Source organism: Micrococcaceae bacterium Sec5.7, assembly GCA_039636785.1.
Classification (GTDB): Bacteria; Actinomycetota; Actinomycetes; order Actinomycetales; family Micrococcaceae; genus Arthrobacter.
This window is the reverse complement of the sequence record CP144169.1, coordinates 3,613,788-4,075,160: the sequence shown is the minus strand read 5'-3', so window position 1 is coordinate 4,075,160 and position 461,373 is coordinate 3,613,788. Positions and strand designations below refer to the sequence as shown.

The following is a 461,373-nucleotide window of genomic DNA, read 5'->3' as shown; positions in this document are numbered from 1 at the left end:
CAGCTCCTGCACCAGCTCGCGGCACTTCCGGTAGGACAGGGCCTTGGGGTCAATCACCGAAAAGTGGTCGCCGGGGACTTTCAGCAGCTGCACAGGTGCGCCCGCAGTCCGGGCCGCCGCGGCATAGGTCTCGGACTGGCTCAGGGGAACGGTGTCATCCTCCAGTCCGTGGACGGCATAGACCGGGACAGCCAGCGGAATCGCGATCATCGGATCCGCATATTGGTGGCGTTTCGGGTACTTGCCGGACGAGCCTCCCAGGAGGTTGCTCACGGCACCGTTGCTCAGATCCAGCCTTTCCGCCTGCGCCAGGTTCAGCAGCCCGGACTGGCTCACCACGCCGGTAAGGTGCACAGCACCGGCGTCGTCCCCGCGCTGGATCTGGCGGTCAGCGTCCGGTGCGCCGAGACGCCCCAGCTTGGCGCGGCCTGCCGCCCAGACGGCCAGGTGCCCGCCGGCGGAGTGTCCCAGCGCCACCACTTTGCACAGGTTCAGGGAATGTTCGCCCGCGATCTCGCTGAGTTTGTCGATTCCGGCCAGGATGTCCTCGAAAGTGTGCGGCCAGCCGCCACCGTTTCCGGCGCGGCGGTATTCAAGGTTCCACGCCGCCATACCGTGTGCAGCCAGATCCTTGGCCAGCGGCTCCCCCAGCTCCGCCCCATACTGCGAGCGCCAGTAACCGCCGTGGATCACCACCGCGACTCCCCGGGTCTCTGCAGAATCAGGCAGGAAGAGCTCGCCCCACTGGCTGGGATCGTCACCGTACTGGTACTTGTGCCGCTTCACTGCGTCCTTCCTGGAACCTGCCGAACAGGAGGCGCCCAGCGCCCCCGGTGTCACCGCTGCTGCGGCGCTGATCAGTCCATGGGAAATGAACGCCCGACGACGAACATCAGCCATGTGCCGAGCCTACAGTGACGCGCGTCCCGGCGGCCGCAGCCTCGGCGGTTACAGGCGTGCCCCGGGGCCGCCGTGGGCGCACTGCCGCAGAACTCCATCAGATACGCAGCTCACGGACGTCTTCGCCACGGAAATGCACATTCCTGATGGAGTTCTGCGCTGTTCTTGTCCCACCCCCAAGGTAGTTTGGAACCATGGCTAGCAACTGGGACCGTCTGGACATCAGCCTGCGCGATTCCGTGCAGGAAAACGTTGAACTCTACGAACGCGTCCGGCCTGCCCTGAAGCGGGTCACGCGGGACGTACTGCTGACGCTCCGCGGCATGCTCAAGGACACCGAGGTGACCCCCCTGTTCGTCACCGGGCGCACCAAGACCGTGGAGTCCTTCCGTGAGAAGATCTCCCGGACCGAGGAGCCACTGGAGCCGGGAGGCCCGCCGGTGCTGAAGTTCCCGGACCCCTTCCGCACCCTCAATGACATGGTGGGCATCCGCGTTATCACCAAGCTGCCCACCGAGAACGCCATGGTGGCCAACCTGATCAAACGCCAGCGCCAGCTGTTCGACTGCCGCGGTGACCGTGAAAAGGACATCGGCTCCATCGAGTCCGGAACGTACGGCTATTCCAGCCGCCACCTGATCCTGCGCACCATCCAGAATGAGGCCGTGAAGGAGTACCAGCTCGCCTTCAACCCGGACTCCCAGCCCAACGGCAGCTACTTCTTCGAATGCCAGATCCGCACCGTCTTTGCGCATGCCTGGAGCGAGATCGAGCACGATATCCGGTTCAAGGCCGAGGACCCACGCGCCTGGACTCCGCACTTCGACCGCCAGTTCACCGCTACGGCGGCCATGCTGGAAACTGTGGAGAGTGCCTTCGCGGACCTGCACGAACGCTATGAGGAAGTCCGCAGCTACTGGGACATCGACGGCGAGGGTGCGGCCCAGCTCACCCCCAACCGCATCCGCGATGTCTGGCGCACACTCCTGCCGCACGTGGACCGCAAAGTGGATGACGACTGGGGCTGGGCCGCTGAACTTATGGCGGCGCACGGCCTCAACCAGACAGTCCAGCTGGCCGGCCTGCTCAGCGCCAACCGGATCACGGAGGTCCGCAAGGCCCTGGACCACCGGTACTCCCCCGGTCCGGACCGCCTGCTGGATGACCTCCTGCTGTGGCAGTACGGCACCAAACACATTGACCTCACCGCAGAGGCACCCGACGCCGTTCCGCACCCGCGGCGCGACAGTCTCCAGCGGCGGCTGAAACAGATCGAGCACTACCGCCAGACCAAGAAATAGGCAAGCATGAAGCCCGAACAGCTCCGGTCCGTCCGGGCAACTCCCCGCTCGCGTGGCCAACATTGTCACGGTCCAGGGTTCCGGTGCACGCGGCCGCGGCCCGGAACTCAGCCCGGATCGACCGGCCGGCTAGCCGCCGGCGTGGGTGTGGTCTGTTCCTTCATCCAGCAGTTCAGGATCCCACGGTGGCTCCTTGGCCATGTCCACGCCCGCTCCATCGCCGGAACGGGGCGACACGGCAACCCCGGATGCCGCAATATGCGCCTGGCGGGCGATGCCGCTGCGGACAGTTTCCACCAGTTCATCGCCCAGCAACGGTCCTGTGTAGCTGATGTCGAGCTCGCCGGCCTTGACTGCGGTGTCATAGTTTCCGAGCGTGTCCGTAAGAATGCCCTCCCTATCGATGGCTGCCGACAGCGCGGTGGGATTTGAAGCGCTGAGACTGAAACGGAGATCGTGCACCAGGACCGGGATGACATGAAAGTGCTCAACGCCCAGGTTGTCAGCGCCGTCGCCGGAGGCCTGGTCAACCAGCCCGCGGGCATCTTCCAGGGTTGCCGACGCCGGAAGCACCACCATGAGCTCGGGGACGATGTGCTGGAGCAGTGCCGGCTCCAGGACACCAGGGGCGATGGCGGAAAGCGGGGTGGCCCGTGAAGCCGCAGCAGCGTCCAGCTTCTTTCTGATGGCCCCAAGGTCGGCGTTCTCGCCGGGATGGACAGCGATCACCACCCGGCGCCGGACCATCAGGCCGTCGTGCGTGACCGTGGGCCTGCCGTTGCCCAGGTCCTGCCCCACCTCCGCCGACACCCCAATGTTCGCAGCTGCGCTGCTCGGCGGAGGGGAGGGGGCGGCCTGGGTTCCGGCGGTGCAGCCGCCCAACGCGAGCGACAGCAGCACCGCCGGAGCCATCATGTAGAGGCGGTTCATTGTCATGTTCCCGCCGGGTAGGCGGGCCGGTACTTCGAAGCGAACGAACCGAGGGGCATCGTGTCAACGATCGGACGATCAGAACTGACGGGGTCGTTGTTCCGCAGGTCGCCGACGGAGAACTGCACCATCATGTCGTGGTCCTCGTGCACGAGGTTGTGGCAGTGGACCATGTACCGGCCCCCCTCATGTTTCCCGGTATCGAACTGCATGAGCACCGTGACCGATTCGTTCTCGCCGATATAGAACACGTCCTTCGGACCGCCCTCCCAGGCGAACGGCTTGCCGCCGTTGGTGTTGCGGGAAATGATCTTGCCGTCGATGAGGTGGATGTGCACAGGATGGAACCAGCCGCCGGACTCGTTGGTGATGGTCCACTGTTCAACGTCATTGCGCTGCGGGTTCGCGAAGCACTTGGTGAAGCCCGAGTTTTCCACGTCCGCCCAGGTGTCACCGTTGATGGTCCACTCGCCTGATTGCCGCATCACACGCAGGACCCGCTTTACCTTGGCCATTTCCGGAGTCAGGCTCATGGTGTCCAGCCCGCCGGTGGCCTTCGAGGGTGACTCACCGACGTCGAGCATCGAGGGAATGGCGCTGATCGATCCCGCGGAGGAGCCGGAATCGGCCACCACCTGGAACTTCATGATCTTGCTGGTGTTGGCGAAGTTGACGTTGTTCTTGTTGCTCAGGTTCCGCAGTTCCACGGTTTGTCCGGGCTTGTACTTACGGAAATCAATGAGGACTTCATAGCGCTCCGCAGTCCCCTGGCGCCAGGAGGACACCGCCTGGACTTTGGGGGTCATGCCTGCATCGGTTCCGACGACGTAGATCGGGTCCCCGTTGGAGAGGGCAGGGCGGTAGGAGCGTGTGATCGACCCGGCCAGGACCCGGAAACGGTAGATCCGCGGCTTGACCTTCATGGTGGGCCACGGCACGCCGTTGACCATGATGATGTCGCCCCACAGGCCGGAGTGGCCGTTGTCGTTGTAGCCCAGGGAACCGTCCGCGTTGAGCATGGTGTCCGAGATGAGCAACGGCACGTCAAACTCGCCCTGAGGCAGCTGCGCCCGCTCGTATTCATCCGAGAGCGTGTAGATGGCGGCAAGCCCCGAGTACACGCCCTGGGCCGTGACCAGGTGATTGTGGTCGTGGTACCAGAGAGTCCGCGCCGCCTGCCAGTTCGGATAGTGGTAATTCTTGACCTTGCCGGGAGCCGTGAAGTCGTTCGCATACCCGTCGTACTGGGGCAGCGACGCCGAGCCGTGGAGATGGGTGACCGTGTTGAAGGCCCCGGGATGGAGCAATCCCTTGGCCGGAAGGGCGTTGCGGATCCGCACCTCGGACCGGGTGCCCTGCACGTTGCGGATGGTGGGCCCAGGGAAGATGCCGTTGTACCCGGCCAGTGTGGTGGACAGCCCAGGTGCAATCCGACCCTGTCCCAGCTTCTGGGTCAGGGAATATTTGGCGTAAGGCCGGCTCGGGTCGCCTTCATCGAAGCCAGTCTCATAAGGGATCAGCTCCGGAGGCCGGCGGAACGTCCTTGCGTAGGGAATCGGCGTGTTGATCGGCGCAAGCTTGCTGGGCGTGATGAGAGGTGTAGTCGAAACCGGATCGTCGGCACCCTTCAGCCCGGCATGTCCTCCGGTGAGGGCGATGGCACCTCCCACCATGCTCAGCCTCAATACTTCCCTCCGTGATGACATGGCAACTCCTATTTCCTAGGGCACTGATCTTGATGAGACGGCGGGCCGGCGGTTCCGCAGAAGCTTCCTGCACAACAGCCGCTATGAGGGGCGGAACAACGCCATCGTGCCCCGTGCAACTCCTGAAAACCTTGGAGACCAACTGGAATCCGGGAGGACGTCCACCCAAATTGGGTCACTCAGCTGAGGTATCGGCTTCGCCGTCACGCAGTTCGGAAAGCGTGAAACTATTAGCGCTGGCGGGTGGAAGAAGCAAAAACGACGGAAGACGGGGCGGGCATGGTCTTGGCGCCGTGACGTTCATGGTCGCCGGCCGCGGGCCAGGGGTGAAGGGCGACGCGTACTTCGATAACGAGGGCAAGGACATGCTGCCTGCATTGTTCCTCGCTGCCGCCCTGGGGGAAAAGCCGATCAGCGTCGTTTACGACAGGATCAACCAAGGCAAACCGACCGAACCCGGCCGCCTCCTGTGCGAGAAGGAGAAAGGCATGACACTAGAGGGACCGTCTGGTGGCTGTGCGCGGGAAACCGCGTAGGGGACCGAGGGGAGCCGAAGGAAGGAGGGGCGGATTCCACACACCGCCCCTCCCCCGGAACCAACGCTTCGCCCCTCACCCGAGGCCGCATGAACGACTGCAAGCACCGCGAGGAGCGGTTTCACCGCTGCCAATAATCCTGGGTTCTCGGGAGCTGCAAGTCGCACCAGCGCCCGCAAGCCGATCGCCCACCGGACACGCTGATGTCGCCCGTTGGGGACCGTGGTCAGCGCTGATCCGTGCCACACTCTTGAGTTGAGAGACTGCGCATCGAGGAAGATGCCCGCTTAAGCCATCGCACAAAGGAACCATCTTGATCTCGCTTGCCGCTGCCTCGGGTATGGCCCTTGTTGAGCTGGGGATGGCACTCACGCCTGGGCCCAACATGGTCTACCTGGTCTCCCGCAGTATTAGCCAGGGGTGGCGGGCCGGAATGATGTCTCTGGCAGGCACCGCAGTCGGGTTCGTTGTTTACATGACGATGGCAAACGTTGGCCTTGCGGCGGTGTTCATCGTGGTTCCCTGGCTCTACACCGGACTCAAGGTGGCCGGTGCGGGCTACTTGCTCTGGCTGGCTTACAAGTCCCTCCGGCCGGGCGGTATGTCTCTGTTTGAGACCTTAGACCTTCCCCTCGATTCCGCCAGCAAGCTTTTTCGGATGGGGCTAGTGACGAACCTGCTGAATCCGAAGGCAGCAATCATGTACCTGGCGCTGATTCCTCAGTTTGTTGATCGAGAGGCTGGCAACGTCGTCACCCAGGGGTTCCAGCTGGGAGCCATTCAAATTACGGTGGCGATGGCAGTAAATGGGGCAATCATCCTCGCGGCGGGGTCGGTCGCGGTGTTCCTTCAGCGCAAGCCCAAGTGGATGCGCTGGCAGCGGTGGATCGCGGGGACCCTTCTTGGCGCGGTGGGTGTGAAGCTGGCATTTGATGCGCCAGCCCCGGCGGTGTCCGGCTAGCCCCCGAGGCGTCTCGTCGACCCGGCGACCGCTGCGGCGGCAATGCTCTAATTTACGCGGAATGGTGTGGGTTCGTCCGCGGCCGGCGATTCCCGTAACTATGTCTCGCAACCTTCTGGTTGAATTTGTGTACCCCACTGTTGGTTATGAGACACATCGGGGCAGCCCATGACGAAGCTGATCGGTTATGCACGCGTTTCGACGCGGCAGCAGTCCACCGACCGGCAGCAGGCGGATCTTCTGGCCCCGGCGTCCGACGCGATGACCTCTACGTTGATCACGGTGTATCCGGGGCGCGAGCCTCACGACCCCAGTTCGATCGAGCACTCGCCGCGCTGATCGACGGAGACACCCTCGTCATCACGACGCTGGATCGGCTCGGGCGATCCACCCAGAACATGCTCGGCTTCGCTGACGAACTCCGCGGTCGAGGCGCGGGCCTGCGCGTCTTGAACCTCGGCGGTGGCGACGTCGACACCGTAACACCCATGGGGTCGATGCTGTTCACGATCATGGCCGCTCTCGCGCAAATGGAACACGAGATCAAACGCGAACGCGTCACCGACTCCATCAGCAAACGCAGAGAAGCCGGAAAGGACCTTGGCGGCCGACCCCGCCGGGTCCCCCGACAGTCAGATTCGAAGCGCTGTCCGCCTGGTCGAAGGCGGTGAACCCGCTGCACAGGTTGCCCGCGATCTCGGAATGTCCCGAGCAACGTTTTATAGACGGTCCCGAGCACTCAAGGACTAGCCGCGTCGCATCCTCCCTGAAGGCGACACCAAGCGATCACAGAACGCCGCCAAAGAGCGATCAAATCCACAAATCTCTTTAACGAGCCGATTTATTTGTAGCGGAAACGGTCAATTCTGGCAGCTCGCGAGTGGATTGAGATTTCTACAACTTCGCCTTACACCGACGAGGAGGTGGTCGCACCCGGGATGGCGCCCTCGGGAAGCAAATGCACCTTTGGGTGAACGCGAGACAAAGTCATCTCGCCCCTCTTGACAACCCGCGACCCTTCTGATGTATTTAACCTATCAGTTCACAACCCCTAAGTTGAATACACATCCCACGATCCCTAGGAGCAAAATGAGCGACATCGAAACCCCCCACGAGCTGGTCCTCGTCAACCACTATGACGCCTCGGCGGAGGAGGTTTGGGAGGCGTGGACCGAGCCCGAGAAGTTCGCCCAGTGGTGGGCAGCGCCGGAGTGGACCGTAAGCGACGTCGTCATGGCAGTCGAGCCTCGTGGTCTCTTCCGGGAGACCCAGACATCGCCCGATGGTGCGATGGTCGTGCCGTTCCGCGGCTTCTACCAGGAGGTCGAGAAGCCCAGCAAGCTCGTCTTCACCCTCACCGACAACGAGACCCCTGACGAGGAGGCCCGCACCGTCCTGACGGTGTTGCTGCGCGACGTCGATGGTGGAACCGAGCAGGAATTCCACCAGACCGGAGTCGTCACCGACGAACACTTCGAGGCCCTGAAGGCGGGCACGCAGATGTTCTTCGGTCGCCTCGGGGAATTCCTTTCGCGTTAACTATGGTCGCCCCCGACTCGCTGAGTCGCACGTTCGGTGCACTTGCAGACCCGACCAGACGGGCAATCCTTGCGCGCCTGGCCTTAGGCCCGGCGAGCGTTGGCCAATTGGCCGAGCCGTTCGACATGAGTCTCGCCGCAGTCTCTAAACACCTGCGTGTCCTCGAGCACGCAGGGCTCGTCGCACGTGGCCGCGACGCGCAATTCCGGCCCCGAACCCTCGATGCCCGACCGCTGGCTCAAGTGTCCGGATGGATCGAGGACTACCGGAAATTCTGGACCCAAAGCTTCGACGCCCTCGACGGCTTCCTGTCCACGCTCACCACCCCAGACGGGGCCGACAACCCATCACCTGACGATCCGACCAGCACTACCGACGAGAAGGAGTAACACCTGTGACAGGCATCACCCCCGCCGGAATCGAAATCGACCGCGATTTCACCGCCCCACCCTCCGCCGTCTTCGCGGCTTGGACCAACGCGGAGCACTTCGCGAAATGGTTCGGGGGCGGTCAGGTCGACGTTCCCGCTGACCGCCTCGACTACAACCCGGTCGTCGGAGGTTCCTGGTCCGCCACGATGGTCCTGCCCGACGGCAACACCATCGCGTGGGCCGGCGACTTCCTCGAAATCACCCCAGTCGAACGCCTGGTTCTGACCATGACGGACAACCCGTCGTCAGCACAGCGCGCGGAAGTCGTTGTCGAGCTGTCGCCGACGCCCACCGGTACCCACATGCGCATGACGCAAGAGACCCCCGGCTTCACGACCGAGATGCGCCAGGGCACCCTCGCCGGTTGGCAGACGTTCATGGACGTCCTCACGACCATCGCCGAAGCCGCCTGAGCAAGGGAAAACGGAGCCAAATGGGAAAGCTCATCGTCACCGAGTTCCTCACTGCCGATGGTTGCGTCGACGACCCCGGCCAGTGGACACCGGACTACTTCGACGACCAGGTCCAGCAGATCAAGAACGAGGAATACTTCGCCGCCTAAGCCTTGATCCACCGATCCGCTGTTGGTCCTGATTGATTTTCGGGTCGGCAGCGGATTCTGGTTTCGGGCATGGCGGGTCGTCGGCCTCGCTGCCTTTCGGTGTTCCGCTGGTGGTTCTGGTTGCGCCGTTTGGCTGGGTTGACGGGGGTCAGGCTGGTTGCGGCGGCGGGTAGAGGTGGTCGAACAGTCTCTGGCATGGTGTTTGCCAGGGCCACGCTTCGGGCAGATGAAGACGAATGCGTCGGGCGCTGGTGGCGATGCGGGCCGGGACATTGGATGAGTTTGCGGCGGATCGTGCCCGTCCGGGCCTTGCCGAAGTTCCCGGCCGCGAGAATCCCGGCGGTGCGGGTGAGGTTGTAGGCCATGACCGCGGCGACCAGCCAGGCCGAGTTCGCGGCGAAAGCACCGGAGGGCATGTGGGCCAGGGCGCTGTCTTTCAGGTCCGCATTGACCTGCTCAATGATGGCGTGTTTCCGGTGGGTTTTGTCCGCCGTGACGGTGTCCAGGGCCGCGGCGTCCACGGTGGTGAAGAACGCGTGGTGCCGGTGGGTAGCGAAGAGGGCTTCCTGCCCGTCGGCGGTTTTCGGGTTCAGTTCCGGGATGCGCCGCACGATCAGGCGGCCGGTGATCTGCTCGGCTTTTTTGCGGGAGGTGAATGCCGTGAACACGGTTTCGGCGACCTCGGCCCGGGACACCCACGTGTTGTTTTCCTCGTCGAAGACCGCGTCGGTGTATTCGATGGTTGTCCATGCCGTTTCCGGGATCCCGGTGATGGCGCGTTTCACGGCCGGGTCCATCCGTACGGTCACGGACACCTGCGCCCCGCCGGCCAGCGCCGCGGCCACCGAATCATGGCCGTAGAACGCCGAATCAGCCCTCACCAGTACCTGCCCGCCGGCGCCTGTTCGCTTCAACGTCGAGAGCGCGTCGGTGATCAGGCGTTTGGCGCCGCGGGCGGAGTTTGCCGCGCCCTTGCGCAGCCGCTGGGCCAGGATCACCGGGGCACTGTCCTTCGTCGAGGCGGTGGCCAGCAGCGCGTTCAGTCCGCGGACACCGGAGTATCCGTAGCCGTGAACCTCGATGATCGTGTCATCGACGTCCACGAACACGAAGTCAGAGGCGGTGGGTGATCCCAGCAGCGGGGCCCGACCGGCCAGGTTTCCCAGGAACCGGGAGGCGACGGCGTCGAGCTGGCGGACGTGCCCGAAGGTGAAGGAGCGCAGGAACGAGCCCAGGGTCGAGGGCGCATAGCAGGCCTTGAAAAGCCTGCCCATGCCGCCGTGGCGCAGTATGGCCATGTCATCGATGGAATCGGCTCCCGCGACCATCCCGGCAATCAGAGAAGTCACTTTCAGTCCGGCGTTGGCGCCCTTGTCGGTCGGGACACTGAGCCACGTCTGTGCCAGCTCACCGAGTCCGGCATCGCGGGCCAGTCCCATGACAGGGACCAGCCCACCCGCGGACACGAGATTCGGCTCGTCGAATGAAGCTGACAGGGACAAACCAGTATGAGAAAGTTGGTCGGGTAGCCCGAGCTCATTACTGAGCCCGGGCCCCCTCAGAACCGGACATGCGACTTTCACCGCATCCGGCTCAAGCAAGTCCCTATGGGCGTCATTTCTACTGGTCCTGCCATCATTGTTCGGTTTTCCGAACTTGGCAGCTGGAGTGGATGAGGTGGTGCACGGATTGACCGCCGTCATTGACTGGGCCACCCATTGTCAGGGCGTTCTTGTCTATTGCCCTGTTGATGGTTTTGGCCCATTGTTCCCACTCACGCGGGTTTTGCGGGCCATGGTCGGCGGCAAGTAAGAGACCGCTGCAGGCGGAACAACGTCCGTGCTGACGAATCAGCAAGGACGCGGTGAGTCCACCTGTCAGCGAATGCATCTTGCGTTGCCTTCCGGCCCAGTACAGGGCAAGGGAGGGATCGTCCACAGACGATGTGCCCCTGACCATGTTGTGACGGACGATCTTTGTCCAAGCGAACTGGCGCACATAGCGGCCGCTTTCGCGGTCGCCGAACACCCACTTGTCGCTTCTGGACGGGTTGAACGTACCGAAATACTTGTCAACAACCCAGTGTCTCGACTTGTTCGGATGGGCTCGCAACGCCCACCCATAGAGATGCCGCCAGAGGTGGTGATCCACCGCTGAGAACACCTCCTTTGATACCCCGCACCGGTAGTAGGCAGACCAACCTCGAATGATCGGGTTGAGCCGCCAAATTACCGCCTCGGCGTTGGCTCCTCGCAAGGAGTACACCTCAGCGGCAATCCGTTCCCGGATCCGCTTCACCGCAGCCGCGCTGGGTTTGATCAGCAGCTTCCCGCCGCCGTAGCGGCGGATATTGAACCCCAGAAAATCGAAGCCTTGCTCCACGTGGACGATATGCGTCTTTTCCTCGTTGAACGCAAGGCCCCTCGGGGCCAACCACTGTCCCAGCCGGTGCCAAGCCCGTTCGGCCTGTTCTCTGGTGTGACACATGACGACAAAGTCGTCAGCGTAGCGCACCAGCACCGGTGTGTCCGCCCTGGTGTGCGCCCCATTTGGGGCACACCGCAGATAGCGGACACCGGCAGCTTCCTCCATCCCATGTAGCGCAATGTTCAACAGCATCGGGCTGATCACGCCGCCCTGAGGAGTTCCCTCCTTGGTCGGTGCGAACCGGCCACTCTCGACCACGCCAGCCGCCAACCACTGTGCGATCATTTCCCTTGCAGGAAACGTCCCAAGTTGGATCAGTAGCCGGTCATGGTCAATACGGTCGAATGCCGCCGACAGATCCGCATCGAGAACCCACTGGCGCTTGGACGTCCGTCCCTTAAGCGTCACGTAGATCGCCTCGATCGCATCATGACAGCCGCGTCCGGGCCGAAACCCATACGAACGCGGTTCGAACCGTGCCTCCCACTCAGGCTCCAGCGCATTGGCAACACGGGCTTGTTGCACCCGGTCGCGCAGCACCGGAATTCCCAACGGCCGCTGTTTCCCACCCGCCTTAGGGATGTATACACGCTTGACCGGGCGGGCCTGCCAAGGGAGCGTGTCCCGGTGGAGATCCACCGCCAACGCCGCCCTGTCCGGCGAGGTCAATGCAACCTCACCATCGATACCCGCGGTCTTGCGGCCAGCGTTGCGCTGCGTCACCCGCCGCACGCTGTGAAGCGTGTTCGATCGGCTACGCAGCATCAACTTCTGCAGGTTGCGAACCTTCTTGAGGTTCCCATCCTGCGACGCCTTGAAGATTCTTCGTCGTAAACACCGTACGTCGTCCTCGACCGAACGCCACGTAACCGTGTCCCAGTCCAGGCCGTCGTCTTGCGGTCCGTTCACCTCTGGGGCGCCTAACTTGTCCGCATGTACCGATGCTGCCAACGTTCCTTCTCCAAAGACTCACCCGGCCCACGTCAGCAACCCTTACGGGTCCGGGCAAAGCCCGGTATCCGGCCAGTTATGCGACCCCACCACCGAAAGGGAGGCGGCACACAGGTTCGGTTTCCTGTTGCCTTTCGGCCACCGGCATTTGCTTCTTGAGCCATCCTGTTCCCGACGGACAACATCAGCGTTCCTTACGGTCGGCCTACCGGACCACAGGCCCGGACCCCGTCGGGGTTTCCACGTTCCACATGCGCAAGACACAACCGGTCAGGGTGCCGCTTCTACCCCGGGGCGGTGGTGTTCACACGATCGGTCAAATGCCCCCGACCGCCACCTGCTGCTTTCCAGCAGCCAGCCCTGCACCCCGGCACCACATCCATCTATCCGAGGCTCATCTTGACGAGGTGTCAACAGCGATTCACTCACGTTCACCCATCCGGTCTTCCCCTCACCTGCGGCTCTTGGATGGAACAACAACCGCTTCGGCTTTTCCCCGAGCTTCACACCCCGCCGTTACCAGCAACGCATGTCAAGGAGGGGACAGGCATCGAACACACGCCCGAGATCACGTCATCGACAACATCGCCGATCCTTCCTTCCAACGCGTCCACTTACTGCATGCGACTTCGTGTCGCACCATCTACGAGATGCCTCTCTTTTCGGTCAAAAGGTGTTCTAGACAAACCCTATTTTCCTTGAAAAGACAGGCATTCTCGGTTTAAACCGCCGATAACTCACCGATCGGCGTCGGTGGATCAAGGCTAAGCGGATGATCCCGTTCCACCACTATCCAGACCCCGATTCTGACTGAATGGGGCACCGGACGTCCAACCCTGTTTTGGATCGGGCCGGCGAGCCAGTCCGCCAACCAGCCGCAACTGCTCGCCCGACCGTTTCGGCAGACATTGCCAGGCTGACTCATCCACACCCGATCCGGACGCGGCCAACGGGCCTTGCGGTGGCATTCGACGCTGACCTGCACTCACGCGCTTGGGCGCAGATAACCTACGGATGTCGTTTGGCACGGACGCAGTCAGTGTCACCCGGTAGTTTGTCCAAGGAAACTAGTCAGTGTTCGTCCGTAAGGGGAACCCTGAGCGGTACGATTTTGGCCCCGGCAAGGTCAGGAGGCCGCAGGCTCCGCGGCCAAGCTCGGTGGAGAGCCGATGCTTGCCAGGGATGTTTAGGGCAGACTGGTGGCGTGAGCGGAATCCGGTGGGTGCTGCACGTCGATCTCGACCAGTTCATCGCGGCGGTCGAAGTGCTCCGGCGGCCGGAGCTTGCGGGCAAGCCGATCATTGTCGGCGGTCGGGGCGACCCCACGGAACGAGCTGTGGTGTCGACCGCATCCTACGAAGCCAGGGCGTTCGGCGTGGGTTCCGGAATGCCCTTACGCATTGCGGCCCGGAAAGCGCCCGACGCTGTGATCCTGCCCGTCGATCAGGAGGCTTACCTCGCGGCGTCTGAAACGGTGATGGCTACCCTGCGCGCGCAGCCCGGCGCCACCGTGCAGGTGCTGGGTTGGGATGAAGCCTTTGTAGGCACTGAGACAGAGAATCCGGAAGCCTACGCCCGGCAGGTGCAGGCCGCTGTCCTGGAGCGAACGCAGCTGCATTGCAGCGTGGGCATCGGCGACACCCTGGTCCGAGCCAAGGTCGCCACCGGTTTCGGCAAGCCGGCCGGCGTCTTCCGTCTCACTTCCGGGAACTGGCTCGACGTCATGGGCAGTCGGTCCACCAGGGACCTGTGGGGCGTCGGAACCAAAGTGTCGGGCCGGCTGGCCAAACTCGGCATCAACACAGTCGCCGAGCTCGCCGGAACCGACCCCCAAGACCTGGTCCCGGAGTTCGGCCACAAGATGGGTCCTTGGTACGCGGAGCTCGGACGCGGGGACGGCGCCAGCGTTGTGGACGACACCCCATGGGTTGCCCGCGGGCATAGCCGGGAGACCACCTTCCAGCGCGACCTGACCGAGCCTGCCCAGGTGGACGACGCCGTGAGGGAAGTGACAGCGCGTGTCCTTGAGGATGTTGTGGCCGAAGGACGGCCCGTGGTTGGGCTGACCCTCAAGGTTCGGTACGCGCCGTTCTTCACCAAGACCCACGCGAGGAAGATTCCCGAGACACTCGACCGGAACGAAATCCTCGCACGGGCCTTGGACCTCGCAGCCGGAATCGAAGCGGGCCGTCCGATCCGACTCCTGGGCCTGCGGGCCGAAATGGCAATGCCCGACGATGCCCGAAAGGGACATACGCCAACGCGCGGCGGTTGGTGACGCCGTCGCTGCCTTCCTTACCAGCGCGGATGAATCGCTTCGCGGAAGTGACGGTCGTAGATGTCCAGTGCGCCGGTGGCAAGCCCGGTGCCGACGTCGTACATCCCTCCTGCCGCAGCGTTTGCCCTAGCCTGCGCCGCGGAACGGCACCGGGGACAACCGTGGTGACGCCGTCGGGCACCAGGCCGCTGAACTCCTGGGCGACGGGAGTCCCCGGACGACAGCATCGCCGCATACGCGCGGCGGCTGGTCGAAAATCCGAACGAAGCCGAAGGCAGCACTGCCGAAACGATGGAGCCAGAGCCGCTCTTCGAGGGCGAGGACATCCGCGACGAACCGGGCGGGTACGACCTCGAGATCGATCTGGGCGACGAGAACGCCCCGAGCGGTCAGCCAACCTCTACCGGGACGGTTTTCGGTCTAGTCCATGAATCGCCCGCAACGAAGAACCTACCGGATTCTCGCAGTTCGTGGTTCAGTTCAATCATGCCGTTTGAATCATCAAAATGACCGGCTGGCCTCCTATCGGAGCAAGTCCTGAGGTGAAGCGCAGACCCCGTCGCCTCATTTACTGGAGCAAGCTTCCGAAGATAATCGTGCCAGTCTTTGCTCTGCTTCTGGCGGGGTGCGCTGCGTCGCCGTCGGATTCGTTCCGTCGTTCCTCCAGCGGCGACGGCTCCTGGAACGTCGGCGCAAGTCATGCCAGATATGACACGCTAAGTCCCTGCGATAAAGACCCCAGCGTCGAAAGAGCAGTTGTTTCTAATGACCTGCCGGCCTCGCAGCTTGGGATGAGACTCTTGCCAGGTTCGACGGAAAAAGACGCGGTACGTATTGCCGAATGCCTTGCCCGGACTCTCGCCAGTGGAGAGATATGGATTTTCTTCGCCCAGTTAAGTTCAACCCGTCCCCGGGGCGCGGGGCCAGATCCGGGGTGGGAAGCTTCAGGTCCTCGGCCGTCTTCACGTCGGCGAAAGTGTGGAACATCTTGAGCAGTTCCGGGACATTCTGAAACTTCGCGAAGCGGCTCTTGAGTTTAAACCGGTCCCCGCCGGCAACCGAAAGCTCCATTTCCTCGACCACCTGCCCGAACGTGGCCGCCCAGGTGTTGAAGTCCTCGATGCCGGCGCTCTTCAACAGGTCCGGGCGCAGGTAGCGCTGCATGACGTACATCTCGGTGACGGAATTGGCGATGGGAGTCGCCGTGGCACCGGTGATGACCCTGGGGCCCTCGCGTTCGCGCAGGAACTCGACCTTCATGTGAAGGTCCGTGGCCCGTTGTGAGCCCTGGATGGAGGCGCCGGGGATGTTGCTCGGGGTCTCCAGGTTCTTGTAGTCGTGCAGCTCGTCCACGACCAGGTAGTCGATGCCGGTTTCCTCGAAGCTGATGCCCGGATCCGCGGGGGTGTCGAGCTTGGCTTTGAGGCGTTCTTCCTGGGAGAGACGAGCTTTTCGAGCCGTTTGACCATGCCGGAGTTGGCTTTGCCGTTCTCGTGGCCGGTCTCTTTGGCGGCTTCGAGTTCGGCACGGAGCTGGGCGGCCTCGGCGCTCATGTAGGCAGACACAGCCTCCGGGCTGAGACTGACGCGCTGGAAGGCCGTGCGGGTCATGATCACGGCATCCCACTCGTTCGCGGCCGCCCTGGCGACGAACTGGCGGCGCTTGTCCCCGGCAAGATCGGCTGAGGATGCGGCCAATACCCGGGCCTGGGGGTAGATCTCCAGGAACGTTGGCTGCCCAAGCGTGGTTGGATAAAGCTGACTTATTTGTCTGACATGTGGTCACGAACTGACCGCATGGCGAACTTTGATGTCAGCATAAATGAATGCTCGAGGCAACCAAATCCCCCAAAACAACACCGGGCCGCGCTGACGCCGCCACAGGACCACTGAACCCGGCGCTGGCTGCGGAAGCGAAAATCGCCCGCGTCGCCGTCACTGTTTTCCCGATTCTGGTGGTGCTGGCGGGAGTTGCCGGCTTCCTTGTGCCGGGCGCATTCAAGCCGATGGGGCCCAGCGTCCCGTATCTGCTCGGCATCATCATGTTCTGCATGGGGCTGACCCTCACCCCGCCGGACTTCGCATCCGTGGTGAAGCGGCCCGGGGCCGTTGTGCTGGGGATCGTGGCGCACTACGTGATCATGCCGGGCGCCGGCTGGCTCATTGCCGTGGCGCTCCATCTCCCGCCGGAACTTGCCGTGGGCGTCATCCTGGTGGGCTGCGCACCGTCCGGTACGGCCTCGAATGTGATGGCGTTCCTGGCCAAAGGAGACGTGGCATTGTCCGTGGCTGTGGCATCCGTTTCCACCCTCATCGCGCCGATCGTCACACCGCTGCTGGTCCTGTTCCTGGCGGGATCCTTCCTGAACATCGACGCCGGCGCCATGGTGCTGGATATCGTCAAGACAGTGCTCCTGCCGGTGATCGCCGGGCTGCTGGCGCGGCTGTTCCTCAAGAAGCTGGTCGCCAGGGTGCTTCCGGCGCTGCCGTGGGCATCCGCCGTCGTGATTTCCCTGATTGTGGCGATCGTGGTGGCCGGAAGTGCCAGCAAGATTGTTACCGCCGGAGGCATTGTGTTCCTCGCCGTGGTGCTGCACAACGGCTTTGGCCTGGGCCTCGGGTACCTTGCCGGCAAGCTGGGCAGGCTCGATGACAAGGCACGGCGGGCGCTTGCCTTCGAGGTCGGCATGCAGAACTCGGGTCTGGCCGCCACGCTGGCCACCGCGCACTTCAGCCCGCTGGCCGCGCTGCCGTCAGCCGTATTCTCGCTGTGGCACAACGTCTCCGGCGCCATTGTGGCTGCCTGGCTGGCCAGGCGCCCGCTCCGCAATGCCTGAGGGAAACCTGCCGCCGGCGGCGGGCCCGCCGCGCGGCGCCTGAAGCGCAAACGCCGATAATACGACGCCTAAAGTACGCCGCTGGTGACGTTTTCGGCATCCGGAACCGGCGAGGTGTCGCCGTCGGGCTGGACGGTGGTGCCGCGGAGCAACAGCTTCCACGGTGCCGGGACGCGCACGCCTTCCGGCGGTGTTTTGCCGTCCAGCCGATCAACAAGCATGGTGACAACCTGCTCGAAAATCGGATCCGGGCCGACCGTCGAGAGTGCGGGATCGGCTTCCTGGCCTTCGGTGGAGTTGCCCACGCCCACAATCTGGACGTCCTCGGGAACCCGGAGTCCCAGGCGGTACGCGGCGCGGATGGCCTGCAGCGCCTCCATGTCGTCCGTGGCGAAAATGGCGGTGGGCCGCTGAGGCAACCGCAGGAGTTCCAGCGCCGCCTTGTACGCAAGGTCCCGGCGGTGGTGGGAGGTGCGGACCAGCGTTTCGTCCACCGGGATCCCCGCGCGCTCGAGCCCGGCCACATAGCGGCGGTAGCGGGACAGGGGGCGGTCAGCCAGTTCGGTGCGCCGGACACAGGCGATCCGGGTGTGCCCGGCCGTCAGGAAGTCCATGCCGTCCTCGATTCCGCCCTGGGGTTCCGGCGCCAGCACATCAAAACCTGCAGGCTGCATGGTTTCGGAGATCACCACCTGGGCCACGCCTCGCCGGGCGAGTTCGGTCATTGTCTCGTCCTCGAGCTTGGCCTCGGGGATGAAACCCAGGATCACGCCGTCCGCACCACCGGACAACATAAACTGCCGCCACGCCTGGCCAAGAAGAATGACGGGCTGGTAGCCGTGCTCGGGCAGGATCCGGGCCGCAGCCGTTGCCAGTGCGCGGTCCCAGGGCCATTCCAGATCGCCGATTGCCACGGCAACCAGGTCAGTCCTGCCGCGGCGCATCCCGCGTGCAGCCTGGTTGGGCACGTATCCCAGTTCCCTGACAGCAGCGAGCACCCGCTCCTGCGTGGGCTGGCTGATCCGCGTGGTTCCGCCGTGCCTGCCGGAAAGCACGTAGGACACCGTTGTCAGGGATACGGCCGCCTTCTCCGCAACGTCGCGGATGGTGGGCTTGGATCCACGCCTCACAGCTAGCTCCTGTCTGCCCCGCCTCCCGAGGGGCAGGGCTGGGATGTTTGCCGATTTTGCTTGAACTCTATCGGGAATCGCGCCCCGGTCGGCGGACCGGCGCCCGGATTTCAGCGCTTCCGGCGCTTGGCGGCGGATCGCAATGCCATGCCAACAGGGTGACACATCCCCCCACACCGTGCGAGTATGGTCCAAGTCACATTGATGCAACGTTGCATCAAGTGGGCTCTGAACGTCGACGGCAGCACCCAGGAAAAGGAATCCCATGGCAATGAACAGACGAATGCGCGGATGGCTGGCCCTCTCGACAGCCACCGCACTCACCTCCGCCGCACTGGCTGGCGCCACCGCAGTGGCCGCCTCTGCGGACCCCGGCACCTTCAAGAAGGACTCCGGCGGTGCAGTGGCCTCCGCCTTTAACAACGTGGGAATCACGGATTCCGCCACCCGGTCCAAGGGCCAGCTCGATGCGGCAGGCAGCTCCTTCAGCTCGGCCAGCCTGACCGCTGCGGGGTACGAACCCGGCGCCGGCGTCACTGCCGCAGGCATCGGTTTCGTCCTTCCGGACACAGCACCCGGCGAGCCTGACAACATCGCACCCAGTGCGGAGCCCACCAGCATCAAGCTCCGCGGCCAGGGCAACGCCATTGCGTTCCTCGCCACCACCACCAGCGGCAACCGCCCGTTCAACGTCACTGTGACCTACAAGGACAAGACCCGGCTCCGGACCTTTGCCCTGACCAACACCTGGACCACGGCCACCCCGGATCCGCTGGAGCTGGTCCATGATGCTTTCCGGATCCCGGGCCGCAACACCCCTGCCGCCGCGGACGTGAACACGGACAAGAAGTACGGCATGTTTGTCAGTGGAATCAACATCGATCCGGCCAAGGAGGTCAAGGAAATCGAGGTCAGCGGCAACGGCCTTGCTCATATTTTCGACACAAAAATCGTCACCGTGGCAGAACCGTTCAACGTGGACTCCCGGGGCGGCCGCACCCCGCAGCCCAACAGCTGCGATCCCCTCATCCAGGGCCAGGGCATCTGCGACGCCCAGGCTGCCGGGATCTTCGAAAAGGGCGATCCCTCCGCGCACCTGAGGTACACCACGCAGAACGGTGTGCTCCCAGCGGACGCCAACGCGTTCTATAACGAGATCACCCCGCTCAGCAGCACGCCCGCCAGCTATTTCATGACCAACGGCTTCACCGGCGGCTACTTCGGCATCCAGGAGCTGGAGGACAGTTCCAAGATCGCCATCTTCTCCATTTTCGGGCCGAACAAGGGCCAGGTTCCGGATGACAAGCTCTCCTCCAAGGTCCTGTACACCATCCCCGGCGGCAACCTGGTGATCCACGGTGAGTACGCCGGCGGCCCCAGCATCCGCATCCCGTTCGACTGGCAGCTGGGCAAGAACTACGCCACCATGATCACCGAACAAACGGACAAGTCGGACGGCCACGCCAAGATCGTCACCGCCTGGATCAACCTGAAGCCCACCGACCAGGCACCCGAGTGGACCCGCCTGATGACCGTCCGGACCGAGCGCCCGGCCACGCAGACCAACCTCAGCGGCCTGTACTCCTTCATCGAGGACTTCAAGCGGGACAACCTCTTCACCGGGGGCCGCGCCCGCACCGCCTCTTACGGCAACGCGTACACCTACTCACCCGCCAAGGACTCGTGGGTTCCGCTGAACAAGGTCTCCTTCACCGGACAGATGTCCAGGCTCTTCTCCATCCAGAACGACGCCTTCCCTGCCGCGGGCCAGCCGTGCAAGGTGACCGAAACCGTCACCGGCAGCAGTATCCCCTTCGCCGACGCACGCTCCAACGTGAACTCCATCTGGAACACCGCGTCCAGGTCCTGCCAGGATCCGGGTCTTGGGGCACCTGTCGCGGCCGCCAGGAAGGGCGCTCCGCTCTACGTCCAGGAAACCGTCGCCAGCATCACGGCTGCTGTCAGCGGCACAACGCTCACCGTCAACGGCTCCCCCTACGCCAACGACGAACCGCTCCTGGTCACCGTTGACGGCGCCTCCGTGGCCACCACCGCAACGGCCACCGACGACGGAAAACTTACCAACACGGCCATCAGCCTGGCCGCACCACTGCCCTCCGGCGCCCACAAGGTAACCGTGACGGGCAAAAGCAGCGGACTGAGCGGCACTGCCAGGCTCACCGTTCCGTAGTCACCGTTCCGTAGCGGCTGGCACTCAGGAGCACGACGACGGCGGCCCGGTTACCCCACAAGGGATGCCGGACCGCCGTCGTGCTTTGCCTGAGGACCCGTTATTCGATGTGGGCCAGAACCGAGCCCGCGGTGACCGCTCCGCCCGGCCCCAGGAAGATCGCGGAAAGCGTCCCTCCGCGATGCGCCGAAACCTGGGTCTCCATCTTCATGGCCTCGAGCACGACAACCGGATCTCCGGCAGCGACGTCCGTACCCGGCTCGACCAGCCACTTCACCACAGTTCCGGTCATCGAGGACACAAGGTCGGTGCCGTCGGATGAAGACCCCCCGGTGGCGCCCAGCGCCGCTTCGTCCGGGAGTCCGACGTCGGCCGCCCCCGGGAGCGGCTGGCCGGACCTGGCCCAGCCGTCCAGCAGATCGGCGGGCAGCCCCACGGCGAGCCGCCGGCCGTCAACTTCCACGGTGATGGTGCGCCGTTCACCCGAAGGGCTCGTGGGGCGGTAGTCCGGATCAGCGGCAATCTCGTCGGCGAAATCGGTTTCGATCCACCGCGTGTGGATTCCCAGGCCGGCCTCAGACGTGAAATCAGGGGCTTCAACGACAGCCCGGTGGAACGGAAGAACCGTGGCCAGGCCGGTGATGTTGATTTCGGCCAGTGCCCGGCGGGACCGGCGCAATGCCCTCGCGCAACAGGGTCCCCCTGCACCCTGAGCGGCTCACCTGCGGCGATGCTGAACTGCTCCTGGACGAGGTCGATGCCCGTGGTTTCCTCGGTGATGGGATGCTCCACCTGAAGGCGGGTGTTGACCTCAAGGAAAGCGACTGCGCCGTCTGCCGAGACCAGGAACTCCACCGTCCCCGCACCTGAGTAGCCCGCTTCCCGGCAAATGGCCTTGGCGGCGTTGTAGATCTGCTTCTGCTGATCAGCGCTCAGGAAGGGCGCGGGCGCTTCTTCGACGAGTTTCTGGTGACGGCGCTGGAGTGAGGAGTCGCGTGTGCCCACAACCACGACGTTCCCGTGCCTGTCGGCCAGCACCTGGGCCTCCACATGGCGGGGCCTGTCCAGGTAGCGCTCCACGAAGCACTCACCGCGGCCGAAGGCCACCACGGCCTCGCGGACGGCGGAATCGAACGCTTCCTCGATCTCCTCAAACTCGCGCACCACCTTAAGCCCGCGGCCACCGCCGCCAAAGGCAGCCTTGATGGCGATAGGCAGGCCATGCTGTTCGGCGAAGTCACGCGCCTCCGCAGCCGTGGCCACGGGGCCGTCGCTTCCGGCCACGAGCGGGGCACCGGCGCGCACAGCGATCCCGCGCGCCGTGATCTTGTTTCCGAGAAGGCGGATGGCCTCCGGGGACGGGCCGATCCACACGAGTCCGGCGTCCAGGACCGCCTGGGCGAAATCAGCGTTTTCCGACAGGAATCCATAGCCGGGGTACACGGCATCCGCGCCGGACTGCGCGGCGATGTGCAGGATCTTTTCGATGTTCAGGTAGGTGTCCGCCGGGGTGTTCCCGCCCAGGCTGTACGCTTCGCCGGCGGCGGACACGTGCATGGCATCGGCGTCGATGTCGGCGTAGACGGCCACCGAGCCAAGCTGGGCGTCGTCGCAGGCACGGGCGATGCGGACCGCGATTTCACCGCGGTTGGCGATCAGGACCTTGCGCATCAGTTGCTCACTTTTCTGTGGGAAGTTGTGCCGGGACAAAAGCAGGGGTGACGCGGAAGCGGATGCTCCCGCCGATGGGGACCTGCGCGGCCCGGTCCAGGTGCTCGTCCGTGACGACGCCGATCACCGGGTAACCGCCGGTGATCGGGTGGTCGGCGAGGAAGAGGACCGGGAGGCCTGCCGGCGGAATCTGGATGGCTCCGGCCACGGTGCCTTCGCTGGCAAGCTCGCCGTCGCGGCTGCGCCGGAGTGGTTCCCCCTGCAGCCGCATGCCGACGCGGTTTGATTGCGGAGTGACCGTCCAGGACTGGCTGCAGAGGGCGGCCAGTCCGGCGTCGTCGAACCAGTCGGCGCGGGGGCCGGGAACGATATCCAGCACGGTGGCGCCCAGCCCGGGGAACTCAGGCTGGAGCTCGGGGTTGCCCACGACCCCGGAATCCGTAGCCCTGCCCGCCGGAAGCACCTGACCCCGCGCGAGCGGGGACGGACCAATGCCGGACATTGTGTCCGTGGAGCGGCTGCCGAGGGCGGCGGGAACGTCCGCCCCGCCCCGGATGGCCACGTAACTGCGGAAGCCGCTGTCCGGCGTGCCGATACTCAGCACTTCACCGTCGAGCAGGGCGAACGGAGCCGCCATCGGAACGGTGCGCTCGGCGCCGGGCTCGCCGTCGGGCTGTCCGTCGAGGCCGGGGCCCGACGGCGACTGGATAGTCAGCGTTGCCGGCGCTCCGGCAACGGCCAGCACCTGGTCGCCGATCGCCTCAACCGTGAGCCCGCCGTTGACGGTCTCAATTGCGGCAGCCGCTGAGCTGTTGCCCACCAGTCGGTTGGCCCGCCGGAGGGAAGAACGGTCCAGCGCGCCCGCCGAGGAAACGCCGAGGGCGGCATGACCGTGCCGGCCCAGGTCTTCGATGAGGCTCTGGATGCCGGGGGCCAGGACCCGGAGCCCGGAGGTGGTTGCCTGGGCGGGCGCGGCAGTGGACTCAGACGTACCCGGAGCCACAGTGACAACATCCCGGACGGCCCGGAACCGCACCTTGTTGCCGGGGCCGGCCAGCGCGGGCTGTGGCCGGTGGAGGTCCCACATGCGGGCACCGGTGCGGCCGATCAGCTGCCAGCCGCCGGGTGAGCTGCGGGGATAAACGGCCGAATAGTTGCCGGCCAGCGCCACCGAACCGGCAGGCACCGCGGTGCGGGGCGAGGTCCGGCGGGGAACCTCGAGCAGCCGGTTTTCTCCCACCATGTACCCGAAGCCCGGGGCGAAGCCGGCAAACGCCACCGTCCAGATCTGACCGGTGTGGGCGGCGATGACGCCGTCGGCGCCGAGGCCGGTGAGCTGCGCAACTTCGGCGAGGTCCTCGCCGTCGTACACGGTGTCAATGACCACCAGGCTGCCGGCGGCATCCGCCCGTGGGCTGAGGTCCAGTTCCAGCAGGCGGGCGCCGATGGCGCGGGCCGCTGCCGGTGAGTCCGCCTTCACCATCACCGTTTCGGCTGCCGCCAGGACGTCCACCTGGCCGGGCAGCGGGGTCTCGAAGAGCATCGACTGCAGGGCAAGGACATCCTGCAGTCCGGAGAGTTCGGCGAGCACCGCGCGCGTCCCCACCGGCCGCACGGAACAGACCTTGTGCGAGGTGGGGGCTTCCCTGTCCATGTCCGTCATCCGGTGTGCCACGCCGTTCAGGCGCGGGTCTCCTGCAGCAGCCGCTCTTCCTCGTCGGTGTGCGGATTCCGGCCGAGGGCCAGGCCTATCACGGTCACCACGGAGGCCACCAGGAGGTACGCCGCGATCAGGAACCAGCCGCCGGAGGCAGCGTAGAGGGCGGTGAAGATCAGCGGTGCCACGGCGCCGCCGATCACGCCGGCCAAGGTGTAGGCCAGCGAGCTGCCGGCATAGCGCAGCCGTGCCGGGAACTGCTCGGTGATGTAGGCGGCCTGTGGCCCGTACATGAAGGCGTGGAAGGCGAGGCCGATCACAACGCCCACGATGAGCATCAGCACCGACTTGCCCTGGACCATCAGGAAGAACAGCGGGATGTAGGCAGCAGTGCCCACCGCGGCGATGCCGTACACCAGGCGCCGGTTGAAACGGTCCGTGAGGGCACCGGCCACGGGCATCAGCACCAGCTGGAACGCCGAACCGATGAGGATGGCACTCAGCACGTTGCCGGTGGTCATGCCCAGTTCCTTGGTGGCGTAGACGGCCACAAACACGGTGAAGAGGGCGTACAGGACGTCGGGGCAGACGCGGGAGAGGGCGGCGGCCACAAGGGCGCGGGGTTCCTTGGTGAACACCTCTTTGATGGGGGCCTTCGGCGCCTCACCGTGGGCCTTGATGGCCTTGAAGACCGGGGTTTCCTCCAGCTTGAGCCGGATGATCAGGCCGAAGACCACCAGCAATGCGGAGGCGAGGAAGGCCACGCGCCAGCCCCAGGAGAGGAATGCTTCATTGCTGAGGGTTGCTGCGAGCACCGCCAGGACGCCGTTGGCCATCAGGTTGCCGGCCGGCGGCCCGATCTGCGCCGCTGAGGACCAGAAGCCGCGCTTGTTCGGATCACCGAATTCGCTGGACAGCAGCACCGCGCCGCCCCACTCGCCACCGACGCCGATGCCCTGCGCCAGGCGCAGCAGCACCAGGATGATGGGGGCCGCTACGCCGATCACAGAGTAGGCAGGGAGAGCACCGATGAGCACGGTGGCCACACCGATCAGCAGCAGCGTGATGACCAGGACCTGCTTGCGGCCGATCTTGTCGCCAAGCCGGCCGAACACCACGCCGCCGATGGGCCGCGCAAGGTATCCCACCGCAAAGGCGGAGAAGGACAGCAGGAGCCCTACGAACTCATCGTTGCCCGGGAAGAAGACCTTGGGGAACACCAGGGCGGACGCCACGGAATAGATGGCGAAGTCATAGTACTCAAGCGACGTTCCGGTGAGGCTGGCGATGTATGCCTTGAGGGCGCCGGCCGGCAGCTTCCTTGCCGGGGACGGTGTTGCCTGGTCGCTGGTGGTCATGTTTTCCTCCGGGAGTGAGGCGGTGCGTGTTGTTGCGGAATGCCGGGAATCGGCGTGGGGATCAGACGAAGGCGCCAAGGGTGACTCCGGCGTCGTTGAGGGCGGACTTCACGGCGGTGGCCATGGCGACAGCCCCCGGTGAGTCACCATGCACGCAGATGCTTTCTGCGCGGATATTCAGGATGGAACCATCGATCGTCCGGACGGACTGTTCGGTGGCCATCCGCAGGACGTGTTCTGCCACGAGGGCGGGGTCTTCGAGGACGGCTCCCGGCAGTGACCGCGAAACGAGTGTGCCGTCCGTGTTGTAGGCCCGGTCCGCGAAGGCTTCGGGAACGGCCCGCAGCCCTGCGGCTTCCGCGAGCCGCAGCACCTCCGAGCCCGGGAGCCCCAGAATCGGGAGTCCCGGATCCACCGCTTTCACGGCGTCGACGACGGCCCGCGCCTGGGCGGTGTGCCTGACGATCGCGTTGTAGAGCCCGCCATGAGGTTTGACGTACTGCACGCGTGCCCCCTCTGCCGCCGCGAGCGCCTGCAGCGCACCGATCTGGTAGAGGACGTCGTCCGCCAGCTCGCGGGGATCGACATCCAGGAAGCGGCGTCCGAAGCCGGCAAGATCCCGGTAGCCCACGTGCGCACCGATGACGACGCCGGCACCTACGGCATTGCGGCAGGTGGTTCGGATGACCGTGGGGTCGCCGGCGTGAAACCCGCAGGCAACGTTGGCGCTCGTCACGGAGCGGAACATCGCCGTGTCATCGCCCAGGGTCCAGCGTCCGAACGATTCCCCAACATCGCTGTTCAGATCGATGCTTGCCATACTGTGATCCTCGTCTCATTGAAGTGCTTCTTCAAGGATGCACCGAAAACTCAGATTGTTCAACAATCCTTCAATCCAACGATGTGAGGATTGTGTAAATTCTGCAGCATGGCCGGTTCAGATGCAGGAGTCCGCAATGCCTCCCGCGGAGCTGCGATGCGCGGAGAAAATGGTGCCGTGCGGGGCGCGCCAGCCCGCCTGGGGTCGCCATGCCTTCAGTGGCAGGCAGGTGGCCGATGAGCTGCGGTTTCAGCTCGCGAAGGGAAGTATTGGCCGGCAGGAACGCCGTGGGGCTGGCCCGCTACGCCGGGGTCCGGATTGGGTTTGGAACGGACCTCATGGGCGAGCCGGAGGATGAGCAGCGTGCGGGGGACTCCGGGCTTGCTAGGGTGAAATCATGAAACGACACCTCGCCGCCCTGTCCGCTGTCCCGCTCCTGGTGGTGCTGGCCGGCTGCGGCCAGGTCCAGGAGGCTGCGGGAAATGCCGCCAGTGACGCGGCTTCCAAGGTTGCCACCGCTGCCGCCGACCAGGTCAAGGGCCGGGTCTGCGCCCTCGTGGAAGACGGACTGGTCAGCGTCAAGGACAAGGAACTGCTCGGCGGCCTCGTTTCCGGAGCACAGACGGCAGGGGTTCCCTCGGACATCACCACGCCGCTGCGGCAGATCGCGGAAGCCGGAGACCAGGTTCCGGCCGGGTCCGTCACAGCCCTGAAAGACGCCTGCGCGGCGTAGCGGCCTGGCGCTAACCTCTTTAACCTAGCGTTTGCCCTTTTTCCTTGAGCCCTTGCCGCGGCCCTTGTCCGGGTTGGGTGCGTAGCGCTGGGACACCTTAGCCTTCTTGACGCCCGTCCCCCGACGGTCCGGCTTGGGTTCCTTTTTGGGTTTTTCCTGCTGCGCCGACGGCTGCCGGGAGCTCTGCGCGGTGCGGCCGCGGACAATCCCGATGAACTCCTCGATCACGTCATCCGTGGAATCCACGGGCCAGGCAAGAGCGATCTCCGTCACCGGGCCGCCCGTGAGACGCCGCGCCACGGTGTCCTTGGTGTTGAAGTGGCGGGCAACGGCCATGGGCAGGATCACCAGGCCGGCGCCGGACGCCACCATCTGAAGAGCCATTTCCGGCCCGCCGAGCTCGGCCACATCCAGGAACGTTTCCTTGGACAGGTCCTCGAGCGCCACTTCCTCGAACACCGCGATCTCGTGCCCCTTCGGCGCCACCACCACGGGCTGTTCCTCGTAGAGCGGGATGACGTTGAGGCCTTCGCGGTCCACGGGCAGCCGGACGAAACTCAGCTCAGCGGTACCGTCATGCAGCACGTCCAACTGGGCGGCGTCGTCGGACATGAACGAGCGCAAGGGAATGTCCAGCATGCGTTCTTCCCAGCGGCGGATCCATTTCCCGGGCGTCACGCCGGCAACGTACGCGAAGCGCAGCTCCCGGGCCGCTCCCGGCTCGGATGCGGCATTGGATTGGGGATTCGGCGTGGTTTCTTCTGCAGCGGACACACATTCACAGTACCGCCAGTGCTGGCGTACGGTGCCGCTGTGCTGTGCCTGTATGGTGACTGTGTGGTGCCCTGCGGGCGTCGGGCCGGATACCCTTGAAGCATGACCTCTGCAAACTCCCAGTCCATGAAGCCGGCCACCGTTGCCAAGAAGCTTGGCATCTACCTGCCCGCAACACCGCAGGAGTTCCAGGATTCAGTCATCTCGCGCGCCGATTTCGCCGAACTCCAGGCAAACCCGCCGGAGTGGCTGGCCGAGCTCCGCCGCAACGGCCCCCACCCGCGCCCCGTGGTTGCGCAGAAGCTGAACGTCTCCATCGGCGGCCTGGCCCGCGGCGGCGTTGAGGAAGCACTGACGACGGCGGAAATCACCGCACTTCTGCAGGCTCCCCCGGCGTGGCTGGTTTCCGAGCGCTCCACCCACGCCGCAGTGCGCACCGAAGCCCAGCGCGTCAAGGATGACGCCGCCAAGAAGGATGCCAAGAAGGCGCGCGCCGCGTCCGAGTAGTTTCTGGCCGGGGCACGCCCGCAATTCCTAGGCTTGTTCGCAGAACCGTGCCTTGAAGGGCGGGAATGCCCAACAAGCCTAGGAACGGGGCGCTCAGCCCAATGCAGTCTTCCTGTAGTTCTCGCCGATTGACGGATGAAAATCCGGTTCGGGCGTGGCATCCAACGCCAGGTCCCATGCCGGCCGGGTGCCCGTCAGCGCCCAGGCCGCCTGGACAGCCGCACCCCGTGCCACGTATTCGCCCGGGCTCGGAATGACCACCCGAAGATCGAATACCTGCGCCGCTATTTTCTGCACGGCCGGGTTCTGCACTGCTCCGCCGATCAGCAGCAGCCGCTCCGCCGGGTAACCCAGTGCCTGAAGCGCTTCAAGCCCCCCGGACAGGCCGCACAGCATTCCCTCGATTGCCGCCCGGGCAATGTTCGGACGGGTGGTTGAGGCGATGCTGAGTCCGTGGAAACTGGCCGTGGCATGCGGCAGGTTGGGCGTACGTTCACCCTCAAAATAGGGCACCAGCACCACGCCGCCCGAGCCTGGCTCGGCCTCCAGCGCCAGCGTGGACAGCCGATCGAAATCAACATCAAGCAGCCCGGCCACTGAACTGAGCACCCGAGCCGCATTCAGTGTTACGGCAATGGGCAGATGCAGCCCGCTGGCATCCGCGAACACCGCAACAATGCCGGTGGCGTCGCTGTGCAGCTCGGCCGCGACGGCGAACACCGTTCCGCTCGTGCCCACGGAGACCACAACATCACCGGGTTTGGCACCCAGGCCCAGGGCGGCCGCGGCATTGTCCCCCGCGCCGGGACCGAGCAGAATCCGCTCGCCCTCGCTTGTGGCCGTGCCCTCGCCCTCGCTGCTGTCCGGGACATCGGCCCCGTTGGTGGCGGCCAGGCCGTTGTCCACGTCGCTGAAACTGTCGGGATGAATGTGGCCGCCGGTCTCGGCCGGGGCCAGGACTCGGGGCAAAATAACGGCCCAGGCTGGCTCCGCTCCATGTCCAACTTCGGCCCGGCTTCCGGCTTCCACCCCGATCCCAGCCGCAGCTGCGTCCCTGCGGTCCCCGGCTGCGTCCCGTAGGTCCGCCACGCCCCGGGCTTCACGCACTTCCCGCCCGAAGGCAAGCCGGAACAGCTCCAGATCGTAGCTGCCGGTGACCGGGCTCCAGTATCCGGTCCCGCTGGCATCCGAGCGGTCGGTGGTGAGCTGCTCAAGGTCCGGGCCCAGGGGGCTGGAGCCCGCCGGGCCGTAGCCGCGCAACCGCCACGTCAGCCAGTCATGCGGAAGCGCCACCGCGGCAGCCCGGGCGGCGTTCTCCGGTTCGTGGTCGCGGACCCACCGGACCTTGGTGACGGTGAACGAGGCCACCGGCACCACGCCGGTCCGCGCGGCAAAATTCTCCGCGCCCACCTCCCGGGTGAGCGCCCTGGCGGACTCCGCCGAGCGGGTGTCGTTCCAGAGCAGCGCGGGCCGGACGATGTTTCCCCCCGAATCCAGCAGCACCATGCCGTGCTGCTGGCCCCCCACCGAAAGCCCGCTGACGTCCGCCAGGCCGCCGGCGTCGTCAATGGCTGCGGACAATGCCTGCCACCAATGGTCCGGGTGGACTTCAGTGCCTTCCGGATGGCTGGCCCGGCCGTCGCGGACCAAGGCCCCGCTCTCTGCGTCGAGAATGACCACTTTGCAGCTTTGGGTAGAGGAATCCACCCCGGCAACCAGCGTCACAGGATCAGCGCGCGCCGAGGAGGTGCTCGATGAAGAGCTGCTGGAGCTTCACAAAACCGAAGCCGTTGCCGCCGAAGTAGGAATCGACGTCGAACTCCTCGTAGGCAGACTTGTCCGCCCGAAGCTGCTCGTAGCCTTCGCCTGCGCTGAGCGTGGGTTCGTTGATTTCCGCAACGCGCGAGGCCAGCACGGCTGCCTGGACCTCGGGATCCGCCCGGAATGCGGTGGCCCGCTCCTTGAGCAGGAGATAGGTCTGCATGTTGGCTGCGGCGGAGTCCCACACACCGTCGATGTCTTCGGTGCGGCTGGGCTTGTAGTCAAAGTGGCGCGGACCTGTGTACGCGGGGCCGCCGTCGGGGCCGCCGTTTTCGAGCAGGTCAACCAACGAGAACGCGTTCTGCAAGTCGCCGTGGCCGAACACCAGGTCCTGATCGAACTTGATGCCGCGCTGGCCGTTGAGGTCGATGTGGAAGAGCTTGCCCTGGTAGAGGGCCTGCGCAATGCCGTGGGTGAAGTTCAGCCCGGCCATCTGCTCGTGCCCCGTCTCGGGGTTGATGCCCACGAGCTCCGGACGCTCCAGTGTCTCGATGAAGGCAAGCGCGTGGCCCAGCGTGGGCAGCAGGATGTCGCCGCGGGGTTCGTTGGGCTTGGGCTCGATGGCGAACTGGATGTTGTAACCATTGTCCGTGACGTAGTCGCCCAGGAGGTTGACCGCTTCGCGGTAGCGTTCCAGGGCACCGCGGATGTCCTTGGCGGCGTCGTACTCGCTGCCTTCGCGCCCGCCCCACATGACAAACGTTTCGGCACCGAGTTCCGCGGCAAGATCGATGTTGTCCAGAACCTTGCGCAGGGCGTACCGGCGCACACCGCGGTCGTTGCTGGTGAAGCCGCCGTCCTTGAAAACGGGGTGGCTGAACAGGTTGGTGGTAATCATCGGGACCACCATGCCGGTGGCCTTCAGCGCACCGGTCAGGCGGTCGATTTCGCGCTGCCGGTCTGCGGCGGAGCTGCCGAACGGAAACAGGTCGTTGTCATGGAAGGTGATGCCGTACGCGCCGAGGTCGCTGAGCCTGTTGACCGCCTCCACGGTGTCCAGCGGCGGGCGGGTGGCGGAACCGAACTGGTCCTGGGCCTCCCAGCCCACGGTCCAGAGGCCGAAGGAAAATTTGTCTTCACGGGTGGGCTTGATCGTCATTGAGTGCTCCGAAACGGTGGGGGGTCGTTTGCCAAATTGTTCTGTAGACAAACATATTGGGAATTTCGGTGATGTCAACCACTAAGCCGCAGAAACCTTGGCGCTACATTGTTGCTGAAATGTCTGGAAAACTCTGGTTTTACGGAAATTTCACTGTTATGTTGTTGAGTCAAGCAAATAACCAAGCATTTAAGGATACAAAGCGTGAGCGAGCACAGCACCGTGGAACGAAACTGGGCCGGAAACCTGAGCTATCAGGCGCCCGTGATCGCCCGCCCGCGCACTGTGGAAGCGCTGCAGAAGCTGGTGGCGGGGACCGCACGGATCCGCGCCCTGGGTTCCCGCCATTCGTTCAACGACATCGCCGACACCCGCGGCACGCTGGCAGCCCTCGACCTGCTGGATCCCGGCATCGCCGTGGATCCAGACCAAATGACCGTGACAGTCAGCGGCGGCACCCGCTACGGCACGCTCGCGGAAGAACTGCAGAGTCAGGGCTTTGCCCTGCACAACCTCGCCTCGCTTCCGCACATTTCAGTGGCCGGCGCCGTGGCCACGGCCACCCATGGCTCCGGCGACGGGAACGGGAACCTGGCCACCGCCGTCGTGGGCCTGGAAATAGTGACGGCCGACGGCGGCATCCTCACCGCCCGCCGCGGCGAGACCCCGGACTTTGAGGGCATGGTGGTGGGCCTGGGCGCGCTGGGGATTGTCAGCAGCGTAACCCTGGACATCGAACCCACTTTCGAAGTGGCCCAGAGCGTGCTTGAAAATCTGGACTGGGAGCAGGTGCTGGAGAACTTTGACGGGGTGACTTCGTCCACCTACAGCGTCAGCCTTTTCACGGACTGGAGCGGCGCCACCGTGGGGCAGGCGTGGCTGAAGGGCCGGACGGATGGCCGCCTGGAAAGCCTCCCCGGGTTCTTCGGCGGAACTCCGGCCACGGCGCCTCGGCATCCGCTCCCGGGAGTATCGGGCAGCACGTGCACCCAGCAACTCGGCGTCCCCGGGCCGTGGTCCGACAGGCTCGCCCACTTCCGGATGGAATTCACACCAAGCAAGGGGGACGAGCTGCAGTCCGAATACCTCATACCCCGGGAACACGCAGCAGACGCCATCCGGACCATGCGCCGGCTCTCCGGTGTGGTGACGCCCCTGCTCCTGGTCTCGGAGATCCGGACCATCGCGGCGGACCGGCTCTGGCTGAGCCCGAACTACGGCCGCGACGGCATCGGCCTGCACTTCACCTGGCGGCCTGACCAGCCCGGCGTTGAGGCGGTGCTGCGGCTTCTGGAAGCAGAGCTGGCACCGTTCGCGGCGAGGCCCCACTGGGGCAAGCTGTTCGACGGCGGTGCTGCCGCCCTCGGGCCGCTTTATCCTCGCTTTGACTGCTTCATCGCCCTGGCGGACCGGCTTGATCCGGACGGAAAGTTCCGGAACCCGTTCCTGGACCGCGCGGTCTTCGGCAGCTGATATCCTCACCGATGATGCCCTCCCCAGCCCTCAGCGCGCCGCCCCCCGCCTCCGCGACCCACGCCTCCTCCGCAGCGAGCGAGCCTGATCCGTCGCGGCGGAACAACCTCGCCCTGATCACGTCCCTGGTACATCACCACCGTGTGCTCAGCCGCGCGCAGCTGACCAGGCGGACCGGGCTGAACCGGTCCACAGTGGGCACCCTGATCGGGCAGTTGGTGGGGCTCGGACTGGTGTATGAGACCGCGCCCACCGGGGAGGCCCAGGTGGGCAGGCCCAGCCCGGAGGTCCGCCCCAGCGCATCCACAGCCGCCCTGGCGGTCAACCCGGAGATCGACGCCGTGACCATCGGCCTGGTAAGCCTCGGCGGCCTGGTCAGGAAGAAGATCCGGTTTCCAACCGAGGGGATCCCCTCGGCAAAGGAAGCGGTGAACATTGCGGCGGCCGTGATTGCCGGAATGCGTTCAGAGCTCGACGCCGATTACCGCATCACCGGTGTGGGGATCGCGGTGCCCGGGTTGGTCAACCGCGCAGACGGCGTAGTGCGCCATGCCCCGCACCTGGACTGGCGGAACGAGCCCATTGCCCGGATGCTGAGCCAGGCCACCGGCTATCCCTGCCAGGCTGCCAACGACGCTTCGCTGGGCGCGGAAGCCGAGCTGATTTTCGGGGCCGGGGCCGGCCGCGGCAACCTGATTTACCTCAACGGCGGCGCCAGCGGCATCGGCGGCGGAGTCATTGCGGACGGCGCATTGCTCCGCGGCGCTTCCGGATATGCCGGGGAACTGGGACACACCTTTGTCCGGTCGGCCGGCGAGGCCTGCCATTGCGGCGCCTCCGGCTGCCTGGAGACCGAGGTGGCCCAGTCCAGGCTTTTTGGGCTGGTCGGCATTGACGGCGGCGGCGAAGCGGCGCACCTCGAAGAGGCACTTCGGGCCCGCAGCGGTCCGGAAGTCACCAAAGAGGTTTCACGCCAGCTGGGCTACCTCGGCGTTGCCCTGCGGAATGCCGTCAACATCTTCAACCCGGACGCAATTGTCCTGGACGGCTTCCTCGGAATTCTGCATTCGCTGGCTCCGGACACCCTGGACCAGCTACTCCGGACCCAGGCCATGGACGGGCCGGCCGGCCAGGTCCGCATCTACCGTGCCGCGCTTGGCTCCGATCTGATGATGATCGGCGCCGCGGAACTCGCCTTCACCCGTTTCCTGGCCGACCCTGCCGGCGTCAGCGCCCTACCCGCGCCCCGCACAGTCTCCGCTGACGGCTGACGGCTGACGGCTGACCCTGGAAGTTGCCCGCCTCAGCCGGCCGCTGGTCTATGTGGGAGCCGGCTCAGTCCTGATGCAAGGATGAAGTTGCCGCACGTATCGTCGAACACCGCAGTGACCCCTGACGGGTCCTCGGCGGGTTCACCCTGGAAGCGAACGCCCGCAGCGGTCAACCGGCCGTACTCTGCCCTGACATCCGTTACGCCAAGAACCATAGCCGGGATCCCGGCGTCGTGCAGTCCGTTCATGTAATCCGCGCCGATCGGGTTGTCGCTGGGCTCCAGCAGCAGGCCCGCCCCGCCGGCGTCAGCGCCCGTGTCCTTAACGATAAACAGGTTGTGCTCCGGCATGGCCATCAGCGTTTCGAAGCCAAGCGTATCCGTGTAAAACGTGTGGGCGGCGGCCGGTTCCAGGACGTGAATGCTGCACATTTTGAGTCGCATGCCGCCAACGCTACGCGGAAGCCGCTTCCCTGAAAAGCGCCGCTGAAGACAGCGCCGGCCGCCAAACCGTTCCAGCCCATTGACCGCGGGGCCGCGAGGGGTTGCAATTGAAGGAGCAGCCCGATTTCCCTGCACCGGGCACGTTGCTTGGAGGTGGCGTGGTGCCAGCCATAACAGAATCCGCTCCGTTGGGGCCGTGGCAGCTGCTCTTCTGGGGCGTTGTTCTTGTGTGCGCCGTGGCCGCCACCGTTCTCGCCGCCCGGATCCACCGGACCAACGGAAAGGCCGACGCCGACGCCTCGGATCCGGTCTTTTGGGACCTTTTCGCCGGACTCGCCGTGGTTGTCCCCGCCCTGGTCATACCTACACTGGCCTCCCCGCTTGCGGGACTTGTGCTGGCCATCATTGCCTGTGCCACGGCGGTTGCGGCGTACCTCGGCACTCCCCGGGTGATCCGCTGGCTGGACAACAGGCAGCGGCGACGGCAGGCACTGCCCGCGGTCGAGGCCGCCGCGGCCACACATCGTCGGCTGCTGGCCGCCTGGCAGCGGTACGAACTGGATCCGGCCCTGGGGATCGATTACCCGGACATGACCGATGTGCGCCGGCCGGAGACCGCCGCACTGGTCAGGGCAATGCGGGAGGCCGCCACGCTGCGGACTGCCCATGAGACGGGCGAGTACCCGCCGGCTGTTGCCCGGCTGGAGCAGGCCCTGGCCGCGGCCGAGTCCGCCGCCGGAGTGGCGGCCCACGTCAGTGGGGTCCAGGCAGTCGGTGGGGTTCAGGCAGTCCTCGCGGGCCTGCCCGGTAGCGCCGCCGGCCCTCTCCCAACTCAGTAGCAGCAGACGCTGTTTTGAGCGCCCAAAACGACATCTGCTGCTACCCAGTTGGGTGGCACGGCGGAGCTCGTAGCCCCGCCGGTGCCGAGACGTTAAGTGCTGTGTCCTTCGCACTGGAACCCGCCCCGACGGCAACGTAGCATCCAAACATGGACCGTACAGCTGAAGAAGAACGAGACCATCACGGCCGCCGACTGGCGGACCGTGCAGTGTGGGAACAAGCCACAACCCTCGAAGCAGCCGGGGAACTGACTGCCCGCTGGCTCGAAGGGCAGAGCCAGTATCAGCCGGGCACCTTCTCGGCCTCCTTCGATGAGGAGACCCGTTCCATCGCCGGCCAGCTGGCCGAAATCAACCGGAGCGGACTCTTCACCAAGGAATCGCAGCCCGGCCTGATCACGGACGCCGGCAACGCCCAGCGCCAGTACGTCACTGGTTTTTGCAGTGTGGAAACCGCGGCGGATCTCCTGGACCTGTCCACGCGCACGGAACTCGTCACGGTAGGGCACGCACCCGGCGAAATGAGCAGTTCGTCCATTCCCGTGACGCTGGACCAGGGCGCGGTGGTTACGGTTCTCGGTTCCAGCGAAAGCCCGATTGAACCCGCCCAGGTCCAGGACTGGTCGGACGAAACCAACGACTCACTCGCGCTGCTTCTCGCTGACTCCTGGTATGTGGAGGTCCTGGATCCGGTCTGGGGCCGTCACGACATACTGCTGCCGGCAATCCTGGAGTCCCTCAGGAAACCGCAGTGACACGCCCTAGTTCCCGCGCGCCAGCACCTGCCCCTTGAAGAACTCGGGGCGGAGCCGGGCCATCACCTGCATGATCGCTACACCCAGCAGGATCACGCCCATGCCCAGGATGAACACCAGCCCCAGGCCGCCCACGGATGAGCCGGAGCCATAGGCCGGATCCATGGAGTCATAGACGGTCTTGAAGAACATCACCAGAAGGATCACTCCACCCAGCAGCGGGGAGAGGACTTTGAAGAAGAAGGCCCGGCCATTACTGAATGCCTGCGCCCGGAAGAACCAGACACACGCCAGGGCGGTGATGCCGTAATAGAAGCAGATCATCATGCCCAAAGCCGTGATGGTGTCCCAGAGCGCGTTCTCCGACGCGGTCCGGGTGATCACGTAAAAGGCTGCCGCCGCACCGGCCGCGGCAACGGTGGCGTAGGCCGGGGACGCGTAACGGGGGCTGACCTTGCCGAACTGCTGCGGGAGCGCCTTGTAGTGGCCCATGGCCAGCAGGGTCCGCGCCGGCGAAACAAACGTGGACTGCAGGGACGCGGCCGAGCTGCTCAGGATGGCCAGCGACATCGGAATGGCAAACGGCCCCATCACCGGACCGGACAGAACAGCGAAAATGCTGGACTGGTTCTCCGGGTTGCCCACACCCAGCCCTGTTTCGCCCACACCCGCAAAGCTCAGAGTGGCCAGCGCAACAGTCATGTAGATCACCACAATGACCACCACCGTGACCGTTGCCGCGCGGCCGGGCGTCTTCTCCGGATTTTTGGTTTCCTCGTTCATGGTCAGGGTGACGTCCCAGCCCCAGTAAATGAAGATCGAAAGTGAGACGCCGGCCGCAAAGGCCGAGAACGAACCGACGGCAAAGGGGTTGAACCAGTCGGGCGAAATGGCCGTGGCATCAAAGGCCGAGCCGTTGGCCACATGGCTGAACGCGGCCACCGCAAACCAGCCCAGCACCAGGAGCTGGAAACCTACCAGGACATACTGCACGCCCTTGGTGGTTTCCAAGCACCGGTACGAAACCGGGGTCCACGCCAAGGCTTCCTCTTCGGTGACTTCGACCCGGGTCGCGGTGATCGTGTCCTGGATGATGCGCAGCACCGACGGGGTCACAGACTTCGACATGACCTCGAAGGCCCGCTGGAATGGGTTGACCGAGTCGATGAGATTGATATTGATGTCGTCGATATTGACGAACTTCTCGGCCATCTTGATGAACCGCTTATCACCGACCTCGCGGATCTCCCCGTTCTTGATGACGGAGTCCACCACGACCTGCTGACGAAGCTCCTCAACCTGAGTTTCGTCCAAGTCGGGGTACCGCTCGCGGATGATCTTCGGGATCAGAACCTTGTTCGTCGTCTCGGGATCGACCGAGCCGGCGGCGGCTTTGGCGAAGGTGTCGTCTTGCAGGATTGTGGCCTTGAGGTCATTCAGATCCGTCTCGACAATCTGCTTGACCCGCTCGGAGGAGGGCTCCTTGAAGCCCTTGATCTTGATGACTCCCGGCGGATTCACGTCATCGTCTTCAGCGCGCTTGGTCTTGAAGGTGAAGTTCTGTGCGAGCACCTGCTCCATTAGCAGCGACGCCGTGATGGCCTTCAGCATGTTGTTCACCGAGACCTTCACCTCGCTCTGAGTGGCGTCGGGCTCAGCGATCAGGTTCGTGAACTGGGCATGCTCCTTGCCGGGGCTGTCGCGAGTGACGCGACCAATGATCTGGATGACCTCGGTCAGCGAGGCGCGGTACCCGACGGTCAGGGCGTGCTCAGCAAATGGCCAGTCGAAGCCTTCCTTTGCCATGCCCAGGGCGATGATGATGTCCACACCATCGCGCTCTTTGGAAGCTACATGGGCGAGATAGTGGAGTGTGTCAGCCCGCTTCTTCTGGTCTGTGTCGTCCACGAGATCAGCGACCCGAAGAATCTCACCGGTGTCCTTGTGGCGAATGCTGATGATCCCGGTCTCCGGGTCGGTTGCTTCGACATGGCCGATCGCATCGATAATGAACCCGACTTCTTCGATCTTGTCCTTGGTGGACTCGCCCGAGTTGACGTTCGGAATGTGAACGATCGTCTTCTTGTCCAGGTGCAGGACCTCACCGATTGCATCGGTATAGCGGCCCTGGTAGAAGTGATGCCCGATGCCGAGCGAGTGCAGGTGCTCATAACCGTTGAGCTGGTCGTAGTAGTTGAACGTGACCGGCATGAACCGTGCCTCGTCCTCCGCAGACAGCACAGGCACCGAGTCGCCGCGAAAATACGAACCGGTCATCGCGACGATGTGCACGTCCGAGCCGTTCATGACTTCACGCAGGAGCGCGCCGAGGCGGTTGGCCTCCGTGTCCGCTGAGACATGGTGAAATTCATCGATCGCCAGCACAGCGCCGTTGAACGCTTCCGGTGCGAGCTTCTCAAAGGCGAACCGCAGCGTCGCATGCGTGCAGACCAGCGTGGCACCGGAACCGTCAAGGAACTTGATGAACGCTCCGACCTTGCCCTGCGAGGAACCGGGGTCGCAGAGGTTGTGCTCGTCTTTGATTTCCCAGTCTGCGAAGAACCCGTTCGAGGTTAGCTTCGTCGAGGAGAAGGACGCTCCGATGGAACGCTCGGGGACGGCAACGATGACCTTCTTCCGGCCCTGGTTGTAGAGCTTGTCGAGCGCAACAAACATCAGCGCACGCGACTTGCCTGACGCAGGCGGAGCCTTGACCAGAAGGTGCTGGGCATCTCTCTTGGCGAAGACGCGCTGCTGCATCTCCCGCATACCCAGGGCATCGGTGTTAACCGACAGATTTGATACCGGCATCAAGGCTCATTGGTACCCACTTCAAACCACACTTCGGCTGTGCCGGACTCGCTTCGGCTAAACCTGACATTCCAACAGCCAGGCTTGTCAGTCACCAGGCCGCTGCCGTACTCGTCGCCTGGCCGATCATAGTTACTTGCCGGGTGATACTCGGGGCCCCAATCCAGGGAGCTACTCTCACCATCGGGACGACGAACGGTTACGGCAATTTCGCCCGTCCCACTGGCACGCCAAACAATCGTCTTCACCTCCTCTGAGGCCACGAACGGGTACGGTTCCGCTTGAATCAGCCCATGAAGCGTCATCCCACTTGTGGTGGAGGACTCAACTTCAAGTCCATCGCTGCTTTCACTGACTATCGATGGGGATTCGCATTTCGCCGCCGTACCCGGCAGCCCGGAAGCGTTATGCGAAGGACTGCTGTTTGTGCAGGCAGTGATAGTTAGTGTCGCAGCAACAAGAACGGCTGAAGCGCGCACGGCATTGGAACAGGACCTCATCCACTCATTGTGGCCGCTCAATCGCCGGACCAAAATGCCATCCGTGCTTCGTTCCCATATCGTTGCCGTGGGTTGTCTACTCCCGAGAACTCGAGGATTGCCGCACTCAACGAGACCCTGGAAACCGCCAAACCGAGCTGCGAAAGAACCGCCATTCCGAACTAACAGTCACACTCTTTGGCCGGCGTTCTGTGAGCGCTCGAAGGCGCAGGCCGTGTTCGATAGGGGAACCCCTTGCGGGACGGTTCCGCCATGGTGTGGTCCGAGTGCGTCGTTGATCTCTCCACGGCGCCACTTTTGCTGCACGCTCGTAAGTCGGATCTCAGCAGACATTGCCCTTTTTCGCTTCTCTCGCCGCCGAGGTCTCGCCAGCTTTGGAAGGGGCTTTCGCAAGATCCTAGAGCCGGCGTTGGGAATAAACGCAGAATAACGAGAAGTCATAACAATGGATAAGGGAATAAGCATTGGTAAACTCGATCCATGTCCATGTTTGAGGAGAAGTCGCCCTGGCCGTCGCTTGACTATGAAGAACGGCCATGGCGCAGCGTCCAGGACGAGTATGGCTCACGAACGCAGAAGCGTCTGGCCGCGGGGCCGTACTTGGCGGCGGTGCCCGCATTCATCGCCGATCAGACAATCTCGCTCGATAGCGAGCTGCACGCGCTGACTGAAGAGGCCGCGAGCGAGCTGGCCCGTTTCGATGCGGAAGTAGGTCAAATTGCGGCACCATTCGCGTCCATTCTCCTTCGCACCGAGAGCGCCTCAAGCTCGGAAATCGAGAACCTCACGAGCGGCGCACGGCAGATCGCCTTGGCGGAGCTCGGTGAGCACGCCTCGAAGAATGCGCAGCTCATCGTCGGCAACGTCCGAGCCATGCAAGCAGCTCTTTCCCTGTCCGAGTCCATCGACGGCCACGCCATCCTGGAAATGCATCGCGCACTGCTTGAGCAAAGCAATCCCGACATCGTCGGCCATTGGCGTGACCAGCAGGTCTGGATCGGTGGCGGGAGCCTCGGACCGCACACCGCGCAGTTTGTCCCTCCCCATCAGGATCGGGTCCCCGCGCTCATGGACGACCTCTTCGCCTTCGCTAATCGCGACGACCTTCCCGTGCTCGTTCACACCGCGATCACTCACGCCCAATTCGAGACAATCCACCCGTTCCCCGATGGCAACGGGAGGGTCGGTCGCGCCCTCATCCAGTCGATGCTGCGCGGCGGGCAGCTCACTCGAAACGTTGCCGTTCCTGTCTCCGCAGGTTTGCTCCACAACACCAGCCAATACTTTGATTCCCTGGGTGCGTACCGGTCCGGAGACATCGCCCCGATTGTTCGTTCAATCGCCGAGGCATCCTTCGCGGCGGTACACAACGGCCGTATCCTCGTCGACGACCTGGAAATCGTGCAGGTCGAATGGCGCGGGCGCATCAGCGCGAGACGAGACTCGGCAGCCCACCGGCTCGTGGACGTTCTCCTTCGCCAACCCGTGATTGGCGCAGCCGCAGCCGCAGCTCAGCTTGGCATATCGACCGTCAACGCTCAGGTCGCTATCGACCGCCTCGTTGACGCCAACATTCTGACCCAAATCACAGACGGACGACGAAACCGAATTTGGCTAGCGAAGGACGTCGTTCAGGTCCTTGACGAGTTCGCCGCCCGAGCAAAGCGGCGCCGATAGCCGGACGGTGAACGGACGCACTCTGAGCCGACCGAGCGCTGCCCGATTTGGAGTCCAGCTCCGGCCCGCAACGGAACGCTGAACGGACATTATCTCCGGCGGGCGTGGCGGGCTGGTGGCCTGAGGCGCATGCGTACGGCTAGCGTGTCGTCTATGCGAATACCAGTAAGACCGTTCGGCTCGGCGGGATGCGGTGGGAACCACTCATGGCTGATCTGATTCTCCTGAACGGCCCGCCGGGAATCGGTAAGTCAACTCTGGCGAGGATGTTCGTCGATCGCCACCCGGGCACATTGAATCTGGACATCGATCAAGTGCGCTGCCTGATTGGTGGGTGGCAAGAGGACTTCCAGGGAACCGGAGAGACAGTCCGCCCCGTCGCGGCCAGCATGGCTGCCGCGCACCTCGCTGCAGGACGTGACGTCATCATGCCGCAGTTCCTCGACGCCGACGACGAGATTGCAATCTTCCGGGCCCTCGCTGAGGAGACCGGCAGCGGCTTCCAAGAGATTGTCATCATGGACACGAAAGAGCGTTCCGTCGAGAGGTTCGGCGACCGTGGCGCCGAGGATGATGTCCCGTGGCACGAGCAGATTAAGGCAATCGTGGAACAAGGCGGTGGTTCGCAACTGCTGGAGTCCATGTACGACGATCTGGTCCGCGGACTTCGAAAACGGCCGTCCGCTTCCGTCATCCACAGTAGCTCCGGAGCCATCGAGGAGACCTACGCGAACTTGGTATGTGCGCTGGCGCTAAAACGAGCCAAGGCCCGGCCGTAAAGGCACCACATCAGGTCAAGTCGATTTGCGATCCACACGCAAATGGACTTGACTGCCGACACAAAACCGTGACCGGCAGGGAAACCCTCCACCGGGACGCCCCACCATTCCGAAAGCGGATCCCTCACCGGACGCACTGAATCTATCCTTGAGCGCATGCTATCGATCAGTCGTCGACCGCTGCGGCGAGTGGGGGTACACCCGAAACCCGATTCCTGACTGGGAACCCACATGGCATGATGCAACCGAATCAGTTCCTTAGAACTGGTACGGTGCTCCGGCTCCCCTTAGTCCATTTTATCGCCGTCCCATATTCAGGGCGGACCGCAGCCAGGAGGTTTTTTTCGGCTTCTTTAGGCTTGGGTGCAGCTCCCGGTCCAGATCCGCTGACTTTACTTCCCATTCCTCCCACATTCCGAGCAGGTCCTCTGCGCGGTTACCTTGCCGAAATTCGGCCTCTTCAGGGAAGACTGGCAGCGCGTCAAGGAAGGTGATGTGGCGACCATCCTTTAGCTGGAGGTCCGGAATGAGTTCGTCCGGTCGTTCGGTCAGGATCCAGCCGGTGAACTTCCGGTCTTCGATGACTTCCCAGTCCCCGGCGACGAAGACGCCGTGACAGGCAGGGTGCGGTGAGGTGCTGCAAACAAGGCTCGTGATGAGGTTGGCGAACGCTTCCCGGACCTGGGCAGAATCCTGCCTAATGCCGGTGAAGACTTCCACGGTGTGTGAATGGCCGCGGCCGCCCGGACCGGGGACGCTGATCCCGGCGGAGGCATACAAGGCAACCCCCATCCTCGACGATGCCCGGGGCCAGTGAAAAAGGCCGACCGTGTTGCCCTCCAACGAAGTCATTGTGCCGAACTCAGGTTCGGCGCCTACAACGGACGCATAGTGCGCCTCCAGCTCATCCAAATGTCTCACGGGGCCTCAACCCCGGCCAGGTGATTGATCTCCGCTAGCCGATGCAGCGTTATGCCCATGCCCTGCTCTCCGACCAAGGGATGGTCAAACGACGGGTCGAGCTGAATGAAAGGAACAACTCCTGGATCCCTACTATGCACAAGGGTTGGAATGGAACTGGTTGACTGCTCGTAGGGCAATTCGTTACACAACCACCCGAACACCGGAGGCAGCGACGCACGGGCCAGGTCTTCCCAGTGGTCTGCGACCTGTTGGATGCTTTCCTCACTAACTGAGACCCAAACGGACCAGCTAAAAACGTCACCAGGTGCAATGAGGATGGGGATTTCAATATGTCCCCTGAGGAAGTAATGCCACTCGCCGCCAATTTGGAGGACGCACATGTCTGCGGTCAGTTCGCCTGCGTCGCGTTCCGCCTGTGCTGCGTGCACCCAAGGATCCGGGGCCTGGGACCCGAAGACCATGGCGACTCCCTCATGCATCTGTCCACAGACTCCGCATTCCCACTTGGCGTGACCGTCCATTAGCTCCCCCTTTATGTCTTATGGCTCTCAACTGGTCGAGCCTACCCGCCCCGCAATGTTCCTTCTCGCTTCCTTGAGCTCTCCGCCAACTTCGCCATATCGGCTAGAACCAATGCCAAAAGAACGTACTCCTACTGACCCATTTAGCAATCGACAATTATGGGCGCGTCACGAGGGCGGCGTACTCCTGTCTACCTCCCGGGCCCCTGAACCTGTTCGGATAACCTTCGGCTGTCCGGTTCGGGTGCCCGAAATGGAGCTCGCAAATCGTCCCGTTAACCGGTGGCTCACCCGACTTGAAGGCGTCCGGATAGGGATCCCTTACCGGGCGCCAAATTGTCTGTGGGCTTTTTCGCCTGCACGTCGCACAGTCATTGCCCTGGCTGATCATACTTAGCCAGGGCAGGAATGCCGAGCTTGCCGCAAATATCGGCTGGGCCGGGGATGACGCTGACGGTTTTTTCGACAACGCACTCGGTGAGTTCGGGGACGTAGTGGCCCGGGATGTGAACAGCAGGCCCGGAGGGGATGATCGGATTGCCGTCGGCGTCCCGGTCCTCCCCGTTCCACTCCGGTGTGGTGTAGGTCGGCGTGGTGAAGTTGTCAGGGATGAGGTCATCCGTGATTCCGTCCGGGTTCATGAGGTTTCTGTCCCACAGGTCCGCGCAGCTGGCCGTGGGGTCGGTGACATGAAACAGCCCGGCTTTGGGGTCCTCCGGGGTCGGGTTGTTGTTGGCGTCGAAGCCGGTAGCCATGAGCCCGGTCAATATATACGACGGAACTGTGCTGCCGGGTGCATCCGGTGATGGGTAGGTTCGTTCAAGATCGGCACGGAAGTAGCAGCGGATGTCGCGGGTGTCTTCCACGGAGACAGGATCAATAGGCGCCTGGACGGCGGACGCCGGGGTGCCGTCGGAGGAATCATTTTGTGATGCTAGGGCGGCCGATGCCGTGGTTGAGGCGGAATAGATCCCGGCCGCGGTGACGACGGCGGCCAGGGCCAGTGCTGCTGTTGATTTCTTCATGGACTTCATCTTTTCCGTCACGTGGTCCGTGACTACTTTTCAAGGGCGGGGATGCCGAGCTGGGCGCATACTTCTGCAGGGCCGGGAATGACGGCGACGGTGTTGTCAACGACGCACTCAGTGAGGAATGGGATGTAGTTGCCGAATGCCCGAATTGCTGGGTCGGGGTAGAGAGGGTTGCCGTTCTGATCCCTCACGGCTTCGGTCAGGGTCCGCTCGGCCGGAAGGCCCGGAGGAGGCGACACGAAGTCATCGGGGATGAGGTCGTCGTTGATGCCCTCCAGATGCATGTTCCCCATGTCCCACACACGGCTGCACTGGTTGATGGGGTCGTTGACCTGTTGCATGCCGGCGTTCCGGTCGTCCGGGTTTGGATTGTTCTTGGCATCGAAACCGGTGATGAATACCCCTGTGGTGATGTACGGGGGCTTAGTTTCCCCCGGTGACGTCTCGACCGGATAGGTAGTGGTGAGGTCAGCCCGGTAGTAGCAGCGGATGTCCCGTTTGTCTTCCACAGGTGCCAGGGCGACGTAGACCCCGGCCGCGGTCGAGCCGGCAAGTGCCAGCCCGGCGAAGGTCAGGGCTGCGGGTTTGCGCCACCATGGTGCCGTTTTGGGTTGCCGGCGGGCTTCCTGAACCAGCATGTTGCGGACGGCTTGTTTGGTGTCGGCTGGATAGCGGACGTCTGAAAGGTTCATGACAGCCTCGATTCCAAAAGTGTTTGTGAGTCACCGTCGCGGCCGAGCAGATGCGGGGCGGCGGCACGAAGTTTCTTCTTGGCCCGATTCACCCGGGAACGAACGGTGCCGATAGGGATACCGAGTGCGGTTGCGGTGTCTTCGTAGCTATAACCGTTCATTACGCACATCAAGAGAACGTCGCGTTCACCAGCGCTAAGCCCGGCAGCGCCGTCGAGAAGGTCCTTTACCTGCCGTTCGACATCCATCCGCTCGTCGGCTGCCGTGGCGTGGTCCGGAGCGGCAGGTGAATGCGGGAGCCGGCCCAGGAACTGTTCATGTCTGCGAACCGACCGGGCCTTGTTCTTTGCCGCGTTAGTGGCCACGCCCAGCAGCCAGGGAAGCAGGGAGTCCCGCTGCAAGGTCAGTCCTTTGCGCTGCCGCCATGCCTCCAGGAAGGTGACGGAGACGAGTTCTTCAGCATCATGCCAGGACCCGGTTCGGCTGAGGCAATATCGGAAGACAGCGTCCGAGTGTCTCTCGAACAGCGTTCCGAGCGCATCAGGGTCCCCGTTGACGCACCTCTCCCACAGCTCAGCATCCTGTTCCCCCATTTGGTTCATACCTAGTAGTGTCCGGCAACCGAACTTAAGTTCCCGCCATATCGAACTTCATCAAATCCACGCACGGGCGCTGGTGCGACAAAGAGCATTACAAAACGCCGCCACATAGCGATCAAATCCACAGGACGACGCGAAGTCGGCTTCGATTTCACCGGCAAGTGTGTTGCCAGAGTGCCCGGTAAAGGATCCCTAAGCGGGCGCCTCAAACAGTACGAGCTCTGATCATCCGTCGTCAGCTGTCACTCCGTGAATCGGGCGACAAGTCGGAAGCCCGAGATTCATGCATTCTGCTGGATGCAGTGTTGTGTTCAAGTACGGGGGCTGCGTCCGTCCACGCGTCTGCCCGTGATTTAGCGAATTTGGCTGGCAACCGTCAGGAGCGGACGAGCCGGGCGATGGCGTCGGAGGCTTCCTTGATCTTGATGTCTGCCTGCTCCCCGCCGAGCTTGGCAGCGTCGATGACGCAGTGTTTGAGGTGGTCATCGAGGAGTCCGAGTGCAAGGCCTTCCAGTGCCTTGGTGAGGGCCGAGATCTGGGTGAGGATGTCGATGCAGTACGTTTCCTCGTCGACCATGCGGTGGATTCCGCGGGCCTGGCCTTCGATGCGTTTGAGGCGGGCGAGGTATTTGCTTTTGTCGCCCATGTACCCGTGGGTGGTGTGGCACGAGTCTGCGGCGTCCGTGGCGGGAATGGTTGATTCCATGGCTATGTCCTTTGTCTTAGGTCTTTGTTCTTTGTTCTTTGTTTGATGGTTGCAGAGTTAGCGCTTCAGCGCCGCATTTGTGCTGGTTTCGGGCCGCAGGTCCAGCCGTCGCAGGAGCTGGGCGTTGAGGGCGACGACGATCGTGGACAGTGACATCAGGATCGCACCGACCGACATCGGGAGGACCAAGCCGATCGGGGCGAGGACGCCCGCGGCGAGGGGTACGGAGATGAGGTTGTAGCCGGCTGCCCACCATAGGTTCTGTTTCATCTTGCGGTACGAGGCGCGGGACAGTTCGATCACGGACAGCACCGAGCGGGGGTCATCGCTGGCGAGGATGACGCCTGCTGAGGCGATGGCGACATCCGTGCCCGCGCCGATCGCGATGCCGACGTCGGCCTGGGCGAGGGCGGGGGCGTCGTTGACGCCGTCGCCGACCATCGCGACTTTCCGTCCCTCGTGTTGGAGTTCCTTGACCTTCTCTGACTTGTCTTCGGGGCGGACCCCGGCGTAGACGCGGTCGATGCCCAGCTCGGCGGCGACCGATTGGGCGACAGCCGCGGCGTCGCCGGTGATCATGACGACCTGCACGTTCAGTGCGTGCAGCGCCTGGACGGCCTGGCGGGACTCCTCGCGGACCTCGTCGGCGAGTCTCAGGACGCCGATCACCGCACCGTCGGCCAGGACGTGCAGGACGATCGCTCCCTCCCCGCGCCAGGAACGGGCGATGTCCAGCTCGCTGCCGTTTTGCTGCTCCAGCAGGTTGGGTCCGCCGACCTGGATGCGGGTTCCGTCCACTGTGGCGGCGACGCCGACCGCTGGGGACGATACGAAACCGGACGCCTTCGGGAGGGCGAGTCCACGGCTCTTTGCCGCATTGACGATCGCCCGGGCCAGAGGGTGCTCGGAGTCGGCCTCGGCGGCCGCGGCAAGGGCCAGGATCTCCTCCTCGTTTTGGTTGCCGGTGGTTTCGACGGCGGTGATTGTGGGCTCGCCCTTGGTGAGGGTACCGGTCTTGTCGAACAGGACGGTGTCCACGGTGCGCATGCTTTCCAGCGCGAGCCGGTCCTTGATCAGCACACCGCCGCGGGCGGCGCGTTCGGTGGCGATGGAGACGACAAGTGGAATCGCCAGGCCGAGCGCGTGGGGGCAGGCGATCACCAGGACGGTGATGGTCCGCACGACACCGAGGTCGGGCATGCCGACCATGCTCCATATGATGGCGGTGATGACGCCGGCGCCGAGCGCGAACCAGAACAGCCAGGCTGCGGCAGTGTCGGCCAGGCGCTGGGCCCGGGAGCTGGAGTTCTGCGCGTCGGTGACCAGGCGCTGGATTCCTGCCAGGGCGGTGTCGTCGCCGACGGCGGTGATCTCGATCCGGAGCCCGGAGTCGGTGGCAACGGTTCCGGCGACGACGGGCTCCCCTTCACTGCGGCGCACGGTGCGTGACTCGCCGGTGATCATTGACTCGTCCATGCTTGCCGAGCCGGAGACGATCTTGCCGTCCGCGGGCACCCGGCCTCCCGGACGAACGACGACGGTGTCACCGAGCTGCAACTCCGACGGCGGTACCGGCACGGTCGTATCGCCGTCGACGCGTTCGGCAATATCCGGTAGGAGCGCTGCCAGGGAATCCAACGCCGAGGTGGTCTGGGCCAGGGAGCGCATCTCAATCCAGTGGCCCAGCAGCATGATCACGACCAGGAGTGCAAGCTCCCACCAGAAGTCGAGCTCGTGATGCAGCAGACCAATGCTTGCACCCCAGGAGGAGAGAGAAGCGACGGTGATCGCGAGGGCGATCAGCAGCATCATCCCGGGTTTGCGGGAGCGCAGTTCATCCACGGCACCCGTGAGGAACGGCCTACCGCCCCACACATACATGACGGTGCCCAGGATCGGGGAAATCCACGGTATCCAAGCCACATCGGGAAGCGTGTATCCGAGGATCGTCGAGAACATTCCGGAGAAACCCACCACCGGGACCGCCAGGACCAGCATGATCCAGAACAGCCGCCGGAACTGCCCGACGTGGTCACCATGGCCACCGTGGCCGCCCATGTCGTGTCCGGCGTGAGCGGAAACGGCATCCGCCGAAGGGTGTTCAGCCAGGGTGGAGACGGTTCCGTCGTGGTGATGGGCGTGCTCGTCCGGACCGGCAGGCCCGGGGTGCATTCCGCGGCCGCCGTGTTCCTGATGCTCGTTCATGGTCTTTTAACCTTTGGCTGGTCGGGGTACGGGTCGGGATAGGTCTCTGACAAAAGTGGTCGGGGTGGCGTACTTTGCCGGGTCGGCGTCGAACAGCGGTCCGCAGCCTGCGCAGCAGAACCAGTAGCGGGTGCCCTCGTAATCGCGGAAGAGTCCTGCGGATTCAGCGTCTTCCTTCACGACCTTGCTTCCAATCATGACGGGGCACTCAGCGAGGTCGTCGCTGCTGGCGCCGAGGAGGTTCTGGGCAGACGGAGGCATAGCGGCGGCGAGGGCCTTGTCGTTGTCCGTGGCGCTGGTGCTGCAACAGTTATTGCTCATGATAGGGGTTTCCTTTCGGTGGAACGGGGAGTGCTCGGATGAGCGAGGTGAATAACAATTACCATATACCCCTATAGGGTATTTGGTGGGTCCAAAAGACCTATTGGATTGAGTGTCAGGTGGCGCTGTCCGGGTGGGGGCGGCCGCCTCGGCGAAGTCCCCGCTGTCAGTTGCGGGCAGGCTGTGTTGCGGGTGCGTGATTTTGGCACATAGTTGATCTTTCTTTGGGCGGGGACGGTCAGACGCCCTGCAGCGGCCGCACGGGAGGGTGCGGTGCTGAGGTGGACGCCGTGGTGTTGGCCTTGGATTTAAAGGACCGCAGGCGAAGGCTGTTGCTGACCACGAAGACGCTGGAGAACGCCATGGCGGCCCCGGCGAGCATCGGGTTCAGCATTCCGAATGCGGCCAGCGGAATGGCTGCGACATTGTAGGCGAAGGCCCAGAACAGGTTCGTCTTGATGGTGCCCAGGGTCTTGCGGGAGAGGCGGATGGCATCGGCGGCGGAGCGGAGGTCCCCGCGCACCAGGGTGATGTCCGCGGCTTCGATTGCGACGTCCGTCCCGGTTCCCATCGCCAGGCCCAGATCGGCCTGGGCGAGGGCCGCGGCGTCGTTGACGCCGTCGCCGACCATCGCCACGACCTTCCCTTCGGACTGCAAGCGGGTGACGACGTCGACCTTGTCTTTGGGCATCACTTCGGCAATGACCTCGGTGATTCCGACCTCGGCTGCGACCTGCTCGGCGACCGCCCGGTTGTCTCCGGTCAGGAGCACCGGTGTCAGCCCGAGCGCTTTGAGCTGGGTGATTGCCTCGGCGCTGGTGGCTTTGACCGCATCGGCGACGACCAGCACTGCACGGGCCTCACCGTCCCAGGCGACCGTGACTGCGGTCTTGCCTTCGGATTCCGCGGTGGCCTTTGCCAGGGCGAGCGTGGAGGGAAGGTGCAGGGACCAGTCCGCCAGCAGGCTTTCGCGCCCGACGAGCACGGCATGGCCCTCGACGGTGCCCTGCACGCCCTTGCCTTCGACGTTTGTAAACGACTCCGGTACCGGAAGGGGCCCGATCTGCTGCGTTGCGCCCTTGGCGATGGCCTGGGCGATCGGGTGCTCGGAGGCGTCCTCCAGTGCGCCGGCCAGCCTTAACACGTCCTCGCGGGAGGTCCCGTCGGCGGTGAACACGTCAAGCAGGGTCATCTTGCCCGTGGTGACAGTTCCAGTCTTGTCGAGGACAATCGTGTCGACCTTGCGGGTGGATTCGAGTACTTCCGGGCCTTTAATCAGGATACCCAGCTGGGCGCCCCGCCCGGTGCCGACCAGCAGCGCGGTCGGTGTTGCGAGTCCGAGGGCGCAGGGGCAGGCGATGATGAGGACAGCAACGGCGGCCGTGAACGCGGCGCTGAGCGGGAAGCCGGCACCGATCCAAGCACCCAGCACCACAACGGCCATGGCGATGACGATCGGCACGAAGATCCCGGAGACCTTGTCGGCAAGGCGCTGGACCTCCGCCTTGCCCGACTGGGCGTCTTCGACGAGCCTGGCCATCTGTGCCAGCTGAGTGTCCGAGCCGACCCGGGTGGCGCGCACCACCAGGCGGCCGCCGGCGTTGACGGTCGCGCCGGTCACGGCGTCACCCTCGCCGACTTCGACCGGGATTGACTCGCCGGTGAGCATACTCGCATCCACTGCCGAGGTGCCCGCGACAATCACGCCGTCCGTGGCGATCTTTTCCCCCGGGCGGATGACGAACTCATCGCCCACCGACAGCTGCTCGACGGGGATCAGGGTTTCGACGCCGTCCCGGAGCACCGCGACCTCCTTGGCCCCCAGCCCCAGCAGGGCGCGCAGGGCGGCCCCTGCCTGGCGCTTGGACCGCTTCTCGAAATAGCGCCCGGCCAGGATGAACATGGTGACTCCGGCGGCGACTTCCAGGTAGATGTTCCCGGCCCCGTCCGAGGGGCTGATCGTGAACGAGAACCCGTGGGTCATGCCCGGCTGTCCGGCTGTTCCGAAGAACAGTGCGAACAGTGACCACAGCAATGCAGCGGACGTGCCGACCGAGACCAGCGTGTCCATCGTGGCCGCGCCGTGGCGCAGGTTGGTCCACGCGGCCTTATGGAACGGCCAGGCACCCCACACGATCACGGGAACGGCGAGCGTCAGGGACGCCCACTGCCAGTAGTTGAACTGCAGCGCCGGGATCATGGCCATCAGGATGACCGGGACCGACAGCACGATTGAAGCGCTCAGCCTGTTCCGCAGCGTTGTCAGCTCCGTGTCGGGCTGCTCCGTGCCGTCGACCGTCTGCTGGGTCCTTTTCGGCGTGGGGAGCGCCGCCGTGTAACCGGTCTTTTCAACCTCGGCGATCAGCGCCTGCGGGTCCAGGCCGGCGGGGGTGGTGATCTTTGCCTTTTCAGTGGCGTAGTTTACGGTCGCGATCACGCCGTCGAGCTTGTTCAGTTTCTTCTCGATCCGCATCGCGCAGGAGGCGCAGGTCATCCCTCCGATCTCAAGCTCGATGATGTTGCCCAGTGTTTGCGGCTGGGCCGATGTTGCGGACATGGGTCCTCCTCGGTGGTGCGCTTCCTGATCATGGGGATGGACCAGGCTCGTGGCGTCTGTGGTGGTCAGTGGCCGGAATGTCCGGCAGACTCGCCCGGATCCGCCGACTCGGTGGGTGCGGCGGACTTGCCCGGAGCCGCGGGCTGAGCGGCGGGGGTTGCGGTGGCGGTGAGGACAAATTCGGCCGTGTGGATCTGCCCGTCGACCTGGAAGTCCAGGTAGAGCAGGTAGCGTCCCGGGGTCGGGGCCTCGGTCATGAATTGCACGTCCGGGCCGGAGACGGCGCCGGGGCGGGGTTCCTCGCCCTCTGCGTGGACGTGCAGGTAAGCCAGGTCCCCTTCGCGCAGGGCGACGAGGTGTCCGTAGGAACCCAGGTACGGCTGCAGTGTGGTGACCGGTTTCCCGTCACGGGTCACCGAGACAGTGAGCATGGCATGTTCGCTGGCGCTCAGCGTGCCGGTGAGCTCCACGGTGTAGCCGTCGACCGTGTTCGCGGCGGACACCGGCCCCGGCGTGGCCGGGGTAAATTCTCCGGCCGCCTGGACCGTGCGGGTCAGGGTGATGTTCTGCCCCGTGGTTGCCGGGACGATGTCCGCATAGACCCGGTAGCTGCCGGCGGCGTTCCACTTCCAGGGCAGTGACCATACGCCATGGGCGTCCATGGTGGGATGCACGTGGCGGAACTGGGTCCCGTCCGTGCGCACCACGATCAGGTGGAGCAACTTGTCGTGGGAGGTCTCGAAGTCGGTGACCGGCTTTCCTTTGGCGTCGGAGATCGTGAACGAGAGCGTTCCCTCCTGACCTGCCGTGCCGGGGGACGAGACATCCCCCAAGAGGAACCCGTCCTGCTCCATCGACAGGCCCTTCACTGAGGCCGCCGGCTGTGTGTCGTTGCTGTCCATGACATGTTCTTCCGTTGACTGTGTCCAAGCCGCCGCGGTGTGGGCGGGGACCACTGCGCCTGCGGTAGCAAATGAAGCGGTGAATAGGGCCGCCAGTCTCGCTCCAAAGAGTCCGAGCTTTACGGGGACCTTCACGGGACACGCACCGCCCCGTAGCCGGCTTCCTCGACCGCTGCGAGGACGGCTGCGTCGTCCAGCCGGGCCTGGCTGGTCACGACAAGCCGACCGGTCTTGGCGCTCACGTCAATCGACTGGATGCCTGCTATCTGGCCGATCTCTTCCCGGATCGATGTCTCGCAATGACCGCAGGTCATTCCGGTCACCTGATATTCGCTCGTTGCCATTGAAGTCTCCTCTGCTGGTTCGATATATACCCATAGGGGGTATTGGTATACTCAACGATATACCCCTGTAGGGTATTCCCGTCAAATGTGGACAACAATTAATCGAGGTAGATATGACTGAGACAGGCATCGCCATCATCGGGGCCGGAGCCTCTGGACACAGCGCAGCGACGACACTGCGCCAGGAGGGTTACCAGGGTCCAATTACTTTGGTGCACGCCGACCGCCAGGGCCCCTACAACCGCACTCTGGTCAACAAGGCTGTCCTCCAGGGGCTGCTGACCGCGGAGCAGATCGCCCTCCCCGCCTTGGATGGACTGGGCATCGACGTTGTGGCAGATAGTGCGGTTGCGCTGGACGCGGACCGGCGCGCGGTCCGGCTCGACCAGGGCGGCGAGCTTCCCTACGACGCGGTCATCATCGCCACTGGCGCCAACCCGCGCCAGACGGTCGCCCCCGCGGCAGGACTCCGCGGGCACGTGTTCACCATCCACACCACCGAAGACGCAGCACGCATCCGCGACCGGCTCAGCACCGGAATGCCGGAGCAGATCAGCGTGACTATCCTCGGTGCCGGCTTCATCGGTGCCGAAACGGCCAGCTACCTGAACGGGCTCGGAGTCAGCGTCGACCTCGTCTCGCGGGACCTGACCCCGCTGGCCGGAGCCGTCGGCCAGGCCATTGGTCAAAGCATCACCGAGCTGCACCGCAAACACGTCAGAACCCACTTCGGGCGCGAGATCATCAAGGTATCGGCCGATTCGGACGCGGTGACCGTCCTGCTCGATGACCAGACGACCCTGACCAGCGACATGGTGATTCTCGCGCACGGCACAGTCCCTTCGACGGACTGGATCGGCAACGCGACCGGAGTCGGAATCGCCGTCGATGAACGGCTGCGCGCTGGGACCATCGAGCACGGATACGCCGCCGGTGCTGTCGCTATTCATCGCAGCCTGGCCGGTGTCGACTACCGCATCGATCACTGGGACGCCGCGGCCGTGCAAGGCGGCCACGCCGCAAGGACCCTCCTGCACGACTACTACGACGCCCCCGATCCGGGACCATACGTGCCCACGACCGGGTTCACGCTCCAGCTGTATCGCACATCAATCGCTGCCTTCGGCGCGCTGCTCCCTCAAGGCAGGCAAGAGACGGCCAACCCTGGACCGGCAGGCGGTCTCACGACCGCGTTCTTCAGCGACGAGGGCCGCATGCACGCGATCTCGGGGATCAATGCCGGACGCACCCTCCAAAGCATGCGAAGCAACCTCAAACGTCCGTAAAACAGCCATACCAGGGGTGCAATGAAAGCCCGGTCTCGCGAATGCCTTAGCGCTGTACGTCGGCTACGGCTTAGCTTCTGAAGGCTGATCGGACGAACCTACTCGGCGCTCTGGGCTCACCGAGGCGTCATCGGTTGTCGATGGCGCCTTGGTGACCTGCCTATTTGTCCTGTGACGATCCCGGTTGAACCGCTGTGGGTGACAGCAAGGCGCCCCTCAACCGAGGGGCGCCTTGACCGGGCAATAAAAAACGACATTCACCGATTTGGTCTGCTTGCCGGCCATAAGTGGCTACGAGTCCATGCGACGCATGGGGCGACAGCCAGGCGGCTGGGCCCCATCCAGCGACATGACGGCTCCAGCGATGATGCCCATGCGAGCATCAAGGGCGGAGAGCGCCCGACAAACGCGCCGAACGGGTAACCGAGACCAAACGAGAGCATCCGTCCGGTCGTGTTCACCCGACTTTGCAGCTCATCCGGCGTGGTGCGTTGACGCAGTGTTGTGGCGGAGATACTGCCCAGTGGTACGCCGAGCGCCAAGTTAGGAAGAGCGCGGCATGTCCACGTACAGCGAGGTGGACAGGGCGGTAACGCCTCCAAGAACGGCGGAGGGGTTCACATTCACATCATGCATCTCTGCCCGATGGATCCGGCAAACCCGCCGTCGGCGATTGCCTATTTTGTGCCCGTCGTTATCCGGTTATTGCGGCGAGCCAAAGCCACCGAATCCGAAGGGATCACGAGGGTCGGGCGGGTGGCATGGTGAAGGACGTTCGCCGACGTGCTTCCCAGCAAGGTCGCTTTGAAGCCACGCAACCCGCGGGAACCGAGGACGATCAGATCGACGTTCAGTTCCTCGGCAGTTTCCACTATGGCTTCGGATGCTGTGGCCATGGTGGAAGAGATTAACGGCTCGGCGATCAGGCCCAGGCTGCGGGCCTGTTGCGCGCCTTCGGCGGCTATCTGTTCCGAAACGTCGAGCGCTGCAGCGTCGAGGCCCTGCAGTTCCTCCAGTGCCGGATGGCCTTCCAGGTGCGCGGCGAAGCCCTCTAGCGGTTGGCGGGCATAGAGCAGCACCGCTGTAGCGCCGGGGAAAAGGCTTGCGACGGTTCGCATTGCACTCTGTGCGTTGGGTGACCCGTCGTAGGCGATTAGCAGTTTTGGAGTGGACATTTGTGTTTCCCTTTTAATCATTGATGGTGAGGCTGGTTGCGTTCGGCGGGTTTACCTGAGGAGATGAATCGGCGGCCGGAAGGGCGCAGATTCATCAACCCTCCTGCCCGCTACAACGAGATCGATTCGGCGGACGCAGGGGTGGATGCCCGTGGCTTAGTCATCGCAAAGGCTGTGGTCACTGCTCCGACCAGGGCGAGGATTCCTGCGCTGATGAAGGCTGCCGAGTACCCCTGGGTCAGCTCTACCCGGGAGGGGCCGGTACCGGAGATGCCGTAAACGATTGCCGTGAGGGCTGCGAGTCCGAGCGCGGACCCGATCTGGTAGCTGGTGCTCACTAGCCCTGCGGCAACGCCGGTTTCGGCGGGCGGTGCCGCGTTGATGGCGGTACCGAGTGAGGGGACGAACGCCAGCGACATTCCGAGAGCAGCCAGAAGCGATGCGGGTAGAACGTCGGCGGCATAATTGCCGTCGGGGCGAACGAAGGAAAGCCACACGAGTCCGGCCGCCAGAAAGAGGAGGCCGGAGACAATCAGCGATTTCGCGCCGAATCTCTCTTGAAGCCGTGGTGCCAACGCGACCATGACGAGAACGACCAGGCCGGTCATCGGGAGGAGCGCGGCGCCGGCAGCGAAGGCAGTCGCGCCGAGAACCTGCTGTAGATACAGGTTCAGGAAGAACCACATAGATACCCATGCCGCACCGAGCAGTAGCTGTGCACTGTTGGCAGCCCCGAGCAGGGGTGCGCGAAGCAGGCCGAGGCGCAGCAGCGGGCTGCGGCTTCGTGCCTGGATGATGAAGAAGATCACCAGCAGGACGAGGCCGCCGGCCAGCACGCTGAGGGTGGGCAAAGTGAGCCAACCGACCTCCGGGGCGTTAACAACGGCGTAGACGATCGCGGCGAGCCCGCCTGTCACTGTGAGGGCCCCGCCGATGTCGATCGACCCCGACACCTTTCGGACGGTTCGGGGGAGTGTTGTTGCCGCAAAAGCGAGTACGAAGACCGCGATCGGAATGATGACGTAGAACACCCAAGGCCAGCTCGCATACTCGGTCAACACTCCTCCGAGGAAGACTCCAGCAGTGCCTCCGATTGGCGCCGCTGCGCCGTAGACAGCGAATGCCTTGGGAAGGTCGGACGTGCCCCCAAAGAGCATCATCAGCAGAGTAAGCGCCGCTGGTGCGATCATCGCGGAACCGGCACCCTGGATGGCGCGGCCCGCGATCTCGAGTCCGACGTTGTTGGCGGCTCCCGCCAGCAACGATCCCGCGATCAGGATGAGCCAGCCCAGCACAAAGATCTTCCGGGCACCGAAGACGTCGGCAAGGCGACCTCCCAGCAGGAGTAGGCCACCGAAGGCGACCACGTAGGCGTTGAACACCCACGACAGGGACTCTGGCGTGAAGCCGAGATCTCTTTGAATATCGGGCAGAGCGACCCCGATGATCGAGGTGTCCATGATGACGACGAACTGCGCTGTAGCTATCAGCACCAGGCCGAGCCACCGCTTCGCTGGCGATAGTGGTGGGTGGGTAGACATGTGATTTCCTCCTGAGAAACGAGCGGTAATACCCGGTAGGGGTATAGCATATACCCATAGGGGGTACGGGTGTCAATTGGAATTTTTGGCTGGCAAATGCCCTGTCAATCGAGTTAGGGGCGATACCCGAGGGGTATCCGAGGAGGAGTGTCATGGTCGGCTATGCGGACAAGAAAGCAGACTCCCTGAAGCAGCTGCCCGCCCAGGAGGTCCCCCATAGGCGGGCATCCAGCTCGTCCACCGCCCTCACTCGCCATGCCTTCCGCGCGGTTGAAGCTGGGCCGCAAGAGCGTGGATGGCATACACCGGATGCTTCTCGGCTTCATGGTCCTGGGGCGGGCGTATTCGGTGCCGACTCCGGCTTGCCGTCTTTGCGTTGGTATCACCGGTTGTAGAGCGTCCAGCATGGTTGCCGCCGACAGGTCGCGAGACTACCGCCACCGTCTAATCGCCGACCGCCCACTGCTGCGATACTTTGCGTTAATTACCCCAGGGGGGTATCGTCACACTCACTACACTACCCCCAGGGGGTATAAGTTCGATATGGATTTGTTGGTGATCCATCGATGAAACGGCAATGGCACGACGTGCCATTCGGTTCGATAAGCGATTGAACAACTGGGACGGGATAAGTGCCAGCGGAAATTTGTTACGAAACTGGCGCCGTCAGTTACCCGGCACTTCTTGACAAGGAGGCTCAATGAAAAAGCGTACAGAGAGCGGCAGCGCTTCCGTCCTGGCAGTCGAACGCTTGACTGTCTATGGTGCCGATTGGTGCCGATTGGTGCCCGGACGTGCACCGGAGCCGGAAGACGCTGGAATTGGCTGGTATCAGCCACATCTACGTCAATCTCGATCAGGACAAATCCGCCAACACTCTCGTCCGACGACTTCAAGGGGGCAAGCGGCCCGCATCCCCCTGTTGGTATGGCCAGACAACTCGTTCCTTGTCGAACCCTCCGACGACCAACTTTCCGGACACTCGATGCGCCAGGCAGAGGCTTAGCATGCGTACCGCACCCCTACCAGGTGTCCAAGGACCGGACAGCGGTATGCGGGAAGGACAGTGGCGGGCGATGTTGACAGGTCGTCTCGGAGTAGTTGGAGCTTTGCTGCTGGTCGGCCTACTGTGGGGGAGCTCGTTTCCCCTGATCGCCGTAGCGGCTCCTACATTCGGAGCTGTTGGAACGACGCATGGACGATTCATCGTCGCAGCGCTGGTGCTTACACTGATAACGGCTTCCAGCAGGGCGACGTGGCGGGTGATCGGGCACCGATTCCCGGCGTTCCTGCTGCTGGCGGCACTTAACGTCGCTGGGCCTCTCACGCTCGTCGCAACCGCAATCGTTGGGCTCAACTCTTCCATGGCGTCGATCTTGAATGCCACGACGCCGATGTTTACCGTATTCGTCGCCGCATTTTGGCTTCGACAGAGGGTCATCTGGCGCAAAATGCTGGGGATTGCGATAGGTATTACCGGCGTCTCGGTGCTAGTCGGAGGGGCTCCGCTGCAGATGGATAGTCGCGCCATGCTTGCCGTTGGCACATCTCTGACAGCGGCGCTGCTGTACGCACTGGGAGGCGTCTATACCCGAAAGGCATTTCAGGGCACGCCACCCATGGCATTAGCCCTCGGCCAGCAGCTTGCTGCTGCAGCCCTCCTAGTGCCCGTGACAGCGGTCGCGCCTCCGCCAGGTTCAATTACTGCCGGTCCGCTGATTGCGGTGGTTTTCCTCGGGCTGGGAGCTACCGCCGGCGGATACCTGGTCTACTTCTGGATAATCCGCCAGGCGGGGCCAGTGGCGGCATCGGCAGTTACTCTTCTGGTCCCCATCTCGGCGTCAACCATCGGCGTGCTGTGGTTGGACGAGCCCATTACATTCGGGCTCATCGGTGGACTTGTTATCATCCTCGCCGGAGTCGGCCTGCTCCTGGATCTCCCGCGAGCTGCACACTCACTAAGCAAGGCTTCCGCCGAGCAGGTGGACAGCGCGGATGAACCTGTGCGGGGCCACGACCAAGATAGAACTCGTGGGCGCTGGAAATAACCATGACCACGCTGCCCGAAGCGGCGACAATATCCGTCCTGCTGGCGGTCTCCGAAACAGCGGGCACTTTCGTGGCCAACTGTGGGCAGTTTTTATAGCCGCCAACAGCTAGCTAACGGCAGGTCGGGAACAGACTGCCCGTAAGCCGGTCCCCCTGCGGACGGTCCTCGACGAGCGGTCGTCGCTGTCTCTGCCGCGTGTGGTGAGGGCCGTCTACTGACCTGCACTCGTCTTTGGAAACTGGCACGAGAGATCGTTGCTGACCGCCCTGGCAGAACGGTCAATATTGCTGCTGCTATTGCCCTTGGGCGGCAGCAGCCGCAACGGCCAGCGGGTTCCGCGGAGCCCGCCCGAGAAGCTGGGTGATGTCTTCGGTGGTTTCGTCAAGGAAGCCGTGGGAGACAGCGGTGTGTATGGATAGCAGCATGGCCGGTTGGAACGGCAGAAGCGCCGCAGTGTTCAAAGCCCTGCGGAGATCCGCGAGTGTGCCCGGCTTGTAGGTTGCCCCCAATTCGTCGGCGACGTCCAACGCGGAGATCGCCTCCGTGCCCACGAGGTTGTACGTTCGTCCGGCGTGTGGCTGTGGATCCTGTACGACGACTGATGCCGCCTCAGCGAGGTCCTGACGGGCGATCGCCGCAACACTGCCGGGGCCGAACGGCGCCGTGATTGTGCCCGCTTCAGGTGTGAGGAGTTGTCCGATCAGTTCCGCATAGAGGCCGTTCCGTAGGATCGTCCAGGGAACGGTGCCCTGCTGCAGACGTCGTTCGGTCCAGCGGTGGGCCAGGGCAAATCCCAGGTGGTCGCCGCCGTCGGCCTCGCTCGTGTAAATGATGTGCTGAACGTTGCTGCGTTCGGCAGCGGTGATGACGCTTTCGTGCCGGGCAATCACGACGTCGTCCTCGGCCGTGCCGGCGGAGACAATGACAAGGGTGCCGACACCACCAAAGTCGAGGGTGTCTGGGTCGTCGAAGTTGAGCAGGCGCTGGCGCGGGTCGTCGCCCGGCGTGCGGGTACCGCCTACCGCATCGACTCCGGCTTCTTTGAGATGGTGGAGGATTGCCTGGGCGAGCTGGCCCGAGGCCCCGGTAACGAGAATCATAGACTGGCTTCTTCCGCTGGTTCTTTTCAGTAACTAGACCCATCTTCAGTAGCGTTGGGCACGGCCACAAGGAGGCACTTTCGTGTTAGGCAGTCACACCGGGGTAACCGCTGCCCTGGAACCGTGCGGCAGCACCGAGCACCCGGACTGCGGCATCCGCGACGTCCTCGACCGGATCGGGGACAAGTGGTCAGTCCTGGTCATCGTCGAACTGGCCTCCGGGGTGCGGCGTTTCCGGGAGCTGCAGCGAGCCATCGACGGGATTTCCCAGCGGATGTTGACGCTGACCGTTAGGCGCCTTGAACGTGACGGCTTGCTCACCCGGACCGTTTACCCCACGGTCCCAGCGCAAGTCACCTACGAACTCACGGCCCGCGGCAGCGGCCTCACTCATTTGGTTAAGCAGCTCGCGGTCTGGTCGCTGGAGCACAAGGATGCCATTGGACGATCGCGGGACCTCTACGACGAGGAGAACCCGGACAACGCGATCCGGTAGCTATCGAATGGAATGACCGCTCGGTTGGTCTTACACGCGTTCGCTGAAGGATCGGTTTACGGGCGCCCAATGAAAGGACACTTTGTGGCGCTAGAGTTCGGTCCATGATTGTTTGGCTCAACGGCACCCACGGGGCGGGAAAGACGACGACGAGCGCGCTCGTGCAGCAATTGCTGCCCGACGCGCGCGTCCTCGACGCTGAGAAGGTCGGCGAGGTGCTCATGGACGTCAGGCCAGGGCTTCCTGCAACGGACAACTTCCAGCACTGGGAGCCGTGGCGGACGCTCGTTATCGAAACCGCTCGGCGCGTGCTCGAGTTCACCGGCGGCACACTCGTGATGCCGATGACCGTCTTGGTCGAGAGCTACTGGCGGGAGATCAGCGGTGGCCTTATCGAGTACGGCATACCGATCCGGCATTTCGTGCTCCACGCCGACCAGGCCACGCTCCGCGAGCGGATACAGAACGACAAAGTCCTCGGTCCCTCGACGTTCCGCTTCTCGTACGTGGAGCCCTACGCCGAGGCAGCTCGTACCTGGCTGCACAATGAAGCCGAAGTCATCGACACCACACACATCACAGCGGCCGAAGCCGCGCAGCAGATCGCGGATTCTGTGCTTTGCCGCTGACGGATCTCGCTAACCGCACCAGCGGTGGGGGTCAACGCTATTTTGACTTTCGGCGCAAATTCGACTGGATACCGAGGCGTTCACCGATCTCCTTCAGTTTCACAGCGTTAGGGTGGCCGTCTGCGACTTCATCCAATGCTGTAAGTGCGATGTGCAGCAGCACGACCTGAAGAGCCAAGGCAAAATTTGTGTATCGGAACTTTGAAAGGTCAGCAAACGCCAAACCGTCGTCTTCCATCTCTTCCATGTACGAGTCGATAAGTGAACTGCCAGCATGGGAGAACTCCGAGAGGAGTCGGTAATAGCCGTACATCCATTCCGCGCCGACCAACGACTCACACCGCTGTTGAAAAATTCTGGCTTCGGCGCTTGCATGTTTCGCGAACTCGGCAATTTCCGACTGAAGATAGGCGTCGTCAGCATCGGGCTCGCCAGCGATGACGGCCAGATCCTTAAGAAGGCGGAGTCGCTTGGTGCCTCCATCATGGGCTGCGGCCGCTCCAGAAAACGGCGTAACTGCCATCCACGCTGCTGTAACGGCGCACTCCATGCTCATACGAACCAAAGGCATGGACTGTATAAACATGCCGTTTTCAACTAGAAGTAGTATCGAACGCGTAAGCGCCACCGTGTGCTCCACTTGTGCGTGGATCGACAACCCCCTAAGAAGTGTGTGATCCATCACTTGGATTGTGACCGGGTCCTCGGCGGACACCATAGAAAGCAGCTCGCGAAGTGCCGCCGCAGATTCATCAACCGTTGGCGGCTGGGTTCCAGTTGTCTTCCCCATGGAAGCAAAACTACTACGAGGCATTCCCAAGCAAGTCGGGCGGCCGCGTCGCTGTCGGGGAACCGGCACCGCTCAGCAAGCTCGGGTGTCCCGGCAAAGGATCCCCTTGCGGGCTGCGAGGTGTCAAATAGCGCTGCGAAAAGACCGCCATTTATCGCCGCGAATCACAGCCCAGGCCAGCAACTGCGCGGAACCTGTCAACATGCTCCTCGGCACGGTGATCGACCGGCTTACGGGGCAAGCGTTCGCAACCGCGACAGCCGCAGTCCAATCGTGAAACCCGCGCCGGGCCTTGGGTCGACGGTCCAGGCCCGGCCTTCAGGGAGGGGAATTGTTCAAAAAGCCGCCTGGGTGACTGCTCAGTCGACGGGGGAAACTCGGATGAGGTTTCCGTCGGGATCAGCGATCACGAAGGTGCGTCCGAAGACGTCCTCGTGCGGCTCTTCGATGACGGTGACTCCCTTGGCCGTCCAGTCCGCATAGCGGTCGTCTACGGCGGCCTTCGAACCCGACAGCATGAGTCCTACCTCGCTGGCGCGGGGCGACGCCGCCATGACAGTGTCGCCTCGGCCCGACCACAGGGCGAAGAGCACGCCCGGGGCGACCTCGAACGGGACGTAACGGGGTGTGACGGCGACGGGTTCCATCTCGAACAGGTCGCTGTAAAAGGCAGTGGAGCGCGCGACATCCGTGACGTAGATGAGGAACAGGTTCGGTGCTGCCATGGGGATCTCCTTTTGTTGGTGTTTTCTGACTTTCCCATCCTGGCGTCAATACATGACATCTGATGTCCTGTATTGATCAATAATGATGAAATGAAGCCCCAGCGCCTGCTCTCGATGATGTTGCTGCTCCAGACCCGTCACCGCATGACCGCCTCGGACCTGGCTGACGAGCTGGACGTATCCGTGCGGACGGTTCTGCGGGACGTGACGACCCTGGCAGACGCCGACGTGCCGGTGTTCACTGAACGCGGCCGCTACGGCGGCATAGTTCTGCTGCCCGGGTCACAGCTCGACGTGTCCAAACTCAGCCCGACTGAGATCGACGCCTTGAAACTGCTGGGTCTGGACCCTGGGCAGGCGCGCCAGCTCGGCGTCGACGCACCAACGCGCACCGCCCACCGGAAGCTTGCTTCGCGCCGTCCCGTGGCCGGTCACTCCTTGTTGCCGTTGTCCGAGTTGGTCGTCGTGGATAACATGCCCTGGTTCAGCCCCGAGACACACGGTGTCGGCGTCGCCCATCTCGGCAGAGATCTGCAAGCCGGCCGGCGTTTGCGGATACTCTATCGGAGCAGTGCCCAGCGGGGTGCCTCATGGCGCACGGTTGACCCGTACGGTCTCCTGGCGAAGGCGGGCCGTTGGTACCTGGTGGCAGATATTAACGGGGCACCGCGGCTGTATTCGCTGGAAAGGGTCCGGAGCTGGGAGGTCTTGCCAGCGGGCCGATGCCTGCGCCAGGGTGAGTCGCTGGCCAGTGTGAGCCGGTACCTGAGCGCATCGGTTGAGAACCGCAGCGGCATCACTGTCGTTGCAACGCTTGCAGTCGACAGGCTCGACCTCGCACGACGGATCCTGGGCTCACGGCTCACCGGCAACAGACCGCTGGATGCTGGCCGGGTCGAGATCACCGTGGTCTACGACCAGGCGGAGGCCGTGCGTCAGCTGCTGCAATTCGGCGCCCACCTCCGTGTCACGAGCCCGCCCGAGGCGCAGTCCGTGATGCGGGACGCTGCCACCGCCACGGCTGCGCTGTACCCAGGCTAAGCAAGGAGGCTGACGATAACCCGTCCTGCGGTTCAGCACCACTTCTGGGCTTGCGCCAAAGAAAGATCCCGAGCAGGTGGTTGTTCGTGTCCCGCAACCCGTTCCCCTATCGAAAACGGCCTGCGCCGTCGAGCGATCAAATCCACAACCCGAACGCTGCCGACTGCTGAGTGCCAGCTGAAGGATCGGTTTACGGGCATCAGGACGACCGCTTCGGTGCCGATGCTGGTGAGTAGGAAAGCTATTTCCATGAATCCCTTGGCCGACCCGGCGCTCAATATCTCAATGCCGGGACAATCAGATGAGCGAGCTATTCCGCCGTCGCATTGCGTTCCCAAACGCGCTGCTGCTGCTTCAAACCGAAGATGCCCCGGTTCCTGACATTGACGGAATTGCGAACACGTGGCAAACCTCCAGCATGTTGGCACTGGCTGTTCTGCACGACGCCGAGGGGACAGTAGACCTGCAGATTTGCACAGATACGCCGTCGCCGGACCTTCTCCTTCTGTTCGATGGAAGGCTCCGATCTACGCGCAACCTGGTGCAGCTCATCACCGTGTACTTGGATACCGTTGCAAACATCAGAATCCCTACCGATCACGTGGACGTGCGCGTATAGGGAGATGACCAAGGGCAACCTGAGGTTGTCATAATCGAGTGCCTGACACCCGTGGAAGTTGATCAGCCGCGGCTTGTGTAGCAAACGACTACCCCACGCCGGACGGTCGTTAGGTCCTCCGGGCTTTAACTGCCTGCACGAGGCGCAGCGCGAAGTAGACGACGGCGGCAACGCTCACCGTCGTCAAAATCCACGTGCCATCCATGCTGAGCGCCGGGCCGCTAGTGTCACGTGTTAATGGTTTGTTTTCGTTTGATCTTGCCGAGTAGGTAGTCGGCGGTTTTGATCCAGCGGAATGGTTTGGCGCTCTCGTTGTAGTTGGTGATGTAGGTTTCGATGGTGTCTTCGAGGTCTTGGACCGAGTGGAAGGATCCCCGCCTGATGGCTTGGCGGGTGACGAGGCCGAAGAAGATCTCGACCATGTTCAGCCAGGAGCAGCTCGTCGGGGTGAAGTGCATGCTCACGCGCGGGTTGGCGGCCAGCCAGTCCTTGACGTTTTGGTGCTTGTGGGTGGCGTAGTTATCGCAGATGACGTGCAGTTCAACGTCCGGATGGGCGGTCGCAACCTGGTTCAGGAAGTCTACGAACTCGGTGTTGGTGTGCCGCTGGTAGAAGGCGTTGGCACTGACCTTGCCCGTGAGTACGTCCAGGGCAGCGAAGAGGGTCGTGGTCCCGTTGCGCTTGTAGTCGTGCGTCTGCTGGGATGCGTGTTTCGGGGACAGCGGCTGATTCGCATGCGTCCGGTCCAGGGCCTGGATCTGGGTCTTTTCATCGATGCTGACCACGACTGCGTTTTCCGGCGGGGAGATGTACAGGCCGACCACATCACGCAGCTTGGCCTCCAGCTGCGGGTCGGTGGAGAACTTGAACGTCTCGATCCGGTGCGGCTGGATTTTCCATTTGCGCCAGATCCGGGCCACGGAGGAAAACGAGATCGCGAAACGCTCGGCCATGATCCTGGCCGACCAGTGCGAGATCCCCAGTTCCGCCGGCGGCTTCCCATCATTGACCAGGGTCTCGGCAATCAGCCCGCAGGCCAAGACCGCGCACATCCGCAACCACATGCTCGATCAGGACGGGAAGCGGGACTTCACCTCCACGGTGCCGGTGCCCGTCTCTGCGGGGACATCACGTATCTGCGCACCGGCGAGGGATGGCTGTATCTGGCAACCGTGATCGACCTGTGCACGGGCATGATCATCGGCTGGGCGATGGCCGATCACATGCGCGCCAGGCTCTGTACCGACGCGCTGGCAATGGCCCGTGACCACGGGTATCTCGAAGCAGAAACAACGGTGTTTCACTCTGATCGGGGCTCCCAATACACCTCTGGCGAATTCCAGAAATGGTGCGCCGGGAACCGCGTCACCCAGTCCATGGGAGCCGTCGGGGTGTGCTGGGACAACTCAGTCGCCGAAAATTTCTTCTCACACCTAAAGACCGAGATGTACCACCATCACACCTTCGGCAACCGGCTCGCCGCTAGAACCGCTGTCATGGAATATATCGAGGGCTGGTACAACCGCCGCCGGCCAAACCGGCGGGCCGGCGGCATCCCTCCGGCAGAAGCCCTCGCCACCCATCAGACCCGTGCCCAGGAACCCCTGGCCGCGTAACTCGAATCAACCACGAACTGTCTCAAGAACTTGACGACCGCACATTAGGCATAGCCCTGTTGCCTATCTGCGGAGCGTTGAAGTGCAGTCGTGACATAGTTGGACCGAACATGGGGGGCATGCGTGTGGCAACAGGGGTATACGTTCCGAATGAGCTGCTATCCCGGCTGGTGGGATCCCGGATGTACTCGATCGAGTTCGTACTCAACGACTACGTTCAGTTGCGGTTCGATGGAGTGCCGGGCGTCAGCGATCACGCCACGCTGAACTGCTATGTATGGCCTATTGTTCAGATGGCCGATCGTCCCTGGCACGAGCCGGACATTGGCTACGCGGATGCGCTACGCCGTTTGACTCCCGGCGCCGTGACGTCCACGAGCGAAGCCACAGGTACTGGAATCGTCATTGAGCTCAATACCGGCGCGGTGGTGATTCATCCTGCTTTGGACGAGGTCCACGTCGAGATCGCCGAACTTATGGGATTCGACGACAATGCCTGGATGGTCTGGCGCCCAGGCGAGGAAAGCTTCGAAGACCTGCGCTAACACGACGGTCGAACAGCCCGTAGCCGCCCTGGCAGCGTTGACTGCCCGGAATCATCCTGAACGTCAGTGCCCGCTGAAGGATCCTCCACCGGACGCAGCGGCGTCCGGTGGACGACCGGCTAACGGGCACACGTTCCAGTCGTGTACACATGGAGCATGGGGCTAGAGGTTCAAGAATCCGACCGGGGCGATTGCCTGTTCTGCGGCATCGTTGAGCGCGATCCTGGAGACCAAATTTTCTTTGCCGACAATGACGTCGTGGCTTTTCTCGATATCGCTCCAGCGACTCGAGGGCACACCTTGGTCGTGCCACGCATGCACGCGGCCACCGCGTTCGATGTGGGAGGTGATGAATTTTCAGCCACAATGCGAGGCGTCTGGAGCGTTGCCAACATCCTCAAGCGACAGCTGAATCCTCAAGGACTGACTCTGATTCAGAGCAGCGGCGAGGCGGCATGGCAGGACGTGTTTCACCTGCATGTTCACCTCATTCCTCGATATCAAGGAGACGGCCTCGTCCGCCCTTGGGGCCAGGTTCCGAGCAAGCCTGAGGCGGTTGGACAGATAAACGATTCCCGCGCTCTAACCGTCGACCTGCGCGGAGCAAGCGGCTACGAGGAGTAACCCGCCCGCTGAGGGATCCCCTACCGGACATCACGCATGGTAAGTCCTTATTCCCATTCAGTGAGTGCGAGCAGATTGGCTGCGACGTTTGAAGGATCGAGATCGTCGGTATCAATCCGGTGCACAGAGCCAGGAGCTTCTTCGTCGAGACGGCTCGCCATGGCAGCACTTCGACGTAACAGGCTGGAGTCTATTGCTCCGTGATTCCGTCGTTCTAGCCTCGGGCGCGTATGCCTGTCACTACTGCGCAACAGGACAGCAGTTACAAGCGGATGGTCGCCCATCGCGGCAGTGAGACTCGGCAATGTGAGGACGGCCGCGGTGTTCGTGTAGATGAGCCGGTGGTAACCAAGCAATCGATAGGCCGACCACATGGCTGCAAGGTTGCGCTCGGTGAGATTCACCTCGGGGAATGCGAGGTGCGGTGCTGGGTGAGCGAGATCGAGAAAATCCCCCTCGATAACGGCGTGCCGAATGTCCAACGCGACTAGTTGTTCGTGGAGGGTCAGCGCGGCGGTGGACTTACCAACGCCCGAGCGGCCACTGATGAAAAGAACGTGAGAGCGCATCTGGTCCACTGTCCTAGCTGTGGCCAGCTCCCGCAAGGCGTGTCCACAACTACACATAGCAGTTTGAAATTGCCAGAACCCCGCCGTCTTTGCTCAGAGATTTGATGCGTTCAAGTGAGTGCGCGGTCGTACCAGTCATGGCCGTCACCAGTCTCAGCAGCAGGCGTCGTCAGCGTGAATCCGGCCCTAATGGCTACAGCAGCGGATGATACATTTCCTGGTTCGACTCGTATGAGAGCTGAACGAACAGTAACGAAGGGACGCAAGAATGCCAGAGCGAGGGTCACTGCACGAGTAGCGAACCCGCGACCGCGCCAGTCAGGGTATAGCCCGTAGGCTAAATTGGCCTGATCAGATCGGTAGGTGGCCTGGTTGAGTTGGACGTCAATCGTCCCGACGAGGGAATCATCGGTCGCGAGCCGAATGGCGAATGTGAAAATGGGTCCGTGGTTTACCCACATTTGCTGAACGTGCTCGAGATACCGTTGAACGGATTCCGTCGTGCCAGGTCCGCCATTTAGCCAACGAACCAACTCGGCATCCTCGCCGGCAAGATGGTCTACCGCATCCTCAACTCCCAGAGGACGCAGCACTATGACACCGTCGCTGATGACAACCCCGCCAGTCTCCGCCATTACCCAGATTCTAGATGCTGGATGATCTGGCGAGCTAGTGTCACGTGTTAATGGTTTGTTTTCGTTTGATCTTGCCGAGTAGGTAGTCGGCGGTTTTGATCCAGCGGAATGGTTTGGCGCTCTCGTTGTAGTTGGTGATGTAGGTTTCGATGGTGTCTTCGAGGTCTTGGACCGAGTGGAAGGATCCCCGCCTGATGGCTTGGCGGGTGACGAGGCCGAAGAAGATCTCGACCATGTTCAGCCAGGAGCAGCTCGTCGGGGTGAAGTGCATGCTCACGCGCGGGTTGGCGGCCAGCCAGTCCTTGACGTTTTGGTGCTTGTGGGTGGCGTAGTTATCGCAGATGACGTGCAGTTCAACGTCCGGATGGGCGGCCGCAACCTGGTTCAGGAAGTCTACGAACTCGGTGTTGGTGTGCTGCTGGTAGAAGGCGTTGGCACTGACCTTGCCCGTGAGTACATCCAGGGCAGCGAAGAGGGTCGTGGTCCCGTTGCGCTTGTAGTCGTGCGTCTGCTGGGATGCGTGTTTCGGGGACAGCGGCTGATTCGCATGCGTCCGGTCCAGGGCCTGGATCTGGGTCTTTTCATCGATGCTGACCACGACTGCGTTTTCCGGCGGGGAGATGTACAGGCCGACCACATCACGCAGCTTGGCCTCCAGCTGCGGGTCGGTGGAGAACTTGAACGTCTCGATCCGGTGCGGCTGGATTTTCCATTTGCGCCAGATCCGGGCCACGGAGGAAAACGAGATCGCGAAACGCTCGGCCATGATCCTGGCCGACCAGTGCGAGATCCCCAGTTCCGCCGGCGGCTTCCCATCATTGACCAGGGTCTCGGCAATCAGCGCCAGCTCATCGATCACCGGTTCGCGGCCCGGACGCGGAACATCCTGCAGTCCCTCAACACCGTCCCGAACGTAGCGGTTCCGCCATTTCAACACCGTTGGAGCCGAGAATCCGGTCGACTTCTCAATCTGGATATTCGCCAACCCATCGGCGGCCAGCAAAACGGTCCGGGCCCGAAGAGCCACCGTCGCCGAGGAAGACTTCCCCCGCGTCAACGCCTCCAGCAGCTCCCGATCACCCTCACGCAACACCAGCGCTTTCGCCACATAAACCATGGTCCAAGTCTGACAAACAATCAGACCCAAAGGAATCAACGACACGCTACACTAGAGAAGGCGGAACATCTGCAACAGCAACGCCCGTAAGCCGATCCGCTTGCGGGCGGCCGGCTTAGGACACCGGTCAGCCGGCAGCAACGGTCAACGCGTCGAGGACCAGCCGCCGGTACTTTTCTGGGCTGTTGACGGCTTGGCTGGCTGGGGAGGTATGCCCATCCGAGGTGCGCGATGGCGCGTTGGCGGAGGCTTTGTTGGGTCGTTGCCGGCAGGCGAAGATCGAGCCGCCCGGACGCGTGAAGCGGATTATTGGCGCGGCACGGGCGCTGTTTGAAAAGCAGTTCTGCGGTTCGATTTTCGAGCGACTTGGCTCCGCCGGAATATCAAGTCTGGAAGCTCTGCTTGCTGATGGCACGGCGGGGTCAAGGTTCTTCGCGCCGGAATCCCAGCGCGTTGAGACCACCACTTGAACCTGCCATTCACCGCTCCGAGATTGCCCCTGGGGACAGCTTCAGGAGTACTGGGCCTTCGTGGCCTGCGCGACGAAGTACCGGATGCCGTCTCTGGCAGCGAGAAGACGGGTAGTGTGCTCTCCACGCATCATGACCGGGACACGCATGGGGAGGACGTCAGCGGTGGTCGCTTCACGGTCGAGTGCGCTGATTCGTGGGGGCGTTGATGTGCACGCAGTGAGTGAGAGCGCAGCGGTGATTGTCGTGGTGATGGCGGTTATGCGGGCAAGTCGTTTCATGGCGCTGTCCCCTTCAGGCGTGGTCCCTGCCTGACCCTACCGGGCATGCCCTGCGGCCGTATGGTTTTGTGAGACAGCTTGATAGGAGCTCTTTCCCGCATGACCGATCGTAAGAAGTACACGCAGCAGTTCAAGGATGAGGCTGTTGAGCTGGTGATTTCCTCTGGCCGTCAGATCTCACAGGTGTGTCTGGAGATAGGCGTCCTTGAAGGCACGCTGGGGAACTGGGTGCGCAAGTACCGGGAGAATCATCCGGATCGGGTAACCGCTGGCCAGGAGAAGGCGCCGGTGTCTTGGGAGCAGCATCAGAAGGCGCTGGCTGAGATTGCCAGGCTGAAGCAGGACGTCGATTTCCTGGGAAAAGTCAGCGCCTTCTTTGCAGCGAAGCAACGGTAGAGGATTTCTACGAGTTCATCGAAGCAGAGAAGGCGAATCATCCGATCGCCTGGTTGTGTCGGGTCCTGAAGGTATCCCGGGCCTCTTTCTACCGGTGGCGCAACCCCGCGGGTCCTTCCCCGCGGGCCGTCCGGCACCAGCGGCTGGTTGCCGAGGTTACTGACCTGTTCGAGAAGGAAAAGGGCCGCGCTGGCCGTGACCAGCTGACCCTGATGCTCAATGCCAAGGGCGTGCAGGTCTCCGCCCCCACGGTCGGGGCGGTCATGCGCGAGCAGGGCCTGCGGGCCGTACGCACCAGGGCGTGGAAGCAGACCACCGTGCAGGACCCGCAGGCCAAGACCGCGCACATCCGCAACCACATGCTCGATCAGGACGGGAAGCGGGACTTCACCTCCACGGTGCCCGGTGCCCGTCTCTGCGGGGACATCACGTATCTGCGCACCGGCGAGGGATGGCTGTATCTGGCAACCGTGATCGACCTGTGCACGGGCATGATCATCGGCTGGGCGATGGCCGATCACATGCGCGCCAGGCTCTGTACCGACGCGCTGGCAATGGCCCGTGACCACGGGTATCTCGAAGCAGAAACAACGGTGTTTCACTCTGATCGGGGCTCCCAATACACCTCTGGCGAATTCCAGAAATGGTGCGCCGGGAACCGCGTCACCCAGTCCATGGGAGCCGTCGGGGTGTGCTGGGACAACTCAGTCGCCGAAAATTTCTTCTCACACCTAAAGACCGAGATGTACCACCATCACACCTTCGGCAACCGGCTCGCCGCTAGAACCGCTGTCATGGAATATATCGAGGGCTGGTACAACCGCCGCCGGCCAAACCGGCGGGCCGGCGGCATCCCTCCGGCAGAAGCCCTCGCCACCCATCAGACCCGTGCCCAGGAACCCCTGGCCGCGTAACTCGAATCAACCACGAACTGTCTCAAGAACTTGACGACCGCACCCCCGCTACATGGGTACCGTTAAGGTCAGCGTCCGCTGAGTCTTTGAAATCTATGCCAAAACTTTCACGCCTTCAGCTGCGGAAGGGAGTCAACCCACTCGGGGTTTTGTGTTGGTGGGCAGCAAACGGGAAAGAATTTTCGCTGATTGCCCTGGGACGACGAAAACTGTTTGGCGGATCGGGAACCTTTTGGGGTCCTGCGGACACTACAAGGTATGAGGCTAATGGGGGAAACCGACGAAGACCTGTGGCGTAAGTGCATCGCAGGCGACGCTGATGCCTTCGGGGTCCTGTTCGACAGGCACGCCGACGCCGTATTCCGGTACTGCCTGTCCCGGTGTGGTTCCTGGCACGACGCGGAGGAACTCGTCTCGATTACCTTTTTGGAGGCGTGGCGGCAGCGGAACAGGCTCAGACCGGAGAGGGACACTGTCCTGCCGTGGCTGCTCGGGGTAGCAACGAACGCGAACCGCAACCGCGCCAGGGGAGCCCGGCGGCACGCCGATTTCCTTAGCCGGCTGCCGCACTCCGATCCCCGGCACGGCGAACACGAACCCGACCATGCGGAATCCGTTGCCTCGAGGCTCGACGCAGAGCGTGCCGTCCGCGAACTGCTCCACACGACGGCTGGGCTGAACGACGGGGAACGGGACGTCGTTGTCCTGTGCCTGATGAACGGGATCGGCCAGGAAGAAGCCGCCGAGGCCCTCGGCGTACGGACCGGGACAGTCAAATCGCGACTGCACCGTTCACGGGCCAAGCTGGCCCCCATGAACCGGGCGCTAGAGCCCGTCGAACAACTCGACACGACGATCGTTGAAGCGAGGCTGTCATGAACCTGTCTGAAGTGACCTACCCGAAAGACACGAAAAGCCGCGTCCAGAACCTCCTCGTCCAGGAAGCCCGCCGGTCACCCAAGCTAATCCCGCGGTGGCGCAAACCGGCAATGCTGACCTTCGCCGGGCTGGCACTGGCCGGCACCACGGCCGCCGGCGTCTACGTGGCACTCGCCCCTGTGGAAGACAAGCGGGACATCCGCTGCTACTACCACGCCGACCTCACCACCAGGCCCCCGGTGGAAGGGTCGCCGGGGGAGACAAAGCCGCCTTACATCACCACCGGGATTTTCATCACCGGATTCGATGAGAAGAACAACCCCAACCCGGACGATAAAAACGCCGGAATGAAACAGGTCAACGACCCGATAAACCAGTGCAGTCTCGTATGGGACATGGGAAACATGAACCTAGCTGGCATTAACGACGACCTCATCCCCGAGGGTTTCATCTCCCCAACTCCAGGTGATATGCCCACTGCAGAGGCAGTTGTGGACCAGAACGGCAAGCCCCTTTTCCCGGATCCCGCCCTTAGGTCGTTCGGAAATTACATACCGTTCCTGACGGCATGCGTTGTGGACGGCACCGTGGCGGTCATCCCCGGCCCTTCTGAGGTCTGCGCCCAGCTCGGCATTCCTGCACTCGACGAAAGTAGCCGCTAGCCGGGGCCCTACGGCGTCCTGTCAGAACATCGCGGGTGACAGTAGGCCGGCAACTCTCGCGAGTGATTGTGACGCGTTGACTGCGCCAGCCCTGCAATGCATTAAGGCTCCAGTCGATTAGGCAATCCCATCAGGGCAACGGCCCCGACACAAAACCGTCAAGTCGGCTCTGAAGGTTCGTCCGCAGTGCGTCCGTAAGCCGATCCTTTACCGGACGCCAGCGCGTCGCAGCCTCTCGGATGCTTGCCGGGTGAGCGCGTGCAAAGCGATAGGCGGGGATTGGAAGAGGCTCTCGCCCCTGGCATTGTGTAGCGCCGGCCAGAGACTCGCAGCCCAGGCAACTTCGCGCTCTTCAGTGGTGAACACTTGCCCTCTTGCCCGTTCATAGCAATCAATGAATTCTTCCGAAGCTTCCAAGGACGCAAGTGTCGGGACGGTGGTGCTGGCGAATGCTCCCGAGGCTGCACCGACAATAGCCGCTGCCGGAAGGGCCACGAGGCTGTCCCAATCGTGGACCGCCCGGGGGCTGGCATCTTCCCAGCGAAGGTTCTGGCTCTCCCAGTCTCCATGGCCGGCAACCAGTGGAAGCGTCGCTCGGGCGAGCCGATCGGAAACGGTGCGGGCAATTGCGTGCACGTGGCCGGGTACGCGGTCCTGGTCCATGGCGTCGACAACTGGATTTGGAGGCCACAAGCTACCGGTCGGGGGATTCCAATGCATCCACGGTGGAGGCGTGCCAAGGCCGGTCGGAGCCTGCGCTTCGAGGATTCCTGCCAGGTCCGCCAGGAGTGAAGCCGATCGACCAGCGAAGGCCAAGTCTCCATCGGTGTGCATCCTCCCGCCGGGGCGCCAGGACTCAGCACTGACCACCATCCTGGGGCCGAGCCTGTCCGCGTCTGTCACGGGCCGGGCGCACGGGAATCCGGCATCGGCTGCGATCGCCTGAAGTTGAAGGCATCGGCTGATTCTGTCCTTCGAATCTGGCCGGACTTTAACTGCAACGGTTCTCCGCTCGTCGGAATCGAAGCGGAACAGGTTGGACATTTGGCCGCCGGCGTCGGATCGAAACGCCGTGAGGGTGCCGTGCCCGAGCGCGCGAAGACACCACGCCTCAACCTGAACGTGCACTGCACCTGTCACCATCGTTTGATCCTACAAACAGGAACCTAGACGGGAGGTTCCCACGATGTACATTCCCTGCAGACCGAGCGCCTTCCCCTGTTCCGAAAGCCGATCCCTTAGCGGACGATCTCTCGCCTGCCCCTGCTGTGGGCTAGTCCGCCGCAATGCGGAGTCTGTTGATTGGCCCGACTGTCAGCTCGGCCCGGCCGCCAATGGGCAGCGTGATCTGCGGCTGTGTGTGGCCGAAGTCTGCATTGACCAGGACGGGAAGCCCGCTGAGGACCGGCTGGGTCCTTACTATTTGCTTCAGAAGGTCCCGAGTCATCTGGCTTGCCCGCTGGAAGCGGCCAATGACCAGTCCCGTGATACCTCTGGCATCCGGCACCTGCAAAAGGGAGGTCAGGTCCCGGGCGAACGTTGCCGGATGACTCTCGTAGTCATCCTCAAGGAAGAGCAGCGCACCCTCGAGGGCCGGCATGTGAGGCGTCCCTTGGAGCAGATTAAGCGTGCATAGATTTCCTCCGACGACGCTGCCGGACGCCGTGCCCGGCTGAAGCGCCCACCAGCCGTCGCCGGGGAGAGGGTTCCGGTTGTCCTGGTCAAGGAACCAGTCGTCGTCGGTCCACAACTCGGAAGGTTTCAAGTCCATGGGCTGGTCGCCCAGTAGAGCTTGCGTGAACCACTGTCGAGTTTGATCGAAATGATCCCTCATTCCAAAGCTGGACCAGTGTGGTCCGGAGTATGTCACCAGTCCGGTGTGGGCGAGGATGGCGTTCTGCAGGGCCGTGATATCCGAGTATCCGCACAGGATCTTTGGATTGGCCGCTATCAGGTCCCAGTCCAGGAAGGGAAGCAGTTCGTTGCTGTTAAACCCACCAATGACGGTGAGGATGCCCGCCACCTGTGGGTCCGCGAAAGCAGCGTGAATGTCAGAGACCCTGGACTCGATGGAGGAGGAGTCAAGGCTGTCACGTTCGTCCACGTGGAACCCGTACGAGATGCGCAGTCCCATCTGAGCGAATCGTTGCTCGATCAGGGCGCTGTGGTCATGTTCGGCGACCATTGCCCGGCTCCGGGCCGGCGCGATAATTCGGACCAAATCGCCGGGCATGAGTTTCCGGGGATATGTGACATTCATGTCAGGGACGCTAACGTGCAATGCCTTCCGAGCCCAAACGTCGGACACGGCAGGCCCGGATGCCGCAACCACCGCCCCGGCCCAGTTAAGCAGCGCCCTTAAGCCGATCCTTGACCGGTCATCTGGAGACTAGGCGTTCAGGAGCACAGTCGTTTGGGTTCCAGCATGCTTGAATCCCGCGCGGAGGGCCGTGCGGATGGAAGCGGTATTGTCCGTCCTGGCACGCCACTGCGGGACGAGGCCCAATGCCATGGCTTGGCCCGCGGCAATCGAAACGGCAGTGGCAGCATGTCCCTGCTGCCGCTTACCAGGTGCGGTGAGGACACCCATATGCGCCAGGCTGTCTTCCCAAATATCGTATCCGCATCCTGCCAACGGAAGTGGCGTCGGCCCGTCGTCGTCCAATAGAACGAACGTATTCTTCATCTCGCTCAGGCCGACTTCTGCCGCGTCGTCCTGAGAGCAGGCGCGCTCCAACGAAAAAGCATGTTCTGGATCGCTGCTCACGGTCGGAACGAGGTCTGGGACGGATGGCACGGTGTCACAGAAATAGAGTCCTGCCTCGCCCAGTGGCTGTCCGCCATGCGGAGCGCTGATTTCCAGAAGTTTTGCATGACTTGCGAGTTCTTGGTCGGCAAGGTCGCGGGCTCCTTCAATGGCCCACTTTGGTCCAAACACAACGCCTACCTCGAACAACGAAACAAACATGAGCACGGAACTATCCCTTTTCTCTCGGTAGATCCTCGTGCGGTTCCCTGCCAAGGATTCTTGGGGTAGACCGAGGATCTGCGCCCAAGTCGTTTGAACCCTCAGGACGGTGGCGGGACTCAGCTGCATGCACCGAATCTATCGGAGCCAGCCGCCGCCGCCGTCTGTTAATTCGCCGGGGCGATTGAACGGAAGACCGCAGTCGTATGCGATGTGACCGCCCGTCCGTTAGCCGGTGGCTCACCGGACTTGAAATGCGTCCGGTAGGGGATCCCTCAGCGTGCATTGCCGTGCATGCGAGCAGGTTCGGGAACTGGTTCGATCATCGAGATGCGGGCGCGGGTGTGGATAATCGTTGCTTATGAGCGTTGGGGGCTGGGCGGACCGATACCGGCAGGGCGATCGGGAACGCGTGTGGGCGGAGCTGAGGCGGCTCGGGTCGGATGTGCGTGACCCGAGCGTGCTGACTGAGGCGCAGGCCGTGTGCGACGAGATGGTCCTTCGGGTCCGGTTCAATATCGAGCTCCTGGTGAATCGCCTGCAATCGCAGGGGTTGAGGTGTACCACTGATGTGAGACACAGTTTGAAAGGATTGTGCCCATGTCTGCACGACCAACCTATTCCGATGAGTTCAAGGCTGATGCCGTGAATCTGGTCATTTCCTCACGGCGCCGGCGACGACACCCTGGATAGGCTCGTCAAAGTTCTGGACAAATTCGCCGCCGCGGACCAAACGAGAACGACCTTGACCGTCGGACGTAGACCCACCACAAAGGCGCCCGTTAGGGGATCCTCAACCGGACGCAATGCCCAAATGACTTCCGTCGTGCAAGAATCGCCGCATGGATGAGGATGAGCGGCGGATAAGGGACCAATTGATGGTCGTCGATGCCCTTGTACAGGCGATAGATCGGCGTGACGAGGTCTTCCATATGATTGAGGATTCAGAGGACGTAGACGAAGCAATCCGTCGGGTGGGTCAGCTGTTGGGTCTGGGAGAGTTGGGCAGCAGGGCAGTCCTCGACCTGCAGGTTAGAAGATTCACGCGAGACCAGCGTCAGGCCGTCGCTTCCCATGCAGAAGAACTTAGATCAAAGCTGCCTGATGGCCGCTGAGGACTCTACTGTCCGATGAGGGATCGGCTTACGTTCCAGGGCAGCTTGGCCGCGATCCAGCTCCCTGACATGACAAGCTGACAAAATGACAGACACGACGTGGCAACAGAAGATCGACCGCTTCTATGAGCAGGAGTTCGACGACAACGATCCGCATGGCTCTATTGCCGGGATGCGCAATCTCCTCTCGGAACGTCCAGAGGGCGACGCAGAGGCTTTGTTCGAGCTCGGTGGGGTACACGATGCTCTGGGACTCGAGGATGAGGCTATCCCGCTATACAGGCGAGCCATAGAAGCAGGACTGGAGGGCACAAGCGCTCTACGCGCGTCCATCCAACTTGCAAGCACGTTGCGCAACGTCGCCGACTCCGCCGAAGCCGTGTCAATTCTCGAATCTATGCCGAACGCCGGCGTCGATGAAGGCGCACGGCAAGCCTTCCTCGCCCTGGCATTACACGACGAAGGCCGACACGGGGATGCGTTGAGAACAGCGCTCCGAGCTCTCATCCCCACGCTCGACGGCTATAAGCGGGCCCTCACCGATTACGCTGCAAAACTTTCGAACAACGTCACGAGAACCTAAACGATACTGCCCGTTCAGGGATCCCTGGCCGGGCATTGGTCATTCGTGTCGGCTTGGTTCGGCTAGGGGCTAGTTTTCAGGAACGAGAATATTGTCGTGGATCTTCTTCCAACCGGTGGATTCCAGGTCCTTGGTGTCGTAGTCGTCGGCTACGAGGATGGACGTGATTTGGTCTGGGCCGGCGCTTCGCACAAGTTCACCGCCAGTGGCATCACTACAGGCGGAATCCCACCACGCTCCATCAGTCCGGACTGTTATCAGGCAAATGCTTAGTCCCTTGGCATCCTGCCCGAGGTAGTACTTTTTCCCGTCGGATTCGGCGGCCAGAATTATCTTGTCCAGGTCTTTCGGAGGAGTGACTTCTGCTGGCAGCTCATCGCTGGTCGTTGCGTCGCGCTCCAGTGCTCCAAGCGCCGCTGAATACGCGGGGCTCGAGCAGCTGATCAGAAAGCATCCAGTGGTGAGGAAAAGTCCGATAAGTGAAAAAGTGCGGCTTTCGATGGCGCTGCCCCCTCAGGCTTCCGTGGTTTGGCCATCATATCGATGAGCCACGGCCACCTGACCCCGCAGACCGCGTAATCGAAACGGGTGTCCGGTAAGGGATCCTTTCCGTACGGAGCATCTGCTTGGCGTGGTGGTCAACTGGCCCTCGGTGTGGCCTGACCGATGACTTTTCCGCGCCGTGCTGGTCTGTACAACGAATACCGACTCACGGGAGACTGGCGCCATGCGCAAACTGACCTTCGGCATGAACCTGAGCCTGGACGGCTACATCGCCGCGCCCGGCGACGACCTCGGCTGGAGCGTACCGAGCGACGAGCTGTTCCAATGGTGGTCCGACCGGGTGGGGGCGACGGGCCTGGCGCTGTACGGGCGCAAACTGTGGGAGACGATGAGCTCGCACTGGCCGACCGCCGACCAGCAGCCTGGCGCCACACCGGCGCAGATCGAGTTCGCCCGCCGCTGGCGGGACATGCCGAAGGTGGTGTTCTCCTCGACAACCAGCACGGTCGACTGGAATACCCGCCTGGTCACCGGCGACGCGGTCACCGAGATCGCCCGGCTCAAGGCCGACGGCGGCGGCCCCATGGACATCGGCGGTGCCACACTCGCCGCGGCGGCCATGCGGGCCGGGCTGATCGACGAGTACGCGATCGTCACCCATCCGGTCCTGGTGGGCGGCGGCACGCCGTTCTTCACAGCCCTGGACAACTGGGTGAACCTGAGCCTGGTGGAGACCCGGACGTTTCCCGACGGTGTGGTCCTTACCAGGTACGAGACCAGGAGCTGAGTGCCCGACGTCGAATCAGCGCGGGCTTCGGGCCACCCAAGGATCTCGTGGCGCTGTGTTCCGAGGCGATCGTGACGTTCCTGCCGGATCCTGTTCTTCACCGCAGACGATCCGTCCGGATAGGGATCCTTGACCGGACACCGCTAAAGGCCGCTTGATCCAGATAGGTCCCTACCGAGGGAGGTACTTACCCAGAACGCGGGGAAACCCAGTATTTCTGCACGTTTGCGGCCGCCGTTCCCAGTTGTTCGCCGGTGACGAAAACGGATTCCTCCTTCATGCCAAGGTCATCCCATTGCGCCACGACTCGCGTGTCCCCGTCGAGGGGCAACGGCCAAAGCCAGAACTTGCTTGATGAGAACAGCTCGTCGTCATTGCCGGACCCACCTCCACCGCCCGCCATCATCAATACCGGCCCCGTCACTGGTTCCGCTCCTTCAAACATCCCTGGGTGCAACTGAGCAGTCGTCGCCTTCCGCCCGTCGGGAAAGGCGACACCGAATCGAAGAGTGCCACCGTGGCCGTTGCCCGAATCCAGCCTGTAAGGGCCACGGTTAAAGCACTGGTCAGTGACTCTGCTCCAGTCGCTGTCTGACTCATCCGCCCGCCGGACAGACCATACGACCTCAATCAAGCAACCGGTGGAGAAAACTTCGACACTTTTTGCGGCCATGACCATCTGTACGGACCGGTGAAAGAACTGCCCCAATGAGACAACAGCTGGGAGTTCATCGGATGGTGGCCCTGCCCAGACGGGTGGCACGTGCTTCGGCTGGCGTGGCCTCTCGGGCCGGGCCGGAAGATCATCAAAGAAGGACATCTCAACATCCTTGCACCACCGTCAATACCGACGCGCCTACGCCAAGGCGGAATCGCTTGGCGTTGTGGCTGGCCCTTCCCTCGGCCCGTAAGCCGGTGGCTCATCGGGCCCTCACAGTGCCCGTTAGCCGATCCTCTACCGTGCCGGGGGGATCCGAGTCCTAGACGGCCGTCTGCTGGAGTGCAGCTGGGATATATGACAGCGTGTTGAACAGAGCCCAGATTGCAAGCCCATATCCGACAACGAGGGCAGTTCTGGCGAGGGTTTGGCCCTTCTCGTTTCTCAGCTTGATCTGATTCAGCGAGACGTGTCCTGCTCCCACCGCAAAGACCGCAAGAACCCCGACGCCAAAGAACCAAATCCCAGAAGCGGCGATGGCTGCGAGCATGACGGCGGCGATAGCAAGCCTGTTGACTCGGCCGGCGGCCGTTTGTGTCCGGACTGTTGACGTACTCACAATTTCCCCATTTCGTAAGCGTCAATTCAGTCTAACTGGATGCTCAGCACCCAGCGAGGGATCGGCCAGAGTGTCCACTCAGTGAAGGTGCCGTATTCGCTACGGTCAAAAACGACCGATTGAAGGCGCCCTGGTCGCGCCGCTTGTTCAGAGTCGCTGGCGTGACGCTGACATCGCGCACCGTCGATACCCTCGAGGCGCCGTCGCTCACGCCCCGAGGAGCGCCCCGCCGCATCCCAGTAGCATTGCTCCTAATTGGCCAGCAACGGAAGGAAGTCGTGTCATGCAGTATGTCGTCCTGCAGGTGATCCTCAAAGAGAAACTGTGGGGAACCGGTTCGGGCAACCTGACCTCCTTGGAGAAGGCCATCAACGATCAGGCCGCGAAGGGCTATAGACTCCACACCATAACCACCGCCAGCAGCGGGAGCAAGGGAATGATCGGCGGCGGTGACCGCATTCAGGCGACGCTGGTGTTCGAGAGCCTCGGATAATCGCACATCGCGAAACGAGCTGTGGCGTCTGGATAGCCCGGCGCACTCCGACGAGCTAGGTACCCAGTAAACGATCCTTTCCCGGGCACTCTGGACATGAACCGGAAGATTTTCTAGTTTTGGGAAACCTTTTGGGCTTTGCCGGACACTAAAGGGCATGGGGAGCAAAGAAACCGGGGAAGAAGGCCTGTGGGGCCAGAGCCTTCTGGGCCAGGGCGACGCCTTTGGCGCCCTCTACGACCGCCACCGAGACAGAGTCTTCCGCCACGCCTACCGGCTGTGCGGAAACCACCACGATGCCGAAGACATCATGGCGGCCTCTTTTCTTGAACTCTGGCGGCGTCGAAAGCACGTCCGGGTGGTCGAAGGATCCATCCTTCCCTGGCTACTGGTCACGACCACGAACATGGCCCGAAACCGCGCCCGCGCTGCCCTCCGCTACCAACGGCTCTTGAACTCTCTGCCCCGCAACCACGAAGCCGGCGACCCCACCACAGATCCGTACCGCAGATACCAGAACCAGCTCGACCACGATCTTGCACAAGCCCTCGGAACATTGAGCGTCGAGGACCTGCAGCTCGTGAGCTTGGTCGTTTTCGAAGAGCACACCACCGCCGCGGCTGCCGCCGTCCTGAACCTGACACCGGCCGCAGCGAAATCACGCATGCACCGAGCCCGACAACGACTAAGAACCGCTCTAGCGGGCAATGCGTCCATATCCCCACCCACCGCTCCAACCCCAGTTTTGGAAGGAGAACGGCCGTGAACCAGCTCCGCGTCGACAACCTGTTCAGTGACGCCCTACGCGCCGAACTCATTACACGAGTTGAGAAAGCTTCGCCTACCCGCGCCAGAAAGCGCACCAGGCTGTGGGCCGGTACTGCGGTGCTTGCTGGCATCGGCGTCCTAGGCGGTGTCGGCGCCGCCGCCGACGGCCTTTTCGTCACCCCGGGATCCACGCAGGTGACGCCGTTGGCATCGCCGGTGACGGAATCTCACACAGGAACGGCAACCGTGCAACTCGGGCCGCCGCCCGAAAAAACCACGGGCATCGAAATCCAGCTCAACTGCCTAACACCTGGACGCTTTGAGTTCGGGAACGGCGCCAACAGCATCTGCAGCCCGAAGGACGTAGGTACCCCGCAGGACTGGACCGGCTACACGATTCCACTCATGCCCGGGGAGGAAAGTATCACGATCACAACCAGCCCAGATGCCAGGTGGAAAATCACCGCCCAGTACGTCAACACCGAAACCACCCAGTGGGCAACTAACGCCGACGGCGACACCTACGGGGCGCAAAACGAGAACGGAAGTCCTGACATGGTCGCCGTCATAGCAACCAACGGGACAAGAGGCTACGTCCATCGGACAGAACTTGAAGACGCCGACGGTACCGCTGCGATCAAGACCTTCAAGAGTCCTGCAGAAGCCCTCGCATGGCAGGAAGCCCGGCTCGGTAAGGACTTCGCCATCCCCGTTTATGACGTGACCGGCAAGACCGTCGTAGGTGAATTCGTTATCAGCTCTGGGACCGGGAACTCCGGGTTCAGTGGACAACCGGCAGTGGAATGCGCGGGAGTTCCGCCGGCACTGGCTCCTGGTGAGATATACCCATGCCCCGGCTTGTCGCCTATAGAAACGGGATACCCAGCTATCCCAGTGCCTTCCAACTGATGCGTTCAAACCTATTGCCCGTAAGCCGGTCCCTCACCAGCCGGCTCGTTACTTTCATGACTTCCTTCGAGAAAGCCGTTACGCATGCACTCTCTGATTCCCATATGACCCGCCCGCAAAACTGCCCGGTGAAGGTGCCCTAAACGCTCCACTCCTGGCGTCTCTTATCCCTAGGGATATGAGACGTCTCACCGACTGAACGACCGCGACGACGGCTGTGCCTCAATTTTCGTGGAATCGTAAGAGTTCGTCCGTGACCAGCGATTCTCGTAACTATGTCTCGCAACCTTCTGGTTGAATCGGTGTACCCCACTGTTGGTTATGAGACACATCGGGGCAGCCCATGACGAAGCTGATCGGTTATGCACGCGTTTCGACGCGGCAGCAGTCCACCGACCGGCAGCAGGTGGACCTTCTGGCCCCGGCGTCCGACGCGATGACCTCTACGTTGATCACGGTGTATCCGGGGCGCGAGCCTCACGACCCCAGTTCGATCGAGCACTCGCCGCGCTGATCGACGGAGACACCCTCGTCATCACGACGCTGGATCGGCTCGGGCGATCCACCCAGAACATGCTCGGCTTCGCTGACGAACTCCGCGGTCGAGGCGCGGGCCTGCGCGTCTTGAACCTCGGCGGTGGCGACGTCGACACCGCAACACCCATGGGGTCGATGCTGTTCACGATCATGGCCGCTCTCGCGCAAATGGAACACGAGATCAAACGCGAACGCGTCACCGACTCCATCAGCAAACGCAGAGAAGCCGGAAAGGACCTTGGCGGCCGACCCCGCCGGGTCACCCGACAGTCAGATTCGAAGCGCTGTCCGCCTGGTCGAAGGCGGTGAACCCGCTGCGCAGGTTGCCCGCGATCTCGGAATGTCCCGAGCAACGTTTTATAGACGGTCCCGAGCACTCAAGGACTAGCCGCGTCGCATCCTCCTTAGAGGAATGGCAACTGGGCATTTCAATCTCATCGGCTACACCCGCGTCTCCACCAACGGACAAGACGCCCAACTCCAACGGGATGCCCTTGAAACGGCCGGCTGCGGCCGGATCTTCGAAGACAAAATCTCCAGCCGTGCCACCGCCCGCCCAGGGCTCGCCGAAGCTCTCGATCATCTCCGCCCGACAGACACCCTGTGCGTGTGGAAATTGGACCGCCCCGGCCGGTCGGTGAAAGAAGTGCTCACCATCGCCGACGGCCTCCACGACCAAGGAGTCGGCCTGCGGATTCTTACCGGAACCCTGACCGGGACCTACAACCCGACCGGAGAAGGGAAATTCTTCTTCGTCATGATGGCCGCGTTCGCCGAGCTCGAGCGCGACATGATCCATGAACGGACCATGGCCGGTCTCGCTGCCGCCCGGGCACAAGGCCGCACCGGCGGCCGCCCAACAGTCATGGATGCCGATACCCTCGCTGCCGCCCGGGCCAGACACGCCAACGGGGAAAGTCCCACCCAGATCGCCAAAGCACTCGGCGTATCCCGCGCGTCGATCTACCGCCACCTCCCAACCAGCAACCCCCGAACCGTGCCACCGGGACAGAATCCTTAGCGCCAACCACTGTTCCCCTGCAGATCAGACCCCGAAACCCAACAGGCCAGGGCGATAAATACCAGCGTGGTGGCGATGTTCAGCGGCAGGTTCTTGCTCAGCTCGCCCAGTTCCGGGTTCCCGAACAGCTGGGCGAGCATGAGGTAGAAGAAGTCCACGGCAACGGCCGCCAGGTTGGAGAGCACAATGATGGTGGCCGCAATCAGCCCCCAGCCACCCATCCAGCCGATCCACGGCCCGAAGGCGCGCGATGCCCACGTGAAGGAGGTACCGGCGTCGGGCATCGCGTTGTTCAGTTCGCGGTAGCCGAACGCCACCAGGATCATGGGGATAAAGCCCACCAGGAAGATCGCCGGCAGCTGCACCCCCACTTCGGAGACGGTGGGCCCCAGCGCCGCCGTCAGCGTGTAGGCCGGCGCAATGCAGGAAACACCAATCACGACGGCGCCGGTCAGCCCCACCGCCCCGGCCTTTAGGCCCCGCTCAGGCCGTTTTCGCTCAGGCCTCTTTCGCTTTGGGCGGTGCCCGCTGCCTGGCTGGTTGCTGGTTCGGTTCTCATGGGCTGGTTCTCCGGGGGATCATTCGACGCTGAATGGGTTGGGGCCGGTGCCGTCAGCCGACGGCGGCTGTCGCGGGGGTGCGCGCCCCAGTTGAATCGCACACGGTTGAATCGCCGTCCGCGGAAATCCCCGCGGCTGCCGCGATGCGCGCGGCGGTGAACTGGCCCATCCGGACTGCCCCGTCAACGTGCTGGTAGCCTTCTGCGGCAAGGTCGGACGAGGACCAGTAGATCGGACCCACCGGCGCGTGCTGGTCCTTGCCGTAGCGGTGCAGGCCGCCCAGATCGTAGCTGGAGGCGTAGGCGCCGCGGGTCCACTCTTCGGAGCCCCAGTCGGATTCGTAGTAGACCTCAGGCTGCAGCGCCTTGTCCCCCAGGAATCCGGCAATCGATTCGAGGACGGCGCGGCGCCGGTCTTCGGCACCCAGCTCGAAGACGGCGTCGGCCTTTTCATCGGAAATGAAGCCCACCAGCGTTCCCCGTGAATCACCGTGGTTGGTGTTGTCGTAGACCTCCTGGACCAGCGAACCGGCACCGAAACCCGTGCCGGACAGCCCGTCTTCCCGCCAGAAGGGCGTGCTGTACACGGCATGGACCTTGATCACCAGGCCCAGCGACTGGTGCTGGTGCATCTGGTGCTGGCGGCGCGGCAGCGGCGGATCAAAGGAGACGCGCGAGTACAGGTTCGGCGGCACAGCCATGATCACAAAGCGGGCGTTCACGGTGGCACGCTCCGAAACAGCGGTAACGCGGTGGCCGCCGCTGGCGGCTTCCTCCCAGTTGATGGTGCGCACCGGACTGTTAAGTACGACGTCGTCGCCCAGTTCCGCTGCCTGCAGCAGGGACACCTGCTGCATCCCGCCGATAACCCGCTTGTCCAGGATGAAGTCCTCATCCGTGAGGTGGCTGAATGACCCGGCGGACGCCGCCATCAGCACGGCCTGCAGGGCTGAGAATGAGTGTGCGGGCTTGGTGAGCATGCCGCCTGCGATGAACAGGCCGATGTTGTTGCAGGCTTCCTCGTCGCTGGAGTGGCGGCGGAGCCAGTGGTGGAACGAAATGGTGTCCAGCTCGCGGGACTTGGCGTGCGCCCACGGTTCGGCCGGGCCGATTTCCGCAGCCAGTCCGTCCAGCAGGCCAATGAGCTTGTTCATTTCGGCACCGGTGGTTTCACCGACAGGGAAGGAATCGCCGGTGTAGCGGGTGCGCTTTCCGTCCTCGCCGATGTAGACGGATTCGCCGCTTCGGTAGCGCGAGTACATCTTCAGCCCGAGCTCGTCCAGGAGCCCCACAAGTGCCGTCTGGTCAGGGGATACCCACTGGCCGCCGATTTCCAGCATGGCCCCGTCAATGGTGTCGGTCCAGGTGCGGCCGCCTACCCGGTCGCGGGCCTCCAGCACGGCGACGCTTAGGCCGGCCTTTTTCAGCTCGCGGGCAGCGGTCAGCCCGGATGGTCCAGCGCCTACGACGACGACGTCGCGGTCAAGATTCAGCATGATGTCCTCTCTGTGGCCGTCCGTGTGATACGAGCCACTAAATGAATGCCATTCATTTATTCAAACTATAGTCGTTTCACCGGCACTTCGGAAGAACCCGGTGGAATAATGCTGGAGATACTTCCCCCAGAAAGGCCAGCAATGCCGGCATCACCAGCCGCTTCAGGAAGCACAACAGAGCGCGAGCCCAAGGCACGGCGCCGCGCCGGGCGGCCCGCCGCCGCCGTCCTGGACCAGGCAGGAATCACGGCGGCCGCGTTGCAGCTCATCGGAAAGAACGGCTACGACGGCCTCACCATGGCGGCGCTGGCCCGCTCGCTGAACGTGGCCCCGTCGGCCCTCTATAACCACGTGGAATCCAAACGTGACGTGCTCCTGCTCGTGGAAGACCACCTCGCCGCCCTGGTGGATGTGTCCGCTTTCCGTGAGATGCCGTGGGACGAAGCCGTGCGGAAGTGGGCGTGGAGCTACCGCGACGTCTTTGCGGAGCACACACCTTTAATACCGGTGATCGCCGTGCTTCCCGTCACGGATGCTCCGCAGACGCTCGCCATGTACGAGACCGTGAGCGCGGGTTTCCGCGAGGCGGGCTTCCCGGACGAACGGATTGTGTCCGCCATCGTGGCGCTGGAGTCCTTCATTTTCGGGTCCGCGTACGACGTCACAGCACCCGCGGACATTTTCGATTCGGGCACCATGGCGGATTCGACGCCGAATTTCACCGGCGCGGTGCGGAGCCTGGCTGAGCAGGGGCACGAGAAGCCCGCGGATGTGGCATTCACCCTGGGTCTCGAGGCCCTCATCGCGGGGCTCGGGGCGCTGCGGGGGTAAGGGACCGGCAACCTGGCTCCGGCGAGACGATGGCTGCGGGCCGCACCACCGTCTCGGGGCAGATTTGGCACTTGTATCCTAGGTTAGAGCTTGTAGTATAAGTTGACGGGTCAAGTGGCCCGCAACTCAACAGGAGAACCCCATGAGTACCGTCGACCTCATCCGGCACGTAAGACTTTCCACTGCCCGGCTCCCGCTGGCTGTTCCCATCAGTGACGCCAAGGTATTCACCGGCCGCCAGAAGCCCATGACCGAGGTGGTTTTCCTCTTCGCTGAGATCACCACCTAGCAGGGCCACAGCGGCATCGGCTTCAGCTACTCCAAGCGCGCCGGCGGACCTGCACAGTACGCCCATGCCAAGGAGGTGGCCGAAGGAATCATCGGTGAGGATCCCAACGACATCGGCAGGATCTACACCAAGCTGCTCTGGGCCGGCGCCTCAGTGGGCCGCTCGGGCGTGGCCACCCAGGCCCTCGCCGCGATCGACATCGCACTCTACGACCTCAAGGCCAAGCGCGCCGGCCTTCCCCTGGCCAAGCTGCTGGGTTCCTACCGCGATTCCGTGCAGACCTACAACAGCTCCGGCGGCTTCCTCAACGCGTCCCTGGAGGAGGTCAAGGCCCGCGCCACGGCCCTGCGCATGGGCCGCCAGCTGGAGGAATTCAACCTGATCTGGATCGAGGAAGCCGCTGGATGCCTACGACTTCGAAGGCCACGCCCACCTTGCCCGGGTCCTGGACACGCCCATCGCCACCGGTGAGATGCTGGCCTCGGTCGCCGAGCACAAGGGCCTGATCGGCCCCAACGGCTGCGACATCATCCAGCCGGATGCGCCGCGCATCGGCGGCATCACCCAGTTCCTCCGCCTTGCGGCCCTCGCGGACGAGCGCGGCCTGGGCCTGGCGCCGCACTTCGCCATGGAAATCCACCTCCATCTGGCCGCCGCCTACCCGCGCGAACCGTGGGTGGAGCACTTCGACTGGCTGGACCCGCTGTTCAACGAACGCCTCGAAACCAAGAACGACCGCATGATCGTGCCGGACCGCCCGGGCCTGGGCGTATCACTCAGCGACCAGGCGCGTACCTGGACCACCGAATCCGTGGAGTTCGGCGCGTAATCTGGAACCCATGAGCCGGAACCTGACCGCGGACCTTGCCGCCGATCTTCGCACCCGCATCGTCGACGGCGTCATCCAGCCCGGCGAAAAGCTGCCGAGCGAGAACACCCTGATCAGCGAGTTCGGCGTCAGCCGCACAGTGGTCCGCTCAGCGCTCACCCGGCTGCAGGCCGAGGGACTCGTGGAAACCGAGCGCGGGCGGGGCAGCTTCGCGCTGACCCCGCCCCCGGGCGGCCCGACGGCGGCTCCCGGAGGCCGGCCGGTGGTCACCACGCAGGACCGGCTGCGCCTGCTGGAGTTCCGCGTGGGCGTGGAGGCCGAGGCTGCCGCCCTGGCCGCGGAGAACCATTCGGAGCGGCAGCTCAAGGCAGTGCACACGGCCCTGCAGGAATTCACCGCCAGCAGCGGGAACCCCGCGCACGCCATGAAGGCCGACTACGAGTTCCACCGGGCCATCGCGGCGGCTTCCGGCAATCCGTTCTACTCCGATTGCCTGTCTTCCCTTGGCCAGACCATGATCGCGATGCCCCGCACCAGGCTGATCACCGGCGGTGAACACTACGCCCGCGAACACTTCGAGCAAGTGGTGCACGAACACGAGTCCATTTACGCAGCCATTGCGGACGGTGACGAATCGTGGTCGTCGGCCGCCATGCGCAACCACCTCGCTAACTCACGACGCCGGTTCAAGGCTTCGGCACGCCGCTGAGCCGGCCGCGCTTCCGCAACGACCGACGTCGTGGGTGCGGGCCGCGGCAGGCGTGCCGTAATGCCTCCCCCGGGCCAGAACCACGTGCCCGCCACGGCTTAAAGCAAAGGAACAGGGCTTAAAGCAAAGGAACCCCGGTCCTGAGACCGGGGTTCCTGCATTGCGTGCGCGAGGGGGGATTTGAACCCCCACGCCCTTTCGGACACTGGCACCTGAAGCCAGCGCGTCTGCCGTTCCGCCACTCGCGCGCAACTTCTTCTACGTGCTGAAAAGCCTGATTTCCAAGCCTGCAACCGCGTAAAAGCAGCGAGATCAAGCATAACGGACAATTGCGGCAAAACACCAATCGGCCGGTCCGACCCTCGCCGGCACAGCGTCACGTTCGCTGTCCCGGAAGGCAAAGCCCGGCGCGGGAACACCGGCCGGATCGAACCATTCCGGCCTCCCGGGCGTTGTGGATTAAGGTCATTCACAGGCGCGCCCAGTAGTATCTGATGTAGGAGTGTCCGCCCCCGGCGGGCTCGTAGCTGTGTTGCAATGCGCGCTGCGGGGTGAGCTCCGGGACGTGTGCTGCCCTGCAGCCGTGAGGAAAGGAGAGGGACCATGGGATTGCTGGACAAAGTCGAGCGCGGCATCGAAAAGGCCGTCCGCGGTGTCTTCTCCACAGGCTCGCGCGCCCAGGTTGAGCCCGTTGAGATCGCCAGCCGGCTGCGCCGCGAAGTGGACAACAAGGCCGTCACCATCGCCGCCGGCCGGACCCTCGCACCAAACGTTTTCGACGTCATGCTCAGCGATGACGACTTCCAGCGGGCCCAGGAGTGGGGAACCCCCCTGGCCGAAGAATTGTGCGATGTTGTCATCAACCACGTCCGCAGCCAGGGTTACACCCTCCAGGGTCCCGTACGGATTTCATTCCGCCGCGATGATGCCCTGAGTGCGGGCAATTTCGAAATTACTTCCAAAACCGAGAAGGCCTCCGGTTCCCCGGTCCCGGCGCAGACCGCGCCCCGGGCCAATGTCCCGGATGCCCCGAGCCGCCCGCCGGTCCGCCTGAAGCCGGTCCTGGACATCGACGGCCAGCGCTATTCACTCAATGCCCCTTCCATCGTCCTGGGCCGCTCCTCGGAAGCGGACATCCTGGTTGACGACACCGGGGTCTCCCGCCGCCACCTGGAAATCCGGACCACGGACGGCGTGACCAGCGCTGTTGACATGGGCTCCACCAACGGCAGTTACGTAAACGGTCAAAAGGTGGCTGGGAGCGTGGAACTTACTGACGGCTCCACCATCACGATGGGACGGACAAAAATCATCTTCCGCCTGCTTCCCGCCAACACTGGTGGCCGCCCATGAGCGAACTGACCATTACCGCCCTGCGCTTCGGCTTCCTGCTGCTGCTCTGGGTCCTGATCTTCAGCATCGTTTCGGCCATGCGCCGGGATCTCATGGTGGGGCGCAAGGCAGCCGCCGGTACCCCTACCGCCCGCCAGGTCCGCAAGAATCCGGAACTCGCTGAATCGGCGCCACAGCCGGTGAGGCATCAGGCGCGGCAACTGGTGGTCACTGAAGGTCCGCTTAAGGGCACCACCATCCCGCTGGCCGCCAGTCCCATCCTGATGGGCCGGGCCCAGGAAGCCACCCTGGTGCTGGAGGACGATTATGCGTCGGGCCGCCACGCCCGGCTTTTTCCGCAGGGCAGCCGCTGGTTCATCGAGGACCTCGGCTCCACTAACGGCACTTATCTGGCCGACCAGCAGCTCACCCGGGCTCTCCCCGTGGAGCTTGGCGTGCCCGTGAGGATCGGCAAGACGGTCATCGAATTGAGGCCATAGCCATGGCCGCCCCGGACATCCCCGCAGACGAGGCCAAAGCCTCGAAGCGGCCGCTCATCATGCGTTACGCTGCACGCTCGGACGTGGGACGGGTGCGCGCCAAAAACGATGACTCCGCGTATGCGGGACGCCATCTGGCGGTGGTTGCCGACGGTATGGGCGGCCATGCCGGAGGGGATGTCGCCTCGGCTGCCACGGTCCTGGACATGATCCATCTGGACAAGGACGATTACGACGGCAATGCAGCCACAGTCCTGGCCGATGAGATCCAGACAGCCAATTCACTGCTGTCCGAGCTGGTCCACATCAACCCCAAGCTCGCGGGAATGGGCACCACCGTCACCGCCCTGCTGCTGGCCGATGGCATGCTCCACTTCGCGCACATCGGCGATTCGCGCGCCTACCGGCTGCGCAACGGCGAGTTCGAACAGGTCAGCGTGGACCACACCTTCGTCCAGCGCCTGATAGATGAAGGCCGGCTGCGCCCGGAGGAAGCCGAAACGCACCCCCACAAAAACGTGCTTATGCGCGTCCTGGGCGATGTCGATGCCAGCCCGGAACTGGACCTGGATGCGCTGGAGGTGCAGGCCGGCGAACGCTGGCTGCTGTGCTCCGACGGCCTGAATTACGTTGCCGGCCACGTTGTGGAGCGCACCATACGAGAAACCAAAAACCTGCGGGAATGCGCCGAGACACTCGTTGACCTCACGCTCGAGGCCGGTTCTCCGGACAACGTCACCGTGGTCATGGTTGAAATTGCGGAAGAAACGCCCGACGACGTCAGTACCGCCGCCGTCGAAATCGTCCCTGCGGCGCCGGTTGCCCCCGCGGAACCCGCCGACGCGGTCCCCGCAGCCGGCGGTCAGAAGCCAGCCCCGGCTGCGCCGGACGCTGAAATGCCTGACGTTGAATTGCCGGGCGCCAAAGTCCCGAATTCGGCGGACTCCCCAGACTCCACGGACGCCACGAACGCCACGAACGCCACGGCCAAGGAACCTTCCACCACCACCGATCCTCACCTGGGTGAACACCTCTCCGCCGAGGTGCTGCGTGAGGAACTTTTCAGCCGTCCGCATGAACTGGTGGGTGCCGCCGCAACCGCGGCCGAATCCGGGTCCATCCCCACCATCGCGGGCCGCACAGTAGCCCGTCGGGCGGCCACGGTACTCACACATAAATCTGAACAGGCGCGCTATGAAGCCGAGGTCATCACGCCGGATGCCAGGCCGCGGCGGTGGGTCACAATGTCGGTCGCCGCCGCCGTCCTGATTGTCCTCGGCGTCGGGTTGTGGCTCGGCTACGCGTGGACGCAGACGCGCTACTACATCGGCGAGTTTGATTCGCGCGTCGCCATCTATAACGGCGTTTCCCAGCGTCTGGGGCCCATTCAGCTCTCAACCCTTGAGGCCGTGACAGAAATCCGGATGGATTCACTTCCCGAATTTTCGCAACAACGCGTGCGGCAGACCGTTCCCGCAAAGGATCTCTACGATGCCCAGCGGATCGTCAAGAACCTGGAGCGCACCGGAACCACTGCGCCGTCGGACGAATGCCTGACGGCGTCTCCCACCCCCACCGCTCCTGCATCCGCTTCCACGCGAAAGCCCGCACCGACGCCCACAGCCCGCCCTTCCGCGAAGGGCACAGCATCGCCGTCGGCGGCCCCCACCCCATCGCCCAGCCCGAGTTCCACCTGTGAGGGGGGCAAATGACGCAGCTCAACGCAACACCCAGACCACGGCGCAACATCGAACTGGTGCTGCTGGTGCTGGCACTGTCCGTGGGAGTAGGCGCCAACATGCTGGTAGGCGTGGACCAACAGAAGGCGTTCGACGCCGACTTCTGGTTCCAGTCCAGCCTGCTCGCTGCAGCGGCCTTGGTTTTTCACGTGGTCCTCCGTATCCGTGCTAAATATGCCGATCCGGTTATACTTCCCTTGGTTGTGGCACTTAACGGCCTGGGGCTGGCCATGATCCACCGTCTTGATGCCCCCGGCGACGACACCGGAAACAACCAGTTGCGCTGGACACTGATTGCCATGGCCGTGGCCATCGCCGTCATCTGGTTCCTCAAGGACCACCGCATTCTGCGCCGGTTCACCTACATTTCGCTGGCAGTCAGCGCGCTGCTGCTGGTCCTGCCCCTGATTCCGGGCATCTCAGCGGGTGAAATCCTGGGCGCGCGGGTATGGATCAAACTCGGTCCCATGACGTTCCAGCCTGGTGAGGTCGCCAAGATCACGCTGGCTATATTCTTTGCCGGGTATCTTTCTTCCAACGGGGATCTGATCCTCCTCGCCGGGCGCAAGATCGGACCCTTGCAGTTCCCGCGCTTCAAGGACATGGGCCCCATGATCACCGCCTGGCTGGTCAGCATCGGCGTGCTGATCTTCCAGCGTGACCTTGGATCCTCCGTGCTGTTCTTCGGCCTTTTTATTGTGATGATCTATGTAGCCACGAGCCGCATCAGCTGGGTGGTTATTGGTGTGGCTCTCCTTCTGGGCGGCGGCTTTGTTGCCTCCAAAGTGTTCTCCCACGTGGCCCTCCGGATTGACGGCTGGCTCAACGCCTTCACCGATGACGTGTACGGGCGGGAGTTCGGCAGCAGCTTCCAGATTGTCGAGGGCCTGTTTGGCATGGCCAGTGGCGGTCTCGTGGGAACGGGCCTGGGCCAGGGCCGCCCCAATCTGGTGCCGTTCGCCAACAGCGACATGATCATCGCGTCGTTCGCCGAGGAACTCGGTCTGATCGGCATTTTTGCCATTGTTCTGATGTTCCTGCTGCTGTGCACCCGCGGCTTCCGGGCTGCGCTGGGTACCCGGGACGCCTTCGGCAAGATGCTGGCGTGCGGTCTGTCCTTCGCCATAGCCCTGCAGTGCTTCGTAGTGATCGGCGGAGTGACGCGCCTGATCCCGCTCACCGGGCTGACCACGCCGTTTCTGGCGGCCGGCGGTTCATCCCTGCTGGCCAACTGGATCATCGTGGGCCTCCTGCTGATGATCTCGCACGCGGCCCGCGGCCCGGTGGACACCACGCCCTTGCCGGCGGGGGAAAGCCCTGACGCGGTGGAACCCTCTGCGCCGGTGCGGCGCCCCCGCAAATCCGATCCTGCGGCCCCGCCGGGCAGCATTACCAAAGGCACCGGTACCGATGCCCCCACTGAGGCGGTGAAACAACTGTGAATCAGGCCATACGAAATTCATGGGTTGCTGCGATCGCCATGTTTGCACTGATCTTTGGCGCCCTGAGCTACGTGCAGGTGGTGGGAGCGGACGATCTCAAGGAGAACCCGTGGAACAAACGCGCCACCCTGCAGAACTATTGCAATGACCGCGGCGCCATCATTGTGGGCGGCACTCCCATCGCGCAGTCCGTCGCGGGATCCGAGGCGTGCAAATTCCAGCGGACCTATACCCAGCCGGAGCTCTACGCCGGCATTACAGGCTACTTCTCACAGAACTTCGGAAAAACCGGGCTGGAGCGGACCGCGGACGGTCAGCTGGCCGGCAGCTCGGACCAGTTCTTCCTGGACCGCGTGGGCCAGCTCTTCCTCGGCAACCAGCCCAAGGGCGCGTCGGTTGAGCTGACCATCGATCCCAAGATCCAGAAGCTTGCCTACGATCTCATTCCGGACGGTCAGCGCGGCTCCATAGTGGTTACCAACCCGAAAACCGGCGATATCCTCGCCATGGTGTCCAAACCGTCCTACGATCCGAATCTGATTGCCACGCAGGATCAGGCGGCTGAGCGTGCCAACTACGGCGAACTCATCAAGGTTCCCGGCATCAACCTGAACCAGAATGTCAGTGGCCCGACGGGCGCACTGCTGGCCCCGGGTTCGGTGTTCAAGCTCGTGGACACGGCTGCGGCCCTCAGCTCCGGCAAGTACAACAAGGACAGTGTGCTGCCCAACCCGGCGGAGATGTCATTCCCCGGGATCCAGTACAAGCTGCCCAACTACGCCGGCGGCAACTGCTACACCCAGAACACCGCCAGTTTTGCCTTCGCGCTGCAGCAGTCCTGCAACACTCCCTTTGCAAGCATTGCGCGGGATCTCGGAGAAAAGGCAATCGCTGACCAGGCCGGGAAGTTCGGATTCGGCCAGGAGCTGGGAGACCAGCTGAAGCTGGACCACGCCAAGAGCGTCTTCCCGTCCGATCTGGACGCTGCCGGTCTTGCACAGTCGGCCATCGGCCAGCGGGACGTCCGGGCCACCCCCCTGCAGATCGCTTTGATGACGGCAGCAATCGCCAACGGCGGCGTCCAGATGAGCCCCAACCTCATCAAGACGATGCGGTCCCCGGACCTGCGGGTCATCGGCGAACCCACACCCACTGCGCTTCGTACGTCCACCACACCGGAAATTTCACGCCAGATCACCGAGTGGATGACCAGCGTGGTGAGCGACGGCATCGCCGGCGGCGCTGCCGTCCCGGGGGTCCAGGTTGCCGGCAAGACCGGCACCGCGGAACTCGGCACCGATGGCCTGAACAACTCATGGTTTACCGGGTTTGCCCCGGCGAATGACCCGCAAGTGGCTGTCACCATCGTCATGCAAGACGTGGACATCACCACCGGCGCACAGCTAACCAGTCCGAACGCGAAGAAGATTTTTGAGGCGGTGTTGAACAAGTGAGGCCTACATCGGGAATCACCCTCGGCGGCAGATTCCAGCTGACCACACGGATTGCGATCGGCGGCATGGGCGAGGTCTGGAAGGCCAAGGACCTCATCCTTGGCCGGATCGTCGCCATCAAGGTGCTCAAAGAGGAGTACACGGGGGATCCCGGCTTCCTCCAGCGGTTCCGTGCCGAGGCGCGCCACACCGCCCTGCTGAACCATGTGGGGATCGCCAACGTCTTTGACTACGGCGAGGAAGCGGGCTCGGCCTACCTGGTCATGGAGCTGGTCCCCGGGCAGCCCCTGAGCAGCATCATCGAACACGAGCAGGTCCTTTCCCCGGACCGTACCCTGTCCATGATCGCGCAGACGGCACGCGCCCTGTCCGTGGCGCACACCCAGGGCCTGGTGCACCGGGACATCAAGCCCGGCAACCTGCTGATCACACCGGACGGCCGCGTCAAGGTGACCGACTTCGGCATCGCCCGCCTCGCTGACCAGGTTCCACTCACCCAGACCGGACAGGTCATGGGGACGGCCCAGTACCTCGCGCCTGAACAGGCCACCGGCCAGAATGCCACAGGCGCTTCGGACATCTATGCCCTCGGCGTGATCGGTTACGAATGCCTCACCGGGCACCGGCCCTTCTCCGGGGAATCGCAGATCGCCATTGCCCTGGCACAGGTGAACGACGCCCCGCCGCCGCTTCCGGAGACACTTCCCAGGCCGGTCCGTGCCCTGCTGATGTCCATGCTGGCCAAGGATCCCAAGAACCGCCCGGCCAACGCCATCAAGCTGTCGGAGGCAGCCGAGGCCATCCGCAACGGAGATATCCCCGGGGCGCACGCCGCCGTCCCCGGCATGCTGCTCTTTGAGGCAACCACCGGACCCATCACCGCGCCCGTTGACGTTCCCACCGCAGCCACCGGTGTTATCGGCAGGGAAAAGGACCATACGACGGCGACCTCCGCCCTGCCGGTGCTCGGCGCCGCAGCGGCAGCCGGCGCGGCTGCCGCCTCCGACCCCCGGAATACGCTTTCGCGCGCCGATGCGCTGGCTGCCGAACGCAGCTGGGTCCAGGAAGAGGAGCACTACGACGAACCGGTGGATGAACCGGAGCGGCGCGGCCGCAGCCCGTGGACCTGGCCGCTGATTGCGCTGATCCTGCTGGTGCTGTTCGCCCTGGTGGGCGTGATTCTGACGCAGGCCGGAATACTCTTTCCTTCGCAGGCCCCTGCCACCACCAGTTCAGCGCCCGGCACCGCCACCTCCACCAGCGCTTCGCCGTCCGCGACGTCCGCGACCCCCACCAGCACCAGCCCCACACCGACTCCAACCGAGACCACCCCCGAAGGCATCAACGTGATCCGTGATGCGTATCTTGGCCAGCCGTTCAGCAAGGTCAGCGGTGAGCTCGAAACGCTGGGTCTGAAGGTTGACGGTGTGGAGGTCTTCCACGCCGACCCGCCGGGAACCGTCACGGGAATCAACCCGACCGGCCTGGTCCAGAAGGGCGACACCATCAAGGTGACGTACTCCAAGGGCCCGGAATCGGTTTCTGTTCCTGCAATAGGTGTCGGTAGTACGGAAAAGCAGGCGCAGGATGCCATCGTGGCAGCCGGACTGCGATGGCGGAAGGGGGAGGATGTGGCGGGAAGCGCCGGCCAGAAGGCAGGAACGTTCGTCAGTTCGGCCCCGGATGCCGGTTCCAAGGTGACCGCGGGTTCCGTGGTCACCTACCACCTGGCCAGCCAGGCCGTCCTGCCCAAATGCGCTGCAGCCGAGAAGCCTGGAACGCCTCCCACCTGCGCGCCCGCGGCCCCATAGGAACCTGCCGTGAATAACTCACCCCGTACCCCGTCGCACCGAGAGGACAGCCTCCCGGTGAACACCCAGCGCGTGCTCAACGGGCGGTACGAACTCGGTGAGCTCATTGGCCGCGGCGGAATGGCGGACGTCCACCGCGGGCTGGACACCCGGCTGGGCCGGACCGTAGCCATTAAGCTGCTCCGCCCTGATCTTGCCCGGGATCCGCAGTTCCAGGCCCGCTTCAAGCGCGAGGCCCAGGCCGTTGCGGCCCTCAACCACCCGTCCATCGTGGCCATCTACGACACCGGGGACCACGCCGTTCCCGGCGAGGCCGAGGACAACGTCCGGGTGCCGTACATCGTGATGGAGTTCGTGGCGGGCAAGACCATCCGTGACCTCATCCGGGCTAAAGAGGTCACCATTGACCAAGCCATCGAATTCTCGCTGGGAGTGCTGTCCGCGCTCGAGTACAGCCACAAGGCCGGAATCGTGCACCGGGATATCAAGCCAGCCAATGTGATGTTCTGCGGATCGTCCAACACCGTCAAGGTGATGGATTTCGGCATCGCCCGGGCCATCGCCGATTCGTCCGCCACCATGACCCAGACCCAGGCAGTAGTGGGCACCGCCCAATACCTGTCCCCGGAGCAGGCCCGCGGCGAGACCGTGGACGCACGCAGCGATCTGTATTCGGCGGCCTGCCTGCTCTACGAAATGGTGGCAGCACGGCCGCCGTTCATCGGCGACAGCCCCGTTTCGGTGGCGTACCAGCACGTCCGGGAGATTCCGTTACCGGCCAGCAGCCTGAATCCTGAGGTTTCCGAAGCCCTGGACAGCGTTCTGGCCAAGGCTCTGCAGAAAAACCGCGCCGACCGTTTCCAGGATGCGGCCGCCTTCCGCCGGGCGCTGCGCGCTGCCCGGAACGGTATTGCGGTGCCGGCGATTCCGGCCACGGAAGCGCCCACTGACCCCAATGACCACGTCCCGGCGCCGGGCAGCTCACCGGCCACGGAGGCGTTTGCACTCACGGGGGCCAGGTTCCTCGATGACACCCCCGGGGGCAGGCTCCGTCCCGCCCGCAACGCCGGCGACGACGACGTCCCCTTTTCTGTCCGTGCTGCGGCTGTTTATGAATCCTCCGAGGCCGATGAACTTCCGCTTGGACTCCCTCCGGAACGTGAGCGCACAGCGCGGCAGAAGTCCCGGCGTCGGACGTGGATTGCCACCCTGGTGATCTTTACCCTGTTTGTCCTGGCCGGTGGCGGCCTGTGGGTCTACAACATGATGAACCAGCCGCCCCCCGCAGCGGTCACAGTGCAGGTTCCGTCAGTTGCGTCACTCACCGAATCCGAAGCACTGCAAAAGCTCTACGGCGCCAATCTGAGCCCGCGGATCAAGCGGGCCCAGCACGATACCGCGCCTAAGGGAACCGCCATTGACACGGATCCGGCGGCCGGAACGTCCGTGGAGCCGAACGCCGAAGTTACCCTGAACATTTCCGAAGGCCCCAGCGCGGTCAAAATTCCGGACAACCTGCCCGGCAAGACTGAAGCGGCCGCACGGGATATTCTGCGCCAGACAGGACTGGTGGGGGCGCCGTCCACCACCATGGCCAACAGCGCCACGGTGCCGGCGGGGATTGTTATCACCACCAATCCGGCACCCGGCCAGCCGGCGGCTGTGGGCAGCACGGTGGAAATAGTGGTGTCCACGGGCAAGGTCTCCATGCCCGAGCTCCGTGGCCTGACCCAGGCCGAAGCCGAGAAGGCGCTCAAGGTTCTCGGGCTGGTCCCCGATGTCAAGGAAGTCGAAAACTCCCAGGTGGAACCGGGCAAGGTCACGGACCAGAGCGATCCCCTCAATTCCCTGGTGGAGCAGGGAAAAACCATCGGGATCAACGTTGCCAAGGCCCCGGTGCCGCCGCCCACAACCACGCCCACCCCAAAGCCGACTAAAACAAGGTAACCGGCCACTGAGAGCAGCCTCCTCGGCGGGTCTGTCCGCTACCCCGGCAGCTGGCCAAGCTGATGAGCTGGGCGCGAACGCCCGGCTTGATGCCGGATCAGCGGGTCAGTGCTGGATAAGCGGGCTTAGTTTTCCGGCCCGCTCAGCGGCACCGACCATCCCCAACGACTCCAGCCAGTTGCCCAGCATCTGGTAACCGCCTTCGGTCAGCACCGACTCAGGGTGGAACTGCACACCGCACAGCGGTGCGGTCCGGTGCTGCAGTCCCATCACCACGCCGGTGGCCGTCTCGGCGGTGATTTCAAGAATCTCAGGGATGGTATCGCGGACCGCGGCCAGGGAATGGTACCTGGTGGCAGTGACAGGGGACGGGAGCCCGGCAAACACACTCGTCCCGCTGTGCTGTACCAGGGACGTTTTGCCGTGCATCAGCTCCGGTGCGTGCGTGACGGTGCCGCCGTAGGCTTCGGCAAGGGCCTGGTGGCCCAGGCAGACGCCGAACATGGCCTTGTTGTTGTCTCCGCACCACTTGATCAGCTCGATGCAGACGCCGGCCTCCGCGGGGGTTCCCGGCCCAGGCGAGACGAGTACGCCGTCGCGCGTTTCCGCCATTTCAATCGCCTCGGCAAGCGTGACGTCATCATTGCGGACAACGGTGGTCTCGGCACCGAGCTCCTGGAGGTATCCCACCAGGGTGTAAACAAAGCTGTCGTAGTTGTCTACGACCAGGATCTTAGTTGTGCTCATGGCTGACTTGCTGAACCAATCGTTGAGTCGGTGAACTGGGTGAACTGGGACATCCAGGGGAAAAGGAACTGAACCATCAATACCAGTGCGCCGGCTATCAGCGCCAGCGCGGTGAAAATCCGGAGCCACAGAGGTCCCGGGAGGCGGCGGAAAATCCATCCGTACATGGCTCAGCCTCCCCCGTGCGCGGCAGCGACCTGCGCGGCAATCTCAGCGGGCGGTCCGGCTGAGGCCGGCCGCCAGTGATCCAGCGTGGAATAGGCGATGATCCGCTCCTGCGAACCGAACCGGGGGTTGCAGCTGGTCATGGTCAGGAAGCTTTCAGTCGGTGTGGCGCCTGGCTGTGCAGGCACGGGCAACAGCACATCGATCCTGGACGGCAGCACAATCTGGTTGTTGCGGAATGCATAGACGTAGTAGCCGTCCCGGGTCTGGACGTAGATCCTGTCGCCCGGCACCAGGGTGTGGATGTTGTCCAGGACGGCCCCGTGTGTCTGCCGGTGGCCGGCCACGGCGAAGTTGCCTACCGCGCCCGGCATGGAGGTGCTGTCATAGTGCCCCAGGCCCAAGGTGTCCAGCATGTCAGTGGTGGTGCCCTGGACGATGGGCCGCGTGTAGCTCGCACCGAAGCGGGGGATATACATGATGCCGATGGTGCCGCCGTGACCGGGCGCAGCGGAAACCACGGCGGGGCCGTAGTCCACGGGCGGAGGTGGAGGCGCGGTGGGATCCTTGGGGTTCGCCGGCGGCGAAGGTTCCGGCGGCTTCAGGGGCCCGTCGAAGTCCAGTGCGAATTCCTTGATGACCTCGCTCTGTTTGGCGTCCGACTCCACATTGGTCCACCAGAGTTCCCAGGCCACAAAGAGCAAGAGCACAATTCCGGCGGTGATCAGCAGCTCACCCAGGATCTGCACCGTCAGCTGCACCGTTCTGCGAAGGACACTGACGCCGGTTACCGGCACGGCGGGGGACGCCTCCTTCTCCTGCAGTACCACGCGTTCTCCTCCAAGGCGGTCGCGGTGCGCGTCGGTGTGGCCTGAACTACAGCTAGAATTGGCTGCTAGTAAGAACTCAGACTTGACCAAGAGCGCGCGGACCGCTGGCATTTTCCTTCTTGCAGGATACCAAGGCGGCGTCCCTACTCTTGATCCAGCCCGCCAAGGAGGACACATGCCAGAGTCAAAGCCACGAAAGAAGACTGCCAGCGCGGCCCAGCCGGCTTCCGCCACGCAGGCCCAGAAGCCAAACCCTGTGTGGTTCAAGCCGGTGATGTTCGGACTGATGATCGTGGGTCTGCTGTGGATCATCACGTTCTACATCAGCGAGGGTAAGTTTCCGGTCCAGGCATGGGCGTCGTGGAACATCGTTGCCGGGTTCGGAATTGCCATTCTCGGCTTTCTCATGACCACGCGCTGGCGCTCCTGATCCCCTGACCGCTGCACCCTTGTTGCTGACCCATGGCTGGCCGGGCTCCTTCGTTGAGTTCCTCGCAGGGGTCAGTTACTGACCGACTTGATGAACTCCATCGTCTCCTCAAACGCCTGGCGTGCCTCGGGAAACTTGAGGTGGACCTGATACTCGTGCGGCAGGGCCGGCGTATGTTCCTTGTCCCAGAACAGCCGCGTGACCGGAACGTGGACTGCGGCCAGCCGGTCCGCCATCCTGGTGGACTGGCTGGCTGTCAGGCCGTCGCCAGGATAGCCGGGGTGATGCCCACCTGCACGGCATAGGCGGGGTTGGTAGTCATGACCGCCAGCTGGCTGGCCAGCTGGGCTCCTGCAGAGTCCCCGGCCAGAATAATGCGGTCCTTGTCCAGGTTGAAGTCGCCGGCATTTGCCACGAGGTATCGCAGTGCTTCATTGAGCTGGCGGACCGCCGTGGGGTACTGACATTCTGGCGCGATGGAATAGTTAAGTCCGACGGCGGCATAACCATGTGCTGCGATCAACCGCAAGTACGGGGCCACGTCGCTTTTAGTGCCGGAGATCCATGCCCCGCCATGGATCCAGACCACTACCGGCAAGGGTCCGTCCGCCGGTAAAAGCGCGTCCGCTTTTGCCGGCACATAGACGTCCAGGGACGTGGCTGCGCCCCGAGCACGGCGGGTGCCGGCGGGCACGGGGTTGCTGTACGGGATGTCGCGATGCACCCTTAGCCCGTCGGATGGTGCATAGGCCGTCATGTCCGTGACGGTTTCGCGGGCGCCCCTGTGCGAATACCGCCCTGATGACCGGCGCCGAGGGCCAGGAGCCCGCCCGGCCTAACGCGGTAACCAGGCCCAACGCCGCAACCCATGCCCCTGCAGTTCCGATGCGGCGGCCCGCCTCGTGTAGATTCCCCATGAGTGAATCGTACAGATTTCATTCAGCACCCACACCAGCTTCAAGGGACGGAAAACGCATGACCCCCGGCGAGAGCGGCACCATCATCGGCGACGACGGACTGGCACGGCCGCCCTGGGCAGCCGTGGATCAAGTGCTGCGCGCGTACTACGACACCGAGTGGGGCATTCCCGTCCGCGATGAGCAGGGGCTCTATGAGCGCATCAGCCTGGAGGCTTTCCAGGCGGGACTCTCCTGGGCCACCATCCTGCGCAAGCGGCCGGCGTTCCGTGCAGCGTTCAGTAACTTCCACCCGGAAACGGTGGCGGCCTTTACCGAGGCTGATGAGGAACGGCTCCTCCAGGACGCCGGCATTGTCCGCAACCGGCTGAAGATCCGTGCTGCCATCACCAACGCACAGGCCACCATTGCACTCCGTGACGACGGCGGTCTGGTTGACTTCGTCTGGCAGTTCCAGCCGGGCGTCACGCCAGAGCCGCTGACTTTTGCCGATGTCCCCACTCAGTCACCGGAGTCAATTGCCCTGTCCAAGGCACTCCGGAAAAAGGGCTTCGCGTTCGTGGGCCCAACCACCATGTTCGCGCTGATGGAAGCAATCGGCATGATTGATACCCACCTGATGGACAGCCACCGCCGCGGCACCTCGGGTGTGTGGATCCAGGACTAGGGTCTCTGTCCTGCGCGGACCCACCGCTGGAAAAGTTATCAACAGTGTTGATAACCAAGAGGCCGTCCAGGGCCCGTCTGGCGCGTCAAGGCTCTCAAAACCGCCTTCAGTCATGTGAATTACATCGCTGTAAGTTATTAACATTGTGGATTCCCTGTGGATAACACAGCCTCGTTGCACTGTTTCGCGTTTTCCAGGGCGTCCGCCACGTGCATGCGCAGCAAGGGGCAGTCATTGGTTCCTCAGGGAAGTTATCCACTTAGTAACAGCACGCTACCCACAAGTTGTCCACAGCTGTGGATAAAAATCCACAGTGTCGGCCCAAAGGAGCTGCAGACGGTGTCAGGCCGCACTTCAGGCCGAGTGAACTACACGCTTGTAAGTTGTTAACACTGTGAATAACCCTGTTGAAATCTCTGGCTGCCGACCACTGCTCCTGCACAGACCGGGGGAGCACGGCTGTCCGATGCCCCGAACCCGCGAATACCGCGTCTTCCCGCGGTCTGAGGCTCGCAGCCAACTGAAAAGTTGTCCACTTAACCACAGCCCCCAGCTTTCCGTTTTTCCACAATTGTGGATAGAAACAGCCGCGTTTGCGCAGGATCGCCAGCTGGCGCGGATGTCTGACTGTTACCGGGCTGAACTACAAGCATGTAAGTTACCAACATTGTGGATAACCCCTGTGGAAAACCCCACAACGCACCGACCCTGCATCCGTTACGGATGCAGGGTCGGCTGGAAGAGTTTGTTGGAGCGGGGCCGGAGTCAGCTGGCGGTGACGCGGAACCAGGACACAGCGATCAGGAGCCCCAGAATGACCAGCAGGCCAGCGGCCTGCAGGAGACCCTGGCGCGGACCGCGGGGAGTATACGCAACAACGGCAGCACACAGACCGCCGGTTACGAGTCCGCCCAGGTGAGCCTGCCAGGCTATCTGCGGGATCATGAACCCAATGACACCGTTGATGGCGATCAGCACCCAGAGCTGTCTCGTATCCCCTCCCCGGTGCCGCTGGACCACGAGCATTGCCCCGAAGAGGCCGAAGATGGCGCCTGACGCGCCCACCACACCGGCCAGCGGCTGGCCGGGGATATATGCCGGCGTCAGCAACAGGTAGCCCACGGAGCCGCCGAAAGCGGAAAGTAAATAGATGCCCAGGAAACGGATGCGGCCAAGGAGCGGCTCGAGTGCCTGCCCGAAGATCCACAGTGTGTACATGTTGAGCACGATGTGCAGGATGAAGCCCGGCGAATGCAGGAAGGCCGCGGTGATCATGCGCCAGGGTTCAAAGACCCCGAATCCGGTGCCGGAATAGACGGTGGCGTAGGCGAAGGATTCATACACGGCTTCGCCGGGAACAATCCACTGGAGTACATAAACCAGCGCACACAGGGCGATGATTCCGAACGTCACCAGTGGCTTGCCGGTAGCCACGGCGCCGCCGTAGACGGTCCTGGCTGCCGGCGTCGCACGTTTTGTTTCGTTGACACAGTCAACGCATTGGAATCCGACGGCGGCCGACCGCTGGCACTCGGGGCACGCAGGGCGCCCGCAGCGCTGGCAGCGCACATAGGAGGGCCGGTCCGGGTGGCGGGGGCACACCGGGATCTGCGCGGACGGCTCGGCCGCCGGAATTCCGTAGCTCATGCTTTGGTGGTTAGAGCTGTTCGATGTCGATGCTGTTGATGGTGACGTCTTCAACCGGGCGGTCACCCATGCCGGTGCGCACACCTTCAATGGCGTCGACAACCTTGCGGGATTCCTCGTCCGCAACCTCGCCGAAGATGCTGTGCTTGCCCTGAAGCCAGTCGGTGGGGATGGTGGTGATGAAGAACTGCGAGCCGTTGGTGCCCTTGCCCATCTGGATACCGGAGTTGGCCATTGCCAGCTTGTACGGGGCGTTGAAGCTCAGCTCGGGGTGGATTTCGTCGTCGAACTTGTAGCCCGGTCCGCCTACGCCACGGCCCAGCGGATCGCCGGCCTGGACCATGAAGTCCTTGATGATGCGGTGGAAGATGGTGCCGTTGTAGAGGGGCGTTCCGGTCTTGTCCTCACCGGTTTCCGGGTGGGTCCAGGCCTGCTCACCCGTGGCGAGGCCAACGAAGTTATTGACGGTCTTGGGCGCGTGGTTGCCGAAGAGGTTGACGACGATGTCGCCGAGGCTGGTGTGGATGGTTGCTTTTGCGGTTGCGATGGCAGTCATACCGCCCATTCTTCCACGGCCGGTCAACGAGGATGCGGCCGGGAAGTCAGTTCCGCGCTGGGTGAAATCCGCTCTGAATCCGCCGGACTAATAGCCGGTGGGGTTCAATCCACGTAGGCTGACTGCAGAACCGCCACATTAATCGGGAGGTAGTTGTGAAGAAATCGGATCGTATTGCGCGCGAACTTGAGAATACAGTCAGCAGTGGAGTAGAGAACGCCAAGGATTGGGCGTCCCCCCGGGTTGAAGCAGCAGTGAACTGGGCCGTTCCCCGCCTCCAGCATGGCCTGGACACGGCTTCGCCCAGGATCCAGGAGGGACTCAAGTCAGCGGCCCATAACCTGGCCGACGGCGTTGCCACGGTCACCCCGCGCATCCAGGACGGGCTGGCCCAGCTGGCGCCCAAAATCCATGACGTCGTCGAAGGCGCCACCCCCCGGATCCAGGAGGCGCTGGACAAGGCCACTCCGGCCATCACCCAGGCCCGGGACCGGGTAGTGGTGGAGTACCTGCCGCGGCTGTCCGAGCAGATCGGCCAGGCCTCCGATGCCGTGCACCGCACGCTGGAAAGCGCGCCCGGGCATGTTGATTCCATGGCACAGAAGCTGGTGGATTCCGGAGTGGTGCACAACGTCCACGCGCAGGCACAGTCAGCCGGAAGCCAGATTAAGGCAGTTGCCTCGGAAGCCAGCAAGGCCGTTTCCAACCAGCTTGCCCAGCCGGAGAAGCCCAAAAAGCGCGGGCTGCTGATCGTGGGTATTATTGCCGCGGCGGTTGCAGCGGGCGTGGCCGCCTGGAAAGCCTCCAAGCCCGTGGAAGACCCCTGGAAGACGCCCGCGCCCGTAACGCCGGCGCCCGTTCCGGCCATCACGGTCAACGAATCCGCCAAGGAAACCGCTGACAAGGCCGCCAGCAGCATTGATGGCGCCGCGGACAAGGCCGCCGACGCTGCAGAAGATGCCAAGGGCGCAGCGGATGAGGCTGCGGACAACGCGAAGAATGCTGCCGATGACACTGCCGACAAGGCTAAGCACATCGCTGATGATTCGCAGGAGGCTGCGGCCAAGGTCGCCCGTGATGCCAAAACCGCAGTGAAGAACATCGCTGCCAACATGCATAACGCCGCAGACAAGGCAACGGACAGGTAGGATTCAGCACCCGCCGTCGTCGGACGGTGAACCGGAGGGGTTCCGCCTGGCGCGGGGCCCCTCCTTCGTTTTCCCGGGCTTGTCCGGGGCACCGGCCGGGAAGCTGTGGATCGGTGCTAAATTTGAGGTGATGTCACCCGATAGATCCTCCGAGGATGCCTTGCACGACGCCGCCCAACTGCCGGGCGTGTCTATCGTCATCCCGGCCTATAACGAGGAAAGCGTCATCCGGCAGTGTCTCATCGCGGCCGTTTACCAATCGCTGCCGGCACACGAAATCATCGTGGTTGACAACAAGTCCACGGACCGGACGGCCGCCATTGTCCGGCAGATGCAGCAGGAATATCCGGAAAGCCCCATCATCCTGCTCAGCCAGGACCTGGACCAGGGCCTCATCCCCACCCGCAATTTCGGCCTGAACCAAGCCACCGGCGACATTCTTGGCCGCATCGATGCAGACTCTGTGGTGGAGCCGGACTGGGTGGAGCAGGTCCAGAAGGCGTTCCTGGATGAATCTGTCCAGGCTGCCACCGGCCCCGTGGTCTACTACGACATGCCAATGCGCCGGTTTGGGCTCAAAGCCGACGACAAGATGCGCCAGCTCATGCTGAAACTGGCCAAGCACCAGTACCATTTTCTCTTCGGTTCCAACATGGCGCTTCGGCGCTCGGCCTGGGAGACCATCCGGGCCGAAACCTGCCGGGATGAGAAGGACGAGATGCACGAGGATATTGACCTGTCCCTGCACCTGGCAGATCACGAACTCAAGGTCCAGTACTGGCCGCAGATGGTGTCCGGAATGTCCGCACGCCGGCTCGAGGACTCGCCCCGGGACTACCGCTACTATGTGACCCGCTTCGACCGGACCTACAAGGCCCACAACGTCAAGAAAATGGCCCTTAAAGCGCCCATGGTGGTGTTCTTCTCCGTGTATTTCCCGGCCAAGCTGCTGCGTGCCATCCACACCGTGAACACCTCGCAGCCGGTCCGCCGCGGCGGCCAGTAGCTTTTCCGGCGGCGGCGTCCGGCCTCAGTCGGTGCCCAGCCCAGCCAGCGGCGTCTCCGGAACCTGGTTCCCGCCAACGCGGTTTCCGGCTGAACGCTGACCCAGCACCACCACTGCAAGCCCCACCATAATGAGCGCCAGCCCGGCGTACGTCCCTGCGGGCAAGGTCTCCTTGAGGAAGACCGCCGCCAGCAGGGCGGCACCCGGTATCTCCAGCAGGATGATCATCGAAACCAGGAGGGGGCTCATGGTGGCCAGCAGATGGTTGAAGGCCGTGTGCCCCACCAGCTGGGCGCAGATGGTGATGGCGATAATGCCCAGCCAGCCCACGCCGTCGAACCCCACCAGCGGCTGCCCGGAAAACAGCGCCAGCAGCGCCACCACTGCTGCGCACATTCCGTAGCAGAGCGTGGTGTAGGTGCCCGTTGTCATGGTCTCCCGCGCCTTGCCGCCCGCCAGGGTGTACAGACCGGCCAGGGCGCCCCCCGCCACCGCCAGAAGGTCACCCAGCAGTGCTCCGGGCGAGGATCCCATGTCGAACCCGGTAATGGCCACAACTCCGCCGAAGGCGATGCCCAGTCCCGCGAGCACCTGCCAGCGGTGCCTGATGCCCCTGAACAGCTGGAAGATGGCGATCCATGCGGACTGCAGACAGACCAGGGCCGTGGCGGCAGCAACAGACGTGAGCTGCAGGGAGGTGATGAAGCAGGCAAAGTGAAGAGCCAAGGCAACGGCGGCCACCAGCGACCACCGGAACTCGCGGGCCGTCACTCGGCCGAACTGGCGCGGCTCCCTGACAAGGGTGGGTGTGGCCATAACAGCGGCACCGATTGCGTTGCGCCAGAAGGCGATTGCCAAGGCGCTGACCGTGGTGGCACCCAGGGTGGCCGCGATCAGCGGCCCGGAGGAGGCCACCCCCAGAACGCCGAGTGCTGCAAGGAAAAAGTTCACGCTTCAACAGTAGTGGGCAGGCCGCCGGTGGTAGAGCAAGTCGAAACCGCCCTGGTGGCAGAGCCTGGGGCAACGGCAGCAGGTTCCCTGGCCGAGACTTCGAGGTTGGGGGCTGGGGCTGGTGGGGAGTGGGGCCAGTGCTTAAAACAAGAGTCCCGGTCATCTCTGACCGGGACTCTTCCCTATGGTGGAGGCACGGGGACTCGAACCCCGAACCCCCTGCTTGCAAAGCAGGTGCGCTACCAATTGCGCCATGCCCCCATAAGAAGCAACCCGTCAATCATACCCTAGAACCGGAGAGCTGTTTGTCAGCTTCCGGTCCGGGAAGCGGGCTAATCAACCGTGTCGGTTGACTCGCTCCAGACCGTTTTCCGGGCTTCGGATTCCTGCACTTTTTTGTAAAGCAGGACGCCTGCAACAGCAGCTGCAATAACCAGCAACTTCTTCACATGCACCCCGTTCCGGTTCAGTTTTACCTGAACCCGTGTTGGTTCCGTGGGCGTACCAGGACTTGAACCTGGGACCTCTTCGTTATCAGCGAAGCGCTCTAACCGCCTGAGCTATACGCCCCGATGCCTCATCGGGCCGAGATACGACTTTACAGCACATCCCGGCCCGATCTCAAATCGAGGCAATTCACCGGAAAATATCCGGAAAATTACGGGTCCTAATCGTCCGTCAGGGTGACGCCAATGCCGCCAACCAGGGTTGCCGAGATGTTGTACAGCACCGCCGAAAGCATGGACAGGGCTGTCAGCAGCACAACGTTCACCACTGCGATGATGGTGGCAAAGGACGCCACCTGTCCCAGCGAGGCGACCTTCTTCAATTCGAAGCCGCCGCCCTCAGAACCGGCGAGCGTACCCAGCAGGCTGTCCACCTGATCAAAGATGCCCGTGAGGTCCAGTACAGTCCACAGCACGATCGCGGCAACCACTGTGACAATGCCCAGCGCAACCGAGAGCAGGAAGGCCATCTTCAGGACGGACCAGGGGTCCACCTTGCTGACCAGCAGGCGCGCGCGGCGCACCTTGGCCTTCGGCGCCGGCTTCACCAGGCCGGGAGTTCCCGGAGCGCCGGAACGCTGGCTCTGCCCGGGCAGCGCCGGGCGCTGACCTGCCGGTGCCGGGCGCTGACCCGGGAGACCCGACGGCGCCCCCGGACGCTGCTGGGGACGCACCGGGGCATTTACGCGGGGGGCGGACGCCGGCTGCCGCGTCCCGCTGGGAACGTTGCTGCTCGGCTTGGGATATGAGTCGGAATTGCTCACTCGTTACCTCCGGTGTTGTCTTCGTTCAGCTCAGCATCGCTGGAGGCATCCTCTGACTCCACTGCCGGTGCCGATTCTGCCTCTGCTGCTTCCACTGCGGACCCCTCGTGTGATCCGGCTTCTTCAGCCAACGTTACGTCATCCTCTGCGGAATCCTCGCCCTCGAGCCCACGTTCGCTGTTCCTTGCCACTTCGATGATCCGGTCGTTCTTGTCCGGTTTTGCGAAGATCACGCCCATCGTGTCGCGGCCCTTGGCGGGTACGCCTGCCACGGTTGAGCGGACCACCTTGCCCCCTTCCATCACCACCAGGACTTCGTCTTCTTCCTGGACGATCAGGGCTCCGACGAGGTCACCGCGCTCCTCAGCAAGCTTGGCTACCTTGATGCCCAGTCCGCCGCGGCCCTGGAGGCGGTATTCCTCCACGGCTGTCCGCTTGGCATAGCCGCCCTCGGTGACGATGAAAACAAACGAGCCGTCGGTCACCACGTTGGCAGCCAGAAGTTCGTCGTCCTCACGGAACTTCATACCGGTGACGCCGGACGTTGCACGCCCCATGGGGCGCAGGGCTTCGTCGGTGGCAGTGAAGCGGATTGACTGGCCCTTGCGGGACACCAGCATCAGGTCATCGGTTTCCGAGACCAGCTGGGCGGAGACGAGCTCGTCCTCGTCGCGCAGGTTAATTGCGATGACGCCGGCAGAGCGGTTGGTGTCGTAGTCCTCCAGCGGGGTCTTCTTGACCAGGCCGCGCTTGGTGGCCAGGACCAGGTACGGCGAATGCTGGTAGTCCCGCAGATCCAGCACCTGGGCAATGTGCTCATCCGGCTGGAAAGCCAGCAGGTTGGCCACGTGCTGGCCCTTGGCATCACGCCCGGCTTCCGCCAGCTCGTAGGCCTTGGCACGGTATACGCGGCCGAGGTTGGTGAAGAACAGCAGCCAATGGTGGGTGGTGGTGACGAAGAAGTGTTCCACAACGTCGTCGCCGCGCAGCTGGGCACCCTTGATGCCCTTGCCGCCGCGCTGCTGGGAACGGTAATTGTCGCTCCTTGTCCGCTTGACGTAGCCGCCGCGGGTAATGGTGACCACCATTTCCTCTTCGGGGATCAGGTCCTCCATGGACATGTCGCCGTCGAAGCCCATCAGGATCTTGGTCCGGCGGTCATCGCCGTGCTTCGCCACGATTTCCGCGAGCTCGGTGCTGATGATTTCCCGCTGGCGTTCCTCGGAAGCCAGGATCGAGTTGAACTCGGTAATCATGGCTTCGAGTTCGGAGTGGCGGTCCTGGATCTTCTGCCGCTCCAGCGCCGCAAGCCGGCGGAGCTGCATGTCCAGAATGGCGCGGGACTGGAGTTCGTCGATGTCAAGCAGTTGCATGAGGCCATCACGCGCGGCTTCGGTGGTGTTCGATGCGCGGATCAGGGCGATGACCTCATCCAGCATGTCCAGTGCTTTCAGGAGTGCACGCAGAATGTGCGCTTCCTCCTCGGCCTTGCGCAGGCGGTACCGCGTACGGCGGGCAATGACATCCATCTGATGCGTCACCCAGTGGCGGATGAAGGCGTCCAGGCTCAGCGTGCGCGGCACACCGTCCACAATCGCCAGCATGTTTGCTGCGAAGTTGTCCTGGAGCTGGGTGTGCTTGTAGAGGTTGTTGAGCACCACCTTGGCCACGGCGTCGCGCTTGAGCACGATCACCAGGCGCTGGCCGGTGCGGCCCGAGGTCTCGTCACGGAGGTCAGCGATGCCCTGGATCTTGCCGTCCTTGACCAGTTCGGCGATCTTGATGGCCAGATTGTCCGGATTGGCCTGGTAGGGCAGTTCGGTGACCACCAGGCACGTTCGGCCCTGGAGTTCCTCCACGTTCACCACGGCGCGCATGGTCACGGATCCGCGGCCCGTGCGGTAGGCGTCCTCGATCCCCTTGTGGCCCAAAATGGTGGCACCCGTGGGGAAATCGGGTCCTTTGATGCGCAGCAGCAGTTCCTCGAGCAACTCCTCGCGGCTGGCAGCCGGGTTGGCCAGATACCACTGGACACCCTCGGCTACCTCGCGGAGGTTGTGCGGCGGAATGTTGGTGGCCATGCCGACGGCGATGCCGGAGGAGCCGTTGACCAGCAGATTGGGGAACCTCGCCGGCAGAATCGTGGGTTCCTGGTTCTTGCCGTCGTAGTTGTCCTGGAAATCGACGGTTTCCTCGTCGATGTCCCGGACCATTTCCATGGCCAGCGGCGCCATTTTGGTTTCCGTGTAACGCGGGGCGGCAGCGCCGTCGTTGCCGGGTGAACCGAAGTTACCCTGGCCCAATGCCAGCGGGTAGCGCATGGTCCAGTCCTGGATCAGGCGGACCAGGGCGTCGTAGATGGCTGTGTCGCCGTGGGGGTGGTACTGACCCATGACCTCGCCCACCACTCGGGCGCACTTGTTGAAGGAGCGGTCCGGGCGGTAGCCGCCGTCGAACATCGCATACAGCACACGGCGGTGGACCGGTTTCAGGCCGTCACGCACATCCGGGAGGGCCCGGCCCACAATGACGGCCATGGCGTAGTCCAGGTAGGAGCGCTGCATTTCCGTCTGCAGGTCAACCTGCTCCACTCGGTCGGTCAGCACATCGCCTTCAAGCACAGGGTCCACAGCCCCGGCGGACTCCGCGGGAACCTCGGGTGTTTCGTCACTCATAGTCTGTATTTTCCGTTTCAGGTATATGTCGGTTCTGGAATGTCTCGCGGGCCGGGGGCCTCGCTAGATGTCCAGGAACCTGACGTCCTTGGCGTTCTGCTGAATGAAGTTTCTGCGTGATTCGACGTCCTCGCCCATCAGCACGGAGAAGGTCTGGTCGGCCGCCAGGGCATCGTCCATGGTGACCTGAAGGAGCGTCCGGTGATCCGGGTCCATGGTGGTGTCCCACAACTCGGTGTAGTCCATTTCGCCCAGACCCTTGTACCGCTGGATCCCGTTGTCCTTGGGGATGCGGCGGCCGGCCGCCTGGCCTGCCGTCAACACGGCGTCGCGTTCGCGGTCGCTGTAAACGTAGTCGTGCGGCGCATTGGACCACTTGATCCGGTACAGCGGCGGCTGTGCCAGGTACACATAGCCGTTTTCAATGAGCGGCCGCATGTAGCGGAACAGCAGAGTCATCAGCAATGTGGTGATGTGCTGGCCGTCAACGTCGGCATCGGCCATCAGCACAATCTTGTGGTACCGCAGCTTGCTCAGATCGAAGTCCTCGCCGATTCCGGTGCCGAAGGCGGTGATCATGGACTGGACCTCGTTATTGCCCAAGGCCTTGTCCAGCCGGGCACGCTCCACGTTCAGGATCTTGCCGCGCAGGGGCAGAATGGCCTGGGTCTCCGGGTTGCGGCCACGCTTGGCTGAACCGCCGGCGGAATCGCCCTCCACAAGGTAGACCTCGCACTTGGCGGGATCCTTTGAGGAGCAGTCGGAGAGCTTTCCCGGCATGCCGAAGGACTCCAGTGGGCTCTTCCGGCGTGCGTTGTCGCGTGCCTTCCGGGCGGCCATCCGGGCCTGGGCCGCGGAAATTGCCTTGCGGATCACGTCGCGTGCGGGGCCGGGGTTGCGCTCCAGCCAGTCGCCCAGCCCATCGGTGACCACACGCTGGACGAAGCCCTTGACCTCGGAGTTGCCGAGTTTGGTCTTGGTCTGTCCCTCGAACTGCGGCTCGGCAAGCTTTACCGAGATAACAGCTGTGAGGCCTTCGCGGATGTCGTCACCGGTGAGGTTGTCGTCTTTTTCCTTGATGATGCTCTTCTCCCGTGCATAACGGTTGATGAGCGAGGTCATCGCGGCGCGGAACCCCTCTTCGTGGGTGCCGCCCTCATGGGTGTTGATGGTGTTGGCGTACGTGTGGACGCTCTCGGAGTACGCGTTGGTCCACTGCATGGCCATCTCGAGCGCGATGTGGCGTTCCGTGTCCTCTGTTTCGAAGGCGATGACGTCCTCGTGGACCACATCCACCTTCTTGCTGGAGTTCAGATGCTTGACGTAGTCCAGCAGTCCGTCGTCGTACTGGTACACCACGGTGCGGTATTCAGCGGTGACTTCACCCTCGGTGACCACCCCGTCGAGATCCAGATCACCGTCGGCATCAGGATCCGCGGCGGCGCGGCGCTCGTCCGTGAGCGTGATGCGCAGGCCCTTGTTCAGGAAGGCCATCTGCTGGAACCGGGCGCGCAGCGTTTCGAAGTCGAAGTCTGTGCTTTCAAAGATGGTGTCATCCGGGTAGAACGTCTGTGTGGTGCCGGTCTGGTCCGTTGCTTCGCCCTGGACGAGTCCCCCCTGCGTCTTGCCTCCGTCTGCGAAGGACATCCGCCACACGTGGCCCTGGCGCCAGACCTCGGTGTTCACCCTGCTGGAGAGTGCATTCACCACGGAGATGCCCACCCCGTGCAGACCTCCGGACACGGCATATCCGCCGCCGCCGAACTTACCGCCCGCGTGCAGAATGGTCATGACAACCTCGACGGTGGGCTTGTGTTCGGTGGGGTGCATGTCCACCGGGATGCCGCGGCCGTCGTCAACCACCTTTACGCCGCCATCGGCCTGAAGAACGATTTCGATGTGTGTGCAGTATCCCGCCAGAGCCTCATCAACCGAGTTATCCACCACTTCATACACGAGGTGGTGAAGGCCGCGGGGGCCGGTGGAACCGATGTACATGCCGGGCCGCTTGCGCACTGCCTCAAGGCCTTCAAGGACTGTGATGTCGCTGGCCCCGTATTCCCGGGGCTTCACTGCCGCTGACGGTGTATCGGGTGTACGGGCATCCTCAGTTGCGGGTTCCACTGCCTGGATATCTGCATTGTCGTTAGCCACAGGCGCTTTCGACTCCTCTGTATTCGATGATGGCCGGCCGATGCCGTTTCCCGGGGGAAGGCGTCCGCCAACAGGCACAAACTGATGGCGCACGGTACTTGATTGACTGCGGGGACCGTCTTCCGCACGCTCTAAGCCCGCCGGAAAACGGACTCAGTCAACGTTTCACCGGCGCCCAGTTATCTACAGAGATTCTACCGTGAAAGAGAGCGTTTTCCCGCATTCCTGGACCACAAACGGCCTGCAAGGTGCCTCTGTGAGGCCATTGGCTCCACCTGCACGGCCCCAGCGGTACCGTCTTTGGGTTCCTATACGCCCCAAGGCCGTTTCAACGCCCTACACGCCGTTTGTGGATTTTTCAAGAGGTACGACGGCGGCTGCCTGCCCGGGCGGCCGCCGTGCCTGCCGCTATCCGTAAGTATCGCGGGGGCCGCGGCCGTTGACTGTGCGGCTGCCCTTGCGCCAGTTCGGCGCGGCCGGTCCCAGAACCTGGATGCTGGTGACCACGCCGTCTCCGAGTTCCGTTCGGAACTTCTCCAGCAAACTGATGCTCAGCAGCCGGAGCTGGGTGGCCCATGCCGTGGAATCACACCGGACGTGCAGGGTGGTGTCGGTGAAGCTTTCCGGGGTGCAGTGGGCGGAAATCTCCGGTCCCACCAGGGCACCCCACTGTGCCATCACCGAACCCACCGCCACCGGCGAGGTCCAGCCACGTTCGGCAACCAGGCGGCCCACCACTTTGCCGAGACCCAAGGGATCACGGCCCGTGCCGTGGAACTGGCTGAACCCCCGCGTACTGCGGGCGCTGCGTCCCTGCTTCTGCGGGCTGCTGCCCGAGCGCGGTGCGGCCCGACGGATTTCACCCCGTGCTGCGGCCGCGTCACGCATGCGGTTCAGCGCTGCCTGCGGGGCATCGATGTCGTCGGGATCGCGGCCTGGCTGGAGGCCGCCGTCCTTATCCCTGTTCATCGATTCCTCCCGGGATAACCTTCACGCGCCGCCCGGCCAGTTCTTCCGGAATGTCGGCATCCACCGCTGCGGTCACCAGGACCTGCTCGGCACCGGCCACTATTGCCGCCAGTTTACGCCGCCGCTGGACATCGAGCTCGGCAAACACGTCATCCAGGATGAGGATGGGGGCAGAACCTCCCGTGCGGGCGTCATCGAGCATCACGTAGTAGGAAGCGAGGCGAAGCGACAGGCACATGGACCACGTTTCGCCGTGCGAGGCATAGCCCTTTGCCGGCGCCTCGCCCAGGACCAGTTCCAGCTCATCGCGGTGCGGTCCCACGAGCGAAATTCCGCGCTCCAGCTCTTTACGCCGGGACACCGCGAAGGCCTGCACATACCGTTCGGTCAGCTCATCCACCGAAAGCATTCTGAGATCGTCAGCCACGTCCGCAACGGCGGAGGGTTCGCCGACGCGCGCCGCTGGAGCGCCGTCGTCGTCGATCATGCTCTGGATCGTGGAACGGTAAATGGCCCCGGCCTCCTTGGAACCGTCGGTGAGCTGGGCATAGGCCTCGTTGAGGTGCGGCCGGAGCCGCTCCACCAGTTCCAGGCGTGCATGCAGAAGTTCCGCACCGGCTTTTGCCATGTGCTGGTCCCAGACATCCAGCGTTGCCTCATGTCCGGGCGTGAATTTGCCGGCGCGGGCTGATTTCAGGAGAGCGTTGCGCTGTTTCAGGACGCGGTCGTAGTCGCTGCGCGTAGCTGCGTGCCGCGGGACCAGGCTCACCAGCAGCTCGTCGAGGAACCGGCGCCGACTGGAGGGATCACCCTTGACCAGCGCCAGGTCCTCCGGCGCGAACAGTACGGTGTGGCAGATGCCGAGAATGTCGCGGGCACGCACGGGATTGCTCCGGTTGATGCGTCCGCGGTTGGCACGGCTGCCGTTGATCTCAAGTTCCAGCAGCGTGGCCTGCTCACCGCGGACCAGCCTTGCCCTGATCAGTGCGCGGTCCGTTCCGAAACGCAGCAAGGGCACGTCGGAACTGACACGGTGTGAACTGAGTGTGGCCAGATAACCGATTGCTTCCATCAGGTTGGTCTTGCCGATGCCGTTGGCACCCACCAGGACCGTCACTCCGGGTTCCAAGGGGAGATCCACTTGGGCATAACTGCGGAAATCAGTCAGCGAAAGGTGTTCTAGATACACGCCATCTCAGAATTCTCAGAACTCTCCGGAATCCCCGTGAGTGCTATTTGGCCGGACGGGTGGCATGCCCGCCGAACTGGTGGCGCAGTGCGGAAACCATTTTCATGGCCGGGGAGTTGTCCTCGCGGGACGAAAAACGGGCAAAAAGCGCAGCGGTGATGGCCGGTGCCGGAACGGCGTTGGCAATGGCTTCTTCCACGGTCCAGCGGCCCTCCCCGGAATCCTCCACATAATCGTCAATGGATTCCAGGCCCGGATCCTCATCCAGGGCCTTGACCATAAGATCGAGCAGCCAGGAGCGCACAACGGTGCCCTTCTGCCAGGCGCGGAATGTGCCGGGGAGATCTGTGACGATATCCTTCGCGGCCAGCAGTTCGTAGCCCTCGGCGTAGGCCTGCATCAGACCATATTCGATCCCGTTGTGAACCATCTTGGCGTAGTGGCCGGCGCCAACGCCGCCCACATGAACAAAGCTGTCCGCCCGCTCGCCTTCCGGACGCAGCACATCAAAAACGGGAAGGGCACGTTCGATGTCTGCCGCTTCGCCTCCAGCCATCAGGCCATAACCGTTCTGCAGGCCCCACACGCCGCCGGACACTCCGCAGTCGGCGAAGTGGATTCCCTTTTCAACCAATGCAACACCGTGCTTCTGATCCTCTGTGAAACGGGAGTTGCCGCCGTCGATGACCAAGTCACCGTCATCGAGTTTCTCGCCCAGTTCGGTGATCACGGCATCAGTGATCTCTCCGGAGGGGACCATTACCCAGATAAGGCGCGGAACGGGAACCGCAGCGATGAGTTCATCAAGGGACGCTACATCGGTGATGTCCGGATTGCGATCAAACCCCGTGACTTCGATTCCACCCTTGCGCAGTCGTTCGCGCATGTTGAACCCCATTTTTCCAAGGCCGATCAGTCCGATATGCACGCTGGAGCTCTTTTCTGCGCTGGGGTTGTTTACTAGTTGGGCAGGCGCACCGGCATAACCAGGTAGCGATAGTCGCCTTGGTCCTCGCCGTCCGCATCCACCTGGGCGGTGATCATCGCCGGCTTGGGTGCTGTGGTGAAGGAGAACCGGACGTACTTGGTCTCGATCACGCTCAGGCCCTCCACCAGGTAGTGCGGGTTGAACGCCACGGTGATTTCCTCGCCGGAAAGTTGGGCTTCGAGTTCCTCGGAAGCCTGGGCATCCTCGCCTGTACCGGCATCCAGGTGGAGCTGACCTTCAGTGAAGGCAAGCCGCACCGGGGTATTCCGCTCGGCAACGAGGGATACGCGGCGGACCGCTTCCACGAGTTCCTGGGTTTGCACAGTGGCATGGATCGGGGTGGAGTCCGGGAAGAGCGAACGGATCTTGGGGTAATCGCCGTCCACCAACAGGGACGTGGTGGTGCGCCCGCCGCTCTCAAATCCGATAAGCCGGCTGTCGTCGTCGGCAATCGCCAGGTTGATATCACCGCTGTTACCCAGAGTCTTGGCAACCTCGTTAAGGGTTTTTGCCTTCACCAGCGCACTGGTGGAAATACCCGGAGTGACGGGCTTCCAGGGAACTTCGCGCATGGCCAGCCGGTAGCGGTCTGTAGCCAGCAGAGTGATGAGATCGTCTTCGATCTCCATCCTGACGCCGGTCAGGATGGGAAGGGTGTCATCCTTGCTTGCGGCAATGATCACCTGGGAAACAGCCTGCGCAAAAGCGTCGCCCGGAACGGTGCCGCTGATGGTGGGCAATGCCGGCAGTGGCGGGTACTCAGCTTCGGGCATGGTGGCCAGGTGGAAACTGCTGCGGCGGCACGTGAGGGTTACCTTGTTGCCGTCCGTCTCGACATCCACGGGTGCGGACGGCAGGCTGCGGCAAATATCTGCAAGGAGCCGTCCGGAAACCAGAATGGTGCCTTCATCGGTGATGTCGGCAGGGATCTCGAGCCGTGCCGAGGTCTCGTAGTCAAAGCTCGAAAGGCTGACGGTGCCGGCTTCGGCTTTGAGGAGCAGACCTGAAAGGACCGGTACGGGCGGTCGCGGAGACAACGACCGGGCTGTCCAGGTGACGGCTTCTGCCAGGACGTCCCGTTCGACTCTGAACTTCACGGAAGGGTGCCGCCTTTCATTGCTGCTGCTGTCATCGCTGAAACCTCATAGAACGCTGTGGAACTCCATCAAAAACGGAAGTGCATTCATCCCGCAAGTGCCGTGGTCACTGACGTGAATGACAAGTCGGTGTCCGGGATGGACGCACTTGTGACAGCTTAGCCGCAAGATGTGATTTTCTCCCATCCCCGGGAAACCTCCCCGCCGTTCAGGCCGGTGGCCTGGGCTCTGTTCGGACGGGGAAGGAAAATGTTGTTTGAGGGAAAATCAATTATTTGGGATTAGTAGTGTTAATAACTGCTGTGGAAACTGTGGATAACCCTCCCTCGCCGCAGGATTCCGCGGTTAAGGCCTGTTCATGGTTTGTGGGCGGAGCAGGTTTTAAACAGGCTGTGGATGGGGATAACATTTTCGCTCGTCTGGCTCATCCACAGATGCCTTAAGGGTTTTAAGCCCATTAAGTGCAGTTGTCCCCTTAACTATCCACAGGGTTATCCACACGTGCCTGTTAATAAGGTAAGGAAGTGCCGAGCGGAGTCGCTCAGGAATTGCGCTGCTGCTGCTTGATCCGGTTGGTGAGTTCCGTGACCTGGTTGTAGATCACACGGCGCTCGGCCATCAGTTCGCGGATCTTGCGGTCTGCGTGGATCACCGTGGTGTGATCGCGTCCGCCGAGCTCCTGGCCGATTTTCGGAAGGGACATGTCAGTCAGCTCACGGCACAGGTACATGGCAATCTGCCGGGCAGTCACCAGGGTGCGGGTCCGGGACTTGCTGCAGAGTTCTTCCATGCTGAGCTTGAAGTACTCGGCCGTCTGCGTGAGGATCTGGCTGGACGTGATTTCCTGGGCGCCGTCGTCGGTGATGAGGTCCTTCAGCACCATTTCGGCGAGGGCCACATCCACCGGCTGCCGGTTCAGGCTGGCGAAGGCTGTGACGCGGATCAGTGCGCCTTCGAGCTCGCGGATGTTGCTGGAAATCTTGGAGGCGATGTATTCCAGGGCATCGTCCGGTGCTGAAAGACCTTCGTTGAGAGCCTTCTTCCGGAGGATGGCGATCCGGGTTTCGAGTTCCGGCGGCTGGATATCCGTCAGGAGGCCCCACTCGAAGCGGGACTTCATCCGGTCCTCAAAGCCCGCCAGCTGCTTGGGCGGCAGGTCGGAGGTGATAACAACCTGCTTGTTGTTGTTGTGCAGCGAGTTGAAGGTGTGGAAGAACTCTTCCATCGTCCGGTCCTTGCCGGCCAGGAACTGGATGTCATCAATCAGCAGCACGTCCACGTTGCGGTAGGTGGTCTTGAAGCTGGCACCCTCGTCATCGCGGATGGAGTTGATGAAGTCATTGGTGAACTCCTCGGAATTCACGTAGCGGACACGGATGCCGCTGTAGAGGCGGCGGGCATAGTGGCCGATCGCGTGCAGCAGGTGGGTCTTGCCGAGGCCGGAATCGCCGTAGATGAACAGCGGGTTGTAGGCCTTCGCCGGTGCCTCAGCCACGGCAACGGCCGCTGCATGGGCAAAGCGGTTGGAGGAACCGATCACGAAAGTGTCGAAAACGTACTTTGGATTGAGACGGCCGAATTCATGCGAAGTGCTCGGCAGCATGGGCTGAGGCTTCTGTTCGATCAGCTGATCGGATGTGAAGGACTGTTCGACGGCGGGTTCCGGCTCTTCGTGGATGGGCACCAGATCGGTGTCTACATCGATGGCGCAGCGGATGTCGTCTGAAAAGACATTGCGGAGCGCATCATCGAGCGCATCCTTGACCTGCGTCTGAAGGACCTCGCGGGTAAGTTCATTGGGTACGGCCACCAGGAGGGTGGAACCGATGAGTCCCTGCGCCTGGGCGAGGATAACGAAGCCGCGCTGCCGTGGTGAAACACGGTCGTCCTGCTCCAGAAGGCTGACAACCTGCCGCCAGGAACTTCCGACAGTATTTGCGTGGTTGGCTTCGTCTACTGTCATCAATCAGTTCCTCAACACTTGCTTGCCTGCATTACCTGCAGCCACAAGCCCGAAACCAGGGGGCTGGCCCGGCTTCATCCACAGGGTTATGCACAGTCCGTGGATAATCGGCTACTGAGCCACTCTAGGGGATGAAAAGGCCAGAAGACAGCTGGGAAGTAGCTTGTGGATAATTACACTGTTGTGGTTCCAAAACAGGGCCTGTGACCCACTTCATCCACAGGCTTGAGGGGTGAGTTAACCACAGGCTGCGAATGGCGGCCGGGGTTGCCCCGGTTTGACTCAGGGGTGTGTTCGGCCCTAACGTTGTGAAGTCCTTTGTGTACGCTTTTTGACCTCATCTGAATCTCTGAGACGCACTGCGTCTGAACAGCCTGAGGGAAGCGTGCATATACAAACTTAGCGTCGACCAGTTCTTCCCCTTTTTGATCGGGTGGGCGCACCTTTGATCCACTGGAGTAACTAACGTGAGCAAGCGGACTTTTCAGCCGAATAACCGCCGTCGAGCCAAGAAGCACGGCTTCCGCCTTCGTATGCGTACCCGTGCCGGCCGTGCCATCCTGGCAGCCCGTCGTGGCAAGGGCCGCATCGAACTGTCGGCCTAAATAACTGACTCGTCGGTCATCTTTTCTTTGCGAGTTTGAAGGTGCTAGCCACCCGCAACCGTCTGAGGACTGCAACCGATTTTTCAAAGACTGTACGTTCCGGTGTCCGCAATGGACGCCGGAACGTAGTCTTATATACGGCAGCTATCGCTGCTGATGAACCCAGCCGGATCGGGTTCATCGTTTCCAAGAGTGTTGGGAACGCCGTGGCCAGGAACCTCGTTAAGAGGAGACTGAGGGAAGTCGGTGCCGCCTCGTTGAACGAGTACGGTACCGGGTTCGCTATTGTGGTGCGGGCGTTGCCCGCATCCGCATCTGCCAGCTGGGACCAACTGCTGGCAGACTACAACGCCGCTCTGGTAATAAACATGAACCGGCTGGGCAGCCGCCTTCCTCGGGCTGCTTCACAAGGCTCAAATGGAACAACACAGGAAGGGACGCAGCGTGCTTAACCTGACTGCCGCCGTCGTCCGCTACCTTGGACCCGCAGCCCTGACGCTGGGCAGGGTGATCTGGAATCTGCCGCGCAACACACTCGTTCTGTTGCTGCTGGCCTACCGCAAGGTGATCTCACCGTTGTACGGCCAGGTCTGCCGGTTCTTTCCCACTTGCTCGGCCTACGCCCTCGAAGCAATCACCGTCCACGGTGCTGTGAAGGGAAGCCGGTTGGCGGCCAGGCGCCTGTTGCGCTGCCACCCATGGAATGCCGGTGGTGTGGACCACGTCCCCGGCGGACACCGGGAGTGGCCTGAAAACCGCACCCCCACAATTGTTGTGATGAACAATCCGGATATTTATCTGGCTGCTCGGTCTGATGGAGAAGGCCGCTCTGCGGCCTGACGAATAGGGATATCGTATGGACTTCTTTGAAACAATCATGTTTCCTTTCAAGTGGCTGGTGTCCGCCATCATGGTGGGCTTCCATGACGGACTGAGCTTCATCGGTTTGCCGGCTGCCAACGGCTGGACCTGGACACTGTCCATCATTGGCCTCGTGCTGGTGATCCGTGCCGCCCTGATCCCCGTGTTTGTCAAGCAGATCAAAGCCCAGCGCGGGATGCAGCTTCTCCAGCCCGATCTGAAAAAAATGCAGGACAAGTACAAGGGCAAGACCGATCAGCTCTCCCGCCAGGCCATGGCGCAGGAACAGATGGCCCTGTACAAGAAGCACGGCACCAATCCGTTCTCGGCCTGCCTGCCCATGCTGATCCAGATGCCGTTCTTCTTTGCCCTCTTCCAGGTGCTGTCCGGCATCAGCACGGCCAAACAGGGCAGCAAGGGCATCGGTGCCATGAGCGTGGACCAAGTGAAGCAGTTCGATGAGTCGAGCATCTTCGGTGCCCCGCTGTCTGCCTCTCTGCTCCACGGGGGTGCCGGCGGCAATGAGGTTGTCGTGTGGATCCTCTCGATCGTGATGATCCTGGCCATGACGGCCTCACAGTTCATCACCCAGAAGCAGATCATGGCCAAAAACATGTCCGAAGAGGCCATGGCCAGCCCCTTTATGCGCCAGCAGAAGATGATGCTCTACATCCTGCCCGTGGTCTTTGGTGTGGGTGGCATTAACTTCCCCATCGGTGTCCTCATCTACTGGACCACCACCAACCTCTGGACCATGGCGCAGCAGTTCTTCGTCATCCGCCGGATGCCGACGCCGGGATCCCCCGCTGCGAAGGCCCTTGCCGAGCGTCGTGCCGCGAAGGGCCTGCCGGCCCTCCCCATTCTGGGTGGCAAGAAGGTCGACGCCGAGGCAGAAGCAGCCGCTGCTGCTGCTGCCGCCGCGGTGGCGGAGGCCAGGAGCCAGCGTATTCAGCCACAACGTAAGAACAGGAAGAAGAAGTAATGTCTGTCGAAAGCTCCGAACACGCCCTTTCCGCCGAGGTCACTGACGACCAGGACGATTCCGCTACCGACACCGGTACTTCCGAAAAAGGTTCTTCCGCGAGCCGTCTGGAAGAAGAAGGCGACGTTGCCGCCGATTACCTCGAGGAGCTGCTGGACATTGCAGACATAGACGGGGACATCGACATCGAGGTCCGTAACGGACGCACCTATATTTCCATCGTTGCCGAGGAAGAGTCATCGAGCCTGGAAAACCTCGTCGGCCAGGACGGCGAAGTCCTGGAAGCACTCCAGGAACTCACCCGGCTGGCTGTGCTCTCCGCCACGGAAAACCGTTCCCGCCTGGTGCTGGACATCAACGGATACCGCCAGGAGCGCTCCGGCCACCTACAGAAGATTGCAGAGGATGCCGCAGCTTCGGTCAAGGAATCAGGTAAGGCTGTGGCCCTGGAACCGATGAGCGCCTACGAGCGCAAAATTGTCCACGACGCCGTGGCCGATCTGGGTCTCGTCAGCGAGTCCGAGGGTGAAGGCGCCGGACGCCACATCGTCGTTTCCGCCGAATAAGAATTGCTGACTGAGCTAATCATGGTTGAAATTACCGCCGCTGAACTGTTGGCAGCAGAGAAGATTTTCGGTGCACGCCTGGATCTGGCCAAGCGTTACGTAGAGCACCTGGCCACATCGGGGATCGAGCGCGGGCTCATCGGCCCGCGTGAGATTCCGCGGCTGTGGAGCCGGCATGTCCTCAACTGTGCCGTCATTGAAACTGAGATTGCGCACGGTAGCCGTGTTGCCGACGTCGGCAGCGGGGCCGGGTTGCCGGGTCTGTGCCTGGCGATTGCGCGGCCCGATCTTGAGCTGACGCTCATCGAACCGCTCGAGCGCCGGGTAATCTGGCTCCAGGAGGTTGTGGATGACTTGGGCTTGGAAAATGTCACAGTCATGCGCTCCCGTGCGGAGCTCGCTGTCGGACTGGTAGATGCAGACGTGGTGACGGCGCGTGCGGTGTCTGCTTTGACCAATCTGGCCGGTCTGACCATTCCGCTGCTCGCCGGAAAAGGCCAAGTAGTCGCCATTAAGGGACGTAGCGCCGGTGAGGAAATCGAAAAGGCTGCCAAGGTAATCCGGAAGCTCGGTGGCGTGCAGACGTCCGTCGTGACGGTTGGAGAGGACCTGCTGGAAGAACCCACCACGGTGGTTCGCATAGTAGTGAATAAGTCCCAAAAGATTGCATAGCTGAGGCCCGGTGTCCTTGGTCTTTAAGGGGAAGCGGTTAGGCTAGAGAACGGCAGCAAAAGCCGAACGAGAGTGAGTGTGTCCCAGTGACCAGTAGCGAAGCCTCCACACGACGGATACCCCCGTTTGTGTCCTTGGGGTCAGCACGAGCAGTTGCTGCGCCATTCTTGGCTCCGGAACGAAGCTCAAATCACATGAATTCGGTTGTAGACAGCGTATATCTGTCTACTGTTTCACGTGAAACCCCGCTATCCGGTAATGTCCTGGACACTATGGACGATTCAAGCCCGATCGCCCGTGAGTTGGCGCACGAAAACAGGCGCCGCGAGCGGCTCCTTGGACGTGAATTGCCCAAGCCGGAAAAGACCCGGGTCTTCACTGTTTCAAACCAAAAAGGTGGAGTAGGCAAAACCACCACGACCGTCAACATCGCCGCTGCTTTGGCGGCAGCCGGCCTCAAGGTATTGGTCATCGACATCGATCCCCAGGGCAATGCTTCCACAGCACTTGGCATCGAGCACCACGCAGAAGTCGACAGCATTTACGACGTCCTGATTAACGACTTGCCCCTTGCGGATGTTGTGGCCCCGTGCCCGGACATCAGCAACCTGATCTGCGCGCCCGCCACGATCCATCTCGCCGGGGCAGAGATTGAGCTGGTATCCCTGGTGGCGCGCGAGCAGCGTCTCCGGCGGGCGATCGATGTCTACGCGAAGACCAGGGAAAAGAACGGTGAGGATCGTCTCGATTTCATCTTCATTGACTGCCCGCCAAGCTTGGGCCTGCTGACCGTTAATGCCTTCTGTGCCGCAGGTGAAGTCCTCATTCCCATCCAGTGCGAGTACTACGCGCTGGAGGGGCTAAGTCAGCTGCTCAAGAACATCGAGATGATCCAGAAGCACCTGAATGCGGATCTGGTGGTGTCCACTATTCTCCTGACCATGTACGACGGCCGGACTAACCTGGCTGCCCAGGTGGCCGCGGAGGTCCGCCAGCATTTCCCCCAGCAGGTTCTGGGCGCAGTGGTGCCCCGCTCGGTGCGTATCTCGGAAGCTCCCAGCTACCAGCAAACCGTTATGACATACGATCCGTCCTCCAGCGGAGCTCTTTCGTATCTGGAAGCCGCAGCGGAAATCGCTGAACGTTAGTATCTTTCAAGTAGTGCAATAACTGGAGCCCGGCGATGCAGGGCTCTTCCGATGGAGGGATTTATCCATGAGCGAAAAGCGACGCGGCCTCGGCCGCGGTCTTGGCGCACTCATTCCAAGTTCCGCCCCTGCCAACGCTTCGGGTAACGGGACGGCACCGTCACGCCCCGTGGATCTCTTCTTCCCCGAGGGCCGGAAAAAGACAGCCTCCGCCGAAAGCGCTGCTGCAGATGCGGTGACCGCTGAAGCTGTCGTGTCGGAAACACCCGAAATGGCAACCCCTGAAGTGGCAACCCCTGAAGTGGCAACCGTGGACGGTTCCGGTAAGAATAGGGCCACTCCCGCTAAGGTCCCGGTGAAGACCCCGGTGAAGACGGCTGCTAAAGCGCCCGCCCGGAAGCCGGCCGTGGCAGACGTTGCTGATGTGCCAACCGAAGTGGAACTGGTGGAAGTTCCCGGTGTGCGATTCGCTGAAATCCCGGTCACTGATATCCATCCCAACCGCAAACAGCCACGTTCGGTCTTCGATGAAGATGACATGGCCGAGTTGGTCCACTCGGTCAGGGAAATTGGCGTTCTCCAGCCAATTGTTGTCCGTACTTCAACTGAAGAAGGTGGCGAACCCTATGAGCTGGTCATGGGTGAACGCCGCTGGCGTGCAGTACAGGCTGCTGGGCTGTCCACGATCCCTGCGATTGTGCGTGACACCACCGATGACGATCTCCTCCGTGATGCGCTGCTGGAAAACCTTCACCGCAGCCAGCTCAATCCCCTGGAAGAGGCGGCCGCTTACCAGCAGCTGCTGGAAGACTTCGGGACTACTCACGAACAGCTCGCTGATCGCATCGGTCGCTCGCGTCCGCAGGTGTCCAACACGCTCCGCCTATTGAAGCTTCCGCCGCTGGTTCAGCGCCGTGTTGCCGCGAGTGTTATATCGGCTGGCCATGCCCGTGCTCTTCTTGCACTCCCCGATGCTGCTGCAATGGAACGCATGGCGCAGAAGATCGTTTCTGAAGGCATGTCGGTGCGGGCTACCGAAGAGGCTGTGACGCTGTACCAGGACCCGGTGGTGCCGGCCAAAAACAACGTCCCGCGGCCCGGTGCCCGACACGAGCGTCTGGACTATTTGGCATCTTCACTGTCGGACCGACTGGACACGAACGTGAAGATCTCCCTGGGAGCGCGGAAGGGTCGCGTCAGCATCGAATTTGCGAGTGTTGAAGACCTGAACCGAATCATGGAAGTTCTTGCTCCGGGTGCGGAGACCTAGACAGTCCTCGTCATTTAGGCCCTGTTTCACGTGAAACAGGGCCTTTTTGTTGGTTGAGACCCCGGGTTTGTTCGGAAGAATGGATGGCCTTGAGGCACCGGTGAGTGTCGCAAGTGGCTAGCTGACCTGTTGGTGGTCACGGGATGTGCCCACTAGCGCCACGAGTGAGCCCCCTAAATGGGTAGGATCTGATGGCCTGAGTGAGCAGTGGCACCTCGCTGAGAAATTGCCGGGTGTTCGCGCCATCAACGCCGTTCGAGCTATCCCTTAATCCGTTCCGGTGTACGTTCCGTCAAGCGAGGCAATAGTGCCGATCCAACTGGCCCAGACGCTGCGATCCCTTGCTTCCATTGATCAGGGGGTTGCTGCGAGGAGCGTCCTCATCGTTCCTGGGGTCGACCTGCGCAAATGCGTTGCCATCGGAGCCAGTGTGGAGTGGCCGAAGCCAACTTCCCGTGTCATGACGGAGCAAACCGGTCCGTTGGGCCTGGCCACCCGCGGGCACCGCTTGTGGCAATATGGCTCGACTTCCACGAGATCCTAGTGGCCGCCGGTGGGCGCTCTCTCGTGGACGCTCAAACTGGCCGTGTTGTGCAACGTTGCGGCACAGTGTTCCGCGCGTGGCTGATGCACGGAGAAGATTTGGCGGTCAAGTACAGGGAAGCGGAAGAATTCAGGGGGTGGATCCAGCAACCATGTACCTCACCTGGAGGTGTATCGCCGTTTCACGTGAAACATTTCTGTCCTAAGTGCGTGCTCTGTCATATCCATTGGGTGTGCGGAGTGTTCTGAACGTTGCGGTTGTCTACAGTGCCCGGTGCCCGGTGCCCGAGTTCATCCCTGAAGGCGTGCGCAATTGCGCCAAGGATCGTTGTATCGAAGGATCGAGTGCGATCTGGTGGCGTTGCCACAACGGTGCCCGAGGGAATGCCCGGTGGATCCGCCGGGGATGGACGGGTGTCGCTGCCCGGCTTAGGAGCTGACAGTCTCCTACGCGACTCTCCGTCCCATACGGGCTGTAGGTGTCTTCCATGCTGGCTACGGAGCGGCAGCAATCGAATTGTCGGCCCGGGTTGCCAGATATTTGTGTTTCACGTGAAACATCGGGGATATCTCCGTTGTATCCCCAGGGTTCCCCGGTCTTCCCCGAAGTCAGCACTGCTGCGCGGCCGCCAGCACCCATGGAGGCGACATGATCCCTTTCGGAACCAGCCGCACACGATGGGTGCCGCCGTGGGACCGTCCTGGACTCTCAGGACCCTAAGCGCGGTCGTGTCACGTGAGAACCGCGTGCAGTTCATTGACGTACCGTAGGCGGCTCCGAGCCGTCACACGCATACCTTGTTCGGCCCGAACGGGAAGACATTAACTGCTCCAGGGCAGGATAGTTCCGTCCACGCCCACATAGCTGGCGCGCACTACAAGCACTTCCGGCCTTGGAACTCGAACCAATCATCACCTCACGAATACGGGGTCTATCAGGACCTTGCAGCGTGTTGAGCTGGCGATGCCATGCCTCCCGCGACGGCTGGGCGGATGTCCGAGCCTGACTCTTGGGCGAGTGGGTCCGTGCCGACACCGGGTGATGACCTGATTGAGATCGCCCGCAAATTGTGTGGGCGAATCGGGGTCTGCGCAGCCCATGAGGCGCGGCGCCGTGGTGGGATGGACAAGTGGTCGTGGCGCTAAGGTTCCTCAGGTTCCTTCGCTTCCCTATTCCTGGGCTTCCATCGAAGTGAGGACGCCGTTTTTTCTGAACCGGTTATGGTCAGATGTGCCATTGCCCGTGGTTGGTACTGCTATCTGGACCGCGTGCTGAGGAATGGGATATTCGGGCACCCAGTCCGCTACGGCCACTTGATAGGGGGCGACATCGGTATCCGCAAGCCTTGCGAGTCCGTGGTTTCGAGATGCCCGTGAACGCGAGTCCCGCGTTTCGTGGCCGGCCGGTTGTCATCAGGCTGTACTAGCGTGGACCCAACTCGCGGCCACTGGCCTGAAATCACCCTGCCGCGTAGGGATCCCCGCCCAGCGACACCAAGCGCGAGCGAGACATGCTAGAGACAGTGCGGACATCCGGCCACGAGACTGATAGTAAGACAGCGGACTGGAGACGCCAACTGTGTTGGCCGCCTGCGGCTCCGCCAGCCGGCTAGCGGCAATGCGACCTGATGGCTTCTCGGCTCACTACTTTTGGACCTCAGGCTGGTCATCCAGTCGTGAGTTTTGCGCGCCGGCTTAGGTGGATATCGCTGTGGATAACTTTGTGGACAGATGCAGAGATCTGACAGGGAAGTCGTTCGCGCACCGCACGAATCAAGCTTCACGATTCGTCAAGTTTTGGTCCGGTACATAGAAACGCCTCTGCGTGTTTCACGTGAAACATAACTCAGCCGTGATCTACCTTGCCATATCCGCCGAAAACCGCGGTAAATCAACTCGCTGGGCCGATCTGATCGTACTTCGAGCTCATGGCTTCGAAGTTCTGCAGACTCGCAATTCTCAGCCGGTGGGTTTGGAAATCCAGCTCTGAAGCTTTCCATACACTCACAGCAACATTGATGGTGTCGTTCCATTGCCGATCTCGCCTGTGGATAACGCTGTGAATAACTATTGGGGAAAACCCCTCCTGGCACGGGAATCAACGGACTCTGGCGCCCCGGCGCCGACCGTCGAAAATGAGTAGCCTGGATCGCGTCGGTGAACGGAGGACGGTGTCCGGTGATGGCATCGGTCATTCGTCCGGTGTCGCCAGACGAAATCTGGTCTTCGATCTCCGGCACCAAATTCCGCCCCCATCAATGCCCGGACTTCCGCGAGCCGTCATTGGGCTTGAACCAGAGCGTTGTCCTCGCTGGATCCCAAAATTCCTCCGCCCGGATTCTGGCTGTTGCGCTCCTTGGGAATCTGTTCAAGTGAGTGCTCGAAGCCTGTCATCGGCTGAAGGGGATTCATCTTAGCGACCTGCCGTCCCCGATGGCGTGCCCTGGCTCGTCATCTCGGGAAAGCCTGGGCTGACCCGGGACCAGGTAGACAGGGGCTCGTGTCCCCGGGGGAAATGGACCGTGATCGATATGACTTGGCCAGAGGCCGTACACCGTCACTGGGACGCCTCGTCCCCCGGCCAGCGCTCTGTGGCGACAGCGAAGTTGAGGCGACAGAAGAACTGACGAGCGTGAGGCCAAACCAGCCCTGACAGAGGCTTGCTCGCCTGATCCCTGCTGGGCTGACTGCGGTGGGTCACACCGCGCCTTGGAGCTGTGCTCGATCTACGAAGCAGCCCCGTGAAGATCACTGCGCTGAATCTGGCCGCGCTGAGTCTGGCTGCTCTGAGTCTGGCTGCTCCGAGTCTGGTTGCGCTGAATCTGGCCGCGCTGAGACTTCGGCTCCTGGAGCGGGCGGTGCATCTGGAGGACTGGATGGTGGGTTGCGGGCCTGGCAATGACCCGCTCGCGATGAGGATGGACCAGGGCCACCTACCCGTACGCGCAACAACAAACAGCAAGTGCAAACAAGCGAGCCGATGCCGCTGTGGCCGTGATGAGCAACCAGTGCACATGCCTGCATTGGGCGGAGCTCCGGTGTCGAGAACGACACTGTATCCATGGCGGATTGCCCAACGTCCGTGATGGCGCGTCCGTGACGCTGCCCGTCGGCGAGTTTCGATCTGGTCTCTCGGGCCCCACGGGCGTGCCGCGTGCGGGGGGCTCCTCGCTGTGTGCCGCACACCTCACGGCGGAACTGAGGTCGGCATAGAGTGGCAGTCCCAGGAGCGCTCCAGGGCGCCTGCGAGCGGTCAGCGTGCCTGGACGCGTAGTCAATCCGTCCGAGGTAAGAGGGCTCAGAGCATCCCTCGGCCCGTCGTCGGAAGGGGAAGATTCAGAGAGGGCAGGCAACGCGGCACTGTCGTTGGTCCTTGCCTGCTTACTGTGCGTACGCGCAGAGGTTCGTGCATCATCCGACACTGCTCTGCTTACATGCCATCGGTGTGGTGTGGACACATTCCAGCCTGTATAGCCTGAAACTCTGCCGGTTTGTTAGCGCTTTCACAACCGACTGCCGGCATCGAGCGTGTGCGCAGCAAGTATGGGTTCCCGGCACTGGCCGGGAGACGCGAGGCCGACGCATCTGTATTGACTGACAAGAAGGAGTTCACGCGAAGGGCAGGAAATTCCTGTCCAAGCGGTGACCCGCGACCCAAGGGGCGACCTGAGACCGTTTTGAACTGCTTTACGTAAAAATTTGCACTGCTTTACGTAAAAAATGGGAGGCCCTGGCACCGCTGGGATGCCATCAAACCAGGGGTCGGCGGGAGATCAAGGCAAATTTCACGCGTGTAATTTCCGCATTGAATGCTGCACGGTGTGGATCTTCGGCCATGTTTCACGTGAAACAGAACCGTCCGATTCGGGAATTGAGGGCCCAGGATCGGTCACCGGCAGCAATGCAACTCCTACGCTCAAACGGATCGATCTGTGGACGGTTTGGGAGTGTTCTAGCGTTGTCCACCATGTTTCACGTGAAACAAGATCTACATCCACGCGTCCATTGGGAACACTGCCACTGCCGGAACCTGGCCGGTTACCACCTGATCAGCGCGGGCTCATGATATCTCCATGTGTCCCCCAGCCACCTGTTCCCAGCCACCTGTCCCCAAGCCACGTGTGGCCATTAACAAACCCGCTCCTTCGCTGACGGGATAGATTCGGTTGCCCTACGAAGCACGCGAATGAACGACGCATGGTCGTGGATGATCGGCCGGGGACAACCGTTCAAGGGTTGTAGATATTGCTAGGCGATATGCGCTGCTGCGGTTGGAGGATCCTGGCGATGGTGGGGAATCTTCGACTACGACTGCACAGTCCTTCTTCCCCGATTCTCCACGGAGATGACGCTGCCAACCACCTTCAATTTGAACCAGAAAGTGCCCAGATTGCGCCAAAGCGCCGGCCGTGGCGTCTTTTTGTCGTTGTCGTGAAACAGAGAAGGAACGGTTTCACGTGAAACCATTGCTCCGGCGGCTCATTTTTCATGATCATCGAGCCATCGAGCCATCGAGCCATCAGGGATCAGAATCATCAGATTACCGACCCGCCGCTTTTCAGAGACGCTGCCGTGCCGGGGGGCGCGACGGTTGTGTTCGGGGCGACATCGGAGTTCCGTGCAGATCCCGCTACGGTTCCACATGGACTCTTAAGTTGTTGCACTCCGATTCGGAAACTGAGCCGTCAGATCAAGAATCGCCACGCAGGAGACTCTGACATTGGAAGTGCGGCGGGCCGGTTCAGGCTCTGGGTTAACGTCGCGATAGCCGATGTTTCACGTGAAACACTCACCGCGGCTGATGCGAAGTTTTGGGGCCACTTGGGCTGGCGTCTGCGAACTTTCCCCCTACCCCAGGTCGGGAGAAATACTTGGAACTGACCGGATAGGAACCACGGAAAAAGCAGACTATTTTCAACCGAAACACATTCACTGCAGTAAGTGTATGAATCGAGGAAACGCGGCGCCGAACAATTGCCCTCGAGACGCAAAAAAGTGGCCACCACTCCGAAAAGTGATGGCCACTGCTGCCCCGCTGGAGATCCGCAGATCAGAAAGTCCGATCTGGAACACCGCATCCGTGGAACAGTACTTCTGGAACAGTGCGTCCCTAGGAAAGTACGTTCGCAAATTCCTTCTCAAAGAACTGCTTCGGCTTGGCGCCAATTACAGTGCTCTTCACCTCGCCACCCTGGAAAAGGTAAACGGCAGGAATGGAGGTGATGCCGTATTCAGCCGCGATGGCGGGGTTGTCGTCAACATTAACCTTGACGACGCTTATCTTGTCGCTGTACTCGACCGAAATCTCATCCAGGATGGGGCCAAGCTTGCGGCAGGGTCCGCACCATTCGGCCCAGAAGTCAACGATTACCGGCTTGTCGGCGGCCAGTACGTCCGTACTGAAACTTGCGTCTGTTACGTCTTTTGCGTTGCTCATAACCTTGTCTCTCTCTTCGAATGGTTGCTACGCGGACTACGCGTGGTGGTCTGCAAGATAGTGCTCTACATCGATGGCGGCAACACAGCCGGAACCGGAAGCGGTGATGGCCTGACGGTAGGTGGGATCTACGACGTCGCCTGCAGCGAACACGCCCGGGACGCTGGTCTTGGAGCTGCGACCCTCGACCGCAATGGTGCCCGCCGCCGTCAGTTCAAGGGTGTCCTTGATGAGCTCGGTACGGGGATCGTTACCGATGGCCACAAAGACGCCCGTAACGGCGAGTTCGGACTCGGTTCCATTTACCAGGTTCTTGATCTTCAGCCCGGTGACCTTGTCCGCACCCATGACATCGTCAACGGCAGTGTTCCACACAAAGTTGATCTTTTCGTGTGCCTGGGCGCGGTCGGCCATGATCTTGGAGGCCTTGAGTGTGTCGCGGCGGTGCACCACTGTGACCGACTTCGCGAACTTGGTGAGGAACAGGGCCTCCTCCATGGCGGAGTCTCCACCACCGATAACGGCGATGTCCTGATCTTTGAAAAAGAAACCGTCGCAGGTTGCACACCAGCTCACACCGTGGCCTGAGAGGCGCTTTTCGTTGGGGAGCCCCAGCTCGCGGTACGCCGAACCAGTGGACAGAATGATGGCCCGGGCCTGGAATGTCTCTCCCGTAGCGATTGTGACGGTCTTGATACCGCCGTCGAGATCCAAAGCCGTGACATCCTCAAACTGGATCTCAGTGCCGAACCTCGCCGCCTGCTTCTCGAAGTTTTCCATGAGGTCGGGCCCCATGATGCCTTCAGGGAAACCGGGGTAGTTCTCGACGTCAGTGGTGTTCATCAGTTCGCCACCGGCCGTGACGGAGCCAGCCAGAAGCAGAGGCTTCAGATTGGCACGTGCCGTATAGACGGCAGCCGTGTAGCCAGCCGGGCCGGAGCCCACGATGATGACATCACGTACTTCAGACGCGCTGTTTTCTGCGTTGCTCACTGAACGGTGAACCTCTTCCTTAGTCGATGCGCCCGCCTTTCAAGGCCGGCCACATGGCACAACTGATTCTTGATGCTGAATATTCCGGGCGCCGTGGATACCGGAGGAGGAACTACGGGGCGGCAGGTGGACATCATCACAAGACGTCCCATCAGATTACCGTCTTGTGGCGCCTGTGACCGTTCCTGTTACCGGTCGTTCCTTTTGCCCTACCCGCCGTGCCTGTTACCGCGCGTGCCCGCTGTTACCGGACCTGACTGGACGAGGCAGTTACTGGATCTTGATTTCAGCAAGCCGCAGACCGTAGCCGAAGCGGGTCTTGGGTGCAGCCAGTTTGGGAAGGGTCTTGATGGAAACAATCACGTATTGCGCCGTGACGGGTTCGGCCAGCGGCATGGTGAGGTCAGTTGAGGTAAAGCTGTTGGTGCCGACCTGCTTGGCGCCATCCAATGACGGTTGGTCATTGGTGAAAACACTGATGCTTCCACCAGAGGCGCCCAGCTGGCTGAGGGCAATTGAGGACACCTTCGAGGGGTTCTTCAGCTTGATTGCCAGGGGAACCCCGTCACCGGCCAGACCGCCCCAGTCCTCGGTGGCAAACTCCATGTCGGACCAGTAGCTCGCAGCGTTGCCGTCGAACGCCTTGGTGAGATCGTCGTCGTAGGTGGCTGCAAAATCAAAATTCCCAAGCCGGCTGACGCCTTCGATCGACGGCGCAGCGGCCGCCGGTGCTGAACTCTGGGCTTGCGAAGGCGTGCCTGTGGTGGGCTGCGAAGGTGGGGTGGAGCCCGTGGAAGGAACAGCCTGGGGCTCAGACTTAAACAGACTGCCCAGATTGGAAACCGCAAATACCAACCCTGCGATCAACACCGCTGCCAGAAGTCCGCCAACCAGCCAGCGCATGGAGCGTGGCTCCTTTTCGGGCTCGTCGTCGTCGTAGTAATCGCTGGCGGCCGGGGCCGCAGTGGACCGTGCGACCGACGGGAAGTTTCCGGCGGGACGGCCTGTTGCGGCGTCAGCGTGCCCGGGGACCGCGACGTACTGGTCCTGCTGATCATCCTCGGAGTAGCCGTAGTCCTCATCAGACCACAACGAAACCTTGGGGGGCTCGGCCCCGGCGTCGCCGTCACTTGCGGGAGCCGCAGACTGGACGTCGCTGGGCTTGGTTTCTCCGCGCCGAAGCAACGCCTGCTCAACATTTTCGCTTTGAACCGGCTGCGGTGCGGTTGACGGCGGAGAAGACCACGGCACTGCGCTCGTGGCTGCGGCGGCAGTGTCGCCAGACAATCCGGCAGCACCTGCACCTGCACCTGCACCTGCACCTGCACCTGCACCTGCTCCGGCAGCTGCAGCGCCTGCGCCAGCGGCAAGCGGAGCGGGGCCTGCCGGCGGGCGGGGCGGCACCACGGGAGCCCTACGGGCTGGCTGGGCGGAAGGTTGTCCGGCATCCGGGCTGGCCGCGCGAGCGGCAGCGGAGGGCTCCCGGATCCCTGACGGGTGCGGCTTCGCCTGGCTTTGATGATTGTCACCGTAGTTGATGTAGCCGGCATCAACTTCTTCGTCGTCGTCGTACGTTTCCGGTTCATGGGAGCGGGCCTGACCGAAGATCTCGCTGCCCAGCGTATCCGTGAAGAACGGCTCCACATAGGGAGGGTTGGAGGCCACCACAAGATCCAGAAGATCCGCCGCGGAGCTGTGGTTGGTGATGAGGTAGGTGGTGGCTTCGCTGACGCCGAGATCCAGAATCTGGACGTTCCCGGGGCGTTCCCCGGTGGCAACTTCACGGGCGCTCTGCGCCACCTGTTCAGTGTTGTCCGGGCCGGCAACCAGAATGCTGACCGGTCGGTTCAGGACCTGGTCAACACCATCCAGCACCAGATCCTGGTCATGTGAGGTCAATACGGTGGCGGTGACCTTGTAGCGGCCACCGAGTACTGATCCAACATCGATCGGGTGGGACACGTGTTCCTCCTAGACTGTCCGGGAATTGCCGGCGTAGATGATGCCATCGCCGGTCAGCAGTCCTCCGGCGAACCGGCCGACCCCTGGCCTGCAACTACCCTTGTTCATTTTCGATCCTAGCCGATGGTGTGCAACGGCCGTGTGAGCCCGGCACTCTGAAACCGGGCCGAAATCACTTTTTCTTCGAGCGACGGAGCCTGAAGTACGGGTTGTGGCCCGCGGTGCCCTGGAAGGTTCTGCGGCCAGGCAACGGAATCTCCTCCCGCACCAGGCTGCCGCGGGCAGTGTTGGCACGGTCCTCGGACGGCAGGTAGCCGCCCTCGGGGCCGGGCGATGTGGACGCGTTGTGGCCCGGGCGGGGTTCCGGTGCCGGTCCGGCACGGAACGATGTGGCGTCGAACTCGCCTGAAATCCTGGGGATCAGGCCGGTGTCCACCGAGACCGTGGCGCGTTCCGGCGTCGGGCGTTCACTCTCCGGTGAGCTGGCGGCGTGACCCGGTGCCTCAGCGGAATCGTCTGCAGCGGCGGGGCCCCGCCCCAGCCGTCCGAGCAGCGGGCGCAACAGATCCCGCAGCTCCGTGACACGGAAAGTCTTCAGGAGGAAGAGGTAAACCGCCAGCATGGCGGGCCCGACGACGGCGACAGTCACCAGGGCGGCCGGCCGGCTGCTCCAGGCGAAGCCATCCGGGTTGTAGCTGCCCAGCATCCACAGGGCCGCCGCGCCGGCCACGGCCGAGCCAAGGGCCGCGTAACCCATCCGGATATAGGAGTTGGCGATGCGGGGGCCGTCAAGGTGCCCCAGCAGGCGGCGCAGGAAGAAGACACTGACCACCACGGACAGGATGTTCCCGGCCGTATATAGGGTGGCGATGGCGAAAATGATCTGCGCGAACGGGAGGAACTGGATGGAGAACGCAGCCACCACGTTGACCAGGGCCAGGACGAGCTGGATGTAGAACGGCGTCCGTGCATCCTCGTTGGCGTAGAACACCCGCGACATCATGAAGTTGGCGCTCATGAAGGGCGTGCTGAGGGCAAGGATCGTCAGTGTCTGGGCCAGCATGACGCCGTCCTGTTTTTCTCCGCCGGAGAAGAACATGCCCAGCGGACCGGCCAATGCGAACAGTGCTAGCGCCCCGAAGACGGTGGCCACCGCCATGGTCCTCAGTCCGTGCGAAAGCGCATTCCGCAGTTCGTTATGGTTCCCGTCCTGGGACGCCCGGGTCATCCGGTTGAACAGCACCGTGGCCAGCGACAGGGCAATGATGGAGTGCGGCAGCAGGTACAGCTGGCTGGCGACTTCCAAGACGGCGTTACCGGGCAGCGTGTCCGCCGCGGGGTCACCGGCGTGTTCCAGGCGGAGGCGTTCGGCGCCCGGGATGGTGGCGATGCGCATGACGTACAGGAACGCGAGCTGCCCGACGGCGGCGGTAGCCAGCGTCCAGACGCTCAGCCTCGCCGCCTGGCCCAGCCCCACGCCGCGCCAGCCGAAGCGCGGCCGGATGCCCAGCCGGAGCCGGAACACCGGGATCAGGAGGATGGCGGTCTGGGCGATGACGCCGATGGTCGAGAACCCGGCCACGAGGAAGGTCTGGAAGGAACCCCAGTTATCGAGCGTGTGGGGGTTGTCGACGTTGGCGCCCATGATGCCGATGAACATGCCGAGCCCGGCGATGGCGACGATGTTGTTCATGATCGGCGCCCACATGGCCGGGCCGAAGGCGCCGTTGGCGTTCAGGACCTGGGTCAGCAGGGCATATAGGCCGTAGAAGAAGATCTGCGGGAGGCACCAGAACGCGAAGGAGACGGCCAGTGACTTCTGCTGCGGCGAGTAGCCCTGCGTGGTCAGTTCAATGACCCACGGTGCCAGCAGGGTCACCAGCAAGGTCAGCGTCAGCAGCACGACGATGGCCAGCGTCAGCAGCCTGCTGATGTAGTCCGCTCCCCTGTCCGGCGCCTTGCTGGCCTTGATGATCTGGGGAACCAGGACGGCGTTGAAGACACCGCCTGCCACCAGCAGGAAGATCAGGTTGGGCAGGTTGTTGGCATTGATGAACGTGTCGTTGACGGTGGAGCCCAGGCCGAGGGCCTGGCCCAGCATCCAAGTCTTGCCGAAGCCCAGGAAACGTGAAACCAGGGTTCCGGCGGCCATGATGGCGCTGGAACGCGTTTCTCCGGGCCGGGCTGCTCCTGAGCCGGCTGAGCCGGCTGGGCCGCTTGGGCCGCTTGGGCCTGGCTTCGCTGACTTTTCAGGAGGAGAGTTGGTTGCTGACATTGACTTCATCGTCTCACCCGGGCGCGGTTAATGGTGTGATCCGCAGGCCATGGAATGAGTTACACGCGTCTCAGAGGTGTTCGGGCAGGACTTCCCTGGCCAGATCCGCGATGCGGCGCTCATTGGGGAAGGACAGCTTCCGGGCCAGCTCGTGGATGGGCACCCAGGCCACGTCCACGGCCTCCTGATCGGGATCGTTCTCGATGGTCAGCTCACCGCCGGTGGCCCTCAGGAGATAGTGGTGCACGGTCTTGTGCACGCGGTGTCCGCTGACCGTAAACCAGTAGTCGATGCTGCCCAGCGGCGCCAGGATGAGGCCGTCAATACCGGTTTCCTCAGCGATTTCGCGGACAGCCGCTTCCTCGTTGTTCTCTTTGCCTTCCGGGTGGCCCTTCGGCAGGCACCACTCCAGACGTCCGCCCCTATTAAGGCGGGCGATAATGGCAACCTTCAGTTCGTCGCTGGATGTGTCCACCACGACGCCGCCGGCGGAGATTTCCTCGACCGTGGGCAGGGACGCCGGAGCCGAATGCTGGGCGGGCGCGACATGGCTACCGATTGCCGACGGCAACGGTGCGTTTGTCCTCCTGCCGGGAGCGCTCGGTACGGGATGGGCCATGAAGTCCACTCTAGCTACTCTTGCCCCGTGGTAATGACCGGAACATGACTGCCGGGTGGACGGCGTGTGACGCACTTTGCCAGGATCACGGCGCAATCGTGCCGGGATCGGGCCGTTTTGGTGTGGTTGGGGAGCATTTTCTGACAAGCTTAAGCAACTATGGCGCACGCACATCACAAGACAGATCTCCACACCGTCGATTTCCAGGTGGACCCGGTGGTCCTGGAGCTCGGGCAGCGCTTTGTTGAGGCCGGCCATGAACTGTCGCTGGTGGGCGGTCCGGTCCGTGACCTGTTCCTGGGACGCACCTCCCCTGACCTGGACTTCACCACTGACGCCACACCGGACCAGACGGTTGCCCTGATCAGAAAGTGGGCGGACAACTACTGGGAGATCGGCCGCGCCTTCGGAACCATCGGCATGCGCAAGTTCGGCTTCCAGATCGAGATCACCACGTACCGCGCCGAGGCCTACGATCCCGAGTCCCGCAAGCCTGTGGTGGCTTTCGGGTCCTCCCTTACGGACGACCTGCTGCGCCGTGACTTCACCATCAACGCCATGGCGCTGCGGCTGCCGTCGCTGGAGCTTGTTGACCCGTTCGGCGGCGTCCGCGATCTGCATGCGTCCGTACTGGCCACCCCGGGTGCTCCGGAATCATCCTTCTCTGACGATCCGCTGCGCATGATGCGTGCCGCCCGGTTCGCGTCCCAGCTGGGCGTTTCCGTCCATGATGACGTGCGGCTTGCCATGACCCGGATGGCCGAGCGGATCACCATTATTTCCTCCGAGCGCGTGCGCGAGGAACTGGTCAAGCTGATCTGTGGCACCCACCCCCGCGCGGGCGTGGACCTGCTGGTGGACACCGGCCTGGCCGAGTTTGTGCTGCCGGAAGTGTCCGCGCTCCGCCTGGAATCGGACGAACACCATCGCCATAAGGACGTTTACCAGCACTCGCTGCAGGTGCTGGAGCAGGCTGTGTCTCTGGAATCTCCGGCGGACGGCCCGGTGCCGGGCCCCGATTTTGTGCTGCGGTTCGCCGCGTTGATGCACGACGTCGGCAAGCCGGCTACGCGCCGTTTTGAACCGGGCGGCGCGGTGAGCTTCCGGCACCACGACATGGTGGGCTCCAAACTGACCGCCAAGCGGATGAAGACACTCCGCTTCGATAACGACACCATCAAGGCAGTTGCCCGCCTGGTGGAACTGCACATGCGCTTCTACGGCTACGGCGAGGCGGGCTGGAGCGATTCGGCTGTCCGCCGCTATGTCACCGACGCCGGCCCCTTGCTGGAACGCCTGCACCGGCTGACACGTTCCGACGTCACCACCCGCAACCAGCGCAAGGCGGAGCGGCTTTCCTTTGCGTACGACGACCTTGAGACCCGGATTGTGGCCCTGCGCGAACAGGAGTCCCTGGAAGCTGTCCGTCCAGACCTGGACGGCGCACAGATCATGGCTCTGCTTGGGCTCAAACCAGGACCGGTTGTTGGGCGTGCCTACAAGTTCCTGCTCGAAGAGCGCATGGAACACGGCCCGCTGGACCCTGCCGTGGCCGAATCCAGGCTGCACGATTGGTGGGGACAACAGCCCGAATCCGCGCCGCCGGTTCCGGAGGCTGCAAAGTCTCCTGCCGACGTCGAACTTTCCCGTACCCAGCCTTCAGCAAATCAGGAGTCCTAAGTGAACGCACCAGTCACGAACGCCCGTCCCCAGCTCTGGATCCTCCGCCACGGTGAAACCGAGTGGTCCAAGAGCGGGCAATACACCGGCCTCACCGATCTCCCGCTGACGGTGGAAGGCGAGCAGCAGTCCGTCGAGGCGCGCAAAGTCCTGGACGGGGTGGACTTTGATCTGGTGCTCACATCGCCGCTGCGCCGGGCCCGCAGGACGGCGGAGCTGGCGGGATTCCCCGACGCCGAACACGAGCCGCTGGCAGTCGAATGGAACTACGGGGACTATGAAGGCATCAGCTCGGACCTCATCCGGAAGGACAACCCTGACTACCTGATCTGGACGCACGGTGTGCCCAACGGGGAAGCCCTGAACGACGTCGCTGCCCGTGCGGACAAGATTGTGGCCCGGGTGCTGGAGTCAGGGCTGGACAACGTGCTGGTGGTGGCCCACGGACATTTCTCCCGGATCCTCACTGCGCGCTGGCTGGAGCTTGCACCAGAAGAGGGCCGCCACTTTGTGCTCGGAACGGCGAAGGTCTGTACTCTCGGGTGGGACAAAAAGACTCCGGCCATTGTCCGCTGGGGCCTATAAAGAAAGCTCTATAAAGTTTCTTTGGAAATCTTTGTGAATTGAGTGGTCAACTCGTTCATTCATAGTGTAATTTTATTTATGACCCCAGAGCGTCTTGCCAGGGTCACGGCGCACGTTGTCCGGCCAGTCAGCTGGTGCAGCGGCAGAACAGAAAAGGAGGTTGGGAAAATGATTACTTTGACTAGCGGATGGAAGATGACCATCACTGCGTCCCCGGCCCCTGTTGCTGTCCCGCGCCCAAAGCACGGACTGACTGTCTCCTAGACTCTTTTGCTCCTGGCCGCTGCTGAATACCGCGGCGCAGGTGGAGCGATAGAAAGTTACTGATCCCCCTTCTGTTGGGAGATCCCTCTCGACAGCAGTCTGTTCAGCGGAACCACGCGGTTGCGCACCACCCCATAGTTCGGAACCCAGCTTCTTGTTGGGGTTGCGGCGCTACTGCTTTCAGGGGCCATCTTTCGCCTTTGCGAAATTCATTTATAAGTACCGGGCATTTCTTTGCCAATTTCAGGCTGTTTTCTCATGAATTCAAATGGCCTTAATTGTCATGCCCAATTCCGTTTCCATTTCAGTACCAATCAAAGGATCCATCGTGACCACTGCAAGTACCGCCGCCCGTTCCGAGCCAGCCAACCCATCAACCAGGCACCGAAGGGAGGTAACCAACATGATCAAGAAGCTGCAGGGACTACTGTTCTCCAGCCCGGAGCCCGGCCGGAATGACCGGCGTGAGTTCAACGGCCGGCTGCTGGACCAGGGCCGTGACGACGTCTACGTCCAGATGCACCAGCAGATGGGCGGCATCCGCTAAGCACTCAGTCCTTCGTTCCAGACTTCCCAGCCGGAAGAACGGAACATGCTCATCCAAGGAGGATCTGATGGCTCACATCGGAACTGTTCCGCAAGGAGCCCACGTGGCGACGCGTGGGCTCCCCCTTTTAACGGCGGATGCGTCGGTTTGTTGCGCATGGCGCGCCCCGACCGGACGGGGGGCTCCCCCAAGAAGTTGCCTCCGCCGTCGTCCTTCACGGAAGGCGTGCAGCGCGCCGGTAAGCTCGAGTGCATGCAGGAGACAAAGCCGCCGGCGCACCGCAGACGAGCGCGTCTGGTCGTTCCGAGCCGGAGCGACCTTCTGCTCAGGAACTTCACCGAGCTGATCGGCGGTCCTATGGGGCACCGCTCGGCCCCAGGCATCGTCTCCCCCGGAGTCTTCACGGTGGAACGCGTCCTGATCATCCTCACGGTGCTGGCCGCCCTTGCCGGAATCCTGGTCAAGGACTACTGCAGGGTCAACGGCTGGGCGACGCCCGGCCAGTTCTACTCCACTTGCTACTCGGACTTCCCGGAGCTCTTCCGGAACCGCGGGCTGGGCGATGGAACCTTCCCGTTCTTCAGCCAGGGCAGCTTCTTCGAATACCCCGTGCTGATGGGCCTCATCGCTGGAGCCACTGCGCTGCTGGTGCCCGGGAAGGGCGTGACCGACGCCCGCATTTTGGGCTACTTCGATGTCAACGCCACCCTCATTGCTGCGGTCTGGATCGTCACGGTGCTCGCCACGGCGCGCATGACCCGCCGCCGGCCCTGGGACGCAGCCATGGTGGCCCTTGCCCCCGGCATCGTACTGGCCGGGGTCATCAATTGGGACATGTGGGCCGTAGGCCTGTTGGCGCTGGGGATGTACTTCTTCGCGCGCGAACGGCCGGTCCCGGCAGGGATCATGATCGGCCTGGGGACCGCAACCAAGCTCTACCCGGTGCTGATCTTCGGGGCGATCCTCCTTCTTGCTCTGCGCACCGGCCGGATCAGGGCCTTTCTGATAACGGCGGGTTGTGCCTTGGCCGCCTGGCTTGCGGTGAACCTGCCCATCGCTGCCATGAACCCGTCCGGCTGGAAGTACTTCTACCAGTTCACGGAGGAGCGCCCCGCCGGTTACAGCTCCCCCTGGTTTGCCTACAATCTGGTGGCCGGACGGCTGGGGCTGAAACCCCTGGAGGCAGAAGCCATCAACACGCTTGCCCTCAATCTGTTGCTGCTGGCCTGCGTTCTGATCGCAGTGGTGGCGCTGACTGCTGCCCGCCGGCCGCGGCTCGCGCAACTGGCCTTTCTGATTGTGGCGGCGTTCATTCTCACCAACAAGGTGTACTCACCGCAGTTTGTCATCTGGCTGATTCCGCTTTTGGCCCTCGCCCGGCCGCGGTGGCGGGACTTCCTGATCTGGCAGGCCGTAGAGGGCCTTCACTGGGCCGCGATCTGGATGTACCTGGGGCAGGTCACTAGCGGCGGGGAATCCCAGCACAACATCGACATGCCCTACTACGTCCTGGCAGTGGCCTCTCATATGCTGGTGACGGCATATTTGATGATGCGTGTTGTCTGGGACATTGGGGATCCCGGCTACGATGTCATCCGCCGCCACGGCATGGACGACCCCCATGGCGGCCCCTTTGACGGGGCACCTGACTGGCTCCGGATTGATCTGTTCCGGCCCGCGGAATCCACGCTGCCCTGGCGGCGGGTCAACAGCGACGCCTGACGCCGCCGTCGCCGGCTCCCCAACGGCGTGGTCGCCGCCCGTCCGGCTGGGAACCGTGGCCAGCACGACGGCGTCGTGGTTCTTTGCGATGTCCGTGAACACGGCGCTGTCAGACGGCCAGGTGCGGTTCTCCAAGCTACGGGAGTCTTGTGCAGGTGATCACCCCAAGGTCCTGACCCAGACGCTTCGCACGCTCGAGCTACGACGACACCCAGGACGCCGGGCTGCGGTTACTCTGACGGGCCACGCTAGCTGGGAAACCAGGCTGACCGGCGGAGACAGCGGGCTGCGCCGGTGACATCCGGCCATCGCGCATGGTGGCCACGGAATCGGTCAGGGGCACAAACTCGGTGTCGTGCGTGACCATTACCGTAGCCACGCTGAATTCGTCCGTCACCTGACGCAGCAGCCGCACAATAGCGCCGCTGCGCTGGTGGTCCAGGGCCGCCGTCGGCTCATCCACGAGCAGCACCGTGGGGCTGCCCATCAGCGCGCGGGCAATGTTGACGCGCTGGCGCTGGCCGCCTGAGAGCTGGTGCGGGCGCTTGTGCAGTGACGGTGAGAGCCCGACGACGTCCAGGAGCTCGGCGGCCCGCTTCCGGGCGGCCTTCACTGGCTTCCCCCGCAAGTGATCGCTGATCACCAGCTGTTCGACGGCGGTGAGGGACGGCAGCAGGTTGGGCTGCTGGAAGATGATGCCGATCTTGTCCCGCCGGAGCGAAGTCAGTTCGGAGTCCTTCAGGCCAGTGGAGTCCTGGCCGTCGATGACCACCAGCCCGGACGTGGGCCGGACAAGGGTGGCCGCGACAGCCAGCATTGAAGATTTACCGGAGCCTGACGGGCCAACCAGGGACAGGTACTCCCCCGCGTTGAGCTTGAGGTTGACGCTGTCCAAGGCTCTAAGAGTGCCGTCGCCGTCCGGGTATTCGAGCGTGACGTTGACCAGGCTGAGAGCGGTGTTCATTGAATATGCCTTTCAGAGAATGTTTTGGAATGGGTCTCGACAGGCTCGACCAGCGGCCTGTTCGAAATCCAGGGAGCTCGGCCCGGCGGGAATCAGTTGCCGCCGAGCGCAATCAGTGGATCCACCCGGCTGATGCTGCGGACGGCGAGGGTGGCGCCTGCCAGGCCCAGAAGCACAATGCCGGCGATGGGCAGGAGCGTGGTGGCGGCCGTGACCAGGAAGGGTGCAGCCTGGGCCGCAAAGTACCCGCCGATTACACCCACGCCGCCACCAAAAGCGGCACCGGCCAGCAGCACAATCGCGGCCTGCACCATGGCGTCCTTGAGGACATATCCCGATGAGCCGCCCATCGCCTTGAGCACGGCGATGTCGCGCGTCCGCTGAACTGTCCAGACGGTCAGAAAGGCCACAATCACCAGGGCTGAGATGCCATAGAGGAACGCCTGCATCAGCATCAGCGAGCCGTTCTCGCTCTTATAGGAACCAAGCGCCTGGAACGAGCCCTCACGGGTGGCGCTGACGGTGCCTGCCGCCGCGTTGGCGGCGTCCACGTCAACGGAGGCTCCGGCGTCGAACGTCACAGCGATCACCGTGCCTTTGGCTTCCTTGCTGGTGATGTGCGCCAGCCGCCGCCAGTCCTCGAGGGATGTCCAAACGACGCCGGTGTGCGAGTACCACTGGTCCGGAACCACGGCAGAAACCATCAGTTCCGTGCCGCCCACGGTGGCCCGGCCGCCGACGGTGAGATCCAGATCCTTGGCCAGTGATTCTCCGATGACTACGGTTCCGCCAGCGACCGGGGCGGGGGCGATGTTGTGGCTGCCCCGGTCCTCGCCGACACCGAAGACGGCAACGTTTGTAGTGGCTGCGGGGGCGCCGCCTGCACCGAGTGCCTGGATGCGCGTCTGATTGACCCCCAGGGCCTGCGCGCTGGCAATGCCGCTGCGTCCGGACCACTCGGCCACCTGTGCGGAGGAAACCTCGGACTCGGTGAACGAGGCCTTGGCATCGCTCCCGGCGGGTGCGCCGAAGGCAATCTCATCGGCGGGCAGCGCGGCAATGGCCGACGTCGACTGGTTGCCCAGGCCGGCGGTGAGGCCGGACAGCATCACCAGCAGGAGGGTGATCAGCGCGACCACTCCGCCCATGAGGGCAAAGCGCCCTTTGGCGAAGCGGATATCGCGGATAGCGAGAAACATGTGGTTCCTTTTCGGTGGGTTCGTGGCCTTAATTCCACTGTGCCGCCGAAGGCGGCGCCGTCCATCGGGAGACCGGTTGATTGGACGCGCGCGGATGGTTGATTGGCTCATCAATCAAAAGGTTGATCGGTCCGGGATTCCGCGGAAACCGGCCGGATTTGTCAGTGCCCGCCAGTAGGGTGGAGTGATGCAGAGCGATGCGGAACCCACGGGTGCGGCCGTGATCCTGCGTGTGCTGCGCGTGAGCCTGCACGTGGGCTTCGCCGTGTTGCTGCTGGTGGCGCTGGTGCGTCTATTGGCCGGCGGCCTGGGGACCTCGGGCTGGCTGCCGCTGGGCCTTGCACTGCTGCTGGCCGCCGTGTATCTCGCGGGAACCGTGCTGGAGAAGCGCCATTCAGCGGACTCGTCACGGTTCGATCCGAGGCACTACGCGGTGTGGTGGCTCGCCGCCGTCAGTGTGCTGTGGCTCCTGCTGATCTGGGCCAGCGCCGACTTTGTATGGCTGGCCTTCCCGCTCTTTTTCCTGCAGCTCCATGTGCTGCCGCGGCGCCAGGCGTTGCCCGTAATTGCCCTCAGTACGGCTCTGGTCATCGCGGCCACGTGGTTCCACAACCAGGGTACGGCCGACGCAGCGCTGCAGCTTCCCACCGTTCTGGGACCTGCATTCGGGGCCGCGTTCGCCGTGGTCACCGGGCTGGCCTACCGCGCCCTCTACCTTGAGGGTGAAAGCCAGCGGCTGGCCGCCGAGGAGCTGCGCCGCACCCGCGCGGAACTTGCCCAAAGCCAGCACGACGCCGGCACTCTCGCCGAGCGCGAACGCCTTGCCCACGAAATCCACGACACCCTGGCACAGGGGTTCTCCAGCATTGTGCTGATGGGGCGGTCTGCGGAGAAAGCACTCGGCGACGGCGACGCCGTCACCGCACGGGACCGGCTCCGGACAGTCCAGGAGACGGCGTCCGCCAATCTCGCTGAGGCCCGGAACTTTGTCAGTGGGCTGAGGCCCCCGGAACTTGAACAGACGACCCTGGTGAACAGCCTTCGCCGGCTCTGCGAAAAGACGGAGACCGAGGCAGCCGCACGCGGTGCCGGACTCCGCTGCCGTTTCGACGTCGAAGGTGCCCCGGTGGAGCTGCCGAACGCCTACCAGACCACTCTGCTCCGGGCCGCCCAGGCGAGCCTCGCGAATGTGTGGGTTCACGCAAAAGCGCGCACCGCCGTCGTGACCCTCTCGTTCATGGGCACCGAAGTGACCATGGATATTTACGACGACGGCGTGGGCTTTGTCCCGGCATCCATTGTGGCTGCGGAGGCTGAATCAGGACTGCCACGGGCTGACGGGTCCGGGTTCGGACTGAAGTCGTTGCGGGAGCGGGTATCTGCGTTGGCCGGGAGCCTGGACATCGAATCAGCCCCCGGGGAAGGGACTGTGGTGGCCATCCGGCTGCCGCTGGACCTTCCCCTGAATGAGGACAAGCAATGACCGAGATCCGTGTCCTGCTGGTAGATGACCACCCGGTGGTCCGGGCGGGCCTCCGGGCCATGTTGAGTGATTTCGACGGAATCACAGTGGTGGCGGAAGCATCCGACGGCAGTGCCGCGCTGACTGAGCTGTCCAAGCTCCGCACATTGGGCGAGCCAGTGGACGTGGTGCTGATGGACCTGCAGATGGGCGCCGGCATGGACGGCGTCACCGCCACCGCCAAGATCAAGGGCGGCGAGGCAGGAATGCCCGCCCCTCCGGTGCTCATCCTGACTACCTATGACACCGACGCCGATATCCTGGCAGCGGTGGAAGCCGGGGCCAGCGGATACATGATCAAGGACGCACCGCCCGAACAGATCCGTCAGGCGGTGCTGTCCGCCGCCGCAGGGCAGACGGCGCTTGCACCGGAGGTCGCGGCCCGGCTGATGGGCAGGATCCGGAACCCGGAACCGGTACTGTCCACGCGGGAAGTCCAGCTGTTGGAATTGCTGGCCACGGGCATGAGCAACCGGGCAATCGCCAAGCAGCTCTTCATTTCCGAAGCCACGGTCAAGACGCACCTGGTGCACATCTACGGAAAGCTCGGCGTGGACAACCGCACCGCAGCGATCTCGGTGGCAACGCAGCGGAGAATCATCCGCCACGGCTGAATCCCCCTGGGGTTTTCTGAGCAATTTCGGTTAAACGCTTGACCGCGCGCCGTGAAGCCGTGACGATTAGTGCACGTTCCACTATGTAATAGATCACAATTCGTCGTTCCCCGAAAGTGAGCCCCATGGACGCCCCCTTGCATGGACTGACCGGTCCCCGCCGGAAAACCTCTTCCAGACCAGCCGGACACTTCGCCAGGAAAGCCGCTGCGCTTGGTCTTGCGTCACTCCTGCTGGCGGGTACCCTTCCCGCCCTGACGTTTCCCGGCGTCGCGGACGCAGCTCCGGGTGACCCCGCCGCCGCCAAGGCGGTCACGCCCGAAGTTCCCGTTGAGAGCGGTGGCGTTCCCCTCGGTGCACCGGCTTCAGCCAGTCCAACAACGTTGTTGACCTGACCACCGAGGCCGGCGCCATCCGCGTGACGTACTTGGATGACAGCAACTTCCGCCTCAAAGCCGATCCCACGGGCAAATTCACGGACCCTGCGAATACGGATCAGGGCGACCCGGCCAGGACCGCCAACACTGTGGTTGGCAAGGACAAATTCGCCGGCGCAGCGCCCGTTGTGACCGAGGGAGATTGGTTGGTTCTCAAGACAGCCAAGGTCAGCCTCGAGATCAACAAGGCCACCACGCAGTTCAGGCTGCTCCGGGCCGACGGTTCGCTGGTCTTTGCGGAATCGGCCCCTATCACCTTCGGCTCCAGGTCCGCCACCCAGCACCTCCAGCACCAGGACGGCGAGCAGTTCATCGGCGGTGGCATGCAGAACGGCCGCTCGGTCCACACCGGCGCGCTGATCAACATCGCCCGGAATTTCGACTGGGATGACGACGGCTACCCCAACGCCGTGCCGTACTACATGTCCTCGAACGGCTACGGCGTGCTGCGCGATACGTTTGCCCGCGGTTCCTACGACTTCGGTGGACAATCCACTACCACCCACGAGGAAAAACGCTTTGACGCCTATTACTTTGTGGGCGATTACAAGCAGTCCCTGAACGCCTACACCACGCTCACCGGCCGGCCGCTGATGCCGCCCGTCTACGCCCTGGAATACGGCGACGCCGACTGCTACAACCGCTCCAACCCGGGCTACTCGTCCTCCGGTTACGGGGATCCGGACGGCGCCAAGCAGAAGACACCAGACGCCATCAAGACTGCGCAGAAGTTCGTGGACAACGACATGCCTGCAGGCTGGATGCTGGTCAACGACGGCTACGGCTGCGAATACCAGCAGCTGCCGGAGACCGTCAGCAACATCGGGGAGCAGACCGACCTCAAGGTGGGACTGTGGACCCAGCGCTCACTGACGAATCAGGAATACGAAGTGGGCGAAGCCGGCGTGCGCATGCGCAAGCTCGACGTCGCCTGGGTGGGCCAGGGCTACCGCCAGGCACTCACCGGTTGCCAGGCAGCGCACGATGGAATCGAGCAATACTCCGATGCCCGCGGCACCGCGCTAATGGTTGAGGGCTGGGTCGGTGCCCAGCGTTGCGGCATGCAGTGGACCGGTGACCACGCCGGCAACCTGGATGCCATCCGCTGGCAGGTATCGGCATTGACCGGCGCCGGCAACTCGGGCTTCGCGTTCACCACCGGTGACGTGGACGGAATCTTTGGCGGTTCGGCCGAGTCCTACGTCCGCGACCTCCAGTGGAAGGCGTTTGCCCCGGCCTTGTATTCGATGTCCGGCTGGGCTCCCACTGACAAGCGCCCGTGGCTCTACGGAGCTGAGGCAACTACCATCAACCGCCAGTACCTGCAGCTGCGCCAGCAACTGATGCCCTTCATTTACTCGCTGGCCCAGGAATCGTCAGCCACCGGCGTTTCGATGATGCGGTCCATGACCATCGAATTCCCGGATCAGGACTGGTCCTACGGTGCCGAGGCCAACAACCAGTTCATGCTGGGCTCGGACTTCCTGGTGGCTCCCGTGTTTACACAGACCGACGTCCGTAACGGCATTTTCCCTCCTGCCGGACAGCAGTGGGTGGATTACTGGACCGGCAAGGTCTATCAGGGCGGCCAGATCCTGGACGGCTACAACGCACCGCTGGACAAGCTGCCCATCTTTGTCCGCGCTGGCGCAGTTGTGCCGCAGGGCAGCGTGGCACGCAACGCCTCGCTGGTTCCCGAGGACTCCCCGATTCGACGCCGCCACCACCGGCTGGTACTTCGACGCCGACAACAACGGCACCGTCTATGTCAAGACGGCACCGATCGCTTCGGACAAATCGGCAGCCGTCTTGCGGCAACGGTTGCCGGCGGAGCGTCGGTGACAGCCACGTTTGCGGTGATTCCAGGTGCCAGCGCGAAGGCGGGCCAGCAAACAGTGCGGATCTCGGCGTCGTACGAGTCTGCTGTCGGACGCGCGCAGACGCTTGCAGGAGCCAACCAGATCTACGTGGCGTACGGCTCGCTGGCCGCGGCATACAACACGGTCTCGGTGACCACCGTTGCAAACAAGGTAGTGGGAAACTTCGACGGCGGCGGGGCCACCTTCTCCGCGGAACAGCTGGCCACCGCCACGCTTCCGGCCGGCGGCGTCACCCCGGGCAGCACCGTGACCGTCAACGCGGGAACGCCCAAGCAGGTGGACTTCACCTGGCCTGCGGCGGGACCGGATGTGCCCAACTCGGTGGTGCTCCCGGCGCAGACGATCTCCGTGACCGGAACCGGAACGCATCTGGCGGTCCTGGGGTCCGCGGCCGTGGGCAACGGCATCAGCCCCACGCTGACGCTCACCTACAAAGACGGTTCCACGGAGCAACAGTCCATTTTCTTCCCGAACTGGCTGCAGCCCAAAGTACTGAACGGCGCCACACTGGCGGTGTCCGAGCAGGGGCGCAACAACGCCAACGGCCCCTCGCCTGAATACACCCAGTACAAGTACCAGGCCTTTGCCAACACCGTGCGGTTGAACCCCACCAAGGAACTGTCCTCCGTCACGCTCCCCACCGAAACCCGGGTGAAGTTCTTCGACTGGAAGGTGACCACGCAGCCGCTGCCCGAGGTGCCGCATGGTTCCGTCTACGCGTCCGAAACCCCCTGGGCGCAGGCCGTGAACGGCTACGGCGTGATCGGGCTCAACGTTGCCAACAAGGATACGGCGGGTTCACGGGACAAGCCGCTGGCCGTGAACTACACCGACCCGGCCACGGGGCAGCAGCCCAGCTTCGCCAAGGGCCTGGGCGTCCACGCCGCCTCCAAGATCACCTACTACCTGGGCGGCAAATGCAGCAGCTTCACCTCGCAGGTGGGCCTGGAGAGCGGCTTCGGCGGCACCATCATCTTCAAGGTGAACGCCGACGGTGTGAACAAGTACCAGTCCCGCACCTACACGCCGGGCTTCGCCCCGGAATCCGTGAACGTGGACCTCACCGGAGTGGCTTACGTTGAGCTCGTGGTGGACCCATCGGGTGGAATCAGCGGCGCCCACGGCGTTTGGGGAGAGGCAAAGTTCACCTGCGCTTCATAATCGCAACTGACGTACGACGGCGGCCGGTTGCCTTCGGCCGATGCTATGGTGGGGCTCTGCCGCCGTCGGACGCTATCCGTCCTTTGGCGAGGGCCGCCCGCCACGGCGGATGGGCGGATCCGTCAGGGTGTCCCCCCATTCACCCATGCCGGCCGCGCCGCCAACGAACCCCCAAATTGTCGCGGCTGAATCCTTGCTTCCTCACGAACGAAAGGACACCAGACTCATGCCTGAACTCAACAGGAGGCGCTTCCTCCAAATCGCCGGCGGGACCGCAGGCTCCTTTGCCCTGTCGACCAGCATCGACCGCGCCGCTGCCATCCCCGCGACGCGCAGCTCCGGGACCATCAAGGACGTCGAGCACATCGTCGTTCTGATGCAGGAGAACCGTTCCTTCGACCACTACTTCGGCTCGCTGAAGGGCGTACGGGGATTCGGCGACCCTCGCCCGGTGACGCTGCCCGGCGGGAAGTCAGTCTGGCACCAGTCGGACGGCACCAAGGACGTGTTGCCCTACCACCCGGACGCCGATGACCTCGGCATGCAGTTCATCGCAGGCCTCGACCACGATTGGGCTGGCGGTCACAAGGCCTGGAACCAGGGCAAGTACGACCAGTGGATACCCGCCAAGTCCGCGGGGACGATGGCTCATCTGACACGCCAGGACATTCCGTTCCACTATGCGCTCGCTGACAAGTTCACCGTGTGCGACGCCTATCACTGCTCATTCCTCGGTGCCACCGACCCCAACCGCTACTACATGTGGACAGGCCACACCGGCAACGACGGTAAGGGTGGCGGGCCCGTCCTCGGTAACGACGAAGCCGGGTATGACTGGACGACGTACCCGGAGCGTTTGGAGCAGGCCGGCGTCTCCTGGAAGATCTACCAGGACATCGGCGACGGCCTGGACGCGGCCGGCCAGTGGGGTTGGATCGACGACGCGTACCGCGGCAACTACGGCGACAACGCATTGCTCTACTTCAACAAATACCGCAACGCCGAGCCCGGCAATCCGCTCTTCGACAAGGCACGCACTGGCACGAACGCGAAGAACGGCGACGGCTACTTCGATATCCTCAAGACCGATGTGAAGGCCGGGAAGCTCCCCCAGATCTCCTGGATCGCCGCGCCGGAGGCCTTCTCCGAGCACCCGAACTGGCCGGCGAATTACGGCGCCTGGTACATCTCCCAGGTGCTTGACGCGCTCACGTCCAACCCCGAGGTCTGGAGCAAGACCGCCCTCTTCATTGCCTACGATGAAAACGACGGCTACTTCGACCACATCGTCCCGCCATACCCGCCGTCCTCCGCCGCCCAGGGCGCCTCCACCGTGGACGTCGCGCTCGACCAATTCCCCGGAGACAGCAGCCACACAGCCGGACCCTGCGGCCTCGGCCAGCGCGTCCCCATGCTCGTAGTTTCGCCCTGGAGCACCGGCGGCTTCGTCTGCTCGGAGGTATTCGACCACACCTCGATCATCCGGTTCATGGAGCAACGCTTCGGCGTGGCCGAGCCGAACATCTCGCCCTGGCGGCGTGCCATCTGCGGCGACCTCACCTCGGCCTTCGACTTCGGCCTCCGGAGCACCAGCCCGGTCGCGCTTCCGGACACCGACGGGTACGAACCGCCGGACAGCGAGCGGCACCCCGACTACGTGCCGGTACCGCCCGCCAATCCTGTCCTGCCCAAGCAGGAGGCGGGTTCGAGGCCCTCGCGCCCGCTGCCATATGCGCCGCTGGTGGACGGGGCCGCGACGCCGTCCACCGGGCGCTTCACGCTCACCTTCAGCGGAGGCGAAGCAGCAGGGGCGTGTTTCTCCGTCACGTCCGCGAACCGCACGGACGGACCCTGGACCTACACCGCCGAAGCCGGCAAACAGCTCTCCGACACCTGGAACACCGCCTATTCAAAGGACGCGTACGACCTGTCGGTGTTCGGCCCGAACGGCTTCCTGCGCACCTTCAAAGGTCCCGGAACCGCCGCAGGCCCCGAGGTGACTGCCCGCCACAACGCCAAGAGCGGCCGCGTCGAGCTGACCATGACGAATGCGGGAGGCGGCGACTGCCGGCTCACGATCACCAATGCATACGGCGGGAAGAGCGAGACGTACAAGGTGCGCATGGGCGGACGCGTGGCGTACGTGGTGGACCTTCGCAGCAGCAAGCGCTGGTACGACCTGTCCGTGGTATCCGACAAAGACGACACGTTCCTGCGCCGCTTCGCCGGACACGTCGAGAACGGTACACCAGGGGTGAGCGACCCGGCGATCATCACCGCCTGACTGGCCCGATCTACGGTTGACCGCGGGGACGGTGGCCGGATGTGAAGCGACTCCGGCGGCGGCGGCCGGTAAACGGCTGGAATGTGGTCGACGTCGAGGTCCCCCGGGGTGCTGGGCCTGACCCGGCTGGCTGGCTCCCAACTGTTGTTGTGACGAGGGCGCAAGGCGACCCCAGGGGCGAGCCAGCCGGGCAGGCGGGTCACCCGTCGAAGCACATCCGCCCCGGGCATGATCCTGTGACAGGAAGTTGTCGTGGGAAACGGGCATAATGGCGCCGTGGGGAACTCTCAGAAACTTTCGCTTGCACTAGTTGGACTCATTCTCGGCGCCTCGTTGGCGGCCTGCGACGACGGCCGCGGCGGTGCCGAAGCCGCTGCCAAGCAGCTCGCTTCCGCCGTTGCCGCGCTCGACGTCGGCTCTGTCGCCTTTGACGGCAGGGACGCCGCGGTCGCGAACCAACAGCTGAAAGAGGTGTTCAAAGCCCTCGAACCGGCCAAACCTTTGGTGGAGACGGGCGAGCTGAAACTCGAGGCGGACACCGCCAAGGTTCCGTTGAACTACACCTGGAAGATCGGTTCGGTCGAATGGAAATACACCGTTTCCGCTGAGCTGAAGAAGTCCGGTGACAAGTGGCTGACAGCCTGGGAGCCCGCCCTGCTGGTGCCCGATCTGGCGGAAGGTGAGATCCTCAGCAAGGCCGCCGAATCACCTCAACGCGCCGATATCCTGGGCGCGGGCGGGGCCCAGCTGGTCACGTACCGTCCGGTGGTGAATGTGGGTATCGACAAGCCCGCACTGGGTTCTGCCGATGCCGCTGCCTCCGCCACCAAACTTGCCAAGCTGGTGGGGGTGGACCCGGCAGCCTATGCACAGCAGGTGGAAGCATCCGGCGCCGAAGCGTTTGTCACCGCCATCACTTTGCGCGATGACGGCAACCGCACTGTCACAAAGGAGCAGATCGCGGCGATTCCGGGGGCCCGCGGGATCGCGGACACGCTGCCACTGGCACCGACCCGCACCTTCGCGCGGGCGCTGCTCGGCTCCGTGGGTGACGCAAGTGCGGAACAGATCGAGAAATCCGACGGCGCCCTGACCGCCGGCGATGTCACCGGAACCGGCGGCCTGCAGCAGCAGTACGACGCGCAGCTGCGCGGAGCCGATCGCGTAGTGATCCGCGCGCAGAGGTCGGACCTCACCCGGGAGGAAATCCAGGCTGCAGCCCAGGACCCCCGCCGGACCCTCTTCGAGATCCCGGCCAAGCCCGGAACACCACTGAAGACAACGCTTGACCCGAAGCTCCAGGAACTGGCCGAGAGCACCCTGGCCAAAGTAGGCCCTGCCTCCGCGATCGTGGCCATCAGGCCCTCCTCCGGCGCCGTGCTGGCCGCGGCCTCGGGCCCGGGAAGCAACGGCTACAACACCGCCATGCTGGGCCAGTACGCGCCCGGTTCAACCTTCAAGATGGTTGATTCGCTGGCCATGCTCCGCAACGGCATGACCCCTGACTCCAAGGTTGAGTGCACGCCCACGCTCACGGTGGACGGGCGCACGTTCAAGAACGCCGAAGGCTACCCGGACGGTTCGCTGGGATCCGTCACCCTGCGCGATGCCTTTGCGCACTCCTGCAATACGGCGTTCATAGCGGCACGGGAGGGCGTCAGCCAGGCCCAGCTCGAGGCCGCGGCCACTGCCTTGGGCGTTGCGGTTGAGGCTCCCGGGCTGGGTGCAGATGCTTTCCTGGGATCCGTGCCGGGCGAGGCCGAAGGCACTGAGCACGCTGCGTCCATGATCGGCCAGGGCAAGGTGCTGCTGTCTCCGCTGGCAGCCGCCGTAATGGCCGGTTCCGTGGCGAAGGGTTCGCCCGTCTCGCCGCAGCTCGTGCTGAACGCCGAGGCCGGCGCAGCCGCCGGCTCGGGCACTGAAGCGGGCGAGACGCCAGGTGCGGCACCGACCGACGGTGCATCGCCGTCGTCGTCCGCTTCTGCGTTGCCCCCGGCCGCCGCATCAGACAAGCCGCTGACCAAGGAGGAAGCTGCCGCGCTGGCCGACATGATGCGGGCAGTGGTGACCTCAGGGCACGCAGGCTTCCTGGCCGACGTCCCCGGCGCACCGGTGGGTGCGAAGACGGGTACAGCCGAATTCGGCAAGGAGGACCCGCCGAAGACCCACGCGTGGATCGTTGCCGTGCACGGGGATCTGGCCGTCGCGGTGTTCGTGGAGGAAGGCGGACTGGGTGCCACTACGTCCGGGCCGCTGCTGAAGGAATTCCTCACCGCCGCCGGCTGAGCCCGGCGCTCCCCTTTTCAGGCGGAGGCCGTGGCCTGCAGGTAGCTCTCGAACGGTTCCAGAAAGGGTTGTGACGCTGGATCAGCAACGGCAGCAGCCCCCACGGCGCAGGCAAGTCTCAGGGCGTGGGTGTGATCGAGGCCCGAGACCAGTGCAAGCGTGAGAGCGGCCGAAAATGCGTCCCCGGCGCCGACGCTATTGACGGCCGTGGTCGCTGCCGCCGGAGCTTCCGCTATCCGCTCGCCATGGCTGAGCAGTGTCGCGCCCTTTGCCCCGTAAGTCACTGCGACAAGTGGGGCCTTTGACAGCTCCGGGATGAGTTCATACTCCGTCTCGTTGACGATGATGAGCTGGGCGCGGTCGATGATTTCCTGTGGAAGGCTTCGGGCAGGGGCCGCGTTGAGGGCGAAATAGCCGGTTGTCTTGCGCGCCAGCTCGAGTGCCACATCCATGGACGTCTCGAGTTGCGTCAGGACTGCGTCATCCGGGCCGAAGCTCAGGCCATCCAGGGTCACCGACCGGTTGGCGCCCTCGCAGACTGCGATCTGGTTTTCACCGTCGCGGTCAACGACGATGAGGGCCGTGCCGGTGGGCTCGTCGGCGACCGTGACGTGGTCGACACCCACACCGGCATCCTCCAGCGCCTGCATTATCTGGCGGCCCTCGGCATCGTTGCCCACGGCCCCGACCAGCCGCACGCGTGCCCCGAGCCGCGCGGCTGCGGCTGCCTGGTTGGCGCCTTTGCCTCCCGGTTCGCGGTGCAGGGAGCCACCGCCCACCGTCTCGCCGGGCGCGGGAAGCCGCTCCGTGGTAGCGGTGATATCAAGGTTGATGCTGCCCACAACCCACAGGGCCGGATTTGTGATGATGTTCATGTCTTCTTTCGTGAGGTCGCCGCCGGGCGGCTAGTTGGACGATGTCTGGACGATGGACAGCTGCCCCGCCAGTGCCGAGGCAACGCACTTGGCCAGATAGACCGGGGTTCCGTTGTATTGCGCTGTTTGTGTCAGCACCAGGACCGGATCCTGGGCCCGCAGGTTCAGAAGCTTGGCGCGGGCGCCCGCCACGCCCACCGTGATGTCGCAGACCCCTCCGCTGAAGACCGGGCCGCAGAGGGCGATCAGCCCCGCCAGCATCGTCTCGTTGGACCTGGCCGCCGCCTGCAGGTTCCCGGCCAGTTCAGCGCTGATATCGCTCAAGTACCTGCCTGCCGGGAGATGTTCCTGGACGACGGCGACCGGTTCGCCGTCGCGGTGCAACACGCACTCACGGAACCAAGTGTTGGCTTCCGCGTCGAGGGACAGACCCTTGGAAACGAAGTCGGTGGTCGCCTGGATGCTGACATCGCCCGGAACCACCTTCACGGGCCGGTCCTGATGAGCCAGTGCGGACTCGAACGGGCGGAATTCTTCCAGTCCGACGCGTGGAAGGGCTTCCGCGACGAACCTCCCGATGCCGCGCCGCGTCACGATAAGGCCGTCTTCCTCAAGAAGCATGAGTGCCTCGCGGACCACGGTGCGGCTGAGGCCCAGCGCCGTGCCCAGTTCGGTTTCTCGCGGCAGGAGGGACCCGAGCGGGAAGACCTTCGAACGGATGCCCTCAGCCAGCCGCGAATACACGGCAACGCGCAGCGGCTGGCCCAGCGGCGGCGTCAGGGTCGGCGACAGAAACGCATGCACTTCGGTGTTCACGCAACACTCCTTTGACCCGGGTGGCTGATCCCTCAATTGAACCATGGACTTCCGGATGAGACTCATGTCATACTCCAGAGGTATAACATCATACTGCACTGCATTCTTATGCCAGCCGCCCCGCCATGGCCTCCAACGAAGGAGCTTTCATGATTTCCCAAGGTCCAAGCACCACAGTCGCTGCCCCACCGCCTCGCGCCCAGGAGGCCCCACGGCGGGGTCGCGCCGGCGGCCTGGTCGCCACACTGATTCTCAGCGTCGTCGCGTTTCAGCTGAACGCCAGCATGCTGTCGCCCGCACTGCCGGACATCGCCGAAAGTCTCGGAGAGAACCTGGACCAGATTGCACAGGTATCCGCGCTCTTCTTCCTGGCCGGCGCCGTTTCAAGCGTCATCCTGGGCCGTTGGAGCGATGTGATCGGCCGCCGCAACACTCTCCTCATCGTGCTGGGCCTGCTGACCGTGGGAACGCTGCTGTGCATCTGGGCGCCGAACCTGACGGTGCTGCTGATAGGACGGGTTCTCCAGGGGGCGTCCAGCGCCACCTTCCCGCTGGCGTACACGATCCTGAGCAAATCCCTCAGCGCGAAGGCCTTCGGCACGGCATTGGGCCTCATTACGGCAGTCAACGGCGGCGTCGGCGGTGCGGACGGCTACATTGGCGGACTTCTTGCCGATACCCTTGGCTTCCGGTCGATTTTCGTAGGCATCCTGGCCGTCACCCTGATCGCACTGCCCTGCGTGTTCCTGGTCGTCCCCAAGGATGCAGTGGATGACGCGGCCGGGGGCATGGACTGGTGGGGGGCCGCCGCCCTTTCCATGGCTCTGATCTGCATCACGTTCTTTGTCTCGCAGGGGCCAACGTCCGGCTGGCTGGCGCCGATCACCCTGGTGTACCTGGCGGGCACCGTCGTCTCGCTCCTGCTCTTCGGGCTGATCCAGAAGAAGAGCCGCAATCCCCTGATCGCCATCCACCACCTGCGCTCCCGGCAGATGTGGCCCCTCCTCGCCACGACCATCCTGACACTCACGGGAATCTTCGCGGTCATGAACTTCACCGTTGTGCTGCTCGGCCAGGATTCCTCGGCCGGCTACGGCCTGGGCGCGGCAACCTCCGCGCTGCTGTTGCTCACGCCGCCTGCCCTGATTGGCGTCTTTGCCGCGCCGATCTCTGGCTGGTTTGCCGGCAGGCGCGGCTGGTTGAAACTCCTCCGGGCAGGACTGCTGATCAGCGTCCTGGCACTTGTTCTCATCGCTTCGGTCCCGCTGGACCGCTGGGTGGTGGCGGCCGCCCTCGCCGTCCTCGGCGTCAGCTACTACGGCATGGTGCTGACGGCACTCGGCGGCATCAGCGTTGTGCTCTCGCCCGAAGATGCCCCCGCCGCCCTGCCTGCAGTGAACGGCGCGTGCTTTGGTATCGGCGCGGGACTGGGCATAGGCATCGTGGCGCCTTTCGCCGCCCTGGGAACCGTGGACGGTTATTCCACGGCACTCTGGATCTCGGTAGGAATCACCGCGCTGGCGCTCGTCGCAAGCTTCATCATTTCTCCGCGGCCCGGCCAGAAGCTGTGAACCCGCCGCAACCTCCATTTCCGAATAGAACCAAAGGAAAACCATGAACAATTCCGTCAACCCAAGGCCCGTGTACTTCGACTGCGACACCGGCGTCGACGATTCCCTGGCCCTCGCCTACCTCCTCGCCTCACCGGAGATCACGCTCGTGGGCATCGGCACGGTAAGCGGCAACGTCAGTGCCGGCCGCGCCACGGCCAACACCCTCGATCTCCTGGCCCTTGCCGGAATCGGTTCCGTGCCCGTAGCCACGGGAGCACACCACCCCCTGGCTGGAACGTTCAACGGCGGCGTGCCGGAAATCCACGGCGCCAACGGCGTCGGCAACATTGATTTGCCGACTTCGGCGGCCAAGCCGCTGCAGGAGGACGCGGCCCACTTGCTGGTGCAGCTCGCCAGAGAGCACGCGGGGCAGCTTTCCATCGTCGCCGTCGGCTCTTTGACCAACCTGGCCGAGGCGCTGAAACTGGACCCCGGACTTCCGGCGCTGATCAAGGACGTCACACTGATGGGCGGTGCGGCATTGGTCCCCGGCAATGTCACCGCCGTCGCCGAGGCCAACATCCACAACGACCCCGAGGCGGCCAACGCAGTCCTGGCCGCCCCCTGGGACGTGACACTTGTTCCGTTGGACGTGACAATGGAGAACACCCTCGAGGAAACAGACCGGGCGGCCTTGCTGGCCTCGCCGCGGCCCCTTGCACGCGCGCTCGGACAGATCGTGAATCACTATTTCGATTTCTACATCGGCGTTTACGGGCGGCGAAGCTGTGCGCTTCACGATCCCCTGGCGGCCGCGATCGCCGTGGGAGGCATCCGGACCAAGCTCGCGCCGGCCGTCAATGTTGCTGTTGACGACACCCACGGTCCCGGCCGGGGGCAGACGATTTGCGACCTTCGCGGCCAGCGGCTTGGACCCGTGGACCAGGCCGGGGCCCGCACACGGGTGGTGTTGGAGACTGATGCGCCGCTCGCCCCGCACTTGGTGGAGAGGTTGCTGGCCTACTAGCAGGCGCAACGGGATCTCGGCACTTTCCGGCCCGCCAAGTGCCGAGATCCCACGCCCCGACGGCGGCAGCGGCCCTGGCGGCACCTGAACATTGAACTGAGGCGGATGCATGATTGGTTCAACGCTTGTTGAATTAATTCTGGAGGGGTAATGCCAGCACCACAGAAATCCGCCAGGGAGTCGACCACCTGCGTCATTGCCGGAGGCGGGCCGGCCGGAATCATGCTGGGCCTTCTGCTGGCCCGTGCCGGTGTCGAGGTCACCGTGCTGGAAAAGCATGCCGATTTCCTGCGGGATTTCCGTGGAGATACGGTGCATGCCTCCACCATCCGTCTGCTGGATGAATTGGGCCTGGGTGAAGGGTTCCGCGCCCTCCCGCAGAGCAAGCTGGGCAACTTCCGGTTCCCCGTGGGAGACGGAAAGACCGTGCTGTTCGGCGACTTCGACACACTCAAGCCGCCTTACGACTACGTGGCCATGGTTCCGCAATGGGATCTGCTGAATTTTCTCGTGGACGCTGCGGAGCAGGAGCCCGCGTTCACGCTTCGCATGAACACCGAGGCAACCGGGCTGCTGCACGACGACGACGGCGCGGTTGCCGGGGTTTCGTACCGTACCAGGGAAGCCGCTTCCGGCCAGGTGCTCGGCGAAGGCGAGTTGCGCGCGCACCTGACAGTGGCCTGTGACGGCCGGGGATCCGTGTTGCGGGATGCCGCCGGGATGGTGCCGCGTGAATTCCCGGTGCCGTTTGATACCTGGTGGTTCAGGTTGTCCCGCAGCTCGGCCGAACAGGATCAGGTGGCAGCCCTGATTCCGCGCTTCAACGGCACCGAAGTGCTCCTGGGGCTGACGCGCAAGGACTTCTACCAGATCGCTTACTTTGCCGAAAAGGGGAAGGATGCACAGCTGCGGGCGGAAGGCGTGGAAAGTTTCCGACGCCGGATTGCCGGCTTGCGTCCGGACCTGGCGGACCGGGTGGATGAGATCGGTTCCCTGGATGAGCTGCATCTGCTGGATGTGAAACTCAACCGGCTCAGGCGCTGGCATAAACCGGGGCTGCTGCTGATCGGCGACGCCGCCCATGCGATGTCGCCGGCGGGTGGTGTGGGAATCAACCTGGCCATCCAGGATGCCGTGGCAGCAGCGGCCCGGATTGCCCGGCCGTTGGGAGCCGGCGGCCTCACCGAATCGGTGCTGGCCGCCGTGCAGCAGCGCCGGATGTTTCCCACTGTGGTCCTGCAGGCCGCCCAGCGGCTGCTGCACGCGACTGTCTTCAAACCGGCCGTTACGGGTGGCCGCTCCGGAGTGCCCCGGCTGCTGATCTTTGTGGCCGAGCACCTTCCGGCGTTCAGGATGCTGCCCGCCAGGATGATCGCCTTTGGTCCGCGGCCCGAACATGCGCCGGACTTCGCGCGCCGGCAGCCGGAGGGCTCGGATGGCTGACGACGCCACAAACGTGCGGGCCCTTGCAGGGGCGGCCGGCGGACCCAAGAGGCCACATCGAGGTGGTGATGCGCTGGTCCCGGCCGCGGTGAACCAGGCGCTCAAATATGGGCCGCCGGCCAACCCGTACGATTGAGCAGTGGCCCATATAGACGTTTCCGGCATTGACTACTTCCTCTCCGACGGCACCCAGCTGCTGAACGGTGTGACGTTCAAGGTCCCGGACGGCACCAAAACGGCGCTGATCGGGCCCAACGGCACCGGCAAAACCACCCTGTTCCGGATCATCTCCGGAGACCTGGTGCCGGATGAAGGCGTGATCGGACGCTCCGGCAACATGGGCATCATGCGCCAGTTCGTGGGCCAGGTCCGGGACGAGTCCACCGTCCGCGACCTCCTGGTTTCCGCGGCCCCGCCCGTTCTGGCGGCCGCCGCCCGCACCGTGGACGAGGCAGAGCTCGCCATGATGGAGTTCGACGACGAACCCACCCAGATGCGGTACGCCCAGGCCTTGGTGGACTGGGGAGATGCCGGCGGCTACGACGTCGAGACCGTCTGGGATGAGGTCTGCATGGCCGCACTGGGCCTGCCCTTTGACCGCGCACAGCACCGCCCGGCGTCGAGCCTTTCCGGAGGCGAGCAGAAGCGGCTGGTGCTCGAGGCGCTGTTCGCCGGTCCTGACGAGCTGCTGCTTCTTGATGAGCCGGACAACTACCTTGACGTTCCCGGCAAGCGCTGGCTTGAGGCCAAGCTCAACGACTCCAAGAAGACCGTGTTCTTCATCAGCCACGACCGCGAGCTCCTGAACAACGCTGCCGGACGCATCGTCACGCTGGAACCCGGCATCAACGGTGCCGGCGCCTGGATCCACGGCGGCGGCTTCGGCACGTACGTGGACGCCCGCGCCGACCGGAACGCCCGTTTCGAGGAGCTGCGCAAGCGCTGGGATGAGGAGCACATCAAGCTCAAGGAACTCGTCAACATGTACAAGAACAAGGCCGCATTCCGTTCGGATATGGCCAACCGGTACCAGGCGGCCCAGACCAGGCTGGCGAAGTTCCTGGAGGCCGGTCCGCCCGAGGCTCTGCCGATCGAGCAGAACGTGAAGATGCGGCTCAAGGGCGGACGCACCGCCAAGCGTGCGGTGGTGGCGGAAAATCTCGGGCTGACCGGCCTGATGAAGCCGTTCTCCACCGAGATCTGGTTCGGCGACCGCGTGGGTGTGCTGGGCTCCAACGGTTCAGGCAAGAGCCACTTCCTGCGGCTGCTGGCCACCGGCGGCACGGATCCGGAGCGCGAGCACCTGCCTGTTTCCGAGGTGGAGATCGCCGAAGTGCCGCACGAAGGAACCGTTAAACTCGGCGCACGGATCCGGCCCGGATTCTTTGCCCAGACCCACGTCCGGCCCGACCTTTTGAACCGAACCTTGCTGGACATTCTGCACCGCGGCGACGAACACCGCTCCGGAATGGGGCGAGAGGCTGCGGCCGGCGCCCTGGACGGCTACGGGCTCGCCGGGCAGTCGGAGCAGAAATACGACTCCCTTTCCGGCGGCCAGCAGGCGCGGTTCCAGATCCTGCTCCTTCAGCTCTCGGGCGCCACCCTGCTGCTCCTGGACGAGCCCACGGACAACCTGGACCTGCACTCCGCGGAGGCATTGGAGAAGGCCATCGACCTGTTTGAGGGAACGGTCCTGGCCGTGACCCACGACCGCTGGTTCGCCCGGACCTTCGACCGCTTCCTGGTATTCGGCTCCGATGGCAAGGTGTACGAATCGAGTGAACCCGTGTGGGATGAAAAGCGGGTCGAGCGGGCGCGGTAGTATCCGGCAGAGCAAAATTAAGCTACTCCGGGAAGAGCTCCGACGGCTCGTCAGCCTCGGGTCCTGCTGAGCCTCCCATGGCGGCAACCAGCCGTTCCCGGGCGCGCCCGAGGTGCTCATCGAGAAGCAGGGCCGCGGCCTCGCCCTGGCCGGCTTCGATCAGTTCGAGAAGTTTTTGGTGCTCCGCCTGGATCAGCGCGGTGTCCAGCAGGTGCAGCGACTGGATACGGGACATGCAGAGCCGCACCTCCCCCACGAGGGAGCGGTACATTTTGCTGATGCGTTCATTGCCCACGGCGTCAATCAGGCTGGTGTGGAACCGCATGTCCGGCTCCACGACGTCGAGGGGCGCGCCTGTCTTCAACGCGGCGATGTCGTTGTTTGCCCGTATTGCCTCTTCGGGCACGTTCCTGCTGGACGCGAGGCGGCGGAGCACTTCGCTTTCCAGGTACGCCCGGGCCAGGTAGATATCCCGCACCGAGTCCGGGCCCAGCTCGGCAACCCGGGCGGTCTTGTGCACGCCCCTGACCAGCAGGCCTTCGGCCACAAGTTTTTCTATTGATGCCTTCGCCGTGGGCCGCGCCACTTCATATGAGGAGGCCACGTCAGTCTCCGTCAGCGCCTGGGAGGACTCCAACTCGCCTGCGAAGATCCGGCTCCGCAGATCCGCGGAGATCGCTTCAACGATCGAGACTGCTGTAATACGGCTGGGCACCGGGGCTCCGTTCTCGGCAAAAGTTCATCCTGACTCTCTTCCCATCTTGCCAGACAAGACTACAAGTAAGACTTGACCGACATGTGTACTTGTTAGACAATCGAGGGGCGTCACGGTGTTGTGACGCCTAACACAATCTGGAGACACATGTTTCAGCAGATCCTCGACCCCATCGTTGGGTCCCTGGTCATTTCGGCCCTTTGCGCCGCTCTTCCCCTTGTCCTGCTCTTCGTCCTCTTGGGTGTATTCAAGGTCAAAGCGCCCAAAGCGGCGATCGCCAGCCTGGTGCTGTCACTGGTGCTGGCAGTTGTTGGCTGGCGGATGCCGGTGAATCAGGCCCTCAGTGCAACGGCGGCCGGCATTTTCTACGGCCTGTTTCCGATCCTGTGGATCCTGGTCAATGCCCTGTGGATCTACAGACTGACCGTGGCCACGCCGTGGTTTGAAGTCCTGGGACGGACCATCCGCTCCATTTCGAACGACCTTCGCATCCTGTCCATCCTCATCGCGTTCTGCTTCGGCGCCCTCCTGGAATCCTTGGCCGGATTCGGCGCTCCGGTGGCGATTTCCGCAGCCATGCTGATGGCCGCGGGGATGAAGCCGCTGAAATCCGCCATCGTCTCGCTGCTGGCAAACACCGCTCCCGTTGCCTTCGGCGCCATGGCCGCACCCATCATCGCCCTCAACGGCGTCACGGGTCTGCCGCTGCACGATCTCTCCTCCATGGCCGGGCGCCAGACGCCTTTCATCGCCCTGATTGTGCCCCTGCTGCTGGTGTTCATCGTCGACGGCCGGCGCGGCGTAAAGCAGACGTGGCCCGTCGCACTGGTCGCCGGAGCCGCCTTCGCCGTCGCGCAGTTTGTCACGTCCAACTTCCTGGCGGTGGAACTGACCGATGTTGTTGCAGCCGTGGTCACGGTCGCCGCAGTGCTTTTGATGTTGAAGGTATGGCAGCCCAAGGAAACCATCGGCATGGAGGGCGCCGTACATGCTGCGGTGCCGGCGCACGCTTCCGTGGCACTGAGCGCCGGCAGCGCGCCCGTCGGCGTGGGCACTGGCAACGGAAGCGCAACCGCATCCGGCGGAGTTCCCACCGACAACACCAGGCCGGAGCCTCGGCAGGTCTGGATGGCGATCGCTCCCTACCTGATCATCATTGCCGTGTTCTCAGTGGCCCAGATTCCCGTCATCAAAACGTGGCTTGGCCAGGTTGGCAGCGTGACGTTCGCCTGGCCGGGCCTGGATATCACCGATTCCGCCGGCAAGCCCGTAGCGGCCACCAAATTCAAGCTGGACCATCTCAAGGCGACAGGCACGCTCTTGCTGTTCTCCGGCCTGATCACCATGGGGCTTTACAAGATCACGGCAGGAAAGGGACTGCGCATCTACCGGGACACCCTTGTGCAGCTGCGCTGGACCATCGTCACCGTGACCACCGTGCTGGCGCTCTCCTTCGTCATGAACCTGTCCGGCCAGACCAGCACCCTGGGATTCGCCCTTGCTTCCGCCGGCGGATTCTTTGCCATCCTCTCGCCGCTGATCGGCTGGATCGGCGTTGCACTCACGGGATCCGATACCTCCTCCAACTCCCTGTTCGGGCAGATGCAGGCCACGGCAGCGCAGCAGACCGGGCTTTCTCCCGTGCTGATGGCCGCCTCCAACTCGTCCGCCGGCGTGATGGGCAAGATGCTCTCGCTGCAGAACCTGGCCGTTGCCTCGGCGGCGGTTGGGCTTGATGGTGCGGAGGGAACCCTGTTCCGCAGGCTCGTTGGCTGGAGCGTGGGGCTGCTGGCGCTCATCACCGTGCTCATCTTCCTGCAGTCCACGCCCGTTCTTGGCTGGATGGTTCCCTGGTGACTGAACTGAACCTGGCCGCCTTCCGGTCGGCTGTGGCAGACCCCGTCCAGGTGAAAACGCGGCCGATCGACCTGCACGCCAACGCCCACGACGCCTCCCATTTCCTGTTGATACCACAGGCCGTGGTGATGGCCGGGAACGCAGCGGAGGTGGGCGGGCTGTTGCAGGCCAGCGCCGCCCAGGGTGTTCCGCTGACCTTCCGCTCCGGCGGCACCAGCCTGAGCGGCCAGGCGGTCACCGATGGCGTCCTGGTGGATGTGCGCCGCAACTTCAAGGACATTGAAGTGCTCGACGGCGGAGCTCGGGTGCGTGTGCAGCCGGGGGTCACCGTGAGGGCCGTCAACGCGCGGCTGGCCCGCTACGGCCGCAAGTTCGGTCCCGATCCGGCGAGCGAATCCGCGTGCACCATCGGTGGCGTGGTGGCCAACAACTCATCCGGCATGAACTGCGGCACCGTAGACAACGCCTACCGCACCCTGGAGTCACTGACTGTGGTGCTTCCTTCCGGCACGGAAATCAACACCGGTGCGCAGGATGCCGATCAAAAGCTCCGCGCACGGGAGCCGGAACTCTATGAAGGCCTGGCGCGGCTTGCCCGACGTGTGCGGGACAACAGTGACTCCGTACTCAGGATCCAGCAGCAGTTCTCCATGAAGAACACCATGGGGTACGGGCTGAACTCCCTGCTCGACTACGACAACCCGGTGGACATCATGGCCCACCTGATTGTCGGTAGCGAAGGCACACTCGGGTTCCTGGCTGAGGCGGTCTTCCGTACCATTCCCCGGCTGCCGCACGCCGCCACCGGCCTGCTGGTATTTCCGGACCTCGAGGCCGCGAACGCCGCACTGCCCGCTTTGGTGGGAACCGGAGCGGCAACAGTGGAACTCATGGATGCGCTGTCACTCAAGGTTGGTCAAACGCTCAAGGGAACGCCCGCCGTCGTGCAGGACCTGGTGGTCCGGGAGCATGCGGCGCTGCTAGTGGAGTATTCCTCTGGCCGCCCCGAGCAGCTGGCGGAAATCCAGCGCCACGGAGAGGGAATCCTGGGCGGTCTGGGGCTCGCAGCCCCGGCCCGGTTCACCGGAGATGCCGTGGAACGTGGACAGTTGTGGCACTTGCGGAAGGGTCTGTACGCCTCCGTAGCCGGTGCCCGCCCGCAGGGGACCACAGCGCTGCTGGAGGACATCGTGGTCCCTGTGCCGGCCTTGGGACGCACGTGCCGGAAACTGATCGGGCTGTTCGACAAATACCGTTACAGCAACAGCGTGATCTTCGGCCATGCAAAGGACGGGAACGTCCACTTCATGCTCACGGACGGCTTCGCCACTGGGGAAGAGCAGGAGCGCTACAGTGCCTTCACCGAGAACATGGTTGACCTGGTCCTCGGTGAAGGTGGATCGCTCAAGGCCGAACATGGCACCGGCCGGGTCATGGCCCCCTATGTGCGGCGGCAGTACGGCGATGAACTCTACGCTGTCATGCGCAGCATCAAGCAGTTGTTCGACCCCGCCGGGATGCTCAACCCCGGCGTGCTGATGGACGATGATCCGCTGGCACATTTGCGCCACATCAAGACGGCTCCGCCCGTGGCCGAGGAGGTGGACCGCTGCGTCTCCTGCGGCTACTGCGAGCCGGTCTGTCCCAGCAAGGACATAACGCTCACTCCGCGGCAGCGAATCGTCACCCTGCGCGCAATTGAGTCAGCCCGGCTGGCCGGGGATACGGCGCTGGTGAAAGAGCTGGAAAAAGATTATGGCTACGAATCCGTGCAGACCTGCGCTGTGGACGGAATGTGCCAGACCGCCTGCCCGGTGGACATCAATACGGGCGTGCTCGTGAAGGGTATCCGCAGCTCGGATGCCGGTCCGGTGGCGAACCGACTGTGGAACGCCGCTGCCAAGCACTGGGGTGGCCTCACCCGCGGAGCCTCGGTTGCGCTGACGCTGGTGGACAAGATCCCGATCGCAGCAGTGGTCCCGCCGAACAAGGCCGCACGGGCTGTCCTCGGCGCCGACACCGTGCCGCTGTACTCGCCCGAGCTGCCCGGCGGAGGTTCCGTGAGGAAACGGCCGACGCCGGAAAAGGAGGTTGACGCCGTCTACTTTCCTGCGTGCGTGGGCACCATGTTTGGGCCGGCCGGAGCCGGTCAGACGGGTCCGGGCGGTCAGGCTCCCGAAGATGGCCACGGGGTCCAGTACAGCTTCGAACAGCTGTGCGCCCGCGCAGGAATCACCTTGCTTGTCCCGGAAGGAATAGACGGCCTTTGCTGTGGAACTCCGTGGTCCTCAAAGGGCATGGCTGCGGGCCAGAAGACCATGAGGGACAAAACCCTGGCCTCCCTCCGGGAAGCCACCCGGAACGGCGAGGTTCCGATCATCTGTGATGCGTCCTCGTGCACCGAGGGATTGCGCCAGGCCGTCGAGGAGGACGATCCCCCGGCGGGGCAGCGCTCCCTGCGGATGGTGGATGCCGTGGACTTCGCAGCCGAGCACATCCTGCCCAAGCTGCCGGAGCATGGGAAGCTGGACTCCCTTGCCCTGCACCCCACGTGCTCCTCCACCCGGATGGGACTAAACGATGCCTTGGACACGGTTGCCAGGGCCGTGGCCGAGCGGGTGGAAGTTCCCGAGAACTGGGGCTGCTGCGCCTTCGCCGGAGACCGGGGAATGCTTCACCCAGAGTTGACAGCATCCGCCACCCGGAAGCAGGGCGCGGAAGTCGCGGAAATGGGTGCAACTGCCCACGCCTCCTGCAACCGGACCTGCGAACTGGGGATGACCAGGGCCACGGGTGCCGAATACCGGCATGTGCTGGAGCTCCTGGAGGAGGTGACACGATGAACGCACCCGCGTCCGGCGGCTATTTGAACGTCTTGCGCTTCGTCTCTGACCCGTCTGCCGAATAGGTGACCCATTCGCCGACTTTGCGGCCGACGTCGAACGTTCCTTCGTCCATCAGTTCACCGGTGCTGTGCCGACGCTGCCAGAAACCGTCCTGCTGCCCGTCGCGGAATGCTCCATTCTGCAGGAGGCCGCCGCCTTCGCGGTACCAGACGCAGTCGCCGTCCAGCTGGCCATGACTGTAACCGGCGTCGGCCTTGATCCGGCCGTTGCGGTAGTAGAAGGTCCAGCGGCCGTGGCGTTCGCCGTCGAGATACTCACCGATGCCGGAAACCTTGCCGTCTTTGAACAGTTCCTCAGCCATAAGCCAAGATTATCCCGTCACGTTGAGCATCAGAATGATTAAATGATCAAACTAAGTTAGCGTTTGAGCATGAAGACTGAAGAGCGGCACCTTTTTATAGGTGGGCTGCTGCGCCGCCGTGACGAGGTCACGGTAGAAGAATTGATGGCCGCCTGCGGCGCTTCGGGCGCAACCATCCGCCGTGACCTTGAGGTTCTGTCAGCGCACGGCGTGCTCCGGCGCGTCCACGGAGGAGCGAAAAGTCTCGTTGGGCGTGGCGAAAACCCGGGCTACGGGCAGCGCGAGCTTGAAGACCACCGCGTCAAGGTCCGCATTGCTGCCGGCGTTGCGAAGCTCCTGCGGGACCGTGAGCACGTCTGGCTGGACAGCGGGACCACAGCCACTGAGATCGCCCGGAAGCTGCTGCAACGCGATTTGACCCTGATGCCGATGTCGCTGCGGGCCATCAACGTTCTGACGGCGGATGATCAGCCAGCTGGCTACCGCCCTGCCCTGCTGATGCCGGGAGGTAGCCTCATCCCGGGTGAGCTGTCCTTCCGCGGGCCGCTGGCCGAGGCGAACATCCGATCGCTGCGCTTTGATACGGCAGTAGTCACGCCCTGCGCACTGAATCTGAAGGACGGACTGCTGGCCCATGACCTCGAGGACGCGGCCGTGAAACGCGCGGGCCTGCAATCCGCGGGTCGCGTGATCGTCGCCTGCGCCGGCTCCAAGTGGAATGCCAGCGCTGTGGCGCTCGTCGCGGCCCTGGATGCCGTTGACGTGATCGTCACGGAAAAATTCCTCAGCCCGGAAGAACTCGCACAACTTGAAAAACACTCGGTGGAAGTAGTGAACGTATGAGCAGCACAATAACCAGCCCCAGCCTCAAGGCCGCCGCCATTGCCACGTTTGTGATTTTCGGCGCCAACGGCCTGGTGTTCGCGAGCTGGGCGGCCAGGATTCCGGCGGTGACCGAGATCCTGCACCTGACCTCAGGGCAGATGGGCTCCTTGCTGCTGTGCACGGCGGTGGGCTCGCTCATTGCGCTCCCCACGGCGGGACTTGTGGTGGGGAGGATCGGGACGGCCAACACGGTGCGGGCCAGTGGTCTGGTGGCTGCACTGGCGGGGGTGGGCATTGCGCTGTCCTTGATGGCCGGATCCGTCCCGGGGACGGCCGTGGCCCTGTTCTTCTTCGGGATCGCGATCGGGCTGTGGGACGTTTCGCAGAACATTGAAGGAGCCGACGTCGAACACCGCCTGATGCGGACCATCATGCCCAAGTTCCATGCGGCATTCAGCGGCGGGGCATTTCTGGGGGCGCTGATCGGGGCCGGGCTTTCCAACGCTGGCATTGGCCTGCCCGAGCACCTGCTGGTGATTGCCGCGCTCGTGGCGGTGCTGACGTTTGCCATCCCGCGCTATTTCCTGCCCCACACCGCCGCGGTTGCACCTGTTGCCGGTGAAGCGAAACCTGCCAGGGGACCGTCAGCCTGGCGCGACGGCCGCACGCTGCTGATCGGCGTGGTGGTTCTCGGCGCAACACTCACCGAAGGTGCCGGCAACGACTGGATCGCCAAGGCTTCGGTGGACGGCCTGGGCTCTTCCGAGTCCACCGGTGCCCTGATGTTTGCCCTCTTCGTTCTGGCAATGACAGCCATGCGATTCTTTGGCGGGACGTTCATCGACAAGTACGGCCGCGTGGCCGTGCTGCGGGCAAGCATGGCCGCCGCCGCTGCAGGGCTGGGACTCTTTGTGCTTGCGGGCAATATCTGGCTGGCCGCGGCGGGTGCTGCGTTGTGGGGCGTCGGGGCGGCATTGGCGTTCCCCATGGGCATGTCCGCCGCCGCGGATGACCCGAAGCATGCCGCCGTACGGGTTTCCGTGGTGTCCACCCTGGGGTACATCGCCTTCCTGGCCGGCCCTCCGCTGCTGGGCTATCTGGGCGACCTCACGGGAATCCACCTGGCACTGCTGGCTATCGGGGTGCCGATCCTCATTGCTCTGCTGCTCGCCGGCGCCGCGAAGCCCTTGCCTTCCAGGTAAGCAGCCGCCCCGAGTCAATATTCTCCTGGATGCATATGTTCTGGTAAGCCAGCCAGAGCAGCGGCACCACTGCTGCGGCGAGGCACAGGCCGCCCGCGGTATCCATGAGCCACTGAGCCTGCAGGTAGGTCCGGCTGACCATCATGGTGATGCTGCCGAGCACGGCCAGCGCCCACACCCACGCGCGCCCCGCAAGAATGGCCAGCACCAGCAGGAACGCGGCGGTGGTGGCCACATGACCCGACGGGTAAGAGCCCGTATCCGTGAGCACAACCGGCGTGTCCGGGTGCGCCCGGAGGATCCCGGCCTTGAGCAGCTGGGTAAGAAGGATGACGACGGCGCCGGCAACGGCGGTGAATATGGCCGCCTGCGGTCTCCTCCGGACGAGCAGAGCCGCGGCGAGGAGGACGTGCAGGACGAGGATGCCCTGGTATCCCGCAAGATTCAGGAGGCCGTTGACCGAATCCCAGAACGGGCTGTGGCTGGTCGCCATCAGCGAGTACCAGCCGTCGTCGAGACCCTGAAAGGCGGGGTCGGCGACGTCAGCCAGCAGTGAGCCAACGAGCACCACCACCAGGGTGAGCAGCACCGTACACGCAGCGACGGTTCTGCCGGGTGAAAACCGCCGGGGACTCAGCACGCGGATCATGGCTTCATCCTAGCCGGGGGCGGGTGGGCACCCGGCGGTAGGGTGGGGAAATGCGAAGCGTGCTGAGAAAGGGTCCCGGGCGGGTATCCGTCCTGGACCGGGCGCTGGTGCGCGCCGTTTCCCGGTTCCCCGCCGGGCATCACGATACCTACTTCCGCCGGCTTTCCAGGTCAGCCAACGACGGCAAACTGTGGTTCGCCGTTGCCGCTGTCATGTCCGCTTTCCCCGGCAAGCCGCGGCGGGCCGCGCTCCACGGGCTTATCGCCCAGGGGGTGGCATCGGCCGTGACCAATGTGGTGTTCAAAACACTGTTGCCCCGCGCCCGGCCGCTGCCTGAGCACCTGCCCGTGTTCCGTTTCGTCAACCCCCAGCCCACCAGCTCATCCATGCCGTCGGGCCATTCTGCATCAGCGGCGGCGTTTGCGCTGGGAGTGGGGCTGGTCCAGCCCGCAATCGGGGCGGCCATTGCCCCCCTTGCCGCGGGCGTTGCCTACTCCAGGATCCATACGGGTGCCCACTGGCCGTCCGACGTACTCTTCGGCACCCTAATGGGTGCAGGCGCGGCCATGCTTACCCGGAAGTGGTGGCCGGTCCGCCCGCCCTTCCCGCAGACCAGCCGGACTGCCGTCCAAGCGCCGGAGCTGCCAGGCGGCGAGGGCCTGGGCATCGCGGTCAATACCCTGGGCGGTTCCTTTACGGCCGAAACCGCAGGCGCCCTCAGAGAGGTATTCCCCAAGGCGCATATACAGACCATTGATGCCGGTGAGCGCGTCGAAGAGGAGATCCGCGCCGCCGCTGGCAGACCCGGAACCAGGGCGCTCGGCGTATGGGGAGGGGACGGAACCGTGGGCACTGCGGCCGCAGCCGCCGTCGAGCATTCACTCCCTCTCCTGGTGCTGCCCGGCGGGACTCTGAACCACTTCGCGCGTGACGCCGGGACCGGATCCCTCGCGGAGGCGGTGGACGCTGCGGCGAAGGGAGAGGCCGCGCTGGCAGACATCGGAGTGGTGTCCGTGGAGCGAGGACTGGCCGGCAACCCGGAGCTGGCGGAACTGCTCATGCTGAACACCGCCAGCATTGGCCTCTACCCCAACCTGGTGCGGCGCCGGGAGCAACTGCAGCCCGCGCTCGGGAAACCCCTGGCCGGTGTGGTGGCGATGTTCAGGACCTTCGCCGCGGGAACGCCAACAACGCTCACTGTGGACGGTGTCCGGCACAAACTCTGGATCATGTACGTGGGCCGGGGCCGCTATTACCCGCGCGACCACGCCCCGCTCGTGAGACCTGTCCTGGACGACGGGGTGCTGGACCTCCGGATGATCACGGCCGATGAATCCTTTGCGCGGCTCCGCCTGCTGTGGTCCGTGCTGACCGGAACCGTAGCGACGTCCAGGATCACCCACCTCACGGAGGCCACCCGGATCAGGGTGGAATCGAACGGCTCTCCCATGGTGCTGGCCGTGGACGGCGAAGTGATCCCGGGTGTCCGCGCCGCCGAATTCACGGTGCGGCGCGGTGCGCTGACGTACTATTCGCCCCACGCCTGAGCGACAACCAGCGCCAAGAAGCGCCGGGGGCGGTCATCCGTCCGGACTACCCTGATTCACCCCTGAATCATCCCTGAGACCGGCGAAATCAGGACTTTGCGTCGGTAGCGTGGAGCTACACACCAACACTCCGCAGCATCCCGCAGCTACGCAAAGGAACGCTCAATGATCGAGGCACACGGCCTGACGAAGGTCTACGGCGACAAAACCGCCGTCGCCGGCGTCAATTTCACTGTCCAGGCCGGTCAGGTGACCGGCTTCCTTGGCCCCAACGGGGCCGGCAAGTCCACCACCATGCGCATGATCATGGGACTGGACACGCCGACGTCGGGATCCGCCACCGTCAACGGTGTCCCGTTCGCGCAACACAAGGCCCCATTGCGCGAGATCGGTGCCCTGCTCGACGCAAAAGCCGTCCACTCGAGCCGCTCGGCTTACAACCATCTGCTGGCCATGGCCGCCACCCACAGCATCCCCACCAAGCGCGTCCATGAGGTCATCGAGATGACAGGCCTGGCCGAGGTGGCCAAAAAGAAAGTCAAGGGGTTCTCGCTGGGCATGGGCCAGCGCCTTGGCATTGCCGCCGCGCTCCTGGGCGATCCGCAGACCATCATCCTGGACGAGCCGGTCAACGGCCTGGACCCGGAAGGCGTCGTGTGGGTCCGGAACCTGGTCAAGTACCTGGCATCCGAGGGCCGCACCGTGTTCCTCTCAAGCCACCTCATGAGCGAGATGGCGCTGACGGCGGACCACCTCATTGTCATTGGCCGGGGCAGGATCATTGCCGATGCGCCCATCCAGGAGATCATCACCGGCAAGGGACAGAGCCGCACCAGGGTACGCACAGACCAGCCGGACCAACTGATGAACGTCCTCGCCGGAGCAGGCGTTTCCGTGGAGGTCCGGGAACACGAACTGCTGGAGGTCCAGGGTTTGAACCCGCGCCAGATCGCCCGTGCAGCCCTGGAAAGCCGGGTCATGATCTACGAACTCACCCCCTTGCAGGCCAGCCTTGAAGAGGCATACATGGAACTGACCAAGGACGAGGTCGAATACCACTCACTCATCACAACGGGAGCCCCGGTTTCCGCACAGTCCGGAGGCAACTAAGCCATGAGCTCAACTACTTTGGCCGCGACCCGCGCCGGAAACAACGCCCTCGACAATCCCGGTCCGGGCCCCACTTTCCTCCGCGTCCTGAACTCGGAATTCATCAAGTTCCGCACCTTGATGTCCACGCTGATCCTCCTCGGGTCCACGGCGCTGGTCATGGTTGGCTTCGGGGCGCTGGCTGCGTGGGGCATCGGACAGCTGATCCACGACAGTCAAGGTAATCCACGGGCCGGCGGAGCCCTGGCCGCGCAGGGAGGAGACCCGCTGGCGGTCATCCCGACGTCGGGCATCTCATTCGCGCAACTCATCATCGGATCGCTGGCAGTGCTGCTGATGAGCTCGGAGTTCACCACCGGCATGGCGCGGTCCACGTTCGCCGCAGTGCCAAGGCGGCTCCCGGCTTTCTTCGCCAAACTCGCGGTGGTGGTGGTCTCCGCCTTCGTTGTGACCACAGGCGCGGCGCTTCTCGCCGCCGTTGTGGCGGGCCCGATCCTGAACCAGTACGACCTCAAACTGGATCTTGGAACGGAGCATTCCCTTCGGCTGCTGATCGTCTCAGGGCTTTACGTAGCTGCCGTGGCCGCGATCGGAATGTCGTTGGGTACGCTCATCCGGAACTCGGCGGGCGGGATCATGGCACTCGTTGGGCTGTTCTTCGTATTGCCCATCGCCTTCCAGCTCATCCCGGGTGACTTCTTCGTGGAAGCCCGCAAGTACCTGCCGGACAACCTCTACCAGACCATCACGGCGGCAAACCACGCGGACGGGGCGCTGGAGATCTGGCAGGCAGCTGCCTGGCTGGGCCTCTGGGTCCTGGTGCCGCTGGCGATCTCGGCGGTCCTGCTGAAGAAGCGGGACGTCTAGGCTCAAGCCATGAGTGAAGCAGTGCCAGTGATGGACGCGCCGGCCGGCCAGGCTGACGCGTCCTTCGCGGAAATCACCGCAAGGCGCCGCGGCCGCCTTCGCCGCTACCTGTTCCAGCACCCGCGGGTGATGGATGCGCTGGTGGTGCTGTGCTACGCGCTCCTGGTCACCCCTACCGTGGTGGACGCCGTGCCCGCAGGAAAGTGGCTGGCAGCGGGGCTCCTTGCGCTGGTTGCGCTGTCCCTGTTTTTCAGGCGCTTCCATCCGGTTGCCGTGGTGGCTTTCGTGGCGGTGGTGGAGGTAGCCGTGACGCTGCTCCACCCGTGGGGCTCCAACGTTTCGGCCGGGCTGTGGTTCTCGCTGTACGCAGTGGCCGTGGTCCACACCCGCCGCTTCTCATTCACAACCCTGGCGGTGGCCACTGCACCGTTGGCCCTTTTGTACCTCCTCGCCGCTGTGGGGCCCCTGGAGGATACCTTTCCCACCGACGGCACCGGAAGGCCTGAGGAGTTCCAGCTCATCACCAGCATTGCGGCCGGCGTCAGCATTGCCCTGTCCAACGTGATCGCCACCGGCATTGGCATTTCGGTGCGGCAGCGACGCGAGCATGAACAGGAAATTGCAGCGTGGGCGGCCAGAACGGCGCGGCTGGGTTCCGTTAACGAACGGACCCGGATCGCCCGGGAAATGCACGACGTCGTTGCCCACTCGCTGACGGTCATGATCACGCTGTCTGACGGTGCCGCCGTCGTGGTTAAGAGAAGTCCTGAACGCGCCGGTGAGGTGCTGGGGGAACTCTCCCGGACCGGCCGGACTGCCCTGGCGGACATGCGCCGCGTGCTGGGTGTGCTGCGTGATGAAGGAGGCGGCCAGGCTCCGCGGGAGCCGCTGGCTGCGGGCGACAACCTGGCCAAACTCCTGGAGGGCTTCCGGACCGCCGGACTGCCGCTGCACTATTCGCATACCGGACCTGCGCTGCCGGAGGATGCCGCTTTCCAACTGACCGTTTACCGGATCGTCCAGGAATCGCTCACCAATGTGCTGCGCTATGGCCGCGCGCTGGGCCGGGTGGACGTGGGTATTGTCCGGGATGAATCCACCGTCACCATTGAAGTGCTCGACGACGGCAAAGGCACCGTTGACGCCGGCACGCCGGGCTCCGGTCCGGGCTCCGGTCCTGGCTCCGGCCAGGGCCTGTTAGGGATGAAGGAGCGGGCCCGGATCTACGCGGGTACCGTGGATGCCGGGCGGACCAACAACGGCGGCTGGCGTGTACGTGATTCTTGAGGGCGAGGACGATTTCCGGATCGTGGGCGAGGCATCCGACGGCGCCGAGGCTGTCCGCCGGGTCCGTGAGCTCGACCCCGATGTGGTGCTGATGGACGTCCGGATGCCGGTTCTTGACGGAATCGAAGCAACGCGGGCCATCACCGCCTCCGGATCCTGTGCCCGTGTGATCATCCTGACCACTTTCGACCTGGACGAGTACGCCTTCACGGGCCTCCAGGCCGGCGCCTCGGCCTTTCTGCTTAAGGATGTTGCCCCCTCGGAGTTGATTCACGCCGTGCGTGTGGTGGCCAGCGGCGACGCCGTGGTGGCGCCCCGCGTTACGCAGCGGCTGCTGGAGACCTATGTTCGCGGCCAGAAGCCGGGACCCTTAGCGTCCCAGGGCGCCCCGGCGCACCGTGACCCCCTGCTGGAAGATCTCACGCCCCGCGAAACCGAGATGCTCGAGGCCATGGCGGAGGGGCTCTCCAACGCCGAGATCGCGCACAGATACTTCCTGTCCGAGGCCACGGTTAAGACGCACGTGCGCCGGATCCTGACCAAACTCCACCTGCGGGACCGGGTCCAGGCCGTGGTGTACGCGTACGAGACCGGCCTGGTGGTGCCGAGCAACCCGGACTACTGACGGCCGGTGGCTCGCGGCCCGTGCGGTGAGCCTGCCGAGCCCCCGGTCGGTGAGGTAAAAATGCACAGCGCCCGCACAGGAATGCCCTATGCGCGGCATAGCCGGCGGGCGTTGGATGGGCTCATGACGAAATCATCGCAGCCCCCGAAAGAGCATCAGCCCCGCACGAACCGCATCCCAACCACGACCGCGGCCTGGAATTCGATCTCTCAACCCTTATGAGCCGCCGCTCCCTCGGTTTGTTCTTCGGGGCCGGCGCGGCTGCCGCCGCTTTGGCGGCCTGCACGCCAGGCGGCCCGACCACCGCAACTGACGGTTCGACGGCGGCCGCCACAACGACGGCGCCCGCCGCCTCCGCTTCTTCGTCCGCGTCCGCGACCCCCACGCTCACCCGCGCCATTGCGGAGTGCGGAGTGGAGATCCCGCAGGAAACGGCGGGTCCGTATCCGGGCGACGGCTCTAATGGACCCAATGTCCTGGAGGCGTCCGGGGTGGTGCGGCAGGACATCACATCGAGTTTCGGCAGCTCCACCACCAGGGTCGACGGTGTCCCGCTGACGGTCACCTTGACCTTGCTCGACGGGTCAGCCCGAACCGGGGCGAACGGCTGCGAACCACTCATCGGCGCCGCCGTGTACGCGTGGCACTGCGACCGCGACGGCAAGTATTCCATGTACGATTCCGGCCTGGACAACGAGAACTACCTCCGCGGCGTCCAGGAGGCGGATGCCAACGGCCTGGTCACGTTCACCACCATCTACCCCGGCGCCTACAACGGCCGCTGGCCGCACATCCACTTCGAAGTCTTCGAGTCCATGAGCAGCGCCACCGCAGCAGGTAAGGTCCTCGCCGTCTCGCAGATCGCGCTCACGGACGCCGCCTGCAAGGAGGTCTACGCGTCCGCCGGGTATGAAGCCAGCGCGCAGAACTTCCCCAACACCACGCTGAAATCGGACAACGTCTTCGGCGACGACGGCGCGATCTACCAACTGGCCACCATCGCCGGATCGGTGTCCGGCGGCTACACCGCGGGGCTCAACGTCACGGTCTAGACTCGAAGCCATGCCTTCACAGTCCAACGCCGCAGACCACATCAAGGACCTCGGCGCATATGTCAGCGCGTCGCCGTCGAGCTTCCACGCCGTCCGCGAGGCCGCGCGGCGGCTGGATGCGGCCGGGTTTACCGGCCTGGATGAGCTGCAGCCCTGGGATGCGGCTGCCGGCAGTTTCTACATGATCCGCGACGGCGCCCTGATGGCCTGGGTTGTCCCGGAAGGCGCCGGGCCCACCACCGGCTTCAACATCCTCGGCGCGCACACGGACTCGCCGTCCTTCAAGCTCAAGCCCAAACCGACCATCGGCAGCCACGGCTGGCTGCAGGCCGGCGTCGAGGTTTACGGCGGCCCGCTGCTCAACTCCTGGCTGGACCGCGAACTGCAGCTGGCCGGCCGGCTGGTCATGATGGACGGTACCCAGCACCTGACAGCCACCGGGCCCATGCTCCGTTTCCCGCAGCTGGCCATCCACCTGGACCGCGGTGTGAACGACGGCCTGGCGCTGGACAAGCAGCGGCACATGAATCCCGTGTGGGGCCTCGGCACTGCCGCGGACGCGGACCTGCTGGGTGTTCTGGCGAAGCATGTTTCCGGCGGCGCCGCGGTGGACGCCGCGCAGATCGGCGGGTACGACGTCGTTATTGCAGACACGCAGTCGCCTGCGGTTTTCGGCGCCAGCGGCGAGTTCTTCGCGTCCGGGCGGCTGGACAACCTGTCCGCGACGCACTCGGGGCTGGCGGCGCTGATCGCGCATTCTGCCCGCCCGGTGGCCGAACCTGCCCCGGTGGCCGCGCCGGTCCCGGTGGCCGCGCCGGTCCCGGTGGCCGAACGTGCCGGGACGCCCATCGCGGTCCTGGCGGCCTTCGACCACGAGGAAATCGGTTCGGCCTCGCGCTCCGGCGCCTGCGGTCCCATCCTGGAGGACGTGCTGGTGCGCATCTCCGACGGCCTCGGGGCGTCGGAGGGCCAGCGACGGCAGGCCTTCGCGGCGTCGTTCTGTGTTTCCGCGGACGCCGGCCACGCTGTGCACCCCAACTACTCCGAGCGGCACGACCCGGCCAACCACCCTGTCCTCAACGGCGGACCGCTGCTGAAGATCAACGCCAACCAGCGCTACGCCACCGATGCCACCGGGGCAGCTCTCTGGGCGCGGCTGTGCGCCGAGGCGGAGATTCCGTACCAGGAATTCGTCTCCAATAACGTGATGCCGTGCGGTTCCACCATCGGCCCGCTGACTGCCACCCGGCTGGGAATCCGGACCGTGGACGTGGGAGTGCCGCTGCTGTCCATGCACTCGGCCCGTGAACTGTGCGGCGTCGATGACCCCTACCGTTTGGCAAGCGTGACTGAGCTGTTCTTCCGCACCGGCGTGTGACGTTATTGCCCAGTTACTCCGCTGACACCGGGCGTGTTTCCACAACACGCCGGCGAATTGCCCAGGGCAGGAGGAGTGACCGGGCTGGAGCGTTCTCCCGCACGGCCGCATAATTCTTCAGCTGGAGCCGGTCAGCTCTGGCCTGAGATTTCCGCCGCGTTTCATAATTGCCCACAGGAAAACGTTTCTTGCCTTCCGGTGTTTCGGGCTGTGAGAGTGGCTGGTTTGGCGTGGGCGAAACTGTGTCATTGCACAGGCTTCCAGGCGCCGGGCCGGTCTAGGGTGAAACACGAATGTGGCCCGTGGCACAGCAATGCTGAACGGTTCCGGGCCCGGAAACCAACCAAAGGACGGCGCATCAATGCACGCTGACCAGCAGCTCTCAAAATCACTGAAACCGCGGCACTTGTCGATGATCGCCATTGCGGGTGTGATCGGGGCGGGCCTGTTTGTGGGATCCGGCGCGGCCATCCAGCAGGCGGGCCCGGGGATCCTGATCGCCTATATGGCCGCCGGTCTGGTGGTCATCCTGGTGATGCGGATGCTGGGCGAAATGGCGGCCGCCAATCCGGAAACGGGATCCTTCTCCACTTATGCGGACAAGGCGCTGGGGCGCTGGGCGGGATTCAGCATCGGCTGGCTTTACGCGTGGTTCTGGATCATTGTGCTGGGAATCGAGGCTACGGCCGGCGCGGCCATCATGCACCGCTGGGTGCCGGGGATCGACCAGTGGGTCTGGGCCCTGCTGCTTATGGTGCTGCTGACGCTGACCAACCTCGGATCGGTTAAGTCTTTCGGCGAATTCGAGTTCTGGTTTGCCTCCATCAAGGTGACTGCCATTGTGCTTTTCCTGCTGTTCGGCATCGCCGCCATTCTGGGCCTTGTTCCGGGCGTTCCGGCGCCTGGGCTCAGCAACCTGACAGGAAATGGCGGTTTCCTGCCCAACGGGCCCGGTGCTGTGCTGGCAGGCATTCTGGTGGTGGTGTTCTCCTTCTTCGGGGCCGAAATCGCCACGATCGCCGCCGGTGAATCAGAGAACCCGGTGGACGCCGTCAAAAAGGCAGTGAAGTCCACTGTGTGGCGCATTCTGGTTTTCTACATCGGCTCCATCGCCATTGTGGTCACGCTGCTTCCGTGGAACTCGGCAAACGTGGCCAAGAGCCCGTATGTCGCCGTCATTGAGCTGTTCGGCATTCCCGGGGCGGGCACCATCATGGACATTGTGGTCCTGACGTCCGTACTTTCCTGCCTCAACTCAGGCCTGTACACGGCCAGCCGGATGCTCTTCTCGCTGTCCCGTCGGGGCGACGCGCCCAAGTCATGGATGAAGATCTCCAAGCGCGGCGTTCCGGCGGCTGCAGTGCTGGCCTCCACCGTGGTGGGATTCATTACCGTGGGGCTGAACTACGTGGCACCGGACACTGTTTTCCTCTTCCTGGTCAACACCTCCGGCGCCATCGCATTGTTTGTGTGGCTGGTCATTGCCGCCTCGCAGCTGATCCTCCGCCGCCGCATGGGAACCGCGGCCAAGGACCTGCCGCTGAAAATGTGGCTTTTCCCTTACCTGACGTGGATTTCCATTGCCAGCATTGTTGCCCTGATCATCGGCATGCTCATCCTGGATGCAACCCGTGAATCCCTTCTGCTCTCGGTGGCATTGGCCGCCGTGGTAGTTGGCATCGGAGTGTGGCGGTACCGGCGCGGCGGCGCAGCTGCGGTTCCGGCTGAATCCGCCCAAACAGCCGATGCGGAGACTGACGCTGCTGCTGACGCGCCCGAAGCGGAAGCTGAGGCGGTCCGCACAGGTGCCGGGCCGGCGTCGTAATTCACCGTCTTTGAGCTGTCCGCGCGGCGAGTCGCCTCAACCCGCCGGAGAATCCCGCGCGGGCTGAGCCAAACATGGGGAGAATCCGACGGCGGCATCCGCGCCCATGGGCGAAACGCGTGACTGACTCCCGGAAATGGCGATCAGGACGAGAGTGATGGCGAGCATCAGCATGGCGGCAACAAGGATCCCCCTGGGCTTCATGTTCCTAGCCTAGCTAGGCCGCGAGTCCGAGCACCAGGTTGATCGTGGCCGCCAGGATGACCGTGCCGAAAAGGTACGAAAGCAGGCTGTGCTTGAGCGCCTCCCTGCGGATCCGCGGGTTCTCCAGGTTGGTGTCCGAGACCTGGTACGTCATGCCGATGCTTGTGGCCAGGTACGCGAAATCCGTGTACTGCGGCGGTTCCTCCTGGTTGAAGCTGACCCCGCCCGCTGCCTCGCCGCCATAGTAGTGCTCGGCGTAGCGGAGGGTGAAGAGGGTCTGGACCAGCATCCAGGACAGTGCTGCACTCGCCAGCACCAGCGCGGCGCCGCCCAGTTGGGTGCCGGCACCGCCCCGGTGCGAGTCGACAACGACGACGGCGACCGCCCCCAAAGAGGCGATGTTGGCTATCAGGACGAGCAGGTCAGCTGTGCCGCGCGAGGGGTCCTCGGTGGTGGCGTGGGACTTGGTCTGGTGCGGATCGAGACGTCCGATCACGAGCCACACCCAGAGCACGTAGACCAGGGCGGCTGCGGCCCAGGCCGCCGTTGGAGCCTCCAGCCAGTGGCCTGAAGCGCCTGCAACAAGCGCCGCGGAGAGCCCGGCGAGGATCATGGCCACAAAGCGCAGCCGGCTGCGCCGGACCCTCGGCGGCTTACTCGTCGGGGGTCGCACTTTGCGTGGCCAATCGTTTGGCGGTGGCGCGGATGCCATCCCGCACGGCCGCGGGGATGGTGAAGTAAAGGGCATATAGTCCGATTGCGCCGAACATGACGGTCAGGACCAGGGCAGTGATCGGCGAGGCATCCATGGTCTGTACTCTAACCGCCTAGCTTTGGCGCGGCGCGAACATGATGACGGCGACGCCCACCAGGCAGACCGCGGCGCCGATCAGATCCCAGCGGTCCGGCCGGAAGCCGTCCAGGAGCATCCCCCAGGCCAGTGATCCCACTATGAACACCCCGCCGTACGCCGCCAGGACCCGGCCGAAGTTAGCGTCAGGCTGGAATGCCGCCACGAAACCGTAGATCCCCAGAGCGATGATTCCCAGCCCTGCCCACCACCAGGCTTTGTCCCCGCGCACGGCCTGCCAGATCAGCCACGCTCCGCCGATTTCAGCAATGGCGGCGAGGGCGAACAGGAGGACGGACTTCAGGACGGTCATGGTTCCAGTATTGCGGGATCAGGGACCGGAAGGTTGCTGAAGGCCGGGTTTTCCACATAGCCGGGTCCCTCGCTTCCTCGCGCTCAGCAGGGAGGCCTACCCTGAATCAACGGCGAATCGCCGAAACCGGTCCAAATGCACTAAGATATTCAAGTCTGTGCTGCGCCCTGCCTTCGTTTTGGTGGCGGGGCCGTGCATGGCATCGCAAATGAACCTCCTGTTACGGAAATGCCGTAACCGCTTAGCCCAAAGGAGGTGGGTTCACATATGCGTCCTTACGAATTGATGGTAATCATCGACCCCGAGGTCGAAGAGCGTACCGTTGAGCCGTCGCTTCAGAAGTTCCTGAGTGTCATCACCAACGATGGTGGAACCATCGAAAAGGTTGACATCTGGGGCCGTCGTCGACTGGCCTACGACATCAAGAAGAAGTCTGAAGGTATCTACGCAGTGGTGAACTTCACCGCCAAGCCGGATACCGCCAAGGAACTTGACCGCCAGCTGAGTCTCAATGAGACCATCATGCGGACCAAGATCACCCGCCCCGAAGAGCAGAAGGTCGTTGCTGAGTAAGATTCAGCACCACGCTTTCATTCTTTACCCCGCAGGAACGAACAAGGAGGCAGTAGATGGCAGGCGAAACCACTATTACGGTCATCGGTAATCTCACCAGTGACCCGGAGCTGCGGTTCACACCGTCAGGTTCGGCAGTAGCGAACTTCACCATCGCGTCTACTCCGCGTACCTTCGACCGCCAGTCCAATGAGTGGAAGGACGGGGAAACCCTGTTCCTCCGCGCATCGGTGTGGCGCGAGGCAGCCGAGAACGTCGCCGAATCCCTGACAAAGGGTATGCGCGTGATTGTTTCCGGCCGCCTGAAGAGCCGTTCCTACGAAACAAAAGAAGGCGAGAAGCGCACCGTCATGGAGCTCGAGGTCGATGAAATCGGCCCGAGCCTGCGCTACGCCAATGCCAAGGTCAACCGTACCCAGCGCTCCGGCGGTGGGGGCGCCGGTAACGGCGCCCAGGGTGGCTTCGGCGGCGGCAACAGCGGCGGTGGCTTCGGAGGCGGCAACTCTGGTGGAAACCAGGGCGGCAACTCCGGTGGAACATGGGGCGCCAACCAGCCCGCAGCAGCGCAGGAAGACCCTTGGGCAACGCCCGGGGTCAGCAATGCAGGCGGCGGCTGGGGCAACGGCCCGGATTCCGAACCTCCCTTCTAAAAAACAATTCAGGCCCGACGCCGGAACCCGCCCCGGGTGCCGAAAGGCACCCAGGTGATGACCGCCGTCGGACCACCACCATCCCGTGGATCAATATCCACGGGCTCCATAGAATAGGAGCTCCACGATGGCTAAGGCTGAACTCCGTAAGCCCAAACCAAAGTCCAACCCCTTGAAGGCCGCTGACATCACTGTCATCGACTACAAGGACGTAGCATTGCTGCGCAAGTTCATCTCCGACCGCGGAAAGATCCGCGCCCGTCGCGTCACTGGCGTCACGGTGCAGGAACAGCGCAAAATCGCCCAGGCAATCAAGAACGCCCGCGAAGTTGCTCTGCTGCCTTACTCCGGCGCTGGCCGCGGCTAGGGAAGGGATTAACTAAAATGGCAAAGCTCATTCTGACCCACGAAGTAACCGGTCTCGGTGCTGCTGGCGACGTCGTCGAGGTCAAGGACGGTTACGCACGTAACTTCCTGCTGCCCCGCGGTTTCGCTCTGACCTGGTCCAAGGGTGGCGAGAAGCAGGTTGAGTCCATCAAGGCTGCCCGCGCCGCCCGCGAGCACGCTTCCCTGGAAGATGCTCAGAAGCAGGCCTCCGCTCTGTCCGCCAAGCCGGTCACGCTGGTAGTCAAGGCCGGCGCAACCGGCCGCCTGTTCGGCACGGTCAAGCAGGGCGACGTTGCTGACGCTGTTGAGGCCGCTGGCCTTGGCCGCATCGACAAGCGCAAGGTTGAACTGCCGGCTCACATCAAGTCGGTCGGTTCCTACCAGGCCAACGTCCGCCTCCACGCCGACGTTGCCGCTGTGATCGAACTCGACGTAGTCGCAGGCAAGTAGTCTTCCTGCCAACTGGCAAGAGCGCTGCGCAGTCCTGAACTGCTGAAGGCCCCCGCCTTCGGATTCCTCCGGGAACCGAAAGCGGGGGCCTTTGCCGTGTAACCCAACGCGGGGTCACTTACGGCCCATTTCGGGCCTCGGGATGGGCCGTAGGTGACCCCGCGTTGCGTCAGCCCTGGTGTGGCACCGTGGTCATGTGGCGGTAGCCGGTACGGACCAGCCCGGCCAGCACGGCTTCATCCACATCCTCGAGCTTGTTGACGTAGAGGCACGCTGCGCCGATCTTGTGTTTGCCCAGCCGGGCCAGCAACCCGGGTGCCTCCGGCTGGGACGTCAGCCCGTAGAGGGACAGGCTGCCCGTCCGCGGAGAGAAGCCGACGGCCAGGGAATCACCCTCCCGGCCACTGCCGTACTTGTAGTGATAGGCGCCGAAGCCGACCATCGTGGGGCCCCACAGCACGGGTTCCTCACCGGTGATTTCCGTCATCAGCTCCAGGAGGCGGAGTCCATCCCGGCGCCGGACCGGGTGATCCACGGCGCTCAGGAACTCCAGAACGGATTCGTGCGTGGGTTGGGTCTTGTTGTCAGCCATAACCGCACTCTCGCAGACACCCCGCCGCGTGTCAGCAGCACAGCGCCCGGTGATAGCCTGCTGCGGTGACCCACAACCCAGCCCGCCCGCGCCCCTTCACCCAGGTGGATGTCTTCACCGGTGAGCCGTACCGCGGAAACCCGCTTGCCGTCGTCGTGGATGCCGAAGGCCTCACCACCGGGCAGATGCAGCAGTTCGCCAACTGGACCAACCTGTCCGAGACCACCTTCCTGTTGCCGCCCACCCATCCTGAGGCTGACTACCGTGTGCGCATCTTCACGGGCAGTGAGGAATTCCCCTTCGCCGGCCACCCCACGCTGGGCTCCGCGCACGCCTGGCTCGAGGCCGGGGGAGTACCGAAGCAGGATGGTGTGCTGGTCCAGGAATGCGGTGCCGGACCGGTGCGGGTAAAGCGCGACGGCGGCCGGCTGGCGTTCGCTGCGCCGCCCCTGACTCGCTCCGGGCCGGTGGACGTGCCAGACGCCCACAGGATCGCCGCAGGCCTCGGGTTGCCCCCTGCAGCACTGCTGGACGCCTCCTGGCTCGTCAACGGCCCGGACTGGATCGGGGTGCTGCTGGAATCGGCCGAGCAGGTGCTGGCCATCAAGCCGGACTACAACGCGATGGCCGGCCTGAAAGTCGGTGTGATCGGCCCGCACGCGGAGGGATCTGCCGCGGATTTTGAAGTGCGGACGTTCATCCCGGGCGATGCCGCGGCGGAGGATCCGGTGACCGGAAGCTTCAATGCAGGCGCGGCGCAGTGGCTCATTGGCAGCGGCCGCGCACCGGCGTCGTATGTCGCCGCGCAGGGAACTGCACTTGGCCGGGCCGGTCGGGTGCACGTCGATGCCGTGGGCGGCGACATCTGGGTGGGCGGAAGCTCTGTCAGCTGCATCCGCGGAACGGTGACGCTGTAGCCCTGCCTTTAGCGGGAATAAACGCAGATGATGGCCGGTTAGCTAGGTAGATGCAAACGCATGTATCCTAGTCTTACCACCGATCATCAGGAGCCCGCTGTGGAAACCCGCCGCATAACCGTCCTTTCCGCCGGACTCGGCGTGCCGTCGTCGAGCCGTCTGCTGGCCGATCAGCTCGCCGCATCGGCCGAACGCCAGGTGGCCGCGGCCGGCTATCACGTGACCGTGGACGTGGTCGAGCTCCGCGACCTGGCCGTGGACATCGCCAACAACTTCGTGACCGGATACGCGGCCCCGCGCCTGGCGGACGTGATCGCCGGCGTCGAGGACTCGGATGGCATCATCGCCGTGAGCCCGGTGTTCAGCGCCTCCTACAGCGGACTCTTCAAATCCTTCATCGACGTCCTGGACCCCAAGTCCCTGGACGGGAAAGCCGTCCTGCTGGGCGCCACCGGCGGCACCGACCGGCACCAGATGGTCCTGGAATACGCCATGCGGCCACTCTTCAGCTACCTCCGCACCCGCATCGCCGCCACCGGCGTCTTCGCCGGCCCGCAGGACTGGGGACACACCGACGACGGCGGATCGCCCCTTTCGGTGCGGATCGGCCGCGCAGCTGGCGAGTTCACCCGCCTCCTCGACGGCGTCCAGCCACAGCAGAGACCGGCACCCATGGAGTCGCTGCCGTTCGAGCAGCTGCTGGCCGGGATCTCCGGCGGACGCTGATTCCCCCGTCCTCTGAAGCAGCCTGAGCCGGCGCCGAACTTTTTCGCTTCCGCGCTCGTTGTCCGGGACATGAAGTGTCCTGTGGATTCAATTGACCTGATAATGAGCGAACGCAGTGGTGTGGAGATTGACTACTGCCCGCAATGCCGTGGAGTATGGCTTGACCGCGGAGAGCTGGACAAAATCATCGACCGCTCGGCGGACTCGCTCGGCGGAGCAGCCGCCCCGCCAGCACGACCGCCGGCACCGGCTCCGGGTTCCCCGGTCCCCGCACTGGTCCCGCCGCCGCTGTACCAGAATTTCGAACCGCGGCGCGAGCAGCCCAGTTACGATGACCGGCGCGAGCAGCCCCGCCATGACGACCGCAGCTATGGCAAGAAGGGCTACGACCGCGATGACGACCGCCGCGGGCCCAAGAAGAAAGAAGGCTGGCTGGGGGACCTGTTCGACTTTTAGCCCCGTAAATCAAATCAGTAACAACGAAACAGCCCCGGGAATATCCCGGGGCTGTTTCATTTTTGTGCGGAGTCAGTCGTCCAGGAGGGCGATGAACTCGCGGGCCTGCTTCATGGAGATGTCCGAGTGGCGGGTCAGGGCGGAGGCAGCCGCCTCCGCGTCGCCGCTGCGGGCCAGCGTGCGGATCCTGCCGTAAATCTCGTCGTTCAGCATGTTGCTGCTGACTTCGCGCGTGACGTCGCCTTTACTGGCGATTGCCCGGTAACGGTACGGGAAGCGCTGCGGGGCATCGTCGTCGTCCTGGTCCTCCGGTTCCAGAAGCGGATCGTGGTACTGCTGCGGGTGGGCGGCCAGGGCGCCGACGGCGTCACGGGAGGCCCTCAGGCCCTCACCGGACGCTTCGTAGTAGAGCTTGATGGCAGCCATTGCCTGGCCCTGTGCGATCAGGGCATAGAGTTTTCGGTGCTCTTCCTCCGTCAGCTTGGCGGAAGCCGCCCTCGCCAGCTCCAGCGGCTCCCGGGGAGGCTGGGCTTTGGCTGGCCCGGCTTGCGCCGAACGCCGGCTCATGGCGCGGGCACCCACTGTGACTCCGGCCGCGACGATCACCAGGATGAGGACGGGGATCAGTAACGATTCCATGTTCTAGAGCCGATCTACATACTTCTTGGCGGTGACCAGGTCCGAGTGCGTTGCCTGGCGGAGGAGTTTGATGGCCTGGATCTTCTGGCCGTTGCGTGCCATGGACTGGAGCTGCAGCGCGAACTGGGGATTAAGCAGCCCGCCCGGCAGGAGCGGGCCCTGGTAGCCTTGCTGCCCGACACCCGGGCTTGTGCCGGCCTGGGCACGCAGTGCGGCCCGGGCATGGTCCTCCTGCTGGGACTGCTGCTGCTCGTTCTGGCTGGGCCGGGTGGTTGCATCCACCCGCGCCCGGGCCGCAGTGGCCGCCTGCACCTGCTTCGCATAGTGCTCCGCTGAGCGCATGGCCAGATCCATCTGGTAGCGCTCGGCGTCGGAGATGCCGGAGTGCCGTGGTTTGAGGGCCGTGGAAAGCGCCCAGATGACTGCCGCCAGAATGAGGGCAGGCAGTATCACTATAAGTACGTCGCCCATGTCTAGAGCTTATGCCAGATCACAGTTATCCACAGCATATTCCGCAAATTGCATACAGTCTGGGCCGCCGGACGTCAATTCTGGCGGATTCCTCCGGATGGTGTGAGGTCCATCACAAATCAGGCATACTTTGGGCTTGACGGCTTGGAATTACCCGCCGGTATCCCCAGTGGGCAGCTGCGAGCTGTGGATGAAGGTTTCTCGAAAGAATCTTTACTCCACAGAGTGTTTTGAATGTTTCCGCAGGTCAGAGGCCATTAATGCCACAATCTTTTTCTGTTTCCACAGGTCCGCCCACAGGCTGTGCACAAGCTGGGGTGCTTTACACACAGGTTATCCACAGGCGGTGTTGACGACGGGCTTGGCGGGTGGAGAAAGGGGGGCTACCGTGGCGGGATACCTGTTTTTGGGGTGCAAAAAGCTGTTTTCCGATACTCGGAGATACCTCGGCCGTTCCACTTGAACCGGCCGGCGGCTCTGCCCTGTGGATAACCTGTGGATACGGGAATAGCTAGGGCCCGGACAAGCCGGGCAAATACTGTCAGACCCTGCCGGTACAACTTGAATCAGGCGACGCCCGTCGGGTTTCGTTGCCTTGGGCATCCAAAAGGCACATCGCTTACGCGCCGCGGCAACCGGATATACGCCGCGGCACACAATGGAGGACGGCAGCTTTGTCAGTTACGCATCTGGACTCAATCGAGGGCACTCGTGGATCCGAAGGCAGCCGCAAGCCGCCTCAGGACATCCCGGCTGAACAATCCGTACTCGGTGGCATGATGCTGTCCAAGGACGCCATCGCTGATGTGGTGGAGATCCTTCGTGGCCAGGACTTCTACCGTCCCGCCCACGAAACCATCTATGAGGCCATCATTGACCTCTACGGCCGCGGCGAACCCGCAGACGCCGTTACGGTTTCGGACGAGCTCACCAAGCGCGGCGAAGTCAACAGGATCGGCGGCCCTGCCTACCTGCACGAGCTCATCCAGACGGTCCCCACGGCAGCCAACGCCGGTTACTACGCCGAGATCGTTGCCGAGCGCGCCGTACTGCGCCGCCTGGTCAGCGCCGGCACCAAGATTGTCCAGCTGGGGTACGGCCAGGACGGCGAGGTGGAGGACCTGGTCAACCAGGCCCAGGCCGAGATCTACGCCGTTGCCGAGCGCCGGACAACTGAGGACTACGTTGTCCTGAAGGATGTCATGGAATCAACGGTGGACGAGATCGAAGCCTCGGGTCACAGCGGCCAAGGCATGACGGGCATTCCCACCGGCTTCTATGAACTGGATGAGCTGACCAACGGCCTGCACCCGGGTCAGATGATTGTCATCGCGGCCCGCCCCGCGGTTGGGAAGTCAACCTTTGCACTGGACTTCGCGCGTTCCGCTGCCATCAAGAACAACCTGGCCACGGTGATGTTCTCGCTGGAAATGGGCCGGAACGAGATCGCCATGCGCCTGCTGTCCGCCGAGGCCACCATTGGTTTGCAGGATCTGCGCAAGGGCACCATCAAGGACGAACAGTGGTCCAAGATCGCCACCACCATGGGCCGGATGAACGAGGCCCCGCTCTTCATTGACGACAGCCCCAACATGTCGCTCATGGAAATCAGGGCCAAGTGCCGCCGCCTGAAGCAGCAGCATGACCTCAAACTGGTGATCCTGGACTACCTGCAGCTGATGAGCTCCGGCAAAAAGGTGGAATCGCGCCAGCAGGAAGTCTCGGAGTTCTCGCGTGCTCTCAAACTGTTGGCCAAGGAGCTGCAGGTTCCCGTCATCGCACTGTCGCAGCTGAACCGCGGTTCCGAGCAGCGCCAGGACAAGCGCCCCATGGTCTCGGATCTCCGTGAATCCGGCTCCATCGAGCAGGACGCCGACATGGTCATCCTGCTGCACCGTGAGGATATCTATGACAAGGAATCGCCGCGGGCCGGCGAGGCGGACATTCTGATTGCCAAGCACCGCAACGGCCCCACCAAGGACATTGTGGTGGCGTTCCAAGGCCACTATTCGCGCTTCGCCAACATGGCGGCCGACGCCGGGGGCGGCGGCTTCTAGCGGTTCTTCCGCCTGATGGCGCTCCCGCCTGATCAGCTCTCTGCCGGCAACAGGTGGTTCGGCAGCCTGTTCCCCGGAGCGGTTCCCCGGATCTCCAGCAGCTCACGGGCATGCGCGTGAAGGCGCTTGTCCTCTTCGGACACCGGAACCCACTCCGGGATCGGGACTGAGTTGCCGTCCGCATCCCGGGCCACCATCACGGTGAGGCAATACGTGGTGAGGTTCAGCTCGCGGCCCTTGGGGTCGCCGGACCGGACGTGGACTGCCACGTGCATCCCTTTGGTGCCGGTGTACACCAGCCTGGCCTCAACCTCCACCACGTGGCCGATCAGCAGCGGCCGGTAGAACCGGACTCCGCCGGAGAACACCGCAACGGTGTCCTTGCCGCTGTACCGCGAGGCGCAGACGTAGGCTGCCTCGTCGATCCATTTCATCACGATGCCGCCGTGCACCTTGCCGCCCCAGTTCACATCCGTGGGGGCGGCCATGAACCGCAGGACAACGCGCTCGGCGGTTCCGGCGTCGGTATATTCCTGGGAGCTCATGGCTTCCACAATCTGTTCGCGGACTTTGATCCGGGCCAGAGCATGGTTGCGCTGCTCGACTTCTTCCGGCGTGGACGGTTCGAACTGCCGCACGGGGATGGGTTTGCCGTCCTCGCCCACGGCTACAAAAATCACCATGCATTGGCTCCGCATGGTGGCCGGGCCGCCCTTGGGATCGCCGGAGGACACAACCGTGCGAATGTGCATGGAGGACCGGCCTGTGTAAACGATCGTGGCGGTGACCTCCACCATGTCGCCGCTGTTCACGGGATCGGCGAAGTGGATGTTGCCCACGTAGGCGGTCACGCAATAGGACTTCGCCCAACCCACCGCGGCGGCGTATGCAGCTTTGTCCACCCATTCCAGGACAGTGCCGGCATCCACGGAACCGCTGTGGCCGACGTCGGTGGGGGCTGCAAGGAAGCGGAGGGTCACGGAATTGGCGGCAGTCTCACTCATCCCGCGATTGTACTGACGGCGCAGGCTACCCGGCGGTCGAAAAGACACAAACGCTGTCCAGCCCGCCATAAGCGGACGGGACGGCGTCACGTGGAATGCATCACCAAATAACGTGTTCGGACCGGTCAGCCGAGCGAACGGATGGTCTGGATCAGGCCGCGGACGATTGCGGGATCGGTAACGGTGACTGTCCCGGCGCCGCCGCCGGGGCCCGAGGGATGCGGATCCGACACATCCCGCTTGCCGGAGAAATGGATGGCACCGACGCCTGAGGCGATCAGCTCCCGAACGGATTCGGCACCCACCCCGCCACCGGCCATGACCTGAACACCCTCCGGGAGCGACTGGACCATCCGCCGCAGCAGGGCGGCGCCGCCGCCGGCCCTCGGGGATCCGCCCGAGGTCAGGATCCGGATGGCGCCAAGCCGGGCCGCGGCGGCCGCAGTGCGCACCGGGTCCGCAGCGGCGTCGACCGCCCGGTGGAAGGTGGCCGGGGCGCCTGAGGCGGCGCCGATCAGGGCGGCCGTCGCTGATTCATCGATCCCGCCGTCGGCCGTCAGGGCCCCCACGACGACGCCGTCCGCGCCCGCCGCCAACAGGCACCGGATATCCCTGGTCATTACCAAGAGTTCGTCCGCCGAATAGACATAGCCGCCGGGCCGCGGCCGGATCAGGACCTGGACGAAGCCGGAGGCGCCGGCTGTCCGGGCCAGCCCGGCGGCGGCTTCAACCAGCCCGATGCTGGGGGTCAGCCCGCCGGTGGCCAAGGCAGTGCAGATTTCCACCCGCTGCGCCCCGGCCTCCAGGGCGCAGCGGACACCGGCGATGTCCTGGACGCAGATTTCAACCTCAACCATGGAACCGTGCCTCTTCTCTTCCCGCGGGTGCCGTGGCTAGGTCCCGGCGAGGACGGTGCGCAGGCACAATTGCCCGGCGCCGAGCATGCCGGCCTGCGAACCGGCCAGGGATTGTTCGATGGTCAGCTTTTTCGTCGCCAGCGGATGGCAGCTCTCATAGAGCTGGGAGCGCACGGCGGCAACGAAGGGCTCCACCTGGGAGAGCCCGCCGCCGAGCACCACCAGGTCCGGATTTATGAAGTTCACGACGGCACTTAGTGTCTGGCCCAGAATGCGGCCCGCGGTGCGCACCCGGGTGGTGGTCTGGGCGTCGCCATCGAGGGCATTTCGGATGATGTCCTCGATGCCGTTCCCCGGCACTCCCGCCTCGGCCAGCTGACTCATGATGGCTGTCCCGCTGGCCACGGTCTCCAGGCAGCCGCGGTTGCCGCAGGAACACGGCCGGTCCCCGGCCGCCGGTACCTGGACGTGGGCGATGTCCCCGGCCGCCCCGGTGGCGCCGCGGTAGACCTGGCCATTGAGGATCAGTCCGCAGCCTATGGCGGCCCCTGCCTTCAGGAACAGCGTGTTCTGTTTTTGTTTGCTGTCCGGCGCATCGTGCTGGCGCAGCACATATTCGCCCAGCGCCATCATGTTTGCGTCGTTGTCGACCACGGCGATGGTCCCGAATTCCTCCGCCAGCCAGCGCTGGACGTTGAAGTTGTGCCAACCGCGCATCCTCGAGGGGGAATCCAGTGTGCCGCGGGCGACATCCACTGGCCCGGGCAGCGACATGCCCACCCCGCGCAGCGGCGGGTCGTTGTCATCGGTCAGGGCGCGCATCATCGCGGCAACGTGCCCCAGCACGACGTCGGGACCGTCGGCGATGTTGATGGTCTCCAGCTTCGAACAGGTCAGGTAGCCGGAGATGTTCAGCCTTCCGACCCAGGCATGGTGGGCGCCGAGGTCAGCGGCGAGGATGTAGCCGGCGTCGGGCACCAGATGCAGCAGCGTCGGCCGGCGGCCCCCGGTGGCTGAGCCGGAGCCGCTCTCGCTGATCAGCCCCGCCTCCAGCAGCTCCGCGACTTTGATGGTGATGGTGGAGGGCGCCAGGTTCAGGGCACGCGCCAGATCGGCCCGGGACGTGACGCGTCCGCCGGCAATCAGGGAGAGGATATTGGAGGACGATTCGGTCAGCGCGACGTCCCGGGGGCCCGTTCTCTTGACCTGTTTGGCGTAGGACGGTTTGTAGCCCACGATCCTGCCTCCACTCTGTCGATCGACTATTTACCGGCTGCACGGGCACCGGCCGCACGGCCCGGGGTTTCCCCGGAATGCGGATTCTTCCCCTCGCAGACTAGCCGATTCCCGGGGAGCGGAAAGGTCCGGAACTTAGTTTGGCCCTGAAGAATGTGCGGGGCCATGGGGGCCCCGTGAGGATGCGCCGGCTGCACCAGCTGGCAACGCCGGCGGGCTAGCCTGCGGCCAGTTCCCGGGCCTTCAGCGCCGCCCCGACCATGCCCGCCGCCGAACCAAGCGCGGCCGTCACCAGCTGCGGCCGCCGGTGGAAGCTGAGCACGGATTCCAGCCGCCGGGCGACGGGCTCAAGCAGCGCATCGCCGGCCTCGGCAAGCCCGCCGCCGATGACCACAATTTCCGGCGCCAGCATGGCCACGTTCTGGGCAAGAGCCAGCGCCAGGCCATCAAAGGCGCGGTCCATGACCAACTGCGCCGCGCCGTCGTCGTTGGCTGCCGCCGCCATCACCTCCTTGGCGCCGGGCACGTCCCGGCCTACCGCCGCGGAATAGTGCCGGGCGATGGCAGAGGCCGAGGAGACGGTCTGCAGGCAGCCGGCCGCGCCGCAGGGGCAAAGGATGGCGGCCGCGCTGCCCAGCGGTTCGATCCGGGAGTGGCCGATTTCACCGGCGTAACCGTGCCCGGAGTAGATCTGCCCGCCGAGGATGATGGTGCTGGCAATGCCGGTGCCGATCACCACGACCAGGGCATTGTCGAAGCCGCGCGCCGCGCCCAGGCGGTGCTCGGCGAAGCCTGCGGCCTGGACGTCGTGGCCCAGTGCCACCGGCAGGCCGAGCCGGGATTCGAGCAGCTCCTTGAGCGGAAAATTGCTCCAGCCCAGATTGGCGCTGGTGACCACCACGCCCGTGGCTTCCTCCACGATGCCGGGGACATTCACGCCCAGGGCCGCCGGCTGTTGCTGCGGATGGCTGATGCGCGCGTCCTCCACCAGGGCGGATAGACGGTCGATCATGGTGCCCGGGTGGTTGGCCGCGGTCGGGATGGATCCGCTGTGGATGAACGCGCCGCCGGGGTCCGCGAGGCCGTATTTGATGTCGGTCCCGCCGATGTCGATGGCCAGCACCGGCGCGCCGGAGCCCAGGGATTGTTCGGTTGTCGTTCTCATGGTGGCGCTGGCCGCTGGAAAACCCTGCATCTCAGCCCTTCACGGCTCCCGCCACCAGGCCCTGGGCCATCTTCTTCTGCACGATGACGAAGAGAATGATCACGGGAATGGCCATCAGGGTGGAGCCGGCCATGATGCCGCCCCAGTCCGTGGCCTGGTTCTGGCCGCTGAAGCCCTGCAGCCACAGCGGCAGGGTCTTGCGGTTGTCGCTGCTGAGCAGCACCAGCGCAAGGGTGTACTCGTTCCACGCAGCCAGGAAGGCAAAAATTCCCGAGGCCACCAGGCCGGAGCCCAGCAGCGGGAAGGTGACCTTGAAGAACGCCCCCATCCTGGAGCAGCCATCGATCATGGCCGATTCCTCCAGCTCCACCGGCACGCCGTCCACGAAGCCCTTGAGCATCCATATGGTGAACGGGACAGAGGCGCCGATGTACAGGATACTCAGGCCCAGCACGGAGTTGAGCAGATGCCAGCCGTCGATCATCTTGTACTGGGAGATGAACAGGGCCTCGGCCGGAATCATCTGGACCACCAGGACGGAGATGATCAGCGCCCGGCGGCCGCGGAAGCGGAAGCGGCTCAGCGCGATGCTGGCGAACAAGGCCAGGAGAAGGGCCGCCAGCACCACTATCAGCGCCGTGGACAGGCTCATCCGCAGTGCCGACCAGAAGCGCTCGTCGGCCAGGATCTGCCCGTAGTGTGCCCAGGTGAAGTCCAGCGGCAGGAACGACGGCGTCCGGGCCTGCAGCGTGTCGTCGGTGACCAGTGAGTTGTTGATCAGCCAGTAGACGGGGAACAGCCAGAGCAGCCCGAAGACCAGGGCAATGATGTTCAGCGTGATCCGGGCCGAGGTTTTCTGTTTGCGGGCCATCAGAGTTCCCCCTGTTTCATGACCTGGGAGATGTAGCGCCAGGTCAGCACGAGTGTTATGAGCAGCATGATCAAGGCGGTGGCGGAGGCCACCCCATAGTCGCCGCCGGCCAGACCCACCTGGTACACGTAAGTGCCCAGCACATTGGTCTGCTCCGTGATGCCGCCGTTCTTTTGCAGGATGTAGATCTGGGTGAAGACGCGCAGGTCCCAGATGATCTCCAGAATGGTCACCAGCAGAAGCACGGGGGCGATGGTGGGGGCTATGATTTCGCGGAACTGGTTCCAGCTGTTGGCGCCGTCGAGGGTGGAGGCTTCCAACATCGACTCGTCGATCTGGGTGATCGAGGCGTAGACCATGAACACCACAAGCGGCACGCTCATCCAGGTGACCAGCAGGCCGGCCACGAGGAAGAACGGTACCGGACTGGCAAACCAGTTGAAGTCGGCCATCGAGGCGAAGCCCAGCCGTGCGAGCAGCCAGTCGGCCACCCCGGAGCGGGAGTCGAATATCCATTGGAAGACCTGCAGCGAGGAGAGCACCGGCATCGCCCAGGCCAGCAGCATGACGGCCTGGACGAAGACGGAGACCGCGCGGGAGACCTTGGTCAGCAGGACCGCCGCCGCCACCCCCACGAGCATGGTCGCCGCGGCGCAGGAGATGCAGAACATCAGCGAACGGCCCAGGGTGAGCCAGAAGGACGTATCCGTCAGGACCCGGGCAAAATTGCCGAAGCCGATGAAGTCCGGGGCCTTGCCGAACTGCTGCTCCAGGGAGAAGTGCTGGAACGCCATGATGATCTGGCGCACCAGCGGGTAGCCCATGGAGAGCAGCACGACGGCCACGGCAGGAAGCAGCAGGAGATAGGGGAGCGGATTCCTTTTCCGCCTGGCACGTCCCCGGGCGCGGGGTTCCGTGGTGTCGTCGGGAAGCGGCGCTTTCCGAAGCGTATTAACCGTCACCGGTAGGTCCTTTCTGCGTCCTGCCTGGGCCTTCGTGGCCGTGCAGGTCAGCCGATGGGGCTAGTTGCTGTTGAGGATGGCCGTCATTTTGTCGTCGGCGGTCTTGGCCAGGGCCACGGGATCCTTGCCGGCGCCCATGGCGACGAAGAAGTCGTCCACTGTCTTGGCGCTCTCCACGAGGGCCCAGTTCTTGGCGGCCGGTGTGCCGACGGAATTGCGCACGGCGTCGACGGTGATCTTGGAAAGCTCGTCGGTGCCCAGCGCGTCCGCGTACTTCAGGTTGCCGGGCACCCAGCCGCCCTCGGTGGCGAAGAACTCCTGGAACTCCTTGCTGAAGATCAACTTCAGGGCCTCCTTGGCCAGGCCGGGGGCCTTGGACTTGTTGGAAACGGCCACGTTGGAACCACCGGCAAAGGGGTGGCCGCCGTCGCCGGACTTGGCGGCGGGGAAGCTGAAGTAGCCCACCTTTCCGGCGTCGACGAGTTCCTTCTTGATCTTCTTCAGATGGAAATTAAAGCCGAAGAACATGCCCGCTTCATCGGTGTTGAAGGCCGTGTAGGGCTGGGACCCGATGGTGGAGTCCGTGACCGTGCCGGTGGTGGAGCCGGTCTTCCACAGCTGCTGCAGCTGGGCGATCGCCTTCTGGCTCTCCGGGGAGGACAGGCCTCCCTTCCAGGCACCGCCCTCCTCGGTGGCCAGCCGGCCGCCGTTGGTGAACACCCAGGCAAAGGCCGACTGCGACGAGATGCCGGGCAGGAACAGCCCGGAGAAATGCGGGTTCGCGGCGGGGTTGGCGGCCTGCAGGGTGGCGGCCGCCGCGGTCAGCTCGTCGATCGTCGTCGGGACCTTGACCCCGGCCGTGGCGAAGAAATCCTTGCGGTAGAACATGATCCGGCTGCCGGCGTAGAACGGGGCGGCGTACATCTTGCCGCCGGAGCTGCCCAGATCAACCAGCGACTGGGTGAGGTCGCTGCCGCCGAGGGTGCCCTTGATCTCCGTCAGGTCCGCAAGCGCGCCGACGGCGCAGAAGGTCGGGGCCTGGGTGTTGCCGAGTTCGATGATGTCCGGGGTGGACTCCGCGCTGGCCAGGGCCGTTTGCAGTTTGGGCACGATGCCGTCCCACTCCTGCTGCTCGATGGTCAGCGTGGAGCCTGGGAACTTGCTTTCAAACTCGCTCTTGAGCCAGGCTTGTGCCTTGTCGGATACCGAGTCCTTCATGAACCAGACGCGCAGCTTGGCCGGGGTGCCCGTGTCGTTCGAGGCTGCCTGTTCCCCCGTTCCGCAGGCCGCGAGCAGTGCCGCGGCACCGAGTGCCCCTCCGAGTCCGAGCAGACCCCGCCGGCTGAGTTCTTTCATGATTCCTCCATCTTTCGTCCGGGGCCGAAGGAATTCGTGGCCCGATAGGAGCAAACCAACCACACCGGCGGGGGCTGTCGAAAGATGTTGTAGTTAGTTCGGTGGCGAACTTAGTTGGGCCAAAATGCCGTGCCCCGGCCCGGCCTTACAGCCTCCGGCCAGACCTCGCCGCCGCGGGCCAGGCCTTACCGCCCCGGGCCGCGTCCGCTGCCCTGCCCGCCGGTTCATTGGAGGCCGGGACCAGCCGGGCCGACAGATCCGGCCGGAAACCGCCGTCGTCGTACGGAAACATCGGACGGAGGATGCGGCGGTGCCCCAGCCGCTGAAGATCCTGGTCCACGCCGCCGGGGGTCAGTGCCAGCATCCAGCCGGCGGCCATGGCGAACAGGTCCGGCTCCAGGTATCCGATCTTGACCACCACGATGTCCGCCTGCCGCGGCGCCAGGGAATTGCGGACGAAGTCCTGCTCCAGATGGTACGGCTTGCGTCTGCGGGTCACGATCACCTGAAGCCCGCCGATGCGCACCACGGCCTCCGCCCCGGCCACCGGGTCGCCCTCGTGAAGATGCTCCACGACGCCGTCCAGCATGATGGGGCCGGAATGGGTCGCGTCCACCCGGGCCCCGGCCAGCACGCGGACCCGCTCGCCGACGCCCGCGGCCTGGCAGGCATCGAAGGCGCCGGCGTCGGGGATGGAGGCGTAGATCACCCGCAGGCTGCCGTTGCGGATGCGCGGATCGCTGAGCAACTCCTGCAGCGTCCAGGTTACGTCTCCGGCCCCGCCAGCGGTCGGATTATCCCCGGAATCGCTGATGAAATAGGGCCGCAGCGGGCTGCCCGCCGCGGTCTCCAGGCACTCGGCGAGGTCTCCTGCCGGGGCGACGAAGCCGAAGTCCCGGCGGTGCTCCCACATGCGTTCGGCCAGGTCCTCCGCCCGGGCGCAGATGGCCGGGCCGTCGTCGCCGGTCACCATCACCACCGCATGGTTGCGCGGTTCATCCGCCCAGGCATAGCCGATCCACAACGCCGCGTCCAGGATGCCAGGTGCCTCGGCGGCATCGGCCACGGCCGCATAGAGGCTCTTCGCCGGTTCGATCCGGGTGCTGGTTTTCTCCCCGGGCAGCAGGATCGGCACGGGTATCCAGGCCTTGAGCGGACGGCGCTGCTCCGGGGCCAGGGCCAGCCGGACCAGCAGGTTGGCTGCGGCCCGCTCCTTGGTCTCCAACCAATCCTCGTGGGGTGCCATCCGGTAGCAGCCGGCGATATCCAGCTGGTGGGCCAAGGTCCAGGAAACGTTGCCGTGCAGGTCCATGCCGCTGCTGATCAGGGTGTCCGGCCCCACGAGATCGCGCAGCTCCTGGATGAGGTCGCCCTCCGGGTCGTCCAGGCCGACGACGCTCATTGCCCCGTGGATGTCGAGGTACAGTCCGTCCAACGGACCATCGGCCAGGCACTCACGCAGCCCGGCGGCAATGATCCGCTTCATTTCGGCGAAGTCCTCCGCTGGCACCGCGCCGCCGGGGATGGCGCGGAAATGGGTCAGGGGTAACCACCTGGCGGCCTCGCGCACCGGCTGGCCCGGGGCGAAGAAGGGGTACTGGTCGAAGATCTCCGTGCCGTCGCGGCGGACAAAGTCTCCGATGTTGGTCCGGGCCGGGGAATAGGTGCTCGCTTCCAGGGCGATTCCGGTGATGGCGATGCGGGGCAATGTGGCTCTCATCCTGACACCCTATGGAGCTTTGCCCGACGACGGCATGGCTTTGGCCGGGGCAAACATAGTTCAGTTCCGAAAAAAGGTCCGCCCCCTCCGTTCGCCATTTGCCGCACATAGTGTCGTAGGAACCGAGGAGAAAGGTTTCAACGTGAAGATAGGTCTTAGTTCATACAGTCTTGCCGGGGCCCTGGCCGATGGCCGGCTGGGCGTTGCGGATCTGGTCGACTGGGCGGCCGATGCCGGGGCCGGGCATCTGGAGCTTGCCGACGCAGGACTGGGGGCGGATTTGAGTGAATCGCCCGCGCTGCGCACCGCGGTGACGGAGCGGGCAGCCGAGCGCGGCATGGAATTGGGCAACTATGTGGTGGGCGCGGATTTCAGCGGACCGGACGCACCGGCGGAAGTGGCCCGGATCAGGAAGCACCTCGATGCCGCGGCCGAGCTTGGCATCACCCGGTTCCGGCACGACGTCGTACCCTGGGGCTGGCAGCCGGCGGACCACCGCGAGTTCAGGGAGGCCTGCGACGCCGTCGTCCCCGCCTGCCGCGAGCTGGCGGACTACGCCGCAGATCTAGGGATCACCACCAGCGTGGAAAACCATGGCATGGCGTTCAACCTCAGCGAACGTCTCCTGGCGCTTGTGCATGCGGTGGACCGGGAGAACTTCCGGATCACCTTGGACATCGGCAATTTCCTCTGCCTGGACGAGGCGCCGGAAGCGGCCATTCCCCGGCTACTGCCGTACGCCTCCATCGTTCACCTGAAGGACTTCTACATCCGTCGGAGCGCACCCGGGGCCGGCTGGCTGAAGACGGCCGCCGGCAACTACATCCAGGGCTCGGTGTTCGGGCTGGGGGACCTGGACATGGAGCGGATCGCGGGGATCATCCGGGACTCCGGCTACGACGGGCCCCTGTCGATTGAATACGAGGGACGCGAGGACTGCCTGACCGCGGTACCCGACTGCCTGGAGAACGCCGGCCGTCTCCTTCAGGGGAGTGCGGCATGAGCGTCGTCAACGTCGGGGTGATCGGCCTGGGCACCATCGCCGATTCCCATCTGCAGTCCTACAAGGATTCGGCCGGTTCCGACCTCGTAGCCGTCTGCGACATCGACTCACCGCGGGCGCACCGCCGGGCCGGGGAGTACGCCGTGCCCAAGGTCTACACCGACTACCGCCAGCTGCTGGCCGATGACCAGGTGCACGCGGTGAGCATCTGCACCCGCAACGACACCCACGCGGACATCGTGATGGCTGCCCTCGACGCCGGCAAGCATGTGCTGATCGAGAAGCCGATGACGGCGACGCTGGCCGAAGCCGAGGCGGTCATGGCAGCCGCCTCGGCCGGCAGCGCCAAGTTGCAGGTGGCCTACGTCCGCCGGTTTTCGCCCAATGCCCAGGTGCTGCGGAAGTTCATTGACGCCGGAGACCTCGGGGAGATCTATTACGCCAAGGCAAGCTGCCTGCGCCGGGTGGGCAACCCGGGCGGCTGGTTCGCCGACAAGGCGCTCTCCGGCGGCGGGCCCCTGATCGACCTCGGCGTTCATTTCATTGACATCTGCTGGTACCTGATGGGCTGCCCGGAGGTGGCCAGCGTCTCCGGAAGCGTCTTCCACAAGATCGGCAACCGGGCCAATGTGGCCCACTACTCCCGTTACCTGTCGGCGGACTACGACCCTCAGCGGAACACCGTGGAGGATCTGGCTACGGCGCTGGTCAAGTTCCGCAACGGTGCCACCTTGCATTTCGACACCAGCTACTCGATGCACGGCCAGGACGAGGTGAAGGTCCAGCTCTTCGGCGACAAGGGCGGGGCGCAACTGGAGCCGGAGCTGAAGCTGTTCACGGAAAAGCACGACACACTGCTGAACATCGCCCCGCAGATCGACTCGCTGACCTTCGACAACATTGCCTACCGTAATGAAATCGAGCACTTCCTGGCCACCGTGCGCGGCGACGCGGAGGAAGCGGCCCCCGCCGCCCACGGCCTGGAGTTGATGAAGATCATCTCCGCCATTTATGAATCCAGTGAGACCGGACGCGAAGTCGTGTTCTAGCCCATCTGGTCCGCGTCGAGGGCCATTCCCGGATCTTGGCGGGATCCGCGCCGTGGGCCCGGAATATCTCAACGGGCGCTAATGCCCGACGGCGGCTGCCCACCTGAGGAGCGCGGCCGCCGTCGTACGTGTTGTGCCGGAGGGGCGGAACCTAGGCGAGGACGCTCAGCCTGGAGCGGCTGCGGCCAAAGAGGGCACGGTCCAGCGAGAGCCGGCCGGCTCCGGCCAATGCGACCGCCAGTGCGCCGGCCGCAAGGAGCAGTACCAGCTCGTAGCCGCCGGTAGCCGCAAAGACCCCCGCGGGGGCGTGTACCAGAAAGAGCGCACCGAGCATGTCCAGCGCCAGAAGTGCCGCAAACACACGGGCCAGGACGCCCAGAATCAGTGCGACGCCTCCGGCGAGTTCCAGAGTGGCCACTACCGGAGCGGCCACGCTGGCTGCGGGGATGCCCATCTGCGCAAACGAGGCCTGGGTTCCGGCAATGGTCCACTCAGTGAATTTCTGCCAGCCGTGGGCAGCAAAGAGGAATCCGACTATGACGCGCAAGATTGTGAGGGCTGTGGTGGTCAGGTTGGACTGGTTCATGGGAGTTTCACCGTTTCGGATATCGGTTGGGGCTGTCTGGGTACAAGCGATCCAGGTCGCAGCGTTGAAGCTTCAGTGTCCGAGTCTCCCCTGCTCATAGTTGAAGTGTCAACTATTTGAGGCGGAATGAGTCCTTCGTCGCCGCTGTTCCCGCCGGCCCCGGGAGGTCCGGCCCCGGGAGGTCCGGCCCCGGGAGGTCCGGCCCGGGACTCGCCGGGAGGTCCGGCCCGGGACTCGCCGGTAGGCTGAAACCGTGCCTGACTCCCCTCCCGCCACAGACGTGCCCGTTCAGCCCAGCCACCCCGCCAAGAGCCACAGCCGGGAGATCCTGCGCCTCGCCGTGCCTGCCTTCGGTGCGCTTATTGCCGAGCCCCTGTTCCTGCTGGCCGATTCGGCGATCGTGGGGCACTTGGGTGTCGCGCAGCTGGCGGGCGTGGGCCTGGCTTCCGCGGTGCTGCACACTGCTGTTGGCCTGATGGTGTTCCTGGCCTACTCCACCACCCCGGCGGTTGCCCGTGCCGTGGGCAACGGCAACATCGGTAAGGCCCTCGGCGCCGGGCGCGACGGCGTCTGGCTGGCGCTGCTGTTGGGAATGGTTCTCGCGGCCGCCGGGTTTGTTGCCGCGGAACCGCTCGTGGAACTGATGGGAGCCACCGGGGAGGTGCGCTCCTTCGCGGTGGACTACTTGCGCTGGTCGATGCCCGGGCTGGTAGCAATGCTCCTGATCTTCGCCGGGACCGGGGTGCTGCGCGGGCTGCAGGACACGCGGACCCCGCTGGTGGTTGCCACCGCGGGCTTCGCCCTGAATATCGTGCTCAATCTGGTGCTGGTCTATGGCCTGAACTGGTCCGTGACAGGTTCCGCGGTGGGCACCAGCATTGCGCAGTGGGCCATGGCGGCCGTGTACCTGGTCATGGTCCAGAAAAACGCCCGCCGGCATGGGGTTTCGCTATTCCCGGACTGGCATGGAATCCGGGCCATGACCAAGGTGGGTTCGTGGCTGATGCTCCGGACGCTCAGCCTGCGCCTGGCCATCCTGGCAACGGTCCTGGTGGTCACGGCCCAGGGCCCCGTGAACCTCGCCGCGCACCAGCTGGCCATGACCATTTTCTCCTTCCTCGCCTTTGCGCTCGATGCCTTGGCCATCGCCGCCCAGGCGCTCATCGGCAAGGAATTGGGCGCGTCCAATCCGGCCAGAGCGCGGCTGCTGACCCGGACCATGATCCGCTGGGGTGCCTGCTTCGGCGTTGTGACCGGGGCGCTGCTGGCTATTGCTGCGCCGTGGGCCGGCGCTCTGTTTACCTCCGACGCCGGTGTCCAGTCCGCACTCACCCTCGCACTGTGGGTGATGGCCATAGGCCAGCCCATCGCCGGCTACGTGTTTGTGCTGGACGGGGTGCTTATTGGCGCCGGCGACGCGAAATATCTGGCGATTGCCGGCGTCGTCAATCTTGTGGTGTATCTGCCTCTGCTGCTGGCTGTCCGATTCTCCGGAGTCGACGGCGCGGCGGGGCTCGTGTGGCTCTGGGCGGCGTTTTCGCTGGGCTACCTGCTGGCCCGCGCACTGACTCTGGGGTTCCGGTCGCGGACGGACCGCTGGATGGTGCTCGGTTCGCACTAGGTCGACGGCGCACTAAACTGGTCCGGTGACTCAACCAGCAATCCCGGCAGAATCCGCCCCCGCGCCCGGCCATCGGGCCGACCTGTGGCAGCCGGTCCTGCTCCGGGCCGCCGTGGCGCTCGTGTTCGGTGCGCTGACCATCTTCTGGGCTTCGCCGTCAGTCGACGTGATGGGCTGGGCCGGAGGCATCTACCTGCTGGCCACCGGGGTGGTGTTGATCTGGACCATCAGGAAGGCGGGCTTCCGCAGCGAAGTGCTTCCGGGCCGGATCCTGTCCGCGGCAGCATCCGCAATGACCGGATCGGGCATTGCGGTGGCCGCGCTGCGCGGGGATCTGCTGTTCGGCGTCATCGCAGGCCTGGGACTGGGGCTGATGGGTGTGGCTGAGCTCTACTTCGGCATCAGGTTCCGCGGCCGCCACGTCCTGGCGCGCGACTGGCTCACGTCAGGGTTGCTCGGCATCGGCACAGCCATCGCGCTGCCGTTTTTCATTGGCATGGGCGCCCATGCCTTGCTCGGTGTTGCCGGCGGCGGTGCCATCATCTCGGGCGTGCTCTGGACGCTGGCAGGCCTGAGCCTGCGGCACGATGCGCGGACGGCCCCTGCGAAGGCCGTAAACTAGAGGCAGAGGTTCTACTCCGTGTAGAACAATTTCTGTTTGGAACAACCGCACATCAAAACGGGCAGGCCCACGGCCAACGCCCCCACGGGAGGAAGCACCTTGGCAAACCAGAAACCAGGAAAACCGCGCAATCTGCGGACCTCGGTGAAGGGACCGCTGATGTTTTCCGCGTTCTGGGCCGTGCTCGCCTTCTTCGCCGTCCTGATCTTCGCGTCCGGCGGAAGCGCCCGTACCCCTCGTTTTGACCTGGCCTTCACTGGCGCCGGCATCGCGTTCATTGTCACCCTGGTGGTCGCCGCCATGCTGTCCATGAGCTACAAGGAAAATGCCGAGCATCTGGGCAAGGGCTCCGGCGTAAACCTGAGCTCCAAGAAGTCCCCCCACGGGTCCGGCGGCCACGGATCGACGTCCGGCACGCCTGCCCCGGACAGCGACGATACTATGCCCGACGCCGGCTCCCGCTAGTTTCGGCTTCGCCCCGTCTTTGGGGCCGTCACGCGGCGCGCCTTTTTGGGCCGGTCCGAATCAGCGTGCCCCGGATTTCCGCGGTCCCGTGCCGGGGGTGAAGCAATATTCTGCGTGGCGTGACGCGCTGTGACGCCCCGACGGCGAATCCCGACGGTGCATCCCGACGGTGCATCCCGACCGTGCATCCCGACGGCGGCTAGCCGGCGGCCGCCTGGCGGGCCCGGTACGCCGCCACATGGGCGCGGTTGGCGCAGTTTCCGGTATCGCAGTACCTCTTCGAGCGGTTCCGGCTCAGATCTAGCACAACGGCGTCGCAATCGCTCGCTGCGCAGACCAGCATGCGGTCCATTTCCATGCTGCGGATCACGTCCACCAGCGCCATGGCCGCCTCGGTGCCCATTCTGTCGGACAGCGGAGCTTCCCCGGTGGTTGCGTGAAGGTGCCAGTCCCACTGGTCATGTTTCATCAGCTGGGGGAGTGCGTGGGCCTCCCGGAGCATCTGGTTAACGGTCTCCACCGCGGTGTCCTCATCGGCCGTCCAGAGAGCCGCGAGCTGGCTCCGGAGCTGGTGCACACTGGCCAGTTCGGCCGCGTCCCGAGCCCTGGACCCCGTGAATCCTTCGGCTTTGAGGAACCTGTCCAGGTCTGCGAACGTCCCCAGGGTTTCCTCCTCGTTGGCGGCGCTGTTGATCAGGTTCACCACGGTGCGCAGGGCAACTTCGGTGTCAGGTGCAAAAACCATCTTGACTCCTTACATGGCCGGGCGTAATGTCATGACCATAACCCTACTTTACTCCTGACAGGAGGCAGCCGTGCCTGCCGCAATCGCTCCCGCCGGACCGCCGGCTTCAGCCCTGAAGGTGCGCACTCCGGTTGGCGGCGCTGCTGGCTTCATGGCCTCCGGTTTGGGGATTGCCCTGTTTTCCTCTGCCGTGTTCGGGATCTCCGGCTCTTTCGCCAAGGCCCTCCTGGAAACCGGCTGGTCCCCGGGTGCCGCGGTAACAGCGCGCCTGACCGGGGCTGCCCTTATCCTGGCGATCCCGGCCATTCCCGCATTGCGCGGACGGTGGCACCAGCTGAAGGACAACTGGGTGACCATCCTGCTCTTCGGCCTGATCGGTGTGGCCGCCTGCCAGCTGTTCTACTTCAACGCGGTGGCCCGGCTGTCCGTGGGCGTGGCCCTGCTGCTCGAGTACCTGGCCCCCGTGATCATTGTGCTGTGGCTCTGGGCGGCCGGCCGCAGGCGTCCTCGCGCGCTCACTTTCGGCGGCACGTTGCTGTCGCTGGGAGGGCTGGTCCTGGTGCTGGATCTGACGGGCGCTGTGAAGATCGATTTCATCGGTGTCCTCTGGGGAATCGCGGCGGCTGTCTGCCTGGCCATCTACTTCTTCATTACGGCCAGGGAAAATGACTCTCTGCCGCCAATCGTCCTGGCCTCCGGCGGGCTGATGGTCGGCGCCGCGGCGATGTGGCTGGCAGCGGCAACGGGGCTCCTGCCCATGGCCTTCAGCACAGCCGATACCAAACTCGGCCCGTGGGTCACGCCGTGGTGGGTGTCACTTGCTGGTCTGGTGGTGCTGGCAACCGTGGTTGCCTACGTTTCCGGAATCGTGGCCGCGCGCGCCCTCGGTTCGAAGGTGGCGTCCTTTGTTTCGCTGACCGAGGTGCTGTTCGCCGTGATCTGGGCGTGGCTGCTGCTGGGCGAGCTTCCGGGCCCCATCCAGTTGCTGGGCGGCGTCCTGATTGTTGGCGGCGTGATCCTGGTCAGGATGGACGAGCTGCGCGGTGCTCCCGGTGTCAGCCCGGCTGCCGGTTCAGGCGCGGACTCAACTCCCGCTCCCGTGCACACACCGCTGAACCGTGCGAACGACGTCGAGCCTGCCCCCCGAGGGTGACTGTCCTTAGCCGCGGGACCCGGAGGCGGCGCTCAACCTGCTTGCGCCGCGTTTGCCGGCATGGACCGGCCACGCACTGCGAGCAGGCTGAAGAGCAGGGCCAGCAGGGCAGTGACGACGAGCAGGAGCAGGCCGATTGAGTAGCTGTTGGTCTCGGCATTGTAAGTGGCGCCCATGACCAAGGGCGGAAAGTAGCCGCCGAGGCCGCCCGCAGCACTGACGATGCCGCTGATGCTGCCAATTTTCCCCTGCGGTGAAAGCACGCCAACCCAGGCGAAGACGCCACCCGTTCCGAAGCCCAGGGCCGCAGCCATGGCCACGAAGGTCAGGCCGGCGGGCACATCGCCATCGGGACGCAGATTCACGATCCAGCCGAGAACCGCGACGCCGGCCAGCGCCACAACGACGACAGGCTTGGGACCGATCCGATCCGCCAGCACACCCCCGACGGGCCGGGCCAGGACGGCGGCAAAGGGCGAAGCCAGCGGTCCGGGCGCCCGCTTCGCTTGGATCGAAGTGGTAGACATCCTTCAAGTAGGTGGGCAGATAGGTGGCGAAGGAAACAAAACCGCCGAACACCACGGCGTAGAGGAAACACATCTTCCAGGTGACCGCCGTCCTGGCTGCGTCGGCCAGCTTCGGTGTGACCAGTGCGGTATTTGGGGACCAGCCGGGTGCCTCCTTCATGAGGAACCAGACCAGCGCAGCCATGACAATCAGGAGCACGGCGATCAGAATGTGCGTGGGGACGTAGCCGATCGAGGCCACCAGCCGGGGATTGAGAAAGGCCGCAAGGGCGGTGCCACCCATCCCTGCGCCGAAAATCCCGGTGGCGAACCCGCGTCTGGCCGGTTCGTACCAGGCACTGACGGAATGCCCACGGCAAAGACGGTGCCGGCGACGCCCAGCAGCAGTCCGGCGATCAGCACCAGAATGAAGGACTCGATGGTGCCTCCGAGGACGACCAGCAGTACCGGCCCCACGGTGGCCAGCAGCACGAAGGTAAACATCACCCGTCCGCCGAACCTTTCTGTCAGCGTTCCGACTATGATCCGTCCGAGCGATCCGACGAACACGGGCATGGCGACGAGAACGCCGGTGGTGGCGGGGCTCAGGTGCAGCTGCTGCGTATAGCGGGCGCCCAAAGTTGCCACAACATTCCAAGCCCAGAAGCACACGACGGAGGCGGCGGTGGCCAGGACCAGGTTCGGCGTCCGGCCGCGGACCGTGAACGTGATGTGCGGTGCTGAGTTGGCCACGGTTTTCTCCTGGGTGTCAACGGTTCCGGGTATCTCGGTCCCGGGTTCCGACCGCGGACCATCCGCGGCGTGCCGGTGCGCTGGACGTCCGGCCCTTGTCCCTGGACCGGTAGACGATGTACGGGCGGAAAAGCTAGTGGAGCGGCGCGGTGAAGGCGTGGACCAGGCGCGTGAACGGCCAAATGGTGAAGAGAACCATGCCCACCAGGGTGTGAAGATGGAAGGCGAAGGGGGCACTGGCCATGGCGGCGATGTCCGGCTGGAAGATGAACAGGGAGCGGAACCACGGAGCCACGGTTTCGCGGTAGTTGTGCCCCTCTCCGCCCTGCAGGACGCTGGCCAGAGTGGTCCAAAGCCCGAAGATTATGGCCGCGGTGAGGACGACGTACATAGCCTTGTCGTTCTTGGTGGTGGCCATGAACACCGGTCCGGTCTTGCGGCGGCGGTAGATAAGAATGATGATGCCGCCCAGTGTGCCGACGCCGGCGACGCCACCAACCAAGAGGGCGTTGACGTGGTAGAACTCCTGGCTCATCCCTACCGCCTGGGTCCATGACATGGGGATGACCAGGCCGAAGAAGTGGCCGGCGATGACGGCGAGAAGGCCGAAATGGAACAGGGGGGAGCCGATGCGCAGGAGCCTGGATTCGTACAGCTGCGACGACCTGGTGGTCCAGCCGAACTGGTCGTACTTGTACCGCCAGATCAGGCCGCCGACGAGAACCACCATCATGACATAGGGGAGTAGGTGTACCTGGAGAAGGCCGCGCCGCGCGGGCAGCCCCGCGGCTCGTACTCGGGGCTGTCCGGTCCCACGGAGGGGTAGTCCGTCTGCTGGGACTCCCAGGTGATGATTCCGTCTTTGACGTAGACCTTCCACGAGCAGGACTCGGTGCAGTTCACACCATGGGTGGACCGGACCACCTTGTCGTGGCTCCACCTGTCCCGGTAGAAGACATCGCCTTTCCTACCGCCTTCCCGGAAGACCGCTCGTCCATCGTGCGTCTCGTCCCACTTCGTGAAGAAGCGACCAAGTTTCAGCATTGCTTCTGACGCGGGTCCATCAAGGCCCGCAACAAACGGTCCGGCAGCCATGCTCACACCATATGGGCTGCCCATCCGCCGCGCTACGGCACGACGATTTGTCAACAAGAACGTGTACTAATTGCCTGTCGACCGGCATTTTTCCACGGGGGTGAGAATCGTCGCGGGCCTGGGCAGGCGTGGCGGCCAGGCACCGGCGCAGTGGGCACGTTCCTGGTGGCCGGGCTCCGGAAGATCCATTAGCTAAAGCCGTTCTGCAGCCCGAAACAACGTCGATGGGCACCGCGCCCCAAGCAGCAGTACCCATGGTTGCGGGCGCCATTCGCCGTGCCGGGAAGAGGGTCGATCTCAGGCGTTCCAGAGCCTAGCATGTTGATATGTGCCGGAATATCCGAACCCTCCATAATTTTGAGCCCCACGCAACCAGTGCCGAAGTTGAGGCGGCCGCGCTGCAGTACGTGCGCAAAATCAGCGGCAGCACCAAGCCTTCCAAGGACAACGAGGAAGCCTTCGAGCGGGCTGTGCACGAGATCGCGCATGTCACGCAGCACCTCCTGGATGCCCTGGTGACTCATGCACCCGCCAAGGACCGGGCCCAAGAGGCCGCCAAAGCCAAGGCTAGAGCGGCCATCCGCTTCGGTACAGCCTGACCGTGGCCTCCGCACCCAACTGACTCGCATTAGGTGTCGTCTGGAGGCCTCATAACGACAACAATTGCGAGTCAGTTGGGGCCGGGCGGCGCTACTTTCCGAAGTTGCGCAGCCGCAGCGAGTTGGTCACCACCAGCACGGAGCTGGCGGCCATCGCCGCGCCCGCGATCATCGGGTTGAGCAGGCCCAGCGCCGCCACCGGGATGCCGACCGCGTTGTAGAAGAACGCCCAGAACAGGTTGGTCTTGATGGTGGCGAGGGTTCTGCGCGAGAGCTCGATCGCCAGCGCCACGTGCCCGAGATCATTGCCCATCACCGTCAGATCAGCGGCTTCAATGGCCACATCAGTGCCCGATCCCATCGCGATGCCGAGATCGGCCTGGGCCAGCGCTGCGGCGTCGTTCACGCCATCGCCCGCCATGGCTACGGTGGCGCCGCCGGCCTGCAGCTTGCGGACGGCGTCCACTTTGCCTTCCGGCAGCACACCGGCAAACACATCCCCAGCGGAAATCCCGACGGCGGCACCCACCTGGGCGGCCACCGCGGCGTTGTCTCCGGTCAGCAGGATGGGACGCAGGCCAAGCTTTTTGAGCCGGGTGATGGCCGCCGCGGAGCCTGGCTTGATGGTGTCGCGCAGGCTGATGATGCCTGCGGCATCCCCGTCTACGGCAACCCAGATGGCGGTGGCACCGGAATTCTCGGCGGCCCTGAGTGCTTCGTGCTGCTCCGGCGTAATGGCGATGCCGTTCTCCTGCAGCCAACCGGTCCGCCCGGCAACCACCGGCCGCCCTTCCACGGTTCCCACCACTCCGCCGCCGGGAGCGGAACGGAAGTGCCCGACGGCGGGGAGCTGCGCGCCGTCGTCGTGCCGGGTTGCCACGCGGCTGACAGCTTGCTGGCTTTCCGCGTGGAGTGCAGCAGCAGCGATGGCGTGGGCGATGGGGTGTTCGGAAGCAGCCTCGACGGCGCCGGCAAGACGCAGTACGTCGGCCTCATCAAACGACCCGAACGCCAGCGTGTTGTCCACGGCGAGCTGCCCGGTGGTCACGGTACCGGTTTTGTCCAGCAGGATGGTGCCCACGGTGCGGGTGTCCTCGAGGACCTGCGGGCCCTTGATCAGGATGCCCAGCTGCGCGCCGCGGCCGGTGCCGGTCAGCAGGCCCACCGGCGTTGCCAGGCCGAGCGCGCAGGGGCAGGCGATCACCAGTACAGCCACGGCTGCAGTGAACGCCGCGCGGAGTTCGGCCTCGCTGATGGCAGGCCCGGCGATGAGCAGCCACACAACGAAGGTGAGTACTGCGATGGCCAGAACTATGGGAACGAACACGGCACTGATGCGGTCCGCGAGCCGGGCGATCGGGGCCTTGCCTGTCTGCGCCTGGGACACGAGCCGGCCCATCTGGGCAAGCGTGGTTTCGGACCCCACGCGGGTGGCACGGACTATCAGGCGGCCGGAAGTGTTGATGGTGGCGCCCGTGACCTGGCTGTCCGGGCCCACTTCAACCGGCACGGATTCGCCGGTCACCAGAGAGGCGTCGACGGCGGAGGTCCCCTCGATCACCACGCCGTCAGTGGCGATTTTCTCACCGGGGCGGACCACCATGACGTCGCCCACGGCGAGCTGATCTGCGGGGATCTTGTGCTCGGCGCCGTTCTCCAGGACGGTGGCGTCCTTGGCGCCGAGGTTCAGGAGCGCCTTAAGGGCGTCGCCGGCTTTCCGCTTGGCGTTGGCTTCAAGGTAGCGGCCCAGGAGCAGGAAAGTGGTGACCACGGCTGCGACCTCGAAGTAGAGACCGCCTGCCATGCCCTCCATGCCGGGGTGCTCGGTCAAGCGGGGGTCCGCGAACAGCTGCCACGCTGAGAATACGTAGGCCGCGATCACGCCGATGGAAACCAAAGTGTCCATGGTGGAGGCAAAATGCCGGGCGTTGACGGCAGCGGCCCGGTGGAACGGCCAGGCCGCCCAGCTGACCACCGGCAAAGCCAGCGCGCCCGCCACCCAGCCCCAATTGGCGAATTGGAAGGCCGGGAACATCGAAATCGCGAAGACCGGAACCGTCAGGATGGCCGCGACAATCAGGCGCGGGCGGAGCTTCGAGGCCGCCGGGCCATGGGCCATATGGTCGCCGTGAGCGGCGCCTACGGCGACTTGCTGCGCGTGCTCGCCAGTCGCGTCGCCACCGGCGACATGCTCTGCATGCTCGCTCGTGCCTCGCTTAGACGCATGCTGCCGCATATCCCCGGCGTCGCCGCTGCCAACATGTTCTGTTTCGCGGCCGCCATTTGCACCCCGGATGGTGGCTTTGTAGCCTGTGGCGTTCACTGTGTCCACGATTTGCTGGTTGGTGACATGGGCGGGGGCTGTGACGTGGGCGGATTCGAGGGGGAGGTTGACTGTAGCCTCCACGCCGTCGAGTTTGCCGAGCTTCTTTTCCACGCGGTTGACGCATGAAGCGCAGGTCATGCCCTCGATATCAAGTTCAATCACCCGGCTCCCGGGCTGGTGAAGCAGTTGCTCGTTGCTCATGGGCGCCTAGGCCTCGTTGGCTACAACGAGGTAGCCGGCCTCGGCCACGGCTTCGCCGATTTCCGAAGGGGAGAGCTCCTGGGTGGAGGTGATGGTGACGGTGGAGATGCCGCCGGCGTTGAGATCGACGTCGACGGTTTCGACGCCGGCCAGCGATTCAAGTTCCTCGCTGACGGATGAGACGCAATGGCCGCAGGTCATGCCGGACACATTGACGTTGGTGGAGATGGTGCTCATGGCTGGCTCCTTGTTGATGGGCTGATGGGGGTTGATCAGCTGGATGGTGTGGTGGGTGGTGTTGCCGCTATCGCAGCAGGCGCCCGATGGCATCTGAGGCCTCCTTCACCTTGAACTCGATGGCCTGGGCGCGCAGTGCGGGATCCGGCTCGGAGGCAGCGCCCACTACGCAGTGGCCGATGTGCTCCTCCACGAGTCCCAGGCTTACGGCGTGCAGCGCCTTGGTGACGGCGGAGACCTGGGTGAGGATGTCTATGCAGTACTTGTCTTCCTCGACCATCCGGGCGACCCCGCGGACCTGACCCTCAATGCGTTTGAGCCGGCGCAGGTACGCCTCTTTGTTGGAGGTGTACCCGTGCTGAGGAGGTGTTTCCACATCCGCTGGCCGTGTGACGGCTTCTTCCGGTGCGTTCATAGCTCCAAAGTATACCCCCTAGGGGTATGAGTCAAGTACCCCCAGGGGGTATGCCGCACGAAGTGTGAACGCCAGACCGGTAGCCTGTTGATATGAACGCCGCTTCCGATTACTTCCGCGCCAAGCTTCAGTTCGAGATCGACGTCATGGATGTTGCGGAGGAGCTGCCCGGCGGCGGCTTTGTGCTCGTTGACACCCGACGGCGGGCGTCCTGGGACCACGGCCACGTCCCGGGCGCCATTCACCTGCCGACGGCGGAAATCCCGGTGCGGGCCCTGGAACTGATTCCGGCGGGCAGCCGCGTGGTGGTCTATTCCTGGGGGCCCGGCTGCAACGGCAGCACGTTCGCGGCGCTTGCGTTCGCCGAGCTCGGCTATCCGGTCCGCGAGATGATCGGAGGCATCGAGTACTGGGCCAGGAACGGGCTTCCGGTGGAAACAGCAGACGGCGTCAGCACGTTGGCAGCAGACAGGCTGGTAACCGCCCACGGGCCCGCCGGCCAGGAGGCGCCGCCGTTGTGATTGCACGGCCGGTAATCCGGCGCCGCGACAGGACCGGGGCCTCGTCCTGGCTGCCGCTGCGATGGTGCTGGCGGAACTGCGACGGGGAGCGCCCCGTGCGCCGGGACAACAAGCGGCTGAAGTATGCCGGATCGTCATAGTCGACCGGCCGGGGGATGCGTTCAATCGAATAATCGCCGTCTGCGAGCAGGGACTGCGCTCTGGACATCCGCAGCTGCAGGTCGAACTCCTTGGCCCCACTCCCGTTGACGACGGCGGGACCTCCCGCCGTCGTCCTCTGCTGTCAGGCGCCGTTGCAGCCTGGCTGCAACCTTTGAATCCCTAACATGGGATCCAGGACGAAGACGTCTGTTTTCCAGAGGAGTAACCATGACTGTTTATGTACAGCCCGGCCAAGAAGGATCCAAGGTCCAGTTCAAGGACCGCTACGAAAACTGGATCGGCGGCGAATGGGTGGCCCCCACTACCGGCCAATACATCGAGAACGTCTCCCCGGTAAACGGCAAGCAGTTCACCGAGGTGGCCCGAGGCGCCGCGGCGGACGTCGAGCTCGCGCTGGATGCCGCCCACAAGGCCGCACCGGCCTGGGGCAAGGCCTCGGCCACCGAGCGCGCCGCGGTGCTGAACAAGATCGCCGACCGGATCGATGCGAACCTCGAACTGCTTGCCGTGGCCGAGACCTGGGACAACGGCAAGCCCATCCGCGAGACCCTCAACGCCGACATCCCGCTGGCAGCGGACCACTTCCGCTACTTCGCCAGCGCCATCCGCGCCCAGGAAGGCCGGTTGTCCCAGCTCGACGAGGACACCACCGCCTACCACTTCCACGAGCCCCTCGGCGTCGTTGGCCAGATCATCCCGTGGAACTTCCCCATCCTGATGGCCGTCTGGAAAATGGCTCCGGCCCTGGCCGCCGGCAACGCCGTGGTCCTCAAGCCCGCCTCCAACACGCCGGCTTCGATCCTGGTCTTGGCCGAGCTCATCGCGGACCTGCTGCCCGCGGGCCTGCTGAACATCGTCAACGGCTTCGGCTCGGAGGTCGGCAAGCCGCTGGCATCCAGCCCGCGTATCCGCAAGATCGCCTTCACCGGCGAAACCTCCACCGGCCGCCTGATCAGCCAGTACGCCAGCGCCAACCTGATCCCGGTCACGCTGGAGCTCGGCGGCAAGAGCCCCAACATCTTCTTCAACGATGTTGCAGATTCCAACGACGCGTTCTACGACAAGTCGCTCGAAGGGTTCACCCTTTATGCCTTCAACCAGGGCGAGGTCTGCAGCAGCCCCTCCCGCGCGCTGGTCCAGGACGGCATCTACGATTCCTTCATGGCCGACGCCGTGGCCCGGACCGCGAAGATCATCCAGGGCAACCCGCTGGACACCAACACCCAGATCGGCGCCCAGGCGTCGATAGGCCAGATGGAGAAAATCCTCTCCTACATCGACATCGGGCTCCAGGAAGGTGCCACGATCCTCGCTGGCGGGAACCAGACGGAGCTCGACGGAGACCTGGCCGGCGGCTTCTACGTTCAGCCCACCATCTTCGAGGGCAACAACAAGATGCGGATCTTCCAGGAGGAAATCTTCGGTCCCGTGGTTTCGGTGGCACGCTTCACCGACTACAACGACGCCATCAGCATCGCCAACGACACCCTTTACGGTCTCGGTGCCGGTGTTTGGTCCCGCAACGGTAACGTGGCCTACCGCGCCGGCCGCGAGATCCAGGCCGGCCGCGTCTGGGTCAACAACTACCACGCGTACCCGGCCGGCGCCGCGTTCGGCGGGTACAAGTCCTCCGGCATCGGACGTGAAAACCACTCCATGATGCTGGACCACTACCAGCAGACCAAGAACCTCCTGGTCAGCCACTCCGAAAACAAGCTCGGCTTCTTCTAAAGTCCGCTGAAGACCGACGCACGCTCGCAACAACGGCACCACGAAGGGTTATTTGAATGACGAGAATGCTGATTATTGGCCCTCCGGGTTCCGGCAAGGGCACCCAGGCGGAACGCATTTCGGAGCGCCTCGGCGTTGTTGCGATCTCCACCGGCGATATCTTCCGCGCCAACGTCAAGGGTGAGACGCCGTTGGGCGTCGAGGCCAAGAAGTTCATGGACGCCGGGGATTTCGTTCCGGACAGCGTCACCAACAAGATGGTGCGGGACCGCCTCAGCGAGGGCGACGTCGACGGCGGCTTCCTCCTTGACGGTTACCCCCGCACCACCGCGCAGGTGGACTACCTTGACCAGATCCTCGCCAACACGGCGCAGAAGCTGGACGTCGTCCTGCAGTTGACGGCGGACGACGAGGAACTGGTCACCCGCCTGCTGGGCCGTGCCAAGGAAACCGGCCGGAGTGACGACACCGAGGCCGTTATCCGTCACAGGCTGGACCTCTACCACGAGCAGACGGAAGCCGTGGTGGCGAAGTATGCCGAGCGCGGCATCCTGACCCAGGTTGACGGCATCGGCGGCATCGACGAGGTCACCGACAGGGTGATGCGCGCCATCGAAAACCCGAGCAGGGTCTCCGTCGTCAGCGGCCGCTAGTCCCAGGTCGCAAAAGGCGAGAGGACGACGGCGGTTCCTCCCGCCGTCGTTCTCTCACCGCGGTTGCTCGACGCGCTAACCTATTGCCGTCGTCGTAATTCAACTCAGTGAAGAACTACGCGGTAACCGCCAGGGCGTCAATCTCCACCAGCATCACTTCGTGCGGGAGGTCAACGAAGACCGTGGTGCGGCTGGGGAGGGCGCCGCTGGGGACGTTCTCGCGGATGAACTCGCCGTAGACGTCGTTCATGGCCGGGAAGTCATCGCGGGTGGTCAGGTAGACGCGGAACATCAGCACGTCTTCCACGGTGGAGCCGCCGGCTTCCAGGATGGCCTTGACGTTTTCGAGGGTGCGGCGGGTCTGGACGCGGACGTCGCCTTCGCCGATGTACTGGTTGGTGGCGGGGTCCATGGGGCCCTGCCCGGACACCTGGAAGAGTCCGCCCTTCTGGATGCCCTGCGAGAAAACGTGCGCCGGGGCGGGCGCGTTCTCCGTCAGTACTACTGTCTTTTCACTCATGAGGTGGTCCTTTCGTGGTTGGTCCAGCCGAGGTCATGCGAGATGGCATCGGTGCTGGCTTTGAGGCCGGGAAGCAGGCCCAGCAGTCCTTCGTGGCTGAGCATTACCACCGGCACCGAACATGAGGCGGCAGCTACCACTGCACCGCTGGCATCCCGGATGGGTGCCGCGATGCAGTGCACAAAGGCCTCATGCTCGGCGTTGTCCTGCGCCCAGCCCTGCAGCTTGACCTGCTCCAGTTCGGCGAGCAGGGCCTCGGGCGAGGTCAGGGTGTTGTTGGTGACCTTGACGTAGTCCAGTCCGGCGGCGATCCGCTCCTGCCGGCTGCGCGGCATATCAGCGAGCAGCACTTTGGCGACGGCGGCCGAGTGGAGGGCCGCCGTGAGCCCGATCCGCGAGTACATGCGGACCGGGTGGTGGGATTCGAACTTGTCGATGTACACCACTTCATTGCCTTCGAAGGCGGCAAGGTGAATGGTGTGTCCGGTGCTGGCATTGAGCTCGGCCAAGTGCGGACGGGCCACAGCGCGGATGTCCCGTTGTTCCAATGCCAGCGAGGAGAGTTCGAAGAACTTTGAGCCCAACCGGAACCGTTGTTGCTCGTCCCGGACCACAAACCGCTTCTCCTCCATGGCGTGCAGGAGGCGCATCACGGTTGTCTTGTGGACCGAGGCTTTGGAAGCGAGTTCGTCCAGCGTGGCTGGCTGGGCGGCGAGCTCGGCCAGCAGGTCGATGGCCCGCATCAGGCTCTGGCTCATGGTGCCACCTTTCCGTTCAGGGTTGATTCCAGTGCGGGCGAACTGAATTGCCCGGCCGCAACATGGGTTTCCGCCCAGTGAGTATCGCTGCATTCCAGGATGGCGGACATCAGGCCGGCCTCGGGAAGCGGGCCGCGGTCGCCCTGGACGGTGAGCGTGCAGGCGGCGCTGACGTGGCCCCTTCTGAGGCTTGCTTTCTGATTGAGTCCGGACAACATGCCACTCAGGTAACCCGCAGCGAAGGAGTCGCCGGCACCCACGGGTTCCAGCACCTCCACGGACAACGCGGGCACTTCCTCGCGCCCGCCGTCGTGGCTGAGCGCTATGGCGCTGATGGCTTCATTTTTGATAACCAGCACCTGCGGATCCGGGAGCAGGCGGCGCAACTCGGCCTCATCGGTGGTGCCGAAGGCATGTTCGGCTTCGTCCTTGCCCACCAGCACCACGTCTGCGAGGTTTGCCAGGTGACGCAGCGCCGAGCGGTCCTGCCCGGACCAGAGGGCGGCGCGCCAGTTGACGTCGAAGCTGATGATGCGGCCGTGCCGTGGTGCTTGGAGGATGGCTTCGATGAGGACGCGGCAGTCGGCCGAAAGCGCTGCCGTGATACCGCTCAGGTGGATGAGTCGGGCGTTCTCCAGGAGCCCGGCGACAGCCGGGTTGTCCAGCAGGCCGGGACCCATGGCCGAGGCAGCGGAACCCTGGCGGTAGTACAGAACTGAACTGCCGCCGTCGGCCTCCGGAACCGGCGCCGGTACCTGTGCCGGTACTTGTGCCGGTACTTTGACGTACAACCCGGTAGGCAGCTTGGGGTCTATTTCCACTCCGGAAACCCCCACGCCGTGGATGCGCAGCTCGTTCAGAATGCGTGCACCAAAACCGTCGTCGCCTACCCTGCCTACCCAATGGGAGTCCAGGCCCATGGCAGCGAACCCCATGGCCACGTTCGATTCGGCACCGCCGACGCCGAGGTGCAGCGACGTGGCCTGGTGCAACGGCACGGGCTGGTCAGGGGTGAGCATGGCCATCGTCTCACCAATACATACGGCTGAAAGCATGTAATTCCTGCACTCCCTCTTGCGCTTTGCAGCGGCACTCAGCAAGCCGCGGAGCATCCTGTCCGACGGCGGAATGGGAACCTTCCGGGTATGCCCCGGCCTTGACTCCCTGTCCGGCACCATGTTAGACATATCACTAACAGATTTGCAACACGCGTTGCAAAATACGCAACGCTAGATAAATCATGCTCCCCTGAAGGGACCCAACCCTGTGAATACCTCCACTTCCGGCAATGGTGCCGCCGCTGCCGCCGCTGCCGCACGTCCAACCGCCCCTGGTGCCGCGCCCATCGCGGCGGAAACCGTGGCGGAGCTGAATAGCATCCGCCTTGATTGGCGGCATAAGGCGATGCCCGCCACAGCAGCCGGGCTCGCGGCAGGGGACTTCATCACGGCCGGACACCGGCTGGGCGAGCTCCAGACCCCGCTCCTCACCCTGGATGCCAGGGCGATGCGCAACAACGTGGAACGGCTGGCCGCCTGGTGTGACCAGCACGGAGTGCTGCTTGCACCGCACGGCAAGACCACCATGGCCCCCCAGCTGTGGGCCGAACAGCTCAAGCGCGGGGCCTGGGGAATTACCGTGGCCAACTTCGCCCAGCTCCGGGTGGCCCGGGAATTCGGCGTGCGCCGGCTCCAGCTGGCCAACAGCCTCACCGATCCGCACGCCATCGAATGGGTGGCCGGGGCAGCGAGTGCCGGGCAGCCGATTCTGTCCTGGGTGGATTCCACCGCCACAGTGGACGTCATTGAACACACCCTCGAGGCCGCCGGAAGCAGCGCCGTGCTGGATGTGTTGGTTGAACTTGGTGGCACCGGCGGACGGACCGGTGCACGCGGAGTTGACGCAGCCCTGGAGGTAGCGCGCGCCGTTTCAGCGTCCCGGCACGTGAGGCTCGTTGGCGTGAGTGGCTACGAAGGTTCGCTGGCACATGCCGCCGACCCGGACAGCCTGGCCGCAGTGCGCGGCTACCTGGGGCAGATGAAACAGCTCCACGAACAGCTCCTGCAAGCCGGCCTGTACGCCGTGGATGCCGATATTATCCTGACCGCCGGCGGCAGCGCCTACTTCGACGAGGTTGTCGATGTGCTGTCGCCGTGCATCTCGGCAGGCACCGCGACAGGCGTAGCAGCCGACGCCGACGCAGGCACGGCCGCGGCCGGCGCCGGTACCGGGGGCCCCGCCGTCGAGCTGATGATCCGAAGCGGCGCCTACATCATCCACGACGACGGCTTCTACCGCGGGATCTCGCCATTCTCGCGTGACGGAAGCGAGCCGTTTGCTGCCGGTATGCACGGCTGGGCACGGGTGGTGTCCCAACCCGAACCCGGCTTGGCCATTCTCGACGCCGGCAAGCGTGACCTTCCGGTGGACGAAGGCCTGCCGCAGCCCCAGCTGATCGGACCCGTACTGGGCGGTCCCATGCAGCCGCTCAAGGGAGCCAGCATCACTGCCGTCAATGACCAGCACTGCTTTATGGCGTTCGACGCCGGCACCACCGCTGTGCGCCCTGGGGACGTTGTGCGGCTTGGGCTTTCACACCCGTGCACGGCCTTCGACAAATGGACCCTGATTCCGGTGCTGGCCGACACGGACCGGGACCAGACCGTGGTGGACCTCATCCACACCTTTTTCTAGGAGCACCCGGATGAAAACACTCATCAGCAACGCCATCCTGGTGGACGGCACCGGTTCGCCCCGCCGTACGGCAGACGTTCTGCTGGACGGCACACTGATTGCGAAACTGGCGCCGGCCGGATCCCTGACGTCGGAGAGCGCCGGCGCGGACCGGACCATCGATGCCACCGGACTGGTCCTCAGCCCCGGCTTCATCGACATGCACGCGCACTCGGACCTGCAGCTGCTGATCAATCCGGACCACTACGCCAAGCTCAGCCAGGGGGTCACCACCGAACTGCTGGGCCAGGACGGGCTGTCCTATGCCCCCGTGGACGACGTCACGCTCGCGGGTGTCCGGCAGAAGATCGCCGGCTGGAACGACAACCCCGAGGGCTTCGACTTCTCCTGGCGGACCGTGGGCGAGTACCTGGACCGGCTGGACCGCGTTGATCCGGACTGCCAGGATCAAACGGCAGCCGGCGACGGCGGCCGGATCGCCACCAACGCCGCCTATCTGGTGCCGCAGGGCACCGTCCGCGCCATGGTGATGGGCTTCACGGAAGGAGTCGCCACCCCGGGGCAGCTGGAGCAGATGCAGGCGATTATCCGGACCTCCATGGAGGAAGGCGCCGTGGGCATGTCCTCCGGCCTGACCTACACACCGGGAATGTACGCCAGCACCGAGGAACTGGCGGAACTCTGCCGGACGGTCGGGGAGCTGGGCGGCTTCTACGCGCCGCACCACCGCTCCTACGGCAAGGGCGCGCTGACGGCCTACGCGGAGATGATCGGCCTGAGCCGGAGCACCGGCTGCGCCCTGCACCTCTCCCACGCCACCATGAACTTCGCCGAGAACAAGGGCCGGGCAGGCGAGCTGCTGGACCTCATTGACGAAGCCCTCGACGGCGGCGTGGACATCACCCTGGACACCTACCCCTACCTGCCCGGCGCCACCACACTCTCGGCAATCCTGCCCAGCTGGGCCTCCTCCGGCGGAACCGAGGCCACGCTGGAGCGGCTCGGTGACGCCGGCACCGTGGAGCGGATCCGGGAAAGCGTGGAAATCTACGGCTCGGACGGCTGCCACGGCGTGGTGGCGGAGTGGGAGACCCTGGAAATCAGCGGAGTGCAGAACCCCGCACTCGCTGGTCATGTGGGCAAAACCATCGCCGGCATAGCGGCTGGATCCGGCGCGGCGCCCTTCGATGTCTTCGTGGATATTCTCCGCGAAGACAGGCTGGGCACCGGCATCCTGCAGCACGTTGGCCACGAGGAAAACGTGCAGACCATCATGATGCACCGCAGCCACACCGGCGGCAGCGATGGAATCCTGGTGGGCGCCAAGCCGCACCCCCGCTCGTGGGGAACCTTCACCCGCTACCTGGGCCACTACTGCCGGGACCTGGGACTGCTCTCTCTCGAAGAGACCGTCCACCATCTCACCGGCCGCCCCGCGGCCCGGCTGAAGCTGCACCGGCGCGGACTTGTCCGCGAAGGATATGCGGCGGACCTGGTGCTGTTTGACCCGGACACCGTCCGCGATGAAGCCACGTTCGACAACCCCCGCCAGGCATCCGCCGGCATCCACTTTGTGTTCGTCAACGGCACGGCAGCGATCGACGGCGGGCAGCCCACCGGCGCCCGCGCCGGACGGGCCCTCCGCCGGCAGCGCGACGGACGCACCCGAATAGGAAGTACCGAAACCCATGACTCCTGAAGATTTCATCCGGCAGCTCGAGGCCGACCGCACCCTCGCGGTGGTCCGGGCGCCCTCCATCCCCGACGCCGCGGAACTCTGCCAGGCACTGGCCGACGGCGGCATCCGCACAGTTGAACTGACCTTCACCACCCCGGACGTACTCCGGCACGTCAAACGGGCGGCGGAGACCGCCGCCCGGCATGGTGCCGCCGTCGGAATCGGCACGGTGCTGACCGGCGATCAGGCCCGCGCGGCCATTGACGCCGGCGCGCAGTTCCTGGTGACTCCCGGCCTGCGGCCGGACGTCGCGGCGGTTGCCGCGGCCGCCGGGATCCCGTTCAGCCTCGGCGCCATGACCCCCACCGAGGTGGCGCAGGCCCTTGATCTGGGGTCTCAAGTGGTCAAAATCTTCCCCGCCAGGCAGCTCGGCCCGGCCTATCTCAAGGACCTCCAGGGCCCGTACCCCGGAATCCGGCTTCTTCCCTCCGGCGGCATCGATGCCGCCAACGCCATGAGCTATCTCGACGCCGGCGCCGTGGCCGTCTGCTGCGGAACCAGCGTTGTTCCCCCGGCAGCGGTGGCAGCCGGCGAGTGGGCCGACATTACGGCCAGGGCCGCCGCCTTCACCGGCACCCTTAACTGATCCTTCCCAGAAAGAACCCCCCATGAACGAGTTTTTGAACTGGCTGCGGCATGACACCGCCGGCCTGCTCCTCCTGGCCGGAGTGGGCATTGCCCTCCTGCTGTTCCTGATCATCAAGGTCAAACTGGAGCCCTTTATCGCCCTGGTGGGCACCGGTGTGATCGTGGCCCTGGTGGGCGGGGTCTCCGTGGAGGCCCTGGTGGGCTCCGCCACCAAGAGCAGCGACGCCCTGATTGAAAAGGGGTTCGCCGGAATCCTGGGTCACATCACGGTGATCATCGGCCTCGGAACGGTGCTGGGTGCCATCCTTGAACGGTCCGGCGGCGCCGAGGTGCTGCTGGGCCGCCTGGTGAAGATCTTCGGCGAAAAAGGCACCCCGCTGGCCATGGGCATTACCGGCTTTGTGCTCGGCATCCCGGTGTTCTTCGACATCGGCATCTTTGTCCTGGCGCCCCTGGTCTACGTGGCGGCGATCCGCGGCGGGAAGTCCCTGGCACTGTACGCGCTGCCGCTGCTGGCCGGCCTGTCCGTGACGCACGCCTTCCTGCCCCCGCACCCGGGACCTGTTGCTGCGGCCGGCCTGTTCCACGTTGAGCTGGGGTGGATCATCATCATGGGCCTGGCCTGTGGCATTCCGGCCTGGTTCGCGTCGGGCATCCTCTGGGGAACCTGGATCGGCAAGCGCGTGATGATCGACGTTCCCGAGGACCGGATCATCGATGAGGCCGAGGAAGCCAGGGGCCATGAGCCGTCGATCGGACTGGTGTTGCTGGCCATCGGCATGCCCATGATCCTGATCCTGGGCGGCACCTTCGGAAACATTTTCGCCCCGGATGGTCCGATCAAGTCCACGTTGCAGTTCTTCGGCAACCCGGCGATCGCCCTGACGGTGGCTGTCCTTCTGGCCATGTGGCTGCTGGGCACACGCCGCGGCATGAGCTCCGCCGAACTGAGCGAGATCACTTCGTCCTCGCTGCGCCCGGTGGGCATGATCCTGCTGGTTGTCGGCGCGGGTGCGTTCTTCGGCGCGGTGCTCTCGGCCACCGGCGTGGGCACCGCAGTGGCCGGGTCGCTTTCCCAGGCCGGCCTTCCGATTATCGTCTCCGCGTTTGTTATCAGCGCAGGCATGCGTATTGCCCAGGGATCCGCCACGGTGGCCATTGTCACCACCGGCGGAATCCTGGCCCCCGGTCTGACCACCGGCGACTTTTCCCAACCCCAGCTGGCGCTCATTGTTATGGCCATCTCCTCGGGCTCCATCATCGCCAGCCACGTCAACGACGGCGGTTTCTGGATCATCTCCAAGTACTTCAACATGTCCGTCAAGGACACGCTGAAGACCTGGACTGTCCTGGAGACCGTGCTCTCCGTTGTGGGCTTCGGGATGGCCGCGCTGATCTACCAGTTCGTCTAATACGAAAGTAGGGTTGGTCGGGCTGCGGTGGCCGGGGTGATGGTGACGTTGAAGCCGAGGCTGTTGAGCTTCTTGATGGCGTTGTTTTTTGCTTTGACCGGGTCCAGGCGGGTGAAGTGGTCCGCGCCGGGGTCGGCGTAGCATTCGCCGTCGGCAAGCATGTGCCAGACCGCGCTGAGGATGGAGTGCTCCACCGCGACGATGGCTTTCATTGGTCCGCGGCGGGCGGCGATGCGCCGGTATTTGGCGGCCAGGTAGGTGTTCTTGGACCGGGACGCGGACAGGGCCGCGATGCCAAGGGCTGCCTTGAGGTATTTGTTGCCGGGCAGGATGTGGGCGGATTTGATCCGGCCGGCCGATTCGTTGGAGCCGGGACAGACGCCGGTCCAGGACGCGAGCCGGCCCGGGGATTCGAAGACGGACATGTCCGCCCCGGTTTCGGCGATGATCACGTCGGCGACTTTGAGTGAGACTCCGGGGATGGTGGCCAGGAATTCCCTGGCGGCACGAAAGGGTTCCATCGCCTCCTCGATCCGCCCGGTGAGCGCGTCGATGATGCCGGACTGGGCATCGATCTGGTCCAGATGTAGCCGGGCCATGAACGCGTGATGTGCCTTGAAACGGCCCGTCAGCGCATCCACGAGCTCGGGGATTTTGGACCGGAGGGTGCCTTTGGCGAGGCCGGCGAGGACCTCGGGATCCCGTTCACCGCTGATGAGGGCCTCGAGCATCGCCCGGGAGGAGACCCCGGTGAGGTCCGCGACCACGGAGGAGAGCTTGATGCCTGAGCCTTCCAGGAACTTCTCCAGGCGCTGGATTTCACGGGTCCGGTCACGGGTGGCAATCGCCCGGGCCCGGGTCAGGTCCCGCAGTTCACGGATCGGTTCCGGCGGGACAAAGGAACCGCGCAGGAGGCCGTGCGCGCCCAGCTGGGCCAGCCATGCCGCGTCGGAGACATCGGTTTTGCGGCCCGGGATGTTCCGTGCCGCTTTCGCGTTGACCAGCATCACCGGCAGGGTGTCCTCCAAAAGATAGAAGAAGGGCTTCCAATAATCACTGGTGGCCTCCATGACGACCGTGGTGACGTGCTCGCGTTCGAGGAAGTCCCGCAGGGCAAGGATCTGGCCCGTGGTCGCGCCCCAGGTTGTGACCGTGGAGGTGTAGGTTCCGGCCCGTTGCCCGGGTAGTCGGAGACAGACCTTCGCGTCGCGTTTGGAAATGTCCAAACCGGCAGCCCGCTCGTGCACGATATCCATGACTGTTCCTCCTGACACCTTGACCTGGTTATGTCGGCGTCTGCCGCGGGGAGGACAGGGAAAACAGAGGAATCTAACACTCGTGCTCCAAAGGCAACAATCCACGGTTCCCGTGGAAGCCCTCCGCGCCACGCTAGCCCACAGGCTCAACCACAGCACCATAGACGAACCGGCGTCGACCGCGGCAGACACCTCCATGATCTGCCCGAAACCTCATCCGCGGCCAGAGCCCGAGGCGAGGCAACCGCGAACTTTCTCCCACCACGGCGCGACAGCGACGCTGGACCGCTAGCCCAAGGCTGGCGGCCCGGATATGCTGCGCTACTTCACGGGCTCGAACTTGCGCCCGGTTCGCGGCCCACCGTCAAAGAGCACCCCTAGGCGCACCGCACCTCCATCCGCCTGCAGGGACGGGATCAGGTAGCGCCGGCTTGGAGTGGGGCCTAGCTGGCATGGCAATACTTTGATAACGAAATTATAACTTTCGCGTGTTGTTGATTAGAATTGGAAAAGTACATGCCTCAACGGGGTATGCGTGTGACCGCTTCGCCAGACCCCGCCGGCCGTCCATGAACATTCAGTTATTAGGCGGGGGCGGAGGACCCACAGACGGTGCCATGGTGCACCTTGGGGTGAAGCCAGCTCTGTGATTGCACGCCCGTCAGGCGTCCAGCAGGGCAGTCCGGAGAGTCCACTCGTCCGAATCCGACAGCTAACTTCGCCGGCGCCGAGAGGACCCACATTTTGTTTTCCCACCGTAATCACGGCCGTCGCCGTGCCATTTCAGCGTCTTCGTCAAGCAAGAACCGCCGCCGTGTGGCTGCATGTACCGAACCAACACGGAAAAGCCGCGGCCAGCAGCTTGGCGTGGCAGCGGCGTTCACGGGACTGGTTGCCATGACCGCCTTATCCGCTGCACAGGCCGACCCGGGCCGGCTGGCCGCTGCGCTGGAACGTCCTGCCGTATCAGAACCCGCGGCAGCCACGCCGCCGGCGGTCACGGCAGATGCAAGCGCAGGCCTTGCTTTTGTCCGCCCCGACGTCAGCTCCACATCGGCACCCGCACCTTCAACCAAAGTCCAGTCAGCGGGAGCAGTTCCAGCGCCGGCAACGCCCAAACCGGACACCAGTAAGGCAGCTGCGCCAAAGGGGTTGCGGGCGCCGCTTGCCTCGATGACCGTCAGCTCGCCGTTCGGCTACAGGTTTAATCCGCTGACCGGGGCAAGCGGAGAACTGCATACGGGGATGGACGTGCCCGCACCTGCCAACACCCCCGTATCCGCCGCGGGCGCAGGGACGGTGACCGAAGCAGGATGGAGCCAGTTTGGCGGCGGCAACAGGATTGTCGTCGACCACGGCAATGGCCTGAAAACCACCTACAACCACTTGGCTACCATCGGTGTTTCCGTCGGGCAGGTTCTCGCCCAGGGTGCGCAGATCGCCGGAGTGGGCACCACCGGGAACTCGACCGGAAACCACCTCCATTTCGAGGTCATGGTGAATGACCAGGTGGTCAATCCGGCCACCTTTATCTGAGGAAACTCTCCCGGTCCAGTCCATCCAGCTGGTCATCCGTGGGTCTGACGAAGGCGGCAAGGACGGTCAGCAGCGCGGAATTCAGGCATTAAAAAGCTCCGGAGTGCGTTATTGGGGGATACGCACTCCGGAGCAGTCTTTGGGCAGGGCTTACATCCTCCTGCTTGGTCCAGCTTACTTGCCGGTAATGCCCTGCGCCAGCATGTCGAATAACTACTTTCGCTTTACTTTCCAGGGGCCCGGAATCACGCCGATTTCTGCCGGAACCCGGCATCATTGCTGCCTTGTTCCGGGTCCAGACTGAGCTGAAGGGCGTGAAAATCGAAGTGCTTAATGGGGTATTCGTACACATCTGACAGCGACATCCATGGCTTGAAGAACGGATCCCAGCGGTCCGGAAATGCCATCCGCCTGCGTAGCGATGCAGCGCTCTCCCGCGCCAGGTTCCGCTGAAGCGAGGCGGTGACGCGGCGCAGCTTCGCGGCCATGCGCTTTCTGTTGAACACGCGGGCCGCCGCTTTCGAACCGAGATAATTGACGACGTCGAACGGTGCAGTTCCGGTGTTGAGGAGCCGGGCGAATCCGCGGCTGATCGGTGGCAGGAGCCGCCCGAAGAACCTGACCAGCGGCAGGAGCGCCTGCACCACCATGTAGCCGAACACCATGTGGAACAGCAGTTCCTCGTTGGTCCAGCGGGTGCCCCTGCTCCGGCGCGTCAGGTCTTGGCGAGAGGCGGCAGCCAGCCAGCGCTCCAGTTCCAGGCAGTTGCGCAGATACCCGGCCGGAACCGGATCGATGCCGGACACTAGTCGTGCAGCTCTCCGTGAGCCGGCATCCTGTACGGCACCACGAGCACAGGATGGCTCTGATGATGGCTCAGCCACGCGGCAACCGAGCCATTGAGCGCCTCTGATATCCGGTGGCCCAGGCCCTTCTCCGACGTTCCGACAATGATCATGGGGGCGTTGCTTTCAGCTGCGAGTCTGGCCAGTGCCCGGGCGGGATCGCCGGCCAGGGTACGCAGGGTCCAGGCCACGGAAGAGCCTTCGGTTGCCGTGCCGATCACCGACTTGAGGTCCTGCGTCACAGCGCGGATATCGGCGTCGTCCTTGTCGGGGTGCAGGGAGAGCCTGTGCGCAGAACGGGCCGGATCCCACTCCACGAGGTAACTGGCTTCATCAACGTAGGCGCAAAGGAGCGGCGCAGCGAGCTTGCCGGCAAGCATGCCCGCAGTCCGGAGCACTTCGGGATGCTGGCCAGGCATCACACCGACAAGCAGGGGAGGCGGACCGCTGAAGAGTTCGGGAGACATACTCAATTGTGTGCCTACCCACCCTGCTTGAACAGGGCTGCCGCCCGCAGTCGCCGGCAGTTTTGCACCACTTTGCACTGCACTCCCGGGCTGCAGGTGCGGGCATCCGGGGTGCGCACCGCTGCCTGCTGCCGGAAGTGCTGCAGAAATGCGCGGGCCCAGCGAGCTGACCGCCCCGCACGGCCCGCCGGAACTGTCATCGGCTATGGTGCTGAATTCACCACTGACGTCTGCACGGAGGTCCACGACGTTGCGGTGCCGGCCGGAAAATCAGCCAAGGCCTCACGCGATGCCGACTTCGCCAGTGCCTTCAGCATCAGGGATTCGGCTCTGTGGTGCCGGCGGAGCAGATTGGTGGCGATGCCGAAAAGCCAGGGCCGGGCGTCGTCTCTGCCGTGATCAAAAGTGTCCATCCGCTCAAAGGCGACTAAGAAGGTCTCCGAGGTGACGTCGTCGGCCGCGAAATCCCCCGATGGCAGGAAAAGGGTTCACGGCCACAACCTGGCTGGCCGGATGCTCAGAATCGCGTTCACCCGACGAGCCTATCCCTTGGAAATCCGGGTCAGCGGGAGGCACAGAACGAGGGGGCAAGACGGGGGACAAACAGGGCGGGTCAGTCCCGGCCGGCGGCCAGTTCAGTGTGCAGGGCCTCCACACGGGTCTTGATGTCATCGCGGACCAGCCTCATTCGCTCCGTTCCTTCGATTCCGCGAAGCGATGGTTCGTCTATCCCCCAACGTTCAAACCGGGTGCCGTCGCGCCGCCCCAGTTTCGCTTCCGTGCCCAGAACAACGACGACGTCGGCAGCGGCCAGGGCTTGCTCGGTCACCGCCTTGGGGTGCTCCTGGCTGATATCGATGCCCAACTCGGCCAGCGAGTCTACGGACTCCGCATTCAGGTCGTTTCCCGGTTTGGTGCCCCCGGACGAGACCTCCACAGTCCCACCGGCCAGCTGGTTCATCAGCGCGGCGGCGAGCTGGGACTTGCCGCCGTTTTTGCTGCAGACAAACAACACACTGGGTTTCTTCACATGGTTCGGTTTTGATTCGTCGGTCATGGGGCTTCCTTCGGTGGTGGGTTTCGCTGACTCAATTGTCGCCGGAACGGCCGTGTGCCATGCCGGTGGAGAAGCCGATGAGTACCGGTTCCGGGGTAACGCAGCAGCCTGCGACCGCTGTTTCTGACACGAACTCCTCGGGGGGCGCATCGAAACTGGTGCCGGCGTCCGAAGAGCACACCCCGGTTTCCGGCAGCTCAAGCTGCACCGTGTCAGCGGCGGTGCGGTCGCCGGCCAGGGCAGCCGCCACGGAACGGACCTGCTCATAGCCGGTGGCCAGCAGGAACGTGGGCGCCCGGCCGTATGACTTCATGCCCACAATGTAGAAATCCTGCTCCGGGTGGGCCAGGAGCCTGGCGCCGTGCGCCGGAACCGTGCCGCAGGAGTGGAACTCGGGATCGATCAGCGGTGCCAACTCACGCGGAGCCTCAAATGCCGGATCGAGTTCGAGCCGCAGCTCACGGAGCATGTCCAGTTCGGGGCGGAAGCCGGTGCAGGGAATTACGACGTCGGCGGTCAGTCCGCGGCCATCGGCGGCTGTCAGGGTGACTCCGTTCTTGGTCAGGCCCACGTTGGCGGAGTTCCCGGGCCAGGCTGCGGACACGGCAGCGATCCCGAAGCCGGCATGCAGCTCAATGGTTCCGGCCTCCACAAGACGGCGCAGCCGGCTGCCCAGCTGACCCCGTGCTGGAAGGCCGTCGGATTCGCCGCCGCCATAAACTTTGGAGGCTGAGGCGCCACGGACTGCCCACAGGATCCGGGTGTCCGGAGCGTCCTTGGCCAGCCGGGCAAGATTGATGAGCGTGTTGGCGGCCGAATGTCCCGCGCCCACAACCAGCACCCTGCGGCCGGCAAAGGCCGAGCGGTGACTGCCCAGAACATCGGGCAGCGGCGGGGAGACGGGCGAGCCGGCCATCGCTCGGGCTTCCGGCTCGCCCGTGGCCGCAAGCCCCGAGGTGCCCAGCGGATTCGGTGTGGTCCACGTGCCTGAGGCATCTATGACGGCCGAGACAACGTGCTCACTCAACCCGCCGCCGTCGTGCTCCACGCGGACAACAAACGGTGCCGTCTCCCGGCCGCGGGAGTGCGTTTTGTCCATTCCCTGCCGGGCCACGGACACTACACGGGCGCCGGTGTGCAGACAGGAGGCCACCGCCGGCAAAGCTGCCAGCGGTGCCAAGTAATCGTCCACGAGCTCGCCGCCGTACGGCAGCGCCGTTAGCCGCGGGGATTCCCAGCCGAAAGCGTCCAGCAGGCGGACGGCGGCGGCGTCGAGGTTAAACCGCCACGGTGAGAACAGCCGAATGTGGCGCCATTCCTCGATGGCCGCGCCCGCCGTCGGGCCCGCTTCGAAAATCATCGGCTCCAGGCCGCGTTCCAGCAGATGCGCGGCCGCGGCGAGCCCTACCGGCCCGGCACCGATCACGGCGACGGGCAGCTTCGCAGGGCTTTTGAACTGTGATTCAGGCATGGGTTGGCTCCTCCACGAGTGGCTGATGGACGGGTGCCTGCCGGGCCAGGGTGGGTCCGGCAAGCGTGCTGGTCAGCAGCAGCCCTGCCCGTTGGCAGCGCAGTCGTCTTCGCAGCAGTCCTGGCTGTTGCCCGTGCAACAGCCAGGATCGGCGTATCCGGTATCCATTCAGCTCACCTCCTCTCCTTCGCTTGGGGTATGGGCGTGGGTGACAGCCGCTGATTGAGGTCACCGGCGCCGGTTACTTGGCGGCGGGGATGAGGGAGTCGATCAGGCCTTCGATCCGGGCCTTGATCTCGTCCCGGATGGGGCGGACGGCCTCCACTCCCTGACCTGCGGGGTCCTCCAGTACCCAGTCCTCGTAGCGCTTGCCTGGGAAGTACGGGCATTCGTCGCCGCAGCCCATGGTGATCACCACGTCGGACTCCTTGACGGCCTCAGTGGTGAGGATTTTGGGGATCTCGGCGGACATGTCGATGCCGAGTTCCGCCATGGCCTCGACGGCGGCCGGGTTTACTTTGTCAGCGGGCTGGGACCCGGCGGAGCGGACCTCGATCCGGCCCTCTGAGAGGGTGGTGAGGAATGCCGCGGCCATCTGGGAGCGTCCGGCGTTGTGGACGCAGACGAAGAGGACGGAGGGCGTCTTTTCGGTCATCTCGGGGTTCCTTTGCGGGTTCATCGGGCTATCCGGGGTCAGCTGGTGAAAAAGCGATTGCGGGCCCACAGCGCCCCGTACACAAGTGCAACAAGTACCGGTACTTCGATCAAGGGCCCCACGACGCCGGCCAGCGCCTGCCCGGACGTCACGCCGAAGGTGCCGATCGCCACGGCGATGGCCAGCTCGAAGTTGTTCCCGGCGGCGGTGAAGGCCAGGGTGGTGGTTTTGGCGTACCCCAGGTCAAGCCAGCGGCCGATCAGCATGCCGGCGCCGAAGACCACCAGGAAGTAGACCAGCAGCGGCAGCGCGATCCGGGCAACGTCCAGGGGACGGGCCACGATGGTGCCGCCCTGCAGTGCGAACAGCAGGGCGATGGTGAACAGCAGGCCGTACAGGGCCCAGGGGCCGAGCTTGGGCAGGAACTTGTTCTCGTACCAGTCGCGGCCCCTGGCGCGCTCGCCGATGGTGCGGGTGAGGAAGCCGGCCAGAAGCGGAATGCCGAGGAAGATGAGGACGGATGCGGTGATGGCCCAGAAGGAGAAATCGGCGCTGGTGGCGGGCAGGCCGAGCCATGAGGGCAGCAGCTGCAGGTAGAACCAGCCCAGGGCACCCAACGCGATGACCTGGAAGACCGAGTTGATTGCTACCAGCACGGCAGCGGCTTCACGGTCACCGCAGGCGAGGTCATTCCAGATCATCACCATGGCGATGCAGCGGGCCAGGCCAACAATGATCAGGCCGGTGCGGTATTCGGGCAGGTCCGGGATGAAGATCCAGGCCAGCGCGAACATGAACGCCGGGGCGAGGACCCAGTTGAGCACGAGCGAGGTGATCAGCAGCTTCCGGTCACTGATGACCTGGTGTGTCTGGTCATAGCGGACCTTGGCCAGTACCGGATACATCATCACCAGCAGGCCGACGGCAATGGGCAGCGAGACCTCGCCGATCTTCACTGCCTCCAGCGCGGTAGCCAGTCCGGGCAGAAGGTTTCCGAGCAGCAACCCGCCGGCCATGGCGGCGATGATCCAGGCGGGGAGGAAGCGGTCCAGGGTGGACAGTTTGCCGGGGGCGGCTGCAATTTCAGCTCCGGCTGGTGCCGGTGTACTGGTTTGGATTGTCACGGTGCTCCTGGCTGCTTCGGGTCAAGATTGATGTTTGTCGATATATGAAGTATTCACAGATATATCGATGAATGTCAATCTATGTGCATAATGGAGGTATGACTGCCGTCCAGATGCTGGAGATCACCGAGGTTGACGCCTGCTGCGTACCTGCCGGCGCCCCCGCGCTGGGCGCCGAGGAAGCACAAGGCAAAGCGCAGCTGTTCAAGGCGCTCGCTGACCCGAACCGCCTGCGGCTCCTGTCCATTGTCAAGGCGTCCGACGGCGGCGAAGCCTGCGTCTGCGATCTCACCGAACCGCTGGAGCTGGGTCAGCCCACAGTCTCGCACCACCTCAAAATCCTGGTGGACGCCGGCCTGCTGCACCGCGAAAAGCGCGGCACCTGGGCTTACTATTCGCTGGTTCCGGGCGCACTGGACTCGTTGGCGAACGGCATCTCCGGGCTGTAGCCAGAGTATTCAGACGGCCCGTGGCGCTCCTGCCCGGTTGCCTTTGTCCAATCACGCCATGGCCCGGCGTGTCGCTCCAAACACGCCGGCCACCCCAGCCAGTAACCGGGCAGGGACGTTCCCGCGGCGCCCCGCGGGAATGTCCCGGCGGGCCTGGGCCTGAGGCTCTGACGCCGGGGTGCACCGTAGCTATTGAACCCGGTAACACCGACGCCTAACGTTGAGGCATAGGAAGGGATGGTTAGCCGTGGAAATCTTCATGTGGTGGCTCGACTTGGATCTGAACACCAAGCAATGGCTGCGCGACAACCTGGGGGCGGGGGAACTCCCGCTGTCCGTGCTGCAGGCCATTGCCGAGGCAGGCGGGCCGCATCCCGACACCGTGTCAAGTGTGCTGACGGAGGCGGACTGGGACTTCATCGAGACGCAGTCCGAATTCGTCGACTAGCCTCGCCGGCGTTCACCCTGCCGGTGGGGACTTTCGCGCTGGCGGCAGCAGGTTCGCGCGGCCGGCAGCAGCGCGCCGGAGTCAGGCGAGGGTGCTGAAGTTTTCGGCCTGGGTCTTGCTTCCCTGCACGATGATCTGATCATCGTCGTACAGAACTGTCTGGGCCGTGGTGTGCCCCCACACGCCTCCGGTGCGTTTGACGGCGACGATGGTGATTCCGTACTTGTCCCTGAGGCCCAGCACACCGAGTGGCCGGTCACGGGCCACCGCAGGCGGGCTTGTCCTTACCATCACGAAGTCATCCTCGAATTCGACATAGTCCAGGATCGACCCGCGAACCAGGTGGGCAACGCGTTTTCCCATGTCATGCTCGGGGCGGATGACGTGTTCCACGCCGAGCTGGCCAAGGATTTCGGCGTGGGGTTCGCTGATTGCTTTGGCCCAGATCTGCGGCCGGCGGAAGGTGATCAGGCGGGAGGTGGTCAGGATGCTGGCCTCAATGTCGGTTCCGATTCCCACCACTGCACGGTCAAACTCGTGGACTGAGAGCTGGCGGAGCACTTCTTCCTTGGTGGAATCGGCGCGTACCACGTGCGTGAGACGGCCGTTGAAGGACTGGACGATTTCTTCGCTGAAGTCGATGCCCAGTACATCGGTGCCCTGAGCTTCGAGCTCCAGTGCCAGTGAGCCGCCGAAGCGGCCCAGCCCGATGACGACGACGGAGTCCGCCTGGGCGAGGCGCCCTGCGGTGCGGGAGGAGAACATGTTCTTAGCCAATGAGTGGCCTTTCCTTCGGGTATTCATAGAGCACGGGTCGTTGGCGCAGGGCCAGGGCGGCGCCCAGGGTGACGGGGCCCAGACGGCCGATGAACATCAGCAGAATCAGGACTATCTGCCCCGCCGGGGGAAGGCCGGCGGTGATGCCGGTGGAGAGGCCCACCGTTGCAAAAGCCGAGATCACCTCAAAGAGAAGCCGTTCCTGCCCGAAGTCCGTGATCAGCATGAGAAACATGGTGGAACCGACCACGAGGGCGATTGCCAGGAGGACAACGGTGATGGCCTGGCGGTGCACGGCGCGGGAGAGTCTTTTACCGAAAATGTTCACGGCCGTTCCGCCGCGGACTTCAGTGGACAGGATGAAGAACAGCACCGCGAAGGTGGTGATCTTCAGGCCACCGGCCGTGCCAGCCGGGCCGCCGCCGATGAACATCAGGATATCCATGCCCATCCAGGACACCGGGTCCATCTTGCCGATGTCGATGCTGTTGAAGCCGGCCGTGCGGGTGATCACTGACTGGAAGAAGCCAGCCAGTACCCGCTCCCCGGGCTTCAGCCCACCGAGTGTTGCCGGGTTGGACCATTCGACGGCGGTGAGGAAAACCGTTCCGCTGACCAGAAGAAGGGCGGACCCCACGAGAACCAATTTCGTGTTCATGCTCCAGTGGACGGGCCGGCGGTACTGGCGGCGCAGTTCGAAAAGCACTGGAAACCCCAAACCGCCGATGATCACAGCGGCCGCGATCGGCAGGCAAACCCAGGGGTCACCCACGAACCCCATGAGGTTGTCCGAATACAGCGCGAATCCGGCGTTATTGAAGGAGGACACCGAGTGGAATACCCCTTCCCACAGAGCCTTGCCCGCGGGGTAGCCGTACCCGGCCATAAAGCGGACCATCAGGATCAGCGCCAAAACCGCCTCCACGGCCAGGCTGATGGACAGCACGCCGAGCAGGACCTGCCGCACGTCACCAAAACCTGTGGCCTTGGTTTCGGCTGCCGCGGATATGCGGGACCGCAGGCCCAGCCTGCGGGCGGTCAGAACGCCAAGCAGTGTGCCGAAGGACATCACCCCGAACCCGCCGATCTGGATCAGCATCAGGATGACCACGTGTCCGAATCCGCTCCAGAACACCGGGGTGTCCACAGTGATCAGGCCGGTGACGCAGACAGATGATGTGGCGGTGAAAAGTGCCTCCAGCAATGTGGCGCCACCCGATCCCTGCTTTGCCGCCGGAAGCATCAGCAGCGCAGTGCCTGCAGCGACAGCCGCGGCGAACCCGAGGACAATCACCTGGGCAGGGTGGCGGGGCGCGAACGCCTTTACGGACTTCAGGACGCCCGCTGCCAGAGGCGGCAGCAAGGCTGAGAGTCTTCCGACAAGAGCGGCGAGGCTGCGCTGCGAGGCGGAGACGAGGGCGGACATATGCGTCACCGTACCACCCTGCGGGACGCCGCCCAAGGCAGATGCCCGTCCCGCGTAGCAGCGTCAATACCGGGCATCAGCCCGGAAAACCATTGCGGCCTCCGGGCATGAGTGGTTGCATGGGTTGCATGGCTACCGCAGAGAGTTATGTCTTAGCGATCGGGACCAAAAAAGGCCTCTGGCTGGCAACCAGCCAGGACCGGCACGAATGGTCCCTCTCCGGCCCGCACTTTCTGATGAGCGAAATCCCCAGCATCGGAATAGATACGCGGGACGGCCTGACCAGGATCATGGTGGGAGTGCGCTCCGAACACTGGGGCCCCACGGTTGTGCATTCCGATGATCTGGGCGCCACGTGGACCGAGCCCGAACAGGGCGCCATCAAATTTCCCGACGACACCGAGGCCGCGCTGGAGCGCATCTGGCAGATTTACCCCGACGCGGAGTCCCGGCCGGGCGTTGTCTGGGCCGGCTGTGAGCCGATCTCCGTGTGGAAATCCACAGACGGCGGCGAGCACTTCGAGCTGAACCGGGGACTGTGGGACCACCCGCACCGCCAGGAGTGGGGTGCCGGATACGGCGGAGCAGCCGCGCATTCCATCGTGGTGAACCCTGCCGGAGACAACGTGCACGTGGCCATGAGCACCGGAGGCGTCTACCGCTCGCTCGACGGCGGGATGTCCTGGGAGCCCCGCAACAAGGGTATTTCGGCGTACTTCATGCCCGATCCCAACCCCGAATTCGGACAGTGCGTTCACAAGATCGCGGCGGATGCCGCCGTCGAAGGCCGCCTTTACGCGCAGAACCACCACGGCGTGTACCGCACGGATGACAACGGGGACACCTGGGATTCCATTGCCGAAGGGCTGCCGGCCGATTTCGGTTTTGTGATGCTGACGCACCCGCGGCGTGAAGGTACTGCCTGGGTGGTTCCCATTAAGGCCGACGGCGAGCGGATCCCGCCGGAGGGCAAGCTCGCCATGCACCGCACGGACGACGCCGGGGCCAGCTGGAAGCGTCTGGATTCAGGACTGCCGCAGTCGGAATACAACACAGTGCTCCGTGACGCTGCCTCGGTGGATTCCGCGGAACCCGCCGGGGTGTACTTCGGAACACGCGGTGGCTCCGTCTTCGCAAGCGCGGACGAGGGTGAGACGTTTACCGAGGTCGCCTCGCGTCTGCCGGATGTGCTGTGCGTGCGCGTTTCGGCGGTTTCTGGCGCCGTTCTTTCCGCTGTTGCAGCTCCGGGCGCCGGGTAGGGAACCTTCGTGGCTGACATCAGCGTGCTGCTTCCCAGCGTTCTGCAGCCGCTCGCCGGCGGGCAGTCCATACTGACTGCGCCCGCCGACGCGGCGGTGACTGTGGGTTGGCTGCTGGATTCCGTGACCCGGGATTACCCGGTATTGGCCAGGCGGCTGCGGGATGAGACCGGTGCGCTGCGCCGTTACGTGAATATTTACGTGAACGGTGACGAGGTCCGGCGTCTCAAGGGCTTGGAAACTGAGGTGGCGGCCGGCCAGGAAGTACTGATTATCCAGTCCGTGGCCGGGGGATAGCGGGCTCAGGTGACGCGCCAGACGCTGCACTCATCGGTATTGATGGCTTTGCGCATCCCGGTGTGGTGGTCCATGATCCAGATGACGCCGATTCCAGGCGCTGTCTCCTGGACGCTGCCTCTGCGGACTACAACATCGTCGTAGCCGGGCCCCACCGACAGGCGGGCTTCAATCTCATCGCCGCGGTGGAGCTGATCCAGGGCGCGGATCCGGGTTGTGAGGGCTTTGGCTTCCTTCAACATGGCGGGGCCTCCTGAGCTGGAGCTGGTGCCTGCTATTGCCGGCAATTCCAGTGTGGTGTGCAATTGTTGCGCCCGCGTTTCCTGCCGGTTAGGGCCGCGTTAGTTTCCGGTGCCGGTGCCGTTTCCACTGGCCATGCCTGTCTTCCGCTGCTTCGCCCGGCCGCGCCCTGACCTTCCCGCCCGGTTGCTTGCTCCGGAACACGCCGGGCATCCGTTTGTAGCTGGGCAGGAACGTCAGCTCCCGTGAACGATGACCGTGCGAAGCAAGGAAACGGATGGTCGCCGTCGTTGAGGTCTGCCGTCCCGGGGCGCCGGATGTCGAGGGGTGGCGCGGAGCCTGCCGCAGGGCAAGAATGGGCGGTATGCAGCTGCCGGTGATGCCCCCTGTTGCGCCGATGCTGGCGAAGGCGGTCCCTGCCCTGCCCGACGGCATCATGAGCTTCGAGCCCAAATGGGACGGCTTCCGTTCCATCATCTTCCGCGACGGCGACGACGTGGAGATCGGCAGCCGCAACGAGAAGCCATTGACCCGCTACTTCCCTGAACTGGTGGAGGCGCTGAAAGCGAATCTGCCGCCCCGGTGTGTGCTCGACGGTGAGATTATTGTGGTGGGCGCCTCCGGGGACCGGCTTGATTTTGATGCGCTCCAGCAGCGGATCCACCCCGCCGCCAGCAGGGTGAAGCTGTTGGCGGCGCAGACTCCGGCGAAGTTCGTGGCGTTCGATCTCCTTGCCCTGGATGAAGAGGATCTGACCGGCCGGCCCTTTGCCAAGCGGCGTACTGCCCTCGAAGAAGCGCTCTCCGCCGCCAGCGCGCCCATCCACCTCACGGCCGCCACCCAGGATAAAGGGACCGCCGAGCGGTGGTTTAGCCAGTTTGAGGGCGCCGGCCTGGACGGGATCATTGCTAAGGCGCTGGACAGCACGTATCAGCCGGACAAACGCGTCATGTTCAAAATCAAGCATGAACGCACGGCGGACTGTGTCCTGGCCGGCTACCGGCTTCACAAGAGTGGCCCGGACGCGATCGGCTCGCTTCTCCTCGGTCTCTACGACCACGACGGCGGACTGGCCAACGTGGGCGTGGTGGGCACCTTGACCATGCAGCGCCGCAAGGAACTGTTTGCCGAACTCCAGCCGCTGGTGACCGGCTTTGACAGGCACCCGTGGGCCTCGGCCCGGCAGGAAGAGGGCACACGCACACCACGGAATGCCGAGGGCAGCCGGTGGAGCGGAGGCAAGGACCTGTCCTTTGTACCGCTTCGCCCGGAACGGGTGGTGGAAGTTAAATACGACCATTTGGAAGGCACGCGGTTCCGGCATACGGCGCAGTTTGTGCGGTGGCGGACGGACCGGGACCCCGGATCGTGCACGTACGGACAGCTGGAGGAACCGGTCAAGTTCGATCTGGCCTGCGTTCTGCAGGCAGATGCGACCTGACCGGGCTCTCACGTTGGGAGCCCCGGCGCTCCTGCCCGGTTGCTTTCTCCCAACCACGGAAAAGCCCGGCGTGTTCTGGGAACACGCCGGGCTTCCGGTTTGTAACTGGGCGGGAGCGTCGGCCCGGGGTGGGGTAGCGCGCTACTGGGCGGCAGCGTCAACTCCCGGGGCGGAGTGGCCTACTTCAGCCCGAGCGCCCGGGTGGGGACCTTGAAGGTTTCCTTGGCGGTCATGGCGGATACGGCGGCAATGACGCAGATGACGCCGGTGAAGATGCTGATCTGGACCCAGCCGCCGGGCTTGATGCCGCCCATCGCGGCAACAATCGCCGGTGCGAAGCCGGCCATGAGGAAGCCAAGCTGTGTGCCGATTGCCAGTCCGGAGAAGCGCACCCTGGTGCTGAACATTTCGGCGTAGAAGGAGGGCCAGACGGCGTTGGCTGCCGCGTAACCGCAGGAGAAGTAGCCGATTGCGGCGAGGAACATCACGGGGATGCTGCCGGACTCCAGGCTCAGCAGGAACACGGGCGTCAGAGCCGCGCTCGAGAGGGCGCCGTAGATGAACACTGGCTTGCGGCCGATCCTGTCGGCCAGTTTGCCGAACAGCGGCTGCGAGAAGAGTGCCACCACGTTGGCGCCGACCACCAGCCAGAGTGTGGTGGAGCCATCCACCCCGGCCACTGTTTTGGCGTAGCTGATGGCCAGCGTGCCGAACACGGTGGAGACTGCGGCGATGAATGCGCAGCAGACCACGCGGAGGACGTCACGCCAGTGGTCCTTGAGCAGATCGGCGACGGGAAGCTTGGCGATCTGTGCGTTCTTCTTGGCCTCGGCGAATGCCGGCGGCTCGTGCAGGGTACGGCGGATGAAGAACGCCACCAGGACAACCACGGCGCTGAGCCAGAACGGGATGCGCCAGCCGATGCCGTACTTGACCTCGTCAGGCAGGGCGAGCACGGGAATGAAGACGAGGGCGGCGAGGATCTGGCCGCCCTGGGTGCCGGTCAGGGTCCATGAGGTGAAGAAGGAGCGACGGTTGTCCGGAGCGTGTTCCAGCGTCATGGATGATGCGCCGGCCTGCTCGCCTGCCGCGGAGAGGCCCTGGCACAGACGCGCCAGTACCAGCAGGACCGGAGCCCACCAGCCCACCGTTTTGAAGTCCGGCAGGCAGCCGATCAGGAAGGTGGAGGCGCCCATGAGTACCAGCGTGAACATCAGGACCCTCTGCCGGCCCACGCGGTCACCGAAGTGGCCCAGGATGACGGCACCCACCGGGCGGGCCACGTAGGCGAAGCCGAAGGTGGCAAAGGACATGATGGCGGCGTTGGCATCTGCGTCCGGGAAAAACACGTGCGGGAAGATCAGCGCGGCGGCCGAACCGAAGATGAAAAAGTCGTAGTACTCGACGGCGCTGCCCAGGAAGCTGGCAAGTGCTGCTTTCTTTGGGGTCCCGGCCGGAGCTGCGGTGCCCGGTGCCGTGGACGGGAGTGTCTGGCTCATGGTGTTCCTTTGTGTGACGACATTGTCGCGGATGAATCAGGAAGTTCGCAGCTGCCGTTTAATTGTCCGGCCGCCGGAGGTTCTTGGAAAGACCCTGACAAGTAGCCACATTGTGAGAGCTGCTTGTGCGATATAGAAATCATGACTGTGAGCGCAGTCACTTGTCAAGTATTTTGCTCACCATCTAGAAATAGCTCTCACGATGTGGCAACATCGAGTTATGAGTGTGAAAGAAACCGCGGGCAATGAAGCCGACGCCGGCCCTGCCGAAGCCAACCTTGAAGAAGCCAACCTTGAAGAAGCCGGCCCTGAAGAAGCACAGCTTGAAGAAGCTGCTTCCTCCGGAGCCAAGTCCCCAAATGGCGCCAAGGACCTCAATGGAGCCAAGGACCCCAAGGGTGACAGGACTGACATGGTGGGCAAGGCGCTGGGTCTCCTGGTGCTGCTGGGTGATGAACCCCGCGGCGCCAGTGCTTCCGAGCTGTCCCGCCGGGGCGATCTTCCGTTCAGCACCACATACCGGCTGCTCGGTTCACTGACCCGTGACGGCTTTGTGGACTATGAACCGGATGGCCGCCGCTACCATCTGGGGCTCCGCATCTTCCAGTTGGGCCAGCGCGTATCCAACCACCATGGTTTCGCCGGCACCGCACTGCCTATTCTGCGACGTGTCACCGAACATACCGGCGAGGCCACCATTCTCTCCGTGCGCGACGGCGACCATCACCTGACGGTAAACAAGGTGGACGGCCCGCAGACGTTCCGCGTCACGAGCGACCCCGGCCATCTGGGCGCCCTGCACACCACCTCGGTGGGGAAGGCTCTGGTTGCCTTCGCCGAGAACGCCGAGCGTGAGCGGCTGGTGGCCGAGTTGCCGCTGGAGCCGCTCACCAATGTCTCCATCACTGACCGCGAGGCCTTCCGGATGGAAATTGAACAGGTCCGGCGCCAGGGCTTCGCGGTGATGGACGAGGAAAATGAGCGTGGCATGCGTGCCGTGGCCGTGCCGGTCTTCAATTCCCAGGGATACGCATTCGCCTCACTGGCCACTGCAGTTCCGGTGTTCCGGCTCAGCATGGACGCCCTGATCGCCCACGTCCCCCTGCTGCAGGAGGCTGCCTCCGAGCTGTCAGCCCGGTTGCCGCAGCGATGAGCTTCCGTATCCGTCAGAACAATAAGTTCGCAATAAGAACAAGAGTGCAACATGTGAACATTTGCTGTACTGTAATCCCTATCACCCGGCCCGCCGCCCACGCCCTGAGCGTCCCGGCCTGCCGAGTGCCGTTGTCAAAGGAGCTGCACGGATGAGCAATCGAACTGAGTCCTACCTCGTGGGACTGGTCGGCGATGGCGTGATGCCGTCACTAAGCCCCCACATGCACGAACGCGAAGGTGATGTGCAGGGTCTGCGCTACCTGTACCGCCCTATCGACCTCACCGAGCTCGGCCTGCCGGGCGAGTCCGTGGGTGACCTGCTGCAGAGCGCCTACCGGTTGGGCTTCAACGGCCTGAACATCACTCACCCCTGCAAGCAGTTGGTCCTGGACCATCTGGACGAGGCGTCTCCGGACGCCCTGAAGCTGGGCGCCGTCAATACCGTGGTCATTAGGGACGGCCGCTTCATCGGCCACAACACAGACTTTTCCGGCTTCGCTTCTGCTCTGGCTTCCGGGCTCCCGGACGCGATGCTGGAGCGTGTTGTCCAGCTGGGAGCGGGCGGTGCCGGCTCCGCCGTCGCCTATGCATTGCTCACCGCCGGTGTGCAGACACTGGACCTCGTGGACATGGACCCCGCACGCTGCGCGGAACGCGCTACAGAACTGGCCGGCTTCTTCCCGGACCGCACGGTCACGGCACGCACGAAGGCGGAGCTGCCGCAGCTGATGCCGCTGGCCGACGGCCTGGTGCACTGCACCCCCGTGGGCATGGCCGCGCACCCCGGACTCCCGCTGGACATGTCCCTCGTGGAATCAAGGCACTGGGTGGCGGACATCGTCTACCGTCCGATCGAAACGGAATTGGTCGGCGAGGCCCGCGCCAAGGGCTGCGACGTCCTGGACGGCGGCCGGATGGCGGTTGGCCAGGCGTCGGACGCTTTCCGGATCTTCACCGGGCTGGAGGCCGATGCCGACAGGATGCGGAAGCATTTCCTGGAACTCGTTGCCGCCGAAGAGGTGGCTGTCTGATGCGCACAGGAATCGCCACAGTCTGCCTCTCCGGCACGCTGAAGGAAAAGATGCAGGCCTGCGCGGTTGCGGGCTTTGACGGGATCGAGATCTTCGAACAGGATCTGGTCACCTCCCCGCTGAGCCCGGAGGACGTCCGCAAGATGGCCACGGATCTTGGCATCACGCTAGACCTGTACCAGCCGTTCCGCGATTTCGACGGCGTCACGGAGGAGCTGCTCGCGGCCAACCTCCGCCGGGCGGAGGCCAAGTTCACGCTGATGTCCCGGCTGGGCATGGACACCATCCTGGTCTGCTCCAATGTGGCCACAGCAACCATTGATGACGATGCACTTAGGGCAGGGCAGCTGGCCCGCCTCGCCGCGCTGGCAGGGGAGCACGGGGTCAAAGTCGCATACGAGGCACTGGCCTGGGGAAAGTACGTCAACGACTACGAGCACGCCCACCGGCTCGTGGAAATGGTGGATCATCCCAATCTGGGCACCTGCCTGGACTCCTTCCATATCCTGTCCCGCGACTGGGACACCGCCCCCATCGAGGCCATCAACCCGGACAAGATCTTCTTCGTCCAGGTGGCCGACGCCCCCAAGCTGTCCATGGACGTCCTGTCCTGGAGCCGGCACTACCGGGTCTTCCCGGGCGAGGGCCAGTTCGAGCTGGCCAAGTTCATGGGCCATGTGGTCCGCGCCGGCTACACGGGCCCGGTGTCGCTGGAGGTCTTCAACGACGTCTTCCGCCAGTCGGACGTGGACCGCACCGCCGTGGATGCCATGCGCTCGCTGATCTGGCTGGAGGAGCAGAGCGCCAAGTGGCTGGACGCCAACGCCGCTTCCGCTGATGGCCCGGGCGGCACCGCCGGTGGGCCAGCCACAAAAGCCGCCAGCCGCCGTCGTTATCCCATGGAACTGGCCACGCTCCCGCAGGTGGCCGAACCGGCAGGGTTCAACTTCGCCGAGGTCAAGGCGGAGGACACCGCCGGCCTGGAGACTGTGTTGGGCCAGCTGGGGTTCGGGTTCAACGGCCGCCACCGCACCAAGGATGTGCAACTGTGGACCATGGGCCACGCCCGGGTGATCATCAACGAACAGGCAGCCTCTCACGCTGAGCCCGCCATTGCGGCATTGGGGTTCGACGTCGATGCGCCCGTCATTGCCTCCGCCCGCGCCCGTCAGCTCAAGGCGCCCGCCGTTCCGCGCAAGAGCCAGGCCAACGAGGAAGTTTTCCAGGGCTTTGCCGCCCCGGATTCCACCGAAATCTTCCTGTGCCAGGGCAGCCCGGACGGCACCGCCGCGTGGACCGCCGAATTCGGTGAAGGGCTGGAAGTCCCCGCCGACGGCACTGCTGCAGGCAGCAGCGCGGTCATCGACCACGTGAACCTGGCCCAGCCCGGGCAGCACTTTGACGAGGCGGTCCTTTTCTACACCAGCGCCCTGGCCCTGGAGCCGCAGCCGTTCGCGGAGGTGCCCAGCCCCAGCGGGCTGGTCCGCTCGCAGGTGATGCTGACGGCGGACCGCGGCGTGCGCCTGGTGCTGAACCTGGCGCCGCTGATCCAGCAGGATGACGCTGCACGGCAGGATGACGCTGCCCGGCAGGATGACGCGTCAACCGCCGGAGCCGGCCAGCGCAAAACCTACCAGGAACATATTGCGTTCGCCGTGGATGACCTGGTGGCCACGGCCAGGGCCGCCCGGGCCCGCGGCCTGGAGTTCCTGCAGATCCCGGCCAACTACTACGAGGACCTGGACGCCCGGTTCGGCCTGGACGCTGGCTTCCTGGCCACGCTCAAAGAACTCAACCTCCTCTACGACCGCGACGCCGACGGCGAATTCCTGCATTTCTACACCGCCACCGTGGGCAGTGTGTTCTTCGAAATGGTGGAACGCCGCGGCGCGTACGACGGCTACGGGGCACCCAATGCCCCCGTAAGGCACGCCGTCCAGTACGACCACCTGCACCGGGTACTGACCGCACAGACCGCACAGACCGTTTAGGCCGCACTGACCAGCTACACCGCACTGACCGTTTAGACCGCACGGAACCAAAAAACCACTACCAACCGAACAGGAGGCCGCCGTGGAGACCCAACAGGACCTCAGCGCAGAGATCAAGGCCATCGGAGATGCCTACGCACAGGCACTCAAGGATGGCGCCCGGCCGGACACCCAGCCGCGGCTGGACTACGCGCCGTACCGCAGCAGCATCCTGCGCCACCCCACCAAGAGCCTGCACCATGCGGACCCGGAGACCATCGAGCTGTACTCCCCGGCGTTCGGGCACCAGGACGTGCACGCGCTGGAATCGGACCTGACCATCCAGCACAACGGCGAGCCCCAGGGCGAGCGCATCATCGTTGCGGGCAAGGTGCTTGACGGCGACGGCCGCCCCGTGGCTGGCCAGCTCGTGGAGATCTGGCAGGCCAACTCCTCCGGCCGCTACATCCACAAGCGGGACCAGCACCCCGCCCCGATCGACCCCAACTTCACGGGGGTGGGCCGCTGCATCACCGGCGCCGACGGCTCGTACAGCTTCACCACCATCAAGCCCGGTGCGTACCCGTGGAAGAACCACGTCAATGCCTGGCGGCCCGCGCACATCCACTTCTCCATGTTCGGAACCGCGTTCACCCAGCGGATTGTCACGCAGATGTACTTCCCCGGCGACCAGCTCTTCCCGCTGGACCCCATCTACCAGTCGATCGTTGACCAGGATGCCCGCGACCGGCTCGTGGCGCAGTATGACCACGAGCTGACCAAGCCCGAATGGGCGCTGGGCTACAACTGGGACATCGTCCTGACCGGGTCACAGCGGACCTGGACCGAAAACGAGGCGCTGGGAGCAGAAGGCGATGACGATGAATAGCGGAACACCCAAACTGGCAGCCACCCCTGGCCAGACCGTCGGCCCGTTCTACGGCTACGCGCTGCCCTATAACAAGGACAACGAGCTGCTGGCCCCCGGATCAGCTGGCTCCGTCCGCCTTCAGGGCACCGTGTACGACGGCGCCGGACACACCATCCCGGACGCCATCCTGGAGATCTGGCAGCCGGACGCCGAAGGCAGGATCGTCCAGCGCACCGGCTCACTGGTCCGCGACGGCTACACCTTCACCGGCTGGGGGCGCGGCTCCGTGGGCCACTCCGGCGTGTACACCTTCACCACCGTGAACCCTGGCCCCACCGAACCCGGCGCTGCCGCCTTCATCTCCGTGGCCGTGTTTGCCCGCGGTCTGATGAACAGGCTCTTCACCCGCGTTTACCTTCCGGAAAACGAGGAAGCGCTGGCCGCCGATCCACTGCTCAGCTCCCTTGACCCGGAGCGCCGCCAGACCCTGATCGCTCGGCGCGACGCCGACGGCGGGCTCACCTGGGACGTCCGGCTGCAGGGCGAGGGCGAGACCGTCTTCCTGGACTTCGAGTGACTCCCGCGGAGCTGACCGGAATGGCAGAGCTGACCGGAATGGACAGCGACGTCGGCCTGCTGAGTCCAGTGTCGGCATCGCCCGCTGTGGCGGCGCTGACCGGGGACCGGGCCGTATTGGCAGCCATTCTGGCGGTTGAGGCCGGCTGGGCCAAGGTGCTGGAAAAGGCGGGTCTGGCGCCGGCAGGTTCCGCGGCAATCGTGGCTGCTGCCGCGGATGTCTCCCGCTACGACGTGGCTGATATTGCCGTGCGCGCCCAGGGCGGCGCGAATCCGGTGATCCCGCTGCTGGCCGATCTCCGCGAACAGGTCAAGGCCCTGGACACGGCCCCGGACACGGACAACATCAGCGCCGCCGGTATAGATGCGATGAGTGCCGTGCACACCTCGCTCACCAGCCAGGACGTGCTGGATACCGCGCTGATGCTGCTGGCCGGCAACGCGGTTTCGGCGCTGCTCACGGACATCAGAGGTACGACGACGGCGCTCGCCGACCTCGCGGAACAGCATGCGGACACGCTGTGCGTGGGCAGGAGCCTGACGCAGCATTCTCTTCCGTTCACGTTCGGGCTCAAGGCGGCGCAGTGGTTCCACGGTGTGGCTGCCGCCGCGCGGCGGCTCGAGGCCATTGAGCTGCCCGTGCAGTTTGGCGGAGCAGCGGGGACGCTCGCCGCGGGAACGGTGCTGACCTCCGCCTCGGCAGTGACACCCTTCGACCTTGCGGACGCCCTGGCCGCTGAACTCGGCCTGGCGCCGGCGCCGGCCCCGTGGCACACCAACCGCCTCGCCGTCAGCTCGCTGGGGGATTCCCTGGCTGCCGTGCTGGACGCCCTGGGCAAGATCGCGGCAGACGTCCTGTTCCTGAGCAGGCCTGAGGTCGCCGAGCTGGCGGAGCCCCGGGCAGCAGGACGCGGTGTGTCCTCGGCTATGCCGCAGAAGCAGAACCCCGTACTTTCCGTGCTGGTCCGCAGCGCCGCCCTCCAGGCCCCCGGCCTCGCAGCGCAGCTGCACCTGGCCGCCGCCAACTTCAACGACGAGCGCCCGGACGGGGCCTGGCACACGGAATGGCCGGCCATCCGGCAGCTGCTCCGCCTGGCACTTGGCGCCGCCGGCAAGGTCCGGGAGCTTGCCGAGGGCCTGCAGCTTTTCCCCGAAGCCATGCGCCGCAACCTGGAACTGTCCGGTCCGCTGCTGCTGAGCGAAGGTGTGAACGCGGCCGTGGCCCCGCTGCTTGGTGGGAGCCAGGCTGGTCAAACCGGCAAGCAGCAGCTCCAAGCCCTCGTGGACCAGACATTGCAGGCGTCGGCCGCCGAGCAAAGGAGCACCTACCGCCGGCTGCTAAGGGAAGCGGTGCCGGCAGGCCGGCTCTCCGATGAGCGGCTGGAAGAGCTGCTGGATCCCGCCAGCTACCTGGGCCAGGCCGGCGAAATCTCACGGCGCATCCTGGCTGCGTACCCGGAATTTGCACGCGGCAACTCAACCGACTCAACAAGCGCAGACGGAAACGGAGCCTCCCGTGGCTAAACCAACCATCAAAGCAGCGTTGCTTTCACCCCAGCGCGCCCTCGGGGACAAGCCACTCCTCATTGTGGGACCCTCGCTCGGAACGTCCTCGGTGCTCTGGGCCCAGACCGGCGCCCTGCTCGGCGATTCCTTCGACGTGGTGGCCTGGGATCTGCCCGGCCACGGCGTCTCACCTGCCGCCACGGAGACGTTCGACGTCGCGGAGCTGGCTGACGCCGTCGTCGAGCTTGTCGATTCGATCGCCCCGGGCGCGCTGTTCCACTACGCCGGCGTTTCGCTGGGCGGGGCAACGGGCCTGCAGCTGGGCATCAAGCACGGCCAGAGGCTCAAGAGCCTGTCGGTGCAATGTTCCGGCGCCAAGCTGGGCACGCCCGAAGGCTGGCTGGAACGCGCCGATACGGTCCGCGGCCAGGGCACTCCGGTGATGATCCAGGGTTCCGCGCAGCGCTGGTTCGCCCCGGGCTTCATGGACCGCGAGCCCGAGCTCAGCAGTAGGCTTTTGCACTCGCTGCGCGACGCCGACCGCTTCAGCTACGCCTTCTGCTGCGACGCCCTCGCCGGCTTTGACGTCCGTTCTGAGCTCGGCAGCATCTCCGTCCCCACGCTGGCAGTGGCCGGTGCGGAAGACACTGTTGCACCGCCGTCGTTCGCGGAGGAAATCGTGGAAGGCATCAATGCCGGCGGCGGAACCGCCACGGCGGTATCGCTGGACGGTGTGGCGCACCTGGCACCCGCCGAAGCACCTGTTGTTGTGGCTGACCTGCTGCGGAAGTTCATCGGAGGAATCGAAAAATGACCGACCCAGGCAACGCCGCGCGCAACGGCACGGAACGCAACGGAGTGGTCCAGCCGGACGCTACCAGCCAGCAGATTTACGACGGCGGCATGGCAGTCCGCCGCGAAGTGCTGGGTGCCGCGCACGTGGACCGCGCCAACGCCAACAAGGATGCCTTCACCGAGGACTTCCAGGACATGATCACCCGGATCGCGTGGGGTGGCATCTGGACGCGCCCTGGCCTGAGCCGGCAGATGCGCTCGGCCGTGACCATCACCGCGATGGTGGCGCACGGGCACTGGGAAGAGCTGGCCATGCATGTCCGCTCGGCCATCACCAACGGCCTCAGCCGCGACGAAATCAAGGAAGTCCTGCTTCAGACTGCCATCTACTGCGGGGTCCCCTCCGCCAACACCGCCTTCAAGACCGCACAGCAGGTCTTCGCAGAAATGGACAAGAACGCATGAACCAGGCCTTTATCTACGACGCAGTCAGGACGCCTTTCGGTAAGTTCGGCGCCGGCCTTGCCGCCGTCCGCCCGGACGATCTCGCCGCGCATGTGATCCGCGAATCGGTGAAGCGCGTCCCGAAGCTGGACGTGGAGCGCATCGATGAAGTGGTGTTCGGCAACGCCAACGGTGCGGGTGAGGAAAACCGCAACATCGCCCGCATGGGCACGCTGCTGGCCGGGCTCCCGGTCTCCATCCCCGGCACCACGGTCAACAGGCTCTGCGGCTCCTCCCTGGACGCCGCCATCATCGCGTCCCGCCAGATCAACGCGGGCGACGCCGAGCTGATGCTTGTGGGCGGCGCCGAATCCATGAGCCGCGCCCCCTGGGTGCTTCCCAAGACCGAGAAGCCGTACCCGGCCGGCGACATGACCCTGGCGTCCACCACGCTGGGCTGGCGGCTGGTCAACAGGGCCATGCCGAAGGAGTGGACCATCTCCCTGGGCGAGGCCACAGAGCGTCTCCGTGAGAAGTACGGTGTGACCCGGGAACAGCAGGACGAGTTCTCCGCCAACTCCCACAACCTCGCAGCGGCCGCGTGGGATGACGGTTTCTACGACAACCTGGTGAGCCCTGTGCCCGGCACCGACCTGGTCCGGGATGAAGGCATCCGCGCCGGCTCCTCGGCCGAGAAGCTGGCCGGCCTGAAGACCGTGTTCCGGACCGAAAACGGTGGTGTCGATGGAGGTACGGTCACCGCCGGCAACGCCTCCCCGCTGTCGGACGGCGCCTCCGCGGCCTGGATCGGCAGCGAGAGCGCCGCCGGGCTGCTCGGGATGGAACCGCTGGCCCGCATCGCGGGCCGCGGTGCGCACGCCAACGATCCCCAGTACTTCGGCTACGCGCCGGTGGAAGCGGCTAACAAAGCCCTCGCGAAGGCGGGCATCGGCTGGGACCAGGTGGGCGCCGTCGAACTTAACGAGGCTTTTGCCGCACAGTCCCTGGCCTGCATCAATGCCTGGGGTATTGACCCCGCCATTGTGAACCGGCACGGCGGCGCCCTGGCCATGGGCCATCCGCTGGGCGCCTCCGGCACGCGCGTCCTGGGCACGCTGGCCCGCAGCCTGCAGGCGTCAGGTGAGCGCTGGGGCGTCGCCGCAATCTGCATCGGCGTGGGACAGGGCCTGGCCGTGGTGCTGGAAAACGTCACTGCTTCCTCCGGCGCCAGCATAGTGAAGGGCTAGGCCATGCTGACATTCATTGACACCGTCGGCGAGGCCGTTGCCGGGATCCAGGACGGTTCCACCGTGATGATCGGCGGGTTCGGCAACGCCGGCCAGCCATTCGAACTGATCGATGCCCTGATGGACTGCGGCGCGCGCGAGCTGACCGTGGTGAACAACAACGCCGGCCAGGGTGACCAGGGACTGGCGCTGCTGATCAAGGAAGGGCGCGTGAGGAAGATGATCTGCTCCTTCCCGCGCCAGTCCGATTCCTGGCACTTCGACGCCAAGTACAAGGCCGGGGAGATCGAGCTGGAGCTCGTGCCGCAGGGCAACCTGGCCGAGCGAATCCGGGCCGCCGGCGCGGGCATCGGCGGCTTCTTCACGCCCACCGGCTACGGCACCATGCTGGCCGAGGGCAAGGAAACGCGCATCCTCGACGGCCGCGGGCAGGTCTTCGAGACGCCCATCCACGCCGACATCGCGCTCGTCAAGGCTTTGAAGGCGGACGGCAAGGGCAACCTGGTGTACCGCAAGACCGCGCGGAACTTCGGGCCGATCATGGCCGCCGCGGCCAGGCACACGGTGGTGCAGGTGTCCGAGATTGTGCCGGTGGGCGGCCTGGACCCGGAGAACATCGTGACCCCCGGAATCTACGTCAACAGCATTGTGAAGGTGGCCTGACATGAGCGCCCAGACAAGTATCCAGACGTCCCGGACGTCAATCGGCCGGGATGACCTGGCCCGGCTCGTTGCCAAGGACATCCTGCCCGGCTCGTTTGTGAACCTGGGGATCGGCCAGCCCACGCTGGTGTCCAATTACCTCCTGCCGGAGCAGAACATCACGCTCCATACGGAAAACGGCATGCTGGGCATGGGCCCGGAAGCCAGAGGGGACCAGATCGACCGCGACCTCATCAACGCCGGCAAGATCCCCGTCACCGAGCTCCCGGGGGCGTCCTACTTCCACCACGCCGATTCGTTCGCGATCATGCGCGGCGGCCACCTGGACATCTGCGTGCTCGGTGCCTTCCAGGTTTCCGCAACAGGTGACCTGGCCAACTGGCACACCGGGGCACCGGACGCGATTCCTGCCGTGGGCGGGGCCATGGACCTGGCCACAGGCGCCAAGGACGTGTTTGTGATGATGACGCTCCTGACCCGCGAGGGCGTGTCCAAGCTCGTGGAGGCGTGCACGTGCCCGCTGACAGGGGTGGGCTGTGTAACGCGGGTGTACACGGACAAGGCGGTATTCCTCACGGGACCGGACGGCGTCCAGGTCCGCGAGACGTTCGGCTGCACCCTCGAGGAACTCCAGGAATTGGTGCCGGCGCCCCTCAGGGCCGCTGGTTGAGCTGGTCGAAACGGAGCCCGGCGGTTGAGCTTGTCCGGTCCGCTGGTTGAGCTGGTCGAAACCCATAGGATAGGTAACCATGACCGACGCAGCAGTATCCGGAGCGCCCCCGGCGGGAAAATCGCCGCAGGCAAGCGACCTGTACGTGCAGTCGCTGGCGCGTGGATTGTCGGTGATCCGTGCGTTCGACACCGATCACCCGTTCATGACCCTCACGGAAGTGGCCGCCCGGACAGATCTCACCCGGGCCACAGCGCGCCGGTTCCTGCACACCCTCGTGGAGCTGGACTACGTCCGCACGGACGGCAAGACCTTCGCTCTGACAGCCAGGGTGCTGCAGTTGGGGTACGCCTACCTGTCCGGGCTGTCCCTCCCGCAGCTCGCGCAGCCGCACCTCGAGGAGTTGTCGCTCAAGCTGGGGGAGTCGACGTCGGCCGCGGTGCTGGACGGAACAGACATCGCGTACGTTGCCCGAGTGACCACCCGCCGGATCATGAACGTGGGCATCACGGTGGGCACGCGCTTCCCGGCCTATGCAACGTCCATGGGAAGGGTCCTTTTGGCGGCGCTGCCGCCGGCCCAGCTCAAGGAGTATCTGGCCGCGGCAGAAATCAAGCCGCTCACACCCCGGGCGCTGGGCACATCCAAAGAACTGTTGGCGGTATTGGACACTGTGCGGGCGCAGGGCTGGTGCCTGCTGGACCAAGAGCTCGAAATTGGCCTGATGTCCATTGCCGCCCCGGTTGTCCATGGCCCCGCCAAGGTGGTTGCGGCCGTCAACGTGTCCTTGCAGGTGCAGTCCGTGGCGGCAAAACCGGATCCGCAGGCCTACCTGGAATCGGTGCGGAAAGAAATCGTGGCCACCGCGGAGCTGATCTCCTCGGACCTGTCCACAGGCCGTTAGGCATGTGCCGGCGACAAAGGGCCGCACCGACGTGCAGGAGTTCTATCGCTCCCGTGGAATCCACGGTGTCCGGGCTCGCGATATTGTCTCCGACGTCGAGGTGCCGGGCATCCGGGCAGGCCGGCTCGTGCTCGAAAATCTTGACGGCTCCGGCTCCGGCTCCGGCTCCGGCTCCGGCTCCCGGTTGGCCGGGAGCCCAACCAAGCTACTCGAGGATCGCCCCCAAATTTGCGGTTCTCCTGAAGCAGGTTCTCAAAAGCATCGCTGATTCTCGAAGCTGGCTGAACGCTCGTTTAGTCTCCCTCAATTATTCCGTGCGGTGGGAGTCGTCAGGACGGCCGTGTCCGTCTGGTACCCGAGTTCCGGGATACGGCTGGTCGTCGGCGAGCATTATGCCGACAAGGTGGCAAACACCAGGGCCATTACGGCGGCGGCCAGGGCTTCGAGCCCGTGCGCCGCGCGGACTGACATGCTCGGCGCCACTGCGTGCCGAACGGTGGTTTTCGTTGCGCGGGAACGTACCAGAAGGACAAAGAAAACCACTGCCGCGGCTCCGAAAAATGTTGTCGGCAGCGCCGTCAGGACACCTGCTTGATCAGATGTTCCTGCGGCCTTGACGTGAACAGCAGCTGCCGTCGTGTGGTGGGCGTGGGATGTTCCGCCGGCCCGAACGGATCCAAGACCCCTTGTCGTCGCGTGGCCCATCGCTGCGACCATGAGAGCCGCAGCGGCCATTGTGAGGCTGTGATAGGCGCATTTGAGCCGGCCGTGCCTACCCGCGCAGAGTGTTTTGAACTCCGGACGGGCGACCGCCCGGATGGCAAACCAGAGTGCGGCGCCCGTGAGGGCTGCGATCTGGGCCAGCATGGTCGATGGCGCGAGGTCCCACAGCATGGCCGCCATTAGGGCATTCATGAGGGCATGAAGTCTGTTGTTTACTCTGTCCGCGAAGCGGCGTGCCCGCGTCGCCTGCAGGAGGTGATGGCTTCCTGTGACCAGCAGGACGGCCGTGAGGGCCCAGGTAATTGCGGGGACATTGAACACGCGGATCACGCTCTCACTCCGGCCCGGGGCCATGTCCAGGTTCAGGAACAGGATCATCAGGATGACAACACCAACACCAACATCCGCAGCCCCGCGACCACCGGAGCGGCTTTGGTACGCCACACGTTTCTTCCGCGTGTTGCTTGCGGAAACAGTTGAACACGGCGGCCATAGTGAACGTCTGCATAATCAGGAGCGTGAATGTCCCTGGCTCGACTTCTAACCCAATGACAGGCCACACAGCAGCCTGGAGGCCAACCACCGATCACCCGCTGCAAACAACGTCCCGTCCAAGTACAACCACCCCAGGGGTGGAATCAAATTGCGGGGAGCTCGTCCCTGACGAGCTCGTCGTTCTCATCGTTGCGCCACCGCGAGACGAGGTAGCCGACCAGCATCAGCGCGAACGGCAGGGCGACCAGCACCCAGCCGATGGTGCTCAAGCCCCAGACGGTGACAGCCGGGTCTACGCCCTCCGCCACGGTCCCGGCGAGCAGCCCGAAGCGCGACATGAGCAGTTATTCGCCCAGCACCAGACCGATGGCGGACAGAATCGGGGCAATCGTCGTCTGGAAGACGTTTTCGGTGCCCTTGTTGCGCCGGAAGAACACGACCACGGCGATGCACACCAGGATCTCGATCAGCACGATGGCGACGACGGCGAGGCCGCTGAACCAGTAGAAAAGGTTGAGCACCGGGTCGAGCTGGAAGATGGCGAAGACGACGATGACGAGCCCCGAGACCACTGACGTGACAATCGATGCGGTGCTGGGGGCACCACGGCAGTTGACGTGGCTCAGCACCTTGGGCAGCACGCCGCCGCGGCCGAGCGCGAACAGGTAGCGGCTGGCGGCGTTCTGGAAGGCCAACAAACCGGCGAACAGGCTCGAGAGCACGAGGATGCTCATGACCGTCGCCATCCAAGGCCCGATGTACTGCGTGGCCAGGGCGAACAGCACCGCGGCCGGGTCGGCCAGCGGGACGTTCCCGATCGTGGAGTACTCCACCGTCTTTTGGACCACCGTGGAGGCTCCCATTCCGGTCACCATGGCGAAGGCGGTGAGGGCGAACAGCAAGGTGATGACGCCCACCGCGAGGTATGTGGCCCGCGGTACGACCTTCTTCGGGTCCTTGGACTCTTCACCGTAGATCGCGGTGGCCTCGAAGCCGATGAAGGACGCGAAGGCAAAGGCGAAGGCGATGCCGGCCGAGCCGGCGAGTCCGCCGGCGATGATCGACCCCGGGCTGAAGGAAGCCGCGAAATTGAGGCCTTCCGGTCCGCCCTGGATGAGGATCGCCACTGAGGTGATGACCAGCGAGGAGAGTTCAAGCAGCATCAACCCACCGAGGAATTTGGCGCCGACGTCGACGCTAAGCAGCGATAGGAAGGTGACGATGACCCAGGCCAGCAGGGACCACGCCCACCACGGGAGCATGCCGATCTGTGTCGAAATCAGGCCGCCGAAGAAGCCATAGATACCCAGCTGGATGGCCACGTAGGACAGAATGGAGACGAAAGCGGAAGCACTGCTGAGGTGCTTTCCCAGGCCCGCGCCGATGTAGGCGAAGAACGCCCCGGCGTTGGTCACGCGTTGGCTCATCGCCGCATAGCCGACGCTGAACAGGATCAGGGTCAGGCCCACCACCAGATAGGCGCCGGGCGCCGCGGCGCCGTTTCCGAGCACGATGGCGATCGGAACGGCGCCGGTCATGCCGACCAGCGGGGCGGCGGCGGCCACCACGAAGAAAACGATGCCCATGACGCCCAGGCGCCCCTTGCGCAGGGTGGGCGGTGCATCGATGTCAGTTGCGGTTTGTTTTATCGACATGGTCATACTCCTCATGAGTCGATCAGTGCTTGAACCGTCCGCATCCGGACGATTCCTCGGCCGGATTGCGGCCGGCCGGCCCGCCAAGGGGCCACGGCCAAAAGGGGCAAAGACGGCGATGCTAGTGTCACGTGTTAATGGTTTGTTTTCGTTTGATCTTGCCGAGTAGGTAGTCGGCGGTTTTGATCCAGCGGAATGGTTTGGCGCTCTCGTTGTAGTTGGTGATGTAGGTTTCGATGGTGTCTTCGAGGTCTTGGACCGAGTGGAAGGATCCCCGCCTGATGGCTTGGCGGGTGACGAGGCCGAAGAAGATCTCGACCATGTTCAGCCAGGAGCAGCTCGTCGGGGTGAAGTGCATGCTCACGCGCGGGTTGGCGGCCAGCCAGTCCTTGACGTTTTGGTGCTTGTGGGTGGCGTAGTTATCGCAGATGACGTGCAGTTCAACGTCCGGATGGGCGGTCGCAACCTGGTTCAGGAAGTCTACGAACTCGGTGTTGGTGTGCCGCTGGTAGAAGGCGTTGGCACTGACCTTGCCCGTGAGTACGTCCAGGGCAGCGAAGAGGGTCGTGGTCCCGTTGCGCTTGTAGTCGTGCGTCTGCTGGGATGCGTGTTTCGGGGACAGCGGCTGATTCGCATGCGTCCGGTCCAGGGCCTGGATCTGGGTCTTTTCATCGATGCTGACCACGACTGCGTTTTCCGGCGGGGAGATGTACAGGCCGACCACATCACGCAGCTTGGCCTCCAGCTGCGGGTCGGTGGAGAACTTGAACGTCTCGATCCGGTGCGGCTGGATTTTCCATTTGCGCCAGATCCGGGCCACGGAGGAAAACGAGATCGCGAAACGCTCGGCCATGATCCTGGCCGACCAGTGCGAGATCCCCAGTTCCGCCGGCGGCTTCCCATCATTGACCAGGGTCTCGGCAATCAGCGCCAGCTCATCGATCACCGGTTCGCGGCCCGGACGCGGAACATCCTGCAGTCCCTCAACACCGTCCCGGACGTAGCGGTTCCGCCATTTCAACACCGTTGGAGCCGAGAATCCGGTCGACTTCTCAATCTGGATATTCGCCAACCCATCGGCGGCCAGCAAAACGGTCCGGGCCCGAAGAGCCACCGTCGCCGAGGAAGACTTCCCCCGCGTCAATGACTCCAGCAGCTCCCGATCACCCTCACGCAACACCAGTGCTTTCGCCACATAAACCATGGTCCAAGTCTGACAAACAATCAGACCCAAAGGAATCAACGACACGCTACACTAGCTGCCGTGGTGCATCCAGACACCCTTGGTCTGGGTGTAGGCGTCGATCGAGTACGGGCCCATTTCATTGCCCCAGCCGGAGGTCTTGAAGCCGCCCCAGGGCGCGGCCATGTCCGGGACCGGGGGCATGTTCACGAAGATTGCGCCCGCCCGGATACCGTTCACCAGGCGGTGGGCCGTCGTGATGTCCTTGGTCCAGACGGTGGCAGCCAGACCGTACTCCGTGTCATTGGCGCGGTCGATCAGCACCTGCAGCTCGTCATCGTCCTCATAGGTCAGGATCGACAGGACGGGTCCGAAGACCTCCTTGGTCGCGATGACCATGCTGTCCTTGACGCCGGCGAAGATAGTCGGCTGGTAGAAGTAGCCCGTGTCCGCGGCGCGCCCGCCGCCGGTGATCAGCTCGGCGCCCTCGGACCTGCCGGCGGCGACCAACTGTTCGACGTGGGCCAAGTGCTCGGCGGAGACCAGCGGTCCGAGCTGCGTGGACGGATCCACCCCGGGTCCGACCTTCATGGACTGCACGCCGGCTGCCATCTTGGCCACAAATTCGTCCTCGCGCTTCCGGTTAACGTAGAAGCGGGTGTAGGCGGCGCAGACCTGGCCGGAATTGAGCATGCCGCCGGCGATGTTGCCGTCGACGGCTGCATCGATGTCCGCGTCGGCTGCGATGATGGACGGGGCCTTGCCGCCCAGCTCCAGGGTGACCTTTTTCAGGTTCGACGCCGCGGAACCCGCCACAATGGAGCGGCCGACGGCGGTCGAGCCGGTGAACGAGACCTTGTCGACCTTCGGGTGGTCCACCAGAGCCTGGCCCGTGCTGCCGTCGCCGGTCACCAGGTTGACCACGCCGGCGGGGAATCCTGCCTCCTGGGCCAATTCGACCAGCCGGATGGAGGTCAGCGGTGTCTGCTCCGCCGGCTTGATCACGACGGTGTTGCCGGTGGCCAGGGCGGGGGCGAGCTTCCAGGACAGGATCATCAGCGGGAAGTTCCACGGCGTAATGAGCGCGCAGACCCCGATCGGTTCGCGCCGGGTGTAGTGCAGCGTGTCCGAGAAGGAGATCGGGGAGGTGCGGCCCTCGATCTTGGTGACCCAGCCGGCGTAGTAGCGGAAGTGCTCGGCCGCGCCTGCGACCGAAATGTTGCGTGAGATCCCGATCGGCTGGCCCTGGTCCCGGGTTTCCAGCTCGGCGAGTTCATCGCCGTGGGCATCGATCAGATCGGCGAGCCGGAACAGGAGCCGGGCCCGCTCGGCCGGCAGCATGTCCCGCCACTGCGGATTGTTGAAGGCCGCCTGGGCCGCATCGACCGCGGTGCCGACGTCCGCCCGGTTGGCGAAGCCGACTTCCTCAATGACTTCCTCAGTGGCCGGGTTGTAGCTGGTGATGGTGCCGCCGCTCGCGCCGGTCCACTCACCGTTGATGAATAGTTTCGTTGCCATCGGGTAACTCCTAGTCGAGCTGGTAGCCAGCAATTTGCGTTCGGTGGCACCCACACATTGGAGCCAGTGCTATGACTATCCCGCGGGGACGGGGCCCACGTCTTGTCTTTGCGGGAACGGCACTTGACTGCGAGCGAAGAGCTTGTGCCTCCTGCACAGAAGCTTGTGCGGAGGCGCCCCGTCGTCAGTTGCGGCGGCAGGCGCTGGGCGGTTCGCCGAACGCACCGCGGAAGATCCGGCTGAAGTGGGCGGCCTCGATAAATCCCCAACGCGCCGCAATCGCGCTGACCGAACGGCCGGCTAGGAGCGGGTCGGACAGGTCCCGGCGGCAGCGTTCCAGCCTGCGCGTCCGGATCCAGTTGGCAACCGTGGTGCCGGTTTCCTGGAACAGATGGTGCAGGTGGCGCGTCGAGATGAAGTGTGCCCCGGCGATGTCCGCGGGCGACATCCCTGGATCACCCAAATTGGTCTCGATGTAGCGACGGATGCTCTTGAGTATGTCTCCGTGGGTGCCGGCGGCCGGACCGCGGCGGGTGCCCAGCTCGCTGTCAAACATGGTGGCAATCAGGTCGACGGCGTTGTGGGCGAGCCGGTGGCCGCAGGTGCCCGATAGCAGGTCGAGGTTTTCGGCCAGCTGGACCATGAAGGGGCTGATCATCCGCCCCAGCCCGAGATCGCCGGCCATCCGCACCGCCGTCAGTTGGCCAATCGAGTCCACCGGCAGGCCAAGGGCATCGTGAGGGAACATCAGGACCAAGGTCCGGAAGCCGCCGTCGTAAGCCAGCGTATAGGGCCGGTGCGTGTCATACACCGCGAGATCCCCGGGGCGCAGCGTGGCCTCGCGGTTGTCCTGGATCAGCATGCCGTGCCCGGAGAGCTGGAGATTCAACTTGAAGTACCGGCGGTCGGAGGCGGCGATGAGCGAGGGGGTCCGCAGAACCTGGTGGCCACTGGCAGTGACTTCCACAATGGACAGTTCATCGAGCACCTGGGAGCGCAGCCGCCCGCGGAAATTCTCCGAGTCGCTGCGGACCTCCAGCGGCACGAAGGATTCGGAGATCAGATTGTGCCACTGGGCGAAGGAGTTCACCACCGCCGTTTGAGGCGGCAGGTAGGCGCCGGCGCTCCTGGCGCGCAGTCTGGTCTCGGTCACGGATAGCCCCTCTGCCGGTCTCCGGCGCTGCCGCTATGTGGCGTGGAACACATTCCTGCCACTGTAACCCCGGCGAGGGGCGGCTGTCACCTTTTTTCGACAGTCGGCGAATAACGGCCCGGAAAACCCCGTTTCGGACTACGCGCCGGTTGCGAGCAACTGCAGATATCCGTCCAGCTGGGCAACCAGATGCGCGGGCGAATGCTCCGCAGCGGACAGCAATGCCGTGATCTGCGCGCCCAGGACGACGGTCATCAAATGTCCCACGATGTCCTCGTCGGACACGGCGGTGCGGATCTCTCCGGCTGCCCTCGCCTCGTGCAGGTAGCTGAGGAGCCCGGCGCGCCATTCAAGCATGGATTTGTCGTGCAGCTCGGCCTTGGCCGGGTCGGTCAGGGCCCTCTGCCAGAAGGGTATGACGATCCTGGCCTCGCTGATCCTCGTCTCGTCCAAGGGCAGAATCTCATGGCAGTAGGCCCGAAGCGCGGCCAGGCCCTGCTTGCCTGCCGTCGACTCCTCCATGCGCCGGTTCGTCTGGTTGAAGACGTGGGCGAAGGCGAAGGTGACCAGGTCATCCTTGGTGGGGAAATAGGGTTTCAGCGCGCCATTGGCGAATCCAGCTTCAGCCGCGATCTCGCGCATGGTGGCACCCTCGATGCCCTGGCGGGCGATGATCCGCCAGGTCGCATCGACCAGCTGCAATCGGCGCCGGTCATGGTCGACCACCTTCGGCACAATGCCCCCTGAAAATAGAATCCTGCCCTAAAAGGCCCTTGTGAGCCAGCTTACTTAAGGTTATTCTCTACAGTCATAGAACAAAAATACAATCGAGCGGGATTGTTCCGATTGTCCGCTGATCCGGAAAGGTTCACCATGCCTCCCACCTCACTTGCCGCAGCCACCGCCCACTCCCTGGCGACGGCCGCTGAAATCACCGCTGTCCGCGGCATACTGCTTGACGCGGGCCTGCTGGGGGAGAGCATCCGCGTCGCCTACCAAGGCCTGCTCGACCCGCCCCGGGACGCCAGGGCCGGCGTCGTAAACCGCCGCTTCCGGGTCTTCCTGCATGATATTTCGGGTGCGGCGCCCAAGGATGTCGTCGTGTCCATCAGCAGCGGCACCGTTGAGTCCGCCGTCGAGCTGGACACCTTCGTCAGCGGCGAGCTGCCCGTGCTGGAGGAGGAATTCGGCATCGTAGAGGAACTCCTCGCGCGGGACGAGCGCTGGCTCAAGGCCCTGGCGGACCGCGATCTGGATGTGGCCAAGATCCGGGTGGCACCCCTGTCCGCCGGTGTGTTCGAGTACCCCGAGGAAAAGGGCCGGCGCATCCTGCGCGGGCTGGCCTTTGTCCAGGACTTCCCCGAGGACAGCGCCTGGGCCCACCCCGTGGACGGACTCGTGGCATACGTGGACATCGTCGGCAAGACCGTGGACCAGGTTCTGGATTTCGGTCCGGTCCCGGTCCCCGCGGAGCACGGCAACTATACGGACCCCGAACTCACCGGGCCACTGCGCACCACCCTCAAGCCGATCAGCATCACCCAGGGGGAGGGCCCGAGCTTTGCCGTGACCGGCGGCAACCACGTGGAGTGGGGAAAGTGGGGCCTGGATGTGGGCTTCGACGTCCGTGAGGGACTGGTGCTGCACAACATCACCTTCCGGGACGGTGAGCGCCGCCGTTCAGTGATCAACCGGGCCTCCATCGCGGAGATGGTGGTTCCCTATGGTGATCCGGCACCGGTACGCTCCTGGCAGAACTACTTCGACACGGGCGAGTATCTGGTGGGTCAATACGCGAATTCACTGGAGCTGGGCTGCGACTGCCTAGGCGAAATCACCTACTTCAGCCCCGTGATCGCGGATGGATTCGGCAACCCGCGGGAAATCCGCAACGGGATCTGCATGCACGAAGAAGACTGGAGCATCCTGGCCAAGCACAGCGACCTCTGGACAGGCATCGACTACACGCGCCGCAACCGCCGGCTGGTGATCTCCTTCTTCACCACGGTCGGCAACTACGACTACGGCTTCTACTGGTACCTCTACCTCGATGGCACCATAGAGTTCGAGGCCAAGGCCACCGGCGTCGTCTTCACCAGCACCCACCCGGGCAAGGGCTATCCCTACGCCTCGGAAATCGCGCCCGGCCTCGGCGCCCCCTTCCACCAGCACCTGTTCGGGGCGCGCCTGGACATGGCCCTGGACGGCAATACCAACCGGGTGGAGGAAGAGGAATCGGTCCGCGTCCCGATGGGCGACGGCAACGAGCGGGGCAACGCCTTCACCCGCCGGCGCACGCTGCTGGCCACCGAATCCGAGGGCGTCCGCGAGGCGGACATGCGCAAAGGCCGGACCTGGCACATTTCCAACCCGAACTCGCTCAACCGCCTCGGCGAGCCCGTGGCCTACAAGCTGTGCCCGCAGGGTCAGCCGATGCTGCTGGCGGACAAGGGCTCCTCGGTGGCCCAGCGGGCGGCGTTCGCCACCAAGGACCTCTGGATCACCCGCTTCGCCGAGGACGAGCGCTACCCCACCGGGAACTTCGTCAACCAGAATGCGGGCGGCGCCGGCCTGCCGTCGTACATCGCGCAGAACCGCGACATAGACGGCCAGGACATCGTGCTCTGGCACACCTTCGGCCTGACCCACTATCCGCGCGTCGAGGACTGGCCGATCATGCCGGTGGACTCCGTGGGCTTCAAGCTTCGTCCAGACGGGTTCTTCGACCGCTCCCCCGTCCTCGATGTCCCGCCGACCACTCAGGCCGACGGTGGCCATTGCCACAATTAGTGGTCATGCCGGGCAGTGGTCCGCAACATGACGTACCCGCGCGCCGAGGACGCCGCCGTCGTCAAGCCGGGATCACCGTGAGCAAGGCGGCCATCAACACCTTCACCCTGGACAGCCGCTACAGCAGCGACCACGATCCGGTTGCCCCGACCTTGTTGCGCCTGCCGTAACACCCGCCTTACTGCCCTGCCGGCCCTGTGGGCCATAGACTCGAGCCAACTACGTGCAGCAGTGCCGCTCCGCGAGAGTCAAGCCCATCCCCGGGCGCATCCCACCAGAGCGGCACCGCTGTACTCGTCCGAAAGGGAGTCGCTGGTGAAACTAGGCATACCGCGGGAACGCCGCGACGGGGAGCGGCGGGTGGCCGCGACGCCGGAAACGGTGAAGCAGCTGGTAGGGCTGGGCCTCGAGGTCCTGATCGAGTCGCGCGCGGGCGTCGCCGCAGGACACAGCGACGACGAGTACCACCAGGCGGGAGGCCGGATCGTCCCCGACCTCGATCTCGGCGAGCTGGACGTCTACGCCCACGTGCGCGCGCTCGAACCGTCGACAGCTAAAGCCCTCCACCGGGGTGCCGTCACCATCGGTCTGGCCTCGCCGTCGTCCGAACTGCCCACCGTAAGGGCGCTGGCAGACGCCGGAGTGACCTCCTTCGCCCTCGAGCTGGTGCCGCGCATCTCCCGCGCCCAGTCCATGGACGCCCTTTCCTCGCAGGCCCTCGTGGCCGGATACCGCTGCGTGCTCGAAGCGGCCATGCGCCTGCCGCGCTTCTTCCCGCTCTTCATGACGGCCGCCGGAACCGTCCCTCCGGCCCGGGTGCTGGTCCTCGGCGTGGGCGTCGCCGGGCTGCAGGCCATCGGCACGGCCAAACGGCTTGGGGCGCGCGTCTCCGCCAACGACATCCGGCCGTCTTCGGCCGACGAGGTGGCTTCAATGGGCGGCACCTTCATCAAGCTGGGCCTCGACAAGGTGGGGGAGACAGCGGAGGCATCCGGCGGCTACGCGCGGGAGCTCAGCGCCGACCGCGGCGCCCTGCAGCGCCGGCTTCTGGCCCCGCACGTCGCCCAGGCGGACGTTCTGATCACGACGGCGGCTGTCCCCGGCAGGCGGGCACCGCTTCTGGTGAGCCGGGAAATGGTGCAGGGCATGCGCCCGGGTTCCGTCGTCGTCGACCTCGCCGCTGAGTCCGGCGGCAATGTGGAGGGTTCCGTGCCCGGCCAGGACGTCCAGGTGCCCACGGCGGACGGTCGGGGAAGCGTCACCCTGGTGGGGATGAAGGACGTCGCCTCCACCATGCCGGCCGACGCGTCGCGCCTGTACGCCAAGAACGTCGCCAACCTGCTGGCTCTGATGACCCGGGAGGGCACCGTGACCCCGGATTTCGAGGACGAAGTGGTGGCGGGCGCCTGCCTGACGCACGGCGGCGCAGTGCGGCACGGGCCGACGGCGGAGGCTCTTACCGCACTCGCCGTCGAGCCTCAGCCGGACGTTGAGCCATATGCTGTGCGGTCCCGACCGGCAGAGCCTCAGCCGGCAGAGCCTCAGCCCGCAGAAGCCCGGATCGAAGGGATGTCCTGATGGACGGCATGAGCCTGCTCACCATCACAGTGCTGTCGGTCTTCGTGGGCTTCGAGGTGGTCTCGAAGGTCTCCAGCACGCTGCACACACCCCTGATGTCCGGGGCCAACGCCATCCACGGCATCATTCTGGTGGGAGCCATCATCGTGGCCGGTCAGGCGGAGGATCCGTGGGTGCTGGCGGTTGCCCTGCTCGCAGTCGTCCTCGCCACCGCTAATCTGGTGGGCGGATTTGTGGTGACGGACCGCATGCTGGAGATGTTCCGCGGCCGCAAGGTCCCGCCGTCGTCCGCCGGGAAGGCGTCCACCGGAAAGGCATCGGCTGGAAAGGCGCCTGACGCGCCAGCCTCCGAGGGCAAGGAGGGCGCACAGTGACTCTCCTCAACCCGAGCTGGACGGCCGTGCTCTACCTTGCAGCGGCCGCCTGCTTCATCCTGGCACTCAGGGGCCTGAACTCGCCGCGCACCGCCCGCCGCGGCAATCTTTTGGGCGCGTTCGGTGCGCTGCTCGCCGTCGTCACGGTCTTCTTCTCGGTCAAACTGGACAACATCCCCTGGATCCTCGCCGCGATCGCGGTGGGCTCGGCGGTTGCCGCGCCGGTGGCACGGCGGGTGAAGATGACCCAGATGCCGCAGCTCGTGGCGTTGTTCAACGGCGTGGGCGGCGGGGCCGCGGCACTTGTGGCACTGCTCGAGCTCGCCCACACAGAGGACGCCTGGGTGCGCGTTGCCATCGTCTTCACGCTGCTGGTGGGGGCCGTCTCCTTCGCCGGATCAGCCCTGACCTTCGCCAAGCTGCAGGAGCTCATGACCACCCGGCCCGTGGTGTTCCCCGGCCTGCCGGTGATCATGGGTGCGGTGCTCCTCGCTGCGGTGGGTGCCGCCGCCGCCGTCGTCCTTACCGGTTCCTTCGCGCTCGCGCTGGTGCTTCTGGTGCTGGGGCTGCTGGCCGGCGTACTGCTGGTGCTGCCGGTGGGCGGCGCAGACGTGCCGATCGTCATCTCGCTGCTGAACGCCTTCACCGGCCTGGCCGTGGCGGCCTCCGGCCTGGTGCTGGGCAACGTGCTCCTGGTGGTGGCCGGCACCCTGGTGGGCGCCTCGGGCACCATCCTCACCCGGGCCATGGCAGCGGCCATGGGCCGCAGCGTGGCGGGCATCCTGTTCGGGGCGTTCCGGGGAGGCTCGACGGCGGGATCGACCGCGGTGAGCGATCGGCCAGTGCGCTCTTCCAGCGCGGAGGACGTCGCCGTACTGCTGGGCTACTCGCAGCGGGTGATCATCGTCCCCGGCTACGGGCTCGCCGTGGCACAGGGGCAGCACACCGCGGCCGAGCTCGCCCTGGCCCTCGAGGCCCGCGGCATCCGGGTGGACTTCGCAATTCATCCGGTGGCCGGGCGCATGCCGGGGCACATGAATGTGCTGCTGGCCGAGGCCAATGTGCCCTACGAGTCACTCAAGGAGATGAGCGAGATCAACTCCGAATTCAGGACGGCCGATGTGGCGTTGGTGGTGGGCGCGAACGACGTCGTCAACCCCGCCGCGAAGACGTCCCCCGGCTCGCCGATCTATGGCATGCCCATCCTCGAGGTGGCCGACGCGCGGCAGGTGGTCTTCCTCAAGCGTTCCATGCGGCCCGGGTTCGCGGGGATCGAGAACGAGCTGATGCACGAGCCGCAGACCACGCTGCTGTTCGGCGACGCGAAGGACTCCCTGACCAAGGTGCTGGGGGCGGTCAAGGGGCTGTAATTCCCCGGCGGTTGAGAACCCGTCGCTCATTTGAGCACACCAATAGCGCTCATCTGATACGCTGGCGGAAAGTTCCTACTACCGCCTGAGGATCCTCGATGACGACGCTCGATTCACGCGCCCTGCCCCAGCTGTCCGCCAAACTGGCAGTCCCCGGCTATGACCGCTCCGCCCTGAAAACGGGAATCGTCCACTTCGGTGTGGGCGGCTTCCACCGTGCCCACCAGGCCATGTACCTCGACCGGCTGATGAACCAGGGCACGGCCCTGGACTGGGCCATCTGCGGTGTGGGGGTGCTGCCCCACGACGCCAGAATGAAACAGGTCATGGCGGACCAGGACTGCCTCTACACGCTGGTGCTCAAGAACCCGGACGGCACCCGTGAAGGCCGCGTCATCGGCTCCATCAAGGAGTACCTCTTCGCCCCGGAAGACCCCGAAGCGGTCATCGAAAAGATGGCCTCGCCCGAGGTCAGGATCGTTTCCCTGACCGTCACGGAGGGCGGCTACAACTTCCATCACGTGACCGGGGAGTTCGACGCCGGCCATCCGGACGTGGTCCATGATCTCGCCTCCGCCGCTGCCCCGAAGACCACCTTCGGCCTGGTCACCGAAGCGCTGGCCCGCCGACGTGAGCGCGGCATTGCGCCGTTCACGGTGATGTCCTGCGACAACATCCAGGGCAACGGCGATGTCGCCAAGAAAATGTTCACCGCCTACGCCACCTTGAAGGACGCCGGCCTGGGCGCCTGGATCAGCGAAAACGTCCCGTTCCCCAACTCCATGGTGGACCGGATCACGCCCGTCACCACGGACGCCGACTGCGCCGAGATCGCGGACGAATTCGGTGTGGAGGACCAGTGGCCGGTGGTCTGCGAACCCTTCGAGCAGTGGGTGCTGGAGGACCACTTCAGTCTTGGCCGCCCGGAGTTCGAGGAAGCCGGCGTCCAGCTGGTGGAGGACGTTGAGCCGTACGAGCTCATGAAGCTGCGGCTGCTCAACGCCAGCCACCAGGGCCAGTGCTATTTCGGCTACCTGGCCGGCTACCGCTATGCGCACGAGGCCTGCCAGGATCCGTTGTTCGTCCGGTTCCTGCTGGACTACATGGACCGCGAGGCCACGCCCACGCTGGCGCCCCTGCCCGGCGTTGACCTGCCACTGTACAAGAGGACGCTGATCGAGCGCTTCGCCAATGAGCATGTCCGTGACACCCTGGCCCGCCTGTGTGCCGAGTCGTCGGACCGGATCCCCAAGTGGCTGGTTCCGGTGATCCGGATCAACCTGGAGCACGACGGCGAGATCTCCCGTTCCGCCGCGATCGTCGCCTCCTGGGCGCGTTACGCCGAAGGTGCGGACGAGGCAGGGGAGGCGATCGACGTCGTCGACCGTCTCAGGGAACCGCTGATGGCTGCCGCTTCGCGGCAGCGCGAGGACAGGCTGGCGTTCCTCCGGAACCGCGGGGTCTTCGGCGATCTGGTGGACAACGAACGGTTCACCGGCCAGTACCTCAAGGCGCTGGATACACTGCACAGTTCGGGAGCCCGCGCAGCTGTGGAGCAGCTGGTAAGTACCGAAGCCCGAGCCTGAGCACGGTTCCGTCGGGCGCGGTTAGGATTGCCTTGTCACCGAGGAACCACGCCTGCTTCGAACCAGAAGGATCCCATGTCAGCCTCAGATTCCACGCCGTTGAAGCGCGCGGCCGTTGTCATCAATCCCGCCAAGTCCGCGGATGTGGATGTGCGCGGCATGCTCACACGGCTCAGCGCGAGCAACGGCTGGGATGAGCCGCTGTGGCTCGAAACAACCGAGGAGGACCCGGGTACCGGGCAGGCGCGGGAAGCGCTGGAGGCAGGAGCCGACGTCGTTATGGCCGCGGGCGGTGACGGAACGGTTCGCTGCGTGGCTGAGGTTCTTGCCGGAACAGGCACGCCAGTGGGACTCATCCCGCTCGGCACCGGAAACCTGCTGGCCCGCAACCTGGGCATCGACATCACGGACATGGACGCGGCCGTCAGCAGCGCGCTGCTGGGTAGCGACCGGAAAATCGACGTAGTGCGGGCAACCCTTGACCACTCGGAGGACGGGCAGGTTTTCGTGGTGATGGCCGGACTCGGATTCGACGCCAGCATCATGGCCGACACCAACTCTGACCTCAAGGACAAAGTAGGGTGGCTGGCCTATGTGGACGCCGCCGTCCGCAACCTTCCCGGCAAGCCCGTCAAAGCGAAGATCAGCGTTGACGGCCAGCATGCCGTCAGCCGCCGGATGCGCAGCGTGATGGTGGGTAACTGCGGCAAACTGCAGGGCGGCGTTGAGATTTTCCCGGACGCTTCGGTGGATGACGGCATCCTGGACCTGGTTGTCCTGGCGCCCGGCGGCACGTTTGGCTGGCTCGGCGTCCTGGCCGAAATGGTGGGCAAGGGCCGGGGCAAAGACACCTCGGTGGAATATTTCCAGGGCAAGTCAGTGGAGATCAGCCTGGCGCACGAACAGGAATTCCAGCTCGACGGCGACCACGAGGGCAAGGGCTCACACCTCTCCATGAAAGTGGATCCCGGCGCCCTGCTGGTACGCATGGCCGGTACGCATGGCTGAGAGCTGACCGCTCGCGGCTCCCCAGACGTCGCCTCAGCCGCAGCAGCCTGTTCCGCAACGAACTACCCGACTGTCTCACATCGTTGACACACCTCAAACGCTGCCCTCTGTGTTTCTGAAGTCACGCGGGGGCCTCGGCCGACAGCTCGCCGGCAAGGGCGCCGGCAAGTTCCTCGTCAAGGATCAGGGTGCTGATGAACCCGGCGGCGGCAGAAGCGCGGACGGCGTCCGCCCGCCCGGCTCCCTGCGCCACGGCAATGACCTGGGGGGTGCCCTGCAGCTGCGCGAGCGTGACGGCGATGATGCGGGCGTCCAGTTCCGTGGTCACCGCCGAGCCGTTCGCGTCGATCAGGCGGCCCGAGCACTCGGCCACGGCGCCTGCCGCCAGCGCAGCTTTCCGCACCGGGTTGTCCACGCGTTCCCAGACGGTGGAAATCTCCGGCGCCCACCCTCCGATGGCGATCACCGCCAGGTCCAGCGAGTCCGCCTTGTTCAGGGCGTCCGAGATTTCGGGCTGCCTGCGCAGCCCGTTGGCCGTTGCGGCGCTGTCAACCACCAGCGGCGCCCACATGGGCCAGGTCCTGCCGCCCGCCACCCGGCCCAGGCGCTGGATCAGCTCTAGCGGGTTCCCGTTCCCGGCCACGGGGAGCGCCCCGGCAAGCTGGACCACCTCGCACGGGGGAAGTTCAGTCACGTAGTGCGCCGCTACGTCGAGGGTCCGGGACCAGGAAATCCCCACCGTCATGCCGGCACGCGTGGCGGCCATCAGCTCCTTGGCCGCGGCACGTCCCAGTTCATCGCGCTGCTGGACGACGTCGGCCAGGCTGCGGACCACCACAACCCGCCGCACACCGAGCGATGCTGCCAGCTGGGATGCATCCGCGGGCACGGGGGAGTCGGGGAAATGCACCTCGATCCTCACAATTCCCGCGGCCCGCGCTTCGTCCAGATAGCGCGCCACCTGGAACCGCGAGATGCCGTAGGACGTGGCGATTTCAACCTTTGACCGGTTGTCCAGGTAGTACTCCTTGCCGATCAGGGCCAGGAGTTCCTCGTGCGATGTCTCAGACACAGTTTCACCTTTGTGCGTAACGAATGAGCGCCAAGTCTTGCTCAATTGAGTATATATGACTAGAGTCACATTACAAATGAGCACGACTTGGATCTCAAATGAGCAGAAAGATTGAGGGTAGCCAATGAAGTTTCCCCCTAACCGCAGCCGGCGGCGCACGCGCCGTCCCGGCACCGGACGGCTGAAAAGCCTGGTGGCAGGAGCCGCTGCGACGGCCATGCTGCTGACAGGATGTTCGACGGCGGGCGGCGGCGAGGCCTCCGGCCCCACGGACATTGTGGTCGCCATCGTTGCCAACCCGCAGATGAAGGATGCCATTGCGCTTCAGGATGATTTCAAGGCGAAGCACCCCGGCATCAACGTGAGGTTTGTGTCTCTGCCGGAGAACGAAGCCAGGGCCAAGATCACGGCCTCGGTGGCCACCGGCGGCGGCGAGTTCGACGCCGTGATGATCTCCAACTATGAGACGCAGATGTGGGCCAAGAACGGCTGGATCACGGATCTGCAGCCCTACGCGGACAAGACGGCCGGCTACGATCCGGACGACTTCATCCCCACCATCAAGGACGCGCTCAGCTACGATGGGGACCTCTACTCGGTGCCCTTCTACGGCGAATCCTCCTTCCTGGCCTACCGCAAGGATCTCTTCGAGGCGGCCGGGCTGACCATGCCAGCCAACCCCACCTGGGCTGACGTCAAGGGTTTCGCCGAAAAGCTCAATGATCCCCGGAGGGACTTCGCCGGCGTCTGCCTGCGCGGGCTCGCCGGCTGGGGCGAAGTGATGGCGCCGCTGGGCACGGCCATCAACACGTACGGCGGCCGGTGGTTCGATCAGGACTGGAACGCCAGGCTGGATTCCCCCGAGGTGGAAGCCGCCGTCACCGACTACGTTGACCTGGTCCGCACCAGCGGCCAGCCGGGCGCAGCCACCAGCGGCTACGGCGACTGCATCACCCGCTACAGCCAGGGCAAGGCCGCCATGTGGTACGACGCCACGGCCATGGTCTCCAGCATCGAGGACCCCAAATCCTCCACCGTGGTGGGCAAAACCGCCTACGCCCCGGCACCGGTGAAGAACACCGAATCCGCCGGCTGGCTGTACAGCTGGTCCCTCGCCATCCCCGAGACCAGCAAGCACAAGGACGCGGCCTGGGACTTCGTCTCCTGGATGACCGACAAGGACTACATCAAACTGGTGGGCAACAAGGTGGGCTGGGAGCGCGTCCCCCCGGGCAGCCGCAAGTCAACCTACGAGAACCCCGACTACGCCAAGGTGGCGCAGGCGTACGCCGGCCCCACCCTCGCGGCCATGAACGGAGCCTCGCAGAAATCCAGCATGACCCAGGCCGTTCCGTACCCGGGCCTGCAGTTTGTGGGTATCCCGGAATTCCAGGACCTCGGCACGCGCGTGGCGCAGCAGATCTCCGCCGCCATCGCAGGGCAGAAGACGGTCAAGCAGGCATTGGAGCAATCACAGCAATACGCGGAAACCGTGGCTGAGTCCTACAAATCCGGCGCGTCCAAGGAAGGCGGCAAGTAATGACGGCAACACTGGTTGGCAAACACAACCTCAAGCAGCACGAACTGAAGCAGCAGCTGCTCAGGGACGAGGGCAGGAGCGGCAGGGGCAACAGCGGGCGGTCCGCGGCCGAAGGCTGGCGTCGACGGGCTCCGCTCCTGCCGGCACTGATCTTCACCGTCCTGGTCACGCAGCTGCCGTTTGTGGTGACCCTCTGGTACTCGCTGCGGTCCTGGAACCTGCTCCGCACCGACGGCGACATTTTCGTGGGCCTGCGGAACTACGCGGACATCTTCCTGGACTCCACCTTCCGCGGTGCTGCGCTGAACAGCGTGGTCATCACGCTGGGCTGCGTTTTCGCCGCCATGGTTCTCGGCACCTTCTTCGCCATTCTGCTGGACCGCAGCTTCAAGGGCCGCGGCGTGGTGCGGACCATGCTCATCACGCCGTTCCTGATCATGCCCGTGGCCGGTGCCACCCTGTGGTCCGTGTCCATGCTCAACCCGAGCTTCGGGCTGGTGAACTGGGCCATCGGCCTGGTGGGAATCGGGCCCGTGGACTGGACCTCGCAATACCCCGTGGTCTCCATCCTGATGGCCCTTGTCTGGCAGTGGACCCCCTTTATGATGCTGCTGGTCCTCGCCGGGCTGCAGGCCCAGCCCAAGGATGTCCTCGAGGCCGCCCAGATCGACGGTGCCGGCTGGGGCAAGACCTTCGTCTTCGTCACGCTCCCGCAGCTGCGCCGGTACATCGAACTCGGCGTGCTCCTCGGTGCCATCTACGTGGTGAACACCTTCGACCAGATCTACCTGATGACGGCCGGCGGCCCCGGGACTGCCAGCGCCAACCTGCCGTTCTACATCTACCAGCGGGCCTTCCTGGGCTTCGACATCGGCCAGGCAGCAGCGATGGGCGTGGTGGTTGTCATCGCCACCATCTTCATTGCCAGCTTCGCCCTGCGCCTCATCTTCCGCAGCTTCGATACAAAGGATTAGGCCGTGGCTACAATGCTCACACCCCGCCCCACATCAGCCGCGCCCACCCAGGGTGCCATCAAGGGCAGGGAACAACGACGCCGGATCAACAGTTCGCTGCTGACCTCGCTGACCTGGATCATCGCCTTCCTCTTTTTCGCCCCTGTGCTGTGGCTGGTCATGACGGCCTTCAAGCAGGAGTCCGACGCCGCCTCCAGCCCGCCCAGGTTCTTTTTTGAGCCCACCCTGGACCAGTTCCAGCATGTGCTGGATTCCGGCGCCGGCAGCTACTTCGGCAACTCCCTGATTGCCACCGGCGTCTCCACCCTGCTGGTGATCATCCTGGCCGTCCCCGCGTCCTACGCATTGAGCATCCGCCCGGTGAAAAAGACCCAGGACGTGCTGTTCTTCTTCATCTCCACCAAGATGCTTCCCGTGGTGGCCGTGATCATGCCCATCTACGTCATTGCCGGCCAACTCAAGGTGCTGGACAACATCTGGACCCTGGTGGTGCTGTACACGGCCATGAACCTGCCCATCGCCGTGTGGATGATGCGCTCCTTCTTCCAGGAAGTGCCCTCGGAAGTGCTGGAAGCCGCCTCGATGGACGGCGCCGGTCTGCTGAAGACCCTCCGCATTGTGCTGATGCCCATGGTGGCGCCCGGCATGGCGGCCACGGCACTGATCTGCGTGATCTTTGCCTGGAACGAGTTCTTCTTCGCACTCAACCTGACAGCGGGAAAGGCCGCCACCACCCCGGTGTTCCTGGTCTCGCAGATGACCAGCGAAGGACTGTTCCTGGCCAAGCTGTCCGCAGCCTCTGTCCTGGCCTCGTTGCCGGTGGTCATCGCCGGCTGGATGGCACAGAAGCAGCTGGTCCGCGGGCTCTCCATGGGTGCAGTGAAATGATGAGGGTTTCTGTACTGCACCCGCTGGCCGGAGAGGGCCCCGGCCGTCTCAGCGTCGAGGACCGTCCCGTACCGCAGCCAGGGCCGGGCGAGGTTCTGGTCCGGATCAAATCGGTGGGTGTCTGCGGCTCGGACACGCACTACTACAACGAGGGCCGGATCGGGCCCTACGTTGTGGACCAGCCACTGGTGCTGGGGCACGAGCCCTCCGGTGAGATTGCCGCCGTCGGGCCCGGGGTGACTGGACGCACGGTGGGCCAGCGTGTTTCGCTGGAGCCGGGTATCCCGGATCCGCTGTCCCCGCAGACCCTGGCCGGCTGCTACAACCTGGACCCGAACGTGAGGTTCTTTGCCACCCCGCCCGTGGACGGAGTTTTTGCCGAGTATGCGGTGCATCCGGCGGCATTCTGCCACCCGGTTCCGGATTCAGTGTCCGACGACGCCGCGGCGCTGCTTGAGCCGCTCAGTGTCGCCATCGCGGCACGCAAGGCGGCCGGGATTGCGCTGGGGGACAAGGTGCTGGTGGCCGGCGCCGGGCCCATCGGCCTGTTGGCGGCGAAGGTTGCTCAGCTGGCAGGGGCGGAAGTGACGCTGACGGATGTCCGGGCCGAACGGCTCGCGGTTGCCGGCAGATTCGGTGCCGCGCGCACCTTCACCGCCGCTGATGCTCCCGAAGTCACGCCGGAGTTTGATGTGTTCATTGACGCCACCGGGGCCGAACGCGCGGTCCTTGCCGGGTTGGCCAGGCTGGCGCCCCGCGGACGGTGTGTGCTGGTGGGGATGGGATCGGACACCGTGGCAGTGCCGGTACCGCTCATTCAAGGGCGCGAACTGGTCATCACGGGGACGTTCCGATACGCCAACACCTGGCCCACAGCCATTGCCCTCGCCGCGTCCGGAGCCGTTGACCTGGACGGACTGGTCACCTCGGTGCACGGCCTCGACGACGTCGGAGCTGCACTCACGGCAGGCTCGGCGCCGGGAGCCCTGAAGGCTGTGGTCCGTCCGCAGTGCCGGCCGCAGATGTCCGGACTGCCGGAAAGGCCCGCCTCGGCATGAGGCGACGGGGGCCCGCTCCCAGTGAACGGGCCGCCGTCGTTATTTCCTGCCTGGGCTGCTGGCCGCCGTCATGCGGATGGCGTGGCCAGCAGCCTGCCCCACCTTGGTGCGAGCAAGGGGGACCCGGCAAGTTTCAGGCAGTGCCACAGGGTGACAGCCACGGAATCGAGCACGGGCACGCCGGTGCCGTCCTCGATCTCCGCCGCAATGTTGGCACCGTACAGGTTGGTGCAGAGGTAGATCAGCGCGTCCGGCTTCAGTGCTGCCAGTTCCAGCGATCCCGGCCGCATTTCATCGTCCGTGACCCGGCCGAAGGACTCGTTGTCGCTGAGTCCCAGGCAGCGGTGATCGATGGTCTTGATGCCGTCGCGTTCGTAGGACTCCATGATGGCGTGGTTCACGTCCGCGGTGTACGGGGTGAACAGGCCGATCCGCTCGGTGCCGAAGGACCTGAACGCCTCCAGATAGGCGAGCGTGGACGTGGTGGCCGGGATCCCGGTGGCGTCAGTGATTTCCTGCACCAGGGCGCGGTCATGCTGGGCTCCGAGCCACGATCCCGAGGTGCCGTTCCAGGCAATGACGTCGACGTCGGATGTGGCCAGCAGCTTCGCTGCGTCGCGCATGACCGCATGATCAAACTGCTTGTCTGAGGAATTATCCAGGGCGATCCGGGTGACGGGAATCCGGGTGAAATGGATGGTGACGTCGTCCCGTTCGCCCAGAATCCGGTAGCTTTGCGGCTCCAGGCAGGTGTTCGAGGACGGCACGATCATGCCGATCCGGGTCTTGCGTGTTGCGCTTGGCAAGGGATGCTCCTAACGTGCGGCGTGGACGGCGGGAAGGGATCCCTGTGGCCAGGAGAGGGCGTCGCGGTGCTCGGCAAAGCCCTTGCGGGCCACAAAGCGGCCAACGGGACCGGGGTCATGGAAGCCGTCGCCGTCCACCACAACACGTCCGGCGGAGATCACGACGGCGGGCCAGCCGGTGAGCGTCTTCCCCTCGAATGGTGAGAAGTCAGTTCCCATGTGGAGGGCTCCGCCGTCGACCGTCCGTGGTGCCGCCGGATCAAAAATGACCAGATCGGCGTCGAATCCCTCCACGATTGCACCCTTGCCGGGCACGGCATTGATCCGTGCCGGTCCGGCGGAGAAGACCTCAACGAAAGCCTCAACGCTGTCCTCCCCTTCGGGGCCGGAACGCTCCGTCATGGCCGTGAACGTGACCGGCATCCGCGTTTCCACCCCCGGGAGCCCGTGCGGCATGGCGCGGATGTCATCCGTGCGCTCGCGCTTTTGGGAAAGGTCGTAACAGGAGTGGTCCGAGGCGATGGTGTGGATGGCTCCGGCAGCCAGCCGGTCCTTCAGCGCGGCAACGGTTTCGGCGCTGCGCATCGGCGGGCAGCAGGCGTACCACTCGGGGAACTGCGAGCCGTAGACGGTGTCGTCCAGGGTGAGGTAGTGCGGGCACGTCTCGGAGTAGGCCTCCTGGCCGCGGCTGCGGGCGTCGGTCACCAGATCCACCGCGCCCGGCGTCGACTGGTGCACAAAGTACACGGGAGCCTTGGTGTACTCGGCCATGGCGAGTGTTTCCCTGACGGAGATTTCCTCGGCCAGTTCCGGACGGGTCAGGTGCAGGTGTTCGATGCCGATCCGGCCGTCGTCGGCGTGCTGCTGGGTGCAGTCCGCGATGATCGGATCGTGCTCGGCGTGGATGTACGTCAATCCGTCCAGGCGCACCATTTCACGCATGACCTTCAGGATGGTGTCCCCGTCAGCCATGGTGCTGCCACGGTTGGTGGTGTACATCTTGACGGACCGCACACCCTCGGCTGCCAGCTGCTCCAGCTGCCACGGAACGGTTTCGTCCCAGCTGACCACGGAGCCGTGCAGGGCCACATCGCAGCGGGAGTCCCGGGCCAGCTCTTTCTTGTGGAGCACCGCTGCCAGCGGTGTTTCCCGGGTATCCCGGGGAATGCCGAAGTCGATAATCGTGGTGGTGCCGCCCCACAAGGCGGCGGTGGACGTGGTCCGGTAGTCGTCCAGCGTCCGGAAGCGTCCGGTCACCTGTGCCACGTGGCAGTGCCCGTCCACTCCGCCAGGGATCACCAGCAGGCCGGCAGCATCCACGGTGCGTTCCGCTTCCGGAGCCGGCTCTGTGGCATCGATCAGCTGTTCGATCCTGCCGTCCCGCACCACAATGTGCGCGTGCTGCCGGCCGAAACTGTTGACCACTGTGCCGTTGGCAATAACAAGGTCTGGTTTGGACATCGTCGTCCTCCTAATTTGATGTGGCGGCGCGCTGGCCGCGTGCTGACTGGGCGGTTGCCAACACGGCCGCCTGCGCGGCGGTGAGGGCGGCGTCGAGGTTTTCGGAGAGGCCCTTGCGGTTCTTGACGGGCGGTGCGGCGAACGAACCGGCCTGGTGCGGGCCGGACTGCAGCCCCACAACGGCCTCCGCCATGCGGATACCGGCAGAGATGCCGTCCACTACCGGTACCGGGATCTGGCCCCGGAGTTCGCGGGCCAGCCCGGCGAGCGGCGCACCGGCAAGGATCACGACGTCGGCGCCGTCCTCCGCGACGGCCCGCCGGCTGAGCGCCAGCAGCGTCTCTTTGAAATCCTGCTGCACGGAGCCGATGCCGTTGAGGGTTTCGTTGATGGAACGGATCGATGCCAGGCGGCCACCGAGGCCGAACCGGTCCACGCAGTCCAGGTACCAGGGCCGGATCCGGTCCGAGATGGCGATGATGGAGAATCGGTGGCCCTGCAAGGCTGCGGCGCACAGTGCAGCCTCGGTGATGCCGATGACCGGGACGTCGGCGAGTTCTTTGAGGGCAGGCATGCCGGGATCACCGAACGCGGCCACCACGATGCCGTCTACGTGGCCGTGGAGTTCCGCGATGATTTCCGCAACGGCACCGGCGGCGATGAGGGATTCGAAGCGGGTTTCAATGTATTCCACGCCATGACCGGCGGTGCGGACCACCAGTTCGGTGCCGGGTGCGGCGGACCGCCGTGCTTCCGATTCGATCAGCGCGGTGACGTCGTCGCTGATGTTGGGGTTGATGACAAGCAGTTTCATTTCTTCTTCCGATGCAGCTGTGGTTCGGTCCGGCTGAAGTCCTCCGGGAACTGCTTGCGGTACTTGCCGATGTGCGACGCCGATTGGCCGGCGGCGCGCTCGGGGTCGCCGCTGGCAATGGCGGCGTAAAGGTCGCGGTGTTCCTGAATGAGCTCCGGCAGGTCGCTGACGTGGCGGAAAAGCCAGTGCATGCGGCCCTGCAGGGGTTCCAGTGCGGACTTGAGAAAGCCGTTGTCCGCAATCCGGGTGATGGAGTCGTGGAATTCGCTGTTGGCGCGGTGGGCCTCCATGACGGCGCCCTTGGCGAGGCAGCGGGTGGCCTCGTCCAGGAGGCCCTCAAGCTGTTCAAGGTCCCCGGGCGTGGCCCGTACGGCAGCGAGCCGGCAAGCCAGCACTTCAAGCGATTCCCGGACGTCGAAAAGGTCTTCAACGTCCTTGGGGCTGAGACTGCTGACCTCAGTGCCGCGCGAGGCGCGGTCGCTGATGAGTCCTTCCTGGCGCAGCATCCGCAGCGCTTCCCGGATGGGGAGGCGGGAAACGTTGAACTCTGCAGCGAGGTCTCGTTCCACCAGCCGGGTGCCGGGAGCGTAATGCCCTTCAAAAATCCTGGTGCGGAGCGCATCCCGGACAGCCTCACGGAGGGGGCGTTCTTTGTCCGGGGTTTCTTCTGCGGCAAGCATGGTGCTCCATTCGGGTTTCTTATATGGCATTGCGCCCCCGGCGCCGGGGGCAGGTACTGCGGGGTTGTGCTTAGACCGGCAGCCGTTTGTTGTAGTCCAGCACGAGTACCGAGGCTCCCATGATGATGGCGGATCCCACGAAGTACAGCAGGGCCCAGGTGTAGGAGCCGGTGGCGCCCACAATCAGACCTACCACAATCGGGGTGACGAAGCCGGAGATATTGCCGCTGAAATTCATGGCGCCACCAAGTACGCCGGCGTTTGTCCGGCCGCCCAGGATGGACGGGATGCTCCAGAACAGGCCCACCCAGCGCAGGAAGAACATCACCACGGAGAGCAGGACAACCGCTGTGGTGGAGTCGGCCACAACGGTGACCCCGATGAGCCCTCCGATGACCACAACACTGGAAATGCCGAGGAGCGTGCGCATGACGAGGTTGGCCGAGGCTCCGCTGTTTCGCCACTTGTCCGCGATGGTGCCGCCCAGGATTTCGCCGACGAAGCCTGCGCCGAAGATCACGAACGTGGACCAGCCGATGGTCTTCAGGTCGAAGCCCTTGGCCTGCGCCAGGTAGAGCGGGCCCCAGGTAAGGAGGCCATAGAACACGCCGTTGAAGCCCAGCCAGCCCAAGCACATGGCCCAGAAGGAGCGGAACTTCAGGTAGGGGAGGAGCGCACGCTTGCCTTTGCTGCCGGCCTGTTCGGCGGCGGCATCCTCTTCCGCATGTGAAGACTCGATGTACTCCGCCTCGGCGTCATTGACGGCGCGGTGCTGACGCGGGTTGTCGCGGACGTACCACCAGACGGCCAGGCCCATGAGGACCGTGGCTGCGCCGGCGATGATGAACGAGTAGCGCCAGCTGCCGGTGGATGCGATGAGCCAGGTGATGAGGATGCCGCCGAGGCCTGCACCCAGCGGGGCGCCGGCATCCAGGATCGTGGCGCCGCGGCCGCGTTCCTTCTTGTGCATCCAGATGGCGTTGAGCTTGCCGCCGGCCGGCATGACTCCGGCCTCAGTCACGCCGATGCCCAGCCGGGCAATGAACATGCTGAGGAATCCGCCGGCAAGGCCGGATGACGCAGTGGCGAAACCCCAGCCGATGCAGGACGCCGTCATGACCTTGCGGGGGCCGAACTTGTCGATCAGCAAACCCACCGGGATCTGCATGAGGGCGTAGGTCCAGAAGAAGGCGGACAGCAAGAGGCCAACCAGCTCTGGCGGGAGGTTGAATTCCTTCTGGATAATGGGGAGGGCCACGGAGATGGAACCTCGGTCGATGTAGTTGACAGCCACGAGCACCAGCAGGAGAAGGAACAGTTTCCAGCGGACGTTGGTGCGTCGCTGCACCCCGTCCTTGCCGGGCTTGCCTTCAGTTGGTGTCGTCACTGTTTCAGTATTTTGGAGAGACACGGTTTCTCCTTCACAGGGAAGTTTGCGGGCAGGGAAAGTTTTCGGGTGTTGCCTCGGAGCGGGCGGCCACGGGTTTGGGTGGCGGCTTGTCCTGAAACCGGAAGACCCTTTATGGCGGCATTGGGGGCGCACCGGGTGTGGATCCGGAAGAATTCAGTTTTGGGATCCCGGTTTGGGATCCCAAAATTAAAGATAGAAGTGACCCGCGCCACTGTCAAGGGTTTTTTGTTAATGTCGGGACAAAGGCCGAATTTACGGATTGTGACCGGGAAGGTTTCTGATGCGGCGCCCGAGTCCGGTCCTGCCCGGTTGCCCTCCGCCCGTCGGGCCCGGGCCCGGCGTGTTTGCGCAACACGCCGGGCCCGGGTAACTGGGCGGAGCGTCCGGCTAGCTCCTCGCGGTGGCCGCCCCGGGCGGCGCTGCCGGGCGGTGCGCCAGGATTTCGGCTAGCTCCGCCAGCCGGTGCGCCCGCGCGGACTCCGCCGGTGTGAACGGCTCGCCGGGTCGGGAGAAGGTGATGGGTCCGTGCCAGGCAGTGGGAATCTTAAGGCGGGTCCCGGCGTCGTCCATCCCTGGAGTTTCGACGGCGTCAGTGTCAGCGGCCGGAACAATCCTCGCCGACAGCAATTCCGCCACCGCCAGCGGGAGTTCGTCCGGCCTGCCTGCGATCCGGGCCGCCAGGCTCAGTGCCTTCGTCTGACCATCTGCCATGGCCAGTGCTGTGGTGGGCCAGACGTGCGTCTCGAGGCCGCCGGCAAGCGCCAGGGCGTCGAGGAGCCCGCGCTCGCTGACGTTGCCGGGCGCGGACAGAACAAATTCGTCCATCACCCCTCCCGCCACCGGGTGGACGTGGATGCTCAGGATATTCGTGTCCAGCCGGGCCAGCGACTGGGTGATCTTCTGCAGGGAACCCGGCAGGTCGCGCAGCACTGTGCGTGCACGCCACAGGGCAGGCGCCGTTCCCAACCGCCGGCGGTGCCGCAGCGCCGGGGCGTGCAGCCAGCTGCGCAGCATCCGGGCGGCAGATGGCTCCGCAACCCAGATCACCAGAATGGTGGCGGTCAGGGTCAGCACCAGGACTTTGGCCAGGTACGGCAGGTGCGTTTCCACCACCATGGCGTGCACCAGCAGTTCGATCGGGAGCATCACGGCGATGTTGGCCAGCGTGAGGCGGGTCTTGGTGGGTTCAGGCATCTGGCCGCAGACTTCGCAGCTCAACTCGGCCGTGGCAGGGAGCGTTGCATTGGGCTTCATAGGTTCAGGATGGCGTGCTTCTGTTACGTGCCGATTGCCTCTGCGTCACGATCCGGGGAACGATCTTCCTGACCGGCGATCGTTGGCCCCGCCACTCTATGGTCAGCCATCTTCGCGATGCCTAGATTTGGAAGACCATCGTGCGGAGCTCCCGTACTGCGGCCAGCTCGCGCGGACATCCCGATCCGGGGAGAATCATGCGCCACAATGCAAAAAATTCAGGAAGAGCACTTCTGCGTGCCGCCTTGGGGCTTGTTGCCCTCGCGGCATTTCTGGTTCCGGCACCCCTGGCTGCCGCCCACCGCTCAACTGCCGAGGACAGGCCATCGGTGATCGTGCTGCCCGGGGCCCAGGGTGCGGAAGGCATCGCCGCCGGGAAGGGAACCACGTTCTACGCGGGCGACCTTGTCACGGGAGATATTTTCCGCGGCGACATCCGCAGGGGAACCGCCAAAAAGTTCATCGATGCCCCCGACGGCAGGGTTGCCGTGGGCCTCAAGGCGGACCTTCGCAATGACCTGCTCTTCGTGGCCGGCGGCGGCACGGGACAGGCCTATGTCTACAACATCGACAACGGCAGGACTGTCGCCACCTATCAGCTGACGCCGGTAACCCCTCAGCGGCCCGCGTTTATCAACGACGTCGCGCTGACCCGCGACGGCGCCTGGTTCACCAATTCCAGCCGCGGTGAGCTGTACTTTGTCCCGGTGGACCGCCACGGCAAACCGGGCCCTGTCAGGACGCTTGCACTGACAGGCCCGGCCGCGACCGGCACTCCGGCCGCGTTCAAGCTCAACGGCATTGCCTCCGCCCGTCACGGAAGAACCCTGATCGTGGCCCATTCCGAGAATGCGGCGCTGTACACGGTCAACCCGAAAACCGGAGCGAGCGCGGAAATCACCGGCCTCGACCTGCCGAATGTGGACGGCATCGTGGTGAAGGGCAAGACGGTGTGGGCGGTGCAGAACCAGCTCAATCAGGTCAGCCGCATCCGGGTTGACTTCCGGAACTCGTCGGGGGAGGTGAGGGAAGTCATCACGAGCCCCGACTTCAATGTTCCGACGACGGCGGCCCTGTTCCGTAACACTCTGGCCCTTGTCAACGCAGAGTTCGGCGGCCCGAGGCCCACTACTTTCGAGGTGGTGCTGGTCAAAGCACGTAACTAAACCCCGGCCGGAACCGGCGCCAAACAGCCGGTCAGGCGGGCCTTGCGTAAGATTTGATCTGGACGCCGCCGCCGCCGCCGTCACATCACCACTGCGACGGAAGGTGCCGCACGGCATGGCGTACCTGGCCGAGGCGTAGACGGGCTGGCCCGCTGTTGGTTGAGCCTGCGGCGCTGCTGGTTGAGCCTGTCGCTCCGCTGTTGGTTGAGCCTGTCGCTCCGCTGGTTGAGCCTGTCGCTCCGCTGGTTGAGCCTGTCGCTCCGCTGGTTGAGCCTGTCGAAACCGGGGCGCGTCCGCCGTCGTCAGTCCTGTTCCAGCGTGTCCGTCAGGTGGTGCGTAGGAATCCTGTCCCGGTCATAGGTGATTTCGGTGTAGCCGTGCGGTTCAGGCTTGCCGTTGACACTGAGGTTCACGAACACGATCTCCTCGATGGTGAGGATGCTCTGGCGCGTGATCATGTTGCGGACCTCGGCACGCATGGTCAGCGACGTGCGGCCGAAGCGCGTTGCGGTCAGGCCCATCTCGATCAGATCACCCTGCACTGCAGAGCTGACGAAGTTGATTTCGGAGATGTATTTCGTGACGGCCCGGCCATTGCCCAGCTGCAGGATGGCGTAGATTGCCGCTTCCTCGTCGATCCACTTCAGCAGGCTTCCGCCGAACAGTGTGCCGTTGGCGTTGAGGTCCTCGGGCCGCACCCATTTGCGCGTGCGGAACGTGATGTCTGCGGAATCCATAGTGCGAGATTAGCCGAGAGCCGCGGGGAGTCCCGAGTGTGACGGTGCGCCGGTGCCGGCCGCGCCCTCCGCTCAGGCCATCGCGGTGTGCGCGGCGCTGTGAGAATCTATGGTTTTGGCGAAGCAGTACGAGTGTTCAACACCCACGTACGGGCCGAAATTCTGGACGGCGTCGAAGCCTGAGCTCTCGTAGAAATGCCGGCCGTCAGGTTGGGCCGAGCCGGCTTCCGCCGTGATCCGGGTGATCCCCTGGGCGAACGCCTCCGCTTCGAGGGCGGCAAGGATGGAGCTGGCCACGCCGGAACCGCGCGTGTAGGGGAGCACATACAGGCGCTTGATCTCCGCCGTCGTGGCGCCCAGCAGCCGGAGGCCGCCGCAGCCCACCGGCTGCCCGGAGCTTTTCTCGTAAGCCACCAGAAACACGGCAGTGTCAGCTTCCGACAGCGGTGCCCCCGCTTCGTGGCCAGGGGCGCCGAAGCGGGCGTCCAGTTCCGACTGCTGGGCCGCCCGCAGGTCGGCGCCCACGGGGTTGGACCAGGTGACCCGCCTGATGTTGAGCCGTGGATTGGTCTGCATCGCTGCCTCGCTTCGCCGAAGGGTTATGCAAATCAAGCATACGAGCGGCCGGTTACCGTGGTGTTTCCTGCGCGTAAGCGTATGGAGAACTGATCGGTGCGTGCGGCCTCAGTTGAGCCTTTCAACCCGGTGGTTGAGCCTGTCAATCCGGTGGTTGAGCCTGTCATTCCGCTGGTTGAGCTTGTCGAAACCTAGTGCGGGTCGCCGGTGGGGTCTTCTGCAGCGGGGTCGTCCAAGGCCAGGCCGCCGGCAGGGCCGGCTTCCCAGTCAATAACTTTCCAGCCGGCGTCGGGATCGCCTTCGACCGCCACCACGCCGGTGTTGGCCAAGACGTGGCCGGCCGCAAAGGCAGAGTCCGCGTTGGCTGCCCGCAGGCCGGCCCAGATCCGGATGGCCGCGCCATGACTGACCACCGCCACCGTTCCCGGACGGCCGTTCGAGGCTGCCGCAATCTTTGCGATGGCGGCGTCGAATCGTTCAAAAAATTCGTGTCCGCTGGGGCCGGCCGGCATCCGGCGGTCCAGATCTCCTCCAGCCCAGGCAAACACCGTGCCCATGTACCGCATGTGGGCTTCGTGGTCTGTCAGCTTTTCCAGCGCACCGGCCTCGATCTCGTGCAGACCATCCAGCACCTGAATGTCCAGGCCGCGCGCCCTGGCCATTGGCGCCGCCGTGAGCTGCGTCCGCAGGAGCGTGGAAGCGTAGAGGGCGTCGATCTGCTCATCTGCGAGGCTCCGTGCCAGAGCCTCGGCCTGCTGCTCGCCCAGCTCGGTGAGCCCTGGACCGGGGTGGGCGGTGTCCAGCTGCCCCAGCACGTTGCCCGGTGTCTGTCCGTGGCGGATAAGCAGCAGTCTCATGGTTTCAGTTTGCCATCTTGCGGGTCACGGCAGACGGATCAGTGCCTGCACCGGCGCGTGGTCGCTGGGGTACCGTCCATCCAGGCGGAAGGTGTTGATCGCCGCCTTCAGCACCCGGACGTCCGGACTCGTCAGGACCCAGTCGATCCGGGGTGCGCCGGATACGGGGTCCTTGTAGTCGGGGAGCGTGCCATACGCCGGCGTGAGCTGCACTTCCGCTGCGGACCACGTATCCCGGAAGAGGCCTCTGTCCGTCAGCGTGCTGTATGCGGCGGAATCCGTTGCCGCCGAATTGAAGTCCCCGGTAAGGATGGCGGGCAGTGCAGGGGCAAGCCCCTTGACCAGGTCCACGATCGCGTGTGCACTGCCTACCCGCGCATTCTCCGACTGGTGGTCAAAATGCGTGTTAATCAGCAGCATTTCCCGGTCGGTGCTGTTGTCTTTGAATGTTCCCCACGTGACAGTCCTTGTGACGTAGTTGCCCCAAGTGGCGGAGCCTATGGCCTCTGGCGTATCGGAGAGCCAGAACTGGTCCCATTTCAGGACCGTGAGCCGCCGTGAATCATAGAAAATGCAGGAGTATTCGCCCTGGCTGCCGCCGTCGCGCCCAAAACCGATCGACTTGTAGTGCTTGGGGAGGGCTCCTTCAATGGCCTCCAGCTGGTGGAAGAGCCCTTCCTGGACGCCGAGTACGGTAGGTATTTCGAGGCCAAGGAGCGCCTGCAGGGCCGGAATCCGCTCGGGCCAGTAATCAGCCTGGCCCGGCAGGGTCCCAGGCTTGTCATAGCGGATGTTAAAGCTCATGACGTGCAGGTTCGAGCGGACGGCGGCGCAGATCAGGGCGTCCGTTTTCGGGGCGGCAGCAGACGGTGCCGCGTGGGCGGCACCCGCAAAGGACGTGGCGCCCGCAAGGCCGGTGGCACCGGCGGCGGTAAGAAGGGTTCGGCGTGACATAGGCGTGTTGCCAGGCGTGGTGGGCTCCTCGTATTGGTAACAGACCCACACGCCAGTTAAGACAACAGAACCCCCAGACTGGAGTGAATCCGCGCCTCCGGAGACGTGGACTCGAAGCGAACCGACGGCATCCTACTCATTTCAGGTGATCAACCAGCTGGTCCGCGATGCCCGTGTACTTTCCGGGTGTCAGGGCCAGCAGGCGGGCTTCGGCGGTGGCGGAGAGGCCCAGGCTCTGGACGAATTCCCGCATCCGGGCTGCGTCCACGCGCTGTCCGCGGGTGAGGTCCTTGAGGCGTTCGTACGGGTTTTCCATACCTTCGACGCCGGCAATTGCCTCTGCGCGCATCACCATCTGGATCGCTTCGCCCAGAACTTCCCAGTTGGTGTCCAGATCCGCGGCGAGGACGCCTTCCGCGACGTCGAGCCGATCGAGTCCCTTGACCACGTTGGAGATGGCAAGCAGTGAGTGGCCGAATGCGACGCCGATGTTGCGCTGTGACGAGGAGTCCGTGAGGTCGCGCTGCCAGCGGGAGGTCACCAGGGTGGAGCCCAGGACGTCCAGCAGTCCCGAGGAGATCTCCAGATTGGCCTCGGCGTTTTCGAAGCGGATGGGGTTGACCTTGTGCGGCATGGTGGAGGATCCGGTGGCGCCGGCAACGGGGATCTGCGCGAAGTAGCCGATGGAGATGTAGCTCCAGATGTCCGTGCAGACGTTGTGCAGGATCCGGTTGAAGCGTGCAACGTCTGCGTAGAGCTCGGCCTGCCAGTCGTGGCTTTCGATCTGGGTGGTCAGCGGGTTCCAGGTGAGGCCCAGGCCCTCAACGAAGGACCTGGCGACCTGCTGCCAGTCGGCGCCCGGGACGGATGCAACGTGGGCGGCGTAGGTGCCGGTGGCACCATTGATCTTGCCCAGGTATTCGGTCTTGGAGATGCGGTCCAGCTGGCGGGCCAGGCGGTGCGCAATGACGGCCAGTTCCTTGCCCAGGGTGGTGGGTGTGGCGGGCTGGCCGTGGGTGCGGGACAGCATGGGGACTGCGCGGTTGTCCTCGGCCATGGTGCTGATCTGATCCACGAGTGAGCGGGCTGCCGGGAGCCACACGTCCTCCACAGCGCCCTTCACGCCGAGGGCGTAGGAGAGGTTGTTGATGTCTTCGGAGGTGCAGCCGAAGTGCACCAAAGCGGTGAGACTTTCGATGCCGATGGCCGGCAGGCGGCGGCCGATGTAGTACTCCACGGCCTTCACATCGTGGACGGTGACGGCTTCGATGTCGGCTAGTTCAGTGACGGCGGCGGAGTCGAATTCCGTGACAATTCTGCGGAGCTGTTCCTGCTGATCAGCGGACAGCGGGCCGGCTCCGGGAAGGACATTGTTGCTGGTCAGGTGGATGAGCCATTCAACTTCGACGGCCACACGGTCGCGGTTGAGGGCGGCCTCGGACAGGTAATCCACGAGGGGCGCGACGGCGGACTGGTAGCGGCCGTCCAGCGGGCCCAGCGCAATCTGGTCCGGTGACGCGGCGAGGGCCAGGCGTCCGGAAGGCGTACGGGTATCAGCTGTGGCGGCAGTTTCAGGCATGTCCTGATTCTTTCACGAACTCGGCGCGGGCATTAAGCGGACCGGTGCGTGTGACTTCTCCCCAACAATCGCGGTTCCCTGCGCAGGTGCTGTCCTTGTCCACATAGCCGACGGCGGATGTTCCGTTCCGCCCCTTGTCTCCGTAGCGTCGGGGTCATCAGATCACGCGTGACCCGGACCTGGTCCGGGGTTGGGGAGGGCAGGAAATGGGCAGCACCATCAAAGCATCGGATGCGGACGCGTGTGCCACGCGAAGTTATGAGGTCCAGCAGCTGGCAGGCCGCGTGGGCACGTGTTCAGACCGGCTGGATTCACTGCTGAGGAGATTCTGGCAGGTGCAGATGATTGAGTGGCAGTCCCCTGCGGGCACGGCCTATCGGAACAGTGTCGGGTTGCAGGCCGCTGCTGTGCGCCGGGCGAGGGAGCAGCTCGACTTTGCCACGTCCGCAGTCCTCCGGCACGCCCAGGCGGTATCGGCTACCTCCGGTCGGACTGCCGGAGGCGGGTACTGATGGCTGAAGTGACGCCATCAGGGAGCGGGGGACCGCTCCGTCCCTCGGAACCGGCGGCTGATGGCCACCTGCAGATCCGCGGCGGCGTTGGCGGCATCCGCTTCCAACTGGAGGAACTGCTGGCCGGAGCTGCGGAGCTCGATGTCCTGGCCGCTGAGCTGACCGCTGTGGAAATCGAGGCCCGAAGGATCTGGGCAGAGCTGTGTCCCTACCAATACGATCCGCGCACCAGCGGCACGGCTGCATTAATTGCCGTGGGGGAAGGCGGGCACGCCGTACGGACGGTTCGGGAGGAAATCCAGGACATCAGCAGCCAGGTGCGGGCCAGCCACCGGGAGTATGAGAACGCCGAAGCAGGAGCCTCCCTTGCACTCCGCACTGGCTTAAACAATGAGCACCTGTTGATTCCATTCTTGTCTGACCTGGGCCTCACACGATGCCTGAACCGGGATTCCGCGGAGGCCGTGGCCGCGAACCTGCCGTTGGCCATGGGACTCATGCTGGGCATTTCGCAGGGGCGCCTTGCGTCCCTGCTGGCCGCTGACATGGCCGCCGGCAGGCAGTTCTCCACGGTCGGCGCTGTGGTCCGGAGACTGACCGAGGCCGTGCCCATGATCAAAGCGCGGCCCATAAGCATCTCGGACAAGATCACAGCCGACATCCAGTTGGACGCGTCACCCGCAGGCTTGTTGGATCTATGCCGGAAAATCGATGCGGAGGGTGATGGCAAGATCGCTGTAGTTGAGGTGGAAAACAATGGCAAGAAGGCATTTATTGTGGTGGTTCCGGGCACGCAGCCGAGGGGCCGGCCCGGTGGCGACAATCCTTTCGATGAAGCAGGGATTGCGGAGGGGCTGGGCTACGGATCCGAGCACATGAATCAGGCAATCCGGTCCGCGCTGGAACAGGCCGGCGCCAAGGCCCACGATCAGGTGGTTGCGGTCGGTTACAGCCAGGGCGGAATCCACGCCATGAACCTCAGTCAGGACAAGGCTTTTCTCGCCGAATACGATCTCAAGTACGTGCTGACCGCCGGATCACCCGTGGGGGGCATTACTCCGGCTCCCGGAATCAGCACCCTGCACCTGGAACACCGGCAGGACTGGGTGCCTGGCAGTGACGGCACACAAAGTCCCGACACCAGAGACAGGGTGACAGTCACGCTTACCAACCGGGTCCTGACCGCACAAGGCGAGGACCCCGGCCTGGGGCCCGGACACAAGCTCAGCAACTATGAGGCCGGCGCCAGCGCAGTTGCGGCCAGCAACGATCCCTCACTTGTGGCGTCAACTTCTGTTCTGGCGGGTGTTGTGGGCGCCGGTGGAGCGGCAAAGGCGACCCGTTTTTCACTGAAGCGCGATACCCTGGCGCGGAAGAGCGCTGTACTTCTTGCGCCCGGTGCGCCGATGCGGCCGGGGACAGGGACGGCGGCCGCCGGAAGATCGCCCGTCGGCTGACGCTACTTCCTCCGGGCGCCCGGAATCCGGTCGGCAACCAGGGAGATCACAGTGATGATGATGGCAGCGAGGACAGCGGTCCAGAAGAAGCTGTCAATGGTGAAGTGCACCGGGGTGTAGCTGCTCAGCCAGGAGGTCAGGTAGAGCATCGCTGCGTTGACGACGATGGTGAACAACCCCAGGGTGAGGATTGTGAGCGGCAGCGACAGCAGGCTGACCAGCGGCTTGACCAAGGCGTTGACCACACCGAAGACCAGCCCGATGAACAGGTAGGCCAGGATAATGCCGATGGTGTCCGTGCCCTGCGTGACGCCGGTTTTGGCAACGGCCTCGGTGGTGGCCGTGGTGGAGATGTCCAGCCCGGGCAGGATCCAGTTCGCAATCCACAACGCAAGCCCGTTGATAAGTACCCGCACAATAAAAGAACGCATGGCCCCATGCTGTCACACCGTGGCGTGACGGCAGGGACGTGGAAGTAGGCTAGTCGGCATGACTTCATCAGAAATTATGGCTGGGGGAATCAGGCCACGCCCGGTTGTTGACCGGCTTCCCCGGTATGCCGCAGGCAAGCCACCCGTCGCCGTTGACGGACTGGACAGCTACAAGCTTTCCTCCAACGAGAACCCGTTACCGCCCATCCCGGCCGTGCTCAGAGCCATCGCGGAACAGGCAGACTTCAACCGCTACCCGGATCCGCTCAGCACTAAGCTCCGCGTGGCCCTTGCGGAGTTCCTCGATGTCCCTGCCGAAGACGTCGTCACCGGTGCGGGCAGCCTGGGCGCGCTCAACCAGCTGCTGATCACCTTCGCCGGCCAGAACGACGACGGCAAGCCCGACGAAGTGATCTACGCGTGGCGTTCCTTCGAGGCCTACCCCATCTGCGTTGGCCTGGCCGGCGCTGAAAGCATCCGGATCCCGCTCACCTCGGACGGCCGCCATGATCTCGATGCCATGGCAGCGGCCGTCACGGTGCGGACCCGGGTTATTCTGCTGTGCACGCCCAACAACCCCACCGGGCCCATCCTCACCGCGGAGGAGACCGAGCGCTTTATCAAGGCTGTCCCGTCTGACGTTGTGGTGGTCATAGACGAGGCTTACCAGGAGTTCGTGCGCGCGGACGACGCCGTGGATGGCATCGCGATCTACCGGAAGTACCCCAATGTGGTGGTCCTCAGGACGTTCTCCAAAGCGCACGGCCTCGCCGGGCTCCGTGTGGGCTACAGCGTGTCCAACCCTGAACTGACGCAGCATCTGCGGGTAGCCGCCACACCGTTCGCCGTGTCCCAGATCGCCGAACAGGCGGCAGTGGTCTCGCTGCAGAACTATGACCAGGTTGTAGAAAGGGTACAAAGCCTGGTGGATGAGCGGGACCGCGTAAGTGCCGGGCTCAGGGATCTGGGCTGGTTTGTCCCGGAGGCACAGGGCAACTTTGTCTGGCTGAATCTGGGCAGCAATAGCTCTGAATTCGCTGCACTGGCGGGGGAACGGGGCCTGTCGGTGCGTGCCTTTGGTGATGAAGGCGTGCGGGTCAGTATCGGCGAGACCGAGGCCAACACCCGTTTTCTGGAACTATGTGCGAACTATACAAAACCGCCACGGCGTTCCTAGCGCTTAACAAAAGGCCGTGCCGTACCTACGGCAGATAAAGTAAGGGACAGTAAGCCAAAATATATGCCGGATCGGGAATGTTTTCCTGGTCCGGCATATATCCCAGCGATATTGCAACGCATCCGGATGCGGCAAGCAAGGAGACGGTATGGGCGCCACACATCTGCCCTCCACCGAGTTCGACGGAACAGCGGTAGACGACCAGCTCGAGGCCGACGCCGAGGCGGCCCAGGGCCAACCGGCAACCGAGATGGTCCAGCTGCTGGGGCCCGACGGCAAGCTCGGCACGGACCCTGTATTCACTGAGTACGCCGACAGGCTGGATGCAGGAAAACTCCGGGGTTTCTACTCGGACATGGCCGCCATCCGGCGATTTGACCAGGAAGCCACCGCCCTCCAGAGGCAGGGGCAGCTGGCACTCTGGGTTCCGCTGACCGGCCAGGAGGCTGCGCAGATCGGCTCCGGCCGCGCCAGTCAGCCGCAGGACTATATTTTTCCCACCTACCGCGAGCACGGCGTGGCACTCACCCGCAACGTTGACCTGGCCGAACTCCTTCGCCAGTTCCGCGGCGTCTCCAACGGCGGCTGGAACCCCAAGGACACCAACTTCCACCTCTATACGCTGGTCCTCGCCGCCCAGACCCCGCATGCGGTGGGCTATGCCATGGGCATCCAGCGCGATCAGCAGCTCGCTGAGGCGAGAGCCGCTGAAAATCCCCAGGTGGAAGGTTCCCAGCCAGCGGAGCCCAAGGCCGCCGTCGTGGTTTATTTCGGAGACGGCGCCAGCTCCGAAGGAGACGTCCATGAATCCATGGTGTTCGCCGCCTCGTACAACGCACCCGTGGTGTTTTTCTGCCAGAACAACCATTGGGCCATCTCGGTTCCTACTGCCGTGCAGACGCGCATCCCGCTGTCCAACCGTGCCAAGGGCTACGGGTTTCCGGGCATCCGGGTGGACGGCAACGATGTCATCGCCGTGCACGCCGTCACCGAATGGGCGCTGGAACATGCCCGCGAAGGCAAGGGCCCGGTGCTGATCGAGGCCTTCACCTACCGCGTGGGCGCCCACACCACGGCGGACGATCCCACCAAGTACCGCGAATCCTCCGAGGAGGAGCTGTGGCGGGCCAAGGATCCACTGGAACGCCTCGAGAAGTACCTCCGCACCGAGGGTCTGGCGGGCGACGCCTTCTTCGAGCAGGTCAAGGCCGACGGCAACGAACTCGCGGCATATGTCCGCAAGACCACCCATGATCTGGAAACGCCGGACATTCGCACCGCGTTCGCCAACACCTACGTGGAGGCGCATCCGCTGGTGGCCGAGGAACTGGCGTGGTTCGAGGAATACAGTGCGGGCTTCGCCGGCGAGGCAACGGAAGAAGAGGCGGGCCACTAATGACCACCATGACCATTGCCAAGGCCATCAACGAGGGCCTCCGCGCCACCCTCAGCAACAACCCCAAGACCCTGCTGATGGGCGAGGACATCGGGCCCCTGGGTGGCGTGTACCGCGTTACGGACGGCCTCATCAAGGAGTTCGGCGCGGACCGGGTGGTGGACACCCCGCTGGCTGAATCCGGGATTATCGGCACCGCCATCGGTCTGGCCCTTCGCGGTTACCTGCCCGTCTGCGAGATCCAGTTCGACGGTTTTGTGTTCCCAGGCTTCAACCAGATCACCACGCAGCTGGCCAAGATGCATGCCCGCAGCAACGGCAACCTGACCGTCCCGGTGGTCATCCGGATCCCGTACGGCGGCGGTATCGGCTCCATTGAGCACCACTCGGAGTCCCCGGAAGCCCTATTCGCCCACACGGCCGGGCTGCGCATCATCACCCCGTCCAACCCGCACGACGCGTATTGGATGATCCAGCAGGCCGTGGACTGCCAGGACCCCGTGATTGTTTTTGAACCCAAGCGCAGGTATTGGCTCAAGGGCGAAGTGGATACCGAATCCTCCGGCCTGGCCGAAGATCCGTTCAAGGCCCACGTCATCCGCGAGGGAACCGACGCCACCGTGGTTGTGTACGGTCCGCTGGTTCCGGTGGCGCTGGCCGCGGCAAACGCTGCAGCCGAAGACGGCCGCAGCGTGGAGGTCATTGACCTGCGCTCCATCTCGCCGATCGACTTCGACACGGTTACGGACTCGGTCAAAAAGACGGGCCGGCTGATTGTTGCCCACGAGGCTCCCACATTCGGTGGCATCGGCGGTGAAATTGCCGCCCGGATCAGCGAGCGGGCCTTCCACTCGCTCGAGGCCCCGGTCATCCGCGTGGGCGGCTTCCACATGCCCTACCCCGTGGCCAAGGTGGAAGAGGATTATCTCCCGGACATCGACCGCATCCTGGAGGCGCTGGACCGTGCCCTTGCGTACTGACCCTTGCGTACTGACCAGGCCGGCTGACACCGCCTGCTCACCCGCCGCCGCTTGAGCTCTTGAAACCGAGGACACCATGACCCTTAACAAGTTCAACCTCCCCGATGTGGGCGAAGGCCTGACCGAGGCCGAAATCGTCTCCTGGAGGGTCAAACCCGGCGACACCGTGGCCATCAACGATGTCCTCTGCGAGATCGAGACGGCCAAGTCACTCGTGGAGCTGCCGTCGCCGTTCGCCGGCACCGTGACTGAGCTGCTGGTCCCGGAAGGCGTGACAATCGACGTCGGGACCGCCATCATCAGCGTGACCGACGCCGTCTCCGGCGACCCCACCCCGGCGGACGTCCCAGCTCCCGGTGTCCGGGCCCCCGGTGTCGCTGCTCCCGCTGTCGAGGCTCCGATGTACGGCAAGCTCCCCGCGCACGATTCCGACGGCAGGGAGTCCGACGGCGGTGCAGCGGCCGGCGGTCTGGCCGGCGGTCCGCTGGTGGGTTCCGGCCCGAAGGCCGACGCCGTGAAGCGCCGCCCGCGGAAGGCCTCGGCCGCACCTGTGGTCGAGCCCGCCCCGGCGCCCGCCCCCGTGGTCGAGCCCGTCCTGGAGATCACGCCGGCCTCCGCGATTCCGACTAGCCCAGTCACCGGGCCCGTCGCCGACGCACCGGACCGCCCCACCACCTTCAGCGGCACCATCACCGGCCTGGTCAACAAGGTCCTGGCCAAGCCGCCGGTCCGCAAGATCGCCCGGGACCTCGGCATTGATCTGGCGGACGTGGTGGCCACCGGGGCCCGCGGCGAAGTGACCCGCGAGGACCTTGTCAGCTATCAGGCCCAGCGCGATGCCGAGCTGGACAAGGCGGAGGGTTTCTGGGGCAAGTCCGGCAAGCCGCAGGACCAGAGGATCGAACGTATCCCGGTTAAGGGCGTCCGCAAAGCCACGGCCAAGGCCATGGTGGAGTCCGCCTTCGCCGCCCCGCACGTCAGTATTTTTGTGGATGTGGACGCCAGCCGCACCATGGAGTTCGTCAAGCGGCTGAAGGTCTCCCGCGATTTTGAGGGCATCAAGGTCTCCCCGCTGCTGATCCTCGCCAAGGCCGTCATCTGGGCAGCAGCACGCAACCCCAGCGTCAACGCCACGTGGGTGGACAACGCAGACGGCAGCGATTCCGCGGAGATTCATGTGAAGCACTACATGAACCTGGGCATCGCCGCCGCCACCCCGCGTGGACTGATGGTGCCCAACATCAAGGACGCCCAGGACCTCTCACTCAAGGAACTGGCCCTTGCCCTGAACGATCTCGCCACTACCGCACGTGCCGGCAAGACTCAGCCCGCGCAGATGCAGGGCGGTACGCTGACCGTCACCAACATCGGTGCCCTGGGCATCGATACCGGCACCCCCATCATCAATCCCGGCGAAGTGGCCATCGTGGCCTTCGGCACCATCAAGCAGAAGCCCTGGGTCCTGGACGGCGAGGTTATCCCGCGCTGGATCACCACACTGGGCGGCTCCTTCGATCACCGCGTGGTGGACGGCGACCTGTCCGCCCGTTTTATGGCCGACGTCGCCGCCATCCTTGAGGAACCGGCACTGCTCCTGGATTAGCCGTTCGTGGTTGACTGGTCCGCGTGGACAACATGAAACCGGTCAAGGACCGTGACTACAGCGCTCCCGCGCGCCAGCAGTTTTCCTGGCGCCGCCAGCTGATTGCTCTTGCTGTTGGCCTCCTGCTGTTTTGGGGCTTTGACAGGGTTTTCCCAACCGCGAATTTCTGGGTCCGGGTCATTGTGGTGCTGGGGCTCTGGATGGTGGGATCGTGGCTCTACGCCAGGTTCACGAACCGCAAATCCGGCGTGTGAACCCGAACCGCACCCGCGCAAGCAACCGGGCCGCCCGGATCATCACGGAAGTTTTTCAACCGCCGGTGGTGGTCACGGCTCAGTTGCTCATCAGCCCGGCCATCGACCCCGGGTTCCCGGGCACCACCTGGTACGGAGCAATTGCGGCCCTCTTTGTCTGCATCATACCGCTGGCTTTGGTGCTGCTCCTGGTGAAGCTCGGCAAGGTGTCGGACCATCACGTGAGCAACCGGAAGCAGCGGGCACCAGTGCTTCTGATGGCAGTACTCATGCTGGTGGCAGGATTGCTTGTCCTCAACGCCATCAACGCTCCGCAGAGTGTCATTGTGATGGTGCTGGCCATTGTCGCGGGAATTCTGGTGCTTGCCGCAGTCAGCCCCTTCTGGAAAATCAGCGGCCATGCCTCCGCCATCTCGTCATCCGTTGTCATCACCGTGCTGATGCTGGGAACGTGGTGGGTTCCGCTCCTGCTGCTGATTCCGGCCGTCGGCTGGTCCCGCGTTGTGCTCCGCGCCCACACACCGGCGCAGGTCATAGCGGGCTCGCTGTTCGGCGGCATCGTCATGGCCGGCGTCTGGTGGCTCCTGCGGCACTGGATGCCTTAGCGCCGCCGGCGGCGGATCCAGCGGCGAAACCCTACGAGCTGGCGGCGCCGGAGCGTGATCAAATGGTCCCCTGACGCTGAAGGTGCTGGTCAGTGCGCACTATCGGGGGCGCCTCCGACCCTACCGGCGCATCCCGGTCCATAACGCCGCCGGAAGCGCGGGAACGGACACCACAGCAGGCGTCCGGGGGTTAGAGTGGCACCAGCTGCCGCTGCACCGTCGTCGCACAGGCCAAGCGGGCACAGCGGGCGCAGATCAAAGGAGATGTTGCGTGTTTTCAAGCCCCTTCCCGGACGTCGTCATTCCGGAACAAAGCATTTACGATTACCTCTTCGGAGAGCTGGCAGAGGCGGACCTGGACCGGATCGCCGTCGTCGATGGAACCAGCGGCGCGGAGACCACTTACCGCCAGCTGCTTGGCCAGATTGACGCCGTTGCAGGTGCGGTAGCCGCGCAAGGACTGGCAATGCACGGAGTGGCCGCCATGTTATGCCCCAACATCCCGGCGTTCACAGCCGTGTTCCACGGCCTCCTGCGGGCCGGGGCCACCGTCACCACGGTCAATTCGCTGTACACCGCAGATGAAATCACCCTTCAACTTGAAGATGCCGGGGCTGATTGGCTCTTCACCGTCTCGGCGCTGCTGCCGGGCGCCCAGGAAGCGGCCGGCCGCGCCGGCATTCCGGCCGAACGGCTGGTGGTGCTCGACGGCGCCGACGGTCACCCTTCGCTGCGGGATCTTCTCACCGCCGGGGCACCGGCCCCTGACATCCGCATTGACCCATCCACCCACGTGGCAGTGCTGCCGTATTCATCCGGGACCACGGGCCGGCCCAAGGGCGTGATGCTCAGCCACCGGAACCTGGTGGCCAACGTTGAGCAGGCACGCGGACTTCTCAACGTGGGCCCGGAAGACCGGTTGCTGGCGTTGCTGCCCTTCTTCCACATTTACGGCCTCACAGTCCTGCTGAACCTGGCGTTCCGGGAGCGGGCGCGGCTGGTGACCATGCCCCGGTTCGATCTCGCCGAGTTCCTGCGGATGATCCAGGACCATCAATGCAGCTACCTGTTTGTCGCCCCGCCGGTAGCCGTCGCACTGTCCAAGCACCCCATGGTTGCCGAGTACGATCTCAGTTCGGTCCACACCGCCCTGTCCGGTGCCGCTCCGCTGGACGGCGAACTGGGGGCCGCGCTCGCCGACCGCCTCGACTGCCGGGTGCTGCAGGGATATGGCATGACGGAGATGAGCCCGGTTTCGCATCTGATCCCGCAGTCCGCGGACGGTGTCCCTGTCAGCTCGGTGGGATTCACGGTGCCCAACATGGAGTGCCGGCTGGTCGATCCGGCCAGCGGTAAGGAAATCGGGGTTCCAGCCGAAGGCGTCAGTGCCCCCGGCCATCTGCTCTGCCGCGGGCCCAATGTCATGCTGGGGTATCTGAACCGGCCGGAGGAAACGGCAAGCACCCTGGATGCGGACGGGTATCTGCACACCGGCGATGTGGCCACGGTACGGGCGGACGGCGTCGTAAGCATTGTTGACAGGCTCAAGGAACTCATCAAGTACAAGGGGTACCAGATTGCCCCCGCAGAGCTGGAAGCTCTCCTGCTGACGCACCCCGGAATCGCGGATGCCGCGGTGATCGGAACGAACGACGCCGACGGCCAGGAAGTGCCCATGGCTTTCGTTGTGCGGCAGCAGGGGGAGCCCGGCGACGGCCTCGATGAAGCTGCGGTGATGGATTTTGTGGCCGGCAAAGTTGCCCCGCACAAGAAGGTTCGCCGCGTTGAGTTCATCGAGGCCGTACCGAAGTCAGCATCCGGCAAAATCCTTCGCCGGATGCTGAGAACGATTTAGAGCAGTGACGGGCTCAGCTCCGGGGAGGCCCAGGACTTGGACAGGCTCAGCTCTTCCGCGCCGGTTGTGGGCGCCGGGTTGAATGCGCAGCGGCAATACGCCCGGCTCCCTCGTCCCATAGAATCTTGCAATGAGTAGCATGCAACAGATCAGCCAGGGGGCATCCCTTACCCAGCAAGTCACCACCATGCTGCGGGCTGCGATCACCGCAGGGGAAATGCGGCCTGATGAGCACTATTCGGCGGTGGGCCTGTCGGGGACACTTGGTGTATCCCGGACCCCGGTGAGGGAGGCTCTGCAGCTGCTCGAAAAGGAAGGCATCGTCCGGATCGAAAAAAACCGCGGCGTGCGCGTGTTGCAGATTTCCCTGGAGGACATCGTCCAGATCTTCGAAATCCGCCTGTTGCTCGAACCGCCCATGGCAGGTCGCGGCGCAGCGGAGGCCAGCGCCGAGCAGCTGTCCCAGATCCACGAGCTCCACCAGCGGATCCTGGAGCGGGCTGCCGACGATGACGGCCCCGGGACTCTGAAGGCGGACAAGGACTTTCACCTCTTCCTGCTGGGGCTTGCCGGCAACCACAGGCTCGTCACCATGGTGGACGAACTGCGGAACCTCGTGCTGACCCGCGGACTCGTCACCATTCCGCAGGCCAGGACGGCCTTGGACCTGGCCCGCGACCGCAACGACATTCTGGGTGCCGTCGATGCCCGTGACCCTGCCGCTGCCGAAGCGGCCATGAGGAACCACGTACTGAACACGGCGCGGCTGCTCATCACCGCAGTCTGTGACGGCAACCCGAAGCTGTCCGCAGCCCCCTATCTGGAAAGAATAGAAAACCTGCGGGTGGGGTAGTGGTTCTGCGCGGGAAACATGCGCTCGGCGGTCTGATGTTTACAACACCGCCCTCCTTTCGTAGAGTTGCATGCAACATACAACAGGAGGACCCCTTGGATCCCGAAGAGTCCGGCGATCAAGCCGTTGGCAGTGCACGGCTGCCGTTGCAGGGAATCCGTGTTGCCGATTTTTCCCGGGTACTGGCCGGACCGTTGTGCACCATGATGCTCGCGGATTTTGGCGCTGAGGTCATCAAGATTGAAAGTCCGGAAGGTGATGACACCCGAGCCTGGATTCCACCGGAGGCGGCTGATGGCACCGGCACGTACTTCTCCAGCGTGAACCGCAACAAGAAGTCGGTGGTGTGCGATCTCAAAACCGGCACCGGGCTGGGGTACGCGCGCCAGCTCGTCGAGGAATGCGATGTGGTGGTCGAAAACTTCCGCCCTCGAGTCATGGCCCGGTTCGGGCTGGACTACGACAGTCTGACTGTGCTCAGGCCCGAGCTCATCTATTGCTCAATCACCGGATTCGGAGCAGGGCAGGGCGCAGCCCTTCCCGGCTACGACCTGCTGATCCAGGCACAGGGCGGCCTGATGAGTATCACCGGGGCGCCGGACGCCGAGCCGAGCAAGGCCGGGGTGGCGCTCATCGATGTGCTCTCCGGACAGAACGCACTGGCCGGAATCCTGATGGCCCTTCGTGTCCGCGATTCCACAGGCTTCGGCCAGCGCGTTGAAGTGAACCTGATGTCCTCGCTCCTCGCAGCATTGGTCAATCAGGGAACGGCGGCGCTCGCCACGGGGCAGGCGCCGGCACGGATGGGCAATGCCCACCCCAGCATTGCCCCTTATGAAACGTTTGAGACGCAGGACGGTTCCCTGGCCGTTGCCGTGGGAAATGACCGTCAATTCCACGCATTGGGGTCGGTTCTGGGTGCGCCCGGCCTGGCCGATGATCCCCGGTTCAGCTCAAACCCTCTGCGGGTGCAGAACCGGGCAGAGCTCCGGGCCGCCATCCAGGAGCGGCTCTCGAGTGCTCCGGCCGCGCAGTGGCAGGAAAACCTCCTTGCCGCAGGAGTCCCGGCCGGAAAGGTCAACAACGTCCTGGAAGCCATTGAACATGCCACAAACCTTGGCCTGAACCCGGTTACTGTCATCGCGGACAGTTCAACCGGGCGCAGCTCAGATCAGCTCAGCAACCCCATCGGCCTCTCTGCTTGCCCGGCGAAGTACCGGACGGTTCCGCCGTCTCTCGGTGAGCATCAGGGGTCAACATTCTCAGCTGCCCCGTTCGCAGCGTCATCGGAAGGCTAGAAAATGACCGAAATCACCGACCTGGTCAGCTTTGATTCGCTCCTCAGCGCCGGGGAGCTGGCCCTTCGCGACTCGGTCCGCACCTTTGTGCAGCACGAAATCAAGCCGAACATCGCCCGCTGGTACGAGAACGCCGAGTTCCCGCTGGAGATCGTGCCCAAAATGGCCAAGCTCGGGCTGCTGGGAATGCACCTGAAGGGCTACGGCTGCGCGGGACGTTCCGCCGTCGAGTACGGCCTGGCCGCGGCCGAGCTTGAGGCCGGAGATTCCGGGCTGCGCACTTTCGTTTCCGTCCAGGGCTCCCTGGCCATGACTGCCATTTACAAGCACGGCTCCGAGGAGCAGAAGCAGGAGTGGCTGCCCCGCATGGCGGCCGGCGAAGCCATCGGCTGCTTTGGCCTCACGGAGCCGACTGCCGGCTCGGATCCGGGCGCCATGAAGACCTTTGCGCGCCGCGACGGCGATGACTGGGTGCTCAGCGGGGCAAAGCGCTGGATCGGCCTGGCCAATGTGGCCGCAGTGGCCATCATCTGGGCCCAGACGGACGACGGCATCCGCGGTTTTGTGGTTCCTACGGCAACGCAGGGATTCACAGCCATCCCCATCACGCCCAAACTGTCCATGCGGGCGTCCATCCAATGCGACGTCGGGCTGACTGACGTCCGGCTTCCCGCCACAGCTGTTCTGCCCGACGCCAAGGGGCTGCGGGGCCCGTTCGAATGCCTCAACGAGGCCCGCTACGGCATTGCCTGGGGAGCCATGGGTGCTGCCAGGGATGCCTTCGAGGACGCGTTGGGCTACTCGCAGGAACGGATGCAGTTCGACAAGCCGCTGGCGGGCTACCAACTCACCCAGCAGAAACTCGTGGACATGGCGCTGGAGATCAACAAGGGCTTCCTGCTGGCCCTCCAGCTGGGCCGGCTGAAGGACGCGGGCAAACTTGGCAACCACCAGATTTCGGTGGGGAAGCTGAACAACTGCCGCGAAGCCATTGCCATCTGCCGCGAGGCCCGCACCATTCTGGGCGGCAACGGCATCACGCTGGACTACTCGCCCCTGCGGCATGCGAACAACCTCGAATCAGTGCGCACCTACGAGGGCACGGACGAGGTCCACACACTGATTCTGGGCAACCACATCACCGGCGTACCGGCGTTCTCCTAGGCGCGTTCCGGCAGCAGGAGGTGTTAGTCGGCGTCGTAGGTGTTGGCGATGTAGACATCGCAGGGGGCACTGTGGGCCACACTGTTGGCAACACTTCCCAGCACGCGTCCAAGGCCGTGCATGCGGCGGTTGCCCACCACGATCATGCGGGCATCAAAGCGTGCCGCTTCCTTTATCAGGGCTTCGGCGGGCTTGCCGCGCGCGGCGGAGTAGGTGACTTTGAGGTCGCCGGAGCTGAGGCTGGCGGCCACACCTTTGGCAACCTTCTCGGCGTCGTCGGCATCAGAGACGATCCATTTGTCGCTGCCGCTGCCGAATACCTCGGTGCGGTCGCTGTCGAACGCGGAGACCACGTGAAGGGTGGCGCCGAGGGCTGTAGCGAGATCCCTCGCGGACTCCGCAGCCTTCTGGGCAGTTCCGCTGCCATCCACGCCAACAACAATGATTCCGGTCATGGTCCTGCTCCTTTAGGTCAATGCACGTAGTCAGTCAAACACCACTGTCGCCCCAGATTACAGCGCGGCGATGGCTTCCTGCAGTACCGGCGCCAGCCGGCGCACACCTTCCGCGATGGCTTCCGGCGGGACCGCGCTGAACGCCAGCCGCAGCTTATTGGACGGCTCATCCGAATGCGTAAATGCCGCGCCTGGAATGAATACCACTCCGGCGTCGATCGCCTTCTGCAGGAGCGGGTAGGTATCCACTCCGTCCGGGAGCGTTACCCAGACGAAGAATCCTCCCTCGGGCCGGGTCCAGCTGAGACCTTCCGGCATGTGTACTTCGAGCGCAGCCAGCATGGCCCGGCACCGTTCGGAGTAGAGGCCGCGGTACGTTTCGATCTGTCCGCGCCAGTCGTAGTCCCGCAGGTAGGCCGAAACCAGCATCTGGTTCAGCGTGGGCGGGCAGAGCGTCACGGCTTCGGCTGCCAGATAGTAACGGCGCTGAAGGTGCGCTGGCACCAGAGCCCAGCCGATCCTTAATCCCGGGGCAAAGATCTTGGAGAAAGACCCCATGTAGATAACGTCGTCCGGGTTGGCCGCCCGCAGGGGGGTCAGCGGTTTGCCGTCGAACCGCAGCAGTCCGTAGGGGTTGTCCTCCAGCACCAAGATATTCGCTTTGCGGCATATATCTACGATCTGCTGCCGGCGGTCTTCGGCCAGCGTGATCCCGGACGGGTTGTTGAAGCTGGGGATGGTGTAGAGGAACTTGATGTTTTTGCCGGCGGCCTGAAGCGCGGCGATCTTGGCCTGCAGGAGATCCGGCACCAGGCCGTCGTCGTCCATTTCAACGGTCTCAACCTCAACCTGGTAGGCCTCGAATGTGTTGAGGGCGCCCACATATGTGGGATCTTCCACCAGGACAACGTCCCCCGGGTTGCAGAAAACTTTGGTGGCAACGTCCTGGGCGGACTGCGAGCCGGCGGTGATCACTACGTTTTCGGGGAGGGCATCCAGAATTCCCTCGGCTGCCATCACCTCGCAGATCTGGGTGCGGAGTTCTTCCGTGCCCTGTCCTCCGCCATACTGCAGGGCGGTGAGCCCTTCTTCGGCAATGATCCCGGCCGCCGTCTGCCCCAGTTTTTCCAGGGGGAGGGACTGCAGGTAGGGGCTGCCTCCGGCCAGGGAGACGAGTCCGGGCCGCATGGAGATGTCAAAGACATCCCGCACGGCAGACTGCTTGATGTTGGCTGCGCGCTCCGAGAAGAGTTCCTCGTGGCGGTGGGCGGACGTGGCCGCGCGTTCGATTGCGTCAATGGCTTCGGCCGGCAGCAGCGCTGCTGCGGCATCAAGTGTTTCGTGGGTCACAGTCCAAGGATACAGTCCGCGGTTGCCAATTAGACAACAGTTGTTGACAAATTTTCGAATGATGCCGGAAATCGCTTTACCTTGGACGTGACAGGGTCTGGAATGGATCCATGACGACGCTCGCGCACCTCGAACCCAAAGCAACGGCATTCCAGGCACTCCATTCGGCGGATGTTGCGCCGCTTGTCCTGGTCAACGCGTGGGATGCCGCGTCCGCGCGGCTGGTACAGGAGGCGGGGGCGAGTGCCGTGGCCACATCCAGTTCCGCCATGTCCTGGAGCCTGGGCTTTCCTGACGGCAACCGGCTTCCCCGGGAGCTGGCCATGGATGCCCTGGGAAGGATCGTGGCCGCCACGGATTTGCCGGTCACGGCAGATATCGAAACAGGTTACGCGGGCAGCGGCGGAACCTTCGATGGGCGGCAGCTCAAGGAAACGATCCTTGCGGTACTCGACGCCGGCGCCGTCGGGGTGAATTTTGAGGACTCCGGCGAGCTGCCCCTCACCGCAGCCGATGAACAGTCGCGCCGCATCCGCCTGATCCGGCAGACGGCGGCGGAGGCCGGCTTCGGGCTCTTCATCAACGCGCGGACTGACACTTACCTGTCCGGAAACTATCCGGACACCGCCTTTGAGGAGACCCTGCTCCGGGCTGAAGCCTATCTGGCGGCGGGAGCAAGCGGCATCTTTGTGCCGGGGGTGACGGATCTGCATGTCCTCCACGAGCTTTCCCGGCGAATAGACGCTCCGCTGAACGCGCTCGCGGGAGTGGGGGCGCCGTCCGTCGGGGAGCTGCACGACGCCGGTGTGCGGCGGATCAGCATCGGCGGCAATACCGCGAAGGCGGCTTATGCAACGGTGTCCAGGGTGGCCGCTGAAGTGCTGGGCGACGGGAACTGGTCCGAGCTGGCGGGGGCGCGAAGCCACGCCGAAATGGATGCGCTGTTTGCCCGCGGGCACGCGGGCCGGAAGGCGTAGCCGACCCCTGACGGCTCGGTGTATTTCAACACCGAGGATCACAAGACGGATCCGTCATACCTTAGGGTCAGACCTCAGAACGTATCGACTGCAACAGTCGAAACGTGCTCATACTGCGACCATCCCCAACGAACAGCCGGCCTTGGCCCAGGCCTGAACTCCTGGCGGAAACATCGGTGAGGCGAACTCGCACGGTCAATCTCCCGGCAGCGATACGACGCCCAGCTGGTGCATCAGACCGAGGTCATCCCTGTTCGACCAGTGCTCGGCGATTCTTCCGTTGGCGATGCGATGGATCGCCACCGCCGTCTCGCGCAGCTCCGTGCCCGTTGCGGGCAGAGGACCAGGCAGGTCCCCCTCATGGCGGCCGGTTGCTGTCAGCCTGGTCACTACCTTGTCGTCCTCGGCTAACTGGGCATCGATCTCATGTCGTCCCGGGGTGGCAGTCCAGAAGATCCGAAATGCCTGCTTAAGGCCCTCCCGCCCGGCCGGGAGGCCCGGAAACGGCGGATTGTGATCGACATAGTCTTCCGCGACAAGCTCATCCATCGCATCGATATTGCCGGCATCGATTTCCGCGTAGAAGCGCAGGACAAGCGCCTTGTTTTCCTCGGTCGTCATCGTGGCCCTCCCGCTTGCACCCGGACAAGGCTCCACGCCTGAAATCGCATAGCCACTGCGATGTGCCGGCCCCGCCAGTTCCTGACAGGGCAACCCCTGCCGTCGACATGCGCTCACGCTACTCCCGTCTGCGGTATTGCACAATCGGTCCCGGGCCGTCGGCATCAAGGGCCGGTCACCTTTGACAACGCGTTCACAACGTCATGTTGACTTGCCCCTAGCGCAGGCTCAGAACTTCTGCCAGCCTGACGCCATCGATGTAGATTTCAGCCCGGACGGCACCCACGGCCGTGACAGCGGTCTGGGTGAGCTGGGCCTCCATCCTGGGGATGTCGCAGACCCCACCGGGTTGCACGGCGCCGGTCAGATTCACCACCACCGTAGTGCCGTTGAAGTACCCGGACACGAACTTCAGGGTCGAGCCTGCCAGGGCGTTGTAGAGTCCGGCGGCTTGGGCTTCGGGATCGGTGCCGCCGCCCAGGAGCCTCTGCAGGGCCATCTGCAACGGCTCGCCGGTGGCTCGTCCAGTGCTGTGGACGGCCACCAGGCTGTCATTGCAGCCGAAGCGCACACCGCTGCCGCCGCCGTCGTCCAAGGCAACGTAGTAGACCGCGGTGCCGGGTGTCACGGCTGCCGCGCTGCGTGCGGGCGGTGGCGCTTGAGGTGCGCTCGACGCGCCGGAGGCGGGGGTGGCTGCGGGCGAACCTGACGGCTCCGCTGCTGGCTCTGCGGCCGGTGCTGCGCCGGAGCCCGAACCGGCTCCGGACGCGGGTGAGCCGGGAGCGGCACGTGTCGCTCCACCAGGCGACACCACGGCCGGCGGCGCACTGTTCACGGGCGCATTGTTCATCGGCGCATTGTCCACCGGCGGGCTGGCAACCGGCGCCGGCTGCGGCGCGGGGGCAGGCGCGGCCGGTACGCCCCCGTTGGCTGCTGCGCCGGACGGGATTCCAAGGCCGGCGGCACACGACCCCAGCCAGAGGGGAAGCATCAGACACACGGCGGCAGCCGCCGTCGCCCTTGCCTTGCCACCTCGCCGAGCCCTCATGACTGCCCCGCACTTCCTGCCCCGGTACGCCCCGTAAATCAACGTTACGGCCGCCGCCGGCAGTTAGAAATGCCGGTGCGGTGTCGGTTCGGACAAGACTTGGTTACGGTGCGCTTCAGCGTTAATTGCAGGTAGACGCAAGGGTCTCCGCAACAAAAATGCCCCGCGCAACCAGTCAGGTTCGCGGGGCATTTCGTTGCTTCAGTCAGTCACGCATTCGGTGCGACAACAACCGGAACTAGGCTGCGGCGTCGGCCGTCTTTGCTGCGGACAGCGCGTCGAAGACGCCCTTGATCTGCTCAACCACCTCGGCGTCGTCCTTCGGGTGAAGTTCGGCGAAGCGGATCATGGAGCCCGGGACGGCCAGCTTGACGTCCTCGAGGACCTGGGCGCCGGCGATGCCAACAGCCTTGCGGGCTTCGTCCTGCGCCCAGACTCCGCCGAACTGGCCAAAGGCGGTTCCGACGACGGCGGTGGGCTTGCCGCTGAGGGCTCCCGCGCCGAACGGGCGGGACAGCCAGTCGATGGCGTTCTTCAGCGAGGCGGGAACGGTCCCGTTGTGCTCCGGGGTGACCAGCAGCAGGGTGTCGGCATCGTTGGCGGCTGCGCGCAATGCAGCGGCCGCGGCGGGGACCTGGCCTTCGACGTCGATGTCCTCGTTGTAGAACGGGATGTTGCCCAGGCTCTCGTGGATGACCACGTCCACCTGCTCCGGTGCATTCAGCTGAATGGCCTCGGCGAGCTTCTGGTTGTGGGAATCGGCGCGCAGGCTGCCCACCAGGGCAAGTACGGTGCTCTTGGTCATGTGAACTCCTTGTGTATGGCCGCGGACTGGTCCGCCTGCCGGCTGGTAAGTGAGGCTGTTGGGAGCCTTCACTGAGACTAAACGGACTATGGTCCGGATAATATTCCCGGGGACTAGAATGTTTCCTGTGAGCCTGATCCCCATCCGCTCCGGATCCCAGTTCGGCGCCGGTCCGGAACGCAGCGATGCCGCCCGGAACCGCGAGCTGCTGCTCAAGGCCGCGCGGGAGCTGATCGACGAGTGCGGAGCGGACGGGCTCACCATGGACAGGCTGGCTGAGCGGGCGGGTGTGGGCAAGGGCACGGTCTTCCGGCGCTTCGGCAGCCGTGCGGGTCTGATGATGACCCTCCTCAGTGACGCCGAAGCGCACTTCCAAGGCCGCTTTATGTTCGGCCCGCCGCCCCTTGGTCCGGGAGCACCTCCACTCGAACGGCTCATCGCCTTTGGTGCGGGAAGGATTGAGTATCTGCTCGAGTTCGGCGATCTGGTGAGGGCTGCCGACACCTCGGCGCACAACCGGTTCGAAGTCCCCGCAGCCGTGCTGTGGCACCGCCACATCGAGCATCTCCTGCGGTCCGCCGGCCTGGACGCTGACCCCTGGCTGATGGCAATGTCGCTGAGCGCCACCTTGGATCCGGAGCGGCTTTTGCATGCTGTCCGCGTGCAGGGAGTGGCGCCGGAGCGTCTGTCGGAATCGTGGCGGGAACTTGTCACACGGGTGGTGCGGGGCGCGTAGCCTACCCCAATCTTTATGGCTGTTCCAGTCAAATCAATTCAACTGAATTATTCATAACGATCTGATACTGGACACGCGTTTTTCCACCTTCCACCCTCATGGATGGCACGTTGCATGTGGTAGTTTCCTCTGGAATGTGACCCGCAACATAGTCCACAAGGACGAGGCTCCAAAGGCAGCGGGAGGCCAGCCATCCGCTGGCATTGATCCCGGAGTGGCGGCGGAACCCCTGCCAGACGGGGGAAGACGGAAGGATCGATCTTGTGAATGTTGTAACGTCAGCCGCGCCGGGGAGCGCGCTCCAGGCTCCGCCAGCGGTATCCAGCTCGCAGCAGGCACCGGCGATCCAGAAGTAGCGGCTCCGTGTTCCGATATCTTGCAAAACGTGGCATCACGTATGTCTTCATGATCTTTCTCACCACCACGGCCGGCTACTTCCTGGCCGTCAGCCAGCTGAAGCCGGCATTGCTGGAGCAGGAGCGGATTCCCCGCCCCACGCCAGAGCAAGTGGCCAACTCCATGCGCCTCAAGGGCCTGGACCCGGAGCTCAGCCCGTGGGAACGCTACGTGGACTGGCTCACGGGCATCGTCACCCGCTGGGATTGGGGACGCAGCCCCAACGGAGCCTTTGTCAACGCGGAGTTCGGCGACCGCGTATGGATCTCCACCCGGCTCTTTCTTGCCTCGATTGTCCTGACCCTCATCATCGGTGTTGCCCTGGGGGTGTACTCCGCCGCCCGTCAGTACAGGTTCCAGGACCGCGTGATCACGTCCTACAGCTACCTCGCCTATATTGTGCCGGCCCCCATTGCCTACTTCCTGGTGCAGCTGGGTGCCATCAACATCAACGAGACCGTGGGTGAACGTGTTTTCTTCGTCACCGGCATTTCGACGCCCGGCATGGACCCGGGCTGGGCGCAGTTTCTGGACATGCTGGCGCACTACGCCGTGCCCACCTTTGCAATCACCATCGTCGGCTGGGGCACGTACCAGATCGCCCAGCGCCAGTATCTGCTGGACAACGTGAACGCCGACTTCGTCCGCACAGCACGGGCCAAGGGGCTCACCCGCAACCAGGCCATCACACGCCACGCACTGCGTGTCTCCTTCATCCCGGTGGCCCAGAGCATCGCGTTCACCATCCCCGCGATCTTCGCGGGCGGTTTCTTCGCCGAGAAGATCTTCGCGTGGCACGGCGTGGGTTCCTGGAGCATCGACGCCATCGCCCTGCAGGACGTCAATGCGGCCACGGCAACGCTGGCCTACGGCTCAGTGATCTTCGCGATCGGCGCCATCCTGGCGGACTTCGCCACCACGCTTGTCGACCCGAGAGTGAGGGTGCAGTAGCCATGACCAACCTCAATGCCATCGACCCGGCCGCCGTCGCCGAAGAAGCGCACCTCGAGAACAGCGATGTGGTGATCGGCAAGGCCACCATCATTTTCCGGCGCTTCCTGCGCAACAAAACGGCTGTAGCGGGCCTGATGATCTTTCTGGCCCTGACCGTTTTCTCCTTCATCGGCGGATTCCTGACCTCGTGGGACAAGGAGACCATCGATCCGTTCAACGTAGGCATGCCGCCGTCCGGCGAACACCTCCTTGGAACGTCCCAAGCCGGGATCGATCTTTACGCGATGGCGGTGGAGGGCACGCGGATCTCCATCCTGATCGGCTTGGTCGTTGGCCTGATCTCGGTGTTGATCGCTGCCGTCTACGGCTGCACCATGGCCTATTTCGGCGGCAAAGTGGACAAGGTGATGCTCTTCGTCCTTGAGGCGCTGATCATGATGCCTGCCCTGCTGGTGGTGGCCGTGGCCACGAGCGGCGGCGGGGACAGCTTCAAGAAAGACCTGCCCAGCTGGTTCCTGCTGATCATCGTGCTGCTGGTCTTCAGCTGGATGGGCACGGCACGCCTGATCCGTTCACTGTCCATGTCCCTCATGCAACGCGACTACGTCAAGGCCGCTCAGTACATGGGCGTCCCGCCGCGCCGGATCGTGTGGCGGCACCTTGTCCCCAACATCGGCTCGCTCCTGGTCCTGGACATCACCCGTGGCGTCACCGGCGCCATTCTCGCCGAGGTGGCTTTTTCCTTCATCGGCATCGGCATCAGGCTCCCGGACGTCAGCCTCGGAGTGCTGATTGGCCAGGCCACGTCGCAGGTTTCCACGTTCCCTTGGATGTTCTGGGTTCCTTTGGTGATCATGTTCCTGCTCACCGGTTCCCTGGCCATGATGAATGACGGCCTCCGCGATGCATTCGATCCCAGCTCCAGCTCCATCGGCAAGGCAAAGAAGAAAAACAAATGAGCAGCGAAACGTCCACCGAGTCCACCATGACAGCAGAGTCGACGCAGACAACCGCTGAACGCCTACACCTCGCCGGCCTGCATGCCCCCACGGGCGCGGTCCTTTCCGTCCGGGACCTGAACGTCCGCTTCAACTCGGAGAACGGTGTGGTGCACGCCGTCCGCGGCATCGACTTCGACCTGATGCCCGGCAAAACACTCGGCATCGTAGGCGAGTCGGGGTCCGGCAAATCCGTTACGTCCATGGCCATCATGGGCCTGCTTCCGCCCACCGCCGAGATCACCGGATCCATCCGGTTCAAGGACAAAGAACTGCTGGGACTCAGCGACAAGGCCATGTGCCGGTTCCGCGGCAACCACATCGCCATGGTGTTCCAGGACCCGCTGTCCTCCCTGACTCCCGTCTACGCGGTGGGCCACCAGATCATCGAGGCGCTCACCGTCCACAACCCGAACATGAGCAAACTGGCCAAGGAGGCCCGCGCCGTCGAACTTCTCGGCATGGTGGGAATCCCCAGCCCGAAGGACCGGCTGAAAGCGTTCCCGCATGAATTTTCCGGCGGCATGCGCCAGCGCGTGATGATCGCCATTGCGATCGCCAACAATCCGCAGGTGCTCATCGCGGATGAGCCGACGACGGCACTGGACGTCACCATCCAGGCCCAGGTGCTTGAGGTGCTGCATACCGCGCAGGAGGAAACGGGCGCCGCCGTCGTCATGATCACCCATGATCTTGGCGTGGTGGCCGGCATGGCTGACGACATCATGGTGATGTACGCGGGCAAACCTGTGGAAACGGGCACCGTGGATGACATCTACTACAACCCGCGCATGCCGTACACCATGGGTCTGCTGGGCGCGGTGCCGCGTGTGGACGTCTCAGAAAAGTCCTCGCTGGTCCCCATTGAGGGCATCCCGCCCAACCTGGCCCTCACCCCCACCGCCTGTTCCTTTGCGCCGCGGTGCCCGCTGGTCAGCGATTCCTGCCTGGCCGGTGAGCCGCCGCTGTGGCCCGTCACCGGGAGCGAGGGCCACAAGGCCGCGTGCATCAAGACCGATTCGCTCGCCACCGAGGTGGACGTCCATGAGCTGTTCAAGGCACCGCCCGTGCCGGTCTCACGCTTTGATGCAATCCCGCGCGAAGAACGCAGGAAAGTCCTTCAGCTCAAGGACGTCAGGAAGCACTTCCCGCTGGTGAAGGGCGCGCTGATCAAGCGCAGGATCGGTACGGTCAAGGCCGTTGACGGACTCAGCTTCGACATCCGCGAAGGCGAGTGCTTCTCGATTGTGGGCGAGTCCGGCTGCGGCAAGACCACCACATTGCTGGAAATCATGGAGTTCCACCAGGACCAGGACGGCGAGGTGACCATCGGCGGGGTCAGCAACAAGGCCACCGCGGATGCGAAAGCCAAGAGCGCCATGCGCAAGGAACTGCAGATGGTCTTCCAGGACCCCACGGGAGCTCTGGACCCCCGGTTCACGGTGTACGAGGTGCTGGCCGAGCCGCTGGAAAACCAGGGCATGGCCAAGCCCGCAATCAAAATACGGATCATGGAGCTGATGCAGCTTGTCGGGCTGCAGCCGGACCACGTGAACCGCTTCCCCAACCAGTTCTCCGGCGGCCAGCGCCAGCGCGTTGGAATCGCCCGGGCCCTGGCCGTGAATCCCAAACTGGTGGTGCTGGACGAGCCCGTGTCAGCGCTGGACGTTTCCGTGCAGGCTGGCGTCATCAACCTGCTGGACCAGCTCCGCGCAGAGCTGGGCCTGAGCTACCTGATGGTGGCGCACGATCTTTCCGTGGTCCGGCACATCTCCAACCGTGTGGCCGTGATGTATCTGGGCAAGATCGTGGAAATCGGTGAAGTGGACCGGGTGTTCGACAACCCCCGCCACCCGTACACGCGTGCCCTGCTCTCCGCCATCCCGGTGCCGGATCCGAAGCTGGAGCGCACACGTGAACGGATCATCCTCCAGGGCGATCTGCCCACACCCCTGGATGCGCCCAAAGGCTGCAATTTTGCGTCCCGCTGCCCGGTGTTCGCGGCGCTGCCCGCCGCGATGCAGGAAAAGTGCCTCACCGTCGAGCCTCCGCTGGAAGCGGTCGGGACCACAGACCAGCAGTTCGCCTGCTTCTTCCCCGATGGCCAACTGGACGAGGACATGCTGGTTGTCCACGAAGCCCAGTAGCCGCCCCACTTCACGACGCCCCACTTCCCGAGCCATCACGTCCCGACCCATCACAAATAACACCACTCGCACCACAATGAAGGGAACACCATGAAGAATGTGACCAGGATTGGCGGAGCGGCCGCCATTGCGGCAGCCCTCGCGCTGACCGCTTGCGGCGGCGGTGGCTCGTCCACAACCGCTGCCAGCGAGAAGGCGCAGGATGCCTCCGGCGACATCAGTAAGCTGATCAGCGTCAACGCCAAGGAAGCCAAGGATCTCGACACTGGCGGCACCGTAACCCTGCCGCTTGGAAATATCGGACCTGACTTCAATGGTTTCTCCAGCAACGGCAGCAACGCGGACAACACCGAGCTCCACTACCCGATCGATGAAGCGGGGTACACGGGTTGCTGGAAGTGGGACTTTGAAGGGGCAGCTTCCCTGAACAAGAACTTCTGCGAAGAATTTACGAGCGAGGTCAAGGATGGCAAACAGACCATCACCATTAAACTGAATCCCAAGGCCAGCTACAACGATGGCACACCCATCGATGCGAAGACCTTGGCGAACACCTGGAACATGCTCAAGGGTGAAAACAAGGACATCGACATCGTCAGCTCCGGGTCTTACGAATTCGTGGACTCGGTCAAGGCCGGCAGCAGCGACAAGGAAGTCATTGTTACCACCACCCAGCCGGTCTACCCGCTGAGTGACCTGTTTGGTGGGTTCGTTCCCCAGGCGGTTAACACCCCGGAGATTTTCAACAATGGATTTACCGGTGAACTGCACCCCGAGTGGATGGCTGGCCCCTTCAAGGTGGACAAGTACGATTCCGCTGCCAAGACCGTAGCGTTGGTTCCCAACGACAAGTGGTGGGGACCTGCCCCGGTCCTGGAAAAGGTAATCTTCCGTCAGCTTGAAAGCAGCGCTGAAATTGCTGCCTTCAAGAATGGCGAAGTTGATATGGCCGATGGCCGTACGCTGACCCGCTATAAGCAGCTTGAAGGAACCAAAGACGCAGAGGTCCGGCGAGGACAGCGTCTCTTTGCCGGCGGGTTGAACTTGAACGCTTTGAAAGCGCCACTGACGGACGTTGCAATCCGCAAGGCAGTCTTCGCCGCTGTGGACCGGGAAGCAATCCGCAAGGTGCGCTTCAGTGGCCTCAATTGGGAGGAAGAGAGCTCCGGTTCGATGATGCTGATGCCGTTCTCCCCTTACTATCAGGACAACTACCCGATCAAGGAGACCGGCGCTGACGCAGCTAAGAAGGTCCTGGCTGATGCCGGCTACGCCCCTAATGCCAAGGGAATCATGGAAAAGGCTGGAGTCCCGGCATCGTTCTCCATCACGAACTTCGGTGATGATCCCACGGGCCTGGCTACGACGCAGACGCTGCAGAAGCAGCTTCAGGCAGCCGGCATGGAGGTTGGCATTGACCAGCGCGGCGACGGCGACTTCGGCAAGGTCGTGGGCGACCGCGATTTCCAGGTCACCATCACGGGCTATACCGTTGGCGCCGATGCCACGCCCGGCGTGAAGCAGTACTACGATTCGGCGACCAACGACAACAAGCTCGGTGACGCCGGGCTGGACGCCGAAATCAAGAAGCTGGCCTCGATCGAAGACAACGCCGAGCGCAACAAGGCTGCGATGGATGTTGAGAAGAAGCACATGGAGAAGTACTACTCCATGGGCGTAGTGATGAACGGTCCGCAGATCTACTTCGCCCACAAAGGCCTGGCTAATTATGGCGCCAGCCTGTTCCAGACTCCCGATTGGACAACCGTCGGCTGGGAAAAGGGTACCAAGAAGTAGTAGATCCTGACCCTGAATGCTTGAGGCCGAGGCCGGCATCACGTGGATTTCCCGGGAGATGCCGGCCTTCGCCGTTTCCTGGCATCGATTGCTCCACAAGTGCCCTTTTGAGCCCCCAAAACGGCAGTTACGGAGCACTCGATGAGGATCTTCTGGACGGGATGGGTAGCGTTGCCGTATGAACGGGACCGCACCTGAGAAACCCATCCGCACCGCTGTCGTTGGCTACGGCCTGTCCGGCAGTGTGTTCCATGCTCCGCTGATTGCGGCGGACCCGCGCTTTTCCTTGGACTTCATCGCCACCTCCGACGCCGGCCGGCAGTCCGCCGCGGCAAAGCGGTACCCGGATGCCAGGACAGTGCCCGACGGCGACGCCGTCCTTGCGCTCGCGGCCGACCTTGACCTCGTGGTGCTGGGGACGCCGCCCGCCACCCATTACCCGCTGGCGAAAGCCGCGCTGGAAGCCGGCCTCGACGTCGTGGTTGACAAGCCCTTTACGGTTCGCAGCGCCGAAGGCCAGGAGCTGATCGAGCTCGCCGCGCGGCTGGGCAGGGTCCTCACCGTGTATCAGAACCGGCGCTGGGACAACGGCTTCCTCACCATCCGCAAGCTGATGGACGCCGGTGAGCTGGGCGACGTGATCCGGTTTGAGTCCGCCATGGAGCGGTGGTCACCCACCATCGCCAAGAGCTGGAAGGCAGCGGCAACGGTGGATGACGGCGGCGGGATTTTCTTTGATCTCGGCACTCATCTGCTGGACATGGCGGTGCGGCTCTTCGGCCCGGCAGAGGTGATCCACGCGGAACTGTCCGCGAGGCGCGAGCAGGAAAAGGCCGATGACGACATCTTTGTGGTCCTGAACCATGCCTCCCGTGGCGGCAAACCGGCAGTGACCAGCCACCTGACCATGAACGTCCTGTGCGCCCAGCCCGGTCCGGTGTTCCGGGTTCTCGGGACAAGAGCGGGCTATACCAAGCACGGAATCGACCCCCAGGAAGCCCAGCTGATCGCAGGCGCGTTGCCCGCGGACCCGGGGTTCGGCGTCGAACTTCCCGAGGCACATGGTGAACTGGGCGTCCTGGGCGACGTCCGGCGCGTTCCCACAGAGCCCGGTGCCTATCAGGAGTTCTACCGGATTCTGGGGGAAAAGATCCACGACGGCGGCGCTGCGTCCGTGCTGCCCGTCCCCGTTGACCCGGCGGGCCCGGTTGAGGTGCTCAAACTGATTGAGCAGGCGCGGGCGCTGGCTTAAAAGCAATCGACTGCTCCGCAAATGCCGTTTTGGGGGTCCAAAAGGGCACTTGCGGAGCAGCCGATGCAATAAAAGTTACGCGGAGACCAGTGCGTGCCAGTCAGCTACGAGGGGCAGGTTGTGCGCCTCGGAGACCGAACGGTGGGTAACCTTGCCACCGGCGATGTTCAGGCCGGCGGCCAGCGCGGGGTCACGGTCGAACGCGGCTTTGACGCCCAGGTTGGCCAGCGCCACGCCGTAGCGCAGGGTGACGTTGGTCAGTGCGTAGGTGGAGGTGTTCGGAACGGCGCCCGGCATGTTAGCGACGCAGTAGAAGATGGTGTTGTGGACCTTGTACGTGGGTTCCTGGTGCGTGGTGGGGTGCGTGTCCTCGAAGCAGCCGCCCTGGTCCACGGCGATGTCCACCAGCACCGAGCCCGGCTTCATGCGGGACACCAGTTCGTTGGTGACCAGCTTGGGTGCCTTGGCGCCAGGGATCAGCACGGAGCCGATCACAAGATCGGCGTCGATTACTGACTTCTCGATCTCGTAGCTGTTGGACGCCACGGTCTTCAGACGGCCCTGGTACTGGGCATCCAGTTCGCGGAGGCGGTTGATGTTGATGTCCAGGATGGTGACATCGGCACCGAGTCCAAGTGCCATGGCTGCGGCGTTCGTTCCGGCAACACCGGCGCCGAGCACCACAACCTTGGCCGGGCGCACACCTGGTACGCCGCCCAGCAGCACGCCCTTGCCGCCGGCCGGAGCCATCAGCGACGTGGCGCCGACCTGGACGGACAGGCGGCCGGCCACCTCGGACATCGGAGCCAGCAGCGGAAGTGTGCGGCCTTCCTGCACGGTTTCGTACGCGATGGCGGTGACGCCGGAGCTAATGAGCTCCTGGGTCAGTTCCGGCTCGGCGGCCAGGTGCAGGTAGGTGAAGAGGATGAGGCCCTTGCGGAAGCGGTGGTATTCGGCCTTGATGGGTTCCTTGACCTTCATGACCATGTCCGCGCGGGACCAGACGTCGTCCGCCGCGGCGACAATTTCGGCACCGGCGATGGAGTATTCCTCGTCGGTGATGCCTGATCCCAGGCCTGCGCCACGCTCAACCAGGACCAAGTGGCCGTGGGTGCGGAACTCATGAACGCCGGCAGCGGTGATGGCTACGCGGAATTCGTTGTTCTTGATCTCTTTGGGGACACCGATGATCATTTTTTTGGCTCCATATTCGGTGGCTTTGTAGGCCTGAAATTGTCGGGAAGTGGTAATTCCAGAATAAATCCGGTTGTGAGCCAGGTGACAGGCCTCACTCGCGGCTCCGGGTGGGTAACCCCGGAATTCCGCGGGTTTTGCTTTCCGTGATTCGACATTTGTCGAGCCTACGGGCGTCAGGTGTCGCCTGCTGTCCGTTCGCCTGCCAAGCCTCTTGAGCAGTAGTGTTGCTCCATGCAACAGCAGGATGTGGAACAGCTTGTGGAGAAGGTGGCACTGAAGCTCGGACGCGGCCTTTCGCTGGAGGATCTGGACGGCGTTCTCCTTGCCTACAGCTCCAACCAGTCCCACGCGGACCGCGTCCGGGTGAACTTCCTGTTGAGCAAGCGCGTGCCCCTGGACGTCAGTGCGTGGCAGCTGTCGCATGGAATTGCGACGGCGGTGCGTCCCGTTGTGGTCCCGGCCAACCAGGAGCTGGGCATGCTGGGCCGCGTCTGTGTTCCGCTGATGGTGCGCGGTTTCCGGGTAGGTTACCTCTGGGTGCAGCAGGACGTTGAAGAACAGAGTGCTACGGCGATTCTTGCCCAGTTGCCAGAGGTGCGGGATGAGCTCGAGCTGTTGTCTGCACTGCTGCTGGACTCCAATACAGCTGAATCTGAATTCCGGCGGGGCCGCGAACGGGAGTTTTTGGCCGCCTGCGCGGGTGAAGTCAACGCGGTGGCGGCAGTGGCCGGGTGGAAAGAGGTCCAGGGCAGGGGGCCCTGGCAGCTGGTGACGGTCCTCGACGCAGACGGCTGGGCGGCCGGAGCGGATCCGATTGCCTCCACCCTGACCCACAGATCGGCCGCACTGCAGGCCACTATCGGGGTGGATGCCGCGCTGTTCAGCGCCGGCACCGAAACCCACGCTGTGGTGCTGTTCCGGGAATCCATAGGGCGGGCGGACCACGCCCAGGTATTGGTGCACTACCAGCTGGAACTCGCCAAGAGGTCAGGGCGGCCGGTCCACCGGATCATCCTGGGGGCCAGCGAGGGCTTTGCCAAACCCCGCGAGCTCGCAGAAGCGTACCGGCAGTCCAGACAGGCCGCCCAGGCCGCTGCCGTAGATCCGCAGCTGGGTGAACTGGTGGATTCCCGTGCCACCGGGGTGTACCAGCTGCTGAACTCGGCCGCCGGCGGGGCGGGTGCCTGGGGCGATTCGGGCTCGGTGTATTTCCGCACCCTTGAGGACCACGACCGCAACAACGAGCTGCTCCCGGTGCTTGAACTGCTCTACGACAACGACGGCTCCGTGCAGGACGTTGCCACCAAACTCCATCTCCACCGCAGCAGTATCTATAACCGGCTGGGCCGCATCAGGCAACTGCTTGGCGTTGATCCGCTCAGGGGAATGGTCCGGCTGGAACTCCACGCGGCGCTCAAGGCCAAGCGCTGGGCAGGGCGGCCGCGGATCTAGACGGAGCCGTCAGGCTGCGTTTCCCTCATGTTTGGACGTCTCTTCCTGGGGGAGCTGCCGCTGCACCGGTCTCATCGTTTCGAGCCCGCGTTCCAGTGATGCTGCCGGCTGCTGCGGCCCCATGGAAGCCGCCTGCCGGGCCTGCTGCAGCACCGCTGCATCGCGGCGGTGCCGGGTGATCCTGCTGTCCGCCCACATGGCAACGGCCACATAGACCACGCAGCTGGACATCACCACTGCCGTATTGTTCAGCCCCATGACGGTTCCAAGCAGGGCAGCGAGAATCATGGCGACAATGCCCGCCATGATATGCAACCCTCTGAACTTCGCCACAAACCAAGACTAACCCCGGCCAGCGGACGCTTTCCGTGCTGGCGCGGGATCGTTGCTTGATCCTTATCACTCCGTCACGGGGCGCCGGTAGCCCCGTCATTTTCGGCACTGGTCCCGGCGCTGGGGCCGGCTTCGCCCGGGGACGACCCGGCGTCCGTGTCGTTCTTCCTCTGGGTATCCAGCCACGCCATGATCGAGGCCAGCCGGATCCTGCGGTGCGTGCCACGGTATTCCACCGGAATCTCACCGCGGTCCGTCATGTTGCGCAGGTAGGTGTGGGAAATGCCGGCCAGCTCGGCAGCCTGGGACGTGGTCAACACTTCCTCCACGCTGCTGACAGTCACGGCCTCGCCCCGGCTGAACCGGCCGAGCAGATCAACGACGGCGTCCCCCGCCTCAGGCGGCAGCCGGTGGACAGTTCCGTCCACGAACACCGTGATGTCGTGGCTGCCCTGGAGGGCATGCCGGAGTTTCAGTGCTTCCTCGCCGGGAAGCCCGGCCGTCACCCTGGGAGCCATCAATGCCATGCGCAAAGCCTAGCCTGCATCGATTGCTCCTGTACCGCCGTTTTGGAGCCCCATAAGGGCCGTTGGGAGCAGCCGATGCTATTCGGGGCTACAGCCCCAGTTCTTCCAGTACGGGCAGCTTCTCCCGGACCCAGACCCGGGCCTCGGTGGCACTGGGCGCGGACAGGGCAAGTTTGGCGAGCTCCTGCGTTTCGGCCAGCGTGACAGTTTTCAGCACAGCAGCAACTGCCGCCAGCGAACGGGCGGTCATGGAAAGCGTGGAAACGCCCAGGCCGGTAAGCACGACGGCGAGTGCCGGGTCCGCCGCAGCCTCACCGCAGACGCCCACGGGTTTGTTGCTGCCCTCTGCCGCTGACCCCTCAACAGTGAGGCCCACGAGCCGGAGTACTGCAGGCTGCCATGGTGTGTTGAGCGCGGCGAGCGGGCCGAGCTGTCGGTCGGCTGCCATGGCGTACTGGGTGAGGTCGTTGGTGCCCAGGCTCGCGAAGCCCACCTCGCGCAGGATGGCCTCGGCGGTCAGCGCGGCGGAGGGAACCTCAACCATCACCCCGGGGGTCCTGATGCCTGCCGCGGAGCACAGTGAGGCGAACCGGGCAGCCTCTTCTGCCGTCGAGATCATGGGCGCCATCACCCAGACGTCTGCTTCGGAGTCCTTGTCGGCAAGCGCGATTGCCTCCAGCTGGCGCTCCAGCACCCCCGGGGTGGTGAAGTCGGTGCGGTAGCCGCGGACGCCCAGGGCCGGGTTGGGCTCGGTGGCGTCCGTCAGGAAGGGGAGCGGCTTGTCCGCGCCGGCGTCCAGCGTGCGGAGGACTACCTTCTTGCCCGGGAAGGCATCAAAGACGCCCTTGTAAGCGGCGGCCTGTTCCTCAACGGTGGGTTCGGTATCGCGTTCCAGGAAGCAGAATTCGGTACGGAAGAGCCCGACTCCCTGGGCGCCCAGGCCGGCAGCCGCCACGGCATCCTTGGCACCTCCGACGTTGGCGAGGAGGGGGACGAGGTGGCCGTCCGCCGTCGTGCCTGTTCCGTCAAAAACGGCGAGCGAGGAAGCGTTGGCCGCCCATGCCTCGGCAGCGGCACGCTGTGATTCGTCCGGATCCACGCTGATGGTGCCGCCGGCGCCATCGACGTAGACCTCGGTGCCATCGGCAAGTTCGTCAACACCTGCCGCTGCCACAACAGCCGGCAGGCCAAGGGAACGGGCGATGATGGCGGTGTGGGACTGCGGGCCGCCGCCGGCGGTGACCAGCGCCAGGATCCTGTCCGGATCCAGCGTGGCGGTATCTGCCGGCGCCAGGTCTTCCGCCACCAGGATGAACGGGGCGCTGGCGGAGGGAATGCCGGGAGCGGGGACGCCGCGCAGCTCGGCAACTATGCGGGCACGGACGTCAAGGACATCGGTGGCGCGCTCGGCCATGTAGCCGCCCAGGTTGTGCAGCATCTCGGCGACCGAGGCGCCGGCTTCCCAGATGGCTCGCTGGGCGGAAGTGCCGCGGGCGATCAGCTTGCCGGCGCCCTTGATGAGCATGGTGTCCTTGGCCATCAGCGCCGTTGCTTCCAGGACGGCCTTGCCGTCACCCGTGGCCATCTCGGCGCGCGCCTTGAGTTCGTCATGGACGGCGGTGGCGGCGGCCTTCAGCGCTGCCGTGGCGTCCTCGGCCGAGGCGCCCTCAGCCAGCAGCTCGCCGGCCGGAGGTTCGCTGATGGGTTTGGGCATTTGCCTGATGGTGCCGATGATGCGGCCGGGGCTGACGCCTACTCCTGGGAAGTTCTGCACTGAAGGTCCTCATTCTCTGCCGGTAGCCAGGCCCGCCACTGATTGCCCATACCGGCGCGACGGCGGCGTCTGACGGTGCGTTGCGGTGCCTGAAAAAATTGTATGTGATGCAGTTCATATAGCAATGCTATAGGTGATAGGGTAGCGGCTATGAGTATCGATGGCCAGTTTCCGCCCAAAATGAGGCTGTTGCGTGCGGCAGCCGAATTGCTGGCTCAATCAGACGGAGGGTCAGTATCCACCCGCCAAATCACCCAGCTGGCAGGTGTTACAGCACCGACGCTCTACCACCACTTCGGTGACAAGGAAGGATTGTTCGACGCCGTCGTCGCGGCCGGCTTCGAACAGTATGTAGTGGGCGAACGCGACTTCGCCCCGTCCGGACAACCCATGGAAGACATCCGGCGCATGTGGGACAACCATGTGCAATTTGGGCTCAAGCAGCCAGAACTTTATTTGGTTATGTTCGGCAGTATCCGCCCTCAGAGCCGCTCGGCCGTTGTCGCCAACGCTGAGGCTCTGATGGAGGAAATGCTGAACAAGGCGGCGGTCATGGGACATCTGAACGTTCCACCCAGGGAAGCAGCCAGAAGCATTCTTGCGGCCAATATGGGCGTCACGCTCATGCTGATTGCGGAGCGGGAATCCGAGCGAAACCTCGATCTTTCCGTTATGACTCGCGACGCCATGATTTTCGCGGTAGCCACGGATAAGGCCCGGGAAGCCGGGCCCAGCGAATCCGGGCAATCGTCGGTCGTAGTGGCAGCAATCGCGCTGAATGCCGCGCTCCAGGCGTCCAGTTCCGATCAGCTCTCCAGCTCGGAACTCAAGCTCTTCCTCGAATGGCTCCACCGGATCTCCACCAGCTCCACCAGCTAGGCAGCCACACCAGCTAGTCGTCGAAAATATCGGACCATCCTGCGGTGCAGCAGGAATCACGGTTAGGAAATCACATGGCAACGCAGACAGTTGCAAAACCCCGTACCAGCATGCGGGTTGGCGTCCAGAAATTCGGGACGTTCCTGTCCGGAATGATCATGCCCAACATCGGCGCGTTCATCGCCTGGGGCATCATCACGGCGCTCTTCATCCCCGATGGCCCCTTGCCCAACGCGACCCTGGCCGCGCTGGTCGGGCCAATGATCACCTACCTCCTGCCGCTCCTCATCGGCTACACCGGCGGACGGGCCATCCATGGCGTCCGCGGCGGTGTGGTGGGTGCTGCCGCGACCATGGGCGTGATCGTCGGTACCGACATTCCGATGTTCATCGGCGCCATGATCATGGGTCCGCTGACGGCCCTTGTCATGAAGAAGCTGGACAAGATCTGGGAAGGCCGGGTCAAGCCTGGCTTCGAGATGCTGATCGACAACTTCTCCGCTGGCATCGTCGGCGCCGTCTTTGCCATCTTCGGCATGCTGGTGATAGGACCGGTGGTGAAGGCCTTCAGCAACGGCGCCAGCGCCGTCGTCGAATTCCTGGTCCACAACGGCCTGCTGCCGCTGACCAGCATCTTCATCGAACCAGCCAAGGTGCTGTTCCTGAACAACGCCGTCAACCACGGCATTCTGACACCGCTGGGCACGGAGCAGGCACTGGCCAACGGCAAATCCATCCTGTTCCTGCTCGAAGCCAACCCGGGCCCCGGTGTCGGCATCCTGCTCGCGTACATGCTTTTCGGCAAGGGTTTGGCCAGGGCGTCCGCACCCGGTGCGGCCCTGATCCAGTTCTTCGGCGGCATCCATGAGATCTACTTCCCGTACGTGCTGATGAAGCCCATCATCATCCTGGCCGCGATCGGCGGCGGCATGACCGGAATCTTCACGCTCGTGGTCACCGGTGCCGGCCTGCGCTCGCCGGCCGCACCTGGCAGTATCTTCGCCGTCATCGCTTCCACAGCCAGCGACAGCTACCTCGGTGTCGGCCTGTCGGTCCTGCTCGCGGCCACGGTTTCGTTCCTGATCGCGTCCATCATCCTTAAGACGAGCAAGACACCCGAAGATGACGGCCTGGGCGAGGCCACCTCCCGGATGGAGGCGCTGAAGGGCAAGAAGAGCTCGGTTTCCTCCGCCCTCGTGGGTGCCGGAAGCATCGCCGTTATGGCCGGACCCATCCAGAACATCGTGTTCGCCTGCGACGCCGGCATGGGCTCCAGCGCCATGGGCGCCTCCGTGCTGCGGAACAAGATCAGGGCAGCCGGCTACCCGGACGTCAAGGTCACCAACTCCGCCATCGCCAACCTCAGTGACACCTACGACGTGGTCATCACGCACCAGGACCTGGCTGAACGGGCAAAGCCCGCCACAGCCAGCGCCGTGCACGTGTCCGTGGACAACTTCATGAACAGCCCGCGGTACGACGAAATTGTGGAGCTGGTCCGCAGCAGCAACGCTGAAAGCGCGTCCGACGGCGGTGCTCCCGGTGGCGGTTCAGGCACCGGCGGTGCCTTTGTCGCGGGCGCTCACGGCGCTCACGTGGCCGTGCCACCTGCGGCGGCAGCCGCCGTCGCGCCTTCAGGCATCCTGGTGGCTGACAGCGTGATCCTGAACGGTACTGCCACCACGCGGGATGCTGCGATCGACGAAGCCGGCCAGCTCCTGCTGGCCCGCGGCGCCGTGGACAACGACTACATCCTGGCCATGCACGAACGCGAGGAATCCGTGTCCACGTACATGGGCAGCTTCCTGGCCATCCCGCACGGCACCAACGCGGCCAAGGACCACATCCTGAAGTCCGCGGTGTCCGTGATCCGCTACCCGGACGGCATCGACTGGAACGGAAAGCAGGTCAGGTTCGTGGTGGGTGTGGCCGGTATCAACAACGAGCACCTTCACATCCTGTCCTCGATCGCCAAGGTGTTCACGGACAAGGCCCAGGTGGCACAGCTCGAGGCCGCCACCTCCGTTGAGGAAGTGCTGGAGCTGTTCGGAAAGGTTAATTCATAGTGAAGGCAGTTCATTTCGGAGCCGGAAACATCGGCCGGGGATTTGTGGGGCTACTGCTGCACCAGGCGGGGTATGAGGTGGTGTTCGCCGACGTTGCGGATGCCCTGATTTCCCAGCTCGCCGCGGCGGACAGCTACAACGTCCACGAAGTGGGGGTGAACCCCACCGTCCGGACGGTGGATAACTTCCGCGCGCTCAATTCCGGCGCCCGGGAAGCGGACGTCATCGCGGAAATCGCGACGGCGGACATCGTCACCACGGCCGTGGGGCCGCACATCCTGAAGTTCGTGGCACCGGTGATCGCCCGCGGCCTTGCCGGCCGGCCGGCGAGTCTGGCACCGCTGCAGGTGATGGCGTGTGAAAACGCCATCAACGCCACTGACATCCTGCACTCGGAAGTTACGGCGCTCTGGGATGACGCCGTTGGGCCGCTGGACTCGGCGGCCGTGTTTGCCAACACGGCAGTGGACCGGATTGTGCCCAACCAGGAGCCAGGCCAGGGCCTGGACGTCACGGTGGAAACGTTCTACGAATGGGTCATCGACAGCACGCCGTTCGGAGGGAGTGCCCCCGTCATTCCGGGCGCAACGTTTGTGGACAACCTGGAGCCGTACATCGAGCGCAAGCTCTTCACGGTGAACACAGGCCACGCCGCAGCCGCCTACTTTGGTTACGAGGCCGGCCTCGGGAAAATCTCGGAGGCCATGGCCGACCAGGACGTGGCCGAAGACGTTCGGGCCGTCCTGGAGGAGACCAAGCAGCTGCTAGTCGCCAAGCATGGCTTCAACCACGACGAGCAGGAAGCGTACGTGCAGAAGATCCTGGGGCGGTTCAGCAACCCGTATCTGCCGGACACCGTGAACCGGGTGGGCCGGGCTCCGCTGCGCAAACTCGGCAGGCACGAACGATTCATCGGCCCGGCGGCCGAGCTGGCGGAGCGCGGGATTGTGCCAGAGGCGCTGCTGGGAGCCATCGCGGCAGCCCTGCGTTTCAACCATCCCGCCGACGCCGAAGCGGTGGAACTGGCCAGGATCATTGCCGGATCAACCGCGGAGGAAGCAACGGCGAGGGTTACCGGGCTGGCCCCGGATCACCCGCTCTTCGCCGCCGTCTGCAGCCTGGTGGAAGAGCGCAAGGCAGAAGGCTCCACCGCGCCCGCCTGACCGCCCGTTAGCGCACGACGCCGGAACTCAACCTGGGGTCCGGCGTCGTCGTTGAAGTCGTTGGCGTCGTTTAAGGGCGGGTTCCGTGACTCATCGGGGTCATGTACTTATCTGAAAAACCGGGCCGGGGCGGGTTCCGCGTTCTGGCAGGGCGGCGTAGGGTACCGTCATGGACATCATCCTGGTTCCCGGGTTCTGGTTGGACGCGTCGTCATGGTCTGAGGTCACGCCACCGCTCGTCGCGGCGGGGCATCGGGTCCTCCCGCTCACGCTGCCAGGGCTGGAAGCGGCTGATGCGCCGCGGGCCGGCATCGGGCTGCGTGACCACATCGACGCTGTGGCGGCGGCGGTCGACACCATAAGCGGTCAGGTGGTTCTGGTCGGCCATTCCGGCGGCGGCGCCATCATCTACGGAGCCGTGGACGCGCGTCCGGATCGCGTGGCCCGCGCCGTGTACGTGGACAGCGGTCCACTCGCCGACGGCGGTGTCATCAACGATGAGCTCCCGGCCGAGGGGGACGACGTGCCGCTGCCGCCGTGGGACGGCTTCGAGGAGGCCGACCTCGTCGATTTGGACGAGGAGTTGCGGGCCGCGTTCCGTGCCCGCGCCATCCCGCAGCCGCGGGGCGTGGCGCAGGACCAGCAGCAACTCCACGATGAGCGCCGCTACGACGTCCCGGCCACAGTCATTGCCTGCGAGTTCCCGTCTGCCCTGCTCACCGAGTGGATCGAGGCCGGCCACCCGTACGTGGCGGAGCTCGCACGCATTCACGACGTCGAGTACGTGGACCTGCCCACCGGTCACTGGCCCCAGTTCACCAGGCCGGCGGAGCTCGGCGCGGCGATTCTTGCCGCCGTCGACCGGACGGTATGAACCGGGCCTGGTTCACTGCCGCGAACCCTGTGCAAAGCCGGGATGCATGGGAAACATGATGACGATCGGAAACGCCGAAACCCCCGTTCAGGCCTATGTCAGCGAACCCGCGGGCCGGCCCAGGGGAGCCCTGATCGTGATCCATGAAGTGTGGGGCCTCGTGGACCACACCAGGGACGTCGCTGACCGGTTCGCGGCAGAGGGTTACCTGGTTCTGGCGCCGAACCTGTTGGCGGATACGGCCATGACTCCCGAACTTGCCAAGGAACTTCAGGCGTCTCTTTTCGATCCGCAGCAGCGCAGCAAAGCCCAGCCGAAGCTCCGGGAAGTCATGGCGCCGCTCCATGCACCTGACTTCGCGGCACGGACCAACGCGGCCGTCCAGGCCTGCTTCGACCACCTCAACGGCATTCCGGCCGTCGCCGGGCGAGTGGCGGTCGCTGGCTTCTGCTTCGGCGGAACCTATAGCTTCTCGTTGGCAACGCAGGAACCCCGGCTGCGGGCCGCCATACCGTTCTACGGACACGCCGATTTCTCCGACGAAAAGCTCCGCAACATCAGCTGCCCCGTCCTCGCCTTCTATGGCGAGAACGACAAAGCCCTCACAGACAAGCTGCCGGAGCTGGAAGCCCGGATGACCGCCGCCGGTGTGGATTTCAACGCTGTCGTGTACCCCGGGACCGGACACGCTTTCTTCAACGACACCAACGACTGGACGTACAACGCCGGCGCTACGGCCGACGCCTGGACCAGAACCCTGGCATTCTTGACACGAATGTCGCCGCCTGAGCCCGGCCGGTCCAGCCGCGCATTGCTCGAGGGCCACAGGGGCCCACAATGTAGGAATCCTCCAAAGAGCGTTGCCGGGGCAATATTTGACTGTTAAATGGCAGGGACGGGGCGAATAATTAAATGGCAGGGACCAGGCGAACTGCCCGGTCCCTGCCTTCCAGCCTGTAAGTCGTCAGATGACGGCCAAAGTGCGGCGGCGTAGCCCGCCGGGCAACGTCGTCAATACGGGATCGATACGGCAAACTGCCAATAAACCCTGTCAATAACCTAGAGCGCCAACAACCCCGCTTCACCGGTTCTTGACACTCCGCGAAAACAGCCGGAACCTAGCTGACCAAGGCCGTTTCGGCGTCGGCCATTGCCTTCCATTCCGCCACGCGCGCCTGATGCAGCGGCGTGCGGCGGACGATTGCGTAGGCAATGCCCAGCACAGCGAACCAGATGGGCGTCACCAGCAGTGCCGTGAGCGTGTCCGGTTGCGTAGTCAGTGCCCAGATGAGGAACGCGAAGAAGGCAAACACCACCCAGACCATGGGAATGCCGCCGGGCATCTTGAACGTCGACGCGTTGTGCAGCTCCGGGCGGCGCTTCCGGAAGACCAGATAGCTGGCCAGGATGATGCTCCACACGAACATGAAGCAGACGGCGGACACGGTGGTGACCATGTCGAACGCCACCCCGACGTCCTTGCCCGCGTAAATCAGGGCAATGCCGGCAAGCAAGAGCACGCAGGACAGGAACAGGGCGTTCTGCGGGACCTTGCGGCTGGACAGGCGGCCGAAGACCTTGGGGGCATCGCCGTCGTTCGCCAGGCCGAATACCATGCGCGAGGTGGAGTAGATGCCTGAGTTGGCTGAGGACATCGCCGAGGTCAGCACTACCAGGTTGACCACCATGGCTGCCATGCCGAGGCCGGCAAGCGAGAACATCCCGATGAACGGGCTGTGGCCGGCCTTGAACTCGGTCCACGGCGTGACGGCCATCAGGATGATGAGGGCGCCCACGTAGAACAGCATGACGCGCAGCGGAATGGCGTTGATGGCGCGGGGCAGGTTGTGCTCCGGGTTCTTGGTCTCGGCGGCTGCCGTACCCACCAGTTCAATGCCAACAAACGCGAAGACGGCGATCTGGAATCCGGCCACAAAGCCCATGAATTCCTTGGGGAAGAAGCCGCCATGGCTCCAGAGGTTGCTGAACGCGGCGGCGCCGGCCTCGGACTTGAAGCCCGTGAAGATCATCACCAGGCCGACCGCAATGAGCGCCACGATGGCAACGATCTTGATCAGCGCGAACCAGAACTCGGTTTCGCCGAATGCCTTGACGGTGGGCAGGTTCAGCAACAGCAGGATCACAATGGTCGCAATGCCCGGGACCCACAGCTGGATGCCCGGCCAGAGTTCATTCGCGTAGCCGGCAATGGCAATAACGTCCGCCACACCGGTGACCACCCAGCAGAACCAGTAGGTCCAGCCGGTGAAGAAGCCGGCCCAGGGGCCCAGGAGGTCGCCGGCGAAATCGCTGAACGACTTGTAGTTCAGGTTGGACAGCAGCAGCTGGCCCATGGCGCGCATCACGAAGAACAGCATGAAGCCGATGATCATGTACACAAAAATCACGGACGGGCCGGCCACCGAAATGGTCTTGCCGGAGCCCATGAACAGGCCGGTGCCGATGGCGCCGCCGATCGCCAGAAGCTGGATGTGCCGGTTGCTCAGCGAACGTGCAAGGTGGGGTTCGCTGTCCCGGCTGGAGGCAGTTCTCTGCCCCGTGGTTGTCTGCTCAGACATCAATAGAATCCTTCGTGAGGTCCGCCTCCGGAGTGACGGCGGTTACAAATCAGCGTTTCCACCGTACCCTCTCCGGAGCAATGCCACGGACACTCAAACCACCGACGGCCAGCCGGACACTGTGGCATGCTTTTCGGGTGACCCAAGACTCTGGTGCCCGGACCCCCTTGCTGGCTTTCGACGTCGACGGCGGTACGTTCCGCCTGCGCCCCGCGCGGCGGTCGGATCTACCGGACGTCGTCCGGCTTCTCGCCGACGATCAGCTCGGCGCCACTCGCGAGGACTCCGCGGATCTGCCCGCGATCCTTCAGCTGTTGGCTGATGACCAGCTAGGCGCCGCGCGCGAGGATCTTTCGGAGCTCGCACCGTACGCAGATGCCTTTGAGGCGATCGACGCTGATCCGGCTCACCTGCTGCTGGTGGGCGAGCTGGTACCCGCAGGCGCGGGAGGCAGCTCCGTGGTGGCCACTTTCCAGCTGAGTTTCCTGCCAGGGTTATCGCGCCGCGGATCCTGGCGCTCGCAGATCGAAGCCGTCAGGGTATCCGGCGCATTGAGGGGCCGGGGCGTTGGCGCTGCCATGGTGCAGTGGGCCATCGGGGAGTCGCGGAGCCGCGGTTGCACACTGATGCAGCTCACCACGGACAAGTCCCGCGTGGATGCCCACCGCTTCTACGAACGGCTTGGCTTTGCGGCCAGCCATGAGGGCATGAAGCTCAAACTCTGATTTCCGCAGCGGAGCCGCCGTCGTCGCACCTCGGCGCTCCAGCCCGGGATGCTGTTCGGGGCCGAGGGGCGGTCTAGATCCTGGCGGAGCCCTTCTTGACGAACAGTGTTTCTGCCTGCTCCAGGGACATGCCGTTGGTCTCCGGCACCTTGTAGAACACAAAGAAGAACGACGCCGCCGCGAAGAGTGCGTACATGGCATAGGTCAGGGGCAGAGAAGCTGACGCCATGGCGGGGAAGCTCAGCGTGATGGCGAAGTTGGCGATCCACTGGGCAGCTGCGGCCAGGCCCAGAGCGCGCGCACGGATCCTTGACGGGAAGATCTCGCCAAGGAGCACCCATACCAGCGGGCCCCACGATGCACCGAAGCTGATGACAAACACGTTGGCGGCCACAAGTGCCACGGGCCCCCAGGCGCCGGGCAGCGAGATATCCGGGCCGGATCCCACAGCGGAGGAGAACGCCAGGGCCATGGTGCCGAGCGAGGCTGCCATGCCGATGGAGCCGGTCAGGAGAATGGGCCGCCTGCCGATCCGGTCCACCAGCGCGATGGCCACAAGTGTCACCAGGATGTTGGTAATCGCAGTGGCCACCGAGATGGTGAGCGAGTCCTTCTCCTCGAAGCCCACAGCCTTCCACAGCGTGGTGGAGTAGTAGAAAATCACGTTGATGCCAACGAACTGCTGCAGCACCGAGAGCGTGATGCCCACCCACACCACGGCCTGCAGTCCGAAGGTCCTGCCCCGGAGCGAGCCCTTCTGGCCGGCCAGCTTGTCCTCCTGGATGGCATCCCGGATTTCGCGGATGTGCCGGTCGGTGTCCTCGTCCGGCACGATGGAGTTGAAGACTCTGCGGGCTTCCTCGTCCTTGCCCTGGAACACCAGGAAGCGCGGGGACTCGGGCAAGGTGAAGGCGATCCAGCCGTACACCACAGCCGGAACGGCCGCGGCCAGGAACATCCAGCGCCAGGCTTCAATGCCCAACCACAGTGCCTGGTCAGCCCCGCCGGCCGTAGTGGCAAACAGTGCGTCCGAAAGGAGCGCGGCAAAGATGCCGGTGGTGATGGCCAGCTGTTGCAGGGAGGCCAGGCGTCCGCGGACCTGCCGCGGGGAAATCTCCGAAATGTAGGCCGGCGCAATGACCGAGGCCAGGCCGATTCCCAGGCCACCCACCAGGCGCCAGAAGATCAGGTCCCAGACCCCGAAGGAGAAGCAGGTGCCGATGGCGCTGACCAGGAACAGGAGCGCGCCGATCTTCATTGCCGGGATTCGGCCCCAGCGGTCGGCTGCTTTTCCGGCCATGTAGGCGCCGGCGGCACAGCCAAGGAGGGCAACGGCCACGGCGAACCCGGTGACGGCTTCACTGAGCGCGAATTCTTCCTTGATGGCATCAACGGCACCGTTTACCACCGAGGAGTCGAAGCCGAAGAGGAAGCCGCCCACAGCCCCCGCGAGTGCCAGCCAGATCACCCGCTTGGGAATTTTGGCGGTGGTTTGCTCCTTGACGGTGGACATGGGACTCCCTCTGGGATGTGTGGGTTCGGTTTTGCGGTGCGGACGTTGTCGTCGGAAACCGGCCAGCTGGCCGGCGCACGCGCTAAACAGTGTGGCACGTCACGCCCGGACGATCCACTCTGTTGCGTGACGGAAAGGAGGACGACGACGGCGGCGCCTCCCGCCGTCGTGATTTCCCGCCGAGGTGAGAGTTGCCGCCCGTGATTCTAAAAGACATGGGCGCGAAGTCTCACCTCGGCGGCAGGTGCGGCCTGTGGAGGAGAAGTGAATGGCTAATTGTGGATAGCCAAAATGCGTTCCCCGGAATCTCGCCACAATGAGGGAATACGACGACTCGAGCTTCCCCTGTCACTGACTTCCGGGTCTTTTTCCGTCGGCACTTCCGACGCCGCCGGAGTACCGCACTGCGGGCGTACACCGAGCTGGATGATTCCTGCGTGCTGTGTCACTTCAGTGCGGCCCGTCTCTGGTGTGCGCACCTGCCGCCCTGGGCTGAAAACGACTGGCGGGTCCACCTGGCCCGCCCCCGGGGCGGGAGCATTCCGAAACGGGCCAATGTGGCGGGACACCGTGCAGGCGCTGGGCGGGATCCTTGCCGCTCATCCCGGCGCCCGGAACATCCGGACAGCACGTGAGGCGCTTGGCCTGGTCCGGGTGGGTGCCGATTCCCCGCCTGAGACTCATCTGCGCCTTGCCATTGTCCGGGCCGGCCTGCCGGAACCGGTGCTGAATCATGTGGTGTGGGGAAGCGCCGGCGCACCGGAACTGTGGCCTGACGCGGCATACCCGGAGTACTCGGTGTCCCTGCAGTATGACGGCGCCCATCATGGTGAACCAGGCCAGCACCTGCGGGACATCCGGAGAGCGGGCACCACGGACCGGCTGGGGTGGTTGGAAGTGCGGTTGTGCAAGGATGACCTCAAAGGGGAGCGTCCCGCCGTCGTCCACAAGGTCCGCCGGGCGCTGCAGTCCCGCGGCTGGGCCGCGAGGTGAGACTTGGCGCCCATGTTTCTCTAGAACTTGGGCGCGAAGTCTCACCTCGGCGGTGGGCGCAGCCCGCAGCGGGGCGAGCGGCCGGAAAAGCTAGTGGGCCGGGACGGACTCCTGGGCGGCGGCCTTCGGATCCGTGAGCTTCTTGTTCGGCAGGGCGAAACTGATCAGGAACGCGATGCCCGTGAGCACAGCGGCCGTGAGCATCACGATGTCCACCGCCTGGGCAAACCCTTCAGTGATGGGCCGGGTGAGGGTGCTGTTGGCGGTGTGCAGCCAGGAAGTGTCGTTGAGGGAGTCGTTGGAGGCGCCCTTCTCGAAGAACTCGTAGAGCTTGGCGTTGGCGGGATCAGCTGCCACGGAAGGATCGCGCAGGACCGCCAGGTAGTCCGCGTTCTGCAGCACGTCCTTCATACCGGTGGCGATCCTGTCCGCGGCCAGGCTGAAGAGCATGGAGATGAACACGGCCGTGCCTACGGCGCCGCCCATGGAGCGGAAGAATGCGGCGGAGGACGTGCCCACGCCCATGTCCTTCGGCGGCACGGAGACCTGCATGGCGAGGGTGAGCGGCTGCATGCAGAAGCCCAGCCCCAGGCCGAAGAACACCGCGACCAGGCCGGGAACCCAGAGCCCGGTGTCCGCGCCCAGCGATAGGCCCATCACGACGGCGGAAGCCGTCAGGATTCCCGTGCCCAGGATGGGGAAGATGCGGTACGTGCCCGACGCCGAGATGGTGCGTCCGGCGGTGATGGAGCCGAAGAGGATACCCACGGTGAAGGTGATCATCATCAGGCCGGCCTCGGTGGGGGTGAGGCCCTTGACCAGTTGGAGGTACATGGGGAGCATGGCGATGGCGCCGAACATGCCGATGCCGATGATGAAATTCAGCAGCGAGGACAGCCCGAAGGTGATGTTTTTGAAGAGACGCAGCGGGATCAGCGCGTAGTCGCCGGCGTGCCTTTCAGCCAGCAGGAACCAGACGATGCCCACGATGCCCAGGCCGTAGCAGAGGAAAGAATCAACGGAGGTCCAGCCCCAGCTTCGGCCCTGTTCGGCCACGAGCAGCAGCGGCACAATGGCCAGCGTGATGGCCGCGGCGCCCCAGTAGTCGATCTTCTGCTTCACGTGCTTGGCGGGCAGATGCAGATAAAGGAACACCACTGTCAGCGCGGCCAGGCCGATGGGCAGGTTGATGAAGAACACCCAGCGCCAGCCGTCGAAGCCCAGAATGTTGGCCGAGCCGGCGAAGGCACCGCCCACTACCGGGCCCAGCACCGAGGAGATGCCGAAGACGGACATGAAGTAGCCCTGGTATTTGGCCCGGTCCTTCAGTGCAACGATGTCGCCGATGATGGTCAGGGCGAGGGCCAGCAGACCGCCGGCGCCGAGGCCCTGGACGCCGCGGGCGATTGCCAGCTCCGTCATGGAGTGCACCGAGCCCGCATACAGCGAACCGGCCAGGAAGATCAGGATGGCGGCGAGGTACAGCGGGCGGCGTCCGAAGATGTCGCTCAGCTTGCCGTACAGCGGGGTGCTTACGGTGGACGTGATGAGGTAGGCGGTGGTGGCCCAGGCCTGCAGGGAAAGCCCGTCGAGGTCGTTGGCGATGGTGTAGATGGAGGTGGACACGATGGTCTGGTCCAGCGATGACAGGAACATGCCGAGCATGAGTCCCACCATCACGGTGACGGTCTGGCGGTGGGTCAGGACCTCTCCTGCGGCGCGCACGGAGGTGGCTTTGGACATAACTGCTCCAGGGGAAGAATAGGGATGGAACTGGATCGAACCAGGTTAGTTGCTTTCAGTAACTATGTTAGTTCCCGCTTTGTTCCCGCAGAAGCCGCCGAAGTGAGATTTCGCGCCCATGATCCCCCACGACATGGGCGCAAAGTCTCACCTCGGCGGCGGCAGCTGTGGTGGTGGGGTCGTGCTCAGCGCTCCACCAGGATTCCGTCGGAATCACACCAGATCATTGCACCGGTACGGACATTCACGCCGTCGATGGTCAGGTCCACATCAGTCTCGCCGGCGCCCGCCTTGGCGCTTTTGCGCGGGTTGCTGCCCAGAGCCTTGACGCCGAGCGGCAGTCTCGCAATGGCGTCGCGGTCCCGGATAGCGCCGTTAATTACGACGCCGGCCCAGCCGTTTGCCACGGCGCTTTCGGCAATCATGTCCCCCATGAGCGCCGTGCGCAGCGAGCCGGCGCCGTCCACCACCAGCACGGCACCATGGCCCGGCGTGGCCAGGGTGGACTTCACCAGGGCGTTGTCCTCAAGGCAGCGGATGGTCCTCACCGGACCGCTGAAATGGGAGTGGCCGCCCAGCGACAGGAACTGCAGCGAGACCGAGTCCAGTTCCTCGCCGCGTTCGTCGTAGAGGTCTGCGGTGTTGACGGGCACGTTCTCGGGGGAGCGGGTCATTGATTCTCCTCGTCGGTGAATTCTTGGGCAGCCGTGTGACAAGCGGGGCCGTGATGCCCACGATAGTCTGAAATCACACCGATCAACCGTTCCAGGGGAGCCTGCCATGAGCCTGTCCGACACACCCGGCGCAGTGCCTGATCCCGCGGCCATGGCGGCGCGTTCCACCACGGCGCTCGCCGAACCGACCGCAAGCGTCCGGCCGCTCTGGACCACCGGAGTTGTCCTCGTGAACGTTGGCATCAACGCCGCGTTCTTCGGACCCATCCAGGTCCTCCTGGGCCAGCAGGCGGAGCACTTTGACCCGGGCCAGAAGGAAGCCATCCTGGCCCTCGTCACCGGTGCGGGCGCTGCGGTTTCACTCGTGGCCAACCCGCTTTTCGGTGCCTTCAGCGACCGCACCACCTCCAGGTTCGGCCGCCGCGTGCCGTGGGTCCTGGCGGGTGCTGTCCTGGGCGCGGCAGCACTCATCGGCCTGGCCGGGGCGCCGAACGTGGCCATCATGACGCTCCTCTGGTGCGTGGTGCAGGCCGGCTGCAACGGCGCCTATGCCGCCATCACAGCGGCAATTCCGGACCGTGTTCCCGTACCTCAGAGGGCCACCGTGGGTGGGCTGGCGGCCATGGGCCAGACGGTAGGTATCCTGATCGGCGCGGTGATTGCCGCCGTCGTCAGCGGAAACTTTGCCCTCGGTTATCTGGTGTGTGCCGCGGCGCTGGTCGCAGGCGTGGTGATGTACTTCTTCAAGAGCGACGACGCACCCCTTCCGGCCGACGCCCGGCCTGGGCTGAACTGGGCCGGGTTTCTGATCAGTTTTGTGCGCCCGCTGCGGCACCCCGATTTTGCCTGGGCCTGGATCACCCGGCTGCTGGTCAACATCGGCAACCACATGGTCACCCTGTATCTGCTGTTTTTTCTCGCGGACGCGGTGCACCTGAAGGAAACCACGGGGATGGAGCCGGCGTTCGGAGTCCTCATCCTGACCGGGCTGTATGCCGTATTCGTGATCATCACCAGCGTTGTCGGCGGCCGGCTCAGCGACCGCATGGGGAAACGGAAGCCGCTGGTCATCGCGTCCTCCGTGATCATCGCCATCGCGTCCCTCATTCTGGCGTTCGCTCCCACCTGGATCGGCGGCATTGTGGGCGCCAGCGTGCTTGGCATCGGCTTCGGCGCGTACCTTGCCGTTGATTTTGCGCTCATCACCCAGGTGCTGCCGAGCGCTGACGACCGCGGCAAGGACCTGGGCGTTATCAACATCGCCAACTCGCTCCCGCAGGTCATCGCGCCGGCCATCGCGTGGCCATTTGTCACGCTCTGGGGCGGCTATGTGTCGCTGTATGTGGCCGCTGCCGTGATTGGTCTCCTGGGTGCCGTGTTTGTGGTCAAAATCAAGGGGGTTGACTGAGGAAATGCAGACAAATGACGACGGCGGTGCTCCGCTGCCTGTGCGCTTCCACCCCCTAGCAAGTGGACGAATTACGTCAAAGTTGCGTGCCGTATAGTTGAATCGAATTGCAGGCCGTGCGGGATGAGGACGCTCCTGGCCGCTGCAAAAAACCCACGTCCGGAATGCTGATGCCCCAATTCACTTCAGAACTTCCACCCATGGCTGCACCGCCCACCATGCCGCGGCAGCAGCTGCGCTATGCCCGGATTCTGGATGTTTCCGCGGGCTTTGCGCGCAAGGGATTGGACTCCGTAACTCTCTCCGAGGTGGCGGCGAAGGCCGATGTTCCCCTTGGCACCCTTTACCGGTACTTTCCGTCCTCCACCCACCTGATGCTGGCGCTGTACCGCCACCAGCTGGGCGAACTGCAGGTGGGCAGCAGACCCGCCGCCGGACGCTTCCGGGTCCACGCCTTGGCCGGTGTGCTGATGGAAATCTTCCACATGCGGGTCATGCAGCCGGCTGTGGAGCAATGCCTGAACCACGGCGTCTACCTCAAGGACCGGGACACCACCGGGCTTCTCCGCGAGATCGATTCGATCTCCGAACGGACGGTCACCACGGCAAGCGGCGACGACGCCCGGTCACGTGTTCTCCTGCTGACAGTCACCGGTCTGGTCCAGTCCGTCCGCTGCCGCCGGCTTTCGCTTTTCGAGGCGGAAGAGGACTTGAAGAAGGCCTGTTCGCTGCTGGCGCCGCGATAGCGCTCCAGCCCGGGACGCTTCAGCCCGGGACGCCTCGGCTCCGCCGACAACACGACGTAACTGGTCTAGACCAATTCCCGAAAAAATCCGCTTAGATCGGTGATGTGGGCCACAGGAACCTCAGGGGAATCGTTTAACCCGCACCTGCCCGTGGCTCTGTTGTCTACCATTGCAGAACCGGAGCGGCTAGCAACCCGTACCTGCAGGACTTCACAACGGACCCGCCATCCCTGGGCCGTCCGCGAAGCACCCTACCTGACCATCTTGAGCCTCCATGTGCTTGAGCCTTCATGCGCCGTGTGCCCACGGCTAGCCCCAGGAGACAAAGACGTGTCCACTGAAACAATCGCCCCCCATGACAATTCGTCCGCAGCACCGGCTGATCTGGTGCTGACGGACCAGGAAATCTTCGCAGCCCATCAGGGCGGCAAACTCTCGATTTCCAGCACCGTCCCGCTGTCCAGCAAGCGGGACCTTTCCATCGCGTACACCCCGGGCGTTGCCCAGGTCAGCCGCGCCATCCACGCCGATCCGGAACTTGCCAAGACCCTCACCTGGGCGCAGCGCCTGGTTGTTGTGGTCAGCGATGGCACCGCAGTGCTGGGCCTCGGCAACATCGGTGCCAGCGCATCGCTGCCCGTCATGGAGGGTAAGTCCGCCCTGTTCAAGGCGTTCGGGGAGCTGGATTCCATTCCGTTGGTCCTGAACACCACGGATGTGGACGAGATTGTGGAAACCCTCGTGCGGCTGCGCCCCAGCTTCGGCGCCGTGAACCTTGAGGACGTCTCGGCGCCGCGCTGCTTCGAGCTGGAAGAAAAGCTCATCGAGGCCCTGGACTGCCCTGTTATGCACGATGACCAGCACGGCACCGCAGTGGTGGTCCTCGCAGCGCTCACCGGCGCCGCCAAGGTGACCGGCCGCGAGCTCGAGGGCCTCCGCGTGGTGGTCTCAGGTGCGGGGGCCGCCGGCATCGCCGTCGCCGAGATCCTCCTCACCGCCGGCATCCAGGACGTGGTGCTGCTGGATTCGCGCGGTGTCATCAACAGCGAGCGCTCTGACATAGCCGCCGATTCCGCCAGCAAAAAGGCCCAGCTGGCCCAGCGCAGCAACCCCCGCGGCGTCAGCGGCGGCCCCGGCGAAGCGCTGCTCGGGGCGGACGTCTTCATCGGGGTCTCCTCGTCCAAGCTTGCCGAGGAGCACCTTAAGCTTATGAACCACAGCTCCATCGTGTTCGCGCTCTCCAACCCGGACCCCGAAGTTCTGCCCGAGGTGGCCGCCAAGTACGCCGCCGTTGTGGCCACAGGCCGCAGCGACTTCCCCAACCAGATCAACAACGTGCTGGCTTTCCCCGGCATCTTCCGTGGCGCTCTTGACGCCGGTGCCCGCCGGATCACGCCCGCAATGAAGCTTGCCGCCGCGCGTGCCATCGCCAAGCTCGCCGAGGATGGCCTGTCCGCGGACTACATCGTGCCCAGCCCGCTGGATCCGCGAGTGGCTCCGGCTGTCACGGCCGCCGTGGCTGCCGCGGTAATTGCCGAAGACGCCTCCTAGCGCACCTGCTGACAAGCGACGCAACAGCTGAAATAACGACGGCGGTGCCTCCCCTTGCCGGGGAGGCACCGCCGTCGCTGTTTGCCGGATTTGGGTCCGTAGACTGGGGGCCATGTACGCCCCGACTGTTGTGACAATCCTCTGCGGCCTGGCCATTCTGGTGGGCGTGGCCGGCACCGTCATTCCGGTACTTCCAGGCAGCGTTCTGATCGGGCTCAGCCTGCTGGCGTGGGGCATCTGGGGCGGGGCGGGAACCATCGGCTGGGTGGTGTTCGGCATCGGTCTGGCCTTTGTGCTGGCCGGCATGGCTGCCAGCGCGGTGCTGACCGGCCGCAAGCTGAAAGAGCACAGGATCCCCAACCGGAGCGTGGTGATGGGGCTGGTGCTCGGCGTGGTGGGGATGTTCATCATTCCGGTGGTGGGGCTCTTTGTGGGCTTCGCTGCCGGGCTCCTGCTCAGCGAATTCCTGCGCACCCGGAACTTCAGGACGGCCCTGACCTCCAGCTGGGCTGCGCTGAAGGCCACCGGACTGGGGATGCTGGTGGAGTTCGGACTCGCCTGCCTTGCCGCCAGTACCTGGGTGATAGGGGTGTGGGTGTCGGCGGCTTCCGCCTAGCCTGAAGGATGAATCTGCTGGCTCCTGGGTGGAGATCGGTGTCGAACGGATCGAATCGGCGGACCGTGAGCAGCAGGCATGGATAGTGTGGCTGGCATGGAACTGAAACTGAATCTGGCACGGCATTGGGGTGCACCCGCGGCGGCCGTCATTTTCTTCTCACTGTGGTGCGTGGCCGAGGCCGGGAGGATGGGGCCTTGGCCCGGGCTACCGTATTGGTCCGGTACCTGGCCGCTAATTATCACCACGTTGGCCATCGCAGTGGCTGCATGGAAGCCGTACATTTCGCTGGCGCTGACCGTGATACTGCTGGGTGGGCAGCTGATGTCCATCATTCCGCCGGTGGAGTCCGACCACTGGGCCATCTACCTCGGCGCGTTCATTGCCATGGGCTTCATCATGTGGGTGGGCCGGCCGCGGATCCGGTTCGTCGCGCTTGGGGCCAACCTTGTTTTCACCGTCCTCATGACTTTCATGATGCTGTCGTGGCGTTATGGCCAGGGCGTCGGCTGGTTTGGGTCGGCCCCTACAGGCGACCGCTGGACGTTTTACACATACGGCTGGCGACTGTTCTTCATGCTCGTCCTGATCGCGGCCGGTTGCGCCGCCGTCGGATTCGCACTCGCCCTCTATCAGGAGCGCGGCGGCCTCTTCCAAGCGCGCAACCTGGCGCAGGCCAGCCTAAAGGAAGCCGAAGTGGACCTGGTGATCGAGCAGGAACGCACCCGGATATCGCGGGACCTGCATGACGTCCTGGCCCACTCCCTTGCCGTGATCGCCGCGCAGGCGGACGGATCCCGATACCTCAGCCAGGAACAGCCCAAAGTTGTGCTCGAGGCCCTGGAGAACATTGCAGCCTCGGCACGGCACGCCTTAGTTGATGCTCAGCGCGTCATCGAAGGCGTGCGGGAGGACGGCCTGGTTTCTCCACAGCCCCGGCTCAGCGACGTGGAACCATTGATAATGCGGATGAGGCAGGGCAGCCTGAAAGTCCAGCACACCGAGACCGGAACCCCAGGTGAGCTCGGTGCCGGGCAGCAACTCGCCGTATTCCGGATCGTCCAGGAATGCCTTACCAATGCGCTCAAGCATGGCGGCCGCGGCACTGCCGTCCGGCTGCACTTCGACTGGAGCGGCCCCGGCCTGACACTGCATGCCGCCTCCGCCCGGCCGGCCACGGTTTCGGCCGGTGATGACGACGGGCCCATCGCACGTGTGGGCCGCGGTATTCCGGGCATGCGCGAACGCGCCCACCTTGCAGGCGGCTGGCTCGCGTCAGGTCCCGACGGCGAGCAGTTCCGGGTTACCGTGTTCATCCCTTACGGGGCGTGTCCGGCCCCGCATGATGTGGAACCGGTGCTGCAAGAAGTGGGCCTCTCTCACGAGTCTCCCGAAACCACAGTGCCGCTCGCGCTCGAGGGTGCAGCGCCATCGGCGTCCGCAGCCAACGCAGGGCAGGAGGCCGGGGGACGTGGCTGACGCTACCGCTCCCATTGCGGTTGCGCTGGTGGACGACCAGCCGCTATTCCGTGCAGGCATCCGGATGCTGGTTGAGAGCCAAGCCGATATGCGGCTCGCATGGGAAGCAGGCGACGGCGAGCAGGCTGTGGAACTCGCGGAAGCGAAACGGCCGGACGTTGTGCTGATGGATCTGCGGATGCCCGGCCTTGACGGTGTTTCGGCAACGCGCAGGATCACGGCATGCGCGGACGCAGCCGGCACGGACAAGCCCAAGATCATCGCCCTGACAACCTTCAACCGCGACCAGGCAGTGGTGGACGCCGTGCAGGCAGGGGCCAGCGGCTACCTGCTCAAGAGCGCAGAGCCGGAGTTCCTGCTTGCTGCGATCCGGACCGTTTACCTCGGCTACTCGGTTATTGCCCCCGGTTCCGTGCATGAGCTTTTCCAGCACGCTGCCCGGACCGTTCCGGCCGCCGGACCGGATCTTGCCGTGCTGGAGGGACTTTCACCCCGTGAACGCGACGTTTTCCTGCTCGCGGCCAAGGGCCTTGGCAACGGCGACATGGCGGAGAGCATGTTCGTCTCCGAGGCCACAGTGAAAACCCATCTGCGGAGTCTTCTGGACAAATTGGGCGTCCGGAACCGGCTCCAGCTTGTGGCATTCGCATACGAGCATAGGCTGCTGGGCTAGGCGCCGGTACGTGCAGTCAGGGCGTCACGAAAGCCGCGAGCGCCGCGAGCTGCGCCAGCCTGGCCTCGGGCTTGAGATACATCATGTGTCCGGCCTCGTGATAGTGGTGTGTGAAGCGGGACAGCGCTTCGGGAGGCAGGTTCATGTGCGCCCACACGTACTCCGCGGCGAAGTGCGGGGTGGCGCCGTCAAGGTATCCGTAGTCCACATGGATGCGCAGGTCCGGGTTGTAGGCGAGGAGCCGTTCCAGATCCGCGCTGACATCCACCGGCGCGCCCTCGAAGGTCTTGTAGCTCCAGGGCTGGACGCGTCCGGTGAGGATCTCGTAGGGGAGGTCGTTCTCGTAGCCCAGCTCGGCGCGGAGGTAGTGGTTGATCGCGGCGGCGTAGGGGCCGTTGATGGCACGCAGTGAGGGATCATCCCAGTTTTCGGAAAGCTGCACATTGTCCGGCCGCTGCGTGAAGCGGCCGTCGATCCTGCCTACGGTGAGGCCCTGGTCCCGCAGCAGCTCGGCCGCGAATTCGCCATAGGTCCAGCGCAGATTGGTCCGCCTGATGAACCCCTCGCCCAGGGTGGTCAGCGCACTGAGGCGGGTGACGGCGTCGTCCATTTCCTCCGCGGTGAGCCGCGAACCCTGGGTGAGCGCATAGCCGAAGTCCTTTGCCGCGAATGCCTCGGCCTCTGCGACAACGTCCGCAAGCTCCCGGCCCGGGTGGCGGCCGTGATAATGCGCGATCGCAGCGTAGGTGGGGATGTGCAGGGCATAGGGGGTGTCGCTGCCGGGCTGGAAGTCCAGGGTGGACAGGTTCAGCACGGTGGAGATCAGGCCGAGGCCGTTGACGGTCATCCCATACGCGTCAAAGAGCCGCTTGGCCGCCGCCACGGCACGAAGAGTTCCGTACGATTCGCCGACCAGATACTTGGGCGAGAGCCAGCGGTCGTTGCGGGTTGTCCACAGCCGGATGACCTCCGCCACGAGGTCGCGGTCCTCGATGAACGCATGGAATTCATCCGCCGCGCCGCCCTCAACCACGCGGGAAAAGCCGGTGTTGACGGGATCGATCATCACCAGATCGGCGTGCTGAAGGATGGTTTCCGGGTTGTCCATCAGCACGCCGTACGGTGCCGGCGTGAGGTTGCCGATGTCCCCGCTGTTGACCATGCGCGGGCCCAGGAGTCCCATGTGGAGCCACACGCTGGAGGACCCGGGGCCGCCGTTGAAGGCGAAAACCACGGGGCGCTGGGTCCGCCCGGTGGTTGAGCCTGTCGAAATCCCGTCCGCAATGTAGCTGACGAGGAAGATCTCGGCCTTCGCCTTGAAGCCGTCCGCCTTGCCGTCCTTCACTTCCTCGCGGCGCAGCACCAGCCGGCCGGTGGTGGTTGTGTATTCGAGCCCGGAGGGCAGGGTGTGCTTCCGGTGGATGAAGTCGTCGCTGACCTCGGGAGTTTTCGGATCGCTGCCAGGGGTTCCTGTGGAGGACGAGTCAGCGTTGAGTTCAGCCATGCCCCGAGCCTACTAGCATGGGTGGATGGCCGCCGGGCAGTCCTCTTCACCACCGATCTACCGCGACACCCACGACCTCACACCATTCGGGCACGGCCGCGTCCGCCCACCGGTGCGCGAAATCGCCGCGGGTGTGGGCGGCCTGATCCACGGCGTGCTGGGCGGCCGCGATGCGGCGCTGCTCAAGGAAGTGCTCCGCCGTCGGAAGACGAACATTGCCCCGCGCAACGATGCACTCACGGACCGGGCGCTTCTGGTGCTGGACAACGGCCGGAGGTCGCTGAATCCGCGCGACTGGCAGCGCCGCACGCCGGCCGACCTGGAGCCCCCGGAAACCCTCAGGGTCATCCGCAGGGACTCCGAAATGCACGAGCTCTGGGATCGCGAGTATGGCGGGGGCGGAGTGGACTGACCCCTTGTGGGCCGCGGCGGCACGGGGTACAACGGAGAAATGAGCGACGCAATTAAGGCCTGGATGGATAAGTACATCGCGGCATGGACAACCAACGCGCCAGAGGATATCCGGGAGCTGTTCGCAGAGGATGCTGTTTATGCCACGAGACCGTACGACCCCGATCCGTGGCGCGGACGGGAGCAGATTGTTGAACGCTGGATATCCGAGGGTGACCAGCCGGAGGACTGGACATTCCAATGGTCCGTGCTCGGCGTCGACGGCGACCTGGCATTCGTGCAGGGACGCACGTCCTATCTGGATGACCGCCCGAGCTATGAAAACCTCTGGATCGTCCGCCTCGGACCGGACGGGCGGGCCACAGCCTTCACTGAGTGGTTCATGGAACGCAGGGACTGAGCGTCAAGGTCAGGCGCTTGCCAGGACGGCAGCCAGAACAGGCACCAGCTGCTCGGTCAGCAGCACGGCACCCAACGCCACCATGATGATGCCGCTGGCGAGTGTCACCCGGCGGGCTGCACCGGGACGGGACTGGAGCAGCTTGCGGGCCAGGATCGCCACGCAGGTGTAGACGATTCCCGCAAGCAGCACAAACGTCAGGCCGAGGAGCCCGGACTGCACCGGAACCGGGAGCGCCGCTTTCGGGCTGACGAACTGCGGGACCAGGGCAACGTAGAAGAGCAATCCCTTGGGGTTGATACCGCTGGTGCCGATGCCCTGCAGGAACGTCCTCATCTGGTTGCCGGCAGGGGAATCGACGCCGGAATCCGCGGTGAAGCTGGCGCCTCGCCAGGAGCGGATGGTGCCCGCGCCCAGCCACAGGAGGTAGGCGGCGCCGGCAACTGTTATCCAGCCGAGGACTTGGGGCATTCCCGTCAGGAGGGCCGCCAGACCAACCACCATGAGCGCCGTATGCAGCACATAGCCGCTGCAGAGTCCGGCCACCGCCGGCACGAAGCTGCGCTTCGCCAGGCCTGCGGAGATTGAGTACGCCCAATCAACGCCGGGGGTGCAGGCGAGCGCGGCGGCGACAACTAGAAAGGCGAGAAACAACTGGGTATTCACGGAGGGCTCCTGACGTGCGGGTACAAGAGAAACTCTAGGCAAAACGGCGCCATAAGTGCTCCCTGATTTCGCGCATCCCGAGCCGAAACGGGTAAGATTATTGCGTGATTGACCACATAGACAGAAGTATTTTGCGTCACCTCAAAGAGGACGGCAGAATGACCGCCACGGCGCTCGCCTCCAAGGTCGGATTGACGGTGGCCCCGTGCCACCGCAGGCTCCGTGACCTGGAGGCTTCGGGCGTGATCCGGGGGTACAAGGCGGACATTGACCCCGCCGCCGTCGGGCTTGGATTCGAGGCGATTGTCTTCGTGACGCTGCGTCAGGTTGACCGGTCCACCATGGAGATTTTCGAGAACCGGGTGGCGGGGAATCCGAACATCGTGGAAGCCCAGAGGCTCTTCGGCTCGCCGGACTACCTGCTGAAAGTCATCGCCGAGGACCTGCCGGCGTACCAGCGCTTCTACGACAGCGAACTGACGGTGCTGCCCGGAGTGGAGCGGCTGACCTCAACCCTGGTGATGAAGAATCTGAAGTCCAACGCGGGGCCGCCGGTCTAGACGGCACCAGCCGGGGCGATGCCTAAGAAGCCGGGGCGATGCTTAAGAAGCAGGAGCGACGTGGACGATGATCACTTGGGTGTCCTTGGCGCCGTCGTACCTCAGATCGTAGGTGACGCTCAGGCCGGTGGAGGTGCCGGGATCCAGGGCGAAATCGCTCTTGTCCCGGGGGCGTTTACCCATGGAGTCGATCCAGCGCTCGGCCACCTCGCTGCTGATGCCGTACTTGTCCACACCCTCGTGGATGAGGCTGACGTACCCGTCCATTGAGCCGGTGGTGAGGAAGTACGTGACCTCGCTGAAGTCCGCGCGGGCGTCGGTGGTGTTGAAGCGGATCCGGTCCGTTTCACCCTCGATCTCTCCGGCGGGGCCCACGATGGTGAGCGCAATCTTGCCGCCGTCCTTCACCTTGATTTCCGGTCCGTAGCTGTCGGCTGTGACGCGCACATCGGCCTTCTGCAAGGTGCCCGAGCTCATGTCCAGGCGCGCAGTCCTGCCGGTGCGGATGCGGTCCACTCCGGCGGCGTCGAGGGTGGAGAATTCAGAGGTGCTCACGGTGCTCCCTTGGGAAGTCGGTTCGGTGGCAATGGGGCCGTTCAACTGGCAGCCCGCCATCGCCAGGCTTCCGGTCAGGGCAAGGAGTACGACGGCGGCCTGCCGCCTGTGGCGCGGAACGAATGTCACTGGTGTACCTCCGCATCGAAACCGGACGCAAAGCGGCCCATGATGTCCGGAATGTTGTTGGTGGGCCGGTACTGCTCCACGCGGTCGTTGAAGTCGGAGCCGATGATCTCCTTGGCGCGTTCAGGGTCCGTGGCCTGCAGGTTCTGGTAAGCCGGCAGCGTATCCTGGCTGATGAGTGCCCAGCGCTGATCACCGTTGGCGATGTTGCCGTCCGGGAACCCGGTGGTGAAGTCCGTGCGGAACTGGGTGGGGTTGTCCCAGCTGGTGAAGGGGACACTCTCCGGGCCCGGGCTCTCCACGCTGAACGTGTACGGGAACACCTCCGGGTAGCTCCTGGCTCCCGGAATGGAGGGTTCGCCGGCGAGTGTGACCATGTACGTCACGGCCTCACCGCCGGGGTGGCTTCGCATGTTGTCGTAGTCGTCGGCGATGATCTCGTTCTGCTCGCGGTAGAGCAAGGAGGTGTTGCCTTCCTTGATCTGCGCCGGATCGCCCGAGTCGATCTGGGCCCAGGCCCGGGCAGTGCCGGCATCGATTGCGCCGGAATCCCGGAGCCGGTTGATCTCGCCCATGCCGCCGTTCATGTAGGCCTCGTGCTGCCGGGCCTGGTCGAGGAAGATCTCCTTGTTCATGTCCAGCATGCTGGTTTCATAGAACTTGATTTCCTCGTCCGTCATGCTGGCGAGCTGCTCGAGCTGGTCCAGCACCGGGATGGGAACATCCGACGCCGGATTGTCGGCGATCTGCTGGGCAAGCTCCCGCATCATGGCCATGTCCTTAAACCCGCCTGCGAATGATGGCCCGATCATGTTGGCCATGCCGGCCCATTGGAGGTCCGGGTTGGACAGATACGCCCGGCCGTAGAAATCGTAGACCTTCTTGATGGTCTCCCAGTTGTATTCCGTGCCCTTGGAAGTGTCCCAGGCGGGGAGGTTGATGCCCATCTCGCGCATGGCCTGCTGGTCCCAGTAGTCACTGAGGAAGTCCGCGTACTCGGGAGACTTCTTTTCGATCAGCCCGGAATCCGCGGCGGCGTCCATGGCAGCTTTCGCGGCCTCGGGGTCTTCCAGGGCCCGCTTCTTAAACTCGTCGCTGTTCAGGTAGGCCCGGCGTTCGTCAGCTGTCATGCCGTTCAACTTGTCGGTCAGGTCCTGGGCAGTGCCGTTTCCGGGCGCGCTCTGCCCGCCGGAAGCCTGCCCGCCGGAACCGCTGCTTCCGCTTGCCTTGTCCTGTTCGTCCGCGTTCTTCAGCAGAGCCTTGGAGGCCGTCTCCATACCGGCGGCAGCGCACTTCAGCGCCACCAGGTGAGATGAGGTCCAGTCGCTGCGGAAGTGATCGCCGTCGTGCCCTTTCCACGGGCTGGAGCTGATGGCGCTGCCGAGCTGCTGCCCCAAGGCCGTGAGGCGGTTGGCTCCGCCGGCCAGATCTTTGGCGAGCCGGCGCAGCTGTGCGATGTCCGCACCGTAGAAGTTCCCCGCCACTTGTCCCCCTGGTTGAAGTCTTGTGCCAGCCTAACGGCCTTCGCGGCACGCCGCGATGGGGAGAGGTCCCCCCTGGCCGCTCCCCGGCCGCACCGGTGGGCGCCAGCGGGAAAACGCCAGCGGGAAAACGTCAGCGGGGGTTCAGGACAATCGTCTGGAACGTGCCTCTTCCTGAGCCGGAGTAGAGCCAGAGTGCGCCGTCGGGTGCCGGTGCGATGATGCCGGGGCTGGCGGTTCCGGTGAACCGTCCCACGCTGACAAAGGATTTGTAGATGTTCCAGCCGGTGCCCAGTTGCTTCCGGGGCAGGAATCCTGAGGCTCCGCTGCCCGGGTAAAGCCACAGCGTGCCGTCGTAGGTGCGGGCTATGATGTCGGCCGTCCCGTCGCCATTGAAGTCATTCGCCCTGACAACCTCGTTGAAGATGTTCCACCCTGATCCGATGGTTTTCTTGGCTTGGAACCCCCCGGTGCCGGCGCCCGGATACAGCACAAGTCTGCCGTCGCCGGTCTGGCCGATGATGTCGGTGCGGCCGTCACCGGTAAAGTCGCCCGGAGACAGGATCCGGGTAAAGGACTGCCACCCTATGCCGATCAGCTTGCGCGGCAGGAATCTGCCCCTGCCGTCTGTCGGGTACATCCAAAGAGAGCCGTCTGCCGTTCTCGCCACCAGATCAGGACCGCCGCTGCCGTTGAAGTTCCCGGCATTAATGACCTGGTCAAAGCCCTGCCAGCCGGAACCGATTTGCCTCGCAGCCTGGAAACTGCCGGACCCATTGCCGGGGTGCAGCCACAGTGCGCCTTGCGGGGTACGCGCCAGAACATCCTGCCGTCCGTCACCGTCGAAGTCGTCAGCCTCCAGGACCTGGCTGAACCGGTCCCACCCGGCCCCGATCGCCAGCCTGGCGGCGAAGCGTCCGTTCCCGTCACCGGGGTACAAAGCCAGGGTGCCCGCCCCGGTGGTCACGAGTACGTCGGTGCGCCCGTCCCCGGTGAAGTCCTGGCCTCCCAGCAGATCCCTGAATGAATTCCATCCGGCACCGATTGTGGTGCGCGCACGGAATGCTCCCGCCCCGTTGCCGGGGTACAGGTACAGGGTTCCGTCTTCGCCGCGGGCCATGAGGCCCGGAAGCTTGCCGGCGAATCCGCCGCCGGGCGTGATGGCAGTGAAATTCTGCCACCCGGAACCGATCTGCTTCGCGGGCAGGTACCCGCCCGCCGCGTTGCCCGCGTAGAGCCATAAAGTTCCGTCAAAGCGGACACCGAAGAGATCTGCTCTACCGTCCCCGGTGAAGTCCCCGGGGGCGATCATGCGTTTGTAGATCTGCCAGCCGGTCCCGATCTGTTTCCTGGGCAGGAAGCCCCCGGCCCCGTTGCCCGGATACAGCCACAGGACGCCATCGGAAGAACGTGTAATGACGTCGGCCCGCCGGTCGCCGTCGAAGTCTCCGTTCCCCAGAACGGTATTGAAAATGTTCCAGCCGGTCCCGACCTTCACCGGCGAGCCGATCCGGTTCCCCGCCTGGCCCGGGTGCAGCAGGAGCGAACCATCCGACTCCCGTGAAATCACGTCCGCCCGGCCATCGCCGTTGAAATCGCCCACGGAGAACTGGATCCTGGCACGCAGCGCCTGATCTGCGTTGATGGTGACCGTGGCGGAATCCGCTGTCACCGAATTGACGGTCACACGCGTTCCCGAGTGGGTGGTGAAGGTGCTGCCTGCCGGCCACGCATGATTCGGGCTGTAGTACCCGCTGAACGGTTTGGTGGACGGCATCAGAATCAGTGAGGATGCCGGGGTGGCTCCGCCGGGCTGTACTATCTTGACACCCCTGTTGCCTTCATTGCCGGCGTACCCAAGGTACTGGTCATAGCCCACGGGCTGCCTGAGCTCCACGTAGTAGGTCTCACGGCTGAGCGGATCAGTAAACTTCACGGCGCGGTTGGCCAGAGTCCCGCCCCAGGGCCTGAGTGTGTAGCTCTTTACTCCGGTGGGAACACCGAGATTCCGAATTTCATCCCCCCGCCCCAGCCCCCGCGCGTCCCAGAAGGTGGAGCTGATCACCGGGGTGTCATACCGGGATGCCCCCATGAGGTCGGTCGTGTCCCCGTACTCGCGGATGGAACAGGAGGAATCCGAGAACTGCCCGGCACTGGTGGTGCTCACATCGGCGGCTCCGCTGCCGCATTGGAGGGAGTCCGCGTGCATTAACCCCAGGACATGCCCGAACTCGTGCGCGAGCACGCTCTGCGTGAAGTTGCTGATCTGCGGCATCAGCACGCGGCCGCTGTTGCCATTGCTGCTGTACCCCGCACCCAGGGCACCGCCGGAAAGCGCCGATGGCGGGATGAAGACAACCAGGGCCGTGTTGGTGCTGTACGTCCAGTTCAGCTCTTTGGTGATCTGGTTGATGATGTCGTAGTAGGACTGGCTGGACGTCGCGGCGGACTGGTGTCCCGTGACCCGGCTTGCAACGGTCATGGAAATGCGGCCGTTGGACATCGCCTTCCAGTAGTTGCTGGAAGCCGCCACCGCCTGATCGGCGGCGGTCATGGACACAGTGTTTTTGTTGTCGGCCAGCTTCGCTGTGACGAGTTTGACCCTTATTGCCGCAGACGCTGTGCCGGCCGCTTCTGTCTGCGGTCCTGTCTTCGCCGGGGGTGCGGCGGGTACCCCCGGTGCGGATTCGTACCCATGCTCGGAATGCGGGGTTCCCGCCACGAACTGCGACGGCGGATCGTCAGGGTTTGCCGTGGACACCGCCAATGACGGAGCTGCCGGTACCGAGACGAGACCGGCCGCGAGAATCAGCAGGCCGGTCATGGACGCGATGGAGCGCTTAATAGAACTCATGGGGTTCCTTCTTGAGACCTGGCCCGGATGAAATACCCATGGGTCAGGCGCGCGGCCGCCCCTGCGAGGCCATGCATGCTCAACCCGCCGACGTCGGCCATCGTCCCCCCAAGGTAGTTGCCTTCGCGTCATAGTAGCGGTATTTGGTGGTCTCGGCGATGGGGAGTTTCCCGGCCGGCGACATCAGGCGGACTGAAGGGCCGGTGAGCGGGCGGTCAGGCGGCCGCGCCGTTACTCGCGCAGCAGCCCGGTGGTCCGGTAGGGGATGACCTCGCGCAGGAACATGCTGGTGGAGGTCCGCACGATTCCCGGGCAGAGCCGGATTTCCTCGGAGACCCGGTACAGGTCGTCGGGGCTGGTGGCAACCACCCGGATCAACAGGTCCGTATCGCCGGCCGGTGCGTGGCATTCCAGCACCTCCGGGATCTCCCGCAGCGCCGCGATGGCCTCATTCAGATGGCTCTGGTCCAGTTCCGCGCTCACCGAGGCGGCGACTCCCCGCCCGAGGGCGGAGGGAAGCACGCGGCTGCTGTTAGGACGAAGGGCGCCCGACGCCGTCATCCGCTCCAGGCGCGACTGTACGGTTCCGCGCGCCAGGCCCAGCCGCTGGGCCAGCACCATGATGGGCAGCCGGGGATCCTCGTCCATTGCTGCGAGAATGCGCCGGTCGGTTGCGTCGAGTTCCTGCAATCTGATCAGTTCCTGTCTGGAGTTGAAGCTGCGCTTGGTCAGATTGACCAGTCACCAGCATGTCCGTTGCGCCAACTGTATGGCTTCTGTTCAAATAGTGGCAACGGGACAAGGGCTACCGCCGGTTCCGCAGGCTACAGGCTCCCCGGTACACCACCCGGTCACTGGACCAGGCTTCCCGCAAGGAAGCCGCCGCTGATTGACACTTGTTCACGCATCGTCTGTCCGCAACAGCAGTGCCAATAGCCCCGGAGTTTGCTCCCCGGCCCGGCACGGCAAGAGCCCCTGAGCCACCGACCTCGGTTTCCGCCGAAGCGTTCGGTAGCTGAGGGGCTCTTGTGTTGCTCGGGACAGATGCGTTGTTCCGCATAGGCTTGGGGCATGACGTCAGCCGGCCGTTTCGCCCCCAGCCCCTCCGGGGAACTACACGTCGGCAACCTCAGAACGGCCCTTCTGGCCTGGCTTTTTGCCCGGTCCACCGGGCGGCAATTCCTGATTCGCGTGGAAGATCTGGACCGTGCGCGTGCAGGCGCGGAGGCGGAGCAGCTCCGCGATCTGGCGGCGATCGGCGTGACGTGGGACGGCGTCGTCGTGCGCCAGACGGACCGTGAGGCGGTGTATACGGAAGCGATCGAGCAACTTACCGCCGCGGGGCGGACCTACGAATGCTTCTGCACCCGCCGCGAAATCCAGGAGGCCCCGTCCGCGCCGCATGCGCCGCAGGGCGCGTACCCGGGCACGTGCCGTGAGCTGTTCCGGGCCGAGCTGGAGTTCAAACGGTCCATCCGCCCGGCGGCCATCCGGCTGCGGTCATCGGTGACGGAATGGGCCGTGGAGGATGTGTTGCACGGTGCTTTTACCGGCGTGGTGGATGACTTTGTGCTTCGGCGCAATGACGGCGTGACGGCCTACAACCTTGCCGTGGTGGTGGACGACGCCGCCCAGGGGATCGACCAGGTGGTGCGTGGCGATGACCTGCTTCCGTCCACTCCGCGGCAGGCGTATCTCGCCTCCCTCCTGGGGCTGCCGGTGCCGGAGTATGCCCATGTGCCGCTGGTGGTGAATTCCGACGGCGCCCGGCTCGCGAAGCGCGACGGTGCGGTGACGCTGGGCGACCTCGCGGCCGCAGGGGTGTCCGTTGACGCCGTCCGGAGCCTCATTCTGGAATCTTTGGGGCTGCCGGGCGGCCCGTTGACGGAGGCGCTCGCTGCGTTCTCCCCGGCCGCACTGCCGAGGGAGCCGTGGGTATGGACGGCCTGATGCAGGGATAGGCTGAAGCCATGTCAGAACCACGATTCACTGTTGAGACGGCCATGGTCCTTGCCGAGGTGGCGCACAACCGCCAGAAGGACAAGCTCAAGCGGCCCTACCGCGATCACGTGCTGGCCGTGGGCGATGCACTCGCCGATTTCGACGACGACATCCGGATCGCCGGGTACCTGCACGACATCGCCGAGGACACCCCCATCACGCGGCAGGCACTCCTGGACATGGGAGTTTCCGAGCGGGCGGTGGGCATTATTGAACGGCTCACGCGGCGCTTCCAGGATGACCCGGATGACTACGAGGCAGGCATCCGGATGGCAGCCGAGAATCACGATGCCGCGCTGGTTAAGATCGCAGACAACGCCCACAACTCGCTGCCGGAGCGTGTGCAGGCGCTGGCTGAAAAGTGGCCGGACAAGCCTCCCGTGACGCGCTACGCCGAGGCCCGGCCGGTGCTCTACGCCGCCGTGCCCGAGGCTGAAATCCGGATGATCCTGGAACGCATCAACCCGTCGCTGCTGGATGAGCTGAACGACATGGTCGACGACGCCGACGAGACTGATTACCTGAACCTGTCCTACGAACCCGTTAAAACCGGGCCTTTGGAAACCCCGCTGGTTGAGCCTGTCGAAACCGGGCCTTTGGAAACCCCGCTGGTTGAGCCTGTCGAAACCGGGCCTTTGGAAACCCCGCTGGTTGAGCCTGTCGAAACCGGGCCTTTGGAAACCCCGCTGGTTGAGCCTGTCGAAACCGGGCCTTTGGAAACCCCGGAAGACGACCAGCGCTAAGGGCCACAGTGCGTGCCTACGTCATGACCCGGTATGGCGCCGCGGATGCCATGGAGCTCCGGGACGTCCCCGCCCCGGAGGCAGAACCCGGCGAGATCCTGATCAAAGTCGCAGCAGCCGGCCTGAATCCGGTCGACTACAAACTGCGCCAGGGCGGGCTGAAGGTCATCGGCCGGCCGAAGCTTCCCATCGTCGCAGGCTGCGAGCTGGCAGGGACGGTGGAGGCTGTGGGCCCCGGGGCCAGCGGCTTCGCCGTGGGCGAACGCGTCTACGCCCGGGTGGAAAAACTGACGCTGGGTGCCTTCGCGGAATTCGCTGCGGTTCACCAGGACCTGGTGGCGCCCATGCCGCATTCCGTGGACTTTGTTGAGGCAGCGGGCCTTCCTCTGGCCGGGCTCACGGCGCTTCAGGCGCTGCGGGACGAACTGCAGATCCGGCCGGGGACCAGGTTGTTCATCTCCGGTGGCGCCGGAGGTGTCGGCACACTGGCCATCCAACTCGCCAAATACTTTGGTGCCGAGGTAACCACGACGGCGTCGCCACGGGGAGATGCGCTGGTGAGGCAGCTGGGCGCAGACCGGGTGCTCGACTACACCCGTGAGGACTTCGCAGACGTCCTCACGGACTACGACGCCGCCCTGGACTTGGTGGGCGGCCGTGCACTTGAGGGGATCTTCCGCATCCTCAAACCCGGAAGCAAGGTCGTTTCCATCGCCGGATGGCCCGAACCTGTGACCGCATCGAAGGACCTGGGGCGGCCTGGCCTGCTGGCGGTCCTGTTCTGGATCATCAGCCTCCCGACCCGGCTCCGGGCCCGCAGGTTCGGTGCGAGCTACCGGTACCTGTTCATGCATGGCAGCGGCGATGATCTCCGGTTCCTGGCCACGCTGGTGGACGACGGGCACGTCAGGCCAATCGTGGACAGCACATACCCGCTGGATCGGATCGCCGGGGCCTTCGAGGCGTTGGAGCAGGGCCGGGCCAAGGGGAAAATCATCGTCACCATGTCATAGAAGCAACGCGGGGTCACCTACGGCCCATTGACGGCCCCGGAATGGGCCGTAGGTGACCCCGCGTTGTGGGCGGCAGCCGCCCGGTCATCGCTTCCCGAAATGTTAATGGCCGGTCTACACGCGCCCGAGGGAGTCGATGTCCTCGAGGAAATCCTGCCGGACCTCTTCGCTGACGGTCCTCCGGGTGTCACCGATGGCGTCCAGATAGTCCTGGGTGGCAGGGCCCTTCCGGGCCGCTTCGCGGACTGAGGCGCTGCCGCCCGAAGCCGCCCCGCCGTCGTCGTACACTGCTTTTTCCAATGCACGCTGGGAGGCGCTGCGGGCCGCGTACTCGATGTCCGCGGGGGAGAAGCCCTCGGTGCGGTCCACTAGGAGCTCCACATCCACGTCGTCCACCACTGTGGCGGGGATGAATCGCTGCCACATGGCCTCGCGCGCGAGCCGGTCGGGGAGTCCGATGGGGATGACGTAGTCGAACCTGCCGTGGCGCAGGAACGCTGAGTCCAGGGCGCGGATGAAGTTGGTGGCGCAGACCAGAAGCCGGCCGGGTTGTTCGCGGAATGCCGGGATGATCTTGAGGAGTTCGTTGGTGACGCCCTGCAGCGGTGAGGGCGGATCGCCGGCACGCTGGGAGGCGATTTCCTCCACCTCGTCAATAAAAACGACGGCGTGCTCCAGCTCGGCAATCTCCAGGAACGTCTCGCGGAGGGCGCCGGCCAGTCCCTTGGGATCGGACGCAAGCCTGGACGGGAAGACCTCCACAAACGGCCACTCAAGACGCGAAGCTATCGCCTTGGCGAAAGTGGTTTTGCCGGTGCCCGGCGGGCCGAAAAGCACAACAGCCCGCGGCGGCACCACACCGTATTCGTCGGCAAGATCGGCCTCGGCAAGCGGGAGGACCAGCCGGCGTTCCAGCAGCTCCTTCTCGTTGTGCATGCCGGCCACGTTTTCCCACAGATCGCGTGCCAGAATGCGTCCGCCGAGCTGGCTGAGCGGCTCCAGCTCCTGGCGCTGGACCGGAATTTTCCGTTCGAAATAGCGCAGGTGCTGCTTGAGAGCGAAGCCGCGGCTGAGGAATGCTTCCACCCGGGTCTCCGATTCCGGCATCAGCGCGGACAGCTTATTGAGCCCGTGCGGGGCCATCCGGTTTTCGACTGAGGCAAGCAGCGAGGTGCCGATCCCGCGGCCGCGGTACTCCGGAAGCGTTGCCAGGAAGACGATCCAGCCCTGGTCATGGGCGGCCCGGCCGACGGCGGCACCCACCACCTGATCGCCCTGGACCGCCACTACGGCGTGGTCCTTCTCGCAGGACGCCAGCACTTCGGAGAGGGCATAGACCGGCTCCACATTGGTGGCCTTGAGTGACTCCCAAAGGTGGAGGATTCCGTCCAGATCGGCCGAGTGGAAATCCCGGATCCGCCAGTTGGTCATGAGGTGTCTCCCTTGTGGTTCTTCGCTGAGCCGTGGGGTTGGTGCTGCGCTTGGTGCCTGTGCCGAGCATATGCGAACATCTCCCGGCAGGGGGTTGCGGGTGCGTTGCGTTACGCCGGACGCCCCGTCGCCGGCGGCGGGGCGTCCGGGCGCCGATGAAACAGCGGGGCGGCCGCCGTTGCGATTAGTCGGCGATCCCGGTGACCGCCGTGGCCACCCCGCTGCAGTCGCTGGGGCGTCGGCCTACGTAGGCGAAGGTCCGGTTCCAGACGGCCTGGTCTTCCTTGCCATGGCGGGCCAGGTCCTCGGGCAGGCCGCGGTGCGGCAGTCCGATGGCCATTGCCGGCAGCTGGGTATCCATTACCTTGGGCACCCCTGACACGCCGCTGAAGCCGCGTACGACGGCGGCACTGCAGGTTCCGTACTAACCGGAACCGGCAGCGCCGCCGTCGTGTGTTACGTCTGTGAGCTCTATTCCTTGTCCCCGCGTGGGGTATGGGCCGGGCTCCCGCCAGTGCCTTTTACCGGGCGGTTGGCGATGACCGGGTGGGGGCCGGTGTGGCCATCGCGGGCGGCAGCGATCTCCAGGATGCGGTCGCGGCAGCGGTACCAGCCGAACATCAGGGCCGGGATAACAAGGACCAGGGACGCAACGGTCCACGTGCCTACCGGCGAATCGAAGGCCATCAGCACCAGCACCGCGGCGAGGAAGACGAGCGTGAGCCAGCCGGTTACGGGTGATCCGGGAAGGCGGAACTGCGGCCGGACGGCCTCGCCCTTCTTCGCCCAGGCGGCCAGTTTCATCTGGCAGAGCATGATCATGCCCCAGGCGCTGATGATGCCGATTGAGGCGATGTTCAGCACAATCTCGAAGGCCTGTGCCGGGACAATCGCGTTCAGCACCACACCAAGCAGGGCCACAGCGGCGGTCAATGCGATGCCGCCGTATGGGACGCCTGCCTTGTTCATGCGGGCTGCGAACTTCGGTGCCGAGCCGGACACGGACATGGAGCGCAGAATGCGGCCGGTCGAGTAGAGACCGGCGTTCAGGGAGGACAGTGCAGCAGTGAGCACCACCAGGTTCATGATGGCGTCCACACCGTCCACGCCGATGGAGCCGAAGAACGTCACGAACGGGCTCTCTCCGGCTTTGTAGGAGGTGAACGGCAGGAGCAGTGAGAGCAGGATCAGGGATCCCACGTAGAACACGGCAATCCGGATGATCACGGTGTTGATGGCCTTGGGCATGATCTTTTCGGGGTTTTCGGTTTCCCCGGCGGCGGTGCCGATCAGCTCGATCGAGGCGTAGGCAAACACCACACCCTGGATCACCACGATGGCCGGCAGCAGTCCGTTGGGGAAGAAGCCTCCGTTGCCGCTGATCAGGCTGAGGCCCACCTCCTGACCCTCAACCGGAGTGCCGAAGATGACGAAGTAGATGCCCACCAGCAGGAACGCCACCAGCGCCACCACCTTGATGAGCGCAAACCAGAACTCCAGCTCGCCGAATACCTTCACGGAGACCATGTTCAGGCCAAGCACCAGGAGCAGCGCGGCGAGGGCCCAGACCCACTGCGGCACCAGGGCGATGGGCGCCCAGTATTTGGCGAAGAAATTCATGTAGAGGGCGACGGCGGTGATGTCCACAATGGCTGTCATGGCCCAGTTCAGCCAGTACAGCCAGCCGGTGGCGAACGCAGCCTTCTCACCGTAGAACTCGCGGGCGTAGGAAACGAACGAACCCGACGACGGGCGGTGCATGACGAGTTCGCCCAGCGCCCGGAGGATCAGGAAGGCAAAGAAGCCGCAGACTGCGTAGGTCAGGATCAATGCGGGCCCTGCGCTGGCCAGCCGTCCGCCGGCGCCCATGAACAGGCCGGTGCCGATGGCCCCGCCGATCGCGATCATCTGGATCTGGCGGGGTTTGAGGCCCTTGTGGTAGCCCTCGTCCTCGGCATGGAGGGTGGTTTCCGTTGCATGGGAATGGACGGGGATGCTGTGGTCCGTGAGGGTCGGCTTCGTTGCCGCGGCCTGTTCGGGGTGAGACATGGGAATCCTTTGATGGGGTGCCGGGGAGGGGTGGTTACTTGCTGAGGTTGGCCAGACGTTCGGGGCTGAGGAGTTCGTCAAGCTGCTCGGCAGTGAGCAGCCCGTGTTCAAGCACCAGTTCGGCCACTCCTTTGCCGGTGGCGAGGGCTTCCTGGGCGATGGCGGTTGCGGTGGCGTAGCCAATGTGGGGGTTGAGGGCTGTAACCAGGCCGATTGACTGTTGCACCGTGAGCCGGAGGTGTTCGGTGTTGGCCGTGATGCCCCGGACACAGCGTGCCGTGAGGGTGCGGCAGGCTGCTTCCAGGTGGGAGATGCTCTTGTGGAGGCTGTGGACGATGATCGGTTCGAAGGCGTTGAGCTGAAGCTGTCCGGCTTCGGCGGCCATGGTGATGGTGACGTCGTTGCCGATGACCTCGTAGGCCACCTGGCTGACGACTTCCGGGATCACCGGGTTGATCTTGCCGGGCATGATGGAGGAGCCGGACTGCACCGCAGGCAGGTTGATTTCGCCGAAGCCGGCCCGGGGTCCGGAGGAGAGTAGCCGGAGGTCGTTGCAGATTTTGGAAAGCTTCACGGCCACGCGCTTGAGCACGCCGGAGAGGTGCACGAACGCGCCGACGTCCTGGGTCGCTTCGATGAGGTCCACGGCCGTGACCAGCGGGAGCCCGGTGATTTCGGCCAGGTGCCGGCAGGCCGCCTCGGCGTAGCCGGCCGGGGCGTTCAGCCCGGTGCCGATCGCGGTGGCGCCGAGGTTGATTTCATGGATCAGGAGGTCCGCTTCGGCAAGCCGCAGCCGGTCCTCGCCGATGGTGACGGCGTAGCTGCCGAATTCCTGGCCCAGGGTCATGGGAACGGCGTCCTGCAGCTGCGTGCGCCCCATCTTCACCACGGTGCGGAACTCCATCGCCTTGGCGGCGAAGGCGTCTTCCAGCTCGGTGAGTGCTTCCAGTAGTTCCCGGGCGGCAAAGATGGTTCCCAGTTTGACGGCCGTGGGGTAGACGTCGTTGGTGGACTGGCTGAGGTTCACGTGGTCGTTGGGGTGCAGCCGCGCATAATCCCCCTTGGCGTGCCCCAGGATTTCCAGGGCCCGGTTGGCGATGACCTCGTTGGCGTTCATGTTCGACGACGTCCCCGCGCCGCCCTGGATCACGTCCACCACGAACTGCTCGCTGAGCTCGCCGTTCATGACGTCGGCGCAGGCTTCCTCGATGGCCCGGGCGCGCTCGGCGTCCAGGAGGCCCAGCTCATGGTTGGTCCGGGCAGCTGCCAGTTTCACGGCGGCCAGGCCGCGGACCAGGTACATGTTGGAGGAGAGCGGCTGGCCGGTGATGGGGAAGTTCTCCACGGCGCGGAGCGTGTGCACGCCCCAGTAGGCGTGGGCGGGAACGTCCCGATCGCCCAGGAGGTCGTGTTCGGAGCGGACACCCGGGTGGGTTTTAACGGCGTTCATGGTGGTCCTCAATCCTGGTCCTGGGAAGTGAAAGTCTGGCTCGCGGAGCGAAAATCCATGGCCTGCAGCAGGCCAATAGCTCTGCCTCCGCCCAGCACCGGGACCGATGCGATACCGGCAAGGGGCGCCGTGTCCACACCGATTGCCTCCAGCACGCCGACGGTGACGGGCATGCGGGCCCGGTCTCCGCCGTCGGAAATTTTCACCGCAATGGCGCGGCCGTCCGGCAGCCCGACCAGCTGGACTCCTTCAAAGCCGTCCTTGGCCAGTAGCCCGGGCATCAGGCGCATCAGTTCGGTGACGTCCCGGCCTTCGCCCGCCACCATCTGGGGATGCTGGCGCATGGCATGCGCGACGGCGGCTTCCGGACTGTGTTCGCTGAGCCCACCGCGGCCGGAGGTGCTGTCCGTTGTGGCAGCGGCGAGGCGGCCGAAGGCGCGGGCCATGCCGCGCAGGGTGAGGGCGAAGAGCGGGGTGCCGCAGCCATCGGTACTGGTCTGCGTTGGTTCCTCGCCGGTCAGTTCCCTGATGGTCTCCGCAACGAGCTGCTGCAGCGGGTGTTCGGGGTACAAATAGCCTCGTACGGGCCAGCCGTTGATGACGCAGGTGGCGGCCATGGAGGCGTGCTTGCCGGAACAGTTCTGGGTGAGCCGGGTGGGCGTTCCGCCGCCGCGGAGCCATTCTTCGCGCTCGCGGACACCGTAGGGGAGGTCGGTGCTGTTTTCCAGTACTGCTGCGGTCAGGCCATGCAGCCGCAGGATCCGTTCGGCGCCGTCGAGGTGTCTGGCGGCTCCCGAGTGGCTGGCGGCGGTGAGGGCCAGGAGCTCGGCGGGAAGGTCCAGCCCGGCCCGCACCATGGCCACCGCCTGCAGCGGCTTCAGCGAGGACCGCGGATAGAACGGCGCCAGAGAATCGCCTGCAGCCAGGAGAGTGTGGCCGCCGGCAGGTGCCGGGGCTGTTGCGATCAGTGAGCCGTAGTGGACGCTTTCCACAAGGCCGTCGCGGGTCTGGATCGCGAGCGGAACATGTTGCGGAAGGACAGGGATACAAGGTGATGCGTGGCGTGCTGCTGATTGGCCTGCCATGAGAATGGGAGCGGGCATTGCATCCTTGGGGTTGGTGGTCACTTATCGAGGATCGAGTTGAGGGCGGCTCCGACGGCGCGCAGGTGTGCACTCATGGCGGCGCCGGCCTGTTCCGCTGATCCGGCCTCGATGGCCTGGAGGATGAGCTGGTGTTCGTGGTCCGAAGCGTGTTGGCGGTCGGCCACCATGTTCAGTGTTTCGGACTGGTGGGCGAGGGCTTCGCGGATGTCCGCCACCACGCTTTCGAATACCTTGTTGCCGCTGGCCCGGGCTATCGCGGCGTGGAAGCTCGAGTCCAGGCTGACCCAGGCCTGGGGATCGCCCTCGGCTGCCATGGCCGCGACGATATCGCGCAGGCTCTCGAGTTCTTCGGCGGTGCGGCGCTGTGCGGCGAGCCCGGCTGCAGGAACCTCGATGTGCGGGCGGGCCTCGGTGAGGTCCAGGGCCGAGTATTGCCCCAGGACCAGGTCCTTTGCCACGCGGTTGGCCACTACAAAGGTGCCTTTGCCTGTTTTGGTAGTGGTCAGACCCAGCGCGGTACAGGAGCGGAGGGCCTCGCGGACCACCGAGCGGCTCACGCCGTACTGCTGGGCAAGTGTGGCTTCGGAACTGAGTTTGGCGCCGACGTCCACCTTTCCGGTTTCGATCTCGCCGCGGATGACGTTGAAGACCGCCTCTGCTGCGCTGAGTCGAGGCAGAGGCTGGCTGGTACCGGTGGCAGCAGGCTGTCCTACTGTCCGGCTGTCTGACAGGTTCACCTTAGAAATATGGCACGGGTCACACTGTGGTGTCAAACCGCATCTTTTGCGGCAGCTTGGGATTCTGTGACCGCATCGGTACGAACGTGCCGAATGTGGATGTTGAGGCGCGGATTTACCCCGGAGCGGCACGAACCGTCGCAGAGCGGTACGTTCGTACCGGAATCGCCCTATGCAAGCGGAGTCAGGCGAAATAGACTGGTCCATCGGCCAAAACGGTACGATCGTTCCTGTTTAGGGAGGGCCCATGGCGGATTCATTCGTGGAACAGCTTGCCGCGGAAGTCCGCGCGCGCCGGGCGTCCCTGCGATTGAGCCAGCAGGACCTTGCGGACATGGCCGGAGTCTCGGAGCGCTTCGTCCGTTTTGTGGAGCAGGGCAAGCCAAGCGTCCAGCTGGATTCCCTGATGGCCGTGCTGGAAACGCTGGGACTCGAGCTGCACCTGGCCACCAGGTCCAGCGCCGCGGCACTCGCCCTTTCCGGTCAAGTCGTGCCCGGTCAGGCCCCGGCTGTCCAGGAGACGGACACCCAGCCGTGAAGCACCGCATCGCAGATGTGTACAAGAGAGGTGTTCTCGCCGCGAAGCTGGAACGTCACGGCGGCGGAACCCGGTTCAGCTATCTGCCGCCCTATCTGGCAGCCGGCGGCCCCGCCGTCGCGAGTTCCCTGCCGCTGTCCACGGGGCCCGTGCTGTCCGCGGCGGGGGCGGCTCCGCCGTATTTCACCGGGCTGCTGCCGGAAGGTCGCCGGCTCAACGCGCTCCGCCGGTCCGTGAAGACCAGTGTGGATGATGAACTCTCGCTGCTCATCGTGGCCGGGGCCAACCCCGTGGGCGACGTGCAGATCGTGGGCCACGGCGAAAAGCTGGACCCGGACGAGCACGCCGTTCAGCTCGATCCGAAGGCGCCTGTCGATTTCGATGCGCTGCTGGGGGACTCCGGGCTGATCGATCCGGTGGCGCTCGCCGGCGTGCAGGACAAGATGTCCGCCGGGATGATCTCCATGCCGGTGGCGAGTGCGGGACGGCGGTTCATCCTCAAGCTCAACGCGCCCGAGTTCCCGCATGTGGTGGAGAACGAGTTCGCAATGTTCCGCTATGCGGCCAGGCTGCGGATTCCGTTGAGCCGCGTGCAGCTGATCCGCGATGTCGCCGGCCGGCCGGGGCTGCTCGTGGAGCGCTTCGACCGGGTGCCCGTGCCGAAAAATGCTCCGTCCGGGGCTGGAGGGGCGGGCGGAGCGCCGGACGCCGTGCAGCGGCTCGCCGTCGAGGACGGGGCGCAGGTGCTGGGGCTGTACCCGGCGGACAAGTACAACGTGGGGTACGGGCAGGTGTGCCATGCGCTGGCGGAGTACTGTGCGGCGCCGCTGCCGGCGCTGCGGAACCTGGCGATCCAGGCGGCATTCGCCTGGCTGAGCGGCAACGGCGATCTGCACGCCAAGAATGTTTCCATGGTCCAGCAGCCGTCGGGGGAATGGGGCATCGCCCCTGTGTACGACATCCCCTCCACAGTGGTTTACGGGGATAAGACGCTTGCCCTGACGCTCGACGGTAAGCGGAGCGGCATCTCACGGAAGCATTTTCTGGCCTGGGCTGCGGGGCTTGGCCTCACCGGGCGTTCGGCGGAACAGGCGGTGGAGCTGGCGCTGAAGGCATCCGGCCCGCTGATCGCCGATCTGGAGGCGGGAACTGTCTTCGCTGTGGCTGGTCGACATTTGACGCTAACCGCTTCAACGCCAACCCCTTCAACGCACGACGGCGGCGGCTCGCTCTTCCCGGATATGGTCACCAGGGCGTGGGTCAAGGAGCTGAAGCACCGGAGGCGGCTGCTGGTGGGGTGACCCTCCTCGAAGGGTATGCCGGAAGTGGCGGGGAGGACCGCCGTCGGGCATTCCGTTGAAGCAGCGGAGCTAAAGGTGCTGGATACCGGCGCGCTGCATGGCGTCTTTGTAGACGTCCACGCTCTTGCTGAGCAGTTCCTCCTGCTTGTTCGCTGAGACTGCGAAGGCGCGGCCGCCGAGGGCGCTGGCCTTGTAGATCTTGATGCCGTGGTTCTTCAGCGAGGAGTGGTAGGTCTTCTCGAAGAGCGTGAGGAACGCTGCGGCATCGGTGCCGTGGGCGATGACGGCGGACACGCGCCGGTTGATCTTGAGGAACTGCCGGAAGGGCCGGAGGCCGTCCGTCTTTTCCTGGACGTTGAGGGCTGAGGGCAGTTCCGGATCGCGCACCCAGGGGTAGGCATTCCAGGGCATCACGTAGCGGGGGTCGAGTTCCGCCAGCTCGTAGATGGAGGTGGCGCGGTGGGCGGCTTCGTCGTCGTTGTTGTGCGATACAAAGCCGGATTCGGTGCCCTTGCCGGGGCTGACCTGAAGGCTGATGATCCGGCATTCGTCTTCGTCGTGGACGGGGTCGATGTACGGGACGGTGGATCCTGGCTTCTTCTCCATCAGTTCGTCGCAAAGCTGCGTAACGGCAGCGATGTTCGGTTCCTGTAGCAGAGCTTTCTTTTCGTCCCAGTCAATCGTCACGATGTCTCCCTCAGCAGCACGGCGTCCAGAATCAGGCGTCTTGTTCTACTCTACGCGTTTGGGTGGGTGGGTGCGCGGGGGAGCTGCCGGGCGATGCTCCAGGGAGCCGAGGGGCGCAGGATCAGGTGCCGTCCGTGGACGCAGCCTTCGGGGCCAGGTTCATCGTGGCAGGGCCCTGAATGACAGTGCCAAAAGACCTCCGCCCCAACTCGCCTAAAAGAAAGGTGCCGGCTTCGGCCGAATTGCTCAGCCCATCTCCCGGGTCTAGCGGATGGCGAATTGAGCGAGGCAACTTTCAACTCAGAGTTGATGGTTCGCCGTTCGCCAATCTGGTCCAGGCCCGCGCATCATCCTGGTGAATGCCTGGTTCCGCTAGGCGGCGGTCGCTCCCTTGAGCTTGCCTCGTTTGATTGTCTTGGCACGGTGCCGGAGTTCGCGCCGCTGGCGTCGGGATGGTGGCGAGGCTGTTCCTGGGGGCCGTGATGTTCCGGTCAGCGGTGTGCCGGGCAAGGGCGGCGCGGTTGATTCGTAGCTGTGGCCGGTGGGGGTCTGGACTGCGATGGTGTGCCGCGGGCCGGGGCGGGGCCTGACGCTCCAGCCGAGGGTTTCTTTGGTGTGGTTGCAGGCTTCGCAAAGTCCCTCGCCGTTACCGCTGCTGGTAGTGCCGCCGCCGTGCCGGGGGGACGATGTGGTCCAGATGGCGGATCGGCGCGTCGCAGTACGGTGTGCGGCAGGTGTCGTCGCGGGCCCGGATGAAACGGCGGAGCCCCGCCGGGAAGAGCCGGGCGCGGGAGTCCATGGCCACGAGGTCTCCGTTTCCGGGGGCTGTGTAGAGCCGGCGCAGCCATGTGTTCAGGGCGGCGGTTCCGGTGCCCTGAACACGGGGCGGGAGTGATGATTTTCCGCGCCCAGCCGGCGGGGACGATGCCGTAGCCGGGCAGTCGGGCGGGTTCGCTGTCGCCATGGAAGAGGCTGCGGTCGGTCATGATGAGCTGGATTTCAATGCCCGTGATCCCGCCGGGCGCGCCGGTGATCCGTTCGACAAGGTCATCGGCCATGATCTGGCCGCGCGAGCGGGAGTCGCCGTCGGAGCGGAGGGCGTCGGCGTGGCGGGTGAGGACGGCGTGGACCGCCACCCCCTCGCTGACGGGCAGCAGGGCGGTCAGGTAGCACATGGTGTCTGGTGCGGGACGGAGGCTGACGTGCCGATCCCCGGCAGCGTTCCGGGCCCGGTCCGCGACAGAGCGGGGATCCAGCCGGTAGGAAGCACTGCAGGCCGCCGCGATGATGGCCCGGTCCCCGGCGCCGGTGAACGTGCCGGTGTCCGCCGCGAGCTGTTCATCGACGGCGCACCGGTCCTCGGCGGCCAGGCACGCCGTTTCCTTGACCAGGAGCGTGGCGCGCCATTCGTTGAGCTGTCCGTTTTGAAGGGCGGCCAGGGTGCGGGGCATTTCGGTGACCAAAGCCTTGGCCAGGCCCAGCAGACGGCTTCCGCGGGCCGGGGATTCGCGCCGGGCCAGCGCGATCTGCGCGGCGCCCTGGCCCAGTTCGTCCGCGGAAACACCGGCCTCGGCCTGGGCACGGCGCTGAGCGGCATCAAAGGCCACAGCGACGCGAGCCTGAAGGGACGCCGCGACGGACTTAAGGTACTCGAGCTCCCGTAGCTGGTCAATCAGGCCCGCACTCTCATCGCAGGGGCGGATGGCGGTCAGGGCCCTGATCGCGTCCTGGACTGTGGCGTCCCGGCGATGCGCTGCTGCCGGGGCGGCTACCGGCTTCCCTTTGTCGTCCATAAAGAGAGTCTTTCAGGGACCTACGACGTTATAAGGCGACTGAAGATACTGCGGCAGCCTGCGCCGCGAAGAGCCCGGTGGCCACAGTGCCCATTTTTGCCTGCGCTGAACCGGTGCGGCATCCTCCACATCGTCCGGATCTCCGGTCAGGGGAACAACCGCGTTCCCCACCCTTGGCGGCAGTGGGTGAACCACCAGCGCACCGGGGCTGCTTGCGATTGATTGCGATGCAAGCGGGCGGTGTACCAATGATCAGGAAGGCGGACAATAGTGGTATCAAAAGTGATGCCATGGCAATGACACTCAGATTGACCCCCGAGGATACGGCTGAACTGCGGGCGCGGGCGCAGCATGATGGTGTTTCGATGCAAGAGGTCGCGGTAAAGGCCCTTCGGGAGTATCTGCATGCAGAGGACAGTGCCCCCGCCTGAACGCTGCACTGCAGGACACGCTCAGCCGCTATGGAGCAACGCTGAAGCGCCTGGGCGAGTGACCGAGTACCTCACTCTGGAATCAGCAATCCCCGTGGTCACGGCGCCGATGGGTTCGCAGCCGCAGGTCAGGGACTATGGTCTGCTTCAGTCCGCGGTATCCAGGCCGCAAACCCAGCTGTTCGGTGAGGACGTGTATCCGGGAATCGATGAAAAGGCCGCAGCGTTGCTGCAATCGCTGCTTGGCAATCACTGCCTTGTTGATGGCAACAAAACGGCTGGGCTTCGCCTGCACGGCAGTGTTCCTCGCCATGAACGGTGTTCCGTTGACTTTAACGGAGGATGAGGCCTACGAGCTGACAATGGACGTTGCCGCTGGACAGTTGGACGATCTGCTGGAAATCGCTCGAAGAATTCGCGGCCAGTCCAGATGACCCTGGGCCAACCCTGCTTGGCGGGCCCCGCCTGAGTAAACTGCTCCAGACCACATCACGCGCCTCCCGGCCAAAGGAACAGCTATGCACCTCGACAAAAAGACGCTCACCCAGGACGGGTTCACCGGATTCAGATCCTTCGCGGCCCTTGAAATCATGCGTGTCCCGCAGGCCCCGGGGATTTTTGCTGTGCTGAAGCCGGAAGGCTTCGAGCCGCGCTACCTGTCGAAAAGCACAGCGGGCACGTTCAGGAAGAAGGATCCCTCGCTCAAGGAAGCCGCCCTGGCCGCCGAGTGGGTGGCCGACGCGGACATCCTTTACGTAGGCAAGGCCAGTGCAGGAAGCAAAGGCAACCGTGGGCTTCGCAGCCAGGTTCAGGAGTTCGTGGACTTCGGCCGGGGGAGGCCGGTGGTTCACTGGGACGGACGGTTGCTCTGGCAGCTCGCCGACTCGCAGTCGTTGGTCGTCGCCTGGAAAGAACTACCCCCAGCCGAGGTCAACGCGGCCGAGGCCAGCTACCACGCCGAGTTCCGCAGGATTTACGGCCGGCTGCCGTTCGCCAACCTGGTCCAGGCTCGCGCCAGCGGAGGCTAGCCGACGGCTCCGCTTCCTTCCGTAGAACCGTTGACAGCCCCAGCCTGTGGAGACAAAACTATGGGTGGCGGCGGTCCACTGGCTGCGTCACTTCAGGCCTTCATTCGGGTTTGCACTGGAAGGGGTACGCAATGAAACTCACGGTCAATACCTTCGTCAGCCTTGACGGCGTTATGCAGGGTCCGGGCGGCAGGGACGAAGACACCTCCGGCGGGTTTGGCCGCGGCGGCTGGCTGGTCCCTCATGCCGACGAAGACATGGGACAGATCGTCGACGGCTGGTTCGCTGAAGCAGATGCCATATTGCTCGGAAGGACCACATTCCAGATGATGCAGCGGTACTGGGAACAGGTGACGGACCCGGAAAATACCGTAGCCGCAGCACTCAACAACCTGCCAAAGTACCTTGTCTCCGCCACCATCCGGGAGCCGACATGGAAGAATACCACCGTGCTGCCGGGCAACTTCCTGGAGGCCATCGACGATCTCAAGTCCCAGCCAGGGCGTGAACTCCAGGTGCACGGAAGCCACCGGCTTGCCCGCGCCCTTCACGACGCCGGACTCGTGGACGAATACCGGCTGCTCTGCTTTCCGGTGGTGGTGGGAGAGGGGAAACGGCTTTTCGAGACGGGCGCGGCGCCGTCAAACTTCACGCTGGTCAAGAGCAAAACCACCAGTGCCGGCGCGGTCCACCTGGTACTTCTGCCCACGGCGTTCGGAGCCGGAGACTTCGAAGTACGGGACGGCAAGGAAGCTGTCCGGGAGTAGGGACATCAGCCCGGACCTGCAACGTTTTCCGCCGTGTGCCCAGCAGCGCCGCAGCACCAATCGAAGCGTAGCGCGGCTAATCCTCGCCGCGCAGCCGCTCCATCTCACGACGGTCCTTCTTGGTGGGGCGGCCCGCGCCACGGTCCCGCTGAGGAAGACCCAGCGCCGGTGCTGCGGGACGCTCGGGAGTGTGGTCGGTGAAGCAGTGGGACGCGGCCTCGGCTCCGACTCTCTTTGCGATCAGCCTGCGCACCTCTAGGATGCGTTCGAAGCCCGGCTGGCGCACACGGACGGTGTCGCCGGGAACCACGGTCTGCGAAGCCTTGACCGGATTGCCGTTGACGCGCACATGGCCCGCCCGGCAGGCCGCAGTGGCCGCGGAGCGTGTCTTGTAGGCGCGGACGGCCCAAAGCCACGCATCGATGCGGACGGTGGCAGGGGAGGAAGGAATGCTGGTCATGGCTGCGACCGAGTATAGCCGTGGCGCCGGAATCTATTGCCAGCCACGCATCACAAGAACATAGTGGAGGGAACCACCAGAAGCTCCGCGACGGGAGGCCGGCAATGTTGCTGCAAGGCAAAACTGCTCTGATCTATGGTGCTGGCGGACCTATCGGTGGTGTAGTCGCCAGGGAGTTCGCGGAACAAGGTGCCACCGTCTACCTCGCCGGTCGCACTGAAGCCAGGCTGGACAAAGTGGCCCGGGACATCCTTGAGGCAGGCGGAATTGCCGAAACCGCCGTCGTCGACGCCCTCGACGAAGCGCAGGTGAATGCCTTCGTGGACCGTGTGGCCAAAAAATCAAAGCGGATCGACATCTCCTTCAACCTGATCTCCTACGGTGACGTCCAGCATCCGCTGATGGAGATCTCCGCCGAGGACTTCACCCAGCCCGTCACCGCCGCCACCCGTACCCACTTCCTCACCACGCGCGCCGCGGCGAGGTACATGATCAAACAGCGCTCCGGCGTAGTGCTGATGTTCGGCGGCTCCGGGCCGCAGACGCTTGCGGGACTCGGCGGCTTCAAAGTGGCGCTGGATGCGATGGAAGGGCAGCGTCGGCAGTGGGCCCTGGAGCTCGGTAAACACGGCATTCGCGTGGTCACCATGGTCACCGGCGGGATAGTGGAAACCATTCCCTGGCAGATGGAAGGGCGTGAAGAAATTGTGAAGGAGATCACCGAGACGGCCCACCTCAACCGGACCGCAACTCTTGAGGATGTGGGCAACGTGGCGGCGTTCATCGCCTCGGACAAAGCAGGCTCCATGACCGACGCCACCGTGAACATCTCCAGCGGCGGGATTGTGGACTACTGAGGTGCGGTTTTCTGGCCGGAACCGCGCTCACCGATCAGTTGCCGGAGCTCCTGGAGTATTTCCAGCTGCTGGTTGTTGATGGTGGTGAGCCGCGCGATTTCAGCCTCGGCCCGCACATCGGTGTCGTAGTCATGCTGGGCCATTGCGGCTGCGATGCCGTCCTGGCGCTTGGCGGCAATGAGCAGGATGGCGCCCTGCAGGCCGGCCAGCATGGACAGGAAAAGGTTCAGGAGAATGTACGGATACGGATCCCAACCTCCGGAGCCGAGGACCAGGGAATTCAGCAGCGCCCACACAATCATGAAGCCTATGAAGCTGCCCACGAACTGCCAGCTGCCCATGCCGTTCCGCATGAGGTCGGCAGCCCGCTGGCCTCTGCTGAGTCCGGCCTTGTGCTGGTCGTGCCACGTGCTTTTATGTTCGCTCATGTGCCCAGCGTAAGCTTACAGAACGGCAATCCCGCAGGATTTGCTATCCGGCTGGCACGTCATTGGGGTTGAACGAAAACCGGTACTCGGACTGCGCCGGGCCGACGCCAATGCGGCGGCCGCCGTCGGAGGCAGAAGTCCCTCAAGGAATCAGCTATTCGACGCTCACCCGCACCCGCTGCACCTCGTTGTTGCCCATGCCCTGGTAGTTCCAGTTCTGCTCCAGAGGCTGCCCGGCTCCGGTCGAGTCCGTGGCGCGGCAGGCCAGCTCGTGCTCTCCCGGATCGGCTACCCAGGGCAGGGACCAGGCAGACCACGCGAACGGTCCGGACGGCTCTTCCAAGTGGGCCGGAATCCACTTCCCGTCGATGCCTACCTCCACGCGCTCCACTGCCCCTTCACCGGACCATGCCCGGCCCCGCAGCATCACCGGCCCGTGAGGCAGGATCCGCCGGCGCGTGAAGAAGTCCGGGATTCCCGGCGGGACCATCAGCGAACGTACCCGGATCCGCGTGACTGGCCGGCCGACGTCGTCCGCGCCTGCCTGGTAGCGGTACGCTACCGACTGCTGGAAACCGCCGAATGGCCGGGTGACCACCTCGATCGACTGCAGCCATTTGACGCTGGCCATTCCGTACCAGCCGGGGACCACCAGCCGCAGCGGAAAGCCGTGCTGAGGGGGAAGCGGCTGCCCGTTCATCCGGTAAGCGAGTACGACGTCGGGACGCATGGCCTCTGACAGCGGCAGGCTCCGTTCGTACCTGTGCCGGACGCCACCCTGGATTCCCGCATCCGCGCCTGTGAACACCACTTCCACGGCATCGGGGTCCACCTCCGCCTCCTCCAACAGGTGCGCCAGCGGCACACCGGACCACTCGGCCGTCCCCACGGCCTCCAGTACCCACGGCTGGCTCAAGGGCCGCGGCCGGAGCAATGAACGTCCGTTGCCTGCACACTCCAGCGTCACCGGAACGCTGATCCTGGGGCGGGCGCGGAGGGCGAACATGCCCATTTCCAGCGGGTGCCGCACCGCCCCGCCGATTCTCAGCACCCAGGTATTGGCGTCGACATGGGGGATGTCAAAATGCGTCAACAGATAATGCAGGCCCGGCGGAGTGATGTCGTTGCGGAGGGCCTCCAGCGGCATGGAATGGTTCCGGACGGCGAGCTGGAGTTCCTCGGCCGTCAGCGGGCCGAAAGTCGGTTCACTTGAATGCGGCGCGGCCATCACACCGGGCTTCACGCTCTGACGGCGCCGGGATATTTGCTTCGTCATGGCATTTCGATTCTGCTCGTCGGGTTGCCCCTGACCACAGGTCTACGCCGCACGCCGCAGAACGTCAAGACGACGTGTTGCGGCACCTCTCGAGGGGGTACGTAAGCTCGGCGCCTACAGCCGTGACCTCTTCACGAACTCCGCCAGCCCCAGCGGCTCCCGTCCCGTCAGCCCGTGCACATCAGCGGACAGCCCTGCCATTTCACCGGCCGCCATAGCCGTGTACGTGCTCACCCACGCGTCAACCTGCCACCCCGGCGCGCCGTAGGAAGCGCGTGAGGCGTAGGCTTCCTCAACGGTTTCCGGAAGGTAGGAAATAGTACGGCCGGTGGACGCAGTCAGCAGCTCCGCGGCCCGGGCCAGCGAGATCTCTTCCGGACCCGTGAGGTTGTACGTTGCACCCACGTGCAGCACGGGATCACCCAGCACGGCCACTGCGCACCGGACAATGTCCTCCCGCGTCACGGCAGATACCACCCCGTCACCGGCAGGGCCACGGATGACCCCGTCCTCGCCCGCCAACATCGGCAGGAAATCCAGGTAGAAGTTGTCCCGTAGAAACGTGAACGCCATCCCGGATTCCCTGATCCGTTCTTCCGTGGCGTAGTGGTCCCGGGCCAGGGTGAAGGTGGCGTCCGGGGCCGCACCATAGAACGAGGTGTAGACCACGTGCTCCACTCCCGCCGCGGCAGCCGCATCAACGAACGTGAAATGCTGCTGCAACCGGTCCTCGGCTTCCGCAGCTGACACCATAAACAGGGTCTTCACACCCTCCAGAGCCGAGGCGGCCGGCGCCGCGTCGCCATAACTGAACACCACGGGATCCGCACCTTCCAGCTCCGGCGCCCGTCCGGCGTCGCGCACCAGCAGACGCTGGGCAAGGCCAGCGTCGGCGAGCTGCCGGGCCACCATCCCGCCCAGATTTCCGGTGGAACCGGTGATCGCGAGCGCCGGAAGGCCGGCCACGGCGGCTACGCTTCCCTGCTGGCCGGTGAGGAATCCTTGGTTTTAGCCGGATCGCGCTCGGCAAGTGAGCCGATGGCGTCGTCGATCTTCGCCATGATGCCCGCGTCCAACTTCACGCCCGCGGCGGCCGCATTTCCGGCCACCTGCTCCGGCCGCGACGCCCCCATAATGGCCGACGCCACGTTCTTGTTCTGCAGGACCCAGGCGATGGCCAGCTGCGGCATGGTCAGCCCGGCCTCGCCCGCAATCGGCTTGAGCTGCTGAACGCCGGTCAGCACGTCCTCGGCCAGCCAGCGCTTGATGGTGTTCGCCCCGCCTTTTTCATCCGTGGCACGGCTGCCTTCCGGAGCAGGCCGGCCCGGCAGGTATTTGCCGCTCAACACACCCTGCGCCATGGGCGACCACACGATCTGCGAAACGCCCAGTTCCTCCGACGCCGGCACCACTTCAGCGTCGATGACCCGCCACAGCATGGAGTACTGCGGCTGGTTGGAAATCAGCTGGAAGCCCAGTTCGTTGGCCAGCGCATGGCCGTTCCGCAGCTGCTCCGCGGTCCACTCGCTCACCCCGATGTACAGCGCCTTGCCCTGCCGCACGACATCCGCGAACGCCTGCATGGTCTCTTCCAGTGGCGTCTCGAAGTCGTACCGGTGCGCCTGGTACAGGTCCACGTAGCCGGTCTGCAGCCGGGTCAGCGAGCCGTCGATCGACTCCATGATGTGCTTCCGTGAAAGCCCGACGTCGTTGTGGCCTTTGGGGCCAGTGGGTCCGAATACTTTGGTGAAGATCTCAAGCGACTGACGCCGCTCGCCCTTGAGCGCTTCGCCCAGGACCGTTTCGGCGGCGGTGTTGGCGTAGACGTCCGCCGTGTCAAAGGTGCTGATGCCGGCGTCGAGCGCTGCCCGCACACACTGCGTGGCGACGTCGTTCTCAACTTGTGAACCGTGGGTCAGCCAATTGCCGAATGTGATTTCCGAGATTTTGAGACCGCTGTTTCCGAGGTATCTGAATTCCATGGGTTTTACGCTAGCCGACTTGGTTGCTCAGGGTAAGTGCTTTCCGAAATGCGGTCAGCGGCGCCGCAGCTCCGCATACTCGAGCGACGGCACCACAGCCCCGGCATCGCGTTCAACAAAGTTTGTTCCCGGCGGCACCAGCTCGTCGATCGCGTCCATCACGGATTCGCCCAGCGCGGTGTCCGCCGCCTTCAGATAGGCCTGCAGGTGTTCCTCGCTCCGCGGGCCAATGATCACGCTGGTAACGGCTGCATGGTTCAGCGCAAAACCCAGCGAAAGCTCCACGAGGGAGAGTTCCAGCTTGTCCGCCAGCCGCGCCAGGGAATCCGACGCCAGCAGCTTGCGCTCGCTGGCAATGCCCGAGATGTCGTAGCGGCCAGGCAACGAATGGACCCGGGCGGCCGGCTTGCCGGCGTCAAGGACAAAACTGCCGGACAGCCAGCCTCCGGCCAGCGGACCGTACGCCAACACACCGAGGCCGTACTGCTGCGCGATCGGCAGCACATCGCGTTCGTTGCCGCGCACCAGCATGGAGTAGGGGATCTGGTTGGCCACCGGCGGAACCAGATGATTGGTCGTGGCCAGCCACTGCGCCTCCACCAGCTGCGCCGGGGTGAAAACAGAGGTGCCGTAGTACAGGATTTTTCCCTGCCGGATGAGGTCGTTGAGCGCCGTGATGGTCTCCAGCACGTCAGTGTTGTAGTCCGGCCGGTGCGCCTGGTACAGGTCAATCCGGTCCGTCTGAAGCCGCCGCAGACTGCCCTCGACTGCCTGCATGATCCACCGCCGCGAATTACCGGAATGCGCAGGGTTGGCGCTCATCTGCCCATGGAACTTGGTGGCGAGGAACACGTCATCGCGCCTTCCCCGCAGCGCCCGGCCCACCACCTGTTCCGATTCGCCCTGGGAGTAGACATCTGCGGTGTCCACCGCGGTGATGCCGGCGTCGAGTGCCGTGTTGATGATGCGGACGGCTTCGTCCGCGCCGGTGGGAGCGCTGCCCTCGCCGAAATTCATGGTGCCCAGAGTCAGCGGACTGATAAAAGTTCCGGTCCGCCCGAATACGCGTAGCTCGCGGAGGCTCATCCCCGATTTCCTCACCTTTGGTTCCCCCGCGGATTGCTGTGGATCGTCACGAGGCTACCCAAATTCGGTGCGGCCGAGGCGGATGGCGAATTACTACTTCGTTTTTCGTAGTGCGGAGTAATCCACCGGATCCGGTGACGTTATGTGACCATGGCCGGACAGCGACACCAGGGAGCCGGTGTCCAGCATTGACATCGGGCCGTGTTCGGCAGGCTTCCGGAAGGACCGCGGAATTGGTTGTACGGAATTGTCCTCGTGCGTGGCGGATTCCACCAGCGGGGCCACCTCAAGAATGTCCTGCGCCGGGGCATGAGGGTTGGGCAGATCGCCCACCGGGATCCGGATTTCCGGTTTGGCCGCACGGGCACGTGCCATGGCGCGGGCATCAGCCTCGGCCACTGCGGCAGCCCAGCCTTGGGCCAGCACAGGGGGCTCGCGGCGCACTGCGGTCACCAGCGGGTGATTTCCGACGGCGGCGCGAAGCCGCGGTTTGAGGTCGGCGGGCGTCAGGATTTTCTTCCAGTCGCGCGGACTCCAGCCGCGTGGACCGCGCGGCCCAGCTGCGGGGGCCGTCGCACCGGGTGTCCCGCGGTGCGGCTCGGTGGCAGCTGCCGCTTCAAGCGCCGCCGCCGCAGCGGCGCCGTCGTCGTGCGATGTTTGTGCCTGCGGCAAACCTTGCAGCCGAACCACGGGGATGGTCTCGTTCTTGGGGAAACGGCCGAACAAAGCCATCACAATGAGGGCAGCCAGGCGTCCCACGCCGGCGAGCACCAGGGTGGCGATGAATAACAGGAAGAGGCCAAGGAACATCACAAGCGCGACGCCGACTGTCCCGAAAAAGGTCAGGTTCAGGGCAACAGTGCTTGAATCTCCCATTTTCACCTCTCCTATCTGCCCGCAGTGCGCAACCGGCCTGCAACCTTCACCGCGGGCCGCAGCGCCCTAACCACCATACGGACTATTTGTGGCGGATGCGGCCCCAAGACGGGACCCGCGGGAGGTTGTATCGAAGCCGTTATCTGATGTGACACGCCAGGTGCGCCTATAGTCGGAATACGCGCCACTCACCGTCAGAAGGTTGCCTGACGCCGCAGCTGAACAGGGGAGATCATGACTCAGACTGAACCGTATGCCGGGAACTGCCCGTGCCTGTCCGGCGAACCGTACGCGGACTGCTGCGGGCGCTTTCACAGCGGAGACGCGGATGCTCTGACGGCGGAGCAACTGATGCGTTCCCGCTACACCGCCTTTGTACTTCTGGACGCCGACTACCTGCTGCGGACCTGGCACCCCAGCACCCGGCCCAGCGAGCTTGACCTGGACCCCGGGATGGAATGGCGGCAGCTGGACATCGAGTCCACCGGCCACGGCGGCCCGCTGGACACCGAGGGAACCGTGGAGTTCAAAGCCCACTTCAGGCACGACGGCGAACGTGGTGTCCACCACGAAACCAGCCGTTTCCTGCGGGTGGACCGCCGCTGGTACTACCTCGACGCCGTCCTGCTTCACCAGACCTAGGAGCCTTCCCCAGCGGGCCGCGTTCCTAGCTGTCCCCTTATTCCGTCGGCGTGAATCCCGCACGGTCCACCTTGCGGTGGAAGTGCATGCCGGCCATGCCGCCCAGCACGGCGCCCAGCAGCGCAACCATGGCCACCAACACTGCGGCGATGATTCCAGTGATGGTCAGCTGGCCTTCGTTGACGGGGATCCGCGGAAAGCTGTTCAGCTTCGCAAGAATGTTGAACCGCTCACCGGCAATCATGCCCAGCAACGCCACTACAACTGCGGCGATGAGAGCCCAGACCCACACCATAAAGCCCTGCCTGGCGCCGTTGAATCTGGCCATTCGTCCGGCAACATAGCCGCCGGAGTAGTAGGAGATCAGCAGAATCACCAGCAGCACAATGATTCCCACGATCCCCACCGTCTGATCCGACGACGCCTGGTTGACGGCATGGTTGACATCCGTGTTTGTTGCCAGCCCGACGGCGGTGCCCGCGGCGGCCACGAGGGCGGTCAGAAGTACAGCCATTCCTGTTGCGGCCAGCCAGCCAAAGAACGCCGATCCCAACTTCATTCCGCCGAACTGCTCCTTCTCGCGGGCCACAACCGTTTCCCGGGTGGCCAGATTGGGGTCAGCCAAGGGAGCCTCCGGGGCATAGTCGCGTTCCGCGTAGGTATCCTGCGCTGCATAGGTATCCTGCACCGGGACAGTCTCATAGCTGCGGGTGTCATCGTCCCTGGCCGGGCTGGTGACGGCCTCGGTGGCATCATCACGTCTACGGCGCGGGTGCCTGTCCTCGTTGCCTGCTGTGCTGCTCATGGGACATCTCGCTTTCATTGATCCACCCGGGTCCAGTCGTTGGGCCGGGCACTGCAATGCGGAGGCCCGGGTTGAGGCCCCGGTTCAACCTAACCACGGTTCCGGCAGAAATAACAAGGGTGCTTAGCATTTGCCGGCGGGCAACCCGGGGCCGACTGCCGCCAACGGCCGGCCTCCAAACCGCCTCCGTTCCGTGTGGGTTCAGCGGTATTTGCGGTGCAGGTTCACCTTCGCCGACGCCCCCGGAGTGGCGTCCGCGATCCATGGCCCGGTGCCTTCGGACTGGTCCAGCACACCCTCCTCAAGCCACCGGTAGTCGCCAGCGAGGACTCTGCCCGACAACTCGTGGTCGACGTCGTCCGTGTTCCTCCACAGCTGATCGAAGTACTCGTCCACCCGGACCCGCGCCTGCTCGCAATAGGCTTCGGCAAGCTCGTACGCGGTGGCCCCGCGCTCCGGTGCGGTCCTGAGGATCATCTCGGCCCGCGAGCAGCACGCTGCCATGGCAAACAGCTCTGCGCCGATATCCACGATCCTGCCCAGGAACGCCTGCTTGAACTCGAGCTTCGCCTGCCATCGCCCCATCCCGTAGAAGGTCTGGCGTGCGAGCCGGCGCGAGGACCGCTCCACAAAACGCAGCTGCTTGCCCAGCCGGCCGAACTCGCTGTAGGACCGTGGATCCATGCCGGCGCCAGTTATCAGCCTGGGTAGCCATTTCGCATAAAAACCGGAAGCCCCGACGGCGGCCTTGGCTTTGTCGGACAGGCTGGCATCCGCTGAGGCAAGGTCCCCTGCGGCCGAAAGGTGTGCGTCAACGGCCTCGCGGGCGATCAGCAGTTTCATGATCTCGGAAGAGCCCTCGAAGATCCGGTTAATACGGAGGTCGCGCAACTGCTGCTCGGCCGCGACCGCGCGCTCGCCACGTGCTTCCAGTGATTCCGCGGTTTCGAAGCCGCGGCCGCCGCGGATCTGCACTAGCTCATCGGCAATCTGACAGCTCATCTCGGTGGACCACAATTTGGCAAGCGCGGCTTCGATCCGGACATCCTTCTGGCCGGCGTCGGCCAACTCCGCTGACAGCTCAAACACTGCGTCCAGGGCGAATGCGGTGGCTGCGATGAAGGCGATTTTCTTGCCCACGGCCTCATGCTTACCCACCGGTCGGCCCCACTGTGTGCGGGCATTGGACCATTCGCGGGCAATCTTCAGGCTCCACCGCCCGGATGCGACGCACAGTGCCGGGATGGAAAGCCGGCCAGTGTTGAGGGTGGTGAGGGCGATCTTGAGCCCCTGGCCTTCACGGCCCAGCCTGTTCCCGGCCGGCACCCTGACCTGGTGGAAGCGTGTCACTCCGTTTTCAATGCCGCGCAGACCCATAAAGGTGTTGCGGTTCTCCACCGTGATGCCGGGGGAGTCCATCTCAACGACAAAGGCGCTGATGCCGCCCTTGTGGGCGGTGCCGTCCGCATCCGTGTGTCCGGGCACCAAAGCCATCACCACCACCAGTTCGGCAATCACACCGTTGGTGGTCCAAAGCTTCACGCCGTCCAGAAGGTAGGACCCGCCGTCGTCCGCTGGGACCGCCGTGGCGCCCATACGGGCGGGGTCGCTGCCCACATCCGGTTCCGTGAGCAGGAACGCGGTGATGGCGCCGGCGGCGCAGCGGGGCAGGTACTCCCGCTTCTGTTCAGGCGTGCCGAACACCTTGACGGGCTCGGGGACGCCGATGGACTGGTGCGCGGACAGCAGCGCACCGAGGCACGGGTGCACCGAGCCCAGCAGCGCGAGCGCGCGGCCGTAGTACACCAGCGACAAGCCAAGCCCCCCGTACTCCTGCGGGATTTTCATGCCAAAGACGCCCAGGCCCGCGAGCCCGCTGAGGTATTCGTCCGGGATGAGGGCATCGCGTTCAATCACCCTGCCGGACATGGTCCGGCAGTACTCGGTGAGGCGGGCCATAAACGCTTCGCCGCGTTCCACGTCATCCGTTTTTGCCGATGGCCACGGGTGGATCAGGGTCAGGTCGAAGCTGCCCAGATAAAGGCCCTTGGCGAAGCTGGGCTGGTCCCATTCCGTGTCGCGGGCGGCTTCGGCAACGGCGCGGGCATCCGCTGCGGTGACTTCGGGGCCGATCTTTTGGGGCGCAACGGGAACGTCAGTAGCGGGGCTGTCAGTGGCGGAGCTCACGGGGCATCTCCTCTAACCGGGTGGCCGGTTTGAGCCTGGGTCCGCCTGGGGTGGGAACCCTTCAGCTATCCCTCAATGCTACCCGCGGGTAGGTTCCGGTGCTAGGGGACGGCTGGCCCTGAAAGTCGCCCGGGAGCTCCACGGTGGAGGCATGATGCACCAGCCGGTCCCAGCCGTGGTTGATGCCATGGACCATTCCCAGGAGCGTTCCGGCAAGAATCGCCCAGGCCAGGCGGCCCACTCCCACCAGGATCAGGGCAAGAAAGGCCGCGGTGAGGATAAAGAGGACAATCACCAAGGCAAAGACCAGAGTTCCGATGAAAACCATGGTGGCTGTCTCAACTGCGTTTAAATCGAACTGCATGCTTCCCCCTGCGCCATTGCTTCGGTTGGATCAGTAGCAAGAGCGTAGGACTTTGCCGCCGGTGTCAGCCACAGGCGCGGCGCATATTGGGCCTGTTGATACGGGATCGAAATACTACCGGGCCGTAGGTCACGGAGTGATTGCGGAAATCTCACCGCGAAAGGGCAACGCGGGGTCAGCTACGGCCCATCCGGGTGCCCTTAATGGGCCGTAGCTGACCCCGCGTTGCTTCGGAGGGCTCTGCGTTAACCTTGTAGTTGGCAGTTTTACGGTTTTCCGCTGCCTGATCGTTCCGAGGCAGTCCAAGGAGAATGTGTGTCCCGATCCGCCCTGTCCTCGGCTGACGCCATCAGCGCGCGGCTCCGCGACCTCGAGCTCCTGACCAAGGGGCCGGCCTGGGCACTCACTCGCTCCGCAACCTGGGTGATCGCCGTGCTGCAGGCATCCTTCACCCGCACCCGTCCGCAGCTGCCGCTGGAAGAGTTCCACGCCGACGTCGATGCCTTCCTTGAGCAGCTCCGCCGGCAGGAGCCCGGGCTGGGTGGCTCAGCCAACGGGAAGTCCTTCGGTGACGAATGGACGCGCAAGCACTTCCTCACGCGCCGGAATCAGTCCGGGCAGATCGTCTACGAAGTCACCGAGCCCGCGGCCCGGGTGCTCGCGTTCCTGGACAGCCTTTCCAGCGAACGCTCCACGCTCAACGGCTCCCGGCTGGGCACGCTGCTGGGCGACGTGGAGAAGCTCGCCAACGAGACCAACCCGGACCAGAGTGCGCGGCTGGAATCGCTCGAAGAGGAAATCGAAGAGCGCCAGCAACTGATGCAGGACATCAGTTCGGGCGACTTTGACGGACTCCTCGACGACGACGAAGCAGTGGAAGCCGCCGGCAACATCCTGGACCTCGCGGCCAGCCTGCCTGCCGACTACAAAAAGATGCGCGACCGCATCGAGGAGCTGGTGGGCGAACTCCGCAACCAGATCATCGAAGAGTCCCTGAGCAAGGGAGCCACCGTAGCCCAGGTGCTGGAAGCGGACAAACGCCTCCGGCAGAGCCCGGAGGGCCGGACGTTCCGTTCCTTCACGGCGTTCCTCGAGGATCCCCAGCAGCAGCTGCGCTTCCGCTCGGCGATTGGCGAGGTGCTCAGCCGGCAGTTCGCGGACGATCTCTCCGTTGATGAGCGCGAGACGCTCCAGAACCTGGTGGCAGAACTCCGCCACCAGCACAGCCAGATCCAGCGCATCTACGGCAAGCTCAGCGAAAGCCTCAATACCTACGTCCAGAGCGACGACTTCCGCCAGTCGGTCCGGCTCAGAAAAGTGCTGCGCGAGGCGGAGCAGGCCATCCGTTCCCTTCCCTACGAACGCGAACGGCCCGGCCTGGTCCGCGGCCCGGCGCTGTTCAACGCCGGCTTCGAGTCCGTGGCCATGGTGAAACTCTTCAATCCCGACGAGTTCGCCGCGCCGCCCAAGCTCGCGGATCCCATCGCGTTCAGCGATTCAGACCGCGTGCGCTCGCCGAGGACCGGCAAGGCTTCACCTGTTGCGATCCGTGCTGCGTTCGCGGGAGCTTCATCCCTTTCCGAGGCCTGGGGCCAGCTCCCGGCCGGGGAACGCCACATCAACTCCATCCGCGCACTGCTCTCACACGCGCTCCACGAAGGCGCCGGCTTCGACCGCGAAGCATGGGACACCATCGACTTCGCCCAGATCGACGGCACCACCCGTACCGCCTACCTTCCGGTGGTCACGCTCAAGAAGGACTCTGATGACTGAAGAAATCACGACGACGGCGGCCACGGTGGTGGAGCCAGGCGAGACCGGGACCCAGGGGTTATCGACAAGCTCAACCACCGAGTCGGCGCACGGCGACCACGTCCGCGCCAACCCGTTCACGGTCACCCCGCGCGACACCTTCGTCGACGGCGCGGCGATCTTCCCGGGCGATACCGGGGTGCTCCCGATGAAGGTCCGCCAGGCGCTGGTCAAGCTACTCAAGGGTCCGTACATCGACGGCGGCGGCGACGAAAAGCTCTGGACCACACTGTTGGACAACCAGCTGATCCTGCGCAGCCGGCTCTCCGAACTGTTCCTCAGTTTGCAGCTGGATCATGAACGCAGGATCGCGGTCCTGCGTCCGGTTGACCCGGAAGCCATCGGCGGCAGCACCCGTTCCAGCATCCTCCGCCAGCAGCGTGCCCTGAGCAGGGTGGAGACAATCGTCCTGCTCCGCCTGCGCCTGTTGTTGGACCGCCACGTCACGGCCCAGACGGACCCCACCATCACGCGTGAGGAAATCGCAGACCTCGTGGCCCACTACCAGCCTTCCGGCCAACAGGATGCGCTCCGGGATTCCGACGTCGTCAACCGCGCCATCACCAAGTTGCTCGCGCGCCAACTCCTCCTCGCCACAGGCCTGGAGGACGTCTACGCCATCTCCAACGCGCTTCCGCTGGCGCTCCCCTTCGAAAACATAGGCGACATCCCGGCCCAGATCGAGGCACTGACAGCGGCCGCTGCAGACCAGGCGGGGACGGAACCGTTAATAGAGTTCGACGACGGTCCGCTGGTTGAGCCTGTCGAAGCCTGGGTCTCGACAATCTCGACCGGCGGTACAGGCTCGACCACCGGCACAAGCTCCGCCACCGGATCGGAGGGCACTAAGTGAGTATCGCAACCATGCTCCCCATCGGCGAGCTGACCAACCCGGGCCAGATGCGCCTGGCCCTGGTCCAGGTGGTCAACTGGGGCACGTTCCATGGCGCCCACACCATGCATGTCGACCGCAACGGCACCCTGCTGACGGGCAACTCCGGGGTCGGCAAGTCCACCCTGTTCGATGCCATGCTGAGGGTATTCGACGCCCGGCCGCGTTCCAACGAAGCCGCCGCCCAGCGTGCCGGTGGTGCTGTGGAGGACAAGAGGACCACGTTCACGTACATGCGCGGCAAGGTTGGCGACAAGGCGGTTGGCGAGGGCTCGGCGAGTGCGTTCCAGCGCCCGGGTGCCACGTGGTCCGCCGTCGCCCTGACGTTTGATAACGCGGCCGGCACCAAGGTGACGGTCTCGGCGCTGTTTGACCTGCCGAAGAACGGCACAGAGTCCAGTGTGGGCCGGTTCTATGTGATCGACAACCAGCCGCTGGACCTGCCTGCCATCGAGGAGATCGCGGAGAAGCGCTTCACCAAGGCGGCGCTGGAAACGACCTTCCCGGACGCGCAGATCTTCGACGTCCACAAGGCCTTTGCCGAGCGCTTCCGGCGTCTTCTGGGCATCAGCTCGGACCAGGCGCTTCCGCTCCTGAGAGTGATCCAGGCCGGCAAGGGGCTCGGCGGGAGCGTCAACACGTTCTTCCGCGACCAGGTCCTGGACGCGCCGGCCACTCTCACCGCGGCGGACGACGTTGTGGAGGAGTTCAGCAACCTGATGTCCATCCGGCAGCGGCTGGAGGACGTGAGGCAGCAGCGCGATCAGCTGGCTCCGGTGCCGGGTCTGAACAAGGAGTATGCCCAGTCCCTGCTGGACGCGAACAGGTTGCGCGAACTCGCGGGCGGGGAATTCGATTCCTACAGGCAACAGCTGGCCGTCACAGTGCACGAGAAATCCCTGGCACGTTTCAAGGACCTGGCCCAGGCGAAGGCCAAGGAGCTCGGCGCCGAACGGACGCTCCGTGATGGTCTGGCCAAGGGTTTGCGCCAGCTCGAAGCGGACTACGGCAACCAGGGCGGCAACGCGATCTCTGCGATCGAGCAGTCCCTCGAGAACGCCCGCGTCGGACTAAAGCTCCGCCAGCAAATGGAGGAGTCCGCCCGCAAGGCGCTGACCGAGGCCGGCCTGGAACTCGAATGGACGGCGGAAGGCTGGGAGACGGCGCACGAACAGGCGGCCGCACGCTCAGTCGAGCTCAAGGACGATTCGGAGGCGCTGAAAGAACTCCGCTTCGAGGCCTTCGACGGCCACGCCACCAAAAAGCGCGAGCTTGCCTCAGCCCAGCAGGAGCTCGTCTCGCTGAAGACGCGCAAGTCCCTGCTGCCGCCGTCGAGCATTGAAAACCGCGCCGCAATCGCGGCCGCCACCGGCGTGGCCGAAGAGCAGATGCCGTTCGGCGGAGAGCTGATTGACATCGCGGAGGGGGAGGAGCAGTGGCGGCCCGCGGCCGAGCGCGCGCTGCGCAATCTCGCCACCACGCTGCTGGTTCCGGGCGAGCATTTCGCGGCCGTCACGCGCTACCTGAATGACAATACGGTCCGGGGCGCCCTCCGCGCCGTTGACGTGTCAAAGCCGTTCGCCGGTGGCGCCCGTGCCGTTGAAGACGTGCGCGACGGCGATCTGCTCACCAAACTGAGCATCCTCACCACCGGGACAAACAGCGCGTCTACCGCACAAGCAAGCGTCTGGATCCGCGAACGGATCGCCGTCGATTTCGCGTACCCGTGCGTCGAGGATCCGGCTGAGCTCGCACAGCTGGACAAGGGCCTGAGCCTCGGAGGTGTGGTCAAGCGCAACCGCCACACCGTGGAGAAGGACGACCGCTTCACCAGCCGGCAGGACTACGTGCTCGGCTTCGACAACGCGTCCAAGCTCGAACTCGTGGCCGCGCAGGTGGAGGAACTTCAGCTGGAGCTGGCCAAGGCCGCTGAACTCGCCCAAAGCCGGGAAGAATCGCACCAGGGCATGACCCGGCAGCTCGAGGCCCTGCGCCGGGTGGCTGATGACCACCGCCCGTGGGAACAGATTTCTGCGGCCGTTGCCGCGGACGACCTCACAAGAATTGAGCAGCGGCTCAAGGACGCACTCGCCGCCCAGGCTGACCTGGAACCTCTGCGCGCCAACATCGAAACCGCCCGGCAGAAGCACCAGTCCAGTACCGAAGCCGCGGCCGTTCTCCAGAGCGAATACAAGGCGCTGGACCACCAGCTGACCACCGCCGATTCGCTGCTGGAAGCGGCGCGTAACCGCCTGGACCAGGCGCCGCCGTCGGACTCCACCGTCACGGCGCTGGAGCCATACTTCACCGAATTCGGCGACGTCACCGAGATGCACGAGCTGGATAATCTGGCCAATCGCGTCCGCACCAGGCTGCTCGGCGAGCTGCACGCGGCGGAGTCGAGAGGGCAGGCCACATCGGAGCGGCTGACCCGCATTTTCGAGGGCTTTGTCCGCGAATGGGGGACCGCCATCAGCGCGGACCACGGCACGTCCATTGGCGCCGCCGGCGAGTTCGAGGGCCGCTATCACCAGATCGTGAGCGACGGACTTCCCGCCCAGGAAGCCGAATTCCGCGCCTTTTTCAACCAGCGCACGCACGAATCGTTCAGCACGCTCCTGCATCTGCTGGACGAGGAACGGCGCTCCATCACCAGCCGCATCCTGCCCCTCAACGGCATCCTGTCCCAGGTCAATTTCCACGAGGGCAGCTTCCTGGAACTGGATATCAAGCAGACGCTGCCGGCCACGGCCAAGCAGTTCAAAGACGCCATCCAGAACGCGCTGAAGGCCCGGCACACGCGCCCGTCGCGTATGGCTGCCGGTACATCCGGTTCCGCTCCCGGTTCCGTGTCCGGTGCCGCTCCTGGCACCCAGACCGACGACGACGCCGAGCTCACCAACCGCTACAAGTCGCTCGAAACGCTGGTCAAGCGCCTGAGTTCCCAGACTCCCGAGGACCGGCGCTGGCGGGCCGACGTGCTGGACGTGCGCGGGCACCTGTTCATCCAGTGCAAGGAACACCGCGAGGTGGAGGTGGCGGCTTTGGGGACAATACACACGGGCAAGAAGACCGATGTGTTCATGCACGCCGACACCGGCTCCATGTCCGGCGGCGAGCGGCAGCGCTTCACTGCGTTCATCATGGCCGCCGCGCTGAGCTACCAGCTGGGCATCGCGGAGCAGGGCTTCACGACGTATGGCACGGTGATGATGGACGAGGCGTTTGTGCTTGCGTCCGAGGAATTCGCCGGTGCAGGCATCAAGGCGCTGCACGAGTTCGGTTTCCAGCTGCTGCTGGCCGCGCCGGAGAACGTGATCGACTTGTCCCGGCACCTAGGCTCAGTCACCGAAATCCTCAGGGACAAGCGCACCAACCGCTCGGGCGTGCTGGCGGCCCCGGCGATCGGTTCCTGGTCTGGTGCCGGTGGAAAGGCTGCCGTGGGCACGTGGCGGTCCGAGGCCAACCCCGTGGACATAGTCCTCCGCTAACCTCGACAAGCAACGCGGGGTCACTTACGGCCCATTGAAGCCACCCGAATGGGCCGTAAGTGACCCCGCGTTGCCACCGCTCACCCCGCTGCCGAGACCTGCCCCGCTCTGGCAATTACGTGACGTAAACGTTTCGTAATCGAGGCGAGGGTAGGCTAGCCTTACTTAGGTTCGCATCACTCACCTAAGGAGTTCCGTGGCTTCCCCTCTTCCCTCCGGCCCGTCCGCTGGCCGCAGCAACGTTTTCGGTGCCGGCGCCACCCGCCGCACGCTGCTCAAGACGGCAGGCAAGGCAACAGCCGTTTTGGCCGCCGCGGCGCTCTCACTGACCGCCTGTTCCGCCGGCCCTGTCGCCTCCAACGCGGACGCCGGCACTGCTTCATCCGCGGACCAGGCCGCAAGCTCTCAGTTCCCCGTCACCATCAAGCACGTTTTCGGTGAGACCACCATCAAGGAACAGCCCAAGCGCGTGGTCACGGTTTCCTGGGTCAATGACGACGTCGCTATTGCCCTTGGCGTGGTCCCGGTTGGAGTCCCGAAAAACGAGTGGGGCGGAAATGACAAGGGCTCCACCCCGTGGAAGGACGCCGCGCTGGAGAAGCTCGGCGCCGGCTTCGGCACGGACAAGGCACCCGTGCAGTTCTCCGAGGCAGACGGCATCAACTTCACCGAAATCGCAAAGCTCAACCCGGATGTCATCCTGGGCGCCTACTCCGGCCTGACCGAAGAGGACTACAAGAAGCTCAGCCAGATCGCACCCGTTGTGGCCCACCCGGAGCTCGCCTACGGGACATCGTGGCAGGACTCCACCAGCATCATCGGCAAGGCGCTGGGCAAGGAGGCCGAGGCCACCAGGCTGATCTCCGATACGGAGGCCACAGTCAAGGAAAAGGTTGCCGGGTACCCGCAGATCGCCGGCAAGAGCTACATCTACGGCAACCTGGAACCGGCCAAGAGCGATGGCGTCAACGTCTACACAGCGATCGACAACCGTCCGCGCTTCCTCTCCGAGATCGGCATGACACTGGCTCCCGTTGTGGAGAAGAACACCAAGGGCGCGGGCGAGTTCTTCATCCCGTGGTCCGCTGAAAAGGCCAACGAGCTCGAGTCTGACATCTTCGTGACCTGGGTTCCGGATGCCGCCACTACGCACTCCATCAAGGCTGACCCGCTCCTGGGCCAGATCCCCGCCGTCAAGAGCGGTGCCCTTGTAGCCGATTCGGACAACACCCTCACGCTGTCCATTTCGGCATCCTCACCGCTGAGCCTGCCGTGGTCGCTGGATACTTTCCTGCCGCAGCTGGCCAAAGCTGCAGATGCCGTGAAGTAAGCACACCGTCCCATGACACAAAGTACGACGACGGCGGCGCACGGCCGTGCCCTCCGCACACCTTCCGCCGGTAGCCGGGCTAGCGCCGGTGGCAAGCGCGCGCCAGGCAAGCAGGCCGCCTGGCTGCTGGCCGCCGTCGTTGTACTTGTTCTCGTCAGCGCAGCATCGCTGGCCATCGGGGCCCGGGGACTGTCCCTGGAAATGGTGTGGCAGGCGCTGACCCGGTTCGATCCGGACAACGGCGACTACGCCGTTGTCCACGCGCGCATTCCGCGCACCGTTCTTGGCCTGCTCGCCGGCGGGGCCCTCGGTCTCGCCGGCGCCGCCATGCAGGGCGTGGCGCGCAATCCTCTCGCGGATCCCGGCATCATGGGCGTCAACGCCGGCGCCGCATTGGCCGTCGTCACCGGAATCTATGTCTTCGGCGTCTCGTCCCTGACCGGCTACATCTGGTTCGCGTTCATCGGCGCCGCCGCTGCCGGCGTCGTGGTCTACCTCATCGCGTCGCTGGGCAGGGAAGGTGCGACGCCGGTGAAGCTCGCCCTTGCGGGCGCGGCCCTGAGCGCGGTCCTCTACTCGCTGATGAACGTCATCCTCGTCTCGAGCCAGGACACCCTGGACCGCTTCCGGTTCTGGCAGGTGGGCGGGATTGCCGGGCGCGACTGGGCTGTTGTGCTGCCCGGCCTGCCGTTTCTCCTGGTGGGTGCGCTGATTGTGCTGTTCACCGGGCGCATCCTTAACAGCCTGGCTCTGGGCGACGACATGGCCCGCGGCCTGGGGCAGCGGGTGGGCCTGGTCCGCGGCGTTACCGCGCTGGGCATCGTGCTGCTGTGCGGCTCGGCCACGGCGCTCGCCGGACCCATCGGATTTGTGGGTCTCGTCATTCCGCACGCGGTCCGCTCGCTCACAGGCCCGGATTACCGCTGGATCCTGCCGTTCTCGCTGGTCCTGGGGCCCGCTCTGCTCCTTGGCGCCGACGTCATTGGCCGCGTGGTGCTGCTCCCGGGCGAAGTCCCCGCGGGCATCGTGACCGCCCTGGTTGGCGCGCCGGTGTTCGTCTGGCTGATCCGCCGCGGAAAGGGGGCCGGACTGTGAATTCCACCGTTGAGGCTTTCGCCGAGGTGACACTTCGCGCCCATGATCCGCGCAAACATGGGCCTCTTCTCTCACCTCGCGGGTGCTCGCGGCCGTCAGTGAGCCGGACCGCTATCCTGGCTGCCGCCGTCGTTGTCCTCTTTGCCGTCAGCATCCTGCTGGGCAGCTACACCGTGACCATCCCGGACTTCTTCAAAATCCTCACGGGGCAGCTCGCCGGCGGCGAAAAGATCCCCGGCGCCACCTTCATCGTGATGGAAAACAAGCTGCCGCGGGCCGTGATCGGCACCATGATCGGCGTCGCATTCGGCCTGTCCGGCGGGCTCTTCCAGACCATGCTGCGCAACCCGCTGGCCAGTCCCGACGTCATCGGCATCAGCTCCGGCGCAAGCGCAGCCGCGGTCACTGCAATCGTCATTTTCGGCGCGTCCGGAGCCGCAGTCTCGGGAGCAGCCCTGGGCGGAGCACTCGGCGTGGCCGCCCTCATCTACACAATCTCCCGCGGACGTTCGCTGGGGTCGGGCGGGGGCAACAGCGGCAACGCGGCCGGAAACAGGCTCATCCTGGCCGGCGTGGGCATCGCCGCCGCCCTGCACGCCGTGGTTAGTTTCATGATGACCCGCGCCGACATCCGGACCGCCGCGGACGCGCTGGTCTGGCTCAACGGCTCGCTCAACTCCGCCAATTGGGACCGCGCCGGCGTGCTTGGTGTGCCGCTGCTGGTCCTGGTGCCTGCCGTCGCCGTACTGGCAGGCCCGCTTCGCATTCTTGAACTCGGGGACGACGCGGCCGTAGGACTCGGCATCCGCGTTGGCCTGGCACGGCTGGGAATAGTCGTCACCGCCGTCGCACTCGCCGCCGTGGCCACGGCAGCTGCCGGCCCGGTGGCATTCGTCGCCTTCCTGGCCGGCCCCATCGCCCGCCGCGTTACCCGCAAAACCAGTCTGCCGGCGTCGGCCTGTGTCGGCGCCCTGATCGTCCTGGCTGCGGATTACTTCGCCGCAAACATTGCCCCCTTGCTGCTGGACGGCACCGTGCTGCCCGTCGGTGTGATCACCGGCGCGCTCGGCGCCCCGTTCCTGCTGTGGCTCCTGGTCACGGCCAACCGAAAGGATGCCTGACATGGCAGTTCTGAACGCCAAGGATCTGACGCTGCAGTATGATCACCGCCGCGTGGTGGATGGCCTCACCGCAGAGATCCCGGAGGGCAAGGTGACCATGATTGTGGGCGCCAACGCCTGCGGGAAATCCACCCTCCTGCGCGGACTGTCGCGGCTGCTCAAACCGGCCGGCGGATGCGTGACGCTGGACGGCAAGGACATCCATTCGCGGCCGGCACGCGAGCTCGCCCGCGCACTCGGCCTGCTGCCGCAGCACCCCACCGCGCCGGACGGCATTGTGGTCCGCGACCTCGTGGGCCGCGGCCGCTACCCTCACCAGGGCTTCTTCCGCAGCTGGTCAGCCGAGGACGACGCCGCCGTGCAGCGCGCGCTTGAAGCCACCGAAACGCTGGACCTCGCAGAGCGGAACGTGGACGAGCTCTCCGGCGGACAGCGCCAGCGGGTCTGGATTGCCATGGCACTTGCGCAGGAAACCGAGGTGCTGCTGCTCGACGAGCCCACCACGTACCTGGACCTGGCCCACCAGGTGGAAGTCCTGGACCTCGTCACCGACCTGAATCGACGGCGCGGCACCACGGTGGCCATTGTGCTGCACGATCTCAACCTCGCCGCCCGGTATGCGGACCACGTCATTGCCATGAAGGACGGTCGGATCCTGGCCGAGGGTTCTTCGCTGGATGTGGTTACGGAGGAGCTGGTCCGCGAGGTTTTCGGGCTTGAATCGCTGGTGGTTCCCGACCCCATTTCCGGAACTCCGTTGATCATCCCGATCGGCCGCCATCACGCTGAAAGCCCGGCAGAGGGCGCCACTGATTTCCCAAAAACCTCAACCACAACCCTGGAGCCCGTCTCATGAGAACCCGCGCCGCAGCCACCACCCAGCCCATGACCCTGGCGTTTGGTGTCACCGTTTCCGCGGTGCAGGAGCTGAGCCCGAACTTCCGGCGCGTGACCTTCGGCGGCTACTCGCTGCGGGACTTCGGGGTGCACGGCGGGACCCTGGACCTGCGCGTCAAGCTGATGATCCCGTCACTGGCCGAGGACGGCAGCCAGATTCCGCTGCCAAAGTTCGAGATGGAGCAGGACGGCTGGTATCAGGAATGGCTGGCCATGGATCCGGCAACGCGAGGCTCCATGCGCACCTATACAGTGCGGCAGGAACGCCTGGATGCGGTGTACCCGGAGATCGACGTTGACTTCGTGATGCACTTCGATTCACCTGCGCAATTGCACAAAAACAGTGGCCCGGGCGCAAACTGGGCATTCAATGCGAAGCCGGGCGATGCCCTCACCATCATCGGCCCCAACAACCGGGCCGCGCACTGCATCACGGCGGAAATCTACTCCGGCATCGAGTGGCGGCCGGGCATGGCCCAGCGCGTCCTGCTGGCCGGCGACGAAACCTCCGTCCCCGCGATCACCGCCATCCTCGAAAGCCTGCCGGCCTACATGACCGGCCATGCCTTCCTCGAAGTCCCCGAGGCCGGCGACTTCCACGAAATCAGCACGGAAGCCGACGTCGAAATCACCTGGCTCGCCCGCGGCGCGTCCATCGGGCGCTCGCGTCCGCACGGCGAAATGCTGCAGGAATCCGTCCGCAGGGCTGTGCCGGTTCCCGGCTGGGTCGGCCTCAAAGCTGCCGACGGCGGGGCCGGCCCGGAGCCTGAGGACGTCAATGTGGATGTGGACGTCCTTTGGGAGACGCCTGCGCGGATGGACACCGCCGCGATCAGTGCCACCAAGAACCCCGGCAAGCCAGCCGGTGCCATGCCGTTTTACGCCTGGATCGCCGGCGAGGCCGCCGTTATCAGGGACATGCGCCGGTACCTCGTGAGGGACGTAGGTATGGACAGGAAGCAGGTGGCCTTCATGGGCTACTGGCGTCAGGGCAAAGCCGAGCTGTAACTCTCTTGGCCGGTTTCCGGTCAGAGGGCCGCCATCCTCCGCGCGGTCGTTCCTCCCTTAGACGCACGCTTCCGGACGCCTGTCATCTGTCCGAGCTGTCGCCTCTCGTTAACCCCGCTGTTCCCTGCCCGCCGCTGGGGTCGGTTAGGGTGCTGGGGTGGCAACTGGTTCAGAACGGGGTGGGCGGCGTGTCTTTGTCGCCTTGGGCGATTCGTTTACCGAGGGTGTGGGGGACTACAGCAAGCGGCTGCCGAATGGGGTGCGCGGGTGGGCCGACCGGGTTGCGGAGAAGCTGGCCAAGGCCGAACCGGGCTGGGAGTACGCCAACCTGGCTATCCGCAGCAAACGCCTCCGCCACATCATCGACGATCAGCTCGAAGCAGCCCTGGCCATGGAGCCCGCACTCGTCACACTGTATGCCGGCGGGAACGACATCCTGGATTTCGGCACGGACATGGACGCGCTTATGGCTGACTATGAGGGCCTCGTGGCCAGACTCTCCGGGACCGGCGCCACCGTGGTCCTCTTCACGGGGTTCGACGTCAAAGTCTCGGCCGTCCTGGAACCGCTGAAGAAGCGGAACTCCGCCTACAACCAGCGCGTCCGCGAACTCTCCGTCAAGTACGGGGCAGTCCTGGTGGATTACTGGTGCTTCGACGCCTTCCATGACCGCCGCATGTGGGACACGGACCGGCTGCACATGTCCAAGGCGGGCCACAAATACCTCGCCGCGCAGGTTCTGGACCATCTCGGGGTGCCGCACAAAATGAGCCCCAGTGAATGGGAGCCCCCGGCAAAAATGAGCTTGCGCGACTGGGAACGCCGGCAGCGCCGCTGGGTGAACGACTGGGTGCTGCCGCTCTTCGGCCGAAAACTCCGCGGTGTCACGCTGGGGGATACCTTGGGCCCGCGCTGGCCGGAACCGGTCCGCGTCCCGCGCAAAGGAGGCCTGAAGAAACTCGTGGAGCCACGGAAGAAAACCGGGGAAACGAAGGATACCAAGGAAGCGGAGCAAAAACGATGAGGATCCAGACCCCCGTCCGTTACGTTGCCCTCGGAGATTCGTTCACAGAGGGCGTGGGGGACAAGGATCTGCGCCTCCCTAATGACTGCCGTGGCTGGGCTGACCGGGTGGCCGAGGAACTCGCCCGCCACGATCCCCGGACAAGCTATGCAAATCTAGCCCTCCGCGGCCGCCGCCTGGAGCAGATTGTGCAGGAGCAGCTTCAGCCGGCGCTGGCTCTGGAGCCCACCCTGGTCAGTTTCTATGCGGGCGGGAACGATCTGCTGATGGCGCGTCTGGATCTGGACGCTCTGATGCAGAAGTATGAAGCAGCAGTAGATCGGCTCACTGGCAGCGGCGCCAGAGTGCTGCTGTTCACCGGCTACAACGTGCCACTCTCGCCGGTGCTGGAACCACTCAAGCTGCGCACCGCGGTCTACAACCGGCACGTCCGCCGGATCGCTGCCAAGCACGGGGCGCCGCTGGTGGACTATTGGTGCTTCGAGGACTTCCGGGATCCGCGCATGTGGGCTCCCGACCGGCTTCACATGTCTACGGCGGGGCACAGGTATATGGCCAAGAAGGTGCTCGAGGTGCTTGGCGCGCCGCACACGCTGACGTCGACTGACTTCCCGGCATTGCGTCCAAGGGCACGCATTGAAATGATGCTCGACGACGCCGCCTGGCTCAGGCGCGATGCGGCACCGTGGATTTCGCGCAGGTTCCGCGGAGTCACCAGCGGAGACGGGCTCAGCGCGCGCTGGCCGGGGCTGATGCCCGTTGTGTTGCCGGAGCGCCTCGGAACTGACCGGGTGCGGCTCTAGCTGTCCAGCAGGTTTTCAAAGCCCGCGGCTACCCTGTTGGCGTGGAACTCCGTGACGTCAAACTCGGCCACGCCGTTGACATAGAAAGGGTCCATGGCCAGTGAGGCGTCCAGGCTGCGCCGGTCGGTGTTGGACAACAACAGGCCGCCGGTGCGGGGGATCTTGCGTCCCGCGGCAATGAAGATGCCTTGGTCAAAGGCATCTTTCAACCACGCGACGTGGGCTTCCAAGTGGTAGTCAACGATGTCTTCGGCAACTTTGTAGCTCAGGGACACAACGTACATGTGGCCAGCCTACCGGTTAGCCGGATGGGACCGGGAGGATTCTCCAGGGCCCGTCCACTCAGCGGCGATTGCCGCCGTCGGACGCTTGTCAGTGCTGACGGAAGCAGCCTGACTGCGGAGTTCCAGTTGTACTCCGGGTGCGCTTCGCATATTCGCGCTGGCTTGAACCGTCAAGCATCTTTTTTCTCCTAGGATGGGGTCATGACCGAACCGCGCTGGCTCAACGCCGACGAACGCCGAGCCTGGCTGGCCCAGCTGAGCATCAACACCATGCTCCCCGCGGCCTTGGACACACAGCTTCACTCGGCCGGGAACGTCTCGCTGTTCGACTACAACGTGCTGGCTATGCTCTCCGAGGCTGAGGGCCGGTTCCTGCCCATGAGCGAGCTCGCTGCCCGCACCAGCGCCTCGCTGTCCCGGTTGTCCCACGTGGTCACCAAACTGCAGAACCGCGGCTGGCTGGAGCGCCGGCCCCACCCCGGCGACGCCCGCGTCACCACCGCCCACCTGACCGACGCCGGGATGGCCACCATTGCGGGACTCGCGCCCGGGCATGTGGAAGCAGTCCGCTCGTTGTTCCTGGACGCGCTCACGGACCGTGACGTGGCGGATCTGGCGCGGATCGGCGAGAAGATCGTGGCGCGCCTGGATGGCGATCACTGGATCCTGCGCGAGCAGTGAGGCGGCCGCGGGCCTGAGCCGCCCGTCCAAACTGCAACGCGGGGTCACCTACGGCCCGATAAGCGCTGTGTTATGGGCCGTAAGTGACCCCGCGTTGCTTTGTTGCTTCCGGCAACAGGTGACAGACTGGCGCTATGGATTTTACGGCCCGTTATGTGGCTCTCGGAGATTCGTTCACGGAAGGCGTCGGCGACGACGATTCCGACCGCCCCAACGGAGTGCGCGGCTGGGCGGACCGGGTGGCTGAGCAGCTGGGTGCTGCAGATCCGTCCCTCGGCTACGCCAACCTCGCCATCCGCGGGAGGAAGCTTCGCCAGATCATGGCAGAGCAGGTGGACGCCGCCGTCGAACTTAAACCCACCCTGGTGACCATCTACGCCGGTGCAAACGACATCCTGCGCCCGAAGATCGACATTGATGACCTTCTGGTTGAGTACGACGCCGGCATCCGCAAGTTGAGTGCCACCGGCGCCACCGTGGTGATGTTCACGGGCTTTGATTCCCGGGGATCCAAGGTTTTCGGCACCATGCGCGGCCGCACTGCGATCTATAACGAGCTGGTCCGCGGCATTGCCGGCGATCACGGTGCCCTGCTGGTGGACTACTGGCGCTTCAGCGAGTACTACGACTGGGGCATGTGGGCCAAGGACCGTATGCATATGTCCGCCGCCGGGCACGTGAACATGGCCAAGCGCGTGCTCACCGTCCTGGAGCACGACCACTCCATCGAGGTCCCGCCCATGACTCCGCTGCCGGAGCTCAGCCGCGCCGACGCCATCCGTGCAAACGCACGTTGGGTGCGCGAATTCGCCGGCCCCTGGGTGGTCCGCCGGGTCACCGGCAAGTCCTCCGGCGATGGCCTGCAGCCAAAGTACGGCCAGCTCACGCACATCTAGCCCGCCTCCGGTGTTGAGCCGAAACCCGTCGCTAGCCCCGGAACCCAGGCGTCGCGAGCAGCTCCCCGTCCCGGCGCACCGCCAGCACGGCGACGTCCCACTGTTCCGTAGCCCGGCCCAGCATCGGCATCCCGCCGGCAACGATCGCCGTCGCCAGCACATCGGCGGTCACAATGTCCGCGGCGGCCACGGACACTTGCCGGAACTCGACGGCACCCGCACCCTTGCCCGCAGCCCAGATGTGGTCGCCACGCTCGGCGGAACCGGACGCCAGAGCAGACTTTGTCCGCGTCCGGCCCAGGGGATGGCCGGAAATCAGGGTCCGGCGGTCCGCCGGGTCAATAATTCCGGCCGCCCAGGCTTCCTCACCGCCCGGCGTCGGCGAGCCGCTGACCAGCACATCCCCTCCCGCATTGATGCACCAGTCCCGGAGGCCCAGTGCCAGGAGCGAAGTGCCGGCCTCCCGGATCGCGTGACCCTTGATGAGTCCGGAGAGATCCAGAACACCGTCCGGCCGCGATGGGGTGAAGGCGCCCTCGGTCAGGAGCCGCCAGCCGACAGCTTCCTCGTAGCGCTCCCTCATCCCGGCCGACGCATCCGGCAGCGCCACATCGCCGCGTGCCAGGCGGCTTGCCTCGGAATCCGGCCGGTACAGGCTGAACGTCTCGTCCAGTTCCAGAAAAAGGCGTTCGACGACGGCGACAGCGGCTTCCAGCTCATCCTCCATTAGTTGTGGTCCGGGCAGCTGATTGCTGGTTTCGTGGAACCCGCATGCCTGCCGTCCGGCCGGGATGGTGAGGCTGATGATGGTGCCCATGCAGCGGAACGTCCGGGCGCGAAGAGCGGCACTCCGCCTCAGCGGCCCGTCCACCGGGAAAAGCGGTGCGGAATCAGAGATTGGCTGCGGGTCTGTATCACAGCGCCGTCGTACGTGCCGCCGGCTTTGGCGGCTGCGCCTAAAGCCCCCGATGCACCGGAAGAACCAGCCGTTCCGGAAGAGGCCGATCCAGTGGGGGTCCCCGCATCGGCCCCTGTGATCCCCGTCCCTGTGATTCCCGTGCCGTTAGTTCCGGCCGAGGTGTTCGCCGCGCTGCTGCGGGTCTCTGCCACGTGGATGCCGGATTGCCAACCAACCAACAGGATGCCGGCCGATGCCAGGGCTGCTGAAACTGCTGCTCGCACTCTCACCAGTCGAACCTTTCGTAATGGAGCTGATCTTCCCGTACGCCGGCCACGCGGGCATCGCGGATAACGGCTCGGGCCCAGTCGTCCGGCCCGCATACATATACATCGGCTTCAGCGATGTCCGGGCGTAGTCTCCGAGCCCGTGCCTGGACCGAACGGCGCTGAAAGGCAGCCAGCTGGACCCGTCCTGCCCGCCCCGGGGCCCGGTCAGGTGGAACAGCGAGGCGCCCCGGCTCCGGCACAACTCCAGAATTTCCGCCCCGAGGTACAGTTCCTCCTCGCTGTGGCCCCGCAGAAGTACGGTCGAGTTGCCCGGCGCGAACGGCGTGGTTTCGAGCAAGGCGCGAAGCGGCGTGATGCCGATTCCGGCCCCGATCATCACCACGTGATCCCGGCTGCGGGCGGCCGAACTGAACAAGCCATACGGCCCTTCAACGGCCACTTTTGTGCCGGGCTGCAGCGCCGTAAGTTGCGCGGACCCCTTACCCAGACTGCGGATGGTAATCCGCAGCTGTCCGTGTCCGGAGGCCGCTGAACGCAGGGGTTCGGCAGAGAGGCTGAACGGGTGCGGATGCCACCACAGACCGGGGGCGAGGAAGCGCCAGATGAAGAATCTGCCACCGGCTCCGGACAGCCTGTGGAGCTGCAGCCCGGTCATTTCAATGCTCACAACACCCGGCGCCACGGCCACCACCCTGCTGACCGTGAGCTGGTGCCGGAAAGTCGCCACAACCGGCTGAATGATCCGGTAAAACAACAGTGCGGCGCCGGCGCCAATGCAGATGGCCAGCCAGTACCAGCGCTGCCATGCCTCCTCCGCGAAGAGGCAGCCCAGGCTGAACTGATGTGGCAAGGAAGTCGCCACAGCAGCGTAGGTCAGCAGATGCACGGCGTACCAGAACTCGTAGGGAAAACGGCGCCGGACAGCCACCAGCGATGTAACCACAACTGCGATGAACAGCGCCATGGAAGCAAACGCCAGCCACATGTCCGGCACCAGCACCCACAGGGCCACGGATTCGCTGACGGGATGCAAGCCTTCAGCCATTCCGTACCCGATCGCCACGAACAGCCCGTGCGCCAGGAGCAGGTACAGCGACGGCTTCCCGAGTTTCCGGTGGAATTCAAGGGCGCGGTCGTGTCCGACTGTCCGGTCAATCACAGTAATGCGCGCAGCCAGCAGCAACATCGACAGAACCAGGTCGACGCCGGACAGTCCCGCGATGATGCCCACGGCGGTAAAGGCACCGGAGAGCGTCGAGAACCCAGTCATGCCGCCGTCGGCCATCCACAATGCCGCGGCGGCCGCGACGGAAGCCCATGCGGATACTGCCAGGACGTCCGCCCGGAAGAGCCGGCGTCGGTGCTGTGCGGCAAAGCGGCCCTCAACCGCAGGGAATCCCGGGCCCCTGCCGGTTCGGCGGCTTCGGGCCGGGCTGGCCGGCAGGAGCTGTGTGTTCATGTTCCAAGAGTGGGTCCGCTTGTTTTGATTCTGCTGTGAAATTACCTCTGAGCCGGTATGACTTCCGTGTGGAAGAGCCGGCTGCCCTTATACACCTCCATGTGCTGGATTGGTCTTTAATTGCACAAACTCGTAGACTTGGGAGGCGCTAAGTGCGCGGAGCGTGCGCAATTGCTCCGGTGGCCCGGAAATTTCTCCAGGGTAGCCGGTAGTTAGGGGCTCAAGTTGCGCGTTTACCCGTTCACCCTGATCACTTGGGTCGCTCTTAGCCGCATGGTCCCGCAGCAAATTTGCGGTCCATTTCATTCAATTCTTAGAGGAGAAGTCATGGCAGCACACTGCCAAGTGACTGGGGCCGAGCCGGGCTTTGGACACAGCATTTCACACTCGCACCGCCGCAATAAGCGCCGGTTCGACCCGAACATTCAGAAGAAGCGCTACTGGGTTCCGTCCCTGCGGCGTAACGTCACGCTGCAGGTTTCCGCACGTGGCATCAAGACCATCGACGTACGCGGCATCGACTCAGTCGTAGCCGCCATCTTGGCACGGGGAGTGAAGCTCTAGTGGCAAAAGACAAGGACGTACGTCCGATCATCAAGCTCAAGTCCACCGCGGGAACGGGTTACACCTACGTAACCCGTAAGAACCGTCGTAACGATCCGGACCGTATGGTTCTGAAGAAGTACGATCCCAGGATCCGCCAGCACGTCGAATTCCGAGAGGAGCGCTAAACACATGGCTAAGAAGTCAATGATCGCTAAGAACGAACAGCGTAAAGTCATCGTAGAGCGTTACGCTGCCAAGCGCCTCGAACTGAAGAAGGCTCTGGTTGACCCCAACTCGACCGACGAAGTTCGCGAAGCTGCACGCCTCGGCCTGCAGAAGCTGCCCCGCAACGCCTCACCGGTACGTCTGCGTAACCGCGACATCATCGATGGCCGCCCCCGCGGTACCTTCCAGAAGTTCGGTATCTCCCGTGTTCGCTTCCGCGACATGGCGCACCGTGGTGAGCTCCCGGGCATCACCAAGTCTTCCTGGTAATTCAGCAGAGTCTAATTCAGCACTGCTGATTCCAGCTGCTTGGGAAGGGCCGGCAACCGTATGGTTGCCGGCCCTTCTTTGCGTTAACCCGCTTCTGCCGCGGCGCCTCTGTTCTGGTGATGCAGCACACAGCAGCGAATTACGACGACTGCACCGCCGGCTCGCTGTTCGGACCCTGTTTTCACCCGGATTGGCGGGGATTTTGGGTCGATGGAGAGGGCTTGGTGCTTGATTTGCGCAGGGTCTCGTTGGCATGTATTGTTTTCTAAGTCGCCACGAGGGAGACCAGCGAGAAGCTGGGTCCCGGAGGCGGCCAAACCCCTTCTTTCAAGACCAGTTTCTGGTGGCGCTTTTACGTGCTTCTGGTTGGTGGTGGGGATGGTTTGTCTGCTCGTTTGGTCCTGGAAACAGGATTTGCATCGGGCAGGGAAACCGGGTAAGCTTGAAAAGTTGCTCCGGAGCGATCCTGGACCGTTAGGGTTTGGGTGGTGCCGGGTGTGTCTGTTGTTTGAGAACTCAATAGTGTGCCAAGTTTGTTGATACCGGTTTATTTTATATGAATTGGTTGAATTTGCCGGATCCTGCCACCCCGTGGTTGGGGTCTGGTTTTTACAGCTGGTTTCAAATTTTGTGCGGCCTTCACGTCCCGTTTTCCCGGGGGTGTTGGTTGTGTCTGTTTTTGTTTTACTTCAACGGAGAGTTTGATCCTGGCTCAGGATGAACGCTGGCGGCGTGCTTAACACATGCAAGTCGAACGATGATCCCCAGCTTGCTGGGGGTTTTAGTGGCGAACGGGTGAGTAACACGTGAGTAACCTGCCCTTAACTCTGGGATAAGCCTGGGAAACCGGGTCTAATACCGGATATGACTCCTTGCCGCATGGCGGGGGGTGGAAAGCTTTATTGTGGTTTTGGATGGACTCGCGGCCTATCAGCTTGTTGGTGAGGTAATGGCTCACCAAGGCGACGACGGGTAGCCGGCCTGAGAGGGTGACCGGCCACACTGGGACTGAGACACGGCCCAGACTCCTACGGGAGGCAGCAGTGGGGAATATTGCACAATGGGCGCAAGCCTGATGCAGCGACGCCGCGTGAGGGATGACGGCCTTCGGGTTGTAAACCTCTTTCAGTAGGGAAGAAGCGAAAGTGACGGTACCTGCAGAAGAAGCGCCGGCTAACTACGTGCCAGCAGCCGCGGTAATACGTAGGGCGCAAGCGTTATCCGGAATTATTGGGCGTAAAGAGCTCGTAGGCGGTTTGTCGCGTCTGCCGTGAAAGTCCGGGGCTCAACTCCGGATCTGCGGTGGGTACGGGCAGACTAGAGTGATGTAGGGGAGACTGGAATTCCTGGTGTAGCGGTGAAATGCGCAGATATCAGGAGGAACACCGATGGCGAAGGCAGGTCTCTGGGCATTAACTGACGCTGAGGAGCGAAAGCATGGGGAGCGAACAGGATTAGATACCCTGGTAGTCCATGCCGTAAACGTTGGGCACTAGGTGTGGGGGACATTCCACGTTTTCCGCGCCGTAGCTAACGCATTAAGTGCCCCGCCTGGGGAGTACGGCCGCAAGGCTAAAACTCAAAGGAATTGACGGGGGCCCGCACAAGCGGCGGAGCATGCGGATTAATTCGATGCAACGCGAAGAACCTTACCAAGGCTTGACATGGACTGGAAAAGCGCAGAGATGTGCTCCCCTCTTTGAGGCCGGTTCACAGGTGGTGCATGGTTGTCGTCAGCTCGTGTCGTGAGATGTTGGGTTAAGTCCCGCAACGAGCGCAACCCTCGTTCTATGTTGCCAGCGCGTTATGGCGGGGACTCATAGGAGACTGCCGGGGTCAACTCGGAGGAAGGTGGGGACGACGTCAAATCATCATGCCCCTTATGTCTTGGGCTTCACGCATGCTACAATGGCCGGTACAAAGGGTTGCGATACTGTGAGGTGGAGCTAATCCCAAAAAGCCGGTCTCAGTTCGGATTGGGGTCTGCAACTCGACCCCATGAAGTCGGAGTCGCTAGTAATCGCAGATCAGCAACGCTGCGGTGAATACGTTCCCGGGCCTTGTACACACCGCCCGTCAAGTCACGAAAGTTGGTAACACCCGAAGCCGGTGGCCTAACCCCTTGTGGGAGGGAGCTGTCGAAGGTGGGACTGGCGATTGGGACTAAGTCGTAACAAGGTAGCCGTACCGGAAGGTGCGGCTGGATCACCTCCTTTCTAAGGAGCACCTACAATGTCCTGTTTTCCGTGTATGCGGGGGGCGGGGGTTGTCAGGAGTACAGCCCGTTTCGCGGACGATTGTTCCGCGGCGGGTGCTCATGGGTGGAATATCAGCGAATAGCGGCTGCCGGTTTTCTCCGGTGCTTAGTACGGTGTTTTCCTTCGGGAGGGTGCCTGGAACGGTGCGGGGGTGAGTGGGTGGTTTAGTGTTTGGCACACTGTTGGGTCCTGAGGCAACAGGGCCGCGGGTTCATGGCTTTTGCCGTGTCCGCGGGTTTTGTTTGTTTCTGGTTTCCTGGCTGCATCGATCACGCACGTGGTTCTCCTTCGGGGGTTGTGTGTGGGGTGTGTGGTTTGGGGTTGTTGTTTGAGAACTACATAGTGGACGCGAGCATCTTTTATAAGAAGCAATTTCCAAGAATATGAACCTGGATCTGTCCGTGCGTGTGCTGTCTTTCGGGATGGTGTGTGTGTGGGTGGTTTCTGTGGTTCTCTCGTGAATTAGTTTTTTTGATCTTTTGTGGTCAAGTTTTTAAGAGCACACGGTGGATGCCTTGGCATTAGGAGCCGAAGAAGGACGTAGGAATCTGCGATAAGCCTGGGGGAGTCGATAACCGGACTGTGATCCCAGGGTGTCCGAATGGGGAAACCCCGCCAGGCGCGCGAGTGATCTGGTGACCCGCATCTGAACACATAGGGTGCGTGGGGGGAACGCGGGGAAGTGAAACATCTCAGTACCCGCAGGAAGAGAAAACAACAGTGATTCCGTCAGTAGTGGCGAGCGAACGCGGATCAGGCTAAACCGTTCCATGTGTGATAGCCGGCGGGCGTTGCATGGTCGGGGTTGTGGGACTTTCCGTTCTGTCTCTGCCGGGACAGTGAGGTGAGTAGTACAGGCATAGGTGAACGGTCTTGAAAGGCCGGCCAGAGAGGGTGTGAGCCCCGTAACCGAAATGTTGTGTACCGCCTGGGAAGTATCCCAAGTAGCACGGGGCCCGAGAAATCCCGTGCGAATCTGTCAGGACCACCTGATAAGCCTAAATACTCCCTAATGACCGATAGCGGACCAGTACCGTGAGGGAAAGGTGAAAAGTACCCCGGGAGGGGAGTGAAACAGTACCTGAAACCGTGTGCTTACAATCCGTCGGAGCCAGTCTGATTCTGGTGACGGCGTGCCTTTTGAAGAATGAGCCTGCGAGTTAGTGTTACGTCGCGAGGTTAACCCGTGTGGGGAAGCCGTAGCGAAAGCGAGTCTGAACAGGGCGTTGCAGTGGCGTGATCTAGACCCGAAGCGAAGTGATCTACCCATGGCCAGGTTGAAGCGACGGTAAGACGTCGTGGAGGACCGAACCCACTTCAGTTGAAAATGGAGGGGATGAGCTGTGGGTAGGGGTGAAAGGCCAATCAAACTTCGTGATAGCTGGTTCTCCCCGAAATGCATTTAGGTGCAGCGTTGCGTGTTTCTTACCGGAGGTAGAGCTACTGGATGGCTAATGGGCCCTACAAGGTTACTGACGTCAGCCAAACTCCGAATGCCGGTAAGTGAGAGCGCAGCAGTGAGACTGTGGGGGATAAGCTTCATAGTCGAGAGGGAAACAGCCCAGACCACCAACTAAGGCCCCTAAGCGTGTGCTAAGTGGGAAAGGATGTGGAGTTGCGAAGACAACCAGGAGGTTGGCTTAGAAGCAGCCATCCTTAAAAGAGTGCGTAATAGCTCACTGGTCAAGTGATTCCGCGCCGACAATGTAGCGGGGCTCAAGTACACCGCCGAAGTTGTGGATTTCAGATATTAGCTAAGCCGGAGACTTGTTCTTCTGGTTCAGGCGTCTGGAGTGGTAGGGGAGCGTCGTGTGGGCAGTGAAGTCGCGGTGTAAACCAGCGGTGGAGCCTACACGAGTGAGAATGCAGGCATGAGTAGCGAAAGACGGGTGAGAAACCCGTCCGCCGAATGATCAAGGGTTCCAGGGTCAAGCTAATCTGCCCTGGGTAAGTCGGGACCTAAGGCGAGGCCGACAGGCGTAGTCGATGGACAACGGGTTGATATTCCCGTACCGGCGAAAAACCGTCCATGCTGAACAGGGGATACTAACTGCCCGAGACCTGCCCAATCGCCCTTCGGGGTGTGCGGGTTTTGGTGGAGCGCGGGACCTGATCCTGGGAGGTAAGCGTATTAACAGGTGTGACGCAGGAAGGTAGCTGAGCCGGGCGATGGTAGTCCCGGTCCAAGGATGTAGGGCGAACGGTAGGCAAATCCGCTGTTCATGATGCCTGAGACCCGATGGGACTCCCGTGAGGGGGGATTCAGTGATCCTATGCTGCCTAGAAAAGCATCGACGCGAGGTTTTAGCCGCCCGTACCCCAAACCGACACAGGTGATCAGGTAGAGAATACTAAGGCGATCGAGAGAATTATGGTTAAGGAACTCGGCAAAATGCCCCCGTAACTTCGGGAGAAGGGGGGCCCCCATCGTGAACCACACTTGCTGTGGGGAGCGTGCAGGGGCCGCAGAGACCAGGGGGAAGCGACTGTTTACTAAAAACACAGGTCCGTGCGAAGTCGCAAGACGATGTATACGGACTGACTCCTGCCCGGTGCTGGAAGGTTAAGAGGACCGGTTAGCCGCAAGGCGAAGCTGAGAATTCAAGCCCCAGTAAACGGCGGTGGTAACTATAACCATCCTAAGGTAGCGAAATTCCTTGTCGGGTAAGTTCCGACCTGCACGAATGGAGTAACGACTTCCCCGCTGTCTCAACCATAAACTCGGCGAAATTGCAGTACGAGTAAAGATGCTCGTTACGCGCAGCAGGACGGAAAGACCCCGAGACCTTTACTATAGTTTGGTATTGGTGTTCGGAGTGGCTTGTGTAGGATAGGTGGGAGACGTTGAAACCCGGACGCCAGTTCGGGTGGAGTCATCGTTGAAATACCACTCTGGTCACTTTGGACATCTAACTTCGGCCCGTAATCCGGGTCAGGGACAGTGCCTGATGGGTAGTTTAACTGGGGCGGTTGCCTCCTAAAAAGTAACGGAGGCGCCCAAAGGTTCCCTCAGCCTGGTTGGCAATCAGGTGTCGAGTGTAAGTGCACAAGGGAGCTTGACTGTGAGAGAGACATCTCAAGCAGGGACGAAAGTCGGGACTAGTGATCCGGCGGTACATTGTGGAATGGCCGTCGCTCAACGGATAAAAGGTACCTCGGGGATAACAGGCTGATCTTGCCCAAGAGTCCATATCGACGGCATGGTTTGGCACCTCGATGTCGGCTCGTCGCATCCTGGGGCTGGAGTAGGTCCCAAGGGTTGGGCTGTTCGCCCATTAAAGCGGTACGCGAGCTGGGTTTAGAACGTCGTGAGACAGTTCGGTCCCTATCCGCTGCGCGCGCAGGAAATTTGAGAAGGGCTGTCCTTAGTACGAGAGGACCGGGACGGACGAACCTCTGGTGTGTCAGTTGTACTGCCAAGTGCACCGCTGATTAGCTACGTTCGGATGGGATAACCGCTGAAAGCATCTAAGCGGGAAGCTCGCTTCGAGATGAGATTTCCATACACCCTCGGGTGTGAGAGGCCCCCAGCCAGACCACTGGGTTGATAGGCCGGATGTGGAAGCGAGGACTAACGACTCGTGAAGCTGACCGGTACTAATAGGCCGATAACTTACACCACACACCACCCGTGAACGGATCCTTCAAAAGACGTTCACACCAAGGGTGGTACAAAGAAACAAGACTGCTTGCGTCCACTATGTGGTTCCCAAACAACAAACCCTTACCGGCTTGTTGCAGGGAACACCACAACTGAATAACAACACCACAGTTGTAACACCAGATTTCCCACCCCACACCCCGGTGTGCGGGACGGGAGCAAGGGTTACGGCGGTCATAGCGTGGGGGAAACGCCCGGTCCCATTCCGAACCCGGAAGCTAAGACCCACAGCGCCGATGGTACTGCACCCGGGAGGGTGTGGGAGAGTAGGTCACCGCCGGACAACCATTAAAAAAAGGTCGAGAGCCCCCAACCACCAGGTCGGGGGCTCTCCCACATTAACCACCCAACACAAAACACAACACCTGCCATTCGGTTGCAGGCTGGAAGGCATGCAGAGTCTGCGTTCCACCGCCTCTAGACTTACCAACTATGATCTCCAATTCCGGCAGCCCGGCCAGGCGCGCCACCATCCTTGATGTGGCCGCCGCAGCTGGAGTCTCGCGTCAGACTGTCACCCGGGCCATGAACAACATGCCCGGCATCAAGGCCGATACGCGCGAGCGGGTTCAGGCGCTGGCGATGGAACTCGGCTATACCCCGAGCCGGTTCGCCAAGGGGCTGGTTCAGGGCGCACGCACGTCGCTTGGCCTGGCCATCCCGGATCTCACCAACCCCTACTATCCTGCGTTCGCATCGAGCGTGGTTGAGTTCGCTACCCACCGCGGCTGGCACGTGGTGATGGACGACTACGGGCACGGCGGCGGAAGCGGGCTGGATGCCGTGGCCCACCTTGCTCCGCAAGTGGATGCCGTGATCGGGTACCTCGGAGGGGCGGTCGAAGCGGCCCAGGCCATTCTTGGCCGACGGCCCTTGGTGGTCTTGGACCGGGCTGCCGGTGCTGCCGCCGGCGGGATCTCCTTCGACTACTGCCATGCAGCCAGCCTTGCACTGGATCATTTGCGGGGCAGCGGGCGTCGGCATATCGCATACGTTGACACACGCCACGGCAGTTCACGGTCGGTGAGGGGCCGGGCCTTCGTAAGTATTTCGAGGGAGTCTGGAAGACCGCTCACTGTAGTCAACGCCGCTGAATCAGCCCAGGCAGCCCGCCAGGCTGTGCGCGCGTTGCTGTTGCGACGCCCGGACACCGACGGGTTGGTCGTGTTCAACGACCTGATGGCGGCGGGGGTACTCAAAGCGCTGGCTGACGCCGGCCGGAAGGTTCCGCAGGACTGCGCAGTGATCGGCATGGACGGAATCCCCCTGGGCGAGCTGGTATCGCCGGAGCTGACCACACTTTCGCTGGACCTCCGCGAGGTGGGGAGGGCCGCCGTCGAACTTCTTGCCGGACTTCTTGCCGGAACAATCGCTCCAGGCAGCGATGCCGCAGATCTGAGGTTCCGGCACCGGCTGGTTCTCCGCCAATCGGCCTGATGCCAGCAACAGGCACTACCCAAAATCGTTGACCCCCAGTAAGCTTGATCACGTTCCGTGAACGTTCACGGAACGTGCTGCCGAGCTGAAGCGGCCGGCCCAACGTCGTTCTGGATTGAGGAAAATTCCCATGTCAGTTGAGCCCGTGGCCACCATTTCCGTGGCATCCGATGCCCCTGAGGTCTCTGGCCGTCCGCTGGATCTCGCCGCAGAACAGGTCGGTGACTTGGCCTCAACAGCTCCGGCCCAGGGGACCCTTCGGGCGCGTGCCTATCTGGACAGCGACGCCGCGCGGATCTCGCTCAACGGAGCATGGAAGTTCCGCCTGAACCCCGGGATCCGGCAGTCTCCCCAGGACGGCTGGCAGTCGGGTCAGGTCCTGGAAGGTTTCCACGACCTGCCGGTACCATCGAGCTGGCCCATGCACGGGCATGGTTCGCCCTGGTACACCAACGTAAAGTATCCGTTCGCCATGGAACCGCCGCACGTCCCGGACGAGAACCCGATCGGCGACCACGTGGTGCAGTTCGAGGCAGGCTCCGAGTTCTTTCCGCACGCCCTTCTTCGCTTCGACGGCGTTGATTCAGCCGGAACCGTGTGGCTGAACGGAACGCGGCTTGGCACCACCAGGGGCAGCAGGCTGGCCCACGAGTTCGACGTCTCAGGCGTGCTGGCAGAGGGGACGAACGTACTTGCCGTGCAGGTTGCCCAGTTCTCGGCAGCCAGCTATCTGGAGGATCAGGACATGTGGTGGCTGCCCGGCATTTTCCGGGACGTCACGCTTCAGGAGCGCCCCCAGGGCGGCATCGACGATGTCTTTGTCCATGCGGATTTCGATCACCGCAGCGGCGAAGGCATTCTCCGCATTGAAGCGAGCCGCGCAGGAGAGGCGATTGACGCCGTCGTGCATGTACCGGAGCTGGGGTTCGAAGCGTCCGCCGGCGCCGAGTACCGAATTCCCGACATCAGCCCCTGGTCCGCCGAGCTGCCCCGCCTCTATGGGGCGACTGTCAGCACAGCGGGTGAGACGGTTTCCCTGCAGCTGGGATTCCGGACCATCAGCATCGAGGACGCCCGGTTCAAGATCAATGGCCAGCCGATCCTCCTGCGCGGCGTCAACCGGCACGAGCACGATCCCCGGCTGGGGCGAGTTGTGCCGCGGGACGTTATGGAGGCCGAGCTGCGGCTGATGAAGCAGCACAACATCAACGCCATCCGGACGTCCCACTACCCGCCGCACCCTGATTTTCTCGCCTTGGCGGACCGGCTCGGATTCTATGTAGTTCTTGAGTGCGATCTGGAGACCCACGGTTTCGTGAGTGCCGGCTGGAACCGGAACCCGACCGCAGATCCTCAGTGGGAACCCGCCCTTCTTGACCGCATGAGCCGGACGGTGGAGCGGGACAAGAACCACGCCGCTGTCATCATGTGGTCCCTGGGGAACGAGGCCGGCTCGGGCGAAAACCTCGCCGCCATGTCCCGCTGGACCAAAGACCGCGACCCGTCCAGGCCCATCCACTATGAAGGCGACTGGAGCTGTGCCTACGTGGATGTCTACTCACGCATGTACGCGGACCACGCAGAAACCGAGCTGATCGGCCAGGGCAAGGAAGAGCCGCTCGAGGACGCCGGGCTGGACGCCCGGCGCCGCGCCATGCCTTTTGTGTTGTGCGAGTACGTCCACGCAATGGGCAACGGACCCGGGGGGATGACCGAGTACCAGGAGCTGTTCCACCGGTATCCGAGGCTGATGGGTGGTTTCGTCTGGGAATGGCTGGAACACGGAATTGCACGCACCGCCGGGGACGGCCAGGAGTATTTTGTATACGGCGGGGATTTCGGTGAGGAAATTCACGACGGCAACTTTGTCACGGACGGGCTGGTGGACGCTGACCGCAAGCCACGGCCCGGACTGCTCGACTTCAAGAAAGTCATCGAACCGCTGGCCATCGAGGTGGCACCAGACTGGTCAGGTTTCACTGTCCGCAACGGCTACGACTTCGCGGACACTTCTGCTCTCCGGTTCCGGTACACGGTCGAGGCCGACGCCGTCACGCTCGACGGCGGGCACGTGGACGTTGCGTTGCTGCCGCCCCGTGGGGAAGCCGCCGTGCAGCTGCCCTCAGGGCTGGCAGCACTCACCGGTTCGGCCGCGGTGCTGACGGTCAGCGCGGTACTGGCAGCGGACGCGGACTGGGCCGGGGAAGGGCACGAGCTCGCCTGGGGACAGGCCGCGCTGAACCTGCCGGTTCCTGCGGGCATCCCCTGCACCGTGCGGATCCACGAGGATCCAGAAACGCTCCGTCTCGGCCCGGCTGTGTTCAGCCGAACCACCGGTGCGCTGACAAACCTGGCGGATGTGCCGGTGGATGACCTCCGCTTGTCGCTGTGGCGCGTCCCCACAGACAACGATCTTGGGCGTGAATTGGGCAGCCCGGATCCACGCCCCCTGTCACAGCAGTGGACCGATGCAGGACTCAACCGCCTGCACTCCAGGCTTCTCGGAATTTCCGCCGTGCCCGCAGCGGAAGGCGGCGAAACCCTCTTGGTGCGGACGCGGGTCGGGGCTGCGGACAAGCAGTTCGGTGTGTTCGTCGATTACAGCTGGTCGAGCGATGGCAGCAGGGTGAACCTGCACACGCAGGTGCGGCCAGATGGAGACTGGACAGACAACGGGCGGGCCAAGCCGTGGGCCCGCATCGGGCTGGAGCTGGTGCTCGGTTCAAAAACACAGACTGTGGACTGGTTCGGGCAGGGCCCGCACCAGAGCTACCCGGATACTGGCCAGGGCACGAAGCTGGGCTGGTATTCCATTCCGCTGGCGGAGCTGGACGTGGACTACGTGCGCCCGCAGGAGTCCGGCGCCCGCGGCGGTGTCCGTACTGCGGCGCTGGCGCTCGGCACCGGCCGGCTGACCATCGAGGGCGAACCTTTCGCGCTGACGGTGCGCCCCTTTAGCCGGCAGGTTCTCGCCGCCGCCACCCATCAGCCGGACCTGGTGCCGGACGGACGAAGCTATGTGTACGTGGATCATCTCCGGCGTGGTGTGGGAACCGCTGCCTGCGGGCCGGGGGTCCTGGACCGTTACCGCCTGCCCGCTCGGGACGCCGACTTCACTGTCGTGTTTGAGTTCCACGAGTAGGCCGGCGTACACAATGTGATCCAGCCCATAATATTCTGTTCCGGGCCGCTGGTGCAGCGTTGAGCGTAATCGGCCCCCGAAACCCCGCCGTTCCGGTGATTCCGCGGGCTTCCCAGCCGCCGCTGCGGTGGATTTGCGTGGTGTGCCCGGGACGTGTAAAGTCATCTGAGTCGCCGCCGCTGAAGCGGAAAAATAGCGGCCAACCCCCTGATAAACAGCCTGGAAATGGTTTGCCGATTGGCATGCCGGATGCGGGTGGAGGCCGTTGGATGGACCTGAAATCGCGGAAACGCCGATTTGCAAAGGTTCGCCGGATCGGGTAAGTTTGAAAAGTTGCTCCGGAGCGATCCTGGACCGTTAGGGTTTGGGTGGTGCCGGGTGTGTCTGTTGTTTGAGAACTCAATAGTGTGCCAAGTTTGTTGATACCGGTTTATTTTATATGAATTGGTTGAATTTGCCGGATCCTGCCACCCCGTGGTTGGGGTCTGGTTTTTACAGCTGGTTTCAAATTTTGTGCGGCCTTCACGTCCCGTTTTCCCGGGGGTGTTGGTTGTGTCTGTTTTTGTTTTACTTCAACGGAGAGTTTGATCCTGGCTCAGGATGAACGCTGGCGGCGTGCTTAACACATGCAAGTCGAACGATGATCCCCAGCTTGCTGGGGGTTTTAGTGGCGAACGGGTGAGTAACACGTGAGTAACCTGCCCTTAACTCTGGGATAAGCCTGGGAAACCGGGTCTAATACCGGATATGACTCCTTGCCGCATGGCGGGGGGTGGAAAGCTTTATTGTGGTTTTGGATGGACTCGCGGCCTATCAGCTTGTTGGTGAGGTAATGGCTCACCAAGGCGACGACGGGTAGCCGGCCTGAGAGGGTGACCGGCCACACTGGGACTGAGACACGGCCCAGACTCCTACGGGAGGCAGCAGTGGGGAATATTGCACAATGGGCGCAAGCCTGATGCAGCGACGCCGCGTGAGGGATGACGGCCTTCGGGTTGTAAACCTCTTTCAGTAGGGAAGAAGCGAAAGTGACGGTACCTGCAGAAGAAGCGCCGGCTAACTACGTGCCAGCAGCCGCGGTAATACGTAGGGCGCAAGCGTTATCCGGAATTATTGGGCGTAAAGAGCTCGTAGGCGGTTTGTCGCGTCTGCCGTGAAAGTCCGGGGCTCAACTCCGGATCTGCGGTGGGTACGGGCAGACTAGAGTGATGTAGGGGAGACTGGAATTCCTGGTGTAGCGGTGAAATGCGCAGATATCAGGAGGAACACCGATGGCGAAGGCAGGTCTCTGGGCATTAACTGACGCTGAGGAGCGAAAGCATGGGGAGCGAACAGGATTAGATACCCTGGTAGTCCATGCCGTAAACGTTGGGCACTAGGTGTGGGGGACATTCCACGTTTTCCGCGCCGTAGCTAACGCATTAAGTGCCCCGCCTGGGGAGTACGGCCGCAAGGCTAAAACTCAAAGGAATTGACGGGGGCCCGCACAAGCGGCGGAGCATGCGGATTAATTCGATGCAACGCGAAGAACCTTACCAAGGCTTGACATGGACTGGAAAAGCGCAGAGATGTGCTCCCCTCTTTGAGGCCGGTTCACAGGTGGTGCATGGTTGTCGTCAGCTCGTGTCGTGAGATGTTGGGTTAAGTCCCGCAACGAGCGCAACCCTCGTTCTATGTTGCCAGCGCGTTATGGCGGGGACTCATAGGAGACTGCCGGGGTCAACTCGGAGGAAGGTGGGGACGACGTCAAATCATCATGCCCCTTATGTCTTGGGCTTCACGCATGCTACAATGGCCGGTACAAAGGGTTGCGATACTGTGAGGTGGAGCTAATCCCAAAAAGCCGGTCTCAGTTCGGATTGGGGTCTGCAACTCGACCCCATGAAGTCGGAGTCGCTAGTAATCGCAGATCAGCAACGCTGCGGTGAATACGTTCCCGGGCCTTGTACACACCGCCCGTCAAGTCACGAAAGTTGGTAACACCCGAAGCCGGTGGCCTAACCCCTTGTGGGAGGGAGCTGTCGAAGGTGGGACTGGCGATTGGGACTAAGTCGTAACAAGGTAGCCGTACCGGAAGGTGCGGCTGGATCACCTCCTTTCTAAGGAGCACCTACAATGTCCTGTTTTCCGTGTATGCGGGGGGCGGGGGTTGTCAGGAGTACAGCCCGTTTCGCGGACGATTGTTCCGCGGCGGGTGCTCATGGGTGGAATATCAGCGAATAGCGGCTGCCGGTTTTCTCCGGTGCTTAGTACGGTGTTTTCCTTCGGGAGGGTGCCTGGAACGGTGCGGGGGTGAGTGGGTGGTTTAGTGTTTGGCACACTGTTGGGTCCTGAGGCAACAGGGCCGCGGGTTCATGGCTTTTGCCGTGTCCGCGGGTTTTGTTTGTTTCTGGTTTCCTGGCTGCATCGATCACGCACGTGGTTCTCCTTCGGGGGTTGTGTGTGGGGTGTGTGGTTTGGGGTTGTTGTTTGAGAACTACATAGTGGACGCGAGCATCTTTTATAAGAAGCAATTTCCAAGAATATGAACCTGGATCTGTCCGTGCGTGTGCTGTCTTTCGGGATGGTGTGTGTGTGGGTGGTTTCTGTGGTTCTCTCGTGAATTAGTTTTTTTGATCTTTTGTGGTCAAGTTTTTAAGAGCACACGGTGGATGCCTTGGCATTAGGAGCCGAAGAAGGACGTAGGAATCTGCGATAAGCCTGGGGGAGTCGATAACCGGACTGTGATCCCAGGGTGTCCGAATGGGGAAACCCCGCCAGGCGCGCGAGTGATCTGGTGACCCGCATCTGAACACATAGGGTGCGTGGGGGGAACGCGGGGAAGTGAAACATCTCAGTACCCGCAGGAAGAGAAAACAACAGTGATTCCGTCAGTAGTGGCGAGCGAACGCGGATCAGGCTAAACCGTTCCATGTGTGATAGCCGGCGGGCGTTGCATGGTCGGGGTTGTGGGACTTTCCGTTCTGTCTCTGCCGGGACAGTGAGGTGAGTAGTACAGGCATAGGTGAACGGTCTTGAAAGGCCGGCCAGAGAGGGTGTGAGCCCCGTAACCGAAATGTTGTGTACCGCCTGGGAAGTATCCCAAGTAGCACGGGGCCCGAGAAATCCCGTGCGAATCTGTCAGGACCACCTGATAAGCCTAAATACTCCCTAATGACCGATAGCGGACCAGTACCGTGAGGGAAAGGTGAAAAGTACCCCGGGAGGGGAGTGAAACAGTACCTGAAACCGTGTGCTTACAATCCGTCGGAGCCAGTCTGATTCTGGTGACGGCGTGCCTTTTGAAGAATGAGCCTGCGAGTTAGTGTTACGTCGCGAGGTTAACCCGTGTGGGGAAGCCGTAGCGAAAGCGAGTCTGAACAGGGCGTTGCAGTGGCGTGATCTAGACCCGAAGCGAAGTGATCTACCCATGGCCAGGTTGAAGCGACGGTAAGACGTCGTGGAGGACCGAACCCACTTCAGTTGAAAATGGAGGGGATGAGCTGTGGGTAGGGGTGAAAGGCCAATCAAACTTCGTGATAGCTGGTTCTCCCCGAAATGCATTTAGGTGCAGCGTTGCGTGTTTCTTACCGGAGGTAGAGCTACTGGATGGCTAATGGGCCCTACAAGGTTACTGACGTCAGCCAAACTCCGAATGCCGGTAAGTGAGAGCGCAGCAGTGAGACTGTGGGGGATAAGCTTCATAGTCGAGAGGGAAACAGCCCAGACCACCAACTAAGGCCCCTAAGCGTGTGCTAAGTGGGAAAGGATGTGGAGTTGCGAAGACAACCAGGAGGTTGGCTTAGAAGCAGCCATCCTTAAAAGAGTGCGTAATAGCTCACTGGTCAAGTGATTCCGCGCCGACAATGTAGCGGGGCTCAAGTACACCGCCGAAGTTGTGGATTTCAGATATTAGCTAAGCCGGAGACTTGTTCTTCTGGTTCAGGCGTCTGGAGTGGTAGGGGAGCGTCGTGTGGGCAGTGAAGTCGCGGTGTAAACCAGCGGTGGAGCCTACACGAGTGAGAATGCAGGCATGAGTAGCGAAAGACGGGTGAGAAACCCGTCCGCCGAATGATCAAGGGTTCCAGGGTCAAGCTAATCTGCCCTGGGTAAGTCGGGACCTAAGGCGAGGCCGACAGGCGTAGTCGATGGACAACGGGTTGATATTCCCGTACCGGCGAAAAACCGTCCATGCTGAACAGGGGATACTAACTGCCCGAGACCTGCCCAATCGCCCTTCGGGGTGTGCGGGTTTTGGTGGAGCGCGGGACCTGATCCTGGGAGGTAAGCGTATTAACAGGTGTGACGCAGGAAGGTAGCTGAGCCGGGCGATGGTAGTCCCGGTCCAAGGATGTAGGGCGAACGGTAGGCAAATCCGCTGTTCATGATGCCTGAGACCCGATGGGACTCCCGTGAGGGGGGATTCAGTGATCCTATGCTGCCTAGAAAAGCATCGACGCGAGGTTTTAGCCGCCCGTACCCCAAACCGACACAGGTGATCAGGTAGAGAATACTAAGGCGATCGAGAGAATTATGGTTAAGGAACTCGGCAAAATGCCCCCGTAACTTCGGGAGAAGGGGGGCCCCCATCGTGAACCACACTTGCTGTGGGGAGCGTGCAGGGGCCGCAGAGACCAGGGGGAAGCGACTGTTTACTAAAAACACAGGTCCGTGCGAAGTCGCAAGACGATGTATACGGACTGACTCCTGCCCGGTGCTGGAAGGTTAAGAGGACCGGTTAGCCGCAAGGCGAAGCTGAGAATTCAAGCCCCAGTAAACGGCGGTGGTAACTATAACCATCCTAAGGTAGCGAAATTCCTTGTCGGGTAAGTTCCGACCTGCACGAATGGAGTAACGACTTCCCCGCTGTCTCAACCATAAACTCGGCGAAATTGCAGTACGAGTAAAGATGCTCGTTACGCGCAGCAGGACGGAAAGACCCCGAGACCTTTACTATAGTTTGGTATTGGTGTTCGGAGTGGCTTGTGTAGGATAGGTGGGAGACGTTGAAACCCGGACGCCAGTTCGGGTGGAGTCATCGTTGAAATACCACTCTGGTCACTTTGGACATCTAACTTCGGCCCGTAATCCGGGTCAGGGACAGTGCCTGATGGGTAGTTTAACTGGGGCGGTTGCCTCCTAAAAAGTAACGGAGGCGCCCAAAGGTTCCCTCAGCCTGGTTGGCAATCAGGTGTCGAGTGTAAGTGCACAAGGGAGCTTGACTGTGAGAGAGACATCTCAAGCAGGGACGAAAGTCGGGACTAGTGATCCGGCGGTACATTGTGGAATGGCCGTCGCTCAACGGATAAAAGGTACCTCGGGGATAACAGGCTGATCTTGCCCAAGAGTCCATATCGACGGCATGGTTTGGCACCTCGATGTCGGCTCGTCGCATCCTGGGGCTGGAGTAGGTCCCAAGGGTTGGGCTGTTCGCCCATTAAAGCGGTACGCGAGCTGGGTTTAGAACGTCGTGAGACAGTTCGGTCCCTATCCGCTGCGCGCGCAGGAAATTTGAGAAGGGCTGTCCTTAGTACGAGAGGACCGGGACGGACGAACCTCTGGTGTGTCAGTTGTACTGCCAAGTGCACCGCTGATTAGCTACGTTCGGATGGGATAACCGCTGAAAGCATCTAAGCGGGAAGCTCGCTTCGAGATGAGATTTCCATACACCCTCGGGTGTGAGAGGCCCCCAGCCAGACCACTGGGTTGATAGGCCGGATGTGGAAGCGAGGACTAACGACTCGTGAAGCTGACCGGTACTAATAGGCCGATAACTTACACCACACACCACCCGTGAACGGATCCTTCAAAAGACGTTCACACCAAGGGTGGTACAAAGAAACAAGACTGCTTGCGTCCACTATGTGGTTCCCAAACAACAAACCCTTACCGGCTTGTTGCAGGGAACACCACAACTGAATAACAACACCACAGTTGTAACACCAGATTTCCCACCCCACACCCCGGTGTGCGGGACGGGAGCAAGGGTTACGGCGGTCATAGCGTGGGGGAAACGCCCGGTCCCATTCCGAACCCGGAAGCTAAGACCCACAGCGCCGATGGTACTGCACCCGGGAGGGTGTGGGAGAGTAGGTCACCGCCGGACAACCATTAAAAAAAGGTCGAGAGCCCCCAACCACCAGGTCGGGGGCTCTCCCACATTAACCACCCAACACAAAACACAACCCCTTCACACTCCACGGCCCCGTCACTGCGACGGGGCCACGCCCGTTTAACAACCCAATCCGCAGCACCACGAGCCACCAACTCAAGCCGGTTCGCCAAAGCCTTGGTGTCGCCACCCAGGCCAGCCGGCCGCCGTCGTGCGTCCTTGGATCTGCATTTAGAAATGCAAGAGGGGGATGGATGCGTTGCCCGGCCCGCCAGCTGCCGCGCAGAGCCCGAATCCCGGCGCCGGAAACCGTCCGGGGCGTCCGCTTTGGGCGAAATTCGGGCCAAAACGCCCGGAAATCCGGTGATTTTGGTCAAAAAGTCGCGGAAACACGCGGAATTTGCCGTACGCGTCGGTGCAAGCTGGTAAGTTTTCGAACAGTGGCTTGTACGCATGCCGCGTTCAGGCTCCAGAAATCATGACCGTCCAGGAGGACATAAATGGCTAAGAACCGTAGTGAACTTGTTGCAGAGGTAGCAGGCAAGGCCGGCACCAGCCAGGCAGCCGTCAACTCCGTGCTCGATGCACTGTTCGAGGTTTTCGAGACCTCTGTCGCCGCCGGCGAGAAGATCACCATCCCGGGCTGGCTCGCAGTTGAACGCACCGACCGTGCAGCCCGTACCGGCCGCAACCCTCAGACCGGCGAGACCATCCAGATCGCAGCAGGCCACAGCGTTAAGCTGACCGCCGGCTCCAAGCTGAAGGCTGCTGTAGCCAAGAAGAAGTAGTTTTCTTCTTCACAGCTTGATTGGAGCGGCAACCTTCGGGTTGCCGCTCCTTTTGCGTTTCACCCCCGATTCGCTGCGCAGGCACCGGTAGCGGACAATGGACAGGTGCCCCAAGCTGCAAAATCCCGTGCCACAGCCCCCGAGCCTGCCCCCGATACGGGAGTGCAGAGCTACGCTGCCGATGCCGCCGGGATCCCCCGGCCGTGGCAGCTCGCCGGCCTTGTGGCCCTGCTGCTTGGGCTGACAGCAGCCCTGCTGTTCTCCGGGGCTGCCGCCTCGCGTGCCGTGTCCGATCCGGGCTGGCTGGTCCGCTGGGGCCTTCCCGTCAGCAAGGCCATCCACAACGTCTCCCTGGCCACTGTGATCGGCGGCCTGATCTTCGCCGTCGGCATTCTGCCGAGGAGCCTGCGCGGTTCGCGTTCCAAGGACAATGGATCCCCCGAGCACCCGGCGTTCACCCGGGCCCTCGGCGTAGCTGCAGCTGCCGGTGCCGTCTGGACCCTCTCTGCCATTGCGGTGCTGGTGCTGACATACTCGGACGTGGCGGGGCAGGGGATTTCTGGGGACGCAGAGTTCACCCGCGCCCTGGTGTACTTCATGACGGACATCGAGACCGGCCAGGCCTGGCTGACGGTGACCATCATCGCGGCCATTGTCACCACAGCGCTCTTCGGCGTGCGTTCCCTGAGCGGGCTGGCCCTCACCCTTGTATTGGCCCTGATCGGGCTGGTGCCAACGGCATTGATCGGCCACTCCTCAAGTTCGGATGACCACGAAGGCGCCATCAACTCCCTGGGCCTGCACCTGGTGGGAGTCTGCACCTGGGTGGGCGGCATCATCATGCTGGCCGTGCTTTCCGGGATACTTTCCGGCGGAAAAGCCGGGGCGAAGGCCGGCGGCAAGGCCGGCGGACCGGCCGATATCACCGAGCCCACCCTCCGCAGATTCTCCGCGCTGGCCGGCTTCGCCTTCGTCCTGGTATTTGCCTCCGGTGTGATCAACGCCAGCATCCGCATCACAAACTGGGCGGATCTGTTCGGCTCAGCGTACGGCCAGTTGGTTCTGGCCAAGACCGCGGCCGCGTTGGTGCTGGGAGGCATCGGTTTAATGCACAGGCAGTGGGTCATCCCGCAGCTCAGCCGCACGGGGTCAGTCATGTCATCGCGCCGTGTGCTGTGGCAGCTGATTCTGGTGGAGCTCCTGGTCATGGGCGCCACGTCCGGCATCGCCGTGGCCCTGAGCCGATCAGCTCCTCCGCAGCCCACCACCTTTGCCCCGGATGCGTCTCCGGCGTTCATCCTGACAGGCTACGAGCTGCCGCCTGAGCTGACACCCGAACGCTGGCTCACGGAATGGCGCCTGGACTGGCTCTGGATCGCGGTGGCGCTCTTCGGACTTGCGGCGTACTTCCTTGGTGTGGCCAAGGTGCGGCGGCGCGGCGACAAATGGAAATGGTTCCGGTCCGTCAACTGGGTGATCGGCCTGCTGGTGCTGACGTTCATCACGTCCGGGCCGCCGTCGGTCTATGGGCGCGTGCTGTTCTCCGCGCACATGGTGGACCATATGGCACTGACCATGGTGGCGCCCATCTTCCTGGTCCTCGGCGCTCCCGTGACGCTGGCGCTGCGCGCGCTGCCCGCGCGCGGGGACGGCTCGAGGGGCCTGCGGGAATGGCTGTTGCTGTTTGTGCACTCGAAGTTTTCCCAACTGGTGACACACCCTTTGTTTGCCGCGGCGAACTTCGCCGGCTCGATCGTGCTTTTCTACTACTCGGACGCCTTCGGCTTCGCCATGCGTGACCACGTGGGCCACGAGCTGATGAACCTGCACTTCGCGCTGACCGGCTACATCTTTGTGCTCAGCATGCTGGGGACGGACCCGCTGCCCCGCCGGGCGCCGTACCCCATGCGGCTCCTTCTGCTGCTGGCCACCATGGGCTTCCACGCCTTCTTCGGTGTGGCCATCATGGGCGGAACCGGGCTGCTGGCCGCGGACTACTTCGGCAACCTCGGCCGCACGTGGGGACCGTCCGCGCTGCTGGACCAGCAGATGGGCGGCGCGGTGGCTTGGGGCATCGGCGAAGTGCCGACGCTTCTGGTGGCGATCGGCGTCGCCGTCATGTGGTCCCGTTCCGACGACCGGGAATCCAAGCGCACCGACCGTGCGGCGGACAGGAATAACGACGCCGATCTGACCGCTTACAACGATATGTTTGCCAAACTGGCCGAACGCGACGCCAAGCTGGCTGAACGCAACCCAAAGCTGGAAGGACGCTGATGAGCGAAACCGTACGCACCCACCTCCGGGTCCGCGCCTCCGAACTGGTGGGGCGCAACTGGCTGAACACCGGCGGCAAGTCCCTGGACCTCGAAGCCTTGCGCGGCAAGATCGTGCTGCTGGATTTCTGGACTTTCTGCTGCATCAACTGCCTGCACGTCCTTGATGAGCTGCGCCCGCTTGAGGCACAGTACTCGGACGTCCTGGTGACCGTGGGGGTGCACTCGCCCAAGTTCGAGCACGAGGCCGATCCCGTGGCGCTTGCCGCGGCCGTGGAACGCTACGAGATCCGCCACCCCGTGCTGGATGATCCAGAGCTGGACACGTGGAAGGCCTACACGGCCCGGGCCTGGCCCACCCTGGTGGTCATCGACCCCGAGGGCTACATCGTGGCGCACCTCTCCGGCGAAGGCCACGCCGACGGCCTCGCCGTGCTCATTCCCGAACTGATCGCCGAGCACGAGGCCAAGGGGACACTTCACCGCGGCGACGGCCCCTATGTGGCGCCGGAGCCGACGTCGGGAACCCTGCGCTTCCCTGGCAAGGCCCTCTACCTTCCGGCGGGTCGGGGATCGGGCAATTCAGCTACCGTTGCCGGCGGCCCTTCGGGTAACGCGTCCGACGCCGGATCCTGGCTTGTGACGGACACCGGTCACCACCGGCTCGTGGAACTGGCCGGCGACTTCCAGACTGAGGTGGCGACGTTCGGCTCCGGCGTCAAGGGATACGCCGACGGCGCCGGCATCGGAGATGCAGCCGCGGCGCAGTTCAACGAACCGCAGGGTCTTGTCCTGCTGCCGGAAGATGTGGCAGCAAAGACGGGCTACGACGTCGTGATTGCCGATTCCGTGAACCACCGGCTCCGGGGGCTGTCCCTGGCAGACGGGACTGCCACTACGCTGGCCGGCAACGGTGTGCAGCGACTGCTGGAAACCGGGCCTGCCCGGGTTGACGAGGACGGCGCCGGCTTCGGCGGCTCGCTCGGCAACAGTCCGCTTGACGTTGCGCTGAGCTCGCCGTGGGATGTTGTGTGGTCCGCGAAGCTCGGCGCTGTTGTGATTGCCATGGCCGGTGTCCACCAGATTTTCAGCTTCGATCCGCTGTCCGGCGCCGTGGCGATTGTGGCCGGCAACGGGCTGGAAGGGCTCCTCGACGGGCCCGCCCACGAAGCCTGGTTCGCCCAGCCGTCCGGCCTGGCGGAGGACGCCGAGGGAAACATCTGGGTGGCTGACTCCGAAACTTCGGCACTGCGCAAGCTGGTGGTTGCCGACGACGGTTCCGTCACCGTGGAGTCTGCGGTGGGCAAGGGCCTCTTCGACTTCGGCTTCCGTGACGGCGAAGGCTCCGAAGCGCGCCTCCAGCACCCGCTCGGTGTAACGGTGCTGCCGGACGGCTCAGTGGCAATCGCAGATACCTACAACGGTGCCGTGCGGCGCTACGACCCTGCGTCCCGGACCGTTTCCACACTGGCCCGTGGCCTGTCCGAGCCCTCCGATGTCATTGTTGACCACACGCAGGTTGCCGGCGCCGAGCCGCTGCTTGTGGTGGTGGAGGCCAACAAGCACCAGCTGGTGTACGTTCCCATTCCCAAGGACGCCCAGCAAGTGGACGAAGGCGCAGCTCAGACGCACCGGCCGAAGAGCCCTGTGGCTCCCGGCCTGCTGGAACTCACGGTCCGCTTCACCGCGCCCACCGGGCAGAAGCTCGATGACCGCTGGGGCGACCCCACCCAGCTGAAGATCTCCTCCACTCCGCCCGAACTGCTGGTGGCCGGTGGCGGAACGTCAGTGGGCCTGCTGCGGACGCTGGAGCTTGCCTCCGACGTCCCGGAGGGCGTGCTGCACCTTACGGCGCGCGCCGCGGCCTGCGACGGCCCGGAAACAGAGGATGGCGAGATCCCGGACCACGCCGCCTGCCACCTGTACCAGCAGGACTGGGGCATCCCCGTGCTGCTGCAGGCCGACGGCGACACCGAGCTCGTCCTGGACCTCCGCGGCATGGACTAGTTTTCCCGGACTGATTATTCCTCGGCTCAGGCTGACCAATCGAATTTTGCGACCGAGGCTGCCTGCCGTGACTTTCATGTCACAGCAGGCAGCCTCTTGCCGTTGATGGGCATCCGGGGCCCGGAATTCCGGGGTCGGCCCACGCCGCTGACGCCAATAATCTGTCCCGAGTGACACGAGTTTGCCCGATGCGTTGTCCACATACGGCAGTCCGCGGGTATGTGCCGGTGTGCATCCGGAGTCAGCATGGCCAGATGGACGTGGTTAAAGCTCTGACACTCTGCGGAGGTGCCGCACGGAGGCCTACTCTCGCACGGCTGGGCGTCGATGACGCCGCTCTCCGCCGGGCGGTACGCCGCGGCGTTCTGCAGGGAGGCGTTCTGCAACCGGAACGGGGACTGTACACACTGGCGACGGCGGCACCTGGGGACATTGCCCTGCTGAGCCGGCGCCAGTTGTTGACATGCGTCAGTGCGGCTCCCTTCTACGGCCTGTGGGTGGTGGATCCTTCCGGCCCCCGGCATGTCCACCACCGTCGTGAGGATCAGGGCTACGGCGACGTCCACCACGGAGGGTTGCTTCTTCCTCCGCACGCCAACCGGCCCGTTGCATCCCTCGGCGACGTACTGGTCCATGCCTTGCGATGCCGTCCCTTTCACGAATCGCTGGTGATGGTGGAGTGCGCTGTGGCCAGAGGCGACATGACGGTGGATTTCCTGCGGGAACGGCTTCCCGGAAAACGAAACGGCAGGGCACTCGAGGTACTCGACTGGGTGGACCGAGGCGCCGATTCCCTACTGGAAACCTTGGCCCGCACTTATTTTCGAAAGGCTGGCCTCCACGTGGATACCCAGGTGTACCTCGACGGGGTGGGGTATGTGGATCTGCTGGTCGAAGGCTGGCTGATAGTTGAACTGGACGGGCGACAACACGGGAACTGGACACAGGTAAAGAAGGACCACCGGCGCAACAACGAGTCGGCGGTGCAGGGTTTCACGTCGCTCCGCTACTACTACCAGGACGTCATCGACACACCGGAGGAGATGGTGGCACAGGTCCTGGCCGTGATTGGCAGGCGGCAGTAGCCAGTTTCGGCGGCCAAGCGTCACTGGATGCAGGCTTTTGGGCGGAATCCGCATGGCCCCCCGCCCGTTCCGGGATTTTTGCCGCCAGAGGTTCCGAAAACCCGCGCACAGTGACGCGCCGGGCCTGCGGCTGGCGGGGTGGGCACGGCGCAGGCCCGGCGCGGCAACGAAGCGCCTAGTAGCTCAGGAGGGGCGTGACCTTGACAGTGTCGGCGGTGATGTCCAGGCGCGTGGTGAAGCTGAAGTCGTGCTCCACGTTCAGCTTCGAGACGGCGCCGGTGAAGAGATCCACCTGCTCGGCGGTGATCCTGGCCTTGCCGTCGAGCGGAGCCACAACCCAGCGCCCGCCGAAGGGTTCGATGCTGATCTTGGGGTACTCCGTGACGCTCCACTTGATGGTGCCGTCAACCACCCTGTTGTTGGTGGCGTGGTAGAACGGGCAGTCCGGCTGGAGCTGCTGTTGTTTCACGGCCTCCGCGGCGCAGGCATCCAGGAAGTCCTTGACCTTGTTGCCCACGGCCGTGTTGAGGTCCTTGGTGGCTTCGGTCAGGAGGCTCAGCGGGGCCGTGGGGACATCCCTGCCGGAAACCGTGGCGCGGCTGGCGGGAGCTGCGAAGAATTCGCCGTTGAGGGCGGCCTCGTATTCTCCGGGGTAAAAGACTGCAAAGGTATTGCGGCCATTTGGCATGTTCACCGGGATGCCGTTGATTGTGGCTTCGCTGGAATTAACCACTGTGACGTCCACGGTGGGAAGGGCGGCGGGCACAAACACCCATTTGTTGAAGAACAGCCATTCCGTGCCGGACTTTTCCAGCAGGAACTCGGTGCGCAGACGGCTGCCGTCGATGGTGTACTCCATGGGCACCATGACCTGGTTGCCGGAACGTCCCTCGGCGTCCCCGAGCTTTACATTCGCGATCCGGGAGGCAGCCGTTTGCAGGGCCGTTCCGTCCAGCATCGCGGCGTCGGCTTGCGGCACGGTGGCGCGCAGAAGACCCAGCGCCTGCTCGCCCTCGCCCTTCTGCAGCGCGTCCAGATACTCGCGGACCGGCTGCTGCGGACTGGCAACCGAGCCGTTGACCAGATTGATGGCAACGATGGCCGCGGCGACAGCAATCATCAGACCCAGCAGCCATCCGGCCGCGGTCTTCACCAACGCTTGACTCATCTGCACGCACCTTACGTTACCTGCAGGCGCCCGAATACGGGTGTAGCCGCTGTCCCGCGTGACGCGGAGCGGCGGTTAAACGGAGGTCCGACGGCGGCGGGCCGGGCCGGTTGTTACGGTCAGCAGGGGTCAGCGGCGGCGCCGGGACGAGGTGCCGAATACTCCGCGCAAGAGCTCGCGGCCGAGCTGGGTTCCAAGCGAACGGACCATGCTTTTCAGGCCTCCACCGAGCGCCCCGCCAAGCGCGCCGGTGATGTCCCCCATCATTCCGCCGCCCGTCTGTTGCGGGGCCGACCGCGGCACATGCTGCTCAGGGGCCGGCGCTCGGCCCGGTACCGGGGCCGGCCTGCTGCTGGGGCGTCCCAGGATTTCCTCCTCGACCCGGCGGCCATCGGCGTCGACGGCGTTCGGATCGGAAGCGTTGGGATACCAGCCACCCATTACCGGCGGCTGGCCTGGAGCCGCGGCGCCCGTGGGGGCAGCGCCCTTGCCAGTCAGCTTCTCGTAGGCCGATACGCTGTCCACGGCGATGCCGTACTTGGCGAGGAGCGCGGAGCCTGCCACGGTGCTTCTTACCAGGTCATCCGCGCTGGGACCCATGGCGGACTCCGGCGCGCGCAGGCGGGTCAGTGCCACCGGCGTCGGGGCGCCCTTCTCGTTCATGACCGTAATGACGGCTTCGCCGATGCCCGCGGACGTCAGCGTTTCCTCGAGGTCGTAGTCGCTGATGGGGAACGTGGACACCGTGGCCTTGAGCGCCTTGGCATCCTCCGGGGTGAACGCCCGCAGAGCATGCTGTACCCGGTTGGCCAGCTGCCCCAGGACGTCCGCCGGGACATCCTTGGGCGTCTGCGTCACAAAGAAAATGCCCACACCCTTGGAACGGATGAGCCTCACGGTGGTGGTGATGGCGGCCAGGAAGGCCTTCGACGCGCCGTTGAAAAGCAGGTGGGCCTCATCGAGGAAGAAGACCAGCTTGGGCTTGTCCAGGTCGCCGGCCTCTGGCAGATCCTCAAAGAGGTCTGCGAGCAGCCACATCAGGAACGTTGAGAACAGCATGGGTTTGGTCTGCAGCGTGGGCAGTTCAAGGCAGCTGATGACGCCGCGGCCATCCGGTGCGTTACGGAGCAGCTCTGCGGTGTCGAACTCGGGTTCGCCGAAGAACTTCCCCAGCCCCTGGGCTTCAAGATTCACCAGCTCGCGGAGGATCACGCCGGCCGTTGCCTTGGACAGCCCGCCCAGTGCCTCGAGTTCGTCCTTGCCTTCGGCCGAGGTGAGGAACTGGATGACGGCCCGGAGGTCCTTCAGATCGATCAGTTCCAGGTTGTTTTTGTCGGCGAAGTGGAAGACCAGCTGCAGGCTGGACTCCTGGGTGTCATTGAGCTCCATCACGCGGGAAAGCAGGATGGGGCCGAAGGATGTGATGGTGGCCCGGACCGGAATGCCGTTGCCGCCGAGCGCCAGGAACTCCACCGGGAAGGTCTTGCCGGCCCAATGCTGGCCGATGCTGTCCGTGCGGGTGGTCAGTTTTTCACTTCCGACGGCGGCCGTTGCCAGGCCGGACAGGTCACCCTTGATGTCCGCCAGGAAAACCGGAACGCCAGCGGCGGACAGCTGTTCCGCCATCATGTGCAGGGTGACGGTCTTGCCGGTGCCGGTGGCGCCGGCCACCAGACCATGCCGGTTCATCATGGCCAGGGGCAGACGGACCGGGGCATCTTTGTGGAGTTCGCCGTCGATAATCGCGGCACCAAGCTCGATGGTGGCCCCTTCCAAGGCGTAACCCTGCTGGATGGTGGCGAGTTTTTCTGCAGTGGATTTGTTGGCCATGCCGACAGCTTAGCCGGGGAGCCAGCAGAATCTTGATGAATGCCAATGACTTGATGATTCCTGGATCCGCCTGCGGATCGAACTGCGGGCATAGCCGCTGTTCAGGTACAGGTGCTTTGGGCGTCGATGGCTACGGAACCCGCAGCAACCAAGTGTGTTGCGGGGTTAATTGGCCGAGTGTACATTGACCACATGCTGAGCATCGGGTCCATTGTCATCCGTGTTAACGACATCGCAGGCCAGTTGGCGTTCTGGCAATCGGCTCTCGACTACGTTCCGCGAAGTTCTCCAAGCGAGGATTTTGTGATCCTGCAGCCAAGGGAAGGCCCCGGTACATGCATTTCGTTGGACCGGGTCCGTGCTGCTGTCCAGATCCCTCCCCGCATTCACCTTGACCTCTACTCGGAAAACCAAACGGAGGAAGTGCAGCGCCTCGTTGACCTGGGAGCGACTCGCGTTGAGTGGAGCAAAAGGCCCGAGGACGCTGATTACGTGATCCTTGCCGATCCGGAGGGCAACCGTTTCTGCGTAGTGGATACGGCTCCCGAACCCGAGAATGCAGGGTGAATGCGGCCGGCGCCGTCTGGCCGGCGCAGGCGCCCGGGTCCGAGCATGCCGGCAGGCCCAATGGAGTAGTTGCCGCCAGTGCGATGCTGACAGCTGGTTTGCCTCTGAAACCGGCCACGATTTCCTGTTGAGCCTCTTGCATACGGGTTGCTCAGGCTGTGAGCTATTCCATCCGTGCCGTAACGATCAGCAGAAATAACCCGGGCACCGCCGTCGTTGTCCACAGTGTGCCCGTGCCGCAATGTGGCCGGCACCCGAAAACGCTACCGAAAACGCACTGCATTGAAAGGCCGGCCCTCACGTGACGCTTCCCCTCTCCATTCTTGATCTGGCAGCCATCGGCAAGGGCCAGACGGCGGCGGAGAGTTTTGCCGGCAGCGTGGCCATGGCGCAGAGTGCGGAGGAGCTGGGCTACCGGCGGATCTGGTACGCGGAACACCACAACATGTCATCCATTGCGTCCTCGGCTACAAGCGTGTTGATCGCGCATATTGCCGCCCAGACGGAAACTATCAGGCTGGGCGCCGGCGGAGTGATGCTGCCCAACCATTCGCCGCTGACCATCGCCGAGCAGTTCGGAACCCTTGAGACCCTGCACCCGGGCCGGATCGACCTCGGTCTGGGCCGCGCACCCGGCAGCGACCAGAACACCATGCGTGCACTCCGCCGCGACCCGACGTCCGCCGACAATTTCCCGCAGGACGTCCTGGAACTGCAGGGCTACCTGACGGGCCCCACGCGCATCCAGGGAGTCGAGTCGACGCCGGGCAAGGGCACCAACGTGCCGCTGTATATTCTGGGCTCGTCCCTGTTCGGCGCAAGGCTCGCTGCGCAGCTCGGCCTGCCGTACGCCTTCGCCTCGCACTTCGCGCCGAATGCGCTGCAGGACGCCGTGGCCATCTACCGCCGCGAATTCAAGCCGTCCGCACAGCTCGACGCCCCGCACGTGATTGCCGGCGTCAACGTGATCGCGGCGGATTCCGCATCGGAGGCCCAGGAGATGTTCCAGGCCACCAAGCGGGCGCGCGTTTCCCTATTCTTCGGCGGCGGCCGGGTGTTCACCGACGACGAGGCGGACATGATCCTGGATTCGCCGCAGGGACAGCACGTATCGCAGATGGTCAAGTACTCGGCCATTGGAACGCCGGACGTGGTGATGGACTACCTCGACGAGTTCACCGCCCACGCAGATGCCGATGAACTGATTGTGGCCCACCAGAGCACCGGAACCGACGCCCGGCTGCGCTCCGTCAGGCTTCTGGCGCAAGCCGCCGGGCTGGTCCGCGTCTAACGATTCCGGGGACTTGCCGTCACGCAACGCAGGTTTTTGGAAATCCCGACGCCGGTCTGCCGCGGCATTCCGGGCCCGGAAGCACCGCGCTGGCCCAACAACATGCACCGCGTGACGCCGCCCGAAACAAGGAGTAGGCCAGATGGCGGCCTCCGCCTTCGAACAGCACCAGAACGTCAACTACACGGCCGCCGCCATGCTCCTGGACGCCGACGATCCGTCCACGGTGTTCGCGCGCAGCGACAAGCGGCTGCTGGCGCCCGAGACGGATGACGAGATCTCCGGGATTGTGCCGAACGCGGTGTTCCCGAGGCGATCGAAAAGATCGGTGACCAGCTGTTTGTGTTCTACGGCATGGCCGATGCCAAGATCGGCGTGGCCAAGCTGGACCGCGTCACCGTCGCGGTCTAGACCCAATACCGCTTACTTAGGCGTACACCGCCGACAAACGGGCCGGCGTGCTCACGGTGGTTCCTGGGAGGGTTTACCGCCGTGACGCAGACGCGCGGCAGACGCGCGGCTGACCTCGGCAGGCGCTGCTGCTGGCTACTGTCTCAGGCCAGCAGCAGCGCCACGCCGATCATCGCCGGGACTGCCACCACGGTGGTAATGAGTACCGTGTCCTTGGCCACGGTGAGGCCGGTGTTGTAGCGGCTGGCGGCCACGTAGACGTTCTGCGCGGTGGGCAGGGAGGACGTCACCACCACGGCAAACAGCGCCTGGCCCTCCAGCCCCAGAGCGAAGTGGGCAAGGACGTAGGCAATCGCCGGGTGCACCACGAGTTTGAAACCGCTGGCCAACAGCGCGTCGAGGCGCCGGCCCGTTGCTGCCTGCAGCGGCCTGGATCCGTTCAGGCTCATGCCGAAAGCGATCAGCATGGCCGGAATGGCGGCTCCGCCGATCAGGTGAATGGGCTCCATGATCAGCGCGGGCACCTGCCACCCGGTTCCTGCAACCACCAGCCCCAGGCCTGAGCCAACGATCATCGGGTTCCTCAGGATCATCAGTACAAAGCCCAGCGGAGTGGTGCGGTGCGCGCTGGTTGTTGCATCCAGCGCCATCAGAAACAGGGGCGTGAAGAATGCGAGCTGGAAGATCAGCAGGGGAGCCACGTAGCTGGCATCACCCAGAACATAGACGGCAATGGGAATGCCGAGGTTGGCGGAGTTCGCCAGCGACGCGCTCATGGAGGACATCAGCGACTCTGGCAAAGTGCGTTTGAGCCAGAACTTCACTATGACAAAAAAGAGTGTTGCCGTGGCGATGGCTCCCACCGCCGTGACCAGCAGGGGCGCGGCAAAGACATCGTGCAGCTTGGCCTTGCCGAGCGTCTCGAAGAGGAGGGCCGGGCTGGCGACGAAGAACGTGAGGGAACTGAGCACCTGGCGCGCGTTCTCACCCAGGAGCCGGCGCTTCCCCACAAACCAGCCCACCAGAATGATGCACCAGACCACAAAGAACCCGGCCAGCACCCCTAGCACAGGAGGGCTTCTGGCTGGCTACGCGGGAAAAGGCCGGGGGTCACAGTCCCAGCTAATCAGATTTATTCGGCCTTGAAGCCGGTGAGACGTGTTGTTCCGGCATTCGGACGCCGGAACTGCCCGTACCTGGCTCAGCGAGCCTAACGCAGCGAAGCGTTGTTCAGCGCGTACGGCGGGCGCATCAGCCCCGGCGTCAGGCCCTCGGCGGGATCGTTGCCCAGCTGGATGATCTTGTTGGCCTTGTCCACGTGGACCACTTTGGGAAGGTAGGCCTTGGCCTCTTCGGCGGTCATTTGGGCGTAGGTGATAATGATAACGACGTCGTTCTCGTGCACCAGATGGGCCGCAGGGCCGTTGATGCCGATCACGCCTGAGCCGCGCTCGCCGGCGATGGTGTATGTCTCAAGACGCGCGCCGTTGGTGACGTCAACGATTGCCACGAGCTCGCCGGGAAGGATGTCGGCAGCGTCAAGCAGGTCCAGGTCAACGGTGACCGAACCTACATAGTGCAGATCCGCATGCGTGACAGTGGCCCTGTGGATTTTGGACTTAAACATTGTGCGATTCATAACGTGAACAGTCTAACGCCGGGGTCAACTTTGGCGCTGTGAGCCAGGGAACACCTCTCCGGCCGGCGTAATGGACTCGGCAGTGCGCGCCAGGATCTCGCGCGCAGCCAAAATGGCGGGACGTTGAGCACTCGAACGGCGTACGGATGTGAAAACCGTCCGGTGCGGGTTGCCTGGCAGCACCAGCAGCTGAGCGGTGGTCCCGCGACCGGTCCAGACGAGATCGGGCATCAGGGCGACGGCGTTTCCGGACTCGATGAGGCGGATCTGTGCCTGGAGGTCCGCGGTCTCGAAGCGTACATCCGGTTCGAAACCCGCGCTCCGGCAGGCCTGTTCAGCCCAATGCCTGGATGCGGCTCCTCTCGGCTCCATGACCCAGGCCATCTCCGCGGTGTCTGCCAGCGAGGTGATGCCGGGCCTGTCCGTAGCTGCCGGCGGAACGGCGAGACGGATGGCGTCGGTGGTGAGCTTGACCCTGTCCAGTTCCGGATACCGTGGCGCTGCATGTCCTGGATACTGTTCAGCGATGACAAGGTCGAAGTCCCGTGCCCAGGTTTCGTGGAGGGCCGTTTCGGGTTCGCGCTGGATCATTTCGATCCGGACTTCGGGGTAGTTGGCAGCCATCCGGGTCAAAGCATCGGGCATAAGGGCCAGGGCCGCGGACTGGAACACGGCTATCCGGACACTTCCGGTCACCGTTGTCAGCGATGCGGCAAGGTCCGCCTCGGCCTGCTCCAGCGTTTCCAGCAGTTGGGCCGTGTGGGCCACCAGGACCTCCGCCTGGGGCGTGAGTTGCACGCGGCGTCCGGTTTTGCGCAGCAGCTGCACGCCCACCTCTTTTTCCAGGAGGGCCAGCTGCTGGGAGACCGATGACGGGCTGTACTGGAGCGCTTCTGCCACCTCGGCCAGCGTGCCCCGGATCTTCAGTTCCCGAAGCAGCCTCAACCGACGGACATCGAGCATGGGATCGATCCTTTGCATAACCTAATGAATATTGGTTAGAAGTAATCACTTTATCTAATGCTAGCGGCCTTGCATACTGTTCTGACTGAGTTGCCCCGAGTTACCCCCATCACAGGGCGGATTGATGGGCCCACACCTATGCAGGAGACCCTGATGATTACAAAAGACATGTCGCGATCCATCATGCGGCGTAAGCCGATTGATGACATTGAGGAAGAGAACAAGCACAGCGGGCTGTTTAAGTCGCTGGGGTTGTGGCAGCTGACGGCGATCGGTGTCGGCGGGATCATCGGTGTGGGGATTTTCTCGCTCGCGGGGCTGGTGGCGGCCGGGAGCGAGGATACGCCCGGGGTGGGTCCGGCGGTGTTGTTCTCGTTCCTGATCGCGGGCCTGGCTTCGGCGGCCGCGGCGTTGTCCTATGCGGAGTTCGCCGGCATGATCCCGCGGGCGGGCTCGGCGTACACCTACGGGTATGTGGCGCTGGGCGAGGTGATCGGCTGGTTCATCGGCTGGGACCTGCTGCTGGAATACATCGCGATCGTGGCCGTCGTGGCGATCGGGATCTCCGGCTACTTCGACGCGTTCCTGACCGGGATCGGGATCAACATGCCGGACTGGATGACCTCCACCGCCGATGAGGGCAAGGGCGGGATCGTGAACCTGCCCGCGATCCTGGTGTGCCTGCTGGTGACCTGGATCCTCTCCCGCGGCACCAAGGCCTTCGGCCGGTTCGAGCTCGTGGCCGTGGCCATCAAGGTCATCCTGATCCTGTTCATCATCGGCCTGGGCATCTTCTACATCGACACCAACAACTACAACCCGTTCATGCCCAGCGGCTTCGGCCCGGTCCTGGCCGGCTCCGCCACGGTCTTCTTCGCCGTGTTCGGCTACGACGCGATGTCCACCGCGGCCGAGGAAGCCGTGGACGGCAAGAAGCACATGCCCAAGGCCATCATCCTCTCCCTCATCATCGCCATGCTCCTCTACGTCGCGGCCACCCTGGTGCTGACCGGAATGCAGAACTACAAGGACATCGACCCGAAAGCCGGCTTCGCCTCCGCGTTCCAGGGCGCGGGACTGCCCGTGATCGCCACCATCATCTCCGTCTTCGCCGTGCTCTCCATCCTCACCGTGATGCTGACCTTCCTCCTGGGCGTCACCCGCGTCTGGTTCTCCATGAGCCGCGACGGCCTCCTCCCGGGCTGGTTCGCCGGCACCGACAAACACGGCACCCCCCAACGCGTCACCTGGATCGCCGGCACCGCCTCGGCCCTGCTCGCCGGCGTGTTCCCCATCAAAGCCGTCGCGGACCTGACCAACATCGGCATCCTCGCCGCGTTCGTCGTCGTCTGCCTCGCCGTCATCGTCTTCCGCTACAAAAAACCAGACGCACCCCGGACCTTCCGCCTCCCGTTCATGCCCGCGGTCCCCGCCTTCGGCATCCTCGCCTCCGCACTGCTCATCTGGCAACTGCCCGCAGACACCAAATGGCGCTTCGTGATCTGGCTCATCATCGGCCTCGCCATCTACTTCCTCTACGGCCGCAAACACTCCCTCATGAACCCCGACAGCCCCCGCCACCAGGAAGCCGTGGAAATGCACCGGCCCTCTAAGGACCGCCCCGGATCCCCATAAACCAGACCAACCGCCGCGGCAGGCCCAACCAACAGGTTGAGCCTGCCGCGGCCGTTTAAGGGTTTAGCGGGGAGCTCAAAATCCCCGTTCAGACTCTTCCAAATTCATCGAGTTTCCTAACCTGTATTCCTCAGAAAACATCGCTTTATCTTATGTGAGAACAGGATCATACTGATGACTAAGACGGTTCCCCACCCACGGAAAGTACGAGTACCAGTCATGACCAGAAGTTCAACGGAGTCCGGCGTGATGGCCGGAAGTGCGCCTTTCAGCGGCGGTTCGGATGTGGCCCAGGCACAGGCTCTGGCCGAGGAGGCTATCGCGCTGGTGCGCCATTGGCTGACCGAGGCCGCAAAGGTTCCCGTGGACGCTTCGGCTGAACAGCTCGCAGGCGTCCTGAAGGACCCGAACGGCCTGGACTTCACCGTGGGTTTTGTCGACGGCGTAGTCCGCCCCGAGGACCTCCACGTCGCCGCCCGCAACCTCGCGGCATTGGCGCCCAAGGTCCCGGCGTTCCTGCCCTGGTACATGCGCAGCGCCGTACGCCTCGGCGGCGCCATGGCCCCGGTCCTGCCCCGGCTGGTCATCCCGATCGCCCGCCGCGTGCTCCGTGAAATGGTCGGCCACCTGATTGTCGACGCCACAGACGCCAAGCTGGGCCCGGCCATCGCGAAGATCCGCAAGGACGGCATCAACCTCAACGTCAACCTCCTCGGCGAAGCCGTGCTGGGCGAGCACGAGGCCTCCCGCCGGCTCGAAGGCACCCACACGCTGCTCTCCCGCCCGGATGTGGACTACGTCTCCATCAAGGTGTCCTCCACGGTGGCCCCGCACTCCGCCTGGGCCTTCGATGAGGCCGTGGAGCACGTCGTCGAGAAGCTCACGCCTCTGTTTGCCCGCGCCGCGTCCTTCCCGATGGCCAAGTTCATCAACCTGGATATGGAGGAATACAAGGACCTGGACATGACCATTGCGGTCTTCACCAAGATCCTGGACAAGCCGGAATTCAAGAACCTGGAAGCCGGGATTGTGCTTCAGGCCTACCTCCCGGACGCGCTCTCCGCGATGATCCGGCTGCAGGACTGGGCCGCTGCCCGCCGCGCCGAAGGCGGAGCCGCCATAAAGGTCCGTGTGGTCAAGGGCGCCAACCTGCCCATGGAACAGGTGGAGTCCTCGCTGCACGACTGGCCGCTCGCAACGTGGGGCACTAAGCAGGACTCGGACACCAACTACAAGCGCGTCATCAACTACTCGCTGCACGCGGACCGGATCGGCAACGTCCGGATCGGTGTGGCCGGACACAATCTCTTCGACATCGCCTTCGCCTGGCTGCTGGCCAAGCAGCGCGGTGTGCAGTCCGGCATCGAATTCGAGATGCTGCTCGGTATGGCGCAGGGCCAGGCCGAGGCCGTGAAGAAGGACGTCGGCTCGCTGCTCCTCTACACGCCCGTGGTGCACCCGGCGGAGTTCGACGTCGCCATCGCCTACCTGATCCGCCGCCTCGAAGAGGGCGCCAGCCAGGAAAACTTCATGTCCGCCGTCTTCGAACTGGGGGGCAACGCCCCGGCAAGCACCGCACTTTTCGAGCGCGAAAAACAGCGCTTCCGCTCCTCCCTCAAGGAGCTCGACGGCGACGTCCCGCCGGCGAACCGCCAGCAGAACCGCAGCCTTCCGGCCGCGGCAACGCCCCGTGACAGCTTCGAAAACACTCCGGACACGGATCCGTCCCTGCCCGCCAACCAGGCTTGGGGCCGGGCCATCCTCACGCGGGTCCCGTCCTCCACACTGGGCAACGATTCCGTCGAAGCGGCCACCATCACCGATGCGGACACACTCAATTCGGTGATCGAAAACGCCCTGGAAAAGGGCAAGGCCTGGGGCGCCCTGTCCGGCGCCCAACGCGCAGAAATCCTGCACCGCGCCGGCGACATCCTTGAAGCCCGCCGTGCCGATCTGCTCGAGGTCATGGCCAGCGAAACCGGCAAGACCCTCGACCAGGGCGATCCGGAGGTCAGCGAAGCCATCGACTTCGCGCACTTCTACGCCGAGTCCGCCCGCAAGCTGGACAGCGTCGACGGCGCCACGTTCGTTCCCGCCAAGCTCACCGTTGTGACTCCGCCGTGGAACTTCCCGGTTGCCATCCCCGCAGGGTCCACCCTCGCGGCCCTCGCCGCCGGCTCCGCCGTCGTGATCAAGCCCGCCAAACAGGCCCGCCGCAGCGGTGCGGTAATGATCGAGGCACTGTGGGAAGCCGGTGTTCCGCGCGATGTGCTCACCATGGTCCAGCTGGGCGAGCGGGAACTCGGCCAGCAGCTGATCGCCCACCCGGCTGTGGACCGCGTGATCCTGACCGGCGGCTACGAGACCGCCGAGCTGTTCCGGTCCTTCCGGAAGGATCTGCCGCTCCTGGCAGAAACCAGCGGCAAGAACGCCATCATCGTCACCCCCAGCGCCGATCTGGACCTTGCAGCCAAGGACGTGGCGTACTCGGCCTTCGGCCACGCCGGGCAGAAGTGCTCCGCCGCCTCACTGGTGATCCTGGTGGGATCCGTGGCCAGGTCCAAACGCTTCCACAACCAGCTCGTCGACGCCGTCACCTCGCTCAAGGTCGGCTACCCCGAGGATCCGGCGAGCCAGATGGGTCCGATCATCGAGCCCGCCAACGGCAAGCTCCTCAATGCCCTCACCACGCTGGGTGCCGGGGAGAGCTGGGCGGTGGAGCCCCGGAAGCTGGACGAGACCGGCAGGCTCTGGAGCCCGGGCGTCCGCTATGGCGTACGGCGCGGGTCCTACTTCCACCTCACCGAATTCTTCGGGCCGGTACTTGGCGTGATGACGGCGGACACCCTGGAGGAGGCCATCTCCATCCAGAACCAGATCGAGTACGGACTCACGGCCGGCCTGCACTCCCTGAATACCGATGAGCTGGGAGTCTGGCTGGACACCGTCCAGGCCGGCAACCTCTACGTAAACCGCGGCATCACCGGCGCGATCGTGAAGCGCCAGCCGTTCGGTGGCTGGAAGAAGTCCGCCGTCGGCGCCGGCACCAAGGCAGGGGGCCCGAACTATCTCGCCGGACTTGGCGAATGGGTCAGCAAGGCAAGCACGGCGGGCGGCTCTTCCGCAGCAATCACGCACTCCGGCGTCCGCCGTCTTGCCGATGCGGCCCAGGATGCCCTGGACACCGCCGGGCTGGAGACGTTCCAGCGTGCACTGGCTTCGGACGCCCTCGCCTGGAGCAGCGAGTTCGGCACGGCCAAGGACGTGTCCGGCCTCGGCGCAGAACGCAACATCTTCCGCTACCGCCCGTTGCCGGTGACTGTCCGTCTCTCCGAAGGCGAGCCGCTCGGCGCGCTCGTAAGGACGGTAGCCGCCGGGGTGCTGGCCGGTTCGGCTCTGACGGTGTCCACCGCCGTCGCACTTCCCGCCCGGCTTCTTACGGTGCTGTCCGGTCTGGACATCACGGTCACGGTGGAGAACGACGCCGACTGGCTGGCTTCGGCCGGCCGGCTCGCCGATGCCGGGAAGCTGTCCGGTGCACGGATCCGCCTCATCGGCGGGTCTGCCACCGCGCTGGCAGAGGCAACGGGCGGACGGCCGGACCTGGCGGTTTACACGCACCCGGTTACGGAAGCCGGCCGGATTGAGCTGCTGCCGTTCCTGCACGAGCAGGCCGTCAGCATCACAGCACACCGCTTCGGGACGCCGAACCGCCTCTCGGATCACCTCATTTAGCGGTATTGCATCACTCGCCGGACGGGCACCTCCCGTGCCTGTCCGGCCAGGGCCGTCCCTGCCCAGCTCATCCCCAGCGCGAAAGGCACGACTCAATGACGATTCGACCTGCCACCACGGCATCCCCGGCCGATCCTTACGAACTGCCGGTCCGCCGGAAGCTGAACACTTCGGTGGCCGGACGATGAAACCCTGGCGCGTGCGCGAATTCCACCCGGATGATCTCGACCAGCTGGTCAGCGTGTGGCAGGAATCCAGGAATGACTCAGTCCATGCCGTCTACGGTCTTTCGGACATCCTCACGGCCTGTTCCGATGAACATGCCATGGTGGCGGTGGTCGGCGACCGGATCATCGGCGCCGCTGCCGCACGAGTCGAGGCAGACCGCGCCTGGGTGCTGATGCTGGCCCAGGCCGCTGACTGGCGGGAGCAGGGAGTGGGCAGCGCACTGCTGGATGGATTGGAAAAGCGCCTGACGTCGCGTGGGGTATTCCGAATTTCGGCGCTGCTGCCCGCCTCGGAGACGCGAATCAAGGCCTTCTGCAACAGCAAATACAGTGTTGAGGAAGAGCTGCACTACTTCGAACGCAATATTCCGGTGCAGCGGCAGGAAATCGGGCCGCTCAGCGAACTCGGCGGCCGGCTCCTGCCGCGGGGCCTGTGGGATGCCATGGCGGGCATGCACCGGGAGAAGGAACTCATTGACCGCCGGCTGATCCTTCCGCTGGCCCGCACCGATCTGTCCGAAACCCTGGGGGTGGTGCCGCCCCGGGCCGTCGTTCTCTTCGGCCCGCCCGGCACGGGAAAGACCACCTTCGCCAAGGCAGTGGCCTCCCGACTTGACTGGCCTTTCGTCGAGGTTTTCCCCTCGAGGCTGGCATCTGATCCGCGAGGCCTCGCTGCCGCGCTGCGCCGGACGTTTCAGGATATCTCCCACCTCGATCATGCCGTCGTCTTTATCGATGAGGTGGAGGAAATCGCCTCCCACCGGAGGGGGGAACCGCCGTCGGCGCTGCAGGGCGTCACCAACGAGCTCCTCAAGATCATTCCCACCTTCCGGGAACAGCAAGGCCGGATCCTGATCTGTGCCACGAATTTCATCCGCTCCCTGGACAAGGCTTTTCTGCGGCACGGCCGGTTCGACTACGTGATACCCATTGGGCTCCCGGACGCGGCCGCACGCAGTGCCATCTGGGCCCGATACGTCCCCGGCAGCGTCGCGGGGCATGTGGATGTGGATATCCTGGCGCTGCAGAGCGAGCGTTTCTCCCCGGCGGACATCGAGTTTGCCGCCAGAAAAGCGTCGCAACAGGCCCTGGAGCATGCCGTCCATGAGTCTTCCGGTACAGGTACAGAGGGCGGCCGCACCGCAAACGACGCTGTGGAGAACGTCAGGGAGCCCCCGCTGACGACGGCAAGCTACCTGAATGCCATCGCCCAGACCCGTGCCACCGTCACAGAAGGCATGGTGGAGGACTTCCTTGAAGACATTGAACGCATTGCCAGAACCTGAGGCTCCGACCCATCTGTTCTGCTGATACTGAAGAAACGGGAACCCCTGGGCTGGCTCGGCGCGGCTAGGCCGATTTCTTCAGCGTACGGCCCACGATCGCCTGGGTCAGGGCGTCGATGACCTCGGCATTGGCCAGCGGGTTGCGGATCAGGGTGAAATCGACGTCGCCCACTGGCGGCAGGTCGAAGCGCCGCGTGATGATTCTCAGGTCCTCGGGAACCAGGGATGAAGGCATCACGGCCACGCCGATCCCCGCACGCACGGCGGCGAGTACACCGCTGATCTGCTTGGTGGTGCACGTGATGCGCCAGGTGCGGCCCACGGATTCGAGGGCATCGATGGCGAGCTTCCGGCTCAGGCTCGGCGACGGGTAGGCGATCAGCGGCACCGGGTCGCCGGGCTCCAGGGAGGTCTGCTCCAGCCCCACCCAGGAAAACGAATCGTGCTGCACCACTGTGCCGTCCTTGGCGCCGGCCACCCATTTCACAAACACCAGATCCAGCTGGCCGGCGTTCAGTCGCTTGTACAGCTGGTCGCTCTGGCCAACCGTCAGCTCGAGGTTGATCTGCGGGTAGATCTGCCGGAACTCCCGCAGGATGCGCGGCAGGCCGGTGATGGCGAGGTCGTCTGCCGTGCCGAAACGCAGCCGCCCGCGCATGGCAGAGCCGGAGAAATAGCGCGAGGCGGCATCGTGCGCAGCCAGGATGTTCCGCGCAAAACCGGCCATGGCGTCGCCGTTGTCTGTCAGCCGCACATCCCTGGTGTCCCGGGTGACCAGGACCCGCTTGGCCGCGGTTTCCAGTTTGCGGACGTGCTGGCTCACGGTGGGCTGGGCGAGGCCAAGCCGCTCTGCCGCCTTGGTGAAGCTCAGGGTTTCAGCCACTGCAAGGAACGAACGGAGCTGGGCGGGTTCAAACATGCGGTCTCCTTGACGGGTGCGCTTCTGCATTGGGGGAGGCGGAGCGCAGTTGTTTCGAAAGGGTATTGCGTTTCGCAATGCTAGTTATAGACACAATACGCTTCCATAATCATGACGTGCCAGCCTAGCGTGAAGGCATCCCCGCCCGCCCGCTCCCTTGAGGATTCCCCCGTGGCACCCCCTCCGCCGTCAACGGCAACCGTCAGCCAGCCCGCCATCGATTCCGCAACCTCGGCGGCCCACGTCGCCGAAGCCCACCCTCCGGCATCCCCGGTGTCCGCGCCGGGCAGCGTCACCCAGCCAATCGCCGTCGTGAGTGAACGGCTTCCCTGGAAGCACACCTTCATTTCCCTTAGGGTCCCCAACTTCCGGATCTTCGCGATCGGCCATTTCGTGGCCGTGATCGCCCTGTGGATGCAGCGGATCGCCCAGGACTGGCTGGTGCTGGAGCTGTCCGGTTCCGTCACTGCCGTCGGTATCACCGTCGCGCTGCAGTTCACGCCGTCGCTGCTGCTGGGGCCGTGGGGCGGAATGATGGCGGACCGGTTCGCCAAGCGCAAGATCCTGATGCTCTGCCAGTCAGTGGCCGCCGTCCTGGCCGCCACGCTGGCGGTGCTCGCGCTCAGCCAGCAGATCCAGGTCTGGCACGTGTACGCCATTGCGCTGGTGCTGGGTCTGGTCACGGTACTGGACCAGCCGGCGCGGCAGGTGTTCGTCAACGAGCTCGTGGGGCCCGAATACCTGCGCAATGCCATCAGCGTGAACTCCACAACGTTCCAGCTGGGCGGGCTTATTGGCCCGGCGCTCGCAGGCTTGCTGCTCACCGCAGTGGGATCCGGCTGGGCGTTCGCGGCCAACGCCATGGCCTGCTGCTCCACGGTGGGCATGCTGCTGCTTCTGCGCAAGGACCAGCTGTTCATCAGCGCCCCCGTCGCCAAACGCAAGGGCATGCTGAAAGAAGGGCTGCGGTACGCGCTGAGCAAGTCCACCATCAAGTGGCCGTGGCTGATGGCCGGGTTCATCGCCGTGTTCGGGATGAGCCTGCCGGTGCTGCTGGCCGCTTTCGCGGACCACGTTTACGACGTGGGTGCCGGAGGGTACGGCCTGCTGAACGCGTTGGTTGCTCTTGGTGCGCTGGCCGGGGCCATTGCCTCCACGAGGCGCCGCGAACTTCGGCTGCGCTCAGTGGTCCTGGGCGCCGGAATGTACGGGCTGATGCTGTGCCTGTCAGCGTTCGCGCCGTCCATGCTGTGGTTCGGGGCGGCCATGGTCCTGTCCGGATTCTGGTGCCTGATGTTCCTCACCGCGTCCAACCAGCTGGTCCAGGTCAGTTCCAACATGAGCATCCGCGGGCGGGTCATGAGCCTGTACATCATGGTGCTGATCGGCGGGCAGGCCATCGGCGGGCCCATGATCGGCTGGATTGCCGAACACGTGGACCCGCACGCTGCCCTCCTCGTCGCCGGCGGTGTACCGGCGCTGGCAGCCGCGACAGTCGCCGTCGTGCTTGCCCGCCGTGGGGAGCTGATGCTCAAGGTGGACCTCAAGAACAGGCGCCATCTGCTGCGGATCGTCATGCGTGCGCCTGCCTGACAGGCAACCAGCCAGCCAGCCGGGCAGCCAGACCGTCAGGCAGCCAGCCAGCCGGGCAGCCAGACCGTCAGGCAGCCTCGGACGGAGCGGGGCGAAGTGCTTCACGGACCGGTGTAAACGGGACGCCGGGCAGGCTCTCCCGGCCCGGAACGGCGTCGAACGACATGTCCGCAACGCCCATCTGGACTGCAGCCTGCAGGACCCGGCCCCAGGGTGAGCCAAAAAGCCGCGCGCCGACGGCGGCCGTGCGCAGAACGGGCAGCGGGACGTGAACCGTGCGGCCCGCGCCGTTCAGCTCCACAAGGATTGCCGCCAGCCGCGTGAGTGTCAGGTTGTCCGGTCCGCCCACGTCCAGGGCCTGCCCTTCCAGCCCGCCGTCCAATGCAAGCACGACGGCGGCTGACAGGTCCTGCGCGGAGACGAAGTTGATGGGCTTGTCACCCCGCCCGAACACGGCCGCGGTTCCGCTCTTCTGCAGAGACGCCCCCATGATGCCGGCGTACGACTCAAGGATGGTGGTGGGCCGGATGACCGTCCACTTCAGTCCGCTGGAGTGCAGCTGCTGTTCGGCCTCAAATTTCATCCGGGCCAGTTCGAGCCGATGATCCGGGCCGGCGCCGCGCATGGAAAAGAGGATAAACCGCCGGGCGCCGTTCCGCGCCGCAGCAGCCATCAGATTGAAGTTCCCGGCGCGGTCCACAGCGGCCGGCGAACTTCCTGAATCAGGGCCGAAGCCGCTGATCGCGGAAACAACGGCTGCGCAGCCCTGGACGGCACGGTCCGCGTCGGCCGGTCTTTCGACGTCGCCGATGACGGCGTCGATGCCCGCTTTCCGCAGGGCAGCTGCCCTCTGGTTGCTGCGAGTCAGGACGCGGAACGGCCGGCCGGCCCCCTGAAGTTTCGCCGATATTGCGGTACCCAGCGTTCCGGTGCCGCCGGCGAGCAGGATCATGGTGCGGCGCGCCCGTGCGTGACGCGGTGGGTCACACGGTCGATCGAATCGTTGATGTCGCCGCTTTGCCGTTCCACCGGCTCCAGATAGAAACGTGCGCTGGCGATGACGCCGCCGTCGACCTCGAAAATAAGCACCCCGGCCATGCTGTGGCTGGTCCCGTCGCGACGGGTTCCGTCCATGCTGGCCTCAATCCAGACACGGTGGCCGGAGACACTGTGGGAAAGCATTTTGATGGACAAATCCGGCACCCCCGCGAAGAGCTGCTCCCAGTTGCTGCGGACCTGCTCCCGGCCGGTGAACCCGCGCAGCGGATGCGCCGGAGTCTCGTTGACGTAACCCGGCGCAAAACAGTCAACCAGCGCGGGCAGATCGTGCTTGTTGGTGGCGGTCAGCAGGCGATTGATGGCGGACAAGGGGCCGGCGTTGATGTCGTCGGTGAGAGTCATGGCGGACCTCCCGGATATTTGGATACAATGAACTGTATCTAATAAGGAGTTTATGCCTCGTGAATGCAGCGGTCAATAGTTCGCAGGTGCCGGCGGAGGGCGGAAATGAAGGCGCCCGGGCGCGTCAATACAACGCCTCGGGCCGGCGGGAGCGGGCCGCCCGGAACCGGGAAGCTGTCCTCGACGCCGCCCGGCAGCTACTGCTCCGCGACGGATATGCCTCCACCACCATCGCCGCGGTGGCCAAAGCGGCGGGGGTGTCGTCCGAGACGGTCTACAAGAATTTCGGCGGCAAAGCAGGCCTGGTCCGGGGCGTCTATGAACGCGGGCTGCTGGGCACCGGGCAGGTACCGGCAGAGCTGCGCTCGGATGATGCGCAGTTGCACGAAAAAGACCCCCAGCGGCTGATGGAATCCTGGGGATTTCTCGTGGCTGAAATCCTGCCCCGGAGCGCACCCGCCTGGATCCTGATGCGCGACGCAGCTGCGGCGGGGGACGCCGACCTGGTGCTCCAGCTGGATCAGATACGGGATGAGAAGTACGGGCGCATGCTCGGTAACGCCCGGCGCCTGCTTGCCTCGGGCCATGCAAAGGAAGGCCTCACGGACCAGCAGGCGGCGGACACTATGTGGTTCTACACGTCGCCGGAGCTCTACGAGGTGCTGATGCTCCAGCGGGGCTGGGACGCCGACCGGCTGGCCGGTTTTGTCGCGGCCGGGTTAGCGGCCCAGCTGCTCTAGCGGCTCAGGAAAGCGGTGCGTGCGGGAACTCGACTTCCCGCTGCTGGAACTGCAGCACGTCCTTGTTTTGGACGACGCCTTCACGGATTTCAATGGCGCGCGCGATTGTCTCGTTTTCATCCCACGCCGTTGGGCCGCCGATGACGGTTTCGAGGAACGGCAGCAATGCCTGGCTGATCTCCCAGCTGGACGAGTTCCACAGGTAGGACGGGCTGTGGTCCACAGCGTAGTAGGTGATGTGATCGCCCACTGTGAACATGGGCTCCTCGAATGTGGTGGACCGCGCCCAGCTGAAGCCCATTCCTTCGTCGCAGGAGACATCCACGATCAGGCTTCCGGGGCTGAAGGCCGCCAGGTCCTCGGTCCGCAGGTACGTCAGCGGATTGTTGGGATCCTGAAGGGTGCAGTTGACCACGATGTCGCTCTCGGCGAGGAACGGGGCCAACGGGACCCGGCCACGCTCTGTGATGACCTGGCTGAGGAACGGTGCCTCGTCGTCGTGGTCAAACTGGACGATGTTGACCGAATGGATGGGGGCCCCCACCGCCGCGACGCCGCGGTTGGTGAGCACCTGGACATCATGGATACCATGGGCGTTCAGCGCCGTGACCGCACCTCGTGCCGTTGCCCCGAAGCCGATCACAACGGCGCTCAGCCTGCGGCCGTAGTCTCCCGTGGAGCCCGTCAGCGCCAGGGCGTGGAGCACGGAGCAGTACCCGGCGAGCTCGTTGTTCTTGTGGAAAACGTGGAGCCCGAAGCCGCCGTCGCTGGCCCAGTGGTTCATGGCCTCGAAGGCGATCAGCGTGAGCTTTTTGTCGATGGCCAGCTGCGTGATGGCGCGGTCCTGGACACAGTGCGGCCAGCCCCACAGGATCTGACCGTCGCGCAGCTCGGCAAGGTCTTCCGGCTGCGGCTTGGGCAGGAGTACGACGTCGGCCTCCGCCACAAGCTCTTCACGCATGGCCATCCGGCCCACGAGTGTGGACAGGTGGGCGTCGGAAACGCCGAACCGTTCGCCGTAGCCCTGCTCCAGGATGATGCGCTGCCGCAGTTCCGGCTCGATCCGCTCGAAGTGGAGAGGGTGGATGGGAAGGCGGCGTTCGTCCGGCTTGCGGGTGGACGCCAGCACTCCCAGGGTGAGGTGGTTCTGCTGGTGACTCACTTCTTTTTGGCGGCTGCCGGCTTGTTTGCCTTGCCCGTCGAAGTGTCCAGGGAGCTGGCGGGCGCTGAGGCGGCCTTCTTGTCAGCGCGCTTTTCCTTGATGGATTTACCGGCTTTTTTGGATGCTGCTTGGCGGGGGGATTTGTCAGCCATGATCGCTCCTGTAGCGGAACCGAAGGGGTTCCTGACTTCTGACGATACACGCCGTCGCCTAACTCTCCACAGGTTTCTTCAGGCCCGGCGGGATAGCGGCCGATGCCCTTCATACGGTCCGGCGGCGGCGCTGGACCTGTTGGGTAATGGAGCGGCTGACGGGAATCGGACCCGCGTATCAAGCTTGGGAAGCTAGCGCTCTACCATTGAGCTACAGCCGCATTATGCCCCCTATTGCTACGGGGCAGATCCCAGCTTAGCGCAGTTGCGCCGCCGGTTCCGTCACTGACGTGCGGCGTGGGCCGCCCGTGCCGCGATGAGCGTTGCGCCCCCAGATTTCGGTCAATTCGCATAACTCTTCGGTAAAGGCGGCCCGGGCATCTATGCCCGGGGAACTCCGCTGACTAGTCTGAACCAGTTAGCTGCGGTATCAGGGGAACGGGCTACAGCAGATCGCCCACCATTGAAAGAGGATTCCCCATGCCATTCGCGGAGCACGAGGTTCTCATCGGCCGGGATGCCATGACGGTTTACACCTATCTGCTGGACGGGCTGAATCTGCCGCAGTGGAGGGACGGAATCCGCAGCATCACGCTGCGCTCCGGCGCTAAAGGGTCCAAGGGCGCCGTGTACCAGCAGACGCTCTCAGGCCCGGGCGGCCGTCCTATCGCGGGCGACTTTGAAATCACCGGGGCCAGGCCCGGCGCCGAGATCCAGTTTCAGGTCATCGCCGGCCCGGCGCGGCCCCGTGGCGGATATTACCTCAGCACCGAGGGTCAAAGCACCCGTGTCCGCTTTGCACTCGAGTATCAGCCGAAGGGCCTGATGTCGCTGATGAACAGCATGATCCAGCAGACCATGAAGGCAGAAGTGATGCAGCTGGAACGGCTCAAGGAAGTGTTGGAAGGGAACCCGACGGCGGATTGAGACACCCGGCATGGCGAACCACCCGGTGGTGCCTGGCGAGTCCCTGGTTCTGCGCCGCTCGGCGCTGGCCCGGCCCTGCTGGCCCGGCCCTGCCGGCCCGGCCCTGCCGGCCCTGCCGGGCGAGCGCTATTGGGCCAGCCTTTGGCCGGACCAGCTGCCGGTGATGTTTGACGGCGACGCCAGCTTTCCGGTGGTGAGGTCCCAGTACTGCACGGTGTCCGTGGCCCGGCTTAACGCCACGCCCGTGGAGTTCAGGCCGGTGGCATGCCGCAGCGGGCGGATGGCCCTGACGTCCTGCCAGCCCGTGGCCACCGTTGCCCGTGCTTCAACGCGCGGTGCCGGCACGCCAGCACCGCGGTAGAGAAGAACGTTGCCGTCGCTGCGGCGGGCCAGCAGATCCTGGAAGCCATCGGCGTCGTAATCCACCATGGCGAGCCGAGTGGCGGAGACGCCCGAAGCGATCAGCGTCCGCTGGGTCAGATCGCCCTTGCCAAGATTGGGGTAGAGCCAGAGGCTGTTGGCCGGATCGAGGGCAAGCAGCTGGGGCATCCGATTGGTGGAACACCAGCCGCCCACCGCGAGCGTCATCGATGCCCATCCGGATTGACCGAGCGTGACCGGAGCCTGGAAGCCCCCGCCGAGAATCCCGGAATGCAGCGTCAGCCGCCCGTCAGTCCACTGTGTGAGCACATCAAAGACGCCGTCGCGCTCCCAGTCAGCGACGAAGAGTTCCTTGGCGGACCCGAACCCGGAACCGATGACCCGCGACGCACCGAAGGCCCGGCTGCCCAGCGACGGACGGTTCAGGAGCTGGCCGGAAGCGTTCACGGAGAGGAGGTCGGCGGCGCTGTTGATGGCTGCCGCGCCCAGATCCAGTGTGGGCGGCATATGCTTGCTGGCCGGATCGCACACGGTGGCCGGCTGCGCCGGGAGCCCGGTGCTGCCGCCAGGCGCATTGGTGGTCCCTGCGGGCAACGTGGTGTAGCCGAAGAAGTTGACCACGCCCCACATGGTGTACCGGCCGGGCGTGGTCTGCCAGTTGCCGTCCGTGAACGTAATGCCGATGCCGATCACGTTAAGACGCGGGTCCTTGAGGATGGCGTTGTGGGCGGGCGAGCCCTTCCACCATTCCACGAGCTGCGCAGCGTCGCGGTCCCAGCGGACAGCAATCACTTCACCGGCGCCGTTGTCGGGGCTGAGAGCCCGCGGATCAGTCCAGAAATCGGCGCGGTGCTGGATCACTTCGCGGGAGGCGATGCTGTTGGACCACTCCTGCGCCATGCCCGCAACGGTGGAGTGGTACTTCACCGCTGCCAGGCCAAGCGTGGCCCGGTAGCTGTTGATGGCGTTGAATACGGCGTTGATCTGGGTGGTGTTGTTGTCCGGAACCAAGGCTTCCGGCGTCAGGGCGCCCTGCTCCAATGAACCCGGCGCTGCCTCAGCCGGCGCTGACTTCCCTCCGGGGCCCGCGAGCTCTGCGTCCGACGCCGAGAGCGGCGGGATTGAAGCGGGCTGCGGCGGAGTGGCGGCTGCGGGGGCCGGTTTCGCCGGTGCGGGAAGAGCTGCTTTCGGAGCCAGGACCGGGGCCGTCAGGGCCCTGTCGGCTGAATCTGGAGCGGCAGCGCGGATATCCGGATCCACAGCAGGCGCGAGCATCGCGCCAGGTGCCGCTGTGGCGGCAGTTCCGCCGCCGCCGTCGTCCGCTGCCGACGCCGGGCCCAGGGTGACGCCGGGAATCTTCGACGTGGTGGACAGCTGTGCTGCCGCCGAGGGGACCGCGCCGGTGGTGGAGAGCGCCGGCAACTGGCCCGCTGCGGGAGAAGCCAGGGCGAGGGCACAGAACATGGCCACAACGGCCGGAGCGGTAAATTTCTTCAAACGAACCCCAGATCCGTTGGAGCCGCCTCCGGTAACGGGAGTACCGCTCTTTCACAGCAGCAACATTAGCCCCACGCAGCCCACGCAGCAATGCATGCGGTATTTTTGATGATGTGCTGATCTCTGACCGCGATATTCGTGCCGAAATAGACTCCCAACGGATTGTTCTTGAACCGTACGACCCCGCGATGGTCCAGCCGTCCTCGGTGGACGTCCGGATCGACCGCTTTTTCAGGCTGTTCGACAACCACAAGTACGCCCACATCGACCCCGCAGAGGAACAGCCCGAGCTGACGCGCCTGGTGGAGGTGGAATCCGGCGAGCCCTTTATCCTGCACCCGGGCGAGTTCGTTCTGGGTTCCACGTACGAGACCGTCACCTTGCCGGATGACGTCGCCGCCCGGCTCGAGGGCAAGTCCTCGCTGGGCCGGCTGGGCCTGCTGACGCACTCCACGGCCGGCTTCATTGATCCCGGATTCTCGGGACACGTCACGCTGGAACTTTCCAACATGGCTACGCTGCCCATTAAGCTCTGGCCCGGCATGAAGATCGGCCAGCTGTGCTTCTTCAGGCTGACCTCGGCCGCCGAACACCCCTACGGTTCCGGCAAATACGGCAACCGCTACCAGGGCCAGCGCGGACCCACCGCCAGCCGCAGCCACCTGAATTTCCACCGCACAGAGGTTTAGCGCTTCCTGCCCGGCGCCCGCCGGGACCCCACGCCTGGCTGTGCGGGGCTCAGGCGCGGACCGGCTCGGGCTGCGCCGGCCGGCGGCGGAGCAACTTCACCAGCGGCTCCACATACCGGGCGGCCAGCGGGCCGATGATCGCCATGATCAGGACGTAGGCCGTGGCCAGCGCGGCGAGCTCGTCGGGAACCACACCGGATGCCACTGCCAGCCCCGCGATGACGATCGAGAATTCGCCGCGGGCAATCAGCGCCGCACCGGCACGGAAGCGGCCGGGCACGGCGATACCTGCCCGCTTGGCGGCCCAGATTCCCGTCACCATCTTTGTGGCGGCCGTGACTACCGCCAGGATGAGTGCCCAGCCCAGTACCGGCGGAATTGAGGCGGGGTCTGTATTGAGTCCGAATGCCACAAAGAAGAGCGCGGCGAAGAGATCCCGCAGGGGTTCGAGAATCCGGGAGGCGTTGTGGGCGGTGGCCCCTGAGATCGCGATGCCGAGCATAAATGCGCCTACCGCTGCCGATATCTGGAGTGCGGAAGCCAGACCGGCTACGAGCAGTGCGGCGCCCAGCAGGTTGAGCAGGAAGACTTCGGAATTCTCGCTGTGCACCACCTTGGACACGCGGTGGCCGTGCCGCAGGGCCACCACCAGCACAAGTGTGACCACCGCCAGCGAAATCCCCACGGTCTGCAGGCCGCCCAGAAAGCTGACACCGGCAAGCGTGGCGGTCAGGATGGGCAGGTAGACGGCCATGGCCAGGTCCTCGAACACCAGGATGGACAGCACAACGGGAGTTTCACGGTTACCGATCCGGCGCAGGTCTGTGATGACCTTGGCAGCAATTCCGGACGAGGATATATAGGTGACACCGCCCATCACCATGGCGCCCACCAGACCCCAGCCGAGCAGCGCTGCCAGGCCGGCGCCGGGCAGGAAATTCAGCACGAAGTCCAGCACGCCTGCCTGCCAGGAGCGCCGCAGCCCGGTGACAAGCTCCGCGGCCGTATATTCCAATCCGAGCATAAGTAGCAGGAGGATGACGCCGATCTCACCGGAAAGATGTGCGAAGTCCTTCATGCCATCGAGCTTGACCACGCCGCCCGCGCCAAAGGACAGTCCGCCCACCAGATACAGCGGGATGGGGGACATTCCGATCCGCCCGGCAAGCCTGGCCAGGAGGCCAAGGCAGAACACGACGGCCCCCAGTTCAATGAGGGCCAGCGCCAGCGGATCCATCGCCGTCAGCCGTTGCGTAGAATATCGGCCGCGGAATCCAGGCCTTCTTGCGTTCCGACTGCGACGAGTAAATCGCTCGTGTGAAGCACGACGTCGGGCCCAGGGGACGGGAGCACCTCGCCTTCCCGCATGATCGCCACAATGGACACGCCGCTGCGGGTGCGGATGCATGCCTTGCCCATGGGCTGGTTCTGGAACGGGGAGTCCGGGGCGATGGAAAACTGGCGGGTAACGATTCCCGGGACTTCTCTGTGGGCCTCTGTGAGCTTCATGGCAAGGTGCTGCCCGCCCAGGAGATTGCCAAGGGTGGCGGCTTCTTCCCCGGTCAACGGGATGGAGGCCTGGCAGGTATCGGGATCGTCCCAGGTGGAAACGATCAGTTCGGTCTGGCCTTCACGCAGCTCAACCACGCCGATCCGGCGCCCGGAGGCTGTCATGAAGTCCTTGCGTCTGCCGAAGCCAGGGAGGTCCGTCTCTTCCACGTTCATGGCACCAGCCTAGCCCGCCAACGGGCTCTTGGTGCCCCGATTTCGCCGATTTCGGGGCCTCAGCTGTCCGTTCGCGCTCAGGTTTGGGGGAGCGGGTTCCTAGGTCTCGGGGACCACTGCGATTTGGGTCTTGCCCGGCGGCTTGACGGGCAGGAGCACTAGCAGCCCGGCCAGCAGCACCACCATGATGCCCAGGATGCCCCAGCGCTGGGCTTCCCCGGCTGCCACCAACGGGGTGGCCACGGCAATGCACAGCGTGAACAGGGCCGGTGCCAGGAAGCTGACGGCGCGGCCCGTGGTTGCGTACAACCCGAAGAGCTCGCCGGATTCGCCGTGCGGGGCCAGCCGGGCGAGGTAGGCACGCGAGGAGGACTGGGCCGGGCCCACAAAGAGGCACAGGAAGAGTCCGAAGACCCAGAATGTGGTGCTGCCCGCCCAGTCTGTGCCGAACAAGACGTAGTCATCGTTGCCCAGGATCAGGATGGCCGTTCCGGCAATCAGCAGACCGATCAGCGAACCGATGATCACAGACTTGGGCCCGGTCCGGTCGTCCAGGAAGCCGCCGATGACGGCACCCACAGCTGCCACCACGTTGCCGAAGATGGCGAAGAAAATGACTTCCTTGAGTTCGAAGCCGAACGTGCCGGCCGCGATGATCCCGCCGAAGGTGAATACGGCAGCCAGCCCGTCGCGGAAGATCGCGCTGGCCAGGAGGAAGAAGATGGTGTGGGGGCTGGTTTCGTAGATGGCCCTGATCCGGCGCAGCAGGAGTCCGTAGGAGCCCCCCAGCCGGGCCCCCAGCGTCGGCCTGGGCAGTTCCGGGACAAAGAACAGCACCGGCAGCGCAAAGATGAGGAACCACAGGGCTGAGAACACCGCCACGAGCCGGATATTGAGGCTGTTCTCGGTGGACGCCCCGAACCAGTCGAAGCTGGGCTGGACGAAGAGCTGCAGCACGATGAGCAGCGCCACAATGCCACCCAGGTAGCCCATGCCCCAGCCGAAGCCGCTGACTTTGCCGATGTTCTTCGGCGTGGAGATCTGCGCCAGCATGGCGTTGTAGTTGACGCCGGCCAACTCAAAAAAGACGTTGCCCAGGGCGATCAGGGAGACACCAAGCAGCAGGAATTCCGGCCGCGGAAACACGAAGAAGCACAGGGCGGTCAGAACCGCGACGGCGGCCGTGTTGACTCCCAGCCGCAGTTTCCGCCGTCCGCCGGTGTCGGAGCGCTGGCCGGTGAGGGGTGCCAGCAGTGCAATGGCCACGCCGGCAATGGCCAGCGCTCCGCCCAGAACTGCGGAGGCCTGGTCCTCGCCGCCGAACGCGTTGGACGTCAGGTACACCGTGAAAACGAAGGTGGTCATGACGGCGTTGAACGCTGCGGATCCCCAGTCCCAGGCCGCCCAGGCGAGCACACGCCCCTTGCTGGTGACCTGGCTCCCAGATTCGAGTTCCGACGGGGTCTGCATGGCCTCAGGAGCCGTGGCGGGGTTCATATGCTGAATGCTATCCGCCCGTGGCGAACACTGATGGGAAACTCTCCCGGACCGCCGGGAAACTTCCCGTGACGCCCGGCAGGTGCGGGAAAACTGTCCGGGGGCCCTTGCTAAACTGTCCGCACCGAATCCAACCAGTGACCGCCAGCTCCAACTTTTTGACAATCGAAATCCTGACGTTGCGGAGACCCCAGTGATAACAGTCCTTGCCGTGCACTTTGCGGTGGCCGCTGTTGCACCGGTTCTGTTCAGGAAATTCGGCCGGAATTCGTTCTACGCACTCGCTGCGGTGCCGGCCGCGTCGTTTGTCTGGCTTCTTCTGCAGCATGGTGCGGTGTACTCGGACGCCGGATCCACGGCGGAAGTCTTCCCCTGGATCCCGGCCCTCAAACTCGAATTCGCCTTCCGCCTGGATGCCCTTGCCTGGGTGATGTCGCTCCTGGTGCTCGGCGTGGGCGCCCTGGTCCTGGTGTATTGCGCCCGCTACTTCAAGGACAAGGACGGCGATCTGGGCGGATTCGGTGCCCAGCTGCTGGCTTTCGCCGGCGCCATGTTCGGCCTTGTCACGGCCGATGACCTGCTCCTGATGTTCATCTTCTGGGAACTCACCTCGGTCCTGTCCTACCTGCTGATCGGCTATGCCCGTGCCCGGCTGTCGGCCAGACGGTCCGCTCTGCAGGCCCTGATGGTCACCACTGCAGGCGGCCTGGCCATGCTGGTTGGCCTCATCATGCTCGGCTTCAGCGCCGGCACGTACCGTATTTCCGCGATCCTCGAACAGGCGCCCGCCCTCGCCACGGGTCCCGCAGCGGGACCCGTGGCAGCCGCCGTCGTACTGATCCTGATCGGTGCCGTCACCAAATCCGCACTGGTCCCGTTCCATTTCTGGCTCCCGGGAGCCATGGCCGCGCCCACTCCCGTCAGCGCCTATCTGCACGCCGCGGCGATGGTCAAAGCCGGCATATACATCGTGGCACGGCTGGCTCCAGGCTTCACGGAAACCGCGTACTGGCTGCCCATGGTGCTGGGGCTTGGCCTAGCTACCATGCTGGTGGGCGGCTACCGGGCGCTGCGGCAGACCGACATCAAGCTCATCCTCGCCTACGGCACCGTCAGCCAGCTCGGATTCCTCACCATGGTGGTGGGGCTTGGCACACCCGACGCCGCCCTCGCCGGGCTGGCCATGCTCCTGGCGCACGGCCTGTTCAAAGCCACCCTGTTCCTGGTGGTGGGCATCATCGACCACCAGTCCGGAACGCGCGATATCCGCAAACTCTCCGGTGTCTTCAGGTCCTCGCGCGCGCTCGGCGTCGTAGCGGGAATCGGCGCCGCCTCCATGGCCGGCGTGCCGCTGCTGGCAGGATTTGTGGCCAAGGAATCGGTCCTTGAGGCGTTCGTCCACTTCGCCAGCGGCACCACCGGCGAGCAGAACCAGCCGTGGGGCCTGGTGGTATTGGCGGGAGTGGTGCTGGGGTCCGTTCTGACCTTCGCGTACAGTGCCCGCTTCATGTGGGGCGCCTTTTCCGTCAAGCCCGGCGTGGACGCCACCCCGTTCAAGCCGATCAAACCCTCCTTCCTTGCGGCCCCGGCCATCCTCAGCGCCCTCAGCATCGTCTACGGCGTGTGGCCGGCCCCCATGGACGGCTGGATCCAGCCGTACGCCGCGCTGTTTGTGCACGGGACGCCCGACGCCGGAACAGCAGCCGAGCAGACGGGTCACCTTGCGCTGTGGCACGGCCTTACGCCCGCGCTGGGGCTGACCGCGGTCACTTTCGCGCTGGGCCTGGCGATGTTCTACGGACGCAACCTGGTGGCACGCGCGCAGAACCTGGTTCCGGCATGGATCGACGGCGACCGCGCCTATCAGCGGACCATCGGCGCCTTGGACGACACCGCCGTCTGGGTCACCGGCCGCACCCAGCGCGGTTCGCTCTACTTCTACCTGGCCGTCATTCTCACTGTCGCCTTCGTCCTCCCGCTGACGGCGCTGATCCTGGCCAACAAACCACTTCCCGGCGGGCTGTACTTCATTGATCCGAATTCACCCCTGCAGCTCGTGGCTGCAGCGGGAATCGTGATCGGCGCGCTCGCCGCCGTCCGGGCCAACAAACGGTTCCTGGCAGTGCTGATGGTGTCCGTGACAGGTTATGGGATTGCCCTGATGTTCGCGCTTCAGGGCGCCCCGGACCTCGCCCTGACCCAGATGCTCGTGGAAACCATCATCCTGGTGGCCTTTGTCCTGGCGATGCGGAGCCTGCCGGCTGAACTGAGGGACCGCACCGGTGGCAAGTACCGGGTCATCCGGGTGATCATCGGAGTGGCGTTCGGCGTCACCATGATTTTTGTTGCCATCTATTCCATGGGGGCGCGGGTGGCCATGCCGGTGTCCCTCGAGTTCCCCAGGCTTGCCTACGAAGGCGGCGGCGGGCTGAACATCGTCAACGTCACGCTCGTGGACATCCGGGTGTGGGACACTTTCGGCGAGATCTCCGTGCTGGCGCTGGCGGCCACCGGCGTGGCCAGCCTGATCTTCGTCCGCAGCCGCGGCGACGGCATCCGTTCGTCCTCCACGGTGCCGGAGGGAACAGTGGGCCGGCGGACCGGTGTCGACAGTAATTCGCGCGACGCCGCCGCGCTGGCCCTGAGCCGGACATTCGCGGCATCCACACGCGATGCCTGGCTGGTTGCGGGGCGGACCATGGCACCCGAGCGGCGCTCCATCATCTTTGAAGTGGTCACGCGGCTGATCTTCCACTCCATGATCATCTTCTCCATCTACCTGCTGCTGGCCGGCCATAACCTGCCGGGCGGCGGCTTCGCCGGCGGGCTGACTGCCGGCCTTGCATTGACCATCCGTTATCTGGCTGGCGGGCGCTTCGAACTCCGGGAAGCCACGCCCATCAGTGCCGGGACGTTGCTGGGAACAGGGCTGGCAACGGCCGCGGCATCCGGCGTGGTGCCGCTGCTGCTGGGCGGGCAGGTGTTCCAAAGCGCCATCATCGAACTGTGGCTGCCGGTGTTCGGGGATATCAAGTTCGTGACCTCCACCCTCTTCGACATCGGCGTGTACATCGTGGTGATCGGCCTGGTTCTCGATGTGTTGCGCAGCCTCGGCGCCGAGATCGATGAACATTTTGAAGAGCACGCGGCGGAGCCCAGCGAGGACCGGGAAGCTGGTGGCGTTCCGGCCGAGACCACCGCAAGGGGCAAAGCATGAGCGTCAACCTGACCCTGCTGACAGTGATGGGCGCACTGTACGCCTGCGGCATCTACCTCATCCTTGAGCGCAGCCTCACCCGGGTGCTGCTGGGGCTGATGCTGCTGGCGAACGCCACCAACCTGCTGATCCTGGCCACCGGCGGCTACGCTGGGCTTGCGCCGATCTTCCATAGCGACACCGCACCCCGGGACTACAATGACCCTTTGCCGCAGGCACTGATCCTGACGTCGATTGTCATCTCCTTTGCCGTGACGGCCTTTATGCTCGGCATGATCTACCGCACGTGGGTACTGGCCCGCCAGGACGAGATCCAGGACGACATCGAGGACCGCCGTGTGGCAGAGACCCCCAGTTTCGATGCGGAGGACGACGCCGAGATCCCCACGGAGACGTCCGAGTTCCCGCTCACCATGCTCGGCGGGGACGGCAGCGGGATATCGGACTCGTCCTCCCGAACCGTGGACGCCTCGGCGACGGTCACCGCAGGCGCCGGCGAAATCAGCGCCGAGGCCGCGGCCTCGGAAGAAAAGCCGGGCTCCCAAAACGTCACACCAGGCCCGGAAGGTGGCGTGAAGTGAACATCGCAAGCCTTGCCCCGCTCGCCGTCGTACTTCCCATCCTGGGCGCTGCCCTCACTTTTGTGCTGATCCGGCATTCCCGGGCACAGCGGACAGTGAGCATCGCGCTGCTTTCGCTCACGCTGCTGCTGGAATGCCTGCTGCTCGCCTCGGTCTGGGAAGGCGGCACGGCCGCGGTGAACATCGGCGGCTGGCTGCCGCCGTGGGGGATCGTGCTGGTGGTGGACCAGTTCTCCTCGCTGATGCTGGTGGTCTCCTCGGCGATCAGTCTCGCCGTGCTCATCTACGCCACCGGCCAGGGCATGGCCGACGGCGATCGTGACGCCCCGGTCTCAATCTTCCACCCCACCTACCTGATCCTGGTGGCAGGGGTGTCAAACGCGTTCCTTTCGGGTGATCTCTTTAATCTCTATGTGGGGTTCGAGATCCTGCTGACGGCCAGCTACGTGCTGATGACCCTTGGCGGGACGGGTCCGAGGATCCGCGCCGGCGTCACCTATGCGGTGGTCTCAGTGGTGTCCTCCGTGCTGTTCCTTATTTCCATCGCCATGATCTACGGGGCAACGGGTACCGTCAACATGGCGGACCTGGCCATCAAGCTCGCCGACCTGGACCAGGGCACCAAGACGCTCCTGCACGTGATGCTGCTCGTGGCATTCGGCATCAAGGCGGCGGTGTTCCCGCTGTCCTTCTGGCTCCCTGACTCCTATCCCACCGCTCCTGCACCGGTGACGGCTGTGTTTGCCGGTCTGTTGACCAAGGTGGGCGTCTACGCGATGGTGCGGACCGAGACGCTCCTTTTCCCGGGGGATACCCTGAACACCCCGCTGATGGTGGCGGCGTTGCTCACCATGGTGGTGGGGATTCTTGGCGCCCTGGCCCAAAGCGACATCAAGCGTCTCCTGTCCTTCACACTGGTCAGCCATATCGGCTACATGGTGTTCGGGCTGGCAATGTCCTCAGTGGCGGGCCTGGGCGCGGCCGTGTTCTACGTGGCCCACCACATCACCATCCAGACGAGCCTCTTCCTGGTCACGGGCCTCATCGAGCGCCGGGGCGGGAGCTCATCCTTGGACAGGCTGGCGGGCCTGGCCAAGCTCTCCCCGCTGCTGGCGCTGCTGTTCTTCATCCCCGCCATGAACCTGGCCGGCATCCCTCCGTTGTCCGGGTTCCTTGGCAAGCTGGGCCTGATCCAGGCCGGCATCGAACTGGGCACACCACTGGCCTATGCACTGGTGGTCGGCGGGGTGCTCACCAGCCTGCTGACACTCCTGGCCGTCGCCCGTGTCTGGAACCGTGCCTTCTGGCGCAAAACCGAGGACGCCGAGCACCCGGATCCCGTTCTGCTTGCCGCACCGGAGGATTCAGACACCGGTGCACGGGCCGGCAAGAGCAACGTCACCCTGCTGCCGCGGACCATGGTGGGTTCCACCTTGGGCCTGGTGGCGGTGGGTGTGGCGCTGACAGTTTTCGCGGGACCGCTCTTCAAGGTGTCGGAGCAGGCCGCCCTGGACATGCTTGACCGGACCTCCTACATCCAGGCGGTGCTCGGCGGCGACGCGCCGGTGCCGGCGGTCATCCCCTCGGCGGTTGTCCCGTCCGGCGGTGGCAAATGAGCCGGAAGCACCCATCCCTGAAGCAGGAAGTCCCGCTCCTGATCTGGCTGATCATTGTCTGGGGTGCACTGTGGCAGGACTTCAGCCCGGGCAATCTTCTGTTCGGCAGTTTGATCGCAGTGCTGGTGGCGAGGCTGTTTTACCTGCCACCGGTGGGGCTGAGCGGCCGCTTCAATTTCCTGCACGCCGTCCCGTTCGCGCTGGTTTTCCTGGGTAAGGTGGCAGCCGCGAGCTTCCAGGTGATGTGCCTGGCGGTGGCCCACGGGCCCAGGGTGACAAACGCCGTCGTCGCCGTTCCGTTGCGGAGCCATTCAGACCTGATGGTGACGGCTACCGGGCACGTGATCTCGCTGATCCCGGGTTCGCTGGTGGTGGAAGTCGACCGGTCCACGTCCACCCTCTACCTCCACGGGTTGAATGTCGGCACCGCGGAGGACGCGGTGAAACTCCGCAGGGAGGTCCGGGACATCGAGGCCGGGCTCATCCGGATCATGGGCACCAAAGACGAACTTTCGGCACTGAAACAGGAGGCCGCGGCATGATGCAGATTGTCCTCACCGTCACCGCAGTGGTCCTGTCCCTGGCTGCCGCCGGGGCTATCATCCGGATCGCGCAGGGTCCGTCGCTGCTGGACCGCGTGCTGGCCTCGGACGTGCTGCTGGCTATCCTCGGGGCGGCGCTGTGCATCGATATGGCTGTGAACCGGCACCTGAACAATCTGATGCTGCTCGTGGCCCTGTCCATCATCGGGTTTGTCGGCTCAGTGACCGTTGCGCGGTTCGTCGCGGACCGGCGGGAGCAGCCCAATGAGTCCTGATTCTTCAGCCGTGGATACCGTGATCGATGCAGTCTCGGCCGTCTTCATGATCGTTGGCGCCGTGATGTCACTGGCCGCGGCAATCGGGCTGCTGCGCTTCCCGGACCTCATGAGCCGGATGCACGCGGCCACCAAACCCCAGGTGCTGGGGTTGTTCCTGCTGCTGTCCGCGATCGGGCTGCAGATGCGGACCTGGTGGGTGTGGCCGGTGCTGCTGGTGGCCTGGATCTTCCAGCTGCTCACCGTGCCGGTATCCGCTCACATGGTCGGCAGGGCGGGCTACCGCACCAAACACCTGCACCGGGAACTGCTCAGCACGGACGAGCTTGAGGCCGTGGTCCAGAAGGCGGCCGCCGACCGGGCGTCCAGCCAGCAGCCACCGGACAGCTGTGACCGTTAGCCAGGAACGGCGGTTAAATCGCAGCCTGGGTTGGCTGTTTCTGCGGTTCTTTCTGAGGAACCTTCCACGGAACACCGATCACCGACTGCCCTCTTCTGTTGTCTTTCTAGGCGAACTAGCATCTAAGGGTTATGGGCGGAAAACTGGGCAAGCGAAAGTGAGAGCGTCCAGATATCTTGCCTCTGGTGAACACCCCACTTAAGGCTGGCATCCACGTAGCATCAAAGTACGTGTTAGCCAGGAGCGTGGCGGAATGTTTGAGCGATTTACTGACAGTGCCCGGCGCGTTGTCGTGCTGGCCCAGGAAGAGGCCCGCACGCTCAACCACAATTACATCGGCACCGAACACATCCTCTTGGGTCTGATCCATGAGGGTGACGGCGTTGCCGCCAAGGCGCTTGAATCCCTGGGCATCTCACTGGACGGTGTCCGCGAGCAGGTGCAGGAGATCATCGGCCCGGGCCAGCAGTCCCAGCCCGGTCACATCCCCTTCACCCCGCGCGCCAAGAAGGTGCTGGAACTGGCACTGCGTGAGGCCCTTCAGCTCGGACACAACTACATCGGTACGGAGCACATCCTGCTCGGCCTGATCAGTGAAGGCGAAGGCATTGCCGCGCAGGTGCTGGTCAGGCTCGGGGCAGACCCTGACAGGGTCCGCCAGCAGGTCATCCAGCTGTTCCCCGGTAACCAGGGCAACCAGGGCAGGGAACCTGTGACCGGCGGCAGCAGCCACCCCGAGGGAATCCCGGCCGGCTCCGTGGTGCTGGATCAGTTTGGCCGCAACCTGACCCAGGCTGCGCGGGAGAACAAGCTCGATCCGGTGATCGGCCGTGAGCTTGAGATGGAACGTGTGATGCAGGTCCTCTCCCGCCGTACCAAGAACAACCCGGTGCTGATCGGTGAGCCCGGCGTCGGCAAGTCCGCCGTCGTCGAAGGTCTTGCCCAGGCCATTGTCCGCGGCGACGTCCCGGAAAACCTCAAAGACAAGCAGCTATACACCCTGGACCTTGGCTCCGTGGTTGCCGGCTCCCGCTACCGCGGCGACTTCGAAGAGCGCCTGAAGAAGGTCCTCAAGGAAATCCGCACCCGCGGCGACATCATCCTCTTCATCGACGAGATCCACACCCTTGTCGGCGCCGGCGCCGCCGAGGGGGCGATCGATGCGGCCTCGATCCTGAAGCCGATGCTGGCCCGTGGCGAGCTGCAGACCATCGGCGCGACCACGCTGGATGACTACCGCAAGCATGTTGAGAAGGACGCCGCGCTGGAACGCCGCTTCCAGCCGATCCAGGTCCAGGAACCCTCGGTGGCCCAGACCATTGAAATCCTCAAAGGTCTGCGCGGCCGCTACGAGGCGCACCACCGCGTCACCATCACCGACGGTGCGCTGGTCTCCGCGGCGCACCTCTCGGAGCGCTACGTCTCCGACCGTTTCCTGCCGGACAAGGCAATCGACCTCATCGATGAGGCCGGCGCACGGCTGCGCATCCGCCGGATGTCGGCTCCGCCCGAACTGAAGGCCCTTGATGGGCAGATTGCCAAGGCGAAGAGGGCGAAGGAGTCCGCGATCGACGCTCAGGACTATGAGGGCGCCGCTTCGCTGCGCGACAAGGAACAGAAGCTCATCACCGAGCGCAGAGAGAAGGAACGCCGTTGGAAGACCGGCCGCATGGACGGCATCTCCGAAGTTGATGAGGAGCTGATTGCCGAGGTACTGGCGAATTCCACCGGCATCCCCGTCTTCAAGCTGACCGAGGAAGAATCCGGCCGCCTCCTGAAGATGGAAGACGAACTGCACCAGCGCGTGGTGGGCCAGCACGAGGCCATCAAGTCGGTTTCGCAGGCCATCCGCCGCACCCGTGCCGGACTCAAAGACCCGAAGCGTCCCGGCGGTTCGTTCATCTTCGCCGGTCCCACCGGTGTGGGTAAGACGGAGCTGGCCAAGGCCCTTGCCGAGTTCTTGTTCGGCGAAGAAGATGCCCTGATCACGCTGGACATGTCCGAGTACTCGGAGAAGCACACCGTGTCCCGGCTGTTCGGTGCCCCTCCCGGGTACGTCGGTTACGACGAGGGTGGCCAGCTGACCGAAAAGGTCCGCCGCCGTCCGTTCTCCGTGATTCTCTTCGACGAAGTGGAGAAGGCCCACACAGACCTCTTCAACTCACTCCTGCAGATTCTGGAGGACGGGCGTCTGACGGACAGCCATGGCCGGGTGGTCGATTTCAAGAACACCGTGATCATCATGACCACCAACCTGGGAACCAGAGACATCTCGAAGAGCGTCGCGACCGGTTTCCAGTCAGGCACCGACACCCGGACCGGCTACAACCGGATGCGGGCCCGCGTGACGGAAGAGCTCAAGCAGCACTTCCGCCCCGAGTTCCTGAACCGTGTTGACGATGTCATTGTCTTTCCGCAGCTGACCCAGGACGAAATCATCGAGATCGTGGATCTGATGGTCGCCCGCCTGGAGAAGCGCCTGGCGGACAAGGACATGGGCATCGAGCTCACCCCCGCGGCCAGGGTGCTGCTCGCCACCCGCGGCTACGATCCCGCCATGGGGGCCCGGCCGCTGCGCCGCACCATCCAGCGCGAAATCGAGGACCAGCTCTCCGAGAAGATCCTCTTCGGCGAAATCAAGCCCGGGCAGATAATTGTGGTCGACGTTCATGGCGAGGGCGACAACGCGAAGTTCACCTTCTCGGGCAACGCCAAGCCGCGGATCCCGGACGCATTGCCTGCCGGAAGCCAGTAGTCCGGCAGCAGACAAGCGCCGTGCGGGCACTTGAACCGCCATCAGTCCCTCCTGGGCCGTGAACTCTGACGGCAGAGATCGTTCCCGACATGTTGTCGGCGTATCTCATGGAGGGGCGTTTCACTCTTACGATGAACTGAGGGCCGCCGCCACAGGCGGCACTGCGTCAACGTGCCGAGGGACAATGCCACGCAGGTGGCCAGGGACATGGGGAGGTAACGCACCATCCTGTACCGGTGCATGGCCGAAAAATAGGTTCACCTATCGATCGCTCGTGGCATAGCGCCGTCTCACGCGCGGCCAGCGGTTGGGAACCCGCCAAGCGGACCTACGGTAGTTCTGCGAGCCAGTCGAAGGCGAAGTCAGCCACTTCTTCCCAGCCGGGCTGGTTGCAGATGAAGTGAGAACGGTTCGCGAACTTCTTGAACTCGACTGGATTTCCAGCCTTCCCGTAGGCCCTCACGTTTTTCTCGATCAAGGGCAGCGGCGTCAAGTGGTCGTAGGCGGCCGAGATCAGCAGAAGCGGCGCGTGCGGCACTGCGAAGTCGATGGAGGCCTCGTTGGTCAGGGTGCTCCGCGGCACGTTCCGGCTTTCCGGAACGACGTAACGCTCGAAGGCCTCGTCGCTGGCCTCGATGCTCATGGTGTTGCAGAAGGTGTAGTGGAATCGCTTCGGTGTCATGATCACCGGCTTGTTTCCGGCGAACGGGTTGATGTGGGGGAAGTTCGCTCTGAGGAAATGCAGGTTCGCGGCGACGATGCCCCTGGGCGGTGCCGGGGAGACAGCTACGCCGGCGGCCGCGTAGCCGTCGTTGACGAGCTTTTGCACGACGAGGCCCCCAACTGAGTGGCCGATGATGACCGGATGCTCGGGAAGCACATCGATGAGGGCCTTGAAATGGTCGACGACCTCTCCGAACCTCAGCGCCCCGAGTGCCGCGTTGGGATTCGCACGCAGCGAGGCCGGCACGCCGTCATGATACGGCCATGATGGGGCTTGGCCGACGTATCCACGATCGGCGCCGCGACGCAACCACCCTTCCCAGCTCAAGCCGTTCATGTACATGCCGTGGATGAAGATGATGGTTTTAGAAGCGGTCACGTCGATCTCCTAACCGAGAGCCCGGGTGGGTATGGGCCACGTCGACACGACCGAGCCCATCGGGTCGCGCCTATCCCGGCGCTTGCAAGGTGGACCGTTCCGGGTGCCTTCCGCTTTCATGGGCCGCCAGGTTCCGCCTGTGGCCAGGACCTTGGATCCGCCCGACCACAGGGCTACGTAACCGAACGCGAACGCGTTAGACGATGTCCTGCGTCTTGGCGAAGCGGGCGATGGCGTGCTGGGTGCCGCGGTTGGCGAGCACCTGGATGAGAGTGCTGACGACTGCCGAAATCAGAGCGAACGTCAAGGCGGAACGAAGGCTGGTTTCGGCGTTGTTCTTACCGGTCGGCGGTTTATCGCCGGTGGACTTTTCCCAGACGCTGTTGACGAGCTTGGTGCCGACCAGGCCGGCGCCGATGCTCACGCCGGTGCCAAGCAGTTTGATGAAGGGATTCATTCCGGGGACTCCTTGCGAGAGGAAACAGGGCTGCCCCTAGCCTAACCGCCCGCAACTGAAGAGCCCGTTCAGGACTGCGGCCGCTCCTGCATCCCCTGCATCCGGACTCTGCTCATTGTGACTGTCGGGCCCCCGCAAACCCCGCTCCCGCGGTGTAAACTGGACACGCCCACAAGGGCAGATTTATTTACGACAGGGGAGCGCCGCCGTCGGGCCTCACTGGCATTTGCCAGGGGTGCTGCGGATGGGCGCTGAGAGTGCGGACAACCGCAGACCCTCGAACCTGATCCGGCTAGTACCGGCGTAAGGGAGTCGAGTTCTCAAAGTGTCCGGCAGCGGGCGGCGGAAGCCGCACCGGCCGGGGAGCGCTTTCCCCTCCTGTTCCTCAGGAGGACGACATGACAACTGCAGCTATTAAGAAGACCAGTTACAACTGGCGCGTGGTGGACATCGTGGTGGCGGCACTGATCGCCGTCGCCGGTGGCGTGATTTTCTGGGCATGGTCCCAGGGTGCCGCTCTGGTGTCGGCACCGATGAACGCCGCCTACCCGCCGCTGACCGGGCTGATCAACGGCGGCTGGTTGATTCCGGCCGTGTTGGGCATGCTCATCATCCGCAAGCCGGGCGCCGCGCTGTTCTGCGAAACGGTTGCTGCCACCGGTGAGCTCATCATGGGCTCGCAGTACGGCACCACCGTGCTCATCTCCGGCGTGCTGCAGGGCCTCGGCGCCGAGTTGGTGTTCGCCGCATTCATCTACAAGAAGTTCAACTTGACGGCGTCCCTGTTGGCCGGGGCGGGTGCAGGTCTCTTCGGTGGCCTCAACGACTCCTTCCTGCCGTGGGGCTGGAACATCGCCTACGAAGCGGGCGACAAGCTCGCCTACATCGTGTTCAGCTCGATCTCCGGTGCCGTCATTGCCGGTGCCCTGTCCTGGATTGCCACGCGCGGCCTGGCCAAGACAGGTGTGCTGAGCTCCTTCGCCTCACGCAAGGCAGCGACGGAGCCCGTCTTCTCCTGATGCCCGCCCGCGACGCCGGTGTCCGACCGGCCGCTGTTTCCGCGCGTGGCTGGGGCTGGCGGCATGCCGGCCGCTCCGCCCCCGCCGTCCATGGCCTGGATCTGGACATCCGGCCAGGCGAGCGTGTGCTGCTGCTCGGGCCTTCGGGCGCGGGCAAGTCCACGCTCCTGCATGCCCTGGCGGGTGTGCTGGGGGATGAGGACGACGACGCCGACGAGACCGGCTCGCTGCTGGTCGACGGCGCCGCGCCGCGCACCCGGCGCGGGCGGGCCGGCCTCATGCAGCAGGACCCGGAAACCCAGGTGGTGCTTTCCAGGCTTGGCGATGATGTGGCCTTCGGCGCCGAGAACCTCGCCGTGCCGCGCGAGGAGATCTGGAAGCGAGTGCATGAAGCGCTTGAGGACGTCGGGCTGCGCAGTACTGCCGGCGACGGCTTGCCGCTGGACCACCCGACGTCGGCCCTGTCCGGCGGGCAGAAGCAGCGTCTCGCGCTGGCCGGCATTCTGGCGATGCGCCCCGGGCTGATCCTGCTGGACGAGCCCACCGCCAACCTGGACCCCGCAGGAGTGCTGGAAGTCCGGGACGCCGTGGGCCGCTGCCTCGACAAAACCGCCGCCACCCTGGTGGTGGTGGAGCACCGGGTGTCCGTGTGGAAGGACCTCGTGGACAGGATTGTGGTGCTTCAGCCGGGGGCTGCTTCCCGCGGCGGGGCGTCCGGCAAGCCCGGCGTTCTCCTTGACGGCCCGCCCGATCAGGTGCTGACGCAGGCACGGGACATGCTCACCGCTGCCGGCGTGTGGGTGCCCGGCTACGTGCCGGCCACCCGCGCCCGGACCAATGGCGACGGTGCGGCCGAGCTGCTGCTCGCTGCCCAGGATCTTGCCGTCTCCCGGGAACGCCCGCGTCGCCGCGGCTTCCGCACCATCCCGCCCGTTCCGGTGCAGTCGGGCATCACGGCCCAGGTCCGGTCGGGCCAGGCGCTCACCATCACCGGTCCCAACGGTTCCGGAAAATCCACGTTCGCCCTCACCCTCGCGGGGCTCCTGGCTCCGGTGGACGGCAAGGTCTCCGCCGCGGTCGAACTTTCCGGCGGTGCCGGGATCGATCCCTTCAAGTGGAAGGCCGAGCAGCTGATCCCCCGCATCGGCACCGTTTTTCAGGAACCCGAGCACCAGTTCGTCACCGGCCGGGTGCTGGACGAGCTGATGTTCGGCCCGCGCCATCTGGGCCACGGCGAGGAGCGCGTGGACGAACTCCTTGAACGGCTGCGCCTGACGCATCTCGTGGACGCCAATCCGTACACGCTCTCCGGCGGCGAAAAGCGTCGGCTCTCCGTGGCAACCGTCCTGGCCGCACACCCGAAGGTGCTGGTCCTCGACGAACCGACGTTCGGGCAGGACGCCAACACCTGGGCTGAACTGGCATCCTTCCTTTCGGAACTGCTGGATGCCGGCACTGCCGTGGTCTCCGTGACCCATGACGCCGAATTCAGTGCTGTGCTGGGCGGCACGGAGCTGAAACTGGCTGCTCCGCCTGTGGTCCCGGTATGAGGAATGAGCTGAATCTGCGCGGCAACCAAGCGCTGCTGACCCGCGCCAACCCGCTGGCCAAGTTTGCCGCCGTCTTCGTCATCACCCTGGTGCTGGCACTGTCGATCGACTGGGTTTCGGCGTCGGTGGCGCTGCTTGCGGAGCTGATGCTCTTCCCGCTCGCGGGCCTCACCCTCCGCCTGCTTTGGCAGCGCGGCTGGCCGCTGATCCTCGCGGCCGCGGTGGGCGGCTGGAGCACCGCGATCGTCTCGGCGGACGGCGGCGCTGTACTGCTCGACGTCGGGATCTGGTCCATCAGCGAAGGTTCCCTTCAGCTGGGGCTCGGTTTCATGCTCCGCGGACTGGCGATCGCCATGCCGGCCATATTGCTGATGAGCTGCACGGACCCCACCGATCTGGCGGACGCCCTCGCGCAGAAAGCAAGACTCCCGCACCGATTTGTGCTCGGCACGCTGGCCGCCATGCGGCTGGTGGGGCTGATGGCAGAGGAATGGCAGACCATCGGCATGGCCCGTCGGGCCCGGGGAGTGGGCTCGCACGGCAGTCCGCTGCAGCGGCTCCGCGCAACCCTGGGCCAGAGCTTCGGGCTGCTGGTGCAGGCCATCCGGCGCGCTTCCAGGCTGGCTGTGACCATGGAGGCTCGTGGCTTCGGCGGCGCCAGCCGGACCTGGGCGCGCGAATCCACCTACAGCCGGCTGGACGTCTGGGTGGTGCTGGGTGGAGCGTTTATTGCAGCGTGCGCGGTGCTGGCGGCACAGTGGGCGGGGACCTGGAACATGGTGTTCCTGGCGCAGTCCTGAGATGAATCCCGGCTAATTGCAGGAATAGTCGTAGTCGACCCCTTTCGAGACGAACTGGGTGAGTGTGACCTTCCCTCCGGCCGTGAGCGGTGCAGCTGAGCAGTTGCTTTTTGCTCCAGTCAGGGCGCGGGCTCCGGGAAGCCAACTGGGCAGGGTATAAAGGCTGCTGCCCGCGCCCACCGGGCCAACAATCTGCCCCCACTGGTAGGCGGTGGAGTAGATGCCCACTGCCGCTCCAACGCTGAGGAAGTAGGCGCTCATGCCTTCGAGGTCCGCCCTGTTGGCTTTCTTGTCGGCGGACCAGCTGTTAGCTGTCTCCACGTCCAGCCACCACCGATAGTTCGAGGGTCCGCTGATCCCGCGTGTGTTGGCATCGTCGAAGGCCTTGGCGTACCCATACATGTAAGCGCAGGCAGCGGTGGCAGTCCCGTCACAAGTGCCGTATGGATTTTGGACAGGTTGCCCGCCATAAGTGTTGTTCTGCGGCCACCAGGATCCGGCCAGCTCGGGGTTGGCGGTATTGACATAGAGTGCGGTCTTCGGCTGCTGGGTGCCGCCGGTGGATTGCTCCGCCCACGCGAGCTGTTCGGCCAAGCACGGGTTGGTGGTGTTGGCCAAGCCATTATTGACGCCCACGACGGCGAATGCCGGGTCTTTGGGCAAGGCCTTGCCGCACTGCGGCCAGGACACATCGTTGCCCACCAGGACCTGGACGCCTGACGAGGGAGGGGCGGCGTCGGCGCGCGGCCCGTAAGCCAAGCCCAGTGCAGCGGCGATGATGAGGCACAGGAGGAGCGAAACGTGGCGGTTGGACAGCTGCCTGCCCATGGACACCGCCGGGCTTGTTCTGGTCATGGTTGACTTCCGTTCTTGAAGCCGGCCGGAGCCGGTAGCGTTAGCTTGCTACCGCGGGACACCGCAGTCAAGGCCTGCCCGGCGGTTGGTGGACTGTCACGGAGAGTCGGAGAGGACTGCCCGAGACGTCACCTGAGATGCGCAGGGTGACCCTCGTTTATCGCACAGGGCGGGTATTCCGTGACCTTCACGGCATTTCGTGGGCTGGGCACACCAAAAATAGCTCATTTGTGATATTTTTTTGATATGACACAAGAGACTGCTGAACACGTCGGCATATTGCTTCGCGACGCCCGTGGTGAGAAGGGCTGGACCCAAGGCCAGCTCGCCGCTGAACTGGGGACCAGCCAGAGCGCCATTGCCCGGATGGAACAGGGCAAGCAGAATCTCAGCCTGAAAATGATCCAGCGCCTTGAGGCCATCTTCGGCCGCACCATCGTCAAGGTGGGCAAGCCGCAGATGACACACCTGCGCGTGGAAGGCGGCCGTACGCTCTCCGGCGCGGTGGACGTCAACAGCAGCAAAAACGCCGGCGTGGCCCTGCTCTGTGCGAGCCTGATCAACCGTGGGACCACCATCCTGCGCCGGCTGGCGCGGATTGAGGAAGTCAACCGGATCGTGGAGGTGCTCTCCAGCATCGGCGTCGAGTGCACCTGGCTCAACGCCAACGATCTCCAGCTTCGCCGGCCCGCCACCCTTGACCTCGGTTCCATGGATGTGGAGGCCGCGCGCCGCACCCGCAGTGTCATCATGCTGCTGGGCCCGCTCCTGGATGAGTCCGCCGAGTACCGCCTGCCGTATGCCGGCGGCTGTGATCTGGGCACCCGCACCGTGGAACCGCACATGCAGGCACTGCGCCAGTTTGGCCTGAGCGTGGAGGCAACTGCCGGCTTCTACACGGTGCAGGCGCCGCCGTCGGACGGTCTTGACCGTTCATTTGTGCTGACAGAGCGCGGCGACACCGTCACGGAAAACGCCATCATGGCAGCGGCCCACCGCCGCGGCACCACCATGATCCGCAACGCCAGCCCCAACTACATGGTCCAGGACCTCTGCTTCTACCTTCAGATGCTGGGAGTGGAGATCGACGGCGTGGGCACCACCACGCTGAAGATCACCGGCCGCCCGTCCATCGACGTCGACATTGAATACTTCCCGTCGGAGGACCCCATCGAGGCGATGAGCCTGATCACCGCCGGTATTGTCACCGACTCCGAAGTGACCATCCGCAGGGTGCCCATCGAGTTCATGGAGATCGAGCTGGCCACGCTGGAGCAGATGGGCCAGCGGCTGGAGATATCAGGCGAATACTTTGCGCGCAACGGCCGCACCCGGCTGGTGGACGTCACCACCAAGCCCTCGGAGCTGCGCGCCCCGGAGGACAAGATCCACCCCATGCCGTTCCCCGGCCTGAACATCGACAACCTGCCGTTCTTCGCGGTCATCGCCGCCAACGCCCAGGGCCAGACCATGATCCACGACTGGGTCTACGACAACCGTGCCATCTACCTGACCGAGCTGAACAAGCTGGGCGCCCAGGTGCAGCTGCTCGATCCGCACCGGATCTACGTCAACGGGCCCACCAAGTGGCGTGCGGCGGAAGTGGGCTGCCCACCGGCGCTCCGCCCGGCCGCCTGCCTGCTGCTGGCCATGCTCGCTGCCCGCGGCGTCTCGGAACTGCGCAACATCTACGTCATTGAGCGCGGCTACGAGGACCTGGCCGAGCGCCTCAACACCATCGGCGCCAAGATCGAGTACTTCCAGGACTGATCCAAGCAACGCGGGGTCACTTCGCGCCCATGTGGCCGCCCATCATGGGCTCGAAGTGACCCCGCGTTGTTGTTGCGGTGCTTCGTCATTTCCGCGCCACAACGGCCCCGCCTGACGCACAATGTAAGCATGCGCACTTTCGGCGTGGAGGAAGAGCTCCTGATCGTGGACCCCGAATCCGGCGAACCACTTGCCTTGGCGGATGCGCTCCTGGCCGGCCGCATGCTCGCGGCAGATGACGCCCCGGACAAGCCGCGGCTTCCGGAGACAGGGGAAAGAACCGCTCACGATGACGAAATGGGCTTGAGCGCCGAGCTGAAGCTTGAGCAGATCGAGACCCAGACCCGTCCGTGCCTGGACTTCGAGGAACTGCTACGCCAGATCCGGGCGGGCCGCTCCCTCGCAGACCAGGCTGCCCGCAAACACGGTGCCAGGGTGGCTGCACTGGCCACGTCGCCGTTGACTTCAAGGAGCCACACCACCCCGGACCCGCGTTACGCAGCCATGCTGGAACGCTTCGGGCTGACCGCTCAGGAACAGCTGACCTGCGGCTTCCACGTCCACACCTACATTGAGTCAGCCGAGGAGGGCGTGGCCATCCTGGACCGGATCCGGGACAAGCTGGCCGTTCTGACCGCGCTCAGTGCTAACTCGCCGTTCTGGAACGGCGTGGAAACCGGGTTCGAAAGTTACCGCACCCAGGCCTGGAACCGCTGGCCGACGTCGGGCCCTTCCGCGATCTACGGCACGCTGTCCAATTACCGGCGGGTGGTCACGCGCCTCCTGGACAGCGGCGTAATGCTGGATGAAGGCATGCTTTATTTCGATGCGCGGCTGTCCAGGAACCATCCGACGGTGGAAGTCCGCGTGGCTGACGTGTGCCTCCGGGCCGAGGACGCCGCACTGATCGCCGTACTGGTCCGCGCGCTCGTGGAATCGGCCAGCAGGGAATGGCGCGACGGCGTTGAACCAGCCCCCGTTCCCACGGTGCTGCTGCGTATGGCGAATTGGCAGGCGAGCAACTGCGGACTGCGCGGCGACCTTCTGGACTTCGGCAGCTTCCGTCCGGCCCCCGCCGCAGATGTCGTGGATGCCCTGGTGGATTACCTCGAGCCCGTGCTGGCCGAACAGGGTGAGCTGGAACTGGTCCGGAACGGCGTGCTGGACATCCTGAGCCGCGGCACGGGAGCGCAGCAGCAGCGCCGGGTACGCGATGCGGAAGTTGACAAAACCGGGGCCCACGACTTCGCGCTGGGTGCCGTTGTTGCGTATGCGGTGAAAGCCACAATGCGCGGGACGGACGCCGACACGGACGGCCAACCCGAGGATGACGCCGTGCCGGTCCTGCTGCGGGTCCGCCTGTCCTGACGCCGCGGTCTATCCGGCGGTGAGCCTGTCGAAACCCCGGGTCAGATCTGCTTGAGTGCCTGCTCCAGGTCTCTGATCAGGTCGTCCACGTCTTCCAGGCCCACGGACAGCCGCACCACGCCGTCGCTCAGGCCGATGGCCGCGCGGCCATCCGGTCCCATGGCGCGGTGTGTCGTCGTGGCCGGGTGGGTGATGAGCGACTTCGCATCGCCCAGGTTGTTGGAGATGTCGATGATCCGCAGCCCGTCCAGCAACGCAAAGGCGGCGTCCTTTCCGGACTTTCCAGCCGTCGTCGCGAGTTCCAGAGTGAGCACCGTTCCGCCGGCCTTCATCTGCTTGGCGGCGAGATCATGCTGCGGGTGCGATTTCAACAGCGGGTATTTCACCCAGCTGACGGCGGGCTGGCCCTCAAGCCATTCGGCAAGGCGAAGCGCAGACGCGGAGGAGTGGTTCACGCGCAGGGCCATGGTCTCCAGCCCCTTGGTCAGCACCCAGGCGTTGAACGCGGAGAGCGCCGGCCCGGTGTGCCGCATCAGCTGCTTGACCGGCCCGTCAATGAATTCCTTGGTGCCCAGGA

At 64.2% G+C, this 461,373-nt stretch carries 403 protein-coding genes, 4 tRNA genes, 6 rRNA genes, 15 pseudogenes and 2 riboswitches (2 of these 430 running past the window's edge); of the genes and pseudogenes, 235 read left to right on the top strand and 193 right to left on the bottom strand.

Annotated features, from left to right (window positions below):
- Window positions 1-786, bottom strand: the 5' portion of a protein-coding gene (locus tag V3C33_19465) for an alpha/beta hydrolase (GenBank protein XAS69802.1). Its footprint begins 9 nt before the window's first position; only the first 786 of its 795 coding nucleotides appear in the window; it begins with the start codon at window positions 784-786; its stop codon lies beyond the left edge, outside the window.
- A 308-nt stretch (window positions 787-1,094) separates the two neighbouring features.
- Here V3C33_19465 and V3C33_19460 point away from each other — a divergent pair, with 308 nt between their 5' ends.
- Entirely contained in the window at window positions 1,095-2,201 is a 1,107-nt protein-coding gene (locus V3C33_19460) for a (p)ppGpp synthetase (protein XAS67565.1), read from the top strand.
- 129 nt (window positions 2,202-2,330) lie between these two features.
- Here the strand turns inward: V3C33_19460 and V3C33_19455 are convergent, their stop codons facing one another.
- Entirely contained in the window at window positions 2,331-3,137 is an 807-nt protein-coding gene (locus V3C33_19455; protein XAS67564.1) for a hypothetical protein, read from the bottom strand.
- Window positions 3,134-4,837 (bottom strand): multicopper oxidase domain-containing protein, encoded by a 1,704-nt coding sequence (locus V3C33_19450; GenBank protein XAS67563.1) that lies wholly within the window; start codon window positions 4,835-4,837, stop codon window positions 3,134-3,136. Before V3C33_19450 ends, V3C33_19455 begins: the two co-directional genes overlap by 4 nt.
- Before the next feature lie 293 nt (window positions 4,838-5,130).
- Here V3C33_19450 and V3C33_19445 point away from each other — a divergent pair, with 293 nt between their 5' ends.
- From V3C33_19445 to V3C33_19415, 7 genes and pseudogenes are all read left to right on the top strand, one after another.
- Window positions 5,131-5,373, top strand: a complete 243-nt coding sequence (locus V3C33_19445) for a hypothetical protein (GenBank protein ID XAS67562.1) — start codon at window positions 5,131-5,133, stop codon at window positions 5,371-5,373.
- A gap of 313 nt (window positions 5,374-5,686) precedes the next feature.
- The gene (locus tag V3C33_19440; GenBank protein ID XAS67561.1) at window positions 5,687-6,334 is read left to right on the top strand and encodes a LysE family translocator; all 648 of its coding nucleotides are present in this window, start codon (window positions 5,687-5,689) and stop codon (window positions 6,332-6,334) included.
- A gap of 168 nt (window positions 6,335-6,502) precedes the next feature.
- Window positions 6,503-7,084: pseudogene (locus V3C33_19435) on the top strand (recombinase family protein).
- A 339-nt stretch (window positions 7,085-7,423) separates the two neighbouring features.
- Entirely contained in the window at window positions 7,424-7,873 is a 450-nt protein-coding gene (locus V3C33_19430; protein ID XAS67560.1) for an SRPBCC domain-containing protein, read from the top strand.
- A gap of 2 nt (window positions 7,874-7,875) precedes the next feature.
- On the top strand, window positions 7,876-8,262 hold the full coding sequence (locus V3C33_19425) for a metalloregulator ArsR/SmtB family transcription factor (GenBank protein XAS67559.1): 387 nt from the start codon (window positions 7,876-7,878) through the stop codon (window positions 8,260-8,262).
- 5 nt (window positions 8,263-8,267) lie between these two features.
- Window positions 8,268-8,717: an SRPBCC domain-containing protein gene (locus V3C33_19420; protein XAS67558.1), complete on the top strand. Its 450-nt coding sequence runs from the start codon at window positions 8,268-8,270 to the stop codon at window positions 8,715-8,717.
- A 20-nt stretch (window positions 8,718-8,737) separates the two neighbouring features.
- On the top strand, window positions 8,738-8,866 hold the full coding sequence (locus V3C33_19415; protein ID XAS67557.1) for a hypothetical protein: 129 nt from the start codon (window positions 8,738-8,740) through the stop codon (window positions 8,864-8,866).
- Window positions 8,867-9,014: 148 nt separating this feature from the next.
- Here the strand turns inward: V3C33_19415 and V3C33_19410 are convergent.
- Window positions 9,015-10,317: pseudogene (locus tag V3C33_19410) on the bottom strand (IS1380 family transposase).
- A 184-nt stretch (window positions 10,318-10,501) separates the two neighbouring features.
- Window positions 10,502-12,202: a group II intron reverse transcriptase/maturase gene (gene ltrA, locus V3C33_19405; protein XAS67556.1), complete on the bottom strand. Its 1,701-nt coding sequence runs from the start codon at window positions 12,200-12,202 to the stop codon at window positions 10,502-10,504.
- Window positions 12,203-13,466: 1,264 nt separating this feature from the next.
- On the opposite strand from ltrA, the gene V3C33_19400 reads away from it, so the two are divergent.
- Window positions 13,467-14,522, top strand: a complete 1,056-nt coding sequence (locus V3C33_19400; GenBank protein ID XAS69801.1) for a DNA polymerase IV — start codon at window positions 13,467-13,469, stop codon at window positions 14,520-14,522.
- A gap of 762 nt (window positions 14,523-15,284) precedes the next feature.
- On the opposite strand, the gene V3C33_19395 is transcribed toward V3C33_19400, so the two are convergent.
- On the bottom strand, window positions 15,285-15,782 hold the full coding sequence (locus V3C33_19395) for a hypothetical protein (protein XAS67555.1): 498 nt from the start codon (window positions 15,780-15,782) through the stop codon (window positions 15,285-15,287).
- Window positions 15,779-16,219, bottom strand: a complete 441-nt coding sequence (locus V3C33_19390; protein XAS67554.1) for a hypothetical protein — start codon at window positions 16,217-16,219, stop codon at window positions 15,779-15,781. The genes V3C33_19395 and V3C33_19390 overlap by 4 nt, the downstream gene beginning before the upstream one ends.
- Before the next feature lie 128 nt (window positions 16,220-16,347).
- Here V3C33_19390 and V3C33_19385 point away from each other — a divergent pair, with 128 nt between their 5' ends.
- On the top strand, window positions 16,348-17,358 hold the full coding sequence (locus V3C33_19385; GenBank protein XAS67553.1) for a bile acid:sodium symporter family protein: 1,011 nt from the start codon (window positions 16,348-16,350) through the stop codon (window positions 17,356-17,358).
- A 68-nt stretch (window positions 17,359-17,426) separates the two neighbouring features.
- Here V3C33_19385 and V3C33_19380 read toward each other — a convergent pair whose 3' ends face one another.
- On the bottom strand, window positions 17,427-18,488 hold the full coding sequence (locus tag V3C33_19380) for a LacI family DNA-binding transcriptional regulator (protein ID XAS67552.1): 1,062 nt from the start codon (window positions 18,486-18,488) through the stop codon (window positions 17,427-17,429).
- Window positions 18,489-18,753: 265 nt separating this feature from the next.
- Between V3C33_19380 and V3C33_19375 the strand changes: the two genes are divergently transcribed.
- Complete coding sequence (locus V3C33_19375) at window positions 18,754-20,679, top strand: DUF3472 domain-containing protein (GenBank protein XAS67551.1); 1,926 nt, start codon at window positions 18,754-18,756, stop codon at window positions 20,677-20,679.
- A gap of 100 nt (window positions 20,680-20,779) precedes the next feature.
- On the opposite strand, the pseudogene V3C33_19370 reads toward V3C33_19375, so the two are convergent.
- The 4 genes and pseudogenes from V3C33_19370 to V3C33_19355 all read right to left on the bottom strand — a co-directional run bounded on the left by V3C33_19370 (window position 20,780) and on the right by V3C33_19355 (window position 26,185).
- Window positions 20,780-22,350, bottom strand: a pseudogene (locus tag V3C33_19370) (biotin carboxylase N-terminal domain-containing protein).
- A 7-nt stretch (window positions 22,351-22,357) separates the two neighbouring features.
- On the bottom strand, window positions 22,358-24,013 hold the full coding sequence (locus V3C33_19365) for a 5-oxoprolinase/urea amidolyase family protein (protein XAS67550.1): 1,656 nt from the start codon (window positions 24,011-24,013) through the stop codon (window positions 22,358-22,360).
- A 17-nt stretch (window positions 24,014-24,030) separates the two neighbouring features.
- A complete protein-coding gene (locus V3C33_19360) occupies window positions 24,031-25,365 on the bottom strand; it encodes an MFS transporter (GenBank protein XAS67549.1) in 1,335 nt (444 codons plus the stop codon).
- Window positions 25,366-25,426: 61 nt separating this feature from the next.
- Complete coding sequence (locus V3C33_19355; GenBank protein XAS67548.1) at window positions 25,427-26,185, bottom strand: 5-oxoprolinase subunit PxpA; 759 nt, start codon at window positions 26,183-26,185, stop codon at window positions 25,427-25,429.
- A 397-nt stretch (window positions 26,186-26,582) separates the two neighbouring features.
- Between V3C33_19355 and V3C33_19350 the strand changes: the two genes are divergently transcribed.
- Window positions 26,583-26,918 carry a hypothetical protein gene (locus V3C33_19350; protein ID XAS67547.1) on the top strand — a complete coding sequence of 112 codons (336 nt, stop codon included), beginning with the start codon at window positions 26,583-26,585 and terminating at the stop codon, window positions 26,916-26,918.
- 24 nt (window positions 26,919-26,942) lie between these two features.
- On the opposite strand, the gene V3C33_19345 is transcribed toward V3C33_19350, so the two are convergent.
- Window positions 26,943-27,692: a LysR family transcriptional regulator substrate-binding protein gene (locus V3C33_19345; GenBank protein ID XAS67546.1), complete on the bottom strand. Its 750-nt coding sequence runs from the start codon at window positions 27,690-27,692 to the stop codon at window positions 26,943-26,945.
- Window positions 27,693-27,794: 102 nt separating this feature from the next.
- On the opposite strand from V3C33_19345, the gene V3C33_19340 reads away from it, so the two are divergent.
- Complete coding sequence (locus tag V3C33_19340) at window positions 27,795-28,199, top strand: DUF5997 family protein (GenBank protein XAS67545.1); 405 nt, start codon at window positions 27,795-27,797, stop codon at window positions 28,197-28,199.
- A 93-nt stretch (window positions 28,200-28,292) separates the two neighbouring features.
- Here the strand turns inward: V3C33_19340 and V3C33_19335 are convergent, their stop codons facing one another.
- Together V3C33_19335 and xylA are read right to left on the bottom strand one after the other, a co-directional pair.
- Window positions 28,293-29,924: an FGGY family carbohydrate kinase gene (locus tag V3C33_19335; GenBank protein ID XAS67544.1), complete on the bottom strand. Its 1,632-nt coding sequence runs from the start codon at window positions 29,922-29,924 to the stop codon at window positions 28,293-28,295.
- A gap of 4 nt (window positions 29,925-29,928) precedes the next feature.
- On the bottom strand, window positions 29,929-31,119 hold the full coding sequence (xylA, locus tag V3C33_19330; GenBank protein XAS67543.1) for a xylose isomerase: 1,191 nt from the start codon (window positions 31,117-31,119) through the stop codon (window positions 29,929-29,931).
- A gap of 204 nt (window positions 31,120-31,323) precedes the next feature.
- Here xylA and V3C33_19325 point away from each other — a divergent pair, with 204 nt between their 5' ends.
- Together V3C33_19325 and V3C33_19320 are read left to right on the top strand one after the other, a co-directional pair.
- Window positions 31,324-32,592, top strand: a complete 1,269-nt coding sequence (locus V3C33_19325) for an FAD-binding protein (protein XAS67542.1) — start codon at window positions 31,324-31,326, stop codon at window positions 32,590-32,592.
- Window positions 32,593-32,603: 11 nt separating this feature from the next.
- Window positions 32,604-33,863: an ROK family protein gene (locus V3C33_19320; GenBank protein ID XAS67541.1), complete on the top strand. Its 1,260-nt coding sequence runs from the start codon at window positions 32,604-32,606 to the stop codon at window positions 33,861-33,863.
- Between the two features lie 64 nt (window positions 33,864-33,927).
- Here V3C33_19320 and V3C33_19315 read toward each other — a convergent pair.
- A pseudogene (locus V3C33_19315) lies at window positions 33,928-34,306 on the bottom strand (VOC family protein).
- 161 nt (window positions 34,307-34,467) lie between these two features.
- Here V3C33_19315 and V3C33_19310 point away from each other — a divergent pair.
- Both V3C33_19310 and V3C33_19305 read left to right on the top strand, forming a co-directional pair.
- The gene (locus tag V3C33_19310) at window positions 34,468-35,145 is read left to right on the top strand and encodes a hypothetical protein (protein XAS67540.1); all 678 of its coding nucleotides are present in this window, start codon (window positions 34,468-34,470) and stop codon (window positions 35,143-35,145) included.
- Window positions 35,146-35,294: 149 nt separating this feature from the next.
- Window positions 35,295-35,900, top strand: coding sequence for a hypothetical protein (locus tag V3C33_19305; GenBank protein XAS67539.1), 606 nt, complete (start codon window positions 35,295-35,297; stop codon window positions 35,898-35,900).
- A 6-nt stretch (window positions 35,901-35,906) separates the two neighbouring features.
- Here V3C33_19305 and V3C33_19300 read toward each other — a convergent pair whose 3' ends face one another.
- Complete coding sequence (locus V3C33_19300) at window positions 35,907-38,711, bottom strand: DEAD/DEAH box helicase (GenBank protein XAS67538.1); 2,805 nt, start codon at window positions 38,709-38,711, stop codon at window positions 35,907-35,909.
- A 980-nt stretch (window positions 38,712-39,691) separates the two neighbouring features.
- Between V3C33_19300 and V3C33_19295 the strand changes: the two genes are divergently transcribed.
- Together V3C33_19295 and V3C33_19290 are read left to right on the top strand one after the other, a co-directional pair.
- Window positions 39,692-40,888 carry a Fic family protein gene (locus V3C33_19295; GenBank protein ID XAS67537.1) on the top strand — a complete coding sequence of 399 codons (1,197 nt, stop codon included), beginning with the start codon at window positions 39,692-39,694 and terminating at the stop codon, window positions 40,886-40,888.
- A gap of 206 nt (window positions 40,889-41,094) precedes the next feature.
- Entirely contained in the window at window positions 41,095-41,667 is a 573-nt protein-coding gene (locus tag V3C33_19290) for an AAA family ATPase (GenBank protein XAS67536.1), read from the top strand.
- A gap of 297 nt (window positions 41,668-41,964) precedes the next feature.
- Here the strand turns inward: V3C33_19290 and V3C33_19285 are convergent, their stop codons facing one another.
- The 11 genes from V3C33_19285 to V3C33_19235 all read right to left on the bottom strand — a co-directional run bounded on the left by V3C33_19285 (window position 41,965) and on the right by V3C33_19235 (window position 52,469).
- Window positions 41,965-42,588 carry a suppressor of fused domain protein gene (locus V3C33_19285; GenBank protein XAS67535.1) on the bottom strand — a complete coding sequence of 208 codons (624 nt, stop codon included), beginning with the start codon at window positions 42,586-42,588 and terminating at the stop codon, window positions 41,965-41,967.
- Entirely contained in the window at window positions 42,585-43,112 is a 528-nt protein-coding gene (locus tag V3C33_19280) for a DUF2199 domain-containing protein (protein ID XAS67534.1), read from the bottom strand. Before V3C33_19280 ends, V3C33_19285 begins: the two co-directional genes overlap by 4 nt.
- Window positions 43,113-43,483: 371 nt before the next feature.
- Window positions 43,484-44,137 carry a hypothetical protein gene (locus V3C33_19275; GenBank protein ID XAS67533.1) on the bottom strand — a complete coding sequence of 218 codons (654 nt, stop codon included), beginning with the start codon at window positions 44,135-44,137 and terminating at the stop codon, window positions 43,484-43,486.
- A gap of 32 nt (window positions 44,138-44,169) precedes the next feature.
- Window positions 44,170-44,835: a hypothetical protein gene (locus V3C33_19270; GenBank protein XAS67532.1), complete on the bottom strand. Its 666-nt coding sequence runs from the start codon at window positions 44,833-44,835 to the stop codon at window positions 44,170-44,172.
- On the bottom strand, window positions 44,832-45,428 hold the full coding sequence (locus tag V3C33_19265) for an RNA polymerase sigma factor (protein ID XAS67531.1): 597 nt from the start codon (window positions 45,426-45,428) through the stop codon (window positions 44,832-44,834). Before V3C33_19265 ends, V3C33_19270 begins: the two co-directional genes overlap by 4 nt.
- Window positions 45,429-45,810: 382 nt before the next feature.
- The gene (locus V3C33_19260) at window positions 45,811-46,140 is read right to left on the bottom strand and encodes a metal-sensitive transcriptional regulator (protein XAS67530.1); all 330 of its coding nucleotides are present in this window, start codon (window positions 46,138-46,140) and stop codon (window positions 45,811-45,813) included.
- A gap of 57 nt (window positions 46,141-46,197) precedes the next feature.
- Complete coding sequence (locus tag V3C33_19255) at window positions 46,198-48,198, bottom strand: heavy metal translocating P-type ATPase (protein ID XAS69800.1); 2,001 nt, start codon at window positions 48,196-48,198, stop codon at window positions 46,198-46,200.
- A 153-nt stretch (window positions 48,199-48,351) separates the two neighbouring features.
- Window positions 48,352-48,666 (bottom strand): YHS domain-containing protein, encoded by a 315-nt coding sequence (locus V3C33_19250; protein XAS67529.1) that lies wholly within the window; start codon window positions 48,664-48,666, stop codon window positions 48,352-48,354.
- Between the two features lie 238 nt (window positions 48,667-48,904).
- The gene (locus V3C33_19245; GenBank protein ID XAS67528.1) at window positions 48,905-51,223 is read right to left on the bottom strand and encodes a heavy metal translocating P-type ATPase; all 2,319 of its coding nucleotides are present in this window, start codon (window positions 51,221-51,223) and stop codon (window positions 48,905-48,907) included.
- 65 nt (window positions 51,224-51,288) lie between these two features.
- On the bottom strand, window positions 51,289-52,125 hold the full coding sequence (locus V3C33_19240) for a hypothetical protein (GenBank protein XAS67527.1): 837 nt from the start codon (window positions 52,123-52,125) through the stop codon (window positions 51,289-51,291).
- Window positions 52,126-52,256: 131 nt separating this feature from the next.
- Window positions 52,257-52,469: a heavy metal-associated domain-containing protein gene (locus V3C33_19235; protein XAS67526.1), complete on the bottom strand. Its 213-nt coding sequence runs from the start codon at window positions 52,467-52,469 to the stop codon at window positions 52,257-52,259.
- 113 nt (window positions 52,470-52,582) lie between these two features.
- Here V3C33_19235 and V3C33_19230 point away from each other — a divergent pair, with 113 nt between their 5' ends.
- Window positions 52,583-53,755: an NAD(P)/FAD-dependent oxidoreductase gene (locus V3C33_19230; protein ID XAS67525.1), complete on the top strand. Its 1,173-nt coding sequence runs from the start codon at window positions 52,583-52,585 to the stop codon at window positions 53,753-53,755.
- A 677-nt stretch (window positions 53,756-54,432) separates the two neighbouring features.
- Here the strand turns inward: V3C33_19230 and V3C33_19225 are convergent.
- Entirely contained in the window at window positions 54,433-54,930 is a 498-nt protein-coding gene (locus V3C33_19225; protein ID XAS67524.1) for a universal stress protein, read from the bottom strand.
- A 110-nt stretch (window positions 54,931-55,040) separates the two neighbouring features.
- On the bottom strand, window positions 55,041-56,471 hold the full coding sequence (locus tag V3C33_19220; protein ID XAS67523.1) for an MFS transporter: 1,431 nt from the start codon (window positions 56,469-56,471) through the stop codon (window positions 55,041-55,043).
- A gap of 761 nt (window positions 56,472-57,232) precedes the next feature.
- Between V3C33_19220 and V3C33_19215 the strand changes: the two genes are divergently transcribed.
- Window positions 57,233-58,519, top strand: coding sequence for an EamA family transporter (locus V3C33_19215; protein ID XAS67522.1), 1,287 nt, complete (start codon window positions 57,233-57,235; stop codon window positions 58,517-58,519).
- A 295-nt stretch (window positions 58,520-58,814) separates the two neighbouring features.
- On the opposite strand, the gene V3C33_19210 is transcribed toward V3C33_19215, so the two are convergent.
- Window positions 58,815-59,621, bottom strand: a complete 807-nt coding sequence (locus V3C33_19210; protein ID XAS67521.1) for an NAD(P)H-binding protein — start codon at window positions 59,619-59,621, stop codon at window positions 58,815-58,817.
- 82 nt (window positions 59,622-59,703) lie between these two features.
- Here V3C33_19210 and V3C33_19205 point away from each other — a divergent pair, with 82 nt between their 5' ends.
- Both V3C33_19205 and V3C33_19200 read left to right on the top strand, forming a co-directional pair.
- The gene (locus V3C33_19205) at window positions 59,704-60,117 is read left to right on the top strand and encodes a helix-turn-helix domain-containing protein (GenBank protein XAS67520.1); all 414 of its coding nucleotides are present in this window, start codon (window positions 59,704-59,706) and stop codon (window positions 60,115-60,117) included.
- Window positions 60,118-60,221: 104 nt separating this feature from the next.
- A complete protein-coding gene (locus V3C33_19200; protein XAS67519.1) occupies window positions 60,222-60,746 on the top strand; it encodes an AAA family ATPase in 525 nt (174 codons plus the stop codon).
- A gap of 37 nt (window positions 60,747-60,783) precedes the next feature.
- Here the strand turns inward: V3C33_19200 and V3C33_19195 are convergent, their stop codons facing one another.
- The gene (locus V3C33_19195) at window positions 60,784-61,536 is read right to left on the bottom strand and encodes a DUF5677 domain-containing protein (GenBank protein XAS67518.1); all 753 of its coding nucleotides are present in this window, start codon (window positions 61,534-61,536) and stop codon (window positions 60,784-60,786) included.
- 359 nt (window positions 61,537-61,895) lie between these two features.
- Complete coding sequence (locus tag V3C33_19190) at window positions 61,896-62,261, bottom strand: VOC family protein (protein ID XAS67517.1); 366 nt, start codon at window positions 62,259-62,261, stop codon at window positions 61,896-61,898.
- A gap of 90 nt (window positions 62,262-62,351) precedes the next feature.
- Here V3C33_19190 and V3C33_19185 point away from each other — a divergent pair, with 90 nt between their 5' ends.
- Both V3C33_19185 and V3C33_19180 read left to right on the top strand, forming a co-directional pair.
- Window positions 62,352-63,302: a WYL domain-containing protein gene (locus tag V3C33_19185; protein ID XAS67516.1), complete on the top strand. Its 951-nt coding sequence runs from the start codon at window positions 62,352-62,354 to the stop codon at window positions 63,300-63,302.
- 301 nt (window positions 63,303-63,603) lie between these two features.
- Window positions 63,604-63,921: a hypothetical protein gene (locus V3C33_19180; protein XAS67515.1), complete on the top strand. Its 318-nt coding sequence runs from the start codon at window positions 63,604-63,606 to the stop codon at window positions 63,919-63,921.
- 227 nt (window positions 63,922-64,148) lie between these two features.
- Here the strand turns inward: V3C33_19180 and V3C33_19175 are convergent, their stop codons facing one another.
- Window positions 64,149-64,874, bottom strand: coding sequence for an IS630 family transposase (locus V3C33_19175; GenBank protein XAS67514.1), 726 nt, complete (start codon window positions 64,872-64,874; stop codon window positions 64,149-64,151).
- A gap of 79 nt (window positions 64,875-64,953) precedes the next feature.
- Between V3C33_19175 and V3C33_19170 the strand changes: the two are divergent.
- The 3 genes and pseudogenes from V3C33_19170 (at window position 64,954) to V3C33_19160 (ending at window position 66,706) form a co-directional block, all read left to right on the top strand.
- Window positions 64,954-65,537, top strand: a pseudogene (locus V3C33_19170) (IS3 family transposase).
- Between the two features lie 119 nt (window positions 65,538-65,656).
- A complete protein-coding gene (locus V3C33_19165; protein XAS67513.1) occupies window positions 65,657-66,082 on the top strand; it encodes a hypothetical protein in 426 nt (141 codons plus the stop codon).
- Window positions 66,083-66,238: 156 nt separating this feature from the next.
- The gene (locus V3C33_19160) at window positions 66,239-66,706 is read left to right on the top strand and encodes an HIT domain-containing protein (protein ID XAS67512.1); all 468 of its coding nucleotides are present in this window, start codon (window positions 66,239-66,241) and stop codon (window positions 66,704-66,706) included.
- Between the two features lie 47 nt (window positions 66,707-66,753).
- Here the strand turns inward: V3C33_19160 and V3C33_19155 are convergent, their stop codons facing one another.
- Entirely contained in the window at window positions 66,754-67,275 is a 522-nt protein-coding gene (locus V3C33_19155; protein XAS69799.1) for an adenylyl-sulfate kinase, read from the bottom strand.
- Between the two features lie 675 nt (window positions 67,276-67,950).
- Window positions 67,951-69,027 (bottom strand): IS630 family transposase, encoded by a 1,077-nt coding sequence (locus V3C33_19150; protein XAS67511.1) that lies wholly within the window; start codon window positions 69,025-69,027, stop codon window positions 67,951-67,953.
- Between the two features lie 224 nt (window positions 69,028-69,251).
- Between V3C33_19150 and V3C33_19145 the strand changes: the two genes are divergently transcribed.
- Window positions 69,252-69,497 (top strand): hypothetical protein, encoded by a 246-nt coding sequence (locus V3C33_19145; protein XAS67510.1) that lies wholly within the window; start codon window positions 69,252-69,254, stop codon window positions 69,495-69,497.
- Window positions 69,498-69,538: 41 nt separating this feature from the next.
- On the opposite strand, the gene V3C33_19140 is transcribed toward V3C33_19145, so the two are convergent.
- On the bottom strand, window positions 69,539-69,778 hold the full coding sequence (locus V3C33_19140) for a hypothetical protein (protein ID XAS67509.1): 240 nt from the start codon (window positions 69,776-69,778) through the stop codon (window positions 69,539-69,541).
- Between the two features lie 99 nt (window positions 69,779-69,877).
- On the opposite strand from V3C33_19140, the gene V3C33_19135 reads away from it, so the two are divergent.
- The 3 genes from V3C33_19135 (at window position 69,878) to V3C33_19125 (ending at window position 72,629) form a co-directional block, all read left to right on the top strand.
- A protein-coding gene (locus V3C33_19135) for an IS3 family transposase (GenBank protein ID XAS67508.1) occupies window positions 69,878-71,088 on the top strand; the annotation gives its coding sequence in 2 pieces (ribosomal slippage) (window positions 69,878-70,136 and window positions 70,136-71,088; 1,212 coding nt in all).
- Window positions 71,089-71,355: 267 nt separating this feature from the next.
- Window positions 71,356-71,967 carry a sigma-70 family RNA polymerase sigma factor gene (locus tag V3C33_19130; protein ID XAS67507.1) on the top strand — a complete coding sequence of 204 codons (612 nt, stop codon included), beginning with the start codon at window positions 71,356-71,358 and terminating at the stop codon, window positions 71,965-71,967.
- Window positions 71,964-72,629 carry a hypothetical protein gene (locus tag V3C33_19125; protein ID XAS67506.1) on the top strand — a complete coding sequence of 222 codons (666 nt, stop codon included), beginning with the start codon at window positions 71,964-71,966 and terminating at the stop codon, window positions 72,627-72,629. The genes V3C33_19130 and V3C33_19125 overlap by 4 nt, the downstream gene beginning before the upstream one ends.
- A gap of 1,273 nt (window positions 72,630-73,902) precedes the next feature.
- Here the strand turns inward: V3C33_19125 and V3C33_19120 are convergent.
- Window positions 73,903-74,889 carry a S66 peptidase family protein gene (locus V3C33_19120; protein XAS67505.1) on the bottom strand — a complete coding sequence of 329 codons (987 nt, stop codon included), beginning with the start codon at window positions 74,887-74,889 and terminating at the stop codon, window positions 73,903-73,905.
- 129 nt (window positions 74,890-75,018) lie between these two features.
- A complete protein-coding gene (locus tag V3C33_19115; protein ID XAS67504.1) occupies window positions 75,019-75,726 on the bottom strand; it encodes a GNAT family N-acetyltransferase in 708 nt (235 codons plus the stop codon).
- A 713-nt stretch (window positions 75,727-76,439) separates the two neighbouring features.
- Here V3C33_19115 and V3C33_19110 point away from each other — a divergent pair.
- Both V3C33_19110 and V3C33_19105 read left to right on the top strand, forming a co-directional pair.
- Entirely contained in the window at window positions 76,440-76,712 is a 273-nt protein-coding gene (locus V3C33_19110; protein ID XAS67503.1) for a DNA gyrase subunit A, read from the top strand.
- Window positions 76,713-76,797: 85 nt separating this feature from the next.
- On the top strand, window positions 76,798-77,295 hold the full coding sequence (locus tag V3C33_19105) for a tetratricopeptide repeat protein (GenBank protein XAS67502.1): 498 nt from the start codon (window positions 76,798-76,800) through the stop codon (window positions 77,293-77,295).
- Between the two features lie 69 nt (window positions 77,296-77,364).
- Here the strand turns inward: V3C33_19105 and V3C33_19100 are convergent, their stop codons facing one another.
- A complete protein-coding gene (locus tag V3C33_19100; protein XAS67501.1) occupies window positions 77,365-77,487 on the bottom strand; it encodes a hypothetical protein in 123 nt (40 codons plus the stop codon).
- 535 nt (window positions 77,488-78,022) lie between these two features.
- Between V3C33_19100 and V3C33_19095 the strand changes: the two genes are divergently transcribed.
- Window positions 78,023-78,586, top strand: a complete 564-nt coding sequence (locus V3C33_19095) for a dihydrofolate reductase family protein (protein XAS67500.1) — start codon at window positions 78,023-78,025, stop codon at window positions 78,584-78,586.
- Window positions 78,587-78,773: 187 nt separating this feature from the next.
- On the opposite strand, the gene V3C33_19090 is transcribed toward V3C33_19095, so the two are convergent.
- Entirely contained in the window at window positions 78,774-79,406 is a 633-nt protein-coding gene (locus tag V3C33_19090) for a hypothetical protein (protein XAS67499.1), read from the bottom strand.
- A gap of 160 nt (window positions 79,407-79,566) precedes the next feature.
- Window positions 79,567-79,794: a DUF4190 domain-containing protein gene (locus V3C33_19085; GenBank protein ID XAS67498.1), complete on the bottom strand. Its 228-nt coding sequence runs from the start codon at window positions 79,792-79,794 to the stop codon at window positions 79,567-79,569.
- A 352-nt stretch (window positions 79,795-80,146) separates the two neighbouring features.
- Here V3C33_19085 and V3C33_19080 point away from each other — a divergent pair, with 352 nt between their 5' ends.
- From V3C33_19080 to V3C33_19060, 5 genes and pseudogenes are all read left to right on the top strand, one after another.
- Entirely contained in the window at window positions 80,147-80,356 is a 210-nt protein-coding gene (locus V3C33_19080) for a DUF4177 domain-containing protein (GenBank protein XAS67497.1), read from the top strand.
- 157 nt (window positions 80,357-80,513) lie between these two features.
- Complete coding sequence (locus tag V3C33_19075; protein XAS67496.1) at window positions 80,514-81,122, top strand: sigma-70 family RNA polymerase sigma factor; 609 nt, start codon at window positions 80,514-80,516, stop codon at window positions 81,120-81,122.
- Entirely contained in the window at window positions 81,119-82,033 is a 915-nt protein-coding gene (locus V3C33_19070; protein XAS67495.1) for a peptidase M56 family protein, read from the top strand. Before V3C33_19075 ends, V3C33_19070 begins: the two co-directional genes overlap by 4 nt.
- A gap of 343 nt (window positions 82,034-82,376) precedes the next feature.
- Window positions 82,377-82,958 (top strand): annotated as a pseudogene (locus tag V3C33_19065) (recombinase family protein).
- Window positions 82,959-82,982: 24 nt separating this feature from the next.
- Window positions 82,983-83,591, top strand: a complete 609-nt coding sequence (locus V3C33_19060) for a recombinase family protein (protein ID XAS67494.1) — start codon at window positions 82,983-82,985, stop codon at window positions 83,589-83,591.
- A 32-nt stretch (window positions 83,592-83,623) separates the two neighbouring features.
- On the opposite strand, the pseudogene V3C33_19055 reads toward V3C33_19060, so the two are convergent.
- Together V3C33_19055 and V3C33_19050 are read right to left on the bottom strand one after the other, a co-directional pair.
- Window positions 83,624-84,052: pseudogene (locus tag V3C33_19055) on the bottom strand (amino acid transporter).
- Window positions 84,053-84,203: 151 nt separating this feature from the next.
- Entirely contained in the window at window positions 84,204-85,646 is a 1,443-nt protein-coding gene (locus tag V3C33_19050) for an NAD(P)/FAD-dependent oxidoreductase (protein XAS67493.1), read from the bottom strand.
- A 141-nt stretch (window positions 85,647-85,787) separates the two neighbouring features.
- Between V3C33_19050 and V3C33_19045 the strand changes: the two genes are divergently transcribed.
- From V3C33_19045 to V3C33_19035, 3 genes and pseudogenes are all read left to right on the top strand, one after another.
- On the top strand, window positions 85,788-86,477 hold the full coding sequence (locus V3C33_19045) for a TetR/AcrR family transcriptional regulator (protein ID XAS67492.1): 690 nt from the start codon (window positions 85,788-85,790) through the stop codon (window positions 86,475-86,477).
- 142 nt (window positions 86,478-86,619) lie between these two features.
- Window positions 86,620-87,595, top strand: a pseudogene (locus tag V3C33_19040) (mandelate racemase/muconate lactonizing enzyme family protein).
- A gap of 10 nt (window positions 87,596-87,605) precedes the next feature.
- The gene (locus V3C33_19035) at window positions 87,606-88,304 is read left to right on the top strand and encodes a FadR/GntR family transcriptional regulator (protein ID XAS67491.1); all 699 of its coding nucleotides are present in this window, start codon (window positions 87,606-87,608) and stop codon (window positions 88,302-88,304) included.
- 165 nt (window positions 88,305-88,469) lie between these two features.
- On the opposite strand, the gene V3C33_19030 is transcribed toward V3C33_19035, so the two are convergent.
- A tRNA-Leu gene (locus V3C33_19030) sits at window positions 88,470-88,552 on the bottom strand.
- Window positions 88,553-88,907: 355 nt separating this feature from the next.
- On the opposite strand from V3C33_19030, the gene V3C33_19025 reads away from it, so the two are divergent.
- From V3C33_19025 to pknB, 7 genes are read left to right on the top strand one after another with little or no spacing between them, the layout of a single operon-like run.
- Window positions 88,908-89,657, top strand: a complete 750-nt coding sequence (locus V3C33_19025; protein XAS67490.1) for a DUF3662 and FHA domain-containing protein — start codon at window positions 88,908-88,910, stop codon at window positions 89,655-89,657.
- On the top strand, window positions 89,654-90,136 hold the full coding sequence (locus V3C33_19020; protein ID XAS67489.1) for an FHA domain-containing protein: 483 nt from the start codon (window positions 89,654-89,656) through the stop codon (window positions 90,134-90,136). Before V3C33_19025 ends, V3C33_19020 begins: the two co-directional genes overlap by 4 nt.
- 2 nt (window positions 90,137-90,138) lie before the next feature.
- The gene (locus V3C33_19015) at window positions 90,139-91,848 is read left to right on the top strand and encodes a PP2C family serine/threonine-protein phosphatase (protein XAS67488.1); all 1,710 of its coding nucleotides are present in this window, start codon (window positions 90,139-90,141) and stop codon (window positions 91,846-91,848) included.
- Complete coding sequence (locus V3C33_19010; GenBank protein XAS67487.1) at window positions 91,845-93,317, top strand: FtsW/RodA/SpoVE family cell cycle protein; 1,473 nt, start codon at window positions 91,845-91,847, stop codon at window positions 93,315-93,317. Before V3C33_19015 ends, V3C33_19010 begins: the two co-directional genes overlap by 4 nt.
- Window positions 93,314-94,771 (top strand): penicillin-binding protein 2, encoded by a 1,458-nt coding sequence (locus tag V3C33_19005; GenBank protein ID XAS67486.1) that lies wholly within the window; start codon window positions 93,314-93,316, stop codon window positions 94,769-94,771. The genes V3C33_19010 and V3C33_19005 overlap by 4 nt, the downstream gene beginning before the upstream one ends.
- Window positions 94,768-96,582: a protein kinase gene (locus V3C33_19000; GenBank protein ID XAS67485.1), complete on the top strand. Its 1,815-nt coding sequence runs from the start codon at window positions 94,768-94,770 to the stop codon at window positions 96,580-96,582. The genes V3C33_19005 and V3C33_19000 overlap by 4 nt, the downstream gene beginning before the upstream one ends.
- Before the next feature lie 9 nt (window positions 96,583-96,591).
- A complete protein-coding gene (pknB, locus tag V3C33_18995) occupies window positions 96,592-98,529 on the top strand; it encodes a Stk1 family PASTA domain-containing Ser/Thr kinase (protein XAS67484.1) in 1,938 nt (645 codons plus the stop codon).
- 105 nt (window positions 98,530-98,634) lie between these two features.
- On the opposite strand, the gene V3C33_18990 is transcribed toward pknB, so the two are convergent.
- Window positions 98,635-99,276 carry a gamma-glutamyl-gamma-aminobutyrate hydrolase family protein gene (locus V3C33_18990; protein ID XAS67483.1) on the bottom strand — a complete coding sequence of 214 codons (642 nt, stop codon included), beginning with the start codon at window positions 99,274-99,276 and terminating at the stop codon, window positions 98,635-98,637.
- 170 nt (window positions 99,277-99,446) lie between these two features.
- Window positions 99,447-100,238, bottom strand: a complete 792-nt coding sequence (locus V3C33_18985) for a class E sortase (GenBank protein XAS69798.1) — start codon at window positions 100,236-100,238, stop codon at window positions 99,447-99,449.
- Window positions 100,239-100,446: 208 nt separating this feature from the next.
- On the opposite strand from V3C33_18985, the gene V3C33_18980 reads away from it, so the two are divergent.
- Window positions 100,447-100,701 (top strand): cell division protein CrgA, encoded by a 255-nt coding sequence (locus tag V3C33_18980; protein ID XAS67482.1) that lies wholly within the window; start codon window positions 100,447-100,449, stop codon window positions 100,699-100,701.
- 71 nt (window positions 100,702-100,772) lie between these two features.
- On the opposite strand, the gene V3C33_18975 is transcribed toward V3C33_18980, so the two are convergent.
- Complete coding sequence (locus V3C33_18975; GenBank protein XAS67481.1) at window positions 100,773-100,937, bottom strand: hypothetical protein; 165 nt, start codon at window positions 100,935-100,937, stop codon at window positions 100,773-100,775.
- Window positions 100,938-100,957: 20 nt separating this feature from the next.
- Window positions 100,958-101,458 carry an alpha/beta hydrolase gene (locus V3C33_18970; protein XAS67480.1) on the bottom strand — a complete coding sequence of 167 codons (501 nt, stop codon included), beginning with the start codon at window positions 101,456-101,458 and terminating at the stop codon, window positions 100,958-100,960.
- 218 nt (window positions 101,459-101,676) lie between these two features.
- Between V3C33_18970 and V3C33_18965 the strand changes: the two genes are divergently transcribed.
- A complete protein-coding gene (locus tag V3C33_18965; GenBank protein XAS67479.1) occupies window positions 101,677-102,285 on the top strand; it encodes a DNA-3-methyladenine glycosylase I in 609 nt (202 codons plus the stop codon).
- A gap of 765 nt (window positions 102,286-103,050) precedes the next feature.
- Here the strand turns inward: V3C33_18965 and V3C33_18960 are convergent.
- Window positions 103,051-103,932 (bottom strand): rhomboid family intramembrane serine protease, encoded by an 882-nt coding sequence (locus V3C33_18960; GenBank protein ID XAS67478.1) that lies wholly within the window; start codon window positions 103,930-103,932, stop codon window positions 103,051-103,053.
- Between the two features lie 10 nt (window positions 103,933-103,942).
- Window positions 103,943-104,488 (bottom strand): peptidylprolyl isomerase, encoded by a 546-nt coding sequence (locus V3C33_18955; protein ID XAS67477.1) that lies wholly within the window; start codon window positions 104,486-104,488, stop codon window positions 103,943-103,945.
- Window positions 104,489-104,643: 155 nt separating this feature from the next.
- On the opposite strand from V3C33_18955, the gene V3C33_18950 reads away from it, so the two are divergent.
- Both V3C33_18950 and V3C33_18945 read left to right on the top strand, forming a co-directional pair.
- Window positions 104,644-105,636 carry a hypothetical protein gene (locus V3C33_18950; protein ID XAS67476.1) on the top strand — a complete coding sequence of 331 codons (993 nt, stop codon included), beginning with the start codon at window positions 104,644-104,646 and terminating at the stop codon, window positions 105,634-105,636.
- A 130-nt stretch (window positions 105,637-105,766) separates the two neighbouring features.
- A complete protein-coding gene (locus V3C33_18945) occupies window positions 105,767-106,642 on the top strand; it encodes a glycosyltransferase family 2 protein (protein XAS67475.1) in 876 nt (291 codons plus the stop codon).
- 24 nt (window positions 106,643-106,666) lie between these two features.
- Here V3C33_18945 and V3C33_18940 read toward each other — a convergent pair whose 3' ends face one another.
- From V3C33_18940 to dnaA, 12 genes are all read right to left on the bottom strand, one after another.
- Window positions 106,667-107,593 (bottom strand): DMT family transporter, encoded by a 927-nt coding sequence (locus tag V3C33_18940; protein ID XAS67474.1) that lies wholly within the window; start codon window positions 107,591-107,593, stop codon window positions 106,667-106,669.
- A gap of 185 nt (window positions 107,594-107,778) precedes the next feature.
- Window positions 107,779-107,854, bottom strand: a tRNA-Ala gene (locus tag V3C33_18935).
- Window positions 107,855-107,925: 71 nt separating this feature from the next.
- The gene (locus tag V3C33_18930) at window positions 107,926-108,042 is read right to left on the bottom strand and encodes a DLW-39 family protein (protein XAS67473.1); all 117 of its coding nucleotides are present in this window, start codon (window positions 108,040-108,042) and stop codon (window positions 107,926-107,928) included.
- 47 nt (window positions 108,043-108,089) lie between these two features.
- Window positions 108,090-108,163, bottom strand: a tRNA-Ile gene (locus tag V3C33_18925).
- Window positions 108,164-108,260: 97 nt separating this feature from the next.
- Complete coding sequence (locus tag V3C33_18920; GenBank protein XAS67472.1) at window positions 108,261-108,863, bottom strand: DUF3566 domain-containing protein; 603 nt, start codon at window positions 108,861-108,863, stop codon at window positions 108,261-108,263.
- Window positions 108,860-111,538 (bottom strand): DNA gyrase subunit A, encoded by a 2,679-nt coding sequence (gene gyrA, locus V3C33_18915; GenBank protein ID XAS67471.1) that lies wholly within the window; start codon window positions 111,536-111,538, stop codon window positions 108,860-108,862. Before gyrA ends, V3C33_18920 begins: the two co-directional genes overlap by 4 nt.
- A gap of 63 nt (window positions 111,539-111,601) precedes the next feature.
- The gene (gyrB, locus tag V3C33_18910; protein XAS67470.1) at window positions 111,602-113,692 is read right to left on the bottom strand and encodes a DNA topoisomerase (ATP-hydrolyzing) subunit B; all 2,091 of its coding nucleotides are present in this window, start codon (window positions 113,690-113,692) and stop codon (window positions 111,602-111,604) included.
- Window positions 113,693-114,100: 408 nt separating this feature from the next.
- Entirely contained in the window at window positions 114,101-114,661 is a 561-nt protein-coding gene (locus tag V3C33_18905; protein XAS67469.1) for a DciA family protein, read from the bottom strand.
- Window positions 114,648-115,850: a DNA replication/repair protein RecF gene (gene recF, locus V3C33_18900; protein XAS67468.1), complete on the bottom strand. Its 1,203-nt coding sequence runs from the start codon at window positions 115,848-115,850 to the stop codon at window positions 114,648-114,650. The genes V3C33_18905 and recF overlap by 14 nt, the downstream gene beginning before the upstream one ends.
- A 43-nt stretch (window positions 115,851-115,893) precedes the next feature.
- Window positions 115,894-116,778 carry a decarboxylating 6-phosphogluconate dehydrogenase gene (gene gnd / locus V3C33_18895; protein ID XAS67467.1) on the bottom strand — a complete coding sequence of 295 codons (885 nt, stop codon included), beginning with the start codon at window positions 116,776-116,778 and terminating at the stop codon, window positions 115,894-115,896.
- 32 nt (window positions 116,779-116,810) lie between these two features.
- Window positions 116,811-117,935, bottom strand: a complete 1,125-nt coding sequence (dnaN, locus tag V3C33_18890) for a DNA polymerase III subunit beta (protein ID XAS67466.1) — start codon at window positions 117,933-117,935, stop codon at window positions 116,811-116,813.
- 541 nt (window positions 117,936-118,476) lie between these two features.
- Window positions 118,477-119,898: a chromosomal replication initiator protein DnaA gene (gene dnaA, locus V3C33_18885; protein ID XAS67465.1), complete on the bottom strand. Its 1,422-nt coding sequence runs from the start codon at window positions 119,896-119,898 to the stop codon at window positions 118,477-118,479.
- 467 nt (window positions 119,899-120,365) lie between these two features.
- Between dnaA and rpmH the strand changes: the two genes are divergently transcribed.
- The 8 genes from rpmH to V3C33_18845 all read left to right on the top strand — a co-directional run bounded on the left by rpmH (window position 120,366) and on the right by V3C33_18845 (window position 126,002).
- Window positions 120,366-120,503, top strand: a complete 138-nt coding sequence (rpmH, locus tag V3C33_18880; protein XAS67464.1) for a 50S ribosomal protein L34 — start codon at window positions 120,366-120,368, stop codon at window positions 120,501-120,503.
- Between the two features lie 41 nt (window positions 120,504-120,544).
- Window positions 120,545-120,955 (top strand): ribonuclease P protein component, encoded by a 411-nt coding sequence (rnpA, locus tag V3C33_18875; protein XAS69797.1) that lies wholly within the window; start codon window positions 120,545-120,547, stop codon window positions 120,953-120,955.
- A complete protein-coding gene (gene yidD, locus V3C33_18870) occupies window positions 120,948-121,343 on the top strand; it encodes a membrane protein insertion efficiency factor YidD (GenBank protein ID XAS67463.1) in 396 nt (131 codons plus the stop codon). Before rnpA ends, yidD begins: the two co-directional genes overlap by 8 nt.
- A 16-nt stretch (window positions 121,344-121,359) precedes the next feature.
- Entirely contained in the window at window positions 121,360-122,346 is a 987-nt protein-coding gene (gene yidC / locus V3C33_18865) for a membrane protein insertase YidC (protein XAS67462.1), read from the top strand.
- The gene (locus V3C33_18860; protein XAS67461.1) at window positions 122,346-122,912 is read left to right on the top strand and encodes a R3H domain-containing nucleic acid-binding protein; all 567 of its coding nucleotides are present in this window, start codon (window positions 122,346-122,348) and stop codon (window positions 122,910-122,912) included. The genes yidC and V3C33_18860 overlap by 1 nt, the downstream gene beginning before the upstream one ends.
- A gap of 21 nt (window positions 122,913-122,933) precedes the next feature.
- Window positions 122,934-123,584, top strand: coding sequence for a 16S rRNA (guanine(527)-N(7))-methyltransferase RsmG (gene rsmG, locus V3C33_18855; GenBank protein ID XAS67460.1), 651 nt, complete (start codon window positions 122,934-122,936; stop codon window positions 123,582-123,584).
- An 86-nt stretch (window positions 123,585-123,670) separates the two neighbouring features.
- The gene (locus tag V3C33_18850; GenBank protein XAS67459.1) at window positions 123,671-124,732 is read left to right on the top strand and encodes a ParA family protein; all 1,062 of its coding nucleotides are present in this window, start codon (window positions 123,671-123,673) and stop codon (window positions 124,730-124,732) included.
- 67 nt (window positions 124,733-124,799) lie between these two features.
- A complete protein-coding gene (locus V3C33_18845) occupies window positions 124,800-126,002 on the top strand; it encodes a ParB/RepB/Spo0J family partition protein (GenBank protein XAS67458.1) in 1,203 nt (400 codons plus the stop codon).
- A gap of 5,653 nt (window positions 126,003-131,655) precedes the next feature.
- Here V3C33_18845 and trxA read toward each other — a convergent pair.
- The 5 genes from trxA to V3C33_18820 all read right to left on the bottom strand — a co-directional run bounded on the left by trxA (window position 131,656) and on the right by V3C33_18820 (window position 137,831).
- Window positions 131,656-131,982 (bottom strand): thioredoxin, encoded by a 327-nt coding sequence (gene trxA / locus V3C33_18840; protein ID XAS67457.1) that lies wholly within the window; start codon window positions 131,980-131,982, stop codon window positions 131,656-131,658.
- Window positions 131,983-132,018: 36 nt separating this feature from the next.
- Entirely contained in the window at window positions 132,019-132,975 is a 957-nt protein-coding gene (gene trxB, locus V3C33_18835) for a thioredoxin-disulfide reductase (protein XAS67456.1), read from the bottom strand.
- A gap of 270 nt (window positions 132,976-133,245) precedes the next feature.
- Complete coding sequence (locus tag V3C33_18830) at window positions 133,246-134,937, bottom strand: ABC transporter substrate-binding protein (GenBank protein ID XAS67455.1); 1,692 nt, start codon at window positions 134,935-134,937, stop codon at window positions 133,246-133,248.
- Window positions 134,938-135,109: 172 nt separating this feature from the next.
- Window positions 135,110-137,212, bottom strand: a complete 2,103-nt coding sequence (gene murJ / locus V3C33_18825) for a murein biosynthesis integral membrane protein MurJ (GenBank protein ID XAS67454.1) — start codon at window positions 137,210-137,212, stop codon at window positions 135,110-135,112.
- 70 nt (window positions 137,213-137,282) lie between these two features.
- Window positions 137,283-137,831 carry an NUDIX hydrolase gene (locus V3C33_18820; protein XAS67453.1) on the bottom strand — a complete coding sequence of 183 codons (549 nt, stop codon included), beginning with the start codon at window positions 137,829-137,831 and terminating at the stop codon, window positions 137,283-137,285.
- A 159-nt stretch (window positions 137,832-137,990) separates the two neighbouring features.
- On the opposite strand from V3C33_18820, the gene V3C33_18815 reads away from it, so the two are divergent.
- The 4 genes from V3C33_18815 to V3C33_18800 all read left to right on the top strand — a co-directional run bounded on the left by V3C33_18815 (window position 137,991) and on the right by V3C33_18800 (window position 142,629).
- On the top strand, window positions 137,991-139,511 hold the full coding sequence (locus V3C33_18815; GenBank protein XAS67452.1) for a CCA tRNA nucleotidyltransferase: 1,521 nt from the start codon (window positions 137,991-137,993) through the stop codon (window positions 139,509-139,511).
- Entirely contained in the window at window positions 139,512-140,096 is a 585-nt protein-coding gene (locus V3C33_18810; protein ID XAS67451.1) for a histidine phosphatase family protein, read from the top strand.
- 592 nt (window positions 140,097-140,688) lie between these two features.
- Window positions 140,689-140,907, top strand: a complete 219-nt coding sequence (locus tag V3C33_18805; protein ID XAS67450.1) for a hypothetical protein — start codon at window positions 140,689-140,691, stop codon at window positions 140,905-140,907.
- A gap of 252 nt (window positions 140,908-141,159) precedes the next feature.
- Window positions 141,160-142,629 (top strand): glycosyltransferase 87 family protein, encoded by a 1,470-nt coding sequence (locus tag V3C33_18800; GenBank protein ID XAS67449.1) that lies wholly within the window; start codon window positions 141,160-141,162, stop codon window positions 142,627-142,629.
- A 199-nt stretch (window positions 142,630-142,828) separates the two neighbouring features.
- Here the strand turns inward: V3C33_18800 and V3C33_18795 are convergent, their stop codons facing one another.
- Together V3C33_18795 and V3C33_18790 are read right to left on the bottom strand one after the other, a co-directional pair.
- A complete protein-coding gene (locus V3C33_18795; protein XAS67448.1) occupies window positions 142,829-143,593 on the bottom strand; it encodes an ABC transporter ATP-binding protein in 765 nt (254 codons plus the stop codon).
- 92 nt (window positions 143,594-143,685) lie between these two features.
- On the bottom strand, window positions 143,686-144,792 hold the full coding sequence (locus tag V3C33_18790) for an ABC transporter permease (GenBank protein ID XAS67447.1): 1,107 nt from the start codon (window positions 144,790-144,792) through the stop codon (window positions 143,686-143,688).
- A gap of 187 nt (window positions 144,793-144,979) precedes the next feature.
- On the opposite strand from V3C33_18790, the gene V3C33_18785 reads away from it, so the two are divergent.
- The 6 genes from V3C33_18785 to V3C33_18760 all read left to right on the top strand — a co-directional run bounded on the left by V3C33_18785 (window position 144,980) and on the right by V3C33_18760 (window position 154,976).
- Window positions 144,980-146,275, top strand: coding sequence for a sensor histidine kinase (locus tag V3C33_18785; protein XAS67446.1), 1,296 nt, complete (start codon window positions 144,980-144,982; stop codon window positions 146,273-146,275).
- Window positions 146,272-146,928 carry a response regulator transcription factor gene (locus V3C33_18780; protein ID XAS67445.1) on the top strand — a complete coding sequence of 219 codons (657 nt, stop codon included), beginning with the start codon at window positions 146,272-146,274 and terminating at the stop codon, window positions 146,926-146,928. The genes V3C33_18785 and V3C33_18780 overlap by 4 nt, the downstream gene beginning before the upstream one ends.
- Window positions 146,929-147,053: 125 nt before the next feature.
- A complete protein-coding gene (locus tag V3C33_18775; GenBank protein ID XAS67444.1) occupies window positions 147,054-147,323 on the top strand; it encodes a hypothetical protein in 270 nt (89 codons plus the stop codon).
- A 23-nt stretch (window positions 147,324-147,346) separates the two neighbouring features.
- Complete coding sequence (locus tag V3C33_18770; protein ID XAS67443.1) at window positions 147,347-150,406, top strand: NPCBM/NEW2 domain-containing protein; 3,060 nt, start codon at window positions 147,347-147,349, stop codon at window positions 150,404-150,406.
- Window positions 150,407-150,632: 226 nt separating this feature from the next.
- Window positions 150,633-152,690 (top strand): phospholipase C, phosphocholine-specific, encoded by a 2,058-nt coding sequence (locus V3C33_18765; GenBank protein ID XAS67442.1) that lies wholly within the window; start codon window positions 150,633-150,635, stop codon window positions 152,688-152,690.
- Window positions 152,691-152,966: 276 nt separating this feature from the next.
- Entirely contained in the window at window positions 152,967-154,976 is a 2,010-nt protein-coding gene (locus tag V3C33_18760; GenBank protein ID XAS67441.1) for a penicillin-binding transpeptidase domain-containing protein, read from the top strand.
- A 17-nt stretch (window positions 154,977-154,993) separates the two neighbouring features.
- On the opposite strand, the gene V3C33_18755 is transcribed toward V3C33_18760, so the two are convergent.
- Window positions 154,994-155,851: a ribokinase gene (locus tag V3C33_18755; GenBank protein ID XAS67440.1), complete on the bottom strand. Its 858-nt coding sequence runs from the start codon at window positions 155,849-155,851 to the stop codon at window positions 154,994-154,996.
- A 30-nt stretch (window positions 155,852-155,881) separates the two neighbouring features.
- The gene (locus V3C33_18750; protein XAS67439.1) at window positions 155,882-156,667 is read right to left on the bottom strand and encodes a GntR family transcriptional regulator; all 786 of its coding nucleotides are present in this window, start codon (window positions 156,665-156,667) and stop codon (window positions 155,882-155,884) included.
- A 149-nt stretch (window positions 156,668-156,816) separates the two neighbouring features.
- On the opposite strand from V3C33_18750, the gene V3C33_18745 reads away from it, so the two are divergent.
- From V3C33_18745 to V3C33_18730, 4 genes are all read left to right on the top strand, one after another.
- Window positions 156,817-158,238, top strand: coding sequence for an MFS transporter (locus V3C33_18745; protein ID XAS67438.1), 1,422 nt, complete (start codon window positions 156,817-156,819; stop codon window positions 158,236-158,238).
- A 43-nt stretch (window positions 158,239-158,281) separates the two neighbouring features.
- Window positions 158,282-159,247, top strand: coding sequence for a nucleoside hydrolase (locus tag V3C33_18740; protein XAS67437.1), 966 nt, complete (start codon window positions 158,282-158,284; stop codon window positions 159,245-159,247).
- Window positions 159,248-159,397: 150 nt separating this feature from the next.
- Entirely contained in the window at window positions 159,398-160,690 is a 1,293-nt protein-coding gene (locus V3C33_18735) for an FAD-dependent oxidoreductase (protein XAS67436.1), read from the top strand.
- Window positions 160,691-160,829: 139 nt separating this feature from the next.
- Window positions 160,830-162,512, top strand: a complete 1,683-nt coding sequence (locus V3C33_18730) for an ATP-binding cassette domain-containing protein (protein ID XAS67435.1) — start codon at window positions 160,830-160,832, stop codon at window positions 162,510-162,512.
- A 22-nt stretch (window positions 162,513-162,534) separates the two neighbouring features.
- Here the strand turns inward: V3C33_18730 and V3C33_18725 are convergent, their stop codons facing one another.
- Window positions 162,535-163,227, bottom strand: a complete 693-nt coding sequence (locus V3C33_18725) for a GntR family transcriptional regulator (GenBank protein ID XAS67434.1) — start codon at window positions 163,225-163,227, stop codon at window positions 162,535-162,537.
- Window positions 163,228-163,374: 147 nt separating this feature from the next.
- Between V3C33_18725 and V3C33_18720 the strand changes: the two genes are divergently transcribed.
- Complete coding sequence (locus V3C33_18720) at window positions 163,375-165,084, top strand: L-lactate permease (GenBank protein ID XAS67433.1); 1,710 nt, start codon at window positions 163,375-163,377, stop codon at window positions 165,082-165,084.
- The gene (locus V3C33_18715) at window positions 165,081-167,927 is read left to right on the top strand and encodes an FAD-binding and (Fe-S)-binding domain-containing protein (protein ID XAS67432.1); all 2,847 of its coding nucleotides are present in this window, start codon (window positions 165,081-165,083) and stop codon (window positions 167,925-167,927) included. Before V3C33_18720 ends, V3C33_18715 begins: the two co-directional genes overlap by 4 nt.
- Window positions 167,928-167,946: 19 nt before the next feature.
- Here the strand turns inward: V3C33_18715 and V3C33_18710 are convergent, their stop codons facing one another.
- Window positions 167,947-168,291 (bottom strand): hypothetical protein, encoded by a 345-nt coding sequence (locus V3C33_18710; GenBank protein ID XAS67431.1) that lies wholly within the window; start codon window positions 168,289-168,291, stop codon window positions 167,947-167,949.
- Between the two features lie 69 nt (window positions 168,292-168,360).
- Here V3C33_18710 and V3C33_18705 point away from each other — a divergent pair, with 69 nt between their 5' ends.
- Both V3C33_18705 and V3C33_18700 read left to right on the top strand, forming a co-directional pair.
- Window positions 168,361-169,134, top strand: a complete 774-nt coding sequence (locus V3C33_18705) for a DeoR/GlpR family DNA-binding transcription regulator (protein XAS67430.1) — start codon at window positions 168,361-168,363, stop codon at window positions 169,132-169,134.
- The gene (locus V3C33_18700) at window positions 169,131-170,318 is read left to right on the top strand and encodes an MFS transporter (GenBank protein XAS67429.1); all 1,188 of its coding nucleotides are present in this window, start codon (window positions 169,131-169,133) and stop codon (window positions 170,316-170,318) included. The genes V3C33_18705 and V3C33_18700 overlap by 4 nt, the downstream gene beginning before the upstream one ends.
- On the opposite strand, the gene V3C33_18695 is transcribed toward V3C33_18700, so the two are convergent.
- Complete coding sequence (locus tag V3C33_18695; protein ID XAS67428.1) at window positions 170,269-170,967, bottom strand: phosphatase PAP2 family protein; 699 nt, start codon at window positions 170,965-170,967, stop codon at window positions 170,269-170,271. The two genes, V3C33_18700 and V3C33_18695, sit on opposite strands and share 50 nt — an antisense overlap.
- 50 nt (window positions 170,968-171,017) lie before the next feature.
- Between V3C33_18695 and V3C33_18690 the strand changes: the two genes are divergently transcribed.
- The 8 genes from V3C33_18690 (at window position 171,018) to V3C33_18655 (ending at window position 180,658) form a co-directional block, all read left to right on the top strand.
- Window positions 171,018-172,514: a phosphatase PAP2 family protein gene (locus tag V3C33_18690; GenBank protein XAS67427.1), complete on the top strand. Its 1,497-nt coding sequence runs from the start codon at window positions 171,018-171,020 to the stop codon at window positions 172,512-172,514.
- 165 nt (window positions 172,515-172,679) lie between these two features.
- Entirely contained in the window at window positions 172,680-173,624 is a 945-nt protein-coding gene (locus V3C33_18685; protein XAS67426.1) for an ATP-binding cassette domain-containing protein, read from the top strand.
- 3 nt (window positions 173,625-173,627) lie between these two features.
- A complete protein-coding gene (locus tag V3C33_18680) occupies window positions 173,628-174,491 on the top strand; it encodes an ABC transporter permease (protein XAS67425.1) in 864 nt (287 codons plus the stop codon).
- A gap of 9 nt (window positions 174,492-174,500) precedes the next feature.
- Entirely contained in the window at window positions 174,501-175,778 is a 1,278-nt protein-coding gene (locus V3C33_18675) for a histidine kinase (GenBank protein XAS67424.1), read from the top strand.
- Window positions 175,762-176,403, top strand: a complete 642-nt coding sequence (locus V3C33_18670) for a response regulator transcription factor (GenBank protein XAS67423.1) — start codon at window positions 175,762-175,764, stop codon at window positions 176,401-176,403. The genes V3C33_18675 and V3C33_18670 overlap by 17 nt, the downstream gene beginning before the upstream one ends.
- A 218-nt stretch (window positions 176,404-176,621) precedes the next feature.
- Window positions 176,622-177,455, top strand: a complete 834-nt coding sequence (locus tag V3C33_18665; protein ID XAS67422.1) for an intradiol ring-cleavage dioxygenase — start codon at window positions 176,622-176,624, stop codon at window positions 177,453-177,455.
- A gap of 10 nt (window positions 177,456-177,465) precedes the next feature.
- Window positions 177,466-178,833 (top strand): M18 family aminopeptidase, encoded by a 1,368-nt coding sequence (locus V3C33_18660; GenBank protein XAS67421.1) that lies wholly within the window; start codon window positions 177,466-177,468, stop codon window positions 178,831-178,833.
- Between the two features lie 361 nt (window positions 178,834-179,194).
- Window positions 179,195-180,658: an amino acid permease gene (locus V3C33_18655; GenBank protein ID XAS67420.1), complete on the top strand. Its 1,464-nt coding sequence runs from the start codon at window positions 179,195-179,197 to the stop codon at window positions 180,656-180,658.
- 217 nt (window positions 180,659-180,875) lie between these two features.
- Here V3C33_18655 and V3C33_18650 read toward each other — a convergent pair whose 3' ends face one another.
- Genes V3C33_18650 through V3C33_18640 form a run of 3 tightly spaced genes read right to left on the bottom strand, consistent with a single transcriptional unit; the run spans window position 180,876 to window position 182,025 of the window.
- Window positions 180,876-181,535: a DUF1345 domain-containing protein gene (locus tag V3C33_18650; GenBank protein XAS67419.1), complete on the bottom strand. Its 660-nt coding sequence runs from the start codon at window positions 181,533-181,535 to the stop codon at window positions 180,876-180,878.
- Window positions 181,516-181,671, bottom strand: coding sequence for a hypothetical protein (locus tag V3C33_18645; protein XAS67418.1), 156 nt, complete (start codon window positions 181,669-181,671; stop codon window positions 181,516-181,518). Before V3C33_18645 ends, V3C33_18650 begins: the two co-directional genes overlap by 20 nt.
- Before the next feature lie 18 nt (window positions 181,672-181,689).
- Window positions 181,690-182,025, bottom strand: a complete 336-nt coding sequence (locus V3C33_18640) for a YnfA family protein (GenBank protein ID XAS67417.1) — start codon at window positions 182,023-182,025, stop codon at window positions 181,690-181,692.
- Between the two features lie 267 nt (window positions 182,026-182,292).
- Here V3C33_18640 and rpsF point away from each other — a divergent pair, with 267 nt between their 5' ends.
- The 4 genes from rpsF (at window position 182,293) to rplI (ending at window position 184,085) form a co-directional block, all read left to right on the top strand.
- Window positions 182,293-182,598: a 30S ribosomal protein S6 gene (rpsF, locus tag V3C33_18635; protein ID XAS67416.1), complete on the top strand. Its 306-nt coding sequence runs from the start codon at window positions 182,293-182,295 to the stop codon at window positions 182,596-182,598.
- A 56-nt stretch (window positions 182,599-182,654) separates the two neighbouring features.
- Window positions 182,655-183,248, top strand: a complete 594-nt coding sequence (locus V3C33_18630) for a single-stranded DNA-binding protein (GenBank protein XAS67415.1) — start codon at window positions 182,655-182,657, stop codon at window positions 183,246-183,248.
- A 127-nt stretch (window positions 183,249-183,375) separates the two neighbouring features.
- A complete protein-coding gene (gene rpsR, locus V3C33_18625) occupies window positions 183,376-183,615 on the top strand; it encodes a 30S ribosomal protein S18 (protein ID XAS67414.1) in 240 nt (79 codons plus the stop codon).
- A gap of 17 nt (window positions 183,616-183,632) precedes the next feature.
- Entirely contained in the window at window positions 183,633-184,085 is a 453-nt protein-coding gene (gene rplI, locus V3C33_18620; GenBank protein XAS67413.1) for a 50S ribosomal protein L9, read from the top strand.
- A 169-nt stretch (window positions 184,086-184,254) separates the two neighbouring features.
- On the opposite strand, the gene V3C33_18615 is transcribed toward rplI, so the two are convergent.
- Window positions 184,255-184,677: a DUF1801 domain-containing protein gene (locus V3C33_18615; protein ID XAS67412.1), complete on the bottom strand. Its 423-nt coding sequence runs from the start codon at window positions 184,675-184,677 to the stop codon at window positions 184,255-184,257.
- Window positions 184,678-184,742: 65 nt separating this feature from the next.
- On the opposite strand from V3C33_18615, the gene V3C33_18610 reads away from it, so the two are divergent.
- The 3 genes from V3C33_18610 (at window position 184,743) to V3C33_18600 (ending at window position 186,776) form a co-directional block, all read left to right on the top strand.
- Window positions 184,743-185,594, top strand: a complete 852-nt coding sequence (locus V3C33_18610; GenBank protein XAS67411.1) for a PhzF family phenazine biosynthesis protein — start codon at window positions 184,743-184,745, stop codon at window positions 185,592-185,594.
- A 99-nt stretch (window positions 185,595-185,693) separates the two neighbouring features.
- Window positions 185,694-186,320 (top strand): FMN reductase, encoded by a 627-nt coding sequence (locus V3C33_18605; protein XAS67410.1) that lies wholly within the window; start codon window positions 185,694-185,696, stop codon window positions 186,318-186,320.
- Window positions 186,321-186,389: 69 nt separating this feature from the next.
- On the top strand, window positions 186,390-186,776 hold the full coding sequence (locus V3C33_18600) for a zf-TFIIB domain-containing protein (GenBank protein ID XAS67409.1): 387 nt from the start codon (window positions 186,390-186,392) through the stop codon (window positions 186,774-186,776).
- A 72-nt stretch (window positions 186,777-186,848) separates the two neighbouring features.
- Here V3C33_18600 and V3C33_18595 read toward each other — a convergent pair whose 3' ends face one another.
- The gene (locus V3C33_18595) at window positions 186,849-187,415 is read right to left on the bottom strand and encodes a hypothetical protein (GenBank protein XAS67408.1); all 567 of its coding nucleotides are present in this window, start codon (window positions 187,413-187,415) and stop codon (window positions 186,849-186,851) included.
- A 3-nt stretch (window positions 187,416-187,418) separates the two neighbouring features.
- A complete protein-coding gene (locus tag V3C33_18590) occupies window positions 187,419-187,886 on the bottom strand; it encodes a hypothetical protein (GenBank protein XAS67407.1) in 468 nt (155 codons plus the stop codon).
- Between the two features lie 674 nt (window positions 187,887-188,560).
- Here V3C33_18590 and dnaB point away from each other — a divergent pair.
- The gene (gene dnaB, locus V3C33_18585) at window positions 188,561-189,943 is read left to right on the top strand and encodes a replicative DNA helicase (protein ID XAS67406.1); all 1,383 of its coding nucleotides are present in this window, start codon (window positions 188,561-188,563) and stop codon (window positions 189,941-189,943) included.
- 32 nt (window positions 189,944-189,975) lie between these two features.
- Here the strand turns inward: dnaB and V3C33_18580 are convergent, their stop codons facing one another.
- The 8 genes from V3C33_18580 to V3C33_18545 form a co-directional block, all read right to left on the bottom strand.
- On the bottom strand, window positions 189,976-190,947 hold the full coding sequence (locus V3C33_18580) for a hotdog domain-containing protein (protein XAS67405.1): 972 nt from the start codon (window positions 190,945-190,947) through the stop codon (window positions 189,976-189,978).
- A gap of 125 nt (window positions 190,948-191,072) precedes the next feature.
- Window positions 191,073-191,804 (bottom strand): copper homeostasis protein CutC, encoded by a 732-nt coding sequence (locus V3C33_18575; GenBank protein ID XAS67404.1) that lies wholly within the window; start codon window positions 191,802-191,804, stop codon window positions 191,073-191,075.
- A gap of 36 nt (window positions 191,805-191,840) precedes the next feature.
- A complete protein-coding gene (locus V3C33_18570) occupies window positions 191,841-193,040 on the bottom strand; it encodes an ROK family transcriptional regulator (GenBank protein XAS67403.1) in 1,200 nt (399 codons plus the stop codon).
- 217 nt (window positions 193,041-193,257) lie between these two features.
- Entirely contained in the window at window positions 193,258-194,205 is a 948-nt protein-coding gene (locus tag V3C33_18565) for an ROK family protein (GenBank protein XAS67402.1), read from the bottom strand.
- A gap of 31 nt (window positions 194,206-194,236) precedes the next feature.
- On the bottom strand, window positions 194,237-195,076 hold the full coding sequence (locus tag V3C33_18560; GenBank protein ID XAS67401.1) for a carbohydrate ABC transporter permease: 840 nt from the start codon (window positions 195,074-195,076) through the stop codon (window positions 194,237-194,239).
- On the bottom strand, window positions 195,076-196,038 hold the full coding sequence (locus tag V3C33_18555; GenBank protein ID XAS67400.1) for a sugar ABC transporter permease: 963 nt from the start codon (window positions 196,036-196,038) through the stop codon (window positions 195,076-195,078). The genes V3C33_18560 and V3C33_18555 overlap by 1 nt, the downstream gene beginning before the upstream one ends.
- A 60-nt stretch (window positions 196,039-196,098) precedes the next feature.
- Window positions 196,099-197,394: an extracellular solute-binding protein gene (locus tag V3C33_18550; protein ID XAS67399.1), complete on the bottom strand. Its 1,296-nt coding sequence runs from the start codon at window positions 197,392-197,394 to the stop codon at window positions 196,099-196,101.
- Between the two features lie 145 nt (window positions 197,395-197,539).
- Window positions 197,540-199,114 (bottom strand): M81 family metallopeptidase, encoded by a 1,575-nt coding sequence (locus V3C33_18545; protein XAS67398.1) that lies wholly within the window; start codon window positions 199,112-199,114, stop codon window positions 197,540-197,542.
- Window positions 199,115-199,256: 142 nt separating this feature from the next.
- Between V3C33_18545 and V3C33_18540 the strand changes: the two genes are divergently transcribed.
- Entirely contained in the window at window positions 199,257-200,117 is an 861-nt protein-coding gene (locus V3C33_18540) for a sugar phosphate isomerase/epimerase family protein (GenBank protein XAS67397.1), read from the top strand.
- Window positions 200,114-201,166 carry a Gfo/Idh/MocA family oxidoreductase gene (locus V3C33_18535; GenBank protein ID XAS67396.1) on the top strand — a complete coding sequence of 351 codons (1,053 nt, stop codon included), beginning with the start codon at window positions 200,114-200,116 and terminating at the stop codon, window positions 201,164-201,166. The genes V3C33_18540 and V3C33_18535 overlap by 4 nt, the downstream gene beginning before the upstream one ends.
- Before the next feature lie 151 nt (window positions 201,167-201,317).
- On the opposite strand, the gene V3C33_18530 is transcribed toward V3C33_18535, so the two are convergent.
- Window positions 201,318-201,752 carry a DoxX family protein gene (locus tag V3C33_18530; GenBank protein XAS67395.1) on the bottom strand — a complete coding sequence of 145 codons (435 nt, stop codon included), beginning with the start codon at window positions 201,750-201,752 and terminating at the stop codon, window positions 201,318-201,320.
- Between the two features lie 280 nt (window positions 201,753-202,032).
- On the opposite strand from V3C33_18530, the gene V3C33_18525 reads away from it, so the two are divergent.
- The 3 genes from V3C33_18525 (at window position 202,033) to V3C33_18515 (ending at window position 204,460) form a co-directional block, all read left to right on the top strand.
- Window positions 202,033-203,373, top strand: coding sequence for an MATE family efflux transporter (locus V3C33_18525; protein XAS69796.1), 1,341 nt, complete (start codon window positions 202,033-202,035; stop codon window positions 203,371-203,373).
- A 25-nt stretch (window positions 203,374-203,398) separates the two neighbouring features.
- Window positions 203,399-203,995 (top strand): hypothetical protein, encoded by a 597-nt coding sequence (locus V3C33_18520; protein XAS67394.1) that lies wholly within the window; start codon window positions 203,399-203,401, stop codon window positions 203,993-203,995.
- Window positions 203,996-204,094: 99 nt separating this feature from the next.
- Window positions 204,095-204,460 (top strand): hypothetical protein, encoded by a 366-nt coding sequence (locus tag V3C33_18515; protein XAS67393.1) that lies wholly within the window; start codon window positions 204,095-204,097, stop codon window positions 204,458-204,460.
- Between the two features lie 199 nt (window positions 204,461-204,659).
- Here V3C33_18515 and V3C33_18510 read toward each other — a convergent pair whose 3' ends face one another.
- Window positions 204,660-205,205: a CGNR zinc finger domain-containing protein gene (locus V3C33_18510; protein XAS67392.1), complete on the bottom strand. Its 546-nt coding sequence runs from the start codon at window positions 205,203-205,205 to the stop codon at window positions 204,660-204,662.
- Window positions 205,206-205,356: 151 nt separating this feature from the next.
- Here V3C33_18510 and V3C33_18505 point away from each other — a divergent pair, with 151 nt between their 5' ends.
- A complete protein-coding gene (locus tag V3C33_18505; protein ID XAS69795.1) occupies window positions 205,357-206,358 on the top strand; it encodes an EamA family transporter in 1,002 nt (333 codons plus the stop codon).
- A gap of 32 nt (window positions 206,359-206,390) precedes the next feature.
- On the opposite strand, the pseudogene V3C33_18500 reads toward V3C33_18505, so the two are convergent.
- The 3 pseudogenes from V3C33_18500 to V3C33_18490 form a co-directional block, all read right to left on the bottom strand.
- Window positions 206,391-207,617, bottom strand: a pseudogene (locus V3C33_18500) (MFS transporter).
- Between the two features lie 16 nt (window positions 207,618-207,633).
- Window positions 207,634-208,350 (bottom strand): annotated as a pseudogene (gene narI, locus V3C33_18495) (respiratory nitrate reductase subunit gamma).
- 5 nt (window positions 208,351-208,355) lie between these two features.
- Window positions 208,356-208,712 (bottom strand): annotated as a pseudogene (locus tag V3C33_18490) (hypothetical protein).
- 326 nt (window positions 208,713-209,038) lie between these two features.
- Between V3C33_18490 and V3C33_18485 the strand changes: the two are divergent.
- Window positions 209,039-209,311 carry a DUF2277 domain-containing protein gene (locus V3C33_18485; protein ID XAS67391.1) on the top strand — a complete coding sequence of 91 codons (273 nt, stop codon included), beginning with the start codon at window positions 209,039-209,041 and terminating at the stop codon, window positions 209,309-209,311.
- Window positions 209,312-209,402: 91 nt separating this feature from the next.
- On the opposite strand, the gene V3C33_18480 is transcribed toward V3C33_18485, so the two are convergent.
- From V3C33_18480 to V3C33_18470, 3 genes are all read right to left on the bottom strand, one after another.
- Entirely contained in the window at window positions 209,403-211,838 is a 2,436-nt protein-coding gene (locus tag V3C33_18480; GenBank protein ID XAS67390.1) for a heavy metal translocating P-type ATPase, read from the bottom strand.
- A 6-nt stretch (window positions 211,839-211,844) separates the two neighbouring features.
- Complete coding sequence (locus V3C33_18475) at window positions 211,845-212,075, bottom strand: heavy-metal-associated domain-containing protein (GenBank protein ID XAS69794.1); 231 nt, start codon at window positions 212,073-212,075, stop codon at window positions 211,845-211,847.
- 67 nt (window positions 212,076-212,142) lie between these two features.
- Entirely contained in the window at window positions 212,143-212,490 is a 348-nt protein-coding gene (locus V3C33_18470) for a metal-sensitive transcriptional regulator (protein ID XAS67389.1), read from the bottom strand.
- Between the two features lie 92 nt (window positions 212,491-212,582).
- On the opposite strand from V3C33_18470, the gene V3C33_18465 reads away from it, so the two are divergent.
- Entirely contained in the window at window positions 212,583-213,011 is a 429-nt protein-coding gene (locus V3C33_18465) for a rhodanese-like domain-containing protein (GenBank protein XAS67388.1), read from the top strand.
- Here the strand turns inward: V3C33_18465 and V3C33_18460 are convergent.
- Window positions 212,941-213,234: pseudogene (locus tag V3C33_18460) on the bottom strand (helix-turn-helix domain-containing protein). The gene V3C33_18465 and the pseudogene V3C33_18460 sit on opposite strands and share 71 nt — an antisense overlap.
- Before the next feature lie 146 nt (window positions 213,235-213,380).
- On the opposite strand from V3C33_18460, the gene V3C33_18455 reads away from it, so the two are divergent.
- On the top strand, window positions 213,381-214,904 hold the full coding sequence (locus V3C33_18455; protein ID XAS67387.1) for an aldehyde dehydrogenase family protein: 1,524 nt from the start codon (window positions 213,381-213,383) through the stop codon (window positions 214,902-214,904).
- Between the two features lie 65 nt (window positions 214,905-214,969).
- Window positions 214,970-215,557, top strand: a complete 588-nt coding sequence (locus tag V3C33_18450; protein XAS69793.1) for an adenylate kinase — start codon at window positions 214,970-214,972, stop codon at window positions 215,555-215,557.
- 115 nt (window positions 215,558-215,672) lie between these two features.
- On the opposite strand, the gene V3C33_18445 is transcribed toward V3C33_18450, so the two are convergent.
- The 3 genes from V3C33_18445 to V3C33_18435 are packed head-to-tail and all read right to left on the bottom strand — an operon-like array spanning window position 215,673 to window position 217,890.
- Window positions 215,673-216,077, bottom strand: coding sequence for a RidA family protein (locus V3C33_18445; GenBank protein ID XAS67386.1), 405 nt, complete (start codon window positions 216,075-216,077; stop codon window positions 215,673-215,675).
- Entirely contained in the window at window positions 216,074-216,835 is a 762-nt protein-coding gene (locus V3C33_18440; GenBank protein XAS67385.1) for an IclR family transcriptional regulator, read from the bottom strand. Before V3C33_18440 ends, V3C33_18445 begins: the two co-directional genes overlap by 4 nt.
- Window positions 216,832-217,890, bottom strand: coding sequence for a sugar kinase (locus V3C33_18435; GenBank protein XAS67384.1), 1,059 nt, complete (start codon window positions 217,888-217,890; stop codon window positions 216,832-216,834). The genes V3C33_18440 and V3C33_18435 overlap by 4 nt, the downstream gene beginning before the upstream one ends.
- A gap of 211 nt (window positions 217,891-218,101) precedes the next feature.
- Here V3C33_18435 and V3C33_18430 point away from each other — a divergent pair, with 211 nt between their 5' ends.
- Genes V3C33_18430 through V3C33_18415 form a run of 4 tightly spaced genes read left to right on the top strand, consistent with a single transcriptional unit; the run spans window position 218,102 to window position 223,267 of the window.
- The gene (locus tag V3C33_18430; protein ID XAS67383.1) at window positions 218,102-219,529 is read left to right on the top strand and encodes an amino acid deaminase; all 1,428 of its coding nucleotides are present in this window, start codon (window positions 218,102-218,104) and stop codon (window positions 219,527-219,529) included.
- Between the two features lie 10 nt (window positions 219,530-219,539).
- Window positions 219,540-221,228, top strand: a complete 1,689-nt coding sequence (locus V3C33_18425) for a D-aminoacylase (protein ID XAS67382.1) — start codon at window positions 219,540-219,542, stop codon at window positions 221,226-221,228.
- Window positions 221,218-221,853, top strand: coding sequence for a bifunctional 4-hydroxy-2-oxoglutarate aldolase/2-dehydro-3-deoxy-phosphogluconate aldolase (locus V3C33_18420; GenBank protein ID XAS67381.1), 636 nt, complete (start codon window positions 221,218-221,220; stop codon window positions 221,851-221,853). Before V3C33_18425 ends, V3C33_18420 begins: the two co-directional genes overlap by 11 nt.
- A gap of 22 nt (window positions 221,854-221,875) precedes the next feature.
- Window positions 221,876-223,267, top strand: coding sequence for a gluconate:H+ symporter (locus tag V3C33_18415; GenBank protein XAS67380.1), 1,392 nt, complete (start codon window positions 221,876-221,878; stop codon window positions 223,265-223,267).
- Here the strand turns inward: V3C33_18415 and V3C33_18410 are convergent.
- A complete protein-coding gene (locus V3C33_18410; GenBank protein XAS67379.1) occupies window positions 223,264-224,523 on the bottom strand; it encodes an IS110 family transposase in 1,260 nt (419 codons plus the stop codon). The two genes, V3C33_18415 and V3C33_18410, sit on opposite strands and share 4 nt — an antisense overlap.
- 547 nt (window positions 224,524-225,070) lie before the next feature.
- A riboswitch (cyclic di-AMP (ydaO/yuaA leader) is annotated at window positions 225,071-225,262 on the top strand.
- 158 nt (window positions 225,263-225,420) lie between these two features.
- Between V3C33_18410 and V3C33_18405 the strand changes: the two genes are divergently transcribed.
- The gene (locus V3C33_18405; GenBank protein ID XAS67378.1) at window positions 225,421-226,059 is read left to right on the top strand and encodes a M23 family metallopeptidase; all 639 of its coding nucleotides are present in this window, start codon (window positions 225,421-225,423) and stop codon (window positions 226,057-226,059) included.
- A 245-nt stretch (window positions 226,060-226,304) separates the two neighbouring features.
- Here the strand turns inward: V3C33_18405 and V3C33_18400 are convergent, their stop codons facing one another.
- From V3C33_18400 to arsB, 7 genes are all read right to left on the bottom strand, one after another.
- The gene (locus tag V3C33_18400; protein ID XAS67377.1) at window positions 226,305-226,865 is read right to left on the bottom strand and encodes a DinB family protein; all 561 of its coding nucleotides are present in this window, start codon (window positions 226,863-226,865) and stop codon (window positions 226,305-226,307) included.
- On the bottom strand, window positions 226,865-227,371 hold the full coding sequence (locus tag V3C33_18395; GenBank protein ID XAS67376.1) for a universal stress protein: 507 nt from the start codon (window positions 227,369-227,371) through the stop codon (window positions 226,865-226,867). Before V3C33_18395 ends, V3C33_18400 begins: the two co-directional genes overlap by 1 nt.
- Window positions 227,372-227,574: 203 nt before the next feature.
- On the bottom strand, window positions 227,575-227,850 hold the full coding sequence (locus V3C33_18390; protein XAS69792.1) for a sigma factor: 276 nt from the start codon (window positions 227,848-227,850) through the stop codon (window positions 227,575-227,577).
- 134 nt (window positions 227,851-227,984) lie between these two features.
- A complete protein-coding gene (locus tag V3C33_18385; protein XAS67375.1) occupies window positions 227,985-228,428 on the bottom strand; it encodes a low molecular weight phosphatase family protein in 444 nt (147 codons plus the stop codon).
- 31 nt (window positions 228,429-228,459) lie between these two features.
- Entirely contained in the window at window positions 228,460-229,899 is a 1,440-nt protein-coding gene (locus tag V3C33_18380; GenBank protein ID XAS67374.1) for an NAD(P)-binding protein, read from the bottom strand.
- 241 nt (window positions 229,900-230,140) lie between these two features.
- Window positions 230,141-230,554 (bottom strand): arsenate reductase ArsC, encoded by a 414-nt coding sequence (locus V3C33_18375; protein ID XAS67373.1) that lies wholly within the window; start codon window positions 230,552-230,554, stop codon window positions 230,141-230,143.
- A 38-nt stretch (window positions 230,555-230,592) separates the two neighbouring features.
- On the bottom strand, window positions 230,593-231,672 hold the full coding sequence (gene arsB, locus V3C33_18370; protein ID XAS69791.1) for an ACR3 family arsenite efflux transporter: 1,080 nt from the start codon (window positions 231,670-231,672) through the stop codon (window positions 230,593-230,595).
- A 104-nt stretch (window positions 231,673-231,776) separates the two neighbouring features.
- On the opposite strand from arsB, the gene V3C33_18365 reads away from it, so the two are divergent.
- Entirely contained in the window at window positions 231,777-232,127 is a 351-nt protein-coding gene (locus V3C33_18365) for a metalloregulator ArsR/SmtB family transcription factor (GenBank protein XAS67372.1), read from the top strand.
- A gap of 247 nt (window positions 232,128-232,374) precedes the next feature.
- Complete coding sequence (locus tag V3C33_18360; protein ID XAS67371.1) at window positions 232,375-232,575, top strand: hypothetical protein; 201 nt, start codon at window positions 232,375-232,377, stop codon at window positions 232,573-232,575.
- An 81-nt stretch (window positions 232,576-232,656) separates the two neighbouring features.
- On the opposite strand, the gene V3C33_18355 is transcribed toward V3C33_18360, so the two are convergent.
- Window positions 232,657-233,352, bottom strand: a complete 696-nt coding sequence (locus V3C33_18355; protein ID XAS67370.1) for a TrkA family potassium uptake protein — start codon at window positions 233,350-233,352, stop codon at window positions 232,657-232,659.
- Window positions 233,345-234,778, bottom strand: a complete 1,434-nt coding sequence (locus V3C33_18350; protein XAS67369.1) for a potassium transporter TrkG — start codon at window positions 234,776-234,778, stop codon at window positions 233,345-233,347. The genes V3C33_18355 and V3C33_18350 overlap by 8 nt, the downstream gene beginning before the upstream one ends.
- Before the next feature lie 119 nt (window positions 234,779-234,897).
- Between V3C33_18350 and V3C33_18345 the strand changes: the two genes are divergently transcribed.
- Window positions 234,898-236,037, top strand: coding sequence for an exo-alpha-sialidase (locus tag V3C33_18345; GenBank protein ID XAS67368.1), 1,140 nt, complete (start codon window positions 234,898-234,900; stop codon window positions 236,035-236,037).
- Window positions 236,038-236,046: 9 nt separating this feature from the next.
- Window positions 236,047-236,334 (top strand): MoaD/ThiS family protein, encoded by a 288-nt coding sequence (locus V3C33_18340; GenBank protein XAS67367.1) that lies wholly within the window; start codon window positions 236,047-236,049, stop codon window positions 236,332-236,334.
- A 5-nt stretch (window positions 236,335-236,339) separates the two neighbouring features.
- Here the strand turns inward: V3C33_18340 and V3C33_18335 are convergent, their stop codons facing one another.
- Window positions 236,340-236,576 carry a hypothetical protein gene (locus V3C33_18335; GenBank protein XAS67366.1) on the bottom strand — a complete coding sequence of 79 codons (237 nt, stop codon included), beginning with the start codon at window positions 236,574-236,576 and terminating at the stop codon, window positions 236,340-236,342.
- A 362-nt stretch (window positions 236,577-236,938) separates the two neighbouring features.
- Here V3C33_18335 and V3C33_18330 point away from each other — a divergent pair, with 362 nt between their 5' ends.
- Complete coding sequence (locus V3C33_18330) at window positions 236,939-238,015, top strand: ATP-dependent DNA ligase (protein ID XAS69790.1); 1,077 nt, start codon at window positions 236,939-236,941, stop codon at window positions 238,013-238,015.
- A 179-nt stretch (window positions 238,016-238,194) separates the two neighbouring features.
- Here V3C33_18330 and V3C33_18325 read toward each other — a convergent pair whose 3' ends face one another.
- Window positions 238,195-239,514, bottom strand: a complete 1,320-nt coding sequence (locus tag V3C33_18325; GenBank protein ID XAS67365.1) for an MFS transporter — start codon at window positions 239,512-239,514, stop codon at window positions 238,195-238,197.
- Between the two features lie 412 nt (window positions 239,515-239,926).
- Here V3C33_18325 and V3C33_18320 point away from each other — a divergent pair, with 412 nt between their 5' ends.
- The 12 genes from V3C33_18320 to V3C33_18265 all read left to right on the top strand — a co-directional run bounded on the left by V3C33_18320 (window position 239,927) and on the right by V3C33_18265 (window position 251,346).
- The gene (locus V3C33_18320; GenBank protein ID XAS69789.1) at window positions 239,927-240,667 is read left to right on the top strand and encodes an IclR family transcriptional regulator; all 741 of its coding nucleotides are present in this window, start codon (window positions 239,927-239,929) and stop codon (window positions 240,665-240,667) included.
- A gap of 151 nt (window positions 240,668-240,818) precedes the next feature.
- A complete protein-coding gene (locus tag V3C33_18315; GenBank protein XAS67364.1) occupies window positions 240,819-241,700 on the top strand; it encodes a shikimate dehydrogenase in 882 nt (293 codons plus the stop codon).
- Window positions 241,700-243,691: a TIM barrel protein gene (locus tag V3C33_18310; GenBank protein ID XAS67363.1), complete on the top strand. Its 1,992-nt coding sequence runs from the start codon at window positions 241,700-241,702 to the stop codon at window positions 243,689-243,691. The genes V3C33_18315 and V3C33_18310 overlap by 1 nt, the downstream gene beginning before the upstream one ends.
- An 82-nt stretch (window positions 243,692-243,773) precedes the next feature.
- A complete protein-coding gene (pcaH, locus tag V3C33_18305) occupies window positions 243,774-244,559 on the top strand; it encodes a protocatechuate 3,4-dioxygenase subunit beta (GenBank protein ID XAS67362.1) in 786 nt (261 codons plus the stop codon).
- Complete coding sequence (gene pcaG, locus V3C33_18300) at window positions 244,552-245,118, top strand: protocatechuate 3,4-dioxygenase subunit alpha (GenBank protein ID XAS67361.1); 567 nt, start codon at window positions 244,552-244,554, stop codon at window positions 245,116-245,118. The genes pcaH and pcaG overlap by 8 nt, the downstream gene beginning before the upstream one ends.
- Window positions 245,119-245,156: 38 nt before the next feature.
- Entirely contained in the window at window positions 245,157-246,641 is a 1,485-nt protein-coding gene (locus tag V3C33_18295) for a lyase family protein (GenBank protein ID XAS69788.1), read from the top strand.
- Entirely contained in the window at window positions 246,634-247,437 is an 804-nt protein-coding gene (locus tag V3C33_18290) for an alpha/beta fold hydrolase (protein XAS67360.1), read from the top strand. Before V3C33_18295 ends, V3C33_18290 begins: the two co-directional genes overlap by 8 nt.
- Complete coding sequence (gene pcaC, locus V3C33_18285) at window positions 247,434-247,883, top strand: 4-carboxymuconolactone decarboxylase (protein ID XAS67359.1); 450 nt, start codon at window positions 247,434-247,436, stop codon at window positions 247,881-247,883. The genes V3C33_18290 and pcaC overlap by 4 nt, the downstream gene beginning before the upstream one ends.
- On the top strand, window positions 247,880-249,109 hold the full coding sequence (locus V3C33_18280; protein XAS67358.1) for a thiolase family protein: 1,230 nt from the start codon (window positions 247,880-247,882) through the stop codon (window positions 249,107-249,109). The genes pcaC and V3C33_18280 overlap by 4 nt, the downstream gene beginning before the upstream one ends.
- A 3-nt stretch (window positions 249,110-249,112) precedes the next feature.
- The gene (locus V3C33_18275; protein ID XAS67357.1) at window positions 249,113-249,772 is read left to right on the top strand and encodes a 3-oxoacid CoA-transferase subunit A; all 660 of its coding nucleotides are present in this window, start codon (window positions 249,113-249,115) and stop codon (window positions 249,770-249,772) included.
- Between the two features lies 1 nt (window position 249,773).
- Window positions 249,774-250,442 carry a 3-oxoacid CoA-transferase subunit B gene (locus tag V3C33_18270; protein XAS67356.1) on the top strand — a complete coding sequence of 223 codons (669 nt, stop codon included), beginning with the start codon at window positions 249,774-249,776 and terminating at the stop codon, window positions 250,440-250,442.
- Window positions 250,443-250,521: 79 nt separating this feature from the next.
- The gene (locus tag V3C33_18265) at window positions 250,522-251,346 is read left to right on the top strand and encodes an IclR family transcriptional regulator C-terminal domain-containing protein (GenBank protein XAS67355.1); all 825 of its coding nucleotides are present in this window, start codon (window positions 250,522-250,524) and stop codon (window positions 251,344-251,346) included.
- 390 nt (window positions 251,347-251,736) lie between these two features.
- Here the strand turns inward: V3C33_18265 and V3C33_18260 are convergent, their stop codons facing one another.
- From V3C33_18260 to V3C33_18230, 7 genes are all read right to left on the bottom strand, one after another.
- On the bottom strand, window positions 251,737-252,513 hold the full coding sequence (locus V3C33_18260) for a DUF5134 domain-containing protein (GenBank protein ID XAS67354.1): 777 nt from the start codon (window positions 252,511-252,513) through the stop codon (window positions 251,737-251,739).
- Window positions 252,514-252,707: 194 nt separating this feature from the next.
- The gene (locus tag V3C33_18255; protein XAS67353.1) at window positions 252,708-252,902 is read right to left on the bottom strand and encodes a hypothetical protein; all 195 of its coding nucleotides are present in this window, start codon (window positions 252,900-252,902) and stop codon (window positions 252,708-252,710) included.
- A 6-nt stretch (window positions 252,903-252,908) separates the two neighbouring features.
- Window positions 252,909-254,219: an APC family permease gene (locus tag V3C33_18250; protein ID XAS67352.1), complete on the bottom strand. Its 1,311-nt coding sequence runs from the start codon at window positions 254,217-254,219 to the stop codon at window positions 252,909-252,911.
- A gap of 127 nt (window positions 254,220-254,346) precedes the next feature.
- Window positions 254,347-255,423, bottom strand: coding sequence for an IS630 family transposase (locus V3C33_18245; GenBank protein XAS67351.1), 1,077 nt, complete (start codon window positions 255,421-255,423; stop codon window positions 254,347-254,349).
- 51 nt (window positions 255,424-255,474) lie between these two features.
- The gene (locus V3C33_18240) at window positions 255,475-256,920 is read right to left on the bottom strand and encodes an aldehyde dehydrogenase family protein (protein XAS67350.1); all 1,446 of its coding nucleotides are present in this window, start codon (window positions 256,918-256,920) and stop codon (window positions 255,475-255,477) included.
- Between the two features lie 184 nt (window positions 256,921-257,104).
- Complete coding sequence (locus V3C33_18235; GenBank protein XAS69787.1) at window positions 257,105-257,980, bottom strand: helix-turn-helix domain-containing protein; 876 nt, start codon at window positions 257,978-257,980, stop codon at window positions 257,105-257,107.
- 231 nt (window positions 257,981-258,211) lie between these two features.
- On the bottom strand, window positions 258,212-258,808 hold the full coding sequence (locus V3C33_18230; protein XAS67349.1) for a TetR family transcriptional regulator C-terminal domain-containing protein: 597 nt from the start codon (window positions 258,806-258,808) through the stop codon (window positions 258,212-258,214).
- Between the two features lie 138 nt (window positions 258,809-258,946).
- Between V3C33_18230 and V3C33_18225 the strand changes: the two genes are divergently transcribed.
- The 6 genes from V3C33_18225 to V3C33_18200 all read left to right on the top strand — a co-directional run bounded on the left by V3C33_18225 (window position 258,947) and on the right by V3C33_18200 (window position 266,779).
- Window positions 258,947-260,863, top strand: a complete 1,917-nt coding sequence (locus tag V3C33_18225; protein ID XAS67348.1) for a primary-amine oxidase — start codon at window positions 258,947-258,949, stop codon at window positions 260,861-260,863.
- Between the two features lie 315 nt (window positions 260,864-261,178).
- Entirely contained in the window at window positions 261,179-262,441 is a 1,263-nt protein-coding gene (locus V3C33_18220; protein XAS67347.1) for a Re/Si-specific NAD(P)(+) transhydrogenase subunit alpha, read from the top strand.
- Window positions 262,441-262,815, top strand: a complete 375-nt coding sequence (locus V3C33_18215) for an NAD(P) transhydrogenase subunit alpha (protein ID XAS67346.1) — start codon at window positions 262,441-262,443, stop codon at window positions 262,813-262,815. Before V3C33_18220 ends, V3C33_18215 begins: the two co-directional genes overlap by 1 nt.
- Window positions 262,812-264,185: an NAD(P)(+) transhydrogenase (Re/Si-specific) subunit beta gene (locus tag V3C33_18210; protein XAS67345.1), complete on the top strand. Its 1,374-nt coding sequence runs from the start codon at window positions 262,812-262,814 to the stop codon at window positions 264,183-264,185. The genes V3C33_18215 and V3C33_18210 overlap by 4 nt, the downstream gene beginning before the upstream one ends.
- A 98-nt stretch (window positions 264,186-264,283) precedes the next feature.
- Window positions 264,284-265,771 carry a mannitol dehydrogenase family protein gene (locus tag V3C33_18205; GenBank protein XAS67344.1) on the top strand — a complete coding sequence of 496 codons (1,488 nt, stop codon included), beginning with the start codon at window positions 264,284-264,286 and terminating at the stop codon, window positions 265,769-265,771.
- A 75-nt stretch (window positions 265,772-265,846) separates the two neighbouring features.
- Window positions 265,847-266,779, top strand: a complete 933-nt coding sequence (locus V3C33_18200) for a diacylglycerol kinase family protein (GenBank protein XAS67343.1) — start codon at window positions 265,847-265,849, stop codon at window positions 266,777-266,779.
- A gap of 121 nt (window positions 266,780-266,900) precedes the next feature.
- Here the strand turns inward: V3C33_18200 and V3C33_18195 are convergent, their stop codons facing one another.
- On the bottom strand, window positions 266,901-267,851 hold the full coding sequence (locus V3C33_18195) for a sugar-binding domain-containing protein (GenBank protein XAS67342.1): 951 nt from the start codon (window positions 267,849-267,851) through the stop codon (window positions 266,901-266,903).
- A 217-nt stretch (window positions 267,852-268,068) separates the two neighbouring features.
- Here V3C33_18195 and V3C33_18190 point away from each other — a divergent pair, with 217 nt between their 5' ends.
- The 4 genes from V3C33_18190 to V3C33_18175 are packed head-to-tail and all read left to right on the top strand — an operon-like array spanning window position 268,069 to window position 272,311.
- Window positions 268,069-269,391 (top strand): sugar ABC transporter substrate-binding protein, encoded by a 1,323-nt coding sequence (locus V3C33_18190; protein XAS69786.1) that lies wholly within the window; start codon window positions 268,069-268,071, stop codon window positions 269,389-269,391.
- Window positions 269,391-270,365 carry a sugar ABC transporter permease gene (locus V3C33_18185; GenBank protein XAS67341.1) on the top strand — a complete coding sequence of 325 codons (975 nt, stop codon included), beginning with the start codon at window positions 269,391-269,393 and terminating at the stop codon, window positions 270,363-270,365. The genes V3C33_18190 and V3C33_18185 overlap by 1 nt, the downstream gene beginning before the upstream one ends.
- A gap of 12 nt (window positions 270,366-270,377) precedes the next feature.
- The gene (locus tag V3C33_18180; GenBank protein XAS69785.1) at window positions 270,378-271,253 is read left to right on the top strand and encodes a carbohydrate ABC transporter permease; all 876 of its coding nucleotides are present in this window, start codon (window positions 270,378-270,380) and stop codon (window positions 271,251-271,253) included.
- Complete coding sequence (locus V3C33_18175) at window positions 271,253-272,311, top strand: NAD(P)-dependent alcohol dehydrogenase (GenBank protein ID XAS67340.1); 1,059 nt, start codon at window positions 271,253-271,255, stop codon at window positions 272,309-272,311. The genes V3C33_18180 and V3C33_18175 overlap by 1 nt, the downstream gene beginning before the upstream one ends.
- Window positions 272,312-272,379: 68 nt before the next feature.
- On the opposite strand, the gene V3C33_18170 is transcribed toward V3C33_18175, so the two are convergent.
- The 6 genes from V3C33_18170 to V3C33_18145 all read right to left on the bottom strand — a co-directional run bounded on the left by V3C33_18170 (window position 272,380) and on the right by V3C33_18145 (window position 278,737).
- Window positions 272,380-273,117 (bottom strand): aspartate/glutamate racemase family protein, encoded by a 738-nt coding sequence (locus V3C33_18170; GenBank protein ID XAS67339.1) that lies wholly within the window; start codon window positions 273,115-273,117, stop codon window positions 272,380-272,382.
- Between the two features lie 9 nt (window positions 273,118-273,126).
- Window positions 273,127-274,578 (bottom strand): amidohydrolase family protein, encoded by a 1,452-nt coding sequence (locus tag V3C33_18165; protein XAS67338.1) that lies wholly within the window; start codon window positions 274,576-274,578, stop codon window positions 273,127-273,129.
- A 10-nt stretch (window positions 274,579-274,588) separates the two neighbouring features.
- Window positions 274,589-275,392 (bottom strand): aspartate/glutamate racemase family protein, encoded by an 804-nt coding sequence (locus V3C33_18160; GenBank protein XAS67337.1) that lies wholly within the window; start codon window positions 275,390-275,392, stop codon window positions 274,589-274,591.
- Window positions 275,389-276,072 carry a GntR family transcriptional regulator gene (locus tag V3C33_18155; protein XAS67336.1) on the bottom strand — a complete coding sequence of 228 codons (684 nt, stop codon included), beginning with the start codon at window positions 276,070-276,072 and terminating at the stop codon, window positions 275,389-275,391. Before V3C33_18155 ends, V3C33_18160 begins: the two co-directional genes overlap by 4 nt.
- 70 nt (window positions 276,073-276,142) lie before the next feature.
- Entirely contained in the window at window positions 276,143-277,459 is a 1,317-nt protein-coding gene (locus V3C33_18150; GenBank protein ID XAS67335.1) for an MFS transporter, read from the bottom strand.
- 411 nt (window positions 277,460-277,870) lie between these two features.
- A complete protein-coding gene (locus V3C33_18145; protein ID XAS67334.1) occupies window positions 277,871-278,737 on the bottom strand; it encodes an amino acid-binding protein in 867 nt (288 codons plus the stop codon).
- A gap of 197 nt (window positions 278,738-278,934) precedes the next feature.
- Here V3C33_18145 and V3C33_18140 point away from each other — a divergent pair, with 197 nt between their 5' ends.
- Window positions 278,935-279,903 carry a hypothetical protein gene (locus V3C33_18140; GenBank protein ID XAS67333.1) on the top strand — a complete coding sequence of 323 codons (969 nt, stop codon included), beginning with the start codon at window positions 278,935-278,937 and terminating at the stop codon, window positions 279,901-279,903.
- Between the two features lie 302 nt (window positions 279,904-280,205).
- On the opposite strand, the gene V3C33_18135 is transcribed toward V3C33_18140, so the two are convergent.
- The 5 genes from V3C33_18135 to purB form a co-directional block, all read right to left on the bottom strand.
- The gene (locus tag V3C33_18135) at window positions 280,206-280,640 is read right to left on the bottom strand and encodes a hotdog domain-containing protein (protein ID XAS67332.1); all 435 of its coding nucleotides are present in this window, start codon (window positions 280,638-280,640) and stop codon (window positions 280,206-280,208) included.
- A 72-nt stretch (window positions 280,641-280,712) separates the two neighbouring features.
- The gene (locus V3C33_18130; GenBank protein XAS67331.1) at window positions 280,713-281,216 is read right to left on the bottom strand and encodes a GNAT family N-acetyltransferase; all 504 of its coding nucleotides are present in this window, start codon (window positions 281,214-281,216) and stop codon (window positions 280,713-280,715) included.
- Between the two features lie 191 nt (window positions 281,217-281,407).
- Entirely contained in the window at window positions 281,408-282,073 is a 666-nt protein-coding gene (locus tag V3C33_18125; GenBank protein ID XAS67330.1) for a histidine phosphatase family protein, read from the bottom strand.
- Between the two features lie 24 nt (window positions 282,074-282,097).
- Window positions 282,098-283,027 (bottom strand): endonuclease/exonuclease/phosphatase family protein, encoded by a 930-nt coding sequence (locus V3C33_18120; GenBank protein ID XAS67329.1) that lies wholly within the window; start codon window positions 283,025-283,027, stop codon window positions 282,098-282,100.
- A 136-nt stretch (window positions 283,028-283,163) separates the two neighbouring features.
- Entirely contained in the window at window positions 283,164-284,606 is a 1,443-nt protein-coding gene (purB, locus tag V3C33_18115) for an adenylosuccinate lyase (GenBank protein ID XAS67328.1), read from the bottom strand.
- Window positions 284,607-284,812: 206 nt separating this feature from the next.
- On the opposite strand from purB, the gene V3C33_18110 reads away from it, so the two are divergent.
- Window positions 284,813-285,118 carry a hypothetical protein gene (locus V3C33_18110; GenBank protein XAS67327.1) on the top strand — a complete coding sequence of 102 codons (306 nt, stop codon included), beginning with the start codon at window positions 284,813-284,815 and terminating at the stop codon, window positions 285,116-285,118.
- On the top strand, window positions 285,118-286,575 hold the full coding sequence (locus V3C33_18105; protein ID XAS67326.1) for a hypothetical protein: 1,458 nt from the start codon (window positions 285,118-285,120) through the stop codon (window positions 286,573-286,575). Before V3C33_18110 ends, V3C33_18105 begins: the two co-directional genes overlap by 1 nt.
- 2 nt (window positions 286,576-286,577) lie before the next feature.
- Here the strand turns inward: V3C33_18105 and V3C33_18100 are convergent, their stop codons facing one another.
- Window positions 286,578-287,006: a phage holin family protein gene (locus tag V3C33_18100; protein XAS67325.1), complete on the bottom strand. Its 429-nt coding sequence runs from the start codon at window positions 287,004-287,006 to the stop codon at window positions 286,578-286,580.
- Between the two features lie 58 nt (window positions 287,007-287,064).
- On the opposite strand from V3C33_18100, the gene V3C33_18095 reads away from it, so the two are divergent.
- The 10 genes from V3C33_18095 to V3C33_18050 all read left to right on the top strand — a co-directional run bounded on the left by V3C33_18095 (window position 287,065) and on the right by V3C33_18050 (window position 298,191).
- Window positions 287,065-288,183 carry a histidinol-phosphate transaminase gene (locus tag V3C33_18095; protein ID XAS67324.1) on the top strand — a complete coding sequence of 373 codons (1,119 nt, stop codon included), beginning with the start codon at window positions 287,065-287,067 and terminating at the stop codon, window positions 288,181-288,183.
- Window positions 288,184-288,331: 148 nt separating this feature from the next.
- Window positions 288,332-289,579 carry a pyruvate dehydrogenase (acetyl-transferring) E1 component subunit alpha gene (gene pdhA / locus V3C33_18090; GenBank protein XAS67323.1) on the top strand — a complete coding sequence of 416 codons (1,248 nt, stop codon included), beginning with the start codon at window positions 288,332-288,334 and terminating at the stop codon, window positions 289,577-289,579.
- Window positions 289,579-290,559, top strand: a complete 981-nt coding sequence (locus tag V3C33_18085; protein ID XAS67322.1) for an alpha-ketoacid dehydrogenase subunit beta — start codon at window positions 289,579-289,581, stop codon at window positions 290,557-290,559. Before pdhA ends, V3C33_18085 begins: the two co-directional genes overlap by 1 nt.
- A gap of 76 nt (window positions 290,560-290,635) precedes the next feature.
- On the top strand, window positions 290,636-292,162 hold the full coding sequence (locus V3C33_18080; protein ID XAS67321.1) for a 2-oxo acid dehydrogenase subunit E2: 1,527 nt from the start codon (window positions 290,636-290,638) through the stop codon (window positions 292,160-292,162).
- 23 nt (window positions 292,163-292,185) lie between these two features.
- Window positions 292,186-292,416, top strand: coding sequence for a hypothetical protein (locus tag V3C33_18075; protein ID XAS67320.1), 231 nt, complete (start codon window positions 292,186-292,188; stop codon window positions 292,414-292,416).
- Window positions 292,413-293,021 (top strand): phosphatase PAP2 family protein, encoded by a 609-nt coding sequence (locus tag V3C33_18070; GenBank protein ID XAS67319.1) that lies wholly within the window; start codon window positions 292,413-292,415, stop codon window positions 293,019-293,021. The genes V3C33_18075 and V3C33_18070 overlap by 4 nt, the downstream gene beginning before the upstream one ends.
- 271 nt (window positions 293,022-293,292) lie before the next feature.
- A complete protein-coding gene (locus V3C33_18065; GenBank protein ID XAS67318.1) occupies window positions 293,293-294,876 on the top strand; it encodes an AMP-binding protein in 1,584 nt (527 codons plus the stop codon).
- Between the two features lie 130 nt (window positions 294,877-295,006).
- The gene (locus tag V3C33_18060; GenBank protein ID XAS67317.1) at window positions 295,007-295,729 is read left to right on the top strand and encodes a GntR family transcriptional regulator; all 723 of its coding nucleotides are present in this window, start codon (window positions 295,007-295,009) and stop codon (window positions 295,727-295,729) included.
- Window positions 295,730-295,824: 95 nt separating this feature from the next.
- Window positions 295,825-297,027 (top strand): CoA transferase, encoded by a 1,203-nt coding sequence (locus V3C33_18055; protein XAS67316.1) that lies wholly within the window; start codon window positions 295,825-295,827, stop codon window positions 297,025-297,027.
- Between the two features lie 3 nt (window positions 297,028-297,030).
- Complete coding sequence (locus V3C33_18050; GenBank protein ID XAS67315.1) at window positions 297,031-298,191, top strand: acyl-CoA dehydrogenase family protein; 1,161 nt, start codon at window positions 297,031-297,033, stop codon at window positions 298,189-298,191.
- 23 nt (window positions 298,192-298,214) lie between these two features.
- On the opposite strand, the gene V3C33_18045 is transcribed toward V3C33_18050, so the two are convergent.
- Both V3C33_18045 and V3C33_18040 read right to left on the bottom strand, forming a co-directional pair.
- Window positions 298,215-298,646 carry a universal stress protein gene (locus V3C33_18045; GenBank protein XAS67314.1) on the bottom strand — a complete coding sequence of 144 codons (432 nt, stop codon included), beginning with the start codon at window positions 298,644-298,646 and terminating at the stop codon, window positions 298,215-298,217.
- A gap of 57 nt (window positions 298,647-298,703) precedes the next feature.
- Window positions 298,704-299,996: a PLP-dependent aminotransferase family protein gene (locus V3C33_18040; GenBank protein XAS67313.1), complete on the bottom strand. Its 1,293-nt coding sequence runs from the start codon at window positions 299,994-299,996 to the stop codon at window positions 298,704-298,706.
- A gap of 110 nt (window positions 299,997-300,106) precedes the next feature.
- Between V3C33_18040 and V3C33_18035 the strand changes: the two genes are divergently transcribed.
- Window positions 300,107-300,973 carry an isocitrate lyase/phosphoenolpyruvate mutase family protein gene (locus tag V3C33_18035; GenBank protein ID XAS67312.1) on the top strand — a complete coding sequence of 289 codons (867 nt, stop codon included), beginning with the start codon at window positions 300,107-300,109 and terminating at the stop codon, window positions 300,971-300,973.
- A 195-nt stretch (window positions 300,974-301,168) separates the two neighbouring features.
- Here the strand turns inward: V3C33_18035 and V3C33_18030 are convergent, their stop codons facing one another.
- Window positions 301,169-301,594 carry an ester cyclase gene (locus V3C33_18030; GenBank protein ID XAS67311.1) on the bottom strand — a complete coding sequence of 142 codons (426 nt, stop codon included), beginning with the start codon at window positions 301,592-301,594 and terminating at the stop codon, window positions 301,169-301,171.
- 217 nt (window positions 301,595-301,811) lie between these two features.
- On the bottom strand, window positions 301,812-302,222 hold the full coding sequence (locus V3C33_18025) for a GerMN domain-containing protein (protein XAS67310.1): 411 nt from the start codon (window positions 302,220-302,222) through the stop codon (window positions 301,812-301,814).
- A gap of 61 nt (window positions 302,223-302,283) precedes the next feature.
- Here V3C33_18025 and V3C33_18020 point away from each other — a divergent pair, with 61 nt between their 5' ends.
- On the top strand, window positions 302,284-302,679 hold the full coding sequence (locus V3C33_18020) for a hypothetical protein (GenBank protein XAS67309.1): 396 nt from the start codon (window positions 302,284-302,286) through the stop codon (window positions 302,677-302,679).
- Between the two features lie 201 nt (window positions 302,680-302,880).
- On the opposite strand, the gene V3C33_18015 is transcribed toward V3C33_18020, so the two are convergent.
- Entirely contained in the window at window positions 302,881-303,447 is a 567-nt protein-coding gene (locus V3C33_18015; protein XAS67308.1) for an NADPH-dependent FMN reductase, read from the bottom strand.
- 118 nt (window positions 303,448-303,565) lie between these two features.
- Between V3C33_18015 and V3C33_18010 the strand changes: the two genes are divergently transcribed.
- From V3C33_18010 to V3C33_17985, 6 genes are all read left to right on the top strand, one after another.
- Window positions 303,566-304,183, top strand: coding sequence for a helix-turn-helix domain-containing protein (locus tag V3C33_18010; protein ID XAS67307.1), 618 nt, complete (start codon window positions 303,566-303,568; stop codon window positions 304,181-304,183).
- A gap of 363 nt (window positions 304,184-304,546) precedes the next feature.
- Window positions 304,547-305,530 (top strand): ABC transporter permease, encoded by a 984-nt coding sequence (locus V3C33_18005; GenBank protein ID XAS67306.1) that lies wholly within the window; start codon window positions 304,547-304,549, stop codon window positions 305,528-305,530.
- A 2-nt stretch (window positions 305,531-305,532) separates the two neighbouring features.
- Window positions 305,533-306,492 (top strand): ABC transporter permease, encoded by a 960-nt coding sequence (locus tag V3C33_18000; GenBank protein XAS67305.1) that lies wholly within the window; start codon window positions 305,533-305,535, stop codon window positions 306,490-306,492.
- A complete protein-coding gene (locus tag V3C33_17995; GenBank protein ID XAS67304.1) occupies window positions 306,489-308,678 on the top strand; it encodes an ABC transporter ATP-binding protein in 2,190 nt (729 codons plus the stop codon). Before V3C33_18000 ends, V3C33_17995 begins: the two co-directional genes overlap by 4 nt.
- 90 nt (window positions 308,679-308,768) lie before the next feature.
- Window positions 308,769-310,475, top strand: a complete 1,707-nt coding sequence (locus tag V3C33_17990) for an ABC transporter family substrate-binding protein (GenBank protein ID XAS67303.1) — start codon at window positions 308,769-308,771, stop codon at window positions 310,473-310,475.
- Between the two features lie 178 nt (window positions 310,476-310,653).
- Window positions 310,654-311,727 carry a Gfo/Idh/MocA family oxidoreductase gene (locus tag V3C33_17985; GenBank protein XAS67302.1) on the top strand — a complete coding sequence of 358 codons (1,074 nt, stop codon included), beginning with the start codon at window positions 310,654-310,656 and terminating at the stop codon, window positions 311,725-311,727.
- Window positions 311,728-311,802: 75 nt separating this feature from the next.
- Here V3C33_17985 and ald read toward each other — a convergent pair whose 3' ends face one another.
- Window positions 311,803-312,921, bottom strand: a complete 1,119-nt coding sequence (gene ald, locus V3C33_17980; GenBank protein XAS67301.1) for an alanine dehydrogenase — start codon at window positions 312,919-312,921, stop codon at window positions 311,803-311,805.
- Between the two features lie 234 nt (window positions 312,922-313,155).
- Between ald and V3C33_17975 the strand changes: the two genes are divergently transcribed.
- Complete coding sequence (locus V3C33_17975) at window positions 313,156-314,376, top strand: helix-turn-helix domain-containing protein (GenBank protein XAS67300.1); 1,221 nt, start codon at window positions 313,156-313,158, stop codon at window positions 314,374-314,376.
- A 9-nt stretch (window positions 314,377-314,385) separates the two neighbouring features.
- Here V3C33_17975 and V3C33_17970 read toward each other — a convergent pair whose 3' ends face one another.
- From V3C33_17970 to ptsP, 3 genes are all read right to left on the bottom strand, one after another.
- A complete protein-coding gene (locus V3C33_17970) occupies window positions 314,386-314,682 on the bottom strand; it encodes a hypothetical protein (GenBank protein ID XAS67299.1) in 297 nt (98 codons plus the stop codon).
- A 101-nt stretch (window positions 314,683-314,783) separates the two neighbouring features.
- Window positions 314,784-315,236, bottom strand: a complete 453-nt coding sequence (locus tag V3C33_17965) for a helix-turn-helix domain-containing protein (GenBank protein ID XAS67298.1) — start codon at window positions 315,234-315,236, stop codon at window positions 314,784-314,786.
- An 88-nt stretch (window positions 315,237-315,324) separates the two neighbouring features.
- Window positions 315,325-317,010: a phosphoenolpyruvate--protein phosphotransferase gene (gene ptsP, locus V3C33_17960; protein ID XAS67297.1), complete on the bottom strand. Its 1,686-nt coding sequence runs from the start codon at window positions 317,008-317,010 to the stop codon at window positions 315,325-315,327.
- A 150-nt stretch (window positions 317,011-317,160) separates the two neighbouring features.
- On the opposite strand from ptsP, the gene V3C33_17955 reads away from it, so the two are divergent.
- The 5 genes from V3C33_17955 to V3C33_17935 all read left to right on the top strand — a co-directional run bounded on the left by V3C33_17955 (window position 317,161) and on the right by V3C33_17935 (window position 322,878).
- The gene (locus tag V3C33_17955; GenBank protein ID XAS67296.1) at window positions 317,161-317,889 is read left to right on the top strand and encodes a TetR/AcrR family transcriptional regulator; all 729 of its coding nucleotides are present in this window, start codon (window positions 317,161-317,163) and stop codon (window positions 317,887-317,889) included.
- Window positions 317,890-317,963: 74 nt separating this feature from the next.
- Window positions 317,964-319,955 (top strand): PTS mannitol transporter subunit IICBA, encoded by a 1,992-nt coding sequence (locus V3C33_17950; protein XAS67295.1) that lies wholly within the window; start codon window positions 317,964-317,966, stop codon window positions 319,953-319,955.
- Window positions 319,955-321,118 (top strand): mannitol-1-phosphate 5-dehydrogenase, encoded by a 1,164-nt coding sequence (locus tag V3C33_17945; protein XAS67294.1) that lies wholly within the window; start codon window positions 319,955-319,957, stop codon window positions 321,116-321,118. Before V3C33_17950 ends, V3C33_17945 begins: the two co-directional genes overlap by 1 nt.
- Before the next feature lie 169 nt (window positions 321,119-321,287).
- Window positions 321,288-321,992 carry an alpha/beta hydrolase gene (locus V3C33_17940; protein XAS67293.1) on the top strand — a complete coding sequence of 235 codons (705 nt, stop codon included), beginning with the start codon at window positions 321,288-321,290 and terminating at the stop codon, window positions 321,990-321,992.
- A 58-nt stretch (window positions 321,993-322,050) separates the two neighbouring features.
- Window positions 322,051-322,878: a dienelactone hydrolase family protein gene (locus tag V3C33_17935; protein XAS67292.1), complete on the top strand. Its 828-nt coding sequence runs from the start codon at window positions 322,051-322,053 to the stop codon at window positions 322,876-322,878.
- A gap of 232 nt (window positions 322,879-323,110) precedes the next feature.
- On the opposite strand, the gene V3C33_17930 is transcribed toward V3C33_17935, so the two are convergent.
- Window positions 323,111-324,571, bottom strand: coding sequence for an amino acid permease (locus V3C33_17930; protein ID XAS67291.1), 1,461 nt, complete (start codon window positions 324,569-324,571; stop codon window positions 323,111-323,113).
- 167 nt (window positions 324,572-324,738) lie between these two features.
- Here V3C33_17930 and V3C33_17925 point away from each other — a divergent pair, with 167 nt between their 5' ends.
- The gene (locus V3C33_17925) at window positions 324,739-325,296 is read left to right on the top strand and encodes a GNAT family N-acetyltransferase (protein XAS69784.1); all 558 of its coding nucleotides are present in this window, start codon (window positions 324,739-324,741) and stop codon (window positions 325,294-325,296) included.
- Between the two features lie 73 nt (window positions 325,297-325,369).
- Here V3C33_17925 and V3C33_17920 read toward each other — a convergent pair whose 3' ends face one another.
- The gene (locus V3C33_17920; protein XAS67290.1) at window positions 325,370-326,809 is read right to left on the bottom strand and encodes a sugar porter family MFS transporter; all 1,440 of its coding nucleotides are present in this window, start codon (window positions 326,807-326,809) and stop codon (window positions 325,370-325,372) included.
- 555 nt (window positions 326,810-327,364) lie between these two features.
- On the opposite strand from V3C33_17920, the gene V3C33_17915 reads away from it, so the two are divergent.
- Entirely contained in the window at window positions 327,365-327,802 is a 438-nt protein-coding gene (locus V3C33_17915) for a hypothetical protein (protein ID XAS67289.1), read from the top strand.
- Window positions 327,803-327,892: 90 nt separating this feature from the next.
- Here the strand turns inward: V3C33_17915 and V3C33_17910 are convergent, their stop codons facing one another.
- Window positions 327,893-329,545: an MDR family MFS transporter gene (locus V3C33_17910; GenBank protein XAS67288.1), complete on the bottom strand. Its 1,653-nt coding sequence runs from the start codon at window positions 329,543-329,545 to the stop codon at window positions 327,893-327,895.
- Between the two features lie 185 nt (window positions 329,546-329,730).
- Window positions 329,731-330,219: a ribonuclease E activity regulator RraA gene (rraA, locus tag V3C33_17905; protein XAS67287.1), complete on the bottom strand. Its 489-nt coding sequence runs from the start codon at window positions 330,217-330,219 to the stop codon at window positions 329,731-329,733.
- A 106-nt stretch (window positions 330,220-330,325) separates the two neighbouring features.
- Between rraA and V3C33_17900 the strand changes: the two genes are divergently transcribed.
- From V3C33_17900 to V3C33_17875, 6 genes are all read left to right on the top strand, one after another.
- The gene (locus V3C33_17900; protein XAS67286.1) at window positions 330,326-331,627 is read left to right on the top strand and encodes an MFS transporter; all 1,302 of its coding nucleotides are present in this window, start codon (window positions 330,326-330,328) and stop codon (window positions 331,625-331,627) included.
- Window positions 331,628-331,827: 200 nt separating this feature from the next.
- Entirely contained in the window at window positions 331,828-332,373 is a 546-nt protein-coding gene (locus V3C33_17895; GenBank protein ID XAS67285.1) for a TetR/AcrR family transcriptional regulator, read from the top strand.
- Window positions 332,374-332,703: 330 nt separating this feature from the next.
- Window positions 332,704-333,924: a malic enzyme-like NAD(P)-binding protein gene (locus tag V3C33_17890; protein ID XAS67284.1), complete on the top strand. Its 1,221-nt coding sequence runs from the start codon at window positions 332,704-332,706 to the stop codon at window positions 333,922-333,924.
- A gap of 112 nt (window positions 333,925-334,036) precedes the next feature.
- Window positions 334,037-334,540, top strand: a complete 504-nt coding sequence (locus tag V3C33_17885) for a DUF456 domain-containing protein (protein XAS67283.1) — start codon at window positions 334,037-334,039, stop codon at window positions 334,538-334,540.
- A gap of 96 nt (window positions 334,541-334,636) precedes the next feature.
- The gene (locus V3C33_17880; GenBank protein ID XAS67282.1) at window positions 334,637-336,019 is read left to right on the top strand and encodes a histidine kinase; all 1,383 of its coding nucleotides are present in this window, start codon (window positions 334,637-334,639) and stop codon (window positions 336,017-336,019) included.
- Window positions 336,012-336,692 (top strand): response regulator transcription factor, encoded by a 681-nt coding sequence (locus V3C33_17875; GenBank protein ID XAS67281.1) that lies wholly within the window; start codon window positions 336,012-336,014, stop codon window positions 336,690-336,692. The genes V3C33_17880 and V3C33_17875 overlap by 8 nt, the downstream gene beginning before the upstream one ends.
- 16 nt (window positions 336,693-336,708) lie before the next feature.
- On the opposite strand, the gene V3C33_17870 is transcribed toward V3C33_17875, so the two are convergent.
- Window positions 336,709-338,196, bottom strand: coding sequence for a peptidase S10 (locus V3C33_17870; GenBank protein ID XAS67280.1), 1,488 nt, complete (start codon window positions 338,194-338,196; stop codon window positions 336,709-336,711).
- A 25-nt stretch (window positions 338,197-338,221) separates the two neighbouring features.
- Between V3C33_17870 and V3C33_17865 the strand changes: the two genes are divergently transcribed.
- Together V3C33_17865 and V3C33_17860 are read left to right on the top strand one after the other, a co-directional pair.
- Window positions 338,222-338,608, top strand: a complete 387-nt coding sequence (locus V3C33_17865) for a hypothetical protein (protein XAS67279.1) — start codon at window positions 338,222-338,224, stop codon at window positions 338,606-338,608.
- Window positions 338,609-338,647: 39 nt separating this feature from the next.
- A complete protein-coding gene (locus tag V3C33_17860) occupies window positions 338,648-339,007 on the top strand; it encodes a nuclear transport factor 2 family protein (protein ID XAS67278.1) in 360 nt (119 codons plus the stop codon).
- Window positions 339,008-339,016: 9 nt separating this feature from the next.
- On the opposite strand, the gene V3C33_17855 is transcribed toward V3C33_17860, so the two are convergent.
- The gene (locus V3C33_17855; protein XAS67277.1) at window positions 339,017-339,673 is read right to left on the bottom strand and encodes a LysE family translocator; all 657 of its coding nucleotides are present in this window, start codon (window positions 339,671-339,673) and stop codon (window positions 339,017-339,019) included.
- 104 nt (window positions 339,674-339,777) lie between these two features.
- On the opposite strand from V3C33_17855, the gene V3C33_17850 reads away from it, so the two are divergent.
- The gene (locus tag V3C33_17850) at window positions 339,778-340,233 is read left to right on the top strand and encodes an Lrp/AsnC family transcriptional regulator (GenBank protein XAS67276.1); all 456 of its coding nucleotides are present in this window, start codon (window positions 339,778-339,780) and stop codon (window positions 340,231-340,233) included.
- 42 nt (window positions 340,234-340,275) lie between these two features.
- Here the strand turns inward: V3C33_17850 and V3C33_17845 are convergent, their stop codons facing one another.
- The 4 genes from V3C33_17845 to V3C33_17830 all read right to left on the bottom strand — a co-directional run bounded on the left by V3C33_17845 (window position 340,276) and on the right by V3C33_17830 (window position 345,939).
- Window positions 340,276-340,917 carry a hypothetical protein gene (locus V3C33_17845; protein XAS67275.1) on the bottom strand — a complete coding sequence of 214 codons (642 nt, stop codon included), beginning with the start codon at window positions 340,915-340,917 and terminating at the stop codon, window positions 340,276-340,278.
- A complete protein-coding gene (locus tag V3C33_17840) occupies window positions 340,914-342,398 on the bottom strand; it encodes a WXG100 family type VII secretion target (protein XAS67274.1) in 1,485 nt (494 codons plus the stop codon). Before V3C33_17840 ends, V3C33_17845 begins: the two co-directional genes overlap by 4 nt.
- Window positions 342,399-342,528: 130 nt before the next feature.
- On the bottom strand, window positions 342,529-345,249 hold the full coding sequence (locus V3C33_17835) for an FG-GAP-like repeat-containing protein (protein XAS67273.1): 2,721 nt from the start codon (window positions 345,247-345,249) through the stop codon (window positions 342,529-342,531).
- Window positions 345,250-345,480: 231 nt separating this feature from the next.
- The gene (locus V3C33_17830; protein XAS67272.1) at window positions 345,481-345,939 is read right to left on the bottom strand and encodes an Lrp/AsnC family transcriptional regulator; all 459 of its coding nucleotides are present in this window, start codon (window positions 345,937-345,939) and stop codon (window positions 345,481-345,483) included.
- Between the two features lie 381 nt (window positions 345,940-346,320).
- Here V3C33_17830 and gluQRS point away from each other — a divergent pair, with 381 nt between their 5' ends.
- The 3 genes and pseudogenes from gluQRS to V3C33_17815 all read left to right on the top strand — a co-directional run bounded on the left by gluQRS (window position 346,321) and on the right by V3C33_17815 (window position 349,006).
- Window positions 346,321-347,199 (top strand): tRNA glutamyl-Q(34) synthetase GluQRS, encoded by an 879-nt coding sequence (gluQRS, locus tag V3C33_17825; GenBank protein ID XAS67271.1) that lies wholly within the window; start codon window positions 346,321-346,323, stop codon window positions 347,197-347,199.
- Window positions 347,200-347,219: 20 nt separating this feature from the next.
- A pseudogene (locus tag V3C33_17820) lies at window positions 347,220-347,789 on the top strand (phosphohydrolase).
- Window positions 347,790-348,016: 227 nt separating this feature from the next.
- Window positions 348,017-349,006: an NADP-dependent oxidoreductase gene (locus tag V3C33_17815; protein ID XAS67270.1), complete on the top strand. Its 990-nt coding sequence runs from the start codon at window positions 348,017-348,019 to the stop codon at window positions 349,004-349,006.
- 114 nt (window positions 349,007-349,120) lie between these two features.
- Here the strand turns inward: V3C33_17815 and V3C33_17810 are convergent, their stop codons facing one another.
- From V3C33_17810 to V3C33_17785, 6 genes are all read right to left on the bottom strand, one after another.
- Complete coding sequence (locus tag V3C33_17810; GenBank protein ID XAS67269.1) at window positions 349,121-350,437, bottom strand: GNAT family N-acetyltransferase; 1,317 nt, start codon at window positions 350,435-350,437, stop codon at window positions 349,121-349,123.
- A 184-nt stretch (window positions 350,438-350,621) separates the two neighbouring features.
- Window positions 350,622-350,798 (bottom strand): hypothetical protein, encoded by a 177-nt coding sequence (locus tag V3C33_17805; GenBank protein ID XAS67268.1) that lies wholly within the window; start codon window positions 350,796-350,798, stop codon window positions 350,622-350,624.
- 110 nt (window positions 350,799-350,908) lie between these two features.
- A complete protein-coding gene (locus V3C33_17800; GenBank protein ID XAS67267.1) occupies window positions 350,909-352,486 on the bottom strand; it encodes an amino acid permease in 1,578 nt (525 codons plus the stop codon).
- 34 nt (window positions 352,487-352,520) lie between these two features.
- Window positions 352,521-353,936: an aspartate ammonia-lyase gene (locus V3C33_17795; protein ID XAS67266.1), complete on the bottom strand. Its 1,416-nt coding sequence runs from the start codon at window positions 353,934-353,936 to the stop codon at window positions 352,521-352,523.
- Between the two features lie 8 nt (window positions 353,937-353,944).
- The gene (locus tag V3C33_17790; protein ID XAS69783.1) at window positions 353,945-355,039 is read right to left on the bottom strand and encodes an asparaginase; all 1,095 of its coding nucleotides are present in this window, start codon (window positions 355,037-355,039) and stop codon (window positions 353,945-353,947) included.
- Window positions 355,040-355,059: 20 nt separating this feature from the next.
- The gene (locus V3C33_17785) at window positions 355,060-355,779 is read right to left on the bottom strand and encodes an FCD domain-containing protein (GenBank protein ID XAS67265.1); all 720 of its coding nucleotides are present in this window, start codon (window positions 355,777-355,779) and stop codon (window positions 355,060-355,062) included.
- Between the two features lie 247 nt (window positions 355,780-356,026).
- Between V3C33_17785 and V3C33_17780 the strand changes: the two genes are divergently transcribed.
- Together V3C33_17780 and V3C33_17775 are read left to right on the top strand one after the other, a co-directional pair.
- Window positions 356,027-356,317 (top strand): helix-turn-helix transcriptional regulator, encoded by a 291-nt coding sequence (locus V3C33_17780; GenBank protein ID XAS67264.1) that lies wholly within the window; start codon window positions 356,027-356,029, stop codon window positions 356,315-356,317.
- Complete coding sequence (locus tag V3C33_17775; protein ID XAS67263.1) at window positions 356,314-357,618, top strand: HipA domain-containing protein; 1,305 nt, start codon at window positions 356,314-356,316, stop codon at window positions 357,616-357,618. Before V3C33_17780 ends, V3C33_17775 begins: the two co-directional genes overlap by 4 nt.
- Window positions 357,619-357,687: 69 nt before the next feature.
- On the opposite strand, the gene V3C33_17770 is transcribed toward V3C33_17775, so the two are convergent.
- Together V3C33_17770 and V3C33_17765 are read right to left on the bottom strand one after the other, a co-directional pair.
- Window positions 357,688-358,305, bottom strand: a complete 618-nt coding sequence (locus tag V3C33_17770) for a uracil-DNA glycosylase (GenBank protein ID XAS67262.1) — start codon at window positions 358,303-358,305, stop codon at window positions 357,688-357,690.
- Window positions 358,306-358,677: 372 nt separating this feature from the next.
- A pseudogene (locus V3C33_17765) lies at window positions 358,678-360,098 on the bottom strand (DUF222 domain-containing protein).
- A gap of 405 nt (window positions 360,099-360,503) precedes the next feature.
- Between V3C33_17765 and V3C33_17760 the strand changes: the two are divergent.
- From V3C33_17760 to V3C33_17745, 4 genes and pseudogenes are all read left to right on the top strand, one after another.
- A pseudogene (locus V3C33_17760) lies at window positions 360,504-360,752 on the top strand (hypothetical protein).
- Between the two features lie 19 nt (window positions 360,753-360,771).
- A complete protein-coding gene (locus V3C33_17755) occupies window positions 360,772-360,963 on the top strand; it encodes a hypothetical protein (GenBank protein XAS69828.1) in 192 nt (63 codons plus the stop codon).
- Window positions 360,964-361,047: 84 nt separating this feature from the next.
- On the top strand, window positions 361,048-361,557 hold the full coding sequence (locus V3C33_17750; GenBank protein ID XAS67261.1) for a hypothetical protein: 510 nt from the start codon (window positions 361,048-361,050) through the stop codon (window positions 361,555-361,557).
- A 131-nt stretch (window positions 361,558-361,688) separates the two neighbouring features.
- Window positions 361,689-362,324, top strand: a complete 636-nt coding sequence (locus tag V3C33_17745) for a dihydrofolate reductase family protein (GenBank protein XAS67260.1) — start codon at window positions 361,689-361,691, stop codon at window positions 362,322-362,324.
- Between the two features lie 76 nt (window positions 362,325-362,400).
- Here the strand turns inward: V3C33_17745 and V3C33_17740 are convergent, their stop codons facing one another.
- Window positions 362,401-362,784 carry an RNA-binding S4 domain-containing protein gene (locus tag V3C33_17740; protein ID XAS67259.1) on the bottom strand — a complete coding sequence of 128 codons (384 nt, stop codon included), beginning with the start codon at window positions 362,782-362,784 and terminating at the stop codon, window positions 362,401-362,403.
- Between the two features lie 104 nt (window positions 362,785-362,888).
- Between V3C33_17740 and V3C33_17735 the strand changes: the two genes are divergently transcribed.
- Window positions 362,889-363,641, top strand: coding sequence for an SDR family oxidoreductase (locus V3C33_17735; protein ID XAS67258.1), 753 nt, complete (start codon window positions 362,889-362,891; stop codon window positions 363,639-363,641).
- On the opposite strand, the gene V3C33_17730 is transcribed toward V3C33_17735, so the two are convergent.
- From V3C33_17730 to V3C33_17705, 6 genes are all read right to left on the bottom strand, one after another.
- A complete protein-coding gene (locus V3C33_17730; GenBank protein ID XAS67257.1) occupies window positions 363,635-364,069 on the bottom strand; it encodes a DUF1003 domain-containing protein in 435 nt (144 codons plus the stop codon). The genes V3C33_17735 and V3C33_17730 overlap by 7 nt on opposite strands.
- Before the next feature lie 154 nt (window positions 364,070-364,223).
- Entirely contained in the window at window positions 364,224-365,297 is a 1,074-nt protein-coding gene (locus V3C33_17725) for a sulfite oxidase (GenBank protein XAS69782.1), read from the bottom strand.
- Window positions 365,298-365,459: 162 nt separating this feature from the next.
- The gene (locus V3C33_17720) at window positions 365,460-366,311 is read right to left on the bottom strand and encodes an SDR family oxidoreductase (protein ID XAS67256.1); all 852 of its coding nucleotides are present in this window, start codon (window positions 366,309-366,311) and stop codon (window positions 365,460-365,462) included.
- A gap of 5 nt (window positions 366,312-366,316) precedes the next feature.
- Entirely contained in the window at window positions 366,317-367,327 is a 1,011-nt protein-coding gene (locus V3C33_17715; GenBank protein ID XAS67255.1) for an aldo/keto reductase family protein, read from the bottom strand.
- 54 nt (window positions 367,328-367,381) lie between these two features.
- Window positions 367,382-368,413 (bottom strand): aldo/keto reductase, encoded by a 1,032-nt coding sequence (locus tag V3C33_17710; GenBank protein ID XAS67254.1) that lies wholly within the window; start codon window positions 368,411-368,413, stop codon window positions 367,382-367,384.
- 93 nt (window positions 368,414-368,506) lie between these two features.
- A complete protein-coding gene (locus V3C33_17705) occupies window positions 368,507-369,289 on the bottom strand; it encodes a hypothetical protein (protein ID XAS67253.1) in 783 nt (260 codons plus the stop codon).
- A 234-nt stretch (window positions 369,290-369,523) separates the two neighbouring features.
- Between V3C33_17705 and V3C33_17700 the strand changes: the two genes are divergently transcribed.
- Entirely contained in the window at window positions 369,524-369,931 is a 408-nt protein-coding gene (locus V3C33_17700; GenBank protein XAS67252.1) for a YchJ family protein, read from the top strand.
- Between the two features lie 37 nt (window positions 369,932-369,968).
- Here V3C33_17700 and V3C33_17695 read toward each other — a convergent pair whose 3' ends face one another.
- The 3 genes from V3C33_17695 to V3C33_17685 all read right to left on the bottom strand — a co-directional run bounded on the left by V3C33_17695 (window position 369,969) and on the right by V3C33_17685 (window position 373,287).
- Complete coding sequence (locus V3C33_17695) at window positions 369,969-370,736, bottom strand: hypothetical protein (GenBank protein XAS67251.1); 768 nt, start codon at window positions 370,734-370,736, stop codon at window positions 369,969-369,971.
- 201 nt (window positions 370,737-370,937) lie between these two features.
- Window positions 370,938-372,923, bottom strand: a complete 1,986-nt coding sequence (locus V3C33_17690) for an acyl-CoA dehydrogenase family protein (protein XAS67250.1) — start codon at window positions 372,921-372,923, stop codon at window positions 370,938-370,940.
- Between the two features lie 61 nt (window positions 372,924-372,984).
- On the bottom strand, window positions 372,985-373,287 hold the full coding sequence (locus tag V3C33_17685) for a hypothetical protein (GenBank protein ID XAS67249.1): 303 nt from the start codon (window positions 373,285-373,287) through the stop codon (window positions 372,985-372,987).
- A gap of 315 nt (window positions 373,288-373,602) precedes the next feature.
- Here V3C33_17685 and V3C33_17680 point away from each other — a divergent pair, with 315 nt between their 5' ends.
- From V3C33_17680 to V3C33_17635, 10 genes are all read left to right on the top strand, one after another.
- Window positions 373,603-375,060 (top strand): DUF3375 family protein, encoded by a 1,458-nt coding sequence (locus tag V3C33_17680; protein ID XAS67248.1) that lies wholly within the window; start codon window positions 373,603-373,605, stop codon window positions 375,058-375,060.
- Entirely contained in the window at window positions 375,053-375,952 is a 900-nt protein-coding gene (locus V3C33_17675) for a DUF4194 domain-containing protein (GenBank protein XAS67247.1), read from the top strand. The genes V3C33_17680 and V3C33_17675 overlap by 8 nt, the downstream gene beginning before the upstream one ends.
- Complete coding sequence (locus V3C33_17670; protein XAS67246.1) at window positions 375,949-379,482, top strand: ATP-binding protein; 3,534 nt, start codon at window positions 375,949-375,951, stop codon at window positions 379,480-379,482. The genes V3C33_17675 and V3C33_17670 overlap by 4 nt, the downstream gene beginning before the upstream one ends.
- Before the next feature lie 271 nt (window positions 379,483-379,753).
- On the top strand, window positions 379,754-380,812 hold the full coding sequence (locus tag V3C33_17665; protein ID XAS69781.1) for an iron-siderophore ABC transporter substrate-binding protein: 1,059 nt from the start codon (window positions 379,754-379,756) through the stop codon (window positions 380,810-380,812).
- Window positions 380,813-380,824: 12 nt separating this feature from the next.
- Window positions 380,825-381,907 (top strand): iron chelate uptake ABC transporter family permease subunit, encoded by a 1,083-nt coding sequence (locus V3C33_17660; protein ID XAS67245.1) that lies wholly within the window; start codon window positions 380,825-380,827, stop codon window positions 381,905-381,907.
- A 98-nt stretch (window positions 381,908-382,005) separates the two neighbouring features.
- Window positions 382,006-383,028: an iron chelate uptake ABC transporter family permease subunit gene (locus V3C33_17655; GenBank protein XAS67244.1), complete on the top strand. Its 1,023-nt coding sequence runs from the start codon at window positions 382,006-382,008 to the stop codon at window positions 383,026-383,028.
- Window position 383,029: 1 nt separating this feature from the next.
- Window positions 383,030-383,884 (top strand): ABC transporter ATP-binding protein, encoded by an 855-nt coding sequence (locus V3C33_17650; protein XAS67243.1) that lies wholly within the window; start codon window positions 383,030-383,032, stop codon window positions 383,882-383,884.
- Window positions 383,881-384,933 carry a siderophore-interacting protein gene (locus tag V3C33_17645; protein XAS67242.1) on the top strand — a complete coding sequence of 351 codons (1,053 nt, stop codon included), beginning with the start codon at window positions 383,881-383,883 and terminating at the stop codon, window positions 384,931-384,933. The genes V3C33_17650 and V3C33_17645 overlap by 4 nt, the downstream gene beginning before the upstream one ends.
- A 157-nt stretch (window positions 384,934-385,090) precedes the next feature.
- Window positions 385,091-385,957: an SGNH/GDSL hydrolase family protein gene (locus tag V3C33_17640; protein ID XAS67241.1), complete on the top strand. Its 867-nt coding sequence runs from the start codon at window positions 385,091-385,093 to the stop codon at window positions 385,955-385,957.
- A complete protein-coding gene (locus V3C33_17635) occupies window positions 385,954-386,760 on the top strand; it encodes an SGNH/GDSL hydrolase family protein (protein XAS67240.1) in 807 nt (268 codons plus the stop codon). Before V3C33_17640 ends, V3C33_17635 begins: the two co-directional genes overlap by 4 nt.
- Here the strand turns inward: V3C33_17635 and V3C33_17630 are convergent.
- Window positions 386,757-387,044: a YciI family protein gene (locus tag V3C33_17630; GenBank protein ID XAS67239.1), complete on the bottom strand. Its 288-nt coding sequence runs from the start codon at window positions 387,042-387,044 to the stop codon at window positions 386,757-386,759. The genes V3C33_17635 and V3C33_17630 overlap by 4 nt on opposite strands.
- Before the next feature lie 201 nt (window positions 387,045-387,245).
- On the opposite strand from V3C33_17630, the gene V3C33_17625 reads away from it, so the two are divergent.
- A complete protein-coding gene (locus V3C33_17625) occupies window positions 387,246-387,725 on the top strand; it encodes a MarR family transcriptional regulator (protein ID XAS67238.1) in 480 nt (159 codons plus the stop codon).
- A 134-nt stretch (window positions 387,726-387,859) separates the two neighbouring features.
- On the top strand, window positions 387,860-388,621 hold the full coding sequence (locus V3C33_17620; protein ID XAS67237.1) for an SGNH/GDSL hydrolase family protein: 762 nt from the start codon (window positions 387,860-387,862) through the stop codon (window positions 388,619-388,621).
- Between the two features lie 31 nt (window positions 388,622-388,652).
- Here the strand turns inward: V3C33_17620 and V3C33_17615 are convergent, their stop codons facing one another.
- Both V3C33_17615 and V3C33_17610 read right to left on the bottom strand, forming a co-directional pair.
- Complete coding sequence (locus V3C33_17615) at window positions 388,653-389,438, bottom strand: FAD:protein FMN transferase (protein XAS67236.1); 786 nt, start codon at window positions 389,436-389,438, stop codon at window positions 388,653-388,655.
- Between the two features lie 246 nt (window positions 389,439-389,684).
- The gene (locus V3C33_17610) at window positions 389,685-391,268 is read right to left on the bottom strand and encodes a ferric reductase-like transmembrane domain-containing protein (protein XAS67235.1); all 1,584 of its coding nucleotides are present in this window, start codon (window positions 391,266-391,268) and stop codon (window positions 389,685-389,687) included.
- A 327-nt stretch (window positions 391,269-391,595) separates the two neighbouring features.
- Between V3C33_17610 and rpmB the strand changes: the two genes are divergently transcribed.
- The 15 genes from rpmB (at window position 391,596) to V3C33_17535 (ending at window position 415,054) form a co-directional block, all read left to right on the top strand.
- Complete coding sequence (gene rpmB, locus V3C33_17605) at window positions 391,596-391,832, top strand: 50S ribosomal protein L28 (GenBank protein ID XAS67234.1); 237 nt, start codon at window positions 391,596-391,598, stop codon at window positions 391,830-391,832.
- The gene (gene rpmG / locus V3C33_17600; protein XAS67233.1) at window positions 391,832-391,999 is read left to right on the top strand and encodes a 50S ribosomal protein L33; all 168 of its coding nucleotides are present in this window, start codon (window positions 391,832-391,834) and stop codon (window positions 391,997-391,999) included. Before rpmB ends, rpmG begins: the two co-directional genes overlap by 1 nt.
- Before the next feature lie 4 nt (window positions 392,000-392,003).
- Window positions 392,004-392,309 (top strand): 30S ribosomal protein S14, encoded by a 306-nt coding sequence (gene rpsN / locus V3C33_17595; protein XAS67232.1) that lies wholly within the window; start codon window positions 392,004-392,006, stop codon window positions 392,307-392,309.
- Window positions 392,310-392,998: 689 nt separating this feature from the next.
- Window positions 392,999-394,525 (top strand): 16S ribosomal RNA (locus V3C33_17590).
- A 525-nt stretch (window positions 394,526-395,050) separates the two neighbouring features.
- A 23S ribosomal RNA gene (locus V3C33_17585) occupies window positions 395,051-398,189 on the top strand.
- Window positions 398,190-398,394: 205 nt separating this feature from the next.
- A 5S ribosomal RNA gene (gene rrf / locus V3C33_17580) occupies window positions 398,395-398,511 on the top strand.
- The 16S, 23S and 5S rRNA genes sit together here, the layout of an rRNA operon.
- 149 nt (window positions 398,512-398,660) lie before the next feature.
- Complete coding sequence (locus V3C33_17575; protein XAS67231.1) at window positions 398,661-399,665, top strand: LacI family DNA-binding transcriptional regulator; 1,005 nt, start codon at window positions 398,661-398,663, stop codon at window positions 399,663-399,665.
- Between the two features lie 130 nt (window positions 399,666-399,795).
- Entirely contained in the window at window positions 399,796-402,807 is a 3,012-nt protein-coding gene (locus V3C33_17570) for a glycoside hydrolase family 2 TIM barrel-domain containing protein (GenBank protein ID XAS67230.1), read from the top strand.
- A 572-nt stretch (window positions 402,808-403,379) separates the two neighbouring features.
- Window positions 403,380-404,906 (top strand): 16S ribosomal RNA (locus V3C33_17565).
- Window positions 404,907-405,431: 525 nt separating this feature from the next.
- A 23S ribosomal RNA gene (locus tag V3C33_17560) occupies window positions 405,432-408,570 on the top strand.
- 205 nt (window positions 408,571-408,775) lie between these two features.
- Window positions 408,776-408,892, top strand: a 5S ribosomal RNA gene (gene rrf / locus V3C33_17555).
- Window positions 408,893-409,398: 506 nt separating this feature from the next.
- Window positions 409,399-409,686 (top strand): HU family DNA-binding protein, encoded by a 288-nt coding sequence (locus V3C33_17550; GenBank protein XAS67229.1) that lies wholly within the window; start codon window positions 409,399-409,401, stop codon window positions 409,684-409,686.
- 162 nt (window positions 409,687-409,848) lie between these two features.
- Complete coding sequence (locus V3C33_17545; GenBank protein ID XAS69780.1) at window positions 409,849-411,963, top strand: cytochrome c oxidase assembly protein; 2,115 nt, start codon at window positions 409,849-409,851, stop codon at window positions 411,961-411,963.
- Entirely contained in the window at window positions 411,963-413,969 is a 2,007-nt protein-coding gene (locus V3C33_17540; GenBank protein XAS67228.1) for an NHL domain-containing thioredoxin family protein, read from the top strand. The genes V3C33_17545 and V3C33_17540 overlap by 1 nt, the downstream gene beginning before the upstream one ends.
- 254 nt (window positions 413,970-414,223) lie before the next feature.
- Window positions 414,224-415,054 (top strand): DUF559 domain-containing protein, encoded by an 831-nt coding sequence (locus tag V3C33_17535; GenBank protein XAS67227.1) that lies wholly within the window; start codon window positions 414,224-414,226, stop codon window positions 415,052-415,054.
- A gap of 175 nt (window positions 415,055-415,229) precedes the next feature.
- Here the strand turns inward: V3C33_17535 and V3C33_17530 are convergent, their stop codons facing one another.
- Both V3C33_17530 and V3C33_17525 read right to left on the bottom strand, forming a co-directional pair.
- A complete protein-coding gene (locus V3C33_17530) occupies window positions 415,230-416,222 on the bottom strand; it encodes a hypothetical protein (protein XAS67226.1) in 993 nt (330 codons plus the stop codon).
- 129 nt (window positions 416,223-416,351) lie between these two features.
- Window positions 416,352-418,052, bottom strand: coding sequence for a helicase HerA-like domain-containing protein (locus V3C33_17525; protein XAS67225.1), 1,701 nt, complete (start codon window positions 418,050-418,052; stop codon window positions 416,352-416,354).
- Window positions 418,053-418,244: 192 nt separating this feature from the next.
- Between V3C33_17525 and V3C33_17520 the strand changes: the two genes are divergently transcribed.
- Window positions 418,245-418,619, top strand: coding sequence for a VOC family protein (locus tag V3C33_17520; protein ID XAS67224.1), 375 nt, complete (start codon window positions 418,245-418,247; stop codon window positions 418,617-418,619).
- 301 nt (window positions 418,620-418,920) lie between these two features.
- The gene (locus tag V3C33_17515; GenBank protein XAS67223.1) at window positions 418,921-419,910 is read left to right on the top strand and encodes an LLM class flavin-dependent oxidoreductase; all 990 of its coding nucleotides are present in this window, start codon (window positions 418,921-418,923) and stop codon (window positions 419,908-419,910) included.
- A 180-nt stretch (window positions 419,911-420,090) separates the two neighbouring features.
- Here the strand turns inward: V3C33_17515 and V3C33_17510 are convergent, their stop codons facing one another.
- From V3C33_17510 to V3C33_17495, 4 genes are all read right to left on the bottom strand, one after another.
- Window positions 420,091-420,327, bottom strand: coding sequence for a hypothetical protein (locus V3C33_17510; protein ID XAS67222.1), 237 nt, complete (start codon window positions 420,325-420,327; stop codon window positions 420,091-420,093).
- 137 nt (window positions 420,328-420,464) lie between these two features.
- The gene (locus tag V3C33_17505; protein XAS67221.1) at window positions 420,465-421,391 is read right to left on the bottom strand and encodes an AEC family transporter; all 927 of its coding nucleotides are present in this window, start codon (window positions 421,389-421,391) and stop codon (window positions 420,465-420,467) included.
- Window positions 421,392-421,531: 140 nt separating this feature from the next.
- Window positions 421,532-421,960, bottom strand: a complete 429-nt coding sequence (panD, locus tag V3C33_17500) for an aspartate 1-decarboxylase (protein XAS67220.1) — start codon at window positions 421,958-421,960, stop codon at window positions 421,532-421,534.
- A gap of 24 nt (window positions 421,961-421,984) precedes the next feature.
- Window positions 421,985-422,923, bottom strand: a complete 939-nt coding sequence (locus tag V3C33_17495) for a LysR substrate-binding domain-containing protein (protein XAS67219.1) — start codon at window positions 422,921-422,923, stop codon at window positions 421,985-421,987.
- A 153-nt stretch (window positions 422,924-423,076) separates the two neighbouring features.
- Between V3C33_17495 and V3C33_17490 the strand changes: the two genes are divergently transcribed.
- The 3 genes from V3C33_17490 (at window position 423,077) to V3C33_17480 (ending at window position 429,806) form a co-directional block, all read left to right on the top strand.
- The gene (locus V3C33_17490; GenBank protein ID XAS67218.1) at window positions 423,077-424,558 is read left to right on the top strand and encodes an amino acid permease; all 1,482 of its coding nucleotides are present in this window, start codon (window positions 423,077-423,079) and stop codon (window positions 424,556-424,558) included.
- A gap of 249 nt (window positions 424,559-424,807) precedes the next feature.
- A complete protein-coding gene (locus V3C33_17485) occupies window positions 424,808-428,293 on the top strand; it encodes a proline dehydrogenase family protein (protein XAS69779.1) in 3,486 nt (1,161 codons plus the stop codon).
- 184 nt (window positions 428,294-428,477) lie between these two features.
- Window positions 428,478-429,806: a GNAT family N-acetyltransferase gene (locus tag V3C33_17480; protein ID XAS67217.1), complete on the top strand. Its 1,329-nt coding sequence runs from the start codon at window positions 428,478-428,480 to the stop codon at window positions 429,804-429,806.
- A 64-nt stretch (window positions 429,807-429,870) separates the two neighbouring features.
- On the opposite strand, the gene V3C33_17475 is transcribed toward V3C33_17480, so the two are convergent.
- Entirely contained in the window at window positions 429,871-430,725 is an 855-nt protein-coding gene (locus V3C33_17475) for a LysR substrate-binding domain-containing protein (protein ID XAS67216.1), read from the bottom strand.
- A gap of 171 nt (window positions 430,726-430,896) precedes the next feature.
- On the opposite strand from V3C33_17475, the gene V3C33_17470 reads away from it, so the two are divergent.
- Complete coding sequence (locus V3C33_17470; GenBank protein ID XAS67215.1) at window positions 430,897-432,318, top strand: MFS transporter; 1,422 nt, start codon at window positions 430,897-430,899, stop codon at window positions 432,316-432,318.
- Window positions 432,319-432,385: 67 nt separating this feature from the next.
- Here the strand turns inward: V3C33_17470 and V3C33_17465 are convergent, their stop codons facing one another.
- The gene (locus V3C33_17465; GenBank protein XAS67214.1) at window positions 432,386-433,270 is read right to left on the bottom strand and encodes an NAD(P)H-binding protein; all 885 of its coding nucleotides are present in this window, start codon (window positions 433,268-433,270) and stop codon (window positions 432,386-432,388) included.
- Window positions 433,267-433,719 (bottom strand): nuclear transport factor 2 family protein, encoded by a 453-nt coding sequence (locus V3C33_17460; protein XAS67213.1) that lies wholly within the window; start codon window positions 433,717-433,719, stop codon window positions 433,267-433,269. Before V3C33_17460 ends, V3C33_17465 begins: the two co-directional genes overlap by 4 nt.
- A 59-nt stretch (window positions 433,720-433,778) precedes the next feature.
- Here V3C33_17460 and V3C33_17455 point away from each other — a divergent pair, with 59 nt between their 5' ends.
- Window positions 433,779-434,459 carry a helix-turn-helix domain-containing protein gene (locus V3C33_17455; protein XAS67212.1) on the top strand — a complete coding sequence of 227 codons (681 nt, stop codon included), beginning with the start codon at window positions 433,779-433,781 and terminating at the stop codon, window positions 434,457-434,459.
- 4 nt (window positions 434,460-434,463) lie between these two features.
- Here the strand turns inward: V3C33_17455 and V3C33_17450 are convergent, their stop codons facing one another.
- The 3 genes from V3C33_17450 to V3C33_17440 form a co-directional block, all read right to left on the bottom strand.
- Window positions 434,464-435,621: a N(5)-(carboxyethyl)ornithine synthase gene (locus tag V3C33_17450; protein XAS67211.1), complete on the bottom strand. Its 1,158-nt coding sequence runs from the start codon at window positions 435,619-435,621 to the stop codon at window positions 434,464-434,466.
- The gene (locus V3C33_17445) at window positions 435,618-435,773 is read right to left on the bottom strand and encodes a hypothetical protein (protein XAS67210.1); all 156 of its coding nucleotides are present in this window, start codon (window positions 435,771-435,773) and stop codon (window positions 435,618-435,620) included. Before V3C33_17445 ends, V3C33_17450 begins: the two co-directional genes overlap by 4 nt.
- A 147-nt stretch (window positions 435,774-435,920) precedes the next feature.
- Window positions 435,921-435,994: transfer RNA gene (locus V3C33_17440), tRNA-Gly, on the bottom strand.
- A gap of 259 nt (window positions 435,995-436,253) precedes the next feature.
- Here V3C33_17440 and V3C33_17435 point away from each other — a divergent pair.
- Window positions 436,254-436,700: an SRPBCC family protein gene (locus V3C33_17435; protein XAS67209.1), complete on the top strand. Its 447-nt coding sequence runs from the start codon at window positions 436,254-436,256 to the stop codon at window positions 436,698-436,700.
- 126 nt (window positions 436,701-436,826) lie between these two features.
- Here V3C33_17435 and V3C33_17430 read toward each other — a convergent pair whose 3' ends face one another.
- Entirely contained in the window at window positions 436,827-438,578 is a 1,752-nt protein-coding gene (locus V3C33_17430) for a CAP domain-containing protein (GenBank protein ID XAS67208.1), read from the bottom strand.
- A 113-nt stretch (window positions 438,579-438,691) separates the two neighbouring features.
- Here V3C33_17430 and dcd point away from each other — a divergent pair, with 113 nt between their 5' ends.
- Window positions 438,692-439,267, top strand: coding sequence for a dCTP deaminase (gene dcd, locus V3C33_17425; GenBank protein ID XAS67207.1), 576 nt, complete (start codon window positions 438,692-438,694; stop codon window positions 439,265-439,267).
- Window positions 439,268-439,316: 49 nt separating this feature from the next.
- Here dcd and V3C33_17420 read toward each other — a convergent pair whose 3' ends face one another.
- The 3 genes from V3C33_17420 to V3C33_17410 all read right to left on the bottom strand — a co-directional run bounded on the left by V3C33_17420 (window position 439,317) and on the right by V3C33_17410 (window position 442,489).
- Window positions 439,317-440,504 carry a cation:proton antiporter gene (locus V3C33_17420; protein ID XAS67206.1) on the bottom strand — a complete coding sequence of 396 codons (1,188 nt, stop codon included), beginning with the start codon at window positions 440,502-440,504 and terminating at the stop codon, window positions 439,317-439,319.
- A gap of 5 nt (window positions 440,505-440,509) precedes the next feature.
- Window positions 440,510-440,992: a TrkA C-terminal domain-containing protein gene (locus V3C33_17415; protein XAS67205.1), complete on the bottom strand. Its 483-nt coding sequence runs from the start codon at window positions 440,990-440,992 to the stop codon at window positions 440,510-440,512.
- Between the two features lie 99 nt (window positions 440,993-441,091).
- The gene (locus V3C33_17410; GenBank protein XAS67204.1) at window positions 441,092-442,489 is read right to left on the bottom strand and encodes an MFS transporter; all 1,398 of its coding nucleotides are present in this window, start codon (window positions 442,487-442,489) and stop codon (window positions 441,092-441,094) included.
- A 193-nt stretch (window positions 442,490-442,682) separates the two neighbouring features.
- Between V3C33_17410 and V3C33_17405 the strand changes: the two genes are divergently transcribed.
- The 7 genes from V3C33_17405 to V3C33_17375 all read left to right on the top strand — a co-directional run bounded on the left by V3C33_17405 (window position 442,683) and on the right by V3C33_17375 (window position 451,875).
- Window positions 442,683-445,706 (top strand): Na+/H+ antiporter subunit A, encoded by a 3,024-nt coding sequence (locus V3C33_17405; GenBank protein ID XAS67203.1) that lies wholly within the window; start codon window positions 442,683-442,685, stop codon window positions 445,704-445,706.
- Complete coding sequence (locus tag V3C33_17400; GenBank protein XAS67202.1) at window positions 445,703-446,287, top strand: Na(+)/H(+) antiporter subunit C; 585 nt, start codon at window positions 445,703-445,705, stop codon at window positions 446,285-446,287. Before V3C33_17405 ends, V3C33_17400 begins: the two co-directional genes overlap by 4 nt.
- Window positions 446,284-447,903, top strand: a complete 1,620-nt coding sequence (locus V3C33_17395) for a Na+/H+ antiporter subunit D (protein XAS67201.1) — start codon at window positions 446,284-446,286, stop codon at window positions 447,901-447,903. Before V3C33_17400 ends, V3C33_17395 begins: the two co-directional genes overlap by 4 nt.
- Window positions 447,900-448,445, top strand: coding sequence for a Na+/H+ antiporter subunit E (locus tag V3C33_17390; protein ID XAS67200.1), 546 nt, complete (start codon window positions 447,900-447,902; stop codon window positions 448,443-448,445). The genes V3C33_17395 and V3C33_17390 overlap by 4 nt, the downstream gene beginning before the upstream one ends.
- Window positions 448,442-448,720 (top strand): monovalent cation/H+ antiporter complex subunit F, encoded by a 279-nt coding sequence (locus tag V3C33_17385; GenBank protein XAS67199.1) that lies wholly within the window; start codon window positions 448,442-448,444, stop codon window positions 448,718-448,720. The genes V3C33_17390 and V3C33_17385 overlap by 4 nt, the downstream gene beginning before the upstream one ends.
- Window positions 448,710-449,120 carry a monovalent cation/H(+) antiporter subunit G gene (mnhG, locus tag V3C33_17380; GenBank protein XAS67198.1) on the top strand — a complete coding sequence of 137 codons (411 nt, stop codon included), beginning with the start codon at window positions 448,710-448,712 and terminating at the stop codon, window positions 449,118-449,120. The genes V3C33_17385 and mnhG overlap by 11 nt, the downstream gene beginning before the upstream one ends.
- A 253-nt stretch (window positions 449,121-449,373) precedes the next feature.
- Window positions 449,374-451,875 (top strand): ATP-dependent Clp protease ATP-binding subunit, encoded by a 2,502-nt coding sequence (locus V3C33_17375; GenBank protein ID XAS67197.1) that lies wholly within the window; start codon window positions 449,374-449,376, stop codon window positions 451,873-451,875.
- Window positions 451,876-452,203: 328 nt separating this feature from the next.
- Here the strand turns inward: V3C33_17375 and V3C33_17370 are convergent, their stop codons facing one another.
- A complete protein-coding gene (locus V3C33_17370) occupies window positions 452,204-452,977 on the bottom strand; it encodes an alpha/beta hydrolase (protein ID XAS67196.1) in 774 nt (257 codons plus the stop codon).
- A 196-nt stretch (window positions 452,978-453,173) separates the two neighbouring features.
- Entirely contained in the window at window positions 453,174-453,434 is a 261-nt protein-coding gene (locus tag V3C33_17365) for a DUF4235 domain-containing protein (protein XAS67195.1), read from the bottom strand.
- 221 nt (window positions 453,435-453,655) lie between these two features.
- A riboswitch (TPP riboswitch) is annotated at window positions 453,656-453,762 on the top strand.
- Between the two features lie 70 nt (window positions 453,763-453,832).
- Between V3C33_17365 and V3C33_17360 the strand changes: the two genes are divergently transcribed.
- The 3 genes from V3C33_17360 to V3C33_17350 are packed head-to-tail and all read left to right on the top strand — an operon-like array spanning window position 453,833 to window position 456,803.
- Entirely contained in the window at window positions 453,833-454,453 is a 621-nt protein-coding gene (locus V3C33_17360; GenBank protein ID XAS67194.1) for an ECF transporter S component, read from the top strand.
- Entirely contained in the window at window positions 454,453-456,003 is a 1,551-nt protein-coding gene (locus V3C33_17355) for an ABC transporter ATP-binding protein (GenBank protein XAS67193.1), read from the top strand. The genes V3C33_17360 and V3C33_17355 overlap by 1 nt, the downstream gene beginning before the upstream one ends.
- A complete protein-coding gene (locus V3C33_17350) occupies window positions 456,000-456,803 on the top strand; it encodes an energy-coupling factor transporter transmembrane component T (protein ID XAS67192.1) in 804 nt (267 codons plus the stop codon). Before V3C33_17355 ends, V3C33_17350 begins: the two co-directional genes overlap by 4 nt.
- Window positions 456,804-456,815: 12 nt before the next feature.
- Here the strand turns inward: V3C33_17350 and V3C33_17345 are convergent, their stop codons facing one another.
- Window positions 456,816-457,658, bottom strand: coding sequence for a hypothetical protein (locus tag V3C33_17345; protein XAS67191.1), 843 nt, complete (start codon window positions 457,656-457,658; stop codon window positions 456,816-456,818).
- A gap of 246 nt (window positions 457,659-457,904) precedes the next feature.
- On the opposite strand from V3C33_17345, the gene V3C33_17340 reads away from it, so the two are divergent.
- Together V3C33_17340 and V3C33_17335 are read left to right on the top strand one after the other, a co-directional pair.
- Window positions 457,905-459,428 (top strand): UDP-N-acetylglucosamine 1-carboxyvinyltransferase, encoded by a 1,524-nt coding sequence (locus V3C33_17340; GenBank protein XAS67190.1) that lies wholly within the window; start codon window positions 457,905-457,907, stop codon window positions 459,426-459,428.
- Window positions 459,429-459,557: 129 nt separating this feature from the next.
- A complete protein-coding gene (locus V3C33_17335) occupies window positions 459,558-460,796 on the top strand; it encodes a glutamate--cysteine ligase (protein ID XAS67189.1) in 1,239 nt (412 codons plus the stop codon).
- Window positions 460,797-460,837: 41 nt separating this feature from the next.
- Here V3C33_17335 and V3C33_17330 read toward each other — a convergent pair whose 3' ends face one another.
- Window positions 460,838-461,373 carry the final stretch of an O-succinylhomoserine sulfhydrylase gene (locus tag V3C33_17330; GenBank protein XAS67188.1) on the bottom strand. The gene runs 673 nt beyond the window's last position, so only the last 536 of its 1,209 coding nucleotides appear in the window; the start codon falls outside the window, past its right edge; the stop codon is at window positions 460,838-460,840.

Excerpts from the sequence above, each read along its gene's own strand:
- V3C33_19025 (XAS67490.1), top strand. The coding sequence starts at position 88,908 with ATGGGATTGCTGGACAAAGTCGAGCGCGGCATCGAAAAGGCCGTCCGC.
- V3C33_18335 (XAS67366.1), bottom strand. The coding sequence starts at position 236,576 with ATGTTGAAGGAAGCCAAAGCCCTCACAACCCGGATCCGCGCCCTGGAT.
- V3C33_18665 (XAS67422.1), top strand. The coding sequence starts at position 176,622 with ATGAGCCGCCGCTCCCTCGGTTTGTTCTTCGGGGCCGGCGCGGCTGCC.
- V3C33_18795 (XAS67448.1), bottom strand. The coding sequence starts at position 143,593 with ATGAACACCGCTCTCAGCCTGGTCAACGTCACGCTCGAATACCCGGAC.
- V3C33_18695 (XAS67428.1), bottom strand. The coding sequence starts at position 170,967 with ATGATCCGCGTGCTGAGTCCCCGGCGGTTTTCACCCGGCAGAACCGTC.
- V3C33_17920 (XAS67290.1), bottom strand. The coding sequence starts at position 326,809 with ATGTCCACCGTCAAGGAGCAAACCACCGCCAAAATTCCCAAGCGGGTG.
- V3C33_19455 (XAS67564.1), bottom strand. The coding sequence starts at position 3,137 with ATGACAATGAACCGCCTCTACATGATGGCTCCGGCGGTGCTGCTGTCG.
- V3C33_19180 (XAS67515.1), top strand. The coding sequence starts at position 63,604 with ATGAGCGAGCTATTCCGCCGTCGCATTGCGTTCCCAAACGCGCTGCTG.
- V3C33_17410 (XAS67204.1), bottom strand. The coding sequence starts at position 442,489 with ATGAACCCCGCCACGGCTCCTGAGGCCATGCAGACCCCGTCGGAACTC.
- V3C33_19160 (XAS67512.1), top strand. The coding sequence starts at position 66,239 with ATGGGGCTAGAGGTTCAAGAATCCGACCGGGGCGATTGCCTGTTCTGC.
- V3C33_18680 (XAS67425.1), top strand. The coding sequence starts at position 173,628 with ATGAGCTCAACTACTTTGGCCGCGACCCGCGCCGGAAACAACGCCCTC.
- V3C33_17935 (XAS67292.1), top strand. The coding sequence starts at position 322,051 with ATGACGATCGGAAACGCCGAAACCCCCGTTCAGGCCTATGTCAGCGAA.
- V3C33_19280 (XAS67534.1), bottom strand. The coding sequence starts at position 43,112 with ATGGACGGTCACGCCAAGTGGGAATGCGGAGTCTGTGGACAGATGCAT.
- V3C33_18085 (XAS67322.1), top strand. The coding sequence starts at position 289,579 with ATGACCACCATGACCATTGCCAAGGCCATCAACGAGGGCCTCCGCGCC.
- V3C33_18560 (XAS67401.1), bottom strand. The coding sequence starts at position 195,076 with ATGGCCCGCAAACAGAAAACCTCGGCCCGGATCACGCTGAACATCATT.
- V3C33_19240 (XAS67527.1), bottom strand. The coding sequence starts at position 52,125 with ATGGACAGCAACGACACACAGCCGGCGGCCTCAGTGAAGGGCCTGTCG.
- V3C33_18275 (XAS67357.1), top strand. The coding sequence starts at position 249,113 with ATGCTGACATTCATTGACACCGTCGGCGAGGCCGTTGCCGGGATCCAG.
- V3C33_17815 (XAS67270.1), top strand. The coding sequence starts at position 348,017 with ATGACCCGGTATGGCGCCGCGGATGCCATGGAGCTCCGGGACGTCCCC.
- V3C33_17360 (XAS67194.1), top strand. The coding sequence starts at position 453,833 with ATGACAACTGCAGCTATTAAGAAGACCAGTTACAACTGGCGCGTGGTG.
- V3C33_18815 (XAS67452.1), top strand. The coding sequence starts at position 137,991 with ATGGCGCACGCACATCACAAGACAGATCTCCACACCGTCGATTTCCAG.
- V3C33_18545 (XAS67398.1), bottom strand. The coding sequence starts at position 199,114 with ATGAGAGCCACATTGCCCCGCATCGCCATCACCGGAATCGCCCTGGAA.
- pdhA (XAS67323.1), top strand. The coding sequence starts at position 288,332 with ATGGGCGCCACACATCTGCCCTCCACCGAGTTCGACGGAACAGCGGTA.
- V3C33_17540 (XAS67228.1), top strand. The coding sequence starts at position 411,963 with ATGAGCGAAACCGTACGCACCCACCTCCGGGTCCGCGCCTCCGAACTG.
- V3C33_18385 (XAS67375.1), bottom strand. The coding sequence starts at position 228,428 with ATGACCGACGAATCAAAACCGAACCATGTGAAGAAACCCAGTGTGTTG.
- V3C33_18280 (XAS67358.1), top strand. The coding sequence starts at position 247,880 with ATGAACCAGGCCTTTATCTACGACGCAGTCAGGACGCCTTTCGGTAAG.
- V3C33_18445 (XAS67386.1), bottom strand. The coding sequence starts at position 216,077 with ATGAGTGAAAAGACAGTAGTACTGACGGAGAACGCGCCCGCCCCGGCG.
- V3C33_17735 (XAS67258.1), top strand. The coding sequence starts at position 362,889 with ATGTTGCTGCAAGGCAAAACTGCTCTGATCTATGGTGCTGGCGGACCT.
- rsmG (XAS67460.1), top strand. The coding sequence starts at position 122,934 with ATGGTTGAAATTACCGCCGCTGAACTGTTGGCAGCAGAGAAGATTTTC.
- trxA (XAS67457.1), bottom strand. The coding sequence starts at position 131,982 with ATGAGCAACGCAAAAGACGTAACAGACGCAAGTTTCAGTACGGACGTA.
- V3C33_18375 (XAS67373.1), bottom strand. The coding sequence starts at position 230,554 with ATGACCGAAAAGACGCCCTCCGTCCTCTTCGTCTGCGTCCACAACGCC.
- V3C33_18415 (XAS67380.1), top strand. The coding sequence starts at position 221,876 with ATGAACGAGTTTTTGAACTGGCTGCGGCATGACACCGCCGGCCTGCTC.
- V3C33_17390 (XAS67200.1), top strand. The coding sequence starts at position 447,900 with ATGAGCCGGAAGCACCCATCCCTGAAGCAGGAAGTCCCGCTCCTGATC.
- V3C33_18945 (XAS67475.1), top strand. The coding sequence starts at position 105,767 with ATGTCACCCGATAGATCCTCCGAGGATGCCTTGCACGACGCCGCCCAA.
- murJ (XAS67454.1), bottom strand. The coding sequence starts at position 137,212 with ATGTCAGCAACCAACTCTCCTCCTGAAAAGTCAGCGAAGCCAGGCCCA.
- V3C33_19460 (XAS67565.1), top strand. The coding sequence starts at position 1,095 with ATGGCTAGCAACTGGGACCGTCTGGACATCAGCCTGCGCGATTCCGTG.
- V3C33_17740 (XAS67259.1), bottom strand. The coding sequence starts at position 362,784 with ATGACCAGCATTCCTTCCTCCCCTGCCACCGTCCGCATCGATGCGTGG.
- V3C33_17900 (XAS67286.1), top strand. The coding sequence starts at position 330,326 with ATGAGCCTGTCCGACACACCCGGCGCAGTGCCTGATCCCGCGGCCATG.
- V3C33_18100 (XAS67325.1), bottom strand. The coding sequence starts at position 287,006 with ATGCGTTCTTTTATTGTGCGGGTACTTATCAACGGGCTTGCGTTGTGG.
- V3C33_19430 (XAS67560.1), top strand. The coding sequence starts at position 7,424 with ATGAGCGACATCGAAACCCCCCACGAGCTGGTCCTCGTCAACCACTAT.
- V3C33_18365 (XAS67372.1), top strand. The coding sequence starts at position 231,777 with ATGACTGCCGTCCAGATGCTGGAGATCACCGAGGTTGACGCCTGCTGC.
- V3C33_18735 (XAS67436.1), top strand. The coding sequence starts at position 159,398 with ATGCCAGCACCACAGAAATCCGCCAGGGAGTCGACCACCTGCGTCATT.
- yidC (XAS67462.1), top strand. The coding sequence starts at position 121,360 with ATGGACTTCTTTGAAACAATCATGTTTCCTTTCAAGTGGCTGGTGTCC.
- V3C33_17790 (XAS69783.1), bottom strand. The coding sequence starts at position 355,039 with ATGCCCGCTCCCATTCTCATGGCAGGCCAATCAGCAGCACGCCACGCA.
- V3C33_17630 (XAS67239.1), bottom strand. The coding sequence starts at position 387,044 with ATGTACGTTGTGTCCCTGAGCTACAAAGTTGCCGAAGACATCGTTGAC.
- V3C33_18450 (XAS69793.1), top strand. The coding sequence starts at position 214,970 with ATGCTGATTATTGGCCCTCCGGGTTCCGGCAAGGGCACCCAGGCGGAA.
- V3C33_19275 (XAS67533.1), bottom strand. The coding sequence starts at position 44,137 with ATGAAGAAATCAACAGCAGCACTGGCCCTGGCCGCCGTCGTCACCGCG.
- V3C33_18420 (XAS67381.1), top strand. The coding sequence starts at position 221,218 with ATGACTCCTGAAGATTTCATCCGGCAGCTCGAGGCCGACCGCACCCTC.
- V3C33_19290 (XAS67536.1), top strand. The coding sequence starts at position 41,095 with ATGGCTGATCTGATTCTCCTGAACGGCCCGCCGGGAATCGGTAAGTCA.
- V3C33_18465 (XAS67388.1), top strand. The coding sequence starts at position 212,583 with ATGAACGCCGCTTCCGATTACTTCCGCGCCAAGCTTCAGTTCGAGATC.
- V3C33_19155 (XAS69799.1), bottom strand. The coding sequence starts at position 67,275 with ATGCGCTCTCACGTTCTTTTCATCAGTGGCCGCTCGGGCGTTGGTAAG.
- V3C33_18105 (XAS67326.1), top strand. The coding sequence starts at position 285,118 with ATGGCTGAAGTGACGCCATCAGGGAGCGGGGGACCGCTCCGTCCCTCG.
- V3C33_18030 (XAS67311.1), bottom strand. The coding sequence starts at position 301,594 with ATGACGACCGAGGAAAACAAGGCGCTTGTCCTGCGCTTCTACGCGGAA.
- V3C33_18265 (XAS67355.1), top strand. The coding sequence starts at position 250,522 with ATGACCGACGCAGCAGTATCCGGAGCGCCCCCGGCGGGAAAATCGCCG.
- V3C33_17615 (XAS67236.1), bottom strand. The coding sequence starts at position 389,438 with ATGGGCACCATCATCAGCCTCACCATCCCGGCCGGACGGCAGGCATGC.
- V3C33_17780 (XAS67264.1), top strand. The coding sequence starts at position 356,027 with ATGGCGGATTCATTCGTGGAACAGCTTGCCGCGGAAGTCCGCGCGCGC.
- V3C33_17435 (XAS67209.1), top strand. The coding sequence starts at position 436,254 with ATGCCATTCGCGGAGCACGAGGTTCTCATCGGCCGGGATGCCATGACG.
- V3C33_18180 (XAS69785.1), top strand. The coding sequence starts at position 270,378 with ATGCTCACACCCCGCCCCACATCAGCCGCGCCCACCCAGGGTGCCATC.
- V3C33_18580 (XAS67405.1), bottom strand. The coding sequence starts at position 190,947 with ATGAGTGAGACTGCCGCCAATTCCGTGACCCTCCGCTTCCTTGCAGCC.
- V3C33_17990 (XAS67303.1), top strand. The coding sequence starts at position 308,769 with ATGAAGAATGTGACCAGGATTGGCGGAGCGGCCGCCATTGCGGCAGCC.
- V3C33_19080 (XAS67497.1), top strand. The coding sequence starts at position 80,147 with ATGCAGTATGTCGTCCTGCAGGTGATCCTCAAAGAGAAACTGTGGGGA.
- V3C33_19395 (XAS67555.1), bottom strand. The coding sequence starts at position 15,782 with ATGAAGGTCGAGTTCCTGCGCGAACGCGAGGGCCCCAGGGTCATCACC.
- V3C33_17940 (XAS67293.1), top strand. The coding sequence starts at position 321,288 with ATGGACATCATCCTGGTTCCCGGGTTCTGGTTGGACGCGTCGTCATGG.
- V3C33_19375 (XAS67551.1), top strand. The coding sequence starts at position 18,754 with ATGGCAATGAACAGACGAATGCGCGGATGGCTGGCCCTCTCGACAGCC.
- V3C33_18690 (XAS67427.1), top strand. The coding sequence starts at position 171,018 with ATGCGAAGCGTGCTGAGAAAGGGTCCCGGGCGGGTATCCGTCCTGGAC.
- V3C33_18550 (XAS67399.1), bottom strand. The coding sequence starts at position 197,394 with ATGAAAGAACTCAGCCGGCGGGGTCTGCTCGGACTCGGAGGGGCACTC.
- V3C33_18440 (XAS67385.1), bottom strand. The coding sequence starts at position 216,835 with ATGAGCCAGAGCCTGATGCGGGCCATCGACCTGCTGGCCGAGCTCGCC.
- V3C33_19340 (XAS67545.1), top strand. The coding sequence starts at position 27,795 with ATGACCTCTGCAAACTCCCAGTCCATGAAGCCGGCCACCGTTGCCAAG.
- V3C33_19215 (XAS67522.1), top strand. The coding sequence starts at position 57,233 with ATGGTGCCGATTGGTGCCGATTGGTGCCCGGACGTGCACCGGAGCCGG.
- V3C33_19255 (XAS69800.1), bottom strand. The coding sequence starts at position 48,198 with ATGGGCGGCCACGGTGGCCATGGTGACCACGTCGGGCAGTTCCGGCGG.
- V3C33_17385 (XAS67199.1), top strand. The coding sequence starts at position 448,442 with ATGATGCAGATTGTCCTCACCGTCACCGCAGTGGTCCTGTCCCTGGCT.
- rraA (XAS67287.1), bottom strand. The coding sequence starts at position 330,219 with ATGACCCGCTCCCCCGAGAACGTGCCCGTCAACACCGCAGACCTCTAC.
- V3C33_17625 (XAS67238.1), top strand. The coding sequence starts at position 387,246 with ATGACCGAACCGCGCTGGCTCAACGCCGACGAACGCCGAGCCTGGCTG.
- gluQRS (XAS67271.1), top strand. The coding sequence starts at position 346,321 with ATGACGTCAGCCGGCCGTTTCGCCCCCAGCCCCTCCGGGGAACTACAC.
- V3C33_17645 (XAS67242.1), top strand. The coding sequence starts at position 383,881 with ATGAGAACCCGCGCCGCAGCCACCACCCAGCCCATGACCCTGGCGTTT.
- V3C33_19300 (XAS67538.1), bottom strand. The coding sequence starts at position 38,711 with ATGCCGGTATCAAATCTGTCGGTTAACACCGATGCCCTGGGTATGCGG.
- V3C33_17375 (XAS67197.1), top strand. The coding sequence starts at position 449,374 with ATGTTTGAGCGATTTACTGACAGTGCCCGGCGCGTTGTCGTGCTGGCC.
- V3C33_17350 (XAS67192.1), top strand. The coding sequence starts at position 456,000 with ATGAGGAATGAGCTGAATCTGCGCGGCAACCAAGCGCTGCTGACCCGC.
- V3C33_19010 (XAS67487.1), top strand. The coding sequence starts at position 91,845 with ATGACGCAGCTCAACGCAACACCCAGACCACGGCGCAACATCGAACTG.
- V3C33_17460 (XAS67213.1), bottom strand. The coding sequence starts at position 433,719 with ATGACTCTCACCGACGACATCAACGCCGGCCCCTTGTCCGCCATCAAT.
- rplI (XAS67413.1), top strand. The coding sequence starts at position 183,633 with ATGGCAAAGCTCATTCTGACCCACGAAGTAACCGGTCTCGGTGCTGCT.
- mnhG (XAS67198.1), top strand. The coding sequence starts at position 448,710 with ATGAGTCCTGATTCTTCAGCCGTGGATACCGTGATCGATGCAGTCTCG.
- V3C33_17570 (XAS67230.1), top strand. The coding sequence starts at position 399,796 with ATGTCAGTTGAGCCCGTGGCCACCATTTCCGTGGCATCCGATGCCCCT.
- V3C33_17835 (XAS67273.1), bottom strand. The coding sequence starts at position 345,249 with ATGAGTTCTATTAAGCGCTCCATCGCGTCCATGACCGGCCTGCTGATT.
- V3C33_18010 (XAS67307.1), top strand. The coding sequence starts at position 303,566 with ATGTTTCCTGTGAGCCTGATCCCCATCCGCTCCGGATCCCAGTTCGGC.
- V3C33_17490 (XAS67218.1), top strand. The coding sequence starts at position 423,077 with ATGATTACAAAAGACATGTCGCGATCCATCATGCGGCGTAAGCCGATT.
- pcaG (XAS67361.1), top strand. The coding sequence starts at position 244,552 with ATGAATAGCGGAACACCCAAACTGGCAGCCACCCCTGGCCAGACCGTC.
- V3C33_18785 (XAS67446.1), top strand. The coding sequence starts at position 144,980 with ATGCAGAGCGATGCGGAACCCACGGGTGCGGCCGTGATCCTGCGTGTG.
- V3C33_18955 (XAS67477.1), bottom strand. The coding sequence starts at position 104,488 with ATGACTGCCATCGCAACCGCAAAAGCAACCATCCACACCAGCCTCGGC.
- V3C33_18130 (XAS67331.1), bottom strand. The coding sequence starts at position 281,216 with ATGCAGACCAATCCACGGCTCAACATCAGGCGGGTCACCTGGTCCAAC.
- V3C33_17885 (XAS67283.1), top strand. The coding sequence starts at position 334,037 with ATGTACGCCCCGACTGTTGTGACAATCCTCTGCGGCCTGGCCATTCTG.
- V3C33_17685 (XAS67249.1), bottom strand. The coding sequence starts at position 373,287 with ATGCAGTTCGATTTAAACGCAGTTGAGACAGCCACCATGGTTTTCATC.
- V3C33_18395 (XAS67376.1), bottom strand. The coding sequence starts at position 227,371 with ATGTCTCCCGAACTCTTCAGCGGTCCGCCTCCCCTGCTTGTCGGTGTG.
- V3C33_18470 (XAS67389.1), bottom strand. The coding sequence starts at position 212,490 with ATGAACGCACCGGAAGAAGCCGTCACACGGCCAGCGGATGTGGAAACA.
- V3C33_18740 (XAS67437.1), top strand. The coding sequence starts at position 158,282 with ATGAACAATTCCGTCAACCCAAGGCCCGTGTACTTCGACTGCGACACC.
- V3C33_17880 (XAS67282.1), top strand. The coding sequence starts at position 334,637 with ATGGAACTGAAACTGAATCTGGCACGGCATTGGGGTGCACCCGCGGCG.
- V3C33_17730 (XAS67257.1), bottom strand. The coding sequence starts at position 364,069 with ATGAGCGAACATAAAAGCACGTGGCACGACCAGCACAAGGCCGGACTC.
- V3C33_18700 (XAS67429.1), top strand. The coding sequence starts at position 169,131 with ATGAGCAGCACAATAACCAGCCCCAGCCTCAAGGCCGCCGCCATTGCC.
- V3C33_18045 (XAS67314.1), bottom strand. The coding sequence starts at position 298,646 with ATGACCGGAATCATTGTTGTTGGCGTGGATGGCAGCGGAACTGCCCAG.
- V3C33_17550 (XAS67229.1), top strand. The coding sequence starts at position 409,399 with ATGGCTAAGAACCGTAGTGAACTTGTTGCAGAGGTAGCAGGCAAGGCC.
- V3C33_18590 (XAS67407.1), bottom strand. The coding sequence starts at position 187,886 with ATGGGCGACGTACTTATAGTGATACTGCCTGCCCTCATTCTGGCGGCA.
- V3C33_18710 (XAS67431.1), bottom strand. The coding sequence starts at position 168,291 with ATGGCTGAGGAACTGTTCAAAGACGGCAAGGTTTCCGGCATCGGTGAG.
- V3C33_19295 (XAS67537.1), top strand. The coding sequence starts at position 39,692 with ATGTCCATGTTTGAGGAGAAGTCGCCCTGGCCGTCGCTTGACTATGAA.
- V3C33_18015 (XAS67308.1), bottom strand. The coding sequence starts at position 303,447 with ATGACCAAGAGCACCGTACTTGCCCTGGTGGGCAGCCTGCGCGCCGAT.
- V3C33_18530 (XAS67395.1), bottom strand. The coding sequence starts at position 201,752 with ATGAACCAGTCCAACCTGACCACCACAGCCCTCACAATCTTGCGCGTC.
- V3C33_17365 (XAS67195.1), bottom strand. The coding sequence starts at position 453,434 with ATGAATCCCTTCATCAAACTGCTTGGCACCGGCGTGAGCATCGGCGCC.
- V3C33_18320 (XAS69789.1), top strand. The coding sequence starts at position 239,927 with ATGGTGGGCAAGGCGCTGGGTCTCCTGGTGCTGCTGGGTGATGAACCC.
- rpsN (XAS67232.1), top strand. The coding sequence starts at position 392,004 with ATGGCTAAGAAGTCAATGATCGCTAAGAACGAACAGCGTAAAGTCATC.
- V3C33_19045 (XAS67492.1), top strand. The coding sequence starts at position 85,788 with ATGCCGGCATCACCAGCCGCTTCAGGAAGCACAACAGAGCGCGAGCCC.
- V3C33_18905 (XAS67469.1), bottom strand. The coding sequence starts at position 114,661 with ATGAACAGGGATAAGGACGGCGGCCTCCAGCCAGGCCGCGATCCCGAC.
- V3C33_17985 (XAS67302.1), top strand. The coding sequence starts at position 310,654 with ATGAACGGGACCGCACCTGAGAAACCCATCCGCACCGCTGTCGTTGGC.
- V3C33_17355 (XAS67193.1), top strand. The coding sequence starts at position 454,453 with ATGCCCGCCCGCGACGCCGGTGTCCGACCGGCCGCTGTTTCCGCGCGT.
- V3C33_19425 (XAS67559.1), top strand. The coding sequence starts at position 7,876 with ATGGTCGCCCCCGACTCGCTGAGTCGCACGTTCGGTGCACTTGCAGAC.
- V3C33_18595 (XAS67408.1), bottom strand. The coding sequence starts at position 187,415 with ATGGAATCGTTACTGATCCCCGTCCTCATCCTGGTGATCGTCGCGGCC.
- V3C33_17445 (XAS67210.1), bottom strand. The coding sequence starts at position 435,773 with ATGGCTGACAAATCCCCCCGCCAAGCAGCATCCAAAAAAGCCGGTAAA.
- V3C33_18535 (XAS67396.1), top strand. The coding sequence starts at position 200,114 with ATGAGCGTCGTCAACGTCGGGGTGATCGGCCTGGGCACCATCGCCGAT.
- V3C33_18510 (XAS67392.1), bottom strand. The coding sequence starts at position 205,205 with ATGGTTTTTGCACCTGACACCGAAGTTGCCCTGCGCACCGTGGTGAAC.
- V3C33_17610 (XAS67235.1), bottom strand. The coding sequence starts at position 391,268 with ATGAACACACAGCTCCTGCCGGCCAGCCCGGCCCGAAGCCGCCGAACC.
- gyrA (XAS67471.1), bottom strand. The coding sequence starts at position 111,538 with ATGAGTGACGAAACACCCGAGGTTCCCGCGGAGTCCGCCGGGGCTGTG.
- V3C33_18820 (XAS67453.1), bottom strand. The coding sequence starts at position 137,831 with ATGGCCCATCCCGTACCGAGCGCTCCCGGCAGGAGGACAAACGCACCG.
- V3C33_17335 (XAS67189.1), top strand. The coding sequence starts at position 459,558 with ATGCGCACTTTCGGCGTGGAGGAAGAGCTCCTGATCGTGGACCCCGAA.
- pcaC (XAS67359.1), top strand. The coding sequence starts at position 247,434 with ATGACCGACCCAGGCAACGCCGCGCGCAACGGCACGGAACGCAACGGA.
- purB (XAS67328.1), bottom strand. The coding sequence starts at position 284,606 with ATGCCTGAAACTGCCGCCACAGCTGATACCCGTACGCCTTCCGGACGC.
- V3C33_17485 (XAS69779.1), top strand. The coding sequence starts at position 424,808 with ATGGCCGGAAGTGCGCCTTTCAGCGGCGGTTCGGATGTGGCCCAGGCA.
- V3C33_17480 (XAS67217.1), top strand. The coding sequence starts at position 428,478 with ATGAAACCCTGGCGCGTGCGCGAATTCCACCCGGATGATCTCGACCAG.
- V3C33_18205 (XAS67344.1), top strand. The coding sequence starts at position 264,284 with ATGACGACGCTCGATTCACGCGCCCTGCCCCAGCTGTCCGCCAAACTG.
- V3C33_18660 (XAS67421.1), top strand. The coding sequence starts at position 177,466 with ATGCCTTCACAGTCCAACGCCGCAGACCACATCAAGGACCTCGGCGCA.
- V3C33_17810 (XAS67269.1), bottom strand. The coding sequence starts at position 350,437 with ATGACCAACTGGCGGATCCGGGATTTCCACTCGGCCGATCTGGACGGA.
- V3C33_19095 (XAS67500.1), top strand. The coding sequence starts at position 78,023 with ATGCGCAAACTGACCTTCGGCATGAACCTGAGCCTGGACGGCTACATC.
- V3C33_18480 (XAS67390.1), bottom strand. The coding sequence starts at position 211,838 with ATGAGCAACGAGCAACTGCTTCACCAGCCCGGGAGCCGGGTGATTGAA.
- V3C33_18200 (XAS67343.1), top strand. The coding sequence starts at position 265,847 with ATGTCAGCCTCAGATTCCACGCCGTTGAAGCGCGCGGCCGTTGTCATC.
- V3C33_19090 (XAS67499.1), bottom strand. The coding sequence starts at position 79,406 with ATGTCCTTCTTTGATGATCTTCCGGCCCGGCCCGAGAGGCCACGCCAG.
- V3C33_17795 (XAS67266.1), bottom strand. The coding sequence starts at position 353,936 with ATGAACGCCGTTAAAACCCACCCGGGTGTCCGCTCCGAACACGACCTC.
- V3C33_17895 (XAS67285.1), top strand. The coding sequence starts at position 331,828 with ATGGCTGCACCGCCCACCATGCCGCGGCAGCAGCTGCGCTATGCCCGG.
- V3C33_18775 (XAS67444.1), top strand. The coding sequence starts at position 147,054 with ATGGACGCCCCCTTGCATGGACTGACCGGTCCCCGCCGGAAAACCTCT.
- V3C33_17750 (XAS67261.1), top strand. The coding sequence starts at position 361,048 with ATGCACCTCGACAAAAAGACGCTCACCCAGGACGGGTTCACCGGATTC.
- V3C33_19125 (XAS67506.1), top strand. The coding sequence starts at position 71,964 with ATGAACCTGTCTGAAGTGACCTACCCGAAAGACACGAAAAGCCGCGTC.
- V3C33_19270 (XAS67532.1), bottom strand. The coding sequence starts at position 44,835 with ATGAACCTTTCAGACGTCCGCTATCCAGCCGACACCAAACAAGCCGTC.
- V3C33_18755 (XAS67440.1), bottom strand. The coding sequence starts at position 155,851 with ATGAACATCATCACAAATCCGGCCCTGTGGGTTGTGGGCAGCATCAAC.
- V3C33_18155 (XAS67336.1), bottom strand. The coding sequence starts at position 276,072 with ATGCTTGCCGCAGAAGAAACCCCGGACAAAGAACGCCCCCTCCGTGAG.
- V3C33_18405 (XAS67378.1), top strand. The coding sequence starts at position 225,421 with ATGACCGCCTTATCCGCTGCACAGGCCGACCCGGGCCGGCTGGCCGCT.
- V3C33_18380 (XAS67374.1), bottom strand. The coding sequence starts at position 229,899 with ATGCCTGAATCACAGTTCAAAAGCCCTGCGAAGCTGCCCGTCGCCGTG.
- V3C33_18980 (XAS67482.1), top strand. The coding sequence starts at position 100,447 with ATGCCAGAGTCAAAGCCACGAAAGAAGACTGCCAGCGCGGCCCAGCCG.
- V3C33_18860 (XAS67461.1), top strand. The coding sequence starts at position 122,346 with ATGTCTGTCGAAAGCTCCGAACACGCCCTTTCCGCCGAGGTCACTGAC.
- V3C33_18790 (XAS67447.1), bottom strand. The coding sequence starts at position 144,792 with ATGTTTCTCGCTATCCGCGATATCCGCTTCGCCAAAGGGCGCTTTGCC.
- V3C33_19175 (XAS67514.1), bottom strand. The coding sequence starts at position 64,874 with ATGGCCGAGCGTTTCGCGATCTCGTTTTCCTCCGTGGCCCGGATCTGG.
- V3C33_18645 (XAS67418.1), bottom strand. The coding sequence starts at position 181,671 with ATGGATGCCTCGCCGATCACTGCCCTGGTCCTGACCGTCATGTTCGGC.
- V3C33_18325 (XAS67365.1), bottom strand. The coding sequence starts at position 239,514 with ATGAGCCAGACACTCCCGTCCACGGCACCGGGCACCGCAGCTCCGGCC.
- V3C33_19110 (XAS67503.1), top strand. The coding sequence starts at position 76,440 with ATGGATGAGGATGAGCGGCGGATAAGGGACCAATTGATGGTCGTCGAT.
- V3C33_18655 (XAS67420.1), top strand. The coding sequence starts at position 179,195 with ATGCACGCTGACCAGCAGCTCTCAAAATCACTGAAACCGCGGCACTTG.
- V3C33_18970 (XAS67480.1), bottom strand. The coding sequence starts at position 101,458 with ATGACGGCCTATGCACCATCCGACGGGCTAAGGGTGCATCGCGACATC.
- V3C33_19250 (XAS67529.1), bottom strand. The coding sequence starts at position 48,666 with ATGAGCAATAACTGTTGCAGCACCAGCGCCACGGACAACGACAAGGCC.
- V3C33_18565 (XAS67402.1), bottom strand. The coding sequence starts at position 194,205 with ATGAGAACGACAACCGAACAATCCCTGGGCTCCGGCGCGCCGGTGCTG.
- V3C33_19140 (XAS67509.1), bottom strand. The coding sequence starts at position 69,778 with ATGAAACGACTTGCCCGCATAACCGCCATCACCACGACAATCACCGCT.
- V3C33_19020 (XAS67489.1), top strand. The coding sequence starts at position 89,654 with ATGAGCGAACTGACCATTACCGCCCTGCGCTTCGGCTTCCTGCTGCTG.
- V3C33_18990 (XAS67483.1), bottom strand. The coding sequence starts at position 99,276 with ATGAGCACAACTAAGATCCTGGTCGTAGACAACTACGACAGCTTTGTT.
- V3C33_18145 (XAS67334.1), bottom strand. The coding sequence starts at position 278,737 with ATGAAGCCCAATGCAACGCTCCCTGCCACGGCCGAGTTGAGCTGCGAA.
- xylA (XAS67543.1), bottom strand. The coding sequence starts at position 31,119 with ATGACGATCAAGCCCACCCGTGAAGACAAATTTTCCTTCGGCCTCTGG.
- V3C33_18255 (XAS67353.1), bottom strand. The coding sequence starts at position 252,902 with ATGTCGCGCTTCGGGCTGCTCGCCGGGACCGTGGCGGAGGGCGTAGAC.
- V3C33_18435 (XAS67384.1), bottom strand. The coding sequence starts at position 217,890 with ATGCTTTCAGCCGTATGTATTGGTGAGACGATGGCCATGCTCACCCCT.
- V3C33_18060 (XAS67317.1), top strand. The coding sequence starts at position 295,007 with ATGAGTAGCATGCAACAGATCAGCCAGGGGGCATCCCTTACCCAGCAA.
- V3C33_17635 (XAS67240.1), top strand. The coding sequence starts at position 385,954 with ATGAGGATCCAGACCCCCGTCCGTTACGTTGCCCTCGGAGATTCGTTC.
- V3C33_19230 (XAS67525.1), top strand. The coding sequence starts at position 52,583 with ATGACTGAGACAGGCATCGCCATCATCGGGGCCGGAGCCTCTGGACAC.
- V3C33_17475 (XAS67216.1), bottom strand. The coding sequence starts at position 430,725 with ATGTTTGAACCCGCCCAGCTCCGTTCGTTCCTTGCAGTGGCTGAAACC.
- V3C33_18080 (XAS67321.1), top strand. The coding sequence starts at position 290,636 with ATGACCCTTAACAAGTTCAACCTCCCCGATGTGGGCGAAGGCCTGACC.
- V3C33_19355 (XAS67548.1), bottom strand. The coding sequence starts at position 26,185 with ATGGCAAGCATCGATCTGAACAGCGATGTTGGGGAATCGTTCGGACGC.
- V3C33_17660 (XAS67245.1), top strand. The coding sequence starts at position 380,825 with ATGACACAAAGTACGACGACGGCGGCGCACGGCCGTGCCCTCCGCACA.
- V3C33_19220 (XAS67523.1), bottom strand. The coding sequence starts at position 56,471 with ATGTCTACCCACCCACCACTATCGCCAGCGAAGCGGTGGCTCGGCCTG.
- V3C33_19120 (XAS67505.1), bottom strand. The coding sequence starts at position 74,889 with ATGAATGTCACATATCCCCGGAAACTCATGCCCGGCGATTTGGTCCGA.
- V3C33_17745 (XAS67260.1), top strand. The coding sequence starts at position 361,689 with ATGAAACTCACGGTCAATACCTTCGTCAGCCTTGACGGCGTTATGCAG.
- V3C33_19115 (XAS67504.1), bottom strand. The coding sequence starts at position 75,726 with ATGCAGCTGAGTCCCGCCACCGTCCTGAGGGTTCAAACGACTTGGGCG.
- V3C33_17910 (XAS67288.1), bottom strand. The coding sequence starts at position 329,545 with ATGTCCAAAGCCACCTCCGTGCGCGCCGCAGGAGAGGTCCTGACCCAC.
- V3C33_17520 (XAS67224.1), top strand. The coding sequence starts at position 418,245 with ATGCTGAGCATCGGGTCCATTGTCATCCGTGTTAACGACATCGCAGGC.
- V3C33_18135 (XAS67332.1), bottom strand. The coding sequence starts at position 280,640 with ATGGATTCCGCAGACATCACGTTCCGCACGCGCAAATGGGTGCGGCCC.
- V3C33_18050 (XAS67315.1), top strand. The coding sequence starts at position 297,031 with ATGACCGAAATCACCGACCTGGTCAGCTTTGATTCGCTCCTCAGCGCC.
- V3C33_17700 (XAS67252.1), top strand. The coding sequence starts at position 369,524 with ATGACTCAGACTGAACCGTATGCCGGGAACTGCCCGTGCCTGTCCGGC.
- V3C33_19360 (XAS67549.1), bottom strand. The coding sequence starts at position 25,365 with ATGACCACCAGCGACCAGGCAACACCGTCCCCGGCAAGGAAGCTGCCG.
- V3C33_17695 (XAS67251.1), bottom strand. The coding sequence starts at position 370,736 with ATGAGCAGCACAGCAGGCAACGAGGACAGGCACCCGCGCCGTAGACGT.
- V3C33_19035 (XAS67491.1), top strand. The coding sequence starts at position 87,606 with ATGAGCCGGAACCTGACCGCGGACCTTGCCGCCGATCTTCGCACCCGC.
- V3C33_18345 (XAS67368.1), top strand. The coding sequence starts at position 234,898 with ATGGGTTGCATGGCTACCGCAGAGAGTTATGTCTTAGCGATCGGGACC.
- V3C33_17965 (XAS67298.1), bottom strand. The coding sequence starts at position 315,236 with ATGGCATTGATGGCTCCCAGGGTGACGGCCGGGCTTCCCGGCGAGGAA.
- V3C33_18165 (XAS67338.1), bottom strand. The coding sequence starts at position 274,578 with ATGTCCAAACCAGACCTTGTTATTGCCAACGGCACAGTGGTCAACAGT.
- V3C33_18140 (XAS67333.1), top strand. The coding sequence starts at position 278,935 with ATGCGCCACAATGCAAAAAATTCAGGAAGAGCACTTCTGCGTGCCGCC.
- V3C33_19105 (XAS67502.1), top strand. The coding sequence starts at position 76,798 with ATGACAGACACGACGTGGCAACAGAAGATCGACCGCTTCTATGAGCAG.
- V3C33_18765 (XAS67442.1), top strand. The coding sequence starts at position 150,633 with ATGCCTGAACTCAACAGGAGGCGCTTCCTCCAAATCGCCGGCGGGACC.
- V3C33_17870 (XAS67280.1), bottom strand. The coding sequence starts at position 338,196 with ATGGCTGAACTCAACGCTGACTCGTCCTCCACAGGAACCCCTGGCAGC.
- V3C33_18160 (XAS67337.1), bottom strand. The coding sequence starts at position 275,392 with ATGAAACTGCTTGTCATCAACCCCAACATCAGCGACGACGTCACCGCG.
- V3C33_18505 (XAS69795.1), top strand. The coding sequence starts at position 205,357 with ATGGCCTCCGGTTTGGGGATTGCCCTGTTTTCCTCTGCCGTGTTCGGG.
- V3C33_17975 (XAS67300.1), top strand. The coding sequence starts at position 313,156 with ATGCAACAGCAGGATGTGGAACAGCTTGTGGAGAAGGTGGCACTGAAG.
- V3C33_19190 (XAS67517.1), bottom strand. The coding sequence starts at position 62,261 with ATGGCAGCACCGAACCTGTTCCTCATCTACGTCACGGATGTCGCGCGC.
- V3C33_18845 (XAS67458.1), top strand. The coding sequence starts at position 124,800 with ATGAGCGAAAAGCGACGCGGCCTCGGCCGCGGTCTTGGCGCACTCATT.
- V3C33_19305 (XAS67539.1), top strand. The coding sequence starts at position 35,295 with ATGGACCGTACAGCTGAAGAAGAACGAGACCATCACGGCCGCCGACTG.
- V3C33_17710 (XAS67254.1), bottom strand. The coding sequence starts at position 368,413 with ATGAGCCTCCGCGAGCTACGCGTATTCGGGCGGACCGGAACTTTTATC.
- V3C33_18780 (XAS67445.1), top strand. The coding sequence starts at position 146,272 with ATGACCGAGATCCGTGTCCTGCTGGTAGATGACCACCCGGTGGTCCGG.
- V3C33_17915 (XAS67289.1), top strand. The coding sequence starts at position 327,365 with ATGTGGCGGGACACCGTGCAGGCGCTGGGCGGGATCCTTGCCGCTCAT.
- V3C33_17930 (XAS67291.1), bottom strand. The coding sequence starts at position 324,571 with ATGTCTGAGCAGACAACCACGGGGCAGAGAACTGCCTCCAGCCGGGAC.
- V3C33_17420 (XAS67206.1), bottom strand. The coding sequence starts at position 440,504 with ATGGATCCGCTGGCGCTGGCCCTCATTGAACTGGGGGCCGTCGTGTTC.
- V3C33_19385 (XAS67553.1), top strand. The coding sequence starts at position 16,348 with ATGCTCGAGGCAACCAAATCCCCCAAAACAACACCGGGCCGCGCTGAC.
- rpsR (XAS67414.1), top strand. The coding sequence starts at position 183,376 with ATGGCTAAGGCTGAACTCCGTAAGCCCAAACCAAAGTCCAACCCCTTG.
- V3C33_19245 (XAS67528.1), bottom strand. The coding sequence starts at position 51,223 with ATGTCCGCAACATCGGCCCAGCCGCAAACACTGGGCAACATCATCGAG.
- V3C33_18095 (XAS67324.1), top strand. The coding sequence starts at position 287,065 with ATGACTTCATCAGAAATTATGGCTGGGGGAATCAGGCCACGCCCGGTT.
- V3C33_17955 (XAS67296.1), top strand. The coding sequence starts at position 317,161 with ATGAGTATCGATGGCCAGTTTCCGCCCAAAATGAGGCTGTTGCGTGCG.
- V3C33_19150 (XAS67511.1), bottom strand. The coding sequence starts at position 69,027 with ATGGTTTATGTGGCGAAAGCGCTGGTGTTGCGTGAGGGTGATCGGGAG.
- V3C33_18190 (XAS69786.1), top strand. The coding sequence starts at position 268,069 with ATGCTGCTGACAGGATGTTCGACGGCGGGCGGCGGCGAGGCCTCCGGC.
- V3C33_17725 (XAS69782.1), bottom strand. The coding sequence starts at position 365,297 with ATGGCCGCGCCGCATTCAAGTGAACCGACTTTCGGCCCGCTGACGGCC.
- V3C33_18035 (XAS67312.1), top strand. The coding sequence starts at position 300,107 with ATGACGACGCTCGCGCACCTCGAACCCAAAGCAACGGCATTCCAGGCA.
- V3C33_17715 (XAS67255.1), bottom strand. The coding sequence starts at position 367,327 with ATGGAATTCAGATACCTCGGAAACAGCGGTCTCAAAATCTCGGAAATC.
- V3C33_18250 (XAS67352.1), bottom strand. The coding sequence starts at position 254,219 with ATGTCGATAAAACAAACCGCAACTGACATCGATGCACCGCCCACCCTG.
- V3C33_18575 (XAS67404.1), bottom strand. The coding sequence starts at position 191,804 with ATGGTTGAGGTTGAAATCTGCGTCCAGGACATCGCCGGTGTCCGCTGC.
- V3C33_17345 (XAS67191.1), bottom strand. The coding sequence starts at position 457,658 with ATGACCAGAACAAGCCCGGCGGTGTCCATGGGCAGGCAGCTGTCCAAC.
- V3C33_18120 (XAS67329.1), bottom strand. The coding sequence starts at position 283,027 with ATGTCACGCCGAACCCTTCTTACCGCCGCCGGTGCCACCGGCCTTGCG.
- V3C33_18675 (XAS67424.1), top strand. The coding sequence starts at position 174,501 with ATGAGTGAAGCAGTGCCAGTGATGGACGCGCCGGCCGGCCAGGCTGAC.
- V3C33_18705 (XAS67430.1), top strand. The coding sequence starts at position 168,361 with ATGAAGACTGAAGAGCGGCACCTTTTTATAGGTGGGCTGCTGCGCCGC.
- V3C33_18800 (XAS67449.1), top strand. The coding sequence starts at position 141,160 with ATGCAGGAGACAAAGCCGCCGGCGCACCGCAGACGAGCGCGTCTGGTC.
- V3C33_17530 (XAS67226.1), bottom strand. The coding sequence starts at position 416,222 with ATGAGTCAAGCGTTGGTGAAGACCGCGGCCGGATGGCTGCTGGGTCTG.
- V3C33_19225 (XAS67524.1), bottom strand. The coding sequence starts at position 54,930 with ATGTCCACTCCAAAACTGCTAATCGCCTACGACGGGTCACCCAACGCA.
- V3C33_17805 (XAS67268.1), bottom strand. The coding sequence starts at position 350,798 with ATGGATACCCAGCTGCCGGCAATGGCCATCGGACTGCCGCACCGCGGC.
- V3C33_17675 (XAS67247.1), top strand. The coding sequence starts at position 375,053 with ATGACTGAAGAAATCACGACGACGGCGGCCACGGTGGTGGAGCCAGGC.
- V3C33_18245 (XAS67351.1), bottom strand. The coding sequence starts at position 255,423 with ATGGTTTATGTGGCGAAAGCACTGGTGTTGCGTGAGGGTGATCGGGAG.
- V3C33_18685 (XAS67426.1), top strand. The coding sequence starts at position 172,680 with ATGATCGAGGCACACGGCCTGACGAAGGTCTACGGCGACAAAACCGCC.
- V3C33_19195 (XAS67518.1), bottom strand. The coding sequence starts at position 61,536 with ATGGGGAAGACAACTGGAACCCAGCCGCCAACGGTTGATGAATCTGCG.
- V3C33_18410 (XAS67379.1), bottom strand. The coding sequence starts at position 224,523 with ATGGATATCGTGCACGAGCGGGCTGCCGGTTTGGACATTTCCAAACGC.
- V3C33_18745 (XAS67438.1), top strand. The coding sequence starts at position 156,817 with ATGATTTCCCAAGGTCCAAGCACCACAGTCGCTGCCCCACCGCCTCGC.
- V3C33_19260 (XAS67530.1), bottom strand. The coding sequence starts at position 46,140 with ATGGAATCAACCATTCCCGCCACGGACGCCGCAGACTCGTGCCACACC.
- V3C33_17535 (XAS67227.1), top strand. The coding sequence starts at position 414,224 with ATGGACGTGGTTAAAGCTCTGACACTCTGCGGAGGTGCCGCACGGAGG.
- V3C33_19265 (XAS67531.1), bottom strand. The coding sequence starts at position 45,428 with ATGGGGGAACAGGATGCTGAGCTGTGGGAGAGGTGCGTCAACGGGGAC.
- rpmB (XAS67234.1), top strand. The coding sequence starts at position 391,596 with ATGGCAGCACACTGCCAAGTGACTGGGGCCGAGCCGGGCTTTGGACAC.
- V3C33_17340 (XAS67190.1), top strand. The coding sequence starts at position 457,905 with ATGACACAAGAGACTGCTGAACACGTCGGCATATTGCTTCGCGACGCC.
- panD (XAS67220.1), bottom strand. The coding sequence starts at position 421,960 with ATGAATCGCACAATGTTTAAGTCCAAAATCCACAGGGCCACTGTCACG.
- V3C33_19050 (XAS67493.1), bottom strand. The coding sequence starts at position 85,646 with ATGCTGAATCTTGACCGCGACGTCGTCGTCGTAGGCGCTGGACCATCC.
- V3C33_17650 (XAS67243.1), top strand. The coding sequence starts at position 383,030 with ATGGCAGTTCTGAACGCCAAGGATCTGACGCTGCAGTATGATCACCGC.
- V3C33_17415 (XAS67205.1), bottom strand. The coding sequence starts at position 440,992 with ATGAACGTGGAAGAGACGGACCTCCCTGGCTTCGGCAGACGCAAGGAC.
- V3C33_19130 (XAS67507.1), top strand. The coding sequence starts at position 71,356 with ATGGGGGAAACCGACGAAGACCTGTGGCGTAAGTGCATCGCAGGCGAC.
- V3C33_18310 (XAS67363.1), top strand. The coding sequence starts at position 241,700 with ATGCGCACAGGAATCGCCACAGTCTGCCTCTCCGGCACGCTGAAGGAA.
- V3C33_17495 (XAS67219.1), bottom strand. The coding sequence starts at position 422,923 with ATGCTCGATGTCCGTCGGTTGAGGCTGCTTCGGGAACTGAAGATCCGG.
- V3C33_17865 (XAS67279.1), top strand. The coding sequence starts at position 338,222 with ATGGCCGCCGGGCAGTCCTCTTCACCACCGATCTACCGCGACACCCAC.
- V3C33_18975 (XAS67481.1), bottom strand. The coding sequence starts at position 100,937 with ATGGCGGACCGGCTGGCCGCAGTCCACGTTCCGGTCACGCGGCTGTTC.
- V3C33_19320 (XAS67541.1), top strand. The coding sequence starts at position 32,604 with ATGATGCCCTCCCCAGCCCTCAGCGCGCCGCCCCCCGCCTCCGCGACC.
- V3C33_19075 (XAS67496.1), top strand. The coding sequence starts at position 80,514 with ATGGGGAGCAAAGAAACCGGGGAAGAAGGCCTGTGGGGCCAGAGCCTT.
- V3C33_18475 (XAS69794.1), bottom strand. The coding sequence starts at position 212,075 with ATGAGCACCATCTCCACCAACGTCAATGTGTCCGGCATGACCTGCGGC.
- V3C33_18295 (XAS69788.1), top strand. The coding sequence starts at position 245,157 with ATGGACAGCGACGTCGGCCTGCTGAGTCCAGTGTCGGCATCGCCCGCT.
- V3C33_19365 (XAS67550.1), bottom strand. The coding sequence starts at position 24,013 with ATGACGGACATGGACAGGGAAGCCCCCACCTCGCACAAGGTCTGTTCC.
- V3C33_17995 (XAS67304.1), top strand. The coding sequence starts at position 306,489 with ATGAGCAGCGAAACGTCCACCGAGTCCACCATGACAGCAGAGTCGACG.
- V3C33_18175 (XAS67340.1), top strand. The coding sequence starts at position 271,253 with ATGAGGGTTTCTGTACTGCACCCGCTGGCCGGAGAGGGCCCCGGCCGT.
- V3C33_18185 (XAS67341.1), top strand. The coding sequence starts at position 269,391 with ATGACGGCAACACTGGTTGGCAAACACAACCTCAAGCAGCACGAACTG.
- V3C33_19200 (XAS67519.1), top strand. The coding sequence starts at position 60,222 with ATGATTGTTTGGCTCAACGGCACCCACGGGGCGGGAAAGACGACGACG.
- V3C33_18960 (XAS67478.1), bottom strand. The coding sequence starts at position 103,932 with ATGAGCTACGGAATTCCGGCGGCCGAGCCGTCCGCGCAGATCCCGGTG.
- V3C33_19165 (XAS67513.1), top strand. The coding sequence starts at position 65,657 with ATGCGTGTGGCAACAGGGGTATACGTTCCGAATGAGCTGCTATCCCGG.
- V3C33_17860 (XAS67278.1), top strand. The coding sequence starts at position 338,648 with ATGAGCGACGCAATTAAGGCCTGGATGGATAAGTACATCGCGGCATGG.
- V3C33_17800 (XAS67267.1), bottom strand. The coding sequence starts at position 352,486 with ATGTCTCACCCCGAACAGGCCGCGGCAACGAAGCCGACCCTCACGGAC.
- V3C33_18270 (XAS67356.1), top strand. The coding sequence starts at position 249,774 with ATGAGCGCCCAGACAAGTATCCAGACGTCCCGGACGTCAATCGGCCGG.
- V3C33_18615 (XAS67412.1), bottom strand. The coding sequence starts at position 184,677 with ATGGCTGACAACAAGACCCAACCCACGCACGAATCCGTTCTGGAGTTC.
- V3C33_17950 (XAS67295.1), top strand. The coding sequence starts at position 317,964 with ATGGCAACGCAGACAGTTGCAAAACCCCGTACCAGCATGCGGGTTGGC.
- V3C33_18455 (XAS67387.1), top strand. The coding sequence starts at position 213,381 with ATGACTGTTTATGTACAGCCCGGCCAAGAAGGATCCAAGGTCCAGTTC.
- V3C33_18330 (XAS69790.1), top strand. The coding sequence starts at position 236,939 with ATGCAGCTGCCGGTGATGCCCCCTGTTGCGCCGATGCTGGCGAAGGCG.
- V3C33_19210 (XAS67521.1), bottom strand. The coding sequence starts at position 59,621 with ATGATTCTCGTTACCGGGGCCTCGGGCCAGCTCGCCCAGGCAATCCTC.
- V3C33_19185 (XAS67516.1), top strand. The coding sequence starts at position 62,352 with ATGAAGCCCCAGCGCCTGCTCTCGATGATGTTGCTGCTCCAGACCCGT.
- V3C33_18630 (XAS67415.1), top strand. The coding sequence starts at position 182,655 with ATGGCAGGCGAAACCACTATTACGGTCATCGGTAATCTCACCAGTGAC.
- V3C33_18215 (XAS67346.1), top strand. The coding sequence starts at position 262,441 with ATGGACGGCATGAGCCTGCTCACCATCACAGTGCTGTCGGTCTTCGTG.
- V3C33_18110 (XAS67327.1), top strand. The coding sequence starts at position 284,813 with ATGGGCAGCACCATCAAAGCATCGGATGCGGACGCGTGTGCCACGCGA.
- ald (XAS67301.1), bottom strand. The coding sequence starts at position 312,921 with ATGATCATCGGTGTCCCCAAAGAGATCAAGAACAACGAATTCCGCGTA.
- dnaA (XAS67465.1), bottom strand. The coding sequence starts at position 119,898 with ATGACAGTAGACGAAGCCAACCACGCAAATACTGTCGGAAGTTCCTGG.
- rpsF (XAS67416.1), top strand. The coding sequence starts at position 182,293 with ATGCGTCCTTACGAATTGATGGTAATCATCGACCCCGAGGTCGAAGAG.
- V3C33_19450 (XAS67563.1), bottom strand. The coding sequence starts at position 4,837 with ATGTCATCACGGAGGGAAGTATTGAGGCTGAGCATGGTGGGAGGTGCC.
- V3C33_17575 (XAS67231.1), top strand. The coding sequence starts at position 398,661 with ATGATCTCCAATTCCGGCAGCCCGGCCAGGCGCGCCACCATCCTTGAT.
- V3C33_19085 (XAS67498.1), bottom strand. The coding sequence starts at position 79,794 with ATGCTCGCAGCCATCGCCGCTTCTGGGATTTGGTTCTTTGGCGTCGGG.
- V3C33_18125 (XAS67330.1), bottom strand. The coding sequence starts at position 282,073 with ATGAGACTGCTGCTTATCCGCCACGGACAGACACCGGGCAACGTGCTG.
- V3C33_17525 (XAS67225.1), bottom strand. The coding sequence starts at position 418,052 with ATGGCCAACAAATCCACTGCAGAAAAACTCGCCACCATCCAGCAGGGT.
- V3C33_18315 (XAS67364.1), top strand. The coding sequence starts at position 240,819 with ATGAGCAATCGAACTGAGTCCTACCTCGTGGGACTGGTCGGCGATGGC.
- V3C33_17465 (XAS67214.1), bottom strand. The coding sequence starts at position 433,270 with ATGATCCTGCTCGCCGGCGGCACCGGAACGCTGGGTACCGCAATATCG.
- V3C33_19235 (XAS67526.1), bottom strand. The coding sequence starts at position 52,469 with ATGGCAACGAGCGAATATCAGGTGACCGGAATGACCTGCGGTCATTGC.
- V3C33_17705 (XAS67253.1), bottom strand. The coding sequence starts at position 369,289 with ATGGGAGATTCAAGCACTGTTGCCCTGAACCTGACCTTTTTCGGGACA.
- V3C33_18965 (XAS67479.1), top strand. The coding sequence starts at position 101,677 with ATGACCCCCGGCGAGAGCGGCACCATCATCGGCGACGACGGACTGGCA.
- V3C33_18425 (XAS67382.1), top strand. The coding sequence starts at position 219,540 with ATGAAAACACTCATCAGCAACGCCATCCTGGTGGACGGCACCGGTTCG.
- V3C33_19415 (XAS67557.1), top strand. The coding sequence starts at position 8,738 with ATGGGAAAGCTCATCGTCACCGAGTTCCTCACTGCCGATGGTTGCGTC.
- V3C33_18240 (XAS67350.1), bottom strand. The coding sequence starts at position 256,920 with ATGGCAACGAAACTATTCATCAACGGTGAGTGGACCGGCGCGAGCGGC.
- V3C33_18720 (XAS67433.1), top strand. The coding sequence starts at position 163,375 with ATGTTTCAGCAGATCCTCGACCCCATCGTTGGGTCCCTGGTCATTTCG.
- V3C33_18640 (XAS67417.1), bottom strand. The coding sequence starts at position 182,025 with ATGACCGTCCTGAAGTCCGTCCTCCTGTTCGCCCTCGCCGCCATTGCT.
- V3C33_19015 (XAS67488.1), top strand. The coding sequence starts at position 90,139 with ATGGCCGCCCCGGACATCCCCGCAGACGAGGCCAAAGCCTCGAAGCGG.
- V3C33_17970 (XAS67299.1), bottom strand. The coding sequence starts at position 314,682 with ATGGCGGGCATTGTCGCCATGATTCTCGCTGCCCTGCTTGGAACCGTC.
- V3C33_18350 (XAS67369.1), bottom strand. The coding sequence starts at position 234,778 with ATGTCCGCCCTCGTCTCCGCCTCGCAGCGCAGCCTCGCCGCTCTTGTC.
- V3C33_18225 (XAS67348.1), top strand. The coding sequence starts at position 258,947 with ATGCCTCCCACCTCACTTGCCGCAGCCACCGCCCACTCCCTGGCGACG.
- V3C33_18485 (XAS67391.1), top strand. The coding sequence starts at position 209,039 with ATGTGCCGGAATATCCGAACCCTCCATAATTTTGAGCCCCACGCAACC.
- V3C33_18000 (XAS67305.1), top strand. The coding sequence starts at position 305,533 with ATGACCAACCTCAATGCCATCGACCCGGCCGCCGTCGCCGAAGAAGCG.
- V3C33_17400 (XAS67202.1), top strand. The coding sequence starts at position 445,703 with ATGAGCGTCAACCTGACCCTGCTGACAGTGATGGGCGCACTGTACGCC.
- V3C33_18600 (XAS67409.1), top strand. The coding sequence starts at position 186,390 with ATGAAGTGTCCTGTGGATTCAATTGACCTGATAATGAGCGAACGCAGT.
- V3C33_17620 (XAS67237.1), top strand. The coding sequence starts at position 387,860 with ATGGATTTTACGGCCCGTTATGTGGCTCTCGGAGATTCGTTCACGGAA.
- V3C33_19060 (XAS67494.1), top strand. The coding sequence starts at position 82,983 with ATGGCAACTGGGCATTTCAATCTCATCGGCTACACCCGCGTCTCCACC.
- V3C33_19350 (XAS67547.1), top strand. The coding sequence starts at position 26,583 with ATGAAACGACACCTCGCCGCCCTGTCCGCTGTCCCGCTCCTGGTGGTG.